Below are 461,373 nucleotides of genomic sequence, written 5' to 3'. Positions count from 1 at the left end.
TATGACAGCTGAATTGACTACAATGACATTGCAGAATGCATTCAGGTCAAGACATCTGATAATTAACTCAAGTATGATTTAGCACAAACGGGTAACGCTATTGAAATGTGGGCATTTGGCATCATATTGATGTTAAAAGATATCGTGTAATCCATCAAAAAATGAATTTATGAGAGATAATAATCATGACTGATCAATACCAAACATTTGCAAAATCTCCTATTGGTAAATTTGTCATTAAAAATTTGGGTTTACCATCCCCAACTTTTTTAGAGCGTTTCGAGTCTGCAACACCAGTGGTAAAAGGTGCAGTACTTTTAGGTGCAGCCCCTGCAAGTGATTTATCTGCTGAAATTGCACAGGTTTTAGCCAATGTACATGCCAATAGTTATGCAGGCAACAATGCAGAATTGCAACAAGCTGCGGCAAAAGTAGGTTTAAATTTAGGTGCGTTCAATTTGGGCGATAAAGAATCTAAATTTAAAGTGGTGGTGTTTGATGCTTCAGGTATTGAAAACTCAGAACAATTAAAAGCGCTTTATGATTTCTTTAACCCAATCGCACGTCAAATTCAGGCTTCTGGTCGCGTGGTGGTGATTGGTACTACACCAGAAACTGCAGGCAGTGTAAAAAAAGCCATTGCACAACGCGCTTTGGAAGGTTTTGTAAAATCGGTAGGCAAAGAATTTAAAAAAGGCATTGCGGCTAACTTAATTTATGTCGATCAAGGTGCTGCAGCAAACTTAGAATCTACGTTACGTTTTGCCATTTCACCACGTTCAGCTTATGTGTCAGGTCAGGTGATCCGTGTCTCGAATGCTGCAACTGTAGAGGTAGATTGGGCAAAACCATTGGCAGGTAAAACTGCTGTAGTGACAGGTGCAAGCCGTGGTATTGGTGAAGCGATTGCGCATGTGTTGGCACGTGATGGTGCACACGTTATTTGCCTAGACGTTCCACAACAACAAGCAGATTTAGACCGTGTTGCTGCTGAAATTGGTGGTTCAACGCTAGCAATTGACATTACTGCTGCAGATGCAGGCGAGCAAATTAAAACAGCTGCCGCTGCACAAGGTGGTTTGGATATTATTGTGCATAATGCGGGGATTACCCGTGACAAAACTTTGGCAAATATGAAACCAGAGCTTTGGGATTTAGTCATTAACATCAACTTGTCTGCAATTGAGCGTGTGAACGATTACTTATTGGCAAATGATGGTTTAAATGCCAATGGTCGTATCGTTTGCGTATCTTCAATTTCAGGTATTGCAGGCAACTTGGGTCAAACCAACTATGCAGCATCTAAAGCTGGCGTGATTGGTGTCGTGAAATTTACCGCACCTGTTTTAAACAACGGGATCACGATTAATGCCGTTGCACCTGGCTTTATTGAAACGCAAATGACTGCTGCAATTCCTTTTGCCATTCGTGAAGCAGGTCGTCGTATGAACTCTATGAGTCAAGGTGGTTTACCTGTAGACGTTGCAGAAACCATTGCTTACTTTGCTTCATCGGCATCGACAGGTATTAATGGTAACGTGGTACGTGTTTGTGGTCAAAGCTTGTTAGGGGCTTAACACCTTCAAAGTTCTCTCCCTTGGTGAGGGGATTTAGGAGAGGGAGATAAGGGGATAGATTATTAACCCTTCTCTCTAGCTTTCTCCCAGCGGGAGAAAGAACTCCATTAAATAAATTAGAAAAACTTCTCAAAGGTTCAGTATGAATACTCGCCATTTTAGTCAACTTCCAAAACCCTATTTAGCCTATCCAAAAGTGATTCAGGGCTTAATTTTTAAAAAGCCAAAAGGTGAAAAAGTTCTGCCGCAAGTTGAATATGTGGTGGATTCATTCAAGGTCGATCAAAAGCACTTAAAAGCCTATAATGCAGTGACAGGTTTTAAAAATAACGGCTATATTCCTGCAATTTATTTGGCTGTATTGTCACAAAGTCTGCAAATGCACATGATGACCCAAGAAGCATTTCCATTTGCAATTTTGGGCTTGGTGCATATTCGCAACCAAGTCAAACAAAGCCGTAAAGTTGGATTGAATGAACAACTGACCTTGTCGTGTAAATTTGGTGAATTGCAACCACATGATAAAGGCGTACAGTTTGATTTTATTACCACTGTTAAAGTAGGCAATGAGGTGGTGATTGAAGGTTTAACCACGTATTTAGCACGTCAAAAAACCACCACTAAAGCAGCTGCAAAATCTGCAGAAAGCAAAGCGCCAAACTATGCCGTTCAAGCTGAATGGGATATTTCTGAAAATACGGGTCGCCGTTATGCCTTAACGTCTGGCGATTTTAACTTAATTCATATCCACGCGATTACTGCAAAAGCATTTGGCTTTAAACAAGCGATTGCGCACGGCATGTGGAGCAAAGCCAAAGCCTTATCGAGTTTGACTTTGCCAGATGCCTATGAAGCCGATGTCTGGTTTAAGTTACCTATGTATTTGCCATCTAAAGTTGAGTTTTTAACTGCAACGGACGCTAAAAATACAGATTTTTTAATTCGTAACAGTAAAAACCAAAAACCGCATGTGACAGGTGTTGTCACCGCGCTTTAATTCAGTGATCGAAAGCCCAGATTATTTAAATTTGGGCTTTTTATTTGCGCTAAACTTTTATTAACAAGAAAAACGAGATAAACAGGACGATGCAACATTTAAAGGATTATATTTTTGCTGAAACTGAAAATTATCGTGGATGGGTTGCGCCTGAATTTCATGATTTAGCGATGCAATTTAGCCGTTTGCAAAATGCACGTAGCCAACAGGGCGGGGCTGCTTTAGCGGTGTACTTTCAAGGTCAGAAAGTCGTCGATATTTACACAGGCAAAAAGTCGCCAGATGAAGACTGGCAAGCCGATACCTTATCTGTATGTTATTCCACAGGCAAAGGTGTATTAGCGACACTGGCACATATTTTGGTCAGTCAAGGACTGGTCGATTACGATACTCCCATTTATATATACTGGCCTGAATTCGCCCAAAATGGCAAAGCATTGATGACCTTAAGGCATGTGCTGAGTCATCAAAGTGGTTTATATGACATCCGTAATATCATTGCCGATGCGACTGAAATGGCAGATTGGTCGCACATGCTGGATGTGTTGGCTCAAGCCAAGCCACGTTTTGATGTAGCAAGTGAGGCAGCGTATCAACCTTTAACTTTTGGCTGGCTGGTCGGTGGGATTTTAGAAAAAGCTACAGGTCAAAAATTGGCTGAATTGATGCAGCAATACTTGGTTGAATCTTTGGCTTTGGATGGGGCGTATTTTGGTGTGCCTGCGTCTGAGCTTTCCCGTGTCGCACGACCATTTAAAACTGCTGTGACATCAGCGCAAACAGATGCATCATCTACAAATAAACAGACAGCTAAAGTTAAAAACCAAGCTAAATCGAGCAAACGTCCTGTATCAATATTCGATAAAGTCATTGCATGGAGTGGGCAAAATCCGCAAGACTTTCAGGATGGCATGATTCCCAAAGGCATGAAAAATTTTAGTTTTTTTAGTGATACAGGCTTACAAGCCGTGATTCCTGCTGCCAATGGTGTATTTACTGCACAAAGTTTGGCACGTATTTATGCCATGTTGGCGCAGGGTGGATCATGGCAAGGTCAGCAATTGATTCAGCCTGAAGTTTTTCAGCAATTGAGCCAAGTACAATATGTACAGCGTGATCGGGTCATGCCTATCCCGATGCATTGGCGATTAGGCTATCACCGTGTATTAAGTTTGGGTAAGCGCTCTCACGGTTTTGGACACATGGGTTTTAATGGTTCAGGCGCGTGGTGTGATCCTGACCGTCAACTCAGTTTTGCCTATACCCATAATTTTGCTGCAGGTTCTTTAATTGGTGATTATCGACTTTGGGGACTGAGTCAGGAAGCCATTCGCTGTGCAGATCGGCAATTGCAAGGGCGTAAAGGCTGGTTTTAGGCGTGATTGTACGTTCACTCTTTGCCAAAAAAACAGTATGCTTAGACCTGTAAAAAGGAGCATTCATGTATCAGGTACTTGCGCGTAAATATCGTCCTCGTAATTTTAATGAATTGGTGGGACAAAACCATGTATCACGGGCATTGACCAGTGCTTTGGAACGTGGGCGTTTGCACCATGCTTATCTTTTTACGGGAACACGTGGTGTAGGTAAAACTACCATTGCGCGTATTTTGGCCAAATGCCTGAACTGTGAAACAGGCGTGACATCTACCCCATGTGAAGTGTGTCCGACCTGTACTGCGGTCAATGAAGGTCGTTTTATTGATTTAATCGAAATTGATGCGGCGTCACGTACTAAGGTTGAAGACACACGTGAGTTGCTCGATAACGTACCTTATGCACCGACTCAGGGACGTTTTAAGGTTTATCTGATTGACGAAGTGCACATGCTGTCTACGCATTCGTTCAATGCTTTGCTAAAAACTTTGGAAGAACCGCCTGAGCATGTGAAGTTTCTGTTTGCGACCACAGACCCACAAAAACTCCCTATTACTGTGATTTCGCGCTGTTTGCAATTTACTTTGCGTCCATTGCAGGTCGATGAAATTACCAGTCATTTAACGGATATTTTAGCCAAAGAACAGATTGTTGCAGAGCAAGATGCAATTTGGCAGATTGCTGAATCTGCGCAAGGTTCTTTGCGTGATGCGATGTCTTTGACAGACCAAGCCATTGCTTATGGTCAGGGTGAAATTCATCATCAAGATGTCAAAGACATGCTGGGCTTGATTGATCGCACCATTATCTATGATTTGATTTTAGCGATTCATCAAAACCAACAGCAGCGTGTGAGTCAGTTGTTATTACAATTTAGACAGCAAGCTTTAGATGTGTCTTTGGTGTTGGATCAGTTAATTTCGACACTGCATGAATTGGCAATCATGCAATATCTGCCAGATTTAAACCTAAAATACAGTGCTGAAATTAATCAAAAAATTCAGCAGCTTGCGGGTCTGATCTCTGCACAAGATTTACAGTTGTATTATCAAATTGCTTGTAAAGGACGCGCCGATTTACAAATTGCCGTAACCCAAGAACAAGGCTTTGAAATGTGTGTACTGCGTTTACTGGCATTTCGACCTTTGCAAGCCAATGAAGTGTTGGTTGCTGCGCCACAAAATACTGCACAAACAGCGGCTTCCCAGCCAGTTGCTCAAATGGAGCAAACTCCACAAGCTGTGGCAACTCAAAATACAGCACAAGCGGAACAGCATGTAACTGAATTAGATGCGGTTGCAACACCTGATCTTGATGGATTTGACTATGAGGATGACGATTATTCAGATCACACCACGACACAAACCAGTGTTGCAGAACCTTCTTCAGATGATTTTTTAGATGAGGATGAGCCTGAAGCTTTAACACATCAAGATCAACAGTCGATTCAAGCGCAACAACCGACTCCGCAAGCGCTACACTCAACAGCTGCGATTTCACCAGAATCTATGTCAGAACCTGCAGTGAATGAAGAAACTGCAATACAGGCTGAGGATAAGCAATCTGAATCTATCGTGTTTGATCCAAATGCAGATGCACAATTGTTTGGTTTAGATGAAGATGCCTCATCGGTAAGCACTACATCTGATGTGCAAAGTCATGATGATTTTTTACTGGAAAGTTTTGATGCCGTTGCACCGTTAGGTGATCTTGCTGCATCAGCCGAAACATCGCTAGTTTCATCTACACTACAATCGAATAATGCTTCACCGTCAATTACACAAAATGTAAGTAATGCAGAAACCGCTTTATTTGATTTAGCAGCGACTGAAGTCGAACCGAATGTTGCCAGTGCGACAGCACAACCGCAGCAAACCATAGCATCTAATGCCGATGATCAATTAATGCCGCAGGATATTCTGCGTTTACAGCCGCAAGTTTTAGAAGGTGAGTGGACTTTAGACAAGTGGGAATATTGGTTTAGACACAGCGAGTTGTCACCTGCCGTGCAAGAATTGGCGCAGCATGGCGTAATGACGGGGCAGATTAATGCTGAATCGGTTTTTCATATTCCTGAGCAATATCAGCAGTTATTGACTCAACTGCAACATGCTTTAGAAAGTGCTTTAAAAGAACAGTGGAGTAAAACTCTGTTTAAAGTGCAATATGAAAATGTGGATGACACGACACCGTACATTTTGCAGCAACAGCGCAAACAACGCGCTTATCAACGGGCTGAAAATTTATTGCATCAAGAACCGATTGTGAAAGATATTTTGCAAAACTTTGATGGCGAATTACATAACATTCAGTTGAAATAACCTGTTGTTAGCTTTTGTTTGCAGAATTTTAAGGCTGGGTCAAACCAGCCTTATTTTTTGCTAAGCGCAAGCTGAATCTGTGCTTTTATATGGCTGTAATGCTTCGCGGATGGAGTCAGGAATCGGGCAGTTTTGGCGTGTAATTCGATCTACAAATACATGCACCACTTGTCCTTGTGCAGCGGCAAGATTTTGATTGTTTTTAAAAATTGCCAAATCATAAATTAAGGATGAGTTTCCAATTTTTTGAATAGCAACACCTACTTCAATCATTTCAGGATAGGACAATTCCTGCAAAAAATGACAGGTGGAATTGACCACTAAACCAATACAGGGTGATCGTTTGGGTTCAAAGCCTGCTTTTTGCATCAGTAGGGCATTGGCTGCGCTGTCAAAATAGCTGTAATAAGTGACATTATTGACATGTCCATACATATCGTTGTCTGCCCAGCGAGTTTGGATGGGAAAGAAAAAAGCGTATTGCTCACGGGTTTTGGTGTCAGGTTTCACAAGTTTACCTATATTTTTATCGACGTGGTGTCATGCTTTAATGGGTGGAAATCATCCCAAATAAATGTAGAAAGTTAAATACAGAACGTTAAGCGTAAATGTTAGGCATAAATGGCTTGGTAAATCTGTAACGCATCCTGCATTTGCATTGCTCTCGGGTTGTTTTGCAATAAACGGCTTTGCAGCATCGCATCTTCTGCCAGTTGTGGCAGCATGTTTTCTGCTATGCCTAGGGCATTGAGTTTTAACACCAAGCCACTTTGATCTAAATGATTTTGTAAATGATCAATAAACAAATCACATAATCCATCTGTGCAGCCTTTACTGCGTGGGTCTAACCAACACATCAGTTCTGCATAATACTGTTTGGCTGCAGGCGCATTAAATTTTAAAACTTCGGTTAGTACCAATGCATTGCTATGCCCATGTGAAATATGGAAATGTCCGCCTAAAGGATAGGCAAGCGCATGTACCGCAGCCACAGGAGCATTGGCAAAGGCTTGTCCTGCCAGCATTGAACCAAACAGCATGTTTTGCCGTGCTTGCATATTGCTGCCATCTTCAAGCACTAATTTTAAGTTTTGATCAAGTAAACGCAGCGCATGTTTTGCCAGAAAATCTGAATACGCATTTTTTTTGATTTTAGAAGTATAGGCTTCAATGGCATGTACCATCGCATCTATACCTGTGGCTGCGGTAATCTGTGCAGGTAGATGACGGGTAAAATTGGCATCTAAAATGGCAACATCGGCATATAAAATAGGAGAAACAATGCCTGTTTTACTGGTTGCACCTGTGGTGACAATGGAAATAGGTGTGACTTCTGAACCTGTGCCTGCTGTAGTGGAAACTAGAATGAGCGGTAAACGTGGTGCTTTCGCATTGCCGACACCGTACAAGTCTGACAGTTGTTGAGTTTGTGCAGGATGACTCAGCACGGCAATAATTTTGGCGACATCCATCGCACTACCCCCACCAAAACCTAATACAACATCAATATTTTGCTGTTTGGCAAAATCAACTGCTTCTAACACAATCTGTTCTGCGGGGTCGGCTTGCACATTCGAGTAAATGGCATAGTCCAGTTGCAGTTGCTTTAAAATTTCTAAAATAGGTTGATGTAATTGTTGTTGTAAAATGCCAGCATCGGTGACCAATAACAAACGCTTATAATTTTTTTCGGTTAAAACCGTTTTTAGTTCAGAAATTGAACCCAATCCAGAAATAATGTTGCCAACTGTTTGAAATTGAAAATGCTGCATCGTCTTTATTCCTAATTTTTATACTTAATTCAACATTATTGTAGGGTCGCGATATAGGATTCATATCATAAATAACTTAACATAAGACTCTTAAAAATAAAGTAGCTTTGAGGTTGTTTATGTCATCCAAAACGCCATATAAGGTGTTATGTGTTTGTTTGGGAAATATTTGCCGCTCTCCAACGGCAGAAATTGTACTTCGACATTTTTGTGATGAACAACAACTCAATGTGTTGGTAGATTCTGCTGGAACCAGTAATTATCATCCAGGCAAAGCCCCAGATTTACGCAGCCAAAAACATGCGTTCAAACGTGGTTATGACTTATCTACATTGCGCGCGCGTCAGTTACGTATACAAGACTTTGTCGAGTTTGATTTGATTTTGGCGATGGATTTTGAAAACTTAAGCAATATTCAATCTTTAATGCGCCGTGCTGAAGCTGAACTGGGCAGTTTGCGCGCTGAAATAGCCTTAATGAGCGAACACGATCCGCATTATACGCAGCAAGAATTACCCGATCCATATTATGGCGAAGCCGATGGTTTTGAGCGGGTGCTCGATCAATGCGAGTCGAGTAGTCGCGCATGGGTGAAAGTTTTACAACAACAATTTGAATTGAAGGTTTAAGTCATGCACATTCACTACAACATGCAACTCAAACCGTTCAATACGTTAAATTTAGATGCAACTGCGTCGCATTATGTCAAAATTGAAAATATTCAAGATGTACAGGATGCTTTGGCATTTGCCCAGAAAGAACAATTAAATGTGCTGATTTTATCGGGTGGTAGCAATATGTTATTGCCTGAACATATTCATGCCTTGGTCATGCACATGGATATTCAGGGCATCGAAAAATGCGCTGAAGATGATGCAAGTGTCACCCTAAAAGTTGGGGCAGGACAAGTCTGGCATGAGTTTGTGTTGTGGAGTACGGAACAAAAGTTATATGGTCTGCAAAATCTGGCTTTAATTCCAGGTTTGGTCGGCGCTTCACCTGTGCAAAATATTGGTGCTTATGGCGTTGAAGTCGGTGAGTTTATTGAATCTGTGCAGGTCTATGATCGTGAATGCCAACAATTCAGCTCAATTGTTGCTGCAGATTGTCAGTTTGCCTATCGACACAGTATTTTTAAAGATCATCCCAACCGTTACATCATTACCCATGTGACTTTTAAACTGTTAAAACAGGCTGCGTTAAAATTAAATTATGGCGACTTAAAAGCTGCTGTAGGCGATGAGCAAACTGCTGAAAATCTGCAGCAACAAGTCATTCAAATTCGCCAAAGTAAGCTGCCTAATCCTGCAGAATATCCAAATGTAGGTAGTTTCTTTAAAAATCCTGTGATTTCGACTCAGCAATTTGACCAAATTGCAGCACAATTTCCAAATTTACCCCATTACCCACAGCCGAATGCGCAAGTTAAAATTGCAGCAGGCTGGTTGATTGATCAAGCTGGCTGGAAGGGAAAACAACTGGGTGTGGTGGGTATGTTTCATAAACAAGCGTTGGTTTTAGTCAATTATGCCGATGCCACTTTGGCAGATGTGCAACACACCTATCGTGCTGTGCAGCAAGATGTTTTGAGTCGTTTTGGTATTTCACTAGAACCTGAACCTGTGTTATTTGATGAAACAGGTTTGATTCGTGCACATCAACCGGTAGGTTAAGTGAAGATGAAACAGAATCATTGGATGCTCAGATTGGTACAAATTGCTGCCGTGCTATTTGTATTGTTTGCAGCGTTCATGATTTTTATCTATTCACCTTTTTATTCTACTTTGGTGGTCAAAACGCTGAACACTTTGGTACCTGTAGAAGTGAATCAAGTGGCAGCAAAAAGTCAGCAAATGGCGGCTTTTAGTGATCAAGACAGCTTGGAACCCGGTTCAGATTTATGGATTGCCCGACAAGCTTATTTGAAGCTGATGGAGCAAGAGATTCAATCTGAAAATTCGAAAAATTTAACTTTAATTCAGGCTCGTTATAAAGCCTTACAAGCGCTTATTTTAGAAGAACAAACGCAAAAAAAATTAGCATCTGAGCAAGAGTTGCCGCAAGTCCCATTGTTGGTGTCTAATGCAGCTTCTGAAGCAGTTGTAGAAGACCCATCCGAAAATGTAAAAGCCTTGCTCAATTTGGATAGTCATGAAAATCAGGTACTCATGGAACAATACTTGGAGTTTTTAAGCACTCATAAAATTGCCGAAACCGAAAGTGAGCCTGTAGATGAAGAAATCTTTAAAGATATTGCTTTAATTCAGCAACAAAATATTCCAAAAATACCTGCAAACTCTAAACCTTATGCGATTGTGGTTTTAGGTGGTGGCTTAACTTTAGATGATAATGGCAAAGATATTGTGGTCAATGACTACACACGTTTACGTTTAGAAACGACCCTAGCGGTGGTAAAACAATATCAATTGCCGATTGTACTGAGTGGTGTAGAAGCACCTTATATGCAGCGTTGGTTAAAAAAATATGATGTCGAAGCAAAATTATTAGAAGATCGCAGCATGAATACTTGTGAAAATTCACGTTTTAGTTCTTTATTATTACAAAAAAAAGGGGGGGCGCCGACAGTGATTTTGATTACAGACCGTTATCACATGCCACGCACCCGCCGTTTATTTGCTTTAAATGGAATTGAAACGATTCCTGTCGAAGCTCCAATGCCGACTCAACTGACCGCATGGCGTCCAAGTGAACAAAACTATGATCACAGCCGCCGTGCCAATTATGAAATGCTTGCCGCCATTCGGGATGTCTTGATTGGTTCTAGCGCATGTCGCGAGGTGCCATAATGCCTGATATTCCATTTTTAAACCCAAGCGTGTTGAAGCAATTAGATTTGCCAGTGCCGAGTAGGGAAACCACACCACAAATTCTACAACCTTTAAATTTGAATCGTGGTTTTGAACCGAGTGTTGAGTTACAAGCCTATCGACAGCTATATGGTTTTCATTTGTTGGACTGTGAACATTGGCAAGGCTATGTGCAAATGCCGTTGTTTAAATTGCATGTGCAAATTTTTCAACCCGATTTAAGCAAAACCAAATTTGATCAGGTGCAGGGCACGGTATTTCTACTGCATGGCTATTTGGAACATAGCGGGATTTATCAACCTATCGTCAAAGAATTATTAGAGCAGGGCTTTAGTGTTTTGACTTATGATTTGCCCGGACATGGATTGAGTGATGGTTATCCTGCCAACATCAAAAATTTTGATCATTATCAGCAAGTATTACATGCGGTTTATCAATATGTAAAAAATGCCGATCAATTGCCAAAACCGTGGTTGGGCATTGGGCAAAGTACAGGTGGTGCAATTTGGATGCATCACTTGTTGGAATTTGCTCAGCGCCGTGAAAATCCATTTGTAGAGCGTGTGTTGTTGTTATCGCCTTTGATTCGTCCTGCAAAATCGGCATGGTGGCATAACTCTGTTGGTTTGGGCATTATCCGTCGGATTAAGCGTGAAGTGCCGCGACATTTCCGACGCAATAATCATAATCCTGAATTTTTACGCTTTGTGCGTTTAAAAGACCCGCTGCAACCTAGAATGATGGGCATGGATTGGATTTTAGCCATGTCTAAATGGATGTTGGAGATGGAAGAACGTCCAGCTTGCCGTATTCCTGTTTGGTTGGCACAAGGGGCGCAAGATCAAACCGTAGATTGGCGCTACAACATTGAGTTTATTCGGCGTAAATTCCGCCTGCAAACCTTACTCATGTTAGAAGAAGGCTCGCATCAATTAATCAATGAACGTGCGGATATTCGTGCGGCTTTAACAGGGCTGATTCCTGCATTTTTACATGCACATAGCTCTAAGACTTATTATTAATTTATCAACCATCTTTTAAATACGGCTCTACATTTGCTTTGATGCTGTTCTCGGCATCAAAGCATATTTATGCTGCGCTGCTCATTAAAATGTGAAGCGATTTCTAAAATAAAATAGTACTTCACATTTATTTTTTATTTCATGCTCGAGTTTCATGTTTCAGTGCTATGCTCATGTTTATAAAATAAGCTAAATTTGAAAAACTCCTTAATTCTAGGGATAGTGTTTACATCAAAACGATTGATATATTTACAAACATAATCAAGGGGATGAATGATGGCAGAAATGGAAGCGATATTACCCGTACCGGTTTTAATTGTTGAAGATGAGCCTATTATTCAGTCACGTCTTAGAAAAATTTTGCATGATATTGGCTATCAAGATGACATGCTATTTTTCGTGAGTCATCTTAAAGCTGCAATGACGTGTATAGAAGATCATCCGATTGCTTTAGCTTTAGTCGATTTAGGCTTGCCCGATGGCAATGGTAAAGAACTAATCGAACAATTACATTTTAGAGATCCAAGCGCATTAATTTTGGTGATTTCTGCATGGAGCACCCAAGACAGCTTATTTTCTGCAATTCAAGCAGGTGCAACAGGCTATGTGCTTAAAGAACGTGATGATGCTGAAATTATTATCGCAATACGCAGCATTTTAAGAGGTGGTGCACCGATAGACCCATTTATCGCCCGTGAAATTTTATCGCAAATTTCACATCAAAAAGTACCCGTGCTGACCGAAGATCTATCAGATCGCGCCGATGCTCAAGCATTCAACTCACATTATGAACAGCTCACCAATCGTGAATTAGAAATTTTAAATCTGGTGGCGCAGGGCTTAAGTAACCGTGAAATTGCTGAGCAATTATTTGTGTCGCGTTATACCGTTGAAAGTCATATTAAACATATCTATCGGAAGTTGTCGGTCACTAAACGCACTAAGGCTGTCAGTACCGCTAGAACTTTAGGTCTTTTATGATTCAAAGGCTTTGGCAGTGTGGTTTGGGCGTGTTGTTATTGTTCTGTGCGTGGCAAAGCTATGCGCAGCAAGTGGTGTACCCAATTAATCAGTACTGCAATGTGCATGTACTTTCAATCAGCTCTGCCAAAACAGCATCACATAATAAAAAACCTGAAACGGGTTGGGAAAATGTTCAACTGCCCGACGTTTGGGATGATCGCTGGAAAAATTATAATGGTGGGGCGTGGTACAAAATAGAGTGGGAGTGGTTTTGTGAGCGTGATCATCGTTTAAATCAACCCATCGTTTTTGCACTGAATTTTTTAAATAGTGCAGGGGCAGTTTATCTGAATCAAGATTTACTTTGGGCAAGTCAACATTTAGAAGAGCCTTTGTCAAAAAACTGGAATATGCCACGTTACTGGATTTTACCTATTTCAGGCTTAAAACAAGGTAAAAATCAAATATTGGTCTATGTAAATGGATATGCATTTCAAAATGCGGGTATAGGAAAAATAAGTTTTAATAATGTGCATAACAATATTGAACAGCACCAGCAAAGTATATGGAATAAACGTACTTTATTTGAAATTAATGCGATTTTATCTGCCACTTTAGGCATTTTATGTTTGGTTATTTGGCTGTTTTTACGCCGTGATCAGAGTTTTGGTTGGTTCGCGTTGAGTTGCATGTTCTGGTTATTATTTATTTCTCATTTTTTAACCACAGAAACCTTTCCATACCCAAGTGTATTGGTGGCATCTCAAGCCAATTTAAGCTTTTTTATCCTCTATGTTTTAGCTTTTAGTCTGTATTTAATTAGGTTTGTCAATCAACGCTTGCCAATATTGGAAGAAAGTATTTTTATTCTGAGTTTAGCGGTAATCGTTTGTGTGTTTTTAACACCCTTAGATTATGTCAAACTGGTATTTGGGATTGTCTTTTTAAGTTATGCCAGCTTACTAGTCGTGGTTTATTTTTATTTGGCGTATTTAGCGTATAAATCCCCAAAAACAGAAGTATATCTGCTGCTATTTTGTTTAACCTTGATTGGCTTTTTTGCGGGTGTAGATGTATTTCGTTTAAGTAATGCGGCAACGGCAAGTTTATATCAGCCATTATCACCGTATACCTCGCCAGTAATTACTTTATTTATTGCGATTATTTTAGGCATGCGCCTAAAAAGAAATATTCAAAAAATTGAGAAATTTAATCAAGATTTAGAGCTTAAAGTTTTTGAAGTCAGTGATGATTTAAAACGCAGTATGTCAGAAAAGCATTATTTAGAATTGGAAAATGTGCGTTTGCAAGAGCGGATTCATCTATCGCATGATTTGCATGATGGTTTGGGTGCATCTTTGGTACGTTCCATGATTATGGTCGACCAAAGCGAACAGAACATGAGTAATCAGCAGTTCTTATCTATGCTGAAATTACTGCGTGATGATTTACGTCAAATTATTGATAGTGGTTCTTCCATTGGTTCTAAAGTGCCTGAAAATCCTAAAATTTGGGTTGCGCCAGTACGTCATCGTTTTAGTCAATTGATGGATGAAATGGATATTCATTCCAAGTGGGATTTTCCAAATGAATGGGTGATTGAGCCGAATTCGTTACAGTGCTTAACTTTGATGCGGGTATTAGAAGAAAGTTTAACCAATGTGATTAAACACAGCCAAGCCAAGCATGTATCCGTCAGTATGCAATTTGTACCGCCTAAGCAATTGGTACTTAAAATTCAGGATGATGGTGTAGGTTTTGAAGCCAATAGCGTGCTTGAACATGGCATGAGTATTGGGATGCGCAGTATGAAAATGCGTTTAGAACGGGTTGGAGGGCAATTAAAATTAAATTCGACACCTGGCTATACGTTAATTCAGGCAGTTTTAACTTTAGATCCCGCTTATCTAAATTCCCCAAGATGAATTGATCATCTTGAGGGGGCTGAAACGAATATTTTAAGCGTCTTCAGCAGGTAACAACATTAAAATGGATTCATTGAGCAGTTGTACCAAATCTTCCAAAATATTTGCGTCGTAAAGGTTTTCATCGAGCAGCACGCGTTCACCATTGGCAATTTTTTGCAGCGTAGGGATAGATGCTTCTGCGACACAAATCGCTTCACCATTCGCCCAAAATAAAACTTCATCTAGCTGATTTGCATAAAGTAGGCGAGAGGCGGGTTCCAACATGATTTGATAACCCTGATCTAGCGCATCTTCTAAATCGCCTACACCTATTTCATCTACTTCAGGAATATTTTCAGGATATTTCGGTTCAGACATTAAGCTTAAAATCGCATCATCCAACACCGATGAGTTTTGTAAACGCGCCCACAATTCTGCTTTCAGATAATCCAATTCTGTCGCAGTCATTTCGCCAATTTGGGTACTTTTTTTACGAACAAGGTCTTGTAGTGGCGTGCGTAACATTTCATCGACAGAGAATTTATCGCTCACTCGATCCATCATTTCACTAATATTCGGCATGCGGAAACCGAACGAGAACGTCAGACAATCATCTTCCGCCACGCCATAATGTGCCAAACCCGGTGGCACATAGAGTAAATCGCCAGGTGCAAGAACTTCATCAAAATTGACCTGCATTTCAGGCAATAATTTTAACGGTTGTCCTGCGACAAATTCAGTTTCAGCATCACACATTTGCCCAAGTTGCCAACGACGATATCCATAGCCTTGTAGCAAAAACACATCGTAGAAATCAAAATGCTGACCTACAGAGCCGCCTTTAGGGGCATAAGACACCATTATGTCATCACGTCGCCATTGCGGAATAAAAGGAAATTTTTTCCAAAGTTCAGCGAGATCAAAAGAGTAATGATCAACGGCTTGTACCAATAGCGTCCACAACTTTGGCATTTTTTGAAAATCAGCCTTAATGAGCGGTGATGATTTCACAGTCCATTGATTTGGATCACGATCTTTTTGTTTGATTAAACGGGCAGTCACATCTTCTTCGAGAGCCAGTTCCATCACGTCACTAGGTTCAAGTAGGTTGGCAATTTCTGGGAGTGCATTGCGTACCAAAAGTGGTTTTTTTTGCCAATATTCACTTAGGAATTGTTCTGCGGTAATTCCGCCCAAAACATCTAAAGGTTGCGACATTGTAAAAGCTACAAAGAAATTTTGACTATTGTCCCTTGAGTTGCTTCTTGGTGCAAGTGAAAGAGTTACAGTAAGCCTTTAGTTTATGGTAGATAGGTGATATTCGATTAAATCATTTATTAATTTGTCTACATCTTCGTAAATTTGGTGTTGGTCTACATCTTTCGAATAAGAGAAAACTAAAACCCTGTTATTTGAAGTTAAGGGAAGTGATTCATAGCCTAATAAATGTAATATCTCTTGAAGTAATACTGTTTGGTTTAAATTATAAGTTCTTTCAGCAAGTGTTACTTCATATCCATGATGATAGGCATTAATATCAATGAATGCTTTTAATTCTTTAATTTTAAAGTCAAAGTATAAGCAACATAAGAGCATAGAAGGGTCTTTTTTTGCGTATACGTTCATAAGAACTTTAATTTTTTTATTGTCTACATGAAAGTATTCTTTAAGTTTCGCAATTTTTTTATTCAATTCATATTTTATTTGTACGCTATGTCGATAAATTTTTTCAAAAATTAGGTGGAAGTCATCATTTTTATTAATTATTTTTTCAATAATTTCATGTTCAGACATGTCATTTAAACCTATAAATTTATTGTTGATGTATGCATGAAAAGCATCTAAGAAATTCTTAACTTTAGGATTTAAGCTAAGGCTAGATGTATGTGTAAGCCAATCACTCAAATCGGTATAAGCTAATGCAGTACTTTGCTGGTTTTTCCATTTTTCCCAATCTTTTGAACTAATACTCATCGGACTAGGATCTGAACCATAAGGAGTAAGGTAAACAAGGTGCCATAAATGTTCAGGATGCGCTAAATTAAGCTCTTGGTAAGTTGACAAAAATAACTAATCATGCGAAAAAGTTTTTTTAGTTAACAGATGTTCACACATGCCTCGAATTGTTTCTGTACCACTTAGTTTAGAACAGCGAGAACGACTCATTTTTCTGGCCAAGCATGCAAAACATTGGCGTGAAAGACAACGTGCCCAAACTATTCTCTGGCTTTCTGAAGGTAAAAGTGTTGCGGAAGTTGCCACTCTACAAGAACGTATCCCAGAAACCATAAGGCTACAACGCCGACGTTGGGAATTGTATGAGTTTGAATCGATTAAAGAAGGTCATCGCTCAGGTCGGCCCAATACATTGATCTCAGACTATCAGGCGAAAATCCTAGATTGGGTCAATACAAGTCCACTCAATGCAGAACAAATCCGAGTCAAACTACATGAAGAATACGAAGTGTCCGTGTCTGTTGAAACCATTCGTAAGTTTTTACGTGATTCAGGTATGGTCTTCAAGCGTACCCGTCATAGCTTGAAAAAAAAGAGATCCGATTGCATTTGAACAAGCAACACAGCAGATTGAAAAATTACGAGAGCAAGCGGCACGTGGTGAAATTATATTAGGTTATGTTGATGAAACAGGGTTTTCATCTACACCTGATAACCGCTATGCGTGGACAAAGATAGGTGATGTTCATGCGGTTGATGCAATAAGATTAAAACGAGTTAATGTCATGGGGTGTTTGCTTTCAACGGGGAAACTGGTGACAAGTTGTTTACAAGAGTCAGTTACAAGCACTTGGTTTTATGCCTATTTAACTGGAATAGCTCAACAAGTAAAACAGACTTATAACCTTCCATTGGTTCTTATTGTTGATAATGCCTCGATTCATAGAAGTAAAAAGATGGCTGATTACAGAGAGCTACTTAAAAGTAACTTTTCGACGAATTTGTATTTTATTCCAGCTTATAGCCCTGAGTTAAATCGAATCGAGATGGTATGGAAGCAGATGAAATATTATTGGCGAGATTTTCAAGTCATGACAGCTGATAAAATAGAGCAATGGGTGGAGAGAGTATCAAACCAATTCGGAAAAGAATACATGTTTACTTTTTAATGACAGCTTAATAGTCTTTTAGTTGGTTAAATTGATCCATTGCGAATGGTTTATTTTCAATACAAATTCCAAATACTTTATTAGACTTTAAACAAGGTATTCTTATATAGATATCCATGCGCCTTTTAGTTTGGCTAGTAATAGTTAAAGCTTCAGTCTTAACTTCGGCATATTCTAAATCAAATTGATAGTTATCAGACTTGATATTAAGGTGTTGGATGAAAAATTTGAGAAACAGAGCTTTTTGCGCATGATGACCATGTGGGTTTAATAAGTCAGCTAAAATGCGACTTAACATCATTTCATCACACTGAATATAGTTGAAAATTGAAAAATTTGGAGCTAATTGTGGGGCATAAAGGTCTTTTGCTTTTGCTAAAGCCCTTAACTCTAAAGCCAGTTCTTGAAAGAACTCTTCGTAATTCATTTTTGTATCTTTAAAGCCTTTTCTGGTTTGATTTTGCAATTTAAGGTACCAAAATATTTAATTGACGCAGAATCTGGCATAACTGAATCATCGGCAGACCCATCAAGGTAGTTTGGTCATTGCCTTGCATGGCTTCAAACAGACTAATACCTAAACCTTCGCACATAAAACTACCTGCACAGTGTAGCGGTTGTTCCTTTGCAACATATCGTGCAATTTCATTGTCAGTTAAGCTGCGGAATTTAACTGTGTAGTGTTCTACAACCGTTTGTTCAAAGCCTGTAGATTGCTGCTGCACACTCAGCGCAGTGCTGAAATAAACCGTTTGACCTGAATTGGCTTGTAATTGTTGTATAGCTTTTTCTGAAGTGAGCGGTTTACCTATAAAAATATCTGGCTGCTGTTCACGCCATGCCACTTGATCTGAACCAATCACAATTGCATCAGGATATTGCTGCGCAATACAGTGTGCTTTTTCAAAAGCCAAGCGTCGCGCCAAATTATCTGCATGCAATTCACCCTGTGCAGATTCATCAATATCAGGTGAAATTGACTTATACGCCAAATGCAGACGATTCATCAATTGCTGACGAGTTTGACTGCCAGACGCTAAAATAATTTCAGGATGTTGCATCAGATCATCACACCGCATAATCCATCAAAATATCTAAAGGCACATAAGACAATACTGACTGATGACAGGCTTGAATTTTAATTGGTGGTGCTTGACCTGCCTGATAGGCTTCAACCCAACGGGTGACGCAAATACACCAGAAATCACCCGGTTGTAAGCCGTTAAAACCAACTTCTGGTACTGGCGTGATTAAATCATTGCCAATTTTTTGCGAGAAATTTAAAAAATCAGAGGTCATTTGTGCACAAACGGTGTGCTGACCTAAATCGGTTGGGGCGGTATGACAAAAACCGTTACGAAAATATCCAGTAATAGGATCAAAGCAACAACTGGCGAGAGATTCGCCCAAAACATTTAAACGATTGATATTTGGATCAGGATGAATAGACATAAGTGCGAGAAAGATGGTGGCTTTTCTCTATCATAATCAAAACTTTTGCTTTAAACAGCAATTCTACAAAAGTTGCTAACCTTTTTCTGCATAATCATTTAAAATCGTGGCGTTTTGATATCAATAAAGTGAGCTATACATGAACTTTCAGCGTATGACTGACCTCGATTTAGCAGGTAAGCGTGTCCTTATTCGTGAAGATTTAAACGTACCTGTTAAAAATGGTGTGATCACCAGCGATGCACGTTTACGTGCGGCATTGCCAACGATTCAAGCTGCTGTTGCCAAAGGTGCAGCAGTGATGGTGTATTCTCACTTAGGTCGTCCTGTTGAAGGTGAGCCAAAAGCTGAACAATCTTTAGCACCTGTAGCTGCGTATTTAACCCAAGCATTAGGTCAAGATGTTCAACTGATCACTGACTATTTAGATGGTGTAGACGTTGCTCCTGGTCAAGTCGTTTTATTGGAAAACTGCCGTTTTAACCACGGTGAAAAGAAAAACAACCCAGAACTTGCCGCTAAATATGCAGCATTGTGTGATGTATTTGTGATGGATGCATTTGGTACCGCGCACCGTGCAGAAGCCTCTACTGAAGGCGTTGCACGTTTAGCACCAGTGGCAGCAGCAGGCCCATTATTGGCTGCGGAATTAGATGCTTTGGGTCGTGCCTTAAAAACACCTGAAAAACCAATGGTGGCGATTGTTGCAGGTTCTAAAGTATCGACTAAGTTAGATGTATTGACTTCATTGTCTGATATTTGCGATCAATTAATTGTAGGCGGTGGTATTGCCAATACTTTCCTTGCTGCAGCAGGCTATAACGTGGGCAAATCATTATGTGAAAATGATTTGATTGACACTGCCAAAGCAATTGCCGCAAAAGTTTCTGTACCACTGCCAACCGATGTTGTAGTTGCAGATGCCGCTGAAATTAATTTTGAAGATTTCTTGGGTTCATTGGCAGCAGCGAAAGCAACTGTGAAAAAAGTTGAAGATGTTGCAGATAACGACATGATTTTAGATGTAGGTCCAGAAACTGCAAAAGCATTTGCAGAAATTTTAAAAACTTCAAAAACAATTCTTTGGAATGGCCCAGTGGGTGTATTTGAAGTTGATCAATTTGGTGAAGGCACCAAAGCACTTTCATTGGCAATTGCAGAATCTGCAGGTTTCTCTATTGCAGGTGGTGGTGACACTTTAGCTGCAATTGACAAATATGACGTTGCAGACAAAATCGGTTATATCTCTACAGGTGGTGGTGCATTCCTTGAATTTGTCGAAGGTAAAACCTTACCTGCAGTTGCAGTGCTATTAGAACGTGCTTAATTGCTAAAAAATCTTTCATTTAGAAATTCAAAAATATGCAAAAGGTTGGCTTCGGCCAGCCTTTTCTCATTTGCGTCACAATCTAGTCATAAAAATGTCATAAATGTGCAATAAACTAAATCATAACGAGTGCCCTAACTGTAGGAAATGACGATGATTCAAAAACTAACACTTGCTGCTTTAATTGCTGCATCTTTAGCCTTGACTGCTTGTGCCAAAAAAGAAAGCGCACCTGCGACTGAAACTGATGCATCTTCTGCAGTTGTAGATAACGCTCAAGTTTCACCAGAACAACAAGCTGCAATCGACGCAATTGACCAACCAATCATGGATGAAGGCAACACTGATATTCCTGAAGACGTTGCAAATGCACCTGCTGATGTTGCAACTGCAGACACAGAAGTTGCTGCTTCTGAAGCGCAATAAGTGCTGAAAAACGACAAATTGTAGTAATTTGTTTAAAAGTCCCTGCTTTTGCAGGGACTTTTTTTTGAAAAAGGCGATTTGTTGCTGAATTGAAACAAATCACAGGGTAGAATAACCAACATTATTTGGGAGGATATTATGGCTCTTATTTCATTGCGCCAGCTCTTGGATCATGCCGGTGAACATGCTTACGGCGTTCCAGCGTTTAACGTCAACAACTTAGAACAAATGCGCGCAATTATGTTAGCCGCAGATGCAACCAATTCACCTGTAATTGTTCAAGCTTCGGCAGGTGCGCGTAAATATGCAGGTGCGCCATTCTTGCGTCACCTGATTTTGGCTGCAATTGAAGAGTGGCCACATATTCCAGTGGTTATGCACCAAGACCATGGTACAAGTCCTGATGTATGTCAGCGTTCGATCCAACTAGGCTTTTCATCAGTAATGATGGATGGTTCTTTGGGTGAAGATGGTAAAACACCAACGTCGTATGAATACAACGTCGAAGTGACGCGTCGTACTGTGCAAATGGCGCATGCGTGTGGTGTATCGGTTGAAGGTGAGATTGGCTGTTTAGGTAGTCTTGAAACAGGTATGGCAGGTGAAGAAGATGGCGTGGGCGCAGAAGGCGTACTTGACCACTCTCAATTGTTAACATCTGTTGAAGAAGCACGTAGCTTCGTTGCAGATACTAATGTGGATGCTTTAGCGATTGCTGTTGGTACTTCGCACGGTGCATACAAGTTTACTCGTCCACCTACAGGCGATATTCTTGCAATTGACCGTATTAAAGAAATTCATGCTGCGTTGCCAAATACACACCTTGTAATGCACGGCTCTAGCTCTGTACCACAAGAATGGTTGGCGGTGATTAACCAATACGGCGGTGACATCAAAGAAACTTATGGTGTACCTGTTGAGCAATTGGTTGAAGCAATTAAGCATGGTGTGCGTAAAATCAACATCGATACAGATTTACGTTTAGCTTCTACTGGTGCAATGCGCCGTATGATGGCAGAACAACCAAGCGAATTTGACCCACGTAAATTCTTCGCAAAAACTGTAGATGCAATGAAACAAATTTGTATAGACCGTTATGAAGCATTTGGTACTGCAGGTAATGCAGACAAAATTCGCCCAATTTCTTTAGAGAAAATGGTTGAACGTTACAAATAATTCTTAATTTAATTAAGAACTCGAAAGCCCACAGTCCTTGTGGGCTTTTTACTGATGAGTCCACAACTTCCAATCAAGAACAAAAACAATCCTCGAGCGTGTCATGGAACTGATTGTAGCCGCAGCCTTTTGTAGTGTACTGGTCTCTATTTTATTAAAAGTCTGCAAAACGCAGGGTTTTAACCCCATGCAGATGATTACATGGAATTATGTCAGTGCCAGTGTGTTGTGTTTTTACTGGTTTAAACCCAACTTGGGCACGATCTCAATCCAACATACGCCGTGGTGGCTCATTATTAGTTTGGGTGTGTTGTTGCCCAGTGTCTTTTTAGCATTAGCAAAATCGTTGGACAGCGCAGGTATTTTAAAAACTGAAATTGCACAGCGTTTGTCAGTGGTTTTGTCTTTAGCAGCCGCTTATTTTATTTTTCAGGAAAATTTTAGCCAACTGAAAATTGTGGGAATCGCGCTTGGGATTATCGCGGTCTTATGCATTTTGTATTCGCATCGTGCTGCAGTGCAGTCTGCTAAAGCGCAACAAGGCATCTTATATTTGAGCTGTGTTTGGTTGGGTTATGCACTGATTGATGTTTTGCTTAAATACACCACAGGTTTAGGACTGCAATTTGCAGTTGCACTGAATTTGATGTTTGTATGTGCTTTTGTTTTGGCGATGGCTTATATCTTAATCCGCGATAAAAGCATGGGCAGTATGCAAAATATCAGTGCAGGTTTAATTTTGGGTGCACTGAATTTTGCCAATATTGCCTTGTATGTCAAAGCTCACATGCTGCTCAAAGACAGCCCTGCAGTGGTATTTGCAGGGATGAATATTTTAGTGGTGCTATTTGGCGTGATCAGTGGTGTATTGTTCTTTAAAGAAAAGCTGAAAAGCACGACCACTATTGGGCTAGGCTTGGCATTGCTTAGTGTGCTTTGCCTCGCTTATGCCATGACGGTTTAAGATAACTCAACATAAAGCGAAAAGGATGTCGCAATAAATCTGCAGTTTCTGCAAGACCATGCAGCATTGTGGTTCTATCGCAGATCGGGCAGCGCAGGGTTGGATAGCTTGGTTTGGCTTGATATAAATACAGTTTTTTACAACGTCGGCATTCTAGTTTTAGCGGCATTAAATTGAGCATCATACACCTCATTTTTATTTTTGATAGAGATTGAGTACAGATTGCAAATATAGATAAAGCAAAATTCAGACCAAAAAATAGGGACAAATTTTGTCCCTAGTGTTATCGCATGTTTGTTTTACAGTTGCGTGAAAATCTCACGTTTATCAAGGCGTGATTTTGGCAGTTTGGCATTAAAATCTTGTTCACTACGATAGCCTAAACACAATAAAACCGAAGGAATCAGTCCTTGCTCAGTTAGTTGCAGTTCTTGAGTTAAAATTGCTTCATCAAAACCACCAATTGGCGTTGCGTCAATTCCTTCAATGCCTGCAGCCAAAAGCATTTGTCCGAGTGCAATAAAGGTTTGATTTTCTGCCCAACGCTGAATATCGCCTTTTTCATTGCGGTAGTAATCGACATAACCTGTGCGGCTGTCTTTCTGACCTTGTTTAGCGGCTTCATCTTTAAAGCGTCCACTAGCAGCATCCTGATTAAGCAGGTTTTCTAAATGTAATTCGCTAATGTCAGCTTTGGTGCAAAATAAAATGGTATGCGAAGCATCTAAAACTTTAGGGGCGTTATAGGCGTACTTTCCAACTAAAGCTTTAGCAAGACGTTGTTTGGCTTCAGGGCGATCTGCAATAAAAAAATGCCACGGCTGAATATTAATGGAAGATGGTGCTAAACGCAGAATTTCTAATAAACGCTCAAATTGTTCTGCAGGAATAGTGCGACTCGCATCATAGGCTTTGGTCGTATAACGAGTTTGTGCAACGTTGAGCAAATCCATGAATCATCTCCATTTAAAGACTATATTTGGGGCAGGTGTGCGCCAAAAGCTTAACATGCCTCGCTATGCTAACGGAATGAATCCATGTGCTATTTATGCGGTTAAGATGAGATGAGCACGACATAAACATCTTTAAACTTAGTGTTAAATTCAATCATGCAAGACGTTTTCACTATTGGTTGTTTATAGCAAATAGGCGTTAAATATAAACTTGAGCATGGTGCATCCCAAAGGTGTATGGATGGAATATATCAATTATTTTAAGCGTAAATTAAAAACTCAGCAGCAAATTGGCTTATGGGTAGGTTTAGCAGATGCGTATGGTACTGAAATTGCTGCCAATGCAGGCTATGACTGGCTTTTAATTGATGGGGAACATGCACCGAGTGATTTAAGAACCACTTTGTCACAATTACAAAGTATTGCGGCTTATCCCTCTCAAGCGGTGGTGCGCCCGCCGATTGGCAGTGTGCAACTCATTAAACAACTGTTGGATATTGGCGTACAAACTTTGCTGATTCCTATGGTTGAAAGCGTTGAACACGCTGAGTTGATGGTCAAAGCGGTACGTTATCCACCTGAAGGTATTCGCGGCGTAGGCGCAGCTTTAGCACGTGCAACTCGCTGGAACAGTATTCCAAATTATTACGCGACAGCGCATGAAAATATTTGTTTGCTCATTCAAATTGAATCGGTCACAGGTTTAGAAAATCTGGATGCTATTTTACAAGTCGATGGGATTGATGGGGTGTTTATTGGTGCGGTGGATTTATCTGCCACGATGGGTTATGAAGGCAATCCGAACCATCCAGAAGTACAAGCCGCTGTGGTCGATGCGATTCAACGGATTCGTGCAGCAGGCAAAGCAGCAGGGATTTTATCGACCCAACATGAAGTGACACAAAAGTATTTGGATTTAGGCACAGAATTTGTGGCAGTTGGGGTAGATACCAGTGTGTTGATGACTTCGCTGCGTGAGTTGTTGGCTAAATATAAAGCTGATGCCGAAGTGATTAAAACGGAAGGTGGGTATTAATCTGCTAGCTGAAGAGATTTTGGCTAAAGAGGTTTTAGTTAGCTATGTTTAGCTAAGTACCTTTAGTGTTGTATCTATTATTTTTATGTAAAGATGTTGCGCTTAATAGTTCCAATGACTCAGTTGCCAAGTTGCTAAGGCTTGATTTGGTTCAACTACTAAAATTTGTGCAGCATCTGCGCGCCAATCGCCTAATACAATTCTAGGTTTGCCGTGTTCATTGTGAATATTTGGACGATGCGTATGCCCATGAATTAACACATCTGCATGCTGCAAGGCTTGTGACACAGCATCTGCATTTACGTCCATGACGTCATAACTTTTGACTTGATTGGCTTGCTGACTTTTTTTGCGGAAACCTTGTGCAAGTTTTTGCCGAAAAGCCAAAGGTGTTTTCTTTAAAATCCCTAAAATGATGGGATTGCGAATGATTTTACGGAATTTTTGATAGGACACATCATCGGTACACAGTGCATCGCCATGTTCTAAACGTACCTGTTGAGAACCAATATGCAGCGTGTACACATCGGGCAGGAGTTGTCCTGAAAACTGATCTAAAAATTTCTGACCCAAAGCGAAATCACGATTGCCGACAATAAAGTAAATTTGATTACCTGCTTGGCTAAATTGCTTTAAACGTGCAACAACTTCATCGAGCCACGCTGCGGTGTAATCATCGCCAATCCATGCATTAAACCAGTCGCCTAAAATATACAGTTGGGTGTTTTTATTTTGATAAGCGTCTAGCAAATCTAAAAACCCCCGAACAAGTCGAGGGTGATTTGGTGACAAGTGTAAATCTGCGATAAACAGATAGGTCACGAATTATTCCTTGGAATCTCCCGAAATCCCTCTTTTAAAAGAGGGATTTCTCCTCCCTAAACGAATTTTAAAGCAGTACTTTAAAATGATGTGCGTAAGCGAGGTCGGGTAAGATTCTTATTCAGCAATGATTTTTGCAGATTCAATCACCACATTTTCTAGTGGAACATCTGCGTGATAACCACGGTTGCCAGTACGCACGCCTTTAATTGCATCTACAACGTCCATACCTTCAACAACTTTACCAAACACGGCATAACCCCAACCTTGTGCAGTTTTGCCTGTGTGGTTTAAGAAAGAGTTATTTTTTACGTTAATGAAGAACTGTGCAGAAGCAGAGTGAGGTGCTTGGGTACGTGCCATTGCAATTGTACCAACATCGTTGCTTAAGCCGTTGTCAGCTTCGTTTTCAATCGCATCACGTGTTGCTTTTTCTTTGAAGTTTTCATCCATGCCACCGCCTTGGATCATGAAACCATCAATAACACGGTGGAAAATTACGCCGTCATAAAAACCATCACGAACGTATTCTAAGAAGTTAGCAACTGTAATTGGTGCTTTTTCAGCGTTCAATTCTAAAACAATACGACCTTTATTGGTGTTTAATTCGACTTGAGGAAAACTCATTGTGTAATCTCCTAAACATGGACACGAATGCCATGGGTTTTTTGGTTGAGAGAAGCATAAGCAAACTGTAAACTACAAGGCAAGTAAAAACGTTATTTTCTTTGTTAAAAACAAGGAAAAGCGTTCTAATGGGTGATGTATGCTTCACTACTGAAGTTTCTGTAACCTAGTTTATCCAATTTTATTTTAGAAGTGATTTTATTGCTATGAAGCCAAATGATGTTGTTGCATCTCTGCCAAACACCCCGACACCAAGTTCAAATGCCTCTGTCGATGCTGTGCAGCAAGAACAACAGCCGGGCTTAGACTTTATACGTCAAGTCATTACCGATGATATTGCGGCGGGTCGCACTCAGCAGGTGGTGACACGTTTTCCACCTGAGCCGAATGGTTATTTGCATATTGGTCACGTGAAAGCAATTTGCTTGAACTTTGGCATCGCACAAGAATATCAAGGGGTGTGTAACTTACGTTTTGATGACACCAACCCAGATGCAGAAGAACAAGAATATGTTGATGGTATTGCCAATGACGTGAAATGGCTGGGTTTTGAGTGGAATGGCGAACCACGCTATGCATCAAGCTATTTCGATCAATTATATACATGGGCAATTCAGCTGATCGAACAAGGCGATGCTTATGTCGATTTGCAAACCCCTGATGAGATTAAGCTCAATCGTGGTTCTTTTGTAGAGCCGGGTAAAAATTCGCCATATCGTGATACGCCAGTAGCAGAAAACTTGGCTTTATTTGAAAAAATGCGCAATGGTGAATTAGGCGAAGGTCAGGCAGTACTCCGTGCCAAAATTGATATGGCTTCACCAAACGTACACATGCGTGATCCGATTTTGTATCGTGTTTTACATTCATCGCATCACCAAACGGGCGATAAATGGAAAATGTACCCAATGTATGATTATGCGCATCCATTATCAGATGCCATTGAAGGCATTACTCATTCACTATGTACTTTAGAATTCCAAGACCATCGTCCATTCTATGATTGGGTGGTGGAAAAGGTGAAATCCGAGGCTGTGCCGCGTCAGTATGAATCTAGCCGTTTGAATATTGATTACACCATCACATCTAAGCGTAAATTGCGTAAATTGGTTGAAGGCGGTTTTGTGAATGGTTGGGATGACCCACGTATGCCAACAGTGGTAGGTATGCGTCGTCGTGGCTTTACACCAGAAGGTTTGCGTGATTTCTGTAAGCGTGTAGGTGTGTCTAAGTCGGATGGTATTGTGGATGTTGCAATGCTTGAATATTGCATCCGTCAGTCATTGGAAAATACTGCAGCACGTGGCATGGCGGTGTTGAATCCACTTAAAGTGACTTTGACCAATTTGCCTGAAGCACTGGATTTAGTCCATGCACGTCATCCAAATGTAGATATGGGCGAGCGTAGTATTCCACTGACTTCTGAAATTTATATTGACCGTAAAGACTTTGAAGAAGTGCCGCCTAAAGGTTTTAAGCGTTTAGTGCCAGAAGGTGAGGTGCGTCTACGCCATGCTTATGTAATCAAGTGTGATGAAGTGATTAAAGATGCTAACGGCGAAGTCATTGAGCTGAAATGTTCAATTGACCCTGAAACTTTGGGCAAAAACCCAGAAGGTCGTAAAGTCAAAGGCGTGATTCACTGGGTATCTGCAAGTAAAGGCGTTGCGGCAGAAGTTCGTTTATATGATCGCTTATTTACTGAGTCTGATCCAGAAGTGGGTGATGATTTCTTGGCGAATTTAAACCCCGAATCGTTGACTGTGGTACAAGCCATTGTTGAACCTGCATTGGCAACAGCACAACCAGAAGATCGTTTCCAATTTGAACGTGAAGGTTATTTTGTTGCAGATCAGTATGATCACAGTGCGGAAAAACCAGTGTTTAACCGCATTTTAGACTTAAAAGACAGCTTCAAACCTGGCAAGTAACACCTTATTTAAGTTTTAGCTTGCAACTTGAAAGCCCAACTTGATCAATTCAGGTTGGGCTTTTGGTTTTATCTATTTGAGGTTTATAGAATATTTTGTGAGATATACAGTGTCGCTAAAATGACTGCGATTAGCGGTTTTTATGCTGTTCCTGCTTCATCAGGATTTGCGGTAACTGCATTTTGGCTTTATCGCGTAGTTTCTTCTTAATATAGAGCACTAAAGCAAAGCAAGTGGTGGTCAGGGTCAGCATCATACTGTTCATATAACTCATCAATGAACTGACATAACCAATGGTGGTTAAACGATCCATCATCTTAAATACTTGCGGGCTGCTTTCCACACCTGTAATTGCCCAAGTGCATAAATGTTCACAGTTATTCATAATCAGATGATAATTGTTTTCATGCATTCTGGAGCGCATACGGCGTACCACTTTGCGGCCTTTATACTTGGGCGCATGATACGACTGCACAATAATATTTTTGCCGTGACTAAACTTTTCAATACTGGTCATTTCAATCGGGTGTTTTTTAAAAAGATGTGCAAAACCCGAATAGTGAATCACGCGACCACGCCCGGCATAGATACCATGATGGCTATAGCCGAAGTGTTTCACAATTAAATGTGCCCCTAAAGGAAATCGTGTTTTCTGCTTGAGCATCGTACGCTTGACCAATAAAGTAACATGAGTAGAGAAAAGAAATCAGGTTTTATAGTGTACTGCGTCTGAAGCAAATATGCGATAACCCATTCAGTTATATGCACAATTTGTAACATAGCAGGTATGGAGATGATAATGTTTTGTTCTCGGTGGAAGTGCTTATTGCTCTGTTATTTATTCTGCACGCCTACTGCACAAGCGGAAATTCGCGCATGGACGGTTAACAACAGTAAAATCAATGCAGATGTGGTGGAAGTGACACAGTTGTCACAGTTAGGCTTATATCTGAAAGATCGGCAAGGGAAACCATATCTGCAAATTTCACAACTACAAAAAAATCTACAGTCTTGTGAAAACATGCAATTTGCCATGAATGCAGGCATGTTTCATCCAGATTATTCGCCTGTGGGTTTGTATGTGGAACAAGGACGACAACTTAAAAAGCTGAACCGACAGCAACAGGGATGGGGGAATTTTTTAATTCAGCCCAATGGTGTACTGGCGTGGAATCATCAACGGGTGTTTTTAGGAACAACCCAACAATATGCCAATCAAGCGTTCAAAGCGCAGTATGCGACACAGTCTGGCCCAATGTTAGTTATTAATCGCCAGTTAAATTCACGTTTTTTGGCAGACAGTACTTCTTATAAAATTAGAAATGGGGTTGGGTTAAAAGACCAAAGCCTGTACTTTGTGATTAGCAAGACGCCCGTAACTTTTCATCAATTTGCCACCTTTTTTAAAGATGAGCTGCAAACGCCAAATGCCTTGTATTTAGATGGTTCGATTTCTACAGCGTATATTCCGCAATTACAACGTCATACTCATCCACATCGCAATTTAGGTCCAATTTTAGCTTATATAGATCATCAAGGCTGTAAACCCTAACATTGGAATTTGGTTTTGGCTTGGCTGAATTTATTGTCCAATAAAACCTAAGGCTGTGCCTTGCATCCTGCAGATTTTGACTGCTTCTTCGCTTTTCATTTGTTTGACTTCATTTTCAAATTGCTTTTTTTGTTGTTTAAGTTGCTCATCTGAAATACCCATGTTTTTAGCAAAACTTTCCATTTTCTCCCAAGTTTCGGCACATTCTTTCGGCATTGGGCTACAGGCTGTTAAACTTAGGCTGAGTAGGGCAAGACAGCTAAGGCTAGTTTTTTTCATTGTCATTTTCTCTGTTTGAATAATTCGAATTTATTGGTGTAATGATTATGTGTAGAAATATTAGCGCATGATTATGAAGATATGATTGACTGCGTTTGAAAAGATTAGCGTTTTTGTGCAAGTTCAAGCACGTGTCGCGATTTATAAAATTTATCGTTCTAATATATATGCAGCCATTAAAAAAGGCACTTAGTTCAACTAAATGCCTTTTTTATCATATTCCATTACTGGAATGGTAGATGCTGGAGTTCATTCAACTCTTTGCGGCTATAACCTCGCGAAGCGAGAACCTTCTTAATCCCGATAATGACATCTTCATCTGTGGCTTTGGTTAAAGCTTCGAGAAGTTGTTCATTTGTCTTGCAAGAGCAATCATTTTCAACACAAGCAATTTGATTTTTATGCTCGTTTTGCTGTTCTGTAGAGAACAACTTTTGCCAAAAACTCATAGAGCCTTCATTCACAACCTAACATAGATCGAAATATAGCCAATATAAAAAATAAATCAAGTCGACCTAAGTGATAAAAGCAGCAATCGAGTTGCAGAATTTTCGATGATATTGCATTTTTTTAACGAAATTATGACAGTTAAAGGGCTTGTAATGCTTTAACTGATTCATTTACATCATAATATTTACAAGTGCTAAAAAGGAGAACTTGTAAATATTGAAGAATAATGCAACAAATTGTTTAAATCTTTTCCAGTAAAACACCCGACTCAACATGATGGGTGTATGGGAATTGATCAAACAGTGCAAATTGCGTCACTTTATGGTTTTGACACAAGGTTTTTAAATTGTCATGCAATGTGTCTGGGTTGCACGAAATATAAATAATACGCTTAAAACGCTGTAGGAGTTTTAAGGTTGCATCATCAATTCCTGCGCGTGGCGGATCGACAAAGACCGTATCAAAATCATAACTTGCAAGATCAATGTTCGCTTCTTGCAAGCGGCGGAATTCACGCTCACCGTTATAGGCTTGAGTAAACTCTTCAGCCGATAAGCGTGCCACTTGAATATTCTCAATCTGGTTTTGTTCAATATTCCACTGCGCTGCATATACCGAAGATTTAGCCAGTTCTGTGGCAAGTACACGACGGAAACGAGTCGATAGCGGCAGGGTAAAGTTACCATTACCACAATAAAGTTCTAATAAATCTTGCTCAGAATGTTCGGCAACCGTACATGCCCATTCCAGCATTTTTTGGCAAACTTGCGCGTTTGGCTGGGTAAAGCTGCTTTCAATTTGCTTATAGGTATAAGTGCGCTCAAAAACCTGTAATTGTTCAACTACATACTCATCGGATAGCACGAATTTTTGCCCACGGCTGCGTCCAATCAGTTTAATGTTTAATGCTTTGCTCAAAGCTTGGGCTGCAGGCTCCCAATCAGATTCAAGTTTGCGGTGATAAAGCAGTGAAACCAACATTTCGCCACTTAAAGTCGCTAAAAAATGCACTTCAAATAAACGAGCCGATAATACGGGATCGGCTTTCAGGGCGGCTAACAGCTTTGGCATTAATAAGTTAATGCTGCGGTCTGCAATCGGAAACTCATCTACACGAATAACTTTTTTCTGCTTATCTTCACTGCGTTCAAACATGGCATAAAACAGATCATCTTCAATATGCCAAATTCGGAACTCTGCCCGCATACGGTAGTTGTGTTCTGGTGAGGCAAATACTTGCAAGGCAGGCGGGTTATATTCGGCAAATTGGGCAGAAATACGGGCAACTTTTGCATCAAGTTGTTGCTGATAAGATGAGGTCATATGCAGTAAACATCACAAACACAGAGAAAGAGCGATGGTAACAAAGTTTTAAAGAGATACCTAAAACTATTATGAAAATGATGCAATCCTGCAAGATGTCAAAATAGCCTAAGCATGTTGATGACATCTTACAAGTGGAAAAATTTAGATACTGTAATTACTTTAAACTTGATGTAATTGATCGAACAATTGCTGCATGCCCTCAGTGGCAGTTTTGGAAATCCGTTGAAATTGAGCAGGAAGTTGGGCTTGCATGGCTTTTGGGTCAATATAATAAGCCTGACAATTTGCAGGAATTTCGTGTACTAATCCAGCAACAGGGTACACCACCAAACTTGTACCAATCACAATAAAAATATCGGCATCTTGAATCAAATCCAGTGCTTCTTCATAGGCAGGAACTGCTTCGCCAAACCAGACCACATGCGGACGTAAAGGATAGCCTTGTGGGCAAAGATCCTGTTGCAAGTTCAGCGAGTCACCTTCAATTGGAAAAAATTCTGTCGTGTATTGTGCATGAGGCCCTGAGCTTTTGGCTAAACGAATATTGCCGTGTAAATGCAAAACTTCTGAACTGCCTGCACGTTCATGCAAATCATCAATATTTTGGGTGATCACTTGTACATCAAAATCATCTTCAAGTTCAGCAATTAAGCGATGCGCCAAGTTAGGCTGCGCATTAAGAATGTTTTTACGACGTTCATTATAAAAGCGTTGGACTAATTCAGGATTCCTTGCCCATGCTTCAGGACTTGCGACATCCTCCACGCGATGTTTTTCCCATAAGCCATCACCATCTCTAAAGGTGTTGATTCCACTTTCTGCGCTCATACCTGCACCCGAAAAAACTACTAATTTACGCATGTTTTATTCTCTTGATGGATGGTTAGATTTGAGTATAAGTGCCGAAAATAGAAACACAAATCTACAGCTCATTTTTTCAGAATTTTAAGTATCTAAATATGTGAAAGTTTAGTGCTGTCTATAACTTTGCTGAATAATTGAATCAAAGTTCACTTTTTATTGCTTGTTATTTCATTTTAATGATAGAACATAAAGTAAAGTAGTATGACGCTACAAAATCAAATATTGATGAACCAGAACCTATAATAATGTGCAGAGGATGCCATGTCACAACACAATCCATCGCCAAATCACACGCCTGCAACTCACAGTGAAAAAGTGAAATTTGATTGGAAAGATCCTTTTTTGCTTGAACAGCAATTGACTGAAACCGAACGTATGATTCGTGATAGTGCCTATGCTTATTGTCAGGAAAAATTACTGCCGCGGGTACGTGATCAGTTTAGACATGAAACGGTAGATCGCAGCATCTTCCGTGAAATGGGTGAGCTTGGTTTGTTAGGCTCAACCATACCTGAACAATATGGCGGTGCAGGTTTAAATTATGTGAGTTATGGGCTAATTTCACGTGAAATTGAACGGGTCGATTCAGGTTATCGTTCAATGGCAAGTGTGCAAAGTTCATTGGTGATGGTGCCAATTTATGAGTTTGGCAGTGAAGCACAAAAACAAAAATATTTACCCAAACTCGCTTCGGGTGAATGGATCGGATGTTTTGGTCTGACTGAACCTGATTTTGGCTCCGACCCTGGCAGTATGAACAGCAGAGCACATAAAGTTGCAGGCGGTTATCGTTTACACGGTGCGAAAATGTGGATTACCAATAGTCCAATTGCCGATGTATTTGTGGTGTGGGCAAAAGAAGTTTCAGCAGATGGGCAAGTGGGTGATATTCGCGGTTTTATTTTAGAAAAAGGTTGGGATGGACTTTCTGCACCAATCATTCAAGGCAAGGTTGGTTTACGCGCTTCAATCACAGGTGAAATTGTCATGGACAATGTTTTTGTGCCTGAAGAAAATATGTTACCTGAAGTGCGTGGTTTAAAAGGGCCGTTCACTTGTTTAAATAGTGCACGTTATGGCATTGCTTGGGGTGCTATGGGTGCGGCTGAGTTTTGTTGGCATACTGCGCATCAATATACGATGGATCGGATTCAGTTCGGACGTCCTTTGGCGACCAATCAGCTCATTCAAAAGAAACTTGCCGATATGCAAACCGAAATCGCGCTGGGTTTACAAATTGCTTTACGTTTTGGTCGTATGAAAGATGAGGGTATTGCTTCACTCGAAGGTACTTCGCTGATTAAACGCAACAACTGTGGCAAGGCCTTAGAAATTGCTCGTATGGCGCGCGATATGCTTGGTGGGAATGGTATCAGTGATGAATATGGCGTGGCGCGGCATTTGGTCAATTTGGAAGTCGTGAATACCTATGAAGGGACGCACGATGTGCATGCGCTAATTTTAGGTCGTGCGCAAACGGGTATCGCGGCTTTTGCCAATTAAATCTAGATCTAAACTAAATCTAGGTCTAATGATGCTACGGTGGAAAATATTGCAAACCACATTTTCCACCGTTTTACTTTAGCTGTTTAGTTTTAAAAATTGGCTAATTTCCTGATTAAATTTCAACGGTTCGGTCAGTAAAGGGGTATGCCCAGATTGGTGAAATATGACTTGTTTCGCATTCGGCATAGCTTCTACCACTTGACGTTGTCCTTCTGCCGCATACAAGGTCGATTGTGCGCCTGTAAAAAAGACTGTCGGACAACCCAGTTGAGTTAAAGCCTCACGATAATCTTCCTGATGGTGTAAATAATTGTCGATATACCAGCGTAAATAATCTAAACGCTGTGTAGGTAAAATATAGCGTTGTAAAACAGGACGTTTGACGGCCAGTTTAAATAAAAACGGACTGATTTTATTGCTGGCTTGTAATTCTATAAATTCTAGCCAAAGTTCGACTAAGTTTTTACGCTGCAACACATCCATTTGTTGAATATCAGTATATTGCGCGTGATCATGTAAAAACTCGGACAGATGAATCAATAACTGTTTAAATTGTTGATGTTGATTGCCAAATAAGCCATAAGGCCAGTTTTCATCTACCCCAATTTTTGGTGCTTGGTCAATTTGTAAATAACTGCTTAAATGCGCAGCCAATTGTCCATATTGCATGCCATGCATGGCAGTGGTTGCCCCCATGGAATAGCCAATCAGTTTAAATTGTTGCAGGTTCTGTTGTTGAAGCAGACTGTTTAAATCTTGCCAATGGCTCGAAATAGCATCCAGTTCTGGAACGGCACACAGGTTTGAACCCCCAAAACCACGCCAGTCTGGAATAATAAAACGATACTGCTTTTTATGTTGATACAGAAATGGCAACCATTGCCAACTGTGCATGCCTAAACCTGAAAGCACAACCACAGGCTCACCTTGACCAAATTCACGTACAAATAGAGCTTCGCCATCGGGCATGCGGTAAAAAGGCATCAGCATTTCCTTGCATGGTTGTAATTAAAGATGCGTTATTCTTTATAGCATAGCCTGATCATTTCTGTATGGTGAGCAACCCTGATTTCACATTGATGTGGTTGCTATTACTTAAAAATATACTTTTAAGATGAGGCTTCGGCATCAAACTTTTTCAGTTCAGGAATCACATTTTCTAGCCATTCAATCCAGCCAATTTCCTGATCTATCCCTAGCTGCAAAATCATTTTATGAATATACAGGGTACGGTTGTTCGCAGGTGCTTGGCTAAAGTCTTTGGCAAAAATCTGTTGATAGGTGTGCAACTTGGCTTTGTGAAGCAGCAAATGTCGTTCTAGTTCGGGTAAGACGCTGTTGCCGCCAAGTTGGGCTTCGGCACGTAAACGTACCATAAGTTCTTCGCGTAATTGTGCAGGCGGGCTTTGCTCGACCATCCAGTTTGCCAGTTCATGCCGCCCCAAAGCTTCTACCTGATAGGTTTTGCTACGACTGCTAGAATCTTCATCTTCTAAGGTTGAAATCCAACCTTTTTTCAGCATTGTATTTAGTTCGCGATAAATTTGTTGATGGGTCGCATTCCAGAAAAACCCCATAGAGCGGTCAAAACGGCGTGCCAATTCAATACCGTTACTGGGTTTTTCAATTAAACTGGTCAATAAAACGTGAGCGAGCGACATAAACAGAGCAACTTTATTTTTTTCAGCTTTAATTATGCAACATGTTGCATAAAAATTAAATCTAGAATATAAAAGTATGCAACAAGTTGCATTAAGCATAAAACAGCCAGCATTTTTGCCAGCAGGGAGATTCTATGTCTGACTATCCACATTTACTTGCGCCTTTAGATTTAGGCTTTACCACTTTAAAAAATCGGGTCTTAATGGGTTCAATGCACGTTGGACTAGAAGAAGCACCGGGTGGATACGAACGTATGGCGGCTTTTTATGCAGAGCGTGCCAAAGGTGGCGTTGGGCTGATTGTAACAGGTGGTATTTCACCGAATGATGCAGGCTTAACCTTTGCGGGCGGCAATAAACTTGATACTCGTCAAGAAGCAGAAAAACATAAAGTGGTGACTCAGGCTGTGCATGATGCAGGCGGCAAAATTGCTTTACAGATTTTACATACGGGACGTTATTCCTATCAGCCCGATATTGTCGCACCGTCAGCAATTCAGGCACCGATTAACCCAAGTAAACCACATGCACTAACATCGGCAGAAGTACAGCAAACCATTGCCGACTTTGTGAATTGTGCCAAATTGGCACAATACGCAGGCTATGATGGTGTCGAAATCATGGGTTCGGAAGGCTATTTAATTAATGAGTTTATTGTTGCGCGTACCAACCATCGTGATGATGAATGGGGCGGCAGTTATGAAAACCGTATTCGTTTCCCAATTGAAATTGTTAAACGTACCCGTGCAGAAGTGGGTGAAAACTTTATTATTATTTACCGCTTGTCGATGTTGGATTTAGTCGAAGGCGGTTCGAGTTTTGAAGAAGTGGTGCAATTGGCACAAGCGATTGAAAAAGCAGGTGCAACCATTATCAATACAGGGATTGGCTGGCATGAAGCACGTATCCCAACCATTGCTACCAAAGTCCCTCGCGCAGCTTTTACATGGGTGACAGAGAAATTAAAAGGTTTGGTTAAAGTGCCACTGATCACTTCAAACCGTATTAACACCCCTGAAATGGCTGAGCATGTTTTGGCTGCAGGACATGCCGATATGGTATCGATGGCACGTCCAATGTTGGCAGATGCTTTCTTTGTGCAAAAAGCAGAGCAAGGTCGCAGTGATGAAATCAACACATGTATTGGTTGTAACCAAGCTTGTTTAGACCATATTTTCTCAATGAAGATTGCTTCATGTTTGGTCAATCCACGTGCTTGCCATGAAACAGAACTCATTTTTAAAGAAGCAACACAGACTAAAAAAATTGCGGTGATTGGTGCAGGGCCTGCAGGTTTGAGCTTTGCAACCTATGCTGCAGAACGTGGGCATCAGGTGACGATTTTTGAAGCATCGAATCAAATTGGTGGGCAGTTTAATATTGCTAAAACCATTCCTGGTAAAGAAGAGTTTTACGAAACTTTGCGCTATTTCAAACGCCAAATTGAGCTGCAACCGAATATTAAATTGGTATTGAATCATACGGCTAGTTTTGAACAATTGCTCAATGCTGACTTCGATGATGTGGTTGTGGCAACAGGTGTAACCCCGCGTCAATTGGATATCGCAGGTATTAATCACCCTAAAGTGCTGAGCTATATTGAGGTATTAAAAGAGCGTAAGCCTGTAGGTCAACGTGTTGCGATTATTGGCGCTGGTGGTATTGGTTTTGATACTGCAGAATATTTAAGCCATGAAGGTGAAAGTGGTAGTCTAAATCCTGAAAAATTCTACGATGAATGGGGAATTGATACCAATTATGCGCATGTCGGTGGTTTAAAAGCAGCAAAAGTTGAAGAATCGCCACGTGAAATTTATTTATTGCAACGTAAAGCATCATCCGTGGGTGCTGGCTTGGGTAAAACAACAGGCTGGATTCATCGTACAGGTTTAAAAAACCGTGACGTTAAAATGATTGCAGGGGCAAGTTATGACCTGATTGATGATCAAGGCTTGCACATCACCGTCAATGGTCAAAGTACAGTGCTCGAAGTTGATCATGTGGTGATTTGTGCAGGGCAAGAGTCTTACACCGCCATGTATGAGCAATTACAGGCAGCAGGCAAAAATGTGCATTTAATTGGTGGGGCGAAAGAAGCAGGCGAGTTAGATGCCAAACGTGCAATTCGTCAGGGTGCTGAATTGGCAGCGAAAATTTAATGTAATTCCTTCTCCCTCTCCTTTGGGAGGGGGCTGGGGAGAGAGTTAATAATCGCTTCTGCCCAGTGCAGCAGTGCTTCAGTCTCACTCAGGGACTCTGCATAGAAATGAAATATCAAAACAAAAAAAAGGAACTTAACATGACTTTGGAAACAACAAAATTAGCGGTACAGCGTTGGCATACAATGCTGCAAAACCATGATATGTCTATTTTGAGTGAATTGCTGGCAGATGATGTGGTGTTTCGTTCACCTGTAGCGTACCAACCTTATGCGGGTAAACAAGTGGTATTTTTTATTTTGACCAATGTAATTCAGGTCTTTGAAAACTTTACTTATCACCGTGAGTTTTATACTGAAGGTGGTTGCAATGTTGTACTTGAATTTTCCGCCAATGTGGGAGATAAAAAACTTAAAGGAATTGATATGATTCAATTCAATACACAAGGACAAATTGTGGACTTTGAAGTGATGATTCGCCCGAAAAGTGGTTTAGAGGCATTGGCTGTGCAAATGGGACAACGTATGGCTGCCTTTATGCCAACCGAAAAATAAAATACCGCGTGTGTATGGCAATGAAGTTGTTTTATAGAAATCGGTTTCGGGTTGGCATGCTTGAAAGTGCATGTATTGCTTGGGAGTAAAATGATGTCTACATTACAAAAAATAGCGAAAATTACACAAGCGGTTTTAGATCAGGTCACAGGCGCAGATTTACCGACGTTGTATTATCATCCACATGGAGAAATCCGTCGGGTATTGGATTATTTACCACAGCTCAAAGAAAAATACCGTCCAACACCGTGGCTGTCCAATACACATGCGCATCTTTTATATTTTGATTTAATTAAAAAGAAAACCATTCGTCAGCAGTATGATCGGGTTGATCAACTCACTATGCAAGATGGCGGTATCACCGCAGTTGCTTGGGTGGGTTATGACTTACCTGCAGATACTCCCACAATTGTTTTAATGCATACCATTACAGGTTCTTTGGAAAGTATGCGTGAGTTGGTGCGCGATTTACATCAGCAGACACAGTGGCGTATTGCCTTATGTTTACGTCGTGGGCATGGCAATTTACCTATGCCTGTACCACAAATGAATCTGTTTGGTTCGACGCATGATTTGCGTGAACAAATAGTGTTTATTCAGCAACAATTTCCACAATCTGAATTATATGCTGTTGGTTCTTCCGCAGGGACAGGATTATTGGTGCGCTATTTGGGCGAAGAAGGCGAGCAAACCCCAATTAAAGCCGCGTTTGCACTGTGCCCAGGATATAACACTGAACTAGGCTTTCAGCATGTGCATCCTTTTTACAGTAAAGTGATGACCAAAAAATTATTCCAGTTTTTTATTCAGCCCCATCAGGACATTTGGCAAAACGTAAAATCTTTATCGCAAGTGTTAAGTGCGACTACATTGGCAGAGTTTGAAAAGGCGTATTTTGAATTGGCGGGTTTTGAAGATTATGACAGCTACACACAAGCCATTAACCCAATTTATGTGTTTGAGAATGTCAAAATTCCGCTTATGGTTTTAAATGCAGAAGATGACCCAGTGTGCCACATCAAAAACTTTGATCCTTATAAAGAAACCATACGGAAAATGCCAAATATTATGGTAGTGACGACCCGTAAAGGCAGTCATTGTGGTTTTTATGAAGGTGTCGGTTTTACTAAATCTTGGGCATCGCGTTTAATTTCTAATTATTTTAAAGTGCAATCGCAGTTGCTGCAGGCAAGTTAAAGTGAAGCGCACAAACCTATATAGAAATAGGTAGCTGTATTGCAAATGTATTCACGAGTTATCTCAGCGAAGACTCATCCAAATGAATAAAAAACCCAGTACACAATGACTGGGTTTTTTAACGTCAATTCAAATCTAAGATAAGAACTTACACCTTAAAACTGACTTTAACTTAAAGCTTAGTTTTAAGTGAGCACTTAGTTCTCAAGTGCTGGGGTTGCAGCAGCAATCGCAGCGGCAACAGCATCATCTTCAGATTGAGCACCTGTGTTATTGCTTGGACGTGCTTGAGTTGGTTTATCTTCTGCTACAGGAGCTGCCGCTTTCGGCGCAGGCGCAGGTGCAGCAGCAGGTTGTGCAGGTGTTTCACGACGGATTTCAGTTGTGGTGTTCGCTGTTTCAGTGCGCTCCACTTCTACCTGTGCAGGCGCTTCTGGTTCAGCATCTTGAATGTTTTCAACAGGTTCTAGTGGTTCAAATTGAGCAGTTTCAGTAGTTTGTTCAGTTTGAACCTCTACTTGTTCTTGCTCATCTTGCTTTGGCTGTTCTTTTTTTACACATGCAGTTAATAACAACGCCGTTGCAATTGCACCACAAATTAAAAGTTTCTTATTCATAATTGCACAAAATAAAAGATCGGATAGACGGACGTATTATAGCAATAAAATGACAGATGAAAATCCTCTCAAGAAGTTCTAATTTTTTATAGGAAATGCTGATAGAATAACCAATTGTTTATTGTTCTATGAATTGATGCGGAATGACTTTGCTTTATTGGTGCAGAGTAAAGTAAAATTGCGCAACATTGCAGGCCGATTTAGGCTCGATTGTACGAGAAACCCAATGACCCATTTTATTTTCGTGACTGGTGGTGTAGTTTCATCACTAGGTAAAGGTATTTCAGCTGCTTCAGTTGCTGCACTTTTAGAAGCCCGTGGTTTAAAAGTAACCATGGTCAAAATGGATCCATACATTAATGTCGATCCAGGGACAATGAGTCCTTTCCAACATGGTGAAGTTTTTGTCACAGAGGATGGTGCCGAAACTGACTTAGATTTGGGTTATTACGAACGTTTCTTGCGTCGTGCGAAAATGACCAAGTTAAATAACTTTACATCTGGTCGCGTGTATCAAGACGTTCTAAACAAAGAGCGCCGTGGTGATTACTTGGGCGGTACTGTTCAGGTGATTCCACACATTACCGATAATATTAAAGAACGTGTACTTCGCGCTGGCGAAGGCTACGATGTCGCAATCGTAGAAATTGGCGGTACAGTAGGCGACATTGAATCTCTCCCATTCATGGAATCTGTACGTCAATTGATGGTGGAATTAGGGCATAAGCGTACTATGCTCATGCACTTAACTTTATTGCCATATATCAAATCTGCGGCAGAGTTAAAAACCAAGCCAACTCAACACTCAGTTAAAGAATTGTTATCTATCGGTATTCAGCCAGATATTCTCATCTGCCGTACTGAACATGATGTTGATGCTGACACTACCCGTAAAATTGCGTTATTTACCAACGTAGAAGCACGTGCGGTTGTGGTATGTAAAGATGCCAAAACCATCTACCAAATTCCGCGTACATTCTATGAACAAGACGTTGATGATTTAATTTGTGAGCGTTTTGGCTTCAATGATCTTCCAGAAGCAGATTTATCTGATTGGGATAACGTAGTTGATGCATTATTGAACCCTGAATACAGCGTTCGTGTGGCGATGGTGGGTAAATATGTTGAACTGCCAGATGCCTATAAATCTGTAAACGAAGCATTATTGCATGCGGGTATTCAAAACCGCGTCAAAGTTGAAATTGACTATGTCAATGCAGAAGACCTTGAAAGCCAAGACGTTAATACTGTACTTAAAGATGCCGATGCAATTTTAGTTCCGGGCGGCTTTGGTGAGCGCGGTACCGAAGGTAAAATGCAAGCCATCAAATATGCACGTGAAAACGGTGTCCCATTCTTGGGAATCTGTTTGGGTATGCAATTGGCTGTGATTGAATATGCACGTAATGTGGCAGGTATTGCCGATGCAAGTTCAACAGAGTTTAACCGTTCGACTAAGTCGCCACTTATTGGTTTGATTACTGAATGGTTAGATGAGCGCGGCGAAGTTCAACAGCGTTCTGTCGATTCTGACTTGGGCGGCACTATGCGTTTAGGTGCACAAAAATCTGAATTGGTTGAAGGTACCAAAACTCGTGAAGTGTATGGTTCTGCAGAAATTGTAGAGCGCCATCGCCATCGCTATGAAATGAATAACCGTTATATTCCTGTGCTTGAAGAAGCAGGTCTTAAAATTTCGGGTTATTCACCAATTCAGCACTTGGTTGAAACTGTTGAAATTCCGCAACATCCTTGGTTTATTGCGGTACAATTCCACCCAGAATTTACCAGCTCGCCACGTGATGGACATCCATTGTTTGCTGGCTTTATCGGTGCGGCAAAACAACAGCATCAAAAAACCAAATAAGATGGCTTTAGGGATAAACTAGGAAGTTGAAATGTCACAATTAAAACCACAAGAAATTGTACGTTTGGGTGATATACAAATGGCGAATCATTTGCCATTTGTATTGTTTGGCGGCATGAATGTACTTGAGTCTAAAGACCTTGCATTTGAAATTGCTGAAACTTATGTGGATATTTGCACACGCTTAAATATCCCGTATGTATTCAAAGCCAGTTTTGACAAAGCCAACCGTTCTAGCCTGAACTCATTTCGTGGTCCCGGTTTAGAAAAAGGTATTGAATGGCTTGCTGACATTAAAAAGCATTTTAATGTGCCAATTATTACCGATGTGCATGAGCCGTATCAGGCTGCGCCTGTGGCAGAAGTGGCAGATATTATTCAGCTTCCTGCGTTTTTAAGTCGCCAAACCGATTTGGTTGAAGCGATGGCAAAAACTCAAGCCATTATCAACATCAAAAAAGCACAATTCCTTGCGCCGCACGAAATGCGTCATATTTTGCATAAGTGTTTAGAAGCAGGGAATGACAAATTGATTCTTTGTGAGCGTGGTTCAGCATTTGGTTACAACAACTTGGTTGTCGATATGCTGGGCTTTGACATCATGAAAGAAATGAATGTACCTGTGTTCTTTGATGTAACCCATGCTTTGCAAACTCCGGGTGGTCGTGCAGATTCGGCAGGTGGTCGTCGTGCACAAATTACCACCTTGGCACGTGCAGGTATGGCAACTGGCTTGGCAGGTTTATTCCTAGAAGCACATCCTGAACCAGAGCAGGCAAAGTGTGATGGCCCATGTGCATTGCGTCTATCACAACTTGAGCCGTTCTTGGCACAGCTTAAAGAATTGGATACCTTGGTAAAAGGTTTCCAAAAGCTAGATACACACTAAATTAGATCCATATTAAATTATAGACTCATTGATGCCTAAAGCATCACGTTATTAATCAACTGAGGAATTGTTCATGAGCCAAATCGTTGACATTCGTGCACGTGAAATTTTGGACTCTCGTGGTAACCCAACCATCGAAGCAGACGTAATCTTAGCATCTGGCGTAGTTGGCCGTGCATGTGCACCATCAGGTGCTTCAACTGGTTCTCGTGAAGCTCTAGAACTTCGTGATGGCGATAAAGCACGTTACTTGGGTAAAGGCGTTAAAACTGCGGTAAATAACGTCAATACTTTAATTCGTGATGCTTTACTTGGTAAGTCTGTGTTTGAACAAAAAGACATCGACAACACCATGATTGCGCTTGATGGTACTGAAAACAAAGAAAAATTAGGTGCTAACGCAACTTTAGCCGTGTCTTTGGCTGCTGCGCGCGCTGCTGCTGATGAAAAGAAAATTCCTCTTTTCCAATACATCGCAGACCTTCGTAACAACAGCATTTTAACCATGCCTGTACCAATGATGAACATCTTAAATGGTGGTTCACACGCAGACAACAACGTTGATATTCAAGAGTTCATGATTGAGCCAGTGGGCTTTACTTCATTCTCTGAAGCATTACGTGCTGGTGCAGAAATTTTCCACTCATTAAAATCTGTATTGAATCAAAAAGGTTTAAACACAGCAGTGGGTGATGAAGGTGGTTTTGCGCCAAACTTACGTTCTAACGAAGAAGCAATCACAGTTATTCTTGAAGCTATTGAGAAGACTGGCTACAAAGCGGGTTCTGACATCATGTTGGCGCTTGACTGTGCATCTTCAGAATTCTACAAAAATGGTCAGTACATTCTTGCAGGTGAAGGCAACAAAGCATTCACAAGCAACCAATTCTCTGACTATTTAGCTGGTCTTGTAAATCAATATCCAATTATCTCAATTGAAGATGGTTTAGATGAGTCTGATTGGGGAGGTTGGTCTTACCTCACTTCGATCTTAGGTGACAAGATTCAATTGGTCGGTGATGACTTGTTCGTTACTAACCCGAAAATCTTACAACGCGGTATCGATGAAAAAGTAGGTAACTCAATCCTGATCAAGTACAACCAAATTGGTACTTTGACTGAAACGCTTGATGCAATTTACCTTGCGAAAGCCAATGGTTACACAACTGTTATTTCACACCGTTCAGGTGAAACTGAAGATTCTACAATTGCGGATCTTGCAGTAGGTACAGCAGCAGGTCAAATCAAGACTGGTTCACTGTGCCGTTCTGACCGTGTAGCAAAATATAACCAATTACTTCGTATTGAAGAATTGACGAATGCTGCATATCGCGGTAAAGCTGAGTTCAAAGGTTTGAACTAAGCGAAATCAGTAGATGTCATTATTAAATGTATTTGACTCCAAAGCGAGTAAAGCATTGTTGGGCCTTGCGATCTTTTTGATCGCAGGGTTGCAATATTTACACTGGTTTGGTGAAGGTGGTTATCGTGACCATGCTGCACTGACAGAAAAAATCCAACAACAAATAGAATTAAATACAGAGCTGAAGGAGCGCAATCGTGTACTTGCAGCAGAAGTTTATGATTTAAAAAATGGGGTAGAAGCCATTGAAGAGCATGCCCGTTTAGATTTAGGCTTAATTAAGCCACATGAAACCTTTGTGCAAATGAGCACCATCAGCACACAATATAAACCAATTTATATTCAACCGAATTCCACAGTAGATTTACGCACCAATGAATCACAACAACTTGCAGCAGCAACCGCCCCGACACCCTAAACTTTGGGCGGTTATTCCCGCAGCGGGTTCTGGTAGTCGTTTTTCTAGAACTGAACTTAAACAATATCAGTATATTCAAGATCAAACAGTCTTAGCGCACAGCATCGCACGTTTAAATCACTTGCCTTTAGCGGGTTATATTTTGGCGATTGGTCAAGCAGATGATGTAGCGCAAAACCTAAACTTGGCACAAAAAGAAAAAGCACATTTTTGCGTAGGTGGTGCAGAGCGAGTGGATTCAGTCTTAAATGCACTGCATTATTTATCTGAAATCGCCCATGCAGATGACTGGGTTTTGGTGCATGATGCAGCGCGTCCTTGTGTGACAGCTGCTTGCCTTGAACAGTTGTATCAGACTGCACTGGCAACAGATCAAAGTGCAATTTTGGCTATTCCAGTGCGTGATACTTTAAAAAAGGTAAGCCAAGGCACAAAAATTGAAACCACGGTAAGCCGTGACCAACTTTGGCAAGCGCAAACTCCGCAAATTGCTAAACTTGATGTGCTTAAAACAGCCATTGAATCTGCATTAAAACAGCAATTGACGATTACCGATGAGGCCAGTGCTTTAGAAGCAGCAGGGCAAATTGTAAATGTTGTGCACGGTCGTTCGGATAATATTAAAATCACCTATCCCGATGATTTAGAGCTGGCACGTTTAATTTTAGCCTCACAACAACATGGATGATAAAAATCTAGTGTAATTAACACCGCGTTAAACTTGAATCTTCAACGATTAAGCTTTAATGATTCACTCTGTGCCGCTTTGCTTCTATAATTGTCCATCCTGTCTATTTTAAATACCTTTGAGTCGCATGAATCCATCGCAGCAGTATCGTTTTTTACGTCACTCATTACGTGATGGTAGAAGCATTAAAAATGATTCCTCACGCTGGACTAAATTACATTTAGATCCATGGTTGCTGTGTTTTCTGATTTTAAATGCGATTCTGGGTTTAATGGTGGTATATAGTGCCACCGCGCAAGATATGGGGATGGTGCTGCGTCAAGCAACCAGTTTTGGCATTGGTTTTATCGCCATGATTATTTTGGCGCAAATTCCGCCTAAGGTATATCAAGCTGCCAGTCCATATTTTTATATCTTTGCAGTCATCATGCTGGCTTTGGTTTTGGTCATTGGTGAAACCCGTATGGGGGCAAAACGCTGGATCAGCTTGCCGGGTATTGGCAGTATGCAACCCAGTGAATTTATGAAATTTGCCATGCCATTGATGATGGCGTGGTATTTTTCGCGTCGTGCTTTCCCGCCTAAATTGATCCATATCATTGTCGCTTTAGTGATTATGATGATTCCTTTTGTCTTGGTGGCATTGCAACCCGATTTAAACATTGGTTTGATTATTCCCGGTGTCTTTGCGCTATTTTTAAGTGGCATGTCATGGCGATTAATCTTAGGAGCAATCACTGCATTGGCGCTCGCAGCACCGTTGCTTTGGATGTTCTTTTTGCAGGAATACCAAAAGAAAAGGGTACTCACCTTATTTGACCCAGAGTCGGACGCCTTGGGGGCAGGCTGGAATATTATTCAATCCAAAATTGCCATTGGGTCAGGCGGTTTTACAGGTAAAGGTTATTTAGAGGGAACACAATCGCATTTGGGTTATCTGCCTGAACATCATACTGACTTTATTATGTCGACCTATGCCGAAGAGTTTGGTTTTATTGGCGTGTTTTTACTGTTCAGTTTGTTTGCCGCGATTATTTTACGTTGTTTGATGATTGGGATGAATTGTTTCCATAATTTCGGGCGTTTGTATGCAGGCACGGTTGGTCTTACTTTCTTTTTCTTTGTATTTCTAAACTCAGGGATGGTGAGTGGTATTTTACCTGTAACGGGTGATCCATTGCCGCTGATGAGTTATGGTGGAACGGCAGTCATTTCCATGTTGGCGAGCATGGGGATTGTGATGTCTATTCATACCCATCGTTAATTCAGAATCCATGTGAAAGGTGATGTGGGTGCAAGTTGCTATCATCATCTTTTTCACATTTTGTGGCTCTAAAATAGCCTAAGCAAAACAGGATAAGCACAAAAAAAATCTCTATAATATCCAATAAATTTACTTTATTTATTAAGCAATAATTTAAAAAGAACAGCATAACAGTAACACAGAGCACCCCATGACCCATTTAATTTTTATTGCACTTTTCCCTTTGATTGCCTTAATTGCAATGGGTTATCTGCTTAAGCAATCACGTATGTTGGATGAGCCATTTTGGAAGGGTGCAGAAAAGTTAAATTACTATATTTTGTTTCCTAGCATGTTGTTTTTAAACCTCGCTACAGCAAACATTGAAGCGAAATCAATCGCACAGATTTTGTCGGTCGTAGGGATTATTGTGGCTTTAGTAAGTTGTCTGTTATATGCCTTGCGCGGCTATTTCAAAACACCCGCAGTCCGTTTTGGGGTGTATATGCAAAGCATGGTACGTTTCAATACGTATATCGGTTTGGCTTTGGTCGCAGCATTGTTTCAGGTGCAGGGCATGGCGCTGTTTGCGATTATTTTGGTGTTCTGCATTCCATTGGTGAATGTTTTATCTGTGCTGGCTTTAAGCGATACTAAGACTTTACAGGCAAAGCAAATCCTATGGTCATTAATGAAAAATCCATTAATTTTAGGGTGTATTGTTGGCGGTCTATTTAATTTATCAGGTTTGAGCTTGTGGGAAGGTGCAGCGCATTTTATTCGTCAAATAGCGTTATGCAGTTTGCCTTTGGGATTAATGTGTGTGGGCGCAGCATTACAATTTAATGGCTTGCAACGAAATGTATTCGCATTGGCATTGAATGTGTTTGGGCGTTTGTTGTTTATGCCTGCTTTGGCTTGGCTAATTTGTCAGAGCTTAAATGTTCCAGTGTTGGAGTCGCAAATTTTAGTCTTGTTTTTTGCTTTACCTACTGCATCGGCAGCTTATGTACTTACACAAGTTTTAGGGGGAGATAGTCGTTTAATGGCTTCAATTATTAGCTTGCAAACCGTATTCGCCGCATTAACTTTGCCAATTGTGTTGTGGTTGCTCATTTAATCTGTCTAATACAATCTATTGTTCAGCATTAATCGTATAAACGATAGATGCCCGCAAAGCGTTCACAACCTTTTTGTTTGGTTTGAATTTTTAAGATTGCTTTAGAATAATTAAACTCATAACTGCAATCGTGCTCATTGTCGATGATTTTGTTTTTTTGATCAGGTGTTGTATAAGCTAAAAAGGCAATACTTTGGCTTTCAAGGCGGTTATTTGGATTGCGATAAGCAATACCTTCAATTTTAATGCTGTTTTTATTGAGTTGATGAATTTGTAAATGTACGGGTTGTGCAGCAAATTGACCATTTTCATATTTTAAATAATGTTGAGTCATGCTTTGATTCATTGAAGTGAAAAAATTCAGTTGATCAATTCTAAAATCAAATTGCTGAGTATAACAATTTAAGCTTTTGCATTGCTGTAAGCGTTGGATCCACAATTGCTGAGTATCTGCTAACAAGCGAATAGGCGCATCACTCATCAAATAAGCTGTTAAATGTTGATCACTTAATTTTTCACGCAATTCTGAGAAATTTTCTGTGCACACCTGCGCCAACTTTTTATTGGGTGTAGATCTACAATCAATCCCTTGTGCATAAGAGAAAGATGAATATAAACAGCCAAATAACAGCAGTGTACTTAAGTTTTTGATAAGATGAATCTCAGATTTCAACAGCATGATCGCTTATACTTTCACTATGTTGCGCTAGGTCTAATATAGCGAAATCGAAAGTATGAATACAAGATTTCAATGATTTATTTCTACAGGAGTTGAACATGGTTGCACAGATTCGTATTGGACAAGGATTAGATGTTCATGCCTTTGAAGCGGGAGATTTTGTGACGCTTGCAGGTGTTCAAATTCCTCATACACAAGGTTTAAAAGCACACTCAGATGGTGATGTAGTGCTGCATGCACTATGCGATGCATTATTAGGTGCTTTGGCGCTGGGGGATATTGGGCAGCATTTTCCAGATACCGATCCAAATTATAAAGGTGCAGATAGTCGGGTATTGCTTAAACAGGTTTATCAACTCATTTTAGACCGTGGCTATAAACTGAATAACGCCGATATTACTGTGGCGTGCGAACGTCCTAAACTTGCACCGCATACGCTAGAAATGCGCCAAAGTGTCGCTGATGTATTGGATGTAGAGGTCACACAAATCAGTATCAAAGCGACAACCACTGAAAAATTAGGTTTTACTGGGCGTCAGGAAGGTATTTTAGCAACAGCGATTGTATTGATTTCTCATACAAAATAATCGCGTTAGAATTTTATCTATACAATCTGCTGAATTAAGAAAGTTCAGCAGATTCTAAAGCTTGTTGTAAATCTTGCGTGGCTTTACGACCTTGTAATTGCAAAGAAACGGCGTGAATTAAGCCTGTCCAAGTTTCATTGGGTTTCCAGATATCATGTAAAAAGTCTTGAGCCGTTGCAATATCCACATCCATAAAATATTGACGATACAAATACATTAAACTACTGACGTGGTTGTTATTGCTGCAATGTACCCACACCATTTGGCTTTCTAATAAATGATTGACCAAATCGAGCAATAATAAACATTGATCAGAGGATGGTGTTTCCCATGAAATTGGCAGTTGAATATAGTTTAGTCCAACATCCAGACAAATTTTGTCTTCATGGGGAAGGGCGTGTTCCGCATCACTTTCAGCCAAATTAATGACAGTGCCAATACCATATTCTTTAATTTGTTTTAATTCTTCAGCCGTAGGCTGACCTGAAGAAAACAAACGCTCATGAATGAACTGGAAATTTTTAATTTGGCTAAGTTGGGTTTCAATGTCATTCATGCGCGCAGAATTTCCTATGCTACAAATAGAAACGCCATCATGAAGATGGCGTTTTTAAATCTTAACGATTCACTAAAACGTCTTTTAATGCTTCATGCATTTCAAGCAATGCTTTTTCAGTGGTATCCCAGTCGATACAACCGTCAGTCACAGACTTACCATACTCTAAATCGCATAAGTTTTCAGGAATATCTTGACGACCACCTTTCAGGTGACTTTCGACCATAATCCCAACAATAGACTTATTGCCATCTAAAATTTGCTCAGTGATATTTTTTAATACCAATGGCTGTAAGAATGGGTCTTTGTTTGAGTTAGCATGGCTGGTGTCAATCATGATTTTGGTGCTGACTTTGGCTTTGTTTAATGCATTTTCAGCATCTGCAACAGAGCCTGCATCGTAGTTAGGCTTGCCATTACCACCACGTAAAACCACGTGTGCATACGGGTTGCCGCTAGTACGAATTACTGAAACCTGACCTTGATCATTAAGACCCAAGAAGCTGTGACCGTGTTTTACCGACTGCATGGCATTGGTAGCAACTGTTAAGCCGCCATCTGTACCATTTTTAAAGCCGACTGGAGAAGAAAGACCAGATGACATTTCACGGTGCGTTTGGCTTTCTGTAGTGCGTGCACCAATTGCAGACCAAGAAATTAAATCTTGATAATACTGCGGAGAGTTTGGATCAAGTGCTTCAGTCGCACATGGCAAACCTTTTTCATTTAACTCAAGTAAAAGTTTACGACCAAGACGCAAGCCTTTTTCAATGTTAAAAGAGTCATTCATGTCTGGATCGTTAATTAAGCCTTTCCAGCCCACTGTAGTACGTGGTTTTTCAAAATAAACACGCATCACAATATAAAGAGAATCTTTTACTTTTTCGCTTAATACTTTTAAACGATCTGCATATTCATGTGCAGCAGCAGGGTCATGAATAGAACATGGACCAATCACCACAAATAGACGCTTGTCTTTACCATCTAAAATATTGCGGATTGTTTCACGACCACGAAGAACGGTTTGATAAGCATTTTCAGTCAAAGGTAACTCAGTTTTTAATTCTGCAGGAGTCACGAGTGGCTGAATACTTTCAATATTCACGTCATCGATGTCTGATTGTGTAAGAGGATTAGACTGTAAAGTATTCATTGCCGTCACTGGTTTGATCATACAAAAGATTGTTTAATAGTCTGAATATAACATGAATTTCACTGTATTTTGTTATAAAAAGATGAATACTTCTTTAAAAAATAAGTGATGAATCGGGTAGATAAATTAAACGGTCTGTTTTAGCAAAATCCTGTCAGATAAAGCATTCATTATTGGCTGGCTTGTGCCTCAGAAACTGCTGTTGCAGTTTCTGGTGTGCTGATAGGTTTTGATTTCACAGGATTGACCATAAAGTTAATCCCGATAATAAATAAGGTAATACCTAAAACTTTACGAATCACTTTTTCAGGTAAACGTGAACTGACTAAAGTTCCCACCACAATTGCAGGAATCGAGCCAACCAACAACCAAACCAATAGGTGAAAGTCGACATTGCCTGAACTCATGTGACCTAAGCCTGCAACTAGGGTAAGTAAGACGGCATGCACGACATCTGAACCGATAATACGAATCATCGGTAGATTCGGGAACATCAGCACCAATGCCATGATGCCAAAAGCACCTGCACCCACTGAAGAAAGTGTGACAAATACACCCAGTACAACTCCCATAATTACAATGAGGGCACGCTTATCTGCAGCCTGTAGTTTGACCTTTTCAAGGTCTTGGGTCATATCGGGCAATTCTTGTTTATGGTATTTATTAAAAAACGTTTCAATTTGACTGCGAAACACAATTGAGATGCCAGTTAAGGTCAACATAAAGCCCAGTACCACGGTCAGTACCATTTTGTAATGGGTAGATTGGCTTAAATAATTCTCTAAAACCCAGTGGGTCGCAAATGAAGCAGGGATACTGCCCACCGCAAGCCAAATGACAATGGGCCATACAATATTCATTTTTTTGGCATGAACCAATGAGCCGCAGAATTTTGAAATGGCGGCATAAAGTAGGTCTGTTCCAATTGCGATATGCGGTTCAATTTTAAACAAGCTGATCAGAATGGGAGTCATCAGTGAACCGCCACCTACGCCAGTCACACCCACGCAGAAGCCGACCAATACACCTGCCAAAATAAACTCTAAAGGACCAACCATGAAGATATGCCGAAGTCAAAAATCGTGAATATATTATGACTTTTGGCAATAAGCTGTTGTCTTGATTAATGATTTACTTATTCTTAAAACAGATATAGTCAATGTGGAAAATCAGTGCAAAAGATCGCAGATTCAAGCCACGGCTTACTTTCTGTTTCTTACAAAATACAGTGGCTATGCTAAAATGCGAAAATTCATATCCATTAAAATTTAGAGGACAAAACGCTTGCAAAATCGGAAACTTAAAATAGGTATCGTTGTGGGAGAAGTATCGGGTGATACTTTAGGGGCACAACTCATGCGACGTTTTCGTGAGCAAGGCATTGATGCAGAGTTTGAAGGCATTGGTGGCCCACAAATGATTGCGGAAGGTTTTAAAAGTTATTATCCGATGGATATTTTATCGGTAATGGGCATTGTTGAAGTGCTGAAAGATTTGAAAAAACTCTTTGCAGTACGGGATGGTTTGGTCGAAAAGTGGACTCAACATCCCGTCGATGTCTTTGTCGGAGTTGATGCGCCTGATTTTAATTTACGTCTTGCCAAAAGTTTAAAACAGAAAAACTTGCCGATTAAAACCGTGCAATATGTCAGTCCTTCGGTATGGGCATGGCGACAAGGTCGGGTACATGGCATTAAAGCCAGTATAGATTTGGTACTGTGTTTATTTCCGTTTGAAAAAGCCTTTTTTAAAAAATGGGATGTGCCTGCAGCCTTTGTCGGACATCCTTTGGCGAGTCAGTTGCCGTTGGAAAATCCAATTGCTGCAGCAAAACAAGAATTGGGTTTAGACCAACAGCAACAACATATTGCGTTATTGCCTGGTAGCCGACGTGGTGAAATTGAGCGTTTAGGGCCGTTAGTTTTAGATGCGGCTTATATTTTGACGCAAAAATATCCGCAGTTTAAGTTTTTAATTCCTGCAATTAATGATGCACGTAAACAACAAATTGAAGCGTTACTGCAGTCTTATCCGAGTGCATTACAAGACAAAGTGCAATTGATGGAAAATCGTGGCACAGAATCCAAAATTGGTCGTCAGGTAATGAATGCGTCCGATATGATTGCACTGGCTTCAGGCACGGCGACGTTAGAAGCGATGCTATTACATCGTCCAATGGTTACGTTTTATAAGCTCAATCGCATTACGTACTGGATTGCGAAACTGTTGGTGAAAATTCCTTATTATTCATTGCCAAATATTATTGCAGGTAAAAAGGTGATTCAGGAATTAATTCAGGATGATGCAACACCAGAGCGTTTGGCAGCAGAAATTGAAAAGTTAATTTATATCGAAACTGCACAAATTCAAGTGATGCAACATATCACTATGCATAAGCAATTATTGTCCGATAACAGCGAAGACCCTGCACAAGCAATTTTGGCGATTTTAGATCGTTAAACTGTTCATTTCGTGATTGCATTGTTGTTTTGAAACTGCTGCCGATACTGGCTAGGTGTTAGCTCGAATTGCTTTTTAAAAGTTTGGCTAAAGGCGGTTTCGGAAGAATAACCGACACGATGGGCAATTTGTTGAATCGACAATTGTCCTTGCTGTAAATAATGCGATGCCAAGCGTAGCCGATGTTGTTGTAAGTATGCCAAAGGCGGCTCACCAATCACCTGATTAAACAAATTGGCAAATTTAGAACGTGACATGCAACATTGTTCTGCCAAACTTTCTACCGTCCATGCTTTTTCGGGTTGACCATGAATAGCTGCGGGCGCATTGGAAAGTTCAGGATGTGCCAAAGCGCCGAGCCAGTTATTTGAGTCATCAAGCTGAAAAATATAATCACGCACACATTCAATCAGTAAAATACTGACCAAGTGATCTAATATTTTATCCCGTCCCGGTCGGATTTGATGACTTTCCACCGCTAAAAATTGCAAGCCAATTTGTAACCACTCGGGCGCTGTGCTGCACATGATATGCGGAATATGCAGATATTCGGGTAGGGCACTTAAAAGCGGTTTTGCCATGGTGGTGTCCATGTGGCATTGAATCACCAAAATAAATGCGTCTTCAGCTTGTGTGTGATTTATCGTGCCAAAATTTATTGACTGCTGTGACTGAATTTGAAATAAATCCGAAATATCAAAGTGTTCTGTCCAGTGAGTGTCTGCAGTTGCACTTGCGTAATGACTGCAACCCGATGGAATCAGGACAATATCACCTGCATCAATGTGAAGGTGTGTCTGTGCAGATAAATGGATATGCAGCGAGCCTTGTAGTACTACATAAGCCAGCATTGCCCCTTGGTCACGATATTGAAATGACCAATCTCCTTGAGGATTTAAATAGATATATTCTGATTGGTGCAGATGTATATCATCAAAAATTTTACTTAAAGCATCCATATTTTAAGCATAAATCATTATAAAAAATAAACCTGTGATTTCAAGACAATATAGCGCATTTTTGCGCCAAAGACTTTTGCATAGCTTTTTTGGACGTCTGCAACTGTTCATTCTCGTGTCTTTCCTCAAATATATAGGTAGAACAGCGTAGAAGGAAGAAAATAAGATGAACGCACCACTTCATTTGCTTAAAGAGATGGAACAGGATGTTCCTTATAAAAGCGCGGCTCAACTCGATAAAAAGCGTTATTTATGGTTGATCAGCCCATTTTTACCTGTATTGGGGATGGGGATTTTGGCGGGTTATCAATTCGCTCCGAAGCCTGCGAAAAAAGTTTTTGCTCTAGGTGGCCCTTTATTATTGCATGTGATTATTCCAACAATTGATACTTTAATTGGTCAAGATGCCAATAACCCAAGCAATGAAGATGTGAAACGACTTGAGGAAGATCGGTATTATTCGCGTTTGGTGAAAAGTTTTATTCCTTTGCAATATGCCGCCAATATTTATGCAGCTTATTTGGTTGGACGGCCACAAACCTCGTTAGTCGATAAAATTTTTCTGGGTATTTCCATGGGGATGGTGAATGGTATTGCTGTCAATACTGCGCATGAACTCAGCCATAAATCTTCAAAAATAGATCACTTACTGTCACATTTGGCTTTAGCACCAACAGGATATAACCATTTTCGGGTTGAGCATCCGTATGGGCATCATAAACGTGCTGCGACACCTGAAGACCCTGCATCTTCACGTATGGGAGAAACATTTTATGAGTTTTGGCCCCGCACGGTAAAAGGTTCGTTTAAGTCTGCACTGCAAATTGAAACTCAGCGTTTAAAACGTAAAGGCAAAAGTTTTTGGTCGAAAGACAATGAATTATTACAAGGCTGGGGCATGAGTGCGGCATTTCATGCTGCATTGTTGGCGCGTTTTGGTACTGGGATCATTCCGTATTTGGCGACACAGGCTTTTTATGGCATTAGCCTGTTTGAAATAATTAATTATATAGAACATTATGGCTTGCTTAGACAAAAAGATGCGCATGGCAAATATGAGCGCACTATGCCTGAACACAGCTGGAATAATAACAATATTGTGACCAATTTGTTTTTGTATCAATTACAACGTCATTCCGATCATCATGCTTATCCAACCCGACCATTTCAGGCTTTGCGACATTTTGATGAAGCGCCTGAATTACCAAGCGGTTATGCCAGCATGTTGCTGCCTGCCATGATTCCACCTTTGTGGTTTAAAATTATGGATAAACGTGTATTTGAACATTATCAAGGCAATTTAAACAAAGCCAATATTCAGCCTAAACGCCGTGCACGAATTTTTAAGAAATTTGGTGTGGTGGATAATTGATTGAATTATTAAGATTATTTTTTAATATTCATTTTGATATTTCTTTTGTATATATCTTTCAAAGGAAAGATTGAGATGTATACCAGATGTCTATTTTCACTCATCTTACTATGAATTGACTTCATCTCATTTTGGCGCATAATAAAGTTATATATTTATATAATATTGAGGTGGGTATGATTCATACAAACTTGAGAAAAGTAGGTGGTTCGGTCATGCTTGCCGTACCGCCTACATTATTAAAAAGTTTAGGTTTAGATGCGGGAAAGGAAGTTTCTCTGAGCATTGTGAATGGTAAGTTAGTGGTCGAACCTAAAGCGAAGCCATCTTATAAATTGGCTGACTTGCTGCAAGAGCATCAAGCTTTAGCATTAGAGCAAGATGCGTGGCATGATGTAAAAGCAGTTGGGCGAGAAGAAATCTAATGAATCAAGGCGATATTTATTTGATTTCATTAGATCCAACACTTGGACATGAACAACAAGGTAAGCGACCTGTATTTGTTATTTCACCTAAGTCATTTAATCTTATTACTAAAATGCCGATTGTTTTGCCTATTACTTCTGGTGGAAACTTTGCACGAAATATGGGTTTCGCTGTAGAGCTTATTGGTGGGAAAACTACAGGTATTGTGCGTTGTGATCAATCTAGAGCTTTAGATTTTGAAGCTAGACACGCGCGGTTTTTAGAATCCTCGCACGCAGATGTTTTGGATGAGGTTTTAGCAAGATATATCGCAATTTTTTCACCTGAAGATTAATTTATATAGAAAAAGACAGAAATTTATAGCAATATTTCTATGAAAATCTGTCTTTTATCTTACTTTACTATATGCCTTAAATCATAAAATCACTTGAGCTCACTCGAACTTTTACCTAATTCACGACGGGCAATAATCAATAGCTGAATCTGTTGCGTACCTTCAAAAATATCTAAAATTTTCGAATCACGTGCCCATTTTTCCAATAACTCATCTTCGTTATAACCCACCGATGCAGCTAACTCGACACACCTGAGCGTGATTTCATTACACACGCGACCAGCTTTGGCTTTGGAAATAGAAGCTTCGCGTGAGTTAGGCTGTTTATTGTCTGCCATCCATGCTGCTTTGAGCATCAATAAACGTGCGGCTTCCCATTCTGCTTCCATCCGATAAGTCTGTGCTGCGATATGTGAACACTGTAAATAGGGCGTGGCATAATTTGCATCTAATTGGTCTTTAAAAATTTCCTTAATCCGCTCTAAAGCGGCTTTGGCACAACCAACGGCCATAGCTGCCACCAAAGGGCGAGTGTTATCAAAGGTTTCCATCACACCTGCAAACCCTTTGGCAACATCAATTTCTGTATTGCCTAAAAGGTTGCTCGCAGGAACACGGCAATTTTCAAATCGAATTGTTGCTGTGTCCGAGGCTTTAATCCCTAATTTATATTCTAAGCGTTCCACGGTCATGCCAGGTGTGCCCTTAGTCACAACAAAGGATTTGATCGCAGCACGTCCCAGTTTTTTGTCTAAGGTTGCCCACATAACAACGGCATCGGCGCGGTCACCAGAGGTCACAAAAATCTTTTCACCATTTAAAATATATTCATTGTCTACTTTGGTGGCAGTGGTACGAATAGCCGCAGAGTCAGAACCACAGTTGGGTTCGGTAATTGCCATGGCTGCCCAAACACCATTAAAGCGTTGTAATTGTTCTTCATTGGCCACCGCAGCAATCGCAGAATTACCTAAACCTTGGCGTGGCATACTGAGTAATAAACCTGTATCGCCATAACACATTTCGACAATACTCAGTGCGGTAGACATATTTACGCCATTTTTGTTACCTGTAGATGTGTCACCACGTTTGTTGACTGCTGCACCTGCATTCATGCCATCGCCCGCTTGGTTCATACCATCAACTAAGGCGGCAAGCATGTCTAATTCTTTCGGGTAGGCGTGTTCGGCTTTATCATATTTCCTTGAAATGGGACGTAATACATTTAAAGCAACTTCATGTGCCTGATCGACCAACATTTTGAATTTTTTTGGATTTTGTAAATTCATGGATGTATTCCTTATTTTTCTAGCTGGCTATCGTTTATTGATGGTGTGAGATTAAGCATGCAAGCCTGAATGCATAATTGCAGTCGCACGTAAATCACGATACCAACGCTCTACAGGATGTTCTTTGGTAAAGCCATGACCACCTAAAATTTGCACGCCATTGGTGGCAATTTGCATAGATTTTTCTGCACAGAGCAGACGTGCTAAATATGCTTCTCGATGAAAGTTTTTACCCGATTCGGCAAGACTCGCTGCATTCAGCAACAGCATGCGCATGGCTTCAATTTCAATGGCCATATCTGCAATCATAAAAGCCACACTTTGACGATGTGAAATTGGTTCGCCAAATGCAGTGCGCTCATTGGCATAGCGAATACAATAACTTTTCACTGCTTCACAGCAACCAACTGCCATGGCGCACCACATGAGATTGCCTAAATCTAAAAATGCGCTGTAATCGAAATCATCTGTGCCTAAACGCTCCGCAGGGGTTTGATTAAACTTTAAAGTCGCCGTTTCGCAGGCTTTTAAGCCCATTGCAGGCGCTGCTTTAAATTGAATAGAAGCATCACGTTGCACAATGAACACATCGGCTTGACCATTTAGCTCTGCACTAACCAAAAATAAATCTGCTGTTTCGGCCAAAATCACCAGCGTTTTTTCACCTGTAATTAGGTACTGTCCATTTTGCAAAGTCGCTTTGGTTTTTAGCTGATACGGATTAAACGCAGCAGTATTTTCCTGAATCGCAAAAGTGGCTTGAAGTGGCGTTGGATGGTTCGCGTCTGTTTCGGAAAACGCAGATAAATACTGATTTTGAACCTGTTCTGAACCCCAGCGAGTTATGGCATTCATTACGCCAAATGTGGAAAGTAATCCTGCGGTTAAGCCAAAGTCGCCACGTGCCAATTGTTCGGCAATTAAAATATGGCTGACAATATTTTGTTCAGTGGCAACACCGCCTAAAGCTTCGGGCAGAGCATAGGTGTTCAAACCTAAATCTGTGCTGTATTGCCATAATACTTGTGGGAATTTCGCATCATGATCTGCCTGATGTGCCAATGGATAGATCACTTCTGTAGCAAATTGCTGCATGGCATCGACCAGCATTTGCTGTTCTTCACTCAATGACAAATCAAATAAATCTTTGGATTGACGTGTCAGTCGTTGTTGCGGTAATTTTTGTGTGCTTTTAAAATTTTTTTGAGTGGTTTCAAAGGTTTTAAAACCTGCTTTGGCTGAGTGATATAGAGATTGTTCAACCCATTTGCGTAATTTGAATTGATCGAGCAGATCACTCGATGCCATTTTAGTGAGTAGCGCTAAGCCGAATCCTTGGGCTTTGTTTATCATTTGACTCATGATTGTGTTGTCCTACACAGAGAATGCTTGTTTTTTATGCTGACATGCAGACTATAAAAAAACTATGTCATTGCTGACATGCAGAATTGTCAAAGATAAACGGTAAAAATTTTCTTATAACTGGACTAATATGTGGATTTTTATAGATTATTAATTTTATAGAAATCTACGCTTTTAAAATAAATTGACCTAAATGACAATTGCATCGAGTGGGCAACAATCATTTAGGTCTATATAACAGCTTTGATCAAAGAAATAAAAGTTGGGACTTAAATAAACTTTTGAATCATTTTGCGGACATTGGTTTTCGCATCAATCACGGTCATAAAGGTGTAGGCACCAATAAATTTACGGCTAATAAACATAAATTCTTTAGGCGGCACACTAAAGTAACGCGAAGCCATCGATTTAGATGCTTGTTGCATGACACGGCTATGCAGCTGACTTTTTTTCCAGTCATAGCGCGATTGTTCATCCATCACGCCTGCAGGTAAATCGCGGTTATTGTCTAAGTGACTAAAGGCTTCGGTTGCCAATAGAAACACTTTTGCCATGTCAGGTTTAATGCTTTCAGGGATGCTGTCAAAAAACTCATAACCCGTCATGGCATTCACCATCATTTGTGGGTCGTGGTAATAACCCGCCTTGATCAAATTACGCGCCACAGTCAGCAAGTGTTGATCAAATTGACGAATAGCACCAAAGTCGAGCAGTACAATTTTATCGTGAATATCTTCACCATTACCTAAGCGAACTAAGTAGTTGCCAAAGTTCGGGTCAGTCTGCATTTCGCCCCATTCAAATACTTCACGCACAGCAATTTCTAAAGAGGCTTCGCCTAATTGGTTACGGCGTTCTTGAGGTAATGAGAGCATGACAGGGCTGTTAATCGGTACGCCACGTTCAAAGGTCATACACAGCACTTGGTCGCTACAGTATTCATCCACAATTTGCGGCACAATGTAGCGCGGATCATCTTTTAAACGGGCAGCAAAACGACGTGTCGTTTCCGCTTCAATTTGATAGTTGACTTCACGATGCATCATTTCACGCACTTCATCAAACCACTGATCAAATTCACGGGTTTGCGGCACCATGCGTGTCAATTTGAGCATATTTCTAAATAGGCTCATGTCTGAGTCAATCGCATCTGCTACGCCTGGATATTGGATTTTTAATACCAACTCCAAACCATCCGACTTGCGGGTCGCGCGGTGAACTTGAGCCAAAGAGGCTGTACCTAATGGCTCATGATCAATGGTGAGATCATCAAGTTTGGCACCTAACTGTGCCTGTAATTGCTGTTTAATCGCAGGCCATGCCAATGCGACAGTCTGGTTATTCAGCGTGTTGAGTGCTTGCGTAATTTCTTCAGGTAAAAAATGTTCGCCGTACAGCGCCATCATTTGCCCAATCTTCACGATAGAGCCTTTGAGTTTGCCAATTTCAGCCACCAAGTAATCGGCTTGTTCTTTCATGGCTTTTTTTCGTTTACGTTCTTTTTCTTCTTCGCTTGAAAACATAGAGGTGGCATTCGAGGCTGCCCATCGTGTTCCTGCAAGTAAAGATGCCTTTGCGATGGATAAGCGTCGATCCATAGAGGAAGTCTTGAGTTGTTTAAGCTTATCGTTCTGATCTGACATTAAAATCAATCCTTAAATCAGCAATACGCAGGAAAATTAGATTGTAACGGATATTAGCGCGTCTTAACGTATTAAAAAAGTTCAACTTGCTGAACGACGAGTTTCCTCGTGAAAAAAGTATGAAAAACGGCTTAAAAGTACTTTTACATCCGATATTGCACTTTGGTTTCGGCTTTTTTCATCAATTGCGCTTTGTTGTCTTGGATAAATTTGAGAATCATCAATTTTACAGAATCGTGTAAAAAACCATGCGCATATCCCTTAACAATAATCACGCTGGGCAAACTAAAAAATAGATATTTGGCATCATCTAATGACGAATTTTCAAAAATGCCGTTTTCAATCAAAATTTGCTGAAAAAATTGTTTTTCAATCAAGACTGCTTCGGAGTGGTTGTCGTTCCAATAGCTTTGGCGCATGGCCATCAAATTATTGTGTTTGTAGCTCATAAGGCTGAAAGTTTCATCTATAAAATGAGTAATTCAATTATTGGGATATTGTCACATTTTTCAATGATTGTTGTGCATTTATCATAGACTGAATCATAAAAAGCAGGGGATTGACTATATGCTTTTTAACCTGAATCTTGTAGCATCAATGCAGCAATTTGGGTTTTGTAAAATTATAAAATATTGAAAATTTACCGCGCTTTAAAAACAGACTGCGCTCAGGGGAAAATATGAAAGTTTGGATATTTACACTATTGGGGATGCTGACTTTGGGTACAGCTCAAGTTTGGGCGAATGGCGTTTCACAAGGCTATACGCAATGTATGAACAATAGTTATGGCAAAATTTCCCAATCGCAAAAATGTATTAAAACTGAGCAAAAAGCACAAACCAAACGACTCAAAAAACACTATAAAGCCTATGTAAAACGCAGCGCAGGCAATGCCAGTAATATTCAACAACAGCATCAACTTTGGGAAAACCGTGTAAAACAACGCTGTTATTTATCGACTCAAAGCGATTTTGCCGCATTACAACGTGCACAATGTGTTTTGCTGCAAACAGCAGAGCGCGCTGATTATTATCAAGGTCAGTTTGAGGGAATCAAATAAGTAAAACCATAGTAAATAAATTACTTGGAAACTGCTTAAACATTATAAAACCGAGCAAAACAAGGTATCATAAGGCGTTTTAAAATTTGACCTTGGAGCGCCTTAAGTGGATCGACCGACAATTAGCCCTGAACATTTGCAGGAAGCTGCTGAAAACCTATCAACCATTCGTGATTTTATTCGCTTTGGGGTTACAGCACTACGTCAATACGATGCACATTTAGGTCAAGGTACAGAAGATTATTTTGCAGAAAGTTCTGCATTGGTGTTACAAACTTTGTCTTTAGACTGGAATGCAGACGCTGAAATTTTAGATGCAAAATTATTGCCGAGCGAAGCAGCTGAATTTTTAAGCTTGCTCGAACGTCGTATCAATGAAAAAGTACCAACTTCTTACTTATTAAACTTGGCGTATTTCTTCGGAAAACCATTTTATGTCGATGAGCGTGTTCTAATTCCACGTTCACCTATTGCCGAGCTAATTGAAAATCGTTTTGCGCCATATTGCCTAGATGAAGAAGGTCAAATGCGCGAAGCAGATAACAATTTACCAGCCAATGCTGCGCCTAAAACCCCACAACGTATTTTGGATATGTGCACGGGTTCAGGTTGTATTGCGATTGCTTTGGCTTATGCTTTTCCAGATGCTGAAGTCGATGCAACTGACATTTCAAAAGATGCTTTGGAAGTCGCACAAATTAACTGTGAACATCACAACAAACAATACCAAGTGGCGTTGCTTGAGTCTGATTTATTCGCCAAAATCCCAGCCGAAAATCAGTATGATTTAATCGTATCTAACCCGCCGTATGTTGATGCGGAAGATATGGCAGATTTACCTGAAGAATTCCATCATGAGCCAGAATTGGCATTGGCAGCAGGGCAAGACGGCTTAGATTTAGTCCGTAAAATGTTGGCGCAGGCGGCAGATTACTTAACTGAAGATGGTCTGATTGTGATTGAAGTAGGTAATTCTGAATGGGCGATGAAACAGAATTTCAACACGGTTGATTTGCACTGGTTAAAATTCCAAAAAGGTGGTTCAGGTATTTTTGCATTGACTGCAGCACAATGCCGTCAATATCGCGATTTATTTATTCAATCTGTTCAAGCATAAGGAGTCGTTGGACGTGGCAGGTAATAGTATAGGGCAACTTTTCCGTGTAACGACTTGTGGTGAATCTCATGGCGTAGGTCTGATGGCGATTGTCGATGGCGTGCCACCGGGGATTGAACTGTCTGCAGAAGATTTACAAAAAGATTTGGATCGCCGTAAACCGGGTACGTCTAAGTTTGCGACACAGCGTAAAGAACCCGATGAAGTTGAAATTATTTCAGGTGTCTTTGAAGGTAAAACCACTGGAACTTCAATTGGTTTACTGATTCGTAATACTGACCAAAAATCGAAAGACTACGGTAATATTGCACAGACTTTCCGCCCTGGGCATGCAGATTATACCTATACGCAAAAGTATGGTTTCCGCGATTATCGTGGTGGTGGACGTTCAAGCGCACGTGAAACAGCAATGCGCGTTGCAGCAGGTGCAATTGCAAAAAAATACCTGTTCGAAAAATTTGGAATTGTGATTCGTGGTCACGTCACTCAAATTGGTACAGAAAAAGCTGAAAAGCTAGATTGGAACGAAGTACCAAACAATCCATTTTTCTGTGGCGATGCCGATGCTGTACCACGTTTTGAAGCTTTGGTAACGTCTTTGCGTGAACAGGGTACAAGCTGTGGTGCAAAACTGGAAATTGTGGCTGAAAAAGTTCCTGTGGGTTGGGGGGAACCTGTTTTTGATCGTTTAGATGCCGATATTGCCCATGCCATGATGTCTATCAATGCTGTGAAAGGCGTTGAAATTGGAGATGGTTTTGCAGTGGCAGCGCAGTTTGGGCATGAAACCCGTGACGAACTGACCACTGACGGCTTTTTGGCGAACCATGCAGGCGGTATTTTAGGCGGTATTTCTAGTGGTCAAGATATTCGTGTTGCGATTGCTTTAAAACCAACAGCCAGTATTACTACACCTGGTAAAACCATTAATTTAAACCGTGAAGATACGGATGTACTGACCAAAGGACGCCATGATCCTTGCGTAGGTGTGCGTGCAACGCCAATTGCAGAAGCTATGCTTGCGATTGTATTGATGGATCATTTCATGCGTCATCGTGCGCAGAATGCCGATGTGGTTGCACCGTTTGCACCCATTGAGCCGAAATAACAATATGCTTTAAGCAAGGTGCATAATCATTGCCAAGTGCGAAAATATGTTGTGAAAAAAGCCAAACCGTAGTGTTTGGCTTTTTTCTGCCTGAGTTTTGAGCTTAGTTCTTCTTTTAGATTGTAAGTTTCAAAATTTTATACGCTGTTTTATATGGTGAAGATGCAGAGGAATGATCTGCGGCTCCTAAATATTAAGCCAATAAAAAAGAGCGCATATTGCGCTCTTTTCAAGGAATTTATTTACACCTCATTAAAGAAACCAAGTGTAATAACCCCAAATCATCAATGGCCAAGCCACAAATGGGCTAAATAACCATTTCCAAAACCAAAAGCGTGGAATAAAACCAACACCGTGTACAAAGCCACCTGAAATACCAATCATAATAAACATCATGGCACGGTGGCTATATTCACCGTTGGCATCCAGCATTGCTGCTGGATGAAGAAGCAGTACAGCTGCGAGTGGGAATGCCAATAAACATGAAATAACCATCGCAATCTTGTTCGGTTTTTGAACTGTTGTTTCAGCGTTCACTGCAGTGTCTGTCATCTAATTATTCCTCGTCAAGGTCTTGATGAGATTCAATATACAGGGCACTCAAGACACCTGCAAAGCATGCCATCAGAATACCGAGAATCCATGCAAAGTACCACATAATTTATTCTCCTTAGACACAGCCTTAGTAAAGGCTGTGTGAATTCTCTTTAATGTGCTTGTTGGTGATAACGCCCCACATTTTGTAGTAACACCAAGTGGTGTATAGCAAAATAATTGGTACGAAGATACATGCTGCAACAGTCATTACAGTTAATGTGTTTTTACTTGATACCGCATCCCACATGGTCAAGCTTGCAACTGGGTTGAGGCTTGATGGCATTAAGAATGGGAACAATGCAAAACCTGCAGTTAAAATCGCACCGATCACCGCTAAAGATGAACCTGTGAAACTTAAACCAGCTTTGTTTTTACCTGCTGCAAGAATAATCAAAATACCGCCCAAGATGCCCATAATTGGTGCAATCATGGTAATAGGGTACGCTGAGTAGTTATTCATCCAGCCTGGGTTTGCATTGGTTAAAACTTCTTTAGCCAATGGGTTTGCTACGCCATTCGTGTCGTATGGAGTTACTAGGGTATAACCTTCGATACCACCGAAGTATAACCATGCGCCTGCACCTAAGAAACACACAAGGAACACAATACCCATGATTTGCGTTGCTTTTGCAGAGCGTGCACGTAAGTCACCATCGGTACGCAGCATTAACCATGCACCACCATGCGCGCAAAGCATAGACAAGCTGACTAAACCACACACTAAAGCGAATGGGTTTAATAATGCAAAGAAGCTGCCTGTATATGTTGAACGTACAGTTTCGTCTAGGGTAAATGGTACGCCAAGGAACATATTACCAAACGCAACACCGAACACTAATGCAGGAACTGCACCACCTACAGCCAAACCCCAGTCCCAAGATGTACGCCATTTGGTGTTTTCAAGTTTTGAGCGGTAGTCAAAACCAACTGGGCGCAGGAATAGGGCAAACAGAACTAAGAGTAGTGCCCAATACATGCCTGAGAATGCTGTTGCATATACCATTGGCCAAGCAGCAAATAACGCGCCACCCGCTGTAATGAACCAAACCTGGTTACCATCCCAGTGCGGTGCAATCGTGTTGATTGCAGCACGGCGTTCTTCGTCATTTTTACCTACAAATGGCATGATCGCCATTGAGCCCATGTCGAAGCCATCGGTGAGGGCAAAGCCAATGAGTAATACACCCACTAACACCCACCAAATGATTTTGAGTAATTCATATTCGATCATGCTTAAGCCTCCTCATTGGCTTTTTTCGCAGCTTCAATTTTCTCGAAGTGGTATTTACCAGTATGAAGCGAGCTTGGGCCTAGACGTGAGAATTTGATCATCAAGTACATTTCAATAATCAGCAAAACGGTATAGAACGCTGCCAATGCAATGATTGAGCCCCATACGTCGCCAGTGCTGAGTGAAGATGCAGACAAGTGTGTTGGAAGTACTTCACCAATTGTCCATGGTTGACGACCAACTTCTGCTACATACCAACCTGTTTGCGCTGCAATCCAAGGTAATGGTAATGAGAATAACGCAAATTTTAATAACCAAGGTTTACTTTCTGCGTTGCGTTTAGCCACTGCAAAAGTTGCAAGTGCGAATAACAACAGCATTAAGAAACCAGAAGCTACCATGGCACGGAATGCCCAGAACAAACTTGGTACGTGTGGAATAGTATCCGCAGCAGCCATTTTAATTTGTTCGTCAGTCGCATCTACTACGTTTGGCGTGTATTTTTTCAACAATAAACCATAACCCAAATCGGTTTGAGTTTGCTCAAATGCAGCTTTAAGTTCAGGAGATTGGTCGCCCGCACGTAATTGCTCAAGTTGTTGATAAGCAACCATACCGTTACGAATACGAACTTCGTGGTTTGCGATCAGGTCTTTAATACCAGTCACTTCTTCGGTGATAGAACGCGTTGCAATAATCCCCATTACATAAGGAATTTTAACTGCGTAATCTGTCGTTTGCGTTTCTTCGTTTGGAATACCAAATAAAGTGAACGCTGCAGGAGCAGGGTGAGTATCCCATTCTGCTTCAATTGCTGCGAGTTTGGTTTTTTGAACATCACCTAATTCATAACCTGATTCATCACCAAGTAGAATTACAGATAAAGTAGAAGCTAAACCGAAAATTGCTGCAATAGCGAATGAACGACGCGCAAATGGCAAGTCTTGCTTTTTCAATAAGTAATAACTTGAAATTGCTAAAACGAAAATAGCACCGGTTACATAACCTGCAGAAACAGTGTGTACGAATTTAACTTGCGCAACAGGGTTAAAAATTAACGCCCCGAAGTCAACCAATTCCATACGCATGGTTTCGTAGTTAAAGGTAGAACCCACTGGGTTCTGCATCCAGCCGTTGGCAACTAAAATCCAGAGAGCGGACATATTAGAACCAAGCGCAACCAGCCACGTTACACATAAGTGCTGCACTTTGGAGAGGCGATCCCATCCAAAGAAGAATAAACCAATGAAGGTCGATTCTAAGAAGAAGGCCATTAAACCTTCAATTGCGAGTGGTGCACCAAAGATATCACCCACGTAGTGTGAGTAATACGCCCAGTTTGTACCAAACTGGAACTCCATGGTTAAACCAGTGGTTACCCCTAAGGCAAAGTTAATACCGAAGAGTTTTCCCCAGAATTTGGTCATGTCTTTATAAACTTCTTTACCAGAAATCACATACGTGGTTTCCATAATGGCAAGAATAAAAGCCAGACCTAAAGTCAGTGGAACAAAAATAAAGTGATACATCGCGGTCATTGCGAATTGGAACCGCGAGAGATCGACCACGCTTTCAGAAATCATCAACGTGTCTCCTTGATTGAGGAAGGACTGCCAGCAATACGCTCAGCAACTTGTGAATCAAAATTTTGAGGAATAGTTGGGGCATCAAACCAAATATTTTTGATGACCATTAACAGCACGACCTTAATTATTAAAATGATCGTGAGTTCACGAACTACTTTTCTATTTAAATCTTTAGGAACTAAGCTCACTTTTATAAGCCTATTTTTTAAACTGTGTTTTATATTATTAAACAAAAACATACAAAAAAAAATAGCTGGCACAGTTAAAATGCAAATATATTGTTAACTTATTATAAATCAATAGTTTGTTTTTGGGTGTTGCAGAGTAAATGGAGGAAAGTAATATTTTTTAAACTTGACAGAAACACTTGTAATTAATAATTCCAAATCTGACTAAAATACTTATATTTTAAAAAAGCAAATCAGACTAAATTGCTATGAATAAAAATCAATCTAAAAATAGCAATAAATTAGAGATATTATCAGCTAATAATTATTCTCATTCTTTTGTTAAAGTTTAATGACGATTCCGCATATTTTTTTATTTCCCTACAATGTAGTGGTGCTTTGTCTTTGGCTTAGTCTAGGGTAAACAGCATTTTTTCATAATGATTTTGTGTAAATATTGTTCAGATCACATGAAATGTATCGTTTATAAACAAACAGATTGTGTTGAGTTTGAGTGAAAAATTTTAACTTTCTTAGGTCAGCAAGATTGGTTTTAAATCTTAAAAAATAACTTATTGATTGCTAAATAGGTTATTTGATGCCGAAATTTTTTTGGCAAGATAGTGAGATCTTTTTTTGCGCACAATAATAATTTGAGCTTGAAATTCAAGCTCACCAAATTCAGGTTCAACCTGCACATAATGCAGTTGCCCAAACTCATCACGTACACGTGCTTGTGCAGAAAAACCAGGACGGGCATTACCACTGGAAATTGTGGCTAAACGTCCGAGTAAATCGACTTGGCGCACGCTATATTTGGGCTTAATCACTTGGTCTAAACAGTGAATCATGAAGACTGTAAAAAAGATGGCAATAATAAACGCTGGAATAATAATGTAATAAGCAGGAACGAAATGTTGTTGTTGTGAGTAAATCAAAAACTGTAAAAAATATCCTGCAACACTGAAATTCATCAGTAAAAAAACAAAAATCAGTACTTTAGAAAATTTAACATCTAAAAGTGGCGATTCTGTAATTCGTTGTGAAAATGCACGTTTGAGCAACTGACTTGGACGAAAATTAAAGTAATAACCAATCGTTTCGACAGTGCTGAGTAGCAATAAAACAACTAGGCTGAGGTGAAAGGGCATTAAGTTCAAATCAGATAAAAACTCATGCATGCGCTAAACTCACGTGTTGAAATATTTATAGGTGATGCTATTTAGACACAGATCATTGATCTAGCTCTGCTTAGAGAGCATAGATAAATGATCTAGTTTTGTATAGAGCTAAGATTTGGAACTTTTCGCTTCTTTCTGAAAGTTGCAAAAAAGTTAGTCGTTGATCAAGTAAATCCCACCATCTGAATGAACGCTGATCTCGACTTTTTCAAGTGATTGACCTAAACAAGGGCCAGAAATACATTCACCTGTTTCAACCATAAACAATGCACCATGCGTTGAGCATTCGATATATTCTTGGTCGCGGTCTAAGAACTGGTTTTCTAAAAATTCTAATTCCACTTGTAGGTGTGGGCAGACGTTTTGGTAAGCGTAATACATGCCATCACGTTGGGTGATAAAAATTGTGTCACCATTTGGCGTTTCGTAGGCACGTGCTTCACGCTCAGGAATGTCTTCCATCATACAAATTTTATTCATTATGCAGATTCCTTTTGAATGCTATGCAAAAGTTTAGCGTAATCTTCTACCGCAAGACGAGGGCCGAATTGAGAAACCACTTCACTTGAAATCAGAATGGCAAGTTGAGCTGCAGTTTGGAAACCTAAGCCTGCATTGAGTGCATACAGGAATGAACCTGCAAAGGCATCACCCGCACCGTTGGCATCAACAGCAGTGACTTGACGACCTGGTACAGAAAAAGCGTTGTTGCCATCATAAATTAGGGCACCTTGTGCGCTCAATGTAATGACAATGTATTTGCTTTTTTGTTTTAGTTGTTCTAATGCCGCTTCAGCCGTTTCCGTTCCTGTGTACATCATGGCTTCTTGCTGGTTACAGAAGATCAAATCCACACCATCATCTAGTAATTCATCCAAACCTTCACGCGCATATTGCACCATGGCAGGATCAGATAAAGTCAGTGCAATTTTAACCTGATTGGCTTTGGCAATTTCACGCGCTTGTTTTACCGCAGCACGTGCAGTATCACTAGTAGATAAATAACCTTCGATATAAAGCCATTTTGCTGTTTTAAGTGGCTCAAAATCAATTTGTGTAGCAGAAAGTTCTGCGGTAATGCCCAAGTAAGTGTGCATGGTACGTTCAGAGTCATCACTCACAAGTACCATACAAGTCCCTGTAACGCCTTCACTGACCGATTTGGTTGTAGTGTGAATACCTGCTTCATTTAAGCCTTTGAGGTAAATATCACCCAATTCATCGTTACCAACACGGCAGGCATAGAAGGCTTGACCACCTAAAGCACTAAATGCAACGGTGGTATTTGCGGCAGAACCACCCGAAGCTTGGCCTTTATGTCTTTGTGTTTTAATTAAGTTGTTGTATAAATTTGCTTGTGTTTCACCATCGGTTAATTGCATAGTACCTTTTTGCAAGCTATGTTGAATGAGAAAGTCATCCGAGACTTGAAATTCTTGGTCAATTAATGCATTACCAATTGCAAAAAGGTCAACAGTTGCCATGTCTTTAAATCACAGTCAAAATTAAAAACGCTAAGTTTACACCAATGCTCAGGATTGCTGTAGTTTCATGAATAAAATTCAGCTGAATGAATGTTATTGATGAAAAATAGGGGTTTAGCAGAGTTATCAGGAAGGTTAGATGAACATCGAAATTAAAGAAGCACAAGAGTTACCAACGCAAATTCAGACTTTGGCCAAACATGCTGCTCAAGAAGGCTTTGATTTTGTCCATCGTTTAATTGAAGAATGGGAAAGTGGTAAAAACCGCTTTAATCAGCCTGGTGAGTTTTTATTGTTTGTTTACGATGGTGATCAATTGGTTGCATGTGGTGGCTTAAACCAGCAATGGAATGAGCAAGATATTGAAAGTCGTATTGGACGTGTACGTCGTTTTTATGTTTTGCCAAATTATCGTAAACATGGCGTAGGCAAACAGCTCTTGCAACATTTAGAGAAAAAAGCACGTGCTAATTTTTCGGCGTTGTGTTTAAACACTGATACCAAATCGGCAGCGCATTTTTATCAAAAACAGAATTATGTGTATGTCGAAAATCATCCAAACTATAGTTATTTTAAATACCTGATCTAGTTTTGCTTCTGCTACAAGCAGTGTAGGCAGCATTTTGTTGATACTTTGCAAATTTCAATCAATTTAGTCGGGTTTTCAACGTGAATTATCTAAAGAACTAAAGCTATAATGGCTTTAGTTTTTTATTTGCTTATTTTTAGGAGATCACATGACTGTAGATGTCACTGAAACCATTTCCCAGACTGTACATCCTGCGTTTCAGTTGGTACGTCAACACCATGTTGAAGCCTTAGACATTTTAGTGTCTGAATATAAACATAAAGTTACAGGTGCGGTGCATTATCATTTGGCGACAGATCATGATGAAAATGTATTTTTAGTCGCATTTCGCACTCAGCCGATGGACTCCAAAGGTGAGGCACATATTTTAGAACATACTGCGTTGTGTGGTTCTGAAAAATTCCCTGTCCGTGACCCGTTCTTTTTAATGATTCGTCGTTCATTGAATACTTTTATGAACGCATTTACCGCGGCAGATTGGACAGCTTATCCATTTGCAACACAAAACAAAAAAGATTTCCAAAACCTGCTTGCGGTATATATGGATGCGGCTTTTGCAGCCAATTTAAATCCTCTCGATTTTGCTCAGGAAGGTATTCGTATTGAGTTGGAAAATGGTGAGCCTGTTTATAAAGGCGTGGTATTTAATGAAATGAAAGGTGCGATGAGTTCGCCATCCGATCAGCTTTATCACCAATTGGCTTATCATTTATTCCCTGAAACAACTTACCACTACAATTCAGGTGGCGACCCGAAAGATATTCCAGATTTAACCTATCAAGAATTGGTAGATTTTTATAAGTCACATTATCACCCAAGTAATGCGGTATTTATGACTTTTGGCAATACGCCTGCATACGATTTACAAGAACAGTTTGAACAGTTGGCTTTGGCGAAATTTGAACAGGGCGAAACGTTGTATTCGAAGCCTGAGCGTCGTTTAGCTGCGCCAGTGGCAGTGACTGAAAGTTATGCAGTCGATGCAGAAGAACTGAAAGATAAAACTTATCATGTTTTGGCGTGGTTATTGCCTGAAGCAAGCGATATTAAATTACGCTTAGGTATGCGTTTGGTTGAAGGTGTTTTACTTGAAAATTCTGCATCACCACTGCGTCATTATTTGGAAACTTGGGCGCATGCACAATCTACAGGGCCATTGATGGGCGTGGATGATTCCAACTTTGAAATGACCTTCTTCTGTGGTGTGCAAGGTTCTAACCCTGAACATGCAGCAGAATTTCAGGCGGGCGTTTTAAAAGTTTTACAAGACGTGGCTGCACAGCCTGTGGATACGGCATTGGTCGATGCAATTTTGCATCAAATTGAATTGCATCAGCGTGAAATTAATGGCGATGGTATGCCATACGGGTTGAGCTTGATTTTAAATGGTTTAAGCAGTGCAATTCACCACAATGACCCAATTCAGGTGTGGGATGTAGATACTGCGATTGAGCAAGTCAAAGAAGAACTTAAAGATCCAATGTGGTTATCACGGCTAATTCAGACGCATTTAATTGATAACCCGCACCGTGTTCAAATGACTTTGGTTCCAGATGCAGAAAAATCGGCCAAAGATGCTGCACTTGAAAAAGCACGTCTGGCTGAGATAGGCGCACAACTCACAGATGAGCAAAAAGCAGAAATCGTCGCGCAAACGGAAGCTTTAAAAGTCCGTCAAGATACGCCAGATGATTTGAATTTATTGCCAAAAGTTGGTTTGGAAGATGTGCCTGCAGCTTTGCATATTGTGCAGGGTGAGTTGCGTGAAATTATCAGTAACCGCATTGATTATCCTTTAAATTTATATCATGCAGGAACCAATGGAATTTACTATCAGCAAGTATTGATTCAAATTCCTGATGAAATTGTTCAATCGCCATATTTTAATTTGCTGTCTATTTTGATGGGCGAAGTGGGTGCAGGTGAATACGACTATTTAGAATTACAACAGCTACAAACCGCAGTCAGCGGTGGTTTGGGCATGGGCGCATCTTTACGCTCTAAAGTCGATGACAAAAATCAGATCAGTGCATGGCTCACTTTAACCACTAAGTCTTTGGTGAATAATCTTGAAGCCATCCGCTTGCTGAAACTGGCATTTGAGCAATTACGTTTTGATGAAAAAGACCGTATTATCGAGCTATTACAACAACGTAAAACCCGTTGGCAGTCGCGTTTGTCGGGTTCGGGGCATAGTTATGCCATGCAAATTGCAGGACGTCATCACAGTGCTTTGGCACAGCGCGATTACAACAACACAGGTTTGGGCGCATTAAATTGGTTGGCAGACTTGGTTGCTAAAATTGAAAAAGATGCAGCGGAATACGAGAAATTGATTGCTGAATTGCAATTGATTCACCATAAATTACTGCAAGCACCTAAGCAATTTTTGTTAGTATGTGAAGAACATCAATCCGATCGTTTGGTCGAAGAAGTTCAAGAAGTTTGGGATAAACTTATTGTTGCAGAAAATCCTGCTGCTTTAACTCAAGTTCCTGTAGATCATTCAACGCAAGATCAGGCATGGTTGATTCAAGCCAATGTGCAATTCTGTGCGGCTGCGTATCCTGCGGTGGAAGTGTCGCATCCTGATGCTGCACCTTTGATGGTATTGGCTGCATATTTGCGCAATGGTTTCTTACACAGCGCAATCCGTGAAAAAGGCGGTGCTTACGGTGGCGGTGCAAGCTACGATGGCAATGCATGTTCATTCCGTTTTTACAGTTATCGTGATCCACGCTTGGCAGAAACTTTCGCAGACTTTGAAGCGAGTATTGATTGGTTATTTAATGCAGAGCAATTGCCGCATCAACTAGAAGAAGCGATTTTAGGTTTAATTGCTAGTATGGATAAACCAGGTTCGCCTGCAGGTGAAGCGATTACTGCATGTTATGCATTATTGCACGCGCGTACACCCTCATTCCGCACAGTATTACGTGAGCGTTTATTGGCGGTGACTTTAGACGATTTAAAACGTGTTGCGGAGCAATATTTGCGTCAGCAGCAAGCATCTAAAGCCGTAGTCGCACCTGTGTCAAAACGTGAAGTATTGCTCGAACTTGGTTTTGAAATTAAACAAGTGAACTGATACGTGAAATAACAACGAAAACTTAGGGGGATTTATGAGCGCGTTCAAACTGTTTGAACGCACAGGACTGTCGCTGAGTGTTGCCGCACTCAGCACTGTGTTTGTGGCGAAAACCTATGCACAAGACCCAGCTAGCTTAGTTGCACCTGCAACACCTGAAGCCTGTGTGGCTTTAGAGTCAAATGCTGATCGTTTGGTGTGTTACGATGCTCTGTTTAAAATTCCTGAAGCAGAAAAAACAGCGCTGATTAGCGAACGTCAAGCTGCTCAGGCACTAGCGCCTGAACCCGAAACGGTGACAGAAAAAATTGCAGTAAGCGTAAGCAATTTATTTTCTTTTGATGTACCAAAGCTTGATCCGAATGTATCTTTACTGGATAAGCGTTGGGAACTTTCGGCAGACAGTAAGTTGGGTACATGGAATTTACGTGCTTATCAGCCTGTGTATTTAATGCCCGGCTTTTGGACCAGTGATAAAAATGAACGTCCTCAAAGTTTAAATAAGCAAAACACAGTTCAATTGGGTGAGGAGCAGAATCTTACTTCAATGGAAAGTAAATTTCAGCTTTCTTTAAAAACCAAAGCGGTTGAGAACTTGCTAGGGAATAATGGTGATGTCTGGTTAGGATATACCCAGTCTTCTCGCTGGCAAGTTTACAATGGTGATGAGTCACGCCCATTTCGTGAAACCAATTATGAGCCTGAAGCCAGTTTAATGTTCCGTACCAATTATCAGCTTTTTGGTTTACATGGGCGTTTGATGGGGCTGACATTGAATCACCAGTCCAATGGTCGTTCAGACCCTTTGTCACGTAGCTGGAATCGGGTGATTTTTAATCTTGGTTTTGAAAAAGACAATTTTGCTTTGATGTTGCGTCCTTGGTATCGCATTGAAGAAGACCGCGCTGATGACAACAACCCAGATATTAAAAACTATATCGGGCGTGGTGACATGTTGGCATTTTATCGTTGGAAAGAGCATGACTTTTCTTTGATGTTACGTCATAGCCTAAAAGGTGGTGATGACTCGCACGGTGCGGCACAGTTTGATTGGGTTTTCCCGATTAGTGGTAAGTTACGTGGTCACTTCCAATTGTTTGATGGTTATGGCGAAAGCTTGATTGACTATAATCACCGTGCAACCTATGTGGGTTTAGGTGTTTCATTAATGAATTGGTTTTAATGACCTAGCATTGATTTAAAAATGGTTTTAACTGAATTTAAAACGCCAATCTTGAAGATTGGCGTTTGTTTTTGAAGTCGGATCGTATCCAGCTTTTATCCAACTTGAATATCTGCGGTTGGATGTTTAAGTCGGCTTTTTTGTGGTGTGGCGATTAAATAAGCCAAAGTCAGCGGCCCTAAACGACCTGCAAACATCAACAACATTAAAATAATTAAGCTGGCAGGTTGTAATTCACCTGTAACACCACGGGATAAACCCACCGTGCACGCTGCAGATACAGCCTCAAACAACAGGTCTAAAAAATTCAGTTTCGGTTCAAGGGCAAGTAAGCTAAACAAACCGAGGCAAATTAACATACCTGTGATGCTGATCACCGCCAAAGCTTTAAAGGTGGTACGTTCAGGTACAGCATGATTAAACACACGCACCTCATCTGAACGTCTTAAAAAACTGATCACACTTAAAATGACAATAATAAATGTGCCAACTTTAATACCGCCTGCGGTACTGAGCGAACCACCACCAATAAACATCAGAAGCATGGTGAGCAAGGTCGAGCTATTTTGCATACTTGCGACATCTAGACTATTAAAGCCTGATGAGCGAGGAACGGTAGCGTGAAACCATGCATTGAGGGCTTGATCGCCAATGCTCATAGCAGCAAGGGTATGCGGATTGCTGGCTTCAATAGCCCAAATCAGCAGAAAGGCCACAAAGTTTAAACCAGCAATGGTCGATAAAATCAGCTTGCTATTGGGTGAGAGTTTTTTCCAGCGTTTGGCACGTTTAATATCCATGAGTACCACAAAACCAATACCGCCAATGATATACAGCATACTAATAGTTAAGGTAATCAGGTATTGATCTGCAAAACTCATTAAGCTATTGGGAAATAATGAAAATCCACCATTGTTAAAGGCTGAAACACTATAGAAAGCCGCATAGAAAAATGCATCGCTAAATGGATAATCCTGCATCCATGCCAAGGTTAAAATAACCGTGCCAATCCCTTCAAAAAACAATGAGTAGAGCAACACGCTTTTAATGGTCATCGACACTTTAGACAGGTTGGTTTGCCCAATGGTGTCTTGCGCCATGATTTGTTGTTTTAAACCAATTTTGGATGACAAACTTAAAACCGCTAAAATCGCAAAAGTCATAAAACCTAAGCCACCACATTGTAACAACAACATAATGACCATTTGCCCAAATACGGTATAAGCATCGCCAATATTCACTACAGACAATCCAGTGATCGTCACTGCAGATGTAGCAGTAAATAAGGCATTAATCCAACTCATCTCGCCATGATGGGAAATGGGCAGTTTCAGCAAGATTGTGCCAATGCTAATAAAGCTTAAAAAGCCCAGTGCCAAAAGACTGGGTGGGCTTAAATTGACAGTTTTGATTGGTTGTTTCGCTGTTTTTTTCATTCTGACTTAAATTGTTTAGATAAGCGTTTTAATGGTTCAAGTTGTCCTTCAACCACCAAAATATCATCTGTTTGTAGCATTAAATTGGATTCAAGCGTATAGAAAATCGTTTCGGCACGTTTAAACAGTAAAAGTTTAACTTCGGGTGCATGTGACATCAGACTATGAATGCGCGTGCCATGCAAGTTGTCTTTAATTTTTACTTTTACAATATAGTGGTTGTCGTTTAGGCTCATATAACGACTCACCATCGGATAACTCAGCGATTGCGCGATGCGAACGCCCATATCTTCTTCAGGGTGAATAATTTTACTTACGCCCAAATGGGTCAAAATCATGGTATGCGCTTTACTTTTGGCTTTAACGTAAATTTTAGAAATACCCAAATTCTTTAAATTTAAGACACACAAAATACTGGCTTCAATATCTTCACCAATGGCGACCACCACTGCATCACAATTTTGAATATTCAGTTCTTCCAAAACGTGTTCATCGGTTGCATCGGCAATCACCGCATGGGTAATTTGATCGGCAATGTTTTCTACAAACTTTTTATTGCTATCAATCCCAATGACATCATGGTTGAGTTTGACCAATTGTGTCGCCACAGTTGCACCAAAGCTACCTAAACCAATGACAGCAAATTGTGCCATAGCATCATCCTGAAAAATTATATTATTCTTCCAATATTCTAAAATATTTTAGGGCTCTATACTGTAGCAATATGACTAAAAAACCGCTGAAATCAGCGGTTTTTTGCACTTATTGAGATGTGTGATCGGTTATTTTAAGAAACGCTGATAACCCAAGTTATTAGTAATCTCTTGGTATGGATAAGTGATCTTTTCCAAAGTTTCAATTAAACCATCTGGGTTCTGTTTGGCATCCGAAGCTTCTAAACCGACCAATACACGACCTTCCGCTGCACCGTGGTTACGGTAATGGAACAGGGTGATGTTATGGGTTGGGCCTAAGCGCTCCAAGAAAGTCAGTAATGCACCCGGACGCTCTGGAAATTCCACACGGAATAGACGTTCATTTTCAATATCGGCATGACCACCGACCAAATAACGAATGTGTAGTTTTGCTACTTCATCATCCGACAAATCATCAACATCATATTGAGTTTTGAGTAACTCATAAATGTCGTGGCGTTCTTTTTCACCTGATTTTAAGCTGATGCCGACAAAGACTTGCGCAGCAGTAGCATCGCTGGCGCGGTAGTTAAACTCGGTGATATTACGACCTTGCAGCGCACGGCAGAAGTTAAGGAACGCACCTTTTTCTTCTGGAATGGTCACGGCAAAAATTGCTTCTTTATGTTCACCGAGTTCAGTACGTTCCGCAATATAGCGTAAACGGTCAAAGTTCATGTTTGCGCCACAGACAATTGACACAATATTTTTATTTTGCAATTGGTGTTGCTCGACATATTTTTTGATGCCTGCCAAAGCCATTGCACCTGAAGGTTCTACAATACTGCGGTTTTCATCAAAGGTGTCTTTAATTGCCGCACAGATTTCATCGGTATTCACCAAAACTACATCGCGCTCAACAATTGGGCCTGATTGATCTGATTTTTGTAGTTGTAAAACTTCAAACGGTTTCTCACCAATTTGTGCGACAGCAGTACCATCGGCAAATAAACCCACTTGCGGCAAAATAACCCGTTCATTGGCTTCAAAAGCCGCTTTTAAGCAAGCCGATTCATCATATTCTACAGGAATGACTTTGACATGCGGTGCGACATCGCCCAAGTAGGCTGCAACACCTGCAATTAAACCGCCACCACCAACAGCAACGAAAACATATTCGACATCGCGCCATTGACGCAAAATTTCATTGGCAATCGTACCTTGACCTGCCATGACCAATTCATCGTCATACGGTGGAATAAAAGTCATGCCTTCATCTTGGGCACGTTGAATTGCATATTTGTTGGCAACATCAAATGAGTCACCATGTAATACCACTTCGCCACCCAAGCGTTTTACCGCTTGTACTTTAATATCTGGCGTGGTTTTAGGCATAACGATAATGGCGCGAATGCCCAGTTTTTGCCCAGACAATGCTACACCTTGCGCATGGTTGCCTGCAGAGGCGGTAATTACACCACGTTCAAGTTGGTCTTTGGGTAACTGGCTAATACGGTTATATGCACCACGCAATTTAAAAGAGAATACGGGTTGTAAGTCTTCACGTTTAAAGCGAATGTTATTGTTCAGTTTTTCACTAATTCGTGGCGCTGCGTCGAGTGGGGTTTCGATTGCAACATCGTAGACCGTTGCTTGTAAAATTTGTCGAACCAAACGAGACAGCATGTTAATCTTCCATCTAACAGTTTAAAATAGGGGGTTATTGTAACAAACCCCTGCACATTTGCGCTGTAAAATCGGCAACAAATGTCAAAAATAGTTGAGTGAAGTCATGAGTCTGTATGCTACCCAAGATGAAAAGAAGCAAGCGGCTGCCAAAGCAGCATTAAAACATTTGCCTAAAGGCGGGATTTTGGGGGTAGGTACAGGCAGTACAGTGAATTTCCTGATTGATTTATTGCCTGAATTACAATTAGAAGCAGCTGTGGCAAGTTCTGAAGCGACTGCGGAGCGCTTAAAGAAACTTGGTATTGAAGTGGTCGATATGAACTCTGTGGGCAGTTTAGATGCTTATGTTGATGGTGCAGATGAAATTGACCGTCACATGCACATGATTAAAGGCGGCGGCGCAGCGTTGACCCGTGAAAAAATTGTGGCTTCTATTGCACGTAAGTTTATCTGTATTGTCGATGATTCAAAATGGGTAGAGCAATTAGGACGTGAGTTTCCATTGCCAATTGAGGTGATTCCAATGGCTCGTTCTGCGGTAGCACGCAAAATTGTGGCTTTAGGTGGCGATCCTGCTTACCGTGAAGGTGTGGTGACTGATAACGGTAACGTGATTTTAGATATTTATAATTTAAATATTTTAAATGCGTTGGAATTAGAAAAAACCTTGAATGATATTCCGGGTGTTGTGACCAATGGTATTTTTGCCATCAATAAAGCTGATATTGCAATTGTAGCGACCAATAACGGCATTGAAGAACGTACTGCGGTTTAATTCGTCTCCCAAGCCCCTTGTTTTTAATAGGGGGCTTTTCTCCCTCCTTTATTAAAGGAGGGTCGGGGAGGATTTAATAAAAGAACAACAATGACATTATCCGACTTACCTGAAATTCAAATCACACCACATGCAAAAGCAACACGTTTACGTTTGCGTGTCGAGCCGCATCAAATTCGCTTAACTGTACCGAAATATTGTACTCAGCGACAAATTCAGGATTTTTTGCAGCAATCTGAACAGTGGATGATTGAAACTTGGCATAAACAGCAGGCGCAGCAAGGACTTGTTCGGCGTGAATTGCCAAATCAGTTATCACTTTTTAATTTGGCTAAGCCTTTAAATATTCATTATCAAACACAAAAACACAGTTTTATTTTAGATTTAAAACAGCATTGCCTATGGGTTAGTGACCGCCAACCTGCGGCATATTTAAAAGCCTTTGTTATTGCTTATGCCAAACAAATGTTGCCGATATATTTGCAAACAGTCAGTCATGAAATTGCTTTGCCATTTAAACAGTGCGCAATTCGTCAACCGAAAACCCGTTGGGGCAGTTGCAGTACGCAACAGCATATTATGCTCAATAGCGCCTTGGTGTTGTTTCCTGAACAAATTGTGCGATATGTTGCTGTGCATGAGTTGGCGCATACACGACATTTTGATCATAGTCCTGCATTTTGGGTTGAAGTACAACGGCATGATGCGCACTATTTGCAGCATCGCAAGCAGTTAAAAACAACGTCTTTGCCTTGGTGGTGGTATCAATAAAAAAGCCAACACCCACATGATAAGACTACAATGCAAAGGTGTTGCACGTATTGACTACAATCCAAATCATCTTTTATAAAATCAACAGAATAAAGAAAAGCCCCAAAACCCTAGTAAAACAGTTTAGAAAACCAAAACTTCCTGTCATACTATAGCGTTAGCTTAAACATGCTTTTGAATTGAGGTAATGCACGTGATTTCAGTTGGTATTGTCGGTGGTACAGGTTATACAGGCGTTGAATTATTGCGTCTTTTGCTACGACACCCAAATGTAAAAGTAAATGTACTGACTTCACGTACAGAAGCGGGTCGCCGTGTAGATGATATGTTCCCAAGCCTGCGTGGGCACACAAACCTATGCTACTCAGATTTAAACATCGAAGAATTAAAACAGTGTGATGTGGTGTTCTTTGCTACACCGCATGGCGTTGCCATGCAACATGCTGCGGAACTTGTTGCAGCCAATACCAAAGTAGTCGATTTAGCAGCAGATTTCCGTTTGCAAGATTTAGCACAGTTTGAAAAATGGTATGGCATGCAACATGCTTGCCCAGACATTTTAAAAGATTCAGTTTATGGCTTGTCTGAACTCAACCGGGAACAAATTAAACACGCACAGGTGATTGGTAACCCAGGGTGTTATCCAACCACAGTGCAACTTGGTTTAGCGCCATTATTTAAACAAGCTGAAGCTTTAGTGAAACCTGAAAGTATTATTATTGATGCAAAATCGGGTGTATCTGGTGCAGGGCGTAAAGCCAGTTTGGGCATGATTTACTCTGAAAATGCCGACAACTTTAAGGCTTATGGCGTTGCGGGGCATCGTCATCATCCAGAAATTGTAGAAGCATTGGAAAATATTTCGGGTCAAAAAGATGTGTTTAATCACATTGTGTTTGTACCGCATTTAGTACCTATGATTCGCGGTATGCTCAGCACCATTTATGTAGATTTAACTGATGCAGGTGATGCAGCAGATTTACAAAGCCTGTATGAGCAGTTTTATGCCAATGAACAGTTTGTAGATGTCATGCCAGCCAACAGTTCACCAGAAACACGCTCAGTACGTGGCGCTAACCAGTTGCGTATCGCATTGTATAAGCCACAACCGAAAAAATTAGTACTTTTGGTGGCACAAGATAACTTGGTGAAAGGTGCAGCAGGGCAAGCAGTACAAAATATGAACCTCATGTTTGGTTTTGCAGAACATGCAGGACTTGAGGTGATTGGTTTATTACCATAAGAACACGTTTTTCAACTTCACACACATTTAGATTTCGATTTAAATGTGTGTTTTGAATGAATCAAAACAAGAGATGACGATGCATAACACCGATACAGAAACCACGTCACAGTCGAATTCAAGCATGACACCCTCATCTACACCGCCAGAAAAAAAGCCATTTCTTGAAAGCAATGCGCCTTTGGCAATTGGTGCTGCCATTTTAATTTTAGGTAGTGGCTTTTTGGGCTATTCAGTCGGGCATCGTCAGGGCTTAACTGTGGTTGGTTACGATGCCGATGCAGAACAACTGGTTGAAGTGGTGCAAGAACAAAAAACGCGTTTGGAAAGTCTGAATAAGAGCTTAAATGCTGCGGTTCAAGAACGCGATGTTGCGGTCAGTAACTCCAATGATTTGTATCAAGCTTTCACTCAAGCAACTGAAGATAAGCAACGTACTGAAGGCATGAGTGCGATTTATCGTGAAGTTTTGCGTCAACGTGGTGGTTTAAGCCTGACCGTGCAAAATCTTGGGGTGAAACCATTACCAGACAATGCTTATGAATATCAGGTCGATTTGGTACAAGTGAGTCCAAACAAGCGACGTGCAAGTGGTACGGTAGAACTGCGTTTAATTCAAGGCACAGAAGTGCTGGTTGTTCCGATGGAAGACAGCAATTTTAATTTTGATAATTATGAGCGTTTAACAGGGCGCTGGAGCATGCCTAAAGGCTTTAATCCAGACTTTATTGAAGTCCGTTTAAATGGCGCAACTCCTGTGATTAAACGCTTCAGTTGGAGCAAAGGCAAAGCCGTGGAGGCAGATTCTGCCTTTATTTCTGAAATTCCACAAGCAGAAGCCAGTGCTCAATAATGTGTGATATGTAAAACTTATGCGAACCCAAAAAAGATCCATCTGTTTAAATGAAATTAAAACCACTTTTCATCAATCTGGCTATGTCGATTGGCATTTAACCCCGCGTTTAAGTGTGGATGATGCAGGACATGAAGATGATGGTGATATTGCGGTACAAACTGCGCCGCCACAATTAAAACGCCCACCTTTATATGTTGTCGTTTTAATGAACGATGATTACACCCCAATGGACTTTGTAATTGAAATTTTACAACAATACTTTGCAATGAATCTTGACCAAGCGACTCAAGTAATGCTAACTGTACACTATGAAGGAAAAGGTGTCGCAGGGGTCTATCCGCGGGATATTGCGGAAACGAAAGCGAACCAAGTCAATAATTACGCTCGATCACAAGGTCATCCATTACTTTGTCAGATTGAGCCTAAAGATTAAGGGGGTTACATGCTCAGTCGTCAATTAGAAGTATCACTACGTTTGGCTGTTAGCATGGCTCGTCAAAAGAGACACGAGTTTCTAACGGTTGAACATTTATTATTGGCTTTATTAGACAATGATTCGGCAGTCAATGCACTCAAGGCGTGTGGTGCAGATGTTATTGTGCTGCGTAAAGAACTCGAAGAATATGTAGAACAACATACCCCTAAACTTGCTGAAAATAACGATCAGGCACCGCACCCGACCGAAAGTTTTGACCGCATTTTGCAGCGTGGTATTTTCCATGTGCAATCTAGCGGTGGTGACCGTACGGTTGAAGGCGCAGATATTTTAGTGGCAATGTACTCTGAACGTGATTCATTTGCCGTGTATCTACTCAAGCGTCATCAAATTAACCGTTTGACCTTAACGCAATACTTATCGCACGGTACACGTAAAGACGAAACGCAAGCGGAAGAAGAGGTTGAAGAATTAGATAGCGAAAGTTCAAGCTCTGCCAATGCTGGCCCGTTAGAGCTTTACACGCTAAATTTGAATACTGAAGCGCAAAAGGGTAAAACCGATCCGTTAATTGGGCGTGAAAAAGAAATTGAGCGTGCTGCACAAATTCTATGCCGTCGTCGTAAGAACAACCCATTGTTGGTGGGTGATCCAGGCGTGGGTAAAACCTCTATTGCCGAAGGTCTGGCGTGGCTGATTGTGAATGGTAAAGCGCCAAAACCACTCGAAAATGCCGAAGTATATAGTTTGGATATCGGTGCGTTGGTAGCGGGTACAAAATACCGTGGTGACTTTGAAAAGCGTTTAAAACAACTGTTAAATGCCTTGAAAAAGAAACCTGATGCCATTTTATTTATTGACGAAATCCACATGATTATTGGTGCAGGCTCAAGCATGGGCAGCACTATGGATGCATCAAATTTAATTAAACCTGCGTTGGCAAATGGTACTTTGCGTTGCATTGGCTCGACGACATTCCAAGAATATCGTCAGGTATTTGAAAAAGACCATGCACTTTCACGCCGTTTCCAAAAAATTGATGTGAATGAGCCTTCAATTTCAGAAACGATTGATATTTTACGTGGTTTAAAATCGAAATTTGAAGAATTTCACCATGTTAAATATGATGATAAAGCATTGGTGTCTGCGGTAGAGTTATCGGCCAAATTTATCAATGATCGTTTCTTGCCAGACAAAGCCATTGATGTGATTGATGAAGCAGGTGCGCAGCGCCGTTTAAGAGCTGAGCAAGATGATACTTTAATCACAGTAGAAAACATTGAAGATATCGTCTCTAAAATTGCACGTATTCCACCTAAAACCGTATCGAAAGATGACAAGACTGTACTTGAACATCTTGAGCGTGATTTAAAACGTGTGGTCTTTGGTCAAGATGAAGCTATTGAAGCGTTAGCATCAGCAATTAAACTGTCACGTGCTGGTTTAAAAACACCAGACAAACCAGTGGGTAGTTTTGTATTTGCTGGCCCGACAGGCGTTGGTAAAACCGAAGTTACCAAGCAGTTGGCAAAACTGTTGGGTGTGGAATTGGTTCGCTTTGATATGTCTGAGTACATGGAGCGCCATGCCGTTTCACGTTTAATTGGTGCACCTCCAGGCTATGTCGGTTTTGATCAGGGTGGCTTACTCACCGATGCGATTCATAAAAATCCGCATTGTGTGTTGTTGTTGGATGAAATTGAAAAAGCGCATCCTGATGTATTTAACCTATTGCTGCAAATTATGGATCATGGTTCATTGACCGATAATAATGGTCGTAAATCAGACTTCCGTAATGTGATTTTGGTTCTGACCACTAATATTGGTGCGGAAAGTATTTCCCGCGTGAGCATTGGTTTCATGGATCAAGACAACAGTAATGACAACCAAGAAGCGATGAAAAAAGCCTTCTCACCTGAGTTCCGTAACCGTTTGGATGGGGTCATTCAATTTAAAGCTTTACCTACTACAGTAATTGAAAATGTAGTGGATAAATTCTTGACTGAATTACAAGCGCAGTTGGATGATAAAAAAGTCATTCTTGAGGTTGATCAAGATGCGCGTGAATGGATGGCTGAGCATGGATATGATCGCTTAATGGGCGCACGTCCAATGCAACGTCTGATTCAGGAACACTTGAAAAAGCCATTGGCAGAAATGATTCTGTTTGGTGAACTTGCAGAACAGGGCGGTAATGTGGCTGTTTCTGTGAAGAAAGAGAACGGTAAGGCAGTCGGTTTGAAACTTGAAGTCTTTGAAGATCAAACGGCTGAACCAGCCTAATCAATCCTTATTTGAATTTTGAAAATAACCCATGTTGAACATGGGTTATTTTTTATGAATTCGCAGATGCGTGAACTTGAATCGTTACTGCTAAAAGAGAGACCACACAGGATTTATGGATTTTCAGATCACTAAAATTGCCAGCACAACGTTCTTGTTTTTTGTTACGGCAGTTATGGAAATATTAGGCTGTTATTTTCCTTATTTGATTTTAAATCAGGGGAAATCACAGTGGTTATGGCTGCCAACAATTTTAGCCTTAGCGGCTTTTGTGTGGTTATTGACTCTACATCCTGCGGCATCGGGGCGAATTTATGCGGCTTATGGTGGTATTTATATTTGTACAGCCTTGATTTGGTTAAAGTATGTAGATCAAGTCAATTTAACACGTTGGGATATGTTCGGTGGAATGATAGTAGTTTTAGGCGCATTGATCATTATTTTACAACCGCAAGGTTTAATACGTTAGGTTATATTTGGGTTTACGCATTAAACCTTAGGCATTAAATCTTAAAGCTGAGGTTGTTTTAGTTTTAAATACAGTTCAGTCTGCTTTAAATTGGCACTCGCTATTTGCCAATTGCACATTAAACTGGGTTTTTTCTGCACTGAGTTTTAAGTTCAATACATAGGGATTTACCCGTTGGAACTGATGCTCAAAAATAGATTCACAATTATGAATTAAGTTTTGTTTAATCATATTTTTGACAGTGTTATAACCCGTACTTTCTACAAACTGCGTGAAGTCAGGTGAAATAATCATGCCACGAATATTGATTTGTTTGTCTGTCGCCGTACTTTGTTCAATCACTGTATTTTGATCGACCTGATAAGGCATAGTACGAGAATCTTCATCACTAATGACATCTAAAATTTCATTTAATGCAGCAACATTTTGAATTTTATAATCTGCACTTAGAATCTTTTGTTGGACTAAATATTGATCTAATTCACTGGCTTTGGCATAGAGTGAAGCACTCGCGATCAGTGTAGTAGTGCACAGCGTAATTGTGGTAAGTGTTTTATCAATCATATTGTTTATCTAGGCTCTTTTAGAAATTTTAGAAAAATAGACCATAACTCAAGATTATAGCGAGCCAAATAAAAAAACAGCACCTTTTGGTGCTGTTTGTAACAAAACTCATCAAAGTTTTGCGAATATTTAAGACGGGTTTTAAAGCTTAGTCTTTTTTAAGATTTTCATTCAATAAAAACTCAACCAATGCTTTTTGAGCATGTAAGCGATTTTCTGCTTCATCCCACACTACAGCATTTTTGTGATCGAGCATATTTTCAGAAATTTCTTCACCACGGTGCGCAGGTAAGCAGTGCATAAATAAACAATCAGGATGTGCTAAATCCATCAGGCGTTCATTCACTTGATAGTCTGCAAACGCTTTTTCACGAATTTTTTGTTCTTCTTCCTGTCCCATGCTTGCCCAAACATCGGTCACAATCAGATCAGCATTCACTGCTGCATCCTCAGCAGAATCGACCAATTCTACGCAGTGTGCAAATTCAGACAGGAAGCGCTGTTCTGGCTCATAACCTTTCGGTGTCGCAATTTTTAAATTAAAGCCCCACATGTGTGCTGCTTCAATATATGAGTTACACATATTGTTGCCATCACCAATCCACGCCACAGTTTTACCTTCAATTGAACCACGGTGTTCAACATAGGTTTGCATGTCTGCAAGGAGTTGGCATGGGTGATGATCGTCAGTTAAGGCATTGATCACAGGAACTTTAGAATAAGAAGCAAAGCGTTCTACAATGTCGTGACCAAAGGTACGAATCATCACAATATCAAGCATACTTGAAATGACGCGAGCAGAATCTTCAATTGGCTCACCGCGACCTAATTGCGTGTCACGTGATGATAAGAAGATTGCGCTACCACCAAACTGACTCATGCCAGCTTCAAACGATACACGGGTTCGGGTGCTGGATTTTTCAAAAATCATACCCATGACTTTGCCAGGAAAAGGCTGGAAAACTTCATTGTTATGCTGTTTACGCTTGAGCTCAATGGCGCGTTGCAAAATTTGATTCAGTTCTAAAGTCGATAAATCGCGTAATGTTAGAAAGTGACGTAGAGCCATTCGTTACTCCACAATAATTGCTGAATGAGAAAAAACAACAATTAGTTGTTGGTTGGTTAAGTGAAAAAGGGAATCGGCTAATATACTATAGGATGCAGAAATTGCAAAAAATCTAAGCTTTTTGATGAGCGTCTAGAAAGCGATCTACACAATAACTTACATAATTGGTTGTTTCTTGTTCTGTTTCTTGTTTTGGAATACCCATGATGATACGCCATTCAAAATTTCTTAAAATACCGAAATACAGTTGTGCAGAATAAATAGGCTGTTCACAGCAAATTAAACCTTGCTGACTGGCATGTTCCAATACTTTGGTAATACAAAGTTGCACATGCAAAGGGCCGCGCTCATGTATGTGTAAGGCAATATCAGGATTGCGCTGACTTTGCTCTAATACCAGACGCATAAAGGCTGCATTTTCTGGTTCCAAAATATGATGATAAAAATTCAATAAGGTTTGAATCAAATAACCACGTAAATTTGAATCAATTTGTTCAAAGGGAATGTGAATATCCTGAAAAAATTTATCACGGCGATAATCACAAATAGCTTTGAATAACCCTTCTTTATTGCCAAAGTATTTATAGATCGACGCTTTAGAACCGCCTGCGTGTTGCACAATATCATCTAAGGATACGGCATCGTAACCACGCTCTAAAAATAGCTCAGTTGCACTGACTAATAACGCTACACATCGCTCATGACCACGCTTGGTTGGTGGTATATCTTTACCTAAAGGAGCGAAATGGGCGAGTTCGTGCATATTGAGTAAAAAATCATCAATTAAATAGAAGGGAGATTGTCATTATAACAAATATATGTACAGCGTGCTGTGTCGAAGTGTACTTGCACATGGCATGATTTGAGCTGAAAAAGCCATATTTTTAGAAAATAGTTTAAATTTTGCTTATTTAGTGTACTAAAAAGCTGTGTTTATCAAAAATAAAGAATAACCAACATCACGAAAATTTATTGTGCAATAAATTTGAAAATTATTTGACTAAAGTTTTAGAGTATAGATTCTAAAAAGCCATGGCGTGATCTCGCATTCTCGATATACTCGAATCTCGAAAATATAGTAAGAAAAGCGGAAAGGAAGATGACAGAACAAACATCTGCGGGCTTAAGATTCAGACAAGCCTTGGAAGTCGAAAAGCCATTACAAATTATCGGCACGGTAAATGCTTATGCTGCCATGATGGCAAAACAAGTGGGCTATAAAGCCATTTATTTATCTGGTGCAGGTGTTGCCAACTATTCTTACGGTTTACCTGACTTGGGCATGACCAGTTTAGACAACGTCTTGGAAGATGTACGTCGTATTACTGAGCGTGTTGATACACCATTATTGGTGGATATTGACACAGGTTGGGGCGGTGCATTCAATATTGCCCGCAGTATTAAACAAATGATTGCTGCGGGTGCTGCTGCAGTTCATATTGAAGATCAGGTTGCACAAAAGCGTTGTGGACATCGTCCAAACAAAGAAATTGTAACCCAGCAAGAAATGGTTGATCGTATTAAAGCTGCTGTTGATGCGAAAACCGATTCAAACTTTGTAGTCATGGCACGTACTGATGCCTTGCAAAAAGAAGGTTTACAGGCGGTTATTGACCGTGCTTGCGCATGTGTGGAAGCGGGTGCAGATGCAATTTTTGCAGAAGCTATGACTGATATTACCATGTATAAAACTGTATGTGATGCCGTAGGTGTACCTGTATTGGCAAACATTACCGAGTTTGGTGATACCCCTTATTACACCACTGAAGAATTGGCTGAGCAGGGCATTCGCATGGTGTTGTATCCACTTTCACCAACTCGTGCTATGCAAAAAGCAGCACTTGAAGTGATGCAATCCATTCGTAAAGATGGCACGCAAGTGAATGTCTTAGACAAAATGCAACAACGTAAAGAATTATACGAATTCCTTGATTATCATACTTTTGAAAATACATTAGACAAGCTGTTCAAACAGGAGAATTAAAAAAATGGCTGAAGGAAAAGTACTCACAGGCGCAGGATTGCGTGGACAAGTGGCAGGTAAAACCTCACTCTCAACTGTTGGTAAAAGTGGCGCAGGCTTAACTTACCGTGGTTATGATGTGCAAGACTTGGCAGAAAACTGTCAGTTTGAAGAAGTTGCATACTTGATTTTCTTTGGTGAATTGCCGACTTCAGAGCAATTGGCTGCCTATAAAGCAAAATTGAAATCTTTACGTGCATTGCCTCAAGCACTCAAAGAAGTGCTTGAGCGTATTCCTGCAGATTCACACCCAATGGATGTGATGCGTACAGGTGTTTCAATGCTAGGTAACTTAGAAACCGAACAGTCATTTGAACAGCAACAAGATGTAGCAGACCGCATCTTGGCGACTTTGCCAGCTATTATTTGCTACTGGTATCGTTATAGCCACGATGGCGTGCGTATTGAAGAAAATACGGATGATGATTCAATTGGCGCACAATTCCTGCATTTATTACGTGGTGAAAAACCAAATGAATTGCATGAACAAGTCATGAATGTGTCATTAATTTTGTATGCAGAGCATGAGTTCAACGCATCAACATTTACAGCACGTGTTTGCGCATCAACTTTGTCTGACATGCATTCATGTATTACAGGCGCGATTGGTTCATTACGTGGCCCATTACACGGTGGCGCGAATGAAGCAGCGATGGAAATGATTGAAAATTGGACATCGCCAGAAGAAGCTGAACGTGAAATGCTAGGCAAGTTGGAACGTAAAGAAAAGATCATGGGCTTTGGTCATGCGATTTATAAAGACAATGATCCACGTAACGGCATCATCAAAATCTGGTCTGAGCGTTTAGCGCAAGATGTAGGTGATACAGTACTTTATCCTGTATCGGTGCGTTGTGAAGAAGTGATGTGGCGTGAGAAGAAATTATTCTGTAATGCTGACTTCTTCCATGCGTCTGCGTATCACTTTATGGGTATTGCGACCAAACTATTTACACCAATCTTTGTGATGAGCCGTGTAACAGGTTGGGCAGCACACGTGATGGAACAGCGTGCAGATAACCGTATTATCCGCCCAAGTGCAGATTATACAGGCCCAGAATTGCGTAAAGTTTTACCAATTGCAGAGCGTTCGGCTGCTTAATTGGTTGTCTAAAAAGCTGTACCGTGCATGAACATCATGTGATGCAGCAGTTTAGGCTGAAGATAAGGTTTCATTGTTAAGCAATGGAACCTTATTTTTTTTGAGGTTTGGATGAGGGTAGTCAAAAATACAATGAGTAATTATTGAAGCGTTAGAGAATTAAAAAAGATCGGGCGTACGATAGCGCATTTTTAAATATTTGATCATAAAAGAAGGTTGTTGTATTTTGTTTCTTAAGGTTGTAAATGGTTGCATGATTGGCTAAAATTTATTCCATAACTAATATGAGGAAAAAGCAATGTCACATGTAGCAGTTAAAATCGACAGCGATATTGTTGAATCAGCAAAGATTTACGGGATGGCTGAAAGTAGAAGTGCAACTAAACAAATTGAGTACTGGGCTAAAATTGGAAAAATCGCACAAGACAATCCCGATTTAACTTTTCAAGATATAGCAGATTTGTTGCTTAGTATGGCGCATGTCAAAGCAGGGAATACAACACCATATAGCTTTGGTTGAGTTCAATGAATATACAACAAACTCCCTTATTTGAACGGACAGTGAAAAAACTAACCAAGCAGCAGAAAAAAGATGTTGATAATGCCGTAATAACCGTTTGGAATAATCCTGATATCGGAGAAGCTAAAGTGGGGGATTTAGCAGGAGTATTTGTTTATAAATTTAAAATGGACAAACAGCTTGTGCTACTGGCTTACTCTGTGAGTGATGACGAAATCATGACACTCTATCTTTTAAAATTGGGCAGTCATGAGAATTTTTATAGAGACTTAAAAAGATAGGTTTACTTCAGGGTGCAGTACAAGTGTTTGTATCTTGCATTAGATCAATCAGGTCTTGAGCGACTAACAGAGTGAGCTGTTCTAGTCGTTGTAATGGATTGCCATCTAAAAAATATTTGTACTGAAAAGTTTGCTGCTGATAATGAATGGCGATAAAAAATGTCCCTACAGGTTTTTCTGGTGTGGCACTGCCGCCTGGTTTCAGTAACCCTGTGCATGCCACAATAAAATCAGCATGTTGAAATAGTTTTTTGCCTTGAACTGCCATGGCTTGTGTGACTTCTGCGGATTCAGCGGTATAGGTGGCAATTAAGTCACTATTCACATGCAAAATCTCACGTTTAATGCTTGGGTCGTAACTGACTAATCCACCAAGTAAAATATTGGCACCGCTATTTTTATAAATAGAAAACTGACTACATAAGTAACCTGAGCTGGCACTTTCAATAAAAGCCACAGTCTGTTGGCGTTGTTCAAGTATGGCACAGCATTGTTTGAGCATGATAAATCTGCAAGTGAATAGAATAAGTTGCTCAAGTGTACTGAATTTTGTCGACTTGTGCGAAAAAACATCAAAAAGTGAAATGCTAAAATAAGAATGTTCACGATTTAACTGCCTATAAATACAGCAAAATTTACAATTATAGGTTTAATCGTGGCATGAACGGTGATACAAATAAAAGTAAAGCAAAAAGTAATAAAAAGGATGCTGTGATGAAAACAACGGTGAAATATATCGTTTTAAAAAGTTTGGACTATCAACTTGGTACATCATTATTTGAGGATGAAATTGATGCTGATGCACAATATTTTGACCAAATTCCAAGCATTATTGAATATCAAAACTTGCGCTTTAAAGTGGTGAGTAAAGAACAAAAGCGTTTACAGTTGATTGAGGAAAATGAAGAACATCAAACCATCATTGTCAGAGTTTTGGTGATTTAAAGTCATTTCAATCTAGATTAGTCAGAGCTTCAATATAACAGCAGAATGATTGAGCATCAGTGGAGCGTATCGAAGTTGGTGTTTTTTTAGTCACTGGATGCAAAAAATTGTATTTCACATCACAAGAAAAAATTGAAGAATTGATTAAAAATGCTAACTACGTCACATATTTGTGTTGGTGTTTTTGTAGATTAGCATTTTTCAAACGGGCTGTAATGGCTTAAATAAGCTTATGTTTTTTAGATCAATTTTTATTTAAACAGACTGATAATTGAGATAGAGAGAAAATTAATTAAAATATCTTAAAAATATAATCATGACAGATAGAACAAAATATAATTGAATTTTAACGTATTTTTTGAATGCGTGTTACATTTTGGTTTTTATTATATTGTTAAATAATAAAGTGTTTTTCTTAGATAAAATTAAAAAAAACAGTGTATTTTCTTTATTGGAATTGAGCATTTTTGTTATTGCTGTGTATAGTCCTTGCATCTCACAATAGTGAGGAAGTTTAAAGGGGCTAAATATAATGAATCATAATGCAATTATCATGATGACGCTGATCATTTTAGCTGTGGGATTTTCTCTAGGCATTTATGTGTATTTTGAACAAAAGAGAAAGCAAAATGAAGAAATTCAGCTGATCATTACAGAAGCAAGACAGGGTCTAGTAGAGTTAGATCGGAAATAATAATCTAGGTGTAAATCGTATACTTCGATGCGGATCCAATGGGATATGTTAAAGGTGAAAAATAGACTTAAAAAAGTAATTTTATGCCACTGTTTGTCGGTCAGATGACGATAAAATAAATGAACGAAACATAGCTGTAGTTTCTTAGTTTTCCCACATTCCCATGTGGGATTTTTTTTGTCTAAAATTTAGACTAGCGCAGTATTTATTAAGATAAGTCATTATTTTTATGTACAAAAGTGACCTTTATTATAAAGATCAAAATAAGGTGCATATTCCTGCATAAACCTACCACCTATTCCTATTCGTTCCCTACCACTCATTCCTATTCCAAGTCGGCCACTTAGGGTTTATTCAGTAATAGAATTACAAGAAGAATGAACCTCATAAAAAGTATTCAAATGCCAATATTGCACAACAGCGCTACTTATATCATTTAGCGATGAACTGATTTACGATTACGTTCGATGATCGATTAAAAAATCGAACTTACACAAAATAATTTACAGGCTCTAAAATACGTTTAGTACTTTTAGCAGTATCAATAACAATACCACCACCTTTCTTCGCAACCGTTACCATCCCTGTACTAATCGCTGCTGAAAGACCATTGAGTGCTGTTGTCATCTCCTAATTTTGGTGGGTATTTAGCCTTATCGACTACAGCCCCTTAATTAATTACTTCAAGAAAATCATCTATTAAATTGAGTAAATCTAGACTTTTACATTTAGAAAAAATTACCTTATTTACAATGTTATCTTTGTATTCAAAAAAATGATCTTCATATAAAAACCAAGTAAAATAAATAGTATTATTATTCCTTGCTGCCCTTTTACTGAAATCATCAAAGGTTTCTTCTAAAGTGATTCTGTAATTCTCAGATAATAAACCTTTAGGATAGAAAAATTTTTTACAATTTTCATCATTTATCACATTGCTATAATAGTAATTATCATTTAGTAAGTTTTTTAGTGAATTTATAAAGCTAGTCACATAAGTAGGAGAGTCTAAAGTTCCTAGATACTCCCCCTCAATACATAAACGCAATGGGATGAAATTACTATTCTGATAATTTCCATCAAACTCTATAAAAACTTGATCGTTTCCAATTCTATTCATTTGCTATCTACCATTTTTATCAAGTCAGAAGGGACATCAGAAATCTTGATATTTCGTTCCTTTCCTGAGGACGTAATACCTTTTGTCGAACCATTCCAATGGAAATTGCCATTACCATCATCTTGAAACCTATGATAAATGACCTTCCCATCTTTATTTTCAATTGCCCATCTATTTTTTGGATCACTATCAATTTTTACACTGTTTTCCCATAATTTTACATGATTGTCAGGAATTATTGCTTTAGTAGAGTTATAAGGCATATTTCCATCTTTCAAGTTATGATGTCCTGGATTTTCATAATATTGTGTTTCAACATTAATAACTTTATCTTTAGTTGGTAATACCCCCATTTTTAATTGAATTAATGGGTAGAAAATCTAAAGCCCTTGTTATTGTTTAAAAATAGGTGGACAACCATTTACTGACATATGAGGTCGTTCATGATTATAAAAGTACTGCCAGTCAGTTGTATAGTCCTGCACCTCGCTCAGATCTCGAAATAAATATTGATTTAGACACTCATAACGTACTGTACGATTAAATCGCTCAACATATGCATTTTGCTGTGGATTGCCTGGTTGAGTAAATACATGCTCAATACCATGCTGATCACACCACTTTTCCATCAGCTCACTTATATACTCTGGGCCATTGTCGGTTCTAATGCGTTTAGGTTTACCTCGCCATTCAATGAGCTGATCAAGTCCTCTCAGCACACGTTCTGCTGGCAACGAAAAGTCAATCAATATATCCAATGACTCGCGATTATAGTCATCAATCACGTTGTGAACTCGATAACTACGTCCATCACTGAGTTGATCATACATAAAGTCCATTGACCATGATTCATTCTTAGCTGTCGGTACTGCAAGGGTTTCAGGCTGTTCTCGTTTAATCCGCTTATTAGGCTTGATTCTTAAATTAAGCTCAAGCTCCTTATAAATGCGATAGACACGTTTGTGGTTCCATTTGTATTTTTTAACATTACGCAAATACAGGAAACAAAGCTTGAAGCCCCATGTTTTATGATCATTGGTTAATTGAATCAACCATTCGGCAATCTGTTGATTCTCTTCATCTAAACGAGCTTTATAGCGATAACACGTTTGACTGACTTTAAAAATTAAGCAGGCCATGCTGATTGAAATCTTAAATTGCTCAGTAGCTTGCTGAGCAAGTGACTTTCGCTGAACAGGCCTTAAAACTTTTTTAAAAGTGCATCTTGCAAGATGTCTGACTTTAGCCGCTCATCAGCATACATGCGTTTTAAACGGGCATTTTCAGCCTCAAGTTCTTTAAGCCGCGTCATCATTGAAAGATCCATGCCGCCATATTTGGACTTCCACTTGTAGAATGTAGCAGAGCTCATACCATGTTCGCGGCACAAGTTCGGTATGGGTGTTCCTGCTTCAGCTTGCTTCAAGATACTCATGATCAAGCTGTCTGAATACTTAGATGTTTTCATAGAAAATCTCCTTAAATCAAGGTTATTCGATTTTCTACTTTTAAACTCAATTATTTTTAGGGGGGATTACCAGTTGATGGCTTGGTGCCTTCGACTATGTAATTACCAATAGTATTATTACTTTCGTCCTTATGTATTCCTAAAATCAGCAAAAAATCTATTTTTTAAATTCAGTAATATTAATAGGCTGATCTTTGACTAACTCAAGTACTCCTTCACCACCTTTAAAGTGAATAGATACACCATCATCATTGCTCAGTAAAATACCGCTACCAGATACAGCACGTTTTAAATGATAAACTGTGTCTGAATTATCTACCATTTCTGCAGTTTCAAAATTATCTGAAGATTTTAATTCAATGGTTAAATCTTGTGGGCCATTAAAATAAATAACTTGTGTTTCTGCAGGTGCATTACTTTGTACTTTTTCTTGGCTCACTTCATTATTTAAATTTGAGTTACATCCCATTAAACCGAATGCAAGTAATGTTGCCCCTAAAATATATTTCATTTTTGTACCTTTTCTAAAAAATTGAAGCAAACTTATACTAATGACTTTAACTTTTGATAAAAAGATGGAATTACACTTTTATACTAAATTTTACTGAAAGTAATGAAGCTAAAGTTGACTAAATAAATCAGGAATTGTCTTCTTTAAAAATTAATGCAAAAAAATATAGCAATATATGTTTCTTTAAATAAAACCTACATACACTCACATTCCTTGATCTTGAATTATTGTACGCTCATGTCATCTTAATTTTTGAATTTCAGCTATGAGTAAAAATAAAATGTACGATGCTCAGGTTTTACAGCAACAATATGAGCAATGGCATGATTTACATCGACAGATGCGAGAAGCGCAGCAAAAATGGCAAGCTGCAGAAAAGCTCTGGCAAGAATTACAGGCCTATTATCAAAGTGAACAATGGCTTGAGGACTATGAAAATGCGCCTGAACTTAGCTGCCGCGAAGGGGAATATTCTATATTATCGCAAGATACGCTATGGAATGCTTTAGAAGAGCGTCGCCAACAGGCAATTGATTGGATGAAACTGAGTTTAAGTGTGATTGAGAATTAAACTTAATCCAAACTTACATCTAATTTATTTTGATCAATAAAACTATCATCACAGTTTTATTCAGTAAATTTACTGCATATTTAATCAGTTATGTTATTTTGAGTTGGTTTGAAGAAATTAAAAACGAGTATCAACATGAAAAAGTTATATAGTGTTTTGGCTGTTTTAAGTGTGGCAACTTTAGCTGCGTGTAGTAATCAGCCTATCAATGAACAAACTCAGGTGCCACAGACCATGCAAAATTGTGTCCCAGAATCTGCTGCGCAGTTAGTTGGTAAAACAGGTTTGACTGAAACACAAATTAAAGAGCTTACCCGAGCTGAAATTGTGAGAATGGTTACACCAGGTCAGCCTGTAACAATGGATTATCGTATGAATCGAGTCACTGTGGTGGTCGATCCGAAAACTAAAATTATTCTACAAGCTTCTTGCGGCTAAACAATTTTAAGAAATTTTCTCAATATTACCCTGAAAATTTGATCTGATTTTCAGGGTTTTTCGTTTTAATCAGCCAATCACTCAAAATTAAAGTACTACAGTGTTAATATATCGGTTGTCTTAAAATTTTAGATCAGGTTAGAAATGCACTTATTTATGTGTTTGAAAAATCAAGGAAATATACATTGATGCAAGCCTTGAATATATCGACACGTTTAGGTGGATTCTACTTTTTCTACTATGCAATTGTTGGGACGTTTTTGCCTTTTTGGAGCCTGTACTTAGAAGATCAAGGCTTTAATTATCAGGAAATTGGTGTTTTATCTTCCATTGCCATTTTAACGCGCTTTTTCGCGCCTTTTATTTGGGGATGGATTGCAGATAAATCAGGCAAACGGATGCTTTTGGTACGCATCGCAACTTGGATGGAAGCCAGCATTTGGTTACTGATTTTTATTGTTCCGAATAGCTTTCAGTCTGTTGCATTACTCATGCTAATTTTTAGCTTTTTCCAAAACGCAATTTTGGCACAATTTGAAGGCGTGACTTTGTTTTGGTTGGGCGAGAAACGTGCGGAACTCTATGGCAAAGTGCGTAAATGGGGCTCTATAGGTTTTATTGTCGGGGTTTTTGGCATAGGTGCTATTTTGGAAATTATACCAATCTCCATGTTACCGATGTTGCTACTCAGTATTTCTTTACTGGCATTTCTATGGTCATTCAGTATTCAAGAACCAAGCTCCGCACCCATTGCACAAAAACAACTTGAACCCTTATTGCCTATTTTAAAGCGCCCAGTAGTCTATTCATTTTTTATAATTGAATTGATTTTACTGTTTTCGCATGCACCATTTTATAGTTTTTATAGTAATTTTTTAAGTCAGGCAGGATTTAGCACAAGTCAGATCGGTTTATTGTGGTCTGTCGGGGTGGTTGCTGAAATCATTATGTTTGCCTATGCGAGTTTGTTTTTAAAGCGTTGGTCTTGGCGTTCACTGGTTGCCGTATGTTTAATTTTAACAGGCTTACGTTGGGTGATAGTTGGTTTATTTCCATCCATATTTTTTGCACATTTTTTTGCACAAAGCATCCATGCCTTTAGTTTTGGATTATTTCATATCATTGCCATGCGGGTGATTTTTCAAAACTTTTCTGCAGGGCAACAAGGTCGTGGGCAAGCACTTTACAGTACCATGTGGGGTTTAGGTGTTGCACTGGGGAGTATTTTGGCAGGGCATTATTGGGATATTGTTTCAGGCGAATGGATTTTTATTTTTGCAGGATTATCTACACTCGTTGGTCTGTGTTTTATTTGGGGATTGCCAAAGCAATTAGAATCGCAGTCAATGTCGAGTGATACCAAAGCCTAGATTGGTGATTTTGCAGTGATACCGTTCTTTTATCAAAAATAGAAGCAAGCAAAGTTGGATGGGTATAGTTTGCTTGCTTCTTACTAATTGATTGCTACATTAAATACGGATTTTAGCGTATTGATGCCACCACGGTTGAGCCGTTTCAAGTTGTGCAGCCAGTTGTAAAAGCACATCTTCACGTGCAAAAGGCGCAATAAATTGCGAACCCAATGGTAAGTTATCTTTATTCCAATACAATGGCACAGACATTGCAGGCAGCCCAGTAATATTGGCAAGTTGAGTAAATGGCACCCATTTTAGGTTTTCTTTGACAATGCGATCGACCAATTTACCTTGCGCTAACCAATGTGCTTTACCTGCATGTAATAGTGTTTTTAAAATTGGTTTTTGCCATGCAGGAGTTTTAACTTCGCCATTTTTTGGTGCAACTGAGGCAGTTGCAGGGATGAGGTATAAATCATAACGCTCAAAGAATTGATTCATTTGTGCGACATATACCCCCCAATTATTCAAATTGCGAATGTAATCTACTGACGTGGTTTTTGCGCCAAAGGCAGCCAAAGCCAAAGAGTCTAGCTCAAAATTATCGGAATGATTTGGCAGGCGAGTTTGAATTTCAGCAATTAAATAAGCAAATTGGCTAAACCATGTGGTAATGAAATCTTTGGCCAATTGCATGCCATCAATAGCAGGACGGTCTTCAACCACTTCATGCCCTAAAGATTCTAAAAGCTGTACGGTTTTTTGAATGGCATTGATGGCATCTTGTGAAACAGCTGTACCAATCGGAGAATGGGTCGAATATGCGATTCTTAATTTTTTTGGCGCTTGCTGAATTGCATCTAAATAACTGCGTTCAGGAGCTTCAATTTTGAAAAGTGAATGACCATCTGCGCCATGAGTTGCATCGAGCATTGCCGCACTGTCACGTACACTTTTACTTAAAATATGTTGCATCGCTGCACCATGCATGGCTTCACTGAGTTGTGGCCCCCACGGGGTGCGTCCACGACTTGGTTTTAAACCAAACAAACCACAGTAAGACGCAGGAATACGAATTGAACCACCGCCATCACTTGCCCCTGCAATCGGCACAATACCTGCCGCAACTGCAGACGCAGAACCACCAGAAGAACCACCACTATTGTGTTTCAAATTCCATGGATTTTTACATGCACCCCAAGCATCTGGCTCGGTTATCCCTTTAATCCCAAATTCAGGCGTGTTGGTACGTCCAAAGGTAACGATTCCGCTATTTTCCCAACGATTTACAATTTCTGCATTTTGTTCTGCAAGATGATGCGCACGTTTTAAACCCTGACAACCAAATGAAGTCGGATAGCCTGCATATTGTTGAAATAAGTCTTTGACTAAAAAGGGCACACCTGCAAATGGGCCTGTTAATTTTGTTTGTGTGCGCTGCCGTGCATGTTCATGCATAGGAATAATAATGGCATTTAATTGTGGATTGGTTTGTTCAGCACGTTGTAACGCAATATCTAATAATTCTGAGGCCTGAACATCCTTTTTGGCAACCAGCTCTGCCAAGCCTAAAGCATCATATTGGAGGTATTCTGCAAGTTTCATTTCAATCCTGAAAATCTGTATTGTCAAATTGATGTTGTATGCTATTTTTGTTTAAGAAGCAAGAATGACCCGATTACGACCTTGCATTTTTGCCTGATATAGAGCCTGATCTGCCTGAATAATTAAATCTTGTAAAGGGAGATTGGTGGGTAAGTGTGTATGTGACACGCCCATGCTTACTGTAAAATGAATGGGTTCAAGGTTTTCTAAATTTAACGCTTGATGTTCAATACACATACGAATACGTTCTGCAATGCGTTGAGTTTTATTTAAGTTATTATTGTTCAGCAAAATAATGAACTCTTCACCACCAATGCGACAAAATAAATCGTGATCACGTAAATTGCTTTTAACGATGTTAGAGAGATGTTGCAAAGCACGGTCACCGACATAATGCCCATATTGATCATTCATTTTTTTAAAATCGTCGATATCTAACATAATTAAAGACAATGAATGATTGTTTTTATGCTTTAAAGCTTTTTCACTTAACTGAGTAAAACTACGGCGGTTCAGTGTTTCGGTTAAACTGTCATGATTTGCCAAATACAATACTTCTCTATACAACTGATTTCGGTTTTGGCTAATCACACATAAAATTAACGTGGCAAGACCTAAAATAATTAAACCCACACGAATAGAAATAATGGTGGTTAAATAACTCGAATTCACTTGATCTATAAACAAGCCTGTGACGCTGTGATACAGAGTTAAACAGACCAAGCTATTAATCAGTGCCAAATTAAAAAGTTGATAGCTGGCAGCTGCCCAAATTAATGCAGCCAATGGATACAACAATGCACCTGGTCCATAAAAAATATGGGTGCAGGCGATAGAGATCAGTAATGCAAAAAAGGGCAAGATATCCTGAATTTGAGTTTCTTTAGCATATTGATTATTTATAAGTTTTTTGAATTTAGACCAGCCTGGGGCAGCCAAAATTAAAGGTAAGACAATTACCGCATTTAAAATTTCACCAGACCACCAAGTAAAAAAATCAATCCAACGATTTTCTTTTAACATAAAGGTGTGCGGCAAATTTGGCAGCAGAAGAATGGCAAATAAAGCCCCAAAGAAACAGCCTAAAGTTACAGCAATAATATGTGGATATAGCTCTGACACATTATTATTGCTCGCTGGAAGTTTAGCGCGGGCAAAATTAAAGAAAAACAACCCACTAAAAACAGCTACAAAGTTGGAAAGCGTTAAACCTAGCGTCATCAGGAAAGTATTGTCTGTGACCAAATCGGCGCCCATATAGCCAAAAAAAGCACCCAAAATTCCACCAAAACTTTTTAAAGATGGAAAGCGAATGAGTAGCCCCAACAAGAGGGCGTTGCTTGGCCAAAAAAAAGAAAAGTAGCTAAGTGGGCGAGTAAAAATACCCAATAAACAAGAAAAAAATACCACAACGGCTAGCAGTCCAAAGGCAAATATTTGCTTTTGAGTCGAAGATATAGTTTGCGGTATGCTAAAGTTTTGCAAGTACTAAACTCACTTTTGCAATGGGTTGATAATTAGGAAAAAAACTTGAATGAGTGTGACGTTCACAACAGAAAGGCGATCATATCAAATAACCATTACCTACAAAGTCGATTAAATGTAAACTAAGTCACATTTTCGTTAAATAAAATTGTTGTCTTATGTTTATGCTTGCAGATTTGGATTAAAAATATGCTAAGTTGTCTAAACGGTTTATATCTTTAAATAAATGTATGAAAAAAATATATCTAACCACAGTTTTAAGCTTATGTTCTGTCTGCGCGATTGCGAATGAAAATACAACAATAGATTCAGCCAAGTTAACGCCAGTAGCAGCAGAAACGACCAATAAATTTCGTGTGGTGACCCGTCCAGAAATTGTGGGACTGTGGGGCATGCAAATCCCAAATAATCGTAAATGTATTGAATATTACAACTTTAAAAGTAATAGCGATGTGGTGATTAAAAGCGGTCAAGAATGGTCTGCAGGTGTATATGATTATCAACCTTCACAAGACCCTGCAAATTCGTTACCGGCTTTAATTTTGCAAGTTAAATATGACAATAATGAAGTGGATTGTTCTGGATATCAGGAAGACCAAACAGGGGACATTTCACAATATTTTGTAAAATGGAAAAATGCGCACACCATTAATTTCTGTAGTAATGAAAAAGCAGAACAATGTTTTGCGACGTTGTACCGCGTCCTGCCTTAAACTTTTCATTATTTGGTCTATTAGAGATCTTTTATAAACTCGTACCCCTCATCCTGTAGCGCGTGTATTGATCATCTAGAGCGCTAAAGCACAAAAGTAGTGAATTTCAATCTTTCATTAGACGAATTATTGATGATCATTTTTCGAATCCAGAATCAATTAACAAGAGCGACACATTTTAGTGAGTTGAAAAGTTAGGTGAATTCTTAGAATCATTAGACTTTTTCAACCGGCAATGACCTTATTACATAAATTTGGAGCAAGCTGTGATTTAAAGGTTTGAGGAAATTTAAATATAATTAAAACACAGTGTTAGATATTTGTTTCAACAAAGCTCTTACAAATAAGACTTTATTTTCTCTTATTCATATACGAGTGTACGAGTGCATTTTAATTTAATGAAAATTTTATCGTCTTGCTGAAAATAAAAACGGCTACTGAGCCATGCAAGCATTTTGCGACACATGGCTCAGCAATAAATCCATAATTATGCCTCGTCAATTTCTAAAGGATTTAGACTTTGGACAGAACTTGCTTTAAATGGTGCAGCAATTTGCTTTAAATCTGAACCCGATGGGGCTTGATACACTTTTAAGCCAAACTCCGGAATAATTGCCAGCAAATGATCAAAAATATCGGATTGAATACTTTCATATTCTTTCCATGCAGTGGTTTTGGTAAAGGCATAAATTTCTAGTGGTAAACCTTCACTGCTTGGCTGTAGTTGACGAATAATCAATGACTGAGATTGATTAATGCCAGGATGCTGTTTCAGATAAAACTCAACATAGGCGCGGAAAGTCCCTAAATTGGTTAAACGGCGTTGGTTGTATTGTGATTGATTTGCTAACTGCTGATTAAACTGCTCAATTTCTTCATTTTTGCTATGTAAATATTGATCCAATAACAAAAACTCTTTAAGTTTGCTTTGTTCATGTTCAGTCATAAAGTGCACAGAACTTTGATCAATTAAAATGGCACGTTTAATACGTCGGGCACCAGCTTCCTGCATGCCACGCCAGTTTTTAAAGGTATCGGTAATGAGTTTATTGGTTGGAATAGTGGTCAGGGTTTTATCCCAGTTTTGCACGGTGACTGTATGTAATGACATATCAATGACATCACCATCGGCATTTAAAGAAGGCATTTCAATCCAGTCACCAATCCGTACCATATCGTAGGAAGAAATTTGTACCGAAGCCACTAGAGATAAAATGGTATTTTGGAAAACCAACATCAAAACAGCAGCCATCGCACCAAAACCTGCGAGTAAGGTAAACACATCTTTTTTCAGGAAAGTGCCTAAAATCATGAGGGCACAGACCACATAAATAATGAGTTTAACTAACTGCAAATAGCCCTTAATTGGCTTGTTGCGTGACTTAGGGTTGCGTTGATAGAACAGGTTAAAAATATTTAAAAATTCAGAAATTGCCAATGCAATGGTCAGGAATATAAAGGCTTGCGCCCCCATTTGCACAAAGCTTTCTACTTTATCTGACAAATGCGGTACGGTGGTGATGCCGTTCATAATCACGACAGCTGGGACAATGTTGGCAATACGTCGGATGACACTATGCTGTGAAATAATTTCACTATTGGCAAAGGTCATTTTAGAAATCAGTTTGCGAATCCCGCGCACTACAATTTGCTTGGCAATAAAGTTGGCTAAAATTGCCAGTAGAATCACAATACTGAGTGAGGTCAGCATTTCTAACCAAGGGTATTGGTTATACCATTCCTGAATATTTTGAATAAAATTAAATTCTTGCAAAAGGTCCTCGCTTTAAGGTTGCTGATTTTCGTCTGCACGGCACTTAGAATTTTGGCCTGCAATTCACCTTAATTCTTCATTGATGTATGAAATTGTTAGATAGTGTATCGACTAAAGTTTAAATTTGAAGGCTGAGTAACTTTTTGCTACATTTCAATTATTTGTTTTTACTGAAAGTTTTCAATCAAGTTGCAGTCATAATAAAAAAGCCAGTACAGATACTGGCTTTGAATAGATACCTAGCATAAATATTTGCATAAATACTTGCGTGATCTACCACATTAAATCATCTGGAATCACATAGGCTGCGTATGGATCTTCTTCATCTGTCGTGGCTTCATTTTTCTCGGCATTATTGACAATAATAAAGCCTTCCATTTTGCTATTAATACGTTCAGCTAAAGCTTTAGGCAGGAACGCATAACTGTCATTTTCTTTGGCAATCACCAAACTACCTGCCACGAGTGCATTGTAAATTTGTTGATTGATATACACTTTTTTAATCTTGCCATCTAAAAACTGATAAGCCACTTCACCATCGGTATCACGAATTTTATGCTGCTGAATCATTTGCATAATTGCTGCTTTCAGTTCTTTTTCCTGTAAAGCGGCTTTCTTTTCTTGCTCAATAGCTTGGTCTTTGGCGAGTTTTTCTTGCTGTGCCTGTGCAATTTTGGCTTTCACTTCAGCATCTTTACTTTCACCTGTGCGCTGTTCGTGTAAGGTTTGTTTAGACAGTTTTTTTGCTTTTTTATTATCCACTAAACCCGCTTTGAGCAATTGTGCCTGTAGTGCATTTTTAACCATGATAATTTCCGAAACTTAATGTTGAAGATGTCGATAGCGAAAATAAATAATCCAATACACCAAACTCAAACTTAGGCTGAGTCCTGCAGGTACCAGAAAAGAATTCAGTTTAAATGTAGGATAAATGGCTGCAGCGAGTAATCCACCCACAAAGAAACCAATTAAAATCAGTAGGTGTAAAACAATACGTCTTTTTTCAACTTGTAAGCCCCGCACTCGATAACCGAGGGCTAAGCCTAAATCGGTCAATACCCCAGATAAATGTGTGGTGCGGATGATGGTGCCTTTATAGTAGCTGATCATGGCATTTTGTATGCCCATGGCAACTGACGCCCAAAGCAGGGCATAACGTGGGAAATAAGGCAATAATACCCAGCAGATTAAAATAAAAAAAGCCACCAAACTCATGGGAAAACCATAGCGACGCCCTAAGCGAAAATTGCTATTTCCTAAAATGACGCCGCTATAAAATGAGCCAATCACGTAGCACAAAATCACCAGAAACAAGAAAATCATGGCTTCTGGTTTCCAGTCGATTAGCGCCATCGCCAAGATACTAACGTTACCAGTCATGTGCGAAACGGACTGGTGCAATACGGTCACCAATCCGAGTACGTTAATAATTCCAGCATTGACGGCTAGAAAAAAAGCACCAAATTGCACCCAAAGGGGTAAAGTTTGAAAAGGCATAATGAGTGATTGCGTAAGTTTCCTAACGCATTGTATCTTAACTCAAACCACGGTCAACCGCAGTAGTAAATAGCACATCGGTAGATGAGTTAAGCGCAGTTTCGGTTGAATCTTGCAATACGCTAATGACCATACCAATCGCAACAACTTGCATAGCAATATCTGAAGAAATACCAAATAAGCCACACGCTACAGGAATCAGCAGTAACGACCCGCCAGCAACGCCTGAAGCACCACATGCCGACACCGTTGCAACCACAGATAAAATCAGCATGGTGCTAAAATCGACAGAAATTCCTAAAGTATTTACCGCAGCTAAGGTCAAAACGGTAATGGTGACCGATGCGCCTGCCATGTTAATTACTGCACCTAACGGAATTGCAACACTCGCGGTTGATTCCTGTACGCCTAAACGCTTGGCTAAGTCTAAATTGACAGGGATATTGGCTGCAGAACTACGGGTAAAGAATGCGGTAATACCGCTTTCGCGTAAGCATTGAAAAACTAAAGGATAAGGATTGCTGCGGGTCACAAATGCCACCATGATTGGGTTGATGACTAACGCGACAAAGAACATCGTACCTAACAAGACTGCCAATAATTGAGCATAACTGGCTAAGGTGCTCAAGCCTGCATCGGCAAATGTCACGGCAACCAAGCCAAAAATACCGAAAGGTGCAAAGTTAATCACCAAGCGAATAACGCGATTGACTGCATTGGCTGCATCATTCAACAATGCTTTGGTGGACTCTGTAGCATGGCGGAAGGCAATCCCTAAAGCCACAGCCCAAGCCAAAATACCAATAAAGTTGGCTTCGGCAATGGCAACTACAGGGTTAGCAACAAAACTAAGTAAAAGGTTTTTCAAAATTTCAGCAAGACTACCCGGCGGTGTTAAATCTGCCTGTGTCGCAACACCTAAAAATAATGTACTTGGGAAAAGTGAGCTTGCAATGACCGCACTGAGCGCAGCCAAGAACATACCAATCGCATACATCAGCATAATCGGTTTGATATAAGCATTGCTGCTTCCAATTTTAAAATTGGCAATGGATGCCATGACCAAAATAAACACTAAAATTGGCGCAACAGACTTTAGGGCTTTAATAAATAAATCACCCAAAAGGCTTAAATAAGGCGCAGATTCTGGAAATAAAATTGCAACAGCCACACCGAGTACAATTGCAATCATAATTCGGGAGACTAAACTCAAACGCAAAAAAGCTGAAAACATACGAAAATAAGGTAAAAGAAAAGCGGCTATTTTATACTGAAATATCCATGTGCTTAAAAATAATTTTGATATAAAAATTAAGTCTATATTTTTAAAAGTGATATTTATTAAACTGTTTAAATTTCAGCAAGATAAAAGTACTCATTGATCAAAAAGTATGTGTGTTGAACATCCAGTTTTAAAGATAAAATTAAAGATCAATTTCTTGATCTTTAAGTCAGTTCAGGCGCAAGCTCTTGCATGGCTAAATAATGTGAAAAAAAAACTTTTCCATTTAAATGCTGCAAAAGTTTTGAGTGTTGTAATTTGTCCATTACTGGGCCTTTAATTTCAGAAAAATGCAGACAGATATTCAATTTTTTAAGTTCCAGATTTAAATCTTCCAGCATTTCGAGCGCACTTAAATCAATACTGCTAATACTCGAACAATTCACCACAACATGCTTTAACTGAGGGTTTTGACTGACTTGATTAATAAAAAAGCCTTTTAAAGTATTGGCATTTAAAAAGGTTAGATTTTCGTCAATTCGCATGGAAAGTACGTGTGGCGCGGTACGCACTTGATGGCGCTGAATATTACGAAAATGTTGTGTGCCTTCAAGTAAACCGATCACCGCAATATGTGGTCGGCTAATACGCCACAACATTAGAATAAAGGTAGATACAATTCCAATAATTAAACCTGTCGAAATATCAATCAATATGACGCCAAAGAACGTCACCCACATGGCTAGACCATCGGCTTTGGAATAACGCCAAGTTTCTTTAAAAGATTGGAACTCGACCAGTTTCCAAATTGAAACAATAATGGTTGCAGCCAAAACAGCCAGTGGTAAGTCTTGGAAAAATCCCGTGAAGTATAAACTGACAATAACAATCACGATGGAGGTAAATACACCTGCCATGGGTGTTTTTGCACCTGCATCGGCATTGACCACGGTACGCGACAAACTGCCTGTGACGGGAAAAGAGGAGCTAACACCTGCGCCAAAATTGGCTAAACCGAGTGCAATCAGTTCCTGATTGCTATTTAAGTGACTACGTTGTTGTAAGGCGGTGGCTTGCGCAATAGACAGAGATTCCACAAAACTGATCATGGCAATCATGGCTGCGCCAGGAAGGAGTTGTAGAACAAGTTGTGCATTCCATTCAGGGAATTGAATAGGCGGAAATCCTGAAGGAATTTCTCCGACTGTTTTAATGCCGATTTGTTGCAAATGCAATGAATAAACCAAAGCAATTGAACCGATCACCAATACCAATGGCAAGGCTTTTAAGATAAAGCCGCTACCTCGAACACGCTCACGAATGGCATTACTGTTGATGATTTTAGGGGCATAAATTAGAAATAAAATGGCAGCAACACCCAAGAGCACGCTATAAAAATGGGTTTGTCCCATATATTTCCAAAAGCTGTATAAGAACTCAGGTAAGTTATTGGCTTTAAGGGGGATGTCTAACACAAATTTAAGCTGTCCAATCGCAATCATTAATGCAGAGGCAATAATGAAGCTTTTAATAACAGGATGGCTAATGAGTTGAATTAAAAAACCGAAGCGAAAAATCCCTAAAAGTAGCGAAATAATGCCGACCATCACAGCAAGTAAACAGGCTGCTTGAATATAAGCTGCCGAGCCGACTTCAAATAAAGGATTGAGCGTCGCAAAGGTCATCATAGAAATAATGGCGACTGGGCCAATGGACAAGGTTGGGCTGCCACCAACCAAGGCGTACATAATCATGGGGATCACGCTCGCGTATAAACCCATGACAGGAGGCAAACCTGCAAGCATGGCATAGGCCATTCCTTGAGGTACCAACATGGCAATGACAATAAACGCAGACAGCAGATCAGATTTCAATGTTTCTGCATTGTATTTTCGCAGCCATTGCCAAGCAGGTAGTACACGAGCCAAACGTGAATTGAAATCTGACATACTGAAATCTAAATCATAAATTTAGATATATTATGAACAAAAAATGCTAAGAAGTCTTTGAAATAGCAGGAGAGTATTCAAGTTTTATGGTAATGCCTGATAATACAGGCATTATCATTTAGACCTGCGGGCAATAAAGTGCATAGAGGGTATTAAGTACCTGCACCATTTTTTCATCTTTAATTGAATAAAAAATTTGCTTGCCATCACGGCGGGTATTCACCACATCACTTTTACGCAGCATCATTAATTGTTGCGATAAAGTAGGCTGATGAATTTGAGTTATTTCTTCAATTTGCGATACGTTTAATTCTTGTTGAGATAAATGACAAAGAATTAAAAGACGGTCACTATTCGCCAAAGATTTTAAAATTCCAACAACGGTATCCGCAGATTCACGCATTGATGTGATTTCAAGACCATCGTTCATTGTTTTATTCTCTTAATTTACAGCTAACCCAATATATATTAGGCGGGAGTGGAAGATAAATTATATAACATAAATCATTATTTATATATGAGAACAAGTATCATTTAAGAAAAGATATCAGCCAATCATAAATAATGGGCTGATATTCTAATCAAAAAATTGATAAAAAAGTGGCTGAGTTACAATAAAACCTATTTTTTCACTTGTTCAAAACTTTTTAATTCTTTCTCACTAAATTCACTCGATGCAGCTAACAATTCGTGAATTTCTGGGTTATACCAAGCAAAGTATTCCGACATTTTTGCACTAAAAGTATCATCTAGGCTTATCTGCGTAGCATTGTGTTGCAACAAGGCTTGCTGATCTAAACTGCTGATAAAACTTTTTAAGGTGGCACTATCAAAATAATATGCAGACTTAAATTGTGCAGAATCTGCAGCGCGTTGTAATACGGTTTTGGTCATTTTTTCCAAAACTTTCAGATTTAAAGGGATGTGTGCGCTATAACGCTGCAAAAGCCCTTGAATCAATACGAAATTATTTAAACTTGGTTTTGCCAGTTCAGCTAAGGCATAGAGTTCATGCTGTGTAGCTGGGTTCGGCTGTAATTGCAGATTTGCTTCTGTAACCCAATTTTGCTGAATAAAGTACGCCACAATTTTTTCGATTTCTTGAGAAAGTTCTTGCACCGTCCATGCCAAGAAAAACTCTTGCTTCAAATATGGATAAATCGCCTGCAGTTTTTGCATTAAATCTGCGCATGATAATGCTAAATTTTGTTCATTAAACTGCTGCACAATTAATGCTACACACGCAGGCAAAATAAAGCAGTGCAAAATATTATTGCTAAAATAGCTCAATAAGATTTTTTGGCTTTCTGCGACTCGAATCTGTTCTACACCATCTTGGTTATAACGCTCAACTTGTTTAAGTTTTAGCGCATATTCAATAATTTCTTGTGGATTTAAACCCGTAATAATCATACGTGGGTCGTAGCACAATTGTTTGAGCAAACGTCGATATTGTTCAATTCGGGCGAGCAGCTCATCTTGTTTCAATGCATGCTGATCGGCATTTAATAAAATCAGAGAGATGAGGGCGATTGGGTTAATCACCACCGCTTTATTGATATTTTCCAAGATTGCATGCGCAGTATGATCTACCGTGTGAATCACAGAGGTCGGTAGTTCATCATTTATGTTCAGTTTTACATCGCGTGCTTGGTTGGCAGTTAAAACATCATCTAAAAATACAGGTTCGCCAAAGTTGACATAGACCTGACCAAAGACTTTTTCAATTTTACGGGCAGAGTTTAAAATACCCCATAAAGATTCGGCTTCTTTCGGTTTGCCGTTTAATTCATTTAAATAAGATGTGCCTTCAATCAGTTTTTCATAACCAAAATACGTTGGAATAAATGCAATTGGTTTGGTTGCTCCGCGTAAATGGCTTTGAATGGTCATCGACAACATGCCTTTTTTCGGCGGTAACAATAAACCTGTACGTGAGCGTCCACCTTCAATGAAGTATTCGAGTGGGGTGTTGCGTGACAATAAACTGTGTAAATATTCTTTAAATACCGAGGTGTATAATTCATTGCCGCTGAAAGTACGGCGAATAAAATACGCACCTGCACCACGCATTAATTGACCCACAATTGGTAAATTTAAATTAATACCTGCTGCAATATGCGGCACCATCAAGCCACGATTAAAAATCACATAAGACAGCAACAAATAGTCGATGTGGCTACGATGACAAGGGGTATAGACGATTTCATAGTCTTTGGCGAGTTCGCGTACCGTGTCAAAGTGATGCACTTCAATGCCATCATAGAGCTGTGTCCAAAGCTTGGTCAGTGCCAGTTCAGCAAAACGCAAAGTCGAATAAGAAAAGTCCGATACAATTTCAGTTAAATAGCTTTTAGCACGGTTTTCTGCTTCAAACATACTGACTTTTTGTTCGATACTTTCTTTACGAATAGCTTGTTGTACTGCTTCACTTTTCATCAACGCATGAATCAAATTACGGCGGTCAGATAAGTCTGGGCCTAAAATCGCTTCTTTGTGTTGATTAAAATTGTGTTCCAGATGTTGCTCAATAAAGTGCGCAGGCGATAAGTGTGGTTGTTGTTGTGTGGCTTGTTCAATAAGCTGACGTAAGGAAATTGCTTTATGAAACTCGATGTAGTTATCACGTGAATAGAGCGAAATATTAATGGTTTGTTTAAGCTTGTTTGGCGTAGACCATGCATCGGCAAATAATGCTTTAAACCAAGAGTCTTCGTATTCGGGTGAACGTCCCCAAAGTACAGTTACGGGAACTAACAACACATCATGTTCAGGATGTTGCTCTAAGGTTTCAATGAGTCGAATCAATTTAGCAGAGTAGTGATAAGCACTGTGCTGTGGGTTTTTCTCACGCAAGACCAAAATGGAATCGTCTTCCTGATGCTCGGCAATGTTTAAAGGCGCATACACAGAAGGTAAACCACGAGATTGCGTCTGCTGATCAATCAATACGGTATTGCTGAGAGAGGCATCTTGCAGCACATAACAAAATTGTGTTTTTTCAGAGCTTTGTGCAACACGATGTTCTAATTCTGCAGTCGTGCCTAATACTTGTGGCGTCACAATCTTATCTAAGATTTTTTTAGTGAAATTACGATAAAGCTGACTGTAACGTTTATTAGACATTGCATTCCCTACATTTTGTTATGTGTTGCTATTGTCAAAAAATAAATAGCGAATTTCAAACCCAAGTGCCGAGAAAATCGACAATTAAACTGAGGTCGTCATCTCTTTATTCTAATTCGCATTTTGTTGAAAGCTAATCATATTTTTGTATAAAACAATTTTCGTGAAACATCGGCAAAAATTTTATAAAAAGGTATGATAATTTAAATTTTGTTTATATAGATATAACTTAGGGAATAATCATGACCACAGATGCAGCTTTTTCAACACCAGCAAATTTAGGGATTGCCGTATATAGCAATAATGCAGAAGCGATTGGTAACACGCCATTGGTACGCATTAACCGTTTAATTTCTGGCGATGCAACGGTTTTAGCCAAAGTGGAAAGCCGTAACCCTGCATTTTCTGTGAAATGTCGTATTGGTGCTGCTTTAATTGCCGATGCTGAAAGACGTGGCGTGTTAAAAGCAGGTATGCATATTGTAGAACCGACCAGCGGTAATACAGGAATCGCTTTGGCATTTGTAGCTGCAGCAAAAGGTTATGAGATTACACTAACGATGCCTGCAAGCATGAGTATTGAGCGCCGTAAGGTGTTGAAAGCGTTGGGTGCAAATTTGGTGCTGACTGAGCCTGCAAAAGGTATGAAAGGCGCGGTGGATGAAGCAGAGCGTTTGGCAACCGAACATCCTGAAACTTATTATTTGCCGCAGCAGTTTAATAACCCTGCCAATCCGCAAATTCATGAAGAAACCACAGGCCCAGAAATTTGGGCAGCAACAGGCGGCAAGGTCGATATTCTTGTTGCAGGTGTAGGTACAGGCGGTACGATTTCTGGTATTTCGCGTTATTTCAAAAAGGTAAAAGGTCAGGCATTGCATACTGTTGCAGTCGAGCCTGCTGAATCTCCAATTATCGCTCAGGCCAAGCGTGGTGAAGCCATTACGCCTGCACCACATAAAATTCAGGGGATTGGCGCTAACTTTATTCCAAAAAACCTAGATTTAGATTTGGTGGATGAAGTGATTGCGATTGAAAGTGCTGAAGCAATTGACTGGGCGCGTAAAACAGCAACCCAAGAAGGTATTTTAGTCGGTATTTCAAGTGGTGCAGCAATGGCTGCTGCTGCAAAATTGGCGGCACGTCCTGAAAATGCAGGTAAAAATATTGTGGTGATTTTACCTGACAGTGGTGAGCGTTATTTATCTTCAGTATTATTTGAAGATATTAGTGCAGAATGATGTGTCTTTAGACAGTCAAAAGAATTTGAAAAATCCCAAAGTTTGAACTTTGGGATTTTTTATTTAGAGAATAAATTTATGAGGTGAGTTAATACGTTCTGAAAAGCAAATTTCTTTCTACTTAGACGCTAATATTTAGCGGGATCAGCAATGAATCCAACGAAGCTAACTATGTAAAAATCAAACAATCGCAGATACTTTATCTGGCGTCATCAGTGCTTGATTAATATATAGCTTGATTAAGCGTTCACGTGACCCAATAGCTTTTTGATAATGGGTAGAATTGAGTAATAACGACGCACCATAAGTTACTGTCCAAATATAAGACAGATAATCACGGATCGACATCGCGCTGTTAAAGGACTCTAAATAGGCTTGGGTGATGTCCTTAATTTCTAAAATACGCTGCTCACGAATATCGTATAACTGTTCAAACAATTCATTTAGTTTACGTTCATTATTGGTTAAGCGTTCTTCAATTGAGTGCAGCAAAATCGTACGGTTGGAATTAAGCATGTTATACAGCATGTACTGCGAAACATAAGTTTGAAAGTTATGGTGATACTGTTTGGAAATATCCAATAAACGCTGTTCATTTAAAATAATTAACTCTAAATAGAGCTGATTTTTACTTTTGAAATATTTATAAATTGTGCCTTTGGCAATATCTAACTCTGCAGCCAACTCACTTAATGTAATATCATTATGATTTTCCAGTAATAAAACCTCAGCCATTGCCAAAATTTTCTCTTTACGACGTCGGAAATTTTCTTGGCGTAGAGTCGTCATCAATCAATATTCCAATTACAACCAATTAAGCATGTTGGAGTCTAGTGCAGTTTGAGCAACTTGAAAATAGCACCAAGGTCTTGAAAAGGTAAGTTTTAACGTATGTTCATCAGTGAACCAATGAATTTAAAAAATATCATGTGAAAAATAGCACAATCCATAAGCCAAATCGGTTGTCAATAAAACTGAACCAAACAGGTCATTTTAGTGAAATAAAATTGGATTTCTAAAACTTTTATTCTATTTTTCATAAGCAAGGCCTAAAAGTCTAAGATCAATCAAGCATAGCAATTCAGCACTTTGCGAGATTGCAATGCTCATCTTTTGATTTACATTTAACGTGAATTACTTGCTAACTCACAGGGATGTTATTTGTAATTTTAAAAAGCATGGCTTTTACGGTAATCACTTTAAAAAGACGGTAATAAGGGACTAAAAATGATTGTAATTGTAGATGCTGTACGTACCGCAATGGGCGGCTTTCAAGGTTCACTGGCAAGTTGTACAGCACCCGATTTAGGCGCGGTTGCAATTCAACACGCAGTTGCACGTGCAGGTTTAAGTGGGACTGACATTGATGAAGTAATTTTTGGTTGTGTATTGCCTGCAGGTTTGAAGCAAGGCCCTGCACGTCAGGCGATGCGTCAAGCGGGTTTACCCGATAGTACAGGTGCAACCACCATCAATAAAATTTGTGGCTCTGGCATGAAAGCTGTTATGCAGGCAGCCGATGCTATTCAGGCAGGTTCAGCGCAGATTGTGGTCGCTGGCGGTATGGAATCTATGTCGAATGCGCCGTATTTGCTAGATAAAGCACGTGCAGGTTTCCGTATGGGACACGGCAAAGTCACAGACCACATGTTTCAGGAAGGTTTAGAAGATGCTGAAACAGGCTTGTCGATGGGCGTGCTGGCGCAAGACATGGCAGACAAGAAAAACTATACCCGTGAGCAGCAGGATGAATACGCAATTCGCTCTTTAAACCGCGCGGTAGAAGCCATTCAAAACGGTTATTTTAAAAATGAAATCGTGCCTGTCACTGTTCATTCACGTAAAGGTGATGTGATTGTCGATCAGGATGAACAACCGTTAAATGCCAAAGTCGATAAAATTAGCAGTTTGCGTCCCGCATTTAAAAAAGATGGCACGATTACAGCCGCCAATGCCAGCTCTATTTCAGATGGCGCATCTGCTCTGGTGATTACATCAGATGTGGTTGCGGCAGAGCGTGGCTTAAAACCGCTTGCAAAAGTTGTGGCATACGCGACACATTCACAACATCCTTCTGAGTTTACTCTTGCTCCTGTAGGGGCGATTCAAAAAGTGCTAGATAAAGCAGGGTGGTCGGTTGCCGATGTAGATTTGTGGGAAATTAATGAAGCCTTTGCCATGGTAACCATGCTTGCGATAGATGCTTTTGATTTAGACCCTGCCAAAGTGAATATTCAGGGTGGTGCATGTGCTTTGGGGCATCCTCTAGGTTCTTCAGGTTCACGTATTATTGTGACGCTCATTCATGCATTGCAACGTATAGGCGCGAAAAAAGGCGTGGCATCTTTATGTATTGGCGGTGGTGAAGCCACAGCGATTGCGGTGGAGTTAGTTTAAGTCCAGCTCGTCTAACTGCAGATTCATCTATAAAAAATAGAGTTCTCGAAAGAACTCTATTTTTTTAACTTTTAACTTTTAACTTATTAACAATAACAATGAAGTTTTATGCTTGGATAAACTGCTTCACTGCTTGGTTAAATTCATTTGGCAATTCTACGTTAGAAATGTGCGATGCATTGATTTCAAACAATTGGCTATTGGCAATACGTTCAACCATAAATTGACCATCGACAACTGTTGTCACAGGGTCTTGCTGACCTGCAACCACTAAAACAGGCACAGTGATGTCTTTAAGTTGTTCACGTACATCCGCTTTAGCCAAAGCTTCGCAACAGCTCGCATAACCTTCGGCGCTGCCAGCTGCCAAGTCGTTTTGAAGATTGTTGACCACTGTCGCGTTGCTTTGGATAAAGGGTTCAGTAAACCAGCGTGATGCTGCAGTCGAAGCAATCGGTTGTAAACCTTGTTCACGTACCAATGCGGCACGGTCATTCCAAGCCTGTTCTTGACCAATTTTTGCCGCAGTATTACACACCACCACCTGATTAAAACGTTCAGGGCGATGAATCGCTAACCATTGACCTGTTAAACCGCCCATAGAAATACCACAGAATGCCGCTTTTTCAACATTTAAGTGATCGAGTAGATTTACAACATCTTGACCCAATTGATCAATGCTATATGGACCTTGCGGAGCTGATGATGCACCGTGACCACGTGTGTCGTAGCAAATTACAAAAAAGTCTTGCTGGAAAAAATCAATCTGTGCTTGCCACATTTTGAAGTTTGTACCCAGCGAGTTTGAAAAAATCAGTGCAGGTTTTGTAGCATCACCAAAAGTTTGGTAATTGATTTGCGCATCATTTGAGGTAAAAGTTGGCATTTTTTTTAAATCCTTAATCTTATAAATCCCCTAAATCCCCCTTTATGAAAGGGGAACTTTTAATGAGGATTAAACACGTTCAATAATCAAAGCAATACCTTGACCAACACCGATACACATTGAACATAAACCGTATTTACCGCCAGTTTGTTCAAGTTGGTTCAGTGCTGTAGTGACTAAACGCGCACCAGATGCACCAAGTGGGTGACCTAAAGCAATTGCACCACCGTTTGGATTGACTTTCTCTGAACCATCTTCAATGCCTAAGTCACGAGTACATGCTAATGCTTGTGCAGCAAAGGCTTCGTTCAGTTCAATCACGTCCATTTGTTCAATGGTCAAACCTGTTTGTGCCAACAATTTTTTGATTGCAGGCGCAGGACCAAAGCCCATAATACGTGGTTCAACACCAACAACAGTTGAAGCAATGATTTTGGCACGTGGTTTTAAGCCGTGTTGTGCAACCGCTTCTTCAGAAGCAATCAGTAGGGCAGCCGCACCATCGTTAATACCTGACGCGTTACCTGCAGTCACAGTACCGTCTGCTTTTACCACTGGCTTTAATTTTGCCAATGCTTCTGCTGTGGTTGATGCACGTGGATGTTCGTCTGCAGCAACAACGACAGGCTCGCCTTTACGTTGTGGAATTTCCACTGCAATAATTTCTTTGTCAAAGAAACCGCGTGCTTGTGCAGCAGCAGTACGTTGTTGGCTGGTTAGAGCAAACAAGTCTTGATCGGCACGGTTAATATTGAACTGTTCCGCTACATTTTCAGCAGTTTGCGGCATAGTTTCTACGCCGTACATTTCTTTGAGTTTCGGGTTAATGAAACGCCAGCCCATTGTGGTGTCTTCAATTTTTTGACTACGACCATAAGCAGATTCTGATTTACCCATCACAAATGGAGCGCGGCTCATTGATTCAACACCACCTGCAATAATCAGGTTTGCTTCACCTGCTTTAATTGCACGTGCGGCCATTGCAATTGCGTCTAGCGATGAACCACATAAACGGTTTACAGTGGTTGCTGGCACTTGGTACGGTAAACCTGCTAAAAGTGCAGACATACGACCCACGTTACGGTTGTCTTCACCTGCTTGGTTGGCACAGCCGTAAATCACGTCATCAACTTGTTCCCAGTTTACAGATGGATTGCGTTGCATAAGTGCTTTGATCGGTAATGCGCCTAAGTCATCAGCACGGACTGGAGCTAAACCACCTGCATAACGACCAAATGGGGTACGGATGGCATCGACGATATATGCGTTTTTCATATTTTATTTTCCAAATATCTTAATCTCTCCCAACCTCCCTTTAAAAAAGGGAGGAGATTCCCACCTAAAATTACTTGATGGAAGTCCCCCTTTGAAAAAGGGGGATTTAGGGGGATTAAAAATTATATTTAAAGACGATTAAGCCTGAGTCGCATCAATCAGCTTTGCACCAGTCAATGACTGTAATTCCTCAAAGCTCAAGCCTTCAACTTTTTCAAGAACTTTCATGCCTTCAGGAGTTACGTCAATCACACATAAGTCAGTGTAAATGCGGTCTACACATTTCAAGCCAGTTGCTGGGTAAGTCAATTCAGCCACGATTTTTGGTTCACCTTTTTTGGTGACGTGATCGGTTGTGATAAAGACTTTTTTCGCACCAACGGCTAAGTCCATTGCGCCACCAACAGCAGGAATCGCATCTGGCGCACCTGTGTGCCAGTTTGCCAAGTCGCCATTTTCAGCCACTTGGAATGCACCCAATACTGCGATGTCTAAGTGACCGCCACGCATCATGGCAAAAGAGTCACCATGATGGAAGAATGAGCCGCCTGTTAGCATGGTCACGAATTCTTTACCTGCGTTGATTAACTCAGGGTCTTCTTCACCTGCAGGAGGTGGTGGACCGAAAGCCAATAAACCGTTTTCAGAGTGTAAGAATACGTCTTTGTCTGAAGGCAGGTAGTTTGAAATTTTAGTTGGTAAGCCAATGCCGAGGTTGACATAAGCACCGTCTGGAATGTCTTGTGCCACACGTTCAGCGATTTGATCACGTGTTAATTTGGTATAGCTCATGATGTTCTCCTTCACGTGACAGTTATGCAGATTGTTCAGGTTGTTTTGCGCCAACGGCAACAACGTGCTGAACGAAAATACCCGGAGTGATGATGTGTTCAGGATCTAACGCGCCTAACTCAACCACTTCAGAAACCTGTGCAATTGTCACATCGGCAGCCATCGCCATGATTGGGCCAAAGTTACGTGCAGATTTACGGTACACCAAGTTACCCCAACGGTCGCCTTGCTGTGCTTTAATTAAAGCAAAGTCTGCGCGGATTGGGTTTTCTAGTACGTAGTCTTTACCTTCATAATTTAAGATTGGTTTGCCTTCTGCAAGTAAAGTACCAAAACCTGTAGGGGTATAGATTGGACCTAGACCCATACCTGCAGCCTGAATACGGCATGCCAAGTTACCTTGCGGCACCAGTTCAAGCTCGATTTTGCCTGCGCGGTAAAGTTCATCAAATACCCAAGAGTCAGACTGACGTGGGAATGAACAGATAATTTTACGTACCGCGCCAGCTTTTAGCAGTTTCGCTAAACCGTAGTCACCATTACCTGCGTTGTTGTTTACAATAATTAAATCTTTGATGCCAAGTTCAATCAAACCATCAATGAGTTCCGCTGGCTGACCTGCGGTACCAAAACCACCAATCATGATGGTTGAACCATCTTTAATTTGCGAAAGGACTTCTGTTAAAGAAGTTTGACTTTTATCAATCATAATGTGTCCTAGACAATTGCCTGTCCATTAACTTTTGGAACTTTGAGTTGAAGGTAGGGGTGCTGCTGAGTTGTCGCGTTTGGTTAATACCCAATGTGCGATCAAACCAATACAGATGCCCCAAAATACAGAACTTAGCCCTAAAAACTGCATGCCAGAGGCAGTTGCTAAAAAGGTGATGAGGGCTGCATCACGCTGTGATTCTTTACTCATTGCAACTGAAATATTGGTGGCAATTGCACCTAAAAGTGCAAGTCCAGCCAACGCTGCAATCAGTTCTTTGGGCAATAGGCTAAATAGCATGACGATGCTACCCGCAAATAACCCACCTAAAATATAGAAAATACCGTTTGCAACACCTGCAATATATCGCTTTTCTTTCAGTTCGTGCGCATCTTTACCTAAGCATAATGCTGCAGTAATAGAGGCAAGTACAATGGTAATTCCTCCTACACATGCAACGGCAAGAGAAGCGATACTGGTCGCACTAATAATAGGCTTAGCAGGCATGTCATAACCGCTAATTTTAATAATTGCCATGCCCGGTAAAAACTGTCCAGACAAGCTGACTAAAATTAAAGGTAATGCCAAGTTTAAGGTTGAATTCCACGTCCATTCAGGAACAATAAACTGTGGAATTGCCAAACTAAAATTGGTGGTGACAGGGTTAATTTTACCGAGCATTAAGCTGAGTATAATGCCTGCAGCAAGCACCCAAATCATGGCATAACGTGGACTAAAACGCTTTGCCAATAAAAATACCGCTAGCATCCCAAATACAATGTATGGCAGGGTATCGGTTGCAGTAAATAAGCCTAAGCCAAATTGAACCAAAATACCTGCCATCATGCCTGCTGCGACTTCTTGCGGAATCCAAGACAGGAGTTTGTCAAAATAACCTGTGATTCCAATCAAAAAAATCACCACAGCAGAGGTGATGTAGGCTGCAACTGCTTCATTTAGGGTAATATCGGGAAACAGTGTGACCAGCAATGCGGTACCGGGTGCAGACCAAGCGGTGACCACAGGCACTTTGTATTTAATGGACAAAAAGATACCTGCGACAGCAGCACCAATAGAAATTCCCCAAATCCATGAAATCATCATGTCTGGGGAAACTTGGGCTTGCTGTGCCGCTTGGAAAAAGATGATCAATGGCCCTGAATAGGAGATCAGCACTGCTAAGAATCCTGCAACAGTGGCTGAAATTGACCAGTCATTTTTTAAAGTTTGGAACAGGTGACTCATTGACGATTTGCCTCCTTGCGTCAAGCAATGATCCTGTTGAAGTTGGTCATGATCTTGGCTTAGCCCTGATCACCACCACCTACAGGTACAACAGTACCTGTCATGTACGATGATTCATCAGAAGCAAGGAATAAAATCGCATTCACTTGTTCCTGAATGGTGCCGTAGCGACCCAAGAAGGTACGATCAATGGTTTGATCGACTACTTGTTGCATCCACTCTTTTTCAGATTCTGAAAGTGGGTTGGCATTACGAGGCACTTTACGTGGTGGCGCTTCTGTACCGCCAGTTGCAATGGCATTGACACGAATACCATCTTTGGCATGTTCAAAGGCGAGGGAAGCAGTTAAACCGTTTACACCACCTTTAGACGCCGAATATGGCACGCGGTTAATACCACGGGTTGCAATTGAAGATACGTTTACAATGGTACCTTTCTGGTTTTTCACCATTTCAGGCAATACTGCGCGGCAGCACCACATAGTAGGGAACAATGAACGATTCACTTCTTTGATAATTTCTTCTTCAGAAAATTCTTCAAAAGGTTTCATCCAAATTGCACCGCCTACGTTGTTGATGAGCACATCAACACGACCATAGGTTTCAAGTGCTTTAGCAACCACAGATTCTGCACCTGCAAAAGTTTCAAGGTTGGCTTTTACGGTTACTGCATCGCCACCGTGTTCTTCAATTTCGGCCAACACTTCTTCTACATAGGGAGAAAGGTCTGCCATAACCACTTGGGCACCTTCACTTGCCACTTGTAAAGCCACACCGCGACCAATGCCTTGAGCGGCACCAGTCACGATTACAACTTTGTTTTCAAATCTTTTTGTGCGATTCATTTTATTCTCCGACTGCGTTTATTGAATGTCTAACAAACTTAGTTGGCAGAGAATTTTTCAAATAAGAAGCTAGCAGGTTTAACGCCTTCAGCATCTAACCAACCGCGTACCGCTTCTACCATTGGTACTGGACCACATAAGTAGATGTCTACATCACCACCGTTAAGCCATTCGTTTTCGATATGACCTGTAACATAACCCTTACGCTCATGTGCAGATTCTGGGTTAGCGACTACAGTGCGATATTCGAACCAAGAGAATTTGTCTTGAAGTTCGTTTAATTTTTCAATTGCAACCAAGTCAAAATCATTGGTTACACCAAATACTAAACGTATTGGATGTTCTGAACCTTTTTCTTCAAGCACTTGCAGCATAGACATGAATGGTGCAATACCTGTACCGCCTGCTAACATCACTACTGGACGAGCAACGTTACGTAAGTAGAAGCTACCAAATGGACCAGTGAAGGTCATTTTGTCGCCCGCTTTGGCATTTTGGCTTAAGAATTCGCTCATTTTGCCGTTTGGTACGTTACGTACAACAAAGCTCGTTAAGCGGTTGCCTGGTTTAGAGCTGAATGAATAAGAACGGGTTTCTGTTGTACCAGGAATACCCACATTCACGTATTGACCTGCAAGGAAGTGAATGTCTGGTTGACCTTCATCTAACTGAATGTCAAAAGTAATGGTCGAGTCAGATAAGTTTTCTACACGAGCCAAAGTACCTTCAAATGCATGAATTTCAGTTTTACATACATCAGAAGTTGCTTGAATTTGGAATACTGCGTCAGAAGTTGGTTTACATTGGCATGCAAGAATGTAGCCTTGTTCAGCTTCTTCTGGTGTCAATGCATCTTCAATATAAGTTTCTTCAGGCATGTCATACGAACCTGATTCACAAAACGCACGGCACGTTCCACATGCACCGTCACGGCAGTCCAAAGGAATATTGATCTTTTGACGGTAAGCTGCGTCTGACAGTGTTTCACCATCTGTAACAGAAATAAAACGTGTAACGCCATCTTCAAATTGAAGTGCAACATTGTGGTTTGACATGGCTGAATATCCTATATAAATCTTTGAAACTAGACCTTTCAGCCAAGATTCCATCTGGCTGAAAGGTTTTTACCTTGCTGTAAATGAATACAGTCTTAGAGGTGGTAGATATCGATTACTTGGTTGATGTAATCGTTTTTCAGCACCACGTACTTGCTTAAAATTTGCGGTTTGTCGCCAGAAAAATCAATTTCATAGCGCGACATACCAAAGTAGCTGTAGTTAGTTTTGTAACGGAAACTTAAAGTGTTCCAGTTAAAACGTACAGTGACTTTATCGCCATCACGTTCAACAATTTCAATGTTGCTGATGTTGTGGCTTGTGCGTGTATCTGGCATGGTTGCAGATGAACGCTCAGTTTTGATACGGAACACACGGTCTTCTAAACCTTGACGGTCTGGGTAGTAAATCAAAGAGATTTCAGACTGTGGATCTGTGGTTAATTGGTCATCGTCATCCCAAGCTGGCATCCAGAAAGAAGCAGTAGGAGCGTAGCACTGTAACCACTCATCCCATTGCTCATCATCTAAGAAGCGAGCTTCTTGATAAAGGAATTGAGCAATATTTTCTAAAGTAATCGCGCTCATGCGTTTTCTCCTTCAGTAGATGCAGCAATTTCTTTTTCAGTTGCGATGCCTTGTTTGATGAGTTCTAACCAGTGTTGGTGCTGAGCAAGGTATAAACCTTCGTCTTCAGTTTTAATACCAGACAGTTTTGGTTTTAAACCAATTTCGTTGGCTGCATCGTCTGGACCTTGGATCCAATGCTTAGAGCCACGGCACATATCGTTCCACTCAAGTGCGATACCTGCGTAGCCAACTTGACATGCACGGAATTCTTCAAGATCGTCTGGTGTAGCCATACCTGATGCGTTAAAGAAGTCTTCGTACTGACGAATACGGCGTGCGCGTGCTTCTGGCTCTTCACCTACAGGTGCGATACAGTAAATTGTCACTTCAGTCTTATCGACAGAAAGAGGACGTAACACACGAATTTGTGAACCGAACTGATCCATGAAGTACACGTTTGGATAGATACACAAGTTACGTGAACGCTCGATCATCCATTTCGCCATTGCTTCACCGAATTGCTCGGTGTATTCATCTTTCTTGGCAAAGTTAGGACGGTCTTCTGGGTTAGCCCATTGAGTCCAAAGGAGCATGTGACCATTTTCAAAGCCGTAAGAACCACCGCCTTGTTTGCCCCATGAACCTGCGCTCATTGCACGGATGTTATCGCCAGCTTCTTTTTCTTTACGTTGCTGAGTTGTTGCAGCGTAGTTCCAGTGTACTGCAGACACGTGGTAACCATCGGCACCGTTTTCAGCAGTTAACTTCCAGTTACCTTCATAGGTGTAAGTCGAAGAACCACGTAAAACTTCAAGACCTTGTTGAGATTGACCCACAATCATGTCAATGATTTTAGTCGCTTCGCCTAGGTATTCTTCTAAAGAAGGAACATCTGGGTTTAAGCTACCAAACAAGAAACCTTTATAGCTTTCAAAGCGGGCAACTTTTTTCAAGTCGTGTGAACCGTCTTTGTTAAAGCAATCTGAATAACCTGCATCTGCTGGGTCTTTCACTTTTAACAACTTACCAGAGTTGTTGAAAGTCCAACCGTGGAATGGGCAAGTATAAGTTGCTTTGTTACCACGCTTGTAACGACATAATTGTGCACCACGGTGTGAACACGAGTTGATCATGGCATTCAATTCGCCATTGCGGTTACGCGCAATGATGATTGGCTGACGACCAATGTAAGTGGTGTAGTAGTCATTGTTGTTTGGAATTTGGCTTTCATGTGCCAAATAAACCCAGTTGCCTTCAAAAATGTATTTCATTTCTAGGTCAAACAGGGCTTGGTCTGTGAATACTGAACGGTGTAATTTAAATTCACCAGATTCAAAATCATCAACCAATAATTCGTCAATACGGTCTAAGTGGCTAGTATTGATAACAGGAATACGAGGCATGTCCTTTCTCCGACTTTCCAAGGAGGGCAGTCATCGGGATGGGGCAACGACCACATCCCGATTCCATTTCAAATTATGCGCTTGCGCGGCGACGTTCAACTTCAGTAGAAGGAACGCCAGCTTGATCTTTCTGAAGAACAATGTTGAACTGGATGTGTTTGAAAGGACCTTTCAGACCACGTTTTGCAATTTCAGCTTCATCAGTCACGTCAACCGCAGTTGCCACCAGACCTTCACGAGTCGCGAATGCAAAGTCATCCCACAGGTATTGGTCGCCTTCAATATTGAATTGAGTAGTCAGCTTGCGGTAACCCGGTGCAGATACGAAGTAATGTACGTGCGATGGACGGTTACCGTGACGGCCTAGCTTGTCCAGTACAAACTGAGTTGTACCTTCTGGAGGGCAGCCATAACCCACTGGCATTGTCGTCAATGCAGTATATTGACCATCGGCAGCGGTAATGATGCTGCGACGCAGGTTAAAGTCAGACTGTGACTTGTCAAAGAATGAGTAGTTGCCCAGGCTGTTGGCATGCCAGATTTCAACTTTAGCACCTTCAACACGGTTGCCGTCAGTATCAGTCACTGTACCTTCAATGATCAGCGTCGGGATTTTGCCTTCTTCAGAACCATCGTCCATACGCGCAAAGCTTACTGTTTCAGGTGCGCCAGAGACATAAAGTGGACCTTCAATCGTACGTGGCGTACCGCCAGTAATGCCTGCTTTAGCATCCGCTTCATCAGCACGTAAGTCTAGGTAGTGTTCCAGACCCAAACCTGCAGCCAATAAACCTAATTCGTTCGCTTGACCGGCATCAGTAAAGTATTCCAGACCTTTCCACAGTTCTGACTGAGAAATATCAAGATCTTCGATCGCTTGGAAAAGGTCACCCAATAAACGCACAACAACTTGTTGTACACGTTCATCTACAGGGCCTGTCGCTGTATCAACGTTCATTTGCTTAACTAATGCATCAATTTCTTGGCGATTCATTTTCATTCTCCTTGGAGGTGTGCTTTGGTGGCGAATATCTCTGGACTAAAAACGAGATAATTGGCTGCCACTTTCCTTGTTTACTTGGTTTGCTAAATGTTTACTTTGGTGCTGGAGTAAGGTGCTTACTCCAGTTTCCGAATTAAATCAGGTGTCATCTTCACGAATTGATGAAGGGTGGCGGTTCAATGCCATCACTTCAATATTCATGTAAGGGTAGAGCGGAAGACCTTGCAGAATGTTGTGCAGTTCTTCATTGCTCTCAACATCAAAAATACTGATGTTTGAATACTGGCCAGTAATACGCCAAATATGACGCCATTTACCTTGACGCTGTAATTCCTGCGAATATGCTTTTTCAACGGCTTTAATTTCGTTAGCAGTTTCTGCTGGCATATCCAATGGAATGTTTACATCCATACGTACGTGGAAAAGCATGGGTTTCTCCTAATTACTGACGACGCAAGTTGTCAATTTTGTCTTCATCCAACTCAATACCTAAACCTGCACCTGTTGGAAGGTGTAATTCAAAGTCTTGGTACTGAAGTGGAGTTTTTAAAATTTCTTCGGTCAGCAATAACGGACCAAATAATTCTGTGCCATAAGCTAAATTCTGGAAGGTCGAGAACACATGCGCAGATGCAATCGTGCCGACAGGGCCTTCAAGCATTGTGCCGCCATATAGGTCGATGCCTGCCAACTGTGCAATTGTTGCAACTTCACAACCTTCGATTAGACCCGCAGATTGGGCAACTTTAACTGCAAATACAGATGCAGCATTACGTTTTGCCAATTGATAAGCGCTTTGTGGGCCCATCAATGATTCATCTGCCATGATGGCAATATCAAATTTACGTGTTAAACGCTCCATGGCATCAATGTTGTCAATTGCACATGGTTGTTCAATTAAATCGACACCACCATCTTGTAAAAGCTGGATGCCTTTAATTGCTTCAAGTTCTGACCAAGCACGGTTTACGTCTACACGAATAGAAACGTCTTTACCCAATGCTTGTTTGATTGCCAATACGTGTTCTACATCTTGCTCTACTGGGCGTGAACCGATTTTGAGCTTGAATGTGTTGTGGCGTTTAGCCGCAATCATTTTTTGTGCTTCAGCGATGTCTTTTTCTGTATCGCCAGATGCAAGTACCCATAACACAGGAACCGAGTTGCGTAGGCGACCACCTAAAATTTCACTTAAAGGTTGGTTTAAGCGCTGCGCTTGAATATCTAATAAAGCAGTTTGAATGGCACATTTCGCGAAACGGTTGCCATTGATATTCTTTTTAATGACCTGTAAAGTTTGCGCAACATTCAAGCCAGCTAAAGTTTTTAGCAATGATGCGAAATATGTTTCGATATTGGTTTTTACGCTTTCTGGGCTTTCTTCACCATAGCCCAAGCCGCCAATCGTGGTTGCTTCGCCCCAGCCAACAAAACCATCTTCAGTGGTGATTTTGACTAATACAAGGGTTTGGGTTTGCATGGTTGCAACCGCCATCTTGTGTGGACGGATGGTTGGTATTTCCACCAGCAAAGTTTCTACTGACTTATACATGGTTTGCCCTTCATATCATTGCTTTATTACAGTTATGTGATATACCTTAAAAGAATAAATTGCATTGGTCGAAGATCAAATATGCATTTTTTTATACTTAAAAGGTATTTTGAGCTATGGAACTCAGACATTTACGTTATTTTGTTGCTGTTGTAGAAGAGCAAAGTTTCACCAAGGCAGCAGAAAAACTCTTTATTGCTCAACCACCTTTGAGCAGACAGATCCAAAATTTAGAACAAGAGCTTGGAATTCAACTATTTGAGCGTGGAAGTAGACCGCTTAAGACCACCGAAGCAGGCCAATTCTTTTACCAACATGCCGTTAAACTTTTGTCTAATGCGGAAGAAATCAAGTCGATGACAAAACGTGTCGGTATTGCTGGTCGTACTGTGACTATTGGCTTCGTTGGTTCTTTATTGTTCGGATTATTGTCAAGAATTGTGTATTTGTTTAAGCAGCAGCATCCGCATTTAAAAATAGAAATGGTGGAAATGACCACCAATGACCAAATTCAGGCACTTAAAGAAGGGCGCATAGATGTTGGATTTGGACGCTTAAGAATTTCTGATCCTGCAGTTAAACGTATCTTATTACGTGAAGAACGCTTGATGGTTGCAGTACATTCGAGCCACCCATTTGCGGCACAAAAAGAAGGTGTATATTTGGCGGATGTTGTTGATCAACAACTATTTTTATATCCAAATCACAACAAGCCAAACTTCTCTACCCAAATTCGTGGCGTGTTTTCTGAGTATGGACTAGAGCCAAGGAAAATTCGTGAAGTGCGTGAATTACAATTGGCGTTGGGTTTTGTTGCTGCAGGTGAGGGCTTGTGTATCGTGCCAGAAAGCGCACAAAATATTCATTTGGCACATTTGCACTTTATACCTTTATTAGATGACTCGGCTGTAAGTCCTGTGTTTATGGCAATTCGTAATATGGATGAAAGTGAAGACATTCGATCTTTGTTTGACTGCATTTATCAAGTTTATGATTTGGAAGCATTTACTTATGATCGCAATGTATTCTAGTAAAGCCATATAAAACAAATATTTATAACTATATTTTTTATATAAAAGCACAGATATTTTTAACAAAATACTGTTATGTGAATTGCCTGAAAAAACTTTTTTAAGCATCACATTACAGTATTTTTTTTCGCCTTGTTATTTTTATCTATTTTAAAATCAATATCTTACAAAACTATAGACTTTTTAGGTATGTATCCATGCCTATTCAGTTTTGGACAAATTTTAACTTATTATTCATTGTGTGCATCTGAGTTGGAGTAACGGACTTCACAATTAGGAGGTGAAGCAAGATGCAAAGCAATAAAATTAATATTAATACCTTGATTGACGAGGCCAAGTTCACGCCATTCCATTGGGGCGTATTGTTTTGGTGTTTGATGATCATTATTTTTGACGGTTACGACTTGGTCATTTATGGGGTTGCATTACCACTACTGATGCAAGAGTGGGCGCTCAGTGCAGTACAAGCAGGTTTACTGGCCAGTACGGCATTGTTTGGCATGATGTTTGGTGCCATGACCTTCGGTACCTTATCGGACAAGTTAGGTCGTAAAAAGACCATCATGATCTGTGTGGCTATTTTCAGTGGCTTTACATTCTTAGGTGCGTTTGCAAGTAATCCAGTTGAATTTGGTATTTTACGTTTCCTTGCTGGGCTTGGTATTGGCGGTGTAATGCCAAACGTTGTGGCCCTTATGACAGAATATGCGCCAAAGCGTATTCGTAGTACTTTGGTTGCGCTGATGTTTAGTGGTTATGCCATTGGCGGTATGACTTCAGCATTGTTGGGTGCATGGTTAGTGCCAGAGTTTGGTTGGAAAATCATGTTTTACATCGCAATTATTCCATTGGTGGCTTTACCATTAATTTGGAAATTCTTGCCTGAGTCACTCATGTATTTGACCAACAAGAAAGAAATTGAGCAAACCCGTAGTATTGTGCAAAAAATTTCACCAAGCCAACAATTAAATGGTGACACTGAGTTTGTACTGAATGAAGTGACTAAAGGCGATGAAGCACCTGTAAAAGCATTGTTCCAGCAAGGCCGTATGTTCAGTACGTTCATGTTCTGGATCGCATTCTTCATGTGCTTGTTAATGGTTTATGCTTTGGGCAGCTGGTTACCAAAATTAATGATCCAAGCGGGTTATTCATTGGGTGCAAGTATGATCTTCTTATTCGCACTGAATATTGGTGGCATGATTGGCGCAATTGGTGGTGGTGCATTGGCTGACCGCTTCCATATCAAAAAAGTACTCACCATTATGTTTATCTGTGGTGCAGCAGCATTAATTCTGCTTGGCTTTAACAGTCCACAAATTGTGTTGTACACCTTAATTGCAGTTGCTGGGGCAGCAACCATTGGTTCACAAATCTTACTTTATACTTTCGTCGCACAATATTACCCATCTACTGTACGTTCTACAGGTATGGGCTGGGCGTCAGGTATTGGTCGCATCGGTGCAATCGTTGGGCCAGTATTAACAGGTGCATTGTTAACTATGAATTTACCGCACCAAATGAACTTCTTTGCTATTGCGATTCCGGGTGTAATTGCTGCCTTAGCAATCTTCATGGTGAATTTAAAAACGTCTGTAGAAGCTAAAGCCGCTGCGGAGCCTGCGGTAGAAAGCAATCCAGTCGCACAAAAAGCAACCCAATAATTTCTTTACCTTTCCATTAATCTACAGTCATCAATGATATAGATCGCCATCGTAAGAGATGGTGATCTGTTGCTAGAATTTGATGGCACAATAACAAGCGAGTTTAGGATGAACGCGAAAATATTAACCCAATCTACACATTTTCAATCTACAACGGTTCGACCAACAATGCAGCGTACGCTCATGATGAGCATGATTGCATTGAGCATGGGCGGTATGAGTGTTGCAGCACAAGCGCAAACTCAACAGCAAAAAGAAATTGAACAACTTAGACAAGAAGTTCAGGCTTTACGTGGTTTGATTGAGCAGCAAAAAGTACAAAATGCACAAACTGCAACAGCAATTGCCAATGTGCAACGTACTGCAGCAGCGCCAGTTGCTAATCCTGTGTTAAAAACTGCCAAAGGTGCCGAATTTAATCTATATGGTAATGTGCGTTTAGATGCTTCTTATCAGGTAGAAGGTGGCGCTAAAGATATGCCGTATAACCAAATTAACGGTGTACCACTTGAAGGCAATAAAGAACAAAGTGATCGTTTGAGATCAACACTTTCTGCAACCCGTTTAGGTTTAGATTTTAAAAGCCCTGTGGGTGAACAAGACGTAAAAGGTAAACTTGAAGTTGACTTCTTAGGTGGAGCAAACCTTGATAACTTACGTATTCGCCATGCTTATTTGAACTATGGGAATTGGTTGATTGGTCAAACTTGGTCAAACTTTGCGATTCCAGACTATATGCCAGAAACCATTGATGCTTTGGCGTATGTTGGTGGTGCGGTGAAACGTACACCACAAGTACGCTATACAACAAAGTTTAGCCCACAAACCAATTTGGTGGTTGCAGCTGAAGACCCTAAAGACAGTTCAATCAACCAGCGTTTACCTGCATTAACTGCGCGTTTAAATCATCAATTTGCAGATAATTTAAATGTCAGCGTACGTGCGATGGGGCATGAAAAACGTATCAATTCTGAAGAAGAAATGGCATGGGGTGTTGGTGTAGGTGCAAAATATGATGTTGTACCGGGCACAACTTTAAAAGCCGATTATTACCATGTAAAAGGTGATAGCAGCTTTGTATCATTCACCAACAAAGGTGTTGCTGTTACTAACCTTGATGACAAAGGTGCGATTACTGCAACGAGTGCTATCGCAGCGCAAAGTGAATTCGATTCAATTATGGTCGGTATTACACAAAAGTTTGGTGACAAAGTGCATGGCACTTTGGGTTATGGTTATATGAGTTTTGACAAAGACCCTAACTACATTGCAGCAACGAAAGACACAACCACGATTAACAAAGACTTATGGCAAGCTTGGGCAAACGTATTCTATAGCCCACGTAAACCGTTAAGCTTTGGTTTAGAATATGTTTATGGTGAGCGTGAAGCATTTGGTGAAGCAGCAAATGGCAGCAAAACAGGTGAAGATAACCGAATCAATGCAGTCGCAATTTATAACTTCTAAAATTGTACTGTAAACCACAAAAGAGCTGAGCCAAAAACTCAGCTCTTTTTTTATTGTCGGGTGATCGGCTTGGCAATTAGGCATGAGTATATTGCGTGATGTGCTGTTGTATCACCTCAGACAAAACATCCAATGCAGCAGCAATATCACTGTTCCAAGCAAAAGAGCAGTTTAAACGGATAAAGTTCTGGCTGACCTGTTCAGAACGGAATAACTGACTTGGCGCAATGCCAATCTTGTTTTGAATCAATAGCTGATAAATCGTATAGCCATCTATATATGCAGGCAGTTCAATCCATAAAAAGTATCCACTAGAATAGTAGTGAATTTTGCAGGTTGGGTTTAAGCGTTGTTTCAACTGCTGATAAAACACTTTTTTGTGTTTTTCTAATTGCTTGCGTAATTGACGCAAATGTTTTTCATAATGATGATGTGACAGAAAATCGACCAAAGTGTTTTGCAGTAAGGGACTTGCAGAAACCGTGCTCATGAGTTGCAAATGCTGAATAGCATTGGAAAATTGTCCTGCATAAACCCAACCAACCCGCACAGCAGAACCCAAAGTTTTAGAAAAAGAAGCGCAGTGCAGTACCCGTTGTTGTCGGTCAAAATACTTCATGGGTAGCGGTTTTTGCGTTCCGTAATACAATTCTTGATAGACATCATCTTCAATTAAATACACTTGATAATCTTCAAGCAAACTCGCAATACGTTGCTTAATTTCATCTCTGACACTAAAGCCAATAGGGTTATGAATATTCAACATCAACCAGCAGACTTTAATTGGGTATTGTTTTAAGGCTTGTTCAAATGAGTCTAAATCGAAACCTGAAACAGGGTGTTCTGGAATGGTAATCACCTGTAAACCAAGACGTTCAGCCGCTTGCCATGCACCATAAAAAATAGTTTCTTGTAATAGAATAAAATCTCCAGGTTTGGTCAAAGCTTGTAATGACAAATTGAGCGCATCTAATGCGCCAGATGTAATGACAATGTCATTTGCATGGGTGGGTATGCCTTGTAAACAGTAGCGATTTGCAATTATGGTTCTTAATTCATAATTGCCCGGTGGCATGTGGTCGTGGCTAAAATAACTGCTTTTTCGCTTGGCGTGCTGCGCTAAAATTTGCATTAACTTTGGGTTAAACAGTAATTCTGCATTGGGAAAGGCAGAGCCTAAAGGACTGACATCTGCAGACTGAATTGATTTTAAATAGCCAAAGACCAAAGAGTTCATTTGAATATGTGCATTTAAACTCAAACTGCTTGGTACAGGTCGTTCAGTTTGATTGAGACGTTCTGCGACATAAAACCCCGACTTTTGTTTAGCGTAAACCAATCCCTGAGCTTCAAGTTCTTGATAAGCGTTTAGCACGGTCATTAAGCTATAACCACTGATTTGTGATTGTTCTCTTAACGAAGGTAACTTGCTATGTGCTTTCCATGCACCATTTTCAATGAGTTGCCGAATGTTCAACGCCAATTGTTCAGATTTATACATGGTATGACTCAAGCATTTTTTGCAGCTGTTACTTATTTTGATCTATTTTTAGGTTTAAAACATTAAATAATTTCTTTTTTTATAACAGATTGGCATGTATCTAAAATCAACTGTTATAGTTTTTAATGAATATTTTGTATCTACAGCAATGCTTTAGAATTTTACATAATCTGTATATCCCCATAATCTGGCTAGATTGGAGTCGATATGCAAGAAGATAACTCACGCAAACCACAGAAATATGCCGATAGCAGTATTTCAGACAAAGCATTTAAGCACATGATTATTTGGTTTACCGTGTATGTAGCTTTATTTTGTATCGGCGTGGCTGTTGTGGTGAATTTAGATAAGTTCTAAACAGTTTTTGAATAACAGCACACCTATAATCGCTTCAAGATATGAAAAACATTCATTTGAATTTTAATGAATGTTTTTTTGTTGATAAAGAGATCGTAAGCGCATAACTTAAAAGCAATAAAGATCGCAAAAATAACGGAATAGGCGTAAATTATAACTTTATCAGTAAAGCATTTGTGGTTGCAATGATTTCGAGTTGGGTGCTCTTTACCTTAATGGCTGCATTTATGCAGGCATGGCGCAATGCCTTTCAAAAACAACTCAGCACAAGTGTAGATGTTTATGGCGTGACTTTGGCACGTTTTATTTTTGCCTTGCCTTTTGCACTGGCGTATTTAAGCATTTTACAATGGCAGCAGCCTGTACAAGCAAAACTGCATTTTAGTTCGATGTTTTGGCTGTATATCATTATTGCAGCAGTGTGTCAGATTTTAGCCACAGCTTTAATGGTAAAACTGTTTCAACAGAAAAATTATGCGGTGGGTGTCGGACTTGCCAAAAGTGAAGCAGTTTTAGCCGCAATTGTAGGCGTGATTTTCCTACAAGAACATTTAAGCGCATTGGCTTGGTTAGGTGTTGCGATAGGCGGTATTGCGGTATTTCTACTGAGTAAAGGCAATCAACGTAGTGATTTTTCATTCACAACTTTAGCCATTGGAATCGGTAGTGGACTCAGCTTTGCGGTGACTTCTTTATTGGTGCGTGAAGCCAGTCTAGAGCTGGATTTCTTACCGTTTATTCACCGTGCTGCATGGGTTTTGGTGTGTGTCATTGGCTTACAATGTTTTATCTTATTGGCTTTTTTAGGTATATTTAAACGACATACCTTATATGCCATGTGGCAGCGGGTTGGATTAACTTTTAAAGTGAGCGTCTGCAGTTTTTTAGCATCACTGGGCTGGTTTAGTGCCATGAGTATGCAAACTGTGGCGATTGTGAAAACACTCGGACAAATTGAAATATTATTCAGCTTACTTATTTCAGCGTATTTCTTTAAAGAAAAACTTGCCCGTACCGATCATTGGGGATTGGGATTGGTCGTGCTTGCAGCAATGTTGGTTATTTGGGCGTAGCATCATATTTCAAAGCTAAGTAATTTCAAATTCATGTCATATCCGTTGCACTTCATTTGAGCATCTCAGAAATATAAAAATAAAGATTCTCTATCCGTACAATCTCGTTAGAATACTCACAGCTTATCTTAGAGAATTGTCATGTCTAAACCACAGCAAAAGCAAAAAAACTCAGCCTTGGCAGAATTGATAGAAGAACAAAAACTGCTCTGTGAAGAATTTGGTTCAGCCTATATTGCAGTGAGTGGCGATGATGTTGTCGCAGTTGCAGTCCAGACCTTAAATAAAGATCCACTTGTGGGCTTGCGTAAAGCGCCAGAAGGTGAAGAAAAAGTCGCGTGGTACATTTATGGCGGTGAATTGGGTGAAGATGACGTGAACTTTGAAACCATGCCTGTACGCGAGCTACAAGATATTTTGCCCGATGTGCTTCCATACTTGGCTTTAGAACAAGGCTACCGCTTTATGATTGATGCTGATGACTATGAAGATGTCTGGAAAGAAGGCGATGAGTCTTAAGCCTATGCGCATGTCGAACATGGCAAAAATATCGGTGAGCATTATGCTTGGACTGCAAAGTCTGAGCGTAATGGCACAAGGTATTCAAGCGCAGCAGTTGGCACTTGAAGCATCATCGATGCCTATTACAATCCAACACGCAGTCGATGGATTGACCCAAACGCAATATCAATATTTGTTAAATCAATACACGCAAATTGTGAATGACAGCAAAAAAATACTGGATGACCCAGCTAGCCAAGCAACGGCAGAACAACAAAAACAGGCATTTTGTGCACGCTATCACGCCTATAAAAATATTGCTGAAATTTCCGAGTACAATCCAAACTTGTATCCTGCACCTGTGATGTTAATGGTGGCAAAGCGTTATTTAGAACAGCAGCACAACAGTTTCACGGCTTCAGGTATGACTGAACAAGTTTTTTGTGCAGGAGCTACATCTAAATAGTGTGATCTGCCTTATAAGTGAATAGCAAATTTAAAGATTGAAGATGCAGGCGTATAAAACCCCAAAAACTGGGGATTCCTTTTAAGCAGATTGTGAAGTCATACTTCATTTTTTATCAATTTTCATGCAAAACTAACTTTGCAAAGACTGTAGAATCTTTTAACTTGCAGGTAGTGAACTGAGGGATAGGCGACATAGATGAAATGGGATGAAATTGGCGAGCAGCCTTGTTCGATTGCACGAACCTTGTCGGTGATTGGTGACCGTTGGACGATGCTGATTATTCGTAATGCCTTTATGGGCATGCGTCGCTTTGATGATTTTCAACAACATTTGGGCGTAACGCGGCATGTATTGTCAGATCGTTTAAAGCGTTTGGTGGAACATGAAATTTTAGTCAAAGTGCCTTATGTAGAGCGCCAAGAACGTTTTGAATATAAATTGACAGAGAAGGGCTTGGAGCTTTATCCCTTAATGCTGTCTATGGCAAATTGGGCAGATAAATGGATGGATCAAGGTTTAGGTAAGCCTGTGGAATACATCCATAAAAATTGTGCTAAGACGTTTCAACCTGTCGTGGTATGTTCGGAATGTGGTGAAGAACTGCATGCCAAGCAAGTAAAACCACATTTTACCCCAGTGTATTATCAGTACATCCAAGCACAGCAGAATTTAAAACAAGCCTAAATCAGTGCTGTATTAATCAGCAACAGTTTGTCTATAAGCAGTTGGCTGGTTTAGGAATACCCGCTAAACGACTTAAATGCCGTGCCACCAAACCTGTATTAAATTTTTCCTGCAAAACAGCGTTGTTAATCTCTGGGCTTACAGTTTTCATTAAAAATTTGATTAAAGGACGGGTTGCAGGTGAGTGTCCAAATTGCTGATAAAATTGGCGTACAGCGTGCAAAACTTCAAAATGCCAAGCTGTGAGTTCAAGCTCTAAACTTTGCGCCAATTCTTGCGCCACTTGTTCATTCCAGACAGTGTAATCCAGCAAATGTCCATCTTGATCTAATTCTAGTGTCATCTCTTGTTTCATTCACCCTTAAAAATGCTTTGCATTGGTTTCATATCATTACGGCTTGCTATTTTAAGCTGATACAGCGCTGATGTGCTAAACACAGCGTTGCAAAAGCTGCATAATTAATCGGCTGTACATTTTCCGCCAAATGACCATTCAATATTTCTGCATCATTTTCCAGTACATATATTTTGTCTAGCTGGGCACAGAGTGGATGTTGCTGATGCAATACCGCATCACCCATAAGTACAACGCTGTCTTGCGGAGCATACAAGGCATTTAGCTCTGCTAAAATTGTTGCGGTGCTATCAAAGCTCGCTTGGATTAAATATAAATTTGCGTCAGACATGCTTTTCTCTTTAGATGTTTAGATATGGTCAAATGATCAATCAGATTGTTAAACCACCGATCAGCCTACCAATATAAAATTCGATCAAAGGTTTGAATCAGCTCCCGATTCAGTTCCACCCATTCAATCTCATGTACCGTATTTTTGATAAACGGCGAGTTAGCATGTTTATTTTCAATCAAAATTGGGCTGAGGTCATAAAACTCAAAGCTATCAACCAAGTTGGATGCCACTTTAAAGGCATGTTTTAGTGAATCAAAAGCCAGTTCTGACTGTAATAGACTTAATGCCGCATCTTGTAATAATACTTTGACTTCACAACCAAAAGTTGCCAGTACCATTGTTGCAGACAAGCTTTCATGCACTTGTAAGCTGTTTAAATTGGCCTGACGTAAAACCACGAGTACAGTTTTCACACAATTTACCTTTTAAATGCAACAGATTTACAAAATGAATCGCTTAAAATTGAATCAGGCGTTCTGTGCTTTGCACTGCATCGGCCAGTTCACCCAAGCCAACCAATTCAAAGCCTGCGGCTAAATTGTGTTGGCTCAGTTGATGGCGTTTGGCATTGTCTGCATCGCTAATACCACGTGCCAGTGCGGCACTTACACATACGGGTAAACGAATAGACAATTTTTGCCATTCTGTTTTGAGGTTGCGTTGATCATCGGGTACCCATTGCAACTCATTCGCTACAGCAACGCCATCTTGATAAAAAAACACACGAAAAGCCTCATTTTTCTGTTGTAAGGCTTGAGCAAGACCGAGTGCATGCCATGCATGAATAGAGGTTGGTGCGGAGGTTATTAGTAATAAGGTGCTCATCAAAATTCACTAATGCAATGTGCCAAGGCGCATTCAGACTTTATAAAAAAGGTAGTATAAATGATTTTAGTGACTGGTGGTTTAGGCTTTATAGGCTCACACATTGCATTAAGCCTAATGGCTCAAGGGCAAGAGGTCATTATTGTAGATAATTTATCCAATGCAAGTATGCAGACCTTAGAGCGACTTGAATATATTGCAGGGCGTTATGTGCCTTTTGCCAAACTGGATGTAAGAAATACGCCTGCGCTGAACAAAGTTTTTGAACAATATTCGATTATTGCGGTGGTGCATTGTGCAGGGTTTAAATCTTTAGAAGAATCGGTGCTTAAACCACTGGAATATTATAACGATAACGTCAGTTGTATTATGAGTTTATTGCGTTCCATGCAACGTACAGGTGTGCGTCGTTTAGTGCATCTTTCAAGTATAGCGGTCTATGGCAAGTCAGGATTGAATCTGGAAGAAAGCCAGAGTTTTAATTACACCTATGCCAATCCGTATGTGAAATCTCAGCAGATGGTTGAAGAAATCATCCGCGATACTTTTAGAACCGATAATGAATGGAATATTGCTATTTTGCGCTTGAGTAATATAGCAGGTGCATTTGAACACGGCATTTTAGGTGAAGTCGTTGCTCCGTTACCTAAAAATATTATTCCTTTGGCGATGCAAGTCGCAGTACAGCAGCGTGAAGCGATTGAATTACGTCAGCAAGCTAATACTGCAGATCAAACTGTAGAACGTAGCTTTGTGCACGTACTCGATGCCTGTGATGCTGTGATTGCAAGCCTGCATTGGTTATTTGAGCAAACGCATAGCTGTGAAGCTTTTAATATTGCGGGAGAAGTGGTTTCAATTCAACAATTACTTGCACGTATTAGTGAAGTCACTGACACTGAAATTGCTACAGTTCCTGCAATTCATTATGAATATCCTGAGTTAGATCAGTTAGGTGCAGTCGTAGATAAGGCACAACAATATTTACACTGGCAGCCAAAACGTAGTCTGGAAAAAATGCTAGAGGATGAATGGCGTTTTTATCAAAATACGCTTAAGCATTAAAAGTAAGCGCTATAAAATTCGTTGAGATGCGATTCACGAAGCCTCATAGCTGAAACAGATACAATGCAACGGAATTATTGATAATAATTATCATTTACTAGGCTGTCTGTTTTTTATAAGATCGAGATAAGAGCACATGACATCATTGAAATCACGAAGGAATGAGGCTGAACATGCAAACACGTATTGAACATGACACCATGGGTGAGGTTGAAGTTCCGAATGACGCGCTTTGGGGCGCACAAACTCAGCGCAGCTTACAAAATTTTAAAATCGGCAATGAGCGTTTACCACGCGCCATGATTCGCGCTATGGGTTTGGTTAAAAAAGCTGCGGCAATAACCAATGCAAACTTAGGGCAAATCCCTCAAGAGTTGGCGCAGTACATTGTCGGTGCAGCAGATGAAGTCATTGCAGGGCAGTGGGACAGTCAATTTCCTTTGGTGGTGTGGCAAACAGGTTCGGGTACGCAAAGTAACATGAACTGTAATGAAGTGATTGCCAATATCGCCAATCAAAAACTGGGGAATCCTTTAGGTGCACAAAAGCCTGTACATCCGAATGATCATGTCAACCGCGCCCAATCGACCAATGATTCTTTTCCAACTGCAATTCATGTGGCAGCGAGTTTGCAAATTAATGAACTGCTCATTCCTGCAGTAAAGAGTTTGCGCGATACGTTGCATGCGAAAAGTGAAGAATTTTCTGAAATTGTCAAAATTGGACGTACACATTTACAAGATGCGACACCATTAACTTTAGGGCAGGAATTTAGTGGCTATGTATCTCAATTAGATCATAGTTTAAAGCGTTTGGAACAGGCTTTAACAGGCTTGTATGAGTTGCCGCTTGGTGGTACAGCAGTCGGTACAGGCTTAAATGCACATCCTGATTATGCGGTACAGGCAGCGGAGCAATTGGCACAGCTTACAGGCTTAGCTTTTGTGACTGCACCAAATAAGTTTGAGGCTTTGGCAGGGCGTGATGCTGCAGTATTTGCTTCGGGTGCATTAAAAACTTTGGCGGTGAGTTTAAATAAAATTGCCAATGATATTCGCTGGTTAGCCAGTGGCCCGCGTTGTGGTTTTGGTGAGTTGCGTATTCCAGAAAATGAACCTGGTTCAAGTATTATGCCGGGTAAGGTTAATCCAACACAAAGCGAAGCGATGACCATGGTAGTTGCACAGGTATTGGGCAATGACACCACGATTAACGTGGCAGGTGCATCGGGCAATTTTGAGCTGAATGTATTTATGCCAGTGATCGCATATAACTTATTGCAATCTATTCAACTCTTGGGTGATGCCTGCAATAGCTTTAATGAGCATTGTGCCGTTGGCATTCAAGCAAACCGTGAAAAAATAGATCACTTTTTGCATGATTCACTCATGTTAGTGACCGCTTTGAATCCTGTAATTGGTTATGAGAATGCAGCGAAGGTGGCTAAAACAGCTTATAAGGAAAATAAAACCTTAAAGCAAGTTGCAGTAGAGCTGAATTTGGTCACAGCAGAGCAGTTTGATGAAGTGGTACGTCCTGAACAAATGATTGCACCGAATACCAAGTAATCAGTTTTAAACAAATTCAAGGTCTGTGTTTGTCTGCACATGATGCGAGGTAGACACAGACTTTGTTTATGAAAATCAGGGAAAATTTTGGGCATCCTTCCTTATTAAAATTATGTTGTGTATAATTACACAATGAACAGCAAAGACATTATTAAGCGTCTTGAGCAGGAAGGCTGGTACAAAGTGGGTGGTAAAGGCGACCATGAAAAGTATAAGCATCCTGAAAAGCCTGGACATGTTGTGGTACCACATCCACGTAAAGATATGCCAATAGGAACTCTACGCAATATATATAAACAGGCTGGTTGGGAGTGGAGGTAAAAATGTTATATCCAGTATATGTTCACAAAGATGAAGATAGCGCATACGGTTTAACCTTTCCTGACTTTGATGGATGCTTTAGCGCAGCAGATGAGATGCAAGATATTCAGCGCATGGCACAGGAAGCGGTTGAAGTTCACTTTGATGGTGAAGATATTCCGTTACCAGAACCATCAAGCCCAGAGCAATGGTTAGGTGATGAGCGATTTGAGGGGGGTTTTTGGTTGTTAGTTGATATTGATACAACAAAAGTAAATACAAAGTCTATTCGTATTAATATCAGCATGCCAGAAGCTTTAGTGAAACGTATTGATGCTGTTGCAAAAAAACAACATTTAAGCCGTTCGGCATTCTTAGCTAAAAGCGCGGAAATGGCGTTGCATTAATCAAGTAAAATATACTAAACCCAGCCTAAATGCTGGGTTTTCTATTGCACCTAATTTGAATGTAGAGGGGTAATTCATCCTAATACGATTTTAAATTTATGTGTTGGTTTAAAGACATAATTTGCATAACGGCAGAATAGGCTGCTACAAGGTGCTATCTAAATGTAATAGTTAAAAACCCGTCATTTAGTCGCATAAACCACTTTTAGATGCTTTCTTTTATGTCCGTTCCTTATTCAACTTACATTGATTAAGCTGCCATAATTGCTAGAATACGCAATACTTCAAAATACTGTTTTGCTAAAGTTTTGCATTTATTTTGCAAAATTTAATTTTTTTATAAGCAACTCAATATCTTAACTACGGAAATTTTCAATGCTCTCAATTTATTTAACAGATGTTCAGCAACACGTGCAATTTAAAGATTACCCGGGTGAGCAGCCTGTTAAATTTATCTTGAATTTTAAAAAGATTTTTCCAAGTGTAATGGAGCTTTTACTACCTGTATTGCCTGAAAATGAAAATCTGGAAGAAATGACGTGGGAATCAACCACTGCAGATTTAGAGTTATTTAAATTGCTGCTCAGTGGGTGGGGCGTGATTGAATTACGTTTAAATGCGCTCAGTCAGTTCAAGGGCAAGACATTTGCAGATCAGTTAGTGAAACAAGCCCAACAAAAACGTAAAGATTTCGCCAAAGCACAACAACAATTACAAACTGTGGAGCTAGATTACTTATTTATGCATGAAACACATGCCTTAATTGATGCTGAATTGGTAGAAGTAGGTGAAAAGTTCTATTTGCCAATTTTGCGTGATTTATGGAAAGGCAAAGTATCTACAAAAGTATTGGAAGCGAAGTTTTAAGAACAAACCCATATTAAAAAGCTGTCTCGGCGGCTTTTATTTTTTATAGAATCATACAAGACGATTAGCAACCACTTGCAAATTCAAGATTAATTCAAAATAGCCTAAGCAAAGATTTTAGAAATTTCCTCTCTTAAGAAATAATGCCTTGAATTTTCCTGTAAATCTTTATGCCAATACATCCCCATATTAATTACAGGCAAGTCTACAGGCACATCAAAAATATTCAATTTTTGGCTCATATTCAAATGCTTTAAAATCATTTTAGGAATAGTTAGTATGGCTTGAGGATGCTGCTGTAAAATCTGTAACGCCGTAGAATAGTGCTGACAACGTAAAAAAACCTGCCGTGATAATTGCTTTTGATGCAAATAAATATCTTCTAGCAACATACCAGTACGCCGTGATGAAACCCCAATATGTGCAGAAGATAAATAAAGTGCAGTATTCATTTCTTGTTGTGAACTACAGACCACAAATTGGTCTTGAACTAAGGATTGAAACTGAATTTTATCGCCAAAGTTTTGTTCTAAATCAATTACAAAATCAATTTGTTGTGTTGCTAAATCTGCCAAAACCGTTTTGCGGTCTAATTTGTGGCTCAGAAATTGAATATCCAAGTTCAACTTTTGAAAATGTGCCACCAATTTAGGAAAAATAATCGGTTCAATTTCATCATGGATAGCAATTTTGAGCGATTGCAACATATTCGGCTCAAATTGCTGTTTCTGTATTGCAATACTTTGAATCGCCAACAAGGCATTTTTAATAGTCGGATAAATTTGCTCGGCAAAAGGCGTAGGCAGCATTTTATTGCCACTTCGCACCAGTAAATCATCTTGTAAATGTTGTCTTAAACGCTGCAAAGCATGACTGGCGGCAGATTGGCTAATACACAAAATTTGTGCAGCTTTGGAAATACTGCGCTGCTCATAAATTGCAACAAACATCGGGTATAAATTGATGTCTAAACGATGAAAAACGGTAAGATCAACTTTTGCATTGTTATGAACATGATTCATAGTGTTTTATTGAATTAAATCATTTTGTTCATATTACTTTTCAAGTTAAGGTGTTGTAAAGCAATGAATACAAATTTTAAGGGATTTGAACCATGTTTGAGCTATCTGCACGCGCCAAAGACTATATAGAACGTACCAAAGCCTTTATTGCCAAAGAAATTGAGCCGATTGAAGCTGAATTCTGGGCAGAAGTTCACGAATTAAATCAGGGTGGTGACTGGACTAAATGGCAATGGCCAGCACAATTAAAACAATTAAAAGCCAAAGCCAAAGCTGCAGGTTTATGGAATATGTTTTTACCTTGTCCAGAATTAGGACAAGGTTTGTCGGTACAAGAATATGCACACATTGCAGAGTTGAGTGGACGCAGTTTGATTGCGCCAACCGTATTTAACTGTAATGCACCCGACAGCGGCAACATGGAAGTTTTATGGCGCTATGGTTCTGAAGCACAAAAGGCAGAATGGCTGACACCGCTGCTTGAAGGTAAAATTCGTTCTGTGTTTTGTATGACTGAACCTGCAGTGGCTTCAAGTGATGCGACCAATATGCAGGCAACAGCAGTCGTAGACGGCGATGAAATTGTCTTGAATGGTCGTAAATGGTGGTCTTCAGGTTTGGGCGATCCAAATGCCAAAATTATTATTTTTATGGCGCATACGCCCGATGAAACTAAAGACCGTCATCATCAACACTCTATGGTTTTAGTCCCTGTAGATACTGCGGGCGTTAAAATTGAACGTATGTTACCTGTATTTGGTGATTACGATGCGCCACACGGTCATGGCGAAGTTAGTTTTGATAACGTGCGTGTGCCTGTTGCCAACTTTATTGGCGGTGCAGGACAAGGTTTTGAAATTGCACAAGGTCGTTTAGGGCCGGGGCGTATTCACCATTGTATGCGTTGTATTGGCGCAGCAGAAAAATCTTTGGAATTGATGATTGACCGTGGCATGAGCCGTACCGCATTTGGCAAGGAAATTCTGAAACTCGGTGGCAATTTGGAGCGCGTAGCGGAAGCGCGTGTGGCGATTGATCAAGCACGTTTATTAACTCTCTATGCAGCCTATAAAATGGATACTTTAGGCAATATGGCAGCACTTACCGAAATTTCTGCCATTAAAGTGGTTGCACCAAGTGTCTTGGAAAAAGTAGTTGATATGGCGATGCAGATTCATGGTGGTGCAGGCGTATCTAGAGATACACCGTTGACAGGTTTCTTTGCCCAAGCGCGTAGTTTACGTCTTGCCGATGGGCCAGACGAAGTACACAAAGGCATGATTGCCAAACTTGAGTTGGCTAAACGTGGTTATCGTAGCAGCCGCAAAAAATAAGTCAGTTGCGAATTTTTTATTGTGTCGCTTGGTAGTGTATTCGGCAATATTTCTGATATTGCCGATACATCTCAAGAGAACACGGAAAATCTATGTTAGATTAAAAAAATTGGAAAATTAGGGAAAAATAATGTCAGTTATTGATGTAGGCGGCACAGTACGCGAAGGCGAAGAACTCGATATTCAGGCAGTGACAGCATGGTTAAAACAACAAAATGTCGATGTCGTAGAACCTGTAGAAGTCACACAATATTCAGGCGGTGCATCGAACTGGACATATCGCCTTAAGTACAGCAATGCTGATTTAATTTTGCGTCGTCCGCCCAAAGGTACTAAAGCTAAATCTGCACATGACATGGCGCGTGAATATCATGTGCAAAAGAATTTAGCCCCGTTTTATCCTGTGTTACCTGAAATGGTGGCGTTGTGTCAGGATGAAGCTGTAATTGGCTGCGATTTTTACGTGATGCAACGTATTGAAGGCATTATCCCACGTGCAAAATTGCCACCAGAGCTTGATTTTAGCGAAACTCAAGTACATGAACTTTGTGTAAATGTCATTGATAAACTGATTGAGCTGCATCAAGTACCTTATGCAGGAACTGAGCTAGAAAAATTAGGGAAAGGTGATGGTTATTGCCGACGTCAGGTAGAAGGTTGGGATGCACGCTATGCCAAAGCACATACCATCAACGTGCCATCTTTTAAATATGTGCGTAAATGGTTGTTAGACCATATTCCTGTAGATTCAAAAACCTGCATTATTCATAACGACTGGCGTTTTGATAATGTGATTTTAGACCCGAAACATCCGACTCAAGTGATTGGCGTTTTGGACTGGGAAATGGCAACACTGGGCGATCCACTCATGGATTTAGGCTCGGCTTTGGCATATTGGGTTGAAGATACCGATAATCAAATTTTTAAAGCCACCCGTCGTCAACCAACGCACTTAAAAGGCATGTTCACACGTCAGCAAGTGGTGGACTATTATTTGCAAAAAACAGGCTTGAGCACCGATAACTGGACATTCTATGAAGTGTTTGGAATTTTCCGTTTAGCGGTGATCGCCCAGCAAATTTATTATCGTTATTTCCACAAGCAAACCAATAATCCTGCATTTAAGGATTTCTGGATTGTCATTCATGCTTTGCATATTCGTGCCTTAAAGTTAATTGGTTTACAAAAACTGGAAGCAAATGAACTAGCACAAAAATATATCGCCAAATTTAAGGAATTGATGCCGAAATGACCACCATTTATTTAATTCGTCATGGGCAAGCATCTTTTGGGGCAGAAAGTTATGATCAACTTTCGCCTAATGGTGAGTTACAAGCCAAATTGCTCGGACGTTATTTTGATCGCATTTTAAAAGAAGCACCCTATGTGGTGGCTGGTTCAATGCAGCGCCATCAGCAAACTGCACAACTGGCTTTGGCAGAATGTTTTCCTGAGGTCGAAATTCATACCGACAGCGCATGGAACGAGTTTAATCATCAACAGGTTTTCGCGCAGTATGAACCGCGTTTTAATCAACCTGAATTGATGAAAGAAGATGTCGCCAAAGAGGTCAATCCTCGTGCATATTTGGCAAAAATTTTTGAAGGTGCGATAGAACGCTGGACGGGCGGTGAATATCACCATGAATATGAAGAATCTTGGCCGCATTTTAAACAGCGTGTCGAAGATGCATTGCAGCATTTATGTGATGACTTAGCCCAAAAACAACCACGATATGCTGTGGTATTTACTTCTGGTGGTGTGATTTCTGTGGCTGCAGGTAAAATTTTAGGCTTAACGCCCAATAAAACCTTTGCATTGAACTGGGCAATTACTAACTCAAGTATCACCACTTTACGTTTGGTCGGCAGTGAACCACAACTGTTAAGCTTGAATGAACATCATTTTATTAAAGCTGAAAACTCAAATTTATTGACTTGGATTTAAGGATCAAACCATGACAAAAACAATTCTAATTACAGGTGCAAGTTCAGGTATTGGTGCGGGTATGGCACGTGAATTTGCTCAAATGGGTTATAACCTTGCAATTTGCGCCCGACGTTTAGAGCGTTTGGAAACGCTGAAACAAGAACTGGAAAGCCAGTTTGGTATTCGTGTTATTGCAAAAACGCTGGATGTCACCAATTATGATCAGGTGTTTCAGGTGTTTCGTGAATTTAAACAAGATTTTGGACAAATTGACCGCATTATTGTCAATGCAGGCGTGGGCGAAGGACGTCGCATTGGTAAAGGTAATTTTGCCATCAACAAAGCCACAGTAGAAACCAACTTTATTTCAGCTTTGGCGCAGTGTGAAGCCGCGGTTGAAATTTTCCGTGAGCAAAACTCAGGGCATTTGGTGATGATTTCATCTATGAGTGCCATTCGTGGTATGCCAAAACATCTTACTGCTTACGGTGCAAGTAAAGCTGCAGTAGCACATTTAGCAGAAGGAATTCGTGCAGAATTAATTGATACACCTATTCAAGTTACGACTATTTTCCCTGGTTATATTCGTACCGAAATCAACGAAGGTGCAAAAAAACTGCCTTTTGAAGTTGATGAAAAAACAGGTTCACGCTTACTTGCTGCAGAAATTGAAAAAGCGCCAATTAAAGCCTATGTACCTAAATGGCCATGGTTGCCATTGGGCTTAGCTATGAAAGTTTTACCATTAAAATTGGTCAATAAACTCGGCTAAATAGCAGCGATATCATAGTATTTGAATAGCATCCTGAAATTTAAAGCTGATGATGAATGCAATCACTTTAAATGACACGATGCTATTTTTATATTTGAGTCTCTACTTTTGTTTGGGTTTAAAATTTGTATTTTCGGTTTTCGTATTTAAGAGTGAAATGTGATGTGGCTTAGAACAGCAACCCTTGCCTTAATTCCCGCTTTGGTGATTCAGGGAAGTCGTGTTAAAAAGAACACGATCCGATTGCCTGAAGCCGAAGGCGCACGAGAAGGTATTACAGGGCAAGGGCAAACGCTGTCATTATTGATTTTAGGCGATTCTGCCGCTGCAGGCGTTGGGGTAGCACATCAAAATGATGCGCTTTTAGGTGCGGTGATTTCTGCTTTGCAGCATCAGTACCAAGTACATTGGCGTTTAGAGGCGCAGTCTGGAGATACTACCTCACAAGTCATTCAAAAAACGAAAAAACTGGTAAATCAAAAATATGATGTTGTGGTTACTTCTGTTGGTGTCAACGATGTAACACGCTTAATGTCGGCACAGACTTGGATTAAACAACAGCAACATTTTTATCAACTTATTCAAGCGAAATTCCAACCTGAATTAATCATTGCTACGGGGGTTCCACCAATGCATTTATTTCCCGCATTGCCCAATCCATTATCTTGGCTATTTGGACAATACGCAAAACAAATGAACTTACAATTAGAAAAAATGATTGCACAACAAGAAGATATGCAGTGGATTGAATATGATATTCGAAAATATCAATCCATGAATTTAGAAATGGCAAAAGATGGTTTTCATCCAAGTAAAGAAATTTACCAGATTTGGGGGAAAGAAGTCTCGGATAGGATTTTGGAGTGGTTTTAGGTAAATTAACTTAAATAATGGTATAGTGTTAACAATCGTCAACACTAAATTATAATTAAATCATCAAGCAGAATGAAAATATGAAGAAACATCCCAATAAACATATTCGCGAAGCAATTGAATATGCGATTGAAAACGGCTGGGATGTTGTCGATTCAGGTAAATCAGCACATGCAAAACAAATCTTGCGTAAAGTAAAGCAATGTCATGGAGATGAACTATGAATAACTATCACTTTACTGTTGTGGTACGTGACGCACGTTCTGATCTGTCTGTGCTAGAAGATAAGTTCTTTGAAGCGGGTTGTGATGATGCATTAGTTTGCAGTTATAACGATACAATTTATCTTGAGTTTGACCGTGAAGCTGAAAATGCAGAACAAGCGATTCACTCAGCATTAGACAATATTCGCTCATTAGGATTTCATGATCTGATAGTAGAAGAGCAAGGTTATTCAACTTTGGCAGTAATGGCTGAACGTGCTGGAATGACTCGTCAAGCATTATCTTTATATGCGCAAAATAAACGTGGTGACGGAAACTTTCCACGTCCGATGTATGGACTTGCATCTAGATCTGCAATGTATTTTTGGCCAGAAGTTGCGACATGGTTATTCAATCAAGGGAAGTTACATAAAAATCATTATGAAGTTGCTCGTACTGCAATGTCTTAGCTTAATTTAAAGACCAAAGGTTCAATCTATAAATGTCTGATTCTAAAATAGAAACCCATCCACTCGAACCCTTTTTACCAGCCAATGCCAAGCTGTTAATGCTTGGGAGTTTTCCACCACCTAAAAGCCGTTGGAAAATGGATTTTTATTATCCGAATTATCAAAATGATATGTGGCGAATTTTGGGCTTATGCTTTTTTCAAGATAAAAACTACTTTTTAGATTTAGAAGCTAAAAATTTTCATCTTCATAAAATTATTGATTTTTTAAACACCACTGGCATTGCTATTTCAGATACGGCGCAGCAGGTGATTCGCTTAAAAGGCAATGCATCAGACAAATTTTTACAGATTGAAAAACCAATGGATATTGCAGCACTTTTAAGCAAGATACCTTTATGTCAAAGCATTATGACCACAGGCGATAAAGCGACTGATACACTCATGTTATCTATGCCTGAATCTGCCGAAAAACCTCAAATTGGGCAGGCGACACATTGCTATTTTGCCAAGCGTGAGCTGCATTTATATCGGATGCCTTCATCTTCACGAGCCTATCCTTTAGCTTTAGAGAAAAAGGCAGAAGCGTATTTTAACTTATTTAAAGAAATAGGCTTACTATAAGTAACTTTAAATAATTGTAGACAGTGATGGCAGAGAAAGAAAAATACGCTTCCATAATTAATGTCTATCTATTGTCATTACATCATCCATTCAATAGGGAATAATGAAACTGTTTTCATCATAAAACGCTGAAACTGTGTGGTTTCAGGATCATGATGATACGTTTGAATACTGCCATCTGCCTGATGATCTAACCAAATAATTTGACCGTTTTCGTCTAATTGCAGTTCATACGCAATTTGTGGCAAATAGCGGTCTAAAGATTGAGAAACATCGTTTTGCAATTGTTCAGACTCTAACACCAAGCCAACTTCGGTATTTAATTTTGCAGAACGAGGATCAAGGTTAAAAGAACCTACAAAGACCATGCCATCTATATCAAAGAATTTGGCATGTAAACTCGAGGCGTTTTTGCCTTTGGCAGGAATTACGTTACCCGTTGCAACTTCATACCAAGTACGCTTTTTTCGTTCAATATAAGGCTTAAATTCATATAAACGAATACCTGATTTAAGTAAATCTACGCGATACTGCTGATAAAATGCATGTACCAAAGGCACATCATTGGCTAAAAATGAATTGGTCAATACACGTATCTGTATTCCTTTTTCAGCCAGTTGAGTGAGTGTTTTAAGACCATCTTCTGTTGGGACAAAATAGGCAGAAACCAGTTCTAAATGTTGTTTGGGCTCACCCATTAACTTTAACATTTGTTTGTAAATCAGTTGCTCGCCTTGAGCTGTACCCCGAATTTTATTCGGAGAATCTGCCACAAAATGCGCACATACCCACTGTACAGGATGTTGTTCTAATTTGATGCTGACTTCTTCTTGCGCGTTAGCCACACGTTCACGAATTTTATCTTTATATTTGGCATTTAATTCATAGCGATTACGCAATTCTCTCAATTGCAACGCGTTGCCTGTGCCTAATAATTGCTTTACTGAATAGCTTAGTTCGTCATTCCAAAACTCTAAAAACACGGCATTGGTTTGGGGGACAGCACTGCCATAGAATAGAATATCCATATCAGTAAATTGAAAATTTTCACTGGCATCAAAATATTCACGGCTAATATTACGCCCACCTGTCACGGCAATCGCCCCATCGGCAATAATTAGTTTATTGTGCATACGGCGATTGATTTGTTTAAAACGAAACAAATAATCCATCACACGAAAATGCCGATATTTGTACGGATTGAAAATTTTTATTTCAAAATTAGGATGCTGAGCAAGCCGTTTTAAGGTTGGATCAAGTTGCGTACCATTTTGATCATCAATTAATAAACGAACTTTTACACCACGATCTGCTGCTTTGAGCAGTTCAGCCAACATCAACTGACCAATTAAATCATCTTCCCAAATGTAATATTGTAAATCTAAATGGTGCTGTGCTTTTTGAATCAAATATAAACGCGAGGCGATGCTACTAAAGGCATCATTTAGAGAAAGATACGCTGTTAAATTTTGGGATAAATGTGCATCAATTTCCTGACCATTCAGCCAATGATCTACATAATGCTCAACAGGGCTATCTTTGCTCGCTTGATTCATCGGTAAACTGCATCCTGTCAGTAAAATAGCGAAAAAAGCCAACATTCCAAGCCAGTAACAAGGTCTTTGGATCTTCATGATTATTCTTAAGTCATTCTGTATTTATACATGGAGATTATCCTCATGTTAATGCTTGAAACTCTGAATAGAAAGAGGGTATTGTGAGAGTCTGTTGATATTTTATAAATAGCTTGCGAGATATCTCTCTCACATCGCAAACATAGACGAATTGTCAGCAGCCCCTTATCATCTGTTAATGTATTTTTTAGGGATAATTTGCTCATGAAATCACGTGCAGCCGTCGCATTCGGCCCAGGTCAGCCGCTTGAAATTGTTGAAATTGATGTTGCACCGCCGCAGGCTGGAGAAGTCTTGGTCAAAATTACCCACACAGGGGTATGCCATACCGATGCATTTACCTTATCGGGTGAAGATCCTGAAGGTGTTTTCCCTGCAGTTCTTGGCCATGAAGGTGCAGGTATTGTGGTTGAAGTTGGTGAGGGTGTGACCAGTGTTCAACCAGGCGATCATGTGATTCCGCTTTACACAGCAGAATGTGGCGAATGTTTATTCTGTAAATCTGGTAAAACCAACCTATGCGTTTCCGTACGTGCGACACAAGGTAAAGGTTTAATGCCTGATGGCACGACACGTTTTTCTTATAATGGACAACCGATTTATCACTACATGGGCTGTTCAACCTTTAGTGAATATACGGTAGTTGCTGAAGTATCTTTAGCAAAAATTAATCCTGAAGCCAATCATGAGCAAGTTTGCTTATTAGGTTGCGGTGTTACAACTGGTTTAGGTGCAGTTAAAAATACTGCAAAAGTCCAAGAAGGCGATACCGTTGCGGTATTTGGCTTAGGTGGTATTGGTTTAGCTGTTGTGCAAGGTGCGCATAAAGCCAAAGCCAGCCGTATTATCGCCATTGATACCAACCCAGAGAAATTCAAATTGGCAGAACAATTTGGTGCAACCGAATTCTTAAATCCAAAAGATTATGACCGCCCAATTCAGGAAGTCATTGTGGAAAAAACAGGTTGGGGCGTAGATCATTCTTTTGAATGTATTGGAAATACCAATGTGATGCGTTCCGCTTTGGAATGTGCGCATCGTGGTTGGGGACAATCCATTATTATTGGTGTTGCAGGTGCAGGTCAGGAAATTTCAACTCGTCCATTCCAATTGGTGACAGGTCGTACTTGGAAAGGAACTGCGTTTGGTGGTGTAAAAGGTCGTTCGCAATTGCCAGGCATGGTTGAAGAAGCCATGAAGGGTGATATTCAACTCGAACCATTTGTAACGCACACCATGGGGCTAGACCAAATTAATGAAGCCTTTGATTTAATGCATGAGGGTAAATCTATTCGTAGTGTGATTCATTTTGATCAATGATGAGTAACGCGCTTAAATAAAGACCCAACAAAAACCAAGCTTCGGCTTGGTTTTTTTAACCCCTGGATTCGCTAAAACAGTAGCTTAATTTTAATAAATACATCCAATAAAAATTATTTTACAAAAAGGATTGCCAAACGGAACAATACAGCGTATTTTAATTTTAACAGCTCATTTTTTGATGAAAACAAGATGTTAAAGCAACCTTTAATCGCAAACGCTTACTATTACTTTTGGCAGTTTCAATGATTGCCTGAGTCGCGTTCGGGCAAAAGGTTGCCCACCAGTTGATACCTGATCGGCAACCCTGATCAGGTTTTTTTATGTCTGGTGTTTTGAATTTTATAGGTTTTTCGGAGATTTAATCATGTACAACGTTAATTATTCATACTTTAGCAACTTTTATTGGTTTTACTTTAGTCAATCTATGACTCAAACCTTGCAATCCATTAGACCCATAACGCTGAAATAAATGATCGGACTGTAAAAAAGAGAAACAGTCCAAAGGAACAGACCAATGAATGCTTTAAATACTGCTTTACAACAACAGACCAACAATACTGAAATTAGTTTAAGTTTACCGCATCAACTCAAAGCGCAACTCCCACTTTCATCTGCGCTAAAACAACAAATCGCACAACATCGACAGATTATTCAGAACATTTTAGCGGGCACAGACCCTCGCTTATTGGTCATTACAGGACCTTGTTCAATTCATGATCCGCAAGCAGCACTCGAATACGCAGAAAAATTAAAACAATTACAAAGCCAAGTTTCAGATCAAATTTTCTTGGTGATGCGCGCCTATATCGAAAAGCCACGTACTACGGTAGGCTGGAAAGGCTTTTTGTATGACCCAGACTTAGATGGCTCTGCAAACATGCAATTAGGCTTAGAAAAATCACGTGAACTGTATCTACAAATTATAGAAATGGGTTTACCAATTGCTTCTGAAATTTTAAGCCCAATGGCAACGGGATATTTTGATGATGTACTGGCTTGGGGTGCAATTGGCGCACGTACCAGTGAATCACAAATTCACCGTGAAATTTCTAGCGCCATGCCGTATAGCATTGGTTTCAAAAACGGAACTGATGGCTCAATTCAAATTGCATTAGATGCAATTCAATCGGCAAGTCATCCACATCAATTCATGGGAATGAGCCAGTCGGGTTTACCTGCTATTTTGTCATCACAAGGTAATCCACACGCGCATTTAATTTTACGTGGCGCAAATTCAGGGCCAAATTATCAATTGGCAGAAATTGAGAAAATTCAGCACAAAGCCAAAGGGCAGTTGCCTGCATTGATTATTGACTGTAGTCACGGTAACAGCCATAAAGACCCACAACAACAACCGCAAGTCTTGCGTACCATTGTGGCAGAACGTGAACAGACGCAAGTCCGTGGCATCATGTTAGAAAGTCATTTGGTGGATGGAAATCAAAAGATTTCTTGCGAGATGACTTATGGTCAATCTGTTACCGATGGCTGCTTGGGTTGGGATAAGACTGAACAACTGCTTATTGAGGTCGCTGAAAGCTTAAATCGTCAGGTTTTGGCTAAAACTGCATAAAAAATAAAACTCCAGAAACCCAAAAAACCTGAAATTTCAGGTTTTTTGGGTGGGAGAGTATTTAAAAATCAACTCTTCTTAGATTAGTTTTTAAAATAACAATTCTTTTGCTGCTATTAAAAACTAAGCCTGAATATCTGCATTAGGTTGTTTAGCCACAACAAATTTATAGAAAATTAAACTGATTAAGGTCACAACAGCACAGAGCAAATACGCTGCGGTATAGTCATAACCCGCAATAATCCAACCTAGAATTAACGCGCCTAAGGCGATACCAATATCGTAACAACAAAAATACGTAGATGTGGCATGACCAATACGATCTTTAGGGGAGCGTTGAATTGAAATGGTTTGCAGGCAAGGTTGGGCAGACCCGAACCCTACACCAATTAATGCAGCAGCCAACATAAAACCGAATACACTGTGTACCTGACTCAAGACAATTAATCCTAAAGCAAATAATATAATTGCAGGATAAATCACATAACTCGCCCCTTTACGATCATAAATTTTGCCTGTAATTGGGCGCAAAATCATCATCGAAACTGCAAATATCACGAAGAATAAACTCGCATAAGACAGCATATTGCGTGATTCTGCAAAGGTGGAAATAAATGACATAATACTGGCATACGCGAAAGAAACCATCATCGCCATGAGTGATACAGGAATTGCTTTTTTCTCTACAAAATCTTGAAGCCCTAATTTACGTTTAGGTGTTGTTTCAGTTTTTACTTTTTGGGTCGCAATTGGAATCATTAAACAGAAGGCGAAACCTACCCAAACACTGACGGATAGTAAGGTAGAAATACTGGCATAAGAAACACTTTGAATCAGACTTAAACCAATTAAAGGTCCCAATACAATCCCTAAATTTACTGACACCAAAAAATAGCCCATACCTTCACCTTTGCGACTGTCTGGAATAAAGTTATTGGCAATAGGGACGGTAACTGTGGTGACAATGCTGAACCAAATCCCATGTAAAAAACGCAGTACGAGTAGAAACAGTAAACTATCTACAAAAATGTATGCCACGCTACACAGACAAAACATGATTTCAGAAACATATAAGGTTTTCTTTACACCAAATTTTTCAATAATCAAACCGCTAAATGGGCGAATCGCGATTGCAGATAACATAAACAAAGTCATGGCTAAACCTGCCTGTGACAAGCTACCACCCAACTCATTCACAATATAAATAGGCAAAACTGTCGTTTGCGCAAAATAAAATATGAATAAGAACAAGTTATTGAATAAGCAGAGAATAAACGACTTATTCCATAAATGTTCAGCATTTATAGCAGACATAATTTAAACCTATATGGTGAGTGGAGCAGCGTGTAATGTGTACTTTGTTATACAGATGCTTTGTTATTGGAAATCATCACACCGCGAGATCATGCAAAAAATAATAAACCCATTTATGTGAAAAGTACAGCTATTCAATAAAATTAAACTTAAAATTAGATTTTAATGCAATTATTTTAATTATTTTATCAAATAAAGATAATTAGGTTTATTTTCTAAAGTTGCAATACAAAAAAAATCAGCCGAAGCTGATTTCTTTGAATTTGAGCGATTAAACGCTGCAAATTTAAGGCTTATAAGCCAGATTCATAGTCTGCACTTGATAAAAGCTGTTCTACATCTGCCATATTGTCTGGTTTGATTTTATAAATCCAGCCTTTGCCATACGGTTCATCATTCACAAAATCAGGGTCATCTTCTAAATTGCTATTCACTTCAACTACTTCGCCTGAAACAGGGGCGTGAATATCTGAAGCTGTTTTAACAGACTCAACCACACCAGCTTGTTCACCCGCAATTACTTTTTGACCAACTTCAGGTGCTTCTACATAGACCAAATCGCCTAAAGCATCTTGTGCATGGTCTGAAATACCTGTGACGATCAAATCACCTTCAATACGCACCCATTCATGTGTTCTTGCATATTTTAATTCAGCAGGGTGATTCATTTGATAACTCCTTAAATTGTATCGAATCTTTTTGCCATGTTTTATACATGCTTTTTGCCAAAAACAAAAGTTTATAAATACGGATCTTTACGCCAATTGCTCGGACTGCGTCCACTCCAGCGTTTAAAAGCACGACTAAAATTAGCCACATCGCTATAACCCAATTCATCGGCAATTTGTTCTAGCGTGTAGTCGGTACGGGAAAGCAGGGAAGTCGCATGTCGATAACGGACTTCATCGACCAAGTTTGAAAATGAAGTACCTTCTGCAGCCAGTTGACGTTTGAGTGTGCGGTCGGACATGTGTAGATAGTCGGCAACATTTTCAATGCTTAAATAATGCTGTTCTGCATGAGTTAAAATATCACGCACCCGCATAGAAATTCGGCGACGTTCACCTAAAGCTGAAAGCTCAGCTTCACATTGATTAATCGCAATTTGACTGGCAATAGGATCGGCATTAATCATTTTTAAGCCCAGATATTGCTTATCAAAACTTAAACCTAAATACGGCTGATCAAAACGGAATTGATGATAAGGAAATTTCGCAAAATATTGATCAAAACCCGCAGGTTTTGGGAAGTCAAAATCGACTTCGCCCGTAAAGTGTTCTGTACCTGTCATGGCTTTACTCATGGTGATCATGCCAATAATTAAAGCGATGGCGATTTCTGTGCGTAAAGGTTCCATGTGAATATCACACTGCAATTGCAGACTGGCTTTTTCGCCAAAAGTCGAGAAAAACAATTGTAAAAAGGGCATACGCAGTTGAATAAAACGATTGGCTAAAATCAGCGCATCACTAATTTCATGCGCAGTCATAATCGCATAGCCAATAAAGCCATGAATAGAAATGCGCATTTGCGTACCAAGATGATAACCGAGCGTCGATTCGCCTGTAAGTTTTAAAGCATGTTTAACCAACTCATTGGCAATAGGTGTAGGAATACGACATTCTGGGTCTGCCAACATTTCGCTATTGAGTTGAAATGGTGCAAATAAGGTATCTGCGTTATAACCCCAACGGGATACAACATCCAAAACCAATAAGCCATAAACCCCTGGAACACCTTGTTCCTGACGTGCTGATATTGTTTTCATGCATGTTCCATTGCATTTGCTAATTTTATTTTAATTTGCCTTAGCGACTGTCATCTATGCATATCTTAGTTTGCCAAACGGCGACATAAGAACGTAGATGACATATTGCATCTTGGCATGAAAATTAAAGAAATTCTATGGAAATTGTTAGACAAAACAGGCTTTGACTATATGCGATAAATCTGCATTTCATCAAAGCCTGAGTTACAGCAAAGTTGCTGGAGATGCTAATTTTTATCAGTCGATGGTTTTACGATTTTATCTTGTTCAATTAAAAAACCACCTGTTTGACGCTGCCAAAGTTGTGCATAAATTCCGTTCATAGCCACCAGTTCATCATGCGTACCTTGTTCTGCAATACGTCCTTGATCGAGCACAATTAAACGATCCATTTGTGCAATGGTAGATAGTCTGTGTGCAATCGCGATTACAGTTTTACCTTGCATGAGTTCATCGAGGCTCGATTGAATTGCCGCTTCAACCTCAGAGTCGAGCGCACTGGTGGCTTCATCTAAAATTAAAATAGGCGCATCTTTTAAGAAAACACGGGCAATGGCAATACGTTGACGTTGTCCACCTGAAAGTTTAACACCCCGTTCGCCCACGTAGGCTTCATAGCCTTTTTTGCCACGTAAATCGGTCAATTGTGGAATAAATTCTTCGGCTTTGGCTTTGCGTACAGCTTCAAACATTTCTGCATCAGTCGCGTCAGGACGACCATATTTAATATTTTCAGCCACAGTACGGTGTAATAGCGAAGTATCTTGAGTCACAAGTGCAATATTTTTACGCAAACTGTCTTGGGTCACATCTTCAATATTTTGCCCATCAATCATAATTGAGCCGTGTTTAAGCTCATAAAAATGTAAAAGCAATTGAATTAAGGTCGATTTACCTGCGCCTGAACGTCCCACGATACCAATTTTTTCGCCTGCACGAATATGCAGATTAAACTGATCAATCACGTTTTTACTGTTATAAGCAAAACTGACATCTTTAAACTGAATTTCGCCCTGAGCAACTTGTAATGGTTTTGCATCGGCTTTGTCTTGAATCGCAATTGGACGTCCGAGAGTTTTCATACCATCTTGAATGGTGCCGACATTTTCAAACAGGGCAGAGGTCTGCCACATCATAAACTCGGCAATACTGTTGAGTTTAAGAATCATGGCTGTAGTGGCAGCAATAATCCCCAATTCTGCACGGCCATTTAACCAGAGCCAAATTGCTGTACCTAAAACGCCCACATACAACACCACGCTTAATAAATTGATGCTGATTTCATATTGAGCGCCCAAACGCATTTGTTTATAAACCGTCAACATAAATTCTTGCATCGACGCTTTGGCATATTGGCTTTCGCGACCTGCATGCGCAAATAATTTTACGGTTTGAATATTGGTATAAGCATCGGTCACGCGTCCTGTCATCACCGCACGTGCATCGGCTTGTTCATTAGATACTTTGCTCAAACGCGGAATAAAATAAGCTGCTGCAAGAATAAATAAAGCCAACCATAATAATAACGGCAAAATGAGCATTGGAGAAATTGCGCCCAATACTAGGCTAATCGTAATAAAGTAAATGAATACATAGGCAAGCATATCGCCCAAAATGACCCAAAACTCACGTACTGCTAAGGCGGTTTGCATGACTTTGGCAGAGAGTCTTCCTGCAAAATCATTATGGAAAAAATCCAGACTTTGTTGCAACATTAAATTGTGGAAACGCCAACGCAAACGCATTGGAAAACCACTGTATAACATTTGATGCTTCACAATTGACTGCGCACTGGCAAAAAAGATATTGGCCAATAAAATACAAAACAGCAAAGTAAGGTTCTGCTGATGTTGCGCAAGGAAAGTATCTGGCTGACTTTGACTAAGCCATGTGACTAAATCGCCAATTTTTGCATATAGCAAAGCTTCAAAGCTGGCAGCGCCTGCAGTACATAAAACCAATAACAATAAATATGGACGTACACCTGAAGCTGCTTGCCAAACAAAGGCAAAAAACGTGGTTGGCAAGGGTTCGGTCAAACCTTTATTTGGATAAGGATCTATAAGTTTCTCGAACCACTTGAGCATACGATGTTACCTTGATGACTAAACCTAAATTTAAAGATAGATAAATTTAAGACAGTAAAAACAAAAAACTTAGGATAAAGTTAAGAGCATTCCTGTGAATATTTCTTAACTTATAGTGATACAGCTTGTAGGTCTAGTTTACGCCATAACACAGCAAATGTTGAAAATAGAAATATAGATGATTAATTTGCATACAAAATCACGTTATAGATTCACTTTTATACATAAAGCTGCAACGCATCAAAATTCATCTACCCATAAAAAGAGTATTGGTTCACATTTTTAATGATATTTCATCGAACCAATAGCATATAAATATTTAATTTTTATGAAAAATTTATTTAAACTCAACATTGATTGCTATAATCACGCCCATTTTTAGCACAACCGTGCTGTAAATTGGTTTTAAGTTGATATTTTTATGATGCGTAACTTTTTAGGTGCAATTGCACTATATTTTGGATTTATTTTTCCTGTTCAAGCCATGCCATTTGATCCATTGATTGGTACATGGAAAGTAATTGATGATCATACAGGGCATTATGTTGCGGAAATTGTGATTCGTAAGAACTCTAAAACTTCGGAATATAGTGCTGTAATTACTCGAAATTTATTGTCGGTAGGCACAACTCAATTAGAGGTATGTAGCAAATGCCAAGGCAACTTAAAGAATCAGCCCATAAAAGGCATGCAGGCATTAGAAGGCTTGGTAGCAAATTCAAATCCAAAACAATTTTCGCAAGGACAATGGATTAACCCGAAAGATGGTTATGTCTATAAAATTGATGCTCAATTAAATGTGGCGAATAATCAAATGAAAGTATATGGCAAAGCCAAGAGCGCGAATGCGATTAGCACGATGACTTGGAAAAAACTTTAACAGATTGTACGGCGTATTTTTGAAGCTACTTGATTGAAAGATTGAGTAGCTTTTTATCTTTTTGTGAATGATAAGATAAATTGAGACACCGAACACTCAAAATAAACCCATATATATCAATTGCTTAATATATTCATGTTATTCACCAATTAAAATGTCTATGCGATAAACCATTTAAAATGTCCTGTTTTTAACTGCAAGAGTCAAGAACAGGATTTAAATTTCTTTGTTCAATAACAACTTTCTGAGCTTTACGACTCGGCATACTTTTCTTGGCACGGGAACTTTTATTTTGTTTTTCCAACTCTTCATGTTGTTGCTGGATATGGGCCAGAACCGCACCTAATCTTTTATTCTCAACTACTTCATTCTGCTGCAGTCTAGCCAGTTTATTGAAAATACTGTAGTTGATCTTCCGTCCTTCGTGCATGATGGCCACAGTACCATCTGGATACTCTAAAAATGTTATGTATTGCCCAACAAGTTTGTGGTTCAGTGGTGTTGGCTCAAGCATATAAATACACTTGTCATACGTGATAGTCAGATTCTTCGTGACCTTACGCGGTTCCTGCCAGGTAAAAATATCCTCTAGCTCAGCATCAGATTCCGTTAAAGGTCGATGCAAGTTCTTCGAGTTTCTCGCACATTTGGCAAACTTCTGATTGAACTGCTCAATGAAGCAGGGCAGCCAAGCATTGGCCTCGGTAATTGAGCAGATGCCTTCCAAACGCATTTCCTTGATCAGGCGATCCTGCAGAGTTCTGTTGGCGCGTTCCACACGTCCTTTGGCCTGTGGTGAGTTGGCAAAGATAATATCGATGTTTAATTCGTTGAGAATCCTGCCAAATTGCGTGATCTGGCTGTCTTGCTTGGATTTCTGATTGACTCGAAATACTGAGTGTTTATCGCTATAAAAGGCCAAAGGCTTGCCGTATTGCTCAATGTAGGCTCGGGTTGAAAGCATATAATCAAAGGTCGTTTCGGCCTCACAAAAGCGCAGATGCAACAGCTTTCCAGTGGCATCATCAATATAAACCAACAAGCAGCATTTAGCGTCACGTCCTTCAAACCAGTCATGATGTGAGCCATCGATTTGGACCAATTCACCATAACAGTCTCGATTATAACGAGGCTGATACGGGCGTTTCAGACGTTTATGACGAGGAATCCATAAATTGGCTGCAATCATCCAAGAACGCAGGGTTTCTACCGAAATATCAAATCCATGAATGGTAGTCAGCTTTTCATGTGCTAAAGTGGGACCGAAACCACGAGCAGCATGTGCTAATGCAGCAGGACCTTGAGCTTTATATTTTTGCAATAAGCGTCTGATCTGACGTTCTGAGATATGTAATAACTGAGCAGCCTGGGACTGGGTTATGCGTTGATCACAGATTTCCTGCAAGACCGACAATCTTTTAAGTTCTTTATCCGACATAGATACCAACATAACAAACCGTCCGCTAAGAAAATCGCAAAAGTGCGTATTCTAAAAGCGGACATTTTTACTTTGGAGAAACCGGACATTTCTATTTTGGAGTTACAATTCAATTGCGTATAATGTACATTATGTTAAATAAGATATCTGAAGACAGCACCCTGCATTTAGCTGTGCAGATTATGACAATTCGCGTTGAATTAATCGAGTAAAAGTCTGGGTAAATTGCTGTCCTTGCTCTGCAAAAAACCAATTTACATGTCCAACAATCCAATCATAATAAGCAGCATCGGCATGTTTCAGGTTTTGGGTAATCCCGACAAAATATTCAAGCTCTGAAAATGCGAAATCCAAATGCACAATTTTTAGTAATCCGGGCAAAATGCTAAAGTCTTGTTGTGGATGTATCTCTGCAAAATACGCCTGTAAAAACGCGCTTAAACCCGCTTCGTCAATATTGATTTGTAATGTATGTTCTAAAGCTAACCAATCTATAAAGTTACGCTCAATCGTTACCGCAAGATCATAAAGCGCTGAATTTCGATCCGATAAGCCAAAATCAATCACCGCGGTAATATTGGCATCGGCACTTTGCGTAGACCAAAACAGATTAGAAGCATGCAAATCATTATGCGTCCAAATTTTAGTGACCTGCTGCAATACATGCTTAATTTTATGATGCGTCTGAGATACACGCTCTAAAAAAACGGTGTCTAAGTTTTTATCGGCAAAATAACGGCTCAATTCAGGGCTGTTTTGAATACGTTGCTGAATAGCCGTTACGATATTTTCACTTTCTAAAAGCTGCTGATTTGATACTAAATAACGCGCCGATCTGCCATGTAACTCAGGAAAATCCTGCATGGCGACATGCAGTTTCGCAAGTAAACTCCCCACTTTGGCAGCATGTTCCGTATAGAAAAAAGGCGTCCAAGATTGCTGATCGACATATAAGTCAAAACCTGCTGCTTTTTCGTAGACTTCATAAGTCCAGTCGCCCATTTCTAAAGCGGTCAGTCCGTAATTCGAGGCAATTAATGTCGCAACAGGAATGTTTTTACTGGCTAAATGTCGCAAAAAAGCATGCTCTTGCAAAATATCTTGCGCATTACGAAATGAACGATGACTGCGTTTAATGAAATACGAGCGACTTCCTATTTTATCTGTACTGGCTGCATCCTGCGTGACTTCAATCACTGCGGCTGATGAAAATGGGCGCGGACTGCACCACAGAATTTGAATACCCCCTTGCAAGCATGGGTAATACGGTTGCAGGTTGTGTAATTCTGAGACAGTCAGATGTGCCCAATCTTTATATTCCCAGTCATTCCCCATGCCATGACCTAAATCATGTGTGATTGTGGTCATTTTCGATATTCCTTAACCTGATCAGCATTGTGTAATCGTATATTCCCTGCCATCCATTTCAAATAATCATTTTTTAGATAGATGATAGCTATTTAATTAACGGTCTTGGCTTGTCGTAAACGCAAATTCACTTCATCTACAATCTGATCTAAACCTGTGTCATAAGCAGCTTCACTCACAAAAGACACCATATTTTGTGTAACTTGCGGCAAATTGTAATCTGCATACCATGACAATGAATTCACTTCTATTTCACGTTCACCCTGCAAAATCACGAATCTTTTTTGCATCCAAGCCTGCAAATTTTCACCCGTATAGGCATCATAAAAAATAATATCGGTCAGATAAAAATCTTTCATCATGTAGGAGTAAGCCACGCTATTTTCTTCTGGCTCATAATTAAAAAAAGGTGTGGTGGTCAGATGAAACTCAACCAGAAAATGACGTTTTAAACGATGATTTTGATATTCCGCTTTGACTTTAATCGGGCAACTGATTTGCGCAAAATCAATTTCATGTTCAGTATTTTGCTTAAAATATTCAGCCAAAGACCAGACCTGATGTTTAATGAAATCCTGCATTAAAAACTCAGGTTCAAGTTGTGAATTGATTAATCCCAACAGTAAAGATTCAACTTCTTCTTTCGTTAAATAAATGTCTTCAACAATATGCATGCCAATCTCTAAATATGCTGCTGCGATAGAAAAATCCTAACGGAAAGGCTTGTGTTTGTATAGCTATGCAATCGTAGAGTGTGATCTATATCTAGCAATCAATTATCCACGTAGATTGAATCTTAATCATGTTTTCAGCTATGCTATCAACACATCAAATTTCACTTCAAACACGCCTCGTTGCGTAGGAGTAATCTCATGTCTAAGAAGTTACCTATTTACTTCTCTGACGCTGCTTGGGCGTCATTACAAAAAATCATGGGCAGCGATGGTAAACCCAGCCCTAGCCTGAATGCCCTGCTTGAACAAATTGAATTGCTGAATCAGCATGATTTTCAAGCGCTTGCTAAAAGAAAAACGCTGCATCTTCCCGTAACAATAGAATCCATTCCTGCAGGTTTTCCTTCGCCTGCTCAAGACTATATTGATAAAAATATTGATCTGAATGAATATCTTATTTCTAATGAAAATGCGACCTTTTTAAATGTGGTACGCACTACCTCTATGGTGAATGCAGGGCTTGAATACGGCGATATTGTACTGGTAGATCGCAGTAAAGAAGCCAAACACCGCAGCATTGTGGTTGCATTAATCGACCAAAAAGACCTGACTATTAAACGCTTGATGATTACAGCCAAAATGTCCAAAAGTGAATTGGCTGAACATTTTGGTGAAGACTACGACCCTGCCACTTTGCCCGAAGCTTGGCTCAAGGCAGAAAGCCCCGACTACGACAGCATTTACCTGAAAGATGGGCAAACTTTTGAAGTGTTTGCTGTGGTCACGTGGAATTTGAAAAACCTGATGGTTTAAACACCACAATAATGCATAAAAAAGCCGAATAAGTAAAATAGTCATGAAAGCTTTAGAGCAAGTTTTTGCGCTCATTGACATTAATAATTGTTATGTGAGCTGTGAGCGGTTGTTTCAACCACACCTGAATCATCGTCCTGTGGTGGTGCTTTCCAATAACGATGGCTGCGTGGTGTCACGTTCCGAAGAAGCCAAACGACTTGGCATTAAAATGGCTGTGCCCTTTTACCAAGTTCAAGAATTAATTCAACAACATGATGTTGCGGTCTTTTCAAGTAATTATGCGCTCTATGCAGAAATGTCCAGACGTTTTAATAATATTATTCAAGAATTTGTCAGTGCCAAAGATGTTGAAATTTATTCGATTGATGAAACTTTTATTGAGTTGAGTTCATATTCTCAGCGCGATTTAAACGCACTTGCACAGGAAATTAAAACAACCTTGTGGAAATGGCTGGCTCTTCCTGTTTGTGTTGGTATTGGTCAAAGTAAAACTGAAGCCAAACTAGCCAATCATCTTGCTAAGCGAAACCGCTATTTCAACGGCGTATGTAATTTACTGGATATGGATTTATGCAGCAAAGAAGCCTTGTTTCAACACATTGATGCCGCTGAAGTCTGGGGTGTGGGACGCAAAAACGCTAAAAAATTACAATCATTGGGTATCCGTTCTGTATTTGATCTAGCAACAAGCAATCCAGACCAAATGGAGCGCCAATTTTCTATTTTGATGAAAAAAACCATTCTTGAACTCACAGGTACAGCATGTATTGAACTGGAGCACAATACCGTAAGTAAGCAGCAAATCATCAGCTCACGTTCTTTTGGGCAGCGTGTAACAGATATTCATGCGCTTTCAGAAGCTTTGAGCGATTATTTACAATCTGCTGTGCAAAGGCTCAGAGCTGAAAAAAGTTTATGTGGTTGTATGATCATTTTTGCGCAATCTAACCGTTTTGATCCGCGCCAAGTTTTTTACAATCAATCGGTCACTATTGCTTTCAATGAGCCAACAGATTCTGCTTTGCTCATGAACAAAGCCATGATGAAGCATGTGACAACGCTATTTCAGGAAGGAATTGCCTTTAAAAAATGTGGTGTGATTTTAACGGGACTTGAACCCAAACAAAGCTATATTCACGACCTGCTTACAGATACTGACGCCATTGAAAAACAGGAACAATTACAGCAAGTGTTGGATACCGTGAAAAATAAATTTGGTGTGCAAAAACTCGCCATTGGAGCATGTAAATTGCAAGATCGAACTTGGGCGATGCAGCGCAGCCATTTAAGCCCGAATTATTTTAGCTGGGAAGGTTTATTGGCGCTTGGTGATTAGCAGTGATTTGATTGGGCTAAAAAAGCTCACAATATGAGACCTAATTTAATGCTTAAAAGTACTACAAAGTAGTATACAATTAAACACTACAAAGTAGTATAAAGGTGTTTGATGTATACCATCTGTGAGACTACTTTTTTTACCAATGAATATCCCTACTATTGGACTGAAGAACAATACAATGACTTTAAAATTTTCATTGCCGAGAACCCTACAGCAGGAGATGTAGAACCTGGTACTGGCGGCGTTCGTAAAATTCGATGGGGTGGAAAGAGTAAAGGTAAACAAGGTGGTGTTCGTGTAATTTATTACAACCGTTTAGCAAATGGCGAAATTTGGTTATTGACCTTATATAGTAAAGACACAATTACCCAACTTGAGAAAAAGACACTTAGACAATTAGCGGAGTTACTGAAATGAGTCGTTTATTAAGTGACAAAGAATTGGAAGCTCGAGAAGCAAAACGAGACTTAAATGTTGAATTATTAGAAGGCGTTAAACAAATGCTTGCTAATAACGCAGCAAGAAAAACTGTGATCAATGAAACAGATGTTGCTTTAGCACGAAGAAAGTCTGAACTCACTCAAGATCAATTTGCTAAAATTTTAGGTATCTCTAAACGTACATTGGAATCTTGGGAGCAAGGTGTTAGAAGACCTTCAGGAGCAGCTCAATCACTGATTAAATTGTTTATTTTAGATCCTCAATTTGTTCGTGACCATCTCGCTTAAATGAAATAGCCCTCAACAACGAGGGTTATTATTTTGCCTTTCCTATAGCAACAGCAAATCTTAGATAGCATTTGAAATGCAACACCATGTTGTTGCTATAATACCTGACTCGGACTTTTAAAGCCGAGTCTTTTTCTTGGACGGTGATTCAAATCAGAACAGCGTTCTACTTCTGCAAGATTAGTCTTTATTCAGCCCAACAAACTTGGCACGTGCTTTATGCAGTTTTTTGTAGCTGTCGATTAAACGTAAATGACGATCTAAACCTTCAAGCTGCATATTGGTTTCGGTTAGACCATAGAAACGTACTGTGCCTTCAACAGAACCCATGACTGCATCCATACGTTCATTGCCAAACATACGGCGGAAATTGACAGCATAATCGGCAATATCCATTTCATCATCTAAAATAACTTCAAGCACGACATTCATACATTGATAGAACAAGCCACGTTCTACGGTATTGGTGTTGTATTGTAAGAATGCTTCGACTAAATCTTTAGCTTCTTCAAACTGTTCTAATGCCAAATAAATCAACAATTTTAATTCGAGGATGGTGAGCTGCCCCCAAACGGTATTGTCATCAAATTCAATGCCAATTAAGGTTTTGATTTCGGTATAGTCATCTAGCTCACATTCTTCCAAACGCTCAACTAAAGCTTCAAGTTGCTCATCATCCAAACGGTGCAGATTTAAAATGTCTTCACGGTACAGCAAAGCTTTATTGGTATTATCCCAAATCAGGTCTTCTACCAAATACACTTCTGAATAATCAGGGACTAAAATTCGGCAAGCAATCGCACCTAAATGTTCATAAATCGCCATATAAGATTCTTTGCCCATTTCTTCCAAAATCGCAAATAAAGCCTCAGCTTCTTCGACATTACTGTATTGACCATTGTTGGTGAAATCCCACTCTACAAATTCATGGTCTGCCTGCGCACTAAAGAAACGCCAAGACACCACACCACTTGAATCAATAAAGTGTTCAACATAGTTATTCGGCTCAGTTACCGCATTCGTGCTAAAGGTCGGCTGTGGTAAATCATTTAAACCTTCAAAACTACGCCCTTGCAATAGTTCAGTTAAGCTGCGCTCTAAAGCGACTTTAAAGTTTGGATGTGCACCAAACGAAGCAAAAACACCGCCTGTACGCGGGTTCATTAAGGTCACACACATGACAGGGAATTGACCGCCTAAAGACGCATCTTTCACCAATACTGGGAAACCTTGTTCTTCTAAAGCCTGAATACCTGCCACAATACTTGGATATTTTGCCAAAACTTCTTGCGGTACATCAGGCAGGCTCATTTCTTCCTGAATAATTTCACGCTTCACTGCACGTTCAAAAATTTCAGATAAACACTGCACTTGAGCTTCTGCAAGCGTGTTACCTGCACTCATCCCGTTACTTAAATATAAGTTTTCAATTAAATTTGATGGGAAATATACCGTTTCACCATCGGATTGACGCACAAATGGCAATGAACAAATACCACGTTCAGTATTGCCTGAGTTGGTGTCATATAAATGTGTGCCCAGCAACTCATCTTCAGGATCATAAATTTCTAAGCAATATTCATCTAAAATTTCTTTAGGCAATTCACCATTTGGGCCAGGCTTAAACCATTTTTCATTTGGATAATGCACAAATTCGGCATTGGCAATCTCTTCACCCCAGAACTGATCGTTATAGAAGAAGTTACAGTTCAAACGTTCAATGAATTCACCCAAAGCAGATGCTAATGCACTTTCTTTGGTTGCGCCTTTACCATTGGTAAAACACATTGGCGATTGCGCATCACGAATATGTAATGACCAGACATTTGGCACGATATTACGCCATGAGGCAATCTCAATTTTCATGCCCAAACCTGCCAAAATACCCGACATATTGGCAATAGTTTCTTCAAGCGGTAAATCTTTACCAGCAATAAAAGTCGCTTGAGATGAAGTCAAGTTCGGCATCAGCAAAGCTTGTGCATCGGCATCAATGCTTTCGACTTGCTCAATCACAAACTCAGGGCCTGTTTGCACGACTTTCTTTACGGTACAACGGTCAATAGAACGTAAAATCCCCTGACGGTCTTTTTCAGAAATATCTGCAGGCAATTCCACCTGAATTTTAAAAATCTGTTTATAACGGTTTTCAGGATCGACAATATTGTTTTGAGATAAGCGGATATTATCGGTTGGAATATCACGTGATTGGCAATAAACCTTCACGAAATACGCAGCACACAATGCAGATGACGCAAGGAAATAATCAAATGGGCCTGGCGCAGAACCATCGCCTTTATAACGGATGGGCTGATCGGCAATGACGGTAAAATCGTCAAATTTAGCTTCAAGACGCAAGTTGTCTAAATAATTGACTTTAATTTCCATGCAGGCACCTATTGTATGTGCCTACTCAGACACAAAATTATAAAATATTGATTTATAAGCCGAATCAAGAGGGAGAATAAGACTTAAAAAATGAGGTTTGAAGTCATCGCAACTATTTAACAGCGACTCCAGAATATGCGGCAACATTATAAAGTGATTTGGGTGAATTGATAATGCTATAAATACAGATTTACTGAATTTAAGCAAAGTTGCTAATTAATATATACAAACATAATATATTTAAATGTATGGTATATTGTCTTTAGGTTCTAATCTGCTTGATGGTGAAACAACATGAAATATACCGAACTCACTGCTGAAATTTCGTCTAATATCAAATCCATTAAAGAACAATCTCCCGATTTACTTAAAAGCTTTAATGCCCTATCACAAGTTGCGATGAAAGACGGCGTAATTGATGCCAAAACCAAAGAGTTTATTGCGCTTGCAATTGGTGTGGCACAACGCTGTGATGGTTGTATCGGTTTTCACGTCAGAACTTTGGTCAAAATGGGCATGACTTTTGAAGAATTGAATGAAATTTTAGGTATTGCTGTTTATATGGGCGGTGGCCCATCACTCATGTATGCCGCAAACGCCGTGGCAGCATTTAAAGAGTTTTCTCCATCTACAGCCGAATAACAGCATCAAATTATTTACCGAGTCGAAACTATGTTAAATATCCATAATGAATGGGATGAACGCTACAGCCAACATGACCATATTTATGGTGAACAAGCCAATGCGTTCATTCAGGACATTACGCAAAAACTGTCTATTCACGGCAAAACTTTGGGCTTGGCCGAAGGTGAAGGTCGTAACTTGTTATATTTGGCCGCTTTGGCACAAGCCAATGGGCAAGCATTTGAAGCAGATTTGTGGGACTACTCGCAAGTTGCTTTAGATAAGGCCCAAGGCTATGCACAGCAACGTGGTTTAAGCCTAAATACACGAAAGCAAGATTTAAGTCAGGTGGATTGGCCAGCGAATCAATATGACAACGTGATTTGCGTATTTGGTCACTTTAACCCTGAAACACAGCAAAAAGTATTGAATGGCGTGCGCGAAACTTTGGTCAACGGCGGTTTATTTGTTGGTGAGCTGTATTCTACTCGTCAGCTAGAATATAAAACGGGCGGCCCACGTGCAGTAGAAATGCTGTACGATCCTATCGAGTTTTTAAGCCATTTTAAACACGATCATCTGATTCATTTCTTTGTGGGCGATGTAGAACGCTCAGAAGGCAAACTGCATCAGGGCAAATCCCACGTCATTCAATTTGCGATTCGTATTCAGAAATAAAAGACTGAATCTTTTACATCAAAAAGCTTGCTCCAATGCAATTAGAGCAAGCTTTTTTGCGCTTTAGATTTGAATATTCAGTTAGATATTTGCTCGGAAATTTTTAAAATCACTCAAACACATCTTTCATAGATTTTGGCATTCCTTGTACCGACTGTAATTCGCCCTGTTTATTTTTCCAAAGCACAACAGGTGTGGCAAAGAACTCGTATTTATCCATCAGTGCCTGATTCTGTTCTAAGGTTTTTTCTACATGTACAGGCACAGTTTTTTGCTCGATCAGCTTTTTTTGTCCGTATTGACGATGGAACTCATTAAAGGTCTGCTGTGGGTTTTTCGCCATTAATAAAGTCGCCGCCTGCCCTTTGCTTTCAGCTCGGATCACCGCCACAATAATGTGTCTTAACTGAACTTTGCCAGATTCTACCCACGGACGTGCCTGCTTCCAAAAGGTATGACAATACGGACAATTCGGGTCTGAAAACACATAGACAATTTTTTCAGCACTGGTTTGCCCATCCTGAATCCAAGTGGCGTGTTCCAGACTTTGCCACACATCTTCAAGTACCGACTTTTTCACATAACGGTCTAAGGCATCAACTGTTAAATTATTGCCTTGTGCATCAAACAAAGTGCCTACAATATAGTATTTCTGATCATTGGAAATAAACACTGTCGCAGGACTTTGTTCAATATGCCCTGCCCAACCTGTCATTTGTGCAGGTGCCTGAATTTGCTGCACAAACTTAAAACCTTCTTTTTCAATGTGCTGTTTTAAGCTGTCCTGTGCTTGCAGCATACTCACACTACTGGCAAGACTCATACCTATCGCCAGTTTCAGCATGTTATTTTTGATGTTAGATGTCATATTGATTGTCCTTAATTTTGGCTTCACGGCGGGTTTTCTTTCAAATCGTTAAGAGCGCGTTTATGGATTCGCTTGTATTTTTTTCAGATAATGCTGCAGCATCGGCTTGGTCAATTCACCCATGTGATGATCGACCAATTCTCCTTGTGCATTAAAAAACAAAGTACTTGGCAAACCGAACATATTGAAGTGTTGTCCTAAACGAGCTGCAGGGTCTAATAACACGTGTTCAAACTGAAATCGATGTTTCTGTAAATAGGCTTGAATCTCTGCTGCAAATTCGCCTTGATTGGCAAATACAAAATTGACCTCAGGGAAATCTTGCTGTGCTTGTTGCATAACAGGCATTTCACGATGACAAACTGGACACCAAGTCGCCCAGAGATTAATCACGGTGGGCTGACCTGAAAATTGAGCTAAATCTTGAGGTTGTTGCGCTAGGTTGTGCAATACTAGATTGGGATAGGCATGCTGCGTCTGCAAAGGTTGGATAAGACTCCAACCTACAACTTGTACTGTAATAAAGAGCGCAACTGCCCATGCCAGAACAACACGTTGAATAGCGCGATTTTTCCAGACAAACCACGCCACACCTGCCATAACTGCGGCAATCAGATGAAAGCCTTTGTCCTGAATTTTTAAAATATCAATCGGGTTGGCAAAGTACAGCTCATAATGCTGCAACACAAAAACTGCCCGCCCAACTAAAGCACCAATCCACAGCGCATTCCATAATGCATCCTGATAACCTGTCCAAGTCTGTGCATTCCATGTATAACGACGCTGAAAAAATTTACCCATTGCAAAGACGACAATCAGTCCTAGCAATAAAAACACCAATGGCCATGGAATCATCAACATGCCTAACTGCAAGACTGCGGATTGAATCATGGCGCAGCCTCTTGCAGTTGATGAATATTTTGAATCAATTGCGCTGCGTTATAAGCACCTGTTAGACGCAATTCACGTTGTTCCCGTTGTGGATCTGCCAAAAATAACAACGTTGGCGGCCCTAAAATCTGCCATTTTTTCAATAAGGCATCTTGTGAAGGATGCTGTTCGGTTAAGTCGAGTTTAATCCGCACCACATGCTTTAAAGCATCTTGCACATCGGTACGAGGAATCACATCACGCTCAATCGGCTGACACGCCACACACCAATCGGCATAGACATCAATCACAATCTTTTGATGAGCATGTGCGGCCAAAGCTGCATTCAACTCTTGTTCTGTGCGTACTTTGATCCATGGCTGTAATTGGTCTGCTTGTACCTGCGCATTGACACTGGCAATACTCTGATTGACATGCCAAATTCCACTACTGGCGATTACTGCCACCAAAGCCAATAACGAAAAACGCTGTGGACGATGTAACACGTGGCGCAAAATTGCAATTAAATATGCAGCGAAGGCAAATAACACCACAGCAAAAGCAACATAGTACCAAGTCACAGAAAATAGCGGACGAGCAAAATACAAAGCCATTGCCAACATGATAAAACCAAAGCTAAATTTTAGCCGTTCCATCCACAAACCTGGCTTTGGCAAATATTTCGCGCCAAACACGCTGGCAATAAGTAAAGGAATTCCCATACCTAAACCGAGCAGGAACAAATATAAACCACCCAATGCTGCTTGATCCAAATGTGAGACGTACAGCAATGCTCCCGCTAAAGGCGCACTCATACATGGCCCGACAATCAGTGCAGAAATCACCCCCATAACGCCCGCACCCAATAAAGTACCGCCTTTTTGATATTGCTGAATACGATCTAAACGCTGTAACACTGCTTGTGGTAATGACAACTGATACAGTCCAAACAGGTTTAAAGCAAAGAGCACAAACAACATAGCAAAAACTGCAATCACTACGGGATTTTGGAACCAACGCTGTACGCTATAACCAATGTGTGACGCAACAACGCCCATCAAGCCATAGACTAGCGCCATACTGACGATAAAGGTGATCGCAATTGCTGCCGCTTTATAGCCTGTATTGCGCTGCACCAAAATGCCAGAAAGAATTGGAATCAGCGGCAATGAACACGGTAAAAAAGCCAGTAATACCCCAAAACCTAAAAAGATAAACGCATTCAGTAACAACCCTTGCCCAGACAATAAATTCAGGAAAAATTGATCATTGTTCCATTGCTGATTCAGACTCGTACTACTGGCTGTTTCCGTATTGCTTGAATTGGCTGATGCAGCGAATGTATTGTCTGTCAATGCCGTATCTGTATTTTCAATCTCTAAGGAATTTGCTAAATCAACGTTTTCTACTGATTCAGGGGTAAGTTTAGGATCAGCTTGTGTTACAGCAACCGCATTTTCAGCAAGCTGTGCTTTGTTTTCTAGCGTTTGCTGTTCAAGTTTGAGTTCTTTTGTCGTTACAGTATTTGCAGTTGTCGTAACTTGTTTTTGTGTACTAGAACCATTGGCTTGATGCTTATCTGCATCATTTAAGTTAGTGTTTAAAGCAGCCTGATTATTCTGATTGAGTTGCTGAAGTAAATTACCTTTGCCCGCACTTAAATTATGCTGTGGCAATAAACCATCGGCATCGGTTTGAATCATTTTACGCTGTACGGGATAACACAAACCATCTTCAGCGCAGCCTTGCCAAGTAATTTGATATTGCTGATTAGGCTTCACCTGAATCTGTGTTGTCACTTGCCCATAATGCACACGTGTCAGCCCGAAAGTCGGATCATCTTTTTCCTGCCCTGCAGGCAATTTAAAAGCAAGCGGCTTTTGAGCCTGACTGACTTTGAATTGATCGTGATATAAATAGTAATGCGGTGCGACATCCCATTTCAGTTCAACCGTTTGTTCAGACAATGACGTCGCCTGAAACTTAAAAGCTTGATCGGACGCTAAAAATTCATTGGCAGCATTGACCCACACCGCACACAGACTCAACACAAAATAAGCAATGACGCGAATAAAAATCATGTATTTATACTAAAAATTAAAAAACTGACTGTATTATCGGTAAGTGTAGATTAAGAGAACATTAATAAAGATTTTTCTTTGTAAACTTGAGCATTGTAGGTGCCTAATCTAAATTTGTGGCGTGATCGAGATGTGTCATATATTGGGCTGACTGTGGTATAGGAGCAAATATGTTCGTCGTTTTGGTGGAAGATGATCCTTATATTGCCCAAAGTATTGTGGCAGCACTCGAATTTTTAAGTATTTCAGTCGAACACGTGAATAACGCGCGCAATGCCGATTACTTCATACGTCATAGTGCGGTAGATCTGTGCCTGCTCGATTTAGGTCTGCCTGACCAAGATGGTTTACAGTTACTCGAAAACTGGCGTAAAGATGCCATTCATATTCCAGTATTGGTATTAACCGCGCGGAATCATACTCAAGACTGCGTACAGGCGCTCAACTTAGGAGCAGATGACTACCTAACTAAACCTTTTGAATTAAATGAACTGATTGCCCGTGTATATGCATTAAGCCGCCGTCATCGTGGTTATTCATCGAACCAACTGCAAAGTGGTCAGTTACACATGAACCTCGATACACAAGAAGTCAGTTGGCATTCACAAAACATTCAGCTTTCACGCCGTGAATATAGCCTATTGGAAACCTTTTTACGGCATCCGAACCAAATCTTAAAAAATGAAGAACTGATAGATAAAGTGTATGGCTTTCAAGACAGTATCGAAAGCAATGCCTTAAATGTGCATATCTACCATTTACGGCATAAAATCCACCCCGATTTTATTCAAACGGTGCGTGGTGTCGGCTACATCTTTAAACCTGAGCTGCTGACATGAAAAACTACAGTCTGAAATGGCGTTTGGTATCGACCATCAGCTGTGCATTTATTTTGCTGTGGGTGATTGTCTTTGCATGGCTCTACCATGACTTGGAACAACGCTTACAAAATACGCTGGATGAACGACTTTCTACCTCAGCCCGTATGGTCGCCCGCCTGATTCAGCAACTGCCCCTAGAACAACTCACAGAAAGTTTGCATGCCGAATCAGAAAATGCCTTGCTACATAGTTTAATTGCTTGTGAAGTCTCTATTTTCCGTGCCGATGTTTCATTACCACAGCATGTGATTGCACGCACTCAAGGCGCACCGAAAAATTTAAAAAACCAACAAGTCGGTTTCAGCACATGGACAGAAAATGGACTGCAATGGCGTAGTTATGTACTGCGTGAAGGTGAAGTTCAGGTGGTGGTGGCTGAAAAAATTCAGTTACGGCAAAACCTACTTAAACAAATTTTACAGTCGGTACTGATTCCTTTACTGCTTACTTTGATTATTTGTATTTTGCTAATTTTGTGGATTATCCGTCTGGAGTTTTTACCGCTCGATCACATCACCCGCCACTTAATTCAGAAAAAACAATCTTTAGATGAAGCTTCTCGTTATTTAATTGAACTGAGATCACAAAAAATTCCTAAAGAAATTCAGCCTTTTGTCGATAACTTATTGATGCTGATTGAACGCCTACATAAAAGTCTGGAACACGAAAAAAACTTTAGTGCATTTGCTGCGCATGAACTGCGCACGCCGTTAACGGCTATTAAAACGCATGTGCAACTGAGCCAATTGATGTTGAATCAAACCGCATCTGCCCAAGATACAGCCAAAGTCATCGACAATTTAAAACACGCAGAACGCAGCATCCAACGTTATCAACAACTTTTGGAACAACTGTTATTGCTCAGTCAAACTGAAGCAGGTATTCAAGCGGCACATAGCCATGCAGATATGCGTAGCGTATTAGAAACAGTCTTGTCGGAACTGACTGTGGAATATCCCAATTTATCAGCGAAATTACAGATTGATTGGGCGAGTTTGGTAGCACAACACATTAATATTCCAGCGCCTGCGTTGCACATGGTACTGAAAAACTTGATTCAAAATGCTTATTTGCATGCAGAGGATGCGCCAAACATTCAAATTTATATGCAAGACCTGCAATTGATCATTGCAGACCAAGGCAAAAGCCTGAATGAAGATGATTTTACCATTCTGACTCAGCGTTTTTGGCGTAAATCTGCGCATAAACAAGGCTATGGCTTAGGTCTAACTCTAGTCAAAGTATTATTAGAGCAATATGGCTACCTACTTCAATTTCAGGCTAACCAACCGCAAGGTTTAAAAGTGATTGTCAGTTTTGATGCAGCACCTTCTGCAACAGAGAAACAACAGACGGATTAAGCTTTTCTGAGCTTTAACAGCAAATAAAGCAAGATTCAGAACAAGATCACTTAACTTTTGCCAATACCGAACATATTGCTCTACTTTACGATAACGCCATTTTTAAGGTGATTTTTGAAATAAAAGGTCAATGCGTTCTAAAATTTTATCTATGATGTAGATGCTGCGGGCTATTGAGTAGAAGAACATTGGCTAGAAAAAAATTGCTGAAACTTTCATCACCGTTTTTTTGTTCGATACCACGTCATATTTTTAAATGAGGTAGATATCCGTGCAGATCGTGCATGTGCTTGGTCTTGTGATCAATCTACAACTTAATTAAAGTGTACATAAAACCAACAGCACCCCACTCAAAATATAATACGCAGCGTAGGAGCATCTATTCCAGACTAAAATATAGATAAATATATCAATCAAAGCATTCCATTTAAGCTCATGTTTTATTTAAATAAAGTTGAATTTTTAAAATATCTTATTATCGAAATGATCTTTCTATCGAATCCATAACCACTTGAACGATGATCACAAAACGTATTAGATGATCCACTGCAGTTTGTGTGGTCATCTACTTTGAATGAACTGAAAAAATGGAATCGCCATTTTTTATAAACAGCAACGAAATATCATGCTATAAAGAAATGCGATATTGATGTTGGTTGTTTTCTGGCTTTGACATTCCGAATCAAACCAGTTCAAGTCACTCGCTTGATCAGTCGTTACAGAAAACAAATGAATAGATTTGGTCAGTTGTTTTAGAATATAAAAATCAGCAAAAAAAACTAAAAATGTAATTTTTTAACATTGCGAATTCCCTGCAAAGTTTTCATTATAGAGCCTCATTTTGGCACACGCTTTCTACGTCAAATTAAACAAATTACAAAAAAAATGTGGAATTTTATGCCATAATTAGCAAACTTTGCAGACATCTTGCAAAGTATTATTGCAATTATTTATTGGAGCAAGCGGAATGAGTTCGACCATTTTGGTTATTCATGGACCGAATCTAAATTTGCTAGGAAAGCGTGAACCCGAAGTTTATGGTTACCTCACTCTTGAGGATATAAATCAACAGCTCATTTCACAAGCGCAAAAAGCATCAATTTCTATAGATACTTTCCAAAGTAATTGGGAAGGCGCAATTGTAGACCGAATTCATCAAGCCGCGTTAGATGGCACACAATATATCATTATTAACCCTGCTGCATTAACGCATACCTCTGTTGCGGTACGTGATGCCTTGTTAGGGGTCGCTATTCCATTTCTTGAAGTCCATTTGTCGAATGTGCATGCACGTGAGGCGTTTAGACATCATTCATATTTATCAGACAAAGCCATTGGTGTGATTTGCGGTTTAGGCGCAAAAGGCTATGCCGCAGCACTCGACTTTGTTCTTGAAAAAATTCAACCTACTACACAATCTTAAACTAGGAATACTGTCCATGGATATTCGTAAAATCAAGAAACTCATCGACTTGATGATTGAATCTGACTTACAAGCGATTGAAGTTAAAGAAGGCGATCAGTTGATTGCATTAACTCGTCGCAGTCCAGTAGTAGCGGCAGCAGTTCCTGCAATGCCTGCACCTTCTGCAGAAGTACCATCTGCACCTAAATCTTCACCACGTGGTGCTGTTGAAACTTCTCCAATGGTTGGCGTGTTCTATGCAGCACCAAGCCCAGGTGAAGCACCATTTATTAAAGTGGGTCAAACTGTTTCTGCTGGTGAAACGCTTGGCATTATCGAAGCAATGAAAATCATGAACCCAATTGAAGCAACTCAAAGTGGCGTGATTGAAGAAATTCTAGTTAAAAATGGCGAAGTGATTCAATTTGGTCAACCACTCTTCCGCTACCGCGCTTAAGACCTCGGGGATTCACAATGTTGCAAAAAGTTTTAATTGCAAACCGTGGTGAGATTGCCCTGCGCATCACCCGAGCTTGCAAAACTTTAGGGATCAAAACCGTGGGTATCTATTCAGATGCCGATAAAGACCTGATGCACTTACGCTTTTGTGATGAAGCCGTGTGTATTGGTCCGGGTGCGAGCAGTGAAAGTTACCTGAATATTCCTGCAATTATTACTGCAGCAGAAATTACAGGTGCAGATGCCATTCACCCTGGTTATGGTTTCCTTGCTGAAAATGCCGAATTTGCTGAAATTGTAGAAAGTTCAGGTTTCATTTTCATTGGTCCACGCCCTGAGCATATTCGCTTAATGGGTAACAAAGTTTCTGCAATTACTGCAATGCGTAAAGCTGGCGTACCAACTGTACCGGGTTCAGCACACGCCGTTACACCACACAATGCTTTAGCTGAAGCCAAAGAAATTGGTTTCCCGCTCATTGTAAAAGCGGCTGCTGGTGGTGGTGGTCGTGGTATGCGTATTGTAGAGCGCGTAGACACCCTGCTTGAATCAGTTCAAGCGGCTCAACGTGATGCAGAAATGTGGTTTGGTGATGACACGGTCTATATGGAACGTTTCTTACAAAAGCCACGTCACGTAGAAGTACAAGTATTGGCTGATGGTAATGGTCACGCGATTCACCTTTATGACCGCGACTGTTCTTTACAACGTCGTCACCAAAAAGTTCTTGAAGAAGCGCCAGCACCTAACTTACCAGAACAAGCACGTGCCGATATTTTAGAAGCGTGTGTTAATGCATGTAAGTTAATGCAATACCGTGGTGCAGGTACTTTCGAATTCTTATTTGAAGATGACGAATACTTCTTCATTGAAATGAATACCCGTGTTCAAGTTGAGCACCCTGTAACTGAAATGGTGACAGGCATTGACATCATTGAACAACAATTGCGTATTGCTGCAGGTCTAGGTTTAGACATTGAGCAAGATCAGGTTGAAATTCGTGGTCACGCAATCGAATGTCGTATTAACGCAGAAGACCCAACCACCTTCGTACCTTCACCGGGTAAAATTGAACACTTCTATGCCCCAGGTGGTGCAGGTGTTCGTGTAGATTCACACATCTACGAAGGTTATAGCATTCCGCCGTATTACGACTCAATGATTGCTAAACTGATTGTGCATGGTAAAGATCGTGAAACCAGTATTGCGCGTATGCGTCAAGCCTTGGATGAAACCATCTTAACAGGAATTAAAACCAACATTCCTTTGCACAAAGACTTAATTCTGCAAGATAAAAACTTCTGCAAACAAGCAATGGATATTCACTATCTTGAAAAGCATTTGCTAAAGCAACTTGCAGGCAATGAAGAAGAAAAAGCATAAGCAATTTAAGGTTGCTTAAGTTTAAAATGAAGAGCTGATGATTCAACATCAGCTCTTTTTTATTGTTGAGAATAAAAGCTAAACCGTTCATCTATGCAGATCAGTGTGAAGAAAAAACCAATACTCCAAATGAAGTATTGGTTTAAAATTGACTTAAAAACTGAGATCATTTTAGATCATCGAATGATGCAAAATACTAGACAAGATTAATCTAAAAACTCAGTCATGAATGCCAATACTTCTGCGGTTTTTTCGGCATGCAACCAATGCCCTGCATGAGCGACTGTTTCAACTTTTGCGTGAGGAAACTGTGCTTGAATAGCGGCATAATGCTCAGGTAACTCAATATAAGGTGAATTACCGCCACGAATAAACAAAGTATTGACATCACTATGCACCGTCTGCCATGACAAAATTTCGGCATAATGTTCATGTAGCGCATTTAAGTTAAATAACCATTGCCCTTTGCTAAATGACTTCATCAAAAATTGCACAACCATTTCTTCTTGAAGATGCTCACGCATAATTTCCATTGCCGCTTGGCGACTTTCAACTTGTGCATCTTGCACAGCAAACAAGGCTGTAAAAATTTGATCGTGACGATTTTCAGGATAAGCAAAAGGACAAATATCCAATAAAACCAATTGCTGTAAACGCCCAGCAGCCAGAGGAGCTAAAGTCATTGCAACTTTACCGCCCATTGAATGCCCAACCACAGAAAACTGTTCGATATTCAAGCTGTTCAACGTTTCTAAAACATCTTGTGCCATTGCTGCATAATTCATGTCATCACAATGCGCAGACTTACCATGATTGCGCACATCTAATTGAATTACGGTGCGCTGTTCTTGAAATGCACGTGCGAGCATGCCTAAATTACTCAAACTACCAAATAAACCATGAATAAAAACCAAAGGTGGCAATGTAGATTCAGGCTGATTTTGCGTGATTTGATAATTTAACAACATAAAATAGACTCTAAACTTGAATTCAAATGATTGATCTATTTAATGAGTTTTGAGTTTATAAATCAAATTTTATATGTGCTTTTTACGGTGAAACTTATAATATTGCTTAGGCTATTTGTGTGAGCCTAAGCAATAACATACAAGATGAACTTTTCTTAAAATTTTATTTAAAATAATTCAAAGGCAACTTCAAATAACGAATGCCGTTGGCCTCAGGTTGTGGGAACTTACCTGCGTCCATATTGATTTGAATTGATGGCAGAATCAATTTAGGCATCGTTAAAGTAGCATCACGCTGAGTTCTCATCTCAATAAATTCAGCTTTGCTTACCCCTGTATGAATATGAATATTCTGCTCTTTTTGAGTTTTGAGCAGTGTTTCATGTTCATATTGTTCACGTGATTCTGGTAGATAATCATGGCATAAGAACACTCGTGTTTCTTCAGGCAATGCGTATAGCGTTTGCACAGAATCGTACAACTGCCCTGCACTGCCTTTCGGGAAATCACAACGTGCCGTACCATAATCAGGCATAAACAAAGTATCACCTACAAATACAGCATCACCGATCACATAGCTTAAACAAGCAGGCGTATGCCCCGGTGTAGGGATGTTATAGGCTTGTAATTCACCAATCGTAAAAGTTTCATGATCGTCAAACAGATAATCAAATGATTGATGTGAATTGAAATACTTGATATCCAAGTTATAGATAGCACTAAATGTTTCTTGCACAATCGAAATTTTATGGCTCATGGCAATTTTACCACCCAACTGCTCTTTTAAATATTGAGAAGCTGTCAGGTGATCGGCATGCACATGCGTTTCTAAAATCCATTCAACCGTTAATTCATTTTTTTGGATGTAAGCAATGATTTCATCGGCATGAATTGTTGAAGTAGTCGCAGATGCAGGGTCATAATCCAACACGCTGTCAATAATGGCACATTGACGCGTTACAGGATCACTTACCACATAACTGAATGTATTAGTATTTTCATCAAAAAAATGCTGAATATCTGCGTGCATCTTATGCTCCTGCAACCTTACGATGAATGAGAATCCCCACCAACATTGCAACAATGAAATAGATTGCTTGATAATAACCTAAACCAATCAAGGTTAGACTTGGCGCTGGACAAATTCCTGCAACGCCCCAACCGATACCAAAAATAAAACTACCTGTGATCAGTTTAGAGTCAATTTGAGTTTGTTTAGGCAAATCAATTGGTTCATTTAAAATGGTTTTTGGTTCAGCTTGGCGCATAATTCTTTGGAATGGAATAAAGGCAACCGCAATTGCACCCATCATAACAAATGCCAGACTTGCATCCCATGTACCGAAAAGATCGAGGAAGTTTAAAACTTTTTCAGGATTCGACATACCAGAAAGAATCAATCCAGCTGAAAAAATACCACCGAAAACAAAGGCTAAGAAATTTTTCATTTAGAATGCTCCTGTGATATGGCGGATAACATAAACGGTAATAAAGCCAGCTAACATAAAGGTAGCTGTTGCTGCAATGGAGCGCTTAGATAAACGACTCATGCCACAAATACCATGTCCACTGGTACAACCAGAACCCAAACGAGTACCGAAACCAACCAACAATCCCGCCACAATCATCATCAATGGGCTTGCATTCAATTCAACTTTAGGTTGAGCCACGATGCCATAGAAAAAAGGCACAATGAAAATACCTAACACAAACCACAATGCAGGCGTTTTGAACAGCGTTTGCGGATTTAATACTTGAGCCAGTAAACCACTAATGCCTGCAATACGACCATGAACATATAAATAGCCCACGACTGCAAGACCAAGCAATCCACCACCGATTAATGCCAGCAGATAATCATGCATTTTGAACACCCAAAACAATATATGTTTTTATAATATATTATTGTAATTATTATTCAACTATTCTCTTGTAAGTTTTGTAAACTTCATCTGACTATTCGTCTATGTTTGCGATGTGAGAGAGATTTCGCAAGTTTTTGGCTGATATTAAGTCATAAGGCAGAAAATTTAGTCATTCTAAATGACTGCCTCATAACGTAATAAAGATATATCAAAATAGACAGCAACGACAAAAGTTGAGGGCATTAGACTCATTTGTGAGCAAGCGCAATAAGTTCTTTTTTATGCCGACGAATTACACGTTTAGCAGCATCTAACATAATGCGATTGGTAGTCTCATCATCACCAAAGTCAATAGGTTTAGCTGGACACATTGGACGAGCTTTTCGATCTTCGATTGTGTAGTCTTTAAGACGCTTACCCATACTGCACCTCTCAGAATTTCTTAACTTTCACTAATATAACCCCAGTTACGGATAAGCCAAAGATTTAATCACATGAATTTTAGGCTTATTCTTTTGGCAAAGTTGATACGCACATAGTGAAGAAAATACGCTTGCTAAAAAACCAGCAATCGAACGATATTTACTCGTAACTAAGTGATATTTTTCTTTCAATAATCCTATCAATGTTTCAATTCTTTTACGTTGTCGTAGATGAAATTCATCAGAAAATGGCAATAAGGTCACTCTCATATTTTTTCTTGGATAAGTAATTAAATCAATGCCTTGCTCTTTAAGTGTTTCTTTCAATGGTTGGCTAATGTAGCCTCTATCACCATAGACCGTTGCTGATAAGCCATTCACTAAATCCTCAACTTTTTTAAGATCAGCAATATGTCCGTTTGATAAATCTGAATTTACAATTTCACCCTCTTGATTCATCAGCAAGTGTAATTTGCAACCATAAAACCAGCCCATCGTACTTTTACCACGAGAAGCAATCTCATCTAAAGCATGATGACCTTTAGGGATTCTTTTATTTTTACAAACAGGTAAAGGTGTTGAATCAATCCATAAATATGAACTTTCATCTTTTTGGCTCAACGCATAAAGCAAAGCATGAATAGCAAGTTGGTGCTGATTGATGAGGGTAATCAGGTTTTTATAACAAGGCAAGTCTTTAAAGAGTTTGCTTTCAAACTGACAAAGCAAGTTAAAAAACATCTTAAAATTATGTACTTGAGATGTTTTATAGTAGATGGAGATAGCCACAATTTCTGATAAAGATAGCGTTGCTTGTCTGATACGTTGACGTTTGTTTTCTTGCTTGAGAAATTGCCAATAGATGGGTTCAAATTTTTTGAAAAAATCATCAACAATACAAAAAATTTCTGTAAAATCGTACATGGTAGTTAGAGCCTTTGGGTTGTGTCGTAACTTTCTAAATGGCTCTAACTACCTTTTTTTCAAGGGCTTTTCTTATCCGTAATTCGGGTTAATATAACATAAAATTTAGTTTGTTAAAAAATCATCAATACGAGTTTTTAATTACCCTATTTATTGCTTAAAGATAACTTTTTTTGTTATTAAATGGTCGCTTGGAACAAGAATCACTGAGATGAAACGAATAGGAATAGTTGCTACATTCATACAAGAACAAGCATCTGTATGCTTTGGACTCAAAACAATATAAAGTTCAACATATCATGCATCTACAATATCTACAAAATTAGCATTTAAAACTTTTGCCAAATCGCTTGGTGTTAAACCAATATCTAATCCCCGCTTCCCTCCACTCACATACATAGTTGCAAGCTGTTGAGCGGATGCATCAATCACTGTTTTCAGTTGTTTCTTCTGCCCAATTGGACTAATGCCCCCAACCAAATAACCTGTCAAACGCTCAGCATCTTTAGGATCAGCCATGTGTACTTTTTTACACTGAAAAGCAGCCGCAACTTTTTTAAGATTTAATTGGTAATGGACAGGTAAAATCGCCACAAAATAATGCTTATCATCACTGACCAATAAAGTTTTAAATACTTCTGTGACATCTAAGCCTAACTTCTCCGCAGCTTCTAAACCAAAACTTTTAGCATTATGATCATGTTCATATTCATGCATAGAAAATTGAATTTTCTTGGCTTTTAAAAGTTTAGCTGCTGGAGTCATTGAAAAAATACTGTAAAAAACGATGCTCAAATTATACGCTTGATTGAGATTAAAAGTGAATTCGCTTAGGCCATTTTTAAATATAAAAGTAACTATCGAAAAAATAGCCTAAAATCATTAACTTGGTTTACGTGAATTTTCAACCAACACGTTAGCTAAGCGCTGTGCATGCGCAATCACGCGATCCAACCAACGTTGTGCCGCCAACAACTCTAAACCTGTCGCAGCATTGAGCTGATTCACGGCAATATATTGCAGCACTTTTTCACGGTTTTCGGCACGTTGATCTTCTGTCCATTTTTTCAAATTAGATAATTCGGTATTTAGACTTAGTACATGTTTATGCACATCAAAATCATCCATTTCTTTTAGATGTTCATCAAGAATTTGTACAAAATCTAAGCCAACTTGATAAATTGCAGGTTGGGTGCGTATTTCTTTTGCTAAAGTAATATTTTCCAAATCACTTCGTAAAACACGTAAATACACCATCAAACGAAGCATCGCCATTAAACGCTGTTGATCGGCTTCATTTTCTGAAATCGACATTTCTTCCAAATAGCGTTGGACTTGAATGAGTACTTCATCTAGCTGTAATAAACGTACTTTTGAAGGTAATCTTCCCTCTTGGATAGCCAGTTTTAGCATCACTAAAACGTCATACAAACTATGGTAAATCACCTTTGATGCAGCATGAATAGCCAAGGCGGGCACAGATAAACTCGCTTGATCGAGATAACATAAAACCGATTGAGTTTTATCTGGGATAATTTTCATAATCAGTTTTTCGAACTGACGGATAAAAGGCAAAATAATCAAAGTACCAGAAATACTGAATGCTGTATGAAATGCAGCAACAATCACCACATTGTCCCATGTTGCCATAAGACGTTGATTTTGTGTTAGCTCAAGAAATAACGGTTTTAAAATAATAAAAGCAAAAATGGCTGAAATGATGTTAAAAATCACATGAACCGCTGCAGTACGTTTGGCATTTGCAGTTGAACCAATTGCAGCAATAATGGCTGTCGCCACCGTACCAATATTCTGTCCAATCACCAAACCTAAAGCCTGTTGCAAATCAATCGCACCACTGGCCAATGCTGCTAAGGTCGCGGTAATTGCAGCACTTGAAGATTGCAACAGAATGGTCATGATAATACCGACCAAAACCAAACTGAGTTGCGCAATCAAAGATCTACTTGAAAATACTGATAAATCGACACGTTCAGCAAAACCTGACATGGCAACTTGCAACATATCAATGCCAAGGAAAATCAGACTAAAACCTGCCAATGTCATTCCAAATAATGCAACTCGCCCCTGACTAAATAATTTGAGCATTGCACCCAAACCCAGCAAAGGTAATGCAAAACTGGTGATGGAAAATTTAACACCTAAAAATGCCACCATCCAACCCGTACTGGTTGTGCCAATATTCGCACCAATAATGACACCAATTGCCTGAGCAAAAGTAAGAATCCCCGCACTAACAAAACCAATCGTGGCTAAAGTTGTTGCCATAGAAGACTGTACAATTAAAGTTAAACCGATGCCTGAAAGCACAGCTTTAATGGGTGAACCTGTGAACTTAGACAACCAAATACGCAAGGTTTCCCCTGCCATATCTTTTAAGCTGTCCGTCATCATGGTCATACCAATCAAAAATAGGCCAATACCACCACATAATTGTACAAAGACTTCTAACACACTTACTCCCTGTGCAATAAGCAATTTTCAAAGTGCTAAAAAGCCGATATTGTACGTACTTTTATCTTAAAATTGCAGTTTATTTGTTCTATTCCAATAGTTTATATTAAATAAAAAACTTGTCATCAATTTGACATATTATTAAAACCTAAGGATAGATCAGACTCCATTGGTTTATCCAATCATTCGATAAAACAAAACGAAACCTCTGTATTATGCTGACACGATACAATTCAAATCTGTGAATGGCTTGACTAGGTCAATCGCTCACCTCAAAATCAGTATATATACTCACATACGCCAAAATGACAGATATAGTTTTAATATGATTTTTAATACTTTTAGAAAATATCCATCTATAAAAATATTCAGTATTGGTTGTACTGTTTTAACGCTAGCAGCTTGCTCTCCACTAGGAGGTGGTTCTCTTGCAAAACGCTCAGCTAAACTTTCTACAGGGATCCAAAAGGCTTATGCTGTGCATCCTGATACAGCAAATCGTGTAGCACCAATCATTGTACAAAGTGCAGAACAACATAATGTTGATCCTCTGCTTGTCGCTGCAGTTATTAGACAAGAATCGAATTATCGTGCCTATGCTGTTTCACCTTCAGGTGCAGTTGGGTTCACACAAATTATTCCACGTTATTGGCAGCAGACTTGTCCTGGCGATTTATTCCATGAACATACCAATATCAACTGTGGTACATTTATTTTAAATCATTATAAAAATCAGTCGGGTAAATGGCCTAAAGCTTTGGCCTATTACAATGTGGGACCTACTGGCTACAATAGTAATCGAAAAAAGAAAAAGCAAGGTAAACGCTACGCGAAACAAGTCAAACAGCACCAAAAAAACTTAAAAGATGCACTTTAATTTTGACTTACTAGCTTAATAAAGTAGCCAATACCCGTTGAATTAAAGCCATCCTCAGATGGTTTTATTTTCCTTTCTTTTTCTACTTTTCTTCTTAATATTTTCTTTCTCCCATAAAAAACACCCTCAACGTGAGTTGAGGGTGTTCGAATAATGAGCTGGCGATGACTTACTCTCACATGGGTAACCCCACACTACCATCAGCGCGAAGAGGTTTCACTTCTGAGTTCGGGAAGGGATCAGGTGGTTCACTCTTGCTATGGTCGCCAGCACAACTGTTTATGGACTTGTTCGGGTCTTAGTTACTCTGCTTTTGCATGTAATGCCTTACTTTGTTCCAAATGAGTTATTAACAGGTTGGCTATTGGGTCTGAATTTTATTGTTTAGCGTTAACTAAATCAAGATCAGTCTGAATTGACTGATTGGATTTGAATCGATTGAGCATACAACCCCAACTGTTTGGGTGTTGTATAGTCAAGCCTCACGAGCAATTAGTATTGGTCAGCTTCACATATCGCTATGCTTCCACATCCAACCTATCAACGTCGTAGTCTTCAACGGCTCTTTAGGAGGCATAAAGCCTCGGGGAAATCTTATCTTGAGGTAGGCTTCCCGCTTAGATGCTTTCAGCGGTTATCCCTTCCGAACATAGCTACCCGGCGATGCGACTGGCGTCACAACCGGTACACCAGAGGTTCGTCCACTCTGGTCCTCTCGTACTAGGAGCAGATCCTCTCAAATTTCCAGCGCCCACGGTAGATAGGGACCGAACTGTCTCACGACGTTCTAAACCCAGCTCGCGTACCTCTTTAAATGGCGAACAGCCATACCCTTGGGACCTGCTTCAGCCCCAGGATGAGATGAGCCGACATCGAGGTGCCAAACACCGCCGTCGATATGAACTCTTGGGCGGTATCAGCCTGTTATCCCCAGAGTACCTTTTATCCGTTGAGCGATGGCCCTTCCATACAGAACCACCGGATCACTAAGACCTACTTTCGTACCTGCTCGACTTGTGGGTCTCGCAGTTAAGCGCGCTTTTGCCTTTATACTCTACGCGTGATTTCCGACCACGCTGAGCGCACCTTCGTACTCCTCCGTTACTCTTTAGGAGGAGACCGCCCCAGTCAAACTACCCACGGACATGGTCCTCGTCCCGGATAACGGGACAGAGTTAGAACCTCAACATTACCAGGGTGGTATTTCAAGGACGGCTCCACTCGGACTAGCGTCCAAGTTTCAAAGCCTCCCACCTATCCTACACAAGTAAGGTCAAAGTTCAATGTCAAGCTGCAGTAAAGGTTCACGGGGTCTTTCCGTCTAGCCGCGGGTACACCGCATCTTCACGGCGAATTCGATTTCACTGAGCCTCTGCTGGAGACAGCGCCGCCATCATTATGCCATTCGTGCAGGTCGGAACTTACCCGACAAGGAATTTCGCTACCTTAGGACCGTTATAGTTACGGCCGCCGTTTACTGGGGCTTCGATCAAGAGCTTCGCTTACGCTAACCCCATCAATTAACCTTCCAGCACCGGGCAGGCATCACACCCTATACGTCCACTTTCGTGTTTGCAGAGTGCTATGTTTTTAATAAACAGTTGCAGCGGCCTGGTTTCTGAGGCTGTCGACAGCTCAAGGAGCGAGTCCTATCACCATCAACAGCGTACCTTCTCCCGAAGTTACGGTACCATTTTGCCTAGTTCCTTCAGCAGAGTTCTCTCAAGCGCTTTGGTCTACTCGACCTGACCACCTGTGTCGGTTTCGGGTACGATTCCAGTGTAACTGAAGCTTAGAGACTTTTCCTGGAAGCAGGGTATCAGCCACTTCACTGTACAAGTACAGCTTGCTATCAGATCTCAGCATAGAGCACCCCGGATTTGCCTAAGATGCATGCCTACTTCCTTTCACCTGGACAACCAACGCCAGGCTGACTTAACCTTCTCCGTCCTCTCATCGCATTACACTGAAGTATTGGAATATTAACCAATTTCCCATCGACTACGCCTCTCGGCCTCGCCTTAGGGGTCGACTCACCCAGCCCCGATTAACGTTGGACTGGAACCCTTGGTCTTTCAGCGAACGGGTTTTTCACCCGTTTTGTCGTTACTCACGTCAGCATTCGCACTTCTGATACCTCCAGCAGACTTCTCAATCCACCTTCTTCGGCTTACAGAACGCTCCCCTACCACGTATACAATGTATACATCCGCAGCTTCGGCACATAGTTTTAGCCCCGTTACATCTTCCGCGCAGGCCGACTCGACTAGTGAGCTATTACGCTTTCTTTAAAGGGTGGCTGCTTCTAAGCCAACCTCCTAGCTGTCTATGCCTTCCCACATCGTTTCCCACTTAACTATGATTTTGGGGCCTTAGCTGGCGGTCTGGATTGTTTTCCTCTTGACTACGGACGTTAGCACCCGCAGTCTGTCTCCCGGATAGTACTCATTGGTATTCGGAGTTTGCATCGGTTTGGTAAGTCGGGATGACCCCCTAGCCGAAACAGTGCTCTACCCCCAATGGTATTCGTCCGAGGCGCTACCTAAATAGCTTTCGGGGAGAACCAGCTATCACCGAGTTTGATTAGCCTTTCACCCCTATCCACAAGTCATCCCCTGGCTTTTCAACGACAGTGGGTTCGGTCCTCCAGTTAGTGTTACCCAACCTTCAACCTGCTCATGGATAGATCACCCAGTTTCGGGTCTATACCCAGCAACTATACGCCCTATTAAGACTCGATTTCTCTACGGCTCCCCTATTCGGTTAACCTCGCTACTGAATATAAGTCGCTGACCCATTATACAAAAGGTACGCAGTCACCAAACAAGTTGGCTCCCACTGCTTGTATGCATGCGGTTTCAGGATCTATTTCACTCCCCTCACAGGGGTTCTTTTCGCCTTTCCCTCACGGTACTGGTTCACTATCGGTCAGTCAGGAGTATTTAGCCTTGGAGGATGGTCCCCCCATATTCAGACAAGGTTTCACGTGCCTCGCCCTACTCGTCATCATTATGTGTGCCCTTTCGTGTACAGGACTATCACCCACTATGGTTGCACTTCCCAGAGCATTCCACTAAAACACACATAACTTAATGGGCTTTTCCCCTTTCGCTCGCCGCTACTGAGGGAATCTCAATTGATTTCTTTTCCTACGGGTACTGAGATGTTTCACTTCCCCGCGTTCGCTTCGTATGACTATGTATTCATCATACGATACCTACCTTAAGGTAGGTGGGTTTCCCCATTCAGAAATCTCCGGATCAAAGGATATTTGCCGCCTCCCCGGAGCTTTTCGCAGGCTATCACGTCTTTCATCGCCTCTGACTGCCAAGGCATCCACCACATGCACTTAATTACTTGACTATACAACCCCAAACAGTCGTTAACACTTACAAGTGAGTGTAACAACAGGCTTGCGCCCACAGTTTGTTGCTTTGTGCACTTAAGCACTGTACAGCTTCAATCTAAATTCATATACCAAAACGCTTGATTCAGTTAATTTGCTAGTTCTCATTTCAATTCGTAATTAAAACGTAACACCGAAGTATTACTGTCAATCTTGAATTAAATGAGTTGAACAATTTATTTCAGACTCAATTTTTGCCAATCTGTTAATGAATTAATGCGTCTTCGTCAGATCGCACTAAATACTGTGATATTTAAATCACAGAACTTAATAAACCATCAAATCTAATCATTCGATCTTTTATTAAGTTCTGCAATCTTTAGCTTAAAGCTCCAGTATATGTGTGCCTGCGCACAGCATAGCTGTTTGCTTAAATTTTAAGGAAAAGCAGTGCTTTTCTGATCTTAAAATTTGGTGGAGACTAGGAGAGTCGAACTCCTGACCTCCTGCGTGCAAAGCAGGCGCTCTACCAACTAAGCTAAGTCCCCAGCTTATCATCTGTGATTCGATGTATCGGATTATAGCCTGCGCACTCACTCACGTTCGTTTGCCTTGCGCTTCGCCTTAAAGCAGTGCTTTAAGTCTTGCTCATGGTGGGTCTGACAAGACTTGAACTTGTGACCCCACGCTTATCAAGCGTGTGCTCTAACCAACTGAGCTACAGACCCTCAGATACATCAATGAAGAACAACTTGTTGTGGATTCTTACCAATCGTCAATCTTTCGTTAAGGAGGTGATCCAGCCGCAGGTTCCCCTACGGCTACCTTGTTACGACTTCACCCCAGTCATCGGCCACACCGTGGTAAGCGTCCTCCTTGCGGTTAGACTACCTACTTCTGGTGCAACAAACTCCCATGGTGTGACGGGCGGTGTGTACAAGGCCCGGGAACGTATTCACCGCGGCATTCTGATCCGCGATTACTAGCGATTCCGACTTCACGCAGTCGAGTTGCAGACTGCGATCCGGACTACGATCGGCTTTTTGAGATTAGCATCACATCGCTGTGTAGCAACCCTTTGTACCGACCATTGTAGCACGTGTGTAGCCCTGGCCGTAAGGGCCATGATGACTTGACGTCGTCCCCGCCTTCCTCCAGTTTGTCACTGGCAGTATCCTTAAAGTTCCCATCCGAAATGCTGGCAAGTAAGGAAAAGGGTTGCGCTCGTTGCGGGACTTAACCCAACATCTCACGACACGAGCTGACGACAGCCATGCAGCACCTGTATGTAGATTCCCGAAGGCACCTTTCCATCTCTGGAAAGTCTCTACTATGTCAAGGCCAGGTAAGGTTCTTCGCGTTGCATCGAATTAAACCACATGCTCCACCGCTTGTGCGGGCCCCCGTCAATTCATTTGAGTTTTAGTCTTGCGACCGTACTCCCCAGGCGGTCTACTTATCGCGTTAGCTGCGCCACTAAAGGATCAAATCCCCCAACGGCTAGTAGACATCGTTTACGGCATGGACTACCAGGGTATCTAATCCTGTTTGCTCCCCATGCTTTCGCACCTCAGTGTCAGTATTAGGCCAGATGGCTGCCTTCGCCATCGGTATTCCTCCAGATCTCTACGCATTTCACCGCTACACCTGGAATTCTACCATCCTCTCCCATACTCTAGCTAACCAGTATCGAATGCAATTCCCAAGTTAAGCTCGGGGATTTCACATTTGACTTAATTAACCACCTACGCGCGCTTTACGCCCAGTAAATCCGATTAACGCTCGCACCCTCTGTATTACCGCGGCTGCTGGCACAGAGTTAGCCGGTGCTTATTCTGTGGGTAACGTCCACTTAGCCCAGGTATTAACCAGGTAAGCCTCCTCCCCACTTAAAGTGCTTTACAACCAAAAGGCCTTCTTCACACACGCGGCATGGCTGGATCAGGGTTCCCCCCATTGTCCAATATTCCCCACTGCTGCCTCCGTAGGAGTCTGGGCCGTGTCTCAGTCCCAGTGTGGCGGATCATCCTCTCAGACCCGCTACAGATCGTCGCCTTGGTAGGCCTTTACCCCACCAACTAGCTAATCCGACTTAGGCTCATCTATTAGCGCAAGGTCATAAAGAGCCCCTGCTTTCTCCCGTAGGACGTATGCGGTATTAGCATCCCTTTCGGAATGTTGTCCCCCACTAATAGGCAGATTCCTAAGCTTTACTCACCCGTCCGCCGCTAGCTCAGTTACCGAAGCAACCTCGCCCGCTCGACTTGCATGTGTTAAGCCTGCCGCCAGCGTTCAATCTGAGCCATGATCAAACTCTTCAGTTAAAATCATTTTGAAGTTTTAATCTAAACTTCCAAATCTGGCTCATCAATTTTCTGACTTAAATTTCGCTCAAATAAACTTCGAGTAATTTAAACCAATCAATCAATGAAATATTTTCGATCAATCAATCAGTAAAAATCCACACAAGTTGTTCTTCATAATCTCTTAATGATTTCCTGCTATTTCGTCAATAACAGCACCAATTCAATCAACACTGCGTTGGTGTGTTGCGTATTCTATACAGTTTTTGAATAGACGCAATATATTTTTTAGTTTTTTTTAAAAAAAAGCACCATCCGCCCAAATTTTAGACGCATTTCATATTTTTATCACACTTTTCTTATAATTTGTCTTTTTTTCGCACGTTACTGGATTGGTTTTTAAATAAATCCTTTTAAGGCGATAACAAAAAACAACCAGCTCAATGGAGCTGGTTGCAAATCAACATTAAAATCAACATTAATTGGCTTGTTCTGCAAGCCATGACATGAATTTTTGTCGCTCTGCTTTAGTGGCTTGTTGCCACAATTGAATCAATTGTTGCTCTTTGCCCTGTGTTTGTTTTGCTGTAGGCAATGTTACTGAGGTGGTTTTCTCAGATGGCAACACTGCTGCCGCGGTATAAACTGCTGCTGGCTGATTGACCGCAGCACTATTTTGAGTGGTATCTACAGTTTTATTAAGCCAACTACCACCTAACCACCCAGTTGAGTTTGCTTTAGCACCTGTTTGTTGTACCAGCAACTGATTCTTTTGATTATATAAACCAACGCTTGGTTGATCTTTGAATTCTTTTGCAGCATCGAAGTCTTTAGGTGGATTTACCAAAGCGAGTCGATAGTTTTCGCCATCTTGAAGAATTGGGGTTTTGAGTGTAATGACGCCTGATTTTAAAATATCGTGCGCACCATTATGATGTTCAAAATATTGTTGATAACGCAAGTTAATGACATTTTCACCCGCATTGACTTTCACTTGCTGTGCAGAACTGAATAAACCTGAACGAATTTGTTGATCATTTACAGCGAGCAACTTAATTTCTTCAGGTACTGCAATAGTTACTGCTGAAAATGCTGAACTACAAGCCATCAATGCAATACTTGCTATGCCTAATTTAAATGCCATATTTCACTCTATATCATTTATTAAAGTTTGATTGCACTATGCAATGTATAAATGACAGTTTTATGACAATTCATGGGTTTAGGCATTTGCACATGAATAAGTAAGTTGTAAGGCACATCACTACCCCCAGAAACAAAAAAGTAGGATGAATCATCATCCTACTTTTTTGTCTGTGCAGTATGTGTTGCTAGAGCTTAGTTAAAGCTTTTGAAACGTGCTGCATCATCCATAAATGTTTTTTCACCAGCAGGTGCTTCAATTGAACCAAACACCAATTGTGCACGTAGTTTCCAGTTTGCAGGAATGTCGTAAGTTTGAGCAACTTCTGCATCAATAATTGGGTTGTAGTGCTGTAATGATGCACCCACATTGATTTCAGATAAAGCTGTCCACGCTGCGAATTGTGCAATCCCTGTCGAATGTTCTGACCATACTGGGAAGTTGTCTGCATATAGCGGGAATTGCTCTTGTAGACCTTTTACAACATCTTGATCTTCAAAAAATAAAGCTGTACCAAAACCTGCAATAAAGCTATTAATTTTTGCTTCAGTGTTTGCAAATGCTTCTGCAGGAACCATTTTATGTAAAGTTTCTAAAACGATGTTCCAAAATTGTGTATGCGATGCACCGTATAAAGTCACAACACGTGAAGTTTGCGAGTTAAATGCAGATGGGCTTAAACGAACTGCTTGTTTGATTGTACTTTCAATAGTTGCCTGATCTACAGAAACATTTTTACCAAGTGCATAGATTGAACGGCGTTTTTCTAATTGATTTAAAAATGACATTTTTAATTCCTCTGCAGAATTTTGTATAAATTAATTGATACAGCGATATTAAGCTTTTTATTCAGCATAAACATTACAAAAAATACGACAGTGTGTTTTATGTATAGAACGATTATAGTTATATAAAGTGACAAATGTATGTGACTGCATTTAGGGTCTGTTGACATTTCATAAATGGCTTGCGCTGTAGGCTAAAACTGAGCAGATCAGGCATGAAACGCAGGGAATAGCGAGACTATTGCCAAGTTTCATAACGCAATCTGAGAAAGTTTTAGCCACAGCCTGAGCAAAAACAAGCACTGCTTTGTTTGCAGCGCAAGGCGCAGCGAAGGACGAGCATATTTTTTGCTGCTATTGCGTTATGAGTCAGTCATTTAGAATGACTAAATTTCCTGCCTCATGCCTTATATCAGCTAAAAAATATGCGTAGTCGCAAACATAGACGAATTGTCAACAGACCCTATTACCTTTTATTCTATAGATATAGTCTATTGCAATATAAATATGCTGCGGTTCGCTCTTTGTAGCACATAATAATAAGCTGATTTGACCAATCTTCATCAAATGCTGTTATTTAAGCATAGACTTTAAATTGATTTTGATAGTGTGCATGACTCCGTTCGGTTACTTCTTCTTCAATTGATCCAAAAACGAGTTGTGAACGTAACAACCATGTATCTGGAATATCAAAATGCTCTGCCACAGCACGGTCTATGTTTGGATTATAATGCTGTAAAGATGCACCCACGCCTGAATCTGCCAATGCTGTCCACACTGCAAATTGCGCCATGCCTGAAGTTTGCTCCGACCAAATTGGAAATTCTGCAGCATTAAATGGAATTTTCTTTTGCAATTGACGAATCACTTGTTGATCTTCATAGAACAATACCGTGCCAAAAGCTGCTGCACATTGTTCGATTTTCATTTTAGTACCTGCAAAAACCTGCTCTGGTACAAACTGACGTTGTACTTCCTGTACTAAATTCCAAAATTTTTTATGTGATTCAGAAAATAAAATAACCACGCGCGTACTTTGTGAATGATGTGCCGATGGACAGCTACGCACAGCTTCCTGAATCAGCTCGGTCATATAAGTTTGGCTAAAATGAACGCGTTTTCCTAAAGCATAAATACTACGGCGCTTTTTTAATTGATCGATGAAAGTCAGTTCATTTGCGTCATAGTTCGGCTTTTTCTTAAGCTTAAAGTCTTTCGTGATATCTGCTGTAAGCACATGACCAATTTTATTTAACAGTGTCATTTTGACTTCCCCAAAAAATCAATCAAAATCAATCTAATATTTTTTCTTATTCTATATAGACGAAAGTGCTTTTATTCACATTCGTATTTTTAGCTGCTGCTTTTTACAACACTCAAACCCGCTAAAAACAACAAACTCCGCATTTTGCGAAGTTTGTGTGAAACTTACAGCATTTTACATTTTAGCTTTAAAACTTAATTCAAAACTTATTTTTCAGTTTCAAACAGTGCTGCAACAAATGCTTTGGCTGAGAATGGACGTAAATCATCAATTTTTTCACCCACACCAATAAAGCGAATTGGCACATGGCTACGGCTTGCAATGTTAAATAACACGCCGCCTTTTGCAGTGCCGTCCAGTTTAGTGATGGTGATGCCTGTTAAGCCAACAGCCTCATCAAACATTTCAACTTGGTTAATGGCATTTTGACCCGTGCCTGCATCCACAACCAACATCACTTCATGCGGTGCAGTCGCATCAATTTTTTGCATCACACGCTTAACTTTAGTCAATTCTTGCATCAGGTTGCTTTTGTTATGCAAACGTCCAGCAGTATCTGCAATTAACACATCAATGCCTTTGGCACGCGCACTTTCAAACGCATCGAAAATAACAGAAGCACTGTCTGCACCGTGACCTTGTGCAACAACGGCAACATCGTTACGCTCACCCCAAATCTGCAATTGTTCTGTCGCTGCAGCACGGAAAGTATCCCCTGCGGCCAACATGACTTTTTTACCTTCGCCTTGTAAGCGTTTCGCTAACTTGCCAATGGTTGTGGTTTTACCTACACCATTCACACCCACGACTAAAATCACATAAGGGGTTTTATTGGCATCAATATGTAAAGGTTTTACCCGTGGCGCAAGCAAAGCCACTAATTCTTCTTGCAAAGCCTTATATAAAGAATGTGAATAAATTAAGTCGCCACGCGCAGTACGCTCGGTCAAATTGGCAATAATGGTTTTCGTTGCATCTACACCAATATCTGCAACCAACAGTTGTTCTTCGACTTCTTCTAATAATTCATCATCAATTTCTTTACCGCCAATCAGAATATTCACCATGCCATCGGCAAAGTTTTTACGGGTTTTGGTTAACCCTTCTTTCATGCGACTAAAGAAACCACCTTTCGCAGGCGCATCCGTGTCTGATGATGTTTCTGCAGCATGTTCAGAGGTTTCTGCTTGTTGTAGAGGTGTTGTTTCAACAATCGGAATATTTACCGCTGGTAAATTCGGTAATGTGACATCATCATCTCCGATATCAGCATCAATCAAAAATTTATTTTGCCCATTAGATTGCTGTTGCATGCCGAATCCTTGAAAAGCATTGCGTTAAAAAATCGGATTCTAACATAAACCAATTGCTTTTACCTCGTATTCCAATCACATAGCTGCATACAAAAAATACCTAAAGCAATCCTTGCCTTTCCGCTTTAATTTTTGAAAGATAAGCCGATAACGATTGATCTCCACTTGCTTATGTTCCAATTTTCGATGAAGTCTGTTTGTGCGTTGGTTTTAGGTTTAACAGCTTCAATTTGCCATGCAGAAGTTTTAACTGCGAATAACACTTTTGAAACCACACTCAACAATGGTTTAAAAGTCATTATTCGTGAAGACCATCGTTCTCCTATGGTGATGACACAAATTTGGTACAAAGTAGGCAGTAGCGATGAGTCGGGAAATACACTGGGTATTTCACACGTACTTGAACACATGATGTTTAAAGGTACAGCCAAAGTACCGAATGATGAATTTACCCGTTTAAGTCGTATTTATGGTGGCAATGTCAATGCAGCGACCTTTATCAATTACACCAATTATTATCAGCTCTATCCCAAAACTTATTTCCCACTGGCTTTAGAGTTGGAAGCCGACAGAATGAGTAATTTGTTGCTTCGCCAACAAGATTTTGAGCCTGAAATTAAGGTGGTGATGGAAGAACGGCGGCAACGTACAGATGATAATCCGCGAGCTTTGGCTTTTGAACGCTTTAAATGGATTGCCTACCCAACCAGCCATTATCGCCAACCCATTATTGGTCACATGAAAAACTTGCAAAGCATTCAGCTGCAAGAAGTACAGGCGTGGTACAAAAAATGGTATCGCCCCAATAATGCTATTTTAGTGATTGTGGGCGATGTAGATCATCAAGCCGCATTGTTGCAAGTCCAAAAGTATTTTGGAGATATTCCGAAAGCACCTACGCCACCGCGTAATGATGTGTTGGAGTTTGAACAATTAGGTTATCGGCACATGGAATTATCTGCGGCTATACAAGTTCCTAATTTATATATGGCTTGGAATGTCGGCTCATTAGCAACAGCGAAAAGTCCTCAAGATGCCTTTGCGCTCACCATCATCAAACAACTATTAGACAGTGGAATTACTTCACGTTTAGAACAGCGCTTGGTCAGAAATAATAAGATGCTTAGCTCCGTCAGTGTCAGTTATGATCCGTATCAACGTGGGGACAGTTTGTTTAGTATTTCGGCATTGCCTGCAGCAGGTGTAACGTTAAGCGAAGCACAAGCCGCAATTCAAAACGAAGTGGATACACTAAAACAGGATTTGGTCAATTCAAGTGAAATTGAGCGCGTGGTGACTCAATTTGTGGCCAATTGGATTTATAGTCAGGATGATTTGGCAGGACAAGCCCGAACCATTGGCAATTTGGAAGTCAATGGATTCAGTCACCGTTTAATCGATGTTTTACCACAACACTTCCAAGCGATTACTGCCCAGGATCTGCAACGTGTTGCGCAAAGTTACTTTAACAAAGACAGACTTAGCACCTTGTATTTATTACCTCAAAGCACAACACCTTAAACTGTGATTTTCATGAAAAAACATCTATTCAGCACGCTTATTTTAAGCACTAGTTTTAGCCTATGTTCTGCTGGCTTTGCGATGGAAACTGCCACCAGAGCAGCGCATGATTTTGCTGAAACAGATGTAAGTACGCCTTTACAATCTTTGAGCTTGCTGCACAGTTTAAATGCCGTAAATGAATTGGTCGATGTTCGCGCTCCACAGGTATATGAATTAAAAAATCATCGACACGTACGCACTTTATTTGTCGAAAATCCTGCTTTGCCAATGGTTGATATCCAACTGACTTTTAATGCAGGTTCTGCCCGCGATGCAGAAATTGAAAAAGGTTTATTTGGCGTTGCCAATATGGCAGCCCAACTGATTGATGAAGGCACCAAGCGTTATAAGGCAGAGGAAATTGCCGCAGCCTTTGAAACCACAGGCGCACGTTTTAGTACCACGGCGTACCGCGATATGTTTGTGGTACGGCTAAGAACACTGTCTGATCCGCAGAAAATGCAAACTGCCGTCAAAATGATGCTGGAAATACTGAAACATGCAACTTTTGAGCGTTCTAATATCCAGCGTGTGCAAAGCAATACACAAATTGGGCAAAAACAACTGCAAGAAAATCCAAGCCGTTTAATGAATATTCGCTTATATCGCGCAATTTACGGACAACATGCCTATTCAGAACCCATTACAGGCACCAATGGCAGCATCAAACGGATTCAACCAAAGCACTTACAACAATTTAGAGATCAGTTTCTGGTCGCGCAAAATATGAACATTGCCATTACAGGCAAATTAACCTTAAAAGAAGCAGAAAAACTTGCCAATACCATCAGCGCACATATTGCCCAAGGTGTTGCAGCAACAGCTTTGCCACAGCCTACACCTGCAACACGTTTCAACATCCAGCATATTCCCTACCGGTCACAACAGGCGCATGTCAGTATTGCACAACTTGCGACTACACGGGATGATCCTGACTATTTGGCTTTAGAAATTGCCAATAAAATGCTGGGCGGCAGCAGTTTCAATTCAATTTTGATGAAAGAATTACGAGTAAAACGTGGCTACACTTACGGTGTTAGCAGTTCGTTTCGTTTTACCCAAGCAGCGGGTTTGTTTAGCTTAGGCTATTCTACGCGCCAAGATCAGTTACTCGATAGTATTCAAGTCGCTCACCAGAGCTTAATTCAGTTTGTACAACAACCTATGAATTTAGAACAATTAAAAGAAACCAAAGCAGGTTTAATTCGTGCATTTCCGAATCAATACAGCAGCAATGCCAGTATTAATGCCCAGCTTGGGCACATCGGTTTTTATCGACTTCCTGCAAATTATTTAAGTGATTATGCAGAACGAGTGGAAAAAGTTACCGCTGAAGATGTGCAACGTGCAATTCGCAAACATTTGCATCCTGATCGTTTAACTTTAGTAATTGTGAGCGAACATTTAGATAAAGCCGCATTGGTAAAAATGCTGCAGGACAATTTACTCGCACCAACATCTTTAACACCGACACCGCACAATATGAATAACATGCCAACAGAAAAAATTACTCTTGCACCAAGGCAGGAAGTTGTTGAGCCCGATCTTGCTCCATTTGATGTGCCTGCATCAACTTTAAATAATGCACATAACGAATCGGACGTTGATTGAGTAAATGAACTGCCATGTCTTGGGTATTGGCATACATAGATTGTTGTGACAAACGCTCAACATTTTGAAATTGTTGCACCCCAACTGGGCGATAAAGCGCAACACTTGCTAAAGTTAAAATAATAAAAATGATACTCAGCACAACAATATTATAAATTTGCTCGAGTTTCAGTTGAGAAATAAATTGAATCGTTTTTTGAATTGCGTTGTGCATGACCTACCTCTAATCGCCTTAGTGTAGGATGCCCTTGTGAGATGTACAAGTTAAACAGCTCAATTTTACTGTATCGTCACAGTAAAAATTGAGCCTTTTTCTACAAATTCTACAAAGGATTTAGCTTTAGCCAATCGTGCCACGAATTACCGCAAAGTATAAAACCAATGCAATGACTGCAAGCACCAAGAAAATAGCAAATACACTGACACCGCCCTCTGCTTCGGCAGGATGCAGTTCATCTTCATCGGCAATACGGAGTAATTCACCATCATAATTACGATAAAACTCTATACGATCGCTTCGCTCTAAAGTTTTAGCAAAGTCAGCCACACGTTTACGTTGCGCCAAGCAGTATTCACCTAAATGAACATCTCGACGGAAAATTGCCTCATCTAGTTTTTTACGGTGATGATGTGCCAACTCAATAATTTGAGAAGTCAATGGAGGTACATCAAAAGCACATCCGTCTACGGATCTTGTCATGTTGTTCTCCTTTTTTATCATGCTTAGAGCTTTAGTTTAATCAAAATTAAACTTGTTCAATGTTTAATCATGTAAACTTGAAATATGCCAATCAACCCCGATGATTATTTGACAATTCAATCAAATTGTAATATTAGTTTAACAATAAAGCGTTAAATTGATATGAAGCCTAAAAGGTAGGCTTAAATAAGTAATCATAATTACAATAAGGAGTTTAATATGATTCAAACGATCTCTCACCATGACTTAGAGCATGTTTATGCAAATGCAGTAAACACGATTCATTCACAAATGAACTTCCAAGACGCGGTAAAACAACTCGAAGAAGCTGCACGTGCAGGACATGGTAAAGCGGCAATGTTCTTAGCAGAACTGTATTATCAAGGTTTCCGCGTAGAACGTGATTCATTGAAAGCACAATACTGGCAAAACATGGCCACCATGCAAGCATAATAAAACGTCACTTAGGTGGCGTTTTTTTTGACCCTTTTTTTAGATGCTCCAACCATAAATACATATTTGTTTACGATTTTAAGCAAAGCTTAAACGGTATATTCATCAATTCTTTTTACAATATAGCCAAATTTTACAACCTTGCTTGATTATGAATCAGATTAACCAACTCCACCCTTTACCAAAGGATTTTCTGCTTAAAGTTACACTATTAAAATCAATGATGTACTGCGGTGTACTTTGGGGTTTATTCCATCAAGGTTGGGCAATGAGTTCAGATCACGATGATTATATTTTCCCTTTTTGGTTAAATGCGGTACAAGCGCATAAATATGCTGCTAAACACTGGCCACAATATAGTCCTCGTAAAATTTCCGCGCAGGATTTTGAAACTTTTTTATTACCAACGCTCACCCGTTTAAATGTCACGCCAACCTTGTTTGGTTCGTCAAGTCAAAAAATTAAACTGACCACTTCACAAATGAAGCATTTCTTTTTTAATGAACCTGCGTTAAATATTGCTTAAATAAAAACTGAATAGAATTGACGTAAAAATCAACAATCGTGACTCTAAAGTATTTGCAATTTTTACAATTCACGTTACTTTAAAAGTCAAACAATAAACAACAAATCAGGACACAGAATATGACCAAGGTAACTCACGTTTTACAAGATAAAGCACATCACGAAATTTACACAATTCGCCCAGAAGCAACGGTTTTAGAAGCAATTAGTTTAATGGCTGAAAAAGGCATTGGTGCGTTGGTGGTTACCGATCAAAACAATCATGTGGTTGGTATTCTGTCTGAGCGTGATTACACCCGTAAAGTTATTTTGATGGAACGAACTTCTAAAAGCACAACGGTTAGTGAAATTATGACTGCTAAAGTACTGACCGTGACCAAAAACACCAGTGTGAAAGAATGCTTAAACTTAATTACTGACCATCATTTACGTCACTTACCTGTACTTGAAGGTGAGCAGTTGGTAGGTTTAGTGTCGATTGGTGACTTGGTGAAAGCGACTATGGATGATCAGCGCAAACTGATCGAGCAGTTACAACAATATATTGCAAGCTAAGACACTGTTTTATAAAACCTGCCAAATATAAAGTAAAGATAAAAAAACCGCCTAAACTTACACATTTAGGCGGTTTTTCATATTCAGTAGAATTAATTCAAACCTAATTTTTCTGCTACATAGTCTGAATCTTTATCACCACGACCTGAAAGATTAACCACAATTTTCACGTTTTTTGCCATTTTTGGTGCTTCACGTAATGCCCACGCCACCGCATGTGAGCTTTCCAAAGCAGGTACAATACCCTCTACACGTGACAACGTCATAAAGGCATCTAAACATTCTTGGTCAGTTGCCGTTGAATACTCCACGCGACCAATGTCTTTTAAGAAGCTATGTTGCGGCCCCACACCTGGATAATCCAAACCAGAGGCAATAGAGTGCACTGGCAATGGCTCACCATGTTCATCTTCAAGTACATAACACGCCATACCGTGAAGCTGGCCTGGTTTACCCAAAGTTAGGGTTGCAGAGTGTTGATCTGTATCTAAACCATGCCCTGCAGGCTCAACACCCACAAGTTTCACTTCTGCATCATTTAAGAATGCGGTAAATGCACCCACTGCGTTTGAACCACCGCCCACACATGCCACGATATAATCTGGATTTACTCCAAAGCGTTCTTGGCTTTGCATTTTAATTTCATCACCTATAATAGATTGGAAATCACGCACCATTTTTGGAAATGGGTGTGGCCCAACCACAGAACCAATCGCATAAATAAAGTTTTTTGGGTCTTTTAAATATTCTTCAAAAGCGCTGTCCACTGCATCTTTTAAAGTGGCTGTACCGCGGGTCACTGAAATCAGGTTGGCACCTAGAATTTTCATTTTCACCACATTCGGGTGTTCTTTTTCAATATCCACCTGTCCCATGTGAATTTCACACGGAATTCCCACTAGCGCACATGCCGTCGCCAAGGCTACCCCGTGCTGTCCCGCACCAGTTTCTGCAATGACTTTGGTTTTACCCATATATTTGGCTAGTAATGCCTCGCCTAAACAGTGGTTAATTTTATGTGCACCAGTATGGTTTAAATCTTCACGCTTTAAATAAATTTGCGCACCACCTAACTGTTCAGATAAACGCTTGGCATGGAATAAAGGACTTGGACGGCCAACATAGTGAGCAAACAAATCTTTTAATTCATTCTGAAATTCTGCCGTTTTACGAATTTCCTCATAAGCAACGTTAATTTCATCCATGGCTTCTTTTAAATGTGGTGGAATAAACTGCCCGCCATATTGCCCGAAAAAACCGTCTTCATTCGGTAATGCGATGCCATTGATTTGATGATCCATATCGATCCCCTCAGATTGAAATTCACGTTGCCTATCGTGTCTGCACTTACTTAGTCTTCGCCTAACAATCACTCAAAAGTTGAGTGATATTGACGAAAATGACGATTAACGCGCCAAATATTTAGTCATATCTTCAATGCCTTTTAAAGTCATTGGATACATATGATGTTCAAAAATTTGTTTAATTAAACCAATGGTATGTGTGTAATGCCAATAGCCTTCCTGTTCAGGATTCAGCCATGCGGTTTTTTCAAAATGCTGACGCAGACGTTGTAACCAAACTTGCCCTGCCTCATCATTCATATATTCTACCGAACCACCAATCGAATTCAGCTCATAAGGTGCCATACTCGCATCACCGACCACAATTACCCGATAGTCGCGTCCATAGGTATTCAACAAATCCCACGTATTCATACGGGTACTGCTACGGCGTAAATTGTCTTTCCAAACATAGTCGTATAAACAGTTGTGGAAATAAAAATATTCGAGGGTTTTAAACTCAGTTTTGGCCGCACTAAACAGTTTTTCACATTGGGCGATGTGTGCATCCATCGAGCCACCCACATCAAACAACATCAACACTTTGACGCGATTACGACGTTCTGGCACCAATTGCACATCTAAAATGCCCTGTTTGGCAGTTTCTCGGATAGTGCCATCAATATCCAATTCTTCAGCTGCACCTTGACGGGCAAATTTACGCAAACGACGCAGTGCCAATTGCATTTGTCGTGTACCTAAAATCTGTTCATCGTCTAAATTTCGATACTGACGCTGCTCCCAGACTTTAACAGCTGAACGCTTACGTCCAGGCCCACCAATGCGTACACCTTCAGGATGATCACCAAAAGCACCAAACGGTGATGTACCGCCCGTACCAATCATACGGTTGCCACCCTGATGCTTTTTATGCTGCTCGCGTAAACGCTCTTCCAGCATTTTCATCAATTCTTCTAAAGAACCTGCTTTTTTCAGCTCTTCGCGTTGTTCTGGCGTGAGATGTTTTTCTAATAGTTCTAAGTCGAACCAGTCTTTAGGCAATTGATGAACTTGCTGCAGTAAATCATCTAAATCAAAAGTGGAAATGCCATCAAAATAATCTTTCATGGCACGGTCAAACTTGTCAAAAAAACGCTCATCTTTGACCATGACGGTTTTAACAAGTTGATAGAATTCATCTTGATCTGCAAAAACCAGACCCGATGCCACCGCCTGATTTAAGTCAATCAATTCACGTGTGGTGACAGGTACACCGTAACGTCGCAAGGTATAAAACAAGCGCACGAACATGGCGTTGTCCTCCCTTAACGGCGCGACATAAAGGCTAAACGCTCAAGCAATTGCACATCTTGTTCATTTTTGATTAATGCACCGTATAAAGGCGGAATGGCTTTGCTTTTATCGCTATTACGCAAAATATCTTCCGGCATGTCATCTGCCATCAATAGGCTTAACCAATCAATTAATTCAGACGTAGATGGTGGTTTTTTTAAGCCCGGAACTTGGCGCAATTTAAAGAAAACTTGTAAAGCTTCTGAAACCAATGTGCTTGAAATATTCGGGAAATGCACATCGATAATATCGCGCATGGTCGCTTCATCTGGGAAATCAATATAATGGAAGAAACAACGACGTAAAAAAGCGTCTGGCAGCTCTTTTTCATTATTTGATGTGATGATCACGATTGGACGTTGTGTTGCCGTAATGGTTTCGCCTGTTTCATAAACATAAAACGACATTTTATCGAGTTCATGTAGCAGGTCATTTGGGAATTCAATATCTGCCTTGTCAATTTCATCAATCAACAACACACAGCGTTCTTCGCTGGTAAATGCTTCCCACAATTTCCCGGGTTTAATATAGTTTTTAACGTCATACACACGGTCATCGCCCAGTTGGCTGTCACGCAAACGCGACACTGCATCATATTCATATAAACCTTGCTGCGCTTTGGTGGTCGATTTAATGTGCCATGTAATCAACTTTAAACCCAAACTTTTAGCAACTTGCTCTGCCAATAAGGTTTTACCTGTACCTGGCTCACCTTTCACCAAAAGCGGTTTTTGCAAAGCACGTGCGGCTTTCACCGCAAGTTTTAAACTATCAGTCGCAATGTACTGATCTGTACCCGAAAATTGTTGCGCATCAACAGACATGATTTTACCTTAATTGTTTTAGTTACAGTGGTGAGGTATTTTTCTTGGCTTTATAAGTCGTTTGTTTAAGACGGTATCTTGACCAGAAATAACCGATCAATAAGCCAAGACCGATCACAAATAAAATGGCAGATAAATTAGACCAAACCAATGGGGTTTCTTTGGTTAAAACACCAAAAAGAAGTCCAAAGATGGCTGGGGCAAGTGCTGCATTGCTGCCTTCTGATACTGTTGGGGTAAGTAAAATTGCAAACAGCACAATCCAAGTGATACCACCTAACGGATTGGGCAAGCGTTTGGCAATTTCGTACCAGCACCATAAAATAATGGCACTCCCCAACAAATAAACAGAAACAGCAATTGCAGTTTCAGGAATTGAATCCAATCCAGTCATCACACTATTCATTTCTCAACTCCTGAATAAAGCTTAAGCACCACGTAAACCTTCTGGTTCAACGGCATTTGGGTTAATTAAGCCTTCTGGTGGCACTTGAATAAAGAAGCCACGTGTTTGAATAGAATCCATGACATGCAAAACATTCACACGTGCCAACTTACGGCTTTCAGACAGTTGCAAATCCATTACAAATGTCGCACGACCAAATGCAACTCGCATTGGCTCAGGTAAAACCTCTAGCGGGTTAAACGCTTCTGCTTGATTCTCAGTTTGCTCAGGACGGGCGATGTATAAATACATCTCATCTTTTTTGCTCGATTTATAAATTGAACAGTGCATAAACAACAAAACTCTAAAAACTCAGGCAAAGGATACAACAAAAAAAACCGAGATACATTAACCATTATTAACGCATTGGTCTATGTTTACACTCAAACAAAGAATGGCGTGAAAATTCATCCATTTTCAGGTGAAAAACGGCTTTATTTAAAATGTGGATCGGTTTGATTTATTCAGCAACTTTCATCTGACCAGACAAATAACGCTCGTCGGCATGTAAAACTTCAATTAAAGGCTTGGTGAGTAATTCATAACGCCAACCTAACAAATAGTTAGGCAAATCTTGCTCATCGTTATGAAATACCACATGCTGATAAAGCGCATTGAGCCATTTTTTACGCAGCAAAACTTCTTTTGGAATTTGAGTTTCCTGTACGGCACGTTGAATCACCTGTTCTACATTTTCGCCCACTTCTTTTGAAGAATGACGAATTGGTCGCGCCATACGTAATGGCCATTGTAATTGATCAGGCAAATATTTAATTAAATCTAAAATAGTTTTGCCATGTTCACGCACAATATGCGCACGTAAATCTTTAATAGTACTGAGCTGGAACTGATTTTTAGGATTTTTCTCGACCAAGTCCAGCATAGTAGAATTACGCAAAATAAAACTACGTGGTTGGTTTAAGGCTTTTACCATTTGCTCACGCCAAACGGCCAATTGTTGCAATTGCATGAGTTGACGGCGTGAATGACGATAGTTGCCCACATCCTGATACAACAACTCTAAAGGTGTTTCTTCACCAATTTCCTGAGTTAAATTGCGGCAATCTTCTTGTGCAAAATCCAGTAAATAATTTTGTTTTAAGTCGGTTTGTACCTTATCTGCCAATTGCATTAGATACAGCACATCATTGGCAGCATAATTTAACTGCTCATCGGACAACGGACGTGCAAGCCAGTCTGAGCGAGTTTGCCCTTTATCAATATCGACATTGAGCATGGTTTTTAAAGCGTTTTGATAACTGACTTGTAAACCATGCCCTAAAAATGACATGCCAACTTGGGTATCAAACACGTTATCTAAGTTTTTTTGCTGTGCATAATGATAAATTAAATCAATATCTTCACCGCAGGCATGAAAAATATTTTGCTGCGCCTGAAACAGTTTTTCCCAAAATGCACTTAAATTTAAAGAAGTGCCATCTAACAAATAGACCTGATCATTCACATTAATTTGGAATACACCCAATTTTGGCCATAAAGTATCAACCTTAATAAATTCGGTGTCTAAACCATAAATGCTGTTTTGGCTCATTAATGCCAAGACATTTTCAAAGTCTTTTTGTTGGTGAATAAATTGGAACATAGCGAGCAGGTAAAACAGGATTCTCTAGGGGTTCATTTTAAACATTAAATAGCATTTAGCTATAAAAATATGTCCAGTATTTTCAATTTTTATCTTATTTCTAAGTCGATACAGTGAAAATTTAAATTTTTTATCGTTTTTTTATCTTAATTTGATTTTTTATTGGCTTTAAAGGCAAGTAATCATTTTTGTGGATGATTTATCAAATGACTATTCACATGAAATAAGCACCTAAATGCTTATTTCATTCGCATCCGATTATGCACCGCCTGACTTAAAGTATGACTATCGACATATTCAAGTTCACCACCTTGCGGCACACCTTGCGCAATACGGGTCATCTGCACAGGCAAATGTTTGGTTGCTTCTACCAAATAGTGTGCTGTCGCTTGACCTTCTACGGTTGCATTGGTCGCCAAAATGACTTCAGTAATGTTGCCATCACTTAAACGCTGAACCAAATACGGAATACCAATTTCGTCAGGCCCAATGCCATCTAATGGCGATAAATGCCCACCTAAAACATGGTATTTACCACGGAAGCTGCCGCTTTGCTCAATCGCCATGACATCGGCTGGAGATTCCACCACGCAAAGCAAGTGTGCATCACGATCATGTGAGGCGCAAATATTGCAGACTTCATCTTCCGTTAATGAGTGACAAATCGAACATTCATGAATATAGCTAGTGGCTTCGTTCAAAGCATGAGCCAAACCGACTGCACCTTCTCTATTTTTCATAATCAGGTGCAATGCCATGCGTTGAGCCGATTTTGGCCCAACACTTGGCAAAATGCGTAGCGCTTGTACCAGTTGATCAAAACGATCACTAAACATACGCCGTTCCTTAGAATAAACCTGCCAAGCCTGGTGGCAAGCCCATGCCTGAGTTTGCAGACTTCATTTTTTCTTCAGCAATTGCTTCAACTTGACGGGCAGCATCATTCATTGCAGCGGCAATCAAATCTTCAATCATGTCTGCATCGTCTTGCAATAATTCAGGATTGATTTCAATGCGTTTGACCACATTACGGCAAGTCATAGTCACTTTCACTAAACCACCACCCGCTTCTGCATGCACTTCAGTTTGCGCAAGTTCTTCTTTGGCTTTTTTAATGTTGTTTTCCACTTCTTTTTGCATGCGCTGCGCTTGCTGCATCAACATATTAATGTTCATAAAAATCTCCGAACAAATGATCTATTGAGGGTCTGTTGACAATTCGTCTATGTTTGCGACAACGCAAGCCATTTATGAAATGCCAACAGACCCTAGTTTTTAAATGAGGTCTAAACCGCGCTCGATGTCGCGAATAATATCATCAATATCTTCCAAGCCAACAGAAACACGAATTAAACCTTCGCTGATACCTGCTGCTTGTTTGGCTTCTGGGGTCATTCTGCCATGCGATGTTGTTGCAGGATGAGTAATGGTTGATTTTACATCGCCCAAATTACTGGTGATAGATAGGAAGCGTGTGTTGTCAATCACAGTCCACGCGCCTTCACGCTCGCCTTTCACCACAAAAGATACAACACCGCCAAAGCCAGACTGTTGCTTTTTCGCCAACTCATGCCCCGCGTGATGCGGCAAGCCTGCATAATACACTTTTTCAACTTTTGGATGTGCATCTAGCCACTCTGCAAGTTTTTGTGCGCTGGCACAATGCGCTTTCATACGCAGGCTTAATGTTTCCAAGCCTTTTAAGAAAATCCATGCATTAAACGGACTTAATGAATTGCCCAAGGTACGAATAACGCTGTTGATTTCTTCGACCAACTTGTCTTTACCAACAACCGCACCACCCAAAGCACGCCCCTGACCATCAATATATTTGGTTGATGAATAAATAATAAGGTCTGCACCAAATTTTAGTGGTTGTTGCAAAACGGGCGTACAGAAAGTGTTATCTACCGCAAATAACGCACCATGTGCATGTGCAATATCGGCAATGGCTTGTAAATCGCCTACTTGTGCCAATGGATTCGATGGCGTTTCAATAAATAAAAGACGTGTGTTTGGACGAATGGCTTGTTTCCAGCTGTCTAAATCTTCTAAATCAACAAAAGTGACATCGACACCAAACTTCATCACGTATTTTTCAAATAGTGAAATGATCGAGCCAAATACAGCACGTGAACAGACTACATGATCACCCGCTTTAAGATAAGCCAAAGTGATCGCATGAACGGCCGCCATACCCGAACTTGTCGCAACCGCACGTTCTGCACCATCTAATACTGCCAAGCGTTTTTCAAAAGCCTGTACAGTTGGGTTGGTATAACGTGAATAGGTATTGCCTTCAATTTCACCTGAGAATTTTGCAGCTGCATCGGCAGCATTTTCACAAACAAATGATGAAGTCAGGAAAATTGGCTCACTGTGTTCGCCTTCAATTGTACGGTTGTGTCCGGTACGAATTGCCAAAGTATCTAATTGATATTCAATGTCGTCGTGTTGACTCATCTTTACTGCTCAGCCCTAAACTTAGTCCTAAGACCTGTTTGTTAAATAATTGCCAACATTTTGAGCGCCAAGCGCATTTAAGGTCAAGGTAAAATGTATAAATATCACTTAGACTTCATTCAAATCGGCGCCACGTGTGATGGAACACCTCATGAATCAGCTACAAAGAAAATTTAATCCGCACCGAAAAAAGCTTAAAAACCTCAGCACTCGCTTATTTAAAAGCCGTGATTTGATCTTATCTCAGACCACGCCATACGACATCGTGGCACGTTATAAGTATGCGCAGATTCGCTATTACGCTTCGCCAGATAAGCAATATAAAGAGCCGCTGGTTTTTGTTGCGCCTTTAGCAATTACCATGTCGATTTATGACTTATATCCTTATCGCTCTTTAGTGAAACATTTTCAGCATAGCGGTTTTGATGTGTATTTGGTTGATTGGGGACAATTGACCTATCAACATTGTCATTTAAATTTTATGGCTTTTATTCAGGATGCAATCCCTAATTGTATTCAACTCATTTTACAACACGCCAAAGTCGAACAAATTTCACTACATGGTTGGAGTATGGCGGGTATTTTTGCCATGCTTTATACCGCCGACCAACAAACAACTCATATTAAAAACTTGATGGTTTTGGGTAGCCCTGTAGATAGCTATGCTTCGGGGCGGGTTGGTAAACTCTTTCAACTGACCAATCAACTGATTTCTAAATATCCCAAATTGCAACATGCCTTTTATTCAGGAAAAATTCCAAAGCATTTAATTCATACACCGGGTTTAATCAATGCGATTGGTTTTAAGATTTTAGACCCTAGAGCATGGCTGGAAAGCAATAAACAGATGCTGTCGAATCTGCACGACTTACAAACCTTGCATGAAAACGCAACTTTAGCCAATTTTTTAAATAATATGATTGATTATCCGGGTGGGATTAATCAGGACATGGTATTGAATGTATGGCTGCAAAACCCACTCAAACAAGGTCATATTCAACTCAAACAACATCAGATAGACCTTAAAAATATTCATTGTTCACTTTTGGTCGGTGCGGGTGATAGCGATCAAATTGTCACTGCTGAAGCTGCTCAACCTTTATGTGAATTGACAAGTAGTACCGATGTCACGTTTACTCTTATTCCAGGTGGACATTTGGGTTTAATGTCCAGTCAAAAAAGTGCCAATGAATTCTGGCCTAAACTGACCACTTGGTTAGAACAACGATCTAGCAAAATTGCATAAAGAGAGCAAAAACATGATTCAATCTGTTGCATTTATTGGCTTAGGCGCAATGGGCTACCGCATGGCAGCCCATTTACCTAAACATTTTGATACGGTCTATGTCTGGAATCGTAACTTTGCCAAAGCCGAGCAACATGCTGCTGAATATGGCACACAAGCGGTTGAATTGGCTCAAGCGGTGCAAGCAGATATTATTTTTTCTTGCTTGCCCACCAGTACCGAAGTTGAAAACCTGATTGCACAAGTTCAACTTAAAGCAGGTTCAGTCTGGGTCGATTGCACCAGTGGCGTACCCGAAAGTGCTAAAAAATTGGTACAACAACTTGAAGCACAACAGATCGACTTTTTAGATGCACCTGTAAGCGGACAAACCATTGGTGCAGAAAATGCCACATTAACAGTCATGATTGGTGGTAAAGCAACTGCTTTTGAAAAAGCCTTACCTGCAATTCAGGCTTTTGGTAAAGTGATTCAGCATGTGGGGGAACCCGGTGCTGGCTTTGCCGTAAAAGCGGTGAACAATATGTTAATGGCAGTAAGTTTGTGTGCTGCAGCTGAAGGCTTTACCACCTTAAAAGCGCATGGCGTAAACTTAAATCAGGCCTTGCAATGCATTAATGCTTCGAGCGGTAAAAGCGCAGTAACGGAAATGATTTTGCCGCAGCGAGTACTGAACCGTGCTTTTCCAAAGACTTTTGCTCTGCCTTTACTGGCCAAAGACACAGGAATCGCATTGGATTTAGTCCGTGAAGCAGCTTTGCCTGCACCTGTATTGGCTTTAACCCAAAGCCTGATTCAGGCAGCGAATTTAACCGCAGAAAAAGACAGTGATTTTTCCACTGCTGTGAAAATGTATGAATTATGGAGTAATATTACCCTAGAGTAAGAACTCGCCATTGAATATGCAGCCATAAACCCAATAATGTGTATTAAGTGGCTAGTCACACCATCATTAAATAGAGGAAACTCTTATGAACAAGTTTAGCATTGCCGTATTTGCAAGCCTTGCAACTTTAATTGGGGCAAGTTCAACTGCTTTTGCATCCGAACAAGAATGTCAAAAACTTAAAAATGACCACGATGTTATTTATGCATCTAAAGGGTTCTGCTTCAAAGACCCAGAAGCTAAAGCACGTTTTGGTAATGACAACTGCTATACAACCAAACCTAAGTTTTCTGAAAAAGAACAACAACGTCTTGACGCAATCAAAGAACGTCAAAAAGAACTGAACTGTAAATAACCGTTCTGAAATATCAAAGCTGAATTTAAGGAATCATAATGGCTTACGATGATCAAAATATTTTTGCAAGAATTCTACGTGGCGAACTTCCTGCAATTAAAGTGTATGAAGATGACCAAGTGCTTGCGTTTATGGACATCATGCCGCAAGCCGATGGTCACACTCTCGTGATTCCTAAAACACCTGCAGTAACTTTATTGGATTTACCTGCAGATGCAGCAGCATATACCATTCAAATTGTGCAAAAAATTGCAAAAGCAATGCAGCAAGCTTTGGGTGTAGATGGTATCGTGTTAATGCAATTGTCAGGTACAAGCGCAGGTCAAACTGTCCCCCACGTGCATTTTCACTTAATTCCGACGTCGGTACATCAGCTTGGGAAACATGCTGCACAAATGGGCGACCAAGACAAAATTAAAGCCCAAGCGGAAAAAATTAAAGCAGCGCTCTAAAATATTTCCAAAATAAGCAGCAAAAATGAATGGAGCACCTGCTCCATTTTTTTCATCTCATACTTTAACCCTGCATTTTTTCAAGCAGTTTATGACAATAGCATTTCAGTCTGCTTGCAATTAAGTTATTCATTTCATATATTTTTTCTAAATTTAAAAACTCAGTCACTAAAAAAATGCGAATAAAAGTAAGTTTTTGATCTAATTTGTACTTTTTAATAATTTTGAAATATTTCCTTAATATTACTGTCGCATTTGTAAGGAATACTTAGCACCAATAGAGAACAGCGGTAGATCAACCCTACTTCTGAACAATGTTTAGGACTAAAAAACAATAGTCTGTATTGGAGCTACACATGAAAAAAACGCTTTGCGCATTAGCAGTTGGGGCAACCTTTTTAACACCAGCATTAGCGATGGCTGCTGATGTTAAAGTTTATGGTCGTGCACACGTATCTTTAGACTATCTTGATGATGGTAAAGACTACAACGAAGTTGGTCTTTCTTCTAACTCATCACGTTTAGGCTTCAAAGCTGAACAAAAATTAGAAAATGGCATGACTGTTTTTGGTCAAATTGAACAAGAAATTAACTTTGCTAGCGGTTCTGCAAATGATGATTTAGAGTTTGCTACTCGTGATACTTTCGTAGGTTTAAAAGGTGACTTTGGTCAAGTACGTGCAGGTCGTTTTGACAGCCCATTTAAAGTTGCTCGTGGTCCAGTGAACTTCTTTGGTGATATGGTTGGTGACATTCGTAACGTAACACGTGTTAGTGATAATAAGTTTGATGAACGAAATGAAAATACCGTTGAATATAAATCTCCTAAATTCGGTGGTGGTTTTAACGTACTTGCAGCTTTATCATTACATCCAAGCACTTCAATTCCCAAAGATGCAACGACCGGAGAAGGTCAGGACGACAATAAAGCTTACGATCTGGCTTTAACTTATAAAGAAGGTCCTGTTGACTTTGCAGCTGCTTATGAACGCTATGAAGAAAACTCTGCAATTGGCTCGGGTGAGCGTGATGGATTCCGTATCGCAGCAGCATACAAAATCACACCAGAACTAAACTTAGGTGGTTTATACCAATATCTTACACATGACTTGGAAGGTACTGCAACCAAATATGCTGATGCACAAGTATTTGGTGTAGCGGCAGACTATAAAGTAGCACCAAAGACTTATGTACGTGGTCAGGTATTCCACCGTGACGTTGACACCGAAGATGCAAACTCTACACTTTTAGCAGTTGGCGTGGAACATCGTTTAGACAAGGCTGTACGTGTATACGCAAACCTTGCAACCATGTTAAATGATAAAAATGCTGATCTTACTCCTTGGAAAGAAGGTCGTAGCTTTGGTAACTCCGTAAAAGGTGCTAAAGACGAAAACTCAACAGCTCTTTCTTTAGGTTTCCGTTACGACTTCTAAGTCTGAACCAAACTTAAAACATAAAAACACGCTTCGGCGTGTTTTTTGCATACTTAAAAAACCAAATAAAAACTAAGCCAACAAACTTGCTGGCTTAGTTTATTCAAGTCAGTTTTGCAAAGCTGAATTTTTCAATATTAACGCTTAAAAAATCCAGACACTAAATTCATGACTTGTTGAATATCGTCGTTGGCTTCTTGTTTGCTAGTTTGCTCACCTTGTGGTGTCAATGAATCAATAATTTGCGGCAATACTGCAGAAATCGCATTATAAATATCTTGCTTTGGCGCCTGAGTTTGCTGTGCGACCTGCTCTACATCGGCATCATCAAATAAACTTTGTACTTGTTCAGCACCTACATGCGCATTTTCACCTGGGCCTGTAGACACCCAATCATCCACCTGACTGGTTAAGCCTTGTCCTTTGAGTTTATCCAAAGCACCTTGCAAGCCACCCTGTTTTTGAATCCATGCCAACACCAAAGGCAAAACTGCAATCAATAAACTTTGTGTACCTGAAGCACCTGTAGCAGAACGCTGTTGTTGCCCACCTAACTGACCTAGTACCGAACCAAGAATGCCACCCAAGCCGCCTTGCGCAGATTGTTGGTTATTACCACCAAGTTGCCCCAAAACCGAACCTAAAATACCACCCAATCCGCCTTGAGATTGATTAGATTGCTGATTCGCGCCCAATGCCTGCTTTGCTAAAATTTCAACAATATTGCTTAAATTGGTCATTTTATTTTCCTCATAATACCCTTATGACAGCATACGAAGTTTTGACTGAATTGCGCGCTTGAAATTGTTAAATTTTGCAATATCCTAAATTTATGTGAATTAATTATCATTATTAGAATTTTGTGATCGTAATTCAGCACTTACCAGCGGAATTTATCCCAATTTTCAGGGTTTGCCCAAAACTTAGAATTAAACCAATCAGGCACGTGCTTATAAGTCAAAATATTAAATTGCCATAAGCATAAATGATGCTGCTCAAAGCGATGTTCAATCAATTGCGTAAAACCAAGTGCTCTAAGCAATTGCTCATCTTCACGTGCAGCAATTACCACAATACGCTTTGCCAATAAATCACGTAGCTTTACCAAAATTTGCGAGGTGTGTTGTGGCGTCTGCACAGCAAAATCGGCAGCATCTAAAAATACAACTGCCAAATCAAAACGTTGGGTAAAAGGCAGATTTAAAAATGCCAATGCGCTAAAATACTGCCATTGGATAGTTGGCTGCTCATCAGCCGCTTGATTGTTATACTTCGGGCTTGCTTCAATATTTTGCCCTATACACAATGCAGTAGAAATTGGCTGTTGTTGAGATAAATCATCAATTAATGCTTGAATTAAACGCATTTCAGCCATCACTGCATTCCTTCATTTTCGAGAGAGTATTCTTATGGAACTACAAGGCATTTGCCATAAAATGCACGCAGGTCTTAAGGACCATAGTGTAACTGATGAACAGGTACACAAGGCAAATGTTGAATATAAATTTATTCTAGACCGTGCAGAAATTGACCTGCCTTTTCAGCTTGGGCAAGAACTTGAACTGGAATGGACGGGCAATATTTATTGTGTTTCTTGTGGTGTGAAAACACCAAAATCCTATTCGCAAGGACATTGTTTCAAGTGTTTTAAAACCAAAGCATCTTGCGATATGTGCATCATGAAGCCTGAGACCTGTCACTATCATTTAGGTACCTGTCGTGAAGATAGTTTTGCTCAAGAAGTCTGCTTTCAACCGCACATCGTATATTTAGCCAATTCAAGTGCTTTAAAAGTGGGAATCACCCGTTTAGGTCAAATGCCAACACGTTGGCTAGATCAGGGCGCAACTCAAGCCTTGCCAATTATGAAAGTCGGCTCACGCCGTTTATCTGGGCAATTGGAAGTTATGTTTGGTACACAAGTCGCAGATAAAACCGACTGGCGCAAACTACTCAAAGGCGAAGCAGAGCCGCTAAACCTAATTGAAGTGCGTGAACAACTGATTGAAGAGTTTGCGCCTAAAATTCAGACCATTCGTGATGAGTTTAGTCAAAACCTTGAATTCAACGAAACGGTAGAGCTTTTAGATCAGGAACTTCCGCGTGAATTTGTGTACCCTGTAGAACAGTATCCTGAGAAAATTAAATCGCATAACTTAGATAAAACCCCAATCATTCGCGGCAAACTGCAAGGAATTAAAGGGCAATATTTAATCTTGGATACAGGTGTCATCAACATTCGTAAATACACAGGTTATGAGCTAAAAATTCGCGCTGAATAAATCTTGAAACTGCTTACTTAATCATTTTAGATGCACAAAAAAACCAGCAAATTTGCTGGTTTTTTTGTAGATGTTCATCACTTATTTGATTTTCGCTTTCGATTTCAAATATTGCGTATAGTCATCTAGCTCTTGTTGAGCACGTAATTGTTGATACAACTGCGCTAACTCTTTCAGTTGCTCAGGCGTTAAAGCATTCGATGTAGTATCGTTTACATTTGATACAGCTACCACCACCAATTCATTTGGTATAGATGCTGTTGTTACTGACCACATACCATCTTTAGGCGCAAGCACACTAAATGCAGCACGTTCAATTTCACGCTTTAACAAACCATCTGCACGGGTGAATGTGCCTGCATTTTCAAAACGGATTTGGTTTTTCGCCAAAACGGTCGCTGCAGGTTGAGTTTTAAAGGCATCCAACGCAGCTTGAATATCTTTTTTCGCTGCATCAAAGGCTTTTTTCTCAATCAGTTTAGCTTTTACGCGGGGTGTTGCTTCTTCTAAAGTTTGCACACCTGCGGCATGGTAATTACGCACTTTCACCCATACCACATCGCCATTGGCTAAAGTAATGTTACTCGATGCGTTGCGATCGCCATTTTTCACATCATCATTAAACAATTTAACTTTGACAGATGGCTGGCTTAAAACAGGATGCTGCGCCGCCAAAGTTAAACCATTAACAGATTCGACTTTGGCCGTTTTCACTTCTTCTGCCACAACATCTAAAGCATCACTACTCACCACCAATTCATTTAAGCTGTTGATGGTATCGGTATACGCATTTTCAGTTTTGGCTTTTTGCAACTCTGCCATTAAACGTGCTTTTTGAGTTTCAAACGCAGGGACTTGAACTGTAGCACCTTCTGTTTGAATCACATGATAGCCATATTGAGTTTTAATCGGCTGTGATACTTCACCAGATTTTAAGCTACCCACGGCTTTGTCAAAGGCATCGCCAAATACGCCTGCTTCATAACCTGCAACCTCACCACCTTTGGCTTTAGACTCAGGATCATCCGAATACTTTTGTGCAGCTGCAGTAAAGCTTGTACCTTGCTTAATTTCAGCTGCGGCTTGCTCTGCAAGTTTTTTAGCTGCGGCATCATCACGCGCATCGGTGGTGATTAAAATATGTTTCACTGTCGGTACAGCAGCACCTTTTTGAGTTTCGACAAACTTTTGATAAGCCTGTTGTAACTCTGCGTCAGTGACAGCCGTATTTGCAGGTGCAATATTGGCTGGAGTCACCACAATGTAATCGACATCAACGCTAGCAACCTGTTTAAAGACATTGGCGTGCTGTTCATAATACGCAGCAATCTCTTGTGCATTTGTGGTGATGTTTTTCTTGTAGTCATCTAACTTAATGCTAGATAAATGCAAAGTACGTTGCTGGGTTTGTAAATTGGCAATTTGCTGAATATCAGACGGGCTAACTAAAGCATAATCGGTAAAGCTAGCACTCAGCATTTTTAACGCATGGTCTTGGCGTAAATTTGCCACAAGCGCCTGATTGGTCATGCCTACAGATTGCAGATAGTTCGCATACAAGCTTTCAGAAAACTTGCCATCTTGTTGGAAATTCGGTTGCTGTGCAATCATTTGTTCAATTTGTGCATCGCTCAAAGAAATCCCTAATTTCTCAGCTTGTTGTAATAACAAGGTACGTGCAACCAACGTATCTTTGGCTTTGTTTTGAATATAATTTTGATTCAATAGTGTTTCATCACCATTGGTATAGGCCAAGTATTGTTCTTTCAAGGAATTGGTCAGATTATCTAATTCTCGTTTTGAAATTTGCTGACCATTGACTGTTTGTGCAGTGTCTTCAGACTGACCTCCACTAAAATATCCTTCAATACCTACAAGTGCTAAAGGGGTCAAGAACAAGACGAGCAAAACTTTGCCCAACCAACCCTTAATAACTTTACGAAAAGATTCCATAAGTATTCCAATATTTTATTTGTGCGAGATTTTAACTGAAAACCCTCAACGAATGAATGCGTTGAAGCCGTTTATTGACATTATTAATAAAAAACGCGCCAATTGGCGCGCTTTCTTGGCATTTTAAAAGATTATGCTACTGAATCTTTTAAACCTTTACCCGCTTTAAAGCTTGGTACTTTGCTTGCTTTAATTTCAAGTGTAGCACCTGTTTGTGGGTTACGACCTGTGCGAGCAGCACGCTCTTTCACATTAAATGTACCAAAACCAACGAGGGTTACAGTATCACCCGCTTTAAGCGCTTCAGTAATAGAAGCAATTGTTGCGTCTAAGGCCTTACCTGCATCAGTCTTAGACAATCCCCCTTTCTCTGCAATTGCATCGATTAATTCTGATTTATTCATGAAAATTACGTCCTCTTAATATCGTTTATTTAAGGTCCAGAGATTTAATTTAAATTACCGTAACGCCTTTATAGCAATGCTTTGAGGGTAAAAGCAATACTCCCTGCACGCTTTTATGCAAAATAAATGGTAAAAACGATGGAACTGTTAGCCTCTATTCAGTTTTGCCCTAAAATACCCGATGTATAATAAAGCAACATCCTTTAAGCCCCCTTTCCACAGAATTACTTTTTCGCGACATCTTCTTTTAATTGTTTATTTTCTTCAATCAACGCATCGACTTTGGCATGTAATTGCAGTACCAATTGCTCCAAATGTTGTAGGTCTTTTGCTGTCACCAAGCCAATTCTATTTAAAGAATGATTGACGCTATGGTCAATTAAACGCTCAACTTTATCTTTAGTATCAATGACCGACTCTTTGGCTTTTTCAGACACTTTTTCAACTGTTTGATCGGCAATTTCTGTAGTTTTAGATTCCAATTCCTCACCCACCTTGACCAGAGAGTCAAACAATTTATTGCCTTCTTCTTCTGCGCGTGAAAATGCACCTAAACCTGCTAGCCAAATTTGCTTGGTATATTTACGAAAATCGAGTGATGATTTACGTCCTGAGCGTAATTTATCTTTATTTTTCAATGTGGTTTCTGATTCAAGCAAATGCTCTTCTACGCTATCCGTCGTTTTTTCCATGAACCTCTCTCCTGCTTATTTTATGCGCACATAAATGTAATAAACCTACAAAATGCTTTCATAATAGCAAATTAAATACTTGATCGTTTTGCTAAACTGTTCTACAAAGCAAGATTATTCGCTGCGCTTCTTAGAATGTATTCTCAACGAAGCGCAAAACAAGGAATTCAACTTTAGATTTAGGGACTTGATTTTATGAGTGATTCGCAACAAAGACAAAGTAATCCACATTTGTTGCTGACCATGCTCATGATTGTGCTGGAAACAATTTTTAGCTTTATTCTAAAACATGATCGTGTGGTCGCTTTGCAGGCTAAAAAGTTTGTCGACCAGAAAATCACCATTAAAATTAATAGCTATATTCCTTATTTCGACATTTACGTGGAATTCAATCCAAACGGCATCTTATTTGACAGCAAAGCACCTGAACAAGCTGTCGATTTAGATGTGCGCACCACCCTCATAGATTTATTTAAAATCTTTATTTTAGGTAATCGTCGCAGTATTAAACACATGCGTATAGATGGTGACATTACCCTTAAAGATGAGTTTCGTGATCTAATTTTGCATTTTAGTGCACCCAAAGTTTTAGCTGACTGGAAACAATGGCTGAAAGAAGCACCGCAAGAACAAGAAGTGATTGGTTCTAAAAAGCGCATTGCCCCACTTTTAGACAAAATTGATGAACAACGCTCTAAGATCAACACCCTACAAGTTGAGCTTAAACAGCATAAAAACCGTATTCGTCGGATTGAACGTCGTCAAAAGCGCATTAACATCGTCTTTGGTGTAATAACAGTACTATTAATTACGTTATTAGTGTATAATTTATGGATCGTTTAAACGCATTAAAATATCAAGAAAAACAGCGTAAATCCTCGCGCACAATATCACAATAAAATACTTGACTAATTTAGTCGGGATTCATAGAATACCCATATCTAGTCTAATCATGTGTATCGAATCATGCGCTTAACAACTCGCGGTCGCTACGCAGTGACTGCTCTACTTGATTTAGCTTTGCAGCCAACTGAACAAACGATCACGCTTGCTGAAATTGCAGCCCGTCAAACTATTTCTGTTGCTTATCTTGAGCAGTTATTCGCAAAACTTAAGCGCCACGGCTTAGTGTCTAGTGTTCGCGGTGCTAACGGTGGTTACCATTTAGCACGTAGTGCAAATGAAATCACTGTGCTAGAAATCATTGAAGCCGTAAACGAAACTGTTGATGCAACGCGTTGCGACCATAAAGGCAACTGTCAAAATGGTGCAATGTGCTTGACTCACGACTTATGGCAGGAACTCTCCCATCATATTGCCGACTATCTCGCTAAAATCTCACTTGCTGATTTAGTTGCGCGTGACAACGTACAAACTGTTGCCATTCGCCAGAACACAGCACCGTTTGATTCAGCTCTGTTATCGGTTACAGGTATTTGACATGAAACGTCCAATTTATCTTGACTACGCAGCAACCACTCCTGTAGATCCTCAAGTTGCAGAACGCATGATGGAGTGCCTGACTTTTGATGGGACTTTCGGTAATGCCGCTTCTCGTTCGCACGCTTATGGCTGGCAAGCAGAAGAAAAAGTTGAATATGCACGTGAACAAGTTGCGAACTTGATCAAAGCAGACCCACGTGAAATCGTGTGGACTTCTGGTGCAACAGAATCAGATAACCTTGCACTAAAAGGCGTAGCACAATTCTATGCGTCTAAAGGCAAACACATTATTACCTCTAAAATTGAACACAAAGCCATTTTAGATACCTGCCGTGAGCTTGAATCTGAAGGTTTTGAAATCACCTACTTAGAGCCACAACCACAAACAGGTTTAATTACCCCTGAAATGGTTGAAGCAGCAATTCGTCCAGACACCATTTTAGTATCATTGATGATGGTGAATAACGAAATTGGTACGATAACCGATGTCGCTGCAATTGGCGAAATCACCCGTGCTAAAAAAGTCTTCTTCCACGTCGATGCTGCGCAAGCTGCAGGTAAAGTAGAAATTGATTTATCTACCTTAAAAGTAGATTTAATGAGCTTCTCTGCACACAAAATCTATGGTCCTAAAGGGATTGGTGCGCTATTTGTACGCCGCAGTCCACGCGTACGCTTAAAAGCACAAATGCATGGTGGCGGTCATGAACGTGGCATGCGTTCAGGCACACTTGCAACCCACCAAATTGTAGGTATGGGCGAAGCATTTGAACTTGCAGGCAAAAACTTGGCTTCTGAACAAGCCCGTTTACGTGTATTGCGCGACAAACTTTGGAATGGCTTGAACACCATGGAACAAGTTTTCCTGAATGGTCACCCAACACTAAACGTAGCCAACTATTTAAACGTCAGCTTCAACTTTGTTGAAGGTGAATCTTTAATGATGTCTCTTAAAGATGCTGCGGTATCTTCAGGTTCTGCGTGTACTTCAGCGACTTTAGAGCCATCTTATGTATTACGTGCACTAGGTCTTTCAGACGAACTTGCACACAGCTCAATTCGTTTCAGTTTTGGTAAATACACCACTGAAGAAGATATTGATCATGTCCTAACTGTGACTAAAGCTGCTGTTGAAAAGTTACGTGAACTTTCACCGCTTTGGGATATGTATAAAGAAGGGATTGACCTTTCTAAAGTAGAATGGACTGAACACTAATTCATCCCAAATCTAATGGCTTTGACAGGAAGCCATTAGATTGATAAAGGTAATTTCACCCCCATATTTATATTAAGGCTGACCCCGAGGTTTGGAGAAGCGACATGGCTTATAGCGATAAAGTAATTGATCATTACGAAAACCCTCGTAATGTTGGCGTTTTAGACAAAAATGCTGAAAACGTTGGTACAGGTATGGTGGGCGCACCTGCATGTGGCGATGTAATGCGTCTGCAAATTCAAGTGAATGACGAAGGCGTGATTGAAGAAGCACGTTTCAAAACTTATGGTTGTGGTTCTGCCATTGCTTCTAGTTCTTTGGTTACTGAGTGGCTTAAAGGTAAAACTTTAGATGAAGCACAAGCGATCAAGAACATTGATATTGCTACCGAACTTGCCCTTCCACCAGTGAAAGTACACTGCTCTGTATTGGCAGAAGATGCAATTAAAGCTGCTGTAGAAGACTATCGCAGCAAAAAGACCAAAGCTTAATTTGCTAAGTTTTGTGGAAAAACAAACGGAGTTTTCATGATCAATTTAACTGAAAATGCTGCAACTCATATCAGCAATTACTTAAAGAATCGCGGTAAGGGTCAAGGTATTCGCGTTGGTGTGAAAACTTCAGGCTGTTCTGGTTTGGCTTATGTACTCGAATTTGTAGATGAAGTCGATACGCACGACCAAATGTTTGAACAGTTTGGTGTTAAAGTTTTCGTTGATCCGAAAAGCCTAGTTTACCTAGATGGCATGGAAATGGACTATGTCAAAAATGGTTTAAACGAAGGTTTCGAGTTTAACAACCCCAATAAAAAAGGTGAATGTGGCTGCGGTGAATCGTTCACGGTATAACGCCACCTCCCTCTTTTTAGCTTAAAACAGTGTACAATACACTGTTTTAATTGCATTTATGCAGCCAATTTTGCACACTAATCGCGGATTCCATCTCCCATGAATCATTTTGAGTTGTTTAATCTTCCTGTTGCACTCGATATTGATTTCGCTACTTTAAAAGCTGAATTTTTAAAGCTACAGCAGCAATATCACCCCGACAAAGCCGAAGACAAAGATCAAGCCTTGATTAAATCTAGTAAAATTAATCAGGCGTTTAAACAACTCTCTGCGGTAGACAGTCGTGCTGCATATTTACTCTCATTGAAAAAGCAAGATTATCATCTCGATCAATCCATCCATGACTTTGAATTTTTACAAGATGCCTTGGAAATTCGTGAGCAATTGGATGATGCCAACTGTGCCGATGACTTACAGTCATTAAAGGTTGAAGTACAACAATGGGTTGATGGCTTAGTCCGTGAATTTAAAATTGACTATGCCGAAGAAGATTGGGCAGAAGCGCGTGACACTGTGCGTAAATTACGCTTTTTCATGAAAGTTATGGCTGACCTAGACAAAGCTGAAGATCGTTTCCTTGATGATGACAGTTTTGATTTAGACGATGATTTTTAATTTTAGTTTGTATTTTAATATTTAACGGGCAAAGGATTTTACATAATGGCGCTCTTGCAAATTGCAGAACCAGGTCAATCAAGTGCACCGCATGAACATCGCATTGCGATTGGCATTGACTTAGGCACCACTCATTCATTGGTTGCCACAGTTCTTTCTGGTAAAGCCAAAGTCTTGCATGATGAGCAAGGTCGCGTGCTACTGCCTTCTATCGTCCATTATGCAGAGCAAAATACACATTATGGCAATGCTGCTGCGCCATTTATTACTACAGACCCTAAAAACACGATTGTTTCAGTCAAGCGTTTTATGGGTCGTTCTAAAGCGGACATTAAATTTCAACATCCATACACGTTAGTGGGTGAAGACAATCAAATGCCTGCTTTTGAAACAGCTCAAGGCCGTAAAACACCTGTTGAAATTTCGGCAGAATTACTTAAACAACTCAAAGACCGCGCAGAAGCCAGCTTACAAAACCCTGTAAATGGTGCAGTGATTACTGTTCCTGCTTATTTTGATGAAGCTCAACGCCAAGCCACACGTGACGCTGCCGAGCTTGCAGGTTTAAAAGTATTGCGTTTATTGAATGAACCGACTGCAGCAGCGGTTGCCTACGGTTTAGATCAAGACACCAACTTGGCTCAAGACCGTAACTATGTGATTTACGACTTGGGTGGTGGTACGTTTGACGTTTCTATTTTACGTTTCTCTCAAGGTGTTTTTGAAGTTTTAGCCACAGGCGGCCACACTGCTTTAGGTGGTGATGACTTAGATCGTCTGATTGTAAAATGGGCAAAAAAACAGCTGAATATTGAAAGTTTAGATGATGCAGAATATGCACACTTTATTGTGTCTGCACGTAAAGCCAAAGAAGCGCTCAGCAATGCAGAAAGTGTTGAATTAAAACTGTTAGAGCACACGCTGCAATTAGACCGCGCAAACTTTGAAAGTATTATTCAGGTTGCTTTAGATAAAACCATTAGTGTATGCAAACGTGTATTACGCGATGCCAAACTTGACCTAGATGACATTCAAAATGTAGTTTTAGTTGGTGGTTCAACACGTTCTTATGCCGTGCAAAAAGCTGTTCGTGAAGTATTTAATCAAGAACCATTATGCACAATTAACCCAGATGAAGTGGTTGCAATTGGTGCATCAATTACCGCCAATCAACTAATTGGTAACAGCAAAGATGGTTCGTTGCTATTAGACGTTACCCCACTGTCTTTGGGTTTAGAAACCATGGGCGGTTTGGTGGAACGCTTAATTTCACGCAATACTGCAATTCCTGTAGCACGTCGCCAAGAATTTACCACTTATCAAGATGGCCAAACTGCCATGTTGATTCATGTGGTACAAGGTGAGCGTGATTTGGTAGAACATTGTCGTAGCTTAGGTCGTTTTGTGCTACACGGTATTCCACCAATGACTGCGGGTCAGGCACGCATTGAAGTTACGTTCCAAGTCGATGCTGATGGCTTGCTCAGTGTTTCTGCTAAAGAAACCACTTCTGGTGTGACTGCAAATATCGACATCAAGCCATCTTATGGTTTATCTGAAGCAGATACCGAGCGTTTGCTGCTAGATGGTTTCAAATATGCAGAAGAAGACAAGCAATTGCGTCATTTGCATGAAACCAAAGTTGAAGCACAACGTGAACTTGAAGCTTTACAACAAGCCTTAAAAGTAGATGCACAACTATTAAGCCCAGAACAATTAGAAGCTTTAAATACTGCCAAAGCGCAGTTGGAAGCCGAATTGACTGGACAAGACATTAAAGCCATTGAACATGCTGTTGAACAGCTTAAAATACACAGTGATGCTTTTGCTGCAATTCGTATGAATCAACATATTGATGCAGCACTTAAAGGCACTAAACTCGACGACTGGTCAAACTCAAACTAATTTAAGGTAAAGATTATGCCACGTATTAAAGTACTTCCACATGCGCAATTCTGCCCAGAAGGTGCTGAGTTTGAAGTCGAACAAAATGCCAACTTATGCGAAAGCTTACTTGAAAATGGCATTAAAATTGAACATGCTTGCGATATGTCTTGTGCATGTACCACTTGCCACGTTGTTGTTCGTAAAGGCTTTGACAGCCTAGAAGAAATGGATGATGTTGAAGCTGACTTATTAGACCGTGCTTGGGGTTTAGAGCCTGATTCACGCTTATCTTGTCAGGTTAAAGTGGTCAATGAAGACTTGGAAGTCGAAATTCCAAAATACACCATTAACCATGCTTCAGAAAATCATTAATCATAAAATGATGCTAATTCTAAAAAACTGCGCTACGGCGCAGTTTTTTTATTGCACAACTTTAGATTTAAAATTTTTGAGGATTTAAAAGTTAAACGAGATCTACATTATAAGAAAAATTTTAGTGTTTTTCAGGAATATGAGTTTTGGCAATTTCTTCAACAGGTGGATGTTCAATCACTTCATCTTCAAGATTAAGTTTTACAATGCCCTGTGAGTTGGTCAGCTTTTGCTGCGTTTGAATTCTTTTAATCATTTTTTCTAATACGGTAATTAGCTCAGGATATTCAAAATTCTGCACTTCATCCAAATTAAGCAACAAATGAAAACCTTTATATTCGTAGTCAAACCAACGCTGATAATCCGACTTGCTGGCCGCATATTTTTCCATCACTTGCCAAGTTTTTACAGGACCTTGAATCCCCTTTAAAAAGATCGGTGCTTTCGGAGCACACAAATAATCATTTTTAATCAGTTTATAAGTGTCATCTGAAAGTAAAATTTCATCAACTTCGGCCGCACTTTGCAAACGCGCAGCTAAGTTAGCATCACGCCCAACAATGGTATATGCCATCCGATGTGCTGCACCGTAGTTCCCAACGTGGCAATATCCTGTACTGATACCCATACGAATATGTAAAGGCGGATAGCCCATTTTGACCCAACGTTCGCGTAACAATTTCATTTGCTGACGCATCGCAATAGCCATCTCTACACAAGTTTTAGCATCTTGTTCAACACCTTGCGTATTTGGATCACCAAAGAAAATTAAAATCGCATCACCCATAAACTTATCCACCGTCGCTTCATATTGCTTGGCAATTTCGGTCATGTGGCTTAAATAATCATTGAGCAGGAATGCTAAATCATCTGGAATTAGTGTTTCAGAAAGTTCAGTAAAGCCTTGAATATCAGAAAAGAAAATCGTCATTTTTTTACGTTTATATTCAATTTTCGCTTCCGACTCACCTTTCATAATCGATTGCCACAACTGCAAAGGTGCATAGCGACTAAGCTGATTCGCAAATTCCATATAGCGGTTCATTTGTGTGTAGTAATGGTCTTTCTTTGCCGTGGTATAGCGGATACGACGTGCCTGATAGGCACTGCCCATGCCAAAGTAAAAGATCATACATAAAAAGGCTAAAATCGTAAGTTCGGTACTGCTTTGTTCAAAATATTCGTTAAAACCAAAAATAAAAATATTACAAAAATAAAAAACTGTGACCGCCAATAAGGATGCCAATGCCACCAAAAAGAAAGAAACTTTAATATAAATGGCGGTATATAGCAGCGCAAATAAAGCGGCAAAAGTAAGTACCAAATTCAGATGTACCGCAGACAAACATACTGCGACTACCACAATATCAATAATAAACAGGATATTACGCTTGGCTTGATGACTATATTTATATTGTAGCCAACGCGAAAATTTAGGAATTATCAGTAATAAAAAAGTAAGAAAAAACGGAAGGTAAATTTGATAATTGGTATCGGCGTAGGTGTAGTGATAGACCACCATAATCAGGGATAAACTTGCATACCCGACTAAACGATGCAGAAATTCGAATTGTTTGGGATCTCTTTCCATCCAATTGTACATGAACACCGCGGCCTACTCCAATCTAGGATTAAAAAGCCACGCATCCTGCGTGGCAATTCATTTCAATTAATCCATTCGCCAGTCAAATGGCATATCGCCTTGACCACGCAGAGCAAGCATCAAGGTTTGACGCATGTGAGCCAAAACTTCATTGCTGTATGGTACAGCTGGCGTACCCCAAACTGGTTTAGGCCAAGCCACATCATTTTGATAACGCACGACGTGATGAAAATGCAATTGTGGAACCATATTACCTAAAGCCGCCACATTCATTTTATCGGCACGGAATACACGTGATAATTGGCTAGATAACCAGCTAGATTCACGTAAAAATTGTTCTTGGTCTGCCTGGCTTAATTCGTATAGTTCTGTAACCCCTGGCACACGTGGAATTAGAATTAACCAAGGGAATTGCATATCATTCATTAAACGACATGTTGACAGAGGAAAGTCGCCTACAAAAAAAGTATCTTGAGCAAGTTGTGGATGCAAACTAAACATATCTTTATAAATGACGCAAATTGTAATGATGGGTAATACTATCACATCCCTAGTGAACTGAGTATGATTCCCATCATGTTTCGATGTAAATAAAGTGCAATTTTAACCAAATTCATCATAAATAATATTCATTATAGAATCAGAGGTTTCTTAGCAAATATTCATAAATTTACCGATATGATATTTGGATCAATTTGCATTTTTAAACTCAGCTGTGCAAAGTTTTTAGCAGGCTGTTTAATAGATCGGCAATAAATTGAATCCGCTTTTCAGCTTCCTCCAACATCACCATCACTTTTAAACGCTGTCCACCATCCATACGGAAATAGGTCGGATGTTTTTGCATCATTTGAATGATGCTCATGGCTTGCACAGGTGTATCTGGTGAAAATTCGATATGACCGCCATTTGTACCAATATCAATTTTAGTGATGCCCAACTGCTCTGCTTTTAAACGCAGTTGATGTACAGCAAATAATTGTTTCACCGCTTGTGGTGGAATACCAAAACGGTCAATCAACTCCATACGGATATGATCAAGCTTTTCTTGAGTATCGGTATTACTAATGCGTTTGTAGAACAATAAGCGCTGATGCACATCGCCCAAATAATCATCTGGAATTAAAGCAGGCATGTGCAGGTTGATTTCTGCAGTTAAAGACAATGGTGCATCGAAGTTAGGGGTTTTACCTTTTTGAATGGCTTTGGTGGCTTTTTCCAGCATTTCCATATACAGGCTATAACCAATAGCTTGCATTGAACCGCTTTGTTGCTCACCCAGTAATTCGCCCGCACCACGAATTTCTAAGTCTTCGGTTGCCAGCATAAAACCTGCACCCAAAGTTGAGGCACGCTGAATCGCATCCAAGCGTTTTTCAGCATCGCCTTTTAAGCCCTTAATGGAAGGTACCAGCAAATACGCATAAGCTTGGTGATGCGAACGTCCAACACGACCACGTAGTTGGTGCAACTGCGCCAATCCGAGTTTATCTGCACGTTCAATTAAAATGGTATTGGCATTTGGAACATCAATCCCTGTTTCAATAATGGTTGAGCAAACCAACACGTTATATTCTTTATGATAAAACTGCTGCATGACTTGCTCTAATTCACGCTCGCGCATTTGCCCATGCGCAACTGCAACCCGCGCTTCTGGTACCAATTCACGAATGGTTTCAGCACTACGCTCAATGGTTTCCACTTCATTATGCAGGAAATACACCTGACCACCACGTAACAATTCACGTAAAATGGCTTCTTTCACCGTATCGCCTGTATGCTCTTGCACAAAGGTTTTGACCGCTAAACGGCGTGCAGGTGGTGTAGCAATAATGGATAAATCGCGCATACCGCTAAATGCCATATTTAAGGTACGTGGAATTGGCGTTGCGGTTAAAGTCAGCATATCCACATCGGCGCGCAGCGCTTTAATACGTTCTTTGTCACGCACCCCAAAACGATGTTCTTCATCGACAATCATTAAACCCAACTGCTTGAACTGAATATTTTCTTGCAGAATTTTGTGCGTCCCAATCACAATATCGACTTTGCCTTCAGCTAAATCTTCAATGGTTTTTTGATGAGATTTGCTTGAACCAAAACGCGATAAGACTTCAATACGCACAGGCCAGTCGGCAAAACGGTCTTTAAAAGATTCATAATGCTGTTGTGCCAACAATGTGGTCGGAACCAATACCGCGACTTGTTTATTATTCTGTACCGCGACAAATGCAGCCCGCATGGCGACTTCGGTTTTACCAAAACCAACATCACCACAGACCAAACGATCCATTGGTTTTGCCAGTTGCATGTCATGTAAAGTCGCTTCAATTGCATTGGCTTGGTCTAGGGTTTCTTCATAAGCAAAGCCACTGGCAAATTGCATATAAAGACTATGATCCAACTCAAAAGCAAAACCCGGTTTAGATTGACGACGTGCCTGAATATGCAGTAATTCTGCTGCCACATCGTGAATTTGTTCCAACGCTTTGCGTTTGGCTTTATTCCATGCATCTGTGCCTAATTTATGCAAAGGCGCAAGGTCTGGATCACCACCGCTATAACGGCTGATTAAATGCAAATTGGTAACAGGTACATACACTTTTGCAGCATCGGCATAATCAAGTTGTAAAAACTCATGCTCTTGCTCATCAATATTTAAAGTAATTAAACCTGCATAACGCCCTACGCCATAATCAATATGTACCACAGGTGCACCAATGCTTAACTCGGTCAAACTGCGAATTAAAAACTCTTCAGAAACTTCCTGCTGACGTTTACGACGGCGCTGCACCACACGATGTTCATACAACTGATTTTCTGAGATTACACTCAATTGATCTTGAATGACCAAGCCGCGATCTAAAGGTGCATTGGTAATCGCAATGGCTTGTAAAGACTGCTGAAATGCCTCAAAACTCTCCACTTGTGGAATTTCACCCAAAGCGGCACGCAACGCATCTTTTAAGGTTTCACGACGACCTGCACTTTCTGCCACCAATAAAACAGGATGATTGGCCGCATCAATATATTGCTTAACGGCATGAAAGGGTTGTTCTTGTTTAGGATCAACCGCCAAACGTGGTGGTACAAGTGTGCTTAAGTTCACTACACCTGCTTTTTGCTCAAAAGCTTCGGGCGATGCAATCACACGTCCAAATTGATTCAGTTGTTCTAATAATTGATTTGGTTGTAGGAATAATTGCTCAGGCGGCAAAATCGGCTGGTCGATGTTATGACGTCTGTCCTCATAACGATACAGCACATCTTTCCAAAATTGAGTTAAACAGTCATCCACCGCCTTATCTGTAATGACAATGCAATGCTTTGGTAAGTATGAAAGTAATGTATTTTGACCTTCAAGCTGTGCTTGAGTGAAGAATAACGGAAAATAAAACTCTAAACCAGGCGATGCAATGCCTTCTAACACATCCTGATACACAGGGTTCTTTTTCGGGTTTGCCGTTGGGAAACTTTCTGCATAGCGGTCACGGAAAATCGCACGACCTTCTTTTAATGGAAATTCTTTGGCGGGTAAAACCGTAAAATTCTGCAAACTTTGGGTGGTACGCTGCGTTTCTGGATCAAAAAACTTTAAGGTTTCAACTTCATCATCAAATAAATCAATACGGATGGGTGCTTCCTGTCCCGAAGCATAAATATCCATAATACTGCCACGCACAGCGAATTCACCATGATCATAGACTGTATCGACCAGATGATAGCCTGCTTGTACCAAACGCTGCTTTTGTTGTTCCAAAGCAAACTTTTGCCCAACACGAATATCGAAATGCTCGCCTAACACCCATGAGGTTGGTGCAACACGTTGTGCCAAAGTGGTTGCCGAAACCAACAATACACCTTGCTGCGGCATATTGGATAAAATCGCCAAACGCTCCGACACAATATCTTGATGCGGTGACAAGCGGTCATAAGGCAAAATTTCCCAATCGGGGAAAATAGTCGGTTTTACCCCGTAAAATTCTAATTCGCTTTCTAACTGCGCCAAATGTTGTTGATTGCGCGCGACAATCACAAATAAATGCTGATTCTGCTGACCAATTTCTTTAAATAATAATGCTGCGGCAGAACCTTGTAGATTACCAATCCAGCGTTTTTCGCCAGCTTTCAGTTGTGCTAAATTGAGTTGGGAAATTTCGTGTTGGAACATGTATATAGCTTTAGGGTCTAAACAACATGGGGCTTATACTAGCACGATGAATTGACGGTTTTACGTAATTTTTTTCATCCACCATTACAGCGTATTTAATTGCAAAATTTTATAAAACAGCGAGCTTTAAAGTTTGATACACACGCCTCTTTACTTTTGATCACGTAAAAACTGTCGATAATAATCATTCAATTTTTTAACAATCGCTTTAAATTCCAGTAAGTTTTCTTCGGTATTACCAAGCATTGTGTTAAAACGCTGTTGCGCAATTTCCAGATCAATTTTTTCATTGATAATCATAGCTGTAGAATACAGCTGTGCCAAATCATCAAACTGCTGCATACGGCGGTTGGATAAATAATTTAAACGCTCTGCCAAAACATCGTTAAGCAAAATACCATCGACAATATAGCCTTGTTCCGCATCCCATTGAATATTCTGTGCTTCTAAATAGGCAATTTCTTCGAGATTGGCTTTATTTTTAAACAACCCTGTAAGTTTGCTGAACATTTTGAACCTATAAATTGGCGAAATCAAAGTGAATGCTGCAGAGTTTAAATGCTTCACTAAAATAGATGCAACTGATCAGGGTGATTTATGCTCCCCTGATGTTATAAGTCAGTGTTTCAACCCCACTTTGCTTAGGCTATTTATAATGATGCATATTTTGCATCCTGCCAAATGCAAAAAAGCATCTTGAAGATGCTTTTATAACAATCAAAAAATGACTTAAAGCTTATTTGCCATAAGTTTGCTGTAAATACTTCACAATCTTGGCCGATTCAAAAAGCTGAGTCTGGGTATTTGGATCGATTAAAAATGGGACTTGAATATTATCACCCATAACTTTTAATACCTGCTCACGCTTACCACCTGCCAGTGGCACATATTTACCCGGTTTTAAACGTAATTTTGCCAAGCCTTGATCTTGCCAACGCTCTTTGGCTACATTATGAAATTTGAATGGCAACTCCAGTTCAGTCAATACACCACGTACTACACGTGTATAAGGACTTCCCTCAAAACCCCACAGTTCAATCAGTTGTTCAGGTGCAGCGCGCTCTACAATTTTCTGGTTAATCCACACACCACGTGCACCATTCAATAACGTGCCTGCAAGTGCAACATAAGGAATTTTAGGAAAATGCGCGTATTTTTTTGGCGTTTTTCCACTTTTGCCATAATGTTTGAATAAATGATGAATGATCTGCTGTGATTCATAGAGCTGATCACCTGTATTTTCATCAATTAAAAATGGAAACTGAGTTTTACCACCCAGTTGTTTCACCAAAGGTCGATATTTTGTGCCGCCTTTGGGGCATGGATAAACCTCATAATCCAAATTTAACAAGGTCATGACTTCGCGTACACGACGGCAAAATGGTGAACCTTCAAACTCATATAACTTTAAGGCTTTTTCGGGTTGCTTGGGAAATGCTGTCCCATTCACACCGCGCCCACCTTCGGTAAGCATAGATGCCATTGCCTGAATGACTTTAATTTGATGATGCACCATTTTGTTTTCCTTGTGATGTGCTCAGCAATTTGATGGCTGTGCCATCAAACCGCTTATAAATCGACCAATTTTCCCTTTGCCACAATAATACCGTTGTTATCGGCATAGACATAATCGCCCGAATTAAAAGTGACTTGTCCAAAATGCAAACTCACATCTACTTCACCCACGCCTTTGCGGTTACTTTTTTGTGGAATTGAAGCCAAAGCATGTACGCCTAAATCAAGTGCTGCAATTGCATCGACATCACGTACACAGCCGTAAATAATCACGCCATTCCAGTGATTTTTCACTGCAGATTCAGCAATCAAGTCCCCCATTAAGGCACAGCGCATAGATGCCCCACCATCTACCACCAAAACTTTGCCCGTGCCATCGGTTGCCAACAACTCTTTTACACGCGAGTTATCTTCAAAGCACTTTACAGTCACAATTTGACCGCCAAAAGTTTTACGTGCACCGTAACTTTTGAAAAATTTGCCATCCAAAGATGGAATCACCACTTGAAGGTCATGTTCTGGATGGTCATCTAATAAGTCACAAGTTACGAATGGTACTGTAGACACGTTGTTCCCCTTTTACTTGGTTTTTTGTATTTGTAAATTATCATAAATTTGGAATTTATGAATTTGCGATTGCGCTGCCTCGACCATAGTATGAGCCACTTGCGTAGCACTTACTGGCTTATATGTAAAATGATCGGGAATAAATCGTGATATTTTAAGATACAGCTTTTGTCCTAAATCTTCTAAACGCCGTTGTTCGTTGCGCTCACCCAATAATAAAGATGGACGCAAAATTGATACTTTGTCTAAATCCAAACTTTCAATATATTGTTCTAGCTCACCTTTGACACGATTATAAAATACGGCTGATTTGGCTTCTGCTCCCAAAGCACTGACCAATATGTAATGCGTACCCTTCGCCTGCAATAATTCGGCAAAATGTGCATTGATGGTATAGTCCACAGCATAAAATCCCTGCTTTGAGCCTGCCTTTTTTAAGGTTGTGCCTAAACAACTGAATGCATGACTATAACCGCTCACATCTTCATCATTGAGCAATAAAAAGTCTTCGAGGAGTAACGTCTGGACTTTTTCTAAGCGATTTAATTCCGAGCAAGGTCTACGCAAAACAACGGTGATATTTTTACATTCAGGCAGCTGATTAAGCTGTTTGACCAATTGCTGCCCAACTAAACCATTCGCACCAATTACAATTGCATTTTGAATAGAATTTGTCATTTTTTAAACAATCTCTGAGGCTTAAAGCTAATCTACCTGTTTCTTTCTGATTTTTCTGCAGCTAAAATGTTGTCAAAGCATGTCAAGACTTGACTTAACTGTCTAGTTTCATCAAAATATGGCACTTGTTTACGGGCTGGTGATAATTCTTCTGATGTTGGTTTTCGGAAGTAATTGCAGCCCGCCCAGACCAATCTATTTCAAGGAGTGCACGAGTGGCAAACTCTGCTCAAGCTAGAAAACGTGCTCGTCAAAACGTTAAAGCACGTAAACACAACGCAAGCTTACGTTCTATGGTTCGTACTTATTTAAAACGCACAATCGCTGCTATTGCTGCAGGTGATTATGCGGTTGCTACTGAAGCTTACAAAAAAGCTGTTCCAGTAATTGACCGTATGGCTGATAAAGGCATCATCCATAAGAACAAAGCAGCTCGTCATAAGAGCCGTTTAAACGCTCAAGTTAAAGCTTTAGCTTCTAACTAAGTGTTAAACAAAAGAAGCCCGTTAAGGGCTTTTTTTGTGCCTGCTGTTTCGATAATTTATCAAATTAAGCAATCTTTAGTTTCTGCACGCCAATTACATCACTTCAAATACACCTGCCACCATAAAATAAAAAACACCTCCTGAACTGGTCAAAAGGTGTTTTAAATTAATGAAGATGAATAATTCAGACGAAGAATTATTTCAGCATCAGTCGTAAATTTTGTGGACTTAAATAAGCCAGTTGCAAACTGTTATTAGCCTTTAATTGCGTCCATTGCTGATTCGCACCACCTGTGCAACCATAACGAATTAAACGCGCGCGGTTTTCTTTTAGGTAGCCATGCTCTAAATCAAAGCACTGATTCCCCTGACGAATCGTTCCCGAAGCTGTGTGCATTTCCCAGACCTGACTGTCTTTAGATGTACTGCAGCTTGCAAGTGAGACCACATTGCCGTTGTTGGTTAAGCACTGATCCATTTCTGCTTTGCTGTGAATACGCCCCAAACCATCATAAATCCACTGCTCAGTTGCATCGCCTGTACAGCCACTTGCTCCACTAATGTAAGCATTTTTCTGACCACTCGCCAAAGTTTCAACTTTCAAACAGTTATTTCTGTTTTTCATTAGTGTTGCTTCAGCCACAATATTTTCATTGCCTAAACCCAATCGCTCCACAAAATTGTGCAATGCTGTTTCCGCTTCAGGCTTAGTCTTTTCTAAATCGGCACGATAAACATTCATCCAGCGGTTTAAACGATAAATCGTATTTTGCTGTTGTTCATAACGCTGTAATTGTTGCTGTGCAGTTGCACTTAGCTCTTGACGATAATCTGCATAAGAATCATACAATAGTTGTGCAGCAGGTTTTAAAGCCACCACAGCTTGACTGGCTTGCGCTTCCAACTGCTTCTGAAAATCAGGCATTTCAACTTTTCTTAAAGCTTCATAGCCATGTGTACGACCAATTTTTACCGCAGGTTGAATACTATCGCTATATTGCGGAATATTCAGTGTCGATAATAACTTCTCGGCATGATTGGCTTTTTTACAGTATAAATTCACCTGTTTTGGCTGCTCAGCAAGTGCTAAATTGACATGCAGTTTATTGGCATTGCTGGTCATACGGTTAGGTGCCAATGCCACGTTCTGATTACGATTGGCATATTGAACATCTAACCAACATGCGGCATTTTCAGCAGCACGATTTGCCCCAGGTAAATTATAAACATTACCCCAGTTACTGCGTGCAGCAGGATACAACACACCTTGCTGAGTTTCAGGATCATATCCGCCAATAATAGTAATTACAGGCACACCAAATAAGCGCGGTTTTAAATAGTAACCATCGGCACTGTTGTACCAAACCTGATTGGAGCTTGGTACTTTTGGATAAACCACTTCCATTTGGCGTGTGTCTTTATTCCAAATTTTATAACCACTTGGTGAGCTTTCATCCCAAACATGTCGCGCCCCAAAGTGGGGTTGAATCCGAATATGGGTACTGTAACCCGTGTAATGGGTATAACGCGAAATGCTACTGTTGGTTGCACCACCTGACATCGCATCCCAACTATAAGCATATTGTTTCAGGAAGTTAGGCACACCATTTTTGCCATCACCCAAGTTTCGAGTATGCCACGCTAAATTACCGCGCATTTTATTACGATACGCAATATAGCCCCAACCGCTGTCTGCATGGTGTGCAGCCCAGAACATATTTTCACCTTGTGAACCCGGATAATGCCCTAGACCATAATGATGTCCAATTTCATGGCTGAACTCGTTGCCCACAGAATCATACAGAGTCAACATACCATTACCGCCACTTAAACCATGCGTTTGATCACCATTTGTATATTTACCTCGTGCATGATGGGCAATTACAGTTTGTGTAAGTTGTGGCTGTTGCTGACTTTGCATAGAGGCACTGGTCACACCCCAGTTGGCTAAGTTAATTCCCACACTCAAGGTCGATTTTGCAGTATTTTCCCGCATGTCCCCCGAATAGACACCACCTTCACCCGCACTTTGGGTATCGTAAATCGTGCCGTTGGCGACCATCACTCGATCTAGCTGAATGTCATCATATTTTGCCACGGTCATTTGTGCCGCAGGAATGGTTTGGAAATAATCGGTACCCGCTTTTTCAGGCTCTAATAACATATAATGCCCGCCCGATTTCGGTGGTGCAGTTAGTAGACCGATACGAATATTATTGAGTACCAATTCACCCGGTGCGGCAAAATCAATTTTTTCTGCTTCGAGTGCACCAGTACGGTTTTTAGAATCGACCAAACGCAGCTTTAAACCGGGACGTACTTCATCCCAATTTAATTTAGCCGACCACGCACGCTTACTATACAACACCTCAGCACGACCATCTTGATTGCTCTGGTCTGAAGCAGGAATCTGGGTTGGATCAAGTAAAGCAACACGACGTAACAAGCGTTCATTTTGATACACTTCAAGCTGCAAAGTGTCGATATTGTCCATGCCCTGATTTGGTGTAACCAATAATAATGCTTCTTTTTCTGCGGTCAAACGTGGCATTTTTTTCGCCTCGTTACCATTCGGATCAACCACATGCCCTTGAGCAAATTGAATCATTGCCTGAAAATCACCTTCTAAATCATTACGCACTTCACGTGATTCAGAATTGGCGTTGTAATCATAAAACCCAAGTGCCGATTGATTGATGACATCTTGTGTAGGTTCAGGGTAAGGATTAGCCACATTACCCACAGGTGGTTGCTGAGGAATTTCCAATGGTGTTGGATTTTCTTGATTTGAATTCCCAGCGGCATCCCCATCGCCACCACCACATGCAGCAAGCATGGATGATAATATACATACGCTTAATAGACTAAGCGAAAACCGAGTCACACTTTTCATTATTTATTCCACCCCAATGTCAATTTATGACAAAAAATATAAAAATAAACACATATTTTTCAATGGCTTGTATTTTTATATTAAATAGATGTATAAAATTATGCAATTCTCAAGTTTCATATCGCTTTATATTTTCAACACAATTTTATTAATTTTTCTTTATAAAAATCAGCGAATTTTTAAAGCAGCACACAGATTGATAGACAATATTTGATCGAGTTTGCGCTCACAACTGCATAAAATGAAGGAAAAAAAGAGAATAAAATTTGAATTATTTTTTTTAATTTCTGACAGACGGTATTCTATCGTACTGAATGGATAGCACTAGAATATGCGTTCAATGTTCTGCTTAAACTTTCTGACGAAATTGCGAGATATCTAAAGTGTGAATCTGACCGCGCCAAATCCATTTTAGCTTGGATTCTAAAAACTCATCACCTTCAAACCAAACGAATAAACCTTCCATCATATCTGGCCAATCGGCTTGCGTGACTTCATTACGTCCAGAAATTACCGCGATAATTGCAGCTAAAATCGTATCATGACTCACAGCCAAACTCAGTCCGTATTGGTTGGTTGGATGGGTGTTATAAATCAGCTCAAGGACATCCACGACACCATGAATCGGATGTTTCATGCCGGGCAAGGCATTATTCACAAAACTATTAATAAAGCCTAAAGCACCCTGTTTCTGAAAATATGGGCCTGCCTGTTTGATATCAAGTACAAAGCTTCCTGGTTCCACCAATAAACCTTGTTCTATAATTTCAATGTGATGGGTATTGGGTTCGAGGGTAATGCCATCTGCCCCACGAATCATTAAAGCAGCCGTATCGACACAACGCTGAATAGGACTTGAAATACAGTGTTGAATCACCCGATCTGTATTTCCAACCAAGTAGCCTCCCCATGCTTCGGCTAAATCGCGACCTTGTTCGGTCAATTGTAAATTATAGCCAGCCAAACCCTGACCAACGACAATTTCACGAATAGAATGACGTGTAAACAAAGTCACAGGCGTCTGAGCATCAGGCAATAAATCAATTGCTTTAAGCATACTTGCAGGGAGTAGTTCTAATGCCATGATCTAGCCAAAATTTTAACTTGGTTGCTTGACACTATACCATGTTCAGCACTTTGCTCAATCTGACTTCGCCATAAGTCCAAGTGCTTGTAAGGCAATCTGTTTCATCTGCGTATTTTTATAGGCGATAAAACCACCATTTAACAATGTATCGCGCTGATTATATAAAAATGCCCGTCCCTGAAAATCGACCAATCCACCACCTATTCGTTCCAATAAACATTGTCCTGCACTGGTGTCCCACTCAGAAGTCGGATGAAAACGTGGGTAAATATCGACACGATCTTCCAAAATCATGCAGAATTTATAAGCACTACCTGCTTTTAGTTCTTCAAAATTGGTCAACTGCGCCAAGCTTTTTAAATAGTCTGCATAGTGTGATTTTTTTTGACTACTGTGGCTTAATCCAATTTTTAGAACTGAAGATGTTACCGTGGGTTCAGACTGATAGAGATACCATTGCTGAGTTAAAATATGATATTTCAATGGCATACCCTGTTCAGGACAAAAATAAATAGTTTGCTCGCCTGGTACTGCAAGTACTGCAAAAGTTGTTTGCACACCACAAATTAAACTTAAATTAATGGTAAATTCAGGACGTTGATGTAAAAACTCTTTCGTGCCATCTAAAGGATCAAGCAACCAAAATTGCTGCCATTGCTGACGTTGGTCTTGCTCACCTTCTTCGGACAACACAGGTAAATTGGAGATTTTTGCCAAAGCCTGCATTAAATAATAATTGACTCGATAATCGGCTTGCGTAACAGGAGAATCATCAGTTTTCTTTTCTACATCAAAAGCAGCACCTGAACAATAATCTTGAAATTCCTGATTTAAAATTTCACACGCCTGCTGCACGATTGGCAATAACTGTAAAATTAAAGTATGCGTTGGCGCCTTTGTTTTTATAAACATAACTATCCTTTTTAGACTGTATCTAAAGGTCTAATTTTTCATTACTTTCATAAAAACATTGTAATAAAATTTACGGCTGATGCGTAGATAAAATTTAGTGGCTAGATATGCTAAATCAAGACTTTATGTGTCAAGGCAATTCATTTTTACTTGAGTTTTTTATTTATTGAGTGCTTAGTTAATTAATCTTTAAATGGATTGGATAATCTTTTTTTAAACATCGATAAAGTGAGTGCACCACTAACCAATAATAAAATACCCACAATCACCAAATAAGTTTCACCACCAAAAAAACCAATAATAATTGCAGCAATACCCAATAAACCCAAAATAGTGGTAATGGCAATTCCTAAAATAGACATCACAATTCCTTTTAAATTTATTTAATCATGAAAAATTGTCAATATTCTCAGGTATCGTTCTGTCATATTCATGCCTCTTTTGATAGTTAAAGCGTAACATTTGAGCGCACCTTGCCACATTTATACACAGAACTTATACTGAAATAGACTAAACACAACCTATTACATTTTACTGAGTTTGCTGAATAGCTTAAGTGCAGATTATGACAACTTGATGCATTTTATTTAAAAAGATTCTTTCTTAAATCATTTTTGAATCACTGCAAAGGAAATTCCCTTTCCTTTTAGGAGACTTGCGGAGCATGCTCCTCAGGGAGAGGTTTTTTATAAGAACCCCCTCATCCACTTGCGGAATATACTCCTCATCCTGAGCAATACATGGCGTAAAAGAAGGGACTTTCAATACTAATTTTACTGATCATTTATGATCAAATTTCGACTTATAAAAGGATTCTAATTCAGGTTGAACCATTCATAGAATTAAGGTATAAAAAAGCCCGATCTGCATCAATCGGGCCAGATTTAAAGGTACACAAATTTGTATACATAATCAAAATCACTAGAATTTTAAATCAAAAAATTAATCAATCCTTTTCTAGAAAAGTTAACTCTCCCTCATCTGAGGTGATTTTAATTTTGACTTTACGATAACTACGTTTATCTGGGTTTAATGCCGACTCTGAAACATGATGGGCGAATTTTTCATCGCCCATTAAATGCGCAAATAATTTATAGCCGATACGCATTTTCTTAATTTTTTTCTTCTTTTTCTCAAACTCATCGAGTTGTTTATCTAAGTGTTTTAAATCTAAATACTGTTGTTCAGCCATTACTAGCTCCCTAATTTAAAAAATTTACCATTCAATTTCTATGCTTGTACAGACAAACAAATACAGAAATATGTCAAAAAAATTGTTTTTGTGAACGCTACAGTTACTTTTTACAACTGCCCCATCTCACCTAATTTATATGCAACGCATGTACAGTGCTTATTTATTTAGCCTAGCACAATTTGGCGAATAATCAGACAGTATTTTGAGTTATGCCTCAAGCATGTTTAAATGAGCCAGTTTTATTTGCCTTTTGGCAATTGCTTAATGGTTTAGGATGTCTAAATGCACAAAAATATCATCATGTTTGACATGGACGGAACGCTGTTAGATCTCGCTTATGATGATTTTATTTGGAATGAACAACTGCCTATTCGCTATGCAGAATTACACGCCTGTTCTTTAGAGCGCAGCAAAGAAATTTTATACGATTTTTATCAAGCGCATAGCCACACCTTAGAGTGGTATTCCTCACGTTTTTGGACGGCTAAAGTGGGTGTAGATATGCTTGCGATGCAACTTGAATATAAAGATCAAGTCACGTTGCGTCCACAAGCTATCGAGTTACTGGAATATTTAAAAAATAATGGCTATCACATTTGGCTCACCACCAATGCCGATTGTGCAGGTTTAGACTTTAAATTAGCACATACAGGTTTAGCAAAGTATTTTGAAGTGATTGTTAGTTCTGAAAGTATTGGTTATGCCAAAGAGCGCGTTGAATTTTGGCAAACATTGCAACAACAACATGCATTTAATCCTGAAGATTGCTATTTTATAGATGACACCGAAAAGGTGCTTAATGGTGCTAAAGCCTTTGGGATTGGACACTTATATAGTATTGCCCAGCCATCCTCAGCAAAACCTACGCGTCAGACTTGTAATTACCCTATGTTGCACCAATTAACAGATTTAATTCCTGTCTTAGAACAATTTGAGGACACTCAAAAATATGCCTAAAACTTCGTCCCACGAAGCCATTGAAACGATCCGAATTGATAAATGGCTATGGGCTGCACGTTTTTTCAAGACCCGCTCTATTGCAAAAGCTGCCATTGAAGGCGGCAAAGTACATCACAATGGCGAGCGCGTTAAAGTTTCCAAAGAAATTCGTGTGGGAACTGAGCTGACCATTCAACAAGGTTTTGATAAGAAAACCGTATTGGTCAAGGCATTATCCGGCGTACGCGGCCCTGCCCCTGTCGCTCAGCAACTTTATGAAGAAACTGAAGTGAGTATTGCACGCAGGGAATTGATTGCGACCCAAAGAAAGTTGCATAATCTAGCACGACCTGATCATCGACCAAGTAAAAAAGACCGTCGTGACATCAGCAAATTTAAACAAGAGAATGATCAGCAATTTGACCAATTTTGGTCATATAATGATGATTAAATAGAGCGTCACAGGCTGTCGCACAGCCCGTGATATAAATAGAACTACAGGACAAATTCTGTCACTATATTGCATGTGGAAAAGATTTAAGTAAATGCATCCACTTGAGTATATTGTTTCGTGACATCGTATTGAGGTTGTAAGATGGATGAGAATAAAAGCAAGGCGTTAAACGCTGCGTTAAGCCAGATTGAAAAACAATTTGGTAAGAACACAGTCATGCGTCTTGGTGACAACACTGTGCAAGCGGTAGAAGCCGTATCTACAGGCTCATTGACCCTAGATATTGCATTGGGTATTGGTGGCTTACCTAAAGGTCGTATCATTGAAATTTACGGCCCTGAATCATCAGGTAAAACGACTATGACCTTGCAAGCCATTGCAGAATGTCAAAAAGCTGGTGGAACTTGTGCCTTTATTGATGCCGAACACGCGCTTGATCCTCAATATGCACGTAAACTTGGTGTAGATATTGACAATCTTTTAGTATCGCAACCAGACAACGGTGAACAAGCCCTTGAAATTGCCGATATGTTGGTACGTTCTGGCGCAATTGACATGATTGTAGTCGACTCCGTGGCTGCCTTAACCCCTCGCGCCGAGATTGAGGGTGAAATGGGTGATTCACACATGGGCTTACAAGCGCGCTTAATGAGCCAAGCCTTGCGTAAAATCACAGGTAATGCCAAACGTTCGAACTGTATGGTGATCTTCATTAACCAAATTCGTATGAAAATTGGTGTAATGTTTGGTAGCCCAGAAACCACAACTGGCGGTAACGCATTGAAGTTCTATGCTTCTGTTCGTTTAGATATTCGCCGTGTAGGTCAGGTGAAAGAAGGCGACGAGATTATTGGTTCTGAAACCAAAGTCAAAGTTGTGAAAAACAAAATGGCGCCTCCATTTAAAGAAGCATTGTTCCAGATTCTTTACGGTAAAGGCGTTAACCATTTGGGCGAGCTGGTCGATTTGGCTGTTCAACAAAATATCGTGCAAAAAGCAGGTGCTTGGTATTCTTATCAAGGCGATAAAATTGGTCAAGGTAAAAACAACACCATTCGCCACCTTGAAGAACATCCAGAGCTTGCTAAAGGCATCGAAGCGATTATTCGTGAACAACTGCTCACGACAGGTCAAGCAGCACCTGTAGAAGATAAAGACGAAGAAGAATTCGACTTACTTGATGTTTAAGCATACGCTAATATGAACACAACAAACTGAATTAAATAGAACGCTCTACGGAGCGTTTTATTGTATATGGAAGCATTACCATGCCTGAAGACAAATTCCCCAAACTGATTGATTACGCTGCGCTAAAACAACAATTTGGCGAAGATGAGCAATCATGTAGCAGAACTGAGCAGATATATTCCGAAACAACGTCTGCCCTGCATTTTGCCTCAAATTCTGCGCCTAACATTAATAAACAATACCCTGCTCATACGGAAGCCATTGATGATCAAGAACACAATCACAATGAAGACCAAGACGAACAGCAAAACAAACGCCCAGGACTAACAGGTTCTCGTCTACGCAGCTACGCCTTTGCTGTCTTAACGCGTAAAGAATATTCTAAAAATGACTTAATTGAAAAACTGGCTTTATATGCAGAAAACCGTGATGAAGTGATTGAGTTAGTCAATGAATTGGCACGTGAAAATTATCAGAGTGATCAACGCCTAGCAGAAATGTTACTGGCTAGCCAAAAGCGGCAAGGTAAAGGGCCAAATCGTATTAAAATGGCTCTTAAAAACAAAAAAGTGGATAGCAGTTTAATTTCAGAAGAACTTAAAGAAACTGATTGGACAGAACAAGCCTATCAACTGAAAGTGAAAAAATTCGGCACAGAAGTCGCAAACGAGCCAAAACTTAAAGCCAAACAAATTCGTTTTTTACAGTATCGGGGCTTTGATATGGATGCGATTATGAAAGCAATTCGTAGGAAAGAGCAGGATTTTTAAAATAGTGGATATAAGATCAAAATAAGTAGAAGATAAATAGAATTATTATTTCAAAACTGGTGGCAACCCTACCAGCAAGCCTTCGGCACATCATAGCTCCACTACCGCTGCTACCTTCCGGTCCTGACGGGGTTCGTAGAGTACAATTGCGAAGTAACCAGCAGGGCTACCATTGCAAAAACAGAGTATAGAGATTTTTAACAAACTTGCAAGCGTTGTTCTGTATTTCCTTTTATAATGCTATCCAATTGATTATTTTAAAAACAATTGAAGACATTTATAGAATAACGTCATTTAAAATTTAGTCTAACTAACCCATCATAAAATTATTTCGAGATTTAAATCCTAGATTTACCCATATTGCGCTGAGATTGATGATAAGTTTGTAAAAGCTTATTGCAATTCCACGCGTGGACGTTTTAAATGTGGAAAATGACCAAATCAACAGGTTGAGTTCAATATGCTTACAAGGACTCACCTACACAAGATTAAGATGGATGTTCAATTATGCTAAAAAAGCATGCACTTTGTGCTCTTGCCCTACTGTGCTCAACGCCTATATTTGCCAATATTCCAATTGAAAGCCACAATCTCAGCCAAAGCAGTGCTAGGTATGCCAATAGCCCTGCGATTGCAACGAGTAATATGGCAACTGCCAATGTACCCACCAATATCAATTGGCAGTTGATGCAAAAAAACCAGCAACTTGAAAATGACATCCGCCAGTTACGCGGCAAAATTGAAGAACAAGACAATGAAATTGCGCAGCTCAAACATGAATTGCAAAATCACTATACCGATTTAGATCAACGTCTAGAACTGCTCCAGCAAAAAATAGACCCTGAATCTACTCCTACCGCTGAGGAGGATAACCAAAAGGATACTGCACCCAGTCACCAGCAACAACCAGTTAAATAGCAATGCCCCGCAATCTGCGCAAAATACAACGCATGTTAGCCCAACAGCTCAAGGTTTAAATACCAATATTGAGCTAGAAAAAGCAGCCTATACTGTTGCATTGGATGCCTATAAACAAGGTGGTGCTAAAAAAGCCATTGCACCCATGCAAAACTTTATTAAAAACCACCCAAACAGTGTGTATATCAGCAATGCTTATTTTTGGTTAGCTGAGTTTAATTTAGCGATTGAACCGACCAATTACAGCGAAGCCAAAAAGAATTTTGAAATTGTGGCAACCAAGTACCCTCAATCTGCAAAAGCATCAAGTGCCCTATATCGTTTATATAGTATTGCGCAAGATGTAGATCACAAACCTGCTTTGGCAGCGCAATACAAAAGTAAAATTCTGAGCCAATACCCAAAGTCTGAAGAAGCAAGATTCTTTAAATAAGCCAATAAAAAAGACATCCGAGGATGTCTTTTAATATTCTGAAGCTTGCCGCATTCGACAAACTCAAAGCTTAACGCACAATACCACGTTCAGATTGCTCTAAAGAATCAATTAAACGCTGCGCTTCTGCCACATTTGGCAAAATATCAATGCGAATTTGCTGAATGGCTTGCTCAGTGGTTAATCCAGATTTGTAAATGAGTTTAAAGGCTTCACGAAGACCTTGAATCACATCCTTCGACCAGCCTTTACGACGCATTCCTTCCACATTCATTGCAAATGCATGTGCAGGATTACCAGAAACCATGACATACGCAGGCACATCTTTAAGAATGAGCGATGCACCACCAATCATGCTATAAGAGTCAATTTTACAGAATTGGTGAATACCAGAGTTTCCACCGACAACCACATAATCCCCAACATGCACATGACCTGCCACACCCACGTTATTGGCAAAAATATTGTGATCACCCACCATACAGTCATGTGCGATATGCGTATTGACCATAAGTAAGTTGTGACTACCAATTTTGGTCAGGCTATTGTCTTGCACCGTACCACGATGCAAACTGCAGTGTTCACGAATTTTGTTGTGATCACCAATTTCTAGCCAAGTTTCCTCACCTGCATATTTTAAGTCCTGACAGACCTCACCTACGCTGGCGAACTGGAAAATTTCATTGTGCTGACCAATACGGGTGTAACCACCAATCACCACATGCGAATGAAGTTTTGTACCCTCACCAATCGTTACATTTGGGCCAATAATACAGTATGGACCAATCGTGACATCTGAAGCGATTACTGCAGATGAGTCAATAATAGCGGTTGGGTGAATGAGTGGGTTATTGCTCATGCTTGCTCTGTTTTCTGATGCGAAACCATAATTTCCGCGGTTGCTGCGACGACGCCATCAACGGTGGCGATACAATTATATTTGTAAATGCCTCGTTTTTGCATAACTAATTCAGATTTTAATACAAGTTGATCGCCTGCAACGACTTGTTTTTTAAATCGAACTTTTTCTGCGCCTGCAAAAAGGAACAAAGAACCTGCGCTCGGTTTCTCATTATTCATGATAAAACCTAAAATACCCGACACTTGTGCCATCGCTTCAACGATTAAAACACCCGGCATGATCGGATAATTCGGGAAGTGTCCTTGCAAGAATTCTTCATTGATAGATACGTTTTTATAACCCACGATACCGTTATCAGTGACTTCTACAATGCGGTCTACCAATAAAAACGGATAGCGATGGGGTAAATATTCACGAATGGTTTGAATGTGCATTGGCAATTCAGGTTTAGTGAAGGTGCTAGAATTCGACTCAGTCATCATAATTATTTACGCAATTTAAAAGTTGATTCAAGGGACTCAATTTGAGATTGCATATCATCAAGTCTTTTCACCAATTGGGTCAATGGCACATCTGCTAATTGTCTGAGGCGCACAACAGTACGTTTCCACTTTTGATTTTCAAACAAGCCTATACCTGACGAATATTTTCCTGATTCAGAAATATTATTTGTGACCATTGACATTCCTGTCAAAGTCACATTATCAGCAATATTTAAGTGCCCTGAAATTGCACTTCCACCACCAATGATACAGTTTTTGCCAATTGTCACACTTCCAGCCACGGCAGTTTTTGCTGCAATGGCCGTATGAGCACCTAATTTGACGTTATGTGCGATTTGCACAAGGTTATCAATAATGACACCATCTTCCAAAATTGTATCATTTAGTGCACCGCGATCTACGCTGCAATTCGAGCCAATACGAACGTCATTGCCAATAATCACCGAACCCAACTGTGCAATACGATGCCATTTGCCTTGATAAGGTGCAAAGCCAAAGCCTTCACTGCCAATTACAGTATTGGCGTGTATGCGCACACGATGTCCAAGCTTGGCTGCGCCTGTCAAAGTCACGTGTGAATCAATAAAACACTGTTGACCAATTTCGACAAAGTCATCAATTTTACAGTGCGATTGCACAATCGTATTGTCACCCACCACACAATTTTCACCAATTACGACGTAATGACCAATATAAGCACTATCGGCGATGATGGCTGATGGATGGATTTGGGCTGTGCTTTCTATACCACGTTGCGTATGCTTACGCTCAAATACATGGGTTAAAATTGCAAAAGCCAGATATGGATTATCGACCACAATAAAGTTGTGATGATTGTCTAACTCGGCTTGTAGTGAAGCTGTCACAATGAAAGCTCCCGCTTGGGAGCTACGTGCTTGCGCTAAATATTTATCGCCATTCACGAATGCAAGTTGATGCGCCTGAGCAGACTCAAGGCTTGCCAAACCTTGCAAACGTAAGTCGGCTTGTCCAATGTATTGACCTTGAACTAAACTAGCAATTTCTTCTAAGCGATAATATTGGGAACTCATTGATTATTTAAGTACGTTGACCTTTTGGATCATTTTATCAGTTAAATCATACTTCGGGTCATAGGCAAGTGCTGAGTTTTTATTCAAAACCACATCTAAACCATTTTCTTTACGCAATAGTTCAGCAACTTGCTTTAAACGAGTTTCAAAACCATCGTTAATTTTGTGCAATTCTGACTGAACACGAGTTTGCACTACTTGTTGCAAACCATTAAATTCTTTCAATTTCGCTTGAAACTGAGTATTCATTTTTTGCTTTTCAGCATCAGATAAATTATTAGATTGCTGCGCACGCTGCTGCATAGCTTCTAATTCTTTTGCCAATTGCTCAAGTTTGCTGGTTTGTGGTTTGATCGACTGCTGTAACGCCAAATTTTGCTGTTTTAAATAACTGCTATTTTCTACAACACGCTCTAAACTTACTACACCATAGCCTGCAGCATGTGCTACTGCAGCCATTGTAGATAAACCCAACAATGCCAAACTCAATATTGTTTTTTTCATGTGCTACATCCTGTGTTTAAACAATCCAACATGGGTCGTACTTAGAAAGTACGACCAATTTCGAATTGGATATTTTTAGTGTCATCGCCTTGTTTATCATTCAACGGATACGCATAGCTGAGTGATAATGGGCCAATCATGGTAATCCAAGTAAAGCCTACACCCACGCTATAACGCATTTCACCGAAGTCGAAGCCATAATTGTCTTTACAATATTGCTTGGCATTCACAGAAGCACCATTCACAAAAATATTTGAATCAGAAACATTACACTGAGTATCAAAAACTTGTGCGCCTTCTGCAAAAATTACTGGACGGACTTGACGCGTCCAATCTCCTTTAAATGGCACTGGTAGAGCCAATTCTGTACCGAACTGTACTAGAGCATTACCACCAACTTCTTCAGGTGAGCGATCCGTTTGACTTGTATCAGAGAAATAAACACCTGGATATTTCGGGCCTAAGGTGCTGTTGTCATAACCACGTACTGAACCATAACCACCTGCATAGAAGTTCTTATAGAACGGTAAGTCATTACCAAAACCTAACTTACCGTAGCCACGTAAGACAAAATCATGACCTAATGGCATATAAGCCTGTGCATCATAGGTCACTTTTTGGAATTCCACATCACTACCGGGTAAAGCAATTTCAGCATTAACACGATGCGACATACCATTGGTTGGGAAAATCGGACGATTTAAAGTGTTGTATGACCAACCTAAATTTAGGTTATACGTAAGGAAATCACCTTTAAATTCTTTGCCGTAAGGAATTGGATTTGCACAAGGCTCATACCCTACTACATCACCATTTGCATCTTTAATAGGGACTAAATCATCTGGACAATATTCGTCACTTTTGGTTTCTTTACCCCCATGGCGCTCTAAATAGTCTGCGACATAAGTTGAAACATAAGGACCTGTGGTTACTTCGGTCTGATCAATGTTTAAACCTGCACTAATGCTTTGGTTTTCATCAATTGGGTAACCGAAGTTAATTCCACCACCAAAACTGTCTGTCACATAGTTGTTTACGTTATAGTTATCATCTAGCTTGGTTTTACGGTAGTACATGTTGTAACCACGACGCACACCATCAATCGTGAAGTATGGGTCGGTCACACTCAGATTATAATAGTCTTGTGTTTCAGAACGCGACAAATCAATCGAAACCGAATTACCCGTACCTAAGAAGTTAGTTTGGCTTAAACCAGCTTGGAACGTCACACCACCGCTTTGCGAGAAACCTACCGCTAAAGTACTTGTACCTGAGTGCTGTTCTTCTACATTTACATTTAAGTCAATTTGGTCTGGCACATTTGGAATACGCACAGGCTTGACATCAACGGTTTTAAAGAAACCTGTACGCTCTAAACGGACTTTAGACAAATCAATTTTTTCATTGCTTGCCAATGCGCCTTCCATTTGACGCATTTCACGACGCAGTACTTCATCGGCGGTTTTACTGTTACCAGCGAAGTTAATACGACGCACTGTAATTTGCTGACCTGGGTTGATGTAGTAGTTTAAATCTACCAGTTTAGTTTCTTTGTCAATTTGCGGAACAATATTCACTTCGGCATAGTAATAGCCTGCATTACCATATTTACGCAGCAACAATTGTTTCACCGCATTCACTTTTTCTTGTGAATAGGTTTCACCATCTTTATAAATTTTCAGTGCCGTAAGTTCTTCTGGTTTGTATAAAGCATCGCCCAAGAACTTGCTTTCGCCAAACTTGAATTGCTCACCTTCATCCACCGAAACTTCAACAAAAATATGCTTTTTGTCTTCGCTCAAATTCAAGCTAGAGTTAGTGATATTGAAGTTGATATAACCTTTATTCAGATATAACGCACGTAATGCTTCCAAGCTTGCTGCCATTTTTTCGCGTGCATAACGGTCATTACGGGTAACAATCGAACTCCAGCTACTTTCTTTAACAGCAAACGCCTGCTTAATATCGCTATCTTTAAATACCGTATTGCCAATGATGTTGATATCTACCACTTTGGCGGCTTTGCCTTCAACAAATTCTACGGTTAAATCTACACGGTTATTTGGGCGTGCTGTGGTAATGACGCGTACATCTGCATCATAACGACCTTGCTGCATATACTGCTGTTCAAGCTCAGATTCTAAAGTTTGTAGTGCTGACTTTTTCAGTACTTCACCTTCAGCCACACCCATTTTCTTTAAACCATCTTCCAACGCTTCTTTTGGAATCAGTTTATTGCCTTTAAATTCAACCTTAGAAATGATTGGGCGCTCAACCACTTTAAACACTAAAGTGTCGGCTTCACGACTGGCCTGAATGTCATCAAACAAACCTGTGGCATAGAGTGAACGAATCGCATTGGCCAACACTGCTTCATTGACACGATCACCACTATTCACTGGAATCATTCCATAGACATTGGCTGGCGTTAAACGAACAAGACCATCTATTTTTATATCTCGCGCAATAAATTCATCTGCTGCATATACTTGTTGTGTTGCCGCCATTGCACTAACCAGTGCCAAGGGCATAAATAAATGTGTGTGCTGCATGCCAGTCTTTTCCAGTGTTAAATTTATTTCGTATCTACGTTGTTATAAACGCATAATGTCATTAAATAATGCAAGGAGCATCATACTTCCAAGCAGTACCATACCAATTTTTAAACCAACTAATTGTATTTGTTCAGAAACAGGTTTTCCACGAATCAGCTCGATAAAATAATAAACTAAATGCCCGCCATCCAACATTGGAATTGGCAATAAATTTAGAATTCCTAAGCTTACGCTCATAAGTGCCATAAAGGAAATAAAAGTTTGCCACCCCATTTCCGCACTTTGCCCTGCGACTTTGGCAATAGTAATTGGGCCTGATAAGTTATCTAAACCAATTAAACCACGTACCATTTTGACAATAGAATTCAGAATCATGCTAGACAGCTGACCTGTTTTATCTACCGCCATAAATAAAGCTTCACTCGGGCTGTATTGAATGGTTTGCTTAAAATCTTCTGGAATGACAATTTTTCCAGGATCACTTTGCACACCCAATACACCCGAAACATTGCCCATATTGTCACGTTTGCCTTGCGGCATCACTTCCAGTTGCTGTACTTGATTGTTACGCAGCACATCTACTTTCAGTAATTTTTCTGGCGATGCTTGAACAACTTGTACCACATCGTACCAGTCATTCATTTTGACGCCATCAATCGCAATAATTTGATCGCCGACTTGCATACCTTGACGAATGGCCGCACCATCTTCACTTAACTTACTGACAATTGCAGGAATTTGTGGGCGATACGGTGTAAAACCCAAGATATCTAAAGGTGATTGGGATTGATCATTTAAGAAATTTTGAATGGGTAAGCTAAATGTTTTGATTTCACCTGCGCGTTCCGCCTGTACCTGGATCTTGCCTGTTTCACCTACACGATCTACCAAGGCAAAGTTCAGCTTTTCCCATGTCGTCACAGGCGTACCATCAATGGCGGTAATCTTATCACCTACTTGCATTTGCGCTGCCGCCGCAGGTGTATCTGCCAGTACCTTACCCACACGGGTATTCAACTGTTCTTGAGAGGGTAAAAATAATAGCCAGAACAATAATATGGCAAAAATCAGGTTGATTAACGGACCTGCTGCCACAATCGCAATACGTTTCCACGGATGCTGACGGTTAAAGGCATAAGGTAGGTCTTCTTCTGCAACGCTTTCTTCGCGTTCATCTAGCATTTTGACATAGCCACCCAAAGGCAATGCCGAAAGCTGATATTGAATCCCCGATTTTTTAGAAGTCCATTTTAAAATGGTCGGTCCAAAGCCGATGGAATACACCAAAACTTTGACACCTAATTTACGTGCAACAAAGTAGTGCCCAAACTCATGAATTGCAATTAAAGGTCCTAGCAAAAGAATCGCTGCAACCACAATAAATAAGGCACTCATGCTTTAGCTTCCTTTATTCAACACAAAATGCTGTGCAACAGCACGGGCATTTTGGTCTGCCTGCAAAATCAGTTCAATGCTTTCTGCGGCTGAATTTTGTATTTGGTTCAGGGTATGCTCAACCACTGTCGCGATTTCGGTAAAACGAATTTTTTGCTGCAAGAATGCTGCAACTGCAATTTCGTTTGCTGCGTTTAAAATAGCAGGTGCTAAACCACCTTCTTGCATGGCTTGACGTGCCAGACTTAAAGCAGGAAAACGGGTGGTATCGGGTGCTTGAAAATCAAGCTGATGATTGACAAACAAATCTAAAGGCGGAACATGCGTTTGGATACGCTGCGGCCACGCCAAAGCATGCGCAATTGGCGTACACATATCAGGATTACCCATTTGCGCCAAAGTTGAACCATCCACATATTGAACCATGGAATGAATAATACTCTGTGGATGCACCACCACTGTAACAAAGTGTTCTGAAATTGCAAAAAGATGACACGCTTCGATTAATTCCAAACCTTTGTTCATTAAGGTTGCAGAATCTACCGAAATTTTTTGTCCCATAGACCAATTTGGATGTTTGCAAGCTTGTGCAGGAGTAACGTGTTGCAGTTCTTCTAGGCTATGATTTAAAAATGGACCGCCCGAAGCAGTCAGTAAAATTTGTGATACGCCTAACTTAGGTTGTCCATTTCTTTCGGTTTGTAAATAATGTTCAGGCAAACATTGAAAAATCGCGTTATGTTCAGAATCTACAGGCAATAACAAAGCACCATGTTCACGTGCCGCCTGCATCATGATGTCGCCCGACATCACCAAGGCTTCTTTATTGGCCAATAACACGCGCTTACCCGCTTTAACCGCAGCCAGTGTAGGCAATAAACCTGCCGCACCGACAATGGCTGCCATCACCACATCCACTTCAGGATGTTCGGCAACTGCGATTAAACCCGCCTCATCGCTTAAAATTTCAATCCCTGAAATGTGTTGCTGTGCAAGTAACTGCTGCAATTCATCAACTTTTGCCGCAGGTACAACCACAATTTTAGGATGGTACTGTTTGCATATTTGAACCAGTTCTTGAATTCGGCTATGTGCCGTCACGGCAAAAACTGAATACTGCTCAGGATGTTGTTGCAGTACTTTTAGGGTGCTTTGTCCAATTGAACCTGTCACACCCAAGATACAAACAGCTTGTGACATTTATAAATCTACGCCAATAAGTTTTAAAACATACATACCTGCAGCAAAAATTGGAGCTGCTGCAAGTAAAGAATCAATCCGATCTAGCACACCACCATGACCTGGCAAAACTCGCCCAGAGTCTTTAATACCTGCACGGCGCTTGATCATGGATTCAAACAGATCGCCCAATACTGAGCTAAATACCGTAAATACCGAAAGAATCAAAAATAAAATATGTTGTGCCAAAGTTAGGTCCAAATACACCACTTCGACAACAATCACAATTAGCATGGCTGTAAACACACCGCCATATAAGCCTTCTACTGACTTGTTTGGACTGACATTTGGTGCAAGTTTTTTCTTGCCTAGTTTGCGTCCAACAAAATAAGCACCTGAGTCTGCACCCCAAACCAACAAGAACAAGTACATTAACCACCACGGCGAACTATTCCATACGGAAAAAATTGCAGTGACCGCAGCAGAAATTAGAATAAAACCAATAAAACTTAAGCTTGGGTTATACCATGCATCGTATTCTGGATAAGACTTGACCCAATAAATACTGAGTAACCATGTCAAAATAGAAGCTGCCCAAAGTAACAAGGCAATATCACTAAAATAAAGTGCCATTGCTGCCAAAGCGGCAGTCAATACACCAAAGCCCCAAGCCACAGGTTTGAGGACATATTTAGTTTTTCTTGGCATGAGTTTGAACCACTCATAGCCCGCAACCCCTGCTGCAACAATCATCAGCATAAACATTGGATAGTGCGACTGAGTTGCAAACATACAACTCAACACCACAGCAACCAATACCAATGCGGTAATAATCCGCTCTAACATGTATTAATTCTCAATTTTCTCTTGTTGAATTTGCTCAGAAGTTTTACCAAAACGACGTTCGCGACCACCAAATACTGCCAGTGCATCGTCAAATTCTTCTATGCTAAATTCAGGCCACAAGGTTTGGGTAAAATACAATTCAGCATACGCAGCTTGCCAAAGTAAAAAGTTGGACAATCTAAAATCGCCACCTGTACGAATCAACAGATCGACAGGTGGTAGGTCTGCCAGACTGACATATTGACCAAAAATTTGTGTATCTATTTGTTCAATATCAATTTTATGCGCCACAACATCTGCAGCAATTTGTTTTGCAGCTTGTGCCATATCCCACATACCACCATAACTAATGGCAATTGTGAGTGTCATGCTGTTGAAATTAGCAGTCCTTTGTTCGGCATGCAACATTAACTCACGCAAATGCGGCGACAAACGTGAACGGTCACCAATAAAACGTAAGGCAATATTGAATTTTTCCATGCGTGGTAATTGCTCATGAATTGTGGTTTCCAGCAATTGCATGAGTAAATCCACTTCAAACTGCGGACGATTCCAGTTTTCACTCGAAAAAGCAAAAACGGTTAAAGCTTGAATGTGTTTTTTTCTACAATGTTCAACAATCGGGTCAAGTACATCTTTACCAGAGCGATGTCCTTCCCCTTTTTGCATTTGATTTTTTTTTGCAAAACGATTGTTGCCATCCATAATGATGGCAACATGTTTTGGCAAAGACGCGCTGTCTTCCGATGTGGTCATTGATTAGACCTTCATCAACTCAGCTTCTTTTGCAGCAAGACGCTTGTCTACTTCTGCAACGTATTTGTCTGTGATTTTTTGGATGTCATCTGCTGCACGGCGCTCATCATCTTCAGAAATTTCTTTTTCTTTCAATAATGCTTTGATGTCGCCCAATACATCACGGCGGATGTTACGAATAGCAACTTTGGCATTTTCTGCTTCAGAACGCGCAACTTTTTGCATGTCACGACGAGTTTCTTCAGTCAATGCTGCAAGCGGTACACGAATTGCATCGGCTGTGATTGGGTTTAGACCCAAATCTGACTCACGAATTGCTTTATCAATTGCAGACACCATTGAACGCTCAAATGGCTGAACCAATAAGGTACGTGAATCTTCTACACCAATGTTGGCTACTTGGTTAAGTGGCACATCGGAACCGTAGTAAGAAACCATCACACCATTTAAAATTGATGGATGTGCACGACCTGTACGTACTTTGGCAAAACCATGTTCTAAAGACTCTAAAGTCTTGCTCATACGTTCTTCGCTGTCTTTTTTAAGATCGTTAATCATAAGATCTTCCTTACTGTATTCTAAAATTTGAGTCAAAATATAGGGTTAAATTAAACCGTAGTATAAAGAGCTTTGTGGCTCACGTACATTAGTTCGTAACGTGAGTTCCTTCTTTTTCGCCCATCACTACAGAAAGCAATGCACCTGCTTTATTCATATCAAAAACTTGCAACGGCACATTGTGATCGCGGCATAAGCAGATTGCAGTTAAATCCATAACACCTAATTTTTCATCCAACACCTGGTCAAATGTAAGTGTGTCATATTTCACCGCATCTTCGTATTTGCTTGGATCTTTGTTATATACGCCATCTACTTTGGTCGCTTTTAAGATCAAGTTAGCTTCGATTTCGATACCACGTAAACATGCTGCTGTATCTGTGGTAAAGAATGGATTGCCTGTACCCGCAACGAACACACACACTTCACCTTGAGTCAGGTGACGAATCGCATCACGGCTTGAGTAAGACTCAACCACTGTACCAATAGGCAATGCAGACATTAAACGGGTTTTGATGTTACGGCGCACCAAGGCATCACGCATGGCTAAACCGTTCATCACCGTTGCCAACATACCCATTTGGTCGCCTGTTACACGGCCGACTAAACCATCTTTTTGTAATTGGCTGCCACGGTATAAGTTACCACCACCGACAACAATACCCACTTGCACACCTAAACCGACCAAGTGTGCAATTGCCAAAGACATTTGATCGAGCACTTGCGCATCAATCCCCATGTCTTTATTACCCGCAAGTGCCTCACCCGATAGTTTCAACAAGATACGTGCATAACGTGGCTTTTTTGAATCTAACATTGTCATTACTCCAATTCTAAATTCTAAACTTTAATTTTTTACAATTTGTATGGCTTACAGCTAGCAATCCAAATCTGCAAAGCATTATGCAGATTTGACCTGAATCAGCTTGGCAAATAAGTCGTATTCATCGGCATCGGTAATTTCAACTTCAAGTAAATCACCTGCTTTAATCACGCTCTTGTCAATATCTTCTACAAAGACGTTGCCATCAATTTCTGGCGCATCTGCATAAGAACGTGCCACTGCGACTGGAAATTCTTCTTCCAAATCATCTACCAACACGGTCATGGTTTGACCAATACGTTTTTGCAGTTTAGCTGCTGAAATTTCTTGCTGAACCTGCATAAAACGCTCATAGCGTTCTTGCTTGATTTCTTCTGGCACATGATCTGGCAAGTCGTTTGCTGCCGCACCTTCAACAGGTGAATAAGTAAAGCAACCAACACGGTCTAATTGCGCTTCTTTTAGCCAGTCGAGCAAAATTTGGAAATCTTCTTCTGTTTCGCCTGGAAAACCCACCACAAAGGTTGAACGAATCACCAGCTCAGGGCATTTTTCACGCCAAAGTTTTAAACGCTCCAACGTGTTTTCGCTGTGCGCAGGTCGCTTCATCAACTTTAATACTTTCGGGCTGGCATGTTGGAATGGAATATCCAAATAAGGCAAAATTTTGCCTTGTGCCATTAAATCAATTACAGCATCCACATGCGGATATGGATAGACATAGTGCAAACGCACCCAAATACCCAATTGCCCTAAGGCTTCACACATATCATAGAATTTGGTTTTAACAGGCTGACCGTTCCAAAAGTCCAATTTGTATTTGGTATCTACGCCGTAGGCAGAAGTATCTTGAGAAATTACCAATACTTCTTTTACGCCTGCACGTTTCAGTGCCGCAGCTTCTTCTAATACCGAACCCACAGGACGCGAAACTAAATCGCCACGCATGCTTGGAATGATGCAGAAAGTACAGCGATGGTTACAGCCTTCTGAAATTTTAAGATAGGCATAATGTTTAGGCGTCAAACGAATGCCTTGTTCAGGTACCAAATCAATAAATGGATTATGTTTTGGTGGCTCAGGAACATATTGATGCACCGCTTCCATCACGTCCTGATAAGCAGCCGCGCCAGTCACTTTTAATACGTTGGGATGCATTTGACGAATTTTATCTTCATCTTTACCCAAGCAACCTGTCACAATGACACGACCATTGGCATTCATGGCTTCGCCAATCGCGTCTAAGGACTCTTGTACTGCAGATTCAATAAAACCACATGTATTGACAACAACTAAGTCAGCACCTTCATAATCAGATGCGACATCATAACCTTCAGTTTTTAACTGAGTTAAAATTCGTTCGGAATCTACCAATGCCTTAGGACAACCTAAAGAAACAAAACCGACTTTGGGGGATTTCATAGAATCTGCACTCCACTAGAATGCGCGTATTGTATGACTTTTCTTTGCATAAAAATAGAGAAATAGCCGACTCTTTGCATAATGCACCAAAATACAACCATTCAGGCTGAATGATTTAAATATTGCACCATTTTAATGCATTTTTTATTTACAGTGTTTCTGTTATCCGTTATATCTTGAAAATTCAGTCCAGTTCCTGCGCATTTTTCCGATTCTTCAGTGATAAATGCACTAAAAACGAAAAGTTGGCGTGCATTTTGCTTAATTCGCCTCAATTCGATCCAAATTTGGAACATGGCTGACAGATGACAATGCCCTTGCACAATATTTCATACAGGAAGCATTCACGAATGGATCAGACCCAGAGCATTGACTATCGTCTTTTGGTGGATAACCTCAGCACCGCAATTTTACTGGTTGATCGTGACCTGAATATTTTTTATTTAAACTCGTCTTGTGAAGCATTGTTTGATATCAGTTTAATTCGCGCTTCGGGGCAACCCGTTTTAAATTTGCTGCACATGCCTGATGATGAGTTCAATACGCAAGAGGCTTTCCTGAATACCATCAAAACTGGTCAACCCTACACCCGCCGTGAAGCGACCATTAATGTCAATTTTAAAGATATTCATGTCGATTACACTGCATCACAGTTAAATGCAGGCAAGCCTTATCATCCTCTTTTGCTGATTGAATTGAATCCGATTGATCGGATGCTCAAAATTTCCAAAGAAGAAAACTTTATTCAACAGCATCAAGTCGCACGTCAGCTGATTCGTGGTGTGGCACATGAAATTAAAAACCCGCTTGCAGGAATTCGTGGTGCGACACAACTGTTAGCACGAAGTTTAAATGACCCGAAATATGATGAATTTACCGACATTATTATTAGCGAGGTAGATCGTTTAAGAAACTTGGCCGATACCATGCTCGGCTCACGCCAACTACCAAGCTATGAACTGGTCAATATTCACGAACCTTTAGAACGGGTGCGCAGCCTGATCGTCAATCAAACTAAAAACAAAATAAATATTATCCGTGATTATGACCTTTCTTTACCTGAAGTCATGGCAGACCGCGATCAATTGATTCAAGTCATGCTGAATATTTGCGCCAATGCAGTACAAGCCATGACCGAACATCCCGATTTCTTTACCGAGCATCGACCTGAATTGATTTTAAGAACTCGTATTCAACGCTTGGTTACCATTAATGGTGTGCTGAATCGTTCTACCGTACGTGTTGATATTGAAGATAACGGCCCAGGCGTACCTGAAGACATTTTAGAATCCGTGTTTTATCCATTGGTGACTGGACGCGCAAACGGTACAGGACTTGGTTTGAGCATCGCACAAAATATTATGCATCAACATAACGGAATGATTGAATGCCAATCCATTCCAGGAAAAACAATATTTAGCTTATATTTACCTTGGGAGGCGAGTCATGTCGCGAAATAAAATTTGGGTGATTGATGATGACCGTGCAATGCGCTGGGTACTGGAAAAAACTTTTAGAGAAGAAGGTTTTGAAGTCACCAGTTTTGAAGAAGCACAGTCTGCACTAGATGAGTTAAACCAAGATGCACCCGATGTAATTTTGACCGACATTCGCATGCCTGGAATTGATGGTTTAACTTTTCTTGGCAAAGTCAAAGCCAGTTATCCCGACTTGCCTGTAATTATTATGACTGCGCACTCCGATTTAGAATCGGCAGTATCTAGCTATCAAACAGGTGCATTTGAATACCTACCCAAGCCTTTTGATATTGATGAAGCACTTGCTTTAGTCAATCGTGCAATTTTGCATATCACCAAACTACAACAGCAAGAATCTGCAAAATCGACAGTGCAGCCAATTCAATCGACAGAAATTATTGGTGAATCGCCTGCCATGCAGGAAGTGTTTCGTGCGATTGGTCGTTTATCGCAATCACACATTACTGTGCTCATTAATGGTGAATCAGGTACAGGCAAAGAGTTGGTGGCGCATGCACTGCATCGCCACTCACCGCGTAGCAGCAAACCATTTATTGCGCTGAATATGGCAGCCATTCCGAAAGATTTGATTGAAACCGAACTTTTTGGACATGAAAAAGGTGCATTTACAGGTGCCAATACACAACGTCAGGGACGCTTTGAACAAGCCAACGGCGGCACCTTGTTTTTAGATGAAATTGGTGATATGCCTTTTGAAACCCAAACCCGCTTATTGCGCGTCTTGGCAGATGGTGAATTTTATCGGGTTGGTGGACATATTCCTGTCAAAGTGGATGTACGGATTGTCGCAGCAACACATCAGGATTTGGAAAAACTGGTACAAGATGGACGCTTCCGTGAAGACTTATATCATCGCCTGAACGTCATTCGGATTCATATTCCTAAACTGGCGCATCGCAGTGAAGATATTCCAATGTTGGCACAGCACTTTTTGGCACGTGCAGGCAAAGAATTAGGCGTGAGTCCAAAAATATTGCGTCCTGAAACAGTCGAATATATGCAGCAATTGCCGTGGCAAGGTAACGTGCGCCAATTGGAAAACACTTGTCGCTGGCTTACCGTGATGATTACAGGACGTGAGGTCTATCCTGAAGATTTACCAACCGAACTCAAGCAAATTCCAATTGAAAAATTAGCCGAACATTCTGCGCTTCATGTGGCAGATCGGGTATCTATGCAGCATTGGGATGAATTACTTGGGCAATGGGCAGTACAAAAGTTAAAAAATGGCGAGATGAAACTTCTGGATATCGCCATTCCAATGTTTGAACGCACCTTAATTAATGCTGCACTGCAACAAACCCGTGGACGTAAACGTCATGCCGCTGAATTATTGGGTTGGGGACGTAATACTTTGACGCGAAAACTCAAAGAATTAGGAATGGACAGTGCCGATGATGAAATAGAAGAAGATATGGAGAGCTAAACGCAGAAAAAATATCTAATCCATCAAAATATAGGGAAATTCAGCTTTTGAATTTCCCTATTTTTATATCTTAGACTCTCTAAGTTAAGTGCAATTAAGCCGCGGTAAATCCAACATAGCGAGATAAACCTTGCACGCCTAAATCCGTTTTATAAATCAAATATTGCGGATAACGACTTGAAGTCAGTTCTTGCCACATATCCAACTGATCATCATGTGCATGAATTTCATCGACACTGCGTGGCATGGTTTGTTCAAATACATCTGAGGCATATTCAAAACCCAAATCCATTGCGACAAACAAAGTATGCTCGCAAGGCTGAATATATTGTTCTTCTGCCCAATCAATAACAGCATGTTGGCAATGTGGGCAAAGCAAATTTTCAGTCGCAGGCGTATTCAGTTCAATGAGTTGATATGGCATAGAGCAGCATCACCAATAGTAAAATAGATAAACATAAAATCTGTTTGCATCATAACAAGCAATTTCTATATTTTGCGCTAAGCACGGCTTATAATTATAGAAATTTTTTTAATTATACTTATGGCAACTCTAGAAAATGCAATTACACTTGCAGTACAACAACATACAGGGCAGCTAGATAAAGGCGGTCAGCCTTATATTTTGCATCCCTTACGTGTAATGTTGCAATTACAACAGCCCGATCAGCAAATTGTCGCTGTACTGCACGACATTCTTGAAGATACCCACACCACAGCACAAGACCTGCAAAATTTAGGATTTCAAACGCATATTATTCAAGCAATTCAGGCGCTCACCAAACTGCCGCATGAAACTCGTGTTCAAGCGGCTATGCGTACTGCACAAAACCCGCTTGCCTGTGCTGTAAAAATTGCAGATGTGCAAGACAACATGAATTTAACGCGGATTCCCAATCCTACAGCACGTGATTTAGCCCGTTTAGAAGAATACCGACAAGTTTTAGAGATTCTGCAAAAAGCACAGCAATAAAGCACAATTAAAGATTGACAACATGCAACGATGCCACTTTAATTTAAGTATTGTTGCATAAATGGAATTTAGTCATGCTTACAGATTTGGATGATTTTTCTTGTTTTGCCCAAGTGGTCGAACATGGTGGATTTAGTGCAGCAGAACGCGCCACCGATATTCCAAAATCCAAACTTAGCCGACGCGTACACAACCTAGAAGAACGCTTAGGTGTGCGTTTAATTCAGCGCAGCTCACGTCATTTTGCGGTCACAGAAATTGGTATGAATGTGTATCGGCATGCGCAAGTAATGATGAATGCTGCCCAAGCCGCGCACGACTTGGTCGATCACCTAAGTATTCAACCGCGTGGTGTAATTAAAGTCAGCTTACCTGTTTCAATTGCACAAAATGAAATTGCCAAAATCTTGCCTGAGTTTTTGAAAGCCTACCCTGAAATTAAAGTACAGCTAATTGTCAGCAACCGTCGTGTCGATATCGTCAACGAAGGGATCGACATTGCCCTGCGTGTCCGCTCAAATTTAGATGATGATCCAAGTTTGGTGATTCGCAAATTCAGCAACATCGAACAACATCTATTTGCCAGTCAGGCTTATTTGAATGAATTTGGCGATTTGAAAAAACCTGAAGATTTAAGTCATCATAAAATTTTAAGCATGTCGGATGAGCATTTAGATCAATACATGGTTGTGCATGATCAACAACAGCAACCGAAAAAAATTAAGGTCAACCCTACAGTCATGGGTTCAGATTTAATGATGCTAGCGCAATTGGCACGACAAAATTGTGGCATTGTGTTGTTGCCTGACACGATTGTTGAAGATTATGTTGCATCGGGTGAATTGGTTCGTGTTTTACCCGACTGGCACGCACCGCATGGTATTTTCCATGCCGTCTATCCATCACGCCGTGGTTTATTACCTGCTGTACGTGTATTTATCGACTATTTGGTCGAAAAGCTAACCATTCGTTAGCACATAGGATCTTTTGATTTCAGATACGAAACAGCAAAAAAAAAGCTTATCTAAGACAGATAAGCTTTGAAAACTACAATCTAAAATAAGAAAGCTAAAACAAAGAAACTACAGCAAGTATCTTTGACTTCAATTATAGCGATTGTTCATTTTTTAACAAATAGTTTAAAACTAAAGTCTAAGATGTTTTATCTATCAGTCTTAACCTGAAAGCATTCGTGCATTAAATTTCAGGATAACTCCCCGTACCTTCTGGCCACGGCGATAACACTTCAAAGCCTGTATCAGTCACAGCAACCATGTGTTCCCATTGTGCAGAAAGTGATTTATCTGTCGTCACCACCGTCCAGCCATCTTTCAGTTCTTTCACACGCGCTTTGCCCGCATTCACCATTGGCTCAATGGTAAATACCATGCCTTTTTTAAGCACCAAGCCTTGTCCAGGCTGACCATAATGCAGCACACTTGGTTGTTCGTGATACACCTGCCCAATACCATGTCCGCAATATTCACGCACAATGCTAAACCCTTCACGATGCGCCACACTTTGAATGGCATAGCCAATATCGCCCAAAGTCGCGCCCGGTTTCACCGCATGAATCCCTGCGCGCATCGCCTCATAAGTGGTATCGACCAGTTTTTTCGCTTCTGGTTTCACCTGACCCACATAGTACATACGACTAGTATCACCATAAAAACCATCTTTAATCACTGCCACATCAATATTAATAATGTCGCCATCTTTTAAAATGGTTTTGGATGATGGAATACCATGACAGACCACTTCATTGGGTGAAATACAGGTGGTTTTGGTATAACCGTGATAGCCCACATTGGCAGGAATGACTTTTAAGGTATTTACAATATAATCGTGACACAAATCATCTAAGTATTCTGTCGTGACTCCGGGTTTGACATGCTCACCAATCATCTGCAACACCTGAGCAGCCAAACGCCCCGAAATGCGTAATTTCTCAATATCTTGCTCTGATTTAATGCTGACTTTAAGGGCGCGCATGATGAACTCCTGACCTGAAGCCTGAGATTATAGCCCTTTCGGCTTGTAAAATCAGCTCAAGCTGCCAAACAAGTATCCATCGTCATGCGACCAACAGTTTTGTTTAAGAACTGCGCATTTAAAATAGCAACCAAAACTTATACTAGATAAGCCATCTATACTATGTGGGATCAGCATTTTTCAAAAATACATCAGATAAACAGTAAGTTATTTAATTTTTATAGTGAAGATTAAAATAGCCTACAAACACATATCATAAAAAATATTCATATGACCTATAAAATAAATTAGAAAATCATAGCTCGATCTACTAAAATCGCTTTCTTTTGTTTACATCTTATTTCTCTCCCATGACGAATTTACGCACACGGGATATTATTGCCTTGGGTTTTATGACCTTTGCGCTGTTTATTGGTGCAGGTAATATTATTTTCCCACCTATCGTGGCACAGCAAGCGGGCGAACACGTCTGGCTTGCTGCGCTCGGTTTTCTCATTACCGCAGTTGGCTTACCCGTGATTACCATTATGGCGTTGTCACGTGTCGAAGGTTCTATACAAATTTTAAGTTCGCCTTTAGGCAAAATCGCGAGCTTAATTTTAACAGTCGTCTGTTATTTAGCGGTTGGCCCGCTTTTCGCCACACCACGTACCGCTACCGTATCTTATGAAATTGGTTTCTCTGCCTATTTTGGCGATTCCGCGAGCACCTTATTCATTTATAGCGCCATCTATTTTGCCTTGGTGATGTTAGTTTCACTGTATCCACACAAAATTTTAGATACAGTGGGCTATGTACTTTCCCCGCTTAAAATTCTGTCATTACTAATTTTAGGCATCACTGCATTTATTATTCCGACAGGTACAATTTCACCTGCCATTCACAATTATGTGAACAGTCCTGTATCTGAAGGCTTTATTAACGGTTATCTCACTATGGATACCTTAGGTGCATTGGTATTCGGGATTGTGATTATTAATGCGATTCGTTCACGTGGCGTAACTGATAAAAAACTCATCACCCGCTATGCGGTATGGGCAAGTTTAATTTCAGGGATCGGTTTAACTTTAGTTTATCTAAGCCTATTTAAACTGGGGATGGGCAGTCACGATGTTGCCGCCAATGCCAGTAATGGTGCAGTCATTTTACATGCCTATGTGCAACATGCTTTTGGCGGATTTGGCTCGGTATTTTTAGCTGCAATGATTTTTATTGCCTGCATGGTTACGGCAATTGGACTGACATGCGCATGTGCTGGATATTTTGAGCAAATTACTAAAATTCATTATCGCCGTTGGGTATTTATTTTAGTGGGCTTTGCCTTTGTTATTTCCAATCTTGGACTCACCAAACTCATTGCAGTTTCAGTGCCTATTTTAAGCGCGATTTATCCACCTGCAATTGTGGTCATTCTACTCAGCTTTTTCTGGGGATTATTCCGTATTCCAACCCGCGTGATTGCACCTACTGCCGCAGTTGCATTGCTCTTTGGCATCATTGATGCAATGAAGGCCGCAGACTTAGCTAGATTCCTGCCAACCACACTGACCAATTTTCCCCTGAGTGAACAAAACCTCGCTTGGTTGATTCCTGCATTACTGATTTTTGTATTCGCTACAATTCATGATCGAATGAAAAAATAGCCAGTACGGACTTCGAGCTCGGCTATTTTTTCAAGTCATGCTCTATTTTCGAGCTGTATTGTATTAAAGTCGTGTTTTATCCAAATACGAATTTAAGTTAGACAATAATTGTCAGGTTTTACCCAAACCCGCACTTATTGTTTCTTGTGCTAAAACTGCCTCTTTTTAAGGCAATTTATCAGTCATGATAATAGCAACCCAAATAATTATTTGGTATAAATAAACAAATGAAATTAAAATATTTTCAATAAAAAACTAAAACAAAATAAATCATTCACCCATTTTAAGCAGAGCTCAAATTAACGCTAAAGTCGTATAGTCGCCCTCAAAATTAGCTGGCATAAAATATGCAAGTACGATTGAAATCGTATTTAAATGGCTTAAAAAACACACTACTTTTTATTATTTTGTAAATAAATGATAACAAATAGTAGTATTTCATATGAAAATGATGTTTTTTATCAAAATATGACTATAAGGGCTTGAAATAGTTTGCTAAACAAGGTAGAACAATAAAACCAATCTGACTAAAATGCTCTGATTTTAGTGATTTATAACAAGGAGGGATGGAGATGTTTTCACATTTCAATACGCAAGTCTTCATTAACGCTCTGAAGGCTAACCAAAATCTAGTTACTTTTTTAAGCACCACTTTTGCACTGATGCTGACCCTATTGCTCCAAGGCTCAATTCAAGGCAACTTGAAACCAACCTATTTTTTATATGCCTTATTGGTATGTATAGCCTTTGCGATTTGGACATCCATTGACCAAAAGTTTCGTGAACATAAAAACGTAGAAGTTCATTAATCATACCCTAGCACCCACTCATTTTAGCTTTTTCGCTTTCACTTTGCGGCAGATGGATCACTCCTCTGCCGCCAAACTCAAAAAGTAGATTCTAATCATCATTCCTGATCTACAGCAAAAATCTCAAAATCTTCTACGGGCTACCAAGAAAAAATTAAACTGAGCAATTAGAATTACAACAATCCATAGATTGCGCCAAGCAATAACACACTAGTCCCACCCAATTCAGCCACAATCAATAACAGCATCGCCAAACTCATGCACCAACTTGGCAATGTCCATGCTGCAATTTGATGCGGTTGTTTAAATTGATTAGTGGTATCTTTAAGCAATCCATGCAAGATATAACTCAGAATAGAAAAGCTAAAAAATACTAAATTTAGAATCACACAAATTAAAATTACAGTGGCATCCCAAATACAAAAATAAGCCAAGACCGCTAAAATTAAACTTGCAGGTGCATATAACAAACTACTGCGATGTGCGATATCCACATAATAATGAGCACGCGCTTGGGCAGAAGCACGAATTTGCCAATATTTCCACACGCCTGTAAGCATCCCCACCCACAAAAATATTCCACTGAAAATAATCGCAAGGCGCACTGCCAAAGATAAACTTTCCATGTTTAACACTCTTTTATTTTTCGTGTGGCTATTTAACTACACTCGCAGACTACTAAGCTTGACTTTAGAGTCAGAATAAATACAAGTTTCTTTTTGGAACTCGTGTAAAGTAACTTTATTCTCATCATCCTTAAAACATTATGAGCACATTTGAAAGCTTAAATATTATATGTGCAGATGGTTATGCCCTCGCTGCCCGTTATTATCCAAATCAATATACACAAGCACAGCGTCTACCCGTCTTGATTTGTCCCGCGACAGGCATTACCAAGAATTTTTATCACGCTTTTGCCACATGGCTAAATGAACAAGGCTATGCTGTGCTGTGTTTTGATTTTCGTGGTATTGGTGATTCGTTACACGAACCATTGAAACAATGTGAAGCCAGTATTGTTGATTGGGGGCAGTTAGATATTCCTGCAGCAGTAAATACTTTGCTGCAAAAAACGCAAGCTGAACAAGTGGTTTTATTGGGACACAGCGCAGGCGGACAATTACTGGGGATTAATCCTGAATATCATAAAGTGGCAAAAGTCGTAGCTGTTTCAGGCTCTACAGGCCACACAAAAGGTTTAAAAGGTCGTACTCGCCTACTTGCCCCTGTGATGTTTAAAGTTATTTTTCCACTTGCCAGAATCACACATGGTTATGGCCCAACCAATGCAATTGGCATGGGCGAAAACCTACCTAAAAATGTGGCCCAACAATGGGCACAATTTTGTAGCAAACCCGGCTATGTCATCAATGCTATAGGCAAAACAGTTTCACAGCATTATCACGATGAAATTCGTTGCCCGATTACTGCTATTTGGAGTTCGGATGATGAGATTGCCACCGAAGCCAATGTGAAAGATTTACTCCGTCTCTATCCCCATGCATCGACTAATATGATTGAACTTAAACCAAAGCGTTATCAGCATAAAGCCATTGGGCATATGGCGATGTTTAAAAAGTCACATCGAAATTTATGGAATGTGATTGAAAATCAATTGGCAGTTTAATTTTTAGTGGCGAAGTCACATACAAATTAAACATTTGTTTTAGTTTCTCGCTTTTTCTTTTCCCTGTTTAAGCAACCAAATTTGTAATCCTGTTTGGTTGTTTCTTTTTTTCTATTCCATGCCACATTTCATGTTCAGCTTTTAAAATCCAGACTTATCGCTGATACACATTTTCAGGATGAAACATCACAATCTTTTTATTACACCATAAAAAAGCTCCACCATTTCGGTAGAGCTTTTTGAGTGATTTAATTCAAAGCTTAGTAATTAGCGTAAGCGAATCATCACAGTTTTAATACGGTTACCATCAAGTTCTGTCACTTCAAAGTGCACACCTTGATAATCCAACTGCGTGCCGACCTGAACTTCACCTTGGGTTTTATCTAAAATCAAACCTGCAACGCTAATGTAGCCTGCATCTTCTTCAATCAGATCCATCATACCCAGTTCAAGTTCAAGCTGGTATAAATCCAGCATACCTGTTGCTTTCCATTCGTTTTCATTGGTTTTAACCAAATCTAACTGTTCGTCTGCATCAGGGAATTCACCTGCAATCGCTTCAAACACATCAAGCGGTGAAATCAAACCTTGAACATTACCAAACTCATCGCTGACTAAAACCAAAGAACCTTTAGAGGTACGTAACGTATTGATCGCATCAATCACTTTCATTTTTTCAAAAATGTAAATTGGACGCTGACGTTTAATTAAAGCTTTAAGCTCTTCTTCTTCGTCCAATACATCCAACAACTCTTTGGCACGTACAATACTAATGACTTTATCTAAACTACCACGACACACTGGGAATAAGCTGTGTGGTACAGATAGAATCTGTTCGCGGATTTGTTCAGGTGAATCTTCAATATCGACCCATGAAATTTGGCTACGTGGCGTCATAATTGATGCGACTGAACGCTCTGCCAAGGTCAAGACACCACCAATCATGTAGCGTTCTTCATCTGCAAACGCTTCTTGCGCTTCGTTATGCAAATCAGGGCTACTGGTTTCAACTCGCCCCCCCATCAATTTTAAAATTGAATCTGCAGTACGGTGACGTAACGGAATTTTTGCTTCATGTTTTGCAACATTGCGCTGACCAAATTGGTTAAACGCTTCAATAGCAATCGCAACACCAATACCCGAATAGATATAACCTTTAGGGATATGGAAGCCAAAACCTTCTGCAATCAAGCTGATACCAATTAATAGTAAGAAGCTTAAACACAAAATCACCACTGTTGGATGACGGTTCACAAAAGCAGTTAATGGCTTAGATGCAAGTAACATCACCAACATTGCAACCACCATGGCAACCATCATCACATAGATGTTGTCGACCATGCCAATTGCGGTAATGACTGAGTCTAAAGAGAAAACTGCATCTAGAACAACAATTTGTGCTACAACTGCGGCAAAACTTGCATAAACCACATTGGTCGTGACTTTGACTTCGGGTTTGCCTTCCATCTTCTCATGCAACTCTCCTACCGCCTTATAGACGAGGAACAAACCGCCACCCAAGAGAATGAGGTCACGCCCTGAAAAGGTTTTTTCAAATAAGGTAATTAACGGTTCGGTTAAAGTAACCAACCAAGAGATTGCAAATAACAATCCTAAACGCATAAACAACGCTAAAGATAAGCCAATCACACGGGCTTTATCACGCTGTTCTGGGGGTAATTTTTCTGCAAGAATTGCAATAAAGACTAGGTTATCAATACCTAATACGATTTCTAGAATAATAAGTGTAATTAAACCAACCCATATTCCCGGATCTAATAAAAACTCCATTAGTTCATAGCTCCGAGATAGTTAGCAGAAATCGAAATATAAAGTAGACCTGCGCACGGCGACGGATCCATAAAAGTAACCTTTTTAGCAATAGATAGCTTAATTATGCACAATCTTGAACATTTGTAATTAAATTTTTAATTTTTTTGAATAAAACTAAACAGTACGATCTATAAGATGGTTTTTACTTTATTTTTCACATTCTTAATTTTTTTAGAGCGATGACAGCCAAACAAAAGCCGTGAGAATGGATTAAAAATGTCAAATGAATTGTAATGTATTTTTAGACGCATTAGTCATAGATTACAACTGTAAGCCAACCCACACTTTAATCTAAACTTAAAATATTGATAAAAAACAACTATTGTTAAAAGATTAGACCAAAGCTTATAATTTTTTTGCAAAATTCAACGCAATAACCCGCACTTTTACCTAAAAGCCAAGTGTACAAATGTATTTTTTTAACTAAAATGCAGCCTAAGTTGATGGTTAAATTGATAATTCAACTTATAAAACCAGATAACTCACTACTAATCCAAACTAAAACAATTCTATAGGATTAATTGATATGACACATGAATATGGATTGAACTTAAACAAATGCTTACGCGCTTGGAAAAATAGCCATTTCAAAGCCAGCTTCTAAATCGAGATTCATCATATTTCATCAGATTTCAACCAAATTTTAGCCACTGAAAGCATCTTGCTAAGCACATGAGTTTTCACATAAAATGTGAAATATCAAAAATACAATTAAAACAATGCAGGGAATATGCAATGTCCAAGAAATATTCAAAATTTCTACCATCCGCCGACCAATATGATATTGAACAATTTCCGTATTATTGGGTCACACAAGTACATGCTCAATATGTACAGAATGTCGATCAGGCACTTAAAAAGTATGGTTTAGATAATTCTCGCCGTCGTATTTTATTGGCATTAAGGTCAAAAGCACATGCGAGTGTGTCTGATTTGTCAGACATGGTGGTGTCAAAAATGTCAACTACAACTAAAATTGTTTATCGTTTAAAAGATGAAGGTTTGGTTGAAACTTATTCTTGTGATGATGATGCGCGTATCACTCGTGTCGTGCTTACTGAAAAAGGTAATGAGATGACCAACAAAATTAATGATCTGACTAGCGTTGTTTTAGAGCAGTCATTTGATGGTTTAACTCCACTACAAATTGAAAAAATGATGGAAAGTTTACGTCATATTTTTAATAATTTAGCACGCTAAACATCACGTTATTGTTCCACATCTGTTCTTATCCTATATAAGCACAAGATGTACTTAAAGATCGAAAAAATTGAGCTGGGGGCTTACTTTTTCGATCTTTGCTTTTGGTACATGTGAACACTCAAACTCGTCTACAGGAAAGCCCTGCACAAAGCTGTGTATGTTCGGTGTTTTCAAACTTAGCCATTCATCTAAACGTGCATGTGGAATAACAATAACAGAACGTTTGACTGGCCCAGGCTCATGAAATTCCTTCATCATCGCGTGATCAATTGCGTCCATGGTAATCATACTCGCAGAACGGACAATTTCTTCCGTGCCTTGCCCATCCTTTAAACGGCAAATTTCATACAGTGCTGCAATAAAAAAGGCCTGTCCATCTTTACGACGTACACCCCAACGCTGCGGTTTACTGTCTATATATTTGGATTCATAAAATTCTGACACAACAATCGCGCCAAATGTACACTTATAAGCAGCTTCACTAAAACTTGGTTTTTCTAATAAAGTTTCGTTACGGCAATTATAGGTTTTTTGCGCAATACTTCTGTCTTCCGCCCATTTGGGAATCAAGCCAAAATTCACCGAGCGCCACTCTAAACCTTGTTCAGACTTAAACAATAGTGGCACACTCGAATTTAGATACGCTTCTTCAGCATATTCAAACGGAATTTCAGGCAGACCTAATGCAGATAATTGCGCTATGCTTATTGGTTTAAAATTGGCACACATATACAAATTGGATGATTAGACACACGCACTATATTATGCGTTTTGATCATGAACAGTAAGTGCGCACCCACGCATTCCTTCTTACTCAAACAAAACGCAGGACAAATAATTACCGTTAAGCTGGCAATGTCAGCCAATGCGTGCGGGTAAATTCTTCAAATATCCAGCGCCCATTAAAACGACCTAAGCCTGAGTTTTTCTCACCACCAAACGGTGCATTGGCATGATCGGCAACGGTAATACCATTAATATGTGTCATTCCAACATCAAACTGTGCTGCAAATTCTGCACCGCGTTCTACATTTGTAGTGCATACAGCAGCAGATAAACCATAGCGTGTATCGTTCGCTAACTGTAAGGCATGTGCGGTATCTGCTGCTTTGAGAATCGGTAAAATAGGTCCAAAACTTTCATTTTGTACAATTTCTGAATCGGCAGCGACATTCACAAAAACATGTGGTGCAACTAAGTTCCCCGTAACCCCGCCCGCATAAACCAATTCTGCACCCTGCGCCTGTGCTTTTTGAATAATATGCTGATGCTTTTTCACCTGTTCTGCATTAATAATTGGCCCAATCAAGGTGTCATTTTTATTCGGATCACCTACTACTAATTGCGACACACTTGCTAACAATTTTTCAAGATAGGCTGCATAAATAGACTGATCGACAATGACCCGATTGGTACTCATGCAAATTTGACCTTGATGCAAAAAGCGCCCCATCACAGTTAGTTCTACGGCCAAATCTATATCTGCATCATCCAAAATGACTAAAGGTGCATTGCCACCGAGTTCTAAGGCGACACGTTTTAAATGCTCACCCGCAACGGCCAGTTGCCCTACATGCTGTCCAACTTCTGTAGAGCCTGTAAATGAAATCATTTTAGGAGTTGCATGCTCAACAAAGTAATCACCAATTTCACGACTCGCACCCGCCACCACATTGAGTACGCCTGCAGGCAAGTCTGCTTCTTCGAACAGTTTACCGAGTATAGTTCCACCTGTGACTGGCGTATCACTGGAAGGTTTGAGCACTACACTATTACCACAAGCAATCGCTGTAACCACTGAACGCATAGACAAATGGAAAGGGAAATTCCACGGACTGATCACAGCAATAACACCCAAAGGTTTACGCAAAACAACACTACGGACTTTCGGATCTTTGCTTTCCAGTTGCGTCGTGGTCATTTGCTCGGGAAATTGTGCAGCTTCTTGAATAATCCCTAAAGCAGCATCGACTTCGATATTGGCTTTTAAACGGGTACTGCCCGACTCATCAATCAGCCACTGGATAATTTCTTCGCGTCGTTGCTGAATGACTTGCTCTAAGTTCTTAATGATGTATTGACGCAGACTTGTGGATTGAATCAATTGTTCATCAAAAGCTTTTTGCGCTGTACTATAGGCACTATCAACATCTACCACGCTGGCGCCCTGCATCTCAAAAATTGTAGTTTGATGATATGGATTCAAGTTTGGAATGGTTTTAGTAGATGTCCCAACCGACCACTTGCCGCCAATAAATTGTTGATTCAAATCTTGATATGCTGGCATGTATTTGTCCTTGCGCTACTTTTTATATATGACTTTCACTCTACTCCGCAGCTTGATGTTTTTCTAGCAGCAAGTACATCCTGTAACTATTCAGCTGCAAAATTTTCAAAAAACCATAAGCAAAATACAGGCAACAAAAAAGCCTCCGAAGAGGCTCATTTGTTTGTATTACACAATCAGTAAATCAAATCCTAAAGGATTAATCACCTGTATAACCTTTTAACTTTAAACGCGCTGCGTGTAAAAGTGGCTCTGTGTAACCAGAAGGTTGCTCGCCACCTTTGAAGATCAAGTCAGATGCAGCTTGGAATGCAATGTTATTAGCAAAGTCGTTAGACATAGGCGTGTATAGTGGATCATCAGCATTTTGTTGATCTACAATTTTCGCCATGCGCTGCATTACTTCTTCAACCTGTTCACGCGTTACAATTCCGTGACGTAACCAGTTGGCAACGTGCTGAGAAGAAATACGTAAAGTTGCACGGTCTTCCATCAGGCCCACATCATTGATGTCTGGAACTTTAGAACAACCTACACCCAGATCAACCCAACGAACGACATAACCCAAGATACCTTGGCAGTTATTTTCCAGTTCTTTTAGTTTCTCTTCTTCAGACCAGTTGGTATCAGTTGCAAGAGGTGGAGTTAACAAATCATCTAAAGGCAATGCTTCAGTTGCAAGCAATTCTTGCTGACGGTTTGCTACATTAATTTGATGGTAGTGAATCGCGTGAATCACTGCACCTGTTGGAGACGGAACCCATGCACAGCTTGCGCCTGCTTCAGGATGTTCAGTCTTGGTTTTGTACATGTCTAACAGCATGTCTGGTTTTGGCCACATGCCTTTACCAATCTGTGCTTTACCACGTAGACCTGTTTGTAGACCTACCATGACGTTACGGTTTTCGTAAGCTGGGAACCATTTTTGGCCTTTGATTTCGCCTTTACGAACAAATGGACCTGCTTCCATGAAGGTATGGATTTCATCACCTGTACGATCCATGAAACCGGTGTTAATAAAGATGGTACGGTCTTTCGCCTGAGCAATACAGTTTTTCAGGTTAACAGAGGTACGACGCTCTTCATCCATGATACCGATTTTCAGGGTTTTAGCAGGTAAGCCAAGCGCTTGTTCAGCACGTTCAAACAGCTCAACCGCAAATGCTACTTCTTCTGGACCGTGCATTTTTGGCTTAACGATATACATAGAACCGGTACGTGAGTTCTTGATCGTGTTCTCACCACGGATATCAGCCACAGAAAGCAATGGAGTGACCAATGCATCCATGATGCCTTCATAAATTTCTTCGCCATCTACAAGGATCGCCGGGTTTGTCATCAAGTGACCCACGTTACGAAGCAGCATCAATGAACGGCCATGAACCTTGGTCTCACCGCCTTCAACATTTTTGAAGGTGCGGTCAGCATTTAGTTTACGGGTAATGGTCTTGCCATTTTTCTCGATAGACTCTTCAAGCGTACCTTTCATCAAGCCTAACCAGTTACGGTAGCCTTCAACTTTTTCTTCAGCATCAACTGCTGCAACAGAGTCTTCCAAGTCTTGAATCGTCGTTACAGCCGCTTCAAGCACAACATCTTTCACGCCAGCTGCATCTGTCTGTCCAATTGGGCTGTTTGCATCAATCTGGATGACTGCGTGCAGGCCGTTATTTTTCAGTACGATTTCAGTTGGTGCAGAAGCTTCGCCATTGTAACCAACGAATTTAGAGCTATCCGCAACAGTTGTTGTAGAACCATCTTTTAGGCGAACAACAAGTTTGTTTGCTTCTACAGCATATTGAGTCGCGTCGGCATGTGAACCTTGCGCCAATGGGAAAGTTTCATTTAAGAAGTTTTTCGCGAATGCAATTACTTTTTCACCACGAACTGGGTTGTAGCCTTTACCTTTTTCTGCGCCATTTTCTTCAGAAATAACGTCAAAACCGTAAAGTGCGTCATATAACGAACCCCAACGTGCGTTTGCTGCGTTCAAGCAATAACGTGCGTTACGTACAGGTACTACGAGCTGTGGACCAGCCAATAATGCGATTTCTTCATCAACATTTTCGGTGGTAATTTGAAAATCTTCTACTTCTGGTAATAAGTAGCCAATTTCAGTCAAGAAAGCTTTGTAAGCTTCTAATTCAAATGTATTATTGCGGTGCCATTCATCAATTTTAGCCTGAAGCTCATCACGCTTTGCGAGTAATGTTTTGTTCTTAGGGCTAAGATCGACAACGACTTGCTCAAAGTTTTTCCAGTATGTATCACTGTCCAAACCAGAACCTGGTAATGCTTCATTTTCGATGAAATCGTAAAGTTCTTTAGCAATCGCTAACTTGCCTTTTTGAATACGTGCAGTCATTGTCTTTCCTGATATTGCTACTTTTTATACAAGAGATTCTAGTATACTGATTTATATTTAGCTGAATAGTATTATCACATTTCAAAATAACGATCATTTATTACAAGATGAATGACAACAATCATCATAAATCCTGATCAGAAACACGACACTATTACTCATCTAAATACACTTTTACAGTGTATAAAGTTTTTGAAATGTCGAAATTAGACTTAAGTTCAGATTTTGTTGTAAAAATCGACGTCAGTCTTATTGCAACCCTTCAAGATTAAGCCATGTTTATGACAAAATGTCGATAAAACCAACAGTCACATCTTTTCTATCATAAAAAAGCGCCTAGTTCTAGGCGCTTAAAAGATCAACTGATTTGATGTTTGGCTTCGGTGGCCTGTATCTGTCGATGTTCTTCATTTAAGTAATCATCAGACTGCATTTCCAATAAACGTGAACGTGTGCGTTCAATTTCAAATGCCAGTTTTTCGCCCTGATAAATTTCAATAATCGAATCTTCAGAAGTCAGTAATAACTTGACACCACGATCATAAAATTCATCGACCAAATAAATAAAACGACGTGTTCCTTCAGACAAGAAGTCTGTTAAATGCGGTACATTGCTCACCAAAACCGTGTTGTAGATGTTGGCAATTTCAATAAAGTCTGCAGGACTACGCGGTTTAAAGCACAGTTCTGAAAATTCACACCACAACACATCTTCAGTATGCGCAATTGTTTCAACAATACGTTGGTTGATAATAATTGGCTCAGAAGAATAATGTTGTGTATTACTCAAAGCACTGAAACGCTGTGCCATCCAGTTTTGATTATCATGCGTTAAAGGCGATTTAAATAATTGCGCCTGTTTCAAAACACGTAAGCGATAATCTACACCAGCATCGACATTTAGCACTTGGCAATGTTTTTTGACCATTTCAATGGTTGGAATAAAACGATCTCGATGGATACCATTTTTATATAAACCGTCTGGGGCGATGTTAGATGTTGCCACCAAAGTAATGCCACGATGGAATAATTTTTGGAACAAGTCACTCAGAATCATCGCATCAGTCACGTTAGATACGAAAAATTCATCGAAACAAATCACCACTGCATCTTTATAAATTTGGTCTGCAACAGAATCGAGCGGGTTACGCTGCCCTGAAAGTTTGTTCAGTTCACGATGCACATGCTGCATAAAGTGGTGAAAGTGCATACGTGTTTTACGTCTAAATGGAATCGAGTCGTAAAACTGATCCATGAGCCATGTTTTACCACGACCTACACCACCCCACATATAAACACCCTGTGGTGCTGTTTGGCGGCGGAAACGGCGGAACGCTTTTTTTGATGCTTTATAGCGTTGAATTAATTCCTGCCACACACGCTCAAGTTCGTGTACAGCCTGCGCCTGCGCATCATCTGGCATAAATTGTCCAGAGGCTAACGCTTGTGCATAACGCTCCGCAGGCGATAATGGAGTAAAGGCTGTGGTTTGTGGCGAATTAAAATCAGACATATTCATCAGTACTTATTTGGGCAAATAGATTATAACGAAGATCGAATCACGAGATATAGCACTTTGGCATAGTTTGCAAAATACTTAGGCTATTTTGTATATTGGCGTGGACTTTGTCCAAACCACCGTTTAAAGGCATGATTAAATGCCGCAGGCTCTGAATAACCAAGTAACTCTGCAATCATTTCAATTGAATATTCCTGATATTCAATTAATCGCAATGCTTTATCTTTGATAAGATCTTCACGAATTTGTTTGTAACTAGTGTTCAATTGTTGCAGTTGATGGCGCAATGTCCGTTCAGGAATTTGCAAAGCATGTGCTGTTTCTGCCATGCTCGGCATACTGCCTTGTTGTAATTCCAAATAATCTTTTACGCGCTGTACCACCGAAGGCGCATCATCTTCGAGTTTAAGTCGCTCTAACTCAATCACGCATTTAGCTTCATAACTACTAAAAGTGACTGCATCGGCAGATGGAATACGTGCTGTGAGAACTGCATCATCAAACCAAAACGCTGCTTGGGGTTGATTAAAAACAATATCTTGACCGTAATAATCATAAAAAGTTTGCAAAACTTCACTTTGCTGCGGCTGTGCAAATGGCAATTCTATGCGAATACGTGGCGCACTCATCCCCATCATTTTATATAGGTCTTGAATAAATTTGAACGTGCCTGAAATTTCACACTGCGCACGCAATACACCTAAACTACTATGTAAATCATTGGGTTGATAACACAAGGCAATATGTCGCGTGCTATGTTGCAAACTCAGTTTCCCGCTTAAATGCGTCAATCCCTGATATTGAATCCCTTTTTCTAATGCAGTGGCAATATCTGGACTGGTCACCAATAACATCAGTAAAGGACCATAACCTGCCAAAGCATAATGCTGTCCAATAAACAGCCCCATTTCAGGCTCTACATCTTCACCAATGACTTTGAGAATATCCCATTCCAAACTCGGATGAATAATTGAACTGGTATCCAGCGCATCTGCACGCAAGCCGATACTTTGCAATTTTGCATCGACATCAACGCCTGCTTTACGCATGCCTTGTATTAAATACATTAAGCCAAGTATGGATCTTTTCATAAAATGAACAGTGCGAAACGGAATATCCTTTTTACCCGATTCATCCACAGATAGAAATTGCCGAAAATATCAATTTTTATGTCAGCACGATCATGTTACCGCATGCTGGCTTATTCTATCCTGACTCAAACAAACTCAAATCAAATAAAATAAATATAAGGATATCTTCATGCAGGATGCAGCAGCGTATTATCAAGTCGCAATTATTGGTGCAGGCTTTGGCGGATTAGCCATGGCGATTCGTTTACTACAACGCAATATTCATAACTTTGTGATTTTAGAAAAGTCTGATGAAGTGGGTGGTACTTGGCGTGAAAATCAATACCCTGGTGCGGCTTGTGATGTGCAGTCGCATCTGTATTCATTGTCATTTGCACCCAAAACTGACTGGTCAAAACGCTATGCCGAAGCACCAGAAATTTTTCAATATATTCAAGATGTGGTGCAACAATTTAATCTGCGTGAATATTGCCAATTTAACAGCGAAGTGGTGCATACCGAATACCATGAAAAAGACTGTGTATGGCATGTTGCGTTAAAAGATGGCAGACAATTGAGTTGCCAATATTTAGTCTTTGCTTCTGGCCCACTGCATGTGCCACAAATCCCGCACATTAAAGGCATTGAAAAGTTTCAGGGCAAGGTTTTTCACTCGTCTCAATGGGATCATCAATACAACTTAAATAGCAAAGTTGTGGCATCTATTGGCACAGGCGGCAGCGCGATTCAATACATTCCTGAAATTGCACCTCAAGTTAAACAGTTATATGTCATGCAACGTACAGCTGCATGGGTCATTCCACGAGATGAACGCAAATATCTGAATATTGAGAAAAAACTGTTTAAACAAGCAGACTGGTTTAGAAAATTGCATCGTGCGCGTTTGTATTGGTCGAATGAATCACGTGCAATTCCAATCATGCAACCTAGCGTGATGAAATATACCCAAAAACTGGCAGAAGCCTTTATTCGTTTTCAGGTCAAAGACAAACAATTGGCACAAAAACTCACGCCTGACTACATTATGGGATGTAAACGTATTTTAGTGTCCAATAAATACTTCCCAACTTTTAACCGTGACAACGTCGAATTAGTGACTGATGCAATACAGGAATTGACTGCAGACAGCATCATCACCAAAGATGGTAAAATGCGAAAAATTGATTGTCTGATTTATGGCACAGGCTTTATTACCGATCCGCGTATCTATCTACAGCCATTTAGCTGCATTGGTGAACATGGCGTTGAATTAAAACAGGCATGGAAAGATGGCGCAGAAAGCTATTACGGCATTAGCCACAAAGGTTTTCCGAACCTGTTTCAGTTGCTTGGGCCAAATACAGTTTTGGCGCATAACTCGGTTATTTTTATGATTGAATCGCAAGTCGATTACATTCTGCAAATGATGGATTTGGTGGCACAATCACAGAGCAATGCAATTGTAGTAAAAGATCAAGTACAAGATCAATTTAACCACGATGTGCAAGACATGCTAAATAACACGGTTTGGCAATCTGGCTGTGTAAGTTGGTATCAACAAGATGGTGGAAAAAACTTTGCACTTTGGCCAACCTATACTTGGAAATATTGGCTAAAAACCAAGTCGCTGCATCCGAGTGATTTCAGATTAATCAGTAAAGCGGCATAAATTTCCGCTTTTAAAAGCAAACTGGCATAATCAACAGGTTTTTATCTATCTCCCACCTGTTGATCTCATGCAATCTCTTTGGCTGATTTTCCAATTACTCTGCTGTTTATGTCTAGGCTTTGTACTGGCAAAACGCCTCCCTCGAATAATCGAAAAAATTGCGTTTCAACTGCTTCCATATTTTAGCTATATCCTGCTAATTGCAATTGCGATGGAATTTTCACAAACGCTCGGTTCACTACAGCAGCCATCGCATATTCTATCTACAGCTTTACAGATTGCATTTGCTACATCAATTGGTGCTTTTCTGTGTTGTTATTTGCTTTACAAAGGTTTGGGGCTGCAAGCAACGCAAGGCAAAGTTTCATTACAGTTGTTGATTCAATCCTGCATCAACATCAGTTATGCCTTTTTTGCACTTTTGGCAGGCTACGTGCTGCATCTACTTTTTAGTGCTATGGATTTCCAAGTTCAGATCAACACTTGGTATTTACTGTTGCTGTTTATGTGGATGATTGGACTCGATCTCGCTTATTCGCCTTTAGATCGTTCTTGGCTGAATTGGAAAATTTTAATGGTGCCCGTAGGCTGTATTTTCGGTTCAGTTGCAGGGGTACTACTTTGCGCACTTTGGCTCCCCATCGCTCTACAAGATTTGCTTATGCTCTCACAAGGTTATGGATTTTATTCCATGAGCGGGATTGTGGTGTCGGAACTTCGCAATGCCGAATTGGGTAGTATTGCGTTAATGAATGATTTATTCAGAGAGATTTTTGCGATATTGCTGATGTATATTTTGGGATGGCGTTATCCACGTGCTGCAATTTCTGCCGCAGGCGCAACTGCCATGGACGTCACTTTGCCCATGGTAAAACAAGCCTGTGGCAACGATTTTATTCCACATGCCATGGTCAGTGGATTTGTATTGTCAATCCTTGCACCCATTGCTGTAAGTGTATTGGCTGCTATTTAAAAAGAATCAACAATTGTCCTCTCTCCCTCTGGGAGAGAGTTGGAGAGAGGGTTTGCGCTCTATTTAGGCGAGAGTTAGAGAGAGGGCTTATCTCCCTTTTAGAGAGTCAGCGATAGTAAAATTAAAGCGTCGCTAAAATATCTTTCAAAGTCTGACGTGGATTTTCAGATTTTGTAATTGGACGACCAATCACCAAATGCGTAGAACCATCCAGCATAGCTTGTTTGGGAGTCACAATACGTTTTTGATCATCGGCATTTGAGCCTTCAGGACGAATCCCTGGAGTTACTAAGGCAAAATTCTGCCCTAAGATTTCACGCAACATTTTGGCTTCTTGCGCAGAACACACCACACCATCTAAACCACTTTCTTGAGTGAGTTTAGCTAAACGCTGAACTTGCTCAAAAGGCTCAATATCTAAACCTAAATCTTTTAAATCTTCACGCCCCATAGAGGTTAGTACAGTCACTGCAATCAGTTGAGTCTGATAATTCCCTGCTTTTAAACGCTCCACACAGGTTTCCATCATTTTACGACCACCTGAGGCATGCACGTTGACCATCCATACGCCTAAATCTGCTGCAGCACATACAGCCTGAGCCGTTGTATTTGGAATATCGTGAAATTTCAAATCTAGAAAAACCTCAAAACCTTTGTCATGCAAGGCTTTCACGACTGCAGGACCTTCATGGGTAAATAACTCTTTACCAACTTTTACTCGACATAATGCAGGGTCTAATTGTTCTGCAATGGTTAAGGCGTCATATTGGCTTTTAGCATCGAGGGCAACAATGATACTCAAGAGAATTACCTATGGATTTGACAAAGAGTCGCTATTATAAAGTGATTCGTGCCAAGCAGATAGTCAAAAAGACAGCTTATCCCCCATCGCAGCGATAATCAGCCATTCGTCAAAGGCACACATAAAAAAACACCCCAAGATAACCTTGAGGTGTTGATGATCAATTCGCTCAACAGAGCAAATTAAAGTGCATTAGAAGAACGATCTTCAGTATGCACATCTAATACCGTTTTTTCATGACGAGTATGCGCAGCAGCTTCAGCAGCAGCCAGTTGAGCTGCATGAATTTGCTCTTTGCGTAGGTATTCAATATCTTTACGTAGTCGCTTAATTTCCCAACTATTTTGGAATACACGGAAAACCTGCACGCCCAACAATAACCCTAGCACCAAACCAAGTGCCAATGTAATCAGTAGCAATAGACCCAAACGCATTGCAGGCACTTGAGTAAATAACAGGTCAACTGAAAGTTCAGTGCCGTTTTGCAAAACCAATGCCAGAGAATATCCAAATAGAATAACTAAAATAGCGACTAGAACGTAACGCATAAACACCCCTAGGAATTTTATTTATTTACAGACTCGTTTACTGCATCACGTAGTGCTTTACCTGGTTTAAAGTGCGGTACAGCTTTAGCCGCAACTTCTACAGACTTACCTGTTTTTGGGTTACGACCTACACGTGGTTCACGGTGATGCAATGCAAAACTACCGAATCCACGAATTTCAATTCGGTTATCTGCCGATAGTGATGCAATCATTTGATCAATCATGATCTTCACAGCTTCTTCCACCAATGGCTCAGCCAAATGTGGATTTTTCAAAGCAATTCGTTCTATCAAGTCAGACTTATTAAGTGCTTCAGTAGTCATCTGCGACCTCTTTAATTATCAAGCTACTTTTACCTAAACTGATAATAACCTGTTTAAATACAAAACGGTAGCGTAATAATTGAATACTACGCTACCGTTTACAGTATTTGTGTAAAAAGTATGTGCTAATTTACATTAACCATACAGTTTACCCGCAACTTAGTTGCCCATTTGAGCTTTGATCAAGTCACCAATTGTCTTAGGACCATTGTCTTGACCGCTAGTTGCAGTTTTCAAGTTAGCAACAGCTTCTTTCTCTTCAGCTTCGTCTTTCGCTTTGATAGACAAGTTGATAGAGCGAGATTTACGGTCTACGTTGATGATTTTCGCTTCAACTTCTTGACCAACTTCCAAGAACTTAGTTGCATCTTCAACGCGATCACGGTTGATTTCAGATGCTTTAAGTGTTGCTTCAACTTCGTCAGCTAACTTAACAGTTGCGCCACGAGCATCAACAGCAGTTACAGTACCTTTAACCAAAGCACCACGTTCGTTAGCAGCTAAGAAATCGTTGAATGGATCGCTGTTCAATTGCTTGATACCAAGGCTGATACGGTTGCCTTCAGCGTCTACAGAAAGGATAACCGCTTCAACAGTGTCACCTTTCTTGTAACGACGAATAGCTTCTTCGCCTTGCTCGTTCCAAGAAATGTCAGACAAGTGAACTAGGCCATCGATACCGCCTGGTAAACCGATGAAGATACCGAAGTCAGTGATTGACTTGATTGTACCTGAAACTTTTTCACCTTTGTCGTGGTTCTTAGCAAACTCTTCCCATGGGTTAGCACGAGTTTGTTTGATACCAAGAGAAATACGACGACGCTCTTCGTCCACTTCAAGAACCATAACGTCAACTTCGTCACCAATCTGAACAACTTTAGATGGGTGGATGTTTTTGTTAGTGTGGTCCATTTCTGAAACGTGTACTAAACCTTCAACGCCTTCAGCGATTTCTGCGAAACAGCCGTAGTCAGTTAAGTTTGTTACGCGAGCTTTAACGATAGAACCTTTAGGATAACGGCTCATGATCGCTAACCATGGATCTTCGCCTAATTGCTTAAGACCTAAAGATACGCGGTTACGCTCTTTGTCAAATTTAAGTACTTTAACAGTAACTTCTTGACCCACTTCAACCACTTCTGATGGATGCTTGATACGTTTCCAAGCCATGTCAGTGATGTGAAGAAGACCGTCAATACCGCCAAGGTCAACGAATGCACCGTAGTCAGTAAGGTTCTTAATCGTACCAGTAACAGTTTGACCTTCTTCAAGCTGAGCAAGAAGCGCTTCACGGTCAGCTGAAGATTCAGCTTCCATAACTGCACGACGAGATACAACAACGTTGTTACGTTTAGCATCAAGTTTGATAACTTTGAACTCTAACTCTTTACCTTCAAGGTGAGTTGTGTCACGGATAGGACGAGTGTCTACCAAAGAACCTGGTAAGAACGCACGAACTGGACCGATGTCTACAGTGAAACCGCCTTTAACTTTACCAGAGATAACACCAGTAACGATTTCGCCGTCTTCAAAGATTTTTTCAAGTTTAGTCCAAGTTTCAGCACGTTTCGCTTTTTCACGTGATAAAACAGTTTGGCCCATACCGTTGTCAAGTGCTTCAACAACAACATCAACGGTGTCACCAACTTGAACTTCAAGTTCGCGTTGTTCGTTTAAGAATTCAGCGCGGTCAACAACGCCTTCTGATTTAAGGCCAGTATCAACTGTTACCCAGTCAGAGTCGATGCTTACTACAACGCCTTGGATGACAGCACCCTTTTCAACGTTGAGGTTTAATTCGCTTTCTTCAAAGAGGGCTGCAAAAGATTCGGTCATGATATACCTGATAAAGTCAGCGGTCTTGGATCAGACAAGGCCGGTTTAGTTAAGCGTCTACATAGTCCGTATAGAACTGATCAAGCTATGCGTTCGCTGAATAGGTTTATTTCACGCGGTTAAGCGCGGCAAATAGCAAGCTTCTGATCGACATAAGCCGTCATTAATGCAAACACTTCATCAATGTTCAACTCAGAACTATCAATGATGTAAGCATCTTCTGCGGGCTTGAGCGGAGCAACTGTGCGCTCCATGTCTCGTTTGTCGCGAGCCTGTATATTCGCTAAAATGTCGCTTATTTTAGCATCCAGCCCCATACCCTGCAACTGTTTTACTCGTCTTTGTGCACGTGACTCTGCCGAAGCAGTTAAATAAATTTTAGCCTGCGCATTTGGGAAAATACTGGTCGCCATATCGCGTCCATCTGCAACCAAGCCTGGTGCTTGGGCAAAGGCATGCTGACGTGCAAGTAATGCTGTGCGCAATTCAGGTACTGCCGCAACTTTTGAGGCATATTCCCCCACACGTTCGGTACGTATGGTTTGCGTGACATCTTCACCATCAAGCAACACTTGTGTGCCATCTGGCTGGGTCACAAATTGAATATTAAGCTGTGTTGCAATGGCAACGCATTGACTCAGTTCAGTATCAAGTTGATCTAGCAAATTCTGCTTATGTAACGCCAAACCCAACAAACGATACAACGCACCAGAGTCGAGTAAATGAAACTGATAATATGCTGCCAATTTTGCCGCGAGTGTGCCTTTACCTGAACCGCTAGGGCCATCAATGGTAATAATTTGAACCGTCATGCTGTTTCCGAAATGATTAGAGAGATTTTGCGAGTTTGGATAAACCAATTTTAATTGCAGTTTTCAACTGCGCAAGAATAGCTTTGCTCACAAACGGAACTCGCGCTTGTAGCTCAATGCTATACGTGACCAAGGTTTTGTGATCTGCCACTTGCTGAAATTCAATGGTACCCAAATGATGTTTGATCAATGGATTTTTAATGATTTTATATTCAATCCGCTGATTCGGTTCAAGCACGGTAATTTGCTCTTGCAAAGGTTTAATTGGCCCAATCCCCATACGACGCACCGAACCTACACCATCTGGACGTTCAGGGTCAGCAGAGTCTTTAATGCGCACCACTTGCATTGGTGCAAACGCAATATTATAAGTTGCATGTTTAGAAAGTAATTCAAATACTTGCGCAACTGGCGCATTAAATTCTTTTTTAATTTGAATAGCGTGCATGGTTTGCCCTGATGATGAATGCTATGTTGTGTTTGATTCAGTTTAACGCAAATCAGCAGTAAAACTCAGGTTTGCTTTTGATCATCTAGGTCATTTATTAGCTGTTGCTGCTTTTGTTGTTTCTTTTGTGCACGACGCATTTTAAAAAAATCACTTAACTGACTCGAGCATTGTTGCTCTAAACAACCTGATTGATATTCAAAAATATGATTGTAATAACCCGATTCTAAAAGCTTTCTGGCACTGATTAATGAACCCGCTTTGGGTTCTGTCGCGCCAAACACTACCCGTTTAATTCGCGCATGAATCAATGCCCCCACACACATGGTGCAAGGCTCTAAGGTGACATATAAGGTTGCGTCTTCAGGTAAACGATAGTTTTTAATATTGGCGCAAGCAGCACGAATAGCCACAATTTCAGCATGTGCAGTTGCATCATGTAAAGAAATAGGTGCGTTATAGCCCGCACCGATTACTTGATTTTGACTCACAATCACTGCACCCACAGGAATTTCTCCCTGTGCCGCAGCCAATGCAGCCTGCGCATAAGCAAGCTGCATCCAATCTTCATCACTATAGTGTTGTTCTGACATTCAAAATAACAGCGAAATAGAATGAAAAATTAAATAATTTCGTATTGCTTTAACAATTCATTCCAGCTTTCAATAGTGGTCACAGGTGGATTATCTACAAAAATATTTTTGAGATTAATCTTGCCGTTTTGTTGCCATGCAGGTGCCAAGTCTTTATCAACTAAACGCGCACGCACACCTTCTACAAAATCTGCGTGACGGATTTTCCAGTCAGAAATTTGAGTTTCTAGTTCAAATACTTCATTCCAAGAATGAACTTGCTTACCCCATTGCCATAACAACCAAGTTAAAGCCGCTGTGGTTGGTGAACCTTTTTGCAGATTTTCACTGGCTTGACGCAACCAGTCACTACGCGCATCACTCAAACCAATAATCGACTCATAGTCACTTTCAAAACTCACACCACGGCACACGCTTTGAATCACATCCAAAGAGTTTTGTAATGGCCCTGGACCTACTGGGCGATGCATACTGTTCAAGGTGTCATCAATGGCACGGAAGTCACCTGCTGGGTAATGATTCCAGTCAATATTAATGACTTTATCTAAGACTGCTGCACGCTGCGCATCACAAATATGCGTTGCCCAACCAATACCATAAGCACCCGCTGCAGTCATAATTGAACCTGTTAAACCAGTGAACAAACCAATCGCACCACGGTCTGCCAAGAAGCGGGTTGCGCCTACATCTGGGTACAAGCCAATATTAATTTCTGGCATCGCCAAACGTGAATACGGTGTTACTAAACGGAATGGCGCAGCCATGAAAAGGCCTAAACCACCGCCCATCACATAACCTTCACCCCAAACCAACACAGGCTTGGCATAGTTATGCAACAACAAGTCCAGCGCATATTCTTGCTCGAAGAATTTATTGGCGGTTGCAACTTCATCATTAATAACCAACTGGCGTAACTTACGCACATCACCACCTGCACAAAACGCTTTAGGTGTAGTTGAATCCAGCCAAATTGCTTTCACACTGTCATCGGTATGAAAATCTTCAAATACTGCCAATAATGCAGAAACAATTGATTCATCCAAAGCATGCAATGATTTTGGGCGATTCAAACGCACAATGCGCCAGCCATTTTTTGCTTCTTCTATAATTAAATCTGGGTGGTATTCTTTTGAAATGGGAGAATGTGTCATGCGTCCAGCTGCCAGTCTATAGGCTCAATGCCATTTTGTTTAAGATAATTATTTGATTTTGAAAATACTTTACATCCAAAAAAACCACCACGATTTGCTGCCAGTGGCGATGGATGTGCTGCCTTCAATATCAGATGTTTATTTGGATCTATACGTTGTCCTTTACGTTGTGCATACGCGCCCCACAAAATAAACACAATATGCTCACGTTGTTGATTTAACACATCAATCACATGATCTGTAAAATCTTCCCAACCCTGCTTTTGGTGCGAGGTTGGTTGTCCTGCTTCTACCGTTAACACGCTGTTGAGCAGCAATACCCCTTGCTCTGCCCAATGGGTTAAATCACCGTGTCTTGGAATAGGCACACCTAAATCTGTATGTAACTCATGGAAAATATTACGCAAAGATGGTGGCAATGCAACCCCTCTTTGTACAGAAAAACTAAGTCCATGTGCCTGATTAGGTCCATGATAAGGGTCTTGCCCAATAATCACGACTTTCACCTGATTTAAAGGCGTGGTATTTAGAGCATTAAATATCAGTGAACTTGGTGGATAAATCACCTTATTCTGTTGTTTTTCCTGCAACAAAAAATCGCGTAGCGCATCCATTTGTGGACTCAATAAAAATTCAGCTAGATTGTATTTCCAACTCTCATCTAACTGAACTTTATTTAAGCTCGCGTATTGCTGCTCAGTAAAAGACATACCGCTATCAATCCTTGTTGATGTCTAATGATGTGATTTAAAGTTTAACTTGTAACTCGACATTCGGGTTTTGGAATGTCATCCCCTGTTTTAATTTTTCATACATTTGTGGGTCTGACCATTCTGTCTGTACTTGCTCAGAGAAATGAATTTGATCCAGACTTAGCAATCCCATCTGCGCATTTTCAATATCTTCCAAAAAGCTTTGTGCATAGCCTGTATCAGTTTCATGTACAATCACAGAATAGACTTCTACATCACCTTCCCCATTTTGTGTGATGGTTGATGCCAAAACTTGTTGTGCCAAATAAAAGAAAATACGTGAAAACTGCTCTGCTGATGGCGATACTGGTAAAGATACCCAACGTGCGCTGAACGTTTTGCAGGCTTGAATATATGCAGGGTCATCCTGCTCCCAAAAACAAATGGCATGATCGAAGGCATCAAATAATTCTTTGATTACACCTTTAAGCAAACCAAAGTCATACACCATTTGTCCATGATCAAGTTTTGAAGCTTTCAGTAATAATTCTACTTTATAGCTATGACCATGAATCGAGCGCTTACAGCGGTCTGAAGTGCAATTACGCACAATATGCGCATTTTCAAACTTAAATAACTTTCGAATTAACATGGGTCTTAACGTCATCAAAATATTTGGGGGATATTCTTTTTAATTATAATGCAAAACGTGAACAATAAGCCAATTTTAGCCCGCAGATTGCCAGACAAAAATCGTAATGATCAGTTTCAGTACAGATATGCAATGCATTTGCATCCGAATAACAGCAACTAAGTCAAGGTTAATGCTAATACTTAAAATGGCGCCAGACTTCGCCCACTGACATTGACAGATTTTTCGCTACGCACCAAATCACTGCTAAATTGACGTTTGCGCTCGCCCAATACCACTTCAATTTTGGCTTTAAAATAATGGGATTGCACACCCAATAAACTTGTAAATTCATTGCGTATCGCGCTATCGACAGCTTGAAAGCCATCTAACTCCCACAAAGCATTTACATTGCTAAAGTGCTCTAAATTGGCATTACGACGATCAAGTAGATTTTGCACAGCAACCACATCCAATTTTTCATCAAAGCTCGCCAAAACTAAAGCAGGTGCGGTATTAATATTGATAGTGGTATCTCGTTTTGGCAAGGCACTCACATAAGGTGCAATTTGCTGATACTTCGCACCTTCAAAACCACGGACTTGTTTTAATTCTTCCGCACTATGAAACAAGCTATTGGGCGGTAAATAAGGAATTGGCAAACCTTGGTAATAACTCGACTCTGCACCCATAGCACCACTCGGTTCATCATCTGCATCTTGCCAATCAATCACAGCTTCACTTAATTGCGCAGGTAGCCCAACACGCTGTAATAATTTTTCAAAATATTTTTTTGCTTTTTCGTTTACTTGATCTTCGGTTGTCAGCAAACTATTTAAATTAAATTTCCCTGACTCATCTTGCAGCACGCCCGATACATAACCATCTTCGACTGGAAATGGCGGCATCGGTTTTGCCCAGTTCTCTTGTAAGTGATCAACTTGGCCTGCATTTTCAGCATCATCTTGCAGTAATTCTGCAAAAAATACTTCAGCACTTTTGGCATATAACAATGCCTGATTTTGACGCATCAAATAGGCGGTATTTTCACTGGTGTACATTTGCCGCTTGGCAATGGTCGCTGCCAAAATCGTAGCTAAGGCAACCAACATCAAAATCGTAATCAAGGCGATGCCTTGTTGTGATTTGATGATGCTACCTAAGCGCTGAGTCGATTTTGAATACATTGCCACTGTGCCTTTAATTGTCTTTCTTCTTTAAAAAATCAGTCTGCAATAAGCTAAATATCCATTCGTATTGCACGTCACGCACGGTTAAATTTATTTTTATTCCTTTCGGGAGTAGCCTTAATTGTTCAGTTTGCTGCGAATCGACACTGCTTTCAGGCCAACTGCTCAATTCATTTGGATTCAAAACCATAATCTCAAAGGCTTCGACTTCATCCAACATCACGCTCGACTCAGGCTGATCATTGCCCGTTTGATGCAAATTACGATATTTTAAACGATACAATTTTTTTTCATCGGCACGATATTGATATTCAACACGCTCATGGGGTGAAATACTCTGCTGCAAAGGATCGGTCACCCCTGTTTTACTGAAATTAAAACGTCCATTTTGTAAAACCAAAGCAGGTTGTTGCTGCCCTTTGACATTGGCCGTTAATGGAACAGCCTGCATCGTGTCACGTAATATTTGTTGATAGCTTTCTTGCAACTGTTCTAGATTGGCTTCATGCATCGCATTGCGATCTTTGACTTTGGCGAGATAATCAAATACTTTCCAACCCAAAGCAGACAGCACTGCAAAAATTGCAATAGCGACTAGCAACTCAACTAAAGTGAAGCCTTTCTTTGTACTCATGATTGCTGCTCACGGGCATTAAAAAACACCAAAGAAGTCACTCCTGCTTCAACTTGTCCTGTGTCTTGATTATATAAACTGATTTGAAGATCGACACGTTGCACATTCGGACTAATGGTTGGCTGTGTGGACTTGTCAATTTGCCATGTTTCGCCCTGTTGTGTCACTTGCTTTGACTCTGTTCCACTTAACCATTGCCGATTCATTTCCATCAATGCCACTTCATTCAAAGCCACAAATTGTGCTTTGGTTCTTAAAATTGCATTGGCGGTGGATTGGGTATATTGCATCGCCACTTTGGTCATTGCCATAGCTGCTGTTGCAAAAATTGCCAAAGCCACCATAACTTCAAGTAGTGTAAATCCTTTAGCTTTCATGGATTTTTCCTAAATGATCGACCTCTATTTCCGCACCTACAGGACGCTGTTCTAAATAGAACTGAATACGCACAGGTTTGGCTTCACCATTGCCCAGCCAAATCAGTGCGGGTGCATTACCTTGCAGCAACTCACTATTGTTAGCATTCGGATAGCTTTGTTCTAAAGATAAAATTTGGATAGAAACTTGTTCAGGCAACGTTCTGCTTTTAAATTCGCCATAGTTTTGCCATTTTTGATTATTTTGCAGGGTTAATTGTTGTTCTGAAGCATAAGGCTGATATTCCAGTACATCATATCGCGCAGGTGAAACATCGGTTGCTTGATGCAAATTGAGTGCAAAAATACGCGCTTGATCATTGGCTTCACGATTCAGTTTACGCAAATCCAATAAAAACACTTCCCGCGCCTGCATGGCTTTACGCTGATCAACACCACCGATATTCATTAAAACCAGCGATGCCATAATCGCCATAATGACTATCACCACCATCAATTCAATGAGCGTAAAACCGCGAACCGAAGATAGTGGTGTGTTCATAGCGTATTAATTCAATTGCTCGAAAGATTGTGCTTGTTTGGGCATCGCCAACGCTTGATCGATATAGGCCACACGTAAAGTATCCCGGGAACCTAAATAACGCTGATAGAAACTTGAGTTTAAAATGGCTGCCGCACCATGCGTAAGTGCCCAAATTGAAGCCAGATAATCACGCACTTCCATGTGACTATTAATAGATTCCAAATATTGTTCAGTCATACGGATAATGATGCGTAATCGGCTTTTACGAACCTGATATAGTTCACTAAACAACAAGCCAATGCCAACACCCGTTGTAGAAAGGCGTTCTTCAATTTGATGAAAAAGCACAGTACGTTCAGGATGATGTAAGTGATGCAGCATAAAAAATGCTAGATGTTCAGGAAACTGTTTTTCCGCATCTTTAATCATTTCTAGCAACATGCGCTCATTACGAATAATAAGCAACATATATAGTTCATCTTTACTTTGAAAGTGTTTATATAGAGTACCTTTGGCCAAATCCAGTTCTGCTGCCAAAGCATCAAGGGTCATTCCTGCTTCACCATTTTCCAAAAGCAACTGCTCTGCCACTTGGAAAATTAACGTTTCTCTTGCTCGAAACTGAGCCTGACGATCCATCTTCACCCGATAAACTCTCTTTTCACTATTCAATCAATGGAAATTTTTAATATCACCAGAACATTAAATTTTTGCATCATTCCACTATGCAAATTAATGTCCTTTGAGCAGGTTTTCAAAGTTTTGTGTTGTTATGAAAGCCATTTCCTCTAAGGACTTATCATATACATCACTTAGGGCTTTGGCTACATACGGAACGTATTTTGGCTCATTTGTCTTACCGCGATATGGCACAGGTGCCAAATATGGACTATCAGTTTCAATTAAGACACGGTCTAAAGGTACTTGCTTAGCCACATCACGTAAATCTTGTGCATTTTTAAAGGAAACAATGCCTGAAAACGACACATAATAACCGCAATCTAACACCGCTTTGGCGGTTGCCCAGTCTTCAGTAAAGCAATGTAATACACCATGTGTCGATTTTTCTGCACGGATAATATCTACCGTATCTTGCTTAGCAGCACGGGTATGTACCACCACAGGTTTTTTTACAGCTTGTGACGCATGAATATGCCGTGCAAAACAGGCTTTTTGCTCTGCGACAAAATCGGTACTGTGAAAATAATCTAGACCTGTTTCGCCCAAAGCCCAGACTTTGTCTGCTTGTGCCAAAGCAATCAGTTGCTCGGTGGTGGCGCGTGCCATATTTTCAGCGTTTTCACAAGGATGCACACCCACGCTATAACCGACATCGGCATGACGTGCTGCAATTTTTGACAATGCAATATGATCGTCTAAATCGACAGAGATACCCATAATTTTAGACACCCCCGCTAGGCGTGCCTGAGCAATTGCTGCGTCTAAGTCACCATCATAAGGGCTTAAATCCAGCATCGTTAAATGACAATGTGTATCTACAAACACGATTTTTTCCTAAAAGCAAACAACCTACATAGTGTAACTGTTACGGTTGTCAGACTTAAGCCCCGCAAGGATTCTTTCGGCTTCAGATTTGTAATAAACGCCTTTTTCACCGCTCAGTTGAATGCCAAAGCCCTGCAATTTAATGCCATTTTGCTTTTGCGAAATCCAGATGACTTTTCCTGTAAGTGGAATTTTTTGTGATTGTTCAGGCAAAGTTGCAAGTACGAAGATTTCTTCACCCATTTTTACAGGTTGTTTTGAGGGTACAAATAAGCCACCGCCCACAACGTATGGCATATAACTTAAATATAGCGTTTCGACATCAGGAATATTGGCCTGAATAATACCGCCCATACGTGGTTGCATCATGTTCCCCTTAAATATTCATCAACTTAATACATAATTGATCAAGCACTAGATTACTTTGCACGTTTTGCTCAAGCATTGGCTTGGCTTGCTGTAATTCTGCATATAAACCAAACAGACTTTCTAAGTCATATTGTTCAGCCAAATGCTGCAAAGCGGTGCTTAAATCCAAATTTTTAATGCTTTGATTTAGCTTGACACAAATTAAATCACACAACAAGTATTCAAACATCTGACTAAAATCAGTAAAGCTCAGCGCCTTGTTCCACTTGGTTGCGATTGCCATCGGCATATTTTTTTGCGTTACCAGTTTAGACCAGTCTTTGAGAAAATCTGTACGCTGTTCTAGCCATTCTGTCTGTGCCAACTGCAAAGCCTGCAACGGCATTTGATTAGACAAATTCATCAACAATTGCTGTTTGTCTGCATCTAAATCGGGCAAATGCTGCTGCAAATATGCCGTAGCCTGTGCAGCATCAATACGGTCTAAAGCAAAATGCTGCAAACGGCTACGAATGGTTGCAGGTAATTTAAGATAATGATCTGCCAGCAAAATAATCACGATGCGATCACCCGGTTCTTCGAGGGTTTTCAGCAACGCATTGGAAGATGCAATATTTAAGGCTTCAGCAGGTTCAATCACAATCACCCGCCAGCCATCTACCGTTTGCTGGACAAAAGGTAATAAATCACGGATCTTCTCGATCTTAATTTTCGCGTTTTGCTTTTTATTCTCTTCATCGGTGCTGATATAGACATAATTCGGATGTGTATCTGATTTTAACCACTGACAACTGCTACATTCACCACAAGGCTGTGACTGCACATCACGCTGTTGGCATAAAATCCAAGCCACAAATTGCTGTGCAAAGGCTTCTTTACCACAACCCTGTTTGCCAAAAAACAATAAACCATGCCCCATTTTGGGAAATCGCCCTGTCAGGTTTTCCCAAACTTGTTGCTGCCAAGGATATACTTGTCCAATTACATCACGTTGCATGGTCGGTGATTCACTTACTCAAAATGGGCAATATCCATTGCATTTAAACGGTCTAAGTCTGCTTGGGTATCTACACCCGGTGGTAAATTGGCTTCTGCAACTGCAATGGCAATACGATGTCCATTTTCCAAGACACGCAATTGCTCTAGGCTTTCCAGCTTTTCCAATGTTCCCATTTCCCAAGTCACATATTCTTGCAGCAATTCCACACGGTACGCATACAAACCTAAATGGCGATACGCATGTGCATGCAATTGTGGTGTCGCTGCTTTCGCACCATCGCGGTCATAAGGAATCGTGGCACGGCTAAAATACAAAGCCTGATTGTGTTTAGACATGACCACTTTAACAATGCTGTCGCGAGTAAATTCATCTAGTTGCTGAATCGGCTCACATAGCGTAGACATCGAGCATTCAGGTTGAGCTTCTAACAACTGCGCCACTTGTTGCACCAATTGCGCAGGCAAAAGTGGCTCATCGCCCTGCACATTGACGATAATATCGTTTTTATCCCAACCTTTAATGCGCGCCACTTCACTTAAACGATCTGTACCTGATGGATGGTCTGCCGAAGTCAGCACTACATCTACACCTTCGGCACGGCATAATTCTGCAATACGAGCATCATCGGTCGCCACACACAAGTCATCAAAACCTGCCACTTTTTTTGCCTGATCAACCACACGTAAAATCATGGCACGACCATGAATTTCCAGTAAAGGTTTGCCTGGCAGGCGTGAACTAGCATAACGTGCAGGGATAACAATGTGCTTCATAATTTTCCTTATCATGGTCTTTCAGGCAGGTTTAAACCCAATTGTTTCAATTGTTGATGTAAGGTGACATAGCAGGCCGATGACAATACTGCATCTACAGGTACAACCCAAATTTCACGCTGAAAATCTGGATATTGTTTTAACAGAGGCAATAACTTTACTGCATCTTTTTCTGTGGTAATAATCGGTTGCGAATCTTCAAACTGCAAATCGGTAATTTCATAGTCATGGTGGTCTGGAAACTCATGGCATTGAAATTGGGTCACACCCATCGACTCTAAAGTTTTATAAAACCGCTCAGGAAAGCCAATGCCCACGACAGCATAAAAATTTTGGGTCGGATCAAAAATTAATTCTTGTGCGGGATGCAATAAGTATGGCGCTGCAACGGCCAAATGCATATTTAATTCAGAACTCGGTTGCGCTGCATGTTCAATCACCGTGGCATGCTCTAATCGAGATTTTGGTTCACGCAAATAACCTTCGGGCAATATTTTCTCGTTACCCAAACCACGATTATTATCTAAAACAATCCATTCCAATTGACGGTTTAAAGCCAAATGCTGCAAACCATCATCACTAATAATTAAATCCAATTCATGCTGTGCAAGTAACAATTCAATACTTTTTTGACGATTTGGCCCCACAGCCATCGGTACGCCTGTAGATTGCACAATCAAAGTCGGTTCATCGCCCACTACGTCAACATTAGCGTCAATGCTGACATAGGCTGGAAATGGGCCTTTTCCGCCATAACCACGGCTAATCACGCCAACACGAACATCTAAACTTTGTAGATATTTGACCAAGTGAATCAGCAAAGGGGTTTTGCCGCTGCCACCCACAGTAATATTGCCAATCACCATCACAGGTACGGGCGCGGTATAAGCGGTTTTAATACCTGAACGATATAAATTTTGATTGAGCAAACTCACACCACGGTACAATAAAGACAAGGGTCTAAGCACAACCAGCCATTTGGCCTGTTGCTGCCAAGCGTCCTGAATAAATTGTGCCAAAGCCATGAGTTAATGTTCCTCGAAGTTACGTTGATGCAACTGGAAGTACGCGCCTTTTTGCGCTATGAGTTCCTGATGAGTTCCTTGTTCTAAAATACGCCCCTGATCCATCACTACAATACGGTCAGCATTTTCGATGGTAGATAAACGGTGTGCAATGACAATGGTGGTACGGTCTTGCATAGCCGCATCAAATGCACGCTGAATAAAGTATTCAGATTCATTGTCTAAAGCACTGGTGGCTTCATCTAAAATTAAAATTGGTGCATTTTTTAAGATTGCACGTGCAATGGCAATACGTTGTCGCTGACCACCAGACAAATTCAAGCCTTGCGCACCTAATGCTGTGTCGTAGCCTTGCGGTAAAGCCATAATAAAGTCATGTGCATAAGCCGCTTTGGCTGCAGCAATCACTGCTTCATCACTCGCACCTTCAAGCTGACCATAGGCAATATTTTCACGCACCGTACGGTTAAACAATACCACTTGCTGATTGACCATAGCAATTTGTGAACGCAGGCTATTCAGCTCAATGTCACGAATATCCTGCTGATCAAACAAAATTTGCCCTGAAGATACTTCCTGAAAACGTACCAACAGATTGACCAATGAGGTTTTACCCGCACCTGAACGCCCAACTAAAGCCACAGTTTCACCTGCTTTGACATCCAGATTAAAATCATGAATGGCATGATGCCCATCGGAATACACCAAATTCACATTTTTAAATTGCAAATTGCCTTTTAAGTCTGGTGTAAGCGTCCCGTGATTGTCTTCTTCAGGCATATCGAGCAATTCAAAGACTGAATGTGCTGCTGCCAAGCCGCGTTGTAATTTTTCATTAATATCGGTAAGAGCTTTAATTGGCTTACTCAACATCCCTGCTGCAGTGATATACGCCACAAACTCGCCAGCTGAAATATCACGTAGAATTTCTGGACGTAAGGCAATCCAGATAATAATTGCCAAAGCAATGGACATAATGAACTGCACCACTGGGCTGTTCAATTGTTGCACCGCCACCATCTTTAAACCACGACGCAGGTTTTCTAAAGAGTTTTCTTTAAATCGGCTTTGTTCATAGGTCTGACCACCAAAACCTTTGACGACCAAATTACCATTCACCGTTTCTTGCACCACGTGGTTTACATCCCCCATGGTGTCTTGTACTTGAATAGATAAACGACGCATGCGTTTTGCAGCTTTACGAATCAGCAAGCCAATTAATGGGCCAAATACCAAAATACAGAGGGTCAAACGCCAGTTGGTATACAGCAAATAGCCGAGCAAGCCGAGTGTAATCAAACCCTGTTGTACCAATGTACGCAGCGATTCTGTAGATGCAGCGGTCAACTGCTCTACGTTATACATAATTTTGGCAGTAATGTGCCCACTGGTATTATCTAAGTAATACTGTGCAGGTAAACGCAGCAATTTAGCAAAGACTTCCTGACGGATATTGAATACCAAATTACGTGAAATCACTGCGGTATAGTAACCGCCAATAAAAGTTCCCAAACCACGGAAAAACATCAGTGCAATGACTAATAGCGGAAATAGTGTGGTGAAAGATTGGTCACGCTCCTGAATGGCATTAATAATTTTTTCCAAGAGTTTTGCCACAGATACTTCTGTGGCTGCATTAATGGCGAAACCGATAATCACCAAGATTGCCAAGCCCCAAAATGGGAGCAAATATCTCAGAAGACGGCGATAGACCTGTAAATCCTTCTTCACTAATAACCTCGAGTTGGGACTTTCGTACTGATATTGATGTTGACGAAACCAAGTTGTCCTGCGACATCCATCACTCGAATCACATCTTGATGAGTGGCTTTGGCATCTGCAGCAATGATAAACATTAAATCACGTCGATCTTGAGAAATTTGTTTAATTGCTGTGCTTAAATCTGCCACTTCCTTAGTCGAAAGTGCCTGACCATTGACAGAATAATGCCCTGAAGAATCTACCACGACTTCAATTTTATGTTCATAAGATTTTGGTGGTACGCCTTGCGCATCTGGCAAAGTTAAATTCATACGGCTAAATTGGTTAAATGTGGTCGAAAGCAACAAAAACACCAAGATGAACAGTAAACAGTCAATCATTGGAGTCAGGTTAATATGAATATCTTCAACTTGCGAGCGTTTGAATTTCATAAACTCACCTTAGCTTACTTTTTTCACATCTTGCACATCCGCATCAAGCTGATGAGGTTGACTCTGATGAAATAATCCTGCGTGAAACAAAGTCGCTTGCTGCTCTAACTCAGCAGTATATTCTTGCACCAAACGCTGAAAATAACGATAGGCAAATAAGGCTGGAATTGCAATTAACATACCTGCAGCAGTGGTAATTAAGGCTTTAGAAATCCCTGGAATCATTAAGGTTGGATTACTTGCACCCACATCAATCACTAAAAATGATTCAATAATCCCAAGCACTGTACCCAATAAACCCAATAATGGCGCAACTGCACTGAGCGTACCTAAGAAGTTGATATTTTTTTCTAAATAACCAATTTCTTGTGAAGCTGTCGCTTCCATTTGTGCACGCGCATAGTGTTCTGATTGTTGTTTGTTACGCGCACCCGCCTCAAAAATACGGCCTAATGTACTGTTTTTTAAGTTGGCACTTTGATTCAGTTGTTGCAACACAGTCGCTAAACTTTGCCCGCGGTTGAGCAACAACGCATTGGGCAAAATACCTGCTCTCTTTAAACGCATAAAACGCTCAATGGTAATTGCAACGGTAAATACCGAGCACAATACCAACGGCAGCATCAGCCAGCCACCTGCTTTTACCAATTCCCACATTCGCTTTTCCCCAATAAAATACGAATTAAAATTAATCGGACAGGCAAATATTTAAAATACCATCCAGCTCTTCCAGAGAGTGATAACTGATGGTCAATTTGCCCTTACCTTGCTTGTTATAATCAATTTTAACATCTGCACTAAAACGCTCAGAAAGACGTTGCGTGAGTTGTTGAATATCAGGCGCAATAGCCGTTTTCGGCTTTTCTTGTTTTGGCGCATTAAAGTCACGTACCAACTGTTCGGTTTGACGTACCGATAAATTCTTTTCAATTACATGCTGCGCGACTTTGAGCTGATCTTTAGCTTTCAAAGTTAAAATAGCACGTGCATGACCCATATCTAGCAAGCCTTGCTGCATCAACTCTTTAACAGGCTCAGCCAAAGTGAGTAAACGCAATAAATTACTGACCGTGGTGCGTGCTTTACCTACTGTTTCGGCAATTTCTTGATGACTCAAGCCAAACTCATCGTGAAAGCGTTGCAGCGCCATTGCCTGATCAATCGGATTAAGATCTTGGCGCTGAATGTTTTCAATTAATGCCAAAGCAATCGCGACCTGATCGGTCAAATCACGCACAATTGCTGGAATTTCAGTTAAACCAGCCAACTGTGCAGCACGCCAGCGACGTTCACCTGCAATAATTTCATAAGGATGTAGTTCGTCATCAATAGGACGAATCACAATTGGCTGCATTACACCATGTTTTTCAATAGATGCCGCCAGTTCCTGCAAATCTTGTTCTTGAATAAAACGACGCGGTTGATATTCACCACGTTTTAATAAATTGACATCAATTTGTTTGAGCTGACCATGATCTAAAGATTGCACTTCAAGTTGTAATTTTTCTTTCTGGATTGACCCCAATAAGGCATCCAAACCACGACCTTTGGCTAATCCGCGTTTTTTTGTGGTCATGCTTTACTTCCTTTTTTCACTTTGCTTTTTTTCAACATTTCAGCTGCTAAATTCAGGTAGGCAACTGCACCCTTCGAGCTTTTTTCAAAATAAATGACGGGTAAACCGTGTGCAGGTGCTTCTGCCAAGCGTACATTACGCGGAATCACGGTATCGTATAATTTTTTACCAAAATAGTGCGATAATTCTTCAGACACGTCACGGGTTAAGGCATTGCGCGCATCATACATGGTGCGTAATACACCAATAATTTCTAAATCAGGATTGAGTGCTTGTTGAATACGGTCAATGGTTTGCGTCAGGTCAGCCAAACCTTCAAGTGCATAATATTCGCACTGCATTGGAATGATTACACTTTGCACTGCTGCTAAAGCGTTTACTGTAATTAAGCTTAAACTTGGTGCACAGTCGACAATAATATAATCAAAGTCTTTGGCAACTTCTTGCAAGGCATTGCGCAAAATAAACTCACGCCCCTCTTGCTCAGCAATCACCAATTCAACCCCAGCCAAATCACGATTGGCACCCAAAACTTTATAACCAACTTCTGCCTTGCTAATTGCAGTTTCAATCGGCACTTCGCCCAACAATACATCGGTCACTGAATACAGCAAATCATTTTTTTGAATGCCTGAACCCATGGTGGCATTGCCTTGTGAGTCCATATCGACCAATAAAATGCGCTTTTTCAAAACAGCCAAAGATGCTGCCAAATTTACTGCGGTTGTGGTTTTTCCGACACCACCTTTTTGGTTCGCAATCGCAATAATTTGTGCCATGATCACCCCAGTCCTTTGAAAATTAGATACGTTTTAATAAAAGTAAATGACGTTGTTCGTCTAAGCGCGGAACTTTAAGCTCGATAATTTCACAGCTGAATTCATCTTTCAATGCCTCTACTTCATCGGCAGGAATCAAACCTTTCATAGATGCAATAATACTTTGCTCATGCATAAATGGTTTTGACGCGGCTACAAAGTCAGTTAAAGATGCAAAAGCACGACTGGTAATTACATCAAACTGACCTAACTCGCGGATGCTGTCTTCATTTTCAACACGGGTCTGAACTGCCACGACGTTTTTCAGTTTTAAATCGGCAATAAACTGTTTTAAGAAACGAATCTTTTTACCATTCGAGTCCAATAACACGCAATCGCGCTCAGGCTGACACAAGGCAATAATCATGCCCGGCATACCACCGCCAGTACCAATATCCAGTAAACGACCTGCAGGCAAATCTTTGAGGATGCTCAGACTATCTAGCAAATGCTTCACTAGCATTTCTTTCGGGTCACGAATTGCAGTGAGGTTGTACGCTTTGTTCCATAGCACCAAAGCATCTTGGTATTTGAGTAATAAATTTAAAGCCTCATCACTGAGCTCTAAACCTAAAGCCTGACTACCTTGCTTGAGTTCCTGAAAAAACGAATGCATCACAATTCACATCTCGAAAAAGTTAATGGAAGTATACCGATTTATAGTTGCAGTCATAGGGGCGAATGCTTAGTGAATATGCACTTAAGCGTACACACCCTGCTGAATTTGTTGATCTAGCGTATTTAATCGTTCAGGAGTGCCAACATCCACCCAAACACCCTGCAATTTCTGTGCAGAAATTTTTTCTTGCTGCATGGCTTGTTTGAGCAATGGCGCAAGCGGACGTTTGCCCGATTCCAAACCGTTAAACATTTGCGGATGCATCACCGCCACGCCACTATAAGTCAGATTTTCACCTGAGCGTGCTTGCTCAAAAGTATAGGCTTTGTTTGCAGCCAAAGTGAAATCACCTTGCGGATGCTGCACAGGGTTTTCCACCAAAACCAAATGTGCCAAGTCGTCTTGAAGCTGCACATTTAATAGTGGCGCAAAATCCATGGTGGTCCAAACATCGCCATTCACCAATATAAAAGGTTCATTGCCCAATAATGGCAACGCATTGATGATGCCACCTGCAGTTTCTAAGCCTTCGCCTTCATGCGACCACAAAATTTTCACACCAAATTGCGAACCATCACCCAAAGCATCTGCAAGTTTTTCACCCAACCATGCCGTATTGATGACAATTTCCTGCACACCCATCTTTTGTAATTTTTCGATGTGCCACACAATTAAAGGCTTACCACCGACTTCCAATAATGGCTTAGGTGTATGCAACGTTAAAGGACGCATACGATTACCCATGCCTGCAGCAAGAATCATGGCTTTCATTTAGGCAACCACCTCATACTGACCATATTTGGCTGTAAATTTTGGCATTACTGTCGTGTGAATAAAGTGCATAAATGGTTGTAATTCTGGATAAGGTTTACTTTCTTCAAGTAAATACCACATTACGCGCGGTAAATCCTTGAGATAACCCGATTTACCATCACGCTCAAATAAACGCACAAAAATACCTAAAATTTTGATATGACGCTGAATCGCCATCATATCGGCATCTTTTTTAAATTGTTCAAAATCACGGTCTTGCTTAGATGCTGCCGGCAACAAGTCATAAAACATTTTAAACCAGCGATACACACGCTCAGCATTCCACTGTACATAAGCATCACGCGTAATTGAAATCAGGTCATAGGTGTCTGCACCAATCACTGCATCCTGAAAATCGATTACACCTAGCTCGGTATCATCATTAATTTTCATTAAGTTACGACTATGAAAATCGCGATGCACAATCACTTGTGGCTGAGCCAAAGCGGCATTGGCCAAAATTGCAAATGTACGTTTAATTAATGCACTTTCTTCAGCCGTTGGCTGAATCTGTAAGGCAGGCAATAACCAATCGGTGAGTAACTCCATTTCACTGATGAGTTTGTCATAGGAATATTCAGGGAAATGTGCCGTACCATCAATATCTTGTAATTGAATTAACTGCTTAAAACACTGCGCATAGTAGTCATCTACAGTCTGATCATTCAGCAAGGTAGATAATAAGACATCACCAAAATCTTCAAGCAACAAAAAGCCTTGTGTCAGGTCTTTGGCTACAATTTTTGGCACGCGCACGCCATGGGCAGCAAAAAATTCATCAATCGTCACAAAAGGACCACAATCTTCTTTTTCTGGTGGTGCATCCATGAGCATAAATGTTTTATTATTCAACTTGATTCGTGCGTAACGACGAAAACTTGCATCGCCTGCTAAAAAATGAGTTTCAAATTGATCTGAACCAAGTACAGATGTTATCCATGTTTGTATCAATTGTTCGCGTTGTGTATTCATTTGCAATAAATTCTAATACAGGCTGAGTTTTTAAAGTGCTAAGTGTAGCTACTTCTGCGCTTTTTCTCTATGATGCGACAATAATTAATTGCGATTAAGCATTCTTGGTTGATGAGATAAATGAAGCATCAGTTTAAATTTAATCCTTTAGCGACTGCGGTCTTAACTCTGTTATGTGGTCACTCTGTTTCCAGCTATGCGCAGACCACAGATCAGACTTCATCTGTCACAAATCTCAATAACCAGCAGCTTAAACACACCATTCAGGAAGCTTATCCTGGGCAGCAGTTCTTTGAGCAATATTATGTTGATAAAGCTGCACCTGAAGCACAACAACAATTTGGGCACACTCAAAGTTCTGCCTATTGTGAAGGTGCATGGCTAACGCCAATCAGCTCAAGCACCGTTGCCGTAGATGCTGCAGAAGCGACCTCTACCGTTACTGCCGATTATGGTCACTATGACCCAAATGGCGATTCCGTCTTGGAAGGCAATGTCCTGATTGACCAGCAAGGCCGTCAAATTCGCGCCGATAAAATTACCATTGATCAAACCCAAACCTTTGCCAAAGCCGAAGGTCGTGTACAAATGGCACAAGCTGGTTTACTTGCGCAAAGTGATGAAATTAACTACAACCTTAAAACTCAGCAAGGCGATTTAAATAACAGTTTTTATATTGCTGAAAAACAGCATGCGCATGGCATGGCAGAAAAAATTGCACGCACCTCAACCAATACCATGGTACTCAATAACGCCACCTACAGCACCTGCCCACCCGAGCAAGCGCCAACCTGGAAAATTCAAGCCAATGAAATTAAGCTGAATCAGGAAACGGGACGCGGTGAAACACGCGGCACCAAATTGTATGTGAAAAATGTACCAGTTTTAGCTGTACCCTACTTCAATTTCCCAATTGATGACCGCCGTACCACAGGTATTTTGACGCCTAGTTTTGGCTTTACCAATGATGGTGGTGTCGAGCTGTCTGTGCCTGTGTATTTAAACCTTGCACCGAATTTTGATGCAACCGTTAGCCCGCGTTATATTGCCGATCGTGGCGCGATGCTAGAAGGTGAATTCCGTTATTTAACTGAAAATTTTGGTTCAGGTAAAATTTGGGGCGGTTATTTAGCATCGGATGCCAAATATGTTGATCAAGACCGTAAAGATCTACATTTTTTACACGGCTGGCAAATTAACGAGCAATTTTCAACCAACCTGGAATATAACTATGCATCGGACAAAGACTACTTTGCCGATTTAAATAACAACCCGAACTCTAAAACCGACCTGAATTTACGTCGTGCTTGGGAGTTGAATTATCGTAACGGTATACCGGGTTTAAAAGCACAGCTCAAAGTTGAGGATTTCCAAACCCTGGATAAGACGATTCCATCTGTAGATCGCCCTTATGCACGCCTACCACAATTTTTATTGAACTATAAAACAGGTAATCCTCAAGGCTTCCAAGTCGAATTTAATAACGACACGGCTTACTTCCAAAAAGATCTAGCTGCGCAAGATGGGGAACCAAGTGGTACGCGTATTTATAATGACTTTGCAGTGCGTTACAACTACCGTAACCCGTGGTCATTTGTGATTCCAGAAGTATCGTTACGCAACATCAACACCTTATATGATAAAGAAACTCTAAGTACAGACACGTATAAATCTTCTAAAAGTGAGTCGGTTACTGTTCCGCAATTCACTTTAGACACAGGGATTACCTTTGAAAAAGATGGTCGCTTCTTGCAAACCATTACCCCGCGCGCGTTCTATGCCTATGCACCGTACCGCAATCAAAACGACCACCCAAACTTTGACTCTGCAACAGCTTCGATTAATTATGACCAGTTGTTCAGTCCAAACCGTTTCTATGGTCATGACCGTTTAGAAGACAACAACTTTTTGTCTTTGGGTTTAAACTATAGCCTATTTGATGAAATTGGTTTGGAACGCCTTAGAGCAGGAATTGGTCAAAGTTTTTACTTTGAAGATCGTCGTGTCACGCTGGATAATACCGAAGACGAATTTAATACGGAAAACCGTACTGGGCCAATTGTGAGCTTAACCAGTCAGCTAAGTCAAAACCTCAGTGTGGGTGCCAATGCTGCATGGATGTCAAATGGCGACAATGCACAGCGCAGTGTCAATATGCTTTACACGGGTGATCAAGGCAACTTATATAGCTTTGGTTATATTAACCGTCGTGTTATTCCAAACCGTCAAGATCATTATGATCAAGTTGTGGCATCGTTTATTCAGCCGATTCACAACAACTGGCGTATTTTAGGTCATGCGCAATACGACCTAGACCATAGCGTCGCCCGTGAATATTTGCTAGGGGTGAATTATGAATCTTGCTGTTGGGGCATTTCAGTCTATGGACGCTCTTACTATAACGACTTGGATGATGTGACGGATGCGGGCGTTAAACCCAAACGTGCCATTATGGCAGAGTTAAATTTAAAAGGTTTAGGCAGTTTCAATAATAAACTTGCATCTTTACTTGAAAACCGTATTTTAGGTTTTAATAAAATTAATCAATCTTGGACACAACGTTAATGAAAACAGAACAGTTAAAACGATTTTTAAAAGCATCAACCTTAGCACTTTGCATGACAGCAGCGCTGCCTGCATTTGCTGCGAATGATCAAATTGTGGCTGTAGTTGACAATAGTGTCATTTTAAAAAGTGATTTAGCGCAAAGCGTGGTTGAACTCAAACAACAACTTGAGATGCAAAAGCGCCCTGTTCCACCACAACACATTTTAGAACAACAAGCTTTAGAACAACTGATTGTACGCCAAGCGCAATTAGAGCAAGTCAAACGCTACAACATTAAAGCTGATGAAAAATCTTTAAATGAAGCAGTTTTAAAAGTTGCACAGCAAAATGGCGCAAACAGCCTAGAAACTTTTCAGCAAAAATTAGATAAATCTGCACCAGGCAGTTATGCGTTTTTACGTAACCGTATTGCTGAAGATTTGGCAATGAATCGCTTACGTCAGCAAGTCGTAATGTCACGTATTCAAATTAGCGACCAAGATGTTGATAATTTCCTGAAAACACCACAAGGTCAGGCTGCCTTAGGCAATCAAGTACATATTTTGCATGTGCGTGTTTCTGGAGCAGAAAATGCCGCACAAGTTGCGCAACAAGTCAAAGCTGAATTGGCGCAGAACAATGACATTCAAGCCATTAGTAAAAAATATACAGGCAATGGTGTAACCGTTCAGTCTGCAGACATGGGTTTACGTAACTTGACCGATATTCCCGCGGAACTTGCTGCACGTATTACGCCATTAGATGTGGGGCAAACCAGTGAACTGATTGAAGTCCGTGATGGTATTCATGTCGTAAAATTACTGGAGCGCAAAAGTACTGAGCAACGTGCACTAGTTCCACAATATCAAACTCGACATATCTTGATTCAGCCAAGTGAAGTCGTAAGCCCTGAAAATGCGAAACACATGATTGACAGTATTCACAACCGTTTAAAAGCGGGTGAAGACTTTGCAACCTTAGCAGCGACGTTCTCTAATGACGCTGGCTCTGCACGTGATGGCGGCAGTCTAGGCTGGGTGAATCCTGGCGTGATGGTGCCAGAATTTGAAAATCAAATGAAAAATACTGCAAAAGGTGAAATTAGCGCACCATTCCAAACCCAGTTTGGTTGGCATGTACTGCAAGTGACCGATACACGCCAGCAAGATATGACTCGTGAATACCAAGAACGTATGGCACGTCAAATACTAGGTGAACGCCAGTTTGATACTGAATTGGACAGTTGGTTACGTGAAACACGCAACAATGCTTTTGTAGAAATCAAAGACCCAAGCCTAGATCGTAAAAAGAACTCCTAAGCGCATATAGCTTTTAGAGCTTTAGATCACAATCAAAACCAGTGCCACCGCACTGGTTTTTTTATTTGCAAGGGTATCTGCTCAAACTTATGTCCTCATCCGTTCGACTTTCATCAAGAAAAGTTTTTATTTTCTATTAGTTCCAATGGTAGCTGCAATTCTCCACACTCTTCTTCTGGCTCAGATGGGATAGTAATTTTGACTTGATTATTTAACTGCCATACTCCTTTTACAGGTTCAAATAACTTGTATTTAAGCTGAAAAATACGCTCTTCATCTGGCATTAATTCAACTTTTTTAATAATGGAACACTGCATCTCAGGAAATAATTGATCTTTTGTTTCAGTATTATAAAAATCTAAAGGCACATTGCAATCAGGATATTCTAATATCACTTTATCCGAATAATTATTAAGAAAAGATAATTTAATCTCTATAGGAGTACCTTTATCTTTATCAACTTTTAGATCATACGAAGCATCTTTACGTAAATCTGTTTTTTGATATAAATCCAAAAATTGAATTTCACGAACGACTAGACCACACAAATCAGTTGCAGCCCCAGATAGTCTTAACGTATATTGATCCTGTTTAAAGACATCATCACTATTGCTGTCGTTAGCATTCCCAAGACCAGGTGGAGGTGGAAGCCCATTACCTGTACCTTGTAAACTAGCTCCCCCTACACTAAAATCCTGTCCGCAACCAATCATTGTTAAAAATAAAACATTAAAGCAAAATAGCTTAACCATTTTCTTCACGGTCATGTTGATAAACCCCAAATATAAAAGTTTTAGAAGCATCTAGCTTGCCTTCATCCTCTGTACATTTTTCAGAAGCTAGCTTGAGTAGTTGTAGTGAATATTCGTGCCACAATTTTAGACTTTGATCACGTAAAAACTGAACAGATGCTTCTGTTAAGCCATCCGCACACACAGCTTGTTCTAAAAAGTTTGTCTGATTATTTTCAAATAAATTATGTAAACCTGCAGCCAGATGGGATTGTAAATTTTTAATCAAAATTTTACGAGCTTCTTGTAAAGAAGGATCAGGAATAAACTGTCCTTTTTGCAAGAAAATATTACCCTCTTTTTCAAGTACTATGCCTAATCGGATCAACTCATTTAACACAGACCTAGGATGGCGTTCAGTAGATACTTTTTTTACCAGAATTTCGAAATTATTTTCTTCATCACTACTGAATGGTAAACATTCTCCCCAGCCTTCTGCTAACCACAAACCTATAACCCGAGAAGGAACACTAATTGGTTCAGAGATATTTGCTTCAGTCAAAGGCTTACCCGCCAGCTTTGTCTCTTTATATGCACTGACATCCTTACGGTGTAGACCAGATAATAAACTAATAGCAGAAATAGTAGGCTTTTGATCAATCCTTTCTAATTCTTGAAGAGCCTGTTGATAAAAAATTGGTTTTAAAGCAGCTGAAAATTCTGTATATCCAACACCAGAACGAATTAACCATTGGCTAAGATAATCCATGAGTGCAAGCACTTGCTTTAAATTAAACTCAGCATCATTAGTAGGAAGTTTAGTCATTACACCAACAGCAATAGAATTACAATTGAAATTTTCTCACTATTTTTAGTCTCTTACAAATTATATCAGATGAATTTTCATATCTTGTGAAATAAAAATACTCACAACCTGGCTCTCACTATATCACTTTTTAATTTTTTACTATTTAACGTTCATCTATTTACAACTGTTAATTAAATATTCTATCATAAAAATGCGAATTTTTCGCATTCCTAAACAAAGTATTCAATTTAAATAATCATCGTTAAGGAGTAAGTATGATGAAAATTTCACCCCTGATTCTTCTGTTTACCATTTATGCTAGTTCAACGTCTTCTTATGCTGGCTTTGCAGACAGTTTAAGAGATCTAAGAGGAACCTTAAGTCAAATTAACGAAACGACCAAAGAAGTAGCAGGTACAGCCAAAGAAATGACTAAGTTTCGTGGTAATGATGAAACATCTAAAGATATTGAACGTACTATAGGACAAAAATTAACCCCAAAACTAAACAACTTACCGCTTTATGAAACGTCTAATAAATCAAGCAAAGTAAAAACTAAGCTTTCTAAAAATTCTGACATTATTTATGCAGGTAATGTCAGCTCAAATGGATTAATCGAAGTAACAACAGAATATGGAAATGGATGGGTAGAGTCTCATTTAATTCATTAATTCTTAAAATAGGGGCGATAGTGATAACATAGCTATCAGAATTTTGATGGCTATCTCTGTGAAAAATATTTCTAGTGAGTAGCTTATTATGAACAAGATAATTAAAAGTGGCTTTGTGACTGTAATAATTACTGCTTTGGTTGGTTGTAACAGTGACAGCTCAGATAATTCCAATACACAAACACCAACACCAACACCAACACCAACACCAACACCAACACCAACACCAACACCAACACCAACAACAGTAGCGGATAAATTGGCTGGAGAGTGGATTCAAGGCTCATCTAACTTAGGTATTTCTGATTGTAATTTAGCTCAGATTGAAATTACTAAAACTGGGAATAATTCAGTAGAAGCCAGTAATGAAGGTGTTCAATATTCTCTATATAATCCTTCATTAAAAATGTGTGGAGGTGAATTGGTTAGCAAGCGTTATCAATTACTTGGAGATCTAATAAGCTGTCATTAAAAAGTAAACATGTATTCTTTTCCGAATTGGTTTGATACTCTCTCCACCCATTGCTCTATTTTATCAGCTGTCATGACTTGAAAATCTCGCCAATAATATTTCATCTGCTTCCATACCATCTCGATTCGATTTAACTCAGGGCTATAAGCTGGAATAAAATACAAATTCGTCGAAAAGTTACTTTTAAGTAGCTCTCTGTAATCAGCCATCTTTTTACTTCTATGAATCGAGGCATTATCAACAATAAGAACCAATGGAAGGTTATAAGTCTGTTTTACTTGTTGAGCTATTCCAGTTAAATAGGCATAAAACCAAGTGCTTGTAACTGACTCTTGTAAACAACTTGTCACCAGTTTCCCCGTTGAAAGCAAACACCCCATGACATTAACTCGTTTTAATCTTATTGCATCAACCGCATGAACATCACCTATCTTTGTCCACGCATAGCGGTTATCAGGTGTAGATGAAAACCCTGTTTCATCAACATAACCTAATATAATTTCACCACGTGCCGCTTGCTCTCGTAATTTTTCAATCTGCTGTGTTGCTTGTTCAAATGCAATCGGATCTCTTTTTTTTCAAGCTATGACGGGTACGCTTGAAGACCATACCTGAATCACGGGTAATCCCCCCTAAAAATAATTGAGTTTAAAAGTAGAAAATCGAATAACCTTGATTTAAGGAGATTTTCTATGAAAACATCTAAGTATTCAGACAGCTTGATCATGAGTATCTTGAAGCAAGCTGAAGCAGGAACACCCATACCGAACTTGTGCCGCGAACATGGTATGAGCTCTGCTACATTCTACAAGTGGAAGTCCAAATATGGCGGCATGGATCTTTCAATGATGACGCGGCTTAAAGAACTTGAGGCTGAAAATGCCCGTTTAAAACGCATGTATGCTGATGAGCGGCTAAAGTCAGACATCTTGCAAGATGCACTTTTAAAAAAGTTTTAAGGCCTGTTCAGCGAAAGTCACTTGCTCAGCAAGCTACTGAGCAATTTAAGATTTCAATCAGCATGGCCTGCTTAATTTTTAAAGTCAGTCAAACGTGTTATCGCTATAAAGCTCGTTTAGATGAAGAGAATCAACAGATTGCCGAATGGTTGATTCAATTAACCAATGATCATAAAACATGGGGCTTCAAGCTTTGTTTCCTGTATTTGCGTAATGTTAAAAAATACAAATGGAACCACAAACGTGTCTATCGCATTTATAAGGAGCTTGAGCTTAATTTAAGAATCAAGCCTAATAAGCGGATTAAACGAGAACAGCCTGAAACCCTTGCAGTACCGACAGCTAAGAATGAATCATGGTCAATGGACTTTATGTATGATCAACTCAGTGATGGACGTAGTTATCGAGTTCACAACGTGATTGATGACTATAATCGCGAGTCATTGGATATATTGATTGACTTTTCGTTGCCAGCAGAACGTGTGCTGAGAGGACTTGATCAGCTCATTGAATGGCGAGGTAAACCTAAACGCATTAGAACCGACAATGGCCCAGAGTATATAAGTGAGCTGATGGAAAAGTGGTGTGATCAGCATGGTATTGAGCATGTATTTACTCAACCAGGCAATCCACAGCAAAATGCATATGTTGAGCGATTTAATCGTACAGTACGTTATGAGTGTCTAAATCAATATTTATTTCGAGATCTGAGCGAGGTGCAGGACTATACAACTGACTGGCAGTACTTTTATAATCATGAACGACCTCATATGTCAGTAAATGGTTGTCCACCTATTTTTAAACAATAACAAGGGCTTTAGATTTTCTACCCATTAATTCAATTAAAAATGGGGGTATTACCTATGGAAATCAAACTGTAAATAGCTATATGAAGTTAGCTAATCAGAATACTCGCTACTCTGCTATTGTGTCTGATCGAACTGCAAGCTCTATTAGCAATATCTATTTTTCATGGTTAAGTAATCTTAATGAGAATGGAAAATCTGGATACCAATTTCTTCATTCTGTAAGGCCTTCTACTGACTTAAATTTTAAAGACTATTTTTTAAAAAATGAAAATGATAATGCATCATACACTTATGATAGTGGTTATCTTTCCCCACTTGTTGACACTAATCAATTAATAAATGTACTTAATAAATTAGGTCAAGAAGGTTGTCGCATTATTCAATTTAAACAATACTTTACAGGAAATCATGTAGAAATTTTAGATAATAAAGAAAATCAACCTAAGATAGTAACTTGTATAAATAGTAGTAAACATAATGGTACCTACACATATCGATACAAAGATTATCCAACAGAGAGTACAAGACTTGAACGTGCTTTAGCATTGCAAAGTATGATAAATGCTCAGGCTAAGGATGGGTATCGTTTAGTTAGTCGCTCTTTAGATATATCTGCCACTAAAAAAAATGGCTTATTATTTATGAAAGATAGTGAAGAGCTAGATGTAGGAGAATTTAAAGTATTTTCAGAAGAGATTTTCTCAAATACTCCTATCCTTAAATATTTGAATAAACGCTTTAATCAGCAAGGTCAAATAGGCTGGTTGTATACAAATGCAGAATTTGTATACGCAAATAATCCAAAATCTATTCAGGCAGATCTCAATGATTTTCAAATAATTGAATAATTTTAGATGGGCACGATTGCATAAAGAGACTATAAGCAGTAAGCATCCAGTGAACCCCCACTTTCGCTAAAATGCAATGCCCCAATAGTGTCCACTTAAATTTTAGTGGGCACTTATTTATGGGAGGATTACCCTGCCAAATCAGTGGCAACCCGACCAAAATCAAAAAATAGGTATGAGGTTCAGCACACGCTTACACTTAAGCTTATAAATCAGAGTATGTAAATTGACCAGAAAAAGAGTAAGACATAAAAAAAGCCTCTCAAAATGAGAGGCTTTTTTTCAGAATATCAATTAACGATTGTTGTCGTCTTCTTGAGATTCTTCAAATTTAGAATCGTTGTCAAAACCGCTTGCAGACTGACCACCGAAGCCACCTTGACCGCCAAAGCCGCCACCTTGACCACCAAAACCTGCGCCTTGACCGCCGAAGCCGCCACCTTGACTACCGAAGCCACCACCTTGACCACCGAAGCCACCTTGACCGCCAAAGCCACCACCTTGAGCACCGAAGCCGCCTTGACCACCGAAGCCACCACCTTGACCACCGAAGCCTGCGCCTTGACCACCAAAGCCTGCGCCTTGACCGCCTGCTGGTGCACCCGCTGGACGTGGATTACGTGCAGGAACAACTGTAGAAATTGCATGTTTGTAAACCATTTGGCTTACCGTGTTTTTCAATAAAACAACATATTGGTCAAAAGATTCAATATGACCTTGTAGCTTGATACCGTTCACAAGGAAGATAGAAACAGGAATACGTTCTTTACGGAGAGAATTTAAGAACGGATCTTGTAAAGTTTGACCTTTAGACATGTTATAACTCCAAAAATAATTAAAAATCAGCGCAAAAACTATCTCTATTTTTCAATTAAAAATTATAAAAAAGACAGTAGGTAAATTTTGCTTTATCCGTAACAGTTTCGCAAGTCTTCTTGAGCCTGCTTTATCGTAAAATATGTGTGAAATTTATGCGATTCTTGCAACGATCTGAGCCAAGTATATTGACGTTTCGCGAGTTGTCGTGTCGCGAATAGCGCCTTATCCTCCATTTCCTGCATTTTTTCGCGACTTTCATCACCGTTTTGCAAAAACTCTAAAGCTTGACGATAGCCAACTGAACGCATAGAGGGTAAATTAGCATCTAAATCGTAATTTTCAATAAGATGTCGCACCTCATTCAAAAAACCCATTTCCCACATGATCTCTAAGCGTTTTTCAATACGCTGATGTAATTCTACCCGATCAGGCACTAAGGCGTGGTTATGAAAAGTGTAACGATATGGTACATTTTTAGGTTGTTCTGCTTGCAGTTGGGTAATTGGTGTGCCTGTTAATTTATAAACTTCCAAAGCACGAATAATACGTTGCTTATCGGACACTTTAAACTTTTGTCCCGCCAATGCATCTACCGCACATAATTCTGCATATACAGCCTCCCAACCTTCACGCGCGGCTTTATCTTCAATTTCAGCACGTACTTGGTAATTGGCACTGGGTAAATTGGAAGATAGTCCTTCAAGCAAAGCTTTAAAATACAGCATGGTTCCACCCACTAAAATTGGGGTTTTGCCACGCGCGTGCATATCATCAATTAAGGCACAAGCATCTTCCACAAACTGTGCAGCAGAATAAACTTCAAGCGGGCTGATAATATCAATCAAATGATGCGGATAACGCGCCTGTTCCGCTTTAGTTGGTTTGGCTGTACCAATATCCATATCTCGATAAACTAGCGCAGAATCGACTGAAATCAGCTCAAAATGCCCCATTTCATACAGCTCACATGCCAAAGCAGTTTTACCGCTTGCAGTTGGTCCCATTAAATTGATGACCGGCAATTGATTTGACATGTAACGCTACTCTCCTCGAGCAAAAAGTTTATCTAGTTGTGCCAATGGAAAGGCACGCCAAGTCGGGCGACCATGATTACATTGGCTAGCAAATTCGGTTTGTTCCATTTGACGCAATAAGGCATTCATTTCAGAAAGACTTAACATCCGATGTGCACGTACTGCACTATGACATGCCATTCCCGCCAAAATATGATCACGCTTTTGCAGTAACGCCTGCGCTTCATCATTTGGGTCTAAATCATCAAGTAATTCAGGAATTAATTCGGCAAAATCTGCCTTATGCAAAATCGCGGGCACACCGCGCACAATGACCTGTTCATCGCCATATTGGTCTATTTCCAAGCCCAGTCGTGCCAATTGTTCTTTTAAATCATCCACCCGCATGGCTTGCATGCGGCTAATGCTGATAACTTTGGGGATCAGCAATTGCTGCGAAGTCCAAAACTCAGGTTTATCCCAAGCGGCTTTCATCTGTTGCAACACAATTCGTTCATGGGCGGCATGCATATCTACAATAATCAAGCCTTCACTGTTTTGCGCCAGAATGTAAATACCATGCAATTGCGCAATTGCAATGCCGAGCGGATGCTCATCCACCGCAGGTGTTGTGTTTGTTTGCGTAAGATTGGCTGAGTCTTGATCTAGATCACGTAAAGGCGCGAGATAGCTTTTTAAAGCATTGTTGAGCTGTTGCGAACCTTGATAATTACTCTGCACAGGTCGGTTATATTGAACTGTCTGCGGCTGACTCTGATTAAAATCGGTAAGTAACTCACTTCCCGCTTGTGAAGCGGGCTGCATCGTGTACGCATCTACTGCATCGTCAGCGGAATTGTAAGGATTTGCCTCGGCATGTTTGTGCAGTAAAAATTGTTCCTGATAACGCGGTTGCACCACATAAGGCGCAGCTTGTTCGATAGGATCGGCTTTCATGGCTGTAGCTAAATCTGCAGTTGCAGTTTGAAATTGAGCTAAGGTTTCTTTGGCGTAATGTCTTACAAACTCATGAACTTCTCGCTGATTTAAAAAGCGAATTTCATGCTTGGTCGGATGCACATTGACATCAATATTTTCAGGTTCTACTTCTAAAAATAGCAAATATGCAGCATGTTGATGTCCATGCAAAATACCTTCGTATGCCATACGCAAAGCATGGGAGATGGTCTTGTCTTTTACAATACGTCCATTCACATACACATACTGTAAATCGGCTTGTGAACGTGCATCGGAAGGATGCCCCAACCAACCCGATAAGCGCATGGTGACACTATCAGCATCAATCCAATAGGCATTTTCGACAAAGTTTCGTCCTAAAAGTTGCTGCACGCGCTGAAAACGCAATTCGCCACTGTCTGCAATGGGTAAATTCAGTTTAATGCTGTCGTTGTGTTCCAAAACAAAACGAATATCAAAATGTGTCAGCGCCAAACGACGGACAATTTCTTCAATATGTCCAAATTCTGTACCTGCTTTTTTCAGGAATTTACGTCGTGCAGGCACATTAAAAAATAAATCCTGCACCCGAATATGTGTGCCTTTTTGTGCAGCAACGGCCTGAATATCTTGATGGTCAAAGGCAGTGCCATTGACTTCAACCTGATAACCAACACCATCTTCAGTTTGGCTGCTGACCAAAGTCAAACGCGATACTGCTGCAATTGATGCCAGTGCTTCTCCACGAAAGCCTAAACTGACAATGGCATGTAAATCATCGGCCGTTTGAATTTTACTGGTCGCGTGACGAGTCACCGCCAAAGGCAAGTCTTCGGCATGAATGCCACGACCATTATCAATAATTTCAATGAGTGTACTGCCGCCTTGTGCCACACGAATAATCAGCTCGGTTGCACCTGCATCAATGGAGTTTTCTAGTAACTCTTTGACCACAGAGGCAGGACGCTCAATTACCTCACCCGCAGCAATTTGGTTGGCTAAGGCAGGTTCAAGCGTGTGGATCCGACGTAGATTTAACACATCATTAGGCATGATTAAATTGTTGCTCCAAAGCTTGTTGTAATGCAGCCGAAGACGAACTTAGCATTGCTGTACGGCTTAATTCATCTTCCGATTTTTTAATTTCAATGATCAAGTCTGCGGGCGGAATTTCATCGCCACCTTTTGATGGCCATTCAAATAAAAACAAGGCATTTGGGGTTTCTAAATAATCACGAATGCCCATCAGCTCTAATTCATAAGGATCATTTAAACGATATAAATCAAAATGAAAAATATCTTGTCCTTGTATTTGATAAGGTTCCACCAAGGTGTAAGTCGGGCTTTTAACCGCGCCCTGATGCCCCAAATGCTGTAGAAAATAACGCGATAAAGTGGTTTTTCCTGCGCCTAAATCACCAATTAAATAAATCACACCCGACCGAAAATGCGTTGCCAAAACCTGCGCCAGATTTTGGGTATCTTGCTCATTATTTAAAGCCAAATTAAATGAATACTGCATAACGCTCACGACATGATTCAAAAGACCAATTATGATAGCATCGCACTGCTTTAAAGCCTATGTACTGATGGATAAAACTGTGTAAATGTGGACAATTTATAACAAGTTTAGACAAGGCAATGAATCAAGATTATTAAGCTTAGCACCCAAACTGCTTAGGCTATTTTCAATATGATGAAAAAGAAACTCTCCCACCTGAATATGAGCAATTTGCAGATGAAGTCGACTCATCCCAACACCTTTGTTCCACCCATGCTAGATGGTGTGAGCGCCAGCAAATTGCATTTACCCAAATTAAGCACACAGCCTGAATCAATTTTTCGTTATTTATGTGCCCAGTTTGCCCATATTTCTGCACAGGAATGGCTGCAACGCTTTGAGGATGGTCTGGTTTATGATGCCGAAGGCAAGCGTTTAGATTTAGATACACCTTATAGCGCACATCAGGATATTTTTTATTATCGTTTTTTAGCGCATGAAGTTGCCGTGCCTTTTCAGCATCAAGTTTTATTTGAAAATGAACACTTATTGGTTGTAGATAAACCACATTTTTTGACCATGAGCCCTACAGGGCAATATGTACAAGAAACCCTATTAGTACGCTTAAAAAAACAAACACAGAATGAGCAGCTCACACCTATTCATCGTTTAGACCGCGAAACTGCGGGTGTGGTGCTGTTTTCCAAACAACCAGAAACTCGGGCGGTGTATCAGCAATTATTTGCAGAACGTCAGGTGCAAAAAACCTACCATGCCATTGCGCCTTATCAAGCTAATTTGTCACTACCATGTACTGTGCAATTACGCATGGAAAAAGGTGAACCTTTTTATTTGATGCACGTCGTGGCAGGCACACCTAACAGCGAAACAGAAATTCGTTTGCTTGAACATAATCAAACATGGGCAAAATATGAATTAAAGCCTACAACAGGCAAGCAGCACCAACTGCGTGTGCATTTAAATAGCTTAGGTATTGCGATTAAGAACGACCCGTTTTATCCCATTTTACAGCACAAACAAGCAGATGATTTTTCTGCACCGCTACAATTGCTTGCCAAGCATTTAAGTTTTTTTGACCCGATTAGCCAGCAACAATTCCACTTTAGCGCACAGCAAGAATTGACATTGTAATATGTTTGTCATTACAAAATAGTGGATTTTCGTTGTAGTCATATTGAAATTACAAATGAATTGTTTACAATATTGCTAAAATTTAAATCTACTTCCTTCTATTAAAAATTATGAGAAAAACTGAAGTCTATCAAGTACGCTTGGACTCTCAAGAGAAAAAACAAGCCTTTGCTGTGTTTAAACAGTTGGGGATTACGCCTGCGCAAGCGGTACGTTTGTTTTTTAAGCAAGTCGTGCTGACTAAATCAATTCCCTTTTCAATTGAAAATCAGAATATTAATCTGGAACAATTGATTAAGTTACGCAAATTAAAACAAGAGCAAAAAGCAACGCTAGTGGATGCAACCCCAAGCAATGAAGCATCTGTAACTGGCAATAATAGTGTTGAAGATTTTGAACTGGATGATGAACATCTAGACTTGTTTGATGAACTCAATGCAATTTTGGGTGAAACTGACAAAAATTAACAGTGTTGCATTTTTAAACAATTCTTTAAAAATTTACTTTAAAAACTTAGCTATGCTTCATGCAAGGACAATAAAAAAGCATGGAGTATCGTAATGATTGTAAGACGTGCCACTTTAGAAGACTTAGACCAGCTTGCTGTATTGTTCGATGAGTATCGTCAGTTTTATGGTGCATCCTCGAATTTAAGCCTTTCAGCAGCATTCTTAAAACAGCGTTTTGAAAATCAGGAAAGTGTGATTTTCATTCATATCAAAGATCAAAAAATCACTGGATTTGTATTACTTTATTTAGGCTTTTCTTCGGTTGCCTGCTCGACCTACTATATTTTAGATGACGTTTATGTCACCCCTGTTTTTAGACGACAAGGTTCGGCCAAACAGCTCATTGATACTGCAATTTTATTTGCACGACATGAAAATGCGCTACGGATTAGCCTTGAAACACAGAAAAGTAATTACCAATCCCACCAATTGTATGAAAAGATGGGTTTTGTCAAAGATGATGAATTTCAAACCTATCACTGCTTTTTAAAATAGTCAGGCTTTGTTGCACAAACCTATCTGTAAAGGCTTTTTCAGCGATATAATTTTCAAATGAAGAAGCCTACACACAAAATCTACCGCACAACCAATTGGCCCGCATATAACCGAGCACTCATGAGTCGCGGAAATATTGCCATTTGGTTTGATCCTGCTACGCAATGGTATGCTCCATCAAAAGGCAAACAAGGGCGAAATCAAACCTACTCCGACGCAGCTATCCAATGCTGCTTAATGATTAAATCTCTATTCCGTTTGTCTTTACGTATGGTCACTGGCTTTGTGCAAAGTCTGATTAAACTTTGCGGATTAAATTGGACCGCACCAGATTACAGTACGCTTTGTAGAAGACAAAAGCATATTGATATTGCAATCAGCTACCAAAAAAGTAGCGATGGGCTGCATCTACTCGTAGACTCTACAGGCATGAAGTTTCTAGGTGAGGGCGAATGGAAACGCAAGAAACATGGAGCTGAATATCGTCGCCAATGGCGTAAACTACATATTGGTATAGATGCCAAAACCCTACAAATACGCGCTATTCAGCTCACAACCAATAATGTCAGTGATTCACAGGTGCTTGGTGATTTACTTAATCAGATTCCACAAGATGAGCAGATTGACTCTGTTTATACCGATGGAGCTTATGACACCAAGCAATGCCGTCAGGTCATTGCAGATCGGCAAGCGCATGCGGTGATTCCACCTAGAAAAAATGCGAAACCATGGAAAGATACAAAGAGTAGCTCGCTAGAGCGAAATGAATTACTTCGAACAGTTAAACATTTAGGCAGGACATTATGGAAAAAATGGTCAGGCTATCATCGCCGCAGTTTGGTGGAAACCAAGATGCATTGCATCAAATTATTAGGCGATAAATTAATGGCAAGAAGCTTTCCTAGTCAGGTGAATGAGATCCATGCACGTGTAGCAGTCCTTAACAGATTTACGGAATTAGGTCGCCCACTTACCCAAGTTACGCCTTAAATTTGGATCAATTAGGGGCGCTTTGCATTTCAAATCTTTGTGCAACAAAGCCAAATAGTCATCTGATCTGACGATTGCAGAGTTAGACAATGGATTTAAATTTAACCTAGCCCAAGCCATTGCTCATAAGCTATTGATGAAAGCTCAGCTAAACTCATGTTATTCCATACGGCTTTTTGCCAACTCGACATGTTCAGGGCTTAAATACATCCATTCACCCACATCTAAAGCCAAATCAGTCAAGTTTAATGCACCAACTTGCTGACGATGTAATTGTTCTACTTTATTGCCCACTGCTGCCAGCATACGTTTAACTTGGTGATAAACACCTTGATGAATGGTCATCTGCAATTCATGTTCAGCAAGCTGTTGTACCTCTGTTGCAGCAAATGTCCCTGATTCATTGCGCAATGCGACACCCTGCTCAAGTTGCTGGATTTGTGTTGCATTAATCGGGTCTGCGGTGTGCATAGCATACACTTTTGCCACATGCTTTTTAGGATGGGTCAATGCTTGTAAAAACTGTCCATCATCCGTCAGCAATAACAGCCCTGTGGTGTCCTGATCTAAGCGTCCAACACACTGCAAACCACGATTCAGCAATACATCATCAAACAAGTCAAACACACTAAAATGATGGGTCGCCTGATGCGAACACTCATAGCCTTGTGGTTTATGTAAGGCGATATAGACCTTTTCACGATATTGATAATTTTGCCCATACACCGAAAATTGCAAAACCGTTTCAGGCGCAATTTTTATCGCGAATTTAGGATTGGTCTGGGTTTCGCCCATAATGGTGACTGCACCATTTTTAATGAGTTGTTGGCAATGTTTACGTGATCCAAAGCCTTGTGATTGCAACATTTTTTCCAACAACATGATGAGCGACCTAATGATAAAAAGTATAAATATATTTGCTGCTATTCTAAACCAAATACACCGTAAATTCTGAACACATTGCGTACCTTGCCCGCTTGTAGTTCAAAACAGTTACAATAACTGCACTTTTCCAATTTATTTCCCCTTTTATGGATCACCATGCTCTCTCAATTAGACCTTAACCTGATGGTGCTGATCGTTCTACTCGCATGCGGTATTTTTAGCCAAAATACGGCTGTGACCATTGCCGCAGCAGTACTGATTGTTTTTAGAATTACGCCGCTAAGTGAATTTTTCCCACTATTGCAGCAGCATGGCTTAAATCTGGGCATTATCATTCTCACCATTGGCGTACTGACACCCATTGCCAGTGGCAAACTTCCAGGCGAAGCAATTCTAAAATCTTTCCTGAGTTGGAAATCTTTACTTGCGATTGCAATTGGTGTTTTTGTGGCATGGTTAGGCGGGCGTGGTGTCAAGCTCATGACCAATCAGCCTGATGTGGTCGCAGGCTTATTGATTGGTACAGTCGCAGGTGTTGCTGTGCTACGTGGCGTGCCTGTGGGACCACTGATTGCAGCAGGAATTCTCACCTTGTTTATTGGCTATTCTTAACATAGATTTAGGGACGCTTGGTTTAGATGGTTTTGCTTGAATTCATCGTCTTGTATCAACCAATTTCAATAAAAACCATCCAAATCTAAGCCACTTTGCGAAACAAGATAGATGTTAATATCATTCCCATTGCAGATAAAACGGCCATTAAAATACCAACCCAAAGCCATGTTCCTGTGGCAGATACGATAGCTGCGACCACAGGCGGCAATAAAAATTGTGAAATTGCCGAGCACTGCAACACCAAACCTACGGTGGTACTAATCGCAATCGGTTGTGGTGCAAAATTAAGTACTTGCGCAAATACCACAGCTGCGACTAAACCACCAAATAAAGAGAAATGGATGACCAATAAAAACTGCACAATGAATGGTAAAACATCACGCAAAATATAAAAACTCAGTGCGCATAGCATCAATACCGCAAAACCCATTTGCATCAACACTTGCGCTCTCAGCCCACGCTGTAATAACAACCCACATACAAATGTACCCACCGCATTTGCCATTGCAACCATAGCTGTGAGCACACCTGCGGTTTGTAAAGATATTTGATATTGCTGATAAATGGTCGGCAAAAAACCCACCAAACTGAACCACTGCCCTGCATAAACACCAAAAACCAAAGCCAATATCCATGCGGGTGGATGGCTCAAAGTGCTTTTAATCAGTTCAAAGATGGCAATGGCTTGCGTGCTGATCTGCACACTTGGTACGGCTTTATAAATGATGATTGCGAGCGCAAAGGATAACAATCCCAAACACATCCACACGCCTTGCCAATCCAAGATGGGCAGTAAAAACGGCGTACTTAGTAAACCAATACCCATCCCACCGCCCATATAGGCACTCCACAGCCCCATTTTGGCAGGCAACTGCTCCACTGCAACCAGTTGACGAATAAATGCAGGGCCGCTGAGTGTAATCAGTAAAAAGCCAAAACCTTCAATTACACGCAGACTTAATAGTGCGGAAAAGCTATGTACAAAACCACCAACAAAACTTGCACCTGCCAATAAAGACAAACCCAAAAGTACACAGCGTTTTAAGCCAATTTTTGCGGTATAACTGCCTAGCAACAACGCCAAAGACATGCCCGCAGCTTGTACCAAAGACAGCAAAAAACCTGCCTGAACCAGACTAATTCCGAGTTCAGCTTGAAGGATAGGCACAGTCGGTGGCAACTTGCCAATATGCATTGCTGCCATAAAACCCGCAGCAACAATCCACAAATCCTTTGTCAGCCAACGTACCGAACTCACAGCGCTCTCCCTTAATTTTCGCAAGGCAAGCTTAGCAAGAACATCTCACTGTTTTTAGTGGAGATTTAGATGAGCTTAGTGTTTTTAGCAATTAATCAGCATCCTCTTTAAAATGCTGATTGTGCAATTTTTAACTCGAATAATATTGTGTGCGTTTTTGGGAAAATTTCTCTAATTGCTTCAAAAAGCCTTCAAAATAGCTCTTTTCTTTTTCTTCGCTACGATAACCCGCATACAAGGTACGGCGTAATCCTCCCGCAGCAACGCAGTCTAAACGACGTGAAGTTACCCAGCCTTTTTGCTCATATTCATTCACCACCCAATCTGGCAATGCGCCAATCCCTCGCCCACTCGCCACCAGTTGAATCAACATTTGGGTTAAATCTGTAGTACGAATAGCTTTTGGCTGAATATTGGCTGGAATGAATAGCTTAGACATAATATCTAAACGGTGTTTATCGACAGGATAGGTAATCAGGGTTTCTTCTGCCAACTCCTGTACGGTAATGCGCTCGGCACGTACTAAAGGATGAGTATTTGACAACACCAAACGCGATTCATATTCAAAAATTGGAAAATATTCGATACCTTTTAAGGCAATCGGGTCTGCGGTAATCAATAAATCAAATTCTGCGTTTTGCAATAATTCATGCGGATTGGCTTCAAAACCTGAAGCAAAATCTAAATCTACATCAGGGTATTGCTGACGATATTGATTCAGCAGCGGCATCAACCAGTCAAAGCAACTATGACATTCCGAAGAAAAAATAATTCGCCCCGTTTGACCATGCACAATGCGGGTAATATCAGTTTGGGTGATTTGAATTTGTGGCAGGACATCATCCGCCAGTTTCAATAAACGCTGTCCGACATTGGAAAATGTCACAGGGCGACTACGACGGTTCACCACTTCTACGCCATACCAATGATCTAGTTCTTTGAGTTGATGAGAAATGGCAGATGGCGTCAGACATAAATCATTGGCGGCAGCAACCAAAGAACCATGTTCACGCAGGGCTGATAGCGTTTTTAAGTGGCGAATTTCAAGCATTGCTTGTTCCTAGTTTTTCAAGTTATTGACTGCATGTTTAGACCTAGGTCGCATTTTTATTTTGCAAAATAAGAAACAAAGCCAAACATGATTCAATTTAATAATGAATTAATTTAATCTTAGCATGTAAATAATGAGTTTTCTTCATCTTAGTTTTTATTCGATGATATTTACTACGAAATCAATACAATTCCATAAAAATAATATGGCTTTCAGCAAGCATGTTTTAGGCTTCCAACGTGCAGAGCCAAACTAGAATTGAAATTCTTAACCCAAGCCTCGCTTACTCCGACAACTTCTCTCCACAATGTGGGCAGTATTTATAAGGCTCCTGTTCTAAACGCAGCTCTTCTTCACGACGCTCACGAATTAACTGCAATAAAATATCTTGGGTTTGCTCAGTGGTTAAACCGACTTGTTTGCGTAAATCTTCAATTTTTTCTTGATCATTTAACAGATCAATCTCACTATTTTGCAATAGCTCTCTAAATTTCAACCCTAAATGCTGCTTACGTTGTTCAAGTTCGTTGGCTAAACCTGTGGCTAAAATACCTGCAGGCAATGCTGCCAAGCCGACACCCAATACCGTAATTAACGCACCTAAAATTCTGCCCCAAGGGGTAATTGGTGTGACATCGCCATAACCGACTGTGGTTAAAGTCACCACTGCCCACCACATCGAAGCGGGAATTGAGCTAAAGGCTTCAGGCTGTGCCTTGCTTTCCACCACATACACACCTGCGGCAGACATCACAATCATAATAGAGAGAATAAAAATGACTGCCTGAAATGATCCTTTTTCCCGTTCGATCACTCTTAATAAAATTTGCAATGATACAAAGTAACGTGTCAGTTTTAACAAACGCAGCAAACGTAAAATTCTTAGGAACCGTAAATCTAGATGCACAAAGAAGTTAATATAAGCAGGTAGAATCGCCAACAAATCTATAATTGCCCCACCGCTGGTAAGCCATTTTACACGCTGTTTCCACGGCGAAATAAACGGGTCTTTTTCGGCAATACTCCAAATCCGCAGCAAATATTCAAGCGTAAACACTGCGATGGAAAAGTTTTCAAAATGGTCAAAAAATACCTGATAGGCAAGATAGACATCATTCACCGACTCTAAAATAACCGCACTGGCATTGCCTAAAATCAGTAAAATTAAAAAATAGTTAATGCAACGACTAAACCATGTTTCATAGTCATCGTCGTGTAAGTTGTTATAGACAAATTTTCGAAATGTGTACCACGGTGTAAATGCCATACCGAATATTATATTTTAAGGCTTACAGTGATGGCAGTTTAACCGAAGTTTTTCTCAAAACGATAGTATTTTATGTGACGTTAAGCGGGCATTTTTAATGCAGAATTGCAGTATAAGTCATCATTATCCAAATGACTAAACTACTGAATAAACAGCAATGCTAAACGCACCTGATCATAGCCCATGCGTGGACTAGTCGCTTCAACAATCGGGCGCAGTTTAATTGCGCCATCATCGCTGAAGTGCTCTGCATTTTGACGCTTCATTAATCGCTTATAAATTTTACGGACCTCTTCCACCACTTCTTCACCTGGATGTGCCACTGAAATATCCAGATTTTGTTCTTTTTGCAAACGTGCCAAATGGTTGATAATAGTTGCAGGAGTTAAACCTCGCTCTACTGCAATATCCTGAATATCATAACCTTCTTCAAATAAAGCGCGGGTTTCATCTAACGTGGCAGTCGCATAATTGGTTTTTCCACCTTTGGCAATTTTCTTTTCATTGCGCAAAATTTCGGTTTCGTTCAACGTGCCACCACAGTGACGAATAAATGCATTATGTTGTGGTGTTAAATCCATCAGCTCATAGTGCGTTTCAGCTTCTTCAGACAATTCCTGAAAACGGCGGTCAGCCTTAATCGCTAAACTGTCGAGTTCTAAAGCTTGGCTATTAAATCCCAATAAACGCAAACCGCTTAACGATTTTAATCGTGACAACGCCACATAACCCTGCCCTTTTTCAAAAGTATGGCTAAGATTGATTTCTGCCGCTTCTAAGGTCATACCTTGTGATTTGTGGATGGTAATTGCCCATGCCAAACGCAGCGGAATTTGCTGGAAACTGGCAATGGTTTTGCCTGCATCATTATCCACCGACCAAGTTTCAGGCTCGACCAGTAATACTGTGCCATCGGTCAATTTTACTTTAGGCAAAATACCGTGATCGTCATCTTCTTCAAAGCCAATCACTTCGCCCAAACTGCCGTTGATATAGCCCATATCGAAGTTGTTTTTAACAAACATCACTTTGGCATGTTTTTTTAGATTTAAAATTTCAGGCGCACGTACGGATGATTTCAGCGTTTCAATCAACTTTTCATTGCCATCACACACGGCATCAAACTGCTTGCTCTCAGTTTCAATTTCATTCAGATGCTTAAAGTTGATATTGTCCACGTCCATATTGTGCGTATATAAACGCGTGAAAGTGTCGCCAATATCTTGATGACGGGTGTGTTCCAAAGCCTGAATATGTTGATGATCAATACTTTGTGCACGAATCGCATTGAGAATGTCATTTAAGTAGTCATCGCCCTGACGGTGCTGCTCGGTTAAATAACAGACCCGAAATTTAGCTTCGACCCACGCATCTGACATAAAACAGAACTTGTCACGATTGCGCTCATCGTTTTTTCCCACAGGCGGTAACTGGAAAAAATCTCCCGCGACAATCACCTGAATACCACCAAAAGCGTCATCACTGTCTTTAAAATATTTTAAAACCTGATTGACCAAATTCAGTTGCTTAGCATGCAACATCGAAATTTCATCAATAATCAGCACTTGCGCATTTTCTAAATGTTCTTTGAGATATTTGCGCTCTTTCATATTTTTCAGGTCAGCATCGGACAAAAAATCTTTAATACCAATGCCTGCCCATGTATGAATGGTCATGCCATTCATGTGCGTTGCAGCAATGCCTGTAGATGCCGTAATTGCCACTGGCACTTTGCGCGCTTTTAAATAATTGATGTATTGATTCAGGGTATAGGTTTTACCCGCACCAGCCGAGCCTGTTAAAAAGACATTTTCGCCTGCTTTTAAAAGTTTAAGTGCAGTTTCCTGTTTCATAAGACCTATACCATGATTGAACGGCTATAGCCTAACGAGTTTTGAGCCAAAAGTTAAGGCTCAAGTCCGTGAATACGACAACAGTTGTCTTATGACTTGTAACTTATGACTTTGATGGTAATTGTGGATTCAGCCATGCAATAAACTGCGCTGCGATAGTAACCAACAATTGTTCCGCTTTTTGATTATTTGGATATTCCAATTGATCAAACTCAAGTTGCCCATTCCGAAAGTGACAGCCCATGGTCAATTGCTGCGCATAATGTGGCGATGCCATGTGAAATGCCACATATTGTCCTTCACTCATGGCTTTGGCATAGCTCAGTGCCAAACAGTGTTTAAAGTTTTTCGATTCTTCAATAATACGGTCTAAATCGGTCAGTTCTTCAAAACACCAACCCGAAAAATACAATATTTGCTGCGGGCTTTTCGCCTGCCATGTGCTACATGGAATTTCTTTTTTCAGTTTGGCAAATAGCTCTGCTTTATACACTTGTTGATGCCAATGCACCGCTTGATGAAACAACCCCAACCAACTCAAACTTTTTGGAATATGCGTATGCGCTGCAAAATACTCCAGTAAATAGTCACGCACATAACTGTCAAATACTGAAACGCGTGTATTGTGCGCACGTAAATAAAAACGCTGCCGAAAATCATCAGGCTGAATCTGATAACGCTGCAATACCGTATAAAAGTCACGTTGCTGCTGACTATCAGACTGAATATAGTCCAACAAAGCTGTCGGTAAATCTTGGGTGATCTGCTGTAAATACAACATATAACTTTGCATGACACGACTTAAACGCCGAAATACATGCTTGACCAAATGCTCATCGTGTTGCGCCACGGTTTTCAGCAAAGTCATCCATTCATCCAAATACAAAATAGAAGGACTAATGGCAACCCGCGGATCATCCAACGATTGTTTTTCGCCATGCGGCATTAAACTGACATTATGCGCATGTGCGAACCACGCTTGCTGTGTCGCATATACATTACAGCTTTGAATGAACATACGTGCGGCTGAATATTGAAAATATTGCAAAGTTGCCAAAATAATCCGTGGATGTGCCTGACTACAATCGACAAAACTGAGCGCAGTCACTGCCACCCGCACACTGGTATGATGAATATTTAAACTAAGCCAATCCAACACTTGTGCAGACTGTTTAAACAGCCAATTCACCGCACGTGGATAATCAAATAACGGCAGTTTGGCGACTTTCTTTTGCCAAATTAAAGGGCAAGATTTTAAAAAATGCGGTTTCGCCAAAGCATCGGAACGCTGCCACACCTCACGGTGCATTAAACGCGCAAAACCCAATAAATGCCCATGTTCTTCGGCATGTCGATACAACAACCGAATATCATCCTGATGATCGATTAAATCCTGCAAATTAAATCGTTCAGGAAATGAAATACTTAAAATACGATGCATGGCTTTAGGTAAAAATTCTGCCGCACTAAAACAAAAATCATCATAACTTTGCATCAGTGCTTGCACTGGCAAAAAGGTTTCACCCTCTACAAATTCCAAAGCACACAGCATCGATAAGTTAGTTAAAACATCTTCAGGAATGTGCTGCCCTTGCTGCACAAATTTGGTCAATACTGGTTGATACTGATCGTCTGCCTGCATTAATGCCTGATCTAAAATTTGTGCCTGCATTGCATCTAAATGCAATAACAATTGCTTAACCCGTGCTGCACCATCTACCCACAGGTAAACTTGCTGCAGAATCAATTGTCGCAATTGCTGCGCCTGATTACGCAAAAATAAAGAATGCTGCGGTTTTAAATCCCCAGTCAAAAAATGCAGATCATGTAAGAAAAAATCTTCAAATGCTTCTTGCTGTTTCCCCGCAAATTCAAAGTGAGTTTCTATTAAATTTGTATGCGATTTTGGCGGATAAAATTCAAGACTAAACAGACCATTCAGCAATTCGACCCGATGCTGCAAAGGATCGATCCGAAACAAATTTTGTGCTGTAAAATGTCCAACCAAATCCATTTGATCTTGATAGATTTCTGCGGCCACACTGGAAATACGAACCAATTGCTGTGCAACGGCATGCAACTGGCTATGCTGGCAAATTGGCTGCATATACGCTCCTCATGCTTAAGTGCGGTCTATCTAAGTGTCATCTTATTTTTATTTGATTGCACCGACTAGACCCATCACGTGATACATCCCTATTTTTTGTTTTTTATTTCCATCTGCAAAAAGTGGACAATTCTTCAATCGAGCTTAAGCCACTTATTAATTGAATTACACCTGAAATTTATGTGAACGGTATCTACACCTTAAAATTAGAGATACAAAAACACTATAAACAAGATTTAAGCCCTTGCCTATAGCCTGCGCACAACTTCAGAAAAAATAAAAACCCATTAAAAAACAAATAAATTTCAATTGATTAGTTTGCATTATTTACTCAGAAAATAGGGTTGGTGTTTGGTAGGTAGGATTTCACCACAAAGCATTGAATACTCAAATCACGGTTCAACACCGCGATAACAACACATTATTCCAATACCCAATGCAAGAAGGAATCTGAGCATGGCTTTTAAAAATATTGCAGATCAAACCAACGGTTTTTATATTCCTTGTGTGTCTCTCTTCGGCCCTGGTTGTGCCAAAGAAATTGGCGTAAGAGCGCAAAATTTAGGTGCTAAAAAAGCCCTGATTGTGACAGATGAAGGACTGTTTAAATTTGGCGTAGCCGATACCATTGCAGGCTACTTAACTGAAGCAGGCGTTGCCAGCCATATCTTTGCAGGGGCAGAGCCAAACCCAACCGATATTAATGTCCATAACGGTGTCGATGCCTACAATGCCAACAACTGCGACTTCATTGTGTCTTTAGGCGGTGGCTCTTCGCATGACTGTGCTAAAGGTATTGGCTTGGTCACTGCAGGAGGTGGACATATTCGTGATTATGAAGGCATAGATAAAAGTACCGTGCCAATGACACCGCTGATTGCCATTAACACCACAGCGGGAACAGCTTCAGAAATGACCCGTTTCTGTATCATTACCAACACCGACACCCACGTAAAAATGGCCATTGTCGATTGGCGCTGTACCCCACTCATCGCCATTGATGACCCTAAACTTATGATTGCCAAACCTGCGGGCTTAACCGCTGCCACAGGTATGGATGCCTTGACGCATGCGGTAGAAGCCTACGTTTCAACTGCGGCCAACCCGATTACCGATGCCTGTGCGGAAAAAGCTATTCGTATGATTAGCCAGTGGCTCAGCCCTGCTGTGGCAAATGGTGAAAATATTGAAGCACGTGATGCCATGAGCTATGCGCAATATTTGGCAGGTATGGCATTCAACAATGCCTCATTAGGCTATGTGCATGCCATGGCGCATCAACTCGGTGGTTTCTACAACTTGCCGCACGGCGTATGTAATGCAATTTTATTGCCGCATGTTTGCGAGTTTAACCTGATTGCCTGCCCTGAGCGTTATGCAGATATTGCAGAACTGATGGGGGTAAATACTGATGGATTAACTACCACAGAAGCCGCCTATGCCGCAATTGATGCAATTCGTGAATTATCTAGCTCAATTGGTATTCCAACAGGTTTAGCAGAGTTAGGCGTGAAAGAAGATGACTTGGCGATTATGGCTGAAAATGCACAAAAAGATGCCTGCATGCTCACCAACCCACGTAAAGCCAATCATGCACAAGTGGTCGAAATTTTTAAAGCCGCGATGTAATTTGAATCTCCTGCTGAGTGAATCACGATTTGCTCAGCATCTCCCATCCTTTTTTCAATTTTCGTCTGTTGCTGTTTTATTTTTATCCTTCCCTTTGGCAGAACCATCTCAGATGCGTTCTGCTTTTTTTGCTGTTCAGAACAAAATGAACTCGCAGCATAAAACTAAAGCGATTTAGATGCAGAGGGTTTGCATAATTCAATTTGACAAATGCGCACAGCTCATCAAGGATATAGTCAAAATAAAATGGATGACGAACACCTTATGCTGTTAAGTAAAAAACAAAAAACAACACCAAGCTATCAACCCGATATTTTGGGTGCCGATTACCAACAAATGACGCTGGATTTTCCTTCGGATTATGAAGGCAAAGTGATTGCTACCTTGGTACGCAAAAAAGCCGAACAGGAAACCCGTAAAGCCGTACTTTATATTCATGGTTTTATTGACTATTTTTTTCAAACAGAAATGGCAGACCAGTTTAATCAGCATGGTTATGACTTTTATGCCCTAGATTTACGTAAATATGGGCGTTCGCATTTGTCACATCAAAATTGGTACAATGTGCGCAGCTTGTCTGAATATGATGCAGAAATTTCCGCTGCACTTGAGCAAATTGCCACAGAAGAACATGACTCAGTAATTTTGGCAGGACATTCAACAGGTGGATTAATCACCACGTTATATGTGGCACATCATCCCAATCATCCACTGATTCGTGGTTTATGGTGCAACAGCCCTTTTTATGATTTCAATATGAGCGAGATTGAGAAAAAATTCGGCATTCCTCGTTTAAGCCAATTGGGCAAATTGCTGCCAGAAATGAAATTTCCAAGCCGCCTTAATCCATTTTATGTACCAAGTCTACACAAACAATATCATGGTGAATGGTTATTTAATTTGGAATGGAAGAAACCGCGCTATCCTAAAGTGCGATTAAGTTTTGTTCGTGCAATTCATGAAGCGCAAAAAGAAATTCATGCTAGCGTACATTTGGGTGTACCAACCTTAATTATGCATGCGAGTCAAAGTAGTTATCCACGCCAATGGAATGAGATTGCGCAACGCACTGACGTAATTTTGGATGTTGCAGATATGCAAAAATATGGGCATCACATGCATGGTGATATTCAGCTTTGCCAAATTGAAGATGGCGTGCATGATTTGGTGCTTTCTGCGCCAGAAGTCCGCGCGGAAGTGTATCAGTCCTTGTTTGACTGGTTAAACCGCAAGGGGCTATAAAACTAAAAACTAGAACTAAAGGAAGTGAATTAACGGCTAAATGACTTGATGCATCCCTTAAGCTGTGTATTTTAATAAAATTTGATGTGCAGGATGCCCCTTTGGCATCAATTCAATTAAACGCTCCACTGCGTCAATCGCTTCAGGGCTGCGTGCCAAATGTTTTAGTAATACATCGGTATCTTGTGCATTAAAAATGGCATCACTCAGGCGTGATTCTAAACAATCTCGCCATGCGCATAAAAATGGACTTTCAGTTTTCGCCAAAAATACCCCTGCACACGTTTGCAAGGCAGACTGCACATAACCTGCATCTAAAGCCTGCTCAGCTTGTAAAAAATCGGCTTCAATATGCGCCAAAACTCGGTAAGGACGCGAGCCGAGCATCCCCCCTAAAATATCGCGTAATTGCGACATTTCAGCTTTTAGCGTTCCCATGCTGACTTTACGCTCACCATATAGTGCTTGGTGTAAAGTGTCTAAACTCATGCCTTGTGGGCAAAGTGCCAAAATCACCAATATTTCAATTTGACGCGGTGTCATCACCACCACTTTGCCATTAAATAACACCTGTGGCACACGAAACGCGCGAATATAAAGCTGCTGTTTTTGCTGTTCCAGCAACGCATTTTGAATTAAAGAAGCACAGCGCTCTGCTGCCAACAAACCCAAACTGTTATGATTTTTCCAAGTGGTCGATAAATCAATCACGCCCAACACTTGTTTGGAATGTGGGTCTAAAATTGGTGCGGCATAACAAACCCAGTCATGTAACGATGACATATAATGTTCACTGGAAAACACACAACTGGCTTGCTGAGTTTTGAGTGACAAAGCCAAAGCATTGGTACCCACCAACTCTTCACGCCACTGTCCACCCTCTACAAAATGTACTCGTTCCGCCACATTACGCATTTGAGCGCTCGCTGCCGTCCAAATAATCGTACTGCCCACATCGCCCACGGCTGCCACCATGTCGGACTGCTGCGCGATATGTTTTAAATCTTCTGCGCAATTTTGCACAGCTCTCTGTAAAGCCGAACCGCCTTGCGGATGCGATAAACTGGAATTTAACGGAGCAGCCTGCCGATCTACAGGAATTTCTGCAATTTCAGAGCGTTGCCAAGAATTTAAAATACTCTGCTGAATTTGCTGCGCATGCAGCGGCGATAAACTACTGCTTTGTCTAAACCGTTCAATATGCAGTTTTTTTTCCAATAGATCTTGTTTTTTCATCATGACTGATTCTCACAATCCTGTGGGCATTACATCCATTGTACTGCTTACTTTTGTAAGGATTTGTTCGCTGCTTGTAAACCTGCAACTTTCCAACCTTTTTCCAACCTTATATTGGTATGCTAATCAAATAACGTACTAAAGTACCTTATACCTTAGCCGTAAATTTAACCTGATTTTAGACACAGGATTGTGATAAAAGGTAAAGTGACGGCAGATTATAAAAAACCATCAAAGGAAGAGAATTATGCGTTACGTAGATCCCAATCAACCCGGTTCAAAAGTTCAATTTAAAGCACAATACGAAAACTTTATTGGTGGCGAGTGGGTCGCCCCTGTAAAAGGCGAATACTTTGAAAATATCTCTCCTGTAGATGGCAAAGTATTTACCAAAGTCCCACGCTCATCGGCAGAAGACATTGAACTGGCTTTAGATGCAGCCCATAAAGCCAAAGCACAATGGAACAGCTCATCTCCAACCACACGCTCCAACATTCTGCTTAAAATTGCAGATCGTTTAGAACAAAATCTAGAATTATTGGCAGTGGCAGAAACATGGGATAATGGTAAGCCTGTTCGGGAAACATTGGCTGCCGACATTCCATTGGCGATTGACCATTTCCGTTATTTTGCAGGCTGTATTCGTGCCCAAGAAGGCGGAATTTCTGAAATTGATGAAGATACCATTGCCTATCACTTTCATGAGCCGTTGGGCGTTGTGGGGCAAATTATTCCATGGAACTTCCCAATTTTAATGGCAACATGGAAACTTGCACCTGCTTTGGCTGCGGGTAACTGTATTGTACTTAAACCTGCGGAGCAAACCCCTGCTAGTATTTTAGTTTTGGTCGAGCTGATTCAAGATTTATTGCCAGCAGGCGTATTAAACGTAGTCAATGGTTACGGTGTAGAAGTGGGTCGCCCATTGGCAACCAATCCACGTATTGCCAAAATTGCATTCACAGGTTCAACCCAGGTCGGTCAATTGATCATGCAATATGCCACTGAAAACATCATTCCAGTGACTTTGGAACTTGGTGGTAAATCTCCAAATATTTTCTTTGAAGATATTATGGCGCAAGATGACGACTACCTAGATAAAGCGCTTGAGGGCTTTGCCATGTTCGCGCTGAATCAGGGTGAAATTTGTACTTGTCCATCACGTGCGCTCGTACAGGAAAGTATTGCTGACCGTTTCCTTGAAAAAGCCATCGAACGTGTTAAACGTATTAAAACAGGTCACCCGCTTGATACTGAAACCATGATTGGTGCGCAGGCATCGCAAGAACAACAAGACAAAATCTTGGGTTGTATTGCGACAGGTCGTGCCGAAGGTGCTCAAGTCTTAACAGGTGGTGGTGAACGTCATGAAGTTGGCAGTGGTTTCTATATTGAGCCGACAATTTTCAAAGGCACCAACGACATGAAAATTTTCCAAGAAGAAATTTTCGGCCCAGTGCTGTCTGTGACCACATTTAAAGACTTCGATGAAGCCATTAAAATTGCCAATGACACCATTTACGGTTTAGGTGCAGGTGTTTGGTCACGTTCTGCGCATACTTCTTACCGTGCGGGTCGTGCTATTCAAGCGGGTCGCGTTTGGACGAACTGTTACCACATTTACCCTGCGCATGCAGCTTTCGGTGGTTATAAAAAGTCAGGTATTGGCCGTGAAAACCATAAGATGATGTTAGAACATTATCAACAAACCAAAAACTTGTTGGTAAGTTATTCAACTAAACCTGCAGGCTTCTTCTAAGTTAAGCTTTTAACCTCAACATGATGAATGAAAATGCGAACTTCGGTTCGCATTTTTTTATATTTGGGATGTACAGATGGACAAAAAGAAAAACAGAAAAAGCCATTTATCTACATAGATTTACAAGTCATAGACCTAAAATTACTAACATCAAAGTCATGTAGATGAAATCACGGACATAAAAAAAGCACCATTTAAAAAATGATGCTTTTTGATCAAATTACAACTGCTTATTTTTTAGCAGCTACAGACGCTTCTGTAGTGATGTTGACAGTAATTTTATCACCTACGTTTGGTACATAGCTTGCGATACCAAATGCAGAACGGTTGAATGATGTTGTTGCATTAAAACCAACAGTCGCTGCCTGAGTCATTGGGTGTGGACCTTGTTTGTTCAATACTGCGTCAAGTACCACTGGCTTAGTTACACCTTTAACTGTTAAATCACCTGTGATTTTAAAGTTTTTCTTGTCTTGAGTTTCAACTTTGGTACTTTTAAAAGTAATGGTTGGATATTTTGCTGCATCAAACCAATCTGCTGCCATTAAGTGCTCATCTAAAGCTTTTACGTTGGTGTTGATGCTACTTAATGGAATCGTCACATTCACAGATGAGTTAGCAGGTTTTTTCTCATCAATGTTGATAGTACCTTGAATGTCTGAGAAGTTACCTGATGGCGTAGAAAAACCGAAGTGATCCCAAGTAAATACAGTAGCAGTATGCGTTGGGTCAATTTGATAAGCCACTGGTTTAGCCATTGTCATTGTTGCTGCAGACGCGATAGCCAAACCTAAAGCAATTGATTTCATGTTCATATTGTTCATCTCTAAAAGTGTTGATACGTTTCAATGAGGTTTAGTTTATAGATTTTTGCTGCAAATACAGGATTAAAGATAAAACAGTATGTTGCATGACTGAAACGATAAATTTGTAAAAATATGCATGCGCGTTTTACATCGCTGTTGCAGGGCTGCGATATTGAATAAAACCTGTTCTTTTTGCGACACGATCATACAACTGCCGTGCCTGTAAATTATCTTCATGAGTCAGCCAATATACCCGATCACATTCACGCTGTTGCGCTGTTTGATTCACCTGCTGAATAAGCTGCTGAGCAATTCCCATCCCTCTGTACTCAGGCAAGGTATATAAATCTTGCAAATAGGCATAAGGTTTAAGCGTCCAACAACTGTCATGTTCAATTACATGCACAATTGCCACAACTTGAGTTTGATATACGGCAGCAAAACCATAAATATGCGTCCTGTGTGGATTAATTAGTTTTGACCACGTATTTTGCGTAACCTCATCACTTAATTGCACCTGATAAAATTGCTGATAACCCTGCCAAAGTGGTTGCCATTGCTCAAATTGGATTTCACTTAACGCGACAATGTCGATGTGCTTAAATTGACGATCTAATATAGTTGTCTGCATGCTTTGATATTGCCTGATTATTTTTGCATCGAATCATTTTATTGATTATGCATCATTCATATTATGCTTAGGCTATTTTATACACTATTTTTCAGCAATAAAAAAGCTTTACCCTACGCATAGAATAAAGCTATTTTTGACGATACACCATTTAATGCACCGCATTCATCGCAATAGATTAAAGCTTCTCAATCAAAATACGATCAACCTGCTTTAAGCCTGATTGCTTTTCATGGTTCTTACGGCGAATTTTGATTTGCTGATCTTCAGCCAAATCCTGTAACAACAACTCTACCGCCACCATAGCTTCAAGTGGTAAATCTTGTCCAATCCACTTTTGCTCACCCGCATCCATTAAAGTGACTTCATCATTAATTTGCTCGTACAAACTCATTTCTCATCTCACTCAATTACACAGAGGTTTATTCACAAACCTGACTTACACTGACAAAATTTGTTGGATCATCACATCGAATACCAAACAAATATGCAAAAATAAAAGACGTCCCTTTGCAGGAACGCCTTTAAAAACACTGGATTAAAAAATTAAGCTGTTAATTCTTTTACTGCAGCAATAACCGCTTCAGTGGTAATGCCAAAGTACTGATACAAGTCTTTTGCAGGTGCAGATTCACCATAAGTTGTCATACCAATAACTTTACCGTCTAAGCCGACAAACTTCCACCAGTAGTCTACATGCGCTGCTTCAACCGCAACACGTGCACGAATATGTGATGGCAATACCGCTTCACGATATGCTGCATCTTGCTTCACAAATTCTTCTGCACACGGCATAGACACAACACGTACACCTTCAAGCTGCGCGTATGCTTCCATTGCCAAGCCCACTTCTGAACCTGTTGCAATAATAATGGCTTTCAATTCACCTTTTTCTTCAGCCAAGACATAACCACCTTTTGCCACGTTCTCAATTTGCGCTTGAGTACGAGTTTGGAATGGCAAGTTTTGACGTGAGAAAATTAAAGCAGTTGGACCTTCGCTGCGTACTAATGCAGATTTCCAAGAAATAGCCGCTTCAACGGTATCTGCAGGACGCCATGTATTTAAGTTTGGCGTACCACGTAAAGATGCAATTTGTTCAATCGGTTGGTGTGTTGGACCATCTTCACCCAAACCAATCGAGTCGTGGGTATACACATGAATCACACGTTGCTTCATTAATGCAGACATACGCACGGCATTACGCGCATATTCCATAAACATTAAGAATGTTGCAACGTAAGGAATGAAACCACCGTGAAGTGCTACACCATTTGCAATAGCAGTCATACCAAACTCACGTACGCCATAATGCACGTAGTTCCCTGCTGCATTGTCCTGAACGCCTTGGCAACCCTTCCAAAGGGTTAAGTTTGAACCTGCCAAGTCTGCAGAACCACCCAATAATTCAGGCAATAATGGGCCAAATGCTTGCAAAGTATTTTGGCTGGCTTTACGCGTTGCAATAGTTTCAGCTTTAGCATTGGTTTCAGCAATAAACGCATCTGCCTGCGCGATGAATTCTGCAGGTAGTTCACCGCTTAAACGGCGTTTAAGTTCTGCAGCTTCCGTTGGATATTTTGCTGCATAGGCATCAAAAGTTGTATTCCATGCTGCTTCTGCTTCTGCACCTTTCGCTTTAGCATCCCAAGCGGCATATACATCTTCAGGAATAACAAATGCTTCATCTGTCCAGCCTAATGCTTGACGCGTCAAAGCGATTTCATCATGGCCTAATGGCGCACCGTGACAGTCTTCTTTACCTTGTTTGTTTGGCGAACCTAAACCAATAACAGTTTTACAAATAATAATAGTCGGTTTTTGCGTTTCAGCTTTTGCTTCAACCGTTGCAGCACGAATTGCATCGGCATCATGACCATCAACTTTTAAGACTTGCCAGCCGTAAGATAAGAAACGTTGTTCGGTATCGTCAGAGAACCAGCCTTCTACTTCACCATCAATAGAAATGCCGTTGTCATCATAATAAACAACCAGCTTGCCTAAACCTAAAGTACCTGCCAATGAACATGCTTCGTGTGAAACACCTTCCATTAAGCAACCATCACCCAAGAAACAGTAAGTGAAATGGTCTACAACCTGAATATCTTCTTTATTAAATTGTGCAGCCAGTGTTTTTTCTGCTAAAGCAAAACCAACAGCATTGGCAATCCCCTGACCGAGTGGACCAGTGGTGGTTTCAATCCCTGGTGCATAACCCAATTCTGGGTGGCCAGGTGTTTTAGAGTGTAACTGACGGAACGCTTTTAAATCTTCGATTGAAAGATCATAACCTGTTAAATGCAACAACGCATATTGCAACATTGAACCATGACCATTAGACAATACAAAACGGTCGCGGTTTGCCCATTGTGGATTGGTTGGGTTGTGATTCAAAAATTCACGCCACACCACATCGGCAATATCTGCCATCCCCATCGGTGCACCTGGATGTCCTGAATTTGCTTTTTGCACAGCATCCATTGCCAATACACGAATTGCGTTTGCAATACGACGTTCGTTAAGCGGGGTCGTCATAGGTCAGAGTCCACAAAAAATCGTTAAATAGAAGAAGATGAATAGAATTCAAAACAGCCGCTATTCTCTCAAAAAAACGCCTGAGGGGTAAAGCCTATGCAACAATATTTCCGCATTAATTCCCATTCAGGGTATTTTTCGTGCAAATTCAAAGACGTTTTCACGTTTATAACAACAAGAAAATAGCTAATTGCCGTGTTAAGCTCTATTCTTGGCAAAATTCTAAAGTATAGATATTTCAATTTATAGACGCAGGATGGAATTGTGATGTCGCTCTTGCAGCAACTCCAATCAAATGCCTAGCAACAAGTTAAAACACAACAGTATTCTGTAGAAATAATAGACAGATTTTAACACATCTTGAATTTTATTCACTTTTCACACAATAAATTGAATCACAGCCATCGTCCAAAATTTTAAAACAGCTTTTGAAAATGCAGCTTGATGCAGATAAAGTCAATTCAAAGTCTTTAAATTACCCATCTACAATATTGTTTTTAAAAATGATTCACCACTTAAAAACAAGGTGCTCCTTAGTTTAAAATTATGACAGCATACTTTAGCCAACATGAATATTTTTGAGTCACAATATAGTCATACCGATACTTTATCTATTTTTTAGCTAAAGATATGCGATAAAAAGTCATTGAATTGAAATAAATTCAGCCAATTTAGTCGTAATGCGCTAGTCCTAAAGTCTAACTCGATGTAACATATTGCGTCTTTTGAATTTAACTGTGATAGGACTTATGCGCGAGTACGCTGTATTTACCTCGGAATCTGTAAGCGAAGGCCATCCAGATAAAATGGCTGACCAAATCAGTGATGTCATTTTGGATGCAATCTTAAAAGAAGACCCTTATGCGCGGGTTGCTTGTGAAACGCTTGTAAAAACGGGTGCGGTTGTACTGGCAGGTGAAATCACAACAACTGCAAATGTCGATTTTGAAGCCGTTGTTCGTCAAACCGTAAATGGCATTGGTTACCATCATTCTGACTTAGGTTTTGATGGTTCAACCTGTGCGGTCATTAACATGATTGGTAAACAATCACCTGAAATTGCACAAGGTGTAGACCGTCAAAAGCCTGAAGATCAAGGCGCAGGTGACCAAGGTTTGATGTTTGGTTACGCCAGCCGTGAAACTGATGTATTAATGCCTGCCCCAATTTCTTACGCACACCGCTTAATGGAAAAGCAAGCTGAATTACGTCGCAGTGGTGCTTTGCCGTGGTTACGCCCAGATGCAAAAAGTCAGGTGACTTTTGCTTATGAAAATGGTGTGCCTGTACGTTTGGACGCGGTGGTGTTATCTACTCAGCACGATCCTGAAATTTCGCAAATTCAGCTTAAAGAAGCGGTAATTGAAGAAATTGTGAAAAAAGTGATTCCTGCAGAAATGTTCCATGCAGACACCAAATTCCACATCAACCCAACAGGTATGTTTGTGATTGGCGGCCCTGTCGGTGACTGCGGTTTAACTGGTCGTAAAATCATTGTCGATACTTACGGCGGCATGGCACGTCATGGTGGCGGTGCATTCTCTGGTAAAGACCCATCTAAAGTTGACCGTTCTGCTGCTTACGCAGGTCGTTATGTTGCAAAGAATATTGTGGCAGCTGGCTTGGCAGACAAATGTGAAATTCAGGTGTCTTATGCTATTGGTGTTGCAGAGCCAACGTCAATTTCAATCAACACCTTCAACACTGCAAAAGTGGCAGATGAGTTGATTATTGCTTTAGTACGTGAACACTTCGATTTACGTCCATACGGCATTACCAACATGTTGAACCTGTTACAACCAATGTATAAACAGACTGCAGCTTATGGCCACTTTGGTCGTCAAGGTTCTGACACTGCATTTACATGGGAAAAAACCGACAAAGTTGAAGCATTAAAAGCCTCTGCAGGTCTGTAATATAAAACTTTTCAGTTTTATCAAGCTCACTTCGGTGGGCTTTTTTATGCCTAAAATTTAGCTGCCAAACCACAATATACAAAATACGAATATGTTATAGTGAATCATTCCTGAGATTTTTTAAATACTCATCTAAGATAATGATGTAGGAGTTTATTATGGCAGTTATTCTTCAAGTCGATTTCCCTTCTGAAGGCCCATTTGGCGAAAGCATGAGCCAAGCGTACCGTGAACTTGCAGAAAGCATTAACCTAGAAACTGGCATGCTTTGGAAAATTTGGACTGAGAACAGTCAAACACAGGAAGCCGGTGGAATCTATCTGTTTGATCATGCGGCCAATGCTGAACGCTATTTAAAAATGCACACTGCACGTTTAGAAAGTTTTGGCGTGAAGAATATTCGTGGCAAGATTTTTGAGGTGAATGCTGCACTGTCTGCAATCAACCAAGCTGACTTCTTAAGTCGCTAATCTTTTTAAATTGCTCATCCATATTGAAGAATAAAATGGTGAGTCTCTTCAATATTGAAAAAACAGTTGAATAAAATCCTGAGCCATTTAATGATTCAGGATTTTTTGAAATCTTGTATAGACGAAATAAGCGTTAAGCTTGGATGCAGCACTTATTGCGTACGAATCACCTCAAGCACCGATTGTTGCACGGGCACTTCTTGATGATCTTGCAAATAAACATGCACGACTTTAAACACAACGGCTGCTGCCAAGCATGCCAAAATACAGAATAACCAGAAACCATAAGGACTACGAATATTGTGTGAACCACAAGTACCACATTCTTTTTCTGATGATTCCACCACCCGATTGCAACATGCGCAACGATACTGATGATACAGCATAGGTATTCTCCTACTTCACTGTAATTCTTGTTTTTATTGTTACACCATCTACCCTGATGCAGTGTAATTTTGTTTAAGCAACTGTGACACTTTGTAGCTTACACCCTTTGGATGATTGAGCAGACACAATCGCTTGTAAATTAGAATGTCAAAGTTCGGCTATTCGCGCAAATCGTATTTTTGAATAAACAGTCACTTTATCCATCTAAAATAGGTATGTCGTGGTAAAATTGTACATGTTCGATCATCTAAAACTTAGGTTCAAACTTAGCTTTCAGTACATATTTTTTTATTACACGGAGTAAGTTAAAGTGGTACAACTCATTAAAAAAGGCGGCTTGCGTGAACGTGCCAACCGTAGCCGTAAATATCAAGGTTCGGAAAATACCGAAGCAACTTTGCGATCAAACCGTACTTATCAACCCAATCATTTAGATAAAACTGAAAACACGACTAAAACCGAAATTCCGAATAAAAAATCGTCAAACTTGGCTTTTGACGACATCAAAGCGTCTGATTAATTGACATTAAAACTTATGTTTTAAAACATACGTAGTGCATCTAACCACAACCACACAGCAAACAATAAAAATAATCCGCCCGAGACCATATCAATATAACTGCCTGAACGCTGATATAACTTTTTCATTTTTGGTGTCGAAAGTAGCAGCATAAATAATGTAAATGTCACAAAAGTTTGGATTGGAATAATCACTGCCAATTGGGCTTTTAAAGATGCACTTGCCGATGAACTCAGCGCCAAAGCAAATACGCTGCTAAAATAAATTAAGGTTTTCGGATTAGATAAATTGGTGAATAGACCCAATAAAAAGTAGTTTTTTGCGGCTGGAATTTGCACTTGAGTATCATCAAACTGTTTACGCTGCTGCCAACTATACCAACCACCCGACAACATGCCCCATCCCATTTTGGCAAGAAATAAACCGCCAATCAGCATTAAGACTTGCTGAATCCAAGGAAACTGCTGCACCAAAACCGTAAAACCCAATAGGGTCAGCACTACCCACACCACAATCCCCGATGAAATGCCCGCAATAATCTGCAAGGTATTACGACAGGTATTGCTGGCTGCACTTTTGGCAATTAATAAAACATCTGGGCCTGGGCTAAGCTGTGCCACAAAATGCAGCGAACAAATGGTGAATAACAAAGACATAAATACATTAGGAGAATTGAAAGTCCGATTATACCTTGTGCAGCAAGAGAATAAATAAGGCTTTAAAATAGGCCTCTCAATATTTGAATATTTACCCAAAAACACACATAAAAAAAACCGAATCAGCACGATTCGGTTTGATATCAAGCATCACCCATATTATTTAGGTGGATTGACATCTTTCATTTCAATTTTTTTCGCATCGGGGGTAATTTCACGTGCTTCACCATCAATAATACTGGAATCACGACCACCGCCCTGCTGATTTTGCATGTCTTGCATTTGGCGCATTAAATCTGCAAACGGGTTTTGACCTGCTCCGCCCATGCCATTCATATCGCCCATCATGCCACCCATCATTTGATCCATCATGGCTTGCTGACGTTTCATCATGGCTTTCATCATTGCCGCTTTAAAGGCATTTTGTACGGCAGGAATCATCACCAGCAATGCCAAAACATCGCTGATTAATCCTGGAATCATCAATAAAAAACCCGCAAAAATTTTAGGTAAATTATTGCTCAGCGCAGGATCGGCACTCATCTGCCCCATTTGCATTTGCTGCATTTGTGGCATCACGCCTGCAGAATATTTACGAATCAGGTTCAAACCAATGAAGAAAGCAGCGACAAACCAAAAGAACACGTACCACATGCTCCCCACTAGGTCGCCCACACCAATCCAGACGAAGACTTCAAGAACTAAGCCAATTAGAACAATAAGAAATAATTTCATGAAAATTAATCTAATCTCAACAAAATAAATAAAATGCAGTAACCAAGTGCTTCATCGGGATCAAGCTTTTTTGATTCGCTGTTGTTTCAATATGGGCATTATTGTATTTTTAAAGGTTAAGTCTGTCATTAATATTTTCATCATCACCCAATAACAGACTTAATACGTCTATATATTTAAACGATAAAGATAAAAATATGCGGCATAAGCCAATAATAACCACAACGCAATAAAAACTGATGCTGCAATATAACTGCTCGGTTTTTGACTGATCGCATCGGCTTGTAAACGACAGCGCTGCATTACCTCTGCAGGTACTAAACGCAATACCAACATGATGCCCAAGGGCACTAAAATCAAATCATCCAAATAACCCAAAACAGGTATAAAGTCTGGAATTAAATCAATGGGAGAAATGGCATAAGCAGCGACCAACAATGCCAAAAGCTTTGCCATAAACGGCGTTTCAGGATCACGTGCGACAAACCAAACCGCATAAACATTTCGTTTAATTTGCTTCGCCCACTGTTTTAGCCTATCAATCCACTTCATTGCCACTCTCATTTGCTACCGTATATAAAATATACACCTCAAAACTTAAAATAAAATGAAGTCCAAAATTGAAAATGTGGCGTGGGATACATTCCAATGGTTTAAACAGCAGCTTACTGACCGAATGTTTTGAAATTACTCCACACAAAAGAGATTTAAACTCCTATAATTCAACTTGATGTAATTTTTTAAGGCTTGGCATGTCACTTATTATTGGAATCGACCCTGGTTCTCGTCTAACGGGCTACGGCATTATTGAACGTGATGGCGCTAAATTACGTTTTGTAGATGCAGGAACCATTCGCACCGAAACCAGTGAAATGCCCGAACGCTTAAAACGGATTTTTGCAGGGATTGAACGGATTGTGAAATTTCACGGCCCGACTGAAGCAGCAGTTGAACAAGTGTTTATGGCGCAAAACCCAGACTCTGCCTTAAAATTGGGACAGGCTCGCGGGGCAGCGATTGCCGCTTTGGTAAATTTAGATTTACAAGTGGCGGAATATACCGCTCGTCAAATTAAACAATCTGTCGTGGGTTATGGCGCTGCCGATAAAGAACAAGTACAAATGATGGTCATGAAATTATTAAATCTATCCATCAAACCACAACAAGATGCTGCCGATGCTTTGGCTGCTGCAATTTGCCATGCTCATGCATCGGGCAGTATGACCAAATTGGCTGTGCTCAATGCCTTGGGTGGTATGGCACGCGGACGTAGTCGTTCAAGCTCCAGACGTCGCTAAATCAGCATCGCCATCGCTTATATTTTACCGATTCACAACCTGATAAATCGCTTGGCTCATGTGCTGTGCCTGTAAACCGCGCATGCCCTGCTGTGCCAATACATCCCCCGCCAAGGCATGTAACATGACAATTTCATGCAATTGAATTTTATGATGAAACTGGGCTTTTAAACTGGCAATCATGCCTGCCAACACATCGCCCATACCACCTGTACCCATACCAGGATTGCCTGCGGTACAAATCCACAATGAACTTGCTTGCGGTTCTGTAGATGCAGCTTGCAAAGTCAAACTACCTGAACCTTTTAACACCCAATCGCCTGCATAGCGTTGCTGCAATTGCTGAATCGCGGCAATACGGTCTGCTTCAATGGCTGCAACCGTAGTATTGAGCAAGGTCGCAGCTTCACCTGAATGTGGTGTGGCATAACTGTTCGGTTTTAGTTGGGCTGGATGATGCGATGAATGCGCTTGTTTCGCCAAAAACCACAAGGCATCGGCATCGTAAACTACTTCTACCTCGGACTGATTTAGTGCGGCAAACCAGTCTGCATAATGCTGTTCTGCCCAAGCATCTCGTCCTAGTCCCATCCCTAAACTCACGGCATCGACCTGTGAAATTAAGTGCTGAATTTCTGCGCCTGTCAGTGCGTCTATATCCCGCAACATTAAATTCGGCGCACGGCTTAATATCGCCACATGATGTTTGGCATGACAGACCACAGTCACTTTCCCTGCACCTGCGCTTGATGCGGCTTCTGCAGCCATCATCACCGCACCACCCATTTGCGCATGTCCGCCCACAATCAACACATGCCCATAACTGCCTTTGTGTCCAAAAGCCTGCCGTGCGGGTAATTGAATCAAATGTGGTGTGAGTTGGGCCAACGCTTTGAGTTCTGCATCGGCTGGAATCAAATCCAGCACATCGACCAGTCCAGTATATTCCTGTGCCTGCCCTGTAAATAACCCTGCTTTCAAACCCAAAGCTGTAAAGGTGTAATCGGCTTTAATTGCACATGGCAATGGCTGCCCCGTGTTGGCATTTAAACCGCTTGGAATATCAACCGCAATTTTTAAACCCGCTTGTTGATTCATTGCGTGAATAAGCGACTGCCACTCATCATTTAAAGGACGATCTAAACCAATACCAAATAATGCATCAATATAGCAGTCATAACTTTGTTGAAATGCAAAACCTTGAATTATATTGACTTGTTCTGTCTGAGCTTCTAAAAAAGCCTGATGTAAATCTGCCGATGAACCGCGTGTTGCGGCATAAATATCGACTTGAAAACCTGCTTGTTTTAAATATTTTGCAGTTAAATAGCCATCGCCTGCGTTATTGCCTTGTCCACAACACACAGCAATTTTTTGTATTGTAGATGGCTGTTTTGCAAAAATTTTGCGAATTTGTAAATGCAGTGTCCACGCCACTTGCTGCATTAAACCGTAAGAACTATTTTGACGGGCAAACCAGCGCTGCTCCCACGCTTGAATACTTTGACTATGATAAACAGGGCTATGGTACACTTGCTGCGGCATTTTCTTCCCTTCTATTTTGTTATGGCAACATCCACCACTTCAGCACATATTTCTCTGCATCAAGACGATCCAGCCGCCTTGAAAGCGTGGATTAAAGCTCAAGCTTTGGCGCTTGGTTTTGCTGATTGTGTCATTGCCAAACCAGATGCTCAAGCAGAATTAGCACGTTTTCAGGAATATTTAAAACGTGGCTATCATGGCGATATGAAGTTTCTAGAAGAAAATTTAGACAAGCGCGCTAATCCCACACTGTTAGTCCCGAATACAAAAAGTATTATTTGTGTGCGGATGAATTATTTGGTGGAAACACCACGTCCACGACACATTCCCGATGCACCTAACTCTGCAATTATTGCCCGTTATGCACGTGGGCGCGATTATCACAAAGTCATGCGCGGACGCCTAAAAACTCTTGCCACCCGTATTCGTGAAAAAGTGGGGAATTTTGAATCACGCCCCTTTGCGGACTCAGCCCCGATTTTTGAAAAGTCACTGGCAGAAAGTGCTGGTATGGGTTGGACAGGTAAACATACCTTACTGATTCATAAAAAATCTGGATCTTTTTTTGTATTGGGCGAGTTGTTTACTTCACTAGATTTGCCTTTTGATCCGCCTGCAACCTCGCATTGCGGTTCTTGCACAGCCTGCATCGACATTTGTCCAACGCAGGCCATTGTTGAACCTTATATGTTGGATGCGCGTAAATGTATTGCTTATTTGACCATTGAATATCAGGGTATCATTCCTGAAGAATTACGTCGTGGTATTGGTAATCGGGTGTTTGGTTGTGATGATTGCCAACTGATTTGCCCGTGGAATAGCTTTGCACAAGTCACTACGGTGGAGGATTTTCACCCTCGACATGCCTTAGATCAAGTCAGCTTGCTAGATTTATGGCAATGGGATGAAAGCACGTTTTTAGCCAAAACTGAAGGTAGTCCATTGCGTCGTACAGGCTATCAAAGTTTTATGCGTAATATTGCAATCGGGCTTGGAAATGCCCCATTTTCAGCACAGATTTTGCAAACTTTGCAGCAAACGCGAGCACAGCATGATGAGATTGTGCAAATCCATATGGATTGGGCCATTCAGGAACAATTGCTTAAACAGCCTAAAATTTAAACAAAAACTACCACCCAAATGGTACGATATTTTAAGTGCAATTTTCTTGCCAATTTATGCAAATAACTAAATTTTAGCAACCAATTCATCGCAAAAATAATAATCCATAAAATTTAATTTTGCAGCGAAATATCAGAAAAATTGCTTAAGTTTGCAACCAAATCGACTGCATATTTTTGTTTCCATACTGTCGAATATTAGCCATGAAATTGGGAGATTATGCCTTTCTGATTCCAACTATTTGTGTATGATACAGACTATGAATAATAGGGATGATGGACTTTTACTTATGTCAGTACGCAATGATTGGACTCGGGAAGAAATTCAGCAGTTATATGAACAGCCTTTTCTGGATTTAGTCTTTGAAGCACAACGTGTGCATCGCCAACATTTTGCTGCCAATACCGTACAAGTCAGTACCTTATTGTCTATTAAAACAGGCAAATGCCCTGAAGATTGCAAATATTGCTCGCAGTCTGCGCATTATGATTCACAGCTTGAAGCTGAAAAACGTATTGCAGTTGATAAAGTCATTCAGGAAGCCAAAGAAGCATTAGCCTCAGGCTCTTCACGTTTTTGTATGGGCGCTGCTTGGCGTAATCCGCATGAACGTGATATGCCGTATGTTTTAGAAATGGTGCGTGAAGTCAAAGCTCTAGGCTTAGAAACTTGCATGACTTTAGGGATGTTGAATCAATCTCAGGCAGAACGCTTAAAAGATGCAGGTTTGGATTATTACAACCACAACCTAGACACATCGCGTGAATATTATCCGAATGTCATTAGTACTCGTAGCTTTGATGACCGCTTAAATACTTTGGATATTGTGCGTCAAACAGGTATGAAAGTGTGTAGTGGCGGTATTGTCGGTTTAGGTGAAGACACCCAAGACCGTATTGGTTTATTGCATGAATTGGCGACTTTACCGTTACACCCTGAATCTGTGCCAATCAATATGTTAGTTCCGATTGAAGGTACACCATTGGCTGAAGTAGAAAAACTGGATGTGATTGAGTGGATTCGTACCATTGCAGTTGCACGTATTATCATGCCAAACAGCTATATTCGTTTATCTGCAGGGCGTGAATCGTTATCCGATTCAGATCAGGCGTTGGCATTTATGGCAGGTGCGAACTCGTTATTCTCAGGTGAAAAGCTTTTAACCACACCAAACGCAGGCGAAGGCAAAGACAAACAATTGTTCCAAAAATTAGGCTTAGTGCCTGAACGTGCCAAGCCAACCGTTTCTGAGTTGTCGGTAGATGCGATGGCAATGGCTTAAAATTTTAGCACCCATCCAAATGTACAAAGTCCCTAAAAGGGACTTTGTTTTTTATGCAGCAAAATAAGTTTATGCGGCAACGCTTTTAAGAGGTAATTAAAATTCCGTAACTGGCATTTAAATACTGCCCTGTTTTAATAATATCTACCCCGTTGGCATGTTCTACCATCAGTTGTTGCTGAATCGCATCATAATAAAACCGATCATAACAGTCCTGATGATGCAGCAACCACGTCAAAGTATCTGCTAGATTGTCATCTACAATATACGTTTTTTCTTGAAAGTTTTTAGCCATAAATACGGTCAGTTCAATATTTCTAGGTACTGGATTTTAAGCGGAATACCTTGTGGGATAAAGTGTGCGGAGGATAGAAAATTTAATTGTGCACTTGTATAAATCAAACTTCGTACAGCATGAGAAGTCTCCCCACCAAAAGAGGTGGGAATGATATATGTAGTTTTGAAGATGGATAAGTGCAGTCTAATCTATACATGCAGGCAAGACTAAGCAAAATATTCAGGCTATTAGCCTAAAATAAAAAAGTGAGTCATAAAGACTCACTTGGTTTTAATACAGATTCAATACTTAACATTATTGTGTCTTAGAATCCCCACACTTACGACACTCTAAATGCGCCCCGATTTCTTCCATTGCGTCATATTCATAAATATGGATACAGAAAATTTGCTTTAACAGTTTGATCATAAATGACATTCCTTTTGATTTTTATACATCACGTTTGTGATCTCATCCTGAGATACAAATGTCATCAAGGCTGATTGACATAAACTACTATTATCATATTTAAAAAAAATAGCAAATCTAATTTAGGAACTTTCCGACAAATGACAAATTCATCTGCATACTTGCTGAAATTGAGTGCATAAATAGCTGTAAATTCATTCGCTTATATTATTTCAATTTTCAGCGCACTTGAAACAAGAAAAACTGCTCAAAAGCTAATTTATTAAAAACCAAAGAATCGCAATAGCCAATAACATCATGCTTTCTGTTATTTCAATACTCGCACCAACGGTATCGCCCGTAATTCCACCTAAACGCTGCATAAATTTATATCGCAAATACAAGGTGCTAAGGATAAAAGTCAGAACGGTCACCAAACCCACCCATCCCCAAAGCACTCCTGCAAGCAAGGTCAATGCGATCACAATTTTTGTGCCTGTTTTAGGCAAATGTGCCTGAATAGCAGTGCCTAAACCATTGGCACGTAAATAAGGCGTGCTTAAAAATAAAACCAAAGCGCTTAATCGTCCCAATACGGGTACAAACAGCAAAAATGCCAAATACTGTTGTTCGAGCAATACATACAACGCAGACCATTTTAATAAACAGCAGATCAGTAAGCTCAATACTCCAATCGGGCCGCTGCTTGGGTCTTTCATGATGTTTAAGCTACGTTCAGGATCACCAAAACCGCCGACCCATGCATCGGCAGTATCAGCCAGTCCATCTAAATGTAAACCACCTGTCAGCCAAATCCAGAGCACTAAAATTAAGCTGCTACTCAGAACCAAAGGCAAGAATTGCAATAAATGCGCCATCCCCCACAGCGCAGCTCCAATTAGTAAGCCAACGAGCGGATAAAACAGCAGTGATTGTGCATTTTGCGCTGCAGTTGGCATCTGTTTTAAAGAAACAGGAAAAGTGCTCAGGAATTGCAAGGCAATCCAAAAAGGTGTCATGTTTGCCCCTGCATGCAAATGTTGCCATTGGGATGTAACTGGAATGAACTCAATTGCCCCAACGCTGCAGACATTTTTAAAATATCGTCTAAAGATTTTTTCTGCGCCAATACTTTGAGCAATTTAATTACCCCGCCATGCGTGACCAATAACACACGTTTAGGTTGTTGCTCGAGTTGTTGTAAATATTGGTTGAGATCGGACAGACCTTGCAAAACGCGCTGCTGAAAATTTAGCAAAGATTCTGCTTGTGGCGGACTAAATTGGGTCGGTGTCATCCAAAATTTAGCTAAATCTTCAGGGTATTGTTCATATAAGGTTTGAGTGGAAATAGCTTCCCATGCACCAAAATGCATTTCCTGAAATTGTGCATCAATATACAGTGGCAATTGCTGTGCTTGCGCAAAGGTCTGAGCAACCTGCAGACAACGCTGTAAAGGTGAACTTGCCACAACATCCCATCGCTGTCCTGTAGCTATTGCCGTGTTTAAAGTCTGCTGCATGTCTTGCCAACCTTTTAAAGTCAAAGCATCATCGGTTGAGCCACGCAAAGTATGACCCAATTCTGTTTCGCCATGTCTTAACAGATCCAGCATGATCATGAAGATACTTTCTCACCAATAACTGCAGCTTCAGCAAAAGTCGCCATTTGATTATGCAAAGCGCAAGCCAGTTGGATAATGCCCAATGCAGCGCCCGCACCACTGCCCTCACCCAAACGTAAACTTAGATGCAGCAAGGCTTGTGCATCTAATGCTTCTAATAAGCGACGATGTCCATATTCAGCCGATTGATGCCCAAACAACATCCATTCACGGACTTGAGGATTTAAACACACTGCAACCAATGCGGCAGCACTACTGATAAAACCATCCACCACCATCGGCAAGCCCAACTGCGCACAGCGAATATACGCGCCCACCATTGCAGCGACCTCCAATCCACCAACTGCACATAAGGCTTTAAAAGCATCATCTTGCACATAGTTCTGATGTAGAGCTAAAGCAGCATCAATCACCTGTTTTTTATGTTGCAATTGTGCAGTGTCAATTCCTGTGCCTATGCCAGTCAAGGCTTCAGCAGGTTCTTGTAATAAAAAGCAAGACAAGGCTGATGCCGAACAGGTATTTCCAATACCCATTTCACCTGCGACATAAATCGAGGCCTGCTGTGCGATGGCATCTTCCACACTTTGACGTCCAAGTGCCATCGCATCTGCACACGCTTGTTCAGTCATGGCGCGGGTTTTAGCAAAATTCGCTGTGCCTGCACGAATACAATGCCGCTCTACTCCTGCATATTCATACGCTTCCCCGACCGAGCCGCAATCCACCACTTGTAAATGCGCCTGATATTGCCGGGCGATGACGCTGATACATGCCCCACCTGTGGCAAAATTTTGTAGCATTTGCCGAGTCACGGCTTGGGGATAGGCGGAAATATTTTCTTCCATCACGCCATGATCGCCTGCGAAAATACATATCCACGGACGTTCAATATTCGGCTGCGTTGTTCCTTGCAAAGCCGCCAGTTGAATCGCAATATTTTCCAATGCTGCCAATGAACCTGTTGGTTTGGTCAATTGAAGTTGTCGTGCAATTGCCTGTTGTTTCATCTGTTCATTTGGCTTTTGACACGCTGCAAACCACCAAGTCATTTCTTCTCTCCTTTTAAAAGCATTGGAAAACCTGCGACACAGAACTGCACTTTGTCTGCAATTTGTCCCAATTGCTGATGTAATCGCCCTGTTTCATCGACAAATTTTCGGGTTATTTCGCCCATCGGTACAACGCCCAAACCTGTTTCATTGCTCACTAAAATAATATCGGCTTGCAACTGAGGTAAAACTTCGAGCAATGCTGAAATTTGTTGTTCGGCAAAGCTTTCTGCAGATTGCATCAACAAATTACTCATCCACAAGGTCAGACAATCTACTAAAATCACAGCATTCGGATGATCCAGCATCTTTAACTGCTCCGCCAAATACAAAGGCTCTTCGCACAATTGCCAAATCTGCGGACGCTGTTGTTGATGATGCTGAATCCGCGCCTGCATTTCTGCATCGCCCGCTTGTGCAGTTGCTACATAAATGACGGATTTGCCAAGTTGCTGCGCGGTTTGCTCAGCCATACGGCTTTTACCCGAACGCGCACCGCCCAAAATAAGTTGAATCACATGTGCTCCAAAGGAAATTGATGCGTGCTAAATAGCTGACCTTGTAAAGTGTGTGCCTGATAATAACCAAAATTTAAATGATGGATATCTAAATCGAAATATTGCACGGGGAGATTTTGAATACGCTGCAAAATCAAATTGGTTGAACACGCTGTTTGATATAAACCCAAAGTAATATGTGGATGATACTGTAAAGCTGCGATTTCAGCCCCGCCTACGCTAAGTGCCTGACGTATACGCGCCAGTTGCTGTGATTGATCTTGCACTTCTACAAATAAAGCACTATCAAAACTATTGATGCCGCCCACTTTCAGTTGAAAAGGCTCTAGTTGCAACTGCTGTAAGGCTTGAACTTGTTGTTGAAATTGTGACTCGAGAAAGTCATCTTCCCAATGCTTTTTTGCTGCATAAAACCCACAAATATATAAGGTGATATGAAACTGGCGAGTGTTTGGGCGAAATAATACATCTGAAAATTGCTGTTTTAATTGTTGTAAATAACATTCTAAAGCTGGATGTTGAACAGCTAAATACCAAAGCACATAACGCTCACGCCCACGATGCCATTCAGGATAATCATGCTGCTGTGTTGGAATAACGTACTGATTGGCTTGAATAAACACGGGATAATTCAATGAATTAAAACAGCTTATGGTAAAACATTCACAACTGAATAGACATGAAAATCATGCAATTTGAGGTGAATATTTTTCAGTTTGGTATTTTAACCATCTACATCATTTAAATAATTTTGATTTTAATGAGATGGATAAAATTCAGAAGATGGCTGAAACAGGTCTGCAATGTTATGCTGAAATAAAGATGATATTTTCTAATCTACACAAGACACTACATTACTGTGAAGCTTTACCCCATCAGAATCGGTATAACTGGAGTTTATGATGCAACAAGAATTGATCTGTTATAAACAACTTCCTATTTGGAATCATGACTCAATTCCACAAGGGTTTAAAAAACAACACAATACCCAAGTCGGCACATGGGCGAAGTTGACTATTTTAAAAGGCGAATTGCATTTTTCGATGCTGCATGAATCTGGTGAAGTACAATCTGAGCATATTTTTTCCGTGGAAAATCAACCACCATTTATTGAACCGCAAGCGTGGCATAAAATTGTATCTGCCAGTGATGATATTGAGTGCCAGCTTAGTTTTTATTGTTTGCCTCAAGATTATTTTGTTAAAAAATATAAATTAAGCCCAACACATTCTGAAATTTTAATGGCACTTCCACAGTTAACCGTGGGTAAAGCTTTGGATGTTGGCTGTGGTACAGGCCGAAATGCGCTGTATTTGAGCCAAAACGGTTTTCAGGTGGATGCTTGGGATGTGAATCCGAGTAGTATCCAAAAATTAAATGAAATTATTGCTACAGAACAGATTTCATCTATTCAAACTACTGTGCGGGATTTAAATCAGGATGCCACAATTACGGAGGAATATGACTTCATTAACTGTACAGTGGTGATGATGTTTTTGGCGCCTGAAACCATTCCTACGCTTATTCAGCACATGCAGCAAGCGACCAAACCACAAGGCTTTAACTTAATTGTTTGCGCGATGGATACTGAAGATTACCCCGTGCAACAAGACTTCCCTTTTAGTTTTAAAGCGGGTGAGTTAAGTGCATATTATGCTGATTGGGATATTGTGAAATACAATGAAAATGTCGGTGAGTTGCACCGCACAGATGCAGATGGCAATCGCATTAAACAGCGTTTTGCGACGTTGTTGGCGAGGAAAAAGTAGATGTGCAAGTGGAATCTTAAATGAATAAGCTTTTGAGCTGCTCACAGACTACATTTCAATTGCTTACATAAAGCTTAAAATAAAAAACCACTTAGGATTAGTACACCTAAGTGGTTGTTTTATATGGTGGGCCCAGACAGACTTGAACTGTCGACCAACGGATTATGAGTCCGCTGCTCTAACCGACTGAGCTATAGGCCCTATAATTGAATTTGTTATATTTCAACAAGTTCAAGCGCAAAGAATACTAGCGAAGATTTTTTAAAAACACAAGCCATTTTCAGAAATTGCTGTATAGATAGTCAGCAGACGAATTTGATTATTATTGAAATATAAAAACTACACCTTCACTTTCCGAAACATTGCCCGATGCAACTTTAAACGCTTCTCTTTACGCACTTCTAAAAACAACTCAAACATTGACCATACCAAGACCAATAACAACACAGTCAATGCCACAAGAAAAGTCGTCAAATAAGCCACTTTAGTATCCTTCCATGATGCGTGGAATAGTGAAATGATGAATAGAATCATAGCTAATTACGACCAAAGTCTAATGATTTACAAATCATTTGAATAGTGAATTTTTGCTCAATTTAAGACTTAATTTCTCTCAATTCATATATTTTTAATATTAAAAATAAACCATTTAGAGTTAAAACCAATAAAAGATATAATGCTATATCACCTGCATCACTTGAGAATGCTATATTTCAAACAATTTTTCTGTTGACTCTTATATAAAACAAGCAGAAATTATGCATTTCCAGATTCATCAGCTGTTAAATCTATGTTGAAAAAATTTATAGGCGAGTCCGCATTCAAACTTGCAGGATGGCAATATCAGGTAGAACCCAACATCCTCGAAAATAAACAAGTGATCGTCGGTTTTGAACACACCTCAATGATGGATGCAATCCTCTCGCTTGCTCTGTTCCAAATTTATGATATTAAAATTCATACTTTAATCAAAAAAGAGCTTTTTAAAGGGCCACTTAAACCTATTTTAGAAAAAGTCGGCGGTATTCCAGTAGACCGTAAATCTAACAAAGATATTGTGTCGCAAATGGTCGAACTTTTTGATCAAAATGAACATTTCAATTTGGTCATCGCACCCGAAGCAACTCGCGCAAAAACAGGTGAAGCCCGCAAGCCAATTCGTACAGGTTTTTGGCATATTGCCAAAGCAGCCAATGTGCCTATCGTTTTAATGTATGCCAACTCACAAACCAAACAAGGTGGGATTTTTGGCAAAATCTATCCGACAGATTTAGATCACGATATGGCACTTATCCAACAATTATATAAAGAACATGTGGGCTTAGATATTGTCATTCCTGAGCCTAAAACAACTCAAAGTAACACTTAAAAAAACCTAAAACTCTGCCCTTTATCTAAAAAAAGGGCTTATGTTAGAATGGGCGCAATTTTGATAGGCATACTGCCAATCTGTAAGGAGCATAGTTCGCATGGCGGGTCATTCCAAGTGGGCCAACATTAAGCATCGCAAAGCCAAACAAGATGCTAGTCGTGGTAAGTTGTTTACCAAATTTATTCGTGAATTAACAACTGCTGCAAAGCTCGGCGGTCCAGATGCGGCAAGTAACCCTCGTTTACGTGCTGTTGTGGAAAAAGCACTTTCAGTTAACATGACACGTGACGTCATTAACCGTGCCATCCAGCGTGGTGCAGGCGGTGACGATAACGACGATCTTAAAGAAGTAACCTATGAAGGTTATGGTGTAGGTGGTGTTGCGGTTATTGTAGAAACCATGACAGACAACTTAAACCGTACCGTGCCAGATGTACGTCACTGTTTCTCTAAAACTGACGGTAACTTAGGTACCAATGGTTCTGTAGCATTCCTGTTCACAAAACGTGGTGAAATTTCATTTGAAGATTCATCTTTAGAAGATCAAGTGATGGAAGTGGCTTTAGAAGCTGGCGCAGAAGATATTGAAGTGTCTGAAGATGGCATTTTGGTTATTACCACGCCAGAAGCTTTTGGTACAGTTCAAGATGCGCTCACAGCAGCAGGTTTGAAATCTGATAATGCTGAAGTGGTCATGAGCCCATCGACCAAAGCAGAAATTACAGACATCGATCAAGCGAAAAAAATTATGAAAATGATTGATATGCTTGAAGATTTAGATGATGTTCAAAACGTATATACCAACGTTGAATTCTCTGATGAAGTTTTAGCACAATTAGACGCATAATCGGTCTAACTGCAATTCCTAAAAACGCACGTTCTCGTGCGTTTTTTTATAGATCCAGTCAAAATAATTCTAAGATTCTAATAAATTAAACTTTATTTAATAAACCATGACAGTTTAGAACATCATATTCTTTAATCACAAAGCTAGAATGCAAACCTGCCACATGCTCAATTTTACCAATCCGTTTTAATAAAATTTCGCTGTAATTTTCCATATCTCGTGCCACAACCTCTACAATAAAATCTGCAGTCTGTCCCGTCACCAAAAATGCACGTATCACTTCAGGAATACTTTCCAATTCATCCAAAAATTTAGCAAAAATATCGGTATCGTGTTTGCTCAAAGACACCTGCAACAACACATGCAAACTAAAGCCCAGTTTTTGATAATTAATTTCACGCTTTAAACCTGAAATAATTTTATGATCGATCAGACTTTTAATACGGCGATGCACCGAACTTACCGACAGATTAACCCGCTCGGAAAGTTCATTCAAATTGACATCTTCATTGCTTAAAATTTCTAAAATATGCTTATCGTAGCGATCTAATTCCATTTTTCAAGCACTCAATCTAATCAGATAAAATTTAAACTCATGCTGCCATTATACTTAAATTATTTTGCAGACTAAGCATCTTTATCGAAAATTATTTTCCATTATTAAAGCAAAATGTTTATGATTCAACAGATCACCGCTTATCGTTTTGAGCAACTTAACAGACAAACGGAACAGCTTTCTAATTTATTGATTTTCAAATTTTTAAATTTAAAAAACTCAACAAAACAACGATTCTACTCATAAATTTTCACAATCCCGACCGTCTATCTTTTACAAGTGTATAGAAATGTATTAAAACAGATGCGCTCGACAATAAGCACAATGCAGCACAACAAAACCAATAAAAATACAAGGAATCGTCATGGCTTTTAAATCTCTAAGCTTGCTGAAAATAAAATTAGCTCTGTATTTACCGTAGAAACTCAGACCAGCTCTTTATTCGATGGACTCTTAAGTGGTGGCTCTTTAAGCAATACCTTTTCTGGTTTGCTTGGCAGCCTGACTGGTTCGACCTCGACCACACCTACCTTAGATTCTTTATTAAAAAGTTTACTCTCTGGCAGCAGCTTAGATAGTTCTAGCCTAACCAATCTAATCAGCCAATTTTCAAGCTCAAATACCAACTTAGATATCACCAGCTTAATTAGCAAACTGACACAATCCAATAGTGGTAGCTTCGATATTGCTTCCATCACCAATTTACTCAGCGGCATGATTGACAGCAATGCAGGTGATTTAGATATTACGAAACTCACCCAATTAGTGAGTGGGTTAATCGGTGGTAATACGGGTAATCTTGATATTGCTCAAATTGCTCAACTGGTTAGTGGCTTGATTGGTGGCAACATCGGTGGAGGTTTAGGCGGTCTAGATATCGCAGTGATTGCTGAACTTGTAGGCGGTTTAATCCAAGGCAATGGCGATCTTGATATTGCGCAAATTGCTCAACTGGCAAGCGGCTTGATTGGCAGCAATATCGGTGGCGGTTTAGGCGGTATGGATATCGCGGTCATTGCTGAATTAGTAGGCGGTTTAATGCAAGGCAATGGCGATCTTGATATTGCACAAATTGCGCAACTGGCAAGCGGCTTAATTGGCGGTAACATCGGTGGTGATTTAGGTGGTCTAGATATCGCTGCTCTAGAACCAATTCTTGCGTTGCTTAATCCTGAAGGTCAGCTTGCAAGTGACTTTGATCTAGGTGGTTTATTAAATAATCTGACTGGAGATACAACTGGTGGTTTCAGCTTAGATGGCTTGAGTGATGGTTTTGACAACTTAATTTCTGGTTCAGATTTTAACATCAGCGACTTACTGCAAGGTGCGTCATCTACAACCAGTTCAGAGATCAATATTGATAGCTTAGTCCCTGCATTAGGCGATGCATTTGGCAATTTAACTGGTGGCACATCAGACACTCAATTTGATTTAGCTACCCTGCCAAATTTGGTACAGACTTTTGATTTGAATAACTTAAATTCTTTGTTCTAATCCTTGGTTTTAGGTTTTTATACATCAGTATCCAAAAAAATACGCGCAGATTGCGCGTATTTTATCTGAGGCGATAACATTTAAATACCGCGCCAATCTACACGTGCATTACGCTCAGTTTGATAAATACGAGAAACATATTGCCCTAAAGGTAAATCCAGCAAATATTTTTTATAATCTTTAAATTCTTCAGAAATCACTTCATCATGTTCTTTTTCCCACGGCGTTCCAGAAATTTCCAAAATAGGTGCAAGCATCGAACACACTGAAATATCGGCTAAACCTAAACGCTCACCCACAAAATAACGCCCGTAATTATCAATCAAATGCTGATTTAAAATGACAATTAATTCATCCATCCGCTGTTTGGATTCTGCAACTTTATCTTGATCGAGCTGATAGCCCTTAGACACCAAGGCTTTAATAATTGGCTTGGAATATTTAGAAAATTGACGCAAATAGCCTTTTTCGCCAATTAAAATTTCCAAAGGTTCTTCACTTTCAGATAATGCATGCGCCAACCCCCATCGACGCACATGCTGCCCCAATTCATCAGCCAAAGTATTTATGGCCAACGCATGTTTATATTGTTCGGCATCACTGCGTAACAAGGCATGTTCGGGGTAAATATCATCTAGATATAAAGCAATTTGAGTCGAATCTGCTATCCAGCGGTCTTGATCACGTAAAATAGGTAATTTATTTTGCCCTGTTTTTAATTGGGCAAAAGCGCGATGCACGCCTGGAATTAAGTTTTGCGCATCATAATCTAACTCTTTATGATCCAATAACCAGCGAGCTTTCTCACAAAAATGAGACAAAGGAAACTGGTATAAGATGCGCATAAAATCTCCATATTTAAAATTTTGATATCCAAAGCAGTATCAATACTGTGCTTGTCATACTTTAGTCATAGCCTCTTATAATTACAATGTACTTTTTATTCAAAATTCAGGCGAAACAGTCAGCAATTCAAAATCAATTCCGAAAAGAAATTCAACGTACAGCATCAAGCACGCTAGATTGGAGAAACATCTGTCCGATGACCTGACTTTATCTGCCCTTTCATGTAAAATCGTGCCTAATTTTTAAATAACACGTTGTGAGTTATTCATGGGTTTTAATTGTGGTATTGTGGGCCTGCCAAACGTTGGTAAATCTACGCTTTTTAATGCTTTAACCAAAGCTGCAATTGCAGCGGAAAACTTCCCGTTCTGTACCATTGAGCCAAATACAGGCATTGTACCTGTGCCAGATTCACGTTTGGACAAATTGGCGGAAATCGTAAATCCGCAACGTGTATTACCCACCACGATGGAATTTGTGGATATTGCAGGTTTGGTTGCAGGTGCATCTAAAGGTGAAGGTTTAGGTAACCAATTCCTTGCCAACATTCGTGAAACTGATGCGATTGCGCATGTAGTTCGTTGCTTTGAAGATGAAAACGTCATTCACGTAAATGGTAAAATTGACCCATTAGATGACATTGCAACCATCAATACCGAACTTGCGTTGGCCGATTTAGAAACGGTGAGCAAAGCCATTACACGCTTAGCAAAATCTGCCAAAGGTGGCGATAAAGAAGCCGTAGCGACCAAAGCTGTTTTAGAAAAAATCCAACCTTTACTGGATGATGGCAAGCCTGCACGTGCAGCCAATTTAGATGACGATGAACGCAAATTGGTTCGTGGTTTTGGTTTATTAACCTTAAAACCAACCATGTATATTGCGAACGTGGCAGAAGATGGCTTTGAAAATAACCCGCACTTAGATGCAGTCAAAAAACTTGCTGCAGAAGAAAATGCGATTGTGGTGCCTTTATGCAACCAAATTGAAGCCGAAATTTCATTACTTGAAGATGAAGACCGTGCAGAATTCCTAGAAGCTCTTGGTATGAAAGAACCAGGGCTGAACGTAGTGATTCGTGCAGGTTATGCGCTGTTAGGTCTGCAAACTTACTTTACTGCAGGCGTACAAGAAGTCCGCGCGTGGACAGTGAAAGTAGGTGCAACTGCACCACAAGCAGCAGGCGTAATTCACACTGACTTTGAAAAAGGCTTTATCCGCGCAGAATGTATTGCTTATGAGGATTTCGTACAATACAACGGCGAAGCAGGTGCAAAAGAAGCAGGTAAATGGCGCTTGGAAGGTAAAACTTATATCGTACAAGACGGTGATGTTTTACACTTCCGTTTTAATGTTTAATTGTTTTTATGTTTAGTTTTAGAACAATGCTTACAGCCGAGCATTGATTCAATAAAAAAACCTCGATGTAAGCATCGAGGTTTTTTTATAGGCGATTCTGCATCACATCAATGCAAAATAATCTCAACTAAGACTGCACCACATTGCCCTTTTGTTTCGGGTCGGTATTACCCAATTCAGGATGCGCCAAAGCATCGGCACATTGTTTTTTATCACGTTCATAATCGGCTTGTTTTTGTGCAAGACTGCTTGAACTGTCAATCGTCGCACGTGCCCAAATTTCCAAACTGGTCAAGGCCTTACGACACAGCGCATATTTCCCTTCCGTTACAGAGTCGGTCATTTTGACATTAATACGCCAGTCGGTACTTAATTTACGGGCAGGTTTGCGGACTTTATCTTCAATTAAGTTACGCTGTTTACGATACACGTACGGCTCAACTTCATTCATTAATTCCCACGCGGCTTGCGCATACACAGTCGCATCATTGGTGAGTTTTGGCGCAGGCTTAATTTCTACTGTTTTTTGCGGGTTGTTGTCATTGCTACACGCTTGCAATAACAGGCTACTGCATAACATTGAAGCAAGCAGGATTACAGGTGTTTTCAATTTCAACATATCGGTTCGCCCATACAAACAATTCGGCATCATGCTAATGAATTCAAGTATAATACACAATCTTCATTTGACCCATCGTTCAACTTTCTCCCACAAGGTGTGTCGTGTCCGTACACAATATTCAAACTGCGCCCGCAGCAAGTTTTTGGCAAGGTGCAAAAGATAGTCAGGCGATTATTTTCACCTATCTGCCTGTTTCTTTTGCTTTTGGTGTTTCTGCAACTCAATTCGGCTTTAGCGCATGGGAAGCCTTATTTTTATCTTGCTCGATGTATGCAGGGGCGAGTCAATTTTTAGTCGTTGCCTTATTGGGCAGTGGAACTTCAATCTGGATGACCGCATTAACGGTAATCGCCTTGGATATTCGACATTTACTTTACGGCCCGGCCTTACAAAACCTGATTCAAGATCGTTTAAACCTAAAAAAAACTGCAATTTGGTCATGGGGTCTGACCGATGAAGTTTTTGCCTCAGGCATGATTAAACTGTCACAGCGCCGTCAGGAATGGTCTGAATCATGGATGCTTGGACTGAGTTTATTTAGTTGGTTGTCTTGGGCATTAGGCTCTTTGTTAGGCGGATTATTTGCCGATCAAGTCACTAAAATGCCACAGTTTTTGCAAGCGGCGCTCGACTTTTTACTGCCCGCTTTATTCCTTAGCTTCTTATTGGCAGCATTTGAAAAGAAACACACCTTTGTCGTGGGAATCACCATTCTAGTATCTGCCGTAGCTTGTTATTTTATTGACTTATCTGCTGCAATTTTTATTGGGATTTCTTCAGGTATTTTGGCGGGATTATTTAAACACTATGTTTTAAAACAACCCGACCCTGAACATACAGGAGCAAAATCATGAGTTTAGAAATTATTTTGGTCGGTATTATAGTCGGTATCGCAAACTTCGCCTCACGTTTTGGGCCATTCTTTGTGATTCAGAAGTTTCAACAAGGCTCGCAACAACGTGGTGCTTTATGGCTTAAAATCGCTTTAGGCAGTATTGGTATTGCTGCAATTAGCTCTATGCTTGTGGTTGCAACCTTGCCACCTTTGCTTGAAACACCCAATAAAAGTTTTGCGATGTTAATTGGCTTTTTAGTACTCACAGGTTTGTATTTTAAGTTTAAGAAAATCGTCCCTGCCACGCTTACTGCAGCCATCACCTATGGTTTAATTTATACTTATGTGCCATTTTCGTTCTAATGTTGCTGAAATTTAGAGGTTGAATCGTCCAAATGAGCTATTTCAGGATTCAGCCCTAATTACTATAAAGCACTGAATGCAATATAAGTAGATGACAAAATCATGATTTTGTTGCAAACAGGGCTTAAATCATGGAACAGTTCTGCTATGCTAAAAGCCCACTTTAGCAAGGACGATTCACATGAGCGTGACCATTGGTACTCCCCTTCAATCTTCTGCTTTTAAAGTTTTGCTATTGGGTTCAGGGGAACTCGGTAAAGAGGTGGTAATTTCACTGCAACGCTTAGGCGTAGAAGTACATGCCGCCGATCGCTACGACCATGCGCCAGCCATGCAAGTCGCACATTATGCTTATACTTTAAACATGGCAGATGCCACAGAATTAAAACAACTGATTGAAAAAATTCAACCCAATTTAATTGTGCCTGAAATTGAGGCCATTGCGACATCAGTTTTACTTGAAATTGAAGCGCAAAATATTGCAACAGTGATTCCATCTGCCAAAGCGGTAAATTTGACCATGAACCGTGAAGGCATTCGTCGTTTGGCTGCAGAAGAATTAGGTTTGCCGACATCCGCTTATCGCTTTGCCAATTCTCTCGAATCTTTCCGCGCTGCATGTGATGACATTGGTTATCCAAACTTTGTGAAGCCTGTGATGTCATCTTCAGGCAAGGGACAATCGCGTGTCACTTGCTTTGATGAAGTTGATGCAGCTTGGGAATATGCCCAGACTGGCGGGCGCGTCAATCAAGGCACTGTGATTGTTGAATCACAAATTGACTTCGATTTTGAAATTACCTTATTAACCGTACGTGCTAAAAACCCAGAAACTGGTGCGATCGAAACTTCATATTGCGACCCAATTGGTCACCGTCAAGATGCAGGCGACTATGTAGAAAGCTGGCAACCTCAAGCCATGAGTGATGCTGCCTTGACTGAAGCCAAACGAATTGCACACAAAGTGACTACTGCCTTAGGTGGTTGCGGTATTTTTGGTGTAGAGCTGTTTGTGAAAGGCGATAAAGTCTGGTTCAGTGAAGTATCTCCACGTCCACACGACACAGGTTTGGTGACATTGGCTTCACAATTCCAAAGTGAATTTGAATTACATGCCCGCGCGATTTTAGGCTTACCTGTCAATACCACACGCCATAGCGTTGCAGCCAGTGCGGTGATTTATGCAGGTGTCGATGCAACAAATCTTTCATTTTCTGGCCTGAATCTTGCATTAGCACATCCCGATACAGATTTACGTTTATTTGGCAAACCTGAAGGTTTTGAACGTCGTCGTATGGGCGTTGCCACTGCGCGAGCAGAAACCACAGAGCAAGCGCGTGAGCTAGCTCAGCAGACTGCGGACACTGTTCGTGTTCATTTAAACGAAAATCAAAATTAAGCTCGTCATTGCATAACGGAATTGTCCATGATCATTACATTACCCTTGCTGAATTATGTAAAAAGCAACCATGACATTCAGGCCATTAACCAATGGCGCACCGATGTCGAAAATCAGCTACAACAATGTTTTGAAAATGGACAATCCATTCGTGAAGTGATTTTGGCGCGTTCTAACCTGATTGATGAAGCGCTCACTTTCTTATGGCAACATGCTGAATTAGACAAAACCGATTTAAGCCTATTTGCGGTAGGTGGCTATGGGCGCAAAGAAATGCTGCCCTATTCAGATGTCGATATTATGGTGTTATCGGAAGATGCAATTACAGCAGAACAAGAACAACTTATTTCGACCTTTATTTCGTCTTTATGGGATGTTGGCAACTTCAAACCTGCCACCAGCGTGCGGACTATTCAAGACTGTGTGATTCAGGCAACCAGTGATTTAACTGTTGCAACTGCCTTGATTGAAGCGCGTTTAATTACAGGAAATCAGCAGCTTGCCAAATGGCCGCGTCGTATTGTTTCGCAGACTTGGACAGATAAAACCTTTTTTGATGCCAAAATGGAGGAGCAAAGCAAGCGTTACGCGCAGCACAATGACACCGAAAGTAATTTAGAACCCGATATTAAAAATGCTCCGGGCGGTATTCGTGACATCAACCAAATTGGCTGGATTGCCAAACGCCATTTTCGCGTCAATCGTATTTACGACTTGGTGCATTTAGGTTTTATTTCAGAATTTGAATTGGGTGTACTCGAAGAAGCCGAAAGCTTTTTATGGGAAATCCGTCATCATCTCCATCGTTTAACCAAACGTGATGAAAACCGTTTATTGTTTGATTATCAACGAGATATTGCAGCAACTTTTGGCTATGTTCGAGAAGAAGGTAAACCGCAAAATTACCCGATTGAACAATTTATGAAGCGTTATTATCGCTCTGCACAGCAAGTTTCCACTTTAAATGAAATGTTGCTGGCCTATTTTAATGAGTCGGTCATTACCCCGCGTTTGCCTAATTATGAACGTAACATTGAAGAAATTAATGAAAATTTTAAACTGGTCGATGGCAAACTTGCCGTGCAGCACCACAAAATTTTCTCAGAAAAACCAAGCGCAATTTTAGAAATTTTCTATTTATTGGCCAATCGTCCTGAAATTGAAGGAATTCGCGCACGAACACTGCGCCTGCTGACACTTGCAGCCAAGCGTATTGACCAAAGTTTCCGTGATGATCCAACGCATCAAGCGCTGTTTATGGCAATTTTGCGCTCACCGCACCGCTTGTATAATACCTTGGTGACTATGAAACGCTTAGGTGTATTGGGCAATTACATCCCCGCTTTTGGTCAAATTACAGGTTTAATGCAATACGACTTATTCCATATTTATACAGTCGATGCGCACATTTTACTATTACTCCGCAATTTAAGCCGCTTCAAAGAACCTGAATTCGCGAAAGATTTTCCTGTGGTCAGTTCGGTATTTCAGCGTTTAGCCCGTCGTGACATTATTTATTTGGCTGCGATTTTCCATGATATTGCTAAAGGTCGTCGTGGTGATCACAGTGAACTTGGTGCGGTAGATGCGATTGAGTTTTGCCGTAAACACGGATTTACTGAACGTGAATGTAACCTTGTGGCATGGTTAGTCAAAAATCACTTGTTGATGTCAGTCACAGCACAGAAAAAAGATATTTCTGACCCCGATGTGGTCAAGGAATTTGCTGAAAAAATGGGAGATATGGAGCATTTAGATTATCTCTATACCTTAACGGTTGCTGATATTAATGCGACTAATCCAACACTCTGGAACTCATGGCGTGCATCCTTAATGCGCCAACTTTATACGCAAGCGCGTGATGTCATTCGCTCAGGACTTGGGCGTCCCGTCGATTATCAAATGCTGATTGAAGACACCAAATTTGCGGCAAGCGAGTTACTGGTTAAAGATTTTGAACTCAGTGCTGTTGAAAAAGTCTGGCAAGAACTGGGCGATGAATACTTTATTAAAGAATCTGCCGATGAAATTGCATGGCATACCCGCGCGATTTTGGAGCATGGCGATAATCCTGCACCATTAGTGCTCATGCGCGCGCACCGAAAATCAGCACAAGACGCAGTACAAATCTTTATTTACACGCAAGACCAACCTAACCTATTTGCCACAACTGTCGCTATTTTAGACCGCATGAACCTTGACGTTCAGGATGCACGAATTATTACTGCGACCAAAGCCTTTAGTTTGGATACTTACGTGGTCTTAGACCGTTTTGGCACACTCTTAACAGACCCTGAACGTGAAGAAATGGTGATTGAGGCTTTAGTGAATGCCTTGAGCCAGTCAGATAAATATCCGGGTTTGATGCAACGCCGCATTCCGCGTCAATTACGTCATTTTGACATTGAAAATACAGTAGAAGTGACTTTCAATGCAGCGCTGAATCAAAACATGGTCGAAATTGCCACACTAGATCATCCCGGGTTACTCGCCAAAATTGGCGGCTTGTTTATGATGCAAGGCTTAGATATTCACTCCGCCAAAATTGCCACCCTGGGCGAACGTGCCGAAGATATTTTCTTCGTCACCAAAAAAGATGGCAACCCAATGACAAAATCTGAAGCAGATACCTTTGCAATCCAGCTCAAAGCTGCTTTAGATGAGGCCTCTAATCAGGTCTGTGGTCAACATTAACTTCAATTTACGGAACATCCATGAACTCAAGTTTGTCCTTATTACATCCTTACCCTTTTGAAAAGCTAAACAAACTATTTCAGGACGTACAACCTGCAAATTTGCCGTTAATTCCACTGTCTATTGGTGAACCTAAACATCCTGCACCTAAATTTGTCAAACAAGCCATTATTGATAATTTTCAGCATTTATCGACTTATCCGAACAGCAAAGGTCTGCCTGAATTACGTCACAGCATTGCCCATTGGCTGACACAACGCTTTCATTTAAAACAAGTTAACCCAGACACTCAAGTTCTCCCCGTTTCAGGTACACGTGAAGCGATTTTTTCCTTTGTACAAGCCTTGATTCGACGTGAAGATGCGCCTTATGTAGTGATGCCCAATCCGTTTTATCAAATTTATGAAGGGGCAACTTTATTGGCAGGTGCTCAACCCTATTTCATCAATTGCACCGAAGACAATAATTACTTGGGTGATTTTGATGCTGTACCTGCAAAAGTCTGGGAAAAAACTGCTTTATTATTTGTCTGTACACCGGGAAATCCAACGGGTGCTGTCCTTTCAAAAGAACAATTTAAAAAGCTGATTGCCCTGTCAGATCAATATAATTTTGTCATTGCATCTGATGAATGTTATTCAGAATTATGGTTTGACCAAGCGCCTACAGGTTTACTGGAAGTCTGTGCCGAACTTGGACGCGATGACTACAAAAACTGCATCGTATTCCATTCTTTGTCTAAACGCTCAAACTTACCCGGCATGCGTTCAGGCTTTGTTGCGGGCGATGCCAACTTATTAAAACCTTATTTGCAATATCGTACCTATCATGGTGCGGCAATGCCTGTACAACATCAATTGGCATCTATTGCAGCTTGGGATGATGAACAGCACGTTGAAGATAATCGTCAACAATATCGCGCCAAGTTTGAATTATTCCAAACGGAACTTGGGCATTTACTGCCATTAAAAAAACCAGATGCAGGTTTTTATTACTGGCTCAAAGTCGACCATGATGAAAATTTTGCCAAAATATTGATGGAAAAAGCCCATATTAAAGTGCTGCCAGGGCGATATTTATCTCGTGAAACCGCACAAGGTAACCCGGGTGAAAACCATGTTCGCTTAGCTTTGGTTGCAGATTTGGCGCAATGTGAACAAGTAATTCAACGTCTTAAAGCGATTTTATAAGTTAATGATTTCAATTAAATTTAAGGCGATCATCTGATCGCCTTAATTATCTTACTTGCACAAGCGCAAGCCTTTATCGTAAAGCCTTTTCAATTTCCGCCTGCAAATCTTCAGGTTTTGTGGTCGGAGCAAAACGGTTCAACACCTTGCCATCTTTGCCAATTAAAAACTTGGTGAAATTCCATTTAATTCCGTTGCCCAAAATACCTTTACTGTTATTGGTCAGGTAACGGAAAATCGCATGTGCTTCAGGACCTTTCACATCAATTTTGCTAAACATTGGAAAACTGACACCATAGTTTTTTTGGCAGAAGCTCCCAATTTGCTCATTGGAGCCTGGATCTTGCCCACCAAACTGATTGCACGGAAAGCCCAAAACTTCCAGACCTTGGTCTTTATATTGTTGGTATAACTTTTCCAAACCCGCAAATTGAGGCGTAAAACCACACTTGCTGGCTGTATTTACAATCAACAAAACCTTCCCTTCATAATCGCTAAAGGCTTTATTTTGTCCATCTAACAACTCAGCTTCAAACTGATAAATGTTGGTCATGGATAATTTCCCTCATCATTTTTTTCTTGTGTTTTGAGTTCTAAAGAAGCCGAATTGACACAATAGCGCAATCCTGTTGGCTGTGGACCATCATCAAAAACATGCCCTAAATGTGCGTCACAATGATGACAAACAATCTCAGTACGCTGCATGCCGTGCGAACCATCCTGATGTTCTTCAATCACCCCAGGCTGGATTGGACGATAGAAACTTGGCCAACCGCTACCGCTGTCATATTTTGTTTCAGATGAGAATAGCGCTGTACCGCAACAACGACAGGTATAAATCCCCTCTTGTTTAGTATTCCAATATCTCCCCGTAAAAGCAGGCTCCGTGCCTTTTTGACGTGTAATCCGAAATTCCTCTGGTGATAACTCTCTTTGCCATTCTCGGTCTGTTTTATTGAGTTTTCCCATCACTAACTCCTTTAAATCTTTGACATTCAGTGTCATGCTTCAGTACTTCCATTTTTACGCTAGACCTTGCAAAATATCTAGCTAAATTTCAGCATAGATTGTGATATTTCAGTAATCTATAATTTATTTATCTTCTAATCATTGGATGGAACTATGTCCGTACTAGGTAACACGACTCCGCGCGAAATAAAAAAATCATCAAAACTTGAGCATGTATGCTACGACATTCGCGGACCTGTGTTACGAGCGGCCAATGAAATGGAAGAGGCCGGTCATAAAATTATTAAACTGAATATTGGCAACCCTGCCCCATTCGGTTTTGAAGCGCCACAGGAAATTATTAATGATGTCGCATTGAATTTGCCTAATGCGATTGGTTATACCGACTCCAAAGGGATTTTCCCTGCGCGTAAAGCGATTTGTCAGTACTATCAGCAAAAAGGCATTTTCGATATGCATGTCAATGATGTGTATATAGGCAACGGCGTGTCTGAACTGATTGTTATGGCGATGCAAGGCTTGTTGGACGATGGCGATGAAATGCTGGTACCAATGCCTGACTACCCGCTTTGGACTGCGGCAGTGAATTTATCGGGCGGTACTGCTATTCACTACAAATGTGATGAAGAAAACTTTTGGTATCCAGACATTGCCGATATGGAAAGCAAAATCACGCCAAATACGCGCGGTATTGTCATTATTAACCCGAATAACCCAACGGGTGCGGTTTATCCACGTCATGTGTTGGAACAAATTGTAGCATTGGCAAAAAAATATGACTTAATTTTATTTGCCGATGAGATTTACGACAAAATTATTTATGACGGCATTGAGCATGTTGCGGTTGCAGCTTTAGCGGGTGATCAACTCTGTATCTCATTTAATGGCTTGTCTAAATCGTATCGCATTGCGGGCTTCCGTTCAGGCTGGATGGCGATTACAGGCGATAAATCACGCGCTGCAGACTACATTGAAGGTTTAGACATGTTGGCGTCTATGCGCTTGTGTGCCAACCATCAGGCGCAGTACGCGATTCAAACAGCATTGGGTGGTTATCAGTCTATCAATGACTTGATTCGTCCGGGTGGTCGTTTATACGAACAACGTAACATTGCATGGGAAATGCTGAACGACATTCCTGGCGTGTCTTGTGTCAAACCTGAGGGTGCAATGTATTGCTTCCCGAAACTTGATCCAAACGTCTATCCAATTGAAGATGACGAAAAGTTAATGCTCGATTTACTCAAAGCAGAAAAAGTTTTGTTGGTTCAAGGTACAGGTTTTAACTGGCCAACGCCTGATCATTTCCGTGTGGTGTTCTTGCCAGCAGAAAATGAATTACGTGAAGCAATGACACGTTTAGGTCGTTTCTTGGCAAAAATCCGCTAAGACTTCACCGAATCTCTGTTGTAAAATGCCGTGTTAAACACGGCATTTTTTATGGATTTGATTTTTATTTCTATTTTATCTTTACATCTCTTGTTCATCATCAAGTGGTCACATAGCAAAGCGATACTCAGACACTTGGGGATACACTTTTACACGCCCGCAAAAGCATGCTGTAATAGCCACAAGCGATTAAGTTTCAGGAACTGAGCATGCACTACCAAGTTCATCTTATTGATGCGCAGAAACCATCACAAAACTATATTTGGTTGCTTGAACATTGTGCCAGCAAACAAGTGGTGGTGGTTGACCCAACTGATGCCAAACCTGTTGAAGGTTTTTGCCAAAATCATGGTTTAGAGATCGCGCAAATTTGGTTGACGCATTGGCATCAAGACCATATTGGCGGTGTGCCTGAACTCATTGCAGAACGTAATTTACCTGTTTATGGGCCACGTGAAGAATTGAGCAAAATTCCGTTTATCACGCATCCTTTACAAAACCAAGACCATATCAATTTTCATGATTTACAGGTCGATGTTATTGCCGTTCCGGGACATACCTTGGGGCATATTGTGTATTTTATAGAGGCGTTGGATGTATTGTTCTGTGGCGACACTTTATTTGCGATGGGCTGTGGGCGTGTTTTTGAAGGTACATATTTGCAAATGTATCAATCTTTAAACCGCTTGGCAGCGCTGCCTCCGCGTACCCGAGTATATTGCACCCATGAATATACATTGGCGAATGCACAATTTGCACTGCATGTAGAACCCGACAATGTTGCCATTCAAGAGCGTTATCAACAAATTGAAAGTTTACGCATGCTTAATCAACCCACTTTGCCAAGCAGCATCGAACTAGAACTGGAAACCAATCCATTTTTAAGAGCCGAAAGTGTCGAAGAATTTCAGAAATTACGTGAACTCAAAGACAACTTTTAAATTGATGCTTTGATCATAAAGCATCTGATATTTCTCTCGGATTATAAAATCTGATTACTGGCAGCAAACTCATCTAATTGAGTTTGCGTCACCACACGCACAGCATTCATTTCATCGACCCGCACCAAAAGTAAATTGGACAATGCAGGCTGATAACGGCGTGCGCTGCCAAAAGGCGTATAAGCCACTTTGGATTGCGAGGAAAACAGTAACCAATCTTCATGCCCAAGCATCACAGCAAAAGGCTCTAGCCCTTGATTTTGCATCTGCTTCACTATGTACTCAGCCTGCTGTTGGATTGTTTGTGCAGTCATGTTTATTTTCCAAATCTTCAAACTCAACCATAGTATAAGCTAATGTCCATTTGGTGCCGACATGCTCCACACTGATATGCATTGCGCTAAATTAAAGCTTTGCATGAAAACAATGGAAAATCTTCATGTGTTCATGCTGAAAATAAATACAGTCTAAAACCAAAAATCATTAACAAATTATTTCCAAGTCATCTTTTGGCAATATATCTAAGACCTTAAAATTAATTACGCCACCTCAGTTAAAATAATAAATATCAATAATTTACAAATAAATAATTCTTTTAAAATATTCTAATTGCTTAAAAGGACTTTAGATTTCTAAAAATCAGTGAAAAAAATGTCAAAGAAATACATTTCTGCCCTTTAAAAATTCAAGAAATATCCCTATTAATAATTAAATAAATGGATAGGAGTTCTCTCGTGAAAAAAGTTGTTAAAGCAAAAAATTTAATTGCGTTTCGTATTTGGTTAGAAAAATTAGGTTATTCAGTCAAAAATTTGGCGGATGGTCACGGTTTCACATTTAGCTTTCAAAAAGAATATGGTTTGGTCACTTGCGAGCTTTCTGGTAATGCTTTAGCAATGAAATTAGGCGAGGAATTTGAAGACCATTTAAAAGCATAAGTACTTATACAATATAGATAAGTATGCGATAACGGTTGAACTTGATAGGATGCAAAAATAAAAATTCAAATCGTATTTCATCAACACTTAAAGATGATCTTGCCCATAACCTGTTTATGGGCTTTTTTTTATACTGAACTTTAAATCTTAAAATACATCTAAGCCTTGTCAAAGAGATGCAATGATTTAAAGCTAAAATAACAGGCAATAAAAAAGCAAGGTCATTGCCTTGCTCTTTAATGTATGGTGGGGACGGAGAGACTCGAACTCTCACACCTCGCGGCGCTGGAACCTAAATCCAGTGCGTCTACCAATTTCGCCACGTCCCCAACATCGGGTACCAACTGAGTTGTTGGATTTTAATTTGGCAGAGGATCAAGGATTCGAACCTTGACGAACGGTTTTGGAGACCGTCATGCTACCATTACACCAATCCTCTGTAACTTAAAATCAAGCTGACTTGATATTTAAGTGGTGGGGACGGAGAGACTCGAACTCTCACACCTCGCGGCGCTGGAACCTAAATCCAGTGCGTCTACCAATTTCGCCACGTCCCCGATGGCTGTGTATATTATAGAGATCACTTCCTGATGACAAGCCTTTTTTATAAAAAAGCACAATGACTGTTTAAATAAAAAACAAAAAACTATTTTTTGATTTTTTCTTAAGCATATTCAGCCACTAAGCCATAATTTCAACTCTGCAATACTCGTTGCACGCTGCGAATAAGACTTTGCCAACATGTGATTCAGCAGTGGTAAAAATGCTTGTAGATGTATGGGAAGTTGAATATGCAATCTTTGACAGTGCAAATATGCCCAATCGTGGTAACTCTTTGCCTGTAAGCGTTGTTGCGTTAACCACTCATAAAAAATAATGCCTAACGCATAAATATCACTTTGTGCAGTTTTAGGCTGTCCGTGAAATAATTCTGGCGCCATATAACGTGGTGTGGCGGTCATCCCCTGACATTGAATATCTGCAACTTGCTGTGCTTGCTCAAAATCTAACAGTTTGATTTGCCCATCTAACTGCACAATATGTTCAGCTTTTAAGTCGGCATGAATCCAACCCAATTGATGCAATGCATCCACTGCTTCAAAGACACGCAAAAATATGTGTTTAATCGCTTCTGTATATTCAGGTAGATTACCCATCGCAAAAATAGCTTGCGCCTCAGACAGAATTAAAGCACGTGAATAGACCTGTGAATAATGCGATGAAATGTCATGTGAATTACCCTGCGGCTGAATATGAATGGGTGCAGCATCCATCAATTCACATGGCAATAAAAAAGATAAATGTGATGATTGCGCGTACTGTTTATAAAAGTTCCATTCTTGTGCAAAGCCCTGCTCTACTGTCGCATAAACTCCCTGTTGTTGGGCTTTCAGCCAATAAAACTGCCCTTGATGTTCAAAACGATAAATATGCCGACCATGTTGCAAACTTTGCGCTTTACTGCGCAACTCGAACTGCGCAGTATCTAGCTGTTGAACATCCAAATTTAAAACATTAAACAACACTTGCGCCAGTGCGCATTTCTGCTGCGACTTCGGTGGATACCTCTATTTGAGGTGCATTTAATAATTCTAAGCAATGTTGCAAAGTTTTACCGACACGTGCATGCGTTTCAATCGATGAAATTTTCGGCCAAGTCGCACGCTCGCCTTCACGCTGTAAAATTTTAAATAAATGTGGTTTCGGGTTTTGCAACATATAGCTGTAATGACGCAGGTTATAGCTTCCTACAATATTCACATCACCATAATAGCGTTGATCGACAATGCCATAGCCATGATCTAGCAAACGACGCACTGGCGGTACAGCTCCTGCGCGCTCACGTACAAAATCCATTACCCCACGACTAATGACTTTGCCCTGACGACGAATAATCCGTTCTGGCCAACTCAGCATATCTTTACGATAACGCTTAATATCATCCTGCATAAAAGGCACTACATGCGGATTGACCTGACTGGCGATGGTGTAGTTAATATTATACAAACGTGCCATTTTTTCCTGTGGGAAATCGCTACGCACACTGCCATCCACCCAACGGGTTTTACCCATATATGGAGTGTGTTCGCCATCATAACGCTTGTTGGTTAAACGTACTGGTGGAAATAAAATTGGCACAGCACACGAGGCCAACACCGCACTCCAAACCAACAAATCTGGCGCAGTGAAGCTGTTCATAATGCGTGAGTCTTGCGATGCATCATAAGGCGCAACCGCCACATTAATATGCAAACCTGATTTTTGAAAAGCTTCTTCAAACGTGGTATCGCCCAAGTTTTTGATCAGGAATTTTTTTAAATAATGCACATCGGCAATTCCACCATTGCCTTTAAGAATTTCGCGCATTTGTCTAAACTGAAATGCTTCGTGGAAAAATGACTCACCACCCAAAATATGCTGTACTTCTTCAGGTTTTGCGATGCCTAGCATTGCAGTCATTATTGCACCCGCGCTCGAACCCGACAGCACTTTAGGCATTAAATCCTGTTCAAGTAAGGCCTTACAAACACCTGTATGAAACAAACCTAGCGTTGCCCCACCAGAGAACATCAAGGCAGGTTGTCCGTATGCAGTTTGGCATTGCTGAAAAAACTCTATTTTTTCTACTTTGGTTAAAGCCTGACATTCATCTGAAGCGACAAAAGCCAAACTTTTACTGACTTCATCCACATAATCTTCAATAATTTTTTTAGTACCCACATAGGTTGCAGTAAACAACATCGGATGGGCAATATTGGCGATGTCAAAAGTTAAACCTTCACGCAAAATATAAATTAAATCGTGACTGCGTTCGGTGGTGCGATAACGGCGTAATAAATTTAAACGATGCGAGATAATTTCCGCATCAAAATATGGCGAACTGTTGTCATATTTCCATTCTTGCGCACCAGTTTCTTCATCTATACGAATGGCAATACTTTTCCATTCTTCATACGATTCGGCATTTTGAATTTGGCGCTTGAGTTTTTTTATGCGATAGGCTTGATGCGGATTAACATCTTCGGTGAAATCTTTAAATAACATAGCATTCCTCAATCCGTTGGTTTATTCGCAGCACTACGCTTGCCTATGCCTACTATACACAACAATATCTAAAAAATTGTAATACGCGTCAATGACTCGATTCACACTTTGATTGTCAAATCTAGGTCAATTGCGCTAGTCTTAAAGTGTAGCAATCTGATCTGCATTTTTTAAGCTGAATTATCATGGCAAACCTAGATTTACCCGACAACATCTTATTATCACTTTCTCATGTACTCCAACAACTACAGCAAAGTTTACCTGCTTTAAAACAAGAAACCGACTTTTCCGCCATCGCATTCAAATGGCAAGATCGACAATTGATAGCGATTCAACAACCAAGAAAAATTGATTTAGATGATTTAAAAGGCATCGAAAAGCAAAAAGAAAAAGTCATTCAAAACACCTTGCAGTTTTTAAATGGCTTACCTGCCAATGATGTGTTACTTACAGGCTCACGCGGTACGGGAAAATCATCTATTGTACGTGCCCTATTGACCGAGTATGCCAATCAAGGATTACGTTTAATTGAAATTGAACGCGATGATTTGTCTGAATTGCCAGAAATTCAAAAAATCATTCAGCATCGTCCTGAAAAATTTATTGTCTACTGTGATGATCTAGCTTTTAACGCAGAAGATGAAAATTATCGTAGTTTAAAAAGTGTTTTAGATGGTTCATTACAATCAGGTTCCAGTAATTTTATTATTTATGCAACCAGTAACAGACGTCATCTATTACCTGAATTTATGCATGAAAATACACCTGTCACTCGTGTAGATGTACCACAATATACTGAGTTGCATCCTCAAGAAGCAATTGAAGAGAAAATTTCACTGTCTGATCGCTTTGGTCTATGGCTGTCGTTTTATCCAATGGATCAAAATCTATATTTAGAAATTGTGGAGCATTATTTACACAAAGCCGAAATGCCAATGACTGCCGAAGTACGTGCAGAAGCATTAAGATGGTGTCAGGCACGTGGACAGCGTTCAGGGCGTGCTGCCTATCAATTTTCTAAACACTGGATTGGCTCGCAGCAACTTAAAGCACTTTAAATATTTTAATGGGTTGTTTGCATATAGAAGATAGTCAGCAACCCACTCTATTTAAACGCGCTAAATGACTGAGCGACTACTGACCTTGTTCTGCAGCAATCCGTGCCAATGTGTCTTTATAAAATTCTTCGCCATGCGCCTGCATTTCTGCCACAGTCGGCTCTCCTACATATACTTCTTGCGGTACTGTCGCTTCAGGTGTGATAGCCGAAGGATGAGTTGCTACAGTAGTCAAACGAGTCGGTACTTCGACCTGTTGGGCTGTCACTGAACTCGGCTGATTTTCTGTACTATTTATATTTTGCTGTATTGACTCAGCGCCCTCGCAAGCGGTCAATACCATCATCCCCATCACACAAATAATGCAAAATGTATTTTTAAATCGCATGTTTATCTCAATTAGTTTTATATTAAATATCTACCAAAAATCATAGTTTAAAGTTGAAAACACAACAATTGGACAGGATTCACAGATTTAAATACTGCTGTCAGCTACTTTATGGATTTCTATAAATTGTAGGATGAGTGCACAAAAAAAATAAAGCAGTTCTATTTGAAACCAATACGTGAAATAAAGTTTGGGATAGAATATGACTATAAAACTTCAAAAAAATTAAAAATATTTATATTGCAATTATTTAATTTTACTTAATAAGATCAACTTTAGTCCATTGTATTATTTTATGAACCCATTATTCGCTTAAGATGCAATCTCTTTAAAACAAACAACGGTTAAAAAATAATGTTTAAATTTAAAAATTTGTTAATTACAGTAAGTTTAATTACAACGCTTACAGCATGTACACAAGTGAAAACGCAAGAGTATTATGCCGAGAACTTAGATGAAGCTAAAAAAGTTTTGCAGAAGTGCGAAGAAATGGCCAATCAAGGTAAATCACTAGAAGGTAAAAAATTAGAAAACTGTACAAATGCAGGGAATGCTGTGATGCAAGGCATGATGAAAGATCTTACCAAAGGTTTAATGGACGCAGTTCGCTAAGTCTTAAGTATTCGTTTCTAATATTAATGTAAAAATTTAGCATATAAAGTCAGAGGCAGATTATTGCCTCTGATTGATTTTATGCTACGAACAACTTAACCCGCAGTTGGATTGGTAAGCTCCGTCATCGGCCAACGTGGTGTAGTCGTAACCGATAAACCATCTTGCTGCCCTGCTTTTAAACGCTGATAGCCCGCAAAAGCAATCATTGCACCATTGTCGGTGCACAATGCAGGTTCTGCATAATAAACCGTTGCACGAATTTTAGCTAAATCTGCTTCTAAACGCTCACGTAACCGAGTATTTGCACTCACCCCACCCGCGATCACCAAGCGTTTTAAACCTGTTTGTTTTAAAGCTTTTACCGATTTTTTCACCAAAGTATCAACAATCGCTTCTTGGAAACTTGCCGCAATATCGGCATCACGGTTTTCATCACCTAACTTTTTCATTTGTACTGAAACCGCAGTTTTTAAACCGCTAAATGAAAATTCTAAGCCTTGGTGCAACATTGGACGTGGAAATTCAAAAGCTTTGGCATCGCCTTGTTCAGCTAGTTTGGCGATATTTGGCCCACCCGGATACGGTAAACCCATCATTTTGGCAACTTTGTCAAAAGCCTCGCCTGCAGCATCATCAATCGACTCGCCTAACAATTCATATTGGCCAATGCCATAAGCTGCCATGAGCTGTGTATGTCCACCCGAAACCAATAAAGCGACAAACGGAAATTCTGGCGGTGTCGCAGACAATAATGGTGCAAGCATGTGCCCTTCCATGTGATGCACCCCAATTGCAGGTTTATTTAAGGCAAAAGCTAAAGTTCGTCCAAATAATGCGCCTGTCATGAGTGCGCCCATTAGCCCCGGCCCACGGGTATAAGCCACTGCATCAATTTCAGATTTTTTGACTTGGCTCTGCTCAAGCAATTGATTGATTAAAGGAATAAGTTTGCGCACATGGTCACGTGAAGCCAGTTCGGGTACCACACCACCATACTCTGCATGCAATTTAATTTGGCTATACAGTACTTGCCCGCGCAAACCTAACTCGCTGTCATACAGTGCAAGTCCTGTTTCATCACAAGATGTTTCTAAGCCTAAAACGATCATTAAATTGCCTATAACCTGTATCAATTCTATTGCGAAACCTATTATAGACTTGTGATATGAGATGTAAATGAGTAAAATACTGACCTTCACTTGTGATCGTGGGCAATTTCGCCCAGATCTTATCCATAACTTAATGAGGATTCTTCATGCCACAAGTTAAATTGAAAGAAGGCGAACCAGTAGACGTAGCTATCCGTCGTTTCAAACGTTCTTGCGAAAAAGCAGGTGTTTTAGCTGACGTACGTAAGCGTGAATTCTACGAAAAACCAACTCAAGAACGTAAGCGCAAAAAAGCTGCTGCTGTTAAACGCTACCAAAAGAAATTGGCGCGTGAATCAGTACGTACTACTCGCCTTTACTAATTAATTTGTGATTGCCTGTCTGGATTAAATGATGACGACTTTGAAAAACCAAATTACTGACGTTTTGAAAGCGACAATGCGCGCCAAAGAAATGCATAAGTTAACGGTAATTCGTAGTTTACAGGCGGCAATTAAGCAAATCGAAGTCGATGAGCGCAAAGAGCTTGACGATGCTCAGGTTCTTGCGGTCATTGAAAAGCAAATTAAACAACGTAAAGAATCGGTTAAAGCCTTTGAAGGCGCTGGCCGAGAAGATTTAGCTAGTAAGGAACAAGCCGAAATTGAGGTGTTATCTCAGTTTCTACCAGAAGCTATGACTGAGGAAGAACTTGATTCCATGATTGCGCAAACCATTGAAGCGCAACAAGCTACTAGCATGAAAGATATGGGTAAGGTGATGAACTCTCTGCGTCCGCTCATAGCCGGGCGCGCCGATCCTGCTCAAGTATCTGCCAAAATTAAAGCCAAATTAAGCTAATTAGCTCACCCCAAATTTGTGCTTCTCCGAACACTGATTTAAATGTCAGATTAAGCCCGCTTTAATCTTTCTATCTAATGCTATTAAGTAAAATGCTAAACCTAGGATGAGATAGATTATCTATTCACCCTTAGACACTTCTGCTTTAACTTTTTACTTTAAATCGCAGTTCACTTGATATTTTTTCAGTAATTGCATTTCTTTAGATGTGCTGACCTGCTGAATCACGTCCTGTTTATTAATATTCTGATAACGACGATCCAAATAGGCACGGTTTTCATCTGCTGCCTGATATAAACGATCAACATAACGACTAACAATGCCGCAAAACTGCTGCTGTTGCTGCGGATTAAAACCCTGCTGTTGTGGGTTTAAGCCTCGTAAAAACTGTCGGGTATCTTGTTTATATTGCGCATTAATTTCTTCAACAGCCAACACATACTGCTCTGCACTCGCAGCATAGACATTTTGCAAGGTCATCCCCAAAGTAAGGCATAAATAAATATATTTTTTCATTTTCAAGTCAGGGTCGTTTCAACTCAAGTTCTATTTTAGCATTGTATATTCGGTGAATAACTATTCACACGACTCAATTGCCAAAAAGTTGGGTTTGTATTGCGCAAATGCTTGCTCACATGGTTCGGGAACTTTGCCTTGAGTCACTGTCCCTAAGCGTAAGCGAATAATATCGGGTAAATCTAGCCGATAAGAATAAATCGGGCTGCCACACTCCTGACAAAATACCCGTGCTTTATTGGGACTATGAAAATATTCTTTTAGATATTTTAAGCCACGCACCACTTCAAAATGTTCGCGTGCCACTGGACTATTCCATCCCATAATACCGCCTTGCGCACGACGGCAATGCTGGCAAAAACATAATATTGTTTTTTCAATTTCGGCATGGTAACGGTAATACACCGCACCACATAAACATTGTCCCTCAATCATTCTTAAACTCCTTTTCTTTATTGTTATGCCACCGTATGTACGCCCGACTTATATTTTTAACTGTCGTTCTCTTTGCATTTCAGTCACACGGTTTTTTATATTTGCCGACATCGCCTGATTGTCTTTGGCTAAACGCTGCGCGTGCAGTAATGATTTAATTGCCTCTTCTTCCCAACCTGACCAATACTGTACTTCTGCACGATACCGTAACACATTTACCGTGCGTAATGCAGAGCTTCGGTCTATATTTGCCGCTTGCTGCATTAAATTCCATGCCGATAAATCACGTGGATTTTTTTGCAAGAAATCCTTCAAAATACTTTCTGCTTGCGTAGTTTGATTTTGACGAATCAAAACCTCGGCCCATTTATAATTCAGCGCACGATTTTCAGGCATAATTCGCGCAGGTGAACCAATTGTTTTGAGCGCTAAATCAATTTTATTTTGCCCTAAATAAATGTCAGTTTGAATAAGTGTCAATAAATTATGTAAACGATTGTGACTTTTGGCCTGATCTATACTTTGTTGCGCCAAAACAAAATCGCCTTGCTGGCTATAAAAATAAGCCAAAGCCAAATTCGCCGCAAAATGGTTACGGGTTGCAAATGCTTTAAGCTGCTGTTCTGTCGCCTGCTGCGAAACCACCAAACTATATAACTTTAAAATCTCAAAGTCTTCATCACGCAGCGAGGTTGGCACTGGTGGCAATTGATTGGCACGTAAACGCGCCTCACTCATCCGCTCTGTGGTTAAGGGATGGGTAAACCAAAAGTCAGGTAAGAAGCTCACTCGACTCGTAGTACGGTGCATCACCTCAAAAAAGTCTGCCATGCTTTGTGGGTTATAGCCTGCGCTATACATATATTGCATGCCAATACGGTCTGCTTCACGTTCCTGATTACGGCTATAAGTCAATTGCTGATCCATTAAAGCGGCTTGAGAACCCATCATCACCGCTGCGCCTGCATCACCATCGGCTTGTGAGGCAACCAATGCCCCAACCACAACCCCAGCGAGTGCCAACAAACCCTGTCCTTTAAATGCCTCTTGAGAGCGACTGTAATGACGTTGCGACACATGCGCAATTTCATGCGCCATCACGCCCGCAACTTCATCCATATTACGGGCAGAATTAATAAGACCTGTGTTTAACGCAAATAAACCACCCGGCACAGCAAAAGCATTAATTTGTGGATCATTGATAATGAGTAGCCCAATGGGTTGCCCCAATTGAGTTTGGCTGAGTAGATGCGAAAACGTATTGATTAATTGATCTTCCAGCCACGGGTTTTGCGTGACAGGCATTTTACGCTGCACTTCCCGATAGACTTTTTCACCAATACTGCGTTCTTTTTGCTGATCAATTAATCCCACACCACTGCCTATTTCAGGCACATTAAATTGTGGTGTGGTGGTTAGATTGGCACTTTGGGTTGTCGCAATACTGGCAAAACTCAAACCGCAGATCAGTAATAGATGTTTCAATGGATGATCTCAAATACATATTTTGCATAATGATTCACTATAACATTGAAAAATGAACGCATTTGCAATGATGTGTTATCAATTTTTACCAAATCATCTTTAACTTTAAGACGTATAACAAGCAGGATTAACAACATATTGCGGGCGACGTCCTTCCAGCGCATCAACTAAATTTTTATAGGCTAAGTTTGCCATTTGTCGACGAGTTGCTGCAGTTGCTGAACCAATGTGCGGCAAAGTCACGACATTATCTAACTCAAATAATGGTGATTCTTGCAGTGGTTCTTTGTCATAGACATCCAAAGCTGCGGCAAAAATTTTGCCTGCTTGTAAGGTCTGAATAAGTGCCTGCTCATCAATGACTGAACCACGCGAAATATTGACCAAAATTGCATGTGACTGCATTAAATCAAGTTCACGCTGACCAATTAAGGCTTTAGAGTCTGCATTTAAATCGACTGCCAGTACCACAAAATCAGACTGTTGCAGCAATTCATCCAGACTTAAATATTCTGCATTAAATGCCTTCGCCACTTCCATTTTTTCACGACGATTGTGGTACACCACATTCATATTAAAACCATGAAATGCACGCCGTGCGATAGCCGCACCAATATGCCCCAAACCTACAATACCAATGGTTTTACCATAAATATCCTGTCCAAACTGTGCTGCACCCACGGTACGTTTCCATTGCCCTTGTTTAGTCCACCGATCTAAATATGGCACTTGTCGTGCTGCACTCATCAATAAAGTAAAGGCTAAATCTGCTGTGGTTTCAGTCAAGACATGCGGTGTATGGCAAAGACTAATCTTTTGTTGGGTTAAATAATCTACATCATAGTTGTCGTAACCGACACTTACACTCGAAATCACTTTGAGTTTAGTCGCAGTATGTAAGTTGCTTTGATTAAGCAAGCGCCCTGCACCAATCATGCCATCCGCATCTTGCACATGCTCAAGCAACTGTTGATTCACGTCACCCAACTTCGGGCTGACCTGCACCACCTGATAATCTTGCTCTAGCTTACTTAAAATTTCTGCATCAATTTGACTAAACACTACCACTTTTTTACGCATGATTATCCCTGTTTCGTGTCTACAATTGCTTGTATATGTAGAGTTTTAAATATCTGAATTGACTTAGGCTTTAGGCTATAACGATGTGATTTGTATCGCATCCCACAGACTTTTTTTCAACAGCGGTTGATCTAACATCTCTTGCAAGCTGGCTAAATGCAAACATTGTTCAGATTTAAAATGTGGTAATTGACCTAAAATCAGCATGTTTTTATCTGTGCTCAAGACATCAACAAAACCTTGCACATAATTTTCTACCCCGATGCCGTCTTGTAATACTTCTAAAGCAAAAGGCCATTGCAATACGTGATATTCGGCCTGTAGCGCATGTTGAATATTACGCCACAATTGTTGCTGTTCCTGACTCAAGGTAGTGCTTTCTACCAAAATGACACAATGTGGCAACTGCAAAGCTTCAATACTAAATGCTTCAATTTGCAGCATGACACGCGCTTCAGGAACAACTTCTGGCGCGGCCGCTTCAACTGTCGTATGTTGCGGAGATGGTTCTTGCTTAGGCTTTTCGTGAATAATCGGCTGTTGTTGTTTTAATTGTTGAGGTACTGCAGCAGGAACAATAATTTCGCTGTGTATTTCAGGTGCAGCTTGTTCGCGCCAAACCGATGATTGTGGCAAAGTTTGAGACACAGCCATTCTGGAAACCCAAATATCGATTCCCAAACTGGCTAAAATGTCACGCTGATGCCCCATCATGTTTATCATCACCTATCTAATTTTTCGCTGCACGTATTTATCACAGAACAACATGCAAGATAGCACCTATTCTACCTAGAAAGGCTGCACAATGCTGTGCTTTCTTTCACCCAATCTGACCTATTCGTATTTTTTCAAAATCTGCTTTAAACACACCTAGTCAATCAGTGTCACACAATCATCAAACTGTTTTGTTTTTGCATTTGCTCGACAATTTCTTCGGTTTTAAAACCTAAACGCCAATAGAGCAACTCCAAAACATCCAATTCATCTTGGGTGATAATACGGTCATTCCACAAACAAATTTCAGCAATGCCTAACACCATCAGTCGATCACGCAGCAGCAAACCTGCCATATCATTTAAAATTTCTGATAAATCAATCGGTTCATCTGAAATTTCTTCATAATCAATCAATTCATCTGCAGTTAAAACACGTTCTAAAATACGTTCACGTACATCTAACTGATTAACACTATTAATTTGCTGCACATGCAATAAAGCATCGATTAAACGTACAATTTGCGGTTTAACTTCGTGTAACGCTGCAGGTGTATGTAAAGGCAGCAAGTTCAATTCAAACTTGATTCGTTCAAGCAGCAAAGCATCTAACAAACCAATTTCACCATCTTCCTGAATGATTTTTGCCAATTTGGTTAAAAACTGCCGTGCGATACTCAGCGGCATACCACCAATATTTTTACACGCTTCATGGAAAATCGAGATATGTACTCGCCCATCCAAATGTAATAAAGCATCTACAATTGCACGACTCACTTCTGCTTCAGCAGGAATAAATTCACGATATTGGCGAATCATCAAAATAGCGACAATCACCTCACGCGAACCCGTTGCCGTTTGTAAGGCACGCTGAATTAGCTCTGGACGCGGCATGTTATTGCGAATTTCAGGCTTGAGTGGCTTAATTGCATCATTAATTGCAAAGCTAATCGGCGACAAGCGCAGCAAAGGCAAAGGTTGCGGCGAGCTCCACGGCGCATAATATTCAGCATTCATTTCTTCTAACGAGCGAAATAGGCTAAACAAAGGCTGATTGCGTAAACGCTTCAAATTTTCGAGTTGTAAGTCTTGCACCAAGGTTGGATCAAGCTCAAAAATACGGGCTTCAATACTTGGATGAATATTCATCCAGCTTTGCGGACTGAGCGAGTTAGCAAAGCACATGTGGGAAATCGATTCTGAATATTCACTATGAATTTGCGATCCCGCATGATGCACATAAATTCGCAGCAAAGTTTGAATATTGGCATTATTTTGAATCAAACGTTTGGTTTTTAAATCATTTTTAAAGGTACGTCCGCTTAGACTAATATATTTAATTAAGCGGGTAATCAACACTCCTAAACTGCCAAACAACCAAATACCACCACCTACAGCCACAAAAAAAGTCGCTAACTTATGTGGCGGCGCATCACGATGTTGTCCAAAACCAAGTTTGGCGATGCTACTGCCCCACTTACTAAACGTGGTTAGACTACTGTAGAGGATTTTAAGTTTAGTATTATCAATGGTTTCACCACTTAAAATATGGTTAAACTCATGGCTGAGCAATCCATAAAGCTCTTGCTCATCCAAGTTTTGCAAAGCGCCCCAAGTCAAAATAATCACAATGTCTTTATGACTAAAGCCTGCGGTTAAGGCATTCACCCCAATTTCATCGGGCAATACATATACAGTAGGCGCTGGGATTTGAAAGGTATCGGCCAATTGTTCGGTCAGTTTAAGTGCGGTACTTTCTTCTGGGGTACTTTCGAACTGGGTTAAACGACGCGCACCCAATTGTTTTGCCAAAGAATGACCACCTGAGCGAAAAACGTAAAATTCCAAAATGACGGATACCGTCATAATCAGCACCAAGACCGTAATCCAGTATGGGCTTAGACTGTGCCAATAGATGGATTGGCTTGAATCGACATAATAGACCAACAGACCCAAAACTGTGTTTAAGATAAACAGGGTCAAAGCGACTGCAACCAAACATAAAATTGCAGACCAAATCATATTTTTGTTTTTAATCAAGTAACTACTCACAGACCTCAATGTAAACATCCTGAATTACATTGTATTTGAGCCACCATCATAAATGAAAAAAGCGGGAATTTCCCGCTTTTCTCACTGAGCTGATCAGAAAAAAATTAACTCTCTTTTACACCAGTTAAGTCTACTGACGCGGCATCAATATTGACATCAATATAACCATCTTTGCCTTTTTTAGCCAAGTCGTTACGCTTTTGCTCAAGATCATTCAGATAAGCTTCGTCAATTCCGCCAGCCACATACACACCATCAAATACTGAACAATCAAATTCAGTTAAATGCGGCACTTTATGGGTACGAACCGCTTGTTTTAAATCTTCTAAATCTTGGAAAATTAAACGGTCTGCACCAATAATTTCACGAATTTCTTCGACATTACGGTTAGACGCGATTAATTCATCTTTGGCTGGCATATCAATACCATACACGTTTGGATATTTCACCATTGGCGCTGCAGAAGCAAAGAATACTTTTTTCGCACCTGCATCACGTGCCATTTGAATAATTTCGTTACAGGTCGTACCACGGACAATCGAGTCATCCACCAACAGTACATTTTTGCCTTTAAACTCAAGCTCTACAGGGTTGAGTTTTTGGCGTACTGATTTTTTACGCAATTGCTGACCTGGCATAATAAAGGTACGTCCGATATAGCGGTTTTTCATAAAACCTTCACGGAATTTAACCCCTAAAGTATTTGCCAATTCTAAAGCTGATGTACGTGATGTATCTGGAATTGGAATAACGACATCAATATCGTGTTGCTCGCCCCACTCTTGGGTAATTTTATGCGCCAGTTTTTCACCCATTTTCAAACGCGCTTTATACACTGAAATACCATCAATGGTCGCATCTGGACGAGCAAAATATACATATTCAAAAATACATGGGCGATATTCAGGTTTAGCGGCACATTGCTGGGTAAATAATTCACCTGCGTCATTAATAAAGATCGCTTCACCCGGCGCAATATCACGTTCAACTTTAAAGCCAAGTGCAGTAATTGCCACAGATTCTGATGCAATAATATATTCCATGCCCTGTTCAGTTTCACGTGAACCGTAAATCAATGGACGGATACCATTTGGATCACGGAAGCCAACCAATCCTTGACCTGTAATCATAGCAACAACGCCATAAGCACCCTTACAACGCTCATGCACACGGCTGATCACATGAAAAATATCTTCTGAAGTTGGGTTTAATTTGCCACGTTTTTGCAATTCATGTGCAAATACGTTCAATAACACTTCTGAGTCAGAATCGGTGTTCATGTGACGTAAATCTGTTTTAAACAGATCTTCGTGAATTTCTTCGGCATTGGTCAAATTACCATTGTGTGCCAAAGTAATCCCGTACGGCGAGTTCACATAAAATGGCTGCGCTTCGGCACTGCTTGATGAACCTGCAGTTGGATAACGCACGTGCCCAATACCATAATTACCTTGCAACGCACGCATGTGACGTGTATGGAATACATCACGCACCATACCGTTATCTTTACGCAAGAACAAACGCCCATTGTGGCAAGTTACGATCCCAGCTGCATCCTGTCCACGATGTTGTAACATCGTTAATGCATCAAACAACATTTGGTTAACAGGTGATTTACCAGCTATACCAACAACTCCACACATAGCAACCTCGCAGACCAGCTAGGGATTAATAAAAAGGATTATTCGTTGAGCCATCTGCGCCAGAGCGATTTTCTTTTGCGTCAGATGCGATGTCGGAAGATGGCGCGGCATCTTTCGACTTGATGTGCTGTAAAGCCTCATTGGCAGCGTCTTTGGACAGTTCTGTTGCCCACGGTGCATACGGCAATAAAGTTTGTACAAATTTAGACTGTTTCCAATAAGGCGAGCTTTCGACCCAAGGACCAATGCCTTGAATGGTAATAAGGACAATGAGTAAGCCTTTCAAGGTACCAAATGCACCGCCTGCCAAACGATTTAATGGGCCAAGCTTCAAGCTCTTTAAAACACCATTTAGAACAGCGGTTACAATCCAGGTCAGTACCACAATTACCAAGACAATAAATGCAAAGGCTGCAATTTTTTGTACCACAGGATCGCTACTGAGTGCTGTCATCGAAGGTGCTAGGACAACTGCATATTTTGCCGCAACAATTAGGGCAAAAATCCATCCTACCAAGTTCGCAAAGGCTTTAATAAATCCTTGTCGCAAACCGTTCAACCCTCCAATAAGCAAGAGAATCAGAATAACGATATCAATGGTATTCATAAGTTATAAGGCGTTCACACAATCTTGAACCAACTCAGGACCTGCATAGATTAAACCACTATACACCTGAACCAAGCTTGCACCTGCATTTTTTTTGGCAACCGCTTGTTCGCCCGACAAAATGCCACCGACACCAATTAAAGGAATTTCACCTTTCAGTGCTGCTGAAAATGCTGCCAAACATGCAGTACTTTTTTCAAACACAGGCGCGCCCGATAAACCACCAGCTTCATCGCCATGCGGCAAGTTTTCTACGCCTTCACGCGACAAAGTGGTATTGGTCACAATCAGGCCATCAATTTTGAATTGCAATAATTGCTTGGCAATAAACTGAATATCTTCAGGGTCTAAATCTGGAGCAACTTTTAAGACCAACGGCACATAATGTTGATGTTCTTCGGCCAACTCCAACTGACGCTGTTTGAGGGTTTGCAATAATTCAGTCAGCGCATCACCACTTTGCAAACTGCGCAAATTTTTGGTATTGGGTGATGAAATATTTACAGTAATATAAGAGGCATAGTTATAGACTTTTTCTAGACAAATCAGATAATCATCTACCGCATTTTCAACAGGCGTATCGGCATTTTTACCAATATTAATCCCTAAAATACCTTTAAATTTTGCCGCTTTGACGTTTTCAATCAGCTGATCGACCCCATCATTATTAAAACCCATACGGTTAATAATGGCTTTGGCCTGTGGAATACGGAATAAACGTGGATGCGGATTGCCCGCTTGAGGACGTGGCGTAATGGTGCCAATTTCAATAAACCCAAAGCCTAAACCAGCCAAGGCATCAATATATGCACCATTTTTGTCTAGACCTGCTGCCAAACCTACTGGATTAGGGAATTCAATTCCCATACAAGTCACAGGTTTCGCTACAGTCTTTTGACGCATCAAGCCCATTTTATGGCTCGATTTCAATAGTGATAGTGTCAGCTCATGTGCACGCTCTGGTGCTAAAGAAAATAACAACGGGCGGGCTAGAGAATACAACATATCTGCAAAAGTCTACTGCTTTCTAAGTCGCCATATTATAGGCTTAGCCCAGTCAAAACGCTATGCTTGACATGGGTTTATTTTCCGAGTTTCGGACTTTATTTTTAACCTTTACTGGACTGTCGCTGTTAATTTAATCTGCCCTGCTTCAGAAATTAATTCCATTTTTTCGATACTTAAACCCATTTGCGCCAATTGGGTTAAAAAATTTGCCAACACAGCATAATTGGCATGACTCGCCACCAGTAGCATCTTGTCACCACTTTGCTGCGAAGCAACCGATAAACCCTGTTGCTGAGCCACACGCTGAATTTTATCGGCTGCACTGAGTTGTGCATCATTGGCAGGTTTCATGGTGACTGCATGACTTTGCATCACCACCACCAAATCTTTAAGGTCATTTACCCGTTTTTGCTGTTTTTCGGCTGCGGCATGCATATACCACAACGCAGAACCCACAGCAGCAACGATCACAAAGATTGTGGTAAATACCACCAAAACACGTTCACGTGTATTTAAACGATCTAGATAATCTTGTATCAGTTCAATACGTTGATCGAACCAAGTTGACATTTTTTCCATGGCTTTCATTATTGTATTTTCACCAATCCTACTGCACCTGACGCACTCGGCTGAATATTACCCAGCTCGACCTTAAAACCCTGCTGATTCAATTGCTGAGTGAGCGCTTGCAAGGTCGCTGCCGAATTAGCATTCAATTCCATGTTCAACATATTGGCATCAAAACTCACACGATTAGCCACAATTTGATTTTGCATCAACACAGGGCCAACACGACTGAGCAATTGCAGCGCTTGAGTATCTGCATTTTTACTCATGCGTACCTGACTTTCAAACTGGCTTTGAATATTTTGCTCGGTAATACGGCTGTTTGCGCCAAACCAATATTGATATTGTTCTATGGCTTGAACCGCTGTTTGATCTGCTACTTTTTTAAGCTTGCTCCAGCGCAGTGCATCATAGCTAAATTGCACAATTAAAATCCCGAGCAACACTGCTGCACAGGCTTTCCAATAACCTGAAATACCCGTATCTTGCTTGGCTTTTGGCAGCATGTTGAATGGATGCTGTTTGGCTTTCGCCAATGCAGGTACTACATAATGAAAGCTTTCTAACTGCTCTTGTGTTGCAAATGCTTCAATACTTTGTATTTGCTCTGCACTAAAGTTGGTGATTTTATAGTTTCGTTCTGCAGTTTGATAATCTAGATAAAGCGCCAGATCATCAACTGAATAACCTAAAAATTCACTTTCACGTACCAACAAGCGTCCGCAAATATTTCCAATCACCGTTTGCCCTACATCAGGTTGCGGCAAGATTAAAAAGTCAGGTAACAATGCACTGATTTTAACTGGCAACAAACTTAATACATGCAAATAGGTTTCAATACTATGCTTAGCAACTCCCAACACGGTTATTTGCTCAGGTGGCTGAAAATGATGAGCCACCTGCATCGCATCAATTGGCAATACGGTATATTCTTCTAATAAATACTTCACACCATCGGTACCCAATTGTTTATATTGGGCTTTAGGTAAAGTTTGTTGCATGATTTGCACATCACGGCTTGGGAAAAACACCACAGCATCTTTTCCTTGAAAAGCCTGCAATGCCTGAATCAAGGCATCAAGACTATCTGCCTCTGTCCAGTGTTCCCCATTTGACCATTGCCAAACCCCATTGGCTTCTGGCATCCATAAATACAGCATTATTATCGTTCTACCGTTGAATTGTATTTAACTTTATACATTTATTTTATGCGTTTGGAATAAAACTTTTGATTTGGGTTGAAAGTCCCGCAGCAATTACTGCCTGCTCATAAATACGTGCTTCTGCCAAATGATAGGGATGGAAAGATTCTGAAGTCAAAATTTCTGCCATGTGTGCCACCACATTCATGTGACACACCACCGCAATTGACTCATACGGCAATTGTGACAACCATTCCACCGCAACTTTTGCATCATCTTCAGGTTTAATGGTATTGCAGACCACCACAGGCACATCTTTAAAATATTGCTGCAAATGTGCCAAGGTTTCTTGTGCACGCAATAAAGGACTGACTACAAACACATCGGGCTGAATGATATTTTTTAAATAGTCTGCCGTTTCTTGTGCTTGTATATGACCACGCTCAGTCAAAGGACGCTGATGATCATTGCCCATAATCGCAGGAGCGGCTTCACCATGACGAACAAGAGTCAGTTGCATAGAATTTCCTTATAGGATGATACACATTAAGTTGTGTCAATTTAACTCAAATTATGCGCTCAGTATAACCTGAGAATATGACAATTCAGTTCACCAAACTGTCATATTCCATGCAAGTTTTTACCTACTGTGGCGCTGTTTTTATGGATGTAAAACTAAACTTGATGATGCGGCAAGACAAATTCCACATCACTACGATGTCCATTCTTCATTAAAGACAGCGCAATGTTCATGGGTGGCGCACCTTCAAAAATCACTTCATAAAGCGCACAAGTAATTGGCATATACACATCTAATTCATTCGAGCGCGCCCGCACTTGTACAATGGTATTAATCCCTTCGGCTGTTTGCCCCAATTCTTCTGTGGCTTGTTCCAAAGTTTTACCTTTACCCAGTGCATAACCCACTTGATAGTTACGACTCAATGGACTGCTACATGTTGCAAACAAGTCACCGACACCAGACAACCCTAAGAAGGTCAATGGATTTGCACCAAGCTTAACCGCAAAACGACTCATTTCTGCCAATGCACGGGTTAAAATCATACTCTTGGTATTTTCACCCACGTTATAAGCGGCTGCCATGCCCATCGCCACAGCATAAATATTTTTCAGCGCACCGCCTAATTCCACACCATTCACATCATCGCTGGCAAAAACACGGAATAACGCACTGTGTAAAGCTTGCTGCACCGCATAACGCACCAATTCAGAATGACTGGCAATAACCGTACCTGCAGGCTGCCCCGCCACAATTTCTTTGGCAAGGTTCGGGCCAGACAATACACCATACGGCACTTCTGGCAATTCTTCACGGATAATATCGCTCATAAAACTAAAGGTTTTGGCTTCAATACCCTTGGTTAAAGACACCACTGCTTGTGCGCTAATAAAAGGTTTAATTTGGCGCAACACATCACGGAAAGAATGACTTGGAATAGCCACTAAAATAATGTCACGGTCACGAACTGCAGTTTCCAAATCTGAAACGGCTCTTAAACCCTGCTCCAACTGAAAATCTGGCAAATAACGTCGATTAATATGCGTTTCATTAATTTCTTTGGCAGTCGCTTCATCACGAATCCAAATCATCGTGTCGCAGCCATTACGCACTGCTGTATTGGCCATTGCTGTACCAAAACTGCCACCACCTAGCACTGTAATGCGTAACGCAGTTTTTCGATCTATTGCAACAGGTTCAACCAAATCGGTAAAATTTAATTCTGACATTATTGTTATATCCTAAAAAATAAAGACTTATGCGTTCCAATAACGAACATAAGCTTGCGTATTCAACTCAGTGCGGGCAGGAATGGCTTTGGCTGCTGTTCCCACATAAATAATGCCTGAAATTAAATCATCTGCATTTAAGTTTAAAGCTTGTTTCAGCAAGTTCGACTCAACGACTGCCCCACTACGCCACATACTGGCAAAGCCCTGCGCCTGCAAAGACAGTAAAAAGTTCTGTACCGCAGCGCCTGTACTTAAAGTCTGCTCAAAACGTGGCACTTTTGAATGATCCTGAAATTGCGTTAACGCCAACACTAAAAGTGGCGCACGAAATGGATGCTGTTTCACTCGCTCCAACTGAACCGCATCGGTTTCGCCCATATCTGCCAAGGCTTGAGAAAGTAACTCACCAAATGCTGCACGTTGCTCGGCAGTAATCACCACAAAGCGCGTAGGTTTTAAACGATGATGATCTGGTGCGGTTAAAGCTGCCTGAAAAGCCATTTCTAGCTGCTCAGTATTTGGTGCAGGTTCAACTAACTGCCCCGTAGACTGACGTTGATGAATATTTTGATGAACGATTTCTACCGCTGTATCCGTCATTGACTTATATAACTATTTCAAAAAGCTCGGTTAAGATTAGCATAAACTCAAAAAATTGCGCTATTTCCGTATGCTTATTTGCAAGATTCTGATTAGGGTCTATATGTCTGCACTTTTAAGATGAACCTGCTCAGCACATCTAAACAATGATGCTTTGACGCATTCATCTATAGTTTAAGAGCATGAAAATACATTATGGATTGGGTTTGATGTGTATAAATGAATGACGAATTATCAACACAGCCTATACAGTGTCTACATCTAAAACCATCCAGATTATGTTCAACTAGATCAAATTGTTATTTTCAATCTCTACACATTTGAATTGAAATATCATCAACAAACAATACGCGCTACAGCGTTTTAGCCCCGAGGTAGATATGAAAAAAATAGTCGCCTTTTCTAGCCTTGCCGTTTTTGCACTTTTAACCGCATGTGCCACCACGCCAAATAATTCTCTTGCCATTCAAAAAGAAAACAACCTATATGAAGTCACAGGTTTAGGTAAAAGTAATATTATTGCCAAAAATAATGCAATTACAGCTGCCAATAAAACCTGTGGTACTCGTGCCGCTCCAGTCTTGGTTGATGAAAAAACATCTTATAACGGCGCACTCAAAGGTGTAGTCGATGAGCAAACGGGACAAATGATTCAGGCGGCAGCAACTGTTTTAGGTACAATTGCGGGACGTAATACTGATATTGCCCGTGATGATGATTATCAAACTGTGCTGACCTTTAGATGTCAGGCAAAGTAAATTATTACAGCACGACATAAGAAGCAAATACAAAAAAGTCGCTCCACTGAGAGCGACTTTTAAACTAAGAACAGCAGGATTTAAACTAAAAAATAGCTTAAATGAGTAATTAGCAATAACCATCTAAACGTGTTAATGGCAATTTTTGACCAATGGCTTTTTCAATTTCTGGTAAATAGAACGCATCATCTTCCGACAAGAAGCTAATACTCACACCACGTGTACCTGCACGACCTGTACGACCAATACGGTGCACATAATCATCTGACTGTTCAGGCAAAGTGAAATTCACCACATGCGAAACACCATCGACATGAATACCACGCCCTGCAACGTCTGTTGCAATCATGATGTTATGTTTGCCATTTTTAAACTGATCCAGCATTTTTAAGCGTTTGTCTTGGGCAATTTCACCTGACAACATCACCACTTTATAGCCATCACGCTTTAAATGATCATAAAGCTTACGCACCTGATCACGCCGATTGGCAAAAATCATGACTTTTTCAATCGGCTCATCACGTAAAATTTCTTCAAGCAATTTGTATTTATCGGTTTTGGCAACCATATATACCCGTTGCTCAACATCGGCATTGGTTTTCTTTTCAGGTTCAATTTCGACTGTAACAGGTTCAAATAACCACTGTTGAGCCAAGTTCAACACATCATAACTAAAAGTTGCCGAGAACATTAACGTCTGACGCTGTTCCTTACGCGGTGAATAACGCACAATACGTTTTACCGATGGAATAAAGCCCATATCCAGCAAGCGGTCTGCTTCATCAATCACTAAAAACTCAATCTGATCTAGCCAAACTTCTTTTTGTTCTACAAAATCAATCAAGCGCCCTGGTGTCGCAACAATAATATCGACAAAGTTTTTATTGAGTTGTGACTTTTGCTTATCAAAGTCTACACCACCCAACAAAGTCACCACATTTAAGTCGGTAAATTTGGTTAAGTCTTTTGCATCACTTTCGATTTGCAAAGCCAATTCACGCGTAGGCGCTAAAACCAATGCACGTGGTTCACCACGATAACGCTGCCCTTGAATTGGGTTATTCAATAAATCGTTGATCACACTAATTAAAAAGGCAGCAGTTTTTCCTGTACCTGTTTGCGCACGACCAATGGCATCATGTCCAGCCAAAGTAAATTTTAAAACCTTTTGCTGAATTGGCGTCATTTCCTTGAAACCCAAAGCATCAATAGCCTGTTTCAATTGCGGATGTAAATTTAAGGTTTCAAAACCAGATGACATAAATATGTGCTCGAACTTATACAGACAAAAAACTGACCTATTATAAACAGAAATACAAATAAAAAACGCCCCAATCAGGATTGGAGCGTTTTTTTTAGAATAATCGAGTGATTAGTCTAATGGCTGTACTTCTTCAGCTTGGAAGCCTTTTTGGCCTTTTACTACGCTGAATTCAACACGTTGGCCGTCACGAAGTGAACGGTGGCCGTCACCTTGGATCGCACGGAAGTGAACGAATACATCGTCGCCGCCATTGCGTTGGATAAAGCCAAAGCCTTTAGTGTCGTTGAACCATTTAACTACGCCTTGTTCACGAGCTGTCATAAGTTAATCCTCATTGATTAAAAAGAAGGACCACCCGGTGTTGCAAACAGCAGAGCAAACAAAGTTTAAAAATATTTTTATTTCTAAGCTTGTAATCATTCTGTATAACTATTAACAAAATCCCGGTTACATCCATTTGTAATAGGGCGACAAACAACGATTGTCTATCTAAAATCCTAAATACGCATCGAGCTTAACACGGCTTTATGACAATTAATAGATTTTTTTTGATTTATCTTGTTCAGTTTGAAACGAGTTGAACAAATAGAAAATTTTTATTTCTGTTAAGTGACTTAGCACAATTTTGATCTATAAATTTTATTGCAAATATCTCGCAAAATAAGCCAATTCTCTTGCCCTTATGCGCAGTAAGCCGCGCAATGAATAGTCTGGATGCTTCAGATGAAATTTATTTGGGATTTGTGAGCGAATTTGCTAATATGATCATTCTGTTTTTTAAGGCGAAATTTTACTTCAATGCTGTGTGACGCTGAACAACCTATCATAGTGATTGATGCCATGGGACAACCTTGTCCTATGCCTTTATTGATGCTGAAACGTGCCCTTAAACATTCAGATTCTGCACGGTTTTTATTGAAGTCATCTGATCCGCACAGCCAGCAAGATGTGGCGCGTTATTGTCAGTTACATCAATACAGCTGTGAAGCAAGCCAGATTTCGGCAACAGAGTTTCATTATGTGATTGATGTTGCCAAGCCAAAATCATCGCAATAAGTGCATCTATTTGATTGTTCATTTGTTTTAATGACTTAATATTCGCCGCTTATTGCTATAAAGATTTACATATCTACACCAATTTTACTTATTTAAGTAGAATATTGGCATTAAGATAAAGACATCGGTTATTTTACCTACCCAATCCTATAAGGAGATCTCATGAGTGACAGCAGCAATCAGTTGATGCCCCTGTCATTATCTGCACCAGGGGTAAACCTCGGGGCTTATATTAGTACTGTTAACCAAATTCCTATTTTAACGGCTGAACAAGAAAAAGAGTTAGCCGAGCGTTATTATTACGATCAAGATTTAGACGCGGCCAAAATGTTGGTCATGTCGCATTTACGTTTTGTGGTGCATATTGCACGAAGTTATGCGGGCTATGGTTTACCGCAGGGCGATTTAATTCAGGAAGGCAACTTGGGCTTAATGAAAGCCGTGAAACGCTTTGACCCGAATATGGGCGTGCGTTTGGTGTCATTTGCCGTGCATTGGATTAAAGCTGAAATTCACGAATATGTTATTCGTAACTGGCGTATTGTTAAAATTGCCACCACCAAAGCACAGCGTAAATTGTTCTTTAATTTGCGTAGCCTCAAAAAATCTAGCAAGAAACTGACGCTTGAAGAAGCACAATCTATTGCCAATGACTTAAATGTGACTGCAGAACAAGTCTTGGAAATGGAAGGTCGTTTAACGGCTTATGACGCAGCTTTTGAAGCACAAGGCGATGATGACGATGAAGGTTCAACTTATGTTGCACCTGCATTGTATTTGGAAGATAACCGTTACGACCCTGCACGTTTAGTCGAAAACGAAGACTACGAAGAACAAAGCACTTCTGCCCTACATGAAGCTATGGAGCAGTTGGATGATCGTTCACGTAATATTTTGCAGCGTCGCTGGTTAGATGATGATAAATCGACCCTGCATGAATTGGCAGCAGAATATAATGTTTCGGCAGAACGTATTCGTCAGCTCGAAAAAAATGCCATGGAAAAAATTAAAGTGGCGATGTCATCAAACTAAACTGACATTCTCCAAATTGATGCAGACACATCGAAAAATAAAATTGGGCAAACTGCCCTTTTTTATTGTCTTTAATTGGTACAGCTACATACAGGCAGGCAAATCTCAGATTTTCCCGCCCCTAAAAATGTGCTAAGGTTAAGCGCAAAATTAAATAGGTCAATTTGCGTATGTGGATTGCAATTTCTGCCCTGAATTTAGCTATAGCAGTCATGCTCGGTGCATTTGGTGCACATGGCTTAAAGGCCCGTGCAACTGAAGCGCAATTGCTTTGGTGGCAAACTGCAACAGATTATTTTTTCTATCATGCCCTTGGACTTTTAGCATTGGGCATATTGGCCAAAGTAATTCCACAACTTCCTATTAAAGCCAGTTTTATTCTGATTCAACTGGGTATTTTATTTTTCTGCGGTTCACTGTATATCATGGCATTGGATTTAGCCCGTGGCTTGGGCATGATTACCCCAATTGGTGGAGCACTCATGATTGCAGGCTGGCTAAGCTTAGCGTGGCAAGCCATGAAATATGCCAAATAAAGCTCAATTATATTTTGTAATTTTGAAGATGGATTCTCGGTCATGCAAATTTATCTGAATGGCGAAGCACAACAGACCACTCACACGACCCTGTTACAACTGATTCAGGCATTAGATTTAGAAGGCAAACGTTTTGCTGTGGAGCAAAACGAAAAAATTATTGCCAAAAGCAAACTTGCCGAAACCCCTATTTGCGATCAAGACCGCATTGAAATTATTCATGCCGTTGGTGGCGGCTAAACTCGGAGCACCCATGCAAGATACCTTTAAAATCGGTTCACGTACCTTTAATTCACGTTTATTGGTGGGTACGGGCAAATATAAAGATTTAACCGAAACAGATTTGGCGATTCAAGCCAGTGGCGCAGAAATTGTCACGGTTGCCATTCGTCGTGTAAACATTGGGCAACATCCAGATCAGCCAAACTTACTTTCCGTGATTCCACCAGAAAAATACACCATTTTGCCAAATACAGCAGGATGTTTTGATGCCAACAGTGCCGTGCGCACCTGCATGCTGGCGCGTGAATTGCTAGATGGTCACAACCTTGTCAAACTGGAAGTTTTGGGCGATGAAAAAACCCTTTACCCAAATATCACCGAAACTTTAAAAGCTGCACGCACGCTAATTGACGATGGTTTTGAGATCATGGTCTACACTTCCGATGACCCGATTGTGGCGCAAGAATTGGAAAGTATGGGCTGCGTGGCAATTATGCCATTAGGTAGTTTAATTGGTTCAGGCTTAGGTATTCTTAACCCGCATACCATTTCGATTATTAAAGAAAATGCCAAAGTACCTGTATTGGTAGATGCAGGTGTGGGTACTGCCAGTGATGCTGCGATTGCAATGGAATTAGGTTGCGATGGTGTGCTGATGAATACTGCAATTGCAGCAGCACAAAACCCAGTGCTAATGGCATCTGCGATGCGTAAAGCAGTAGAAGCAGGACGTGAAGCTTATTTGGCAGGACGTATGCCACGTAAGCGTATGGCGAATGCCAGCTCACCTGAAACGGGTTATTTCTTTAAATAATCATTAGGGTCTTTTCCAAGTCCGACAACTCAAATAAAAAGACGTTAAGTGTTAACTCAACGTCTTTTTTATTATCTGATTCTGGCAAGTAAAAGCCGATTAAGGAATCAAGCCTTCATCACGCATAGCAATTTGTACCGACTGACGCGCAGCAACTTTATTACGGATTTCAACCACATGGCTATACGGAGTTAAATCATGCTCAATATAGTTTGACCAATTAGTGATAACAAACAAATACGCATCGGCTGGACCAAAGTTATCATCCACCAAATATTCATGGTCTGATGATGCAATCGCTTGATCAATATAAGTCAACAAACGATCAATTTCTGCATAGGCTTTTTCTTTGGCTTCTGCATCTAAAGGCGCGCCAAAAAATACTGCGTAAGCGTCATGTAATTCAGAGTTTAAATAACCCAACCATTCCAAAACTTTAGCACGACCTAAACCAGATGGCGGAATTAAATCCTGTTTAGGGTCTTGCTGCGCTAAAAATGGCAATAGCGCTACGTTTTCCGTCAAAATTAAACCTGGGTTAATTTCTAAAGCAGGTACATAACCTTTAGGGTTAATTTCATAATAATCGGCACCCTTTTCTGTTTTATGGGTTTTTAAATCTACACGCTCAATATCAAAATCGACATTCACTTCATTTAAAATAATATGTGCTGCCAAAGAGCATGCGCCAGGTGAATAATAAAGCTTCATATTTGATCCTTGTTATATAACTATCTCTGTTGTAAATCGCTTGTCACAAACTTGCAAGTGATTGAACCTATAAATTGCAAAAAAGCGAAAATGTCTTAAAAAGCCCTTACGCTTTGACTATCCTGCAAAAGACAGGCTTTTTCAAGTCTGTTTTGCCTGCTTTTTTATCTCTAGATGTTTTAACATACAGCCCTTTAAAGTTTCATGAAATTGAGATTGTGATTAGCCTGAAAAAAGAAGAATGGTTTTCCAATATCCGCACCGATGTTTTGGCAGGTTTAGTGGTAGGTTTGGCATTAATTCCTGAATCAATTGCCTTTTCGGCTATAGCAGGCGTCGATCCGCAAGTCGGCTTATATGCATCGTTCTGTATTGCGGTCACGATTGCTTTTTTTGGTGGCCGTACTGCCATGATTTCTGCCGCGACAGGCGCTATGGCATTACTGATGATTACCCTCGTCAAAGAACATGGTTTGCAATATTTATTGGCTGCAACAGTACTCACAGGGCTGATTCAGGTTGTGGCAGGTTATTTTAAAGTTGCCAAACTGATGCGTTTTGTTTCGCAATCGGTGGTTTATGGCTTTGTAAATGCTTTGGCGATTTTAATTTTTGTGGCGCAACTGCCTGAATTATCGAAAATGGATGGCTTAGGCTATTTATTTGTAGGATTAGGTTTAGCGGTAGTCTATCTGTTTCCATACATTCCTAAAATTGGTAAAAGCATTCCCTCGCCTTTGGTCTGCATTATTGTGCTGAGTGTGGTTGCTTTATTACTTGGTGCAGATATGCGTACCGTAAGCGATTTGGGACAATTTCCCGACACGCTGCCTATTTTTCTAGTGCCTGACATTCCACTGAATTTTGAAACTTTATTTATTATTTTTCCTTATGCCATGACCTTAGCCACAGTCGGTTTACTCGAAACCATGATGACCACTACGATTGTCAATGAAGCCACAGGCACAGAAGCAGATCGGCATCAGGAATGTCGTGGTCAGGGTTATGCCAATATTGTTAGTGGCTTTATGGGCGGTATGGCAGGCTGTGCCATGATTGGGCAATCTATTATCAACGTCAGTTCTGGGGCGCGTACACGGCTATCTACACTTACAGCAGGCGTATTTTTGCTGTGCTTGGTGGTTTTTCTCAAAGATTGGTTGGCATATATTCCTATAGCAGCCTTGGTTGCGATTATGATTATGGTGTCATTCACGACTTTTAACTGGGATTCCATCCGTAATTTTAAAAAGCATCCGAAACAAAGCAATATAGTCATGTTAGCTGTGGTGATTGTGGTGTTAGCTACCCATAACCTTGCTTTGGGTGTTTTTGTTGGCGTACTGCTTTCTGCTTTATTTTTGGTGAATAAACTGGAAAGTGAAGTTAAAGTCAGCTCATTTTTATTAGGCGAACATACCCGCCAATATGTGATTTCAGGGCAAATTTTCTTTAGCAGTTCAGAAAAGTTTTATCAGTTTTTTGATTTTTCAGAAGATATTAGCAATGTCACCATCGACTTAACGCATGCACATATTTGGGATATTACCTCTGTAAATATGCTGAATAGCGTGGTGAACAAATTTAAAGCCCAACAAATTAAAGTGCATATTATTGGATTGAATGAGGCCAGTCATACCTTAATTGATCAATACAGTACCCATTCGTAATTATTGTATTAAAATACCGTTGATGATGTTAAATGCTGAATCTTAATGATTCGGCATTTTTTATGCTCAAAAGATGCAGATGTATCGCAATCTTGCACGGCGCTGCGAAAAACAGCGAAAAAATTTGACTTCAATGGCTCAGGACTTAAAATACCGCATTCGAATTTATTAGATTTGCCAAAATTATGTCGAACGATCAATTAGACCAGCACGTTGTCGAGCTGGACAACCTCAACGAGCATCGTGAAATTGTAACGTTCATGCGCCGTTCTTCACCATTGAATACGTCACAACGTAGCGCCTTGGAACAATACGGCGACTTAATTTTGGAATATCCTGTTGGCGATTTACGTCAACATTTTGAACACCCTGAACGCCCGCTTACAGTAGAAATTGGTTTTGGGATGGGGCGTTCTTTGGTACTTATGGCGCAGGCCAATCCTGAACGTAACTTTGTCGGGATTGAAGTCCATATTCCAGGGATTGCACAGTGCGTTTATGAAGCAGGTACAGCAGGTTTAAGCAACTTACGTGTCTTAGATGCCGATGCAATTCAAGTGCTACGTGAAATGCCAGACAATAGCATTGATACGGTACAGTTATATTTCCCAGACCCATGGCAGAAAAAACGTCACTTCAAACGCCGTTTTGTTGCTCATGAACGCATGGAGTTGGTAGAGCAAAAATTAGTGTTAGGCGGTACGTTCCATGCAGCAACCGACTGGGAACCATATGCAGAATGGATGCTAGATGTATTAGACAACCGTCCACGTTTAGAAAACTTGGCGGGCAAAGGCAATAGCTACCCTCGTCCTGAATGGCGTCCACAAACTAAGTTTGAACGTCGCGGAATTGAAGCAGGTCATAAGATTAATGATTTTATCTTCAAGAAAATTAACTAATTTCTGCTAGAAAAGAATGCTTCCACTGGGAAGCATTTTTTATGTGAACTCGTTTTATCTCATCAAATGGCTAAGATTGATGCCGCTTTAAAATCTGTTGACTCATCATCGCATAAACTTTGGCAAGTTCATGTTGCTGCCCTACTGCCAATAAGTCCTGATGCATTTTTAAAATATTGTGATCGCCCCGCATGGCAGGCCCTGTTTGCATTTGACGCGGATCATTTTGGGTTGCTTTATGCGCAGTTTCCAAAATAAGAGGATACAGCAAACTAAAATCTACTTGCTGAGCATCGACCACTTGCTTAGCCATGTCATAACAATAATTACTAAAATTACAGGCAAATACCGCAGCCAAATGCAAACTCAAACGCTGTGCTGAAGTATAGGCATAAACCCTTTTGCTTAGGCTATTTGCCAAAGTCATTAAAAGCTGTTGATCTTCAGCAAATGCAGCTTCTATAAATAAAGGCGTTTCTGACCAATCAATTTCACGCTCTAAACTAAAGGTTTGTAAGGGATAAAATACCCCTGAACGCGCATGATGCTGTTGCAATATATCTAGTTTAGTACTGCCAGAGGTATGCACAATCAACACATGATTTAAGTCACGATGAACTTCCTGAATCACCTGTCCAATGGCCTGATCACTCACTGCGATAATTACTAAATCCAGGTCTGAATGAAATTGTTCTACTTCTGCAATTGCTTCTGCGCCAACCTGTGCAGCCAACTGCTGTGCCTTGTCCAGACTGCGGCTATAAATTTGCACAATTTGATGCTGTGCGTTTAAAACATGAGCCAAATGATGTGCAACGCGCCCTGCACCAATCAAACTAATTCGCATAATATTTTCAGATAAAATAAGATGAAATAATCTGCACACAGCATGCCAATAAAAAAAGGACGAAGCAATTCGTCCTGATGTTTTTTGTTTGATATTGAATAGATTTAGAATTGACGCAAAGTTAAAATCTGCTCACTACGTCCAAATGGCCCTTGAGTATCATGCAAAACTGCACTCGTTAAGCCAATTCCATCTTCACCATATTGTTGTGTTACTTCCAAGCCTAGCCATTCGCCTTGCGGTAAACGGTGTAAATGCATTTGCAAATCTAAATTTGGAAAACCCCAGCCCGCATTCGGGTCTAAGCGTGGCACTACGCCATTGGCGGTATCCACCATCCCCAATAAACGCACAAAACTGGATGTGTTTTGATTTTCAACCATATCCAATTGGTTTCTTAACCAAACGATGCCCTTACCTGCACGACGATCTAAATGCGCACGGGTTTCAATGCTTTGAATATAGCCGCCCGGCCAACAACGCATGCCATCCCAATCGGGCAAATATTCAGGGTTTTCTATCGGTAAATCTTCCAATCCTGCAATTGCGCGTGTATCTGAGGTTTTCATTTTCCATGCACGCGCCACAATACAGGTTTTTCCTTCAGCACACATTTCCGCTTCAATCAGCTCAATGGTTTTACCCGGTCGAATCATACGGGTGGTGATACTAAATTCACCAAAGGCAATTAAGCCAAAAATATCTAAACCGACCCGACCAATTCGCATATCATCACGCGGCATAAATTGCTCAAGTTCTGCACACAAAATACCCGTTGCAGGTGCCATGTGTTGTTCATGCGGATTCCACGCGCCTTGTGCATGAATGTTGCAACGATAGTGCGCAGTACAGCCACCATCGGCATGTTGTTCACGTTTGAGTAAAGTGTAATATGCTGACATTTTGTCTCTTTCCCTGATCTAACTTTTCTTGTGCGGATACTTTTACTACAAAGATTACTGACTAAATAATGTTATTGATCAACTATTTCTCTGCAAAAAAACCATAATAATTCATAAGTTGACAATATGTTTTACACTGACGAAAACCCACTTGAGTAAGCAATGCTGCCTGCGCATCTGCCGTAATTAAATGAAAATCATCGGCCAGTCGTGCAAGCATTTTTTCCGCTTGAGTCGTAGTTAAACCACAATCCAAAGCCAAATTCTGCATCCAGCGCAGTTCTATATTTTCAGTCTGCTGCATCAGATCATAGCTTAATAAAATCGCTGTAGGTTTTAATGTTTGGTAAATATCTTGAAAAAATAATGTTTTTTCTGCGACTGGCACAAAATGCGCCACCAAAATCGCCAATGCCGCATCAAACTGCAAATTTTCAACCTGCGCTTGTTGGGCAAATTGGTGGGTATCTGCCTGTATAAAACGTACTCGCTCATGCCCTGCCACAGACTGAATGTTTTTTTCTGCCTGCTGTAACATGCTTAAAGATGGGTCGATGGCCGTAAATTGCCACTGTGGATGTTGCTGCAGTAAATACTGCAACTCATAGCCTGTGCCACACCCCACCACTAAAACTTGTGCTGTTTCGGGCAAATGACTACTTAAAATTGCATTGATGTGTTGATGTACCAATTCATATCCGGGAATGAGTTTCCGAATATGACTGTCATAGCCTGCAACCACAGTTGCACTGTGAAAATCTTTTGCCATATCACATGATTCTTCTTTAATTTACTGACATTAAATATCTGAGTCTTTTTCAAGATCTGCTTAAGCCACAGCCATTGCATCTACCGACAATTCCGAAACGGTTGGCTTGGCACGTTCAGGCACTAAGCCTAATTTTTGGAACAATTGTTTGTCTTTGCCTTCGCCTGCGTTTGGTGTGGTCAAAAGCTTTTCACCTGAGAATAACGAGTTCGCACCTGCCATAAATGCCAACGCCTGATCTGAATCGGATAACGATTCACGCCCTGCAGATAAACGAATATAGCTGTTTGGCATGATAATACGTGCAACTGCAATGGTACGAATCCACTCAATCACATCCAGTTTTTCTACTTCAGCCAGTGGTGTGCCTTTAATCGGTACTAACATATTGATCGGCACAGATTCAGGATGTAACGGTAAAGTCGCTAATTCATGTAATAAACCAATACGGTCTTGGGTATCTTCACCTAAACCGACAATACCGCCACTACATACTTTCATACCTGTTTGACGCACAATATCCAAAGTGTTTAAGCGATCATCAAAACAGCGGGTACTAATCACATTAGGATAATACTCACGCGATGTGTCTAGGTTATGGTTGTAATAATCTAAGCCTGCATCTTTTAAGCGTTCTGCCTGCGATTGGTTTAACATCCCTAAAGTCATGCAAGTTTCTAAGCCCAGAGCTTTGACTTCACGCACCATTTCCAGAACATAGGGCATATCGCGTTCATGCGGATTACGCCAAGCAGCGCCCATACAAAAACGTGAAGAACCTGATGCTAAAGCTTCTTTGGCTTCCTGAATGACTTTATCAACTGCAATACGTTTTTCAGCTTCAAGCTGTGAATCATAATGCGCAGATTGCGAGCAATATTTGCAGTCCTCAGGGCATTTGCCTGTTTTAATAGACAATAAGGTACTGACTTGTACGGTATTGGCAGCAAAATGTTGGCGATGCACACGCTGTGCTTCAAAGACTAAATCCAGAAAAGGTTGTTCATATAACTGCTGAATTTCTTCTCGAGTCCAATCATTGCGTACGGTCATTATTTTCATCCTTGATTATCACGCATCATGCTTAAACTTGTGCCATCTTTTATTAAGCCGAGCATGCGATATATTTTTAGTGTGATTATTCCTGTATAGAGTATCCCTTTATCTCTGCGTGAGAAATAAAGGGTGTGTGCTGACAAAATTAAAAGGTCGATCTTGCGGCAGTAAATAGCTGAAATAATGCCTTAAGCAATTTCCTTTAAATTTAATTCTTCACGCATAAATTCACGTAATTTAAATTTCTGTGCCTTGCCTGAAGCGGTCATTGGAAATTCACTAAAGAAGCGCACATAACGTGGGACTTTATTGTGTGAAATGTGTTCTGCACAGTATTGGCGAATTGCCTCTTCGGTACATTCATGGTGTTCATGCAAAATAATACAGGCACATAGTTCTTCACCATAACGATGATCTGGCACGCCAATTACTTGCACATCGCAGACCGCATCGTGAGTATATAAGAAATCTTCAATTTCTTTCGGGAACAGGTTTTCACCGCCACGAATCACCACATCTTTAATGCGACCTTTGATTTTTACAAAGCCTTCATCATCCATTTCTGCAATGTCGCCTGTGTGCATCCAACGTGCAACATCAATGACTTCTTGGGTTTTGTCATGTTCATCCCAGTAACCCAGCATGACTGAATAACCACGCACACACAATTCTCCTAACTGTCCGCGCGGCACGACTTTGCCTTCTTCATCGACAATTTTTACTTCCAGATGTGGATGTACACGCCCCACCGTACTGACACGACGCTCCACAGAATCTTCAGTCGAACTTTGTGCGCTCACAGGTGCTGTTTCGGTCATGCCATAACAAATGGTGATTTGCGCCATGTGCATACGGTCGATGACGCGTTGCATAATTTCCTGCGGACACGGACTGCCTGCCATAATGCCTGTGCGCAAGCTAGATAAATTAAATTCATCAAACTGTTCATGCTCTAAAATGGCAATAAACATGGTCGGTACGCCGTAAGCAGCTGTACATTTTTCTTGCTGAATAGCTTTTAAGGTATCGAGCGGGTTAAACACTGCCGATGGATAGACCATGGTTGAACCATGTGTGATACACGCTAAATTGCCCATCACCATACCAAAGCAGTGAAACAGCGGTACGGAAATACAAACACGGTCTTGTGGACTTAAATGAATTGCTTCTCCTACAAAGTAACCATTATTTAAAATGTTGTTGTGGGTCAGCATAGTGCCTTTCGGATTGCCCGTCGTGCCTGAGGTAAATTGAATGTTAATGGTTTCATCGAACTGCAACTCACTGGCAATGTGTTGCAGTTTTTTCAGCATGTGGGTGGTTGGAGCTGTCAATAAATCCTGAAAACGATGCATTCCTGTATGTGCTTGATCATCAATTTTAATCACATGCTTTAAATGCGGTAAACGCTTGGCGTTGAGGACTTTATTGTCTGCCTGACACAGCTCTGGGGCAATTTTCGTTAAGATGTCCTGATAGTTGGTACTTTTAAACTGCGATGCAATTACCAAACCTTTACAGGAAACTTTGTTGAGCACAAATTCCAGTTCATTGCTTTTATAGGCTGGGTTTAAATTCACCAAAATCACCCCTGCCTTAAAGGCTGCGAATTGAGTGATCGTCCATTCCACACAATTCGGAGACCAAATGGCAAGGCGGTCACCTTTTTTAAAACCGAGTTTTAACAAACTACAGGCAAAGGCATTGACCTGTTGCTGTAGTTGCTTATAGGTCAGACGCACATTTTGATGCACGCTTACCAAAGCATCCTGATCTGCATATTGCTGGCAAGCCTGATCAAACTTTTCACCAATGGTCATGCCTAACAAAGGCTGATTACTGGTGCCATAGGCATAACTTAACCGTACTTGTGTCATTGAATCGATCTCCTTGATTCTTTGTAATTCTGTTTTCCATTATGACGACGATTACTTTTTGCCTGTTTTGTGCGTTGTTTTTACTACCCTCCCTGCTGTTTTCGCACTGCATTTACACAAAAGTCGGCAATTTGTTTGACAAAGTAATCTTTATAATTTTGATCAAACATCACATTGCGAGACGGGTTTAAAGGTTCAATCACTACAAAGGTCATGGAGCCAACCACACCTAAAGCAGCAGTGTTCAAATCTTCAAAATCAAACTCACCATTGACTTTTCCTTCAGCCAAAATTTCCTTGATGCTCTGTTTGATCAGTTGTTTACTGCGAAAACGCTCATGTTCCATTTCTGGGTCTACAGGCTCGAACATTAACGAATACGCCAATTGAGGGCTGTTCATCGCACGCTTCACAAAAGTGGTGACAGATTTTTGCAATTTTTGTTTTGCACTTAAATCTGACTTCGCAATGTGGTCCAAAATTTCGACCTCACGACGAATCGCATCCGATAAAACTTCAATCAAAATCTGACTTTTATTTTCAAAGTAGCGATACACCAAACCTGTAGATACGCCTGCGCGTTCTGCAATGGCTTGGATAGACGCTTCTTTAAAGCCCCCATGAGCAATAAGTTCACGAGCAGAATCTAAAATCGCCATGCGATTTTGTTCCATACGTTCCTGCATCAATGATGATCTTTTATAACTCATATCTTATTCTCAACCAGATAAAATGAATTGTAAATCATTTTGTGAATTTTAGTTCACTTTTTTAAATTTTCGATGTATGTTAGAACCTAAGCACAACAACAATGCTTGTTTTAGGAACAACAAATATAACCACAGGATGGATGAACACATGATTTTACAAAGCTTAGACTTCGGCTTAGATGAAACCTTAATCGCCCTGCGCGATTCAATCGCTGCTTTTTGTGCAAAGGAAATTGCACCCATTGCTCAACAGGTTGATCGTGATAACGAATTCCCTGCCCAGCTTTGGAAAAAATTTGGCGATATGGGCTTACTTGGCTTAACCGTGAGTGAAGAATACGGCGGCACTAACTTAGGCTATTTAGCTCACATCATTGCCATGCAAGAAATTTCTCGTGCATCAGCATCCATTGGTTTGTCTTACGGTGCTCATTCTAACCTATGTGTGAACCAAATTAAGCGAAATGGGACAGAAGAACAGAAGCAACGCTATTTACCAAAACTGATTTCAGGCGATTACGTCGGCGCTTTGGCAATGTCTGAACCAAATGCAGGCTCAGACGTGGTTAGCATGAAACTGAAAGCTGAAGATAAAGGCGATCATTACTTGCTCAACGGCTCAAAAATGTGGATTACCAATGGCGGTGATGCCGATGTTTTGGTGGTGTATGCCAAAACTGACTTACAGGCAGGCGCCAAAGGTATGACTGCTTTCTTAATTGAAAAAACCATGTCAGGTTTTAGCCACGGCAGCCATTTAGACAAACTCGGGATGCGCGGCTCAAATACCTATCCATTGTTCTTTGACAATGTTGAAGTACCAAAAGAAAACGTCTTGGGCGGTGTGGGCAATGGTACAAAAGTACTAATGAGTGGACTGGACTATGAACGTGCAGTTTTAAGTGCAGGGCCGCTAGGCATTATGGATGCCTGCATGGATACCGTGATTCCTTATATTCATGAGCGTAAACAGTTTGGTCAGGCATTGGGTGAATTCCAGCTTATGCAAGGCAAAATTGCCGATATGTATTCGACTTGGTTGGCATGTAAAGCACTGGTCTATGCCGTTGGCGCAGAATGTGACAAAGCTGAACACAGCCGTAGTTTACGTAAAGATGCAGCCAGTGCCATTTTATACGCTGCCGAAAAAGCCACATGGATGGCAGGTGAAACCATTCAAACCTTGGGCGGTAATGGCTATATCAATGAGTTCTCTGCAGGACGTTTATGGCGTGATGCCAAACTCTATGAAATTGGTGCGGGTACTTCAGAAATTCGCCGTATGTTGATTGGCCGTGAATTGTTTAACGAAACTGCCTAAAAATAAATCACAAGAATAGACAAGGATGTTGGCATGAATCAATTACAGAGCAAAATTAATATTCGCAGCGACGAGTTTAAAAACAACCAAGCTGCGATGCAAAGCCTAGTCGATGACCTCAGAGAAAAAGTCCAAAAAATTGCTTTGGGTGGTGGCGAAACTGCACGCCAAAAACATTTAGACCGTGGCAAATTACTGCCACGTGAACGGATTGACCACCTGATCGATCCGGGTACTGCATTTATTGAAATTGGTCAGTTGGCCGCTTATCAGGTCTATCAGGATGATGTCCCTGCTGCGGGTGTAGTGGCGGGTGTCGGTCAAGTGAATGGCGTGACCTGCATGATCATTGCCAACGATGCCACAGTAAAAGGTGGAACGTACTATCCACTGACTGTGAAAAAGCATTTACGCGCACAGGAAATTGCCGAACAGAATCACCTGACTTGTATTTATTTGGTCGATTCTGGCGGTGCATATTTGCCGCTACAAGATGAAGTCTTTCCAGACCGTGATCATTTCGGACGCATTTTCTATAACCAAGCGCGTATGTCGAGCATGGGCATTGCCCAAATTGCCGTTGTGATGGGAAGTTGTACCGCAGGCGGTGCGTATGTCCCTGCCATGTCAGATGAAACCATCATTGTGCGTAATCAGGGGACAATTTTCTTGGGCGGCCCACCGCTGGTTAAAGCCGCAACAGGTGAAGTGGTTAGCAGCGAAGACTTGGGTGGTGGCGATGTACACACTCGCCTTTCAGGTGTAGCCGATCATTTGGCAGAAAATGATGAACATGCCTTGGCAATTGCCCGCAACATCGTTGCCAATTTAAATAAAAAGCCAAACCCGCAGCCTGAGCATATAGAAGCACCATTATTCGATGCCTCTGAACTGTATGGCATTGTTCCGACTGACGCGCGTAAACCGTTTGATGTACGTGAAGTGATTGCCCGTATTGTCGATGGTTCACGTTTTGATGAATTTAAAGCGCGCTTTGGCACCACATTAATTACAGGTTTTGCCAAACTATATGGTATGCCTGTCGGGATTATTGCCAACAACGGTATTTTATTTTCCGAGTCGGCACAAAAAGGCGCACACTTTATTGAACTATGCACCCAACGCAACATTCCCCTGTTATTTATTCAAAATATCACAGGCTTCATGGTTGGACGCCAATATGAAAATGAAGGCATTGCCAAAAATGGTGCCAAACTGGTGATGGCGGTTGCCACAGCCAATGTGCCTAAACTGACTTTGGTGATTGGCGGTTCTTTTGGTGCAGGTAACTACGGGATGTGTGGTCGTGCTTATTCACCACGTTTTATGTGGACATGGCCAAACTCACGTATTTCAGTGATGGGTGGCGAACAAGCATCGAGCGTATTGTCTACCTTAAAGCGTGATCAGATTGAAGCCAAAGGTGGTAGCTGGTCTGCAGAAGAAGAAGATCAGTTCAAACAGCCAATTCGTGAACAATACGAACGTCAGGGTCATCCATATTATGCGTCTGCACGCTTATGGGATGATGGTGTGATTGATCCAGCACAGTCGCGTGAAGTTTTGGCATTAAGTTTAGCCGCTGCCCTCAATGCACCCATCCAACCGACCAAATTTGGCGTGTTCCGCATGTAAGAGGTGACAAAATGGATTATCAGTTTTTACAGCTCGAACAGAACAACCAAGTGGCTACGGTTTGGATTAATCGTGCGGAATTGCATAACGCTTTCAATACAGAGGTAATTGAAGAATTACACGCCTGCTTTCAGGCACTGAATAGCCGTGATGATATTCGAGTGGTGATTTTGGCAGGACGCGGCAAAAGCTTTTCTGCAGGTGCAGATTTGAACTGGATGAAACAGGCAGGTCAAGCTTCTACAGCAGAAAATCAAGCCGATGCCCTAAAACTGGCAAAAATGCTGCAAAGTTTAGCGACGTTAAAACAACCGACTATTGCCCGTGTGCATGGTATTGCCTTTGGTGGTGGTATGGGTTTGGCAGCTGCCTGTGATATTTGCGTTGCCAGCACCGATGCCAAGTTTGCGACCTCTGAAGTACGTTTAGGTTTAGCACCATCTACCATTAGCCCTTATGTCATTCGTGCAATTGGCGCACGTCAGGCATCTCGTTACTTTTTAACCGCAGAACGTATTTCTGCAGAACAAGCACAGCAGATTGGTTTGGCACATGAAGTCACTTCAGCCGAAGACTTAGACAACAAAATTGATGAAATTGTGCAAGCCTTATTGCTTGGTGGCCCAGAAGCACAACATGCTTCTAAACAACTGATTCAGATGGTCAATCATCAAGTTTTGACCGAAGATTTACTCCAACAAACTGCACAGCATATTGCGCATGTTCGCCAAGGAACTGAGGCGAAAAATGGCTTAAATGCTTTTTTAAATAAACAAAGCCCGGCTTGGATCAAGACCACAGCAGAATAAAAGAAGGATCGCACGATGTTTGAAAAGATTTTAATTGCTAACCGTGGTGAAATTGCCTGCCGTGTAATTCGTACCGCAAAAAAACTTGGGATTGCGACTGTCGCGGTGTATTCAGATGCCGATGCGCAATCGCAACACGTTAAACTGGCAGACGAAGCCATTTATATTGGTGAATCACCTGCGGCACAAAGTTATTTGCAAGTTGAACGTATTATTCAGGCAGCCAAAAGCACAGGTGCACAAGCGATTCACCCGGGTTATGGTTTCTTATCTGAAAATGACCAATTCGCACTTGCCTGTAAAGACAACAATATTGTTTTTATTGGCCCGCCAGTTGAAGCCATTTTGGCGATGGGTCTAAAAGCAACCTCTAAAGCCTTGATGGAAAAAGCAGGTGTGCCACTAACTCCGGGCTACCACGGCAGCAATCAAGATGCGGCATTTTTAAAGCAACAAGCCGACAGCATTGGTTATCCTGTGCTCATTAAAGCCAGTGCAGGCGGTGGCGGTAAAGGCATGCGTTTAGTAGAACGCAGTGAAGACTTTCTCAGCTCACTCGCTTCATGTAAAAGTGAAGCACGTTCTAGCTTTGGTAATGAAGATGTGCTGATTGAACGCTATGTGATTCAACCACGTCATATTGAAGTACAGGTTTTTGGCGATACTCACGGCAACTACGTGCATTTGTTTGAACGTGATTGCTCGGTACAACGTCGCCACCAAAAAGTGCTTGAAGAAGCACCTGCACCAAAAATGCCAGAAGATAAACTCGAAACTATGCGCCAAGCCGCAATTGATGCCGCACGTGCTGTAAATTACGTGGGCGCAGGTACGGTAGAGTTTATTGTCGAGCAAGACGGTACTGCTTATTTCATGGAAATGAATACCCGCTTGCAGGTCGAACACCCCGTCACAGAAATGATTACAGGGCAAGACTTGGTTGAGTGGCAATTGCGAGTTGCTTTTGGTGAGCCATTGCCAAAACAGCAACATGAATTGCAAATTCATGGTCATGCCCTTGAAGCGCGTGTGTATGCCGAAGAACCAGAAAAAGGCTTTATTCCTGCCATTGGTCAAATCAGCTATCTGCATTATCCAGAGCAAAATGATGCCGTACGTGTCGATAGCGGGATTGTCGAAGGTGATGAAATCAGCACCTACTACGACCCAATGATTGCCAAACTGATTGTTTGGGGTAAAAACCGTGAAGCAGCATTAACGCAAATGCACCATGCTTTAGGTCAGTTCCACGTCGATGGTTTAGGCAACAACATTGCATTCTTGGATCGTTTGGTGCTGTGTGATTCCTTTAAACATGCCAATTTGGATACAGGGCTTATTCAACGTGAGGAAGCATTTTTACTTAACGCAAAACCTGAAGTCGCTACAGAAACTGTCGTTGCAGCTGCGTTAATTGATGTACTTTCTCGTATTCAAAACAACAAAGCGGCAAACAACGCGGTTTGGCAAAAAGACCACTTCTGGCGCTTAAATCAGCAAAGCGCCCACACAGTGCAATTACAGTGCAATGACCAAACACTCAAAATCCAGTTAAAACCATGCACTTCTGGTTTTGAGGCTCACTACAATGGGCAAACGCTGAGCGTTCAAGGCGAGCTTTTGGATGCACATCGTCTACAGGTTTGTATCAATGGTCAGCAACAAAAAATAGCATTTAACCAACATGCGCAAGGCATCACCCTGTTCCAAAACGGTCAGCGTCATGTGTTTAGCTATGTACAAGCAAACTTTAACAGCGATGATCAACAAGACAATGCCAACAATCTGACTGCACCAATGCCGGGTGTAATCACCCAAGTTTTGGTGGCAGCCAATGCCCGTGTGAAAAAAGATGATGTACTGATGACACTGGAAGCCATGAAAATTGAATATTCAATTCGTGCGCCTTTCGATGGCATTGTGGCAAGTTCGTACTTCCAAGCGGGCGATCAGGTCAAAGCAGGCGATGAACTGGTTGAATTTGAAGCCTTGACGGAGGAAGTTGCATGACTGAATTTGTCAAAATTGTAGAGGTTGGCCCACGAGATGGTCTGCAAAATGAGAAAACGCCACTCACTTTGGCAGACCGTAAAAACCTGATTTTGGATTTAATGCAAACAGGTTTAAGCAGCATTGAGGTCGGTTCTTGCGTATCGGCCAAATGGGTACCGCAAATGGCAGACAGCGATGTGCTGTTTGCCAGCCTGCCACAAAACCCAAACATTCAATTCAGTTTACTGACCCCAAACTCAAAAGGTTTTGAGTCGGCTTTGGCGGTGGGTTGCAAAGAAGTTGCCGTGTTTACCGCCGCTTCTGAAAGCTTTACCCGAAAAAATATCAACTGTTCAATTGAAGAAAGTTTGGAAAAATTTAGCGATGTCATGCGTCAAGCCAAAGCGCACAACATTCGCGTGCGTGGTTATGTATCTTGTATGGTGGACTGTCCTTATGAAGGCGCAATTGACCCGAAACAAGTCGCAAAAGTCACACAGCAATTATTGGACATGGGCTGCTATGAAGTGTCTTTGGGTGAAACCATTGGTACAGCAACCCCTGACCGTGTGCAAAAAGTCTGGGATGCATGTTTGGCAGAGGTCGATGCCAAAGTTTTAGCAGGTCATTTTCACAATACTTACGGCATGGCGATTGCCAATATTTATCAATCGCTCTTACAAGGCATTCGTGTATTTGATTCATCCATTGCTGGTTTGGGTGGCTGTCCGTATGCCAAAGGTGCATCGGGCAATGTGTCTACCGAAGACTTGTACTATTTACTGTCCAAGATGGGTTTTGAAACAGGTGTGCGGTTAGAGCCGCTGATGCAAGCCAGTCGCAACATCAGCAATATCTTACAGCGTGATAATCCATCTCACTATGCCAATGCCTACTGGCAAAAGGTTTGTGCTTAAAACCCATTTCATCCTCAATAGCATTGGAACATAAGCAATAAGGATGGCAACAACACAACATGGCAAGTGAATGCCGTGCAGAGAATAAAGAGGTGACAAATGTCCAATAAAGTATATGACAGCGCACAAGCTGCATTAAATGGCGTGGTTCAAGATGGGCATACCTTGGCGGTGGGTGGTTTTGGTTTATGCGGTATTCCTGAAGCCTTGATTGCTGCGTTAAAAGATACAGGTGTGAAACAGCTGACTTGTATTTCCAACAACGCAGGGGTCGATGGTTTTGGTTTAGGCTTATTGCTTGAAACCAAACAAATTAAAAAAATGATTTCATCTTATGTCGGCGAAAATAAAGAATTTGAACGCCAGTTTTTAAGCGGTGAACTGGAAGTTGAACTTACCCCGCAAGGCACACTGGCAGAAAAATTACGCGCAGGCGGTGCGGGTATTCCTGCATTTTTCACCCCAACAGGTGTAGGCACTGTCATTGCAGAAGGCAAAGAAGTCCGTGAATTTAACGGCAAAGATTATATTTTAGAAGAATCTTTGACTGCAGATGTCGCTTTGGTCAAAGCCTACAAAGCAGATAAAGCGGGTAATCTTATTTTCCGTAAAACAGCACAAAACTTTAATCCTGTTTGTGCTATGGCAGGCAAAATCACCATTGCCGAAGTTGAACAAATCGTTGAAATTGGCGATTTAGACCCCGACGAAATCCACTTAGCTGGTATTTATGTGAACCGCATTGTCCTCAATGCAAGCCCAGAAAAACGGATTGAACAAATGACTTTAAAGGCGGAGGCTTAAGACATGGCTTGGACGCGTAATCAAATGGCGCAGCGCGCTGCACAAGAATTAGAAGATGGTTTTTATGTCAATTTAGGCATTGGCTTACCCACACTGGTCGCCAATTATATTCCTGAACATATCAATGTCTGGTTACAGTCCGAAAATGGCTTGCTTGGCATTGGTGAGTTCCCAACTGCCGAAACTGTAGATGCCGACCTGATCAATGCAGGTAAACAAACTGTGACAGCGCGTAAAGGTGCGGCTTTTTTCTCTAGCGCAGATTCCTTTGCCATGATTCGTGGCGGGCATGTCAATATCGCTATTTTAGGGGCAATGGAAGTTTCTGAACAAGGCGATCTTGCCAACTGGATGATTCCCGGCAAGAAAGTTAAAGGTATGGGCGGTGCAATGGATTTGGTTGCAGGCGTACAAAAAGTTGTAGTGCTGATGGAACATTGTGCCAAAGATGGTACGCCTAAAATTGTATCGCAGTGCAGTTTGCCACTCACAGGTAAAGCGGTGGTGCATCGTATCATTACCGACTTAGGCGTGCTTGATATTACTCCACAAGGCGTAAAGTTGATTGAACTTGCACCCGATGTCAGTTTTGATGAAATTCAAAAAGTCACAGGTGTTGCCTTACAAAAAGTCGCAGCTTGATGAATTTATCTCAAGTTAACTCCCCCCCTCCTTTGCAAGTTTTGATGCACTGCTTTAAAACCTAATACAAGGGAGAGGGTTTGTTTTGACTTTCATACTTTCCAACTCAACTTATTCAATCTACTCAACAAATCACTAATTTATAAAACTATTCCTCAAACCAAAGAGCATCCAAAAATTACTTTCAATTTCGATATTTGCACAATACTTCGGGATTGATCCACAATAAAAAAGCCTTCACTTTGCAAAGTGAAGGCTTACAAGAAAATAGACCTATTTTAAGATTGAGGCGCCTTTTGCTCTACCACGCCAGCATCTTCCACACTACGCACCGTGCCTGTATCTACATTCAAGACTTCAAACTCAATACGGCGGTTTTTAAATTGACCTTCTGGCGTTGCATTTGCCGCAATCGGCTGCTCTGAACCAAAACCAATGGCTTGCAATTGACCCGGATTTACACCACGTGATACTAAATAATCGACCACTGCTTGCGCACGTTGTTGTGACAAAGTTTTGTTGGCATTGGCATCACCTACGGCATCGGTATGCCCTTTCACGGTTAATTGCACTTGTGGCGCGCGCTGCATCAATACCGCAGTCTGATCTAAAATAGACTTATTGGCTGCTGGAATTTCAGTCGATGCAGAATCAAAATTAATGATTTGCATATTGAGTGCCGTCGCAATATCCAAAGCTTGAATATTGTCAGGATTAATTGCAGCCAAAGCCTGCTCGGCATTGCTAATACTGCTGGTTACAGCCTGATTCACATCGGTTACTGTAGTTTCTGCAGGTTGCTGAGTCACTACAGTCATGTTTTTAGCCAATGGACGAATTTGACTGGCTAAACGCTCTGCATCGGCAGGGTTCGCGGCTTGAATAGACAGTTGATTACCCACCCAGTTTAAATTGACATTCGGTACACCTTTCAGCATTTTTAAAACGCTTGGAATCACGTCCTGATCAATAAATTCCGAATGATAGTTGGCAAAATTTTCTGCACCACAACCTGTTGGATGATTGAAAATTTGCTTCACTTCATTCTGCAGAATTTCCATATAGCTTGGATTATTCAGCAAAATTTGACAGGTCACCAAATTACCATCACTGCCTGTACTGACTTGCAACATTGCAGCCTGATTCGCTGCCACTTGGGTCTGTGTGGTTGCAGGCGCTTGGTTGCGGTCACTACATGCACGGAATAAAAATGCCAATAAACCAATTAAAATAATTAAAGCTAAAATTGGCAATAACCACGAACGGCGTTCTTCTACGGGCTCAGTCACAATGACTTCAGGTGCTTGATGTACGGTTTGGCCCGCAGCATTATTTACCCCCAAAGCAGCCAATAATGCTGTTGCCCACTGCGGTAAAGCCGCCTGAATTGAATCTAAATTGTTTTGCAGTAAATGCTGAATGGCAACTGGGTCAGATGAACCTGCCTGATTTTCCAAAAAGTTTAAACTTGGTGCAATTGAACGATTCAGGGTGTTTTCAATTTCGGTTTGCGGTGCTGTGCCGCTGACCAAATCTAAAAACTGCTGTTTTAAAGATAGATTTGAACCAAATACATCGCCCACACGTGGATTCAGTTGTCGCAGCAGATTGTCAATCAGTTCAGGTCGTGAATTTAAAATAGACAATAAAATGGGATAAAAACTATTTAATGCCTGATTTTTTTCAAGCAAATGCTGGGTTTCCCCTTCCAATACAATGGATGACACACTTTGTTTGAGCAAGTCTATAAAATCTGTTTGCATATATATGCCCTCTTTTTTGTCTTTGTTTTCAAGTTGTTTTTTAGTGTATATGCTTAAAATTTAAACAAATGTAATAAATTGTGGTGTTTTGATTTTGTTGTGAAATTTGAGTCAACGGAATGTAGGGTCTCTTCTTCGATTTTCTATTTGGGGATTGTTAAAATTCAATAAAAAAGCCAGCCGAAGCTGACTCTTATTTAAACTTGAAAATCAAATATCAATCAGAGCATATTAAGCAGTAAAGACGCGTACTGCTTTGCCTTTTACAACTTGATTAATCAAAGGCGTATTTTTGCCTTGTGACACAATCGTTTCTTTGTTCAGTGTCCATTCCACTTCTGGATCAACCAAGACCCAACCCGCTTCCTGTTCCCAACGACTTTGCATTTTTGCCACACGCGCAGGTGCAAGTGTCACTTTTTCTACCCATTCCAATGGACTGAACAGACCTTCCTGAATCAGTTGAATCCCAAATGGAATATAAGTATCAAATGCAGTAAAACCTGACAAAGTATCTGCAAATGGTGCCATTTTTGCAGAGCTATTTAACGGCTCATGATGAGTACAAATCGCATCAATCACACCATCTTTTACACCTTGACGCAGTAATGCTTTGTCTTGCTCTGAGCGCAGTGGCGGACGTACATGCGCTAACGAGTTAAAACCATCAATAATTTGATCGGTTAAATGCAGTTGATGCATCGCCACATCGCAAGTGACAGGCAAACCTTTGGCTTTAGCTTGTTGAATCAATTCAACTGATGCACCACAAGACAATAAGCCAAAATGCGCACGTACACCTGTGGCTTCAATCATCAGCAAATATTTGGCAATCGCTACGGTTTCTGCCAAAGTTGGAATCATAGGCAAGCCCTGACGCGATGCAATAAAACCTTCATGCACACAGCCATCTTTAGCAATTTGCGGTTCTTCGGCATAGAACACCACGGTCATGTCCAAACCTGCAGCATATTCCAGTGTGCGAATCACGACATCATCATCTTCAAAAGGTGCATTGGCATTGGACACTGCACTACAGCCGCCTTTTTTCAGTCCCGCCATATTGGCAGGCTGCTTGCCGTTTAAACCTTGAGTTTGTGCACCAATCACTTCTAAATAAATGCCACCATCCAACATGGCTTTTTCGACCAAACCATGAATGAGTGCACCGTTGTCTTGCACGATTGGTTTAGAATCGGGTGGCGTAAATAAGTGCAGAATTCCGTTTTCACGTGCGGCCTTGCCTTCAGATTTGAGCGTGCCATGTTGTTGCTGACCAGGTTCACGTAAACGTGCGCATAAATCGACCATAGTTGGCATGAGCCATTGACCTTGGGCATCTATGCTTTCGCTAATATCTGCACTTTCTGCAACCAACTTGCCATTTTCAAGATATACCGTTTGTACGCGGTCAATTTGCTGGATTGGGTCAAGCACACGTACATTTTCAATTTTTACAATCGCCATGACTTTTTCCTTATACCGCAATCGCGTCAATCAAACCTTGTTCTTGCAATTGACCTTGCATCGCCAAGGCCAATACCGCCATACGTACCGCAATACCGTTGGTTACTTGATTTAAAATCACCGATTGAGGCCCATCGGCAATGCTTGAATCAATTTCGACACCACGGTTCATTGGACCAGGATGCATCACAATACAGTTTGGTTTTGCAAGCGCCAAACGCTCTTTGTTTAAACCGTACATTTTGTAGAATTCGGCTTGTGAGGCAAGTGCTGGCGAATCAATACGTTCATTTTGAATACGCAGGGTGATAATCACGTCGCAATCTTTAATGCCTTCTTCCATTTTGTTAAATAAACGCACGCCTGCGCCATATTCATCAAAACCGTAGGGCAACAAGGTGTTCGGTGCAATCACGCGAATGTCTTTACAGCCCAGTGTTTGCAAGGCAGCCACATCGGAACGCGCCACGCGTGAATGTTTGATATCACCAATAATCGCAACACTTAATTCTTCATAAGGTCGTTGGGTTTCACGGCGAATGGTCAGCATATCCAACATCGCTTGCGTTGGATGTGCATGACGGCCATCACCCGCATTAATAATGGCAACCTTTGGGCAAACCGTTTTAGCAATAAAATGTGCTGCACCTGAAGATGAATGACGCACCACAAAAATGTCAGCAGCCATCGCCTCTAAGTTCCACAAAGTGTCACGCAAAGTTTCACCTTTAGAGGTACTTGAACGGGCAATATCAATATTGAGTACATTGGCAGAAAGACGCTTGGCTGCGGCTTCAAATGTGGTGCGGGTACGAGTAGAGTTTTCGAAGAACAAATTCATCACCGTGCGCCCTTCGAGCAAATTATTGGTGATCAGTTGGTTTTGTTCATTGAAAAAGGACTGTGCTGTGTCCAGAATTTGGGTGAGGGTTTCTTTGGAAAGACCTTCGATGGTTAAAAAGTGTTTTAAATGCCCATCTTTATTCAATTGAATCTGGCTCGGAGTATGCAATGCCGCCAAATGCATGAGAGATTCCTTATACGTTAAGTTAACGCATTATACAGAAATTGATTTGGCAAAGCAGTGTAACTTGGCATGATTTAGTCAAAAGAAACTTATGATTTTAAAAATTAAGTCATGCAGACTCATCTACACTTTCTTTCATGCTTAATACTCTACAAAGCGATGTGAAAGGATGGCATTTATATTTAACTGCTCTGCTAGCCAATCATCTTGATATGAGCTTGATGAACATCTGGTGGGTCAATCTTCGTCTACAACTGCCTACGCAACCTTCAGGCTATGTAGGCATAGTCTGTACAATTCACCGTTTAACGCAATGCCCCTATATAATGATGGGACACCTGCGCCCGATAAATTTCTTCAGCTGTAGGTTCAGTCAAGTCATCTATATTTTCTATATTTTCTACTGCATCTAATTGCTGCGCTTCAGTCTGTGGCGACGTTATTTCTGCATCAGCATCCATTAAGTTAGCCAATATACTGTTTAAGCGCAGCGCATAACGGCACAATTCCTCATCGTGTGTAGCGAGCGCCAATTGCAGCACAGCACGTGCATAGTCTGAATTTTCAACCAGATACATGACATCAATCACACGTCCACTGACCCGTCTTAATCGCGTATAAATTAAAGTGGCAACTGAAAAAATCTCGTTATTTGCTGTTAAAGCCTGTGCCGTGTTTAAAGTAGCCGTGGTCATTTAAATATTCCCCTTATCGCTTCATTGTTGTTTTGCAGTGTTTGATGCTCATCTGCAAAATGTTCACCATCACAACAATGTATGAGCAAAATACATACCAATCATGTGAATATTCAGGTTTTTATTTTTCCGCAATACAATCACTCAAAATTTTTTAGAGATGTCATTACATCCTCATTGCCTTTTTAGAAAAAAACAGTAAAAAATGCCCTGAAGCTCTTCAAACCTAGACCTTTAAAATTCTGCACGATTCACGCTAAATCACTAAGTTTTCTAGCACAAAATACGGTAAAATAGCCGATTGCTGAATTGCTTTTGGAAATTTTCATGAATTCGAAACCCCGTCTTTCTACATATTGGGTCACCTGTGCAGATGGACTTGAAACCTTATTGCAAGAAGAAATGCAAGGTTTAGGTATTCAAAATATCGAACGTTTACCGGGTCGTTTAATTTTCAAAGGCACACTCGAAAATGCCTATCGTGTCTGCATGTGGTCACGTTTAGCCTCACGTGTCCTTACACCAATTCACACACACGAAATTGAATTTAGTCACGACGCGCGCGATGTAGCCGAAGAGCTTTATGAAGGTGCGCTGAGCTTTGACTGGTCACTGATTTTTGCGCCACAAAGTACTTTTGCAGTGCGTTTGCATATAGAGCGTGACATTAAAGTGAACAGCCAATTTGCGACCTTGCGCGTTAAAGATGGTGTGGTCGATTCATTTATGGATGCAGTGGGCAAACGTCCAAGCATTGACATCAAACAGCCTGAAATTACCTTATACGTGTTGGCAGGTAAAAAAGAACATACATACTGCCTAGATTTATCTGGCGATTCACTGCATAAACGCGGCTATCGTCGTTTTATGACCGATGCCCCAATTAAAGAAAACCTTGCCGCAGCGATTCTGCAAAAAGGTCAATTACAACAAATTCAACCCGACATTATTTTAGACCCAATGTGTGGTTCGGGTACGTTTATTATTGAAGCATTGATGATGCTGACTGACCGTGCACCGGGTTTGGTACGTCGTTTCGGTTTTAACGGTTGGCAAGGTCACGACCATGAATTATGGATGAGCATTAAAGCAGAAGCGGCTGAACGCCATCAAACTGCATTACAACAACCATTGCCAAAATTTTATGCTTTCGATGCCGACTGGGAAGCAGTCAAAGCCACCAAGCAAAATATTATTGCAGCAGGTTTTGAAAGTCTGCTCGATCAGATTCAAATTGAAGAACGTACTTTGGCTGACTGGCCCGACTTTCAAGCCGAAGGTAAAAAGGCCTTTATTGTAACCAACCCACCTTATGGTGAGCGTTTGGGCGATAAAGCCTCGAACCGTGCCTTATATTTGGGTCTGTCTGCCCTCTTGCAAAAGCATTTCCCAAATCAAAAAGCAGCCGTCATTGCAGCCCAAGTTGAACAAGCCGATGTGTTGGCTTTCAATGACCCGCAAATTTTACGTTTGATGAACGGTAAACTGCCAATTTATGTCCGTTTTGGTACGATCAAACCTGCAACATTCGCACGCCCATTCTTAGCAGATTGGCAACCGCAACAGTTTGAACCCATTGAAGGCGCAGAAGATTTCACCAACCGTTTGCAAAAAAACATGCAAAGCCTGAAAAAATGGGCGGTGAAAGAAAATGTGCATTGTCTGCGTTTATACGATGCAGACTTACCTGACTTTAATGTCGCAGTCGATTTATACGGCGACCGTTTGCACGTGCAAGAATATGCACCGCCGAAAAAAATTAATCCTGAAAAAGCCAAAAAGCGTTTTAACCTTGCCTTACAAGCCATTCGTGCCGTGACAGGTTTAGGGCGTGATGCGGTATTTATTAAAACCCGTGCCCGTCAGGAAGGTAAAAACCAGTACACCAAACAAAGTACCGCCTCGAAGCGTTTTATTGTGCAGGAAGGTCAGGCTAAAATTTTGGTCAACCTCACCGACTACCTAGATACAGGCTTGTTCCTTGACCATCGTCAAATGCGTTTACGTATTGCCAAAGAAGCACGTGGCAAGCACTTCCTGAATTTATACAGTTATACCTCAACTGCAAGTTTACATGCCGCGCTTGGCGGTGCAGCAAGTACCACCAGCGTCGATTTATCCAATACTTATTTGAATTGGTCTAAAGAAAACTTTGTATTGAATGGTTTAACGGTAGACCATGCCGATGAACAACATCAATTCTTTGCCAGTGATTGTTTTGAATGGCTCAAAGAAGGTCATGAACAATATGATCTGATCTTTATTGACCCACCAACTTTCTCAAACTCTAAAAAGTTCTACGGAACATTTGACGTACAACGCGACCACGTTTCTTTAATTAAGCGTGCCATGAACCGCTTAACCACAGGCGGAACGCTGTACTTCTCCAACAACTACCGTGGTTTTGAAATGGATGAAGAAATTGAAGCCATGTTTGATGTGCAGGAAATTAGCCATGAAACCATTGGGCAAGATTTCAAACGCAACACCAAAATCCACCGTGCTTGGAAAATTCAGCACCCGCCTGTTTAAATAAACGATATGGCAATACAACAAAGCCTGTTCATTTGAACAGGCTTTGTTTTATCGTAGATCAGTATCTAGATTATTGACCAGTTAAAAACTTCTTTTCACCATATTGATAATGCATCGACAGTTTAAATTCATCACCATCACGTTGAATTTGCTGATTGCTTTGCATCGCACTGAGTATCTGTTCCAACTCTTGATCAGACATGCTTTTACCTGCAGCATTCATATAATTATTCATAATGGTTTTGACCACTTGCTTGTTAAAACTCACATCGGTTTGCATTTCCAATAAACTTGGGAACATTTTCGCTAAGCCTTCTACAGTGGTTTGATGCCCTGGCATCACTTTACCAACCAAATCTGCCCGAATACTGCCTGTGCCTAATTTCAACTGATTCTTCTTGGATTCGAACTGAAAGCCCTCATTAATCACAGCCAACAAGGCTTGTTGAACTTCTTTCTCAAAGTTTTCCGCTTCTAGGCATGAGTTGTTTTGTTTTTGCACAATATCAAGAAACGTCTGCATTTTACTGCGCTGCAAGTTTTTAACATCCCAATTCACTTGCAGGTCTTGCATGGCAGGCACATTATTTAAACCTAACTCGGCAATTTTAAATTTCGATTGAATATCTACCGTGCGCTCATGCAGTTGAGTATCCATACGCCAACTGAAGTCTTTCATTTTGCCTGAACCCACTGCTTTTGGGTCTTGACGCTGCATTTCTGCAATACTGAATTGGAAATAGCCCGGCTCTAAAGACTGCACATTCAAAGCCTGATTGGTTTTAAACTGCATGCCTTTTACTTGAAGATGTCCAAATTGATCCAGCACCGTCAATTGAGGCACATCAAAACTCATATTTACAATTTTCTGCTGCCCCTGACTTTGTTTCGCCTGAAACTCAATCTGCATAGGAGAAAATTTAGCTTCAAGTCCTGCTTCTTTTTTCTCTATAGCAGGTATGCTCAATTTCGTGGTCGATACACCCAACCAATTCACTTGCGTTGTCACATTTAGAGGCTGCTGAAAGAACTCGGAAAATTGTCCCTGCCCTTGTTCCAGATTCATTTTAGAATCAATTTGGTAACCTTTCCATGTCCGCTGAATTTGATCTTGTCCGTGAAACACCAGTTTTTCTTTAGCATTACATGGGTCTGCAATAATGGTCATTTTCCATTTGGCAGTACCTGTTAAAGTCCCCATGTCGTAGTCCGTATATTGGACGCTCACATTGGGTACAGGATTTAAATTTTGTTGATAATGCTCACGCAGGCTCTTATCTGCATATAAATTTCCTGCAGTGACAGCTCCTGCCAACACTGCAACCCCCATTCCACCCCATACTATTTTTGACATAGATTCTGCTCAGAATTTATCTATTCTTATTGAACAATAAATTATAATTAATCTTCTTTAAAAAAGATAATTGTTTTGCAAATAAATCACTTAAATATAATATTCATCACAAAATATTAAAAATAGCTGTCATTTTTTACCAAAAATTTTACTTATGTGACCTAAATTGTCAGTCATAAAAAACCCAGCCGAAGCTGGGTTTCTTAAAAGTTGCTTACACATAGCCAATTAGCTGAGTTTCATTTTTTCAAACAGCAAATGACCATTTTCAGCTTTAATTAAAATCGTATCACCTGCAACAAAGTCACCTGCGAGGATTTTTTGCGCCAATGTGTTTTCCACTTGTTGCTGAATTGCACGTTTCAATGGACGCGCACCGTAGACTGGGTCAAAACCTGCTTCAATCAATTGATCAAATGCAGTATCGTCTATCGACAAGCTCAAGTCGCGTTCGCTTAAACGCGCACGTAAACGATCCAATTGAATATCGGCAATGCCACGAATTTGTGCTTTTTCCAGTGAATGGAACACCACCAACTCATCAATACGGTTAATAAACTCAGGGCGGAAATGTTGTGAAACTGCGGCCATGACCACGGTACGCACTTCTTCACGTGTTGGATTGTCACCCAATTCACGTACTTCGTGTGAACCCAAGTTAGAAGTCATCACAATTACAGTGTTCTTAAAGTCCACCACGCGACCTTGCGAGTCGGTTAGGCGTCCGTCATCCAACACCTGCAACAAGATGTTAAATACGTCTGGATGGGCTTTTTCCACCTCATCAAACAGCACCACACTGTACGGTTTACGACGTACTGCTTCGGTTAATACACCACCTTCTTCATAACCGACATAGCCTGGAGGCGCACCGACCAAACGGCTGACCGAGTGTTTTTCCATAAATTCAGACATATCAATCCGAATCATGGCGTCATCGCTGTCAAACAAGAAGTTCGCTAACGCTTTGGTCAATTCTGTTTTACCTACCCCTGTTGGGCCAAGGAACAGGAACGAACCACTTGGACGGTTAGGATCAGACAAACCTGCGCGTGAACGACGTACCGCATTCGACACCGCCACCACAGCTTCATCTTGCCCCACCACACGGTTATGCAAGAAATCTTCCATGTGTAGCAATTTTTCACGTTCACCCTGCAGCATTTTCGATACAGGAATGCCCGTTGCAGCACTCACGACTTCAGCAATTTCATTGTCCGTCACTTTGTTACGCAATAATTTTGGTTCTTCTTTCTCTTCAACCAACTCATCTTGTGCCAGTTGTTTTTCCAACTCAGGAATCACACCGTATTGTAAACGTGACATTTCCGCCAAGTCATTTTCACGCTGCGCTTTTTGCAATGCCATACGTGCCTGATCAAGCTGAGTCTGAATTTGCTTAGTGCCTTCAACCAAGGTTTTTTCCGCTTTCCAAACTTCTTCCAAATCATTGTATTCATTTTGAACTTCAATAATTTGTTTTTCCAGATGTGCAACTTCAGCACGGCTGCCTGCATCTTCATCTTTCTTCACGGCTTCAAGTTGCAGTTTTAATTGAATTAAACGGCGCTCTAATTTATCTAAGGCTTCAGGCTTAGAATCTAGCTCCATTTTAATCCGTGACGCTGCCTCATCCACCAAATCAATTGCCTTGTCGGGAAGTTGACGGTCAGTGATATAACGGTGCGACATTTTAGCGGCGGCAATAATCGCCGAATCTAAAATTTTAACCCCGTGGTGCACTTCGTAGCGTTCTTTCAGACCTCGTAAAATTGCAATGGTGTCTTCTACACTTGGCTCATCGACCAATACTTTTTGGAAACGACGCTCTAAAGCCGCATCTTTTTCAATATATTGACGATACTCATCTAAAGTAGTGGCACCGACGCAGCGCAATTCGCCACGCGCCAATGCAGGTTTCAACATATTGCCTGCATCCATGGCACCATCGCCTTTACCTGCACCCACAAGTGTGTGTAATTCATCAATAAATAAGATGACTTCACCTTCTTGTTTCGCCAAGTCTTTTAAGACCGCTTTTAGGCGTTCTTCAAACTCACCGCGATATTTCGCACCTGCCAACAATGAGCCCAAATCTAAAGATAAAACACGTTTACCTTTTAAGCTTTCTGGCACTTCACCATTCACAATACGCTGCGCCAAACCTTCAACAATCGCAGTTTTACCCACACCAGGTTCACCAATGAGTACTGGGTTGTTTTTGGTACGGCGTGACAACACCTGAACGGTACGGCGAATTTCATCATCACGACCAATTACAGGGTCTAGCTTGCCCGCCAACGCACGTTCGGTTAAATCGATGGTATATTTATTGAGTGAGTCACGTTGATCTTCGTGATTATTGCTCATGACTTTTTCATCCCCTCTAATTTTGTCAATCACGCTACGCAAACTATCTGAGGTCACGCCTACACTGTTCAGTAGTGTTTTGGTCGCGCCCACTTCGGTCAAACCCAGCATCAACCAATCGGTTGACAAGAACTCATCACCTGCTTTTTGGGCAAAACTGTCAGCCAAATTCAAGGCTTTAACCGCATCTGGACTTAAGTTGATATCGCCTGTTGGATTGGCCAAAGTCGGTGCATCGGCAATCGCTTGCTGTAATTTGCTTTGCAAATCACGTAGGTTGGCGCCTGCTTGTTGTAATAAACTGACATTGGAGGCTTCTTCGAGCAAAGTCGCCAATAAGTGAATGCCTTCAATGGCAGTATGATCTTTCCCTATCGCAAGAGATTGGGCATCGGATAAAGCTTGCTGTAGTCGGTTGGTAAACTTTTCAAAACGCATTCTTGTTATTCCTCACAACAAATTGTGTACTTGATGGATATATGGGAACGCAGGCGTAAATTTCAATTAAATTTTTTATATATTTTTCAAAATCTTAATTAAAATTAACAGATAGATTTCAGTAATAATATTGGACTGATTAAAGTAAATTTCAAGTTTAGTCTGGTAATTTTTTATTTTAGTTGAGTCATTGACATACACTTGCATATCAATCAATTAAAGGCTTTTGATTGTTATTTATGCCATTTGAAATATTTAGTTACAATGATTGGCAAAATATACCAACCATTGTATGACCTATCAGTCAAAGCTTAATCTTGTTCAATAATTTCAAAATCATGGCTAATTTCGACGCCACCATCAGATAGCATTTTACTGGCAGAACAGTACTTTTCTGCTGAAAGTTCAACCGCCTTCGCAACCTGCTTTTCCTTGACAGCCTTGCCTTTGACCACAAAATGCAAATGAATTTTGGTGAACACGGCAGGGATGCTATCGGCACGTTCTGCTTTTAACTGACATTCAACATGCGTCACTTCTTGGCGTGATTTCTTTAAAATAGTCACAATATCGAATGAAGCACAACCACCAAGTCCCATTAAGATTAACTCCATAGGACGTGGACCACGGTTTTCACCGCCATATTCTGCAGATCCATCCATCACCACAGAATGACCACTTTCCGATTTGGCTTCAAAAGCAACGTTCTCTAACCACTGAACACTTGTTTGCATTGCAACTACCTAAAAAAAACTATAAATTGACACGGGTATTTGTACACTAACATAACTTGAGTTGATAAGGAATTTCATCTCTACTGTGTGACAAGTTCAGACTAGGTCTTGTGCGATCTATTATTTATCCATTTTCGGAACCGTTAGCATGACTTCAAACTTTTCACAGCTGAGCACTGATGCATTGTCCCCTGGACAACTGCCTGACTCAGTCAAAGCATTATTAAAACGTGCATACATCAACCGTTATCCAAAACGGACAACTATTGTTGATGCGGGGACTGAATCTAAATCGTTATATTTGATTTTAAAAGGTTCAGTATCAATTATTCTTCGCGAAGATGATGATCGCGAAATTGTTGTGGCATATTTGAATCCAGGCGACTTTTTTGGGGAAATGGGTCTGTTTGAATCGAATCCACAACGTACTGCAGAAGTTCGTACTCGTGATGTCTGTGAAATTGCAGAAATTACTTATGAAAACTTCCACGAACTCAGCAAACAATATCCTGACTTAAGCTATGCCGTTTTTGCACAGCTGGTACGTCGTTTAAAAAATACTACACGTAAGGTAACTGACCTTGCCTTTATAGATGTGTCTGGTCGTATTGCACGTTGCTTGATTGATCTTTCTGCGCAACCAGAAGCCATGATTTTGCCAAACGGTCGTCAAATTCGTATTACACGCCAAGAAATTGGTCGTATTGTCGGCTGTTCACGTGAAATGGTCGGGCGTGTTCTAAAAACACTTGAAGAACAAGGCATGATTGAAACTGATGGTAAAGCCATTCTGATTTTTGATGCTTCTTTGGAGCAAAATGAAGCCACTGATGGCAACTTTGATGACGAGTAAACCATCTATATGCTCATTAAAAAAGCAAATCTTCGGATTTGCTTTTTTATTACCAGCTGTTAACTTTTTACCATTTTCAATTATCAAAATACCATTATTGCTGTCACTACAATGAAGTAGCAATTTTCGCAGCCACAAGTGGCGCAAAATGGTTTCAGCTCTTGTAACATCAATATATACATATAATCTTGAGCGAGAGACAATATGCAATTTAAACCATTGGCAAAAACAGGCATTCTAGTTCCAGAAATCTGTTTAGGCACCATGACATTTGGTGAACAAAATACCCAGCAAGAAGCCTTTCAACAACTCGATTATGCGCTAGAACGAGGCTTATATTTTTGGGATACCGCAGAAATGTATCCCGTACCACCAAAAGTAGAAACTCAAGGTGCAACTGAAACCATCATTGGCAATTGGTTACAGCAACGTGGCGGACGTGACAAATTATTTTTAGCCTCTAAAATTGCAGGCCCTTCGCAAGGCGGCAGTCATATTCGAGACGGCAAAACCCGCTTTAACGCAGAGGATATTCATTCTGCACTGGATGGCAATTTAAAACGCCTGCAAACCGACTATATCGACTTATACCAACTGCACTGGCCACAACGCCCAACCAACTTTTTTGGCAAACTTGGTTATGGCAACCAAGAAGCACAAAATACGCAAGAAGTAACCGACCTTGCTGAAACCTTAACCGCGTTGCAACAAGAAATTCAAAAAGGACGGATTCGCTATATAGGTCTGTCGAATGAAACCCCTTGGGGCACCATGAAGTTTTTACACTTAGCAGAACAATTAGGATTAAGTAAATTTGTCAGCGTACAAAATCCATATAACCTGCTGAATCGTACTTATGAAATTGGCATGTCTGAAATCGCCCATTATGAAGGTGTTGGACTACTCGCCTACTCACCTTTGGCTTTTGGTTATTTAACTGGTAAATTCCGTCATGGCGCACGCCCTGCCAATGCACGTGTCACGCTATATTCACGTTTTAGCCGTTACAGTAATCCACAAAGCGAATGGGCAACCGAGCAATACGCCCAACTTGCAGAACAACACGGCTTGAGTTTGACGCAACTGGCGCTGGCATTTATCAAGCAGCAATTTTTTGTGACAAGTACCATTATTGGCGCGACGAATATGGCGCAACTCAAAGAAAATATTGATGCCTTTGACATCACCTTATCAGATGAAATTTTACAAGGCATTGAAGCCATTCATCGTCAACAACCCAATCCAGCGCCCTAATTTTATTTTAAGCACTGCTTTAAAATGAAATTAAAAATATGAACTCAGCAATAACTCATCATTTTTATGCTGTTTAAAGTCAAAAAGTCTTCATAAAAAAAGATGCGCATAAAACCATGCGCATCTTTTTTGTGTTTTATCTTAACCAGTTGAACTGGCTGAGGTCATCTTAACGACGACTTTGGTTATATAGCGCTTGTGCTGCTGGCAAGTTTTTACGCATTGCTTCAATACGCTGACTGTTCGATGGGTGAGTCGATAAGAAGGACGCACCGCCGCCACCTTCAAGCTTGTTCATTTTTTCCCAAAGGGTAATTGCAGCTTGTGGGTTATAACCTGCACGCGCCATCAGCATTAAACCACCCTGATCGGCACGACTTTCCAAATTACGTGAATATGGCAAGCCAATCCCAATTTGGGTACCCAATTGCGCTGCTGCTGCACCCAATTGACCAACGTTATTGCCTGCCGCACTTAAACCTACGTTCAAGGCAATATTGGTTAAAGCCTGTGCACCAATTTTACTTTTCGCGTGTTCTTCTAAAGCATGCACCATTTCATGCCCCATAATTGCGGCAATTTCAGCATCAGTTAAATTCAGTTTATTCACAATACCAGTGTAGAACACCACTTTACCACCAGGTGCGACAAAAGCATTGACTTGATCAGACTTAAGTACCGCCAATTGCCACTGGAAAGGCTGACCTGTTTGGTTCATTTGATTGGCATGTGGAATCAAACGCTGAAACACAGTATTGATACGTTTATACGTGGTGGAGCTTGTGTCTAACTGATTTTTATTGCGTGCGTCTTGCACCATTTCATTATAGCTTTTGGTTGCAGTTGCATTTAAGGTCGCAGTATCTGCACCCGCCATGTCTGCAACAGTCGTACACCCTGAAACTGTGATTGCGCCTGCGGCACATAAACTTAACATCAGTTTTTTGTTCATTATAATAATCTCCGCCTTGCGAGCTATCTTCATACCAATCAATTATATGAAATCAATTCAAGGCTTTAAATCTATAATCACTTCATAAACATATCATTTATGTAAACAACGCCTAAGCTGTGTACAGATTGTATGTCTGAGCGATCAATCACTACCCTAGTAAAGAAATTGATAACACAACCAAAATACTAAACAGAAAACATTTAAACCCAAGTAAATTTTAGACACTACTTCTACTTTTTCTTCCATTTCTGGATTTTTGCGTTTGTAGAGTAGGTAAGCATTTTGAATCAGAATCAGTGGCACCAAAATACAGGCAAAAATAACGCTTAAACCAATAAATGCCTGATACATAATATTCGGATCATGCTTTTGCGATAAAATCAGCATCATGGCAATGGTCGGTGCGCCGCCCATCGCAAACAATAAAGAATAAAAAATCGTACTGGTAATATTTTTATGCATCCTGCATAACCTTAATTAAATTTAATTTTCTAAAGCCATTGTAACAAGCCACCCTGCTCTGCACAGCGCCAGTCATCTGCAACTTTAGTCTTGAAAAAACAACTCACTCAGCATCATCTATAATGTTTCCAAGAATGAGTCGCTATTGAAACTTAAACAACAGCAATAAAAAGCCCCATCATTTAGACAGGGCTGAATACATCATCAGAGCTTAAATGCTATGCTAAAGCACAACGACTTAAGCATCAAATGGATGACGTAATACGATAGTTTCTGCGCGGTCTGGACCTGTAGAAATAATGTCGATTGGACATTCAATTAACTGCTCAAGACGTTTGATGTAGTTCACTGCATTTTCAGGCAATTGTTCTACACTGGTCGCACCCACAGTTGATTCAGACCAACCTGGCATTGTTTCATAAATTGGCTTTAAGTTTTCGTATGCAAGCGCATCAGAAGAACCTACACAACCTGAATCGGTATTTTCATAACCTACGCAGATTTTGATTTCTTCTAAACCGTCCAATACGTCTAACTTGGTCAAGCAGATACCAGACAGTGAGTTTACATCGACTGAACGACGTAAAATTTCGGCATCAAACCAACCACAACGACGTTGACGACCTGTAGAAGCACCGAACTCGTGACCCACAGTACCTAAGTGTTTACCAATCGCATCACCTACGTCATTTGCTGCGTCATACACCAACTCAGTTGGGAATGGGCCTGCACCTACACGTGTGGTATAAGCTTTGGTAATCCCTAAAACGTAGTCTAAATGTAATGGACCTAAGCCTGAACCAGAGCTTACACCGCCCGCAGTTGTATTCGATGAAGTCACATACGGATAAGTACCGTGGTCAACATCAAGTAATGAACCTTGCGCACCTTCAAACATAATGTTGTCACCGTTTTTACGGTAATTATGAATTTCAGTCGTTACATCAACGACTAATGGTGCAATCACTTCACGCCATTGGTCACATAGCGCTAAAACTTCATCTAACTGAACTGCTTCAACACCGTAGTATTGTGTCAATTGGAAGTTGTGATAGTCCAATAATTCAGTCAATTGAGCGCGTAGTGCTTCACCGCCACGAACCAAGTCAGCAACACGAATCGCACGACGTGCAACCTTGTCTTCATAAGCTGGGCCAATACCACGACCTGTTGTACCAATTTTGGCATTACCACGTTTTTTCTCACGTGCTTGGTCAAGTGCAATGTGGTTCGGCAAAATAAGCGGACAGTTTGGTGAAATACGTAAACGCTCTTTCACTGGCACGCCTTCTTGTTCCAAAATACCCATTTCTTTAATGAGTGCTTCAGGAGAAAGTACTACACCATTACCAATTAAGCACAGTACGTTTTCACGTAAAATACCTGATGGAATGAGGTGTAATACAGTTTTCTTACCACCAACCACGAGAGTATGGCCTGCGTTGTGTCCGCCTTGATAACGAACGACTGCCGCCGCCTGATCTGTGAGCAGGTCGACGATCTTACCTTTACCTTCGTCGCCCCATTGGGTACCAAGTACCACAACATTCTTGCCCATAATAGCCTCATTACATCATGCTGTTAAAATTGAAAACCAAGACCTGTAACATGAAACATGCCTTGGCGATTAAATTTTTTCGACTGTCCACTCACCATTTGCAAGAACCAATTGGTGCGTTGCGTATGGAACCGAGTTTAAATCATCATTACCCAACAATTGAATTACACTAAAGCCTTGCGCACGTGTGTTTTGAATAGCAGCAATTAAATCAGGTTGTGAGCCTTTAGGCGCAACAACAACAGACGATGATTCAAAACGACCTGCACTTAATACAAACAAGTCACAAGAGAAACCTGTTGCAGGGCGCGCACGTCCGAAATGCTGACCAATGCCATCATAACGACCGCCTTGTGCCAATGGTGCAGCACGATTTGGCGCATACACTGCATACATTAAACCTGTGTGATAGTGATAAGAACGCAGCTCAACCACATCAATACCAATATGCAAGTTTGGCCAACGTGCCTGAATTTCAGCTTGTGTTGCTTTCACGGCTTCAAACGCTTGCTTAAATTCGGTATTTTCCAACACATCAGCACTTAAATGAGCCTGCAAAGCGGTTAAATCACTGGCATAGCGACCTAAAGCATAAAAATCTGAACCGAAATTTAAATCTTGGGTAAATTCTGCCAATTCAGGCAATGCTTTACGCTGATATAAATCTGACAATTGACGTTCAGTGGCTTTGCTTAATTCTGCTTGTTTAACCAAGCTACGGAACAAGCCGACATGACCCAAGTCTAAATGCACACCTTCTGCCAAACCTGCTTCTTTTAGCAAGCTGAGCATCAGATCAACCATTTCTACATCGGCATCAATGCTGTCTGAACCAAATAACTCTGCACCCAATTGCAATGGTGCACGTGTGGTATTAAAACCTTGTGGTTTGGTATGTAAAACCGTACCTGCATAGCAGTAACGTGCAATGCCATCTACAGGATGTACATGCGCATCAATACGTGCCACTTGTGGTGTCATATCGGCACGAACACCCAGCAAACGACCTGAAAGTTGGTCGATCACTTTAAATGTGGCAAGGTCTAAATCTTGATTCGATTCTGAAAGAGAAGATAGAGATTCAATGTATTCTATGAATGGCGTGTACACCAACTGATAACCTCGAGATGCGAGGAAATCCAGTGACTTACGACGCAAGCTTTCAATCACTTGCGCTTGTTCTGGTAATACATCAGCTACACCATCAGGTAATAACCATGTCTCTGAAATGGGCATGTTGTAAACCTAAATTCTTGTTTGCGCGGAACGAATCCGCATAAAAAAATCGGGAGCACACCCGATTTCTCCTAGTTTAGCATGATACTTTTGCTCATGCACCTGACTTTTTCTGAAATATGCGGTAAAAAATATGAATACACCACATCTTTCAAAGCCATCATTTAAAAGTCCTGATTTGATTTCACCGCCTTTGCCAATAAACTGACCAACTCAGCATTTTGCATTTCAAGCTGTGCGGTTTTTTGCACGGTTTTATCTAGCGCATCTTGCTGAACCTGCATCTTTTTAGCCAAATCTTGCATAATCTCCAACGTCTTTTTTAGATGCTCTTCTAAATGTAATACTTTTTGCTCGACTTGCTGTTGATGCTGCACGTCGCTGCTGCTGTCTGCCTGATTTTTAAATTGCAACCAAATCAGAAAAATGACAGCAAGTGCCAGCAAAAAAATAAATCCCCACAATAAAATAATCATCATGCCACTACTCTATTCAAATTTTCTATGCAAACTTTGTTATATCAATCAGTGAATTAACTGTGAATACGAATTATAAAATCTTTCATCACTATTACATGCTTTTTACACTTTGTATATGTCTTAAAAAGTAGCCGCTTACACCGCCCGTTGACTAAAAGATTCACACAAATCTAGTAAACGGTTGGCATAACCCCACTCGTTGTCATACCACGCAAAAACTTTGGCTTGATGACCCACGACCATGGTTTGACTTAAATCGACAATTAAAGAATAAGGTGAATGGTTAAAGTCGCTCGATACCAAAGGCTCATCGGTCACTTGCATAATTTCGGCATAATCATGCGCTGCCGAAGCACACAACACCTGATTCAATTTGTGCACCGTAATTGGTGACTGAGAAATAAAAGTTAAATCAATAGCTGCAACATTAATGGTCGGTACACGAATCGAGTAACCATCAATCCGATCTGCCATTTTTGGCATGACTTGTTTTAATGCACCCAAGGCAGATGAAGTTGTAGGAATAATATTTTGCCCTGATGCACGCGCACGACGTAAATCACGGTGTGCTTGATCCAATACAGTTTGATCGGCTGTGACTGCATGAATTTCAGTCATTAATGCGGTATCAATTCCGAAAGCATCATCAATGATTTTAACTAATGGTACTAAAGCCTGCGTGGTACAAGATACGCTGGAAATAATTTGGTCGGTACTTTTGACTTCATGATGATTCACACCATAAACAATCGCAGCATCTACAGTATCGAATGGTGCAGCACCAATAATTACACGTTTGGCGCCCGCAGTAATATGCTGCGTTGCCGCCTCGCGGGAACGGAACAACCCTGTACATTCCAATACCACATCAACATTTAAGGCTTGCCACGGTAATTGCGCAGGTTGAGCCTGATTCAACACCTGAACTTTTAATTGCGCCAAACCTGCAGAAATATTCAAAAAAATCTGTTCATTTTCGAGGCTAATTTCCACCTGTCCTTTAAAACGACCATGGGTACTGTCATATTTAAATAAATGAACCAAGGTTTCTACATCGGCAATGTCATTTATGGCGACGATTTCAAAATGAAAGTCTTTGGGATTTTCAAACCAAGCCCGCAGCACATTGCGCCCGATTCTACCAAAGCCATTGATTGCCACTCGTTGCATGACCGATCCTTTCATAATGAAATCAAAATTTAAGCACAGACTATGTTAATAGATTTTGAGGCCTTACTGAAAAAAATCAGATCAATTCTGGGATTTTTCACTTAATTTGCTGATTAATTCGGCAAACTCAAAATACCCATCTAACAATTTCAGCTTGTGGTTGATTAGTTTGACACTCTCGCCTACGCACAAACATTCAACAACAGCTCATCATGCCCCACTTTCGTCAGCAATTTTCCATCATCCTCTATTCAAAAGATTTATTCTGCGCACAGCAACAGAGATTGATTCAGAATTGTCATCAATTCACACTAAAATGATTGGTGATAATGGCTTTTTCCGTTATAATTTGGCGTTTTTAAAATTTTAAGCCTGCATGACAGCAAAAGAATTATTTTTGTCAGACTGTCTTGCGTTTAGCCCAATCGGAAATTATGGAGTGACTTGGTTGTGAGTACTCGTTTTATGACATCAGCTGAAATTCGTGAAGCATTTTTGCGTTACTTTGAATCGCAAGGGCATACACGTGTCGCATCGAGTTCTCTAGTACCCGCCAATGACCCAACCCTGTTATTTACCAATGCAGGTATGAACCAGTTTAAAGACTGTTTTCTTGGGCTGGAAAAACGTGATTATGTACGTGCTGTATCGTCACAAAAATGTGTGCGTGCAGGCGGTAAACATAACGATTTAGACAATGTGGGTTATACCGCACGTCACCATACTTTCTTTGAAATGTTGGGTAACTTCTCGTTTGGTGATTATTTCAAACGTGATGCAATTAAATTTGCTTGGGAATTTTTAACCAGCGAACAATGGTTAGCTCTACCAAAAGACCGTTTATATGCCACGGTTTACCACACCGATGATGAAGCATTTGACATCTGGAACAAAGAAATTGGTTTAGATGCTTCTCGTATTATCCGTATTGGCGATAACAAAGGCGGCCAATATGCTTCAGACAACTTCTGGGCAATGGGTGATACAGGTCCTTGCGGTCCGTGTTCTGAAATTTTCTATGATCATGGCGATCATATCTGGGGTGGCTTACCAGGCACACCTGAAGAAGATGGCGACCGTTTCATTGAAATTTGGAACAACGTATTCATGCAGTTCAACCGCACTGCAGATGGTGTATTACACCCGCTTCCAGCACCTTCTGTAGATACAGGTATGGGCTTGGAGCGTATTTCTGCAGTATTGCAACATGTGAATTCAAACTACGAAATTGACCTGTTCCAGCACTTACTCAAAAATGCAGCACAGATTATTGGTTTAGACACGACTGCTCTTGAAGTAACTGCACAGCAAACTGGCAAGCCTGTAGACTACCCTGCTTCACTCAAAGTAGTTGCTGACCACGCTCGTTCTTGCTGCTTCCTAATTGCCGATGGCGTGAATCCATCGAATGAAGGTCGTGGTTATGTATTGCGTCGTATTATTCGTCGTGCAGTACGTCACGGCAACAAGCTTGGCGCAACAGGTTCATTCTTCCACAAAATGCTTCAGCCTTTAATTGAAGTAATGGGTCAAGCTTATCCTGAACTTGCAGCAAATCAAGCGCGTATTGAAGCAGCATTACTGAAAGAAGAAGAACAATTTGCCAAAACGCTTGAGCAAGGTTTGAAATTGCTTGAGGGTGAATTGGCACAGCTTAAAGGCTCGGTCATTCCTGGTGAAGTGGTATTTAAACTATATGACACTTACGGCTTCCCAACAGATTTAACGGCAGATATTGCACGTGAACGCGACTTGACCATTGACGAAGCAGGCTTTGAAGTTGAAATGGCAGCGCAACGTCAACGTGCACGCGATGCAGGTAAATTTGCAGTTGACTACAACTCAATTGTAAAAGTTGAAGGTGAAACTCGATTTGATGGCTATGACGCAACGACTGGTCAGGGTCAAATTGTGGCTATTTATAAAGATGGCGAACAAGTCGATGAAGTAGTTGAAGGCGATGAAGCTTTAATCGTACTCAATCAAACCCCGTTCTATGCAGAAAGCGGTGGTCAGATTGGTGATACAGGTCTATTCAAAAACGAAACAGGTATTTTTGAAGTTCAAGACACCAAAAAATCTGGCGGTGCTTTTGTTCATCAAGGTATTGTTACCATGGGCAGTTTAAAAGCTGCGCAAGCGGTGGAAGCGATTGTAAAAGCAGACATCCGCGAAGCTACTGCACGCAACCACTCTGCAACACACTTATTGCACGCTGCCCTACGTCAAGTTTTAGGTGCACACGTACAGCAAAAAGGTTCGTTGGTTGCTTCTGATATTTTACGTTTTGACTTTGCCAATGACCAACCTGTGTCATTTGAACAATTGCAAGAAATTGAGCGTTTGGTAAATGCAGAAGTCATTGCCAATACCGCAGTTTCTACTGAATTACTGGATATTGAAGCAGCCAAAGCCAAAGGCGCAATGATGCTATTTGGTGAAAAGTATGGCGATGAAGTTCGCGTACTTTCTATGGGTTCAATCATTGAAGATAAAAACTTCTCCATTGAACTTTGTGGCGGTATTCACGTGAAACGTACAGGTGATATTGGTCTGTTCAAAATCATCTCTGAAGGTGGTGTTGCAGCTGGTGTACGTCGTATTGAAGCAATTACAGGCAGCAAAGCCGTTGAAGCCGTTCAAAAAACTGAACGCGATATCAACAGCATCAATGCTTTGTTGAAAGCACAAAAAGACCAAACTTTAGAAAAAGTGAATACATTGGTCGATACAGCATCTAGCCTTCAAAAGCAGATTGAACAGCTCAATCAAAAATTAGCGCACTTCCAAGCAGCTGAACTTTTAAGTCAAGTACAAGAACTTGCTGGACGTACCACGCTCATTACCACTGTACAAAATATGGATGCAAAATCACTGCGTAATTTGCACGACGGTGTAAAATCCAAACTCGACCAAGCAGTGATTGTACTTGCAGGTGTAGAAGGCGATAAAGTCAGCTTAATCGCTTCTGTTGCACCAGACTTTACTGCTACGATTAAAGCAGGAGACATCATCAAACACTTGACTACAGAACTAGGTGGTAAAGGTGGTGGTAAACCTGATTTGGCACAAGGTGGCGCGCCACTTAACGAGAACTTTGCAACGGTGATGGCAGGTTTAACTGCTTGGCTTGCGGCAAAATAATCTCACTTTTTGTGTAACTGACCCTGAGCAGGTAAATTCAGGGTCATGGCTTATATGGAACAACTATGGCACTAATCGTTCAAAAATATGGCGGTACCTCAATGGGTACTCCCGAGCGCATTTTAAATGTTGCTCGTCGTGTGAAGCGCTGGCATGATCATGGCCACAAAGTAGTGGTTGTCGTTTCTGCCATGAGTGGCGAAACCAATCGCCTACTCGCTCTCGCGAAAGCCATTACCGAAACCCCTGATCCGCGTGAATTAGACCAAATGGTGTCTACAGGCGAACAGGTGACGATTTCGATGTTAGCGATGGCGCTGAATTCTATTGGCGTTGCGGCAAAATCACTAACTGGTCGCCAAGTTGGTATTCAAACTGACAGCGCATTTACCAAAGCACGTATTGAAGCGATTAATACTGACGTGTTAACTGAAAACCTAGACGCGGGCCGTGTGATCGTGGTTGCTGGTTTCCAAGGTTTTGATGCTGAAGGTAACACCACTACTTTAGGTCGTGGTGGTTCTGATACTTCTGGCGTTGCGCTTGCTGCTGCATTGAAAGCCGATGAATGCCAAATTTATACTGACGTAGATGGCGTTTACACCACAGACCCACGCGTTGCACCAAAAGCCAAAAAAGTAGATCGTATTTCTTTTGAAGAAATGCTAGAAATGGCTTCTTTAGGTTCTAAAGTATTGCAAATTCGTGCGGTTGAATTTGCAGGTAAATACCAAGTACCTTTACGTGTATTATCAAGTTTTGATAATGACAATGATGGCGCATTCGACGAAGATTTTAAACAAAATGTCGGCACACTCATTACTACTGAATTGGAAGACAACATGGAACAACCTATCATCTCAGGTATCGCGTTTAACCGTGACGAAGCAAAATTAACTATTTTAGGTGTGCCTGATGAGCCAGGTATTGCATCTAAAATCTTGTCACCTATTGGCGCTGCCAATGTTGAAGTCGACATGATCATCCAAAACGTAGAAGAAGATGGTACTACCGACTTTACTTTTACTGTAAACCGTGGCGAACTTGCCAAAGCAAAATCAATTCTTGAAGCAACTGCCAAAGAAATTGGTGCACGTGAAGTCGCTACACGTGGTGACATCGTGAAAGTATCTATCGTTGGTGTAGGTATGCGTTCACATGCAGGTGTTGCAAGCAAAATGTTTACTGCCCTTGCAGATGAAGGCATTAACATTCTCATGATTTCTACTTCTGAAATTAAAATTTCAGTCATTATTGAAGAAAACTATTTAGAGCTTGCAGTACGTACTTTACACACTGTATTTGGTCTAGATCGTGAAAGCGGTGAGTCTAGCGCACGCGCTTAATACGCCCCTGTCAGAAAATGTAATTGTCTGACAAATTTTGCGAAAAAGTACAAAAAAATAGAGCCACTATAGTTTTTTTTATAGTGGCTCTGTTATATTGAGCAATATGCTTTCATAAATTTTGGCAGCGCTGTATCTTATAAAATAAATAATGATACGTTCCGTTAAAATTTACTGGTTTTTATTTGGTTGTGACTTTTAAATTGCTTTAAAAATCAATGCAGGTTTAGCATTTTGCAAGGAGATAAACATGCTGATTCTGACCCGACGTGTCGGAGAAACATTAATGATTGGGGACCAAGTCAGCGTGACTGTGCTTGGTGTCAAAGGTAACCAAGTTCGTATTGGTGTAAATGCCCCGAAAGAAGTATCGGTTCATCGTGAAGAAATCTATCAACGTATTCAACACGAGCGTGCCATGCATGAGCATTTGCAACATTTAGATCAAGATTATCAACCTTCATTTGAAGAAGATAACTACTCGCAAAATGACTTTAATCGTTAAACGATTAAGGTAATTGAATATAAAGCGGCTCATTTGCCGCTTTAAATTTTTCTGCTGAATGCTTTTTAAAAACTCGCATCATTTCAGAGTTGCTCGCTGATTCGAAGCATGTAAAGACTATTTTACAGGCAACTCAGCACAAGTTTTGCATGAAAATTACTGTGAGTTTTCCATTAATTCTAAAGCTTTACGCACAGGTGCAAAACTACGTCGATGTGCCGCAATCACGCCATGCTGTGCAATGGCTTCAAAATGTGCTTTGGTTGGATAACCTTTATGTTTGGCAAAACCAAATTGTGGAAATGCTTGATCAAGCAATACCATTTCACGGTCACGCGCCACTTTAGCTAAAATACTGGCTGCCGAAATCTCTGCATGTAATGCATCTCCCCCAACAACGGCATCACAAGACATCGCTAAACCCTGCGGAATTTTATTGCCATCGACTAAGACATGCTCAGGTTGAATAGATAAGGCTTCCACCGCACGACGCATCGCCAATAACGACGCTTGCAAAATATTCAGTTCATCAATTTCGGCTGCAGATGCTTCTGCAATTGCCCAAGCCAAAGCCTTTTCCTGAATTTCAACAAATAACTTTTCACGCTTTTTTTCTGTCAGTTTTTTAGAATCATTTAAACCTTCAATCGGGTTATTCGGATCTAAAATAACTGCCGCAGCGACAACAGAACCCACTAAAGGCCCACGCCCTGCTTCATCTACACCTGCAATTTTCATCATCTTTTTCCAGAAAAAATAGGCTGAAATCTTCAGCCTATCTTACGATGCGAGTCACAACGCACCATTTTTAATTTTACAGAATCGGTAAAACTTATCTTACTGCTTCTGCCACACATGCATTAATGGTTCGAGATACTGCATTGCTCACAATGGTTGCACGTGCAGCAGGGTCAATTGCTGCAGTGGCTAAATCTACTGCAGTCACATTTTGTGGTGCTTTTTCACTAACACAACCACAAATTTCCGCTTGAACATTTTGCTTTTGCGTTGGTGTCATAACACGTGTCGCAGTGTGCCATGCAGGAATGTTGTTTAATTCAGTCACACACTTGGCATTAATTGCAATTTTAATCGCCGCCATACCCAATTGTTGAGTTGCTGTCGGTGCAGTTGTCGTTCCTGTAGTAGTACCTGTAGTGGTGGTACATGCAGATAAAACCAAAGCGATAGGTGCCAATACAGCGAGTAGTTTTTTCATGGATATTTCCTGTATTTAATATTCAAGTCATTTGAGTGAAACAATGCCGCTATTGTGCCTAAACTTGTTTGACGAAGGAATAGCTTTTTGCAATTTCTACATTCATGTGCTTAGGCTTAAGGCTAGGGGCTGTTGACAATTTTTCTATGTTTGCGACAACGCATATTTTTTAGCTGATATAAGGCATGAGGTAGGAAATTTAGTCATTCTAAATGACTGACTCATAACGCAATAGCAGCAAAAAATATGCTTGTCCTGAAAGGCTGTGGCTAAAACTTTCTCAGATTGCGTTATGAAACTTGGCAATAGTCTCGCTATTCCCTGCGTTTCATGCCTGATCTGCTCAGTTTTAGCCTACAGCGCAAACTATTTATGAAATATCAACAGCCCCCTCAAGAACGCTATTTTTTTTGCAGCGTTGCAGATTTTCAACACTCCGTTGCAGGTGGATACTTTTTTCGCTACATGCTGTTGTTTAGCATGCAAGCACACTATTCGCCTGAAACACAACATGAACAGTTCTCATTCATATTACACCCGTACCGCACAAGTTTTACATTGGCTCATGGCGATTATTTTTATTGGTGATTCGCTTATTTTGGCGTTACACCCACCCTGCGCCACAACTGCCTGACAGCATGTCACCGTTGATGAAAACACTAGCGCATTTAGGACATCTAGGTCTGTATTTTATGCTGATTGCGATTCCAATCACGGACTGTTTGTTTAGCTGGAGCGTGGGTAAACCTGTGCCTGTGTTGTATTTATTTGAAATTCCAGCCTTGGTGGATAAGAACCCCGAACTATTAGCAATTGTTAAACCTGTGCATACTTATTTGTCATGGTTTGCAGGGGCAATGGTGGTTGGGCATATGCTTGCAGCACTTAAACATCACTTTATAGATAAAGACGATGTATTGCGTAGTATGACGCAACAAGGTAAATAATTTTTAAAGCTTGAGTTTAAAGCGATTCAAATCGTTCTCCCACAAAAAAGCAGCTTAAATTAAGCTGCTTTTTTGTAGTCTAAGCTAATCTAAATTCAGTTTAACTCATCCCAATGCTTGAATTTGCTCAATCCATTTTTGCTTTTCTTCAGCCGAAATAAATGAAGCTTCAAAAGAATTAACCGCCAATTGTTTTAATTCAGCATTGCTTAAATCTAAAGCTTGGCTAATAGCAACAAAGTTATCATTCATATAACCACCAAAATAAGATGGATCATCTGAATTAACTGTCACTTTAACACCCTGCTGCAATAAACGGCGGATGTTGTGCTGTGCCATATCATCCACTACGCATAGCTTTAAATTACTCAATGGACAGACCGTGAGCGGCATTTTCTCTGCAATTAGACGTTGCATTAATACAGGATCTTCTTCAGAACGCACACCATGATCAATACGGTTTACTTTCAGTAAATCTAATGCTTCCCAAACATATTCGGCTGGCCCTTCTTCGCCTGCATGTGCCACGACTAAAAAGCCTGCTTCACGTGCTTTGGCAAAGACACGTTCAAACTTTGAAGGTGGATGTCCAACTTCGCTTGAGTCCAAACCCACTGCGATAATTTGATCTTTATAAGGCAAAGCCTGTTCAAGTGTGGCAAATGCTGCATCTTCGCTTAAATGACGCAAGAAACACATAATTAAATTTGAACTGATGCCTAATTTTGTTTGCGCATCATCACAAGCACGTTGTAAGCCATTAATCACGGTTGCAAATGCCACACCACGCTCGGTATGGGTTTGCGGATCAAAAAACATTTCGGTATGTACCACACGGTCTTCAACACATTTTTCAAAATATGCCCAAGCCAAATCGTAAAAATCTTGCTCATGCACCAACACTTGTGCGCCTGCATAATAAATATCTAAAAAAGACTGCAAGTTATGAAAGTTATATGCTTGTTTGACTTCTTCTACGGACTGATAAGGGATGTCTATTTGGTTGCGCTGCGCAATGGCAAACATCAATTCAGGTTCAAAAGTACCTTCAATATGCACATGCAATTCTGCTTTAGGTAATGCACAGATTAGCTCAAGTTGATTCATGTTCTGTCCTTTTTGCTATTTTATGGGAGAATATTAAAAAATTGATCAAAATAAAAAAGGGTGCAAACTGAGTTTACACCCCTTTTCAGTTTAAGAATATTAACCGCCAAACATGGCAAATTTTAATGCCCAAAGTGCAGCAATAATCCACACCATATAAGGTACAGACTTGGCTTTGCCAGTGAGTAGTTTAATCAGCGCATAGCTAATAAAGCCCATAGCGATGCCATCGGCAATAGAATAAGTAAATGGCATGAACACGACTGTTAAGAATGCAGGCACGGCTTCGGTGATGTCATCCCAATCAATATGCACAATGCCTTGAATCATCAACACACCCACAAATAACAAGGCAGGTGCAGTCGCAAAACCTGGTACCGATTGCGCAAGTGGTGCCAAGAACAAACAGGCAATAAACAACAAGCCAACAATCACTGCGGTTAAGCCTGTACGACCACCCGCTGCAACACCTGCAGATGATTCAATATACGGCGTTGTTGAAGATGTACCCAATGCCGCACCTGCAACAATTGCAGAAGAATCGGCAAAAAGTGCTTTTTTCAAACGGGGTAATTTACCATCTTGCAACAAGCCTGCACGGTGTGAAACACCCACTAAAGTACCTGTAGAGTCGAATAAATCGACTAAGAAAAATACGAAAATTACGCCAATTAAACTTGCTGTAAATAGACCTTCAAAGTCCATTTGCATAAAAGTAGGTGCAATAGATGGAATTTCACCAACCACACCTTTAAATTCGCTTAAACCTAAAGCTGTTGAAATAGCAGTCAGCACCAAAATACTGATGATAATTGCACCACGTACTTTAAAGTGATGCATTACTACAACCATTAAAAAGCCAAGTAGCGCTAACAGTACTGATGGTTGTTTTAAGTCACCCAAGCCCACCAAAGTCGCAGGATTATCAACAATAACACCTGCATTTTTTAGGGCGATTAAAGCTAGGAATAAACCAATACCACCGCCAATGGCTAGTTTTAATGACATGGGAATGGCATTAACAATGGCTTCACGGATTTTAAACATGCTAATGGCAATGAAAATAATCCCTGATACAAAAACTGCAGCCAAAGCCGTTTGCCAAGGCACACCCATGCCTAAACAAACCGAGTAAGTGAAATAGGCGTTTAGCCCCATGCCTGGTGCGAGTGCGATTGGGTAATTGGCAACAATTCCCATCACCAAGCAGCCAATAGCTGCGGCTAAACAGGTGGCGACAAAGACAGCTCCATGATCCATTCCTGTTTCAGATAAAATCATCGGATTGACAATAATGATGTAACACATGGTTAAGAATGTGGTTACACCCGCCAAAATCTCGGTACGGAATGTGGTCTTGTTTTCGCTTAATTTGAATAAGCGCTCAAGCATTCCCGCTGAGGATGGATTAGGAGTCGTCATGACCTAGCCCCTGTAAATAAACTGAATTTGCAGCATGACGCAATTTTAAGTCAGCACTTAAAAGCCTGTGTCAGTTGCGGCAATGGATTTGCCCAATGAGCATGTAAAATTACATGAAAAAGATAAACTTAATTCACAATCAAGCATTTGATTTTATCAAAATCAAAAATTCGGAATGCTAAATAAAAAAGCCGCATAAATTTTATGCAGCTTTGTTCATCTTTTTTTTACTTCAGTCACTCTCAAAAGTAATGCCTTTGAGTTGTGATGAAGCAGTTTCAATTGGCAAATTATACCATAGGGATTTTTTAAAAATTCTAGTTTTTTGAATTAAAGATAAAATTTTACGATAAAGTGAAGCACACAAAAGTGTGATGAATAAAGCAATTACCACACATTATGTTAGAAATTTCTACGCTTATTCTGTGACTTGCAAAATCTGTGGTGTAGCCGCTTCTGTTTTTTCTAGCGATAAATTTGCAGATTCAGTCAAAACTCGGTTCAGTTCTGCCTGCTTTCGCGTTTCCTCTTCCAAGTAAACGAGATAACCTAATAAAACGACCAACACCACCAAAACTGGCACAAGAATGTGTTTCATGTCATTTACTTTTATTGAACAATTTTCATACATATTAGCAAAAATTATGCGCGGTGTAACTCTTAATACGCCCCAGTCAAAATTTGTGCTTCAGCGATCAAACTCAATCTATTACATTAAGCCATTGTATGAATGGTATTTTTAAAACGTTTCCAAGATACATAGAAAAATGTTGTTGCAATTGCGATTAACCATAGAAAGGAAGGCCAGACCACATCCAATCCTGCATTTCGGTATAAAATTGCTTGCGCCAATGTTACAAAATGCATTGTCGTTGCAATCAACATGATATTTTGAATAATTTCTGGCATGCTTTCTCGTGGTGTACTTGCCCCAGACAACATTTGCAAGGGAATCAGAATAAGCATCATCAGCAAACCGAATTGCGGCATCGATTTAGACACGGTTGCCATATATATACCCATTGAGGTTGTTGCAAATAAGGTCAGCAAGGCTCCAAAGAAAAATAACAGCAAACTTCCTTCTATGGGTACCTGTAATGCCCCCTGCACCACTACTTTTAAGCCTAAAAAAGCTGCTAAAAGCACCACAAGGCTCATCGATAAAACCTTTGCCAGCATAATTTCAAAAACCGTGACTAGCATAACCGTTAAATGCTTAATGGTGCCATGTTCTCGCTCACGAATCAGTGCACAAATGAAATGTGGAAAGAGGCTTCAAAGCTCTAGTGCAAAATAAAAACCAATTAGTGCAAAATAAGCCGAAAACTTACATGTGTACACCACTGTGTACATATTTTTAAACTATAAGCGAATTTATGTATCTTTAAGAAAAGCAATAAAAAAGCCCTAAATCGTTATAATTCAGAGCTTTATTACTTATATGAAGTTATGTAACAACATATAATTTTAATGTATTGGTAGGCATATCCAGACTCGAACTGGAGACCTCTACGATGTCAACGTAGCGCTCTAACCAACTGAGCTATACGCCTAAAGTGCTTCGCATCATATTCAGTTTTGATTTTTAAGACAAGTCCTTTCTGTGTTTTTTCAACACATCCGAGCAAGTTTTAAGCAAATCAAAAAACACCTGCTCTGAAACACGGTCATGTTCAGGCGCATAAGAATATTGTTGATAGCACACGCCTAAACGCTTAAATGCCTCTTGTTCATTTGCATCTACCTGCGCTGCTAAACGCTGCATCCACACACTCACTGTTTCTGCATCCTGTTTTTGCAACTGAGCGGGCAATCTTTTAGAAAATTTGTCTAAGGCACGATTTATGCGAGAACCTTGCTGACGTTTTTTCCAAAAAATCCAGCCAAAATACCCTGCTAAGATCATGAGAATACTTGAAACCAACACCGCTGCCAAAGCATAGTTTGAGTGCAGCCCTAAGCGTCCAAACCAGTGACGCTGTGACTCGGCATCATAACCCACGACCTTGCTTTGCCATTGATAACTTGCATAATCACTCCACACCCGTAAAGAACGAATAAAATTAGAATGTTGGTATTGCCACATTTGTGTGTCAGCACCCAAAACGGCCCGATCATCTGCCATTAGGTTTTGCATACCATCATCTATACGTTGAGGTGCAATGATGGCTGTCGGGTCTATGCGTACCCATTGTTGATTGAGCAACACTTCTGTCCAAGCATGTGCATCTTGCTGTCGTACTTCCCAGCTTTGTCCATCGGGTGCAAGTTCCCCACCCTGATAGCCCACGACTACACGCGCTGGAATCCCGACATAACGCATCAATAAGGCAAAACTTGAGGCATAATGTTCACAAAAACCTTGCTTACTCTGAAACAAGAATTCATCGACTCGGTTTTGTCCGAGCATTCCAGGTTTTAAGGTATAACTAAAGCCATTATTGCGATACCACTGCAATACATTCTGCACGTAGCGTTCAGGTTGTTGCTGACTTTGAGCAAACATCTGCAGGGCAAATTGCTGAGCTTTTGGGTCAGATTGCGTCTGTACCTGAACATTTAAACGCTGGCTAAAGCGTCGATAACGCTCGTTCTGTGCATCATCCCCTTGAATACGTGCGGATTCCCCAACCCACTGCAAAGCAATCGGTTGAATCCGACCATTTTGACGCTGTGGCACCATACTCCAATCACGGCGTAATACATAACCGTGTTGATTCGGTACAGATTTTTCCAGCGCCATAATCCACTGTGCACGTGGGTCTGCTGCAATATATTGATACTGAAAATCGACTTGCTCTGGCTGTAATTGTGCTGCCTGAACGGGTTGTTGATTGCTAAAATTGCTTGTCCATGTGCGACCATCATATTGATCAAGTACCATCGCCCGCCAATATAGTTTTGAACGTGGCGGCAGTTGCTGCATATTCCCCACAATACGAAATGCCAAAGCAGAAGATTGTGATAATTCGGCAATATCGCCTGGTGACATCGTGTCACTAATACCTGTCACGCCTTTGGCATCAGGAATAGGTACATGCCACAATGGCGGTAAACGTGGAAAGAATAAAAACAATAATAAAAAGAATGGCAAAGCGTATGCGATAAACTTGGCGACATTTTTAAGGTCATGCTTTGCATCTTGGCTGCTCGAATGACGCGACGCATAATCTGAAAATGCACTTTTTTGAATCCGATATAACCCAATTAAACAACTGATTAAACATAGAATGACCAACACGGTCATCCACATGCTTTGGCTGTATAAAAATGAACTGGCGCTCACAAAAAGCGCAAAATTAAATAAAATAATCAGGTCGCGCTGAGTATGACTTTCTAAAGCTTTGGCAAACAAAAAGGTGCTTAATAAGGCAACCCCTGCCTCTACACCAATCAGGCTTTTATAACTCAAATAAATGCTGGCTAAGGCACAACAGGTCAATCCATAAGTCCAAACTTTAGAAATACGCGCTGTCTTGTTTTTATAGTGAAGATACAACAGCAACAACATGAGTCCGAAAATGACACTCAATGCCACAGGGCTAAACAGCATGTGAGCAGCCAAAATTAAGATCAGGCTAAGCAGAATAGATTGCTGAATCGAATTGTGCATGATCATCAAGCCTGTGCCAAAAGAATTTTTGCCTGTTTCAACTGCCGCTCACCTACGCCTTTTTCAAGGGTCGCATGTGGCAAAAACATCGCATAATTCAACTGTTGTTGTTCACATTGCTCGGCCAAACCCATCATCAAACTTAATTTTTCTTCGTGGGTCGGTGCAGGCATGTGTTCATAGTGAATGTCGATACTCTGTTGATCCTGATATTGTTCAAAAACTTTGACATATAAGCCTTGCCCTCGTGCCGCTTGCTTCCACGACACAGCTTGCAAAGAATCGCCCAATTGAAAATCACGCAGCTCACGAAACTCGTCTAAATCAGGTTGAAAGCTGTGTTGATGCTGTTTATTCTCTGCGCTATACATGGCGGCTTTGGGCGCAACCCACGCGGTACGTGTCAAATTCAAATAAGTCCACGCACGTACCAAGCCAAAAGGATAAACCGAATAAATGTGTAAATGAGGGAAATTAAACTGCCCACGTTGCTCCGCAAAAAATGTCAATACATACTGCTGCTGGGTGTCTTGAATAAGAACCTTTTCTAATTGATGATTGGCTTTAATCCATAAATAGCGTGCCTGCGCGACCTCTTGTTTGAAATGCAATTGTAATTGCAATACTTCGCCCACTTGCCCAACTTCAGTAGTCACAATTTCTATCTCTAATTCATGCAACTGCTTAAAGGTCAAATAAAAGCTGATACATAAAATGGCACTGATCAAAAAGCAAAAGCCTAAAATCAGGTTATTGCCATAATTCACGCCTGCAATAAACGTGATCAAAATCAGCACTAAATACAGATAGCCCTGTTGGTAAATAAAAACCAAAATATCTTTTTGTTTTAAGGCCTTGTGTCGATCAAATTTAAAACGTGTCTTGATCCAGTTTTGCCATGCCTGCTTAAACATGCGTGTACTAACTCACTTTAACCTGTTGCATCACATACAAAGTTTCTGCCTCACTCAATCCAATACGATGTGCAGCAACTGCCACAAATACCGCTTGAATATCATCGGCAGTGACAAAACTACGTTGCTCAATTAGAGCATGTGCTTGTGCTGCTTTTTTCAATGCCAAAACACCACGGGTAGATAATCCGTGACGCGCTTTACGGGTTTCTGTGGCTAAGTCGAGTAAGTAATCTAGCGCGGTATCTGACACATAAATTTCCGTGACCAATTGCTGTAAATTTAAAATTTCTGTTTCAGTAAAAATATGGGCCAAACTGGCAATCAGCGCATGTCTGGAGTTTTGTTGCAGCAACATTTTTTCAGCAAAACGCGATGGATAACCCAAAGACAGACGCATTAAAAAACGATCAAGCTGTGATTCTGGCAGCGCATAAGTACCACTTTGAAATAGTGGATTTTGTGTGGCAATCACCCAAAAAGGTTGCGGCAAGCTATAACGCACACCATCCACCGTAACCGCGCCTTCTTCCATCGCTTCCAACAAGGCACTTTGGGTTTTAGGCGAACAACGGTTAATTTCATCTGCCAATAAAATTTGGGTAAAAATAGGGCCTTGCTTAAACTCAAATTGATGTTCTTTTTGATTAAACATATTCACGCCAATCACATCACTGGCCAGCATGTCATTGGTAAACTGAATACGCTGAAATTGCAGACCCGCCAAGTGCGATAAGGCACTCGATAAAGTCGTTTTACCTAATCCGGGTAAATCTTCAAAAAGCACATGCCCGCCCACCAACAAACAACTTAACGCCAATTTGGTCTGCTGTTCTTTATCTAAAATAATGGTATTAATTTCAGTCAAAAAAGCCTGAATTTTTCCAGCATAAGATTCAATCTGTGCATTGAGCTGTTGCTGCGCTTGCGTCAGTTGTTGTTTTTGAACTTTTTCTGTACCCCAAATCACAGTAAATCCCCTTATCCCCAATAAAAAACGGCGCATGTTTAAACATACACCGTTTTGCTAAATTTCCAAAGAAATCCTCGAGATATTCTAAACTGCCTAAAAAAGTAAGTTTTAAACAGCTCGTATCTCTATACGTTTCCATCGTGATACGGGATTAACACGGACACTTTTTCAAACCACCTTTTGCCGATGGATAACGCGCATCGACACAGTAGCGATAAAAAGTCTTCGGATCCATGGCTTCTAAATCTGGATGATGCTTACGCATGTGTTCCAAATAATTCTGATAATCGGGTACACCGACCATTAAACGAAAACTTTGTTGCAAACGCTGCCATAAAGTAGCGATACGCGACCAGTTTTTCGGATTCAGAATCAAATCCTTTTGCGACATGATGGTCATTTTAATGATGTTGTAAATCACCGTTTTACTCTGTTGGGCAAATTTAAGCTTAATCATGTGCTCACTCCTAATGACCACTATTCGGCTGAATCGTTTCAGGATCACGATAAATCGCTTCAGCTTCATGTACAGTTGGTGTTGGACTTGCCAAGGCACGACGAATCACCCCAATGGCAGCGAACAACATCACAAATGCCACAATCATAAAGAAACCACATAACACGGCATTAATTTGATTGGACATGACAATGGTTTGCATTTCAGTCACTGTTTTTGCAGGTGCTAAAATTTCATTGCGTTGAATTGCAGCATTGAAACGATCTGCTTGCGCCAAGAAACCAATTTTGGGATTGTCGTGGAAAATCTTTTGCCAACCTGCAGTCATTGAAGTAATGAACAAGAAAACTGTAGGGATAATCGTCACCCAAACATATTTTTCTTTTTTCATTTTAAACAGAATCACTGTACCTAAAATGAGCGCCATCGCTGCCAAAATTTGGTTACCAATACCAAATAGAGGCCATAAGCTATTAATACCGCCTAAAGGATCGACCACGCCTTGATAGACGAAGAAGCCCCAACCAGCCACCGCAACTGCTGTGCCAAGCAAGTTACCAAAGAAGTTATGTGAATTTTTCACTGCAGGAATAACAATACCTACAGTATCTTGCACCATAAAACGGCAAGCACGTGTGCCTGCATCTACTGCAGTTAAAATAAATAAGGCTTCAAATAAAATGGCAAAGTGATACCAGAATGCCATCATTGAGCGGTTATTAAAAATCTCGGTGATGATATGTGCCATACCAATTGCAAACGTTGGCGCACCACCCGTACGTGACAGAATCGAGCTTTCACCGACTTCTTTTGCCAAAATGGTTAAAGCCTCAGGAGTCACTACAAAGCCTAAATTTCGTACCGCTTCTGCTGCACTTTCCACCGTTGTACCTAAAACTGCAGTGGGTGCATTAATGGCAAAGTACACGCCTGGGTCTAGCACCGTGGCACAAATCATTGCCATGATTGCCACGAAAGACTCCATCAACATGCCGCCATAACCAATCATCCGAATGTCTTTTTCGTTATTGACTAGTTTTGGCGTCGTACCTGAAGACACTAAGGCGTGGAAACCTGAAATCGCACCGCAGGCAATGGTAATAAATAAGAATGGGAACAATGAACCCGCAAATACTGGCCCTGTACCATCAATAAAATGGGTCACCGCAGGCATCTTCATTTCAGGCATTGCAAACACAATCCCGACAGCCAAACCCGCAATAACACCAATTTTTAAGAACGTCGATAAATAATCACGTGGCGCCAATAACAACCACACTGGCAAAACTGAAGCAATAAAACCGTAGGCAATTAAACACCACGTTAATTCTGTGCCACTTAAAGTAAATAAAGGCCCCCAGAATGGATGCTGTGCAACATTTTCACCATAAATAATACCCATCATCATCAGGACAAAACCAATAATGGAAACCTCAGCAATTTTCCCCGGGCGAATAAAACGCATATAAATGCCCATGAAAATCGCAATTGGGATGGTGGCTGCAATACTAAATACGCCCCACGGACTATTGGTTAAAGCTTTCACGACAACCAAAGCGAGTACGGCAAGAATAATCACCATCACGCCCAGCGCACCCAGCATGACAATCACACCAGCAAATGAACCCAACTCTTGTTTTGCCATTTCTCCCAAAGAACGCCCATCACGACGTGTAGAAATAAACAAAACCAAAAAGTCTTGGACTGCACCTGCCAACACCACCCCTACTAAAAGCCAGATCGTGCCGGGTAAATAACCCATTTGTGCTGCAAGAATAGGCCCAACTAAAGGGCCTGCACCTGCAATCGCGGCAAAGTGGTGACCAAATAACACACTTTTATTGGTGGGCACATAATCTAAACCGTCAGCCAAACGATGTGCGGGCGTTAAGCGTCGCTCATTTAACTCAAATACTTTGGTGGCAATAAATAAACTGTAGAAGCGGTATGCAATGCTATAGACACAGACCGCAGCTAAAACTAACCAGACTGCATTGACGTGTTCGCCTCTACTGACTGCCAATATCCCAAAAGATACTGCACCCAATATAGCGACCAAAAGCCATATAATTTTTGAAGTCAGACCTGACTTCGGTTGAACTGTTTCCATGTCAATCTCTCTTCTTGTTACATTTTTTAAGCGTTACTTTTATTGTCGAGATTTAGGGGCTGTAGACACTTCGTCTATGTTTGCGACTACGCATATTTTTTAACTGATATAAGGCATGAGGCAGGAAATTTAGTCATTCTAAATGACTGACTCATAACGAAATAGCAGCAAAAAAATATGCTTGTCCTTCGCTGCGCCTTGCACTGCAAACAAAGCAGTGCTTGTTTTTGCTAAGGCTGTGGCTAAAACTTTCTCAGATTGCGTTATGAAACTTGGCAATAGTCTCGCTATTCCCTGCGTTTCATGCCTGATCTGCTCAGTTTTAGCCTACAGCGCAAGCCATTTATGAAATGTCTACAGACCCTTGCTTTAATTCCTAAATCCTTGGTTGATCCTGCTCCTTTTATTTTGATGTCTGCTGCCCTTACATCCATAGTGTGCGCTACCGTACACTTAAATGGAGCACCAACAGTTTCCTATACTTTTCACCTATTCTTTTACCACATAATCAAATCAACAAAAAAGGGGGATGACGCGAATCATCCCCCTCTTTTACTTATGATTTATCAATAAATCATTATGCGCGTTCTAGGTATTCACCTGTACGTGTATCTACACGAACGCTTTCTTCTTGCTGTACGAATAAAGGAACACGTACCACTGCACCTGTTTCTAATTTCGCTGGTTTACCGCCACCACCAGAAGTATCGCCACGTACACCCGGATCAGTTTCGACAATTTTTAATACCACGAAGTTTGGTGCGTTTACAGTTAAAGGCACACCGTTAAACAACATAATGGTACATTTTTCGTTTGAATCATCTTTTAACCATTTTGCAGCATCGCCCATTGCGGTTTTGTCAGCAGCAATTTGCTCAAAAGATACAGGATCCATGAAGTTCCACATTTCGCCATCGTTGTAGAGGTATTCCATTTCTACTTCTACAATGTCAGCTGCTTCTAGTGAATCACCAGACTTAAATGTTTTTTCTAAAACTTTACCAGAACGAAGGTTACGAAGTTTTACGCGGTTAAACGCTTGACCTTTACCTGGCTTTACATATTCATTTTCCATGATTGAACATGGGTTACCATCAAGCATAACCTTAAGGCCTGACTTGAAATCATTCGTAGAATAATAGGCCATGACTGGCACACTCCAAACTGACTAACTTAACTATTTATGTTACAAAGCAAATGACCAACGCAGCTTTGCGATGCTCGCCATCTTGCAACATCTTTTTTCATCGGACGTATTGTAAATGAGCAAGCCATAACGAAGCAATGAAAATCCACTACCGATCACCTCAAGATATCGGTAAAATCAGCTGTTTTGTAATGATTCTGATTCAAAGCGATTAATCATTCGCGGCATTCACGCTCAATGAACAAAGAATTCATCTACGCTAAATAGATGTGTACTTGGTTCCTTTCACCTCATATTTAAATCTTTTCTGGCATGATCAACTACCTGTACCAAGAACAAAACTGGCAATCTCAACTCAGTGACTTGATCACCGACCCACGCGAATTGTTAAATATTTTAGAGCTGTCTGAACAGCAGTTGCTGTCAGGTGCTTTACTGGCATCCAATCAGTTTAAATTGCGTATCCCGCGTGCATTTGTGGCCAAAATGCAAAAAGGCAATCCACTCGATCCTTTACTGTTACAGGTTCTGCCACATCATTTAGAACTGGAAGATCATCCTGGATTTGTGACCGACCCTTTGGGTGAGGAACAAGCCAATCAACAACCTGGAGTCTTACACAAATATAAATCACGCTTTTTGCTGACCTTGACTGGTGCTTGCGCAGTACATTGTCGTTATTGTTTCCGCAGGCACTTTCCTTATCAGGAAAATCTGCCAAAAACTGAAGACTGGGACAATATCCGTAATTACATTGAAAGCCAGCCCGATATTAATGAAGTGATTTTAAGTGGTGGCGACCCACTCACTTTGTCAAATCGTAAATTAAATATCTGGATTGAGCGTTTAGCGTCTATTCCACAAATAAAATTTTTGAGAATTCATTCACGAGTTCCGATTGTTATTCCCAACCGTGTCGATGAATCGCTGATTTCCTTACTAAAAAATAGTAGGCTGCGTATTATTCTAGTGGTACACTCGAACCACGCATCAGAATTAGATGACTTTACCTGTTCGCAACTTGCCAAGTTAGTCGAACAAAACATCACCGTTCTGAATCAAGCAGTCTTATTAAATGGGGTCAATAATTCTGCTCAGGTCTTGGTCGATTTAAGCTATCGTCTTTTTGATGCGGGGGTGATGCCTTACTATTTACACGTGTTAGATAAAGTAAAAGGAGCGCATCATTTTGATTTAATGCCGCAAGACATTGATCACATCTATAAAGAGCTTTTAGCGAACTTACCCGGCTATTTAGTTCCTAAACTCGTTAGGGAAATTGCGGGCGAAAAAAACAAGACACCGCTTTTTGGGGTTTCAACTTATTGAGTTAAATAACAATCATGAATATGAATACTTCAGATCTTTTTCTGGTTCCCAGCGAACTAAAGCTGGAGCAATTGAGTTTTTGTCAAAATACGGTTAAAAGCATTCAGGCATGGGCAGCGGATTTATCCATTTTACAATTGGGTGATTCTTCCCAAGCTCTATTTAATGCACTTTTAGAAATTTCAGAACTGAAATGTCAGGAAACATTACGTTTTGACTTAATTCAAGCTATTCATCCGACACTTGAAAATGTGCTTACCAGTCTGGAAAAGCATTTTTTCAACCAGGCTTTGATTAGTAATGACCGCAACGATCATATTATTGAACTCGCGCTGTTATTACGCAGTCATTTCGCCAAAGTCTATATTAATATTTCCCGACGTAGCCACCAACAACTCACCCAACAAAAATTTTCTTTATTTGCCTTTAATTTAAAAAAGAACTTACAAACTGCACGAGTTCTATCTAGCTATTATGCTTTACAACAATTAGCTCTACTGCGCTATCAACAACACATGCTTTATAGCCACGCCTTGCCAAATCAGTGGTTAATTGCACACCAACTTTTAGATACAGCCATTCAACAACATTATTATTTAAATAATATTAATCAGTTACAAGGCACACAACATCAACTGATTAATATTGCTCAAGCCTATGCACAGCTGATTTTATTGGAAATTTTCAATACCCATCAAATTCGACCTGCAGAAATTCAAGGCTTATATCTCTGTAGCTTTGATTGGGCAAAACTGATTCAAGTTTTACCCAAAGAAACGACGCTTTCACGTTATGTGGTCGATGCAAGCAAAGATCATCCACCTATTTACAATACGCACCAAAGCCAAGGTTTTCATGCCAATATTTTTATTGCAACTCAACCCCTACTCGATCATTTAAATGAAGTTCAAGGTCGTAAAGGTGAACATTTATCACGCAATGAAAAGCTATTCTTAACCCCTGCTTTGCATTTCCATTTGCACAATATTTTGACCAATACAGCAGAACGTGTGCATGAGCGTTATGAATATTCGGCACGAATTAAAATTTGCTTTGGTTTGACTGTGGCACATTTTTATCTGTCTAATGGTAAAAACTTCAATGAAACGCTGGCTTTGGGCGATAACTACCAATTCCAGAATGAAAGCCAGTTTATCAATGCCATGCATACCAACTCTACGGTAGATATTAGCGCTGTTAAAACCTTAGACCGTGAAGCCAAACAAATTTACAATGCCGATGTTTTAGATATTAGTGTCAATGGCTATCGTATTAAATGGACGGGTGAAACACCGAAAAACCTTAAAACAGGTGAATTTATTCTGGTTCAGGAAAATAGCCAAAGTCCGTGGCGTGGTGGTGTCATTCGCTGGATTAAACAATCTGCTGAAAAAAGCTTAGAACTTGGCTTGGAAATTTTAACCCAAGATATTTACCCTTGTGCTGTTTTTGTTAAAACAGATCGGCATACAGGACATTATCATCCAGCATTATTGGTACAAAGTACGCAGGTCAATGAAGTCAATACCTCATTGATTTTGCCAAGTCTGCAATTATTACGTGACAAACAAACCGTACAGCTACGTTTAGGTGAAGAAGAACTAAAAGTGTTCTTAATTAAGCCGTTATTGATTACCCAAAGCTTTATGCGCTTTGATTTTGAGTTGTTGAATGACCAACAACAGCCTTTACTTGATGGTTTTATTCAGAAACAAGTGAATGAAGTTAAAAATCACGATTTATGGGAAGCATTAAAGTGAGAAATCCATTATTGTCTAAAAAGCTCAAACGTACCGAAACACGTTTACTCATAATCGATGACAACCAAATACGTTTTAATCAAATTTGTGAACAACTCACTGCAAATGAGCACCGTGTTCAGGCTTATCTATTAGATGACATTAAAAACTTTGAAAAACAATTACATTTAACTTGGGATTTGGTGATCTTTGGTCGTGCTTATGACCTAAAAGTCGATCAGGCACTCACTTTAATTCGTGCATCACAGCAACCAAATTTACCGCTACTTTTGCTCAAACCAGACGATTACGATGCCACGCAATACACCAGTTATGTGCGCAAAGGCATCTATGACATTATCAATTTAGATTACCCCGAACGCTTCTATTTTGGCTTAATTCGCGCACTGTCTTTTAGTCGCTTACAGCAGTCACAAGAACAACTTATGACTGAACTGGAAAATGCACAATCACAAGCTCAGGCGTTGGTCGAAGACAGTAGCAAAGCAGTAGCCATTATTCAGGAAGGAATTCATGCACAAGCCAATGCTGAATATTTACAGCTATTTGGTTTAAAAAGTGAAGATGACCTTATTGGCTTGCCATTATTGGATTTATTGCAACCGCAAGATATTACAGATTTTAAATTCCGCTTTAAGAAAGTCAGTCAAGGACAATTTGAACACGGCCGTTTTGATATTCATAGCCAAAACCCGCTTCTGGCAAAACAAAACCCGCTCAAAATTGAATTTGTTGGAGCAGCTGACGACGCCATACAAATCACCATAGATATTGAAAATACGGCGCAAAATACTGTCCCTGCTCAAACGACAGCAGACAAAGCAGCGGCAAAACCAAGCACATACCAATTGGTAAATCGCACTTTAGCCAAACAGCCTTCTAGTGCCAATGCTTTGGTGGTGTTTTCTTTGGCGAACTGTCCTGAATCAATTTTCCAAGCCGACTGGCAAACCACAAAAAATTACTTTACCAACATTCAAAATTTTTTAAAAGAACAGACCAATGTACCATTATTTAATGTGAGTAATGGTTTAGTGGTTGGTTTGTTCCAAGCAGAATCGCCTGCAATTTTAGAATCGAAACTGATTGGCTTAAATTCACTCACGAAACCGCAATTACTTACGGTAGATCAACATACTTACCCACTTAATTTGCGTATTGGTTATGTGCCATTCACTCCAGACATTCAAAATGAAAGCAGTTTTGAGCAACTGATTAGCCAAGGTTTTGCCAACGCATTACCACAACAGCAAGAACAACATAACTCAGGTTTAACCTTAGACTTGTCCTTTGGTGAATCTAACTTAAATGTAATTGAATCTGCTGCAGCTGTACCACAATCGTATAGTGAATCTGCGATTATTGCAGCGATACGTCAAAGTCTTGATCGTGGTGAAATTCATCTGAAGTATCAACAACTTTATGATAAGCAAGACACCAATTTATATACCTATGAAGTAACTAGTGGCTTTATTTTCAATAGTGAATGGAAATCACTGACAGGCTTAATAGATTTGGCTGAAGACCCAGAATTATCCATTAAACTGGATCGTTGGATTTTGGTCGAAGCTTGTAAACAATTGCACAACTTCATCACCCAATATCCTGAAGCGAAGCTGATTATCAATTTAAACAAATTTGTTTTATTACAAGACCGCAGCTTCCCTGAGTTTGTGTCTAAACTGATAACGATTATTGGTAGCCGCCTCAGCCATCCATTAATTTTGCAATTCTCTGAAGAAGACATCAGCCAAAACTTAGGTGATGCGCAGAAACAAATCAGTTTATTACGTCAGCACGGCGCTGAAATTTCTCTGCGTGATTTTGGTCATTCGATTTATAGTGAATCTATCTTGAAACAAGTCGATATTCACTACTTGACCTTGCACAGTGCACTGACTGAAAAACTGGCTGCTGATGACTCGACGCAAGAATTACAGGAACAATTGAGCATTTATAGTGAAATTAAACCTGTAGAAGTGTTATTGCGTGACTTAAATGATATGAACCTGTTTGCGAATGCGTGGAATGTCGATGCGCGCTTTATTCAGGGTGATTATTTCCAGAAAAAACTCGATCATTTAATTGATGTGCAAGACCAATAAGGTCTTGTGCATTAGGGTCTATTTGTAGACCCTAAAATTTAAGGCACAAAAAAACGGGCAATTGCCCGTTTTTTTCGTACTGGATATTAACGTTTGATAGAACGTGACATACCAGCAAAACGTTGTTTGAACTTGTCGATACGACCGCCAGTGTCAACGTTCTTTTGCTTACCAGTGTAGAACGGGTGGCATGCAGAACATACGTCAAGATAAAGAGTTTCTTTACCAACTGCTGAACGAGTTTCGATTACGTTACCGCAAGAACAAGTTGCAACTAATTTTTCATATTTTGGGTGAATATCGGCGCGCATCGTCGATTACTCCTAAGATTTAAGAAGGCTTAAGCTGTCATCGCAATTGGTCACTCTCATTAAAAAAATGAGGACATGCTTTAAAAGCAGACCAACACCACAACAGACCATTCTTTTGGCCCACCGAGACGGATACCGTCAGAGCTAAGCACAACAAGTTGGGCAATATTATACGGAATAAAATATTTTAAAGCTAATTATTCTTAGGAATTTAATTCCTGAGGTTCAGTCGAATCGGGCTGCTTTTCGAGATAATTGGCTATCACACCGCACACCATCAACTGAATTTGATGGAAAATCATGATCGGTAAAACAATCATCCCCAACGGCTGCCCAATAAATAAAATTTGCGCCATCGGTACACCACTGGCTAAGGTTTTTTTGGAGCTACAAAAAAATGCGGCAATTTGGTCTTCACGTGCAAAACCCAACCATTGCGGCACAACCCACGCCAACCACATCACAAGGGTCAATAACACGGAACAAGCAATAATCAACAGCAATAAAGTCATACCACTAACTTGATGCCACAATCCTGCTACCACTGCCCCACTAAATGC

At 40.5% G+C, this 461,373-nt stretch carries 457 protein-coding genes, 7 tRNA genes, 3 rRNA genes, 1 other RNA gene and 4 pseudogenes (1 of these 472 cut by a window edge); 193 read left to right on the top strand and 279 right to left on the bottom strand.

All coding sequences use genetic code 11. The features are described from left to right. The first annotated feature begins 185 nt into the window (after positions 1–185). The 4 genes from J4G44_RS09540 (at position 186) to dnaX (ending at position 6,271) form a co-directional block, all read left to right on the top strand. Positions 186–1,577: a 3-oxoacyl-ACP reductase gene (locus J4G44_RS09540; protein WP_207973589.1), complete on the top strand. Its 1,392-nt coding sequence runs from the start codon at positions 186–188 to the stop codon at positions 1,575–1,577. 142 nt (positions 1,578–1,719) lie between these two features. After that, entirely contained in the window at positions 1,720–2,574 is an 855-nt protein-coding gene (locus J4G44_RS09535; RefSeq protein WP_179988634.1) for a MaoC family dehydratase, read from the top strand. An 89-nt stretch (positions 2,575–2,663) separates the two neighbouring features. After that, positions 2,664–3,950, top strand: a complete 1,287-nt coding sequence (locus tag J4G44_RS09530) for a serine hydrolase domain-containing protein (protein WP_180043638.1) — start codon at positions 2,664–2,666, stop codon at positions 3,948–3,950. A 65-nt stretch (positions 3,951–4,015) separates the two neighbouring features. Next, positions 4,016–6,271, top strand: coding sequence for a DNA polymerase III subunit gamma/tau (gene dnaX / locus J4G44_RS09525; protein ID WP_004973273.1), 2,256 nt, complete (start codon positions 4,016–4,018; stop codon positions 6,269–6,271). A 60-nt stretch (positions 6,272–6,331) separates the two neighbouring features. Here dnaX and J4G44_RS09520 read toward each other — a convergent pair whose 3' ends face one another. Both J4G44_RS09520 and J4G44_RS09515 read right to left on the bottom strand, forming a co-directional pair. Beyond that, positions 6,332–6,781: an acyl-CoA thioesterase gene (locus tag J4G44_RS09520; protein WP_004973275.1), complete on the bottom strand. Its 450-nt coding sequence runs from the start codon at positions 6,779–6,781 to the stop codon at positions 6,332–6,334. Between the two features lie 101 nt (positions 6,782–6,882). Beyond that, entirely contained in the window at positions 6,883–8,043 is a 1,161-nt protein-coding gene (locus tag J4G44_RS09515) for an iron-containing alcohol dehydrogenase (protein WP_004973276.1), read from the bottom strand. Positions 8,044–8,162: 119 nt separating this feature from the next. Here J4G44_RS09515 and J4G44_RS09510 point away from each other — a divergent pair, with 119 nt between their 5' ends. The 6 genes from J4G44_RS09510 (at position 8,163) to J4G44_RS09485 (ending at position 14,781) form a co-directional block, all read left to right on the top strand. Beyond that, positions 8,163–8,672 carry a low molecular weight protein-tyrosine-phosphatase gene (locus J4G44_RS09510; RefSeq protein ID WP_004973278.1) on the top strand — a complete coding sequence of 170 codons (510 nt, stop codon included), beginning with the start codon at positions 8,163–8,165 and terminating at the stop codon, positions 8,670–8,672. 3 nt (positions 8,673–8,675) lie between these two features. Then, positions 8,676–9,716 carry a UDP-N-acetylmuramate dehydrogenase gene (murB, locus tag J4G44_RS09505; RefSeq protein ID WP_004973280.1) on the top strand — a complete coding sequence of 347 codons (1,041 nt, stop codon included), beginning with the start codon at positions 8,676–8,678 and terminating at the stop codon, positions 9,714–9,716. A gap of 6 nt (positions 9,717–9,722) precedes the next feature. Beyond that, positions 9,723–10,850: a YdcF family protein gene (locus J4G44_RS09500; RefSeq protein WP_154320702.1), complete on the top strand. Its 1,128-nt coding sequence runs from the start codon at positions 9,723–9,725 to the stop codon at positions 10,848–10,850. After that, entirely contained in the window at positions 10,850–11,893 is a 1,044-nt protein-coding gene (locus tag J4G44_RS09495; RefSeq protein ID WP_096900878.1) for an alpha/beta hydrolase, read from the top strand. Before J4G44_RS09500 ends, J4G44_RS09495 begins: the two co-directional genes overlap by 1 nt. Positions 11,894–12,169: 276 nt before the next feature. Then, positions 12,170–12,874 (top strand): LuxR C-terminal-related transcriptional regulator, encoded by a 705-nt coding sequence (locus J4G44_RS09490; protein ID WP_004973283.1) that lies wholly within the window; start codon positions 12,170–12,172, stop codon positions 12,872–12,874. Beyond that, the gene (locus tag J4G44_RS09485; protein ID WP_178318678.1) at positions 12,871–14,781 is read left to right on the top strand and encodes a sensor histidine kinase; all 1,911 of its coding nucleotides are present in this window, start codon (positions 12,871–12,873) and stop codon (positions 14,779–14,781) included. Before J4G44_RS09490 ends, J4G44_RS09485 begins: the two co-directional genes overlap by 4 nt. A gap of 33 nt (positions 14,782–14,814) precedes the next feature. Here the strand turns inward: J4G44_RS09485 and J4G44_RS09480 are convergent, their stop codons facing one another. Beyond that, entirely contained in the window at positions 14,815–15,981 is a 1,167-nt protein-coding gene (locus J4G44_RS09480; protein WP_180158702.1) for a ribosomal protein uL16 3-hydroxylase, read from the bottom strand. A gap of 78 nt (positions 15,982–16,059) precedes the next feature. After that, entirely contained in the window at positions 16,060–16,827 is a 768-nt protein-coding gene (locus J4G44_RS09475; protein ID WP_180158701.1) for a hypothetical protein, read from the bottom strand. Positions 16,828–16,876: 49 nt separating this feature from the next. Here J4G44_RS09475 and J4G44_RS09470 point away from each other — a divergent pair, with 49 nt between their 5' ends. Both J4G44_RS09470 and J4G44_RS09465 read left to right on the top strand, forming a co-directional pair. Further along, a complete protein-coding gene (locus J4G44_RS09470; RefSeq protein ID WP_004973749.1) occupies positions 16,877–17,332 on the top strand; it encodes a helix-turn-helix domain-containing protein in 456 nt (151 codons plus the stop codon). Continuing rightward, the gene (locus tag J4G44_RS09465) at positions 17,322–17,888 is read left to right on the top strand and encodes an IS630 family transposase (RefSeq protein WP_121533679.1); all 567 of its coding nucleotides are present in this window, start codon (positions 17,322–17,324) and stop codon (positions 17,886–17,888) included. The genes J4G44_RS09470 and J4G44_RS09465 overlap by 11 nt, the downstream gene beginning before the upstream one ends. A gap of 7 nt (positions 17,889–17,895) precedes the next feature. On the opposite strand, the gene J4G44_RS09460 is transcribed toward J4G44_RS09465, so the two are convergent. The 3 genes from J4G44_RS09460 to J4G44_RS09450 are packed head-to-tail and all read right to left on the bottom strand — an operon-like array spanning position 17,896 to position 19,340. Then, positions 17,896–18,354 (bottom strand): PD-(D/E)XK nuclease family protein, encoded by a 459-nt coding sequence (locus J4G44_RS09460; RefSeq protein ID WP_180158983.1) that lies wholly within the window; start codon positions 18,352–18,354, stop codon positions 17,896–17,898. Position 18,355: 1 nt separating this feature from the next. Then, a complete protein-coding gene (locus J4G44_RS09455) occupies positions 18,356–18,949 on the bottom strand; it encodes a Maf family protein (protein WP_180158985.1) in 594 nt (197 codons plus the stop codon). 7 nt (positions 18,950–18,956) lie between these two features. Then, positions 18,957–19,340 carry a DUF2237 family protein gene (locus J4G44_RS09450; RefSeq protein WP_004973294.1) on the bottom strand — a complete coding sequence of 128 codons (384 nt, stop codon included), beginning with the start codon at positions 19,338–19,340 and terminating at the stop codon, positions 18,957–18,959. A gap of 139 nt (positions 19,341–19,479) precedes the next feature. On the opposite strand from J4G44_RS09450, the gene J4G44_RS09445 reads away from it, so the two are divergent. From J4G44_RS09445 to J4G44_RS09430, 4 genes are all read left to right on the top strand, one after another. After that, positions 19,480–20,667 (top strand): phosphoglycerate kinase, encoded by a 1,188-nt coding sequence (locus J4G44_RS09445; RefSeq protein WP_179997363.1) that lies wholly within the window; start codon positions 19,480–19,482, stop codon positions 20,665–20,667. Between the two features lie 153 nt (positions 20,668–20,820). Then, positions 20,821–21,093: a hypothetical protein gene (locus J4G44_RS09440; protein WP_180158982.1), complete on the top strand. Its 273-nt coding sequence runs from the start codon at positions 20,821–20,823 to the stop codon at positions 21,091–21,093. A gap of 138 nt (positions 21,094–21,231) precedes the next feature. After that, positions 21,232–22,269, top strand: a complete 1,038-nt coding sequence (gene fba / locus J4G44_RS09435; RefSeq protein WP_004973298.1) for a class II fructose-bisphosphate aldolase — start codon at positions 21,232–21,234, stop codon at positions 22,267–22,269. A gap of 103 nt (positions 22,270–22,372) precedes the next feature. After that, positions 22,373–23,233 carry a DMT family transporter gene (locus tag J4G44_RS09430; protein WP_154320705.1) on the top strand — a complete coding sequence of 287 codons (861 nt, stop codon included), beginning with the start codon at positions 22,373–22,375 and terminating at the stop codon, positions 23,231–23,233. Here J4G44_RS09430 and J4G44_RS09425 read toward each other — a convergent pair. Further along, on the bottom strand, positions 23,196–23,414 hold the full coding sequence (locus tag J4G44_RS09425) for a hypothetical protein (protein ID WP_004973302.1): 219 nt from the start codon (positions 23,412–23,414) through the stop codon (positions 23,196–23,198). The genes J4G44_RS09430 and J4G44_RS09425 overlap by 38 nt on opposite strands. 118 nt (positions 23,415–23,532) lie before the next feature. Continuing rightward, on the bottom strand, positions 23,533–24,186 hold the full coding sequence (nfsB, locus tag J4G44_RS09420) for an oxygen-insensitive NAD(P)H nitroreductase (RefSeq protein WP_180158981.1): 654 nt from the start codon (positions 24,184–24,186) through the stop codon (positions 23,533–23,535). 241 nt (positions 24,187–24,427) lie between these two features. On the opposite strand from nfsB, the gene hpaI reads away from it, so the two are divergent. Beyond that, positions 24,428–25,222: a 4-hydroxy-2-oxoheptanedioate aldolase gene (gene hpaI / locus J4G44_RS09415; RefSeq protein ID WP_096900940.1), complete on the top strand. Its 795-nt coding sequence runs from the start codon at positions 24,428–24,430 to the stop codon at positions 25,220–25,222. A gap of 102 nt (positions 25,223–25,324) precedes the next feature. Here hpaI and J4G44_RS09410 read toward each other — a convergent pair whose 3' ends face one another. Both J4G44_RS09410 and J4G44_RS09405 read right to left on the bottom strand, forming a co-directional pair. After that, positions 25,325–26,044, bottom strand: a complete 720-nt coding sequence (locus J4G44_RS09410) for a UDP-2,3-diacylglucosamine diphosphatase (RefSeq protein WP_096900870.1) — start codon at positions 26,042–26,044, stop codon at positions 25,325–25,327. 117 nt (positions 26,045–26,161) lie between these two features. Continuing rightward, positions 26,162–26,671 (bottom strand): peptidylprolyl isomerase, encoded by a 510-nt coding sequence (locus tag J4G44_RS09405; RefSeq protein WP_004973310.1) that lies wholly within the window; start codon positions 26,669–26,671, stop codon positions 26,162–26,164. 206 nt (positions 26,672–26,877) lie between these two features. Here J4G44_RS09405 and J4G44_RS09400 point away from each other — a divergent pair, with 206 nt between their 5' ends. Next, entirely contained in the window at positions 26,878–28,602 is a 1,725-nt protein-coding gene (locus J4G44_RS09400) for a glutamine--tRNA ligase/YqeY domain fusion protein (protein WP_154320707.1), read from the top strand. A 130-nt stretch (positions 28,603–28,732) separates the two neighbouring features. Here J4G44_RS09400 and J4G44_RS09395 read toward each other — a convergent pair whose 3' ends face one another. Beyond that, a complete protein-coding gene (locus J4G44_RS09395; protein WP_096900868.1) occupies positions 28,733–29,266 on the bottom strand; it encodes a lecithin retinol acyltransferase family protein in 534 nt (177 codons plus the stop codon). Between the two features lie 135 nt (positions 29,267–29,401). Between J4G44_RS09395 and J4G44_RS09390 the strand changes: the two genes are divergently transcribed. Next, positions 29,402–30,154, top strand: coding sequence for a phosphodiester glycosidase family protein (locus J4G44_RS09390; RefSeq protein WP_225530198.1), 753 nt, complete (start codon positions 29,402–29,404; stop codon positions 30,152–30,154). Positions 30,155–30,184: 30 nt separating this feature from the next. Here J4G44_RS09390 and J4G44_RS09385 read toward each other — a convergent pair whose 3' ends face one another. The 4 genes from J4G44_RS09385 to J4G44_RS09370 form a co-directional block, all read right to left on the bottom strand. Then, the gene (locus tag J4G44_RS09385) at positions 30,185–30,433 is read right to left on the bottom strand and encodes a hypothetical protein (protein ID WP_004973320.1); all 249 of its coding nucleotides are present in this window, start codon (positions 30,431–30,433) and stop codon (positions 30,185–30,187) included. A gap of 224 nt (positions 30,434–30,657) precedes the next feature. Further along, a complete protein-coding gene (locus tag J4G44_RS09380; protein WP_004973321.1) occupies positions 30,658–30,882 on the bottom strand; it encodes a hypothetical protein in 225 nt (74 codons plus the stop codon). Positions 30,883–31,123: 241 nt separating this feature from the next. Then, positions 31,124–32,206: a tRNA (uridine(54)-C5)-methyltransferase TrmA gene (trmA, locus tag J4G44_RS09375; RefSeq protein WP_131260897.1), complete on the bottom strand. Its 1,083-nt coding sequence runs from the start codon at positions 32,204–32,206 to the stop codon at positions 31,124–31,126. A gap of 162 nt (positions 32,207–32,368) precedes the next feature. Beyond that, on the bottom strand, positions 32,369–33,070 hold the full coding sequence (locus J4G44_RS09370) for an SIR2 family NAD-dependent protein deacylase (RefSeq protein WP_004973326.1): 702 nt from the start codon (positions 33,068–33,070) through the stop codon (positions 32,369–32,371). A gap of 264 nt (positions 33,071–33,334) precedes the next feature. Between J4G44_RS09370 and J4G44_RS09365 the strand changes: the two genes are divergently transcribed. Then, a complete protein-coding gene (locus J4G44_RS09365; protein WP_096900865.1) occupies positions 33,335–34,576 on the top strand; it encodes an acyl-CoA dehydrogenase in 1,242 nt (413 codons plus the stop codon). Between the two features lie 78 nt (positions 34,577–34,654). Here the strand turns inward: J4G44_RS09365 and J4G44_RS09360 are convergent, their stop codons facing one another. Together J4G44_RS09360 and J4G44_RS09355 are read right to left on the bottom strand one after the other, a co-directional pair. After that, a complete protein-coding gene (locus J4G44_RS09360) occupies positions 34,655–35,563 on the bottom strand; it encodes an alpha/beta fold hydrolase (protein WP_096900864.1) in 909 nt (302 codons plus the stop codon). A gap of 125 nt (positions 35,564–35,688) precedes the next feature. After that, positions 35,689–36,240 carry a PadR family transcriptional regulator gene (locus J4G44_RS09355; protein ID WP_004973333.1) on the bottom strand — a complete coding sequence of 184 codons (552 nt, stop codon included), beginning with the start codon at positions 36,238–36,240 and terminating at the stop codon, positions 35,689–35,691. Between the two features lie 134 nt (positions 36,241–36,374). Here J4G44_RS09355 and J4G44_RS09350 point away from each other — a divergent pair, with 134 nt between their 5' ends. The 3 genes from J4G44_RS09350 (at position 36,375) to J4G44_RS09340 (ending at position 40,150) form a co-directional block, all read left to right on the top strand. Then, the gene (locus tag J4G44_RS09350) at positions 36,375–38,399 is read left to right on the top strand and encodes an NADPH-dependent 2,4-dienoyl-CoA reductase (RefSeq protein ID WP_004973335.1); all 2,025 of its coding nucleotides are present in this window, start codon (positions 36,375–36,377) and stop codon (positions 38,397–38,399) included. Between the two features lie 140 nt (positions 38,400–38,539). After that, positions 38,540–38,953: a nuclear transport factor 2 family protein gene (locus J4G44_RS09345; RefSeq protein WP_180158978.1), complete on the top strand. Its 414-nt coding sequence runs from the start codon at positions 38,540–38,542 to the stop codon at positions 38,951–38,953. A gap of 90 nt (positions 38,954–39,043) precedes the next feature. Beyond that, entirely contained in the window at positions 39,044–40,150 is a 1,107-nt protein-coding gene (locus J4G44_RS09340) for a YheT family hydrolase (RefSeq protein WP_026438425.1), read from the top strand. A gap of 197 nt (positions 40,151–40,347) precedes the next feature. Here the strand turns inward: J4G44_RS09340 and J4G44_RS09335 are convergent, their stop codons facing one another. Then, a complete protein-coding gene (locus J4G44_RS09335) occupies positions 40,348–40,767 on the bottom strand; it encodes a hypothetical protein (protein ID WP_004973341.1) in 420 nt (139 codons plus the stop codon). 226 nt (positions 40,768–40,993) lie between these two features. Between J4G44_RS09335 and J4G44_RS09330 the strand changes: the two genes are divergently transcribed. From J4G44_RS09330 to J4G44_RS09300, 7 genes are all read left to right on the top strand, one after another. Continuing rightward, the gene (locus J4G44_RS09330; protein WP_004973343.1) at positions 40,994–42,634 is read left to right on the top strand and encodes a CTP synthase; all 1,641 of its coding nucleotides are present in this window, start codon (positions 40,994–40,996) and stop codon (positions 42,632–42,634) included. A 31-nt stretch (positions 42,635–42,665) separates the two neighbouring features. Next, positions 42,666–43,523 carry a 3-deoxy-8-phosphooctulonate synthase gene (gene kdsA, locus J4G44_RS09325; RefSeq protein ID WP_004973345.1) on the top strand — a complete coding sequence of 286 codons (858 nt, stop codon included), beginning with the start codon at positions 42,666–42,668 and terminating at the stop codon, positions 43,521–43,523. A 73-nt stretch (positions 43,524–43,596) separates the two neighbouring features. Next, positions 43,597–44,886, top strand: coding sequence for a phosphopyruvate hydratase (gene eno / locus J4G44_RS09320; RefSeq protein WP_180051727.1), 1,290 nt, complete (start codon positions 43,597–43,599; stop codon positions 44,884–44,886). Between the two features lie 13 nt (positions 44,887–44,899). After that, complete coding sequence (locus tag J4G44_RS09315) at positions 44,900–45,304, top strand: septum formation initiator family protein (protein ID WP_154320711.1); 405 nt, start codon at positions 44,900–44,902, stop codon at positions 45,302–45,304. Beyond that, positions 45,261–45,992 (top strand): 2-C-methyl-D-erythritol 4-phosphate cytidylyltransferase, encoded by a 732-nt coding sequence (gene ispD / locus J4G44_RS09310; protein ID WP_207973588.1) that lies wholly within the window; start codon positions 45,261–45,263, stop codon positions 45,990–45,992. Before J4G44_RS09315 ends, ispD begins: the two co-directional genes overlap by 44 nt. Before the next feature lie 127 nt (positions 45,993–46,119). Then, positions 46,120–47,256 carry a rod shape-determining protein RodA gene (rodA, locus tag J4G44_RS09305; protein WP_154320713.1) on the top strand — a complete coding sequence of 379 codons (1,137 nt, stop codon included), beginning with the start codon at positions 46,120–46,122 and terminating at the stop codon, positions 47,254–47,256. 190 nt (positions 47,257–47,446) lie between these two features. Then, a complete protein-coding gene (locus J4G44_RS09300) occupies positions 47,447–48,355 on the top strand; it encodes an AEC family transporter (RefSeq protein ID WP_207973587.1) in 909 nt (302 codons plus the stop codon). Positions 48,356–48,383: 28 nt separating this feature from the next. On the opposite strand, the gene J4G44_RS09295 is transcribed toward J4G44_RS09300, so the two are convergent. Further along, positions 48,384–49,034 carry an A1S_1983 family putative colistin resistance protein gene (locus J4G44_RS09295; protein ID WP_207973586.1) on the bottom strand — a complete coding sequence of 217 codons (651 nt, stop codon included), beginning with the start codon at positions 49,032–49,034 and terminating at the stop codon, positions 48,384–48,386. Between the two features lie 98 nt (positions 49,035–49,132). Between J4G44_RS09295 and ispF the strand changes: the two genes are divergently transcribed. Next, a complete protein-coding gene (ispF, locus tag J4G44_RS09290) occupies positions 49,133–49,621 on the top strand; it encodes a 2-C-methyl-D-erythritol 2,4-cyclodiphosphate synthase (protein WP_004973369.1) in 489 nt (162 codons plus the stop codon). Positions 49,622–49,655: 34 nt separating this feature from the next. Here the strand turns inward: ispF and J4G44_RS09285 are convergent, their stop codons facing one another. The 3 genes from J4G44_RS09285 to J4G44_RS09275 form a co-directional block, all read right to left on the bottom strand. Beyond that, the gene (locus J4G44_RS09285; protein ID WP_004973370.1) at positions 49,656–50,177 is read right to left on the bottom strand and encodes a protein tyrosine phosphatase family protein; all 522 of its coding nucleotides are present in this window, start codon (positions 50,175–50,177) and stop codon (positions 49,656–49,658) included. Positions 50,178–50,238: 61 nt separating this feature from the next. Beyond that, positions 50,239–51,330: a 3-deoxy-7-phosphoheptulonate synthase gene (locus J4G44_RS09280; RefSeq protein ID WP_042068745.1), complete on the bottom strand. Its 1,092-nt coding sequence runs from the start codon at positions 51,328–51,330 to the stop codon at positions 50,239–50,241. A 170-nt stretch (positions 51,331–51,500) separates the two neighbouring features. Further along, positions 51,501–52,388: a sulfite exporter TauE/SafE family protein gene (locus tag J4G44_RS09275; protein ID WP_004973373.1), complete on the bottom strand. Its 888-nt coding sequence runs from the start codon at positions 52,386–52,388 to the stop codon at positions 51,501–51,503. Between the two features lie 226 nt (positions 52,389–52,614). On the opposite strand from J4G44_RS09275, the gene lpxB reads away from it, so the two are divergent. Beyond that, the gene (lpxB, locus tag J4G44_RS09270) at positions 52,615–53,790 is read left to right on the top strand and encodes a lipid-A-disaccharide synthase (protein ID WP_004973375.1); all 1,176 of its coding nucleotides are present in this window, start codon (positions 52,615–52,617) and stop codon (positions 53,788–53,790) included. A 5-nt stretch (positions 53,791–53,795) separates the two neighbouring features. Here the strand turns inward: lpxB and J4G44_RS09265 are convergent, their stop codons facing one another. Then, positions 53,796–54,749, bottom strand: a complete 954-nt coding sequence (locus tag J4G44_RS09265) for an AraC family transcriptional regulator (RefSeq protein WP_179990757.1) — start codon at positions 54,747–54,749, stop codon at positions 53,796–53,798. Positions 54,750–54,915: 166 nt separating this feature from the next. Here J4G44_RS09265 and J4G44_RS09260 point away from each other — a divergent pair, with 166 nt between their 5' ends. The 3 genes from J4G44_RS09260 (at position 54,916) to J4G44_RS09250 (ending at position 56,881) form a co-directional block, all read left to right on the top strand. After that, complete coding sequence (locus J4G44_RS09260; RefSeq protein ID WP_004973378.1) at positions 54,916–56,121, top strand: alkane 1-monooxygenase; 1,206 nt, start codon at positions 54,916–54,918, stop codon at positions 56,119–56,121. Between the two features lie 176 nt (positions 56,122–56,297). Continuing rightward, positions 56,298–56,546, top strand: a complete 249-nt coding sequence (locus J4G44_RS09255; protein WP_004973383.1) for an AbrB/MazE/SpoVT family DNA-binding domain-containing protein — start codon at positions 56,298–56,300, stop codon at positions 56,544–56,546. Then, entirely contained in the window at positions 56,546–56,881 is a 336-nt protein-coding gene (locus J4G44_RS09250; protein WP_096900853.1) for a type II toxin-antitoxin system PemK/MazF family toxin, read from the top strand. The genes J4G44_RS09255 and J4G44_RS09250 overlap by 1 nt, the downstream gene beginning before the upstream one ends. An 89-nt stretch (positions 56,882–56,970) precedes the next feature. Here J4G44_RS09250 and J4G44_RS09245 read toward each other — a convergent pair whose 3' ends face one another. The 4 genes from J4G44_RS09245 to J4G44_RS09230 all read right to left on the bottom strand — a co-directional run bounded on the left by J4G44_RS09245 (position 56,971) and on the right by J4G44_RS09230 (position 61,624). Beyond that, positions 56,971–58,170 carry an acyl-CoA dehydrogenase family protein gene (locus tag J4G44_RS09245; protein WP_207973585.1) on the bottom strand — a complete coding sequence of 400 codons (1,200 nt, stop codon included), beginning with the start codon at positions 58,168–58,170 and terminating at the stop codon, positions 56,971–56,973. A 51-nt stretch (positions 58,171–58,221) separates the two neighbouring features. After that, positions 58,222–59,532 (bottom strand): acyl-CoA dehydrogenase family protein, encoded by a 1,311-nt coding sequence (locus tag J4G44_RS09240; RefSeq protein WP_004973388.1) that lies wholly within the window; start codon positions 59,530–59,532, stop codon positions 58,222–58,224. 269 nt (positions 59,533–59,801) lie between these two features. Beyond that, positions 59,802–61,175 (bottom strand): ABC1 kinase family protein, encoded by a 1,374-nt coding sequence (locus J4G44_RS09235; protein ID WP_004973390.1) that lies wholly within the window; start codon positions 61,173–61,175, stop codon positions 59,802–59,804. A gap of 143 nt (positions 61,176–61,318) precedes the next feature. Next, a complete protein-coding gene (locus J4G44_RS09230; RefSeq protein ID WP_154320717.1) occupies positions 61,319–61,624 on the bottom strand; it encodes a hypothetical protein in 306 nt (101 codons plus the stop codon). Positions 61,625–61,854: 230 nt separating this feature from the next. Between J4G44_RS09230 and J4G44_RS09225 the strand changes: the two genes are divergently transcribed. From J4G44_RS09225 to aroC, 3 genes are all read left to right on the top strand, one after another. After that, positions 61,855–62,235, top strand: a complete 381-nt coding sequence (locus J4G44_RS09225) for a lysozyme inhibitor LprI family protein (RefSeq protein ID WP_167846038.1) — start codon at positions 61,855–61,857, stop codon at positions 62,233–62,235. A 106-nt stretch (positions 62,236–62,341) separates the two neighbouring features. Continuing rightward, the gene (gene prmB, locus J4G44_RS09220; protein WP_004973398.1) at positions 62,342–63,352 is read left to right on the top strand and encodes a 50S ribosomal protein L3 N(5)-glutamine methyltransferase; all 1,011 of its coding nucleotides are present in this window, start codon (positions 62,342–62,344) and stop codon (positions 63,350–63,352) included. A gap of 13 nt (positions 63,353–63,365) precedes the next feature. Next, positions 63,366–64,460 (top strand): chorismate synthase, encoded by a 1,095-nt coding sequence (aroC, locus tag J4G44_RS09215; protein ID WP_004973401.1) that lies wholly within the window; start codon positions 63,366–63,368, stop codon positions 64,458–64,460. Between the two features lie 252 nt (positions 64,461–64,712). Here aroC and J4G44_RS09210 read toward each other — a convergent pair whose 3' ends face one another. From J4G44_RS09210 to J4G44_RS09175, 8 genes are all read right to left on the bottom strand, one after another. Further along, positions 64,713–65,012 carry a cyd operon YbgE family protein gene (locus J4G44_RS09210; RefSeq protein ID WP_004973403.1) on the bottom strand — a complete coding sequence of 100 codons (300 nt, stop codon included), beginning with the start codon at positions 65,010–65,012 and terminating at the stop codon, positions 64,713–64,715. 4 nt (positions 65,013–65,016) lie between these two features. Further along, positions 65,017–65,118: a cytochrome bd-I oxidase subunit CydX gene (cydX, locus tag J4G44_RS09205; protein WP_004860610.1), complete on the bottom strand. Its 102-nt coding sequence runs from the start codon at positions 65,116–65,118 to the stop codon at positions 65,017–65,019. A 24-nt stretch (positions 65,119–65,142) separates the two neighbouring features. Continuing rightward, positions 65,143–66,288 (bottom strand): cytochrome d ubiquinol oxidase subunit II, encoded by a 1,146-nt coding sequence (cydB, locus tag J4G44_RS09200; protein WP_004973405.1) that lies wholly within the window; start codon positions 66,286–66,288, stop codon positions 65,143–65,145. Between the two features lie 2 nt (positions 66,289–66,290). Then, a complete protein-coding gene (locus tag J4G44_RS09195) occupies positions 66,291–67,871 on the bottom strand; it encodes a cytochrome ubiquinol oxidase subunit I (protein ID WP_180158972.1) in 1,581 nt (526 codons plus the stop codon). Next, complete coding sequence (gene cydP, locus J4G44_RS09190; RefSeq protein WP_070155611.1) at positions 67,871–68,062, bottom strand: cytochrome oxidase putative small subunit CydP; 192 nt, start codon at positions 68,060–68,062, stop codon at positions 67,871–67,873. The genes J4G44_RS09195 and cydP overlap by 1 nt, the downstream gene beginning before the upstream one ends. A gap of 551 nt (positions 68,063–68,613) precedes the next feature. Continuing rightward, complete coding sequence (locus J4G44_RS09185; RefSeq protein ID WP_096900848.1) at positions 68,614–69,222, bottom strand: OB-fold-containig protein; 609 nt, start codon at positions 69,220–69,222, stop codon at positions 68,614–68,616. 153 nt (positions 69,223–69,375) lie between these two features. Then, positions 69,376–69,687: a Rieske (2Fe-2S) protein gene (locus J4G44_RS09180; RefSeq protein WP_179988655.1), complete on the bottom strand. Its 312-nt coding sequence runs from the start codon at positions 69,685–69,687 to the stop codon at positions 69,376–69,378. Positions 69,688–69,701: 14 nt separating this feature from the next. After that, positions 69,702–70,706, bottom strand: coding sequence for an adenosine kinase (locus J4G44_RS09175; RefSeq protein ID WP_004973415.1), 1,005 nt, complete (start codon positions 70,704–70,706; stop codon positions 69,702–69,704). 139 nt (positions 70,707–70,845) lie between these two features. Here J4G44_RS09175 and J4G44_RS09170 point away from each other — a divergent pair, with 139 nt between their 5' ends. The 3 genes from J4G44_RS09170 (at position 70,846) to J4G44_RS09160 (ending at position 75,566) form a co-directional block, all read left to right on the top strand. Next, entirely contained in the window at positions 70,846–71,295 is a 450-nt protein-coding gene (locus J4G44_RS09170; RefSeq protein WP_004973417.1) for a GNAT family N-acetyltransferase, read from the top strand. A 148-nt stretch (positions 71,296–71,443) separates the two neighbouring features. After that, the gene (locus tag J4G44_RS09165) at positions 71,444–74,383 is read left to right on the top strand and encodes an insulinase family protein (RefSeq protein WP_207973584.1); all 2,940 of its coding nucleotides are present in this window, start codon (positions 71,444–71,446) and stop codon (positions 74,381–74,383) included. A gap of 34 nt (positions 74,384–74,417) precedes the next feature. Further along, positions 74,418–75,566 carry a phospholipase A gene (locus J4G44_RS09160; protein ID WP_167846033.1) on the top strand — a complete coding sequence of 383 codons (1,149 nt, stop codon included), beginning with the start codon at positions 74,418–74,420 and terminating at the stop codon, positions 75,564–75,566. A gap of 95 nt (positions 75,567–75,661) precedes the next feature. Here J4G44_RS09160 and J4G44_RS09155 read toward each other — a convergent pair whose 3' ends face one another. The 3 genes from J4G44_RS09155 to ilvA all read right to left on the bottom strand — a co-directional run bounded on the left by J4G44_RS09155 (position 75,662) and on the right by ilvA (position 79,323). After that, positions 75,662–77,002, bottom strand: coding sequence for a TrkH family potassium uptake protein (locus J4G44_RS09155; protein ID WP_180008821.1), 1,341 nt, complete (start codon positions 77,000–77,002; stop codon positions 75,662–75,664). Beyond that, the gene (locus tag J4G44_RS09150; protein ID WP_004973425.1) at positions 76,999–77,655 is read right to left on the bottom strand and encodes a potassium channel family protein; all 657 of its coding nucleotides are present in this window, start codon (positions 77,653–77,655) and stop codon (positions 76,999–77,001) included. Before J4G44_RS09150 ends, J4G44_RS09155 begins: the two co-directional genes overlap by 4 nt. A gap of 129 nt (positions 77,656–77,784) precedes the next feature. Next, a complete protein-coding gene (ilvA, locus tag J4G44_RS09145; protein WP_019837302.1) occupies positions 77,785–79,323 on the bottom strand; it encodes a threonine ammonia-lyase, biosynthetic in 1,539 nt (512 codons plus the stop codon). A gap of 106 nt (positions 79,324–79,429) precedes the next feature. Between ilvA and rpiA the strand changes: the two genes are divergently transcribed. The 7 genes from rpiA (at position 79,430) to J4G44_RS09110 (ending at position 86,159) form a co-directional block, all read left to right on the top strand. Beyond that, positions 79,430–80,101, top strand: coding sequence for a ribose-5-phosphate isomerase RpiA (gene rpiA / locus J4G44_RS09140; protein ID WP_004973429.1), 672 nt, complete (start codon positions 79,430–79,432; stop codon positions 80,099–80,101). Between the two features lie 90 nt (positions 80,102–80,191). After that, positions 80,192–80,872 carry a M48 family metallopeptidase gene (locus J4G44_RS09135; protein ID WP_004973431.1) on the top strand — a complete coding sequence of 227 codons (681 nt, stop codon included), beginning with the start codon at positions 80,192–80,194 and terminating at the stop codon, positions 80,870–80,872. 187 nt (positions 80,873–81,059) lie between these two features. After that, positions 81,060–82,115 carry an N-acetyl-gamma-glutamyl-phosphate reductase gene (argC, locus tag J4G44_RS09130; protein ID WP_171458206.1) on the top strand — a complete coding sequence of 352 codons (1,056 nt, stop codon included), beginning with the start codon at positions 81,060–81,062 and terminating at the stop codon, positions 82,113–82,115. 79 nt (positions 82,116–82,194) lie between these two features. Then, a complete protein-coding gene (locus J4G44_RS09125) occupies positions 82,195–82,968 on the top strand; it encodes a DUF6776 family protein (protein WP_096901621.1) in 774 nt (257 codons plus the stop codon). 19 nt (positions 82,969–82,987) lie between these two features. Beyond that, on the top strand, positions 82,988–83,404 hold the full coding sequence (clpS, locus tag J4G44_RS09120; RefSeq protein WP_004973438.1) for an ATP-dependent Clp protease adapter ClpS: 417 nt from the start codon (positions 82,988–82,990) through the stop codon (positions 83,402–83,404). Positions 83,405–83,413: 9 nt separating this feature from the next. Continuing rightward, positions 83,414–85,690 carry an ATP-dependent Clp protease ATP-binding subunit ClpA gene (clpA, locus tag J4G44_RS09115; RefSeq protein ID WP_004973441.1) on the top strand — a complete coding sequence of 759 codons (2,277 nt, stop codon included), beginning with the start codon at positions 83,414–83,416 and terminating at the stop codon, positions 85,688–85,690. Positions 85,691–85,805: 115 nt separating this feature from the next. Further along, positions 85,806–86,159 carry a YnfA family protein gene (locus J4G44_RS09110; protein WP_004973443.1) on the top strand — a complete coding sequence of 118 codons (354 nt, stop codon included), beginning with the start codon at positions 85,806–85,808 and terminating at the stop codon, positions 86,157–86,159. Positions 86,160–86,234: 75 nt separating this feature from the next. Here the strand turns inward: J4G44_RS09110 and J4G44_RS09105 are convergent, their stop codons facing one another. From J4G44_RS09105 to J4G44_RS09095, 3 genes are all read right to left on the bottom strand, one after another. Beyond that, positions 86,235–86,723 (bottom strand): hypothetical protein, encoded by a 489-nt coding sequence (locus J4G44_RS09105; protein ID WP_207973583.1) that lies wholly within the window; start codon positions 86,721–86,723, stop codon positions 86,235–86,237. A 148-nt stretch (positions 86,724–86,871) separates the two neighbouring features. Beyond that, positions 86,872–87,792 carry an ornithine carbamoyltransferase gene (argF, locus tag J4G44_RS09100; protein ID WP_004973455.1) on the bottom strand — a complete coding sequence of 307 codons (921 nt, stop codon included), beginning with the start codon at positions 87,790–87,792 and terminating at the stop codon, positions 86,872–86,874. A 112-nt stretch (positions 87,793–87,904) separates the two neighbouring features. Continuing rightward, a complete protein-coding gene (locus tag J4G44_RS09095; RefSeq protein WP_207973582.1) occupies positions 87,905–88,555 on the bottom strand; it encodes a TetR/AcrR family transcriptional regulator in 651 nt (216 codons plus the stop codon). Positions 88,556–88,891: 336 nt separating this feature from the next. On the opposite strand from J4G44_RS09095, the gene prpB reads away from it, so the two are divergent. The 4 genes from prpB to J4G44_RS09075 all read left to right on the top strand — a co-directional run bounded on the left by prpB (position 88,892) and on the right by J4G44_RS09075 (position 91,718). Then, entirely contained in the window at positions 88,892–89,776 is an 885-nt protein-coding gene (gene prpB / locus J4G44_RS09090; protein WP_004973459.1) for a methylisocitrate lyase, read from the top strand. A 4-nt stretch (positions 89,777–89,780) separates the two neighbouring features. Further along, positions 89,781–90,917, top strand: coding sequence for a bifunctional 2-methylcitrate synthase/citrate synthase (prpC, locus tag J4G44_RS09085; RefSeq protein ID WP_207973581.1), 1,137 nt, complete (start codon positions 89,781–89,783; stop codon positions 90,915–90,917). A gap of 298 nt (positions 90,918–91,215) precedes the next feature. Beyond that, entirely contained in the window at positions 91,216–91,437 is a 222-nt protein-coding gene (locus J4G44_RS09080; RefSeq protein ID WP_004973462.1) for a TA system antitoxin ParD family protein, read from the top strand. Positions 91,438–91,442: 5 nt separating this feature from the next. Further along, on the top strand, positions 91,443–91,718 hold the full coding sequence (locus J4G44_RS09075; protein ID WP_004973465.1) for a type II toxin-antitoxin system RelE/ParE family toxin: 276 nt from the start codon (positions 91,443–91,445) through the stop codon (positions 91,716–91,718). Positions 91,719–91,725: 7 nt separating this feature from the next. On the opposite strand, the gene J4G44_RS09070 is transcribed toward J4G44_RS09075, so the two are convergent. Next, positions 91,726–92,220, bottom strand: a complete 495-nt coding sequence (locus J4G44_RS09070) for a CinA family protein (protein WP_096901591.1) — start codon at positions 92,218–92,220, stop codon at positions 91,726–91,728. Positions 92,221–92,432: 212 nt separating this feature from the next. On the opposite strand from J4G44_RS09070, the gene J4G44_RS09065 reads away from it, so the two are divergent. Continuing rightward, positions 92,433–92,663 (top strand): hypothetical protein, encoded by a 231-nt coding sequence (locus J4G44_RS09065; RefSeq protein WP_026438431.1) that lies wholly within the window; start codon positions 92,433–92,435, stop codon positions 92,661–92,663. 532 nt (positions 92,664–93,195) lie between these two features. Next, positions 93,196–93,357 (top strand): hypothetical protein, encoded by a 162-nt coding sequence (locus J4G44_RS09060; protein ID WP_004973471.1) that lies wholly within the window; start codon positions 93,196–93,198, stop codon positions 93,355–93,357. A 489-nt stretch (positions 93,358–93,846) separates the two neighbouring features. On the opposite strand, the gene J4G44_RS09055 is transcribed toward J4G44_RS09060, so the two are convergent. From J4G44_RS09055 to J4G44_RS09035, 5 genes are all read right to left on the bottom strand, one after another. Next, positions 93,847–93,984 (bottom strand): hypothetical protein, encoded by a 138-nt coding sequence (locus tag J4G44_RS09055; RefSeq protein ID WP_158660382.1) that lies wholly within the window; start codon positions 93,982–93,984, stop codon positions 93,847–93,849. A 43-nt stretch (positions 93,985–94,027) separates the two neighbouring features. Further along, positions 94,028–94,477 (bottom strand): hypothetical protein, encoded by a 450-nt coding sequence (locus J4G44_RS09050; protein WP_096901592.1) that lies wholly within the window; start codon positions 94,475–94,477, stop codon positions 94,028–94,030. Further along, positions 94,474–94,830, bottom strand: a complete 357-nt coding sequence (locus J4G44_RS09045; protein ID WP_207973580.1) for a hypothetical protein — start codon at positions 94,828–94,830, stop codon at positions 94,474–94,476. The genes J4G44_RS09050 and J4G44_RS09045 overlap by 4 nt, the downstream gene beginning before the upstream one ends. A 39-nt stretch (positions 94,831–94,869) precedes the next feature. After that, a protein-coding gene (locus J4G44_RS09040; protein ID WP_085945815.1) for an IS3-like element ISAba20 family transposase occupies positions 94,870–95,945 on the bottom strand; the annotation gives its coding sequence in 2 pieces (ribosomal slippage) (positions 94,870–95,693 and positions 95,693–95,945; 1,077 coding nt in all). A gap of 157 nt (positions 95,946–96,102) precedes the next feature. Then, positions 96,103–96,456, bottom strand: a complete 354-nt coding sequence (locus tag J4G44_RS09035) for a hypothetical protein (protein ID WP_004973479.1) — start codon at positions 96,454–96,456, stop codon at positions 96,103–96,105. A gap of 265 nt (positions 96,457–96,721) precedes the next feature. Here J4G44_RS09035 and J4G44_RS09030 point away from each other — a divergent pair, with 265 nt between their 5' ends. The 3 genes and pseudogenes from J4G44_RS09030 to J4G44_RS09020 all read left to right on the top strand — a co-directional run bounded on the left by J4G44_RS09030 (position 96,722) and on the right by J4G44_RS09020 (position 98,835). After that, complete coding sequence (locus tag J4G44_RS09030; RefSeq protein ID WP_096901595.1) at positions 96,722–97,027, top strand: DUF4298 domain-containing protein; 306 nt, start codon at positions 96,722–96,724, stop codon at positions 97,025–97,027. A 237-nt stretch (positions 97,028–97,264) separates the two neighbouring features. Next, positions 97,265–97,465, top strand: a pseudogene (locus tag J4G44_RS09025) (I78 family peptidase inhibitor); the annotation flags it as partial. Positions 97,466–97,653: 188 nt separating this feature from the next. Further along, a complete protein-coding gene (locus J4G44_RS09020; protein WP_004973484.1) occupies positions 97,654–98,835 on the top strand; it encodes an MFS transporter in 1,182 nt (393 codons plus the stop codon). Positions 98,836–98,934: 99 nt separating this feature from the next. On the opposite strand, the gene J4G44_RS09015 is transcribed toward J4G44_RS09020, so the two are convergent. Then, positions 98,935–100,425, bottom strand: a complete 1,491-nt coding sequence (locus J4G44_RS09015; protein WP_207973579.1) for an amidase — start codon at positions 100,423–100,425, stop codon at positions 98,935–98,937. Positions 100,426–100,476: 51 nt separating this feature from the next. Next, positions 100,477–101,910 (bottom strand): GGDEF domain-containing protein, encoded by a 1,434-nt coding sequence (locus J4G44_RS09010; protein ID WP_207973578.1) that lies wholly within the window; start codon positions 101,908–101,910, stop codon positions 100,477–100,479. Positions 101,911–102,140: 230 nt separating this feature from the next. On the opposite strand from J4G44_RS09010, the gene J4G44_RS09005 reads away from it, so the two are divergent. Further along, positions 102,141–102,623 carry a hypothetical protein gene (locus J4G44_RS09005; protein ID WP_004973490.1) on the top strand — a complete coding sequence of 161 codons (483 nt, stop codon included), beginning with the start codon at positions 102,141–102,143 and terminating at the stop codon, positions 102,621–102,623. Between the two features lie 487 nt (positions 102,624–103,110). Here J4G44_RS09005 and J4G44_RS09000 read toward each other — a convergent pair whose 3' ends face one another. The 7 genes from J4G44_RS09000 to plsB form a co-directional block, all read right to left on the bottom strand. Beyond that, positions 103,111–104,397, bottom strand: a complete 1,287-nt coding sequence (locus J4G44_RS09000) for a mechanosensitive ion channel family protein (protein ID WP_096901601.1) — start codon at positions 104,395–104,397, stop codon at positions 103,111–103,113. Positions 104,398–104,670: 273 nt separating this feature from the next. Continuing rightward, positions 104,671–105,204 (bottom strand): DUF2058 domain-containing protein, encoded by a 534-nt coding sequence (locus J4G44_RS08995; protein ID WP_004973493.1) that lies wholly within the window; start codon positions 105,202–105,204, stop codon positions 104,671–104,673. A gap of 15 nt (positions 105,205–105,219) precedes the next feature. Continuing rightward, positions 105,220–105,894: a YoaK family protein gene (locus J4G44_RS08990; protein ID WP_004973496.1), complete on the bottom strand. Its 675-nt coding sequence runs from the start codon at positions 105,892–105,894 to the stop codon at positions 105,220–105,222. Between the two features lie 37 nt (positions 105,895–105,931). Further along, positions 105,932–107,128, bottom strand: a complete 1,197-nt coding sequence (gene sstT, locus J4G44_RS08985) for a serine/threonine transporter SstT (RefSeq protein WP_180158932.1) — start codon at positions 107,126–107,128, stop codon at positions 105,932–105,934. A 212-nt stretch (positions 107,129–107,340) separates the two neighbouring features. Then, positions 107,341–109,065: a SulP family inorganic anion transporter gene (locus J4G44_RS08980; protein ID WP_180158931.1), complete on the bottom strand. Its 1,725-nt coding sequence runs from the start codon at positions 109,063–109,065 to the stop codon at positions 107,341–107,343. Positions 109,066–109,183: 118 nt separating this feature from the next. Further along, positions 109,184–109,495 (bottom strand): ArsR/SmtB family transcription factor, encoded by a 312-nt coding sequence (locus J4G44_RS08975; RefSeq protein ID WP_004973501.1) that lies wholly within the window; start codon positions 109,493–109,495, stop codon positions 109,184–109,186. A 191-nt stretch (positions 109,496–109,686) separates the two neighbouring features. After that, positions 109,687–112,191 (bottom strand): glycerol-3-phosphate 1-O-acyltransferase PlsB, encoded by a 2,505-nt coding sequence (gene plsB, locus J4G44_RS08970; RefSeq protein WP_180158930.1) that lies wholly within the window; start codon positions 112,189–112,191, stop codon positions 109,687–109,689. A gap of 242 nt (positions 112,192–112,433) precedes the next feature. On the opposite strand from plsB, the gene cysK reads away from it, so the two are divergent. Next, on the top strand, positions 112,434–113,432 hold the full coding sequence (cysK, locus tag J4G44_RS08965) for a cysteine synthase A (protein ID WP_096901605.1): 999 nt from the start codon (positions 112,434–112,436) through the stop codon (positions 113,430–113,432). A gap of 180 nt (positions 113,433–113,612) precedes the next feature. On the opposite strand, the gene J4G44_RS08960 is transcribed toward cysK, so the two are convergent. Continuing rightward, positions 113,613–114,221 carry a TetR/AcrR family transcriptional regulator gene (locus J4G44_RS08960; RefSeq protein WP_004973506.1) on the bottom strand — a complete coding sequence of 203 codons (609 nt, stop codon included), beginning with the start codon at positions 114,219–114,221 and terminating at the stop codon, positions 113,613–113,615. A 438-nt stretch (positions 114,222–114,659) separates the two neighbouring features. Between J4G44_RS08960 and J4G44_RS08955 the strand changes: the two genes are divergently transcribed. Continuing rightward, a complete protein-coding gene (locus tag J4G44_RS08955; protein WP_096901606.1) occupies positions 114,660–115,829 on the top strand; it encodes a thiolase family protein in 1,170 nt (389 codons plus the stop codon). Between the two features lie 106 nt (positions 115,830–115,935). On the opposite strand, the gene pcaD is transcribed toward J4G44_RS08955, so the two are convergent. The 12 genes from pcaD to J4G44_RS08895 all read right to left on the bottom strand — a co-directional run bounded on the left by pcaD (position 115,936) and on the right by J4G44_RS08895 (position 127,166). Further along, positions 115,936–116,715: a 3-oxoadipate enol-lactonase gene (gene pcaD / locus J4G44_RS08950; RefSeq protein ID WP_096901607.1), complete on the bottom strand. Its 780-nt coding sequence runs from the start codon at positions 116,713–116,715 to the stop codon at positions 115,936–115,938. Positions 116,716–116,784: 69 nt separating this feature from the next. After that, positions 116,785–117,990: a 3-oxoadipyl-CoA thiolase gene (gene pcaF / locus J4G44_RS08945; protein ID WP_070155120.1), complete on the bottom strand. Its 1,206-nt coding sequence runs from the start codon at positions 117,988–117,990 to the stop codon at positions 116,785–116,787. A gap of 138 nt (positions 117,991–118,128) precedes the next feature. Then, a complete protein-coding gene (locus tag J4G44_RS08940; RefSeq protein WP_104851987.1) occupies positions 118,129–118,782 on the bottom strand; it encodes a 3-oxoacid CoA-transferase subunit B in 654 nt (217 codons plus the stop codon). 22 nt (positions 118,783–118,804) lie between these two features. Continuing rightward, a complete protein-coding gene (locus J4G44_RS08935; RefSeq protein ID WP_180009200.1) occupies positions 118,805–119,491 on the bottom strand; it encodes a 3-oxoacid CoA-transferase subunit A in 687 nt (228 codons plus the stop codon). Positions 119,492–119,518: 27 nt separating this feature from the next. After that, positions 119,519–120,739 (bottom strand): benzoate/H(+) symporter BenE, encoded by a 1,221-nt coding sequence (benE, locus tag J4G44_RS08930; protein WP_104851985.1) that lies wholly within the window; start codon positions 120,737–120,739, stop codon positions 119,519–119,521. 59 nt (positions 120,740–120,798) lie between these two features. Further along, a complete protein-coding gene (gene benD, locus J4G44_RS08925) occupies positions 120,799–121,584 on the bottom strand; it encodes a benzoate diol dehydrogenase BenD (RefSeq protein ID WP_004973522.1) in 786 nt (261 codons plus the stop codon). A gap of 38 nt (positions 121,585–121,622) precedes the next feature. After that, positions 121,623–122,639 (bottom strand): benzoate 1,2-dioxygenase electron transfer component BenC, encoded by a 1,017-nt coding sequence (benC, locus tag J4G44_RS08920; RefSeq protein ID WP_180009199.1) that lies wholly within the window; start codon positions 122,637–122,639, stop codon positions 121,623–121,625. A 95-nt stretch (positions 122,640–122,734) separates the two neighbouring features. Beyond that, positions 122,735–123,226, bottom strand: coding sequence for a benzoate 1,2-dioxygenase small subunit (gene benB / locus J4G44_RS08915; RefSeq protein WP_180158929.1), 492 nt, complete (start codon positions 123,224–123,226; stop codon positions 122,735–122,737). Continuing rightward, a complete protein-coding gene (gene benA, locus J4G44_RS08910) occupies positions 123,223–124,611 on the bottom strand; it encodes a benzoate 1,2-dioxygenase large subunit (RefSeq protein ID WP_167846022.1) in 1,389 nt (462 codons plus the stop codon). Before benA ends, benB begins: the two co-directional genes overlap by 4 nt. Positions 124,612–124,684: 73 nt before the next feature. Continuing rightward, entirely contained in the window at positions 124,685–125,605 is a 921-nt protein-coding gene (gene catA, locus J4G44_RS08905) for a catechol 1,2-dioxygenase (protein WP_004973528.1), read from the bottom strand. 147 nt (positions 125,606–125,752) lie between these two features. Next, positions 125,753–126,043, bottom strand: coding sequence for a muconolactone Delta-isomerase (gene catC, locus J4G44_RS08900; protein ID WP_096901615.1), 291 nt, complete (start codon positions 126,041–126,043; stop codon positions 125,753–125,755). A 13-nt stretch (positions 126,044–126,056) separates the two neighbouring features. Next, positions 126,057–127,166: a muconate/chloromuconate family cycloisomerase gene (locus tag J4G44_RS08895; RefSeq protein ID WP_004973532.1), complete on the bottom strand. Its 1,110-nt coding sequence runs from the start codon at positions 127,164–127,166 to the stop codon at positions 126,057–126,059. A 116-nt stretch (positions 127,167–127,282) separates the two neighbouring features. On the opposite strand from J4G44_RS08895, the gene J4G44_RS08890 reads away from it, so the two are divergent. The 3 genes from J4G44_RS08890 (at position 127,283) to J4G44_RS08880 (ending at position 131,328) form a co-directional block, all read left to right on the top strand. Continuing rightward, positions 127,283–128,197 carry a LysR family transcriptional regulator gene (locus J4G44_RS08890; RefSeq protein ID WP_096901617.1) on the top strand — a complete coding sequence of 305 codons (915 nt, stop codon included), beginning with the start codon at positions 127,283–127,285 and terminating at the stop codon, positions 128,195–128,197. Between the two features lie 290 nt (positions 128,198–128,487). After that, positions 128,488–129,861, top strand: a complete 1,374-nt coding sequence (locus tag J4G44_RS08885; RefSeq protein ID WP_154320738.1) for an MFS transporter — start codon at positions 128,488–128,490, stop codon at positions 129,859–129,861. A 108-nt stretch (positions 129,862–129,969) separates the two neighbouring features. Then, positions 129,970–131,328 carry a DcaP family trimeric outer membrane transporter gene (locus J4G44_RS08880; RefSeq protein ID WP_228291688.1) on the top strand — a complete coding sequence of 453 codons (1,359 nt, stop codon included), beginning with the start codon at positions 129,970–129,972 and terminating at the stop codon, positions 131,326–131,328. Positions 131,329–131,404: 76 nt separating this feature from the next. Here the strand turns inward: J4G44_RS08880 and J4G44_RS08875 are convergent, their stop codons facing one another. Then, on the bottom strand, positions 131,405–132,829 hold the full coding sequence (locus J4G44_RS08875; protein WP_180158928.1) for an aminotransferase-like domain-containing protein: 1,425 nt from the start codon (positions 132,827–132,829) through the stop codon (positions 131,405–131,407). Positions 132,830–133,036: 207 nt separating this feature from the next. Here J4G44_RS08875 and J4G44_RS08870 point away from each other — a divergent pair, with 207 nt between their 5' ends. The 5 genes from J4G44_RS08870 to J4G44_RS08850 all read left to right on the top strand — a co-directional run bounded on the left by J4G44_RS08870 (position 133,037) and on the right by J4G44_RS08850 (position 135,913). Continuing rightward, a complete protein-coding gene (locus tag J4G44_RS08870) occupies positions 133,037–133,186 on the top strand; it encodes a hypothetical protein (RefSeq protein WP_004973540.1) in 150 nt (49 codons plus the stop codon). Positions 133,187–133,371: 185 nt separating this feature from the next. Continuing rightward, complete coding sequence (locus tag J4G44_RS08865) at positions 133,372–134,259, top strand: DMT family transporter (protein WP_207973577.1); 888 nt, start codon at positions 133,372–133,374, stop codon at positions 134,257–134,259. Positions 134,260–134,400: 141 nt separating this feature from the next. Then, positions 134,401–134,778, top strand: a complete 378-nt coding sequence (locus J4G44_RS08860; RefSeq protein ID WP_004973545.1) for an immunity protein Imm33 domain-containing protein — start codon at positions 134,401–134,403, stop codon at positions 134,776–134,778. Then, positions 134,768–135,226 carry a hypothetical protein gene (locus J4G44_RS08855; RefSeq protein ID WP_228291687.1) on the top strand — a complete coding sequence of 153 codons (459 nt, stop codon included), beginning with the start codon at positions 134,768–134,770 and terminating at the stop codon, positions 135,224–135,226. Before J4G44_RS08860 ends, J4G44_RS08855 begins: the two co-directional genes overlap by 11 nt. 198 nt (positions 135,227–135,424) lie before the next feature. Further along, positions 135,425–135,913 (top strand): winged helix-turn-helix transcriptional regulator, encoded by a 489-nt coding sequence (locus tag J4G44_RS08850; protein ID WP_004973550.1) that lies wholly within the window; start codon positions 135,425–135,427, stop codon positions 135,911–135,913. Positions 135,914–135,944: 31 nt separating this feature from the next. Here the strand turns inward: J4G44_RS08850 and J4G44_RS08845 are convergent, their stop codons facing one another. The 4 genes from J4G44_RS08845 to tusD all read right to left on the bottom strand — a co-directional run bounded on the left by J4G44_RS08845 (position 135,945) and on the right by tusD (position 137,427). Continuing rightward, positions 135,945–136,256 carry a TusE/DsrC/DsvC family sulfur relay protein gene (locus J4G44_RS08845; protein ID WP_026438386.1) on the bottom strand — a complete coding sequence of 104 codons (312 nt, stop codon included), beginning with the start codon at positions 136,254–136,256 and terminating at the stop codon, positions 135,945–135,947. Between the two features lie 58 nt (positions 136,257–136,314). Then, positions 136,315–136,599: a DsrH/TusB family sulfur metabolism protein gene (locus tag J4G44_RS08840; RefSeq protein WP_004973553.1), complete on the bottom strand. Its 285-nt coding sequence runs from the start codon at positions 136,597–136,599 to the stop codon at positions 136,315–136,317. 65 nt (positions 136,600–136,664) lie between these two features. Continuing rightward, on the bottom strand, positions 136,665–137,015 hold the full coding sequence (locus J4G44_RS08835; protein WP_180158927.1) for a hypothetical protein: 351 nt from the start codon (positions 137,013–137,015) through the stop codon (positions 136,665–136,667). Between the two features lie 43 nt (positions 137,016–137,058). Continuing rightward, positions 137,059–137,427 (bottom strand): sulfurtransferase complex subunit TusD, encoded by a 369-nt coding sequence (gene tusD, locus J4G44_RS08830; protein ID WP_154320742.1) that lies wholly within the window; start codon positions 137,425–137,427, stop codon positions 137,059–137,061. A gap of 60 nt (positions 137,428–137,487) precedes the next feature. On the opposite strand from tusD, the gene J4G44_RS08825 reads away from it, so the two are divergent. The 5 genes from J4G44_RS08825 to J4G44_RS08805 all read left to right on the top strand — a co-directional run bounded on the left by J4G44_RS08825 (position 137,488) and on the right by J4G44_RS08805 (position 141,634). Further along, a complete protein-coding gene (locus J4G44_RS08825; protein ID WP_096902815.1) occupies positions 137,488–138,492 on the top strand; it encodes an SDR family NAD(P)-dependent oxidoreductase in 1,005 nt (334 codons plus the stop codon). Between the two features lie 173 nt (positions 138,493–138,665). After that, entirely contained in the window at positions 138,666–140,060 is a 1,395-nt protein-coding gene (gene fumC, locus J4G44_RS08820; protein WP_167846017.1) for a class II fumarate hydratase, read from the top strand. Positions 140,061–140,192: 132 nt separating this feature from the next. Continuing rightward, a complete protein-coding gene (locus J4G44_RS08815; RefSeq protein ID WP_004973562.1) occupies positions 140,193–140,381 on the top strand; it encodes a type II toxin-antitoxin system HicA family toxin in 189 nt (62 codons plus the stop codon). 2 nt (positions 140,382–140,383) lie between these two features. Next, complete coding sequence (locus J4G44_RS08810) at positions 140,384–140,767, top strand: type II toxin-antitoxin system HicB family antitoxin (RefSeq protein ID WP_004973564.1); 384 nt, start codon at positions 140,384–140,386, stop codon at positions 140,765–140,767. A gap of 375 nt (positions 140,768–141,142) precedes the next feature. Beyond that, the gene (locus J4G44_RS08805; protein ID WP_004973565.1) at positions 141,143–141,634 is read left to right on the top strand and encodes a hypothetical protein; all 492 of its coding nucleotides are present in this window, start codon (positions 141,143–141,145) and stop codon (positions 141,632–141,634) included. Positions 141,635–141,738: 104 nt separating this feature from the next. Here the strand turns inward: J4G44_RS08805 and J4G44_RS08800 are convergent, their stop codons facing one another. After that, positions 141,739–142,656, bottom strand: a complete 918-nt coding sequence (locus J4G44_RS08800) for a LysR family transcriptional regulator (RefSeq protein WP_104851971.1) — start codon at positions 142,654–142,656, stop codon at positions 141,739–141,741. A gap of 92 nt (positions 142,657–142,748) precedes the next feature. On the opposite strand from J4G44_RS08800, the gene J4G44_RS08795 reads away from it, so the two are divergent. The 8 genes from J4G44_RS08795 to J4G44_RS08760 all read left to right on the top strand — a co-directional run bounded on the left by J4G44_RS08795 (position 142,749) and on the right by J4G44_RS08760 (position 148,860). Next, positions 142,749–143,990: an acyl-CoA dehydrogenase family protein gene (locus J4G44_RS08795; protein WP_207973576.1), complete on the top strand. Its 1,242-nt coding sequence runs from the start codon at positions 142,749–142,751 to the stop codon at positions 143,988–143,990. Between the two features lie 130 nt (positions 143,991–144,120). Continuing rightward, the gene (locus tag J4G44_RS08790) at positions 144,121–145,242 is read left to right on the top strand and encodes a phosphotransferase family protein (RefSeq protein ID WP_179994188.1); all 1,122 of its coding nucleotides are present in this window, start codon (positions 144,121–144,123) and stop codon (positions 145,240–145,242) included. Continuing rightward, positions 145,239–145,937 (top strand): histidine phosphatase family protein, encoded by a 699-nt coding sequence (locus J4G44_RS08785; protein WP_004973573.1) that lies wholly within the window; start codon positions 145,239–145,241, stop codon positions 145,935–145,937. The genes J4G44_RS08790 and J4G44_RS08785 overlap by 4 nt, the downstream gene beginning before the upstream one ends. 10 nt (positions 145,938–145,947) lie before the next feature. Beyond that, on the top strand, positions 145,948–146,691 hold the full coding sequence (locus tag J4G44_RS08780) for an SDR family oxidoreductase (protein WP_004973576.1): 744 nt from the start codon (positions 145,948–145,950) through the stop codon (positions 146,689–146,691). A 162-nt stretch (positions 146,692–146,853) separates the two neighbouring features. Then, positions 146,854–147,564, top strand: a complete 711-nt coding sequence (locus J4G44_RS08775; protein WP_004973578.1) for an SGNH/GDSL hydrolase family protein — start codon at positions 146,854–146,856, stop codon at positions 147,562–147,564. 80 nt (positions 147,565–147,644) lie between these two features. Beyond that, positions 147,645–147,788 (top strand): hypothetical protein, encoded by a 144-nt coding sequence (locus J4G44_RS08770; RefSeq protein WP_004973580.1) that lies wholly within the window; start codon positions 147,645–147,647, stop codon positions 147,786–147,788. Further along, positions 147,785–148,237: an XRE family transcriptional regulator gene (locus tag J4G44_RS08765; RefSeq protein ID WP_154320746.1), complete on the top strand. Its 453-nt coding sequence runs from the start codon at positions 147,785–147,787 to the stop codon at positions 148,235–148,237. The genes J4G44_RS08770 and J4G44_RS08765 overlap by 4 nt, the downstream gene beginning before the upstream one ends. A gap of 32 nt (positions 148,238–148,269) precedes the next feature. Further along, on the top strand, positions 148,270–148,860 hold the full coding sequence (locus J4G44_RS08760) for a uracil-DNA glycosylase family protein (RefSeq protein WP_104851964.1): 591 nt from the start codon (positions 148,270–148,272) through the stop codon (positions 148,858–148,860). A 77-nt stretch (positions 148,861–148,937) separates the two neighbouring features. Here J4G44_RS08760 and J4G44_RS08755 read toward each other — a convergent pair whose 3' ends face one another. Continuing rightward, on the bottom strand, positions 148,938–150,461 hold the full coding sequence (locus J4G44_RS08755) for a phospholipase D family protein (RefSeq protein ID WP_180060048.1): 1,524 nt from the start codon (positions 150,459–150,461) through the stop codon (positions 148,938–148,940). Positions 150,462–150,698: 237 nt separating this feature from the next. Between J4G44_RS08755 and J4G44_RS08750 the strand changes: the two genes are divergently transcribed. Together J4G44_RS08750 and J4G44_RS08745 are read left to right on the top strand one after the other, a co-directional pair. After that, the gene (locus J4G44_RS08750; protein ID WP_004973720.1) at positions 150,699–151,814 is read left to right on the top strand and encodes an S-(hydroxymethyl)glutathione dehydrogenase/class III alcohol dehydrogenase; all 1,116 of its coding nucleotides are present in this window, start codon (positions 150,699–150,701) and stop codon (positions 151,812–151,814) included. Positions 151,815–152,331: 517 nt separating this feature from the next. Further along, entirely contained in the window at positions 152,332–153,390 is a 1,059-nt protein-coding gene (locus tag J4G44_RS08745) for a 3-deoxy-7-phosphoheptulonate synthase (protein ID WP_104851962.1), read from the top strand. 123 nt (positions 153,391–153,513) lie between these two features. Here J4G44_RS08745 and J4G44_RS08740 read toward each other — a convergent pair whose 3' ends face one another. From J4G44_RS08740 to J4G44_RS08725, 4 genes are all read right to left on the bottom strand, one after another. After that, the gene (locus J4G44_RS08740) at positions 153,514–154,704 is read right to left on the bottom strand and encodes an MFS transporter (RefSeq protein WP_179994186.1); all 1,191 of its coding nucleotides are present in this window, start codon (positions 154,702–154,704) and stop codon (positions 153,514–153,516) included. Between the two features lie 293 nt (positions 154,705–154,997). Then, the gene (gene gcvH / locus J4G44_RS08735; protein ID WP_104851960.1) at positions 154,998–155,372 is read right to left on the bottom strand and encodes a glycine cleavage system protein GcvH; all 375 of its coding nucleotides are present in this window, start codon (positions 155,370–155,372) and stop codon (positions 154,998–155,000) included. A 71-nt stretch (positions 155,373–155,443) separates the two neighbouring features. Then, positions 155,444–156,472 (bottom strand): helix-turn-helix domain-containing protein, encoded by a 1,029-nt coding sequence (locus J4G44_RS08730; protein WP_096902549.1) that lies wholly within the window; start codon positions 156,470–156,472, stop codon positions 155,444–155,446. Positions 156,473–156,699: 227 nt separating this feature from the next. Continuing rightward, complete coding sequence (locus J4G44_RS08725) at positions 156,700–158,559, bottom strand: ABC transporter ATP-binding protein (protein WP_167846013.1); 1,860 nt, start codon at positions 158,557–158,559, stop codon at positions 156,700–156,702. Between the two features lie 421 nt (positions 158,560–158,980). On the opposite strand from J4G44_RS08725, the gene J4G44_RS08720 reads away from it, so the two are divergent. Then, positions 158,981–159,439: a DUF2147 domain-containing protein gene (locus J4G44_RS08720; RefSeq protein ID WP_207973575.1), complete on the top strand. Its 459-nt coding sequence runs from the start codon at positions 158,981–158,983 to the stop codon at positions 159,437–159,439. A gap of 190 nt (positions 159,440–159,629) precedes the next feature. Here the strand turns inward: J4G44_RS08720 and J4G44_RS08715 are convergent, their stop codons facing one another. From J4G44_RS08715 to J4G44_RS08705, 3 genes are all read right to left on the bottom strand, one after another. Beyond that, positions 159,630–160,877, bottom strand: coding sequence for an ISNCY family transposase (locus J4G44_RS08715; protein ID WP_207973574.1), 1,248 nt, complete (start codon positions 160,875–160,877; stop codon positions 159,630–159,632). A 180-nt stretch (positions 160,878–161,057) separates the two neighbouring features. Continuing rightward, complete coding sequence (locus tag J4G44_RS08710) at positions 161,058–162,245, bottom strand: phosphotransferase enzyme family protein (RefSeq protein ID WP_207973573.1); 1,188 nt, start codon at positions 162,243–162,245, stop codon at positions 161,058–161,060. 92 nt (positions 162,246–162,337) lie between these two features. Next, complete coding sequence (locus J4G44_RS08705; RefSeq protein WP_004973810.1) at positions 162,338–162,919, bottom strand: hypothetical protein; 582 nt, start codon at positions 162,917–162,919, stop codon at positions 162,338–162,340. Positions 162,920–163,117: 198 nt separating this feature from the next. Here J4G44_RS08705 and J4G44_RS08700 point away from each other — a divergent pair, with 198 nt between their 5' ends. The 4 genes from J4G44_RS08700 (at position 163,118) to J4G44_RS08685 (ending at position 165,802) form a co-directional block, all read left to right on the top strand. Then, on the top strand, positions 163,118–163,732 hold the full coding sequence (locus J4G44_RS08700) for a LexA family protein (protein WP_096902350.1): 615 nt from the start codon (positions 163,118–163,120) through the stop codon (positions 163,730–163,732). Positions 163,733–163,775: 43 nt separating this feature from the next. Beyond that, positions 163,776–165,071, top strand: coding sequence for a Y-family DNA polymerase (locus J4G44_RS08695; protein WP_167846009.1), 1,296 nt, complete (start codon positions 163,776–163,778; stop codon positions 165,069–165,071). A gap of 111 nt (positions 165,072–165,182) precedes the next feature. Continuing rightward, positions 165,183–165,491: a transcriptional regulator gene (locus J4G44_RS08690; protein ID WP_096902348.1), complete on the top strand. Its 309-nt coding sequence runs from the start codon at positions 165,183–165,185 to the stop codon at positions 165,489–165,491. Continuing rightward, on the top strand, positions 165,488–165,802 hold the full coding sequence (locus J4G44_RS08685; protein WP_004973819.1) for a helix-turn-helix domain-containing protein: 315 nt from the start codon (positions 165,488–165,490) through the stop codon (positions 165,800–165,802). The genes J4G44_RS08690 and J4G44_RS08685 overlap by 4 nt, the downstream gene beginning before the upstream one ends. 180 nt (positions 165,803–165,982) lie before the next feature. Here J4G44_RS08685 and J4G44_RS08680 read toward each other — a convergent pair whose 3' ends face one another. Further along, entirely contained in the window at positions 165,983–168,190 is a 2,208-nt protein-coding gene (locus tag J4G44_RS08680; protein ID WP_179997505.1) for an OsmC domain/YcaO domain-containing protein, read from the bottom strand. A 294-nt stretch (positions 168,191–168,484) separates the two neighbouring features. On the opposite strand from J4G44_RS08680, the gene J4G44_RS08675 reads away from it, so the two are divergent. Both J4G44_RS08675 and J4G44_RS08670 read left to right on the top strand, forming a co-directional pair. Then, complete coding sequence (locus tag J4G44_RS08675) at positions 168,485–168,832, top strand: carboxymuconolactone decarboxylase family protein (RefSeq protein ID WP_004973824.1); 348 nt, start codon at positions 168,485–168,487, stop codon at positions 168,830–168,832. Positions 168,833–168,862: 30 nt separating this feature from the next. After that, complete coding sequence (locus tag J4G44_RS08670; protein ID WP_180061129.1) at positions 168,863–169,492, top strand: class I SAM-dependent methyltransferase; 630 nt, start codon at positions 168,863–168,865, stop codon at positions 169,490–169,492. 109 nt (positions 169,493–169,601) lie between these two features. Here the strand turns inward: J4G44_RS08670 and dsbG are convergent, their stop codons facing one another. Genes dsbG through dsbD form a run of 3 tightly spaced genes read right to left on the bottom strand, consistent with a single transcriptional unit; the run spans position 169,602 to position 173,311 of the window. Further along, positions 169,602–170,360, bottom strand: coding sequence for a thiol:disulfide interchange protein DsbG (dsbG, locus tag J4G44_RS08665; RefSeq protein ID WP_167846000.1), 759 nt, complete (start codon positions 170,358–170,360; stop codon positions 169,602–169,604). A 60-nt stretch (positions 170,361–170,420) separates the two neighbouring features. Continuing rightward, positions 170,421–171,251, bottom strand: coding sequence for a TlpA disulfide reductase family protein (locus J4G44_RS08660; protein ID WP_104851946.1), 831 nt, complete (start codon positions 171,249–171,251; stop codon positions 170,421–170,423). Then, positions 171,248–173,311 (bottom strand): protein-disulfide reductase DsbD, encoded by a 2,064-nt coding sequence (gene dsbD / locus J4G44_RS08655; protein ID WP_167845999.1) that lies wholly within the window; start codon positions 173,309–173,311, stop codon positions 171,248–171,250. The genes J4G44_RS08660 and dsbD overlap by 4 nt, the downstream gene beginning before the upstream one ends. Before the next feature lie 170 nt (positions 173,312–173,481). Here dsbD and J4G44_RS08650 point away from each other — a divergent pair, with 170 nt between their 5' ends. The 5 genes from J4G44_RS08650 to accC all read left to right on the top strand — a co-directional run bounded on the left by J4G44_RS08650 (position 173,482) and on the right by accC (position 178,800). Then, positions 173,482–174,150 (top strand): response regulator transcription factor, encoded by a 669-nt coding sequence (locus J4G44_RS08650; RefSeq protein ID WP_096902342.1) that lies wholly within the window; start codon positions 173,482–173,484, stop codon positions 174,148–174,150. Then, a complete protein-coding gene (locus tag J4G44_RS08645; protein WP_104851943.1) occupies positions 174,147–175,553 on the top strand; it encodes a sensor histidine kinase in 1,407 nt (468 codons plus the stop codon). The genes J4G44_RS08650 and J4G44_RS08645 overlap by 4 nt, the downstream gene beginning before the upstream one ends. Before the next feature lie 967 nt (positions 175,554–176,520). After that, positions 176,521–176,976, top strand: coding sequence for a type II 3-dehydroquinate dehydratase (gene aroQ, locus J4G44_RS08640; RefSeq protein ID WP_096902340.1), 456 nt, complete (start codon positions 176,521–176,523; stop codon positions 176,974–176,976). 16 nt (positions 176,977–176,992) lie between these two features. After that, entirely contained in the window at positions 176,993–177,415 is a 423-nt protein-coding gene (gene accB, locus J4G44_RS08635; RefSeq protein WP_207973572.1) for an acetyl-CoA carboxylase biotin carboxyl carrier protein, read from the top strand. A 17-nt stretch (positions 177,416–177,432) separates the two neighbouring features. Next, entirely contained in the window at positions 177,433–178,800 is a 1,368-nt protein-coding gene (gene accC, locus J4G44_RS08630) for an acetyl-CoA carboxylase biotin carboxylase subunit (RefSeq protein WP_004973841.1), read from the top strand. 206 nt (positions 178,801–179,006) lie between these two features. Here accC and J4G44_RS08625 read toward each other — a convergent pair whose 3' ends face one another. From J4G44_RS08625 to J4G44_RS08590, 8 genes are all read right to left on the bottom strand, one after another. Continuing rightward, complete coding sequence (locus J4G44_RS08625; protein WP_096902339.1) at positions 179,007–179,768, bottom strand: alpha/beta fold hydrolase; 762 nt, start codon at positions 179,766–179,768, stop codon at positions 179,007–179,009. Between the two features lie 163 nt (positions 179,769–179,931). Then, positions 179,932–180,798, bottom strand: a complete 867-nt coding sequence (locus J4G44_RS08620; RefSeq protein WP_004973849.1) for an MBL fold metallo-hydrolase — start codon at positions 180,796–180,798, stop codon at positions 179,932–179,934. Position 180,799: 1 nt separating this feature from the next. Then, on the bottom strand, positions 180,800–181,216 hold the full coding sequence (locus tag J4G44_RS08615; protein ID WP_004973852.1) for a DUF6691 family protein: 417 nt from the start codon (positions 181,214–181,216) through the stop codon (positions 180,800–180,802). After that, on the bottom strand, positions 181,217–181,633 hold the full coding sequence (locus J4G44_RS08610) for a YeeE/YedE family protein (protein WP_004973854.1): 417 nt from the start codon (positions 181,631–181,633) through the stop codon (positions 181,217–181,219). A 248-nt stretch (positions 181,634–181,881) separates the two neighbouring features. Further along, positions 181,882–182,055, bottom strand: coding sequence for a hypothetical protein (locus J4G44_RS08605; protein ID WP_004973856.1), 174 nt, complete (start codon positions 182,053–182,055; stop codon positions 181,882–181,884). 45 nt (positions 182,056–182,100) lie between these two features. Further along, positions 182,101–182,979, bottom strand: coding sequence for an IS982-like element ISAba4 family transposase (locus tag J4G44_RS08600; RefSeq protein WP_207973571.1), 879 nt, complete (start codon positions 182,977–182,979; stop codon positions 182,101–182,103). 297 nt (positions 182,980–183,276) lie between these two features. Continuing rightward, entirely contained in the window at positions 183,277–183,744 is a 468-nt protein-coding gene (gene ybaK / locus J4G44_RS08595; protein ID WP_004973860.1) for a Cys-tRNA(Pro) deacylase, read from the bottom strand. 117 nt (positions 183,745–183,861) lie between these two features. Next, complete coding sequence (locus J4G44_RS08590) at positions 183,862–185,454, bottom strand: Na/Pi cotransporter family protein (RefSeq protein WP_180044565.1); 1,593 nt, start codon at positions 185,452–185,454, stop codon at positions 183,862–183,864. 325 nt (positions 185,455–185,779) lie between these two features. Between J4G44_RS08590 and J4G44_RS08585 the strand changes: the two genes are divergently transcribed. Continuing rightward, on the top strand, positions 185,780–186,331 hold the full coding sequence (locus J4G44_RS08585) for a lytic transglycosylase domain-containing protein (protein ID WP_179991597.1): 552 nt from the start codon (positions 185,780–185,782) through the stop codon (positions 186,329–186,331). Positions 186,332–186,487: 156 nt separating this feature from the next. Here J4G44_RS08585 and rrf read toward each other — a convergent pair. The 9 genes from rrf to ftsY all read right to left on the bottom strand — a co-directional run bounded on the left by rrf (position 186,488) and on the right by ftsY (position 196,486). Then, positions 186,488–186,602, bottom strand: a 5S ribosomal RNA gene (gene rrf / locus J4G44_RS08580). 200 nt (positions 186,603–186,802) lie between these two features. Beyond that, positions 186,803–189,694, bottom strand: a 23S ribosomal RNA gene (locus tag J4G44_RS08575). A 455-nt stretch (positions 189,695–190,149) separates the two neighbouring features. Next, positions 190,150–190,225, bottom strand: a tRNA-Ala gene (locus J4G44_RS08570). 103 nt (positions 190,226–190,328) lie between these two features. Further along, a tRNA-Ile gene (locus J4G44_RS08565) sits at positions 190,329–190,405 on the bottom strand. Positions 190,406–190,464: 59 nt separating this feature from the next. Beyond that, positions 190,465–192,001 (bottom strand): 16S ribosomal RNA (locus J4G44_RS08560). Together the 16S, 23S and 5S rRNA genes with 2 tRNA genes alongside form the textbook arrangement of a ribosomal RNA operon. Before the next feature lie 457 nt (positions 192,002–192,458). Further along, positions 192,459–193,124 carry a DUF2057 domain-containing protein gene (locus J4G44_RS08555; protein ID WP_004976580.1) on the bottom strand — a complete coding sequence of 222 codons (666 nt, stop codon included), beginning with the start codon at positions 193,122–193,124 and terminating at the stop codon, positions 192,459–192,461. A 194-nt stretch (positions 193,125–193,318) separates the two neighbouring features. Beyond that, positions 193,319–193,912, bottom strand: coding sequence for a nitroreductase family protein (locus J4G44_RS08550; protein WP_207973570.1), 594 nt, complete (start codon positions 193,910–193,912; stop codon positions 193,319–193,321). 574 nt (positions 193,913–194,486) lie between these two features. Next, the gene (locus J4G44_RS08545) at positions 194,487–195,173 is read right to left on the bottom strand and encodes a nitroreductase family protein (RefSeq protein WP_096901452.1); all 687 of its coding nucleotides are present in this window, start codon (positions 195,171–195,173) and stop codon (positions 194,487–194,489) included. 206 nt (positions 195,174–195,379) lie between these two features. Then, the gene (gene ftsY / locus J4G44_RS08540; protein WP_004976589.1) at positions 195,380–196,486 is read right to left on the bottom strand and encodes a signal recognition particle-docking protein FtsY; all 1,107 of its coding nucleotides are present in this window, start codon (positions 196,484–196,486) and stop codon (positions 195,380–195,382) included. Positions 196,487–196,657: 171 nt separating this feature from the next. Between ftsY and J4G44_RS08535 the strand changes: the two genes are divergently transcribed. Then, positions 196,658–198,007, top strand: a complete 1,350-nt coding sequence (locus J4G44_RS08535) for a M16 family metallopeptidase (protein WP_207973569.1) — start codon at positions 196,658–196,660, stop codon at positions 198,005–198,007. Between the two features lie 12 nt (positions 198,008–198,019). Continuing rightward, complete coding sequence (locus tag J4G44_RS08530) at positions 198,020–199,660, top strand: M16 family metallopeptidase (RefSeq protein ID WP_131261451.1); 1,641 nt, start codon at positions 198,020–198,022, stop codon at positions 199,658–199,660. Here the strand turns inward: J4G44_RS08530 and J4G44_RS08525 are convergent. Together J4G44_RS08525 and J4G44_RS08520 are read right to left on the bottom strand one after the other, a co-directional pair. Then, positions 199,557–199,874 (bottom strand): hypothetical protein, encoded by a 318-nt coding sequence (locus J4G44_RS08525; RefSeq protein ID WP_004976594.1) that lies wholly within the window; start codon positions 199,872–199,874, stop codon positions 199,557–199,559. The two genes, J4G44_RS08530 and J4G44_RS08525, sit on opposite strands and share 104 nt — an antisense overlap. Positions 199,875–200,000: 126 nt before the next feature. Then, positions 200,001–200,360 carry a hypothetical protein gene (locus J4G44_RS08520; protein ID WP_167845990.1) on the bottom strand — a complete coding sequence of 120 codons (360 nt, stop codon included), beginning with the start codon at positions 200,358–200,360 and terminating at the stop codon, positions 200,001–200,003. A 219-nt stretch (positions 200,361–200,579) separates the two neighbouring features. Between J4G44_RS08520 and J4G44_RS08515 the strand changes: the two genes are divergently transcribed. The 3 genes from J4G44_RS08515 to J4G44_RS08505 all read left to right on the top strand — a co-directional run bounded on the left by J4G44_RS08515 (position 200,580) and on the right by J4G44_RS08505 (position 201,893). After that, on the top strand, positions 200,580–200,813 hold the full coding sequence (locus tag J4G44_RS08515) for an SEL1-like repeat protein (protein ID WP_004976599.1): 234 nt from the start codon (positions 200,580–200,582) through the stop codon (positions 200,811–200,813). A 151-nt stretch (positions 200,814–200,964) separates the two neighbouring features. Then, positions 200,965–201,339, top strand: coding sequence for a DUF2750 domain-containing protein (locus J4G44_RS08510; protein ID WP_004976601.1), 375 nt, complete (start codon positions 200,965–200,967; stop codon positions 201,337–201,339). A gap of 119 nt (positions 201,340–201,458) precedes the next feature. Beyond that, positions 201,459–201,893, top strand: coding sequence for a CBS domain-containing protein (locus J4G44_RS08505; protein ID WP_004976604.1), 435 nt, complete (start codon positions 201,459–201,461; stop codon positions 201,891–201,893). Positions 201,894–201,985: 92 nt separating this feature from the next. Here the strand turns inward: J4G44_RS08505 and trpB are convergent, their stop codons facing one another. The 9 genes from trpB to J4G44_RS08460 form a co-directional block, all read right to left on the bottom strand. Continuing rightward, on the bottom strand, positions 201,986–203,194 hold the full coding sequence (gene trpB, locus J4G44_RS08500) for a tryptophan synthase subunit beta (RefSeq protein ID WP_131261452.1): 1,209 nt from the start codon (positions 203,192–203,194) through the stop codon (positions 201,986–201,988). 105 nt (positions 203,195–203,299) lie between these two features. Then, positions 203,300–204,487: a vWA domain-containing protein gene (locus J4G44_RS08495; RefSeq protein WP_004976609.1), complete on the bottom strand. Its 1,188-nt coding sequence runs from the start codon at positions 204,485–204,487 to the stop codon at positions 203,300–203,302. 14 nt (positions 204,488–204,501) lie between these two features. Next, positions 204,502–205,353 (bottom strand): AAA family ATPase, encoded by an 852-nt coding sequence (locus J4G44_RS08490; protein WP_004976610.1) that lies wholly within the window; start codon positions 205,351–205,353, stop codon positions 204,502–204,504. 22 nt (positions 205,354–205,375) lie between these two features. After that, a complete protein-coding gene (locus J4G44_RS08485) occupies positions 205,376–205,759 on the bottom strand; it encodes a hypothetical protein (protein ID WP_180111971.1) in 384 nt (127 codons plus the stop codon). A gap of 21 nt (positions 205,760–205,780) precedes the next feature. After that, entirely contained in the window at positions 205,781–206,089 is a 309-nt protein-coding gene (locus tag J4G44_RS08480) for a YcgL domain-containing protein (protein ID WP_180111970.1), read from the bottom strand. 169 nt (positions 206,090–206,258) lie between these two features. After that, entirely contained in the window at positions 206,259–207,401 is a 1,143-nt protein-coding gene (locus tag J4G44_RS08475; RefSeq protein WP_207973568.1) for a ribonuclease D, read from the bottom strand. 239 nt (positions 207,402–207,640) lie between these two features. Further along, complete coding sequence (gene recR / locus J4G44_RS08470) at positions 207,641–208,237, bottom strand: recombination mediator RecR (protein ID WP_019837914.1); 597 nt, start codon at positions 208,235–208,237, stop codon at positions 207,641–207,643. A gap of 10 nt (positions 208,238–208,247) precedes the next feature. Continuing rightward, positions 208,248–208,577: a YbaB/EbfC family nucleoid-associated protein gene (locus J4G44_RS08465; RefSeq protein WP_167845987.1), complete on the bottom strand. Its 330-nt coding sequence runs from the start codon at positions 208,575–208,577 to the stop codon at positions 208,248–208,250. A gap of 99 nt (positions 208,578–208,676) precedes the next feature. Next, a complete protein-coding gene (locus J4G44_RS08460; RefSeq protein WP_167845986.1) occupies positions 208,677–209,864 on the bottom strand; it encodes an O-succinylhomoserine sulfhydrylase in 1,188 nt (395 codons plus the stop codon). A 151-nt stretch (positions 209,865–210,015) separates the two neighbouring features. Between J4G44_RS08460 and J4G44_RS08455 the strand changes: the two genes are divergently transcribed. The 5 genes from J4G44_RS08455 to J4G44_RS08435 all read left to right on the top strand — a co-directional run bounded on the left by J4G44_RS08455 (position 210,016) and on the right by J4G44_RS08435 (position 214,239). Next, on the top strand, positions 210,016–211,110 hold the full coding sequence (locus J4G44_RS08455) for an alpha/beta fold hydrolase (protein WP_131261453.1): 1,095 nt from the start codon (positions 210,016–210,018) through the stop codon (positions 211,108–211,110). 13 nt (positions 211,111–211,123) lie between these two features. Next, positions 211,124–211,996 carry an NAD(P)-dependent oxidoreductase gene (locus tag J4G44_RS08450; protein ID WP_207973567.1) on the top strand — a complete coding sequence of 291 codons (873 nt, stop codon included), beginning with the start codon at positions 211,124–211,126 and terminating at the stop codon, positions 211,994–211,996. A gap of 85 nt (positions 211,997–212,081) precedes the next feature. Further along, positions 212,082–212,351 carry a YARHG domain-containing protein gene (locus tag J4G44_RS08445; RefSeq protein ID WP_136144520.1) on the top strand — a complete coding sequence of 90 codons (270 nt, stop codon included), beginning with the start codon at positions 212,082–212,084 and terminating at the stop codon, positions 212,349–212,351. Between the two features lie 38 nt (positions 212,352–212,389). Beyond that, positions 212,390–212,803, top strand: coding sequence for an HIT family protein (locus J4G44_RS08440; RefSeq protein WP_004976632.1), 414 nt, complete (start codon positions 212,390–212,392; stop codon positions 212,801–212,803). A 356-nt stretch (positions 212,804–213,159) separates the two neighbouring features. Further along, positions 213,160–214,239, top strand: coding sequence for a porin (locus J4G44_RS08435; protein WP_167845984.1), 1,080 nt, complete (start codon positions 213,160–213,162; stop codon positions 214,237–214,239). A gap of 137 nt (positions 214,240–214,376) precedes the next feature. On the opposite strand, the gene J4G44_RS08430 is transcribed toward J4G44_RS08435, so the two are convergent. Both J4G44_RS08430 and J4G44_RS08425 read right to left on the bottom strand, forming a co-directional pair. Further along, entirely contained in the window at positions 214,377–214,979 is a 603-nt protein-coding gene (locus tag J4G44_RS08430; protein WP_180112467.1) for a YidB family protein, read from the bottom strand. 140 nt (positions 214,980–215,119) lie between these two features. Then, positions 215,120–215,614 carry a DUF6231 family protein gene (locus tag J4G44_RS08425; protein ID WP_167845983.1) on the bottom strand — a complete coding sequence of 165 codons (495 nt, stop codon included), beginning with the start codon at positions 215,612–215,614 and terminating at the stop codon, positions 215,120–215,122. A 34-nt stretch (positions 215,615–215,648) separates the two neighbouring features. On the opposite strand from J4G44_RS08425, the gene J4G44_RS08420 reads away from it, so the two are divergent. Further along, complete coding sequence (locus J4G44_RS08420; protein WP_131261455.1) at positions 215,649–216,521, top strand: DUF2797 domain-containing protein; 873 nt, start codon at positions 215,649–215,651, stop codon at positions 216,519–216,521. A gap of 81 nt (positions 216,522–216,602) precedes the next feature. Here the strand turns inward: J4G44_RS08420 and J4G44_RS08415 are convergent, their stop codons facing one another. From J4G44_RS08415 to J4G44_RS08405, 3 genes are all read right to left on the bottom strand, one after another. Further along, positions 216,603–218,474: a SurA N-terminal domain-containing protein gene (locus J4G44_RS08415; RefSeq protein WP_207973566.1), complete on the bottom strand. Its 1,872-nt coding sequence runs from the start codon at positions 218,472–218,474 to the stop codon at positions 216,603–216,605. Positions 218,475–218,605: 131 nt separating this feature from the next. Next, a complete protein-coding gene (locus J4G44_RS08410; protein WP_004976639.1) occupies positions 218,606–218,878 on the bottom strand; it encodes an HU family DNA-binding protein in 273 nt (90 codons plus the stop codon). Between the two features lie 224 nt (positions 218,879–219,102). Next, positions 219,103–219,570 (bottom strand): phasin family protein, encoded by a 468-nt coding sequence (locus J4G44_RS08405; protein WP_004976642.1) that lies wholly within the window; start codon positions 219,568–219,570, stop codon positions 219,103–219,105. A 195-nt stretch (positions 219,571–219,765) separates the two neighbouring features. Here J4G44_RS08405 and J4G44_RS08400 point away from each other — a divergent pair, with 195 nt between their 5' ends. The 8 genes from J4G44_RS08400 (at position 219,766) to fdx (ending at position 225,951) form a co-directional block, all read left to right on the top strand. Further along, entirely contained in the window at positions 219,766–220,413 is a 648-nt protein-coding gene (locus J4G44_RS08400; RefSeq protein WP_004976643.1) for a hypothetical protein, read from the top strand. A 123-nt stretch (positions 220,414–220,536) separates the two neighbouring features. Further along, entirely contained in the window at positions 220,537–221,010 is a 474-nt protein-coding gene (locus J4G44_RS08395; protein ID WP_004976645.1) for an Rrf2 family transcriptional regulator, read from the top strand. 1 nt (position 221,011) lies between these two features. After that, on the top strand, positions 221,012–222,229 hold the full coding sequence (locus J4G44_RS08390; RefSeq protein WP_207973565.1) for an IscS subfamily cysteine desulfurase: 1,218 nt from the start codon (positions 221,012–221,014) through the stop codon (positions 222,227–222,229). A 104-nt stretch (positions 222,230–222,333) separates the two neighbouring features. Continuing rightward, positions 222,334–222,720 (top strand): Fe-S cluster assembly scaffold IscU, encoded by a 387-nt coding sequence (iscU, locus tag J4G44_RS08385; protein ID WP_004976649.1) that lies wholly within the window; start codon positions 222,334–222,336, stop codon positions 222,718–222,720. A 36-nt stretch (positions 222,721–222,756) separates the two neighbouring features. Further along, a complete protein-coding gene (iscA, locus tag J4G44_RS08380) occupies positions 222,757–223,077 on the top strand; it encodes an iron-sulfur cluster assembly protein IscA (protein ID WP_004976650.1) in 321 nt (106 codons plus the stop codon). A gap of 99 nt (positions 223,078–223,176) precedes the next feature. Further along, positions 223,177–223,692, top strand: a complete 516-nt coding sequence (gene hscB / locus J4G44_RS08375; protein WP_004976652.1) for a Fe-S protein assembly co-chaperone HscB — start codon at positions 223,177–223,179, stop codon at positions 223,690–223,692. Positions 223,693–223,737: 45 nt separating this feature from the next. Then, entirely contained in the window at positions 223,738–225,597 is a 1,860-nt protein-coding gene (gene hscA / locus J4G44_RS08370; RefSeq protein WP_104851921.1) for a Fe-S protein assembly chaperone HscA, read from the top strand. 15 nt (positions 225,598–225,612) lie between these two features. Next, positions 225,613–225,951 carry an ISC system 2Fe-2S type ferredoxin gene (gene fdx / locus J4G44_RS08365; protein WP_004976656.1) on the top strand — a complete coding sequence of 113 codons (339 nt, stop codon included), beginning with the start codon at positions 225,613–225,615 and terminating at the stop codon, positions 225,949–225,951. Between the two features lie 121 nt (positions 225,952–226,072). Here fdx and J4G44_RS08360 read toward each other — a convergent pair whose 3' ends face one another. The 7 genes from J4G44_RS08360 to J4G44_RS08330 all read right to left on the bottom strand — a co-directional run bounded on the left by J4G44_RS08360 (position 226,073) and on the right by J4G44_RS08330 (position 234,485). Further along, a complete protein-coding gene (locus J4G44_RS08360) occupies positions 226,073–227,554 on the bottom strand; it encodes an adenylate/guanylate cyclase domain-containing protein (protein WP_004976658.1) in 1,482 nt (493 codons plus the stop codon). A 66-nt stretch (positions 227,555–227,620) separates the two neighbouring features. Continuing rightward, a complete protein-coding gene (locus J4G44_RS08355) occupies positions 227,621–228,055 on the bottom strand; it encodes an HIT domain-containing protein (protein ID WP_004976660.1) in 435 nt (144 codons plus the stop codon). A gap of 208 nt (positions 228,056–228,263) precedes the next feature. Then, positions 228,264–231,725, bottom strand: coding sequence for a transcription-repair coupling factor (gene mfd / locus J4G44_RS08350; protein WP_154320768.1), 3,462 nt, complete (start codon positions 231,723–231,725; stop codon positions 228,264–228,266). Positions 231,726–231,875: 150 nt separating this feature from the next. Beyond that, positions 231,876–232,235, bottom strand: coding sequence for a hypothetical protein (locus J4G44_RS08345; RefSeq protein ID WP_004976663.1), 360 nt, complete (start codon positions 232,233–232,235; stop codon positions 231,876–231,878). Between the two features lie 226 nt (positions 232,236–232,461). Continuing rightward, a complete protein-coding gene (locus J4G44_RS08340) occupies positions 232,462–233,241 on the bottom strand; it encodes a glutathione S-transferase N-terminal domain-containing protein (protein WP_096901432.1) in 780 nt (259 codons plus the stop codon). A gap of 53 nt (positions 233,242–233,294) precedes the next feature. After that, positions 233,295–233,807 (bottom strand): ribonuclease E activity regulator RraA, encoded by a 513-nt coding sequence (rraA, locus tag J4G44_RS08335; protein ID WP_179997450.1) that lies wholly within the window; start codon positions 233,805–233,807, stop codon positions 233,295–233,297. Positions 233,808–233,819: 12 nt separating this feature from the next. Continuing rightward, positions 233,820–234,485: an NAD(P)H-binding protein gene (locus J4G44_RS08330; RefSeq protein ID WP_131261459.1), complete on the bottom strand. Its 666-nt coding sequence runs from the start codon at positions 234,483–234,485 to the stop codon at positions 233,820–233,822. A gap of 215 nt (positions 234,486–234,700) precedes the next feature. On the opposite strand from J4G44_RS08330, the gene rpsT reads away from it, so the two are divergent. After that, positions 234,701–234,970, top strand: coding sequence for a 30S ribosomal protein S20 (gene rpsT, locus J4G44_RS08325; RefSeq protein WP_004976669.1), 270 nt, complete (start codon positions 234,701–234,703; stop codon positions 234,968–234,970). A 196-nt stretch (positions 234,971–235,166) separates the two neighbouring features. Here rpsT and J4G44_RS08320 read toward each other — a convergent pair whose 3' ends face one another. The 5 genes from J4G44_RS08320 to J4G44_RS08300 all read right to left on the bottom strand — a co-directional run bounded on the left by J4G44_RS08320 (position 235,167) and on the right by J4G44_RS08300 (position 241,054). Then, positions 235,167–237,863: a M66 family metalloprotease gene (locus tag J4G44_RS08320; RefSeq protein ID WP_207973564.1), complete on the bottom strand. Its 2,697-nt coding sequence runs from the start codon at positions 237,861–237,863 to the stop codon at positions 235,167–235,169. A 349-nt stretch (positions 237,864–238,212) separates the two neighbouring features. Beyond that, on the bottom strand, positions 238,213–238,947 hold the full coding sequence (locus J4G44_RS08315; protein ID WP_004976677.1) for a histidine phosphatase family protein: 735 nt from the start codon (positions 238,945–238,947) through the stop codon (positions 238,213–238,215). 57 nt (positions 238,948–239,004) lie between these two features. Further along, a complete protein-coding gene (locus J4G44_RS08310) occupies positions 239,005–239,862 on the bottom strand; it encodes a 3'(2'),5'-bisphosphate nucleotidase CysQ family protein (RefSeq protein ID WP_131261461.1) in 858 nt (285 codons plus the stop codon). Positions 239,863–240,044: 182 nt separating this feature from the next. Continuing rightward, on the bottom strand, positions 240,045–240,224 hold the full coding sequence (locus tag J4G44_RS08305) for a hypothetical protein (protein ID WP_004976682.1): 180 nt from the start codon (positions 240,222–240,224) through the stop codon (positions 240,045–240,047). A 584-nt stretch (positions 240,225–240,808) separates the two neighbouring features. Beyond that, entirely contained in the window at positions 240,809–241,054 is a 246-nt protein-coding gene (locus tag J4G44_RS08300) for a hypothetical protein (RefSeq protein WP_004976684.1), read from the bottom strand. 285 nt (positions 241,055–241,339) lie between these two features. Here J4G44_RS08300 and J4G44_RS08295 point away from each other — a divergent pair, with 285 nt between their 5' ends. The 4 genes from J4G44_RS08295 (at position 241,340) to J4G44_RS08280 (ending at position 244,408) form a co-directional block, all read left to right on the top strand. Then, positions 241,340–242,014: an HAD-IA family hydrolase gene (locus J4G44_RS08295; RefSeq protein ID WP_096901429.1), complete on the top strand. Its 675-nt coding sequence runs from the start codon at positions 241,340–241,342 to the stop codon at positions 242,012–242,014. Next, positions 242,007–242,447, top strand: coding sequence for an RNA-binding S4 domain-containing protein (locus tag J4G44_RS08290; RefSeq protein WP_004976690.1), 441 nt, complete (start codon positions 242,007–242,009; stop codon positions 242,445–242,447). Before J4G44_RS08295 ends, J4G44_RS08290 begins: the two co-directional genes overlap by 8 nt. A gap of 144 nt (positions 242,448–242,591) precedes the next feature. Next, positions 242,592–243,638, top strand: a complete 1,047-nt coding sequence (gene recA, locus J4G44_RS08285; protein WP_004976691.1) for a recombinase RecA — start codon at positions 242,592–242,594, stop codon at positions 243,636–243,638. An 80-nt stretch (positions 243,639–243,718) separates the two neighbouring features. After that, positions 243,719–244,408 carry a regulatory protein RecX gene (locus J4G44_RS08280; protein ID WP_167845975.1) on the top strand — a complete coding sequence of 230 codons (690 nt, stop codon included), beginning with the start codon at positions 243,719–243,721 and terminating at the stop codon, positions 244,406–244,408. A gap of 66 nt (positions 244,409–244,474) precedes the next feature. Here J4G44_RS08280 and ffs read toward each other — a convergent pair. Then, positions 244,475–244,571: signal recognition particle sRNA small type (gene ffs, locus J4G44_RS08275), an RNA gene on the bottom strand. Between the two features lie 341 nt (positions 244,572–244,912). Here ffs and J4G44_RS08270 point away from each other — a divergent pair. Continuing rightward, positions 244,913–245,759 (top strand): annotated as a pseudogene (locus J4G44_RS08270) (YbgF trimerization domain-containing protein). Between the two features lie 70 nt (positions 245,760–245,829). Here J4G44_RS08270 and lpxA read toward each other — a convergent pair. The 12 genes from lpxA to rimO all read right to left on the bottom strand — a co-directional run bounded on the left by lpxA (position 245,830) and on the right by rimO (position 258,214). Then, complete coding sequence (lpxA, locus tag J4G44_RS08265) at positions 245,830–246,618, bottom strand: acyl-ACP--UDP-N-acetylglucosamine O-acyltransferase (protein WP_004976696.1); 789 nt, start codon at positions 246,616–246,618, stop codon at positions 245,830–245,832. Further along, complete coding sequence (gene fabZ, locus J4G44_RS08260) at positions 246,615–247,103, bottom strand: 3-hydroxyacyl-ACP dehydratase FabZ (protein ID WP_004976697.1); 489 nt, start codon at positions 247,101–247,103, stop codon at positions 246,615–246,617. The genes lpxA and fabZ overlap by 4 nt, the downstream gene beginning before the upstream one ends. A gap of 2 nt (positions 247,104–247,105) precedes the next feature. Continuing rightward, positions 247,106–248,176: a UDP-3-O-(3-hydroxymyristoyl)glucosamine N-acyltransferase gene (gene lpxD / locus J4G44_RS08255; RefSeq protein WP_167845974.1), complete on the bottom strand. Its 1,071-nt coding sequence runs from the start codon at positions 248,174–248,176 to the stop codon at positions 247,106–247,108. A gap of 3 nt (positions 248,177–248,179) precedes the next feature. Further along, complete coding sequence (locus tag J4G44_RS08250) at positions 248,180–248,680, bottom strand: OmpH/Skp family outer membrane protein (protein WP_180112460.1); 501 nt, start codon at positions 248,678–248,680, stop codon at positions 248,180–248,182. 41 nt (positions 248,681–248,721) lie between these two features. Then, a complete protein-coding gene (gene bamA, locus J4G44_RS08245) occupies positions 248,722–251,232 on the bottom strand; it encodes an outer membrane protein assembly factor BamA (RefSeq protein ID WP_180060514.1) in 2,511 nt (836 codons plus the stop codon). 42 nt (positions 251,233–251,274) lie between these two features. Beyond that, complete coding sequence (gene rseP / locus J4G44_RS08240; RefSeq protein ID WP_180052075.1) at positions 251,275–252,630, bottom strand: RIP metalloprotease RseP; 1,356 nt, start codon at positions 252,628–252,630, stop codon at positions 251,275–251,277. A gap of 3 nt (positions 252,631–252,633) precedes the next feature. Beyond that, positions 252,634–253,830, bottom strand: a complete 1,197-nt coding sequence (ispC, locus tag J4G44_RS08235; RefSeq protein ID WP_180060512.1) for a 1-deoxy-D-xylulose-5-phosphate reductoisomerase — start codon at positions 253,828–253,830, stop codon at positions 252,634–252,636. After that, positions 253,831–254,655: a phosphatidate cytidylyltransferase gene (locus J4G44_RS08230; protein ID WP_004976707.1), complete on the bottom strand. Its 825-nt coding sequence runs from the start codon at positions 254,653–254,655 to the stop codon at positions 253,831–253,833. 3 nt (positions 254,656–254,658) lie between these two features. Beyond that, positions 254,659–255,411: a polyprenyl diphosphate synthase gene (uppS, locus tag J4G44_RS08225; RefSeq protein ID WP_179993856.1), complete on the bottom strand. Its 753-nt coding sequence runs from the start codon at positions 255,409–255,411 to the stop codon at positions 254,659–254,661. Between the two features lie 3 nt (positions 255,412–255,414). Beyond that, positions 255,415–255,969 carry a ribosome recycling factor gene (gene frr / locus J4G44_RS08220; protein ID WP_004976711.1) on the bottom strand — a complete coding sequence of 185 codons (555 nt, stop codon included), beginning with the start codon at positions 255,967–255,969 and terminating at the stop codon, positions 255,415–255,417. An 88-nt stretch (positions 255,970–256,057) separates the two neighbouring features. Then, complete coding sequence (gene pyrH / locus J4G44_RS08215; RefSeq protein WP_004976712.1) at positions 256,058–256,786, bottom strand: UMP kinase; 729 nt, start codon at positions 256,784–256,786, stop codon at positions 256,058–256,060. An 84-nt stretch (positions 256,787–256,870) separates the two neighbouring features. After that, positions 256,871–258,214: a 30S ribosomal protein S12 methylthiotransferase RimO gene (gene rimO, locus J4G44_RS08210; protein ID WP_096901422.1), complete on the bottom strand. Its 1,344-nt coding sequence runs from the start codon at positions 258,212–258,214 to the stop codon at positions 256,871–256,873. Between the two features lie 350 nt (positions 258,215–258,564). On the opposite strand from rimO, the gene glnL reads away from it, so the two are divergent. Together glnL and glnG are read left to right on the top strand one after the other, a co-directional pair. Next, positions 258,565–259,674, top strand: a complete 1,110-nt coding sequence (gene glnL / locus J4G44_RS08205; RefSeq protein WP_004976718.1) for a nitrogen regulation protein NR(II) — start codon at positions 258,565–258,567, stop codon at positions 259,672–259,674. Then, positions 259,661–261,139, top strand: coding sequence for a nitrogen regulation protein NR(I) (gene glnG / locus J4G44_RS08200; protein ID WP_180159013.1), 1,479 nt, complete (start codon positions 259,661–259,663; stop codon positions 261,137–261,139). The genes glnL and glnG overlap by 14 nt, the downstream gene beginning before the upstream one ends. 94 nt (positions 261,140–261,233) lie before the next feature. Here glnG and J4G44_RS08195 read toward each other — a convergent pair whose 3' ends face one another. After that, positions 261,234–261,563: a hypothetical protein gene (locus J4G44_RS08195; protein ID WP_167845971.1), complete on the bottom strand. Its 330-nt coding sequence runs from the start codon at positions 261,561–261,563 to the stop codon at positions 261,234–261,236. Positions 261,564–261,683: 120 nt separating this feature from the next. Between J4G44_RS08195 and J4G44_RS08190 the strand changes: the two genes are divergently transcribed. Both J4G44_RS08190 and J4G44_RS08185 read left to right on the top strand, forming a co-directional pair. After that, complete coding sequence (locus J4G44_RS08190) at positions 261,684–262,112, top strand: HD domain-containing protein (RefSeq protein ID WP_004976725.1); 429 nt, start codon at positions 261,684–261,686, stop codon at positions 262,110–262,112. A gap of 74 nt (positions 262,113–262,186) precedes the next feature. Next, entirely contained in the window at positions 262,187–263,086 is a 900-nt protein-coding gene (locus J4G44_RS08185) for a LysR substrate-binding domain-containing protein (protein ID WP_180096226.1), read from the top strand. Positions 263,087–263,309: 223 nt separating this feature from the next. Here J4G44_RS08185 and map read toward each other — a convergent pair whose 3' ends face one another. Next, positions 263,310–264,104, bottom strand: a complete 795-nt coding sequence (gene map / locus J4G44_RS08180) for a type I methionyl aminopeptidase (RefSeq protein WP_004976729.1) — start codon at positions 264,102–264,104, stop codon at positions 263,310–263,312. Between the two features lie 350 nt (positions 264,105–264,454). Here map and brnQ point away from each other — a divergent pair, with 350 nt between their 5' ends. Continuing rightward, positions 264,455–265,747 carry a branched-chain amino acid transport system II carrier protein gene (gene brnQ / locus J4G44_RS08175; protein ID WP_154320787.1) on the top strand — a complete coding sequence of 431 codons (1,293 nt, stop codon included), beginning with the start codon at positions 264,455–264,457 and terminating at the stop codon, positions 265,745–265,747. A gap of 572 nt (positions 265,748–266,319) precedes the next feature. Further along, on the top strand, positions 266,320–266,556 hold the full coding sequence (locus J4G44_RS08170; protein ID WP_004976747.1) for a hypothetical protein: 237 nt from the start codon (positions 266,320–266,322) through the stop codon (positions 266,554–266,556). A 173-nt stretch (positions 266,557–266,729) separates the two neighbouring features. Here J4G44_RS08170 and J4G44_RS08165 read toward each other — a convergent pair whose 3' ends face one another. Continuing rightward, entirely contained in the window at positions 266,730–267,182 is a 453-nt protein-coding gene (locus J4G44_RS08165; protein ID WP_004976749.1) for a hypothetical protein, read from the bottom strand. 140 nt (positions 267,183–267,322) lie between these two features. Here J4G44_RS08165 and J4G44_RS08160 point away from each other — a divergent pair, with 140 nt between their 5' ends. Continuing rightward, positions 267,323–268,183 carry an alpha/beta hydrolase family protein gene (locus tag J4G44_RS08160; protein ID WP_096901415.1) on the top strand — a complete coding sequence of 287 codons (861 nt, stop codon included), beginning with the start codon at positions 267,323–267,325 and terminating at the stop codon, positions 268,181–268,183. Positions 268,184–268,450: 267 nt separating this feature from the next. Here the strand turns inward: J4G44_RS08160 and J4G44_RS08155 are convergent, their stop codons facing one another. Beyond that, on the bottom strand, positions 268,451–269,974 hold the full coding sequence (locus tag J4G44_RS08155; RefSeq protein WP_004976753.1) for a TerC family protein: 1,524 nt from the start codon (positions 269,972–269,974) through the stop codon (positions 268,451–268,453). Between the two features lie 777 nt (positions 269,975–270,751). Here J4G44_RS08155 and J4G44_RS08150 point away from each other — a divergent pair. Then, the gene (locus tag J4G44_RS08150) at positions 270,752–271,216 is read left to right on the top strand and encodes a MarR family winged helix-turn-helix transcriptional regulator (RefSeq protein WP_004976754.1); all 465 of its coding nucleotides are present in this window, start codon (positions 270,752–270,754) and stop codon (positions 271,214–271,216) included. Between the two features lie 54 nt (positions 271,217–271,270). Here the strand turns inward: J4G44_RS08150 and J4G44_RS08145 are convergent, their stop codons facing one another. From J4G44_RS08145 to J4G44_RS08125, 5 genes are all read right to left on the bottom strand, one after another. Beyond that, complete coding sequence (locus tag J4G44_RS08145) at positions 271,271–271,948, bottom strand: SOS response-associated peptidase family protein (protein WP_207973563.1); 678 nt, start codon at positions 271,946–271,948, stop codon at positions 271,271–271,273. A gap of 115 nt (positions 271,949–272,063) precedes the next feature. Continuing rightward, positions 272,064–273,506: an aldehyde dehydrogenase family protein gene (locus J4G44_RS08140; RefSeq protein ID WP_207973562.1), complete on the bottom strand. Its 1,443-nt coding sequence runs from the start codon at positions 273,504–273,506 to the stop codon at positions 272,064–272,066. Between the two features lie 199 nt (positions 273,507–273,705). Then, complete coding sequence (locus tag J4G44_RS08135; protein ID WP_004976757.1) at positions 273,706–275,871, bottom strand: malate synthase G; 2,166 nt, start codon at positions 275,869–275,871, stop codon at positions 273,706–273,708. A 358-nt stretch (positions 275,872–276,229) separates the two neighbouring features. Further along, positions 276,230–277,384, bottom strand: a complete 1,155-nt coding sequence (gene zapE / locus J4G44_RS08130) for a cell division protein ZapE (protein ID WP_004976758.1) — start codon at positions 277,382–277,384, stop codon at positions 276,230–276,232. 89 nt (positions 277,385–277,473) lie between these two features. Beyond that, complete coding sequence (locus tag J4G44_RS08125) at positions 277,474–278,481, bottom strand: helix-turn-helix transcriptional regulator (RefSeq protein WP_165492532.1); 1,008 nt, start codon at positions 278,479–278,481, stop codon at positions 277,474–277,476. A gap of 169 nt (positions 278,482–278,650) precedes the next feature. On the opposite strand from J4G44_RS08125, the gene J4G44_RS08120 reads away from it, so the two are divergent. After that, positions 278,651–280,129 carry a flavin-containing monooxygenase gene (locus tag J4G44_RS08120; protein ID WP_154320792.1) on the top strand — a complete coding sequence of 493 codons (1,479 nt, stop codon included), beginning with the start codon at positions 278,651–278,653 and terminating at the stop codon, positions 280,127–280,129. A gap of 67 nt (positions 280,130–280,196) precedes the next feature. Further along, positions 280,197–281,102 (top strand): LysO family transporter, encoded by a 906-nt coding sequence (locus J4G44_RS08115; protein WP_004976767.1) that lies wholly within the window; start codon positions 280,197–280,199, stop codon positions 281,100–281,102. Between the two features lie 121 nt (positions 281,103–281,223). Here J4G44_RS08115 and pyrF read toward each other — a convergent pair whose 3' ends face one another. The 28 genes from pyrF to J4G44_RS07975 all read right to left on the bottom strand — a co-directional run bounded on the left by pyrF (position 281,224) and on the right by J4G44_RS07975 (position 303,286). Then, positions 281,224–281,904, bottom strand: coding sequence for an orotidine-5'-phosphate decarboxylase (gene pyrF / locus J4G44_RS08110; RefSeq protein ID WP_178867766.1), 681 nt, complete (start codon positions 281,902–281,904; stop codon positions 281,224–281,226). Between the two features lie 182 nt (positions 281,905–282,086). Then, positions 282,087–282,452 carry a lipopolysaccharide assembly protein LapA domain-containing protein gene (locus J4G44_RS08105; RefSeq protein WP_004976771.1) on the bottom strand — a complete coding sequence of 122 codons (366 nt, stop codon included), beginning with the start codon at positions 282,450–282,452 and terminating at the stop codon, positions 282,087–282,089. Positions 282,453–282,469: 17 nt separating this feature from the next. Further along, positions 282,470–282,775, bottom strand: coding sequence for an integration host factor subunit beta (locus J4G44_RS08100; RefSeq protein ID WP_004976773.1), 306 nt, complete (start codon positions 282,773–282,775; stop codon positions 282,470–282,472). A 159-nt stretch (positions 282,776–282,934) separates the two neighbouring features. After that, the gene (gene rpsA / locus J4G44_RS08095) at positions 282,935–284,611 is read right to left on the bottom strand and encodes a 30S ribosomal protein S1 (protein ID WP_004976774.1); all 1,677 of its coding nucleotides are present in this window, start codon (positions 284,609–284,611) and stop codon (positions 282,935–282,937) included. Between the two features lie 119 nt (positions 284,612–284,730). Further along, positions 284,731–285,423, bottom strand: a complete 693-nt coding sequence (gene cmk, locus J4G44_RS08090) for a (d)CMP kinase (RefSeq protein ID WP_154320795.1) — start codon at positions 285,421–285,423, stop codon at positions 284,731–284,733. A gap of 16 nt (positions 285,424–285,439) precedes the next feature. After that, a complete protein-coding gene (locus J4G44_RS08085) occupies positions 285,440–285,871 on the bottom strand; it encodes an SRPBCC family protein (protein ID WP_019836521.1) in 432 nt (143 codons plus the stop codon). Positions 285,872–285,936: 65 nt separating this feature from the next. Further along, a complete protein-coding gene (tadA, locus tag J4G44_RS08080) occupies positions 285,937–286,464 on the bottom strand; it encodes a tRNA adenosine(34) deaminase TadA (RefSeq protein WP_168460259.1) in 528 nt (175 codons plus the stop codon). A gap of 29 nt (positions 286,465–286,493) precedes the next feature. Continuing rightward, a complete protein-coding gene (locus tag J4G44_RS08075; RefSeq protein WP_179995296.1) occupies positions 286,494–287,615 on the bottom strand; it encodes an enoyl-CoA hydratase/isomerase family protein in 1,122 nt (373 codons plus the stop codon). Further along, positions 287,612–288,325 (bottom strand): uracil-DNA glycosylase, encoded by a 714-nt coding sequence (gene ung, locus J4G44_RS08070; RefSeq protein WP_004976786.1) that lies wholly within the window; start codon positions 288,323–288,325, stop codon positions 287,612–287,614. The genes J4G44_RS08075 and ung overlap by 4 nt, the downstream gene beginning before the upstream one ends. A gap of 37 nt (positions 288,326–288,362) precedes the next feature. Continuing rightward, positions 288,363–288,959 (bottom strand): 6-pyruvoyl trahydropterin synthase family protein, encoded by a 597-nt coding sequence (locus tag J4G44_RS08065; RefSeq protein ID WP_104851897.1) that lies wholly within the window; start codon positions 288,957–288,959, stop codon positions 288,363–288,365. 182 nt (positions 288,960–289,141) lie between these two features. Further along, a complete protein-coding gene (gspK, locus tag J4G44_RS08060; RefSeq protein WP_171501107.1) occupies positions 289,142–290,125 on the bottom strand; it encodes a type II secretion system minor pseudopilin GspK in 984 nt (327 codons plus the stop codon). Positions 290,126–290,138: 13 nt separating this feature from the next. After that, the gene (gene gspJ / locus J4G44_RS08055) at positions 290,139–290,762 is read right to left on the bottom strand and encodes a type II secretion system minor pseudopilin GspJ (RefSeq protein ID WP_131261480.1); all 624 of its coding nucleotides are present in this window, start codon (positions 290,760–290,762) and stop codon (positions 290,139–290,141) included. Continuing rightward, complete coding sequence (gspI, locus tag J4G44_RS08050) at positions 290,759–291,139, bottom strand: type II secretion system minor pseudopilin GspI (protein ID WP_004976793.1); 381 nt, start codon at positions 291,137–291,139, stop codon at positions 290,759–290,761. Before gspI ends, gspJ begins: the two co-directional genes overlap by 4 nt. Beyond that, positions 291,129–291,680, bottom strand: a complete 552-nt coding sequence (locus tag J4G44_RS08045; protein ID WP_131261481.1) for a prepilin-type N-terminal cleavage/methylation domain-containing protein — start codon at positions 291,678–291,680, stop codon at positions 291,129–291,131. Before J4G44_RS08045 ends, gspI begins: the two co-directional genes overlap by 11 nt. A 6-nt stretch (positions 291,681–291,686) precedes the next feature. Then, complete coding sequence (locus J4G44_RS08040) at positions 291,687–292,301, bottom strand: TetR/AcrR family transcriptional regulator (RefSeq protein ID WP_004976797.1); 615 nt, start codon at positions 292,299–292,301, stop codon at positions 291,687–291,689. A 93-nt stretch (positions 292,302–292,394) separates the two neighbouring features. After that, positions 292,395–293,168, bottom strand: a complete 774-nt coding sequence (locus tag J4G44_RS08035) for a TatD family hydrolase (protein WP_004976800.1) — start codon at positions 293,166–293,168, stop codon at positions 292,395–292,397. Between the two features lie 24 nt (positions 293,169–293,192). Continuing rightward, complete coding sequence (locus J4G44_RS08030) at positions 293,193–293,534, bottom strand: PilZ domain-containing protein (protein ID WP_026438361.1); 342 nt, start codon at positions 293,532–293,534, stop codon at positions 293,193–293,195. Between the two features lie 10 nt (positions 293,535–293,544). Continuing rightward, the gene (locus J4G44_RS08025; protein ID WP_154320798.1) at positions 293,545–294,534 is read right to left on the bottom strand and encodes a DNA polymerase III subunit delta' C-terminal domain-containing protein; all 990 of its coding nucleotides are present in this window, start codon (positions 294,532–294,534) and stop codon (positions 293,545–293,547) included. Between the two features lie 14 nt (positions 294,535–294,548). Further along, complete coding sequence (gene kdsB, locus J4G44_RS08020; RefSeq protein WP_004976805.1) at positions 294,549–295,310, bottom strand: 3-deoxy-manno-octulosonate cytidylyltransferase; 762 nt, start codon at positions 295,308–295,310, stop codon at positions 294,549–294,551. An 11-nt stretch (positions 295,311–295,321) separates the two neighbouring features. Further along, entirely contained in the window at positions 295,322–296,335 is a 1,014-nt protein-coding gene (gene lpxK / locus J4G44_RS08015) for a tetraacyldisaccharide 4'-kinase (protein ID WP_179990275.1), read from the bottom strand. A 3-nt stretch (positions 296,336–296,338) separates the two neighbouring features. Continuing rightward, positions 296,339–298,066: a lipid A export permease/ATP-binding protein MsbA gene (gene msbA, locus J4G44_RS08010; protein WP_207973561.1), complete on the bottom strand. Its 1,728-nt coding sequence runs from the start codon at positions 298,064–298,066 to the stop codon at positions 296,339–296,341. Continuing rightward, the gene (locus J4G44_RS08005; RefSeq protein WP_004976812.1) at positions 298,066–298,488 is read right to left on the bottom strand and encodes an ExbD/TolR family protein; all 423 of its coding nucleotides are present in this window, start codon (positions 298,486–298,488) and stop codon (positions 298,066–298,068) included. Before J4G44_RS08005 ends, msbA begins: the two co-directional genes overlap by 1 nt. 9 nt (positions 298,489–298,497) lie before the next feature. Beyond that, positions 298,498–299,145: a MotA/TolQ/ExbB proton channel family protein gene (locus J4G44_RS08000; protein WP_004976814.1), complete on the bottom strand. Its 648-nt coding sequence runs from the start codon at positions 299,143–299,145 to the stop codon at positions 298,498–298,500. Between the two features lie 31 nt (positions 299,146–299,176). Beyond that, complete coding sequence (locus tag J4G44_RS07995) at positions 299,177–300,064, bottom strand: ParB/RepB/Spo0J family partition protein (protein ID WP_131261484.1); 888 nt, start codon at positions 300,062–300,064, stop codon at positions 299,177–299,179. Beyond that, on the bottom strand, positions 300,061–300,843 hold the full coding sequence (locus tag J4G44_RS07990; RefSeq protein ID WP_096901175.1) for a ParA family protein: 783 nt from the start codon (positions 300,841–300,843) through the stop codon (positions 300,061–300,063). Before J4G44_RS07990 ends, J4G44_RS07995 begins: the two co-directional genes overlap by 4 nt. A 22-nt stretch (positions 300,844–300,865) precedes the next feature. Beyond that, positions 300,866–301,498 (bottom strand): 16S rRNA (guanine(527)-N(7))-methyltransferase RsmG, encoded by a 633-nt coding sequence (gene rsmG / locus J4G44_RS07985; RefSeq protein ID WP_131261485.1) that lies wholly within the window; start codon positions 301,496–301,498, stop codon positions 300,866–300,868. 84 nt (positions 301,499–301,582) lie between these two features. Continuing rightward, entirely contained in the window at positions 301,583–302,272 is a 690-nt protein-coding gene (gene murU / locus J4G44_RS07980) for an N-acetylmuramate alpha-1-phosphate uridylyltransferase MurU (protein WP_131261486.1), read from the bottom strand. After that, positions 302,273–303,286 (bottom strand): aminoglycoside phosphotransferase family protein, encoded by a 1,014-nt coding sequence (locus J4G44_RS07975; RefSeq protein WP_131261487.1) that lies wholly within the window; start codon positions 303,284–303,286, stop codon positions 302,273–302,275. Positions 303,287–303,406: 120 nt separating this feature from the next. Here J4G44_RS07975 and J4G44_RS07970 point away from each other — a divergent pair, with 120 nt between their 5' ends. Continuing rightward, a complete protein-coding gene (locus J4G44_RS07970) occupies positions 303,407–305,851 on the top strand; it encodes an LPS-assembly protein LptD (RefSeq protein ID WP_207973560.1) in 2,445 nt (814 codons plus the stop codon). After that, entirely contained in the window at positions 305,851–307,152 is a 1,302-nt protein-coding gene (locus J4G44_RS07965; RefSeq protein WP_179988723.1) for a peptidylprolyl isomerase, read from the top strand. Before J4G44_RS07970 ends, J4G44_RS07965 begins: the two co-directional genes overlap by 1 nt. A 113-nt stretch (positions 307,153–307,265) precedes the next feature. Here J4G44_RS07965 and J4G44_RS07960 read toward each other — a convergent pair whose 3' ends face one another. Then, positions 307,266–307,919: a hypothetical protein gene (locus tag J4G44_RS07960; RefSeq protein WP_207973559.1), complete on the bottom strand. Its 654-nt coding sequence runs from the start codon at positions 307,917–307,919 to the stop codon at positions 307,266–307,268. Continuing rightward, complete coding sequence (locus tag J4G44_RS07955; RefSeq protein WP_178867737.1) at positions 307,897–308,709, bottom strand: DUF6502 family protein; 813 nt, start codon at positions 308,707–308,709, stop codon at positions 307,897–307,899. Before J4G44_RS07955 ends, J4G44_RS07960 begins: the two co-directional genes overlap by 23 nt. A gap of 257 nt (positions 308,710–308,966) precedes the next feature. Here J4G44_RS07955 and J4G44_RS07950 point away from each other — a divergent pair, with 257 nt between their 5' ends. Together J4G44_RS07950 and J4G44_RS07945 are read left to right on the top strand one after the other, a co-directional pair. Beyond that, the gene (locus J4G44_RS07950; RefSeq protein ID WP_131261492.1) at positions 308,967–309,362 is read left to right on the top strand and encodes a hypothetical protein; all 396 of its coding nucleotides are present in this window, start codon (positions 308,967–308,969) and stop codon (positions 309,360–309,362) included. Between the two features lie 88 nt (positions 309,363–309,450). Further along, a complete protein-coding gene (locus J4G44_RS07945) occupies positions 309,451–309,834 on the top strand; it encodes a hypothetical protein (protein WP_207973558.1) in 384 nt (127 codons plus the stop codon). On the opposite strand, the gene J4G44_RS07940 is transcribed toward J4G44_RS07945, so the two are convergent. Together J4G44_RS07940 and J4G44_RS07935 are read right to left on the bottom strand one after the other, a co-directional pair. Beyond that, on the bottom strand, positions 309,831–310,370 hold the full coding sequence (locus J4G44_RS07940; RefSeq protein WP_141730351.1) for an IS630 family transposase: 540 nt from the start codon (positions 310,368–310,370) through the stop codon (positions 309,831–309,833). The genes J4G44_RS07945 and J4G44_RS07940 overlap by 4 nt on opposite strands. Positions 310,371–310,386: 16 nt before the next feature. Continuing rightward, positions 310,387–310,455 (bottom strand): annotated as a pseudogene (locus J4G44_RS07935) (helix-turn-helix domain-containing protein); the annotation flags it as partial. Positions 310,456–310,526: 71 nt separating this feature from the next. Between J4G44_RS07935 and J4G44_RS07930 the strand changes: the two are divergent. Together J4G44_RS07930 and J4G44_RS07925 are read left to right on the top strand one after the other, a co-directional pair. After that, positions 310,527–311,602 (top strand): IS3-like element ISAba20 family transposase gene (locus J4G44_RS07930; RefSeq protein WP_085945815.1). Its coding sequence is split into 2 segments (ribosomal slippage): positions 310,527–310,779 and positions 310,779–311,602, totalling 1,077 coding nucleotides; the frame shifts between segments, so codons are not numbered across the junction. Positions 311,603–311,682: 80 nt separating this feature from the next. After that, on the top strand, positions 311,683–312,450 hold the full coding sequence (locus tag J4G44_RS07925) for a hypothetical protein (RefSeq protein ID WP_207973557.1): 768 nt from the start codon (positions 311,683–311,685) through the stop codon (positions 312,448–312,450). A 294-nt stretch (positions 312,451–312,744) separates the two neighbouring features. Here the strand turns inward: J4G44_RS07925 and hfq are convergent, their stop codons facing one another. The 4 genes from hfq to tsaE all read right to left on the bottom strand — a co-directional run bounded on the left by hfq (position 312,745) and on the right by tsaE (position 316,761). Next, complete coding sequence (gene hfq / locus J4G44_RS07920) at positions 312,745–313,266, bottom strand: RNA chaperone Hfq (protein WP_180159077.1); 522 nt, start codon at positions 313,264–313,266, stop codon at positions 312,745–312,747. A 92-nt stretch (positions 313,267–313,358) separates the two neighbouring features. Further along, positions 313,359–314,303 carry a tRNA (adenosine(37)-N6)-dimethylallyltransferase MiaA gene (miaA, locus tag J4G44_RS07915; RefSeq protein WP_207973556.1) on the bottom strand — a complete coding sequence of 315 codons (945 nt, stop codon included), beginning with the start codon at positions 314,301–314,303 and terminating at the stop codon, positions 313,359–313,361. A gap of 6 nt (positions 314,304–314,309) precedes the next feature. Then, positions 314,310–316,292 (bottom strand): DNA mismatch repair endonuclease MutL, encoded by a 1,983-nt coding sequence (gene mutL / locus J4G44_RS07910; protein ID WP_154320806.1) that lies wholly within the window; start codon positions 316,290–316,292, stop codon positions 314,310–314,312. Further along, a complete protein-coding gene (gene tsaE / locus J4G44_RS07905; protein ID WP_004976844.1) occupies positions 316,285–316,761 on the bottom strand; it encodes a tRNA (adenosine(37)-N6)-threonylcarbamoyltransferase complex ATPase subunit type 1 TsaE in 477 nt (158 codons plus the stop codon). The genes mutL and tsaE overlap by 8 nt, the downstream gene beginning before the upstream one ends. Positions 316,762–316,977: 216 nt before the next feature. On the opposite strand from tsaE, the gene J4G44_RS07900 reads away from it, so the two are divergent. The 4 genes from J4G44_RS07900 to J4G44_RS07885 all read left to right on the top strand — a co-directional run bounded on the left by J4G44_RS07900 (position 316,978) and on the right by J4G44_RS07885 (position 319,886). Then, positions 316,978–317,892: a pseudouridine synthase gene (locus J4G44_RS07900; protein ID WP_154320807.1), complete on the top strand. Its 915-nt coding sequence runs from the start codon at positions 316,978–316,980 to the stop codon at positions 317,890–317,892. 110 nt (positions 317,893–318,002) lie between these two features. Continuing rightward, positions 318,003–318,359 carry a type II toxin-antitoxin system RelB/DinJ family antitoxin gene (locus J4G44_RS07895; RefSeq protein ID WP_004976848.1) on the top strand — a complete coding sequence of 119 codons (357 nt, stop codon included), beginning with the start codon at positions 318,003–318,005 and terminating at the stop codon, positions 318,357–318,359. A 93-nt stretch (positions 318,360–318,452) separates the two neighbouring features. Continuing rightward, positions 318,453–318,896 carry a GNAT family N-acetyltransferase gene (locus tag J4G44_RS07890; RefSeq protein WP_004976850.1) on the top strand — a complete coding sequence of 148 codons (444 nt, stop codon included), beginning with the start codon at positions 318,453–318,455 and terminating at the stop codon, positions 318,894–318,896. Positions 318,897–318,953: 57 nt separating this feature from the next. Further along, a complete protein-coding gene (locus J4G44_RS07885; protein WP_099475569.1) occupies positions 318,954–319,886 on the top strand; it encodes an IS5-like element IS17 family transposase in 933 nt (310 codons plus the stop codon). Positions 319,887–320,045: 159 nt separating this feature from the next. On the opposite strand, the gene J4G44_RS07880 is transcribed toward J4G44_RS07885, so the two are convergent. After that, entirely contained in the window at positions 320,046–320,768 is a 723-nt protein-coding gene (locus tag J4G44_RS07880; protein ID WP_004976852.1) for a pseudouridine synthase, read from the bottom strand. A 159-nt stretch (positions 320,769–320,927) separates the two neighbouring features. Between J4G44_RS07880 and J4G44_RS07875 the strand changes: the two genes are divergently transcribed. Beyond that, on the top strand, positions 320,928–321,383 hold the full coding sequence (locus J4G44_RS07875; RefSeq protein ID WP_004976854.1) for a DUF441 domain-containing protein: 456 nt from the start codon (positions 320,928–320,930) through the stop codon (positions 321,381–321,383). An 85-nt stretch (positions 321,384–321,468) separates the two neighbouring features. On the opposite strand, the gene J4G44_RS07870 is transcribed toward J4G44_RS07875, so the two are convergent. From J4G44_RS07870 to J4G44_RS07850, 5 genes are all read right to left on the bottom strand, one after another. Continuing rightward, a complete protein-coding gene (locus tag J4G44_RS07870) occupies positions 321,469–322,644 on the bottom strand; it encodes an MFS transporter (RefSeq protein WP_154320808.1) in 1,176 nt (391 codons plus the stop codon). Positions 322,645–322,774: 130 nt separating this feature from the next. Then, complete coding sequence (locus tag J4G44_RS07865) at positions 322,775–323,695, bottom strand: LysR family transcriptional regulator (protein ID WP_004976859.1); 921 nt, start codon at positions 323,693–323,695, stop codon at positions 322,775–322,777. Positions 323,696–323,978: 283 nt separating this feature from the next. Then, a complete protein-coding gene (locus tag J4G44_RS07860) occupies positions 323,979–324,962 on the bottom strand; it encodes an ion transporter (protein WP_096901190.1) in 984 nt (327 codons plus the stop codon). A gap of 140 nt (positions 324,963–325,102) precedes the next feature. Next, a complete protein-coding gene (locus tag J4G44_RS07855) occupies positions 325,103–326,815 on the bottom strand; it encodes an AAA family ATPase (RefSeq protein WP_136144566.1) in 1,713 nt (570 codons plus the stop codon). A 103-nt stretch (positions 326,816–326,918) separates the two neighbouring features. Further along, the gene (locus J4G44_RS07850) at positions 326,919–328,922 is read right to left on the bottom strand and encodes a hypothetical protein (protein ID WP_207973555.1); all 2,004 of its coding nucleotides are present in this window, start codon (positions 328,920–328,922) and stop codon (positions 326,919–326,921) included. A 456-nt stretch (positions 328,923–329,378) separates the two neighbouring features. On the opposite strand from J4G44_RS07850, the gene mdh reads away from it, so the two are divergent. Together mdh and J4G44_RS07840 are read left to right on the top strand one after the other, a co-directional pair. Next, positions 329,379–330,551 (top strand): iron-dependent methanol dehydrogenase, encoded by a 1,173-nt coding sequence (gene mdh, locus J4G44_RS07845; protein ID WP_168419315.1) that lies wholly within the window; start codon positions 329,379–329,381, stop codon positions 330,549–330,551. 246 nt (positions 330,552–330,797) lie between these two features. Further along, entirely contained in the window at positions 330,798–331,793 is a 996-nt protein-coding gene (locus J4G44_RS07840; protein WP_004976869.1) for an alpha/beta hydrolase, read from the top strand. Positions 331,794–331,850: 57 nt separating this feature from the next. On the opposite strand, the gene J4G44_RS07835 is transcribed toward J4G44_RS07840, so the two are convergent. Then, complete coding sequence (locus J4G44_RS07835) at positions 331,851–333,032, bottom strand: sigma-54-dependent transcriptional regulator family protein (RefSeq protein WP_178318394.1); 1,182 nt, start codon at positions 333,030–333,032, stop codon at positions 331,851–331,853. 244 nt (positions 333,033–333,276) lie between these two features. Here J4G44_RS07835 and exaC point away from each other — a divergent pair, with 244 nt between their 5' ends. Beyond that, positions 333,277–334,788 carry an acetaldehyde dehydrogenase ExaC gene (gene exaC, locus J4G44_RS07830; protein WP_016658247.1) on the top strand — a complete coding sequence of 504 codons (1,512 nt, stop codon included), beginning with the start codon at positions 333,277–333,279 and terminating at the stop codon, positions 334,786–334,788. Positions 334,789–335,018: 230 nt separating this feature from the next. Here exaC and J4G44_RS07825 read toward each other — a convergent pair whose 3' ends face one another. The 4 genes from J4G44_RS07825 to tkt all read right to left on the bottom strand — a co-directional run bounded on the left by J4G44_RS07825 (position 335,019) and on the right by tkt (position 338,760). Next, positions 335,019–335,603, bottom strand: a complete 585-nt coding sequence (locus tag J4G44_RS07825; RefSeq protein ID WP_004976875.1) for a YceI family protein — start codon at positions 335,601–335,603, stop codon at positions 335,019–335,021. Between the two features lie 136 nt (positions 335,604–335,739). Continuing rightward, entirely contained in the window at positions 335,740–336,225 is a 486-nt protein-coding gene (locus J4G44_RS07820) for a GNAT family N-acetyltransferase (protein WP_154320812.1), read from the bottom strand. Positions 336,226–336,403: 178 nt separating this feature from the next. After that, positions 336,404–336,619 carry a hypothetical protein gene (locus J4G44_RS07815; protein ID WP_004976879.1) on the bottom strand — a complete coding sequence of 72 codons (216 nt, stop codon included), beginning with the start codon at positions 336,617–336,619 and terminating at the stop codon, positions 336,404–336,406. Between the two features lie 152 nt (positions 336,620–336,771). Then, entirely contained in the window at positions 336,772–338,760 is a 1,989-nt protein-coding gene (tkt, locus tag J4G44_RS07810) for a transketolase (protein ID WP_179988715.1), read from the bottom strand. Positions 338,761–339,509: 749 nt separating this feature from the next. On the opposite strand from tkt, the gene metK reads away from it, so the two are divergent. Continuing rightward, positions 339,510–340,676, top strand: a complete 1,167-nt coding sequence (gene metK / locus J4G44_RS07805) for a methionine adenosyltransferase (RefSeq protein WP_207973554.1) — start codon at positions 339,510–339,512, stop codon at positions 340,674–340,676. Positions 340,677–340,834: 158 nt separating this feature from the next. After that, positions 340,835–341,146 (top strand): monooxygenase, encoded by a 312-nt coding sequence (locus tag J4G44_RS07800; RefSeq protein ID WP_004976884.1) that lies wholly within the window; start codon positions 340,835–340,837, stop codon positions 341,144–341,146. Positions 341,147–341,298: 152 nt separating this feature from the next. Here the strand turns inward: J4G44_RS07800 and J4G44_RS07795 are convergent, their stop codons facing one another. Next, positions 341,299–341,529: a hypothetical protein gene (locus tag J4G44_RS07795; RefSeq protein ID WP_372238839.1), complete on the bottom strand. Its 231-nt coding sequence runs from the start codon at positions 341,527–341,529 to the stop codon at positions 341,299–341,301. A gap of 314 nt (positions 341,530–341,843) precedes the next feature. Here J4G44_RS07795 and J4G44_RS07790 point away from each other — a divergent pair, with 314 nt between their 5' ends. After that, positions 341,844–342,053 carry a hypothetical protein gene (locus J4G44_RS07790; protein WP_004976887.1) on the top strand — a complete coding sequence of 70 codons (210 nt, stop codon included), beginning with the start codon at positions 341,844–341,846 and terminating at the stop codon, positions 342,051–342,053. 20 nt (positions 342,054–342,073) lie between these two features. Here the strand turns inward: J4G44_RS07790 and J4G44_RS07785 are convergent, their stop codons facing one another. From J4G44_RS07785 to J4G44_RS07775, 3 genes are all read right to left on the bottom strand, one after another. Then, a complete protein-coding gene (locus J4G44_RS07785; RefSeq protein ID WP_207973553.1) occupies positions 342,074–342,709 on the bottom strand; it encodes a LysE family transporter in 636 nt (211 codons plus the stop codon). A gap of 159 nt (positions 342,710–342,868) precedes the next feature. Continuing rightward, positions 342,869–343,444 carry an FxsA family protein gene (locus J4G44_RS07780; protein WP_004976892.1) on the bottom strand — a complete coding sequence of 192 codons (576 nt, stop codon included), beginning with the start codon at positions 343,442–343,444 and terminating at the stop codon, positions 342,869–342,871. Between the two features lie 168 nt (positions 343,445–343,612). Further along, positions 343,613–343,996, bottom strand: coding sequence for a YkvA family protein (locus tag J4G44_RS07775; RefSeq protein WP_178318391.1), 384 nt, complete (start codon positions 343,994–343,996; stop codon positions 343,613–343,615). Between the two features lie 200 nt (positions 343,997–344,196). On the opposite strand from J4G44_RS07775, the gene ruvC reads away from it, so the two are divergent. Beyond that, complete coding sequence (gene ruvC / locus J4G44_RS07770; protein WP_004976895.1) at positions 344,197–344,742, top strand: crossover junction endodeoxyribonuclease RuvC; 546 nt, start codon at positions 344,197–344,199, stop codon at positions 344,740–344,742. Between the two features lie 24 nt (positions 344,743–344,766). On the opposite strand, the gene J4G44_RS07765 is transcribed toward ruvC, so the two are convergent. After that, the gene (locus J4G44_RS07765; RefSeq protein WP_104851865.1) at positions 344,767–346,287 is read right to left on the bottom strand and encodes an NAD(P)H-hydrate dehydratase; all 1,521 of its coding nucleotides are present in this window, start codon (positions 346,285–346,287) and stop codon (positions 344,767–344,769) included. Positions 346,288–346,308: 21 nt separating this feature from the next. Here J4G44_RS07765 and queG point away from each other — a divergent pair, with 21 nt between their 5' ends. Both queG and bioB (J4G44_RS07755) read left to right on the top strand, forming a co-directional pair. Then, the gene (queG, locus tag J4G44_RS07760; RefSeq protein WP_207973552.1) at positions 346,309–347,409 is read left to right on the top strand and encodes a tRNA epoxyqueuosine(34) reductase QueG; all 1,101 of its coding nucleotides are present in this window, start codon (positions 346,309–346,311) and stop codon (positions 347,407–347,409) included. 289 nt (positions 347,410–347,698) lie between these two features. Beyond that, positions 347,699–348,691 (top strand): biotin synthase BioB, encoded by a 993-nt coding sequence (bioB, locus tag J4G44_RS07755; protein WP_104851863.1) that lies wholly within the window; start codon positions 347,699–347,701, stop codon positions 348,689–348,691. An 85-nt stretch (positions 348,692–348,776) separates the two neighbouring features. Here bioB (J4G44_RS07755) and J4G44_RS07750 read toward each other — a convergent pair whose 3' ends face one another. The 6 genes from J4G44_RS07750 to J4G44_RS07725 all read right to left on the bottom strand — a co-directional run bounded on the left by J4G44_RS07750 (position 348,777) and on the right by J4G44_RS07725 (position 353,193). Beyond that, on the bottom strand, positions 348,777–348,986 hold the full coding sequence (locus J4G44_RS07750; protein WP_131261636.1) for a hypothetical protein: 210 nt from the start codon (positions 348,984–348,986) through the stop codon (positions 348,777–348,779). 665 nt (positions 348,987–349,651) lie between these two features. Then, positions 349,652–350,395 carry an adenosylcobinamide-GDP ribazoletransferase gene (locus J4G44_RS07745; RefSeq protein ID WP_004976907.1) on the bottom strand — a complete coding sequence of 248 codons (744 nt, stop codon included), beginning with the start codon at positions 350,393–350,395 and terminating at the stop codon, positions 349,652–349,654. Next, the gene (locus J4G44_RS07740; RefSeq protein WP_131261637.1) at positions 350,392–350,997 is read right to left on the bottom strand and encodes a histidine phosphatase family protein; all 606 of its coding nucleotides are present in this window, start codon (positions 350,995–350,997) and stop codon (positions 350,392–350,394) included. Before J4G44_RS07740 ends, J4G44_RS07745 begins: the two co-directional genes overlap by 4 nt. Beyond that, positions 350,994–352,052 carry a nicotinate-nucleotide--dimethylbenzimidazole phosphoribosyltransferase gene (gene cobT, locus J4G44_RS07735; protein WP_154320822.1) on the bottom strand — a complete coding sequence of 353 codons (1,059 nt, stop codon included), beginning with the start codon at positions 352,050–352,052 and terminating at the stop codon, positions 350,994–350,996. Before cobT ends, J4G44_RS07740 begins: the two co-directional genes overlap by 4 nt. Further along, a complete protein-coding gene (gene cobU, locus J4G44_RS07730) occupies positions 352,049–352,570 on the bottom strand; it encodes a bifunctional adenosylcobinamide kinase/adenosylcobinamide-phosphate guanylyltransferase (protein ID WP_207973551.1) in 522 nt (173 codons plus the stop codon). Before cobU ends, cobT begins: the two co-directional genes overlap by 4 nt. Then, entirely contained in the window at positions 352,567–353,193 is a 627-nt protein-coding gene (locus J4G44_RS07725; RefSeq protein WP_096901204.1) for a 2'-5' RNA ligase family protein, read from the bottom strand. The genes cobU and J4G44_RS07725 overlap by 4 nt, the downstream gene beginning before the upstream one ends. Positions 353,194–353,472: 279 nt before the next feature. Between J4G44_RS07725 and tehB the strand changes: the two genes are divergently transcribed. Beyond that, on the top strand, positions 353,473–354,339 hold the full coding sequence (gene tehB, locus J4G44_RS07720) for an SAM-dependent methyltransferase TehB (protein WP_154321273.1): 867 nt from the start codon (positions 353,473–353,475) through the stop codon (positions 354,337–354,339). Positions 354,340–354,463: 124 nt separating this feature from the next. Here tehB and J4G44_RS07715 read toward each other — a convergent pair. Both J4G44_RS07715 and J4G44_RS07710 read right to left on the bottom strand, forming a co-directional pair. Continuing rightward, positions 354,464–354,540: transfer RNA gene (locus J4G44_RS07715), tRNA-Ile, on the bottom strand. Positions 354,541–354,678: 138 nt separating this feature from the next. Then, entirely contained in the window at positions 354,679–354,822 is a 144-nt protein-coding gene (locus tag J4G44_RS07710) for a hypothetical protein (protein WP_154320842.1), read from the bottom strand. Between the two features lie 307 nt (positions 354,823–355,129). Here J4G44_RS07710 and J4G44_RS07705 point away from each other — a divergent pair, with 307 nt between their 5' ends. After that, the gene (locus tag J4G44_RS07705; protein WP_004971428.1) at positions 355,130–355,708 is read left to right on the top strand and encodes a 1-acyl-sn-glycerol-3-phosphate acyltransferase; all 579 of its coding nucleotides are present in this window, start codon (positions 355,130–355,132) and stop codon (positions 355,706–355,708) included. A gap of 100 nt (positions 355,709–355,808) precedes the next feature. Continuing rightward, complete coding sequence (locus J4G44_RS07700; RefSeq protein ID WP_096902288.1) at positions 355,809–356,558, top strand: YebC/PmpR family DNA-binding transcriptional regulator; 750 nt, start codon at positions 355,809–355,811, stop codon at positions 356,556–356,558. A gap of 85 nt (positions 356,559–356,643) precedes the next feature. Here J4G44_RS07700 and J4G44_RS07695 read toward each other — a convergent pair whose 3' ends face one another. Then, the gene (locus tag J4G44_RS07695; protein WP_004971430.1) at positions 356,644–357,114 is read right to left on the bottom strand and encodes an Lrp/AsnC family transcriptional regulator; all 471 of its coding nucleotides are present in this window, start codon (positions 357,112–357,114) and stop codon (positions 356,644–356,646) included. A 489-nt stretch (positions 357,115–357,603) separates the two neighbouring features. On the opposite strand from J4G44_RS07695, the gene J4G44_RS07690 reads away from it, so the two are divergent. Continuing rightward, positions 357,604–358,608, top strand: a complete 1,005-nt coding sequence (locus J4G44_RS07690; protein WP_228291685.1) for a hypothetical protein — start codon at positions 357,604–357,606, stop codon at positions 358,606–358,608. 80 nt (positions 358,609–358,688) lie between these two features. Here the strand turns inward: J4G44_RS07690 and J4G44_RS07685 are convergent, their stop codons facing one another. Then, entirely contained in the window at positions 358,689–359,453 is a 765-nt protein-coding gene (locus J4G44_RS07685) for a glutathione S-transferase family protein (RefSeq protein WP_096902290.1), read from the bottom strand. Between the two features lie 268 nt (positions 359,454–359,721). On the opposite strand from J4G44_RS07685, the gene ychF reads away from it, so the two are divergent. After that, positions 359,722–360,813 (top strand): redox-regulated ATPase YchF, encoded by a 1,092-nt coding sequence (gene ychF, locus J4G44_RS07680; RefSeq protein WP_179996543.1) that lies wholly within the window; start codon positions 359,722–359,724, stop codon positions 360,811–360,813. A gap of 127 nt (positions 360,814–360,940) precedes the next feature. Here the strand turns inward: ychF and J4G44_RS07675 are convergent, their stop codons facing one another. Continuing rightward, the gene (locus J4G44_RS07675) at positions 360,941–361,432 is read right to left on the bottom strand and encodes a hypothetical protein (protein WP_026438320.1); all 492 of its coding nucleotides are present in this window, start codon (positions 361,430–361,432) and stop codon (positions 360,941–360,943) included. A 119-nt stretch (positions 361,433–361,551) separates the two neighbouring features. Between J4G44_RS07675 and J4G44_RS07670 the strand changes: the two genes are divergently transcribed. The 5 genes from J4G44_RS07670 (at position 361,552) to dapC (ending at position 367,916) form a co-directional block, all read left to right on the top strand. Then, positions 361,552–362,289: an AzlC family ABC transporter permease gene (locus tag J4G44_RS07670; RefSeq protein ID WP_171062558.1), complete on the top strand. Its 738-nt coding sequence runs from the start codon at positions 361,552–361,554 to the stop codon at positions 362,287–362,289. Further along, positions 362,286–362,633, top strand: coding sequence for an L-valine transporter subunit YgaH (gene ygaH / locus J4G44_RS07665; protein ID WP_179989735.1), 348 nt, complete (start codon positions 362,286–362,288; stop codon positions 362,631–362,633). Before J4G44_RS07670 ends, ygaH begins: the two co-directional genes overlap by 4 nt. Before the next feature lie 181 nt (positions 362,634–362,814). Continuing rightward, positions 362,815–364,032 carry a formate-dependent phosphoribosylglycinamide formyltransferase gene (gene purT / locus J4G44_RS07660; RefSeq protein WP_179988445.1) on the top strand — a complete coding sequence of 406 codons (1,218 nt, stop codon included), beginning with the start codon at positions 362,815–362,817 and terminating at the stop codon, positions 364,030–364,032. Between the two features lie 27 nt (positions 364,033–364,059). Continuing rightward, a complete protein-coding gene (gene glnD, locus J4G44_RS07655) occupies positions 364,060–366,726 on the top strand; it encodes a [protein-PII] uridylyltransferase (protein ID WP_180008169.1) in 2,667 nt (888 codons plus the stop codon). Positions 366,727–366,746: 20 nt separating this feature from the next. After that, positions 366,747–367,916 (top strand): succinyldiaminopimelate transaminase, encoded by a 1,170-nt coding sequence (dapC, locus tag J4G44_RS07650; RefSeq protein ID WP_004971444.1) that lies wholly within the window; start codon positions 366,747–366,749, stop codon positions 367,914–367,916. A 73-nt stretch (positions 367,917–367,989) separates the two neighbouring features. Here the strand turns inward: dapC and J4G44_RS07645 are convergent, their stop codons facing one another. Continuing rightward, positions 367,990–368,469 (bottom strand): glutathione peroxidase, encoded by a 480-nt coding sequence (locus tag J4G44_RS07645; protein ID WP_096902294.1) that lies wholly within the window; start codon positions 368,467–368,469, stop codon positions 367,990–367,992. Then, positions 368,466–368,885: a peptide-methionine (R)-S-oxide reductase MsrB gene (gene msrB, locus J4G44_RS07640; protein WP_096902313.1), complete on the bottom strand. Its 420-nt coding sequence runs from the start codon at positions 368,883–368,885 to the stop codon at positions 368,466–368,468. Before msrB ends, J4G44_RS07645 begins: the two co-directional genes overlap by 4 nt. A 153-nt stretch (positions 368,886–369,038) precedes the next feature. On the opposite strand from msrB, the gene J4G44_RS07635 reads away from it, so the two are divergent. Both J4G44_RS07635 and gloB read left to right on the top strand, forming a co-directional pair. Then, positions 369,039–370,274 (top strand): pyridoxal phosphate-dependent aminotransferase, encoded by a 1,236-nt coding sequence (locus J4G44_RS07635; protein ID WP_004971448.1) that lies wholly within the window; start codon positions 369,039–369,041, stop codon positions 370,272–370,274. A gap of 209 nt (positions 370,275–370,483) precedes the next feature. Continuing rightward, positions 370,484–371,215 (top strand): hydroxyacylglutathione hydrolase, encoded by a 732-nt coding sequence (gloB, locus tag J4G44_RS07630; RefSeq protein ID WP_207973550.1) that lies wholly within the window; start codon positions 370,484–370,486, stop codon positions 371,213–371,215. Between the two features lie 41 nt (positions 371,216–371,256). Here gloB and J4G44_RS07625 read toward each other — a convergent pair whose 3' ends face one another. Then, the gene (locus J4G44_RS07625) at positions 371,257–371,529 is read right to left on the bottom strand and encodes a hypothetical protein (RefSeq protein ID WP_104851819.1); all 273 of its coding nucleotides are present in this window, start codon (positions 371,527–371,529) and stop codon (positions 371,257–371,259) included. A gap of 420 nt (positions 371,530–371,949) precedes the next feature. Here J4G44_RS07625 and J4G44_RS07620 point away from each other — a divergent pair, with 420 nt between their 5' ends. Beyond that, a complete protein-coding gene (locus tag J4G44_RS07620; RefSeq protein WP_004971452.1) occupies positions 371,950–372,153 on the top strand; it encodes a hypothetical protein in 204 nt (67 codons plus the stop codon). 244 nt (positions 372,154–372,397) lie between these two features. Here the strand turns inward: J4G44_RS07620 and J4G44_RS07615 are convergent. The 5 genes from J4G44_RS07615 to J4G44_RS07595 all read right to left on the bottom strand — a co-directional run bounded on the left by J4G44_RS07615 (position 372,398) and on the right by J4G44_RS07595 (position 375,198). Further along, positions 372,398–372,482, bottom strand: a tRNA-Leu gene (locus tag J4G44_RS07615). Between the two features lie 36 nt (positions 372,483–372,518). Further along, positions 372,519–372,592 (bottom strand) — tRNA-Trp (locus J4G44_RS07610). A 33-nt stretch (positions 372,593–372,625) separates the two neighbouring features. After that, positions 372,626–372,710 (bottom strand) — tRNA-Leu (locus J4G44_RS07605). A 117-nt stretch (positions 372,711–372,827) separates the two neighbouring features. Further along, positions 372,828–373,679 (bottom strand): serine/threonine protein kinase, encoded by an 852-nt coding sequence (locus tag J4G44_RS07600; RefSeq protein WP_180059792.1) that lies wholly within the window; start codon positions 373,677–373,679, stop codon positions 372,828–372,830. Continuing rightward, on the bottom strand, positions 373,669–375,198 hold the full coding sequence (locus J4G44_RS07595) for a DUF3336 domain-containing protein (protein ID WP_096902519.1): 1,530 nt from the start codon (positions 375,196–375,198) through the stop codon (positions 373,669–373,671). The genes J4G44_RS07600 and J4G44_RS07595 overlap by 11 nt, the downstream gene beginning before the upstream one ends. A gap of 185 nt (positions 375,199–375,383) precedes the next feature. Here J4G44_RS07595 and J4G44_RS07590 point away from each other — a divergent pair, with 185 nt between their 5' ends. Then, the gene (locus tag J4G44_RS07590) at positions 375,384–376,256 is read left to right on the top strand and encodes an ATP-binding protein (protein WP_096902520.1); all 873 of its coding nucleotides are present in this window, start codon (positions 375,384–375,386) and stop codon (positions 376,254–376,256) included. 76 nt (positions 376,257–376,332) lie between these two features. Here the strand turns inward: J4G44_RS07590 and J4G44_RS07585 are convergent, their stop codons facing one another. Beyond that, the gene (locus J4G44_RS07585) at positions 376,333–376,644 is read right to left on the bottom strand and encodes a hypothetical protein (protein WP_104851815.1); all 312 of its coding nucleotides are present in this window, start codon (positions 376,642–376,644) and stop codon (positions 376,333–376,335) included. A 354-nt stretch (positions 376,645–376,998) separates the two neighbouring features. On the opposite strand from J4G44_RS07585, the gene J4G44_RS07580 reads away from it, so the two are divergent. Beyond that, positions 376,999–377,256, top strand: a complete 258-nt coding sequence (locus J4G44_RS07580; protein ID WP_004971457.1) for an EexN family lipoprotein — start codon at positions 376,999–377,001, stop codon at positions 377,254–377,256. A 95-nt stretch (positions 377,257–377,351) separates the two neighbouring features. On the opposite strand, the gene tsaD is transcribed toward J4G44_RS07580, so the two are convergent. Next, positions 377,352–378,368, bottom strand: coding sequence for a tRNA (adenosine(37)-N6)-threonylcarbamoyltransferase complex transferase subunit TsaD (tsaD, locus tag J4G44_RS07575; protein WP_004971458.1), 1,017 nt, complete (start codon positions 378,366–378,368; stop codon positions 377,352–377,354). 146 nt (positions 378,369–378,514) lie between these two features. On the opposite strand from tsaD, the gene rpsU reads away from it, so the two are divergent. After that, on the top strand, positions 378,515–378,730 hold the full coding sequence (rpsU, locus tag J4G44_RS07570; protein WP_001136722.1) for a 30S ribosomal protein S21: 216 nt from the start codon (positions 378,515–378,517) through the stop codon (positions 378,728–378,730). Positions 378,731–378,761: 31 nt separating this feature from the next. Further along, on the top strand, positions 378,762–379,208 hold the full coding sequence (locus tag J4G44_RS07565) for a GatB/YqeY domain-containing protein (RefSeq protein ID WP_154321276.1): 447 nt from the start codon (positions 378,762–378,764) through the stop codon (positions 379,206–379,208). A 153-nt stretch (positions 379,209–379,361) separates the two neighbouring features. Here the strand turns inward: J4G44_RS07565 and J4G44_RS07560 are convergent, their stop codons facing one another. From J4G44_RS07560 to J4G44_RS07495, 14 genes are all read right to left on the bottom strand, one after another. Beyond that, positions 379,362–379,724 carry a hypothetical protein gene (locus tag J4G44_RS07560; RefSeq protein ID WP_004971462.1) on the bottom strand — a complete coding sequence of 121 codons (363 nt, stop codon included), beginning with the start codon at positions 379,722–379,724 and terminating at the stop codon, positions 379,362–379,364. 60 nt (positions 379,725–379,784) lie between these two features. Continuing rightward, complete coding sequence (locus J4G44_RS07555) at positions 379,785–380,159, bottom strand: GFA family protein (protein WP_096902524.1); 375 nt, start codon at positions 380,157–380,159, stop codon at positions 379,785–379,787. A 48-nt stretch (positions 380,160–380,207) separates the two neighbouring features. Continuing rightward, entirely contained in the window at positions 380,208–381,644 is a 1,437-nt protein-coding gene (locus J4G44_RS07550) for a M48 family metalloprotease (RefSeq protein ID WP_171324990.1), read from the bottom strand. A 105-nt stretch (positions 381,645–381,749) separates the two neighbouring features. Beyond that, positions 381,750–382,724: a 2-hydroxyacid dehydrogenase gene (locus J4G44_RS07545; RefSeq protein ID WP_154320850.1), complete on the bottom strand. Its 975-nt coding sequence runs from the start codon at positions 382,722–382,724 to the stop codon at positions 381,750–381,752. A 75-nt stretch (positions 382,725–382,799) separates the two neighbouring features. Then, positions 382,800–383,378, bottom strand: a complete 579-nt coding sequence (locus J4G44_RS07540) for a hypothetical protein (protein ID WP_338029131.1) — start codon at positions 383,376–383,378, stop codon at positions 382,800–382,802. 230 nt (positions 383,379–383,608) lie between these two features. Further along, complete coding sequence (locus tag J4G44_RS07535) at positions 383,609–385,498, bottom strand: M48 family metalloprotease (protein ID WP_004971472.1); 1,890 nt, start codon at positions 385,496–385,498, stop codon at positions 383,609–383,611. A gap of 95 nt (positions 385,499–385,593) precedes the next feature. Then, the gene (gene purF, locus J4G44_RS07530; protein ID WP_096902526.1) at positions 385,594–387,132 is read right to left on the bottom strand and encodes an amidophosphoribosyltransferase; all 1,539 of its coding nucleotides are present in this window, start codon (positions 387,130–387,132) and stop codon (positions 385,594–385,596) included. Positions 387,133–387,157: 25 nt separating this feature from the next. Next, positions 387,158–387,739, bottom strand: coding sequence for a CvpA family protein (locus J4G44_RS07525; RefSeq protein WP_004971476.1), 582 nt, complete (start codon positions 387,737–387,739; stop codon positions 387,158–387,160). Positions 387,740–387,742: 3 nt separating this feature from the next. Further along, the gene (locus tag J4G44_RS07520; RefSeq protein WP_004971477.1) at positions 387,743–388,744 is read right to left on the bottom strand and encodes a quinone-dependent dihydroorotate dehydrogenase; all 1,002 of its coding nucleotides are present in this window, start codon (positions 388,742–388,744) and stop codon (positions 387,743–387,745) included. Positions 388,745–388,855: 111 nt separating this feature from the next. Beyond that, positions 388,856–389,335, bottom strand: a complete 480-nt coding sequence (gspM, locus tag J4G44_RS07515) for a type II secretion system protein GspM (RefSeq protein WP_096902527.1) — start codon at positions 389,333–389,335, stop codon at positions 388,856–388,858. Further along, a complete protein-coding gene (gene gspL / locus J4G44_RS07510; RefSeq protein WP_207973549.1) occupies positions 389,335–390,474 on the bottom strand; it encodes a type II secretion system protein GspL in 1,140 nt (379 codons plus the stop codon). Before gspL ends, gspM begins: the two co-directional genes overlap by 1 nt. Before the next feature lie 46 nt (positions 390,475–390,520). Next, positions 390,521–390,976, bottom strand: coding sequence for a SixA phosphatase family protein (locus J4G44_RS07505; RefSeq protein ID WP_004971483.1), 456 nt, complete (start codon positions 390,974–390,976; stop codon positions 390,521–390,523). Between the two features lie 155 nt (positions 390,977–391,131). After that, positions 391,132–392,205: an NAD(P)H-dependent glycerol-3-phosphate dehydrogenase gene (locus J4G44_RS07500; RefSeq protein ID WP_179989333.1), complete on the bottom strand. Its 1,074-nt coding sequence runs from the start codon at positions 392,203–392,205 to the stop codon at positions 391,132–391,134. A gap of 27 nt (positions 392,206–392,232) precedes the next feature. After that, positions 392,233–392,808 carry a nitroreductase family protein gene (locus tag J4G44_RS07495; protein WP_179989332.1) on the bottom strand — a complete coding sequence of 192 codons (576 nt, stop codon included), beginning with the start codon at positions 392,806–392,808 and terminating at the stop codon, positions 392,233–392,235. A gap of 380 nt (positions 392,809–393,188) precedes the next feature. Between J4G44_RS07495 and J4G44_RS07490 the strand changes: the two genes are divergently transcribed. Further along, the gene (locus tag J4G44_RS07490) at positions 393,189–393,566 is read left to right on the top strand and encodes a hypothetical protein (protein ID WP_004971490.1); all 378 of its coding nucleotides are present in this window, start codon (positions 393,189–393,191) and stop codon (positions 393,564–393,566) included. Between the two features lie 109 nt (positions 393,567–393,675). On the opposite strand, the gene rhlB is transcribed toward J4G44_RS07490, so the two are convergent. Beyond that, positions 393,676–394,827: an ATP-dependent RNA helicase RhlB gene (gene rhlB / locus J4G44_RS07485; protein ID WP_004971493.1), complete on the bottom strand. Its 1,152-nt coding sequence runs from the start codon at positions 394,825–394,827 to the stop codon at positions 393,676–393,678. Between the two features lie 111 nt (positions 394,828–394,938). Further along, positions 394,939–395,151 (bottom strand): cold-shock protein, encoded by a 213-nt coding sequence (locus J4G44_RS07480; RefSeq protein WP_004648643.1) that lies wholly within the window; start codon positions 395,149–395,151, stop codon positions 394,939–394,941. A gap of 477 nt (positions 395,152–395,628) precedes the next feature. Between J4G44_RS07480 and J4G44_RS07475 the strand changes: the two genes are divergently transcribed. The 5 genes from J4G44_RS07475 to J4G44_RS07455 all read left to right on the top strand — a co-directional run bounded on the left by J4G44_RS07475 (position 395,629) and on the right by J4G44_RS07455 (position 398,490). After that, a complete protein-coding gene (locus J4G44_RS07475; protein WP_179996549.1) occupies positions 395,629–395,886 on the top strand; it encodes a sulfurtransferase TusA family protein in 258 nt (85 codons plus the stop codon). A 162-nt stretch (positions 395,887–396,048) separates the two neighbouring features. Then, positions 396,049–396,918 carry an RNA polymerase sigma factor RpoH gene (gene rpoH, locus J4G44_RS07470; protein ID WP_004971496.1) on the top strand — a complete coding sequence of 290 codons (870 nt, stop codon included), beginning with the start codon at positions 396,049–396,051 and terminating at the stop codon, positions 396,916–396,918. Between the two features lie 170 nt (positions 396,919–397,088). Then, on the top strand, positions 397,089–397,454 hold the full coding sequence (locus J4G44_RS07465) for a DUF423 domain-containing protein (protein WP_131261341.1): 366 nt from the start codon (positions 397,089–397,091) through the stop codon (positions 397,452–397,454). 42 nt (positions 397,455–397,496) lie between these two features. Beyond that, a complete protein-coding gene (gene thiS / locus J4G44_RS07460) occupies positions 397,497–397,694 on the top strand; it encodes a sulfur carrier protein ThiS (protein WP_004971499.1) in 198 nt (65 codons plus the stop codon). 13 nt (positions 397,695–397,707) lie between these two features. After that, the gene (locus J4G44_RS07455) at positions 397,708–398,490 is read left to right on the top strand and encodes a thiazole synthase (protein ID WP_004971502.1); all 783 of its coding nucleotides are present in this window, start codon (positions 397,708–397,710) and stop codon (positions 398,488–398,490) included. A 99-nt stretch (positions 398,491–398,589) separates the two neighbouring features. Here J4G44_RS07455 and J4G44_RS07450 read toward each other — a convergent pair whose 3' ends face one another. Further along, positions 398,590–399,201, bottom strand: a complete 612-nt coding sequence (locus J4G44_RS07450) for a glutathione binding-like protein (RefSeq protein ID WP_096902535.1) — start codon at positions 399,199–399,201, stop codon at positions 398,590–398,592. 218 nt (positions 399,202–399,419) lie between these two features. Here J4G44_RS07450 and J4G44_RS07445 point away from each other — a divergent pair, with 218 nt between their 5' ends. Continuing rightward, positions 399,420–400,871 (top strand): SulP family inorganic anion transporter, encoded by a 1,452-nt coding sequence (locus J4G44_RS07445; protein WP_207973548.1) that lies wholly within the window; start codon positions 399,420–399,422, stop codon positions 400,869–400,871. Positions 400,872–401,056: 185 nt separating this feature from the next. Further along, positions 401,057–401,773 carry a tRNA (guanosine(46)-N7)-methyltransferase TrmB gene (gene trmB, locus J4G44_RS07440; RefSeq protein WP_004971514.1) on the top strand — a complete coding sequence of 239 codons (717 nt, stop codon included), beginning with the start codon at positions 401,057–401,059 and terminating at the stop codon, positions 401,771–401,773. A gap of 70 nt (positions 401,774–401,843) precedes the next feature. Here trmB and J4G44_RS07435 read toward each other — a convergent pair whose 3' ends face one another. From J4G44_RS07435 to J4G44_RS07410, 6 genes are all read right to left on the bottom strand, one after another. Further along, positions 401,844–402,620 carry a Rossmann-like and DUF2520 domain-containing protein gene (locus J4G44_RS07435; RefSeq protein WP_180059807.1) on the bottom strand — a complete coding sequence of 259 codons (777 nt, stop codon included), beginning with the start codon at positions 402,618–402,620 and terminating at the stop codon, positions 401,844–401,846. Between the two features lie 104 nt (positions 402,621–402,724). Continuing rightward, positions 402,725–403,522, bottom strand: a complete 798-nt coding sequence (locus tag J4G44_RS07430; protein ID WP_004971519.1) for a thioesterase family protein — start codon at positions 403,520–403,522, stop codon at positions 402,725–402,727. 82 nt (positions 403,523–403,604) lie between these two features. Continuing rightward, on the bottom strand, positions 403,605–404,291 hold the full coding sequence (locus J4G44_RS07425) for a class I SAM-dependent methyltransferase (RefSeq protein ID WP_131261346.1): 687 nt from the start codon (positions 404,289–404,291) through the stop codon (positions 403,605–403,607). Positions 404,292–404,351: 60 nt separating this feature from the next. Next, a complete protein-coding gene (bioB, locus tag J4G44_RS07420; RefSeq protein ID WP_131261347.1) occupies positions 404,352–405,344 on the bottom strand; it encodes a biotin synthase BioB in 993 nt (330 codons plus the stop codon). A gap of 191 nt (positions 405,345–405,535) precedes the next feature. After that, positions 405,536–407,224, bottom strand: coding sequence for an AMP-binding protein (locus J4G44_RS07415; RefSeq protein ID WP_178865544.1), 1,689 nt, complete (start codon positions 407,222–407,224; stop codon positions 405,536–405,538). 83 nt (positions 407,225–407,307) lie between these two features. Next, on the bottom strand, positions 407,308–407,934 hold the full coding sequence (locus J4G44_RS07410) for a TetR/AcrR family transcriptional regulator (protein WP_004971526.1): 627 nt from the start codon (positions 407,932–407,934) through the stop codon (positions 407,308–407,310). 148 nt (positions 407,935–408,082) lie between these two features. On the opposite strand from J4G44_RS07410, the gene J4G44_RS07405 reads away from it, so the two are divergent. The 7 genes from J4G44_RS07405 to J4G44_RS07375 all read left to right on the top strand — a co-directional run bounded on the left by J4G44_RS07405 (position 408,083) and on the right by J4G44_RS07375 (position 416,054). Continuing rightward, complete coding sequence (locus J4G44_RS07405; RefSeq protein WP_004971528.1) at positions 408,083–409,255, top strand: isovaleryl-CoA dehydrogenase; 1,173 nt, start codon at positions 408,083–408,085, stop codon at positions 409,253–409,255. A gap of 33 nt (positions 409,256–409,288) precedes the next feature. Beyond that, positions 409,289–410,890 (top strand): carboxyl transferase domain-containing protein, encoded by a 1,602-nt coding sequence (locus J4G44_RS07400; protein WP_131261348.1) that lies wholly within the window; start codon positions 409,289–409,291, stop codon positions 410,888–410,890. Positions 410,891–410,901: 11 nt separating this feature from the next. Further along, entirely contained in the window at positions 410,902–411,699 is a 798-nt protein-coding gene (locus tag J4G44_RS07395) for an enoyl-CoA hydratase/isomerase family protein (protein WP_180061955.1), read from the top strand. 15 nt (positions 411,700–411,714) lie between these two features. Beyond that, complete coding sequence (locus J4G44_RS07390; RefSeq protein ID WP_167845930.1) at positions 411,715–413,709, top strand: acetyl/propionyl/methylcrotonyl-CoA carboxylase subunit alpha; 1,995 nt, start codon at positions 411,715–411,717, stop codon at positions 413,707–413,709. After that, positions 413,706–414,608 (top strand): hydroxymethylglutaryl-CoA lyase, encoded by a 903-nt coding sequence (locus J4G44_RS07385; RefSeq protein ID WP_096901054.1) that lies wholly within the window; start codon positions 413,706–413,708, stop codon positions 414,606–414,608. Before J4G44_RS07390 ends, J4G44_RS07385 begins: the two co-directional genes overlap by 4 nt. Before the next feature lie 99 nt (positions 414,609–414,707). Further along, the gene (locus J4G44_RS07380; RefSeq protein WP_004971542.1) at positions 414,708–415,412 is read left to right on the top strand and encodes a CoA transferase subunit A; all 705 of its coding nucleotides are present in this window, start codon (positions 414,708–414,710) and stop codon (positions 415,410–415,412) included. Positions 415,413–415,415: 3 nt separating this feature from the next. Beyond that, positions 415,416–416,054, top strand: coding sequence for a CoA transferase subunit B (locus tag J4G44_RS07375; RefSeq protein ID WP_004971544.1), 639 nt, complete (start codon positions 415,416–415,418; stop codon positions 416,052–416,054). Positions 416,055–416,332: 278 nt separating this feature from the next. On the opposite strand, the gene J4G44_RS07370 is transcribed toward J4G44_RS07375, so the two are convergent. From J4G44_RS07370 to J4G44_RS07355, 4 genes are all read right to left on the bottom strand, one after another. After that, complete coding sequence (locus tag J4G44_RS07370; protein WP_207973547.1) at positions 416,333–417,817, bottom strand: OmpA family protein; 1,485 nt, start codon at positions 417,815–417,817, stop codon at positions 416,333–416,335. 231 nt (positions 417,818–418,048) lie between these two features. Next, complete coding sequence (locus tag J4G44_RS07365; protein WP_004971548.1) at positions 418,049–419,284, bottom strand: dihydroorotase; 1,236 nt, start codon at positions 419,282–419,284, stop codon at positions 418,049–418,051. A 10-nt stretch (positions 419,285–419,294) separates the two neighbouring features. Next, positions 419,295–420,311, bottom strand: coding sequence for an aspartate carbamoyltransferase catalytic subunit (locus J4G44_RS07360; protein ID WP_004971550.1), 1,017 nt, complete (start codon positions 420,309–420,311; stop codon positions 419,295–419,297). A 305-nt stretch (positions 420,312–420,616) separates the two neighbouring features. Continuing rightward, positions 420,617–421,006, bottom strand: a complete 390-nt coding sequence (locus tag J4G44_RS07355) for a hypothetical protein (RefSeq protein WP_104851793.1) — start codon at positions 421,004–421,006, stop codon at positions 420,617–420,619. A 327-nt stretch (positions 421,007–421,333) separates the two neighbouring features. Between J4G44_RS07355 and rlmKL the strand changes: the two genes are divergently transcribed. Further along, a complete protein-coding gene (gene rlmKL / locus J4G44_RS07350) occupies positions 421,334–423,538 on the top strand; it encodes a bifunctional 23S rRNA (guanine(2069)-N(7))-methyltransferase RlmK/23S rRNA (guanine(2445)-N(2))-methyltransferase RlmL (protein ID WP_179996939.1) in 2,205 nt (734 codons plus the stop codon). A gap of 73 nt (positions 423,539–423,611) precedes the next feature. Here the strand turns inward: rlmKL and J4G44_RS07345 are convergent, their stop codons facing one another. From J4G44_RS07345 to J4G44_RS07335, 3 genes are all read right to left on the bottom strand, one after another. Continuing rightward, positions 423,612–424,895: a DUF945 family protein gene (locus J4G44_RS07345; RefSeq protein ID WP_179995349.1), complete on the bottom strand. Its 1,284-nt coding sequence runs from the start codon at positions 424,893–424,895 to the stop codon at positions 423,612–423,614. Between the two features lie 228 nt (positions 424,896–425,123). Beyond that, positions 425,124–427,703: an ATP-dependent chaperone ClpB gene (gene clpB / locus J4G44_RS07340; protein WP_004971561.1), complete on the bottom strand. Its 2,580-nt coding sequence runs from the start codon at positions 427,701–427,703 to the stop codon at positions 425,124–425,126. Positions 427,704–428,014: 311 nt separating this feature from the next. Continuing rightward, positions 428,015–428,437: an OsmC family protein gene (locus J4G44_RS07335; RefSeq protein ID WP_004971563.1), complete on the bottom strand. Its 423-nt coding sequence runs from the start codon at positions 428,435–428,437 to the stop codon at positions 428,015–428,017. 148 nt (positions 428,438–428,585) lie between these two features. On the opposite strand from J4G44_RS07335, the gene crp reads away from it, so the two are divergent. Together crp and J4G44_RS07325 are read left to right on the top strand one after the other, a co-directional pair. Continuing rightward, complete coding sequence (gene crp, locus J4G44_RS07330) at positions 428,586–429,290, top strand: cAMP-activated global transcriptional regulator CRP (RefSeq protein WP_096901059.1); 705 nt, start codon at positions 428,586–428,588, stop codon at positions 429,288–429,290. Positions 429,291–429,494: 204 nt separating this feature from the next. After that, complete coding sequence (locus J4G44_RS07325; protein WP_131261355.1) at positions 429,495–430,544, top strand: NADP(H)-dependent aldo-keto reductase; 1,050 nt, start codon at positions 429,495–429,497, stop codon at positions 430,542–430,544. Positions 430,545–430,713: 169 nt separating this feature from the next. Here J4G44_RS07325 and J4G44_RS07320 read toward each other — a convergent pair whose 3' ends face one another. The 6 genes from J4G44_RS07320 to J4G44_RS07295 all read right to left on the bottom strand — a co-directional run bounded on the left by J4G44_RS07320 (position 430,714) and on the right by J4G44_RS07295 (position 436,404). Next, entirely contained in the window at positions 430,714–431,496 is a 783-nt protein-coding gene (locus J4G44_RS07320) for a M48 family metallopeptidase (RefSeq protein WP_004971571.1), read from the bottom strand. A gap of 156 nt (positions 431,497–431,652) precedes the next feature. Then, positions 431,653–431,961 carry a hypothetical protein gene (locus tag J4G44_RS07315; RefSeq protein ID WP_004971573.1) on the bottom strand — a complete coding sequence of 103 codons (309 nt, stop codon included), beginning with the start codon at positions 431,959–431,961 and terminating at the stop codon, positions 431,653–431,655. A gap of 238 nt (positions 431,962–432,199) precedes the next feature. Continuing rightward, the gene (locus J4G44_RS07310) at positions 432,200–433,519 is read right to left on the bottom strand and encodes an adenylosuccinate synthase (RefSeq protein WP_004971574.1); all 1,320 of its coding nucleotides are present in this window, start codon (positions 433,517–433,519) and stop codon (positions 432,200–432,202) included. 69 nt (positions 433,520–433,588) lie between these two features. Beyond that, positions 433,589–434,755 carry an ATP phosphoribosyltransferase regulatory subunit gene (locus tag J4G44_RS07305; protein ID WP_096901061.1) on the bottom strand — a complete coding sequence of 389 codons (1,167 nt, stop codon included), beginning with the start codon at positions 434,753–434,755 and terminating at the stop codon, positions 433,589–433,591. Between the two features lie 164 nt (positions 434,756–434,919). After that, a complete protein-coding gene (locus tag J4G44_RS07300) occupies positions 434,920–435,234 on the bottom strand; it encodes a hypothetical protein (protein WP_004971580.1) in 315 nt (104 codons plus the stop codon). A gap of 135 nt (positions 435,235–435,369) precedes the next feature. Next, a complete protein-coding gene (locus tag J4G44_RS07295; protein WP_096901062.1) occupies positions 435,370–436,404 on the bottom strand; it encodes a type I glyceraldehyde-3-phosphate dehydrogenase in 1,035 nt (344 codons plus the stop codon). Between the two features lie 450 nt (positions 436,405–436,854). Here J4G44_RS07295 and alaS point away from each other — a divergent pair, with 450 nt between their 5' ends. The 3 genes from alaS to csrA all read left to right on the top strand — a co-directional run bounded on the left by alaS (position 436,855) and on the right by csrA (position 441,399). Beyond that, the gene (gene alaS, locus J4G44_RS07290) at positions 436,855–439,548 is read left to right on the top strand and encodes an alanine--tRNA ligase (RefSeq protein WP_207973546.1); all 2,694 of its coding nucleotides are present in this window, start codon (positions 436,855–436,857) and stop codon (positions 439,546–439,548) included. Between the two features lie 65 nt (positions 439,549–439,613). Continuing rightward, on the top strand, positions 439,614–440,894 hold the full coding sequence (locus J4G44_RS07285; protein ID WP_004971586.1) for an aspartate kinase: 1,281 nt from the start codon (positions 439,614–439,616) through the stop codon (positions 440,892–440,894). 250 nt (positions 440,895–441,144) lie between these two features. Next, positions 441,145–441,399: a carbon storage regulator CsrA gene (csrA, locus tag J4G44_RS07280; protein ID WP_004971589.1), complete on the top strand. Its 255-nt coding sequence runs from the start codon at positions 441,145–441,147 to the stop codon at positions 441,397–441,399. A gap of 156 nt (positions 441,400–441,555) precedes the next feature. On the opposite strand, the gene rnhB is transcribed toward csrA, so the two are convergent. Beyond that, a complete protein-coding gene (gene rnhB / locus J4G44_RS07275; RefSeq protein ID WP_004971591.1) occupies positions 441,556–442,137 on the bottom strand; it encodes a ribonuclease HII in 582 nt (193 codons plus the stop codon). 94 nt (positions 442,138–442,231) lie between these two features. Further along, a complete protein-coding gene (locus tag J4G44_RS07270; protein ID WP_004971594.1) occupies positions 442,232–442,618 on the bottom strand; it encodes a hypothetical protein in 387 nt (128 codons plus the stop codon). A gap of 511 nt (positions 442,619–443,129) precedes the next feature. On the opposite strand from J4G44_RS07270, the pseudogene J4G44_RS07265 reads away from it, so the two are divergent. After that, positions 443,130–443,565 (top strand): annotated as a pseudogene (locus J4G44_RS07265) (cytochrome b). 105 nt (positions 443,566–443,670) lie between these two features. On the opposite strand, the gene J4G44_RS07260 reads toward J4G44_RS07265, so the two are convergent. The 11 genes from J4G44_RS07260 to efp form a co-directional block, all read right to left on the bottom strand. After that, positions 443,671–444,672: an adenosine deaminase gene (locus J4G44_RS07260; RefSeq protein ID WP_096901064.1), complete on the bottom strand. Its 1,002-nt coding sequence runs from the start codon at positions 444,670–444,672 to the stop codon at positions 443,671–443,673. 99 nt (positions 444,673–444,771) lie between these two features. Continuing rightward, positions 444,772–446,094, bottom strand: coding sequence for an NCS2 family permease (locus J4G44_RS07255; RefSeq protein WP_096901065.1), 1,323 nt, complete (start codon positions 446,092–446,094; stop codon positions 444,772–444,774). Positions 446,095–446,512: 418 nt separating this feature from the next. Continuing rightward, positions 446,513–446,692: a hypothetical protein gene (locus J4G44_RS07250; RefSeq protein WP_004971601.1), complete on the bottom strand. Its 180-nt coding sequence runs from the start codon at positions 446,690–446,692 to the stop codon at positions 446,513–446,515. Positions 446,693–446,808: 116 nt separating this feature from the next. After that, a complete protein-coding gene (locus tag J4G44_RS07245) occupies positions 446,809–447,297 on the bottom strand; it encodes an ABC transporter permease (RefSeq protein WP_458363563.1) in 489 nt (162 codons plus the stop codon). 273 nt (positions 447,298–447,570) lie between these two features. Next, positions 447,571–447,647, bottom strand: a tRNA-Val gene (locus J4G44_RS07240). A 32-nt stretch (positions 447,648–447,679) separates the two neighbouring features. Then, positions 447,680–449,707, bottom strand: a complete 2,028-nt coding sequence (locus J4G44_RS07235) for a transglutaminase TgpA family protein (protein WP_004971604.1) — start codon at positions 449,705–449,707, stop codon at positions 447,680–447,682. A 5-nt stretch (positions 449,708–449,712) separates the two neighbouring features. Further along, complete coding sequence (locus tag J4G44_RS07230) at positions 449,713–450,621, bottom strand: DUF58 domain-containing protein (RefSeq protein WP_167845921.1); 909 nt, start codon at positions 450,619–450,621, stop codon at positions 449,713–449,715. Positions 450,622–450,628: 7 nt separating this feature from the next. Then, positions 450,629–451,588, bottom strand: coding sequence for an AAA family ATPase (locus J4G44_RS07225; protein ID WP_207973954.1), 960 nt, complete (start codon positions 451,586–451,588; stop codon positions 450,629–450,631). Between the two features lie 157 nt (positions 451,589–451,745). Beyond that, positions 451,746–452,051: a YbdD/YjiX family protein gene (locus J4G44_RS07220; RefSeq protein ID WP_004971610.1), complete on the bottom strand. Its 306-nt coding sequence runs from the start codon at positions 452,049–452,051 to the stop codon at positions 451,746–451,748. 10 nt (positions 452,052–452,061) lie between these two features. Further along, positions 452,062–454,161: a carbon starvation CstA family protein gene (locus tag J4G44_RS07215; RefSeq protein ID WP_004971612.1), complete on the bottom strand. Its 2,100-nt coding sequence runs from the start codon at positions 454,159–454,161 to the stop codon at positions 452,062–452,064. Positions 454,162–454,738: 577 nt separating this feature from the next. Further along, on the bottom strand, positions 454,739–455,308 hold the full coding sequence (gene efp / locus J4G44_RS07210) for an elongation factor P (protein WP_004971615.1): 570 nt from the start codon (positions 455,306–455,308) through the stop codon (positions 454,739–454,741). 312 nt (positions 455,309–455,620) lie between these two features. Here efp and epmB point away from each other — a divergent pair, with 312 nt between their 5' ends. From epmB to J4G44_RS07195, 3 genes are read left to right on the top strand one after another with little or no spacing between them, the layout of a single operon-like run. Then, positions 455,621–456,637, top strand: coding sequence for an EF-P beta-lysylation protein EpmB (gene epmB / locus J4G44_RS07205; protein WP_096901068.1), 1,017 nt, complete (start codon positions 455,621–455,623; stop codon positions 456,635–456,637). A 14-nt stretch (positions 456,638–456,651) separates the two neighbouring features. Then, positions 456,652–458,397 (top strand): hypothetical protein, encoded by a 1,746-nt coding sequence (locus J4G44_RS07200; protein WP_004971620.1) that lies wholly within the window; start codon positions 456,652–456,654, stop codon positions 458,395–458,397. Beyond that, positions 458,379–460,502, top strand: a complete 2,124-nt coding sequence (locus J4G44_RS07195; RefSeq protein WP_004971622.1) for an EAL domain-containing protein — start codon at positions 458,379–458,381, stop codon at positions 460,500–460,502. The genes J4G44_RS07200 and J4G44_RS07195 overlap by 19 nt, the downstream gene beginning before the upstream one ends. 86 nt (positions 460,503–460,588) lie before the next feature. Here the strand turns inward: J4G44_RS07195 and rpmE are convergent, their stop codons facing one another. Both rpmE and J4G44_RS07185 read right to left on the bottom strand, forming a co-directional pair. Then, complete coding sequence (gene rpmE / locus J4G44_RS07190) at positions 460,589–460,813, bottom strand: 50S ribosomal protein L31 (protein WP_004971624.1); 225 nt, start codon at positions 460,811–460,813, stop codon at positions 460,589–460,591. A gap of 203 nt (positions 460,814–461,016) precedes the next feature. Beyond that, positions 461,017–461,373: the end of a bile acid:sodium symporter family protein gene (locus J4G44_RS07185; RefSeq protein WP_171062555.1), read on the bottom strand. The gene runs 642 nt beyond the window's last position; 357 of the gene's 999 nt are visible here — the last part of the coding sequence; the start codon falls outside the window, past its right edge; it ends in the stop codon at positions 461,017–461,019.

The sequence above is a fragment of the Acinetobacter towneri genome (assembly GCF_017498585.1).
GTDB lineage: Bacteria > Pseudomonadota > Gammaproteobacteria > Pseudomonadales > Moraxellaceae > Acinetobacter > Acinetobacter towneri.
This window is presented reverse-complemented; position numbering and strand designations above follow the sequence as displayed.

Excerpts from the sequence above, each read along its gene's own strand:
- metK (WP_207973554.1), top strand. The coding sequence starts at position 339,510 with ATGCGCGAGTACGCTGTATTTACCTCGGAATCTGTAAGCGAAGGCCAT.
- ftsY (WP_004976589.1), bottom strand. The coding sequence starts at position 196,486 with ATGCAACAGCAATCTAATGGGCAAAATAAATTTTTGATTGATGCTGAT.
- J4G44_RS07775 (WP_178318391.1), bottom strand. The coding sequence starts at position 343,996 with ATGAAGTGGATTGATAGGCTAAAACAGTGGGCGAAGCAAATTAAACGA.
- J4G44_RS08000 (WP_004976814.1), bottom strand. The coding sequence starts at position 299,145 with ATGTGGGAATTGGTAAAAGCAGGTGGCTGGCTGATGCTGCCGTTGGTA.
- tadA (WP_168460259.1), bottom strand. The coding sequence starts at position 286,464 with ATGTCAGAACAACACTATAGTGATGAAGATTGGATGCAGCTTGCTTAT.
- hscB (WP_004976652.1), top strand. The coding sequence starts at position 223,177 with ATGAATCATTTTGAGTTGTTTAATCTTCCTGTTGCACTCGATATTGAT.
- J4G44_RS08005 (WP_004976812.1), bottom strand. The coding sequence starts at position 298,488 with ATGAAATTCAAACGCTCGCAAGTTGAAGATATTCATATTAACCTGACT.
- J4G44_RS08025 (WP_154320798.1), bottom strand. The coding sequence starts at position 294,534 with ATGCAACGTGATGTAATTGGACAAGTATATCCTTGGCAGCAACAAGTT.
- J4G44_RS07520 (WP_004971477.1), bottom strand. The coding sequence starts at position 388,744 with ATGTTGTATTCTCTAGCCCGCCCGTTGTTATTTTCTTTAGCACCAGAG.
- lpxD (WP_167845974.1), bottom strand. The coding sequence starts at position 248,176 with ATGAGTTCCCAATATTATCGCTTAGAAGAAATTGCTAGTTTAGTTCAA.
- J4G44_RS08410 (WP_004976639.1), bottom strand. The coding sequence starts at position 218,878 with ATGAATAAATCAGAATTAATCGATGCAATTGCAGAGAAAGGGGGATTG.
- iscU (WP_004976649.1), top strand. The coding sequence starts at position 222,334 with ATGGCTTATAGCGATAAAGTAATTGATCATTACGAAAACCCTCGTAAT.
- rodA (WP_154320713.1), top strand. The coding sequence starts at position 46,120 with ATGAATCCATCGCAGCAGTATCGTTTTTTACGTCACTCATTACGTGAT.
- J4G44_RS07545 (WP_154320850.1), bottom strand. The coding sequence starts at position 382,724 with ATGCGTAAAAAAGTGGTAGTGTTTAGTCAAATTGATGCAGAAATTTTA.
- cmk (WP_154320795.1), bottom strand. The coding sequence starts at position 285,423 with ATGACGGTTCAAATTATTACCATTGATGGCCCTAGCGGTTCAGGTAAA.
- J4G44_RS08625 (WP_096902339.1), bottom strand. The coding sequence starts at position 179,768 with ATGTTGTTAAATTATCAAATCACGCAAAATCAGCCTGAATCTACATTG.
- J4G44_RS07305 (WP_096901061.1), bottom strand. The coding sequence starts at position 434,755 with ATGCCCATTTCAGAGACATGGTTATTACCTGATGGTGTAGCTGATGTA.
- J4G44_RS09135 (WP_004973431.1), top strand. The coding sequence starts at position 80,192 with ATGACATTATCCGACTTACCTGAAATTCAAATCACACCACATGCAAAA.
- accB (WP_207973572.1), top strand. The coding sequence starts at position 176,993 with ATGGATATTCGTAAAATCAAGAAACTCATCGACTTGATGATTGAATCT.
- J4G44_RS08855 (WP_228291687.1), top strand. The coding sequence starts at position 134,768 with ATGAGTCTTAAGCCTATGCGCATGTCGAACATGGCAAAAATATCGGTG.
- J4G44_RS09480 (WP_180158702.1), bottom strand. The coding sequence starts at position 15,981 with ATGTCGCAACCTTTAGATGTTTTGGGCGGAATTACCGCAGAACAATTC.
- J4G44_RS08980 (WP_180158931.1), bottom strand. The coding sequence starts at position 109,065 with ATGTCAGATTTCAATTCACGTTTGGCTCGTGTACTACCTGCTTGGCAA.
- J4G44_RS07890 (WP_004976850.1), top strand. The coding sequence starts at position 318,453 with ATGATTGTAAGACGTGCCACTTTAGAAGACTTAGACCAGCTTGCTGTA.
- J4G44_RS07525 (WP_004971476.1), bottom strand. The coding sequence starts at position 387,739 with ATGAATACCATTGATATCGTTATTCTGATTCTCTTGCTTATTGGAGGG.
- J4G44_RS08530 (WP_131261451.1), top strand. The coding sequence starts at position 198,020 with ATGAAAAAACATCTATTCAGCACGCTTATTTTAAGCACTAGTTTTAGC.
- cysK (WP_096901605.1), top strand. The coding sequence starts at position 112,434 with ATGACCACAGATGCAGCTTTTTCAACACCAGCAAATTTAGGGATTGCC.
- J4G44_RS08730 (WP_096902549.1), bottom strand. The coding sequence starts at position 156,472 with ATGAAAACAATATCAGCACGTCAGGAACAAGGTGTTCCAGGGGTTTAT.
- queG (WP_207973552.1), top strand. The coding sequence starts at position 346,309 with ATGGCAACATCCACCACTTCAGCACATATTTCTCTGCATCAAGACGAT.
- J4G44_RS09160 (WP_167846033.1), top strand. The coding sequence starts at position 74,418 with ATGAGCGCGTTCAAACTGTTTGAACGCACAGGACTGTCGCTGAGTGTT.
- J4G44_RS09075 (WP_004973465.1), top strand. The coding sequence starts at position 91,443 with ATGAATATACAACAAACTCCCTTATTTGAACGGACAGTGAAAAAACTA.
- gcvH (WP_104851960.1), bottom strand. The coding sequence starts at position 155,372 with ATGAATCACCCTGCTGAATTAAAATATGCAAGAACACATGAATGGGTG.
- fumC (WP_167846017.1), top strand. The coding sequence starts at position 138,666 with ATGCAAACACGTATTGAACATGACACCATGGGTGAGGTTGAAGTTCCG.
- J4G44_RS09500 (WP_154320702.1), top strand. The coding sequence starts at position 9,723 with ATGAAACAGAATCATTGGATGCTCAGATTGGTACAAATTGCTGCCGTG.
- J4G44_RS08745 (WP_104851962.1), top strand. The coding sequence starts at position 152,332 with ATGAATGCTTTAAATACTGCTTTACAACAACAGACCAACAATACTGAA.
- J4G44_RS08165 (WP_004976749.1), bottom strand. The coding sequence starts at position 267,182 with ATGGAAAGTTTATCTTTGGCAGTGCGCCTTGCGATTATTTTCAGTGGA.
- gspJ (WP_131261480.1), bottom strand. The coding sequence starts at position 290,762 with ATGAGTACAAAGAAAGGCTTCACTTTAGTTGAGTTGCTAGTCGCTATT.
- J4G44_RS08935 (WP_180009200.1), bottom strand. The coding sequence starts at position 119,491 with ATGATTGATAAAAGTCAAACTTCTTTAACAGAAGTCCTTTCGCAAATT.
- J4G44_RS07695 (WP_004971430.1), bottom strand. The coding sequence starts at position 357,114 with ATGGAATTAGATCGCTACGATAAGCATATTTTAGAAATTTTAAGCAAT.
- J4G44_RS07455 (WP_004971502.1), top strand. The coding sequence starts at position 397,708 with ATGCAAGATACCTTTAAAATCGGTTCACGTACCTTTAATTCACGTTTA.
- aroQ (WP_096902340.1), top strand. The coding sequence starts at position 176,521 with ATGAGTTCGACCATTTTGGTTATTCATGGACCGAATCTAAATTTGCTA.
- benA (WP_167846022.1), bottom strand. The coding sequence starts at position 124,611 with ATGCCTCGTATTCCTGTTATCAATACTAGCCACTTAGACCGTATTGAC.
- tusD (WP_154320742.1), bottom strand. The coding sequence starts at position 137,427 with ATGAGCACCTTATTACTAATAACCTCCGCACCAACCTCTATTCATGCA.
- msrB (WP_096902313.1), bottom strand. The coding sequence starts at position 368,885 with ATGGGAAAACTCAATAAAACAGACCGAGAATGGCAAAGAGAGTTATCA.
- J4G44_RS09515 (WP_004973276.1), bottom strand. The coding sequence starts at position 8,043 with ATGCAGCATTTTCAATTTCAAACAGTTGGCAACATTATTTCTGGATTG.
- zapE (WP_004976758.1), bottom strand. The coding sequence starts at position 277,384 with ATGTCTGATTTTAATTCGCCACAAACCACAGCCTTTACTCCATTATCG.
- J4G44_RS08750 (WP_004973720.1), top strand. The coding sequence starts at position 150,699 with ATGAAATCACGTGCAGCCGTCGCATTCGGCCCAGGTCAGCCGCTTGAA.
- J4G44_RS09035 (WP_004973479.1), bottom strand. The coding sequence starts at position 96,456 with ATGAAATATATTTTAGGGGCAACATTACTTGCATTCGGTTTAATGGGA.
- pcaD (WP_096901607.1), bottom strand. The coding sequence starts at position 116,715 with ATGCCAACTTTTACCTCAAATGATGCGCAAATCAATTACCAAACTTTT.
- mutL (WP_154320806.1), bottom strand. The coding sequence starts at position 316,292 with ATGCCTAATGATGTGTTAAATCTACGTCGGATCCACACGCTTGAACCT.
- J4G44_RS08100 (WP_004976773.1), bottom strand. The coding sequence starts at position 282,775 with ATGACTACTGAAGCACTTAATAAGTCTGACTTGATAGAACGAATTGCT.
- clpS (WP_004973438.1), top strand. The coding sequence starts at position 82,988 with ATGCGAACCCAAAAAAGATCCATCTGTTTAAATGAAATTAAAACCACT.
- J4G44_RS08555 (WP_004976580.1), bottom strand. The coding sequence starts at position 193,124 with ATGGCATTTAAATTAGGCATAGCAAGTATTGCATTGATGGCTTGTAGT.
- J4G44_RS09530 (WP_180043638.1), top strand. The coding sequence starts at position 2,664 with ATGCAACATTTAAAGGATTATATTTTTGCTGAAACTGAAAATTATCGT.
- J4G44_RS09300 (WP_207973587.1), top strand. The coding sequence starts at position 47,447 with ATGACCCATTTAATTTTTATTGCACTTTTCCCTTTGATTGCCTTAATT.
- J4G44_RS07505 (WP_004971483.1), bottom strand. The coding sequence starts at position 390,976 with ATGCAACTGACTCTTGTTCGTCATGGTGAAGCCGCTCCTGCGATTATG.
- J4G44_RS09165 (WP_207973584.1), top strand. The coding sequence starts at position 71,444 with ATGACTGTAGATGTCACTGAAACCATTTCCCAGACTGTACATCCTGCG.
- J4G44_RS08140 (WP_207973562.1), bottom strand. The coding sequence starts at position 273,506 with ATGCCAGCATATCAAGATTTGAATCAACAATTTATTGGCGGCAAGTGG.
- J4G44_RS07200 (WP_004971620.1), top strand. The coding sequence starts at position 456,652 with ATGAATATGAATACTTCAGATCTTTTTCTGGTTCCCAGCGAACTAAAG.
- J4G44_RS08675 (WP_004973824.1), top strand. The coding sequence starts at position 168,485 with ATGAAATATACCGAACTCACTGCTGAAATTTCGTCTAATATCAAATCC.
- J4G44_RS07590 (WP_096902520.1), top strand. The coding sequence starts at position 375,384 with ATGGCAAACCTAGATTTACCCGACAACATCTTATTATCACTTTCTCAT.
- J4G44_RS09175 (WP_004973415.1), bottom strand. The coding sequence starts at position 70,706 with ATGGCAACTGTTGACCTTTTTGCAATTGGTAATGCATTAATTGACCAA.
- J4G44_RS07310 (WP_004971574.1), bottom strand. The coding sequence starts at position 433,519 with ATGGGCAAGAATGTTGTGGTACTTGGTACCCAATGGGGCGACGAAGGT.
- J4G44_RS09370 (WP_004973326.1), bottom strand. The coding sequence starts at position 33,070 with ATGCGTAAATTAGTAGTTTTTTCGGGTGCAGGTATGAGCGCAGAAAGT.
- J4G44_RS07285 (WP_004971586.1), top strand. The coding sequence starts at position 439,614 with ATGGCACTAATCGTTCAAAAATATGGCGGTACCTCAATGGGTACTCCC.
- J4G44_RS08145 (WP_207973563.1), bottom strand. The coding sequence starts at position 271,948 with ATGTGTGCCAATTTTAAACCAATAAGCATAGCGCAATTATCTGCATTA.
- lpxK (WP_179990275.1), bottom strand. The coding sequence starts at position 296,335 with ATGGCTTTGGCACAATTTATTCAGGACGCTTGGCAGCAACAGGCCAAA.
- hfq (WP_180159077.1), bottom strand. The coding sequence starts at position 313,266 with ATGTCTAAAGGTCAAACTTTACAAGATCCGTTCTTAAATTCTCTCCGT.
- J4G44_RS07425 (WP_131261346.1), bottom strand. The coding sequence starts at position 404,291 with ATGGCAAAAGATTTTCACAGTGCAACTGTGGTTGCAGGCTATGACAGT.
- J4G44_RS07315 (WP_004971573.1), bottom strand. The coding sequence starts at position 431,961 with ATGCATAAAAATATTACCAGTACGATTTTTTATTCTTTATTGTTTGCG.
- J4G44_RS07975 (WP_131261487.1), bottom strand. The coding sequence starts at position 303,286 with ATGAATACACAACGCGAACAATTGATACAAACATGGATAACATCTGTA.
- benD (WP_004973522.1), bottom strand. The coding sequence starts at position 121,584 with ATGAATCGCACAAAAAGATTTGAAAACAAAGTTGTAATCGTGACTGGT.
- J4G44_RS09445 (WP_179997363.1), top strand. The coding sequence starts at position 19,480 with ATGAACTTTCAGCGTATGACTGACCTCGATTTAGCAGGTAAGCGTGTC.
- J4G44_RS08290 (WP_004976690.1), top strand. The coding sequence starts at position 242,007 with ATGCCTAAAACTTCGTCCCACGAAGCCATTGAAACGATCCGAATTGAT.
- frr (WP_004976711.1), bottom strand. The coding sequence starts at position 255,969 with ATGATTAACGATCTTAAAAAAGACAGCGAAGAACGTATGAGCAAGACT.
- J4G44_RS08845 (WP_026438386.1), bottom strand. The coding sequence starts at position 136,256 with ATGACACTAGAATTAGATCAAGATGGACATTTGCTGGATTACACTGTC.
- murB (WP_004973280.1), top strand. The coding sequence starts at position 8,676 with ATGCACATTCACTACAACATGCAACTCAAACCGTTCAATACGTTAAAT.
- J4G44_RS07395 (WP_180061955.1), top strand. The coding sequence starts at position 410,902 with ATGGATTATCAGTTTTTACAGCTCGAACAGAACAACCAAGTGGCTACG.
- J4G44_RS09400 (WP_154320707.1), top strand. The coding sequence starts at position 26,878 with ATGAAGCCAAATGATGTTGTTGCATCTCTGCCAAACACCCCGACACCA.
- J4G44_RS08420 (WP_131261455.1), top strand. The coding sequence starts at position 215,649 with ATGGAACTACAAGGCATTTGCCATAAAATGCACGCAGGTCTTAAGGAC.
- glnG (WP_180159013.1), top strand. The coding sequence starts at position 259,661 with ATGTCGCGAAATAAAATTTGGGTGATTGATGATGACCGTGCAATGCGC.
- J4G44_RS09360 (WP_096900864.1), bottom strand. The coding sequence starts at position 35,563 with ATGCCTTTTTACCGCATGCCCGATGGCGAAGCTCTATTTGTACGTGAA.
- J4G44_RS08795 (WP_207973576.1), top strand. The coding sequence starts at position 142,749 with ATGTTTGAGCTATCTGCACGCGCCAAAGACTATATAGAACGTACCAAA.
- J4G44_RS08310 (WP_131261461.1), bottom strand. The coding sequence starts at position 239,862 with ATGTTTATAAAAACAAAGGCGCCAACGCATACTTTAATTTTACAGTTA.
- J4G44_RS08400 (WP_004976643.1), top strand. The coding sequence starts at position 219,766 with ATGAGTGATTCGCAACAAAGACAAAGTAATCCACATTTGTTGCTGACC.
- fdx (WP_004976656.1), top strand. The coding sequence starts at position 225,613 with ATGCCACGTATTAAAGTACTTCCACATGCGCAATTCTGCCCAGAAGGT.
- J4G44_RS09540 (WP_207973589.1), top strand. The coding sequence starts at position 186 with ATGACTGATCAATACCAAACATTTGCAAAATCTCCTATTGGTAAATTT.
- argF (WP_004973455.1), bottom strand. The coding sequence starts at position 87,792 with ATGGCTCTACGTCACTTTCTAACATTACGCGATTTATCGACTTTAGAA.
- J4G44_RS09020 (WP_004973484.1), top strand. The coding sequence starts at position 97,654 with ATGCAAGCCTTGAATATATCGACACGTTTAGGTGGATTCTACTTTTTC.
- J4G44_RS08685 (WP_004973819.1), top strand. The coding sequence starts at position 165,488 with ATGAGTCGTTTATTAAGTGACAAAGAATTGGAAGCTCGAGAAGCAAAA.
- J4G44_RS07835 (WP_178318394.1), bottom strand. The coding sequence starts at position 333,032 with ATGATGAAAAAACAAGATCTATTGGAAAAAAAACTGCATATTGAACGG.
- J4G44_RS07220 (WP_004971610.1), bottom strand. The coding sequence starts at position 452,051 with ATGATTAAGCTTAAATTTGCCCAACAGAGTAAAACGGTGATTTACAAC.
- J4G44_RS08355 (WP_004976660.1), bottom strand. The coding sequence starts at position 228,055 with ATGTTTAGTTTGCATCCACAACTTGCTCAAGATACTTTTTTTGTAGGC.
- rseP (WP_180052075.1), bottom strand. The coding sequence starts at position 252,630 with ATGAGTGCCTTATTTATTGTGGTTGCAGCGATTCTTTTGCTAGGACCT.
- bioB (WP_104851863.1), top strand. The coding sequence starts at position 347,699 with ATGTCAGTACGCAATGATTGGACTCGGGAAGAAATTCAGCAGTTATAT.
- J4G44_RS09330 (WP_004973343.1), top strand. The coding sequence starts at position 40,994 with ATGACCCATTTTATTTTCGTGACTGGTGGTGTAGTTTCATCACTAGGT.
- tkt (WP_179988715.1), bottom strand. The coding sequence starts at position 338,760 with ATGACGACCCCGCTTAACGAACGTCGTATTGCAAACGCAATTCGTGTA.
- glnD (WP_180008169.1), top strand. The coding sequence starts at position 364,060 with ATGATCATTACATTACCCTTGCTGAATTATGTAAAAAGCAACCATGAC.
- J4G44_RS08150 (WP_004976754.1), top strand. The coding sequence starts at position 270,752 with ATGTCCAAGAAATATTCAAAATTTCTACCATCCGCCGACCAATATGAT.
- rhlB (WP_004971493.1), bottom strand. The coding sequence starts at position 394,827 with ATGTCATCTGGTTTTGAAACCTTAAATTTACATCCGCAATTGAAACAG.
- J4G44_RS08660 (WP_104851946.1), bottom strand. The coding sequence starts at position 171,251 with ATGATTCAATCCGCAGTCTTGCAGTTAGGCATGTTGATGATTCCATGG.
- pcaF (WP_070155120.1), bottom strand. The coding sequence starts at position 117,990 with ATGAAAAACGCATATATCGTCGATGCCATCCGTACCCCATTTGGTCGT.
- J4G44_RS08405 (WP_004976642.1), bottom strand. The coding sequence starts at position 219,570 with ATGGAAAAAACGACGGATAGCGTAGAAGAGCATTTGCTTGAATCAGAA.
- J4G44_RS09180 (WP_179988655.1), bottom strand. The coding sequence starts at position 69,687 with ATGATGGAAGACATTCCTGAGCGTGAAGCACGTGCCTACGAAACGCCA.
- J4G44_RS08600 (WP_207973571.1), bottom strand. The coding sequence starts at position 182,979 with ATGTACGATTTTACAGAAATTTTTTGTATTGTTGATGATTTTTTCAAA.
- brnQ (WP_154320787.1), top strand. The coding sequence starts at position 264,455 with ATGACGAATTTACGCACACGGGATATTATTGCCTTGGGTTTTATGACC.
- J4G44_RS08330 (WP_131261459.1), bottom strand. The coding sequence starts at position 234,485 with ATGACAAATTCTATTCAAAATGCAATTGTAATTGGTGCGAATGGTTTA.
- J4G44_RS08680 (WP_179997505.1), bottom strand. The coding sequence starts at position 168,190 with ATGGAAATTAAAGTCAATTATTTAGACAACTTGCGTCTTGAAGCTAAA.
- J4G44_RS07990 (WP_096901175.1), bottom strand. The coding sequence starts at position 300,843 with ATGGCACAAATTATTGCGATTGCGAACCAAAAAGGTGGTGTCGGAAAA.
- J4G44_RS09470 (WP_004973749.1), top strand. The coding sequence starts at position 16,877 with ATGCCTCGAATTGTTTCTGTACCACTTAGTTTAGAACAGCGAGAACGA.
- mfd (WP_154320768.1), bottom strand. The coding sequence starts at position 231,725 with ATGTTCCAACACGAAATTTCCCAACTCAATTTAGCACAACTGAAAGCT.
- J4G44_RS09245 (WP_207973585.1), bottom strand. The coding sequence starts at position 58,170 with ATGAATTTACAAAATCCAAAAAAATTCAAAATGTTGGTCGATCAGGCA.
- J4G44_RS09275 (WP_004973373.1), bottom strand. The coding sequence starts at position 52,388 with ATGGTTGGTCCTTTAGAGTTTATTTTGGCAGGTGTATTGGTCGGCTTC.
- J4G44_RS07740 (WP_131261637.1), bottom strand. The coding sequence starts at position 350,997 with ATGATCATGCTGGATCTGTTAAGACATGGCGAAACAGAATTGGGTCAT.
- J4G44_RS08300 (WP_004976684.1), bottom strand. The coding sequence starts at position 241,054 with ATGGCTGAACAACAGTATTTAGATTTAAAACACTTAGATAAACAACTC.
- thiS (WP_004971499.1), top strand. The coding sequence starts at position 397,497 with ATGCAAATTTATCTGAATGGCGAAGCACAACAGACCACTCACACGACC.
- J4G44_RS07480 (WP_004648643.1), bottom strand. The coding sequence starts at position 395,151 with ATGACAGCTCGTGAACAAGGCGTAGTTAAATGGTTCAACGACACTAAA.
- map (WP_004976729.1), bottom strand. The coding sequence starts at position 264,104 with ATGCGCGCCCTTAAAGTCAGCATTAAATCAGAGCAAGATATTGAGAAA.
- J4G44_RS08250 (WP_180112460.1), bottom strand. The coding sequence starts at position 248,680 with ATGAAAAAAACAATATTGAGTTTGGCATTGTTGGGTTTATCTACAATG.
- J4G44_RS08475 (WP_207973568.1), bottom strand. The coding sequence starts at position 207,401 with ATGTTCCAATTTATTCACCAACAAAAAGACTTTGAAAATGTCTTGGCA.
- J4G44_RS08620 (WP_004973849.1), bottom strand. The coding sequence starts at position 180,798 with ATGCACGCAGATATTCAGCATTTTTTTGATGAAAATACTAATACATTC.
- J4G44_RS08990 (WP_004973496.1), bottom strand. The coding sequence starts at position 105,894 with ATGCCTTTTCAAACTTTACCCCTTTGGGTGCAATTTGGTGCTTTTTTT.
- J4G44_RS08305 (WP_004976682.1), bottom strand. The coding sequence starts at position 240,224 with ATGTCTATTTTAGGAATTGCCATTACCACTATTTTGGGTTTATTGGGT.
- exaC (WP_016658247.1), top strand. The coding sequence starts at position 333,277 with ATGCGTTACGTAGATCCCAATCAACCCGGTTCAAAAGTTCAATTTAAA.
- J4G44_RS07355 (WP_104851793.1), bottom strand. The coding sequence starts at position 421,006 with ATGACCACGGCTACTTTAAACACGGCACAGGCTTTAACAGCAAATAAC.
- J4G44_RS07965 (WP_179988723.1), top strand. The coding sequence starts at position 305,851 with ATGAAAACAGAACAGTTAAAACGATTTTTAAAAGCATCAACCTTAGCA.
- gspI (WP_004976793.1), bottom strand. The coding sequence starts at position 291,139 with ATGAAAGCTAAAGGATTTACACTACTTGAAGTTATGGTGGCTTTGGCA.
- J4G44_RS08790 (WP_179994188.1), top strand. The coding sequence starts at position 144,121 with ATGTCAGTTATTGATGTAGGCGGCACAGTACGCGAAGGCGAAGAACTC.
- J4G44_RS07880 (WP_004976852.1), bottom strand. The coding sequence starts at position 320,768 with ATGTTGTTGGAAAAAATGTTGCAATCACAAGGCTTTGGATCACGTAAA.
- J4G44_RS08040 (WP_004976797.1), bottom strand. The coding sequence starts at position 292,301 with ATGGATCGTCAGGCTCAGTTTCGAGCAAGAGAAACGTTAATTTTCCAA.
- J4G44_RS08825 (WP_096902815.1), top strand. The coding sequence starts at position 137,488 with ATGATTTTAGTGACTGGTGGTTTAGGCTTTATAGGCTCACACATTGCA.
- J4G44_RS07565 (WP_154321276.1), top strand. The coding sequence starts at position 378,762 with ATGACGACTTTGAAAAACCAAATTACTGACGTTTTGAAAGCGACAATG.
- J4G44_RS09355 (WP_004973333.1), bottom strand. The coding sequence starts at position 36,240 with ATGTCGCTCGCTCACGTTTTATTGACCAGTTTAATTGAAAAACCCAGT.
- J4G44_RS08800 (WP_104851971.1), bottom strand. The coding sequence starts at position 142,656 with ATGAATCATGTTCATAACAATGCAAAAGTTGATCTTACCGTTTTTCAT.
- mdh (WP_168419315.1), top strand. The coding sequence starts at position 329,379 with ATGGCTTTTAAAAATATTGCAGATCAAACCAACGGTTTTTATATTCCT.
- J4G44_RS08465 (WP_167845987.1), bottom strand. The coding sequence starts at position 208,577 with ATGAACATTAATATGTTGATGCAGCAAGCGCAGCGCATGCAAAAAGAA.
- gspL (WP_207973549.1), bottom strand. The coding sequence starts at position 390,474 with ATGCTGTATTTATGGATGCCAGAAGCCAATGGGGTTTGGCAATGGTCA.
- J4G44_RS08805 (WP_004973565.1), top strand. The coding sequence starts at position 141,143 with ATGCTCTCAATTTATTTAACAGATGTTCAGCAACACGTGCAATTTAAA.
- J4G44_RS08515 (WP_004976599.1), top strand. The coding sequence starts at position 200,580 with ATGATTCAAACGATCTCTCACCATGACTTAGAGCATGTTTATGCAAAT.
- J4G44_RS08495 (WP_004976609.1), bottom strand. The coding sequence starts at position 204,487 with ATGTTCGTGCGCTTGTTTTATACCTTGCGACGTTACGGTGTACCTGTC.
- iscA (WP_004976650.1), top strand. The coding sequence starts at position 222,757 with ATGATCAATTTAACTGAAAATGCTGCAACTCATATCAGCAATTACTTA.
- J4G44_RS08705 (WP_004973810.1), bottom strand. The coding sequence starts at position 162,919 with ATGCATATTGTTGAAGACATTTATTTAACGAAAGAAGAAGTTGAATCT.
- J4G44_RS08135 (WP_004976757.1), bottom strand. The coding sequence starts at position 275,871 with ATGACTGCACGTATTCAAAAAGGCAAGTTAGCGATTGCTAAAGAACTT.
- J4G44_RS08870 (WP_004973540.1), top strand. The coding sequence starts at position 133,037 with ATGCAAGAAGATAACTCACGCAAACCACAGAAATATGCCGATAGCAGT.
- J4G44_RS08645 (WP_104851943.1), top strand. The coding sequence starts at position 174,147 with ATGAAAAACTACAGTCTGAAATGGCGTTTGGTATCGACCATCAGCTGT.
- ychF (WP_179996543.1), top strand. The coding sequence starts at position 359,722 with ATGGGTTTTAATTGTGGTATTGTGGGCCTGCCAAACGTTGGTAAATCT.
- J4G44_RS09405 (WP_004973310.1), bottom strand. The coding sequence starts at position 26,671 with ATGAGTTTTCCTCAAGTCGAATTAAACACCAATAAAGGTCGTATTGTT.
- J4G44_RS09335 (WP_004973341.1), bottom strand. The coding sequence starts at position 40,767 with ATGAATAAGAAACTTTTAATTTGTGGTGCAATTGCAACGGCGTTGTTA.
- benC (WP_180009199.1), bottom strand. The coding sequence starts at position 122,639 with ATGTCAAACCACAATGTTGCACTTCAATTTGAAGATGGCGTTACACGT.
- J4G44_RS09350 (WP_004973335.1), top strand. The coding sequence starts at position 36,375 with ATGTCTGACTATCCACATTTACTTGCGCCTTTAGATTTAGGCTTTACC.
- J4G44_RS08440 (WP_004976632.1), top strand. The coding sequence starts at position 212,390 with ATGGCTTACGATGATCAAAATATTTTTGCAAGAATTCTACGTGGCGAA.
- J4G44_RS07800 (WP_004976884.1), top strand. The coding sequence starts at position 340,835 with ATGGCAGTTATTCTTCAAGTCGATTTCCCTTCTGAAGGCCCATTTGGC.
- J4G44_RS09230 (WP_154320717.1), bottom strand. The coding sequence starts at position 61,624 with ATGAGCTACAAACACAATAATTTGATGGCCATGCGCCAAAGCTATTGG.
- J4G44_RS08525 (WP_004976594.1), bottom strand. The coding sequence starts at position 199,874 with ATGCACAACGCAATTCAAAAAACGATTCAATTTATTTCTCAACTGAAA.
- uppS (WP_179993856.1), bottom strand. The coding sequence starts at position 255,411 with ATGACCACATCGGAAGACAGCGCGTCTTTGCCAAAACATGTTGCCATC.
- J4G44_RS08510 (WP_004976601.1), top strand. The coding sequence starts at position 200,965 with ATGAATCAGATTAACCAACTCCACCCTTTACCAAAGGATTTTCTGCTT.
- J4G44_RS08875 (WP_180158928.1), bottom strand. The coding sequence starts at position 132,829 with ATGTATAAATCTGAACAATTGGCGTTGAACATTCGGCAACTCATTGAA.
- ispC (WP_180060512.1), bottom strand. The coding sequence starts at position 253,830 with ATGTCACAAGCTGTTTGTATCTTGGGTGTGACAGGTTCAATTGGACAA.
- J4G44_RS08315 (WP_004976677.1), bottom strand. The coding sequence starts at position 238,947 with ATGGCATTAGAACTACTCCCTGCAAGTATGCTTAAAGCAATTGATTTA.
- J4G44_RS08700 (WP_096902350.1), top strand. The coding sequence starts at position 163,118 with ATGTCTAAGAAGTTACCTATTTACTTCTCTGACGCTGCTTGGGCGTCA.
- J4G44_RS07450 (WP_096902535.1), bottom strand. The coding sequence starts at position 399,201 with ATGAAGCTTTATTATTCACCTGGCGCATGCTCTTTGGCAGCACATATT.
- J4G44_RS07780 (WP_004976892.1), bottom strand. The coding sequence starts at position 343,444 with ATGAAATTATTTCTTATTGTTCTAATTGGCTTAGTTCTTGAAGTCTTC.
- J4G44_RS09185 (WP_096900848.1), bottom strand. The coding sequence starts at position 69,222 with ATGCATGAGTTTTTATCTGATTTGAACTTAATGCCCTTTCACCTCAGC.
- J4G44_RS09430 (WP_154320705.1), top strand. The coding sequence starts at position 22,373 with ATGGAACTGATTGTAGCCGCAGCCTTTTGTAGTGTACTGGTCTCTATT.
- rpiA (WP_004973429.1), top strand. The coding sequence starts at position 79,430 with ATGAGTCTGTATGCTACCCAAGATGAAAAGAAGCAAGCGGCTGCCAAA.
- J4G44_RS07595 (WP_096902519.1), bottom strand. The coding sequence starts at position 375,198 with ATGTTATTTAAAGATTTCACCGAAGATGTTAATCCGCATCAAGCCTAT.
- clpA (WP_004973441.1), top strand. The coding sequence starts at position 83,414 with ATGCTCAGTCGTCAATTAGAAGTATCACTACGTTTGGCTGTTAGCATG.
- J4G44_RS09535 (WP_179988634.1), top strand. The coding sequence starts at position 1,720 with ATGAATACTCGCCATTTTAGTCAACTTCCAAAACCCTATTTAGCCTAT.
- J4G44_RS08940 (WP_104851987.1), bottom strand. The coding sequence starts at position 118,782 with ATGAGCTATACCAAATTAACACGTGATCAAATCGCTGAACGTGTGGCA.
- J4G44_RS09250 (WP_096900853.1), top strand. The coding sequence starts at position 56,546 with ATGAATCAAGGCGATATTTATTTGATTTCATTAGATCCAACACTTGGA.
- J4G44_RS08690 (WP_096902348.1), top strand. The coding sequence starts at position 165,183 with ATGTATACCATCTGTGAGACTACTTTTTTTACCAATGAATATCCCTAC.
- J4G44_RS07820 (WP_154320812.1), bottom strand. The coding sequence starts at position 336,225 with ATGCAGACAACTATATTAGATCGTCAATTTAAGCACATCGACATTGTC.
- eno (WP_180051727.1), top strand. The coding sequence starts at position 43,597 with ATGAGCCAAATCGTTGACATTCGTGCACGTGAAATTTTGGACTCTCGT.
- J4G44_RS07235 (WP_004971604.1), bottom strand. The coding sequence starts at position 449,707 with ATGCACAATTCGATTCAGCAATCTATTCTGCTTAGCCTGATCTTAATT.
- nfsB (WP_180158981.1), bottom strand. The coding sequence starts at position 24,186 with ATGGATTTGCTCAACGTTGCACAAACTCGTTATACGACCAAAGCCTAT.
- benE (WP_104851985.1), bottom strand. The coding sequence starts at position 120,739 with ATGAGTCACCTGTTCCAAACTTTAAAAAATGACTGGTCAATTTCAGCC.
- ruvC (WP_004976895.1), top strand. The coding sequence starts at position 344,197 with ATGTCACTTATTATTGGAATCGACCCTGGTTCTCGTCTAACGGGCTAC.
- J4G44_RS07375 (WP_004971544.1), top strand. The coding sequence starts at position 415,416 with ATGGCTTGGACGCGTAATCAAATGGCGCAGCGCGCTGCACAAGAATTA.
- csrA (WP_004971589.1), top strand. The coding sequence starts at position 441,145 with ATGCTGATTCTGACCCGACGTGTCGGAGAAACATTAATGATTGGGGAC.
- J4G44_RS07230 (WP_167845921.1), bottom strand. The coding sequence starts at position 450,621 with ATGTTTAAGCAGGCATGGCAAAACTGGATCAAGACACGTTTTAAATTT.
- J4G44_RS08320 (WP_207973564.1), bottom strand. The coding sequence starts at position 237,863 with ATGAAAAGTGTGACTCGGTTTTCGCTTAGTCTATTAAGCGTATGTATA.
- J4G44_RS07825 (WP_004976875.1), bottom strand. The coding sequence starts at position 335,603 with ATGAACATGAAATCAATTGCTTTAGGTTTGGCTATCGCGTCTGCAGCA.
- J4G44_RS08185 (WP_180096226.1), top strand. The coding sequence starts at position 262,187 with ATGCTTACAGATTTGGATGATTTTTCTTGTTTTGCCCAAGTGGTCGAA.
- rpmE (WP_004971624.1), bottom strand. The coding sequence starts at position 460,813 with ATGCGCGCCGATATTCACCCAAAATATGAAAAATTAGTTGCAACTTGT.
- J4G44_RS09065 (WP_026438431.1), top strand. The coding sequence starts at position 92,433 with ATGAAAACAACGGTGAAATATATCGTTTTAAAAAGTTTGGACTATCAA.
- J4G44_RS08720 (WP_207973575.1), top strand. The coding sequence starts at position 158,981 with ATGATGCGTAACTTTTTAGGTGCAATTGCACTATATTTTGGATTTATT.
- J4G44_RS09210 (WP_004973403.1), bottom strand. The coding sequence starts at position 65,012 with ATGACAGACACTGCAGTGAACGCTGAAACAACAGTTCAAAAACCGAAC.
- J4G44_RS07995 (WP_131261484.1), bottom strand. The coding sequence starts at position 300,064 with ATGACCACAAAAAAACGCGGATTAGCCAAAGGTCGTGGTTTGGATGCC.
- rnhB (WP_004971591.1), bottom strand. The coding sequence starts at position 442,137 with ATGAAAATTGCAGGTGTAGATGAAGCAGGGCGTGGGCCTTTAGTGGGT.
- J4G44_RS07255 (WP_096901065.1), bottom strand. The coding sequence starts at position 446,094 with ATGACGACTCCTAATCCATCCTCAGCGGGAATGCTTGAGCGCTTATTC.
- J4G44_RS09255 (WP_004973383.1), top strand. The coding sequence starts at position 56,298 with ATGATTCATACAAACTTGAGAAAAGTAGGTGGTTCGGTCATGCTTGCC.
- J4G44_RS08785 (WP_004973573.1), top strand. The coding sequence starts at position 145,239 with ATGACCACCATTTATTTAATTCGTCATGGGCAAGCATCTTTTGGGGCA.
- J4G44_RS08775 (WP_004973578.1), top strand. The coding sequence starts at position 146,854 with ATGTGGCTTAGAACAGCAACCCTTGCCTTAATTCCCGCTTTGGTGATT.
- J4G44_RS07335 (WP_004971563.1), bottom strand. The coding sequence starts at position 428,437 with ATGCAAACAAGTGTTCAGTGGTTAGAGAACGTTGCTTTTGAAGCCAAA.
- J4G44_RS08585 (WP_179991597.1), top strand. The coding sequence starts at position 185,780 with ATGATTTTTAATACTTTTAGAAAATATCCATCTATAAAAATATTCAGT.
- J4G44_RS08505 (WP_004976604.1), top strand. The coding sequence starts at position 201,459 with ATGACCAAGGTAACTCACGTTTTACAAGATAAAGCACATCACGAAATT.
- J4G44_RS07945 (WP_207973558.1), top strand. The coding sequence starts at position 309,451 with ATGAACAAGATAATTAAAAGTGGCTTTGTGACTGTAATAATTACTGCT.
- lpxA (WP_004976696.1), bottom strand. The coding sequence starts at position 246,618 with ATGAGCAATAACCCACTCATTCACCCAACCGCTATTATTGACTCATCT.
- J4G44_RS07865 (WP_004976859.1), bottom strand. The coding sequence starts at position 323,695 with ATGCTTGAAATTCGCCACTTAAAAACGCTATCAGCCCTGCGTGAACAT.
- J4G44_RS08615 (WP_004973852.1), bottom strand. The coding sequence starts at position 181,216 with ATGAAAAATTTCTTAGCCTTTGTTTTCGGTGGTATTTTTTCAGCTGGA.
- J4G44_RS08650 (WP_096902342.1), top strand. The coding sequence starts at position 173,482 with ATGTTCGTCGTTTTGGTGGAAGATGATCCTTATATTGCCCAAAGTATT.
- J4G44_RS08740 (WP_179994186.1), bottom strand. The coding sequence starts at position 154,704 with ATGTCTGCTATAAATGCTGAACATTTATGGAATAAGTCGTTTATTCTC.
- catA (WP_004973528.1), bottom strand. The coding sequence starts at position 125,605 with ATGAATCGCCAAGAAATTGATGCATTAGTTAAGCAAATGAACGTTGAT.
- J4G44_RS07260 (WP_096901064.1), bottom strand. The coding sequence starts at position 444,672 with ATGAATCAACTTGAGCTAATCTGTGCATTACCTAAAGCAGAATTGCAT.
- J4G44_RS09045 (WP_207973580.1), bottom strand. The coding sequence starts at position 94,830 with ATGGGGGTATTACCAACTAAAGATAAAGTTATTAATGTTGAAACACAA.
- J4G44_RS08445 (WP_136144520.1), top strand. The coding sequence starts at position 212,082 with ATGAACAAGTTTAGCATTGCCGTATTTGCAAGCCTTGCAACTTTAATT.
- J4G44_RS09225 (WP_167846038.1), top strand. The coding sequence starts at position 61,855 with ATGAAAGTTTGGATATTTACACTATTGGGGATGCTGACTTTGGGTACA.
- J4G44_RS08485 (WP_180111971.1), bottom strand. The coding sequence starts at position 205,759 with ATGAATAGTGTGATGACTGGATTGGATTCAATTCCTGAAACTGCAATT.
- J4G44_RS07195 (WP_004971622.1), top strand. The coding sequence starts at position 458,379 with ATGGGAAGCATTAAAGTGAGAAATCCATTATTGTCTAAAAAGCTCAAA.
- J4G44_RS07560 (WP_004971462.1), bottom strand. The coding sequence starts at position 379,724 with ATGAAAAAATATATTTATTTATGCCTTACTTTGGGGATGACCTTGCAA.
- tsaD (WP_004971458.1), bottom strand. The coding sequence starts at position 378,368 with ATGATCGTTTTAGGCTTAGAAACATCTTGTGATGAAACAGGACTTGCA.
- J4G44_RS09155 (WP_180008821.1), bottom strand. The coding sequence starts at position 77,002 with ATGAAAAAAACAGCGAAACAACCAATCAAAACTGTCAATTTAAGCCCA.
- J4G44_RS08155 (WP_004976753.1), bottom strand. The coding sequence starts at position 269,974 with ATGGAGTTTTTATTAGATCCGGGAATATGGGTTGGTTTAATTACACTT.
- J4G44_RS09450 (WP_004973294.1), bottom strand. The coding sequence starts at position 19,340 with ATGTCTATTCATCCTGATCCAAATATCAATCGTTTAAATGTTTTGGGC.
- J4G44_RS08975 (WP_004973501.1), bottom strand. The coding sequence starts at position 109,495 with ATGAACGATGGTCTTGAAATCACATCAATGCGTGAATCTGCGGATACC.
- dsbD (WP_167845999.1), bottom strand. The coding sequence starts at position 173,311 with ATGATTTTTATTCGCGTCATTGCTTATTTTGTGTTGAGTCTGTGTGCG.
- efp (WP_004971615.1), bottom strand. The coding sequence starts at position 455,308 with ATGGCCTATTATTCTACGAATGATTTCAAGTCAGGCCTTAAGGTTATG.
- cobT (WP_154320822.1), bottom strand. The coding sequence starts at position 352,052 with ATGACTTGGTGGTTTGCAGCGTGTCAAAAGCCAAATGAACAGATGAAA.
- J4G44_RS09380 (WP_004973321.1), bottom strand. The coding sequence starts at position 30,882 with ATGAGTTTTTGGCAAAAGTTGTTCTCTACAGAACAGCAAAACGAGCAT.
- J4G44_RS09340 (WP_026438425.1), top strand. The coding sequence starts at position 39,044 with ATGATGTCTACATTACAAAAAATAGCGAAAATTACACAAGCGGTTTTA.
- ygaH (WP_179989735.1), top strand. The coding sequence starts at position 362,286 with ATGAGTTTAGAAATTATTTTGGTCGGTATTATAGTCGGTATCGCAAAC.
- J4G44_RS07215 (WP_004971612.1), bottom strand. The coding sequence starts at position 454,161 with ATGGAAACAGTTCAACCGAAGTCAGGTCTGACTTCAAAAATTATATGG.
- J4G44_RS07875 (WP_004976854.1), top strand. The coding sequence starts at position 320,928 with ATGCTCTCTCAATTAGACCTTAACCTGATGGTGCTGATCGTTCTACTC.
- J4G44_RS08170 (WP_004976747.1), top strand. The coding sequence starts at position 266,320 with ATGTTTTCACATTTCAATACGCAAGTCTTCATTAACGCTCTGAAGGCT.
- J4G44_RS08715 (WP_207973574.1), bottom strand. The coding sequence starts at position 160,877 with ATGTCGGATAAAGAACTTAAAAGATTGTCGGTCTTGCAGGAAATCTGT.
- J4G44_RS07685 (WP_096902290.1), bottom strand. The coding sequence starts at position 359,453 with ATGCGCATCTTATACCAGTTTCCTTTGTCTCATTTTTGTGAGAAAGCT.
- J4G44_RS08415 (WP_207973566.1), bottom strand. The coding sequence starts at position 218,474 with ATGGAATCTTTTCGTAAAGTTATTAAGGGTTGGTTGGGCAAAGTTTTG.
- gloB (WP_207973550.1), top strand. The coding sequence starts at position 370,484 with ATGCACTACCAAGTTCATCTTATTGATGCGCAGAAACCATCACAAAAC.
- J4G44_RS07950 (WP_131261492.1), top strand. The coding sequence starts at position 308,967 with ATGATGAAAATTTCACCCCTGATTCTTCTGTTTACCATTTATGCTAGT.
- J4G44_RS08760 (WP_104851964.1), top strand. The coding sequence starts at position 148,270 with ATGTCTGATTCTAAAATAGAAACCCATCCACTCGAACCCTTTTTACCA.
- J4G44_RS09365 (WP_096900865.1), top strand. The coding sequence starts at position 33,335 with ATGTCACAACACAATCCATCGCCAAATCACACGCCTGCAACTCACAGT.
- J4G44_RS09005 (WP_004973490.1), top strand. The coding sequence starts at position 102,141 with ATGAAAAAAATATATCTAACCACAGTTTTAAGCTTATGTTCTGTCTGC.
- J4G44_RS09280 (WP_042068745.1), bottom strand. The coding sequence starts at position 51,330 with ATGAATACTTTACAGTCTAATCCTCTTACACAATCAGACATCGATGAC.
- J4G44_RS08810 (WP_004973564.1), top strand. The coding sequence starts at position 140,384 with ATGTTATATCCAGTATATGTTCACAAAGATGAAGATAGCGCATACGGT.
- J4G44_RS08955 (WP_096901606.1), top strand. The coding sequence starts at position 114,660 with ATGATTGTAATTGTAGATGCTGTACGTACCGCAATGGGCGGCTTTCAA.
- J4G44_RS09170 (WP_004973417.1), top strand. The coding sequence starts at position 70,846 with ATGAACATCGAAATTAAAGAAGCACAAGAGTTACCAACGCAAATTCAG.
- dapC (WP_004971444.1), top strand. The coding sequence starts at position 366,747 with ATGAACTCAAGTTTGTCCTTATTACATCCTTACCCTTTTGAAAAGCTA.
- J4G44_RS07435 (WP_180059807.1), bottom strand. The coding sequence starts at position 402,620 with ATGCGAATTAGTTTGATTGGTGCAGGGCGCGTTGCACATCATTTGGCT.
- J4G44_RS08455 (WP_131261453.1), top strand. The coding sequence starts at position 210,016 with ATGAATCAGCTACAAAGAAAATTTAATCCGCACCGAAAAAAGCTTAAA.
- J4G44_RS09125 (WP_096901621.1), top strand. The coding sequence starts at position 82,195 with ATGCATAACACCGATACAGAAACCACGTCACAGTCGAATTCAAGCATG.
- J4G44_RS09260 (WP_004973378.1), top strand. The coding sequence starts at position 54,916 with ATGAACGCACCACTTCATTTGCTTAAAGAGATGGAACAGGATGTTCCT.
- prpC (WP_207973581.1), top strand. The coding sequence starts at position 89,781 with ATGGCTGAAGGAAAAGTACTCACAGGCGCAGGATTGCGTGGACAAGTG.
- recA (WP_004976691.1), top strand. The coding sequence starts at position 242,592 with ATGGATGAGAATAAAAGCAAGGCGTTAAACGCTGCGTTAAGCCAGATT.
- rimO (WP_096901422.1), bottom strand. The coding sequence starts at position 258,214 with ATGAAATCCCCCAAAGTCGGTTTTGTTTCTTTAGGTTGTCCTAAGGCA.
- J4G44_RS07785 (WP_207973553.1), bottom strand. The coding sequence starts at position 342,709 with ATGTCTTTGTTATTCACCATTTGTTCGCTGCATTTTGTGGCACAGCTT.
- J4G44_RS08360 (WP_004976658.1), bottom strand. The coding sequence starts at position 227,554 with ATGTACAATTGGATGGAAAGAGATCCCAAACAATTCGAATTTCTGCAT.
- murU (WP_131261486.1), bottom strand. The coding sequence starts at position 302,272 with ATGAAAGCCATGATTCTTGCTGCAGGCATGGGTAATCGTATGCGTCCT.
- recR (WP_019837914.1), bottom strand. The coding sequence starts at position 208,237 with ATGTTTAGTGATCGTTTTGATCAACTGGTACAAGCGCTACGCATTTTG.
- J4G44_RS09495 (WP_096900878.1), top strand. The coding sequence starts at position 10,850 with ATGCCTGATATTCCATTTTTAAACCCAAGCGTGTTGAAGCAATTAGAT.
- J4G44_RS09150 (WP_004973425.1), bottom strand. The coding sequence starts at position 77,655 with ATGGCACAATTTGCTGTCATTGGTTTAGGTAGCTTTGGTGCAACTGTG.
- J4G44_RS07840 (WP_004976869.1), top strand. The coding sequence starts at position 330,798 with ATGGATGACGAACACCTTATGCTGTTAAGTAAAAAACAAAAAACAACA.
- J4G44_RS08280 (WP_167845975.1), top strand. The coding sequence starts at position 243,719 with ATGCCTGAAGACAAATTCCCCAAACTGATTGATTACGCTGCGCTAAAA.
- J4G44_RS09385 (WP_004973320.1), bottom strand. The coding sequence starts at position 30,433 with ATGAAAAAAACTAGCCTTAGCTGTCTTGCCCTACTCAGCCTAAGTTTA.
- J4G44_RS08160 (WP_096901415.1), top strand. The coding sequence starts at position 267,323 with ATGAGCACATTTGAAAGCTTAAATATTATATGTGCAGATGGTTATGCC.
- J4G44_RS08895 (WP_004973532.1), bottom strand. The coding sequence starts at position 127,166 with ATGTATAAGTCAGTAGAAACTTTGCTGGTGGAAATACCAACCATCCGT.
- pyrH (WP_004976712.1), bottom strand. The coding sequence starts at position 256,786 with ATGTTAGATTCAAAAAAGCCACGTTATGCACGTATCTTGTTGAAACTA.
- J4G44_RS09510 (WP_004973278.1), top strand. The coding sequence starts at position 8,163 with ATGTCATCCAAAACGCCATATAAGGTGTTATGTGTTTGTTTGGGAAAT.
- J4G44_RS08755 (WP_180060048.1), bottom strand. The coding sequence starts at position 150,461 with ATGTTGGCTTTTTTCGCTATTTTACTGACAGGATGCAGTTTACCGATG.
- J4G44_RS08995 (WP_004973493.1), bottom strand. The coding sequence starts at position 105,204 with ATGGTTAAAAATGCACTACAGGCACAATTGCTCAAAGCGGGTTTAGTG.
- J4G44_RS07295 (WP_096901062.1), bottom strand. The coding sequence starts at position 436,404 with ATGCAACGAGTGGCAATCAATGGCTTTGGTAGAATCGGGCGCAATGTG.
- gspK (WP_171501107.1), bottom strand. The coding sequence starts at position 290,125 with ATGTATTCAAAATCGACTCAGCGCTTAGGTAGCATCATCAAATCACAA.
- J4G44_RS07390 (WP_167845930.1), top strand. The coding sequence starts at position 411,715 with ATGTTTGAAAAGATTTTAATTGCTAACCGTGGTGAAATTGCCTGCCGT.
- J4G44_RS08850 (WP_004973550.1), top strand. The coding sequence starts at position 135,425 with ATGAAATGGGATGAAATTGGCGAGCAGCCTTGTTCGATTGCACGAACC.
- J4G44_RS07540 (WP_338029131.1), bottom strand. The coding sequence starts at position 383,378 with ATGGCTGTGTCTCAAACTTTGCCACAATCATCGGTTTGGCGCGAACAA.
- J4G44_RS09395 (WP_096900868.1), bottom strand. The coding sequence starts at position 29,266 with ATGCTCAAGCAGAAAACACGATTTCCTTTAGGGGCACATTTAATTGTG.
- J4G44_RS08430 (WP_180112467.1), bottom strand. The coding sequence starts at position 214,979 with ATGACCAATTTAAGCAATATTGTTGAAATTTTAGCAAAGCAGGCATTG.
- J4G44_RS07580 (WP_004971457.1), top strand. The coding sequence starts at position 376,999 with ATGTTTAAATTTAAAAATTTGTTAATTACAGTAAGTTTAATTACAACG.
- trpB (WP_131261452.1), bottom strand. The coding sequence starts at position 203,194 with ATGGATCATCAAATCAATGGCATCGCATTACCGAATGAAGACGGTTTT.
- benB (WP_180158929.1), bottom strand. The coding sequence starts at position 123,226 with ATGAGCGCGATTACTTTAGAAAATATTGCTCAATTCCTTTATCAAGAA.
- J4G44_RS09345 (WP_180158978.1), top strand. The coding sequence starts at position 38,540 with ATGACTTTGGAAACAACAAAATTAGCGGTACAGCGTTGGCATACAATG.
- purT (WP_179988445.1), top strand. The coding sequence starts at position 362,815 with ATGAGCGTGACCATTGGTACTCCCCTTCAATCTTCTGCTTTTAAAGTT.
- accC (WP_004973841.1), top strand. The coding sequence starts at position 177,433 with ATGTTGCAAAAAGTTTTAATTGCAAACCGTGGTGAGATTGCCCTGCGC.
- J4G44_RS08030 (WP_026438361.1), bottom strand. The coding sequence starts at position 293,534 with ATGCAACCACGTATGGGCGGTATTATTCAGGCCAATATTCCTGATGTC.
- J4G44_RS07500 (WP_179989333.1), bottom strand. The coding sequence starts at position 392,205 with ATGTCAGAATTAAATTTTACCGATTTGGTTGAACCTGTTGCAATAGAT.
- J4G44_RS09265 (WP_179990757.1), bottom strand. The coding sequence starts at position 54,749 with ATGGATGCTTTAAGTAAAATTTTTGATGATATACATCTGCACCAATCA.
- bioB (WP_131261347.1), bottom strand. The coding sequence starts at position 405,344 with ATGACCGTACGCAATGATTGGACTCGAGAAGAAATTCAGCAGTTATAT.
- rlmKL (WP_179996939.1), top strand. The coding sequence starts at position 421,334 with ATGAATTCGAAACCCCGTCTTTCTACATATTGGGTCACCTGTGCAGAT.
- dsbG (WP_167846000.1), bottom strand. The coding sequence starts at position 170,360 with ATGACATCTAACATCAAAAATAACATGCTGAAACTGGCGATAGGTATG.
- J4G44_RS07765 (WP_104851865.1), bottom strand. The coding sequence starts at position 346,287 with ATGCCGCAGCAAGTGTACCATAGCCCTGTTTATCATAGTCAAAGTATT.
- J4G44_RS09390 (WP_225530198.1), top strand. The coding sequence starts at position 29,402 with ATGTTTTGTTCTCGGTGGAAGTGCTTATTGCTCTGTTATTTATTCTGC.
- J4G44_RS09030 (WP_096901595.1), top strand. The coding sequence starts at position 96,722 with ATGAGTAAAAATAAAATGTACGATGCTCAGGTTTTACAGCAACAATAT.
- J4G44_RS08765 (WP_154320746.1), top strand. The coding sequence starts at position 147,785 with ATGAATAACTATCACTTTACTGTTGTGGTACGTGACGCACGTTCTGAT.
- plsB (WP_180158930.1), bottom strand. The coding sequence starts at position 112,191 with ATGTCTAATAAACGTTACAGTCAGCTTTATCGTAATTTCACTAAAAAA.
- J4G44_RS07400 (WP_131261348.1), top strand. The coding sequence starts at position 409,289 with ATGAATCAATTACAGAGCAAAATTAATATTCGCAGCGACGAGTTTAAA.
- J4G44_RS08535 (WP_207973569.1), top strand. The coding sequence starts at position 196,658 with ATGTTCCAATTTTCGATGAAGTCTGTTTGTGCGTTGGTTTTAGGTTTA.
- glnL (WP_004976718.1), top strand. The coding sequence starts at position 258,565 with ATGGATCAGACCCAGAGCATTGACTATCGTCTTTTGGTGGATAACCTC.
- J4G44_RS07370 (WP_207973547.1), bottom strand. The coding sequence starts at position 417,817 with ATGCAAACAGATTTTATAGACTTGCTCAAACAAAGTGTGTCATCCATT.
- J4G44_RS08780 (WP_004973576.1), top strand. The coding sequence starts at position 145,948 with ATGACAAAAACAATTCTAATTACAGGTGCAAGTTCAGGTATTGGTGCG.
- J4G44_RS07900 (WP_154320807.1), top strand. The coding sequence starts at position 316,978 with ATGAAGTCGACTCATCCCAACACCTTTGTTCCACCCATGCTAGATGGT.
- J4G44_RS08490 (WP_004976610.1), bottom strand. The coding sequence starts at position 205,353 with ATGTCTGTTGATGCGCAACAATTTTCGGGTACAGATCAGTACATTGCG.
- J4G44_RS08195 (WP_167845971.1), bottom strand. The coding sequence starts at position 261,563 with ATGCCATATCAACTCATTGAACTGAATACGCCTGCGACTGAAAATTTG.
- J4G44_RS07245 (WP_458363563.1), bottom strand. The coding sequence starts at position 447,297 with ATGCTAGTCACGGTTTTTGAAATTATGCTGGCAAAGGTTTTATCGATG.
- J4G44_RS07860 (WP_096901190.1), bottom strand. The coding sequence starts at position 324,962 with ATGGCATTTACACCGTGGTACACATTTCGAAAATTTGTCTATAACAAC.
- J4G44_RS08865 (WP_207973577.1), top strand. The coding sequence starts at position 133,372 with ATGATTTCGAGTTGGGTGCTCTTTACCTTAATGGCTGCATTTATGCAG.
- J4G44_RS07925 (WP_207973557.1), top strand. The coding sequence starts at position 311,683 with ATGAAGTTAGCTAATCAGAATACTCGCTACTCTGCTATTGTGTCTGAT.
- J4G44_RS08345 (WP_004976663.1), bottom strand. The coding sequence starts at position 232,235 with ATGTTCAGCAAACTTACAGGGTTGTTTAAAAATAAAGCCAATCTCGAA.
- cydB (WP_004973405.1), bottom strand. The coding sequence starts at position 66,288 with ATGATCGAATATGAATTACTCAAAATCATTTGGTGGGTGTTAGTGGGT.
- J4G44_RS07405 (WP_004971528.1), top strand. The coding sequence starts at position 408,083 with ATGATTTTACAAAGCTTAGACTTCGGCTTAGATGAAACCTTAATCGCC.
- J4G44_RS08815 (WP_004973562.1), top strand. The coding sequence starts at position 140,193 with ATGAACAGCAAAGACATTATTAAGCGTCTTGAGCAGGAAGGCTGGTAC.
- J4G44_RS07320 (WP_004971571.1), bottom strand. The coding sequence starts at position 431,496 with ATGAACAAAAAACTGATGTTAAGTTTATGTGCCGCAGGCGCAATCACA.
- J4G44_RS08065 (WP_104851897.1), bottom strand. The coding sequence starts at position 288,959 with ATGTTAATTCGAAAGTTATTTAAGTTTGAAAATGCGCATATTGTGCGT.
- trmA (WP_131260897.1), bottom strand. The coding sequence starts at position 32,206 with ATGACCTCATCTTATCAGCAACAACTTGATGCAAAAGTTGCCCGTATT.
- J4G44_RS07675 (WP_026438320.1), bottom strand. The coding sequence starts at position 361,432 with ATGTTGAAATTGAAAACACCTGTAATCCTGCTTGCTTCAATGTTATGC.
- J4G44_RS08460 (WP_167845986.1), bottom strand. The coding sequence starts at position 209,864 with ATGAGTCAACACGACGACATTGAATATCAATTAGATACTTTGGCAATT.
- J4G44_RS09485 (WP_178318678.1), top strand. The coding sequence starts at position 12,871 with ATGATTCAAAGGCTTTGGCAGTGTGGTTTGGGCGTGTTGTTATTGTTC.
- J4G44_RS07585 (WP_104851815.1), bottom strand. The coding sequence starts at position 376,644 with ATGCGATTTAAAAATACATTTTGCATTATTTGTGTGATGGGGATGATG.
- J4G44_RS07365 (WP_004971548.1), bottom strand. The coding sequence starts at position 419,284 with ATGGCGATTGTAAAAATTGAAAATGTACGTGTGCTTGACCCAATCCAG.
- hpaI (WP_096900940.1), top strand. The coding sequence starts at position 24,428 with ATGGAATATATCAATTATTTTAAGCGTAAATTAAAAACTCAGCAGCAA.
- argC (WP_171458206.1), top strand. The coding sequence starts at position 81,060 with ATGCACGTGATTTCAGTTGGTATTGTCGGTGGTACAGGTTATACAGGC.
- J4G44_RS07625 (WP_104851819.1), bottom strand. The coding sequence starts at position 371,529 with ATGACTGCACAAACAATCCAACAGCAGGCTGAGTACATAGTGAAGCAG.
- J4G44_RS09490 (WP_004973283.1), top strand. The coding sequence starts at position 12,170 with ATGGCAGAAATGGAAGCGATATTACCCGTACCGGTTTTAATTGTTGAA.
- J4G44_RS08520 (WP_167845990.1), bottom strand. The coding sequence starts at position 200,360 with ATGACAAGATCCGTAGACGGATGTGCTTTTGATGTACCTCCATTGACT.
- J4G44_RS09015 (WP_207973579.1), bottom strand. The coding sequence starts at position 100,425 with ATGAAACTTGCAGAATACCTCCAATATGATGCTTTAGGCTTGGCAGAG.
- J4G44_RS08230 (WP_004976707.1), bottom strand. The coding sequence starts at position 254,655 with ATGTTAGAGCGGATTATTACCGCATTGGTATTGGTTGCTGTGGTGTTG.
- hscA (WP_104851921.1), top strand. The coding sequence starts at position 223,738 with ATGGCGCTCTTGCAAATTGCAGAACCAGGTCAATCAAGTGCACCGCAT.
- catC (WP_096901615.1), bottom strand. The coding sequence starts at position 126,043 with ATGCTTTTCCACGTACGTATGGATGTAAACATTCCATTGGATATGCCA.
- clpB (WP_004971561.1), bottom strand. The coding sequence starts at position 427,703 with ATGCGTTTTGAAAAGTTTACCAACCGACTACAGCAAGCTTTATCCGAT.
- rsmG (WP_131261485.1), bottom strand. The coding sequence starts at position 301,498 with ATGCATTCGTTTTTTCAGGAACTCAAGCAAGGTAGTCAGGCTTTAGGT.
- J4G44_RS08450 (WP_207973567.1), top strand. The coding sequence starts at position 211,124 with ATGATTCAATCTGTTGCATTTATTGGCTTAGGCGCAATGGGCTACCGC.
- J4G44_RS09080 (WP_004973462.1), top strand. The coding sequence starts at position 91,216 with ATGTCACATGTAGCAGTTAAAATCGACAGCGATATTGTTGAATCAGCA.
- J4G44_RS07955 (WP_178867737.1), bottom strand. The coding sequence starts at position 308,709 with ATGACTAAACTTCCTACTAATGATGCTGAGTTTAATTTAAAGCAAGTG.
- J4G44_RS08120 (WP_154320792.1), top strand. The coding sequence starts at position 278,651 with ATGCAGGATGCAGCAGCGTATTATCAAGTCGCAATTATTGGTGCAGGC.
- ispD (WP_207973588.1), top strand. The coding sequence starts at position 45,261 with ATGAATCACAACAACTTGCAGCAGCAACCGCCCCGACACCCTAAACTT.
- rpoH (WP_004971496.1), top strand. The coding sequence starts at position 396,049 with ATGAGTGACAGCAGCAATCAGTTGATGCCCCTGTCATTATCTGCACCA.
- J4G44_RS07475 (WP_179996549.1), top strand. The coding sequence starts at position 395,629 with ATGCTGTGTGACGCTGAACAACCTATCATAGTGATTGATGCCATGGGA.
- J4G44_RS08960 (WP_004973506.1), bottom strand. The coding sequence starts at position 114,221 with ATGACGACTCTACGCCAAGAAAATTTCCGACGTCGTAAAGAGAAAATT.
- J4G44_RS08695 (WP_167846009.1), top strand. The coding sequence starts at position 163,776 with ATGAAAGCTTTAGAGCAAGTTTTTGCGCTCATTGACATTAATAATTGT.
- J4G44_RS08045 (WP_131261481.1), bottom strand. The coding sequence starts at position 291,680 with ATGAACACACCACTATCTTCGGTTCGCGGTTTTACGCTCATTGAATTG.
- J4G44_RS07645 (WP_096902294.1), bottom strand. The coding sequence starts at position 368,469 with ATGACCAACATTTATCAGTTTGAAGCTGAGTTGTTAGATGGACAAAAT.
- J4G44_RS08390 (WP_207973565.1), top strand. The coding sequence starts at position 221,012 with ATGAAACGTCCAATTTATCTTGACTACGCAGCAACCACTCCTGTAGAT.
- J4G44_RS08435 (WP_167845984.1), top strand. The coding sequence starts at position 213,160 with ATGAAAAAAACGCTTTGCGCATTAGCAGTTGGGGCAACCTTTTTAACA.
- J4G44_RS07410 (WP_004971526.1), bottom strand. The coding sequence starts at position 407,934 with ATGAGTTATAAAAGATCATCATTGATGCAGGAACGTATGGAACAAAAT.
- epmB (WP_096901068.1), top strand. The coding sequence starts at position 455,621 with ATGATCAACTACCTGTACCAAGAACAAAACTGGCAATCTCAACTCAGT.
- J4G44_RS08545 (WP_096901452.1), bottom strand. The coding sequence starts at position 195,173 with ATGACACTGTTAAATAAAATTGGTCATGTGCTTACAGCAGATATCACG.
- J4G44_RS08075 (WP_179995296.1), bottom strand. The coding sequence starts at position 287,615 with ATGACACATTCTCCCATTTCAAAAGAATACCACCCAGATTTAATTATA.
- J4G44_RS07895 (WP_004976848.1), top strand. The coding sequence starts at position 318,003 with ATGAGAAAAACTGAAGTCTATCAAGTACGCTTGGACTCTCAAGAGAAA.
- J4G44_RS08480 (WP_180111970.1), bottom strand. The coding sequence starts at position 206,089 with ATGCACTGTTCAATTTATAAATCGAGCAAAAAAGATGAGATGTATTTA.
- J4G44_RS07385 (WP_096901054.1), top strand. The coding sequence starts at position 413,706 with ATGACTGAATTTGTCAAAATTGTAGAGGTTGGCCCACGAGATGGTCTG.
- J4G44_RS07745 (WP_004976907.1), bottom strand. The coding sequence starts at position 350,395 with ATGACACCTTTTTGGATTGCCTTGCAATTCCTGAGCACTTTTCCTGTT.
- J4G44_RS07300 (WP_004971580.1), bottom strand. The coding sequence starts at position 435,234 with ATGATGATTATTTTATTGTGGGGATTTATTTTTTTGCTGGCACTTGCT.
- J4G44_RS08340 (WP_096901432.1), bottom strand. The coding sequence starts at position 233,241 with ATGGTGCATCATCAAATTAAAGTCATTCAGGCAATGGCATCTATGCTT.
- J4G44_RS09055 (WP_158660382.1), bottom strand. The coding sequence starts at position 93,984 with ATGACAACAGCACTCAATGGTCTTTCAGCAGCGATTAGTACAGGGATG.
- prpB (WP_004973459.1), top strand. The coding sequence starts at position 88,892 with ATGACAGAACAAACATCTGCGGGCTTAAGATTCAGACAAGCCTTGGAA.
- bamA (WP_180060514.1), bottom strand. The coding sequence starts at position 251,232 with ATGCAGCACACACATTTATTTATGCCCTTGGCACTGGTTAGTGCAATG.
- J4G44_RS07960 (WP_207973559.1), bottom strand. The coding sequence starts at position 307,919 with ATGACCGTGAAGAAAATGGTTAAGCTATTTTGCTTTAATGTTTTATTT.
- J4G44_RS09425 (WP_004973302.1), bottom strand. The coding sequence starts at position 23,414 with ATGCTCAATTTAATGCCGCTAAAACTAGAATGCCGACGTTGTAAAAAA.
- J4G44_RS07360 (WP_004971550.1), bottom strand. The coding sequence starts at position 420,311 with ATGCATTTGGCGGCATTGCATACTCCGAGCCAGATTCAATTGAATAAA.
- J4G44_RS07885 (WP_099475569.1), top strand. The coding sequence starts at position 318,954 with ATGAAGAAGCCTACACACAAAATCTACCGCACAACCAATTGGCCCGCA.
- J4G44_RS07430 (WP_004971519.1), bottom strand. The coding sequence starts at position 403,522 with ATGTCAGCATATTACACTTTACTCAAACGTGAACAACATGCCGATGGT.
- J4G44_RS07495 (WP_179989332.1), bottom strand. The coding sequence starts at position 392,808 with ATGACGGATACAGCGGTAGAAATCGTTCATCAAAATATTCATCAACGT.
- J4G44_RS07970 (WP_207973560.1), top strand. The coding sequence starts at position 303,407 with ATGAAGCATCAGTTTAAATTTAATCCTTTAGCGACTGCGGTCTTAACT.
- dnaX (WP_004973273.1), top strand. The coding sequence starts at position 4,016 with ATGTATCAGGTACTTGCGCGTAAATATCGTCCTCGTAATTTTAATGAA.
- J4G44_RS07490 (WP_004971490.1), top strand. The coding sequence starts at position 393,189 with ATGAAAAAAATAGTCGCCTTTTCTAGCCTTGCCGTTTTTGCACTTTTA.
- J4G44_RS09455 (WP_180158985.1), bottom strand. The coding sequence starts at position 18,949 with ATGCAACATCCTGAAATTATTTTAGCGTCTGGCAGTCAAACTCGTCAG.
- J4G44_RS09315 (WP_154320711.1), top strand. The coding sequence starts at position 44,900 with ATGTCATTATTAAATGTATTTGACTCCAAAGCGAGTAAAGCATTGTTG.
- ung (WP_004976786.1), bottom strand. The coding sequence starts at position 288,325 with ATGTCTTTTACTGAGCAGCAATACGCGAGCTTAAATAAAGTTCAGTTA.
- J4G44_RS08880 (WP_228291688.1), top strand. The coding sequence starts at position 129,970 with ATGAACGCGAAAATATTAACCCAATCTACACATTTTCAATCTACAACG.
- J4G44_RS09440 (WP_180158982.1), top strand. The coding sequence starts at position 20,821 with ATGATTCAAAAACTAACACTTGCTGCTTTAATTGCTGCATCTTTAGCC.
- rpsU (WP_001136722.1), top strand. The coding sequence starts at position 378,515 with ATGCCACAAGTTAAATTGAAAGAAGGCGAACCAGTAGACGTAGCTATC.
- J4G44_RS08105 (WP_004976771.1), bottom strand. The coding sequence starts at position 282,452 with ATGCGTTACGTTCTAGTCGCTATTTTAGTTATTCTATTTGGATATTCT.
- ilvA (WP_019837302.1), bottom strand. The coding sequence starts at position 79,323 with ATGCTGTCTCGTTTGGTTCGACAAATTTTACAAGCAACGGTCTACGAT.
- J4G44_RS08710 (WP_207973573.1), bottom strand. The coding sequence starts at position 162,245 with ATGACCACAATCACACATGATTTAGGTCATGGCATGGGGAATGACTGG.
- J4G44_RS08550 (WP_207973570.1), bottom strand. The coding sequence starts at position 193,912 with ATGTCATTTTTAAATCAATTAGAAAAACGCCGTTCAATCTATGCACTT.
- J4G44_RS08610 (WP_004973854.1), bottom strand. The coding sequence starts at position 181,633 with ATGCATGATTATCTGCTGGCATTAATCGGTGGTGGATTGCTTGGTCTT.
- J4G44_RS09295 (WP_207973586.1), bottom strand. The coding sequence starts at position 49,034 with ATGCTGTTGAAATCTGAGATTCATCTTATCAAAAACTTAAGTACACTG.
- J4G44_RS09235 (WP_004973390.1), bottom strand. The coding sequence starts at position 61,175 with ATGTCAGATCAGAACGATAAGCTTAAACAACTCAAGACTTCCTCTATG.
- J4G44_RS08840 (WP_004973553.1), bottom strand. The coding sequence starts at position 136,599 with ATGTCTGACGCAAATTTATATTTAATCCAAGCGAGCTTTGATAGCACC.
- kdsB (WP_004976805.1), bottom strand. The coding sequence starts at position 295,310 with ATGAAGCACATTGTTATCCCTGCACGTTATGCTAGTTCACGCCTGCCA.
- tehB (WP_154321273.1), top strand. The coding sequence starts at position 353,473 with ATGCAACAAGAATTGATCTGTTATAAACAACTTCCTATTTGGAATCAT.
- J4G44_RS08885 (WP_154320738.1), top strand. The coding sequence starts at position 128,488 with ATGCAAAGCAATAAAATTAATATTAATACCTTGATTGACGAGGCCAAG.
- J4G44_RS07815 (WP_004976879.1), bottom strand. The coding sequence starts at position 336,619 with ATGAGTTTGTACGAGCAAATTAATGATGAAGTCACTTTAATGGATGCG.
- J4G44_RS08190 (WP_004976725.1), top strand. The coding sequence starts at position 261,684 with ATGGCAACTCTAGAAAATGCAATTACACTTGCAGTACAACAACATACA.
- rpsA (WP_004976774.1), bottom strand. The coding sequence starts at position 284,611 with ATGACCGAATCTTTTGCAGCCCTCTTTGAAGAAAGCGAATTAAACCTC.
- fabZ (WP_004976697.1), bottom strand. The coding sequence starts at position 247,103 with ATGATGACTGAGTCGAATTCTAGCACCTTCACTAAACCTGAATTGCCA.
- J4G44_RS07855 (WP_136144566.1), bottom strand. The coding sequence starts at position 326,815 with ATGAAACAGGAAACTGCACTTAAACTTTTAAAAGCAGGCGAAAATGTC.
- purF (WP_096902526.1), bottom strand. The coding sequence starts at position 387,132 with ATGTGTGGAGTTGTTGGTATAGCTGGTAAATCACCTGTTAACCAAATG.
- miaA (WP_207973556.1), bottom strand. The coding sequence starts at position 314,303 with ATGTCAAATCAATTGCCGGTCATCAATTTAATGGGACCAACTGCAAGC.
- J4G44_RS07705 (WP_004971428.1), top strand. The coding sequence starts at position 355,130 with ATGTTGAAAAAATTTATAGGCGAGTCCGCATTCAAACTTGCAGGATGG.
- J4G44_RS08890 (WP_096901617.1), top strand. The coding sequence starts at position 127,283 with ATGGAACTCAGACATTTACGTTATTTTGTTGCTGTTGTAGAAGAGCAA.
- sstT (WP_180158932.1), bottom strand. The coding sequence starts at position 107,128 with ATGTTTTCAGCTTTTTTGCGTTTGAGTTTAGTCTCCCGAATTATGATT.
- J4G44_RS07380 (WP_004971542.1), top strand. The coding sequence starts at position 414,708 with ATGTCCAATAAAGTATATGACAGCGCACAAGCTGCATTAAATGGCGTG.
- J4G44_RS07270 (WP_004971594.1), bottom strand. The coding sequence starts at position 442,618 with ATGAAAAAACTACTCGCTGTATTGGCACCTATCGCTTTGGTTTTATCT.
- J4G44_RS07700 (WP_096902288.1), top strand. The coding sequence starts at position 355,809 with ATGGCGGGTCATTCCAAGTGGGCCAACATTAAGCATCGCAAAGCCAAA.
- J4G44_RS09285 (WP_004973370.1), bottom strand. The coding sequence starts at position 50,177 with ATGAATGACATTGAAACCCAACTTAGCCAAATTAAAAATTTCCAGTTC.
- J4G44_RS09050 (WP_096901592.1), bottom strand. The coding sequence starts at position 94,477 with ATGAATAGAATTGGAAACGATCAAGTTTTTATAGAGTTTGATGGAAAT.
- J4G44_RS08725 (WP_167846013.1), bottom strand. The coding sequence starts at position 158,559 with ATGCTCAAGTGGTTCGAGAAACTTATAGATCCTTATCCAAATAAAGGT.
- J4G44_RS08770 (WP_004973580.1), top strand. The coding sequence starts at position 147,645 with ATGAAGAAACATCCCAATAAACATATTCGCGAAGCAATTGAATATGCG.
- kdsA (WP_004973345.1), top strand. The coding sequence starts at position 42,666 with ATGTCACAATTAAAACCACAAGAAATTGTACGTTTGGGTGATATACAA.
- J4G44_RS08425 (WP_167845983.1), bottom strand. The coding sequence starts at position 215,614 with ATGGCTGAAATGCGTTTAATTCAAGCATTAATTGATGATTTATCTCAA.
- J4G44_RS07415 (WP_178865544.1), bottom strand. The coding sequence starts at position 407,224 with ATGACACAAGTACGGTTAAGTTATGCCTATGGCACCAGTAATCAGCCT.
- J4G44_RS09095 (WP_207973582.1), bottom strand. The coding sequence starts at position 88,555 with ATGCACGAACTCGCCCATTTCGCTCCTTTAGGTAAAGATATACCACCA.
- J4G44_RS07345 (WP_179995349.1), bottom strand. The coding sequence starts at position 424,895 with ATGTCAAAAATAGTATGGGGTGGAATGGGGGTTGCAGTGTTGGCAGGA.
- J4G44_RS07850 (WP_207973555.1), bottom strand. The coding sequence starts at position 328,922 with ATGCAGCCAATTTGCCAGCATAGCCAGTTGCATGCCGTTGCACAGCAA.
- J4G44_RS08085 (WP_019836521.1), bottom strand. The coding sequence starts at position 285,871 with ATGCACGCTATTCAAATTAAAAAAGAATTTAATGCGCCAGTTGCGCAA.
- J4G44_RS09110 (WP_004973443.1), top strand. The coding sequence starts at position 85,806 with ATGGATTTTCAGATCACTAAAATTGCCAGCACAACGTTCTTGTTTTTT.
- J4G44_RS07250 (WP_004971601.1), bottom strand. The coding sequence starts at position 446,692 with ATGAAACACATTCTTGTGCCAGTTTTGGTGGTGTTGGTCGTTTTATTA.
- tsaE (WP_004976844.1), bottom strand. The coding sequence starts at position 316,761 with ATGCAGTATTCATTTAATTTGGCTTTAAATAATGAGCAAGATACCCAA.
- J4G44_RS08115 (WP_004976767.1), top strand. The coding sequence starts at position 280,197 with ATGCAATCTCTTTGGCTGATTTTCCAATTACTCTGCTGTTTATGTCTA.
- J4G44_RS07750 (WP_131261636.1), bottom strand. The coding sequence starts at position 348,986 with ATGGCTAAAAACTTTCAAGAAAAAACGTATATTGTAGATGACAATCTA.
- J4G44_RS07465 (WP_131261341.1), top strand. The coding sequence starts at position 397,089 with ATGTGGATTGCAATTTCTGCCCTGAATTTAGCTATAGCAGTCATGCTC.
- cydX (WP_004860610.1), bottom strand. The coding sequence starts at position 65,118 with ATGTGGTACTTTGCATGGATTCTCGGTATTCTGATGGCATGCTTTGCA.
- J4G44_RS08295 (WP_096901429.1), top strand. The coding sequence starts at position 241,340 with ATGCACAAAAATATCATCATGTTTGACATGGACGGAACGCTGTTAGAT.
- J4G44_RS08670 (WP_180061129.1), top strand. The coding sequence starts at position 168,863 with ATGTTAAATATCCATAATGAATGGGATGAACGCTACAGCCAACATGAC.
- J4G44_RS07555 (WP_096902524.1), bottom strand. The coding sequence starts at position 380,159 with ATGATTGAGGGACAATGTTTATGTGGTGCGGTGTATTACCGTTACCAT.
- gspM (WP_096902527.1), bottom strand. The coding sequence starts at position 389,335 with ATGAAAGCCATGGAAAAAATGTCAACTTGGTTCGATCAACGTATTGAA.
- J4G44_RS08860 (WP_004973545.1), top strand. The coding sequence starts at position 134,401 with ATGTCTAAACCACAGCAAAAGCAAAAAAACTCAGCCTTGGCAGAATTG.
- J4G44_RS09105 (WP_207973583.1), bottom strand. The coding sequence starts at position 86,723 with ATGATTGATAAAACACTTACCACAATTACGCTGTGCACTACTACACTG.
- J4G44_RS09195 (WP_180158972.1), bottom strand. The coding sequence starts at position 67,871 with ATGATTTCTGAAAGCGTGGTCGATCTCTCGCGGTTCCAATTCGCAATG.
- ybaK (WP_004973860.1), bottom strand. The coding sequence starts at position 183,744 with ATGACTCCAGCAGCTAAACTTTTAAAAGCCAAGAAAATTCAATTTTCT.
- J4G44_RS07325 (WP_131261355.1), top strand. The coding sequence starts at position 429,495 with ATGCAATTTAAACCATTGGCAAAAACAGGCATTCTAGTTCCAGAAATC.
- ispF (WP_004973369.1), top strand. The coding sequence starts at position 49,133 with ATGGTTGCACAGATTCGTATTGGACAAGGATTAGATGTTCATGCCTTT.
- J4G44_RS08125 (WP_165492532.1), bottom strand. The coding sequence starts at position 278,481 with ATGAAAAGATCCATACTTGGCTTAATGTATTTAATACAAGGCATGCGT.
- fba (WP_004973298.1), top strand. The coding sequence starts at position 21,232 with ATGGCTCTTATTTCATTGCGCCAGCTCTTGGATCATGCCGGTGAACAT.
- trmB (WP_004971514.1), top strand. The coding sequence starts at position 401,057 with ATGTCGAACGATCAATTAGACCAGCACGTTGTCGAGCTGGACAACCTC.
- J4G44_RS09070 (WP_096901591.1), bottom strand. The coding sequence starts at position 92,220 with ATGCTCAAACAATGCTGTGCCATACTTGAACAACGCCAACAGACTGTG.
- J4G44_RS08395 (WP_004976645.1), top strand. The coding sequence starts at position 220,537 with ATGCGCTTAACAACTCGCGGTCGCTACGCAGTGACTGCTCTACTTGAT.
- J4G44_RS08605 (WP_004973856.1), bottom strand. The coding sequence starts at position 182,055 with ATGGGTAAGCGTCTTAAAGACTACACAATCGAAGATCGAAAAGCTCGT.
- J4G44_RS09240 (WP_004973388.1), bottom strand. The coding sequence starts at position 59,532 with ATGAGTCAAATGATAAACAAAGCCCAAGGATTCGGCTTAGCGCTACTC.
- J4G44_RS07635 (WP_004971448.1), top strand. The coding sequence starts at position 369,039 with ATGTCCGTACTAGGTAACACGACTCCGCGCGAAATAAAAAAATCATCA.
- J4G44_RS09060 (WP_004973471.1), top strand. The coding sequence starts at position 93,196 with ATGAATCATAATGCAATTATCATGATGACGCTGATCATTTTAGCTGTG.
- crp (WP_096901059.1), top strand. The coding sequence starts at position 428,586 with ATGACTTCAAACTTTTCACAGCTGAGCACTGATGCATTGTCCCCTGGA.